This window comes from Paenibacillus sp. FSL W7-1332, assembly GCF_037969785.1.
Taxonomy (GTDB): Bacteria; Bacillota; Bacilli; order Paenibacillales; family Paenibacillaceae; genus Paenibacillus_AQ.
On sequence record NZ_CP150209.1, the window covers coordinates 2,680,474 to 3,141,846 of the forward strand.

A 461,373-nucleotide genomic window follows, 5' to 3' on the forward strand; every position below is an offset into this window, starting at 1 on the left:
TTGGGTCGGAGGCTGTGTCCGTGATGAATACATGGGACGCAGGGTCAGTGATATGGATATAACTACCTCCGCCTTGCCCGAGGTCACCTGTTCCATCTTTCCCAAGGTTATTCCTACAGGAATCAAGCATGGGACCGTGACGGTGCTGATGGAAGGCCAGTCTTTCGAAGTGACGACCTATCGCGTGGAGAGCGGTTATGAGGATCACCGTCATCCAACGGAGGTTGCTTTCGTCGAAGAAGTAACGGAGGATTTGCGACGACGTGATTTTACGATGAACGCAATGGCCCGAGGGATTGATGGCTCCTGGGTGGATCCGTTTGGCGGACGGGCGGATATTGACAGGCAGGTGATCCGCTGCGTGGGCGATGCACGCCTCCGTTTCCGCGAAGACGCCCTGCGTATGGTTCGCTGCATCCGTTTCGCTTCCGTATTCGGGTTCTCCATCGCTGTGCATACTTGGAGAGGGATTCTCTCGGAGAGAGACACCTTAAGCTGGATTGCGATGGAGCGCATTCGCAGTGAATTTGAAAAGATTCTAACAGGTCCGGCCCCCTTGCGCGGACTGGAGCTGTTTGTCCGCAGCGGCTTGTACGCCCGAATGAAGGCGCCCTTTCCATATACCGGACATGACATGAAAGCGATAGAAGCCATGAATGGGATCAAGCCGGAGCAACCTACGATCCGCTGGGCGCTGCTGCTGCTTGCCTGCGGCATTTCAGCCCAGGAAGCAGAGGAGCTGCTACGATCGTGGACGTTCTCCAATAAGCAGCGGGAAGCCATCGTTAAGCTGTTAGCGCTTCATGAGTCCTATCGGCAAAAGCAGGAAGTGGAAGCTGCCGAGAGTCACAGGCACCTATGGATTAAGCTGGTCCTCGTCCACGGAGCCGAGGCAGCTCAAGGCTGGTTGCAGCTGCAGAAGGCCTTGAACCAAACGGGAGCAGCCTCAGCTTCATTAAGCGTAATTGAACAGCTTGACGGTTGGCTCCGGGAACTCCGAATTCGGAGTTTGAAAGATTTGGCCATCACCGGAAACGAACTGCTTGAAACGCTGGACAAGCGTGGAGGCCCATGGCTCGGAGAACTTCTCGGGCAATTGCTGGAGAAAGCGGCGGCAGGTTTAATTAACAACGATAAGGAATCGTTGATTGAAGAAGCAAAGCGGGTGGTAATTCAGAATGAAGGATTATGATCAAGACAATACGCTTCTGAAAATGTTCCAGGAGCATTCCGGGCAATTTTTGTCCGGAGAAGAGATCAGTCGTAAATTGTCCATCAGCCGGACAGCCGTATGGAAGCAGATCAATAAGCTCCGTCAATGGGGATATGATTTTGAGGCCGTTCCGCGGCTTGGCTACCGCATGATCGATGAACCGGACAAACTGAGCGTGGAGCAACTGACAGCGGGGATGACCAGTCAGACCTTCGGTAAACCGCTGAAGCTCCTTGACAAAACGTCATCTACTCAGGAAGATGCCCGTCAATTGGCGGAAGAAGGGGCAACCGAAGGCACGCTTGTGATTTCGGAAGAGCAGACAGGCGGTCGCGGGAGGATGGGAAGAAAATTCCATTCTCCAAGAGGCAAAGGCATATGGATGAGCCTGGTGCTCAGACCGAAGCAGCCGCTGCATTTAACCCAGCAGCTGACCTTATTGACAGGCGTAGCGGTATGCCGTGCGATTGCGAAGTGCGCCGGTGTGCAGACCGATATTAAGTGGCCAAACGACATTCTGTTTCAGGGCAAAAAGGTTTGCGGCATTCTGCTGGAGTCTGCAACAGAAGACGAAAGGGTGCGCTACTGCATAGCCGGAATCGGAATCAGTGCCAATCTGAAGGAATCGGATTTTCCGGAGGAGCTGCGCGGCGTTGCGACTTCGATTCGCATGGCTGGCGGAGCAACCGTCAACCGGACAGGGCTGATTCAGTCCATTATGGCGGAGATGGAGGTTTTATATGAATTGTACAACGAGCAGGGCTTCGAGCCTATTGCCTCTCTCTGGGAAGCATTATCCGGCACGGTGGGCAGGGAAGTTCAAGTGCAGACGGCCCGTGACCGTTTTAGCGGGATTGCCACAGGACTTAACCGGGACGGCGCGCTGCTGGTTCGCAATCATGATGACGAGCTAATCCCCGTATATTCCGGTGAAATTCTTTTTGATACCAGGTAAATGAAACATGGTGAAATCGTGGCTCAAATTTGTTATACTATGACCAAGAGGCGGTATCGCCATGAGCGAATTGCACTCTTCAGCAAGTGGCAATGAACATTTTTTTAGAACACCTTCATAACTGTTATGCCGGTTACGTTGGATTCTGCTCTGAGCCGAAAGGACCGAGACAGAAGGGACGATCGCGAGTGACTCTTTTTTGCCTTTCGGACTTTTTAGCAAGTATGTGCTAAAAGGTTTTTTTTATTGTGTCTAACTTATTTACACAAAGGAGGCTGTGTCACAATGGCAGGCAAACAACCACTGAACATCGTAAAGATGAAGAACATGAAGAAGAAGGGTGTACCGATCACCATGCTGACCGCGTATGATTATCCTTCCGCCAAACTGGCGGAGGAAGCGGATATTGATATGATATTGGTAGGCGATTCCCTCGGTAATGTCGTGCTTGGCTATAACTCCACCATTCCGGTTACGCTTGACGACATGGTATACCATACCCGTGCAGTCGCTCGTGGGGCGGAAGAAACGTTCATCGTAGCGGATATGCCGTTTATGACCTACCACGGAGATATTGATGAAAGTCTCCGCGGGGTGCGGAGATTGATGCAGGAAGGCCATGCGCATGCCGTCAAAATGGAAGGCGGAGAAGAAATCGCCGGCACCGTGAAACGGATTGTACAGTCCGGCGTACCGGTGCTGGGCCATATCGGGCTGACGCCTCAGTCGGTGAATCAGATTGGCGGCTACCGCATACAGGGCAAGGATGCCCAAGACGCGCAGCGGCTCATGAATGATGCGAAGGCACTTGAAGCGGCTGGAGCATTCGCCATTGTATTGGAGCTGGTTACGGAAGAGGCGGCAGCAGAAATATCCAAAGCGCTGAGCATACCGACGATTGGCATCGGAGCGGGCCGCTACTGTGACGGTCAGGTGCTGGTATTCCATGATATATTGAAGTACGCGTCCCCTTATCGGGACAAACGTTTCGTGAAAACCTACGCCGATGTCGGTTCCATCATCCGTGAAGGCATCACGCAGTACGTGAAGGAAGTGAAGGACCGCTCATTCCCAGCCGAGGAGCATGTTTTTAAGGCCGAGAATCATGCAGCTTCCGAAACGGCAAGCACATTATATGGGAGTCAAAAGGAGAAGGTGGGCACGACATCATGAAAGTGATTCGCACCATTGCGGAATTAAGATCAGAACTTAAGGACCGCCGAGAATCCGGCAGTGGTCCGGTAGGACTTGTGCCTACGATGGGTTATTTGCATGAAGGGCACGCCAGCCTGATGCGCAAGGCGCGGGAAATGGCAGGTACGGTGGTCGCCAGTATCTTTGTCAATCCGATTCAATTCGGACCGGGTGAGGATTATGAGACCTACCCTCGGGATGAGGCACGCGATCTGGCGTTGGCGGAATCCGAAGGGGTGAATGTGGTTTTTATTCCCACGGTTCAGGAAATGTATCCCCAGCCGACCAAAACGAAGATTGCCGTATCGGAAATTACGTCATTATTGTGCGGGGCCTCCCGTCCCGGGCATTTTGACGGTGTTACCACGGTTGTTAATAAATTGTTTAATATCGTAAAACCTGACTATGCTTTCTTCGGAATGAAGGATGCCCAGCAGGTGGCCGTGATTGAGCAAATGGTGCAGGACTTGAACATGGACGTGACCATCGTGCCTTGTCCGATCATTCGCGAAGCTGACGGCCTCGCTTTAAGCTCGCGCAACGTGTATTTGAAGCCGGAAGAGCGGGAACAGGCACTTGTGCTGTCGGGCTCATTACGGACGGCTCAGGAGGCAATCCGGCAGGGACAAGCGACGACGGCAGGAGAGATCCGTGCGTTTCTTCGGGATTATATATCCCGGTCCCCGCTCGCAGACATTGATTATGCAGAATTGCTCACTTTCCCGGAACTTGTTCCTGTGGAAAATTCATATCGCATTGCGGATGAAGGCAGAACCGTCATTATGGCGCTGGCCGTACGATTTGGCCGTACCCGCCTCATTGACAATGCGTTACTTCAACCAAAAGTAGGGGGATCCCATGTTTAGAACAATGATGAAATCCAAAATCCACCGCGCAACGGTGACGGAAGCCAATCTGAACTATGTGGGCAGCATTACCATTGATGAGGATCTGATGGAGGCTGCAGATCTTCTGGAGAATGAAAAAGTTCAAATCGTGAACAATAACAATGGCGCCCGTTTGGAAACGTACGTGATCAAAGGCGAACGCGGCAGCGGCGTGATTTGCCTGAACGGGGCAGCTGCAAGGCTTGTACAGCCTGGCGACAACGTCATCATCATTTCTTACGCCATGATGTCCAAAGAGGAATACGACAATCACACCCCAACGGTCGTGATCGTTGACGAATTAAATAAGCCGGTAAACACGGAATACCGTGAGGTTCACGCCGCGGTTCTCTAAAGGACTCCTAAGAACCAAAATGTGTCGGGACCTTAAAGGGATGAAAAGACCGTCTTCTACAGAAAATGAGTGCAGGTCGACGCACTGATCTCATTTTTCCGCTAAGGGTGGGATGCAGCTATGTTTCAACATGTATTCGCTGAAATGAACAACATGTTAGATGAAATTGTGAAGCATTACCCTTCTGCTCAAGGTCCCCAAAAACAGGCGCTGGTACAAAACTGGAACATGCTTAAAAGCATGAGCGAGGGCATTATCGAGGAATGGCTCCATTTTGAAGAGAAGATGGCCATCTTCCGCGAGAGTGCCGCCTCGCCTCCTGTTTTTCCACCGACCGAAGCGCCTGAATTGCAGCTTGATGCATTTATTCGCGGTCAAGGTTATTACAAGTTGTTGATGTTCCAGCCGGCCATACAGCAGTTTGAGGCGGCCGCCACCGTATTTCCGGATAGCCTTCTGATCAAGCTGTATATTGCGATGTCCCATCTTTATTTGGGGCAAACCATACCGGCATCCGATGTATTGGTGTCCATCCTGCCCCTGGCAGACAACAAAAAGATGCGGGCGATGATTTACAATGCGCTTGGATGCATCGAGGTGTTGAATGGACAGCAAGGGAAGGCCGAGGAGCATTTCGCACTGGCGATTCACAGCGACCCGACGCTTCCTGACCCCATTATCAATTTGGAGGTCTGCAAGCAGAATCGAGGGGAACTCCAGTACGGCAGCCAATTGATCTCTTTGCTGTAAAAATCAAGCCAAAACAAGAAGCGATGTCAGAGCTCATCCTTGAGACTTTGGTATCGCTTTTTGCCGTATGGAGCTAACGGAGGAGAGCGGGGATTTTTTACCCGGAATGTTCAAAACCCGCAACTTCTGGTATGCTGTTAATTAGTCTGGAGGAAAGGGATTTTATCGAAATGAAATTTGCCGTATTGGATTTTGAAACCACGGGCAACCAGTCAGCAGATGAGATCATTCAGGTTGGACTGGCCATCATCGAAGAGGATCGAAGCATCTCCCGCGTATACGGCACCTATGTCAATCCCGGGATTCCGATCCCTCCTTTTATTACCGGTTTGACCGGCATTTCCGACAGTGATGTAGCGGATGCTCCGTCATTGGAAGAAATGATGATGGAACTCGTGCCCATGCTCGACGATGTTGTATTGGTTGGGCACAATGTCGCTTTTGATTTTAACTTTTTGCAAAATGCACTCGATCGCTGCGGCTATTTACCGTTCAGCGGCCGAATTCTAGATACGATGCACTTCTTAAAAATATGTTTTCCCTCGCTTCCTTCTTATCAGCTTGGGATGGTGTCCTCTCATTTCGGCCTGGAGCATGACCGTCCGCATCAGGCGGACAGCGATGCACTTGCCACAGCCTATGCGCTGCTGAAATGCCTGGAGGAGATCGATGAGCTTCCTCTGCTTACCGTGCAGCGGTTAAGCGACCTGTTTGCCGACGAGGACAGCGACTTGGCCTGGTTCTTTGACGGCATCCGTGCCGACAGGGAGCTCCAGGCAGTACAAGCCGGAGACACCCATACGTACTATCGTCAATTTGCCCTGGCCGTTGACGATTGGAACGATATAACGCCTGCCAGGGATGAGACGGAGCCTAATCCCTTGGCTGATGTAAGCTTTGAGCAATACATGAATGATGTCCGTGAACGTCTAAAGGAAACGCTGCCTCATTACGAGAGCAGGGATGCCCAGGACATGATGTTTCAGGAAGTGATGCAGGCACTCGATAACAATAAACATTTATTGATCGAAGCCGGCACGGGAACAGGCAAATCCCTCGGGTATTTGCTGCCGTCGATTTATCAAAGCGTGAAGCAGGAACAGAAGGTTATGGTGAGCACGCATACGATCAACCTTCAAGAACAGCTGCGTGACCGGGATATTCCCCTGCTCACCCAGGTTGTTCCTTTTCCTTTTAAAGCGGCTATTTTCAAGGGAAGAGGCCATTATTTGTGTTTGAGAAAATTTGAACATAAAATAAATAGAAGAGATTTTCATTCCCCGAAGGAAGATGTGATCACCGCAGCGCAAATGCTGGTTTGGTTGACCCAGACGGAGAACGGGGATGATGAGGAGCTGAACCTTGGCGGCCGTGGAGGGGATTTCTGGGAAACCATCTCCAGCGATTCGGATTCCTGCCTGGGCCGTGCCTGCCCATGGTTCCGCAAATGCTATTATCACAGGGCCAAACATGAGGCGGGCATCGCGGATGTTGTCATTACGAACCATTCGAAGCTGTTCACCGACGTGAAAGCGAATCACCAGCTGCTTCCGAGTTATGAGCGTCTCGTCATCGATGAAGCGCATCATCTGGAGGACGTTGCGGGCAAGCACCTAGGCTTGCAGATGAAATATTTTTCGGTTGTCCATACGTTGACCCGTATGTACAAAGACAGCCGAAGCGGTCAGCTTCCGGCTCTTCGCCAGCTGCTGCAAGCGTCGTCCCATGAGAAGGCTGTCGAGTGGTCTTCCATCATCGACCGGATTTATCCGGATCTGATCACCGTCAAAGAGAATTGGGACCGGCTCAGCGACCAATTGTTCGGACTGCTTCCGGAGCGCGGAGACGCGACTCCGGGGGATGCCGGTCAATTCTCGCTTCGCTTATCGCCGCTGAAGAAGCCGAAGGATTGGAATTCGCTGGCCGAGCTGGAGCATCAAATTCATCTGACGCTGGGCGATGTCGTTCGCAAGGGTGACAAGCTGATTGCCGAAATGAAGGAAGATTTGGACGACTACAGCGCGGACAGTCTGTTAACAGACCTATCGGGTCTATTTAAGGACCTGGCGGCACACCGCGAGGACCTGAGGACCTTCATGTCCCTGAACGATGAGGGCACGGTATACTGGATGGAGGCGAACGGCAACTTCCGCGGCAAATCGCTGCAGCTTTATGCGGTGCCTGTCGACGTCAGCACCCACTTAAAGGAATTGTTTTTTGACAAAAAACAAAGCGTGATCCTGACATCGGCGACCTTGTCGGTGGACAAATCGTTTCAGTTCATGATCGAGAACTTGGGTCTTCAGGAAGCGGCAGATAACGGCAACCTGAACACGGTCCTGCTGCCGTCCCCGTTTAATTACAGGGAGCAGGCTCTCCTTGTTGTGCCGCGCGATTTTCCGAGCGTGAAGGGCTCGGTCGGGGATGCACTCTTTGTGAATACACTTGTGCAATCATTAGCTGATACGGCCATCGCAACGCATGGTCGCATGCTTGTCCTGTTCACCTCGTACCGCATGCTGCGTCAGGTGCATGAGCCCTTGAAGGAGGCGCTGGGATCCAGCGATATTACGGTACTGGGACAAGGGATGGACGGAACCAGCCGTACCAAGTTAATCCGGAGATTCCAGGATAGCAGCGCTTCGGTTCTGCTGGGCACCAGCTCCTTCTGGGAAGGAGTAGATATACCCGGTGAGGCGCTCACCTGCCTTGCCATCGTCCGGCTGCCGTTCCAGCCGCCGAATCACCCTCTGGTCGAAGCCAAGAGCGAGCTTCTGCAGCAGCAGAAGAAGAACCCGTTCATGAAGCTTTCGGTTCCGCAAGCGGTCATTCGCTTCAAACAGGGATTTGGCCGACTGGTACGGACCGCGCAGGATAAGGGGATTGTCATCGTTTACGATACTCGGGTCATTGAATCCTATTACGGGAAGTATTTCTTATATTCCTTGCCTGGACCGAAGATGGAGCACATGCCGACAGAGGGGATCGTTCCCCGAATTTCGAAATGGCTGCAGGAAGAGGCAGGCATAGGGAACCAAGCTGAATAAAGTGAAACCATGAACGAGCACAAACAAATGTAGATATTAACCTATTATTAGGGGGAGCATGCATGAAATCGGAAAAAATTTCGGAAGCCGTGGTCCGCAGATTACCTGTATACTTGCGCTATTTGAATGAGCTTCAGAAAAGGGAGGTCTCCACGGTTTCCTCCCAGGAACTGGGGCAGAAACTGGACCTCAATCCTGCTCAAATTCGTAAGGACCTAGCGTATTTCGGTGATTTTGGACGGAAAGGGATCGGATATGACGTATCTTATCTGATCGAGAAAATTCGCCAGATTCTAAAGCTGGACCAGAAGATCAATGTCGCATTGATTGGGGCCGGTAATCTTGGACATGCATTATCGAATTACAATGCATTTCTGAAGGACAATATGAAGATTGTGGCGGTTTTCGATTCGTATTCTCCCAAAGTTGGTATGAAAATTAACAATTTGGTCGTACAGCCGATGGAGGAACTGGAGAAGACGGTTCATGAGTACGGCATTCGTATCGGGATTATCACCGTTCCGGATTTTGAGGCGCAGAATGTAGCGAATCAACTTATCGCGGCAGGCATCGAGGCTATCCTGAATTTTGCGCCGACCATCCTGAAAGCTCCACCCCATATCCGGATCCATACGGCAGATTTTACTACGGATTTGCAGAGTTTGGCCTATTATTTGGATAACGGCAAGGAGGATGCAGCACATGACGACAACGAAGTGGATGGTTAAAAACGGAACGTTTGCGGTACTAGAGGAAGGCAGATCCGTGTTACGTGGATATATGGTCGTGGAGAACGACCGGATCACTTACCTGGGTGAAGAAGAGCCGACTGTCCAAGAGGGAACAGAAATCATCGACGGAACCCATCTGTTTTTCCTGCCTGGATTGGTGAATACGCACGGACATGCGGCCATGTCGCTTCTTCGCGGGTATGGCGACGATCTGGCACTGCAAGTATGGCTTCAGGAAAAAATGTGGCCGATGGAAGCCAAATTCACGGCCGACGATGTATACTGGGGAACCTCGCTCTCCGTGCTGGAGATGATTAAAGGCGGAACCACGACATTTGTGGATATGTATGATCATATGGATCAGGTTGCAAAGGTAGTAGAGGACTCAGGCATGCGCGGCGTTCTGACGCGCGGTGTCATCGGATTATGTCCGCCTGAGGTGCAGCAGCAGAAGCTGGAAGAGGCGGTTGCATTCGCGAAAGACTGGCATGGTCAGGCTGACGGTAGAATTACGACGATGATCTCACCGCATGCACCCTATACGTGCCCGCCGGATTTCATCGAAAAATTCGTGCAAGCGTCACATGATTTGAATCTGCCTTTGCATACGCATATGTCCGAAACGGAAACGGAAGTAGCTCAGAACGTAAATGACTACGGACTTCGCCCTGTTGCCCATCTAGAGAAGCTTGGCATGTTCTCCCGTCCAACGCTGCTTGCGCATGCCGTCCATCTGACCGATGAAGAAATCGAAATTCTGGCCAAACATCAAGTTATGGTTTCGCATAATCCAGGCAGCAATTTGAAGCTTGCCAGCGGCATCGCTCGCGTGCCTGCACTGCTGAAAGCCGGGGTCACCGTGTCTTTGGGTACCGATGGACCTGCCAGCAATAATAATCTGGATATGTTTGAAGAGATGCGGCTCGCCGCACTGATCCATAAAGGAGTAAGCGGGGATCCAACCGCAATTCCAGCATCCGAAGCGCTTCGGATGGGTACAGAATATGGAGCCAAGTCAGCCTTCCTTACGGATATTGGTACGCTTGCGGTAGGCATGAAGGCAGATATGATCGCACTGAACACGGATCAGGCGCACTTCCTTCCGAAGACGGATTACATTTCTCATGCTATCTACTCCGCCAGTGCGAAGGATGTAGAGCATGTATGGGTTGACGGCAAGCAGGTAGTGAAGAATGGCGCGAGTCTCACTCTCGATGAGGAACGTATCCGCCGGGAAGCGCAGCGTGCCTTTGAGCGTCTTACAACCCTCTAGGGAATAATCAAGGGGAGCGAGGAAGACGGATTTGAAGAAAAAAACGAAGTGGATATTGCTGAGTGTATCCGGCGTGCTGCTGTTACTGCTTGGTTTACAGCTCTATTATTCATATGTGATGAAAGATGCTTGGAATGAAGAAAGAATGGCAATTGCTGCCGCCAAACAGCATGGCCAATTGGTTACGTCCGGGAAGACCTATAAATCGGTGTGGGGCGAGGACAATAACTATTGGGTGATAAGCGGGAAGGATCAGGACAATCAAGATCGTATGGTATGGGTGAAATTTACGGATGACAACGTACCTGTTGAAGGTGCCGACGCTGTCCAATCCGTTTTGTTGAATACGGGGTTGTCAGAAGACCAGATGCGGGAGCAGATTTATAACGAATTGCCTGGCGCAGAAATTAAGCGGCTGCTGCCTGGAATGTATGAGGGCGAGTATGCCTGGCAGCTGCAGTATGAACACAACGGTCAGCGCGGTTATCGGTTTTATCGTTTTCAAGACGGTAACACCATCGGTAATGACATTATTCTTCCAAATCAATAAATAAGAAGTAGAGAGGGGCCCTTTAATATTCGCGGGTTCCTCTCTTATTTTCTCTATAATTGTAAGCGTATTCAGAAATAATATGGAAAAACTGTTCTAAATATTTTCACAGACATGCATGAAAAAGTATATAAGATGTGATATACTCATACTTGTACAAAATGAGCATATAAACTACATGCATCCCTATATATCGTTGTTATATGTATTATTGTATTGCAACATGATAGACAAAATTTCATACAGAAATGAAGGAGGAACTTCATGAAACTACGCATTGTACCTATCGTGCTGACTGTCGTGATCTCAGCATCGGTTCTCTTTGGCGGATGGTTTCTGTATCGGCAGATGGCTTTGCAAAATCCGCTGGCCAATGTTGTGTCACAATATGACGGCGTTAAGGATTCACATATAGATATTAAACAGAATACCGTTACTTTGAATCTTGATTTGGCTCCGGATACAAATTTGCAAGGCTTAGTCCAGCATATTAAGAAGGAAGGCAAGTCTGTGATTGGCAATCGGGAATTGAAAATCCAGGTGGAGGATCATTCCTCGGAAGCACTGGATCAATGGTGGGAGAAGGCGATGCTGTCAGTCGCTGAAGCGATGGATAATAAGCAGTATACCGATATTCAATCATCGCTCGAGCAGCTTGCTGCCCAGTCTCCGAATCTGAAAGCAAAAGCAACGATTGATGACACCAACGTCTATGTCAGCTTGTCAGACGGCAAGTCTGGTAAATTTATAATCTTGCCGCGTCAGTCTGGCAACATGGAGGTGTGGAATCATGCCTAAATTAGCTAAAGAAATCATGTTAGGCTTTATTCCGGTTTTGCTGGTATTCCTTGTGTTTGTCGGCGTGAACATCGTGCCCCTGCTCATCGCTGCAGCACTTGTAGGCGGCTTGTTGTTTATCGCGAAGATGAAGGGCGGCATCGCAGTAGGCGCAGCGAATGAGCGGAAGCGGAAAAAGAGCGGACCTGCCAAGCTGACGTTCGAAGAAATCGGCGGGCAGGATAATGCGAAGCAAGAGCTGCGTGAAGCACTGGATTTTCTGATTCGTCATGAAGACATTAAGAAATTCGGGATTCGTCCATTGAAGGGCATTCTTCTCACCGGGCCTCCGGGAACAGGGAAGACGTTGATGGCTAAAGCCGCTGCCCATTACACCGATTCGATCTTTGTCGCTGCATCCGGCAGTGAATTTGTTGAGATGTATGTCGGTGTTGGTGCAGGGCGCATCCGGGATTTGTTCAAGGATGCCCGTAACCGTGCGGCAAAGGAAAACAAGCAAAACGCCATTATCTTCATCGATGAGATCGATGTCATTGGCGGTAAACGCGAAGGCGGCCAGCAGCGCGAGTACGACCAGACGCTGAATCAGCTGCTAACCGAGATGGATGGCATCTATTCGCAGGATACTCCTCGTATTCTGGTAATTGCCGCGACAAACCGGAAAGAAATGCTGGATAGCGCACTGCTGCGTCCAGGGCGTTTCGACCGTCACATTCAGGTCGATCTGCCGGATAAGAAGGGACGCACTCATATTTTGAATCTGCATGCGGGCAATAAGCCGCTGCATGAAGATGTCGACTTGGAGAAAATCGCCGAAGAAGCATACGGCTTCTCGGGCGCACAACTCGAGAGCGTCATGAATGAAGCGGCCATTTACACGATGCGCGAGAATGAACAGTTTATCCATCAGCGTCATTTGTCCATGGCGATTGACAAGGTAATGATGGGTGAGCGTTCCGACCGTGAATCGAATTTGGAAGAGAAGAAGCGCGTTGCCATACATGAATTGGGACATGCTATTATGGCAGAGCTTGTGCGTCCCGGCAGTGTGAAGCAAGTTGCACTCAGCCCGCGTGGTAAAGCGCTAGGTTATGTTCGTCATAACCCGCAGGAGGAACAATATCTATACACGAAAACCTTCCTGGAAGAGCAAATTATGATTGCGCTTGGCGGTGCGGCCGCCGAAGAGATCTTTTACGGAGGCCGAAGCACAGGCTCAAGCAATGACTTTGAGCAATCGCTGAACATCGTGGAGACGATGATGAAGTCAGGTTTGACGTCGCTGGGCATTGTTAACATGAACATGGTAACAACTGAAGAGTTAATGAAAGAGAATAATGTGATTTTGGAAGAGTTAATGAACCGCACCAAGAATCTCTTGGAACAGAAACGGCCAATATTCGACAATTCACTTGATATCCTGTTGAAGGAAGAAATTCTCTCGGGGGAACAATTTCGTTGTCAATTTCGTGAAAACGCGCTTTTACCAGCATAAATTGTTATGCTGGTTATTTTTTTTTACTTTTTTGTCGTGCTAAGATATTATTATACTTTGTGCTCTGAAAATGTATTTTTCGACAAATGGGGTACAATAAAGTATAGAGATAAGGAAAGGGTGGAGTAGAAACCATGTACTTCAAAAAAATCGGCGTCGTAGGCGGCGGGACTATGGGGCAGGGCATTGCGGAGATGCTGGCAGCCAAAGGTCTTGACGTACTGCTCGTAGAGAAAACTCCAGAGAAACTGGACTATTCATACCGAATGATCGAGACCAGTCTAGATAAACAATTGGAGAAGTGGGGAATTACCCAGGCAGAGAAGAAATTGATACTGAACCGGATTCAAAAAGTAACTCATTTTGCCGAGCTTAGCACCTGCGATATGGTGATTGAGACCATTATAGAGGACTTGGAAGCGAAGAAAGAGGTCTTTACACAGCTTGATCAAGTATGTCCGAGCCATGTGATATTAGCAAGTAATACATCCACGCTTAGTTTGACGGAGCTCGCCAGCTCTACCAAATATCCTGAGCGTGTTATTGGCATGCACTTCATTCATCCTGTTTCCAAGGTAGACCTTGTTGAAATCATCCGCGGTCTGAAAACTTCCGATCATACGTTTACGGAAACGAAGCGCTTTGTTGAAGAAGTTTCGGATAAAAAAGGCATCATGGTATATGAGTCTCCAGGTTTCGTTACAACCCGCATGATTACCCTCATGATCAATGAAGCGATGCACTTGCTGCAAGAGGGCGTGGCTTCGGCGGAGGATATCGATGACGCAATGAGAATCGGATATAACTTCCAGCATGGACCGCTTGAGATGGCCGACCGTTTCGGTTTGGATTCCATTCTCGCTGCGCTGGAGCGCATGTTCCGCGAGTACGGCGAACTGAAATACCGTCCATCGATTGTCTTGAAGAAACTGGTCCGCGCAGGGCAACTGGGCGTTAAAACCGGAGAAGGCTTTTTCAAGTACGATAAGGATGGTGACCGGGTATGAATATTCTCGTAATTAATGCAGGTAGTTCTTCACTGAAGTATCAACTGTACAACATGACGGATGAATCCGTGCTGGCAAAGGGCTTGGTCGAACGGATCGGCATGGATTCCTCGATTCTGACGCATAAGCCGACGGGAAAACAGGATGTAACCGAAGTCAGCGAAATTCTGGAGCATACCACGGCCATCCGCAAAGTGCTGGGCATGCTCACGAACGAGGAGCACGGCGTGATCGATTCCATCGACAGCATTCAGGCCGTTGGACACCGCGTCGTGCACGGCGGGGAGTCATTTAAAGAATCCGCGCTCGTTGACAGTGACGCCAAAGCGGAAATCCGCCGCTTGTTCGATTTGGCTCCGCTTCACAATCCTGCATCGATGATGGGGATTAAAGCAGCAGAAACCAATATGCCGGGCGTCCCGCAGGTCGTTGTATTTGATACGGCGTTCCATCAGACGATGCCGGAGAAATCATACCTGTACGCTATTCCGAGAGTACTTTATAATAAATATAAAGTACGTCGTTACGGTGCGCACGGCACGTCCCACGCCTATGTCAGCCAGGCAGCGGCAGAATTTCTGAACCGGCCGCTGGAGGATCTGAAGATCATAACCTGCCATATCGGTAACGGTGCTTCCCTGACAGCAGTAAAAGGCGGGAAATCCATCGATACCTCCATGGGGATGACCCCACTGGAAGGGCTCATGATGGGTACGCGCAGCGGTGATTTGGACCCTGCAATCGTACCGTTTGTCATGAATAAGGAAGAGCTGACCGTCAATGAAGTGAACTCCATGCTGAACAAGCACAGCGGCTTGCTGGCGATTTCCGGAATCAGCAGTGATATGCGTGAGATTACGGAAGGCATGGAAAAAGGCGATCCGAACTCCACATTGGCCTTTGAAATGTATGAGTATCGCCTTCGTAAATACATCGGATCTTACGCTGCCGTCATGAATGGCGTGGATGTCATTGTATTTACTGCGGGCGTCGGCGAGAATTCGGTCGTTCTTCGTCAAAGAGTGCTTGAGCAGCTTACCTATCTCGGAGTAGAATTGGATGAGGAGCTGAACAGCATTCGTTCCGGCGAGCCGCGCCGTATTTCTGCGGCAAATTCGAAGGTCGAGGTACTAGTGATCCCTACCAACGAAGAACTGGTTATTGCTCGGGATACGCATCGTATCGTACAAGCTTCCAACCGTTAAATAGTAGTGATATAAGGGAGAGATTTAAGCATGGCCACCAAAAGTGTGATTCGTAACGTCAACCAGCATGTCGGCGAGACCGTCACGATCGGCGCCTGGATCAACAACAAGCGTTCCAGCGGCAAGATTCAATTCCTGCAGCTTCGCGATGGATCCGGATATATCCAGGGTGTTGTTGTGAAGAGCGAAGTATCCGAACAAGTATGGGATGACGCGAAAAGCCTGACACAGGAAAGCTCGTTGTACGTGACGGGTGTTATACGTGAAGAGCCGCGGAGCCAATCGGGTTACGAGATGACGGTTACCGGCATTGAAATCATACATCTTACGGAAAACTATCCGATTACGCCTAAAGAGCATGGCGTCGATTACTTAATGGACCATCGTCATCTGTGGCTTCGTACCCAGAAACAACGTGCGATCATGGTAATCCGTGCTGAAATTATCCGCGCGGTTCAAGATTACTTTGATTCCAACGGATTTACGCTGGTGGATCCTCCGATTTTGACCCCAACTTCCGCGGAGGGTACAACGAATCTGTTCCACACGAAGTATTTTGATGAAGATGCTTATTTGACCCAGAGTGGGCAGTTATACATGGAAGCTGCCGCTATGGCGCTCGGTAAGGTATACTCTTTCGGTCCGACGTTCCGTGCCGAGAAGTCCAAAACTCGCCGTCACCTGATCGAGTTCTGGATGATTGAGCCTGAGATGGCCTTCACGGACCATGAGGAGAGCCTTCAGGTACAGGAGCAGTTCATTAGTCATGTGGTGCAGTCCGTGGTTAAAAACTGCCGCCAGGAGCTTGAAACGATCGGTCGCGATATTTCGAAGCTGGAGGCGATCCAGGCACCATTCCCGCGGATCACGTACGATGAGGCCATTGAATTCCTGCATACGCAAGATTTTGATATTCCTTGGGGTGAGGATTTTGGCGCGCCTCATGAAACGGCCATTGCCGAGAAGTATGACAAGCCGGTCTTTATTACCCATTACCCGGCGGGAATCAAGGCTTTCTACATGAAGCCGGATCCGAATCGTCCGGAAGTCGTTCTGTGTGCGGATATGATCGCTCCGGAAGGTTATGGCGAGATTATTGGCGGATCGCAGCGGATCGACGATCCGCAGCTGCTTGAAGAGCGCTTCAAGGAGCATGATCTGTCGATGGAAACCTATCAATGGTATATGGATTTGCGTAAATACGGCACCGTTCCTCATTCCGGCTTCGGTCTAGGTCTTGAGCGTACCGTTGCCTGGATTTGCGGTTTGGACCATGTGCGTGAAACGATTCCGTTCCCACGTACTCTGTACCGGTTGTACCCGTAAGCCGTGAGAGGTGAGTCTATGGACCACGACGGTAACGTGGACACAGGCGTGAATGGGTGGACGGCCGGCGCCGCTGCCGGCATGAGTCAAGGAATGGCGATCATTCCTTATGCCTTGCTCAAGCATTACCGGTCACTTGGTTTAAGCGACCGTGAAGCCATGCTGGTCATTCATTTGATTGGTTATCAGCAGGTGGAGTTCAAGGCGTTTCCTTCGCTGGAGGAGCTTGCGGAAGTGACGGGGGCTCCCACCGAATTCATCGCTACCAGCTTGCAGCGCTTGATGAAGGTAGGGCTGATCGGGATTGATGAGTATGTGGACGAAACCCAGGGGATTCATTACGAGCGCTACAATCTCCACGGATTGTATGAAAAGCTCGCTTCATGCCTGGCTGAAGAGCACAAGGAAAAGACCCCTGAAGGAACCAAGTTTGCGTCTCCGCTTTTGAATGCCCGCCCTGCTACCAGCAAATCAGCTGTTTCGGGGAATTCTGTTCCTGAGAAGGAAGAGCGGAATTTGTTCACCATTTTCGAAAAAGAGTTTGGCCGCCCGCTGTCGCCCATGGAGCTGGAAACGATCTCCGGCTGGGTTGATGCGGATCGCTATCCGGACGAGTTAATCCTATTGGCTCTGAAAGAAGCGGTATTTGCGGGCAAACTGCATTTCCGCTACATTGACCGGATCCTGCTTGAATGGAGCCGCAACCGGGTGCGTACCGCACAGGATGCCAAAGCCTATACGCAGAAATTTAGAAATATCGGAAGATAGATCAGAAGCACGTCCGCTACGGGCGTGCTTTTTTGTGTGCATGATCTGTTCAATTCATGCAGTTTAAGTCCTATGATTAGCAGGAGAACTTCCCGGGATCAACGAATGGATATAGGTGCAGCACGCTAGAAGGGGAGTTGGAGATGAGATACAAGGCCATTATTTTTGATCTGGATAACACGTTATTAGACTATAGTCAGAGTGAAAGGACATGCATGCAGCAAGCACTGGAGCACTACCGGCTGCATGAGGATCTGACGTGGGAGGAATTCTGGAGCACGTTCGGACCGATTAATTTTAATTATTGGGTGAACCGAATTCAGAACAATCACGATATTAGGCAGGTGCTGGAGCATTCCTTCACGGATACCTTCCTAAGGTTGAAGCGGGGGTTCAATCACTTCCGGGAGATATCGGAAACTTACTGGGGATTGTTTTGCAGTTCCAACCATATGGAGCCTAATGCCGACCTTATTTTGGAGCATCTGCATGGTGACTTTGCGCTAGGGGTCATATCCAACGGCATTGGCGAAGCACAGCGTAAACGCCTGACAACAGGAGGATTGTTTCATTATTTTGACTCCTTCATCATTTCGGATGAGGTGAAGTGCTGGAAGCCGGACCCGCAGATCTTTGAACTCGCATTGCAGGAATTGGCGGTAGGTCCAGGCGAGGTGTTATACATAGGGGATTCGCTTACGGATGATTATGAAGGAGCAACGAGAGCCGGAATTGATTTTTGTTATTATAATCGCCGGGGTACCCCTTTAAGTGATCATCATCGTCCTGCTTATATGATCAGGGATCTCCTGGAGATTAAGGATCTGGCTTAGGAATCATGCATGGAGGAGGATAATCTAATGGGATACAATCATATTTTATTTGATTTGGATGGCACCTTGACTGATCCGCGTGAAGGCATTACGAAAGCCGTAAGTTATGCACTCGGTCAGCATGGGATTATCGTAAACGATCTATCCGAGCTGGAATGTTTTATCGGTCCTCCGCTCCAGGCGACCTTTACCGAAAAATATCATTTTAGTGAAGCCGAGGCTTGGGGCGCCGTATTGAGCTACCGTGAATATTATAAGGACACCGGCCTTTATGAAAATGAGGTGTATGGTGGAATACGTGAATTATTGGGTTTGCTGTTATCCCAAGGGCGCCGCTTGTATGTCGCTACCTCCAAACCTACGGTTTTTGCCGAGACAGTCCTTGAGCATTTTCAGCTAACCGCTTATTTTTCCATGGTGTGCGGGAGCGAACTGGACGGTTCCCGGTCCGCCAAGACTGAAATCATTCAGCACGTTCTGGATACATGCCGGATTCATACATCGGAAGCCGTTATGATTGGAGACCGGAAGCATGATCTGATTGGAGCGCGAAACTGCGGGATACACAGCATTGCTGCAGGGTATGGGTATGGTTCCGAAGAGGAGCTGGCGGCATGCGAGCCCACTTATCATTTTAAAACCGTGGAGGAAATGCTTCGGTCGTTTGCAAGCTTAGCGGTTTAATATCGGCTTATCAGGATGAGACTGAGCCCTTCGATTTTTCGCCTAACATCGGTTATAATGGTCATAACCAGTCGGAATGTCATAATTTGTGAAGGGAGGGGTAAGATCATGATGGGAAGATTGCAGATGTGCTCTATGCAAAGTCTATATGATGAACAACGGCGGTTGTTTGCATGGAGCGATGAGAAAGTTACCGCCTGATTACCTCGTGTAGAGAGGCCGTTTATCTAATGGACTTTGCATCCTTAAAACCTTATTTTAATTTTAAGGAGCAGAGCTACCATGAAATATATAAACGCGGATATTATCCTTCCAGAGGAATTGTTGAAGGAAGTACAGAAATATGTACAGGGCGGGATGGTGTATATCCCGAAACCTGAAGGGTTACGCAAGAAATGGGGAGAAAACTCGGGAAGCCGGGTGTATTTGAAAAAAAGAAACCTGGAGATCCGGCAGTTGTTTGCGTCGGGCGCTACCATTGACCAGCTTTCTTCTCAATTTTGTTTATCCTGCGATTCCATCAAAAAAATTGTATATACCAAAAACAAGTAATGCAAAGTCACATTGGAACTGATTCTGATGTGGCTTTTTCTTATGTATAAAAGTCATTTTAAACCAACCGTTATATAGGAAGTACAGTTGCTGAGCAATTATAATCATTCAAGAACGTTCAAACCATGGAGCAGAGGTGAGTATATGAATGATTTTTTTCAATTTGTAACAGAAGAACAACGATGTGCGCTGCTCGATAAAGCTAAAAGGGTTGCAATATCGGCACTTCAGCAATATAACCTGAGATGGGTTGAGATTGAATATATCGGTATTTCGGACACGATTACATATCGAGTTAGGACGAGCTTAGATAAAACATACTTGTTGAGAATCCATTCGGATCGACGGTGCAGTCATGAAATAGACTTAGAGCTTCAATTCCTGGATGCCCTTATTACAGCAGGTATCAAAGTGCCGACAGGTATAACCACTCCAAGTGGGTTAAGATGGTTGAAAATCGGTACGGAGGATGGATTCACCTTCACCCATGTCACCGTGATGAAATGGGTGGAGGGTGTGCATGCCCATGAAGCACTTACAGAAGATCAAGCTTATCAGGTAGGTGTCTTGATGGCCAGAATGCATGAAACTGCACTTGACTTCAAAAGTTCTTCTGATCTTCGTAAGCCCGTATGGGGGATGAACAGTTATAAAGAAGCGCTCGCCAAGCTGGAACGATATGCGGGAACTTTTTTGTCGGAAGTCTCATGGTCACTGTATCAACTCGCAGCTGAAAAAGTTATATCCCAGCTTGATCATATGAAGGCTGATGATTGCAACTACGGTCTCATTCATGCCGATTTACATTTGGGGAATGTAGTATTTGAAGGGGAAGTTCCTCATCCGATTTATTTTGGTAGATGTGGCTACGGTTTTTTTCTTTACGATCTGGCGGCGGTTATGTTATCACTTGTTCCGTACCAAAGATTTAAAGTGCTTCAAGGATATGAAAGCATACGATCGTTGGGATCGGATTATTTTCAGTCTCTGGAGTGTTTTTTCATCATGATCATGATGGAGAATTATAGCCACCATGCCTCCAATCCAAGAGAGACAGAAAGTATAAAGGGTGAGCAAATCTATGCGCTAGCTTATATTCATGAATATTTGCACGGACGCCCGTTTCTGCTGAATGTGGTAGAGCCCATAGAAATAGACGATGCACCAATCTCTAGTTGATCCGGCCATAATAGAAGGGTATCATGATATCATAATACGTGTTACAGAATGGGAGAGAATTGCTTGCAAGTTACGAACCGCCCAGGTGAACATATCACCTGCTTGATCATCATGATTGCCACCATCGTATGGGTTCAATGGACATCATTCCTTCTATCCGCGGCGTGGGGAATCGGACTGATCCTGTTAATATATACATTGTGCAAGCTAAGAAGCGTACGCAAGATATCGACTCAAATAAATGACACGGCCATCGTGGCCCTTATCATGGTGATAGGTTATATGCTCTATCATTCTTCTGGTGAAATCATCAAACATGGATTAGCGGGGGACGATGCCTGGGCCATCATCCTATCGAGGTTAAGCCTGATATTATTTGTATTACCCTTTGCACTGGCGGCCATGTTAACGAAGAAAAAACCGTTATACCTTGCCACGGGTTCATGGGGAACAACGATTTATTTTCCATGGATATTCAAAGGCCCGGTACAAGACCCGATCTGGCGTTTCATGCTCATTTTCCTGGTTGTCGTCTGTTCCATTTTTTCATTCTTTATTGACTGGGGACAGCCGCATTTTCTCGTTCTTATCGGTTATGCACTATCATTTGCGCTGATCAATGCCGTCCTTGAGGAGCTGCTGTGGCGGGGATACATACTTAGTCATTTTGTAAGTGGATTTGGTGAGCTGAAAGGGCTCGGCATCGCCGGAGTTACCTTTGGTTTATACCACTACCACCTTGGTTTTTCATGGCCAGTTTGTCTGCTGTTTTCAATCTTTGGGATCATGATGAGTGGCGTGGCTATTCGTTCCAAAGGGTTGATTCCCGTGATGGTTATGCATTTTGTGATGAATGTTTTATTTGTTCTTAGCGGCATGATCCTGTAAATCAATCGAATTATAAGGCAAAAACTTCAGCCTGCTTGGAGATGATAAAGCGTATGAAGCGATCATGGCAAATGAATTTATTTTTTGCATGTTTGGTTGTCATTTATTTTATCCTTGGGTTCATGTTGCTGCGTTACGCATGGAACTCCTGGATTCCGTGGGATGTGCCCGAAAGCGATGTTCTTGTCCTATTTGTTATTATCGTGGTATTAATACCTGTATCCGCGGTTTGTTCGGAGTGGACCATCCGGGGATTGGCGAAATTGCTGAGAGGATCGTATTAACTTCCTAAGAAGGGCGTCGATAGACGTTCTTTTTTTGTTTTGACCGGTATGGGCAGACTATGGGACGAGCAATGTTGGTCTTGTTTTATATTATCAAAAATTTTTTTGAAAAAAGTGCAGGGGCAGCTTTCAGAGCTGACGTCTATGTATTTGGGAAGGAGGGGAGAGTTATTGATGCTGAAACGTTAATCACGCGTATCCTGCAAGGTGATCAAGAAGCCTTTCGGGAACTGGTGAACCATTACAGCCAGCACGTGTTCCATACGGCATACTCGGTCCTGCGGGATGCCAAGGAAGCGGAAGATGCGTCGCAGGAAGTGTTTATTCAAATATACAAAGCTCTCCCCCAGTACCGATCTGAAGGCTTTAAAACCTGGATTACACGCATCACGCTAAATAAAGCGATTGATATGAAGAGGAAGCTTTCCCGTAAACCGCCGGAGCAGCTGCATGGCGAACATGATGAAGTGCTGGATAAACTCCCTTCCCGGGACGAAGACGTGGTTTCTCTGCTCGTACATAAGGAGAGAAGAGAGGAACTTCGAGAGAAAATTAAACAATTGCCGGACAATCACCGCGCCATTATAACGGCTTTTTATTTGGAAGAGAAAAACTACGAACAAATTGCAGCCGAGCTGGATGTCACGGTCAAGACGGTGGAATCGAAATTATACCGGGCCAGACAATGGATTCGGAAATCTTGGAAGGAGGAGGAATGGAAATGAACGTAAAGGATAACGAGCTTAAGATGCTGACGGCACGATATGTTAGAGGAGAAGGCTCGGCAGAAGAACGGTCTTCTTATGAAGAGCTCATGTTATCGGATGACAGCGTGCTGGAGATCTACATGCAGGTACTGGCGGAGCTGGATTCCGAACTCCCTGGCCTGTCAGACCCGGAAGCTTTTACGCAGCAGGTGGTGGAACACGAACAAATTAAGCCATACACCCATAGAGCACCTCTGCGGATTCAGGAACGCCCGAAGCGATGGTACGAACGCGCGATCGTTCACTACACCATTGCCGCCTCCATTACCATGCTGTTTCTCTTCACCGGGGCTTTTGACCGACTTCTTCCCGGCGAAATGAATCATGATGTTCCATTATCCGAAACACCTTCCTACAGTGAGCAATGGGTAGAAAAAACAACGGGCTGGCTTGACCAGCTATTGTCCAGATAAGAAAAAGAAAGGAAGATGCCAAGTGCAACCGCAAAAAAGTAAAGGGTTTGCCTTTATATTAAATATCCTTCCGGGCCTCGGCCATTATTATTGGGGGAGAAAGGGACGCGCCCTGCTATATCCGTTCTTGTTCTTCGGAAGCCTGTTCGGTGGATTTGTGCTTGGGATCATGACGGCTTCCGACGCGGTTTTTGCGCTGGGAATTATCGGAGCCTTAATGATCTGGGGAATCAGCATGCTTGACCTGCTAATTGCTTTGATCCGGTATACGCCTATAACGATTATCCACGATGAATATGGACGTCCGATGGAGATTCGTCAGGAAAAGAGTGATGAGTCAGAACGCTTTTATACCATATTGCTGTCCTTCATACCCGGTTTGGGGCATTTTCAACTGGGATTGATGCAGCGAGGGTTGTCATTCCTGATCGCATTCTTCGGACTTGGAACGATTCTGCTGTTCTTGACAGGCTTGACTCACGAATCGGTATTCCTGCTGTTTCTGGGCATGCTGCCTATTATTTGGCTCTACTGCATGTTTGATGTGGTTCAGCTGGTTCACCGTAAGCAAGCTGGAGAATTTCTTATCGATCGCACGCTGTTTGATGAGCTCGAGAGCGGCAGAGAGAGCGGACGCCGGAGTAAAGTGTTTGCCACCTTGTTATCGGCGTTTCCCGGAGCGGGTCAAATGTATTTGGGATTGCAAAAACGCGGACTGCAGCTCATGGTCCTATTTCTTGGCAGCATTTATGTGTTGGATGTACTCAAGCTGTCGCTGTTCCTGTTCTTGATTCCGTTGATCTGGTTTTATGCATTCTTTGACGGTCTGCAGCAAGTAAGCCGTTACGGCAGGGAGCCGCTGCGCGATCGACCGATCATCTCGGGACTTGGGAATCAGCAGCGCTGGCTCGGACTTGGACTGCTTGTACTCGGTATCTATTTCGTATTTAGCAGTGTTGTGATGCCTTATATCGATACACATTTTCCTCATCTGCAGCTGGATTACCGCATACGTTCCTACTTGAAGACCGCGATTATCGCCGTTCTTCTTATCGGAGGAGGAATCAAGCTGATGACTGGCTCGAAAAAGGATTCGTTAAGGGGAGAGCGCTCATATTATGATACCGACAACGAATGAGATGTCCATTCATGATTTGGGAAACATTCATCGAAGTCTGAACGGCAATGGCGAGTAGGTACACTCTCTAGGGGACTATCCTTGCTCGTACCCGGTATATATTCAGCATTCTTCTCATCGGGTTTCTGACCTTCTGCACAGAACCAAAAATAGATATGAACGAGATATGGAGGGAGATATCGTGGCCAAGAATCTGTATTACCTGTTGTATATTGCTCTATTTGTTGTGACATGTTTGTTTATCTTCAATGCTTATGCATCACCGGATCAGGTACCTGCGCCTTCGATCTCTTTAACGGAGCATGAGCAGAATCGGCTATAGTTTATATAAGACGGATTGTAATATGAAGTGCGACACCTAAACAGAAATAGCCCATGGGAACAATTCGTGTAGAATGAAGTTACCACACACCATTCACACAAGGAGAATCATCCCATGGGTTACACTCATCTTAACATAACCGAACGCAGTCAGCTAGAAATCTTGCTACGCTTAGGATGGTCAAACCGAGCCATCGGAAAAGAATTAGGACGGCATCATTCTGCAATTGCTAGAGAACGGTTGCGCGGAGTAGACGCAGATGGCGTGTACTCCGCGCAACGCGCACATTCGGCTTACCACGAACGCCGAATGTTTAGCAGACCTGCAGGAAGTTTTACTACGGAGCTGGCCCAGGAATTAGAAGCGAAGCTTGCGCAAACTTGGTCTCCGGAACAGATCGCCGAAGAACGTCGTATGAGTGGGAAACCCTTTGTCTGCTTTAAGACAATCTACCGCTGGTTATATGCGAAGCGCATTGCTGCAGGTGAAGTAAAGGTACTGCGCCATAAAGGGAAGCGACGTAAGCCCACTGAGACACGTGGGCGCTTCCTCGTGGGAAAGACCATTAGTCAGCGCCCCAAAGAGATCCGTAAACGAGAATCATTCGGGCACTGGGAACTGGACACAGTAGTCTCCAGTCGTGGTAACAGTCGCGCTTGTGCCGCTACATTCATCGAGCGTAAAACAAGGCTCTACGTAGCTGTGAAGATGCCTGACCGTACGGCCCACTCCATGGAGGTGGCCTTTGGCGTTGTTGCAAGCCAGTACCCCCAAGGGACATTCCAGACGGCTACTGCGGATCGAGGGAAAGAGTTCGCCTGCTATAAGCAGCTAGAAACCTTTCATGGCGTGGATGTCTATTTCGCTGATCCCTACTCATCATGGCAACGTGGATCTAACGAGAACAGCAACGGCCTACTTCGAGAGTTTTTTCCAAAGGGTCATGATCTCGCTGAAATTACCGATGAGGAACTGGCCGATGCTATCCGCCTCATCAACCTCCGGCCCCGAAAGTGTCTAGGTTGGAAGTCTGCTCACGAATCGTTCATGGCAGAGCTGTCGCACTTGGCTTGACAATCCGTCATAAAGAAAAAACCTGTAAACGATTATGAATCGTTTTACAGGTTTTTTAATTTTCGTTCAACGAGTATGTATATCAGGATAAAAACGATCACGGTCGCAATGCCTGTCGTCATGAAATGGCCGGTAAGCCTGGCGATCAGTAGCAGGATGACTCCAAAAATCATCAGCAGCAGACTGACATAGGCGTTGGCAACTTTAAAGTTCCGTTCATTTTTGAGAGATGACGTAGTTTTATAAGCATAAAAACTCTTGGAACTTTTGGGCGGAATCAAAAAGAGGACCAAACCATACAAAACAAATACGATGCCAATGGCTAAACTTTCGAGCATCCCTACACACTCCTAACGGAAATATAACGCCGGATGCACCCCAAGAACGCTGGATAAGGGAGCATCCGGCTGTTCAAGCCCTATATCTGCAAATATGAATATATTACTTGGATCCGGCTGCATTCAGAAGCAGACGACGGTAGGCGTATTCGAATATAAACTCAAAAGCCTCCAGATGTTTCTTGGCTTCGAATGCATTTTTGCCCCAGGCATAGATGCCGTGGTTACGCAGCAATATGCCGGGTACCGCAGGATCGAGCGCATCCGGAACGAGCTCTGCAATCCGTGGAATGTCTGCGTAGTTCGGCAGGATCGGAATGCGAATCGCCGCGTCTTCTTCCCAAATGTTAAAGGCTTTGATCAGCTCGATTCCTTGGGCAGGGACATAACCTTGTTCCCCATACCAATCGCTGATCAGATTGTTGTCGATGGTGTGCACATGGAAAATGGCACCGCAGCCGGTCTTGCGATAAATTTCGCAGTGAATCAAGGTTTCCGCGCTAGGTTTTAAGCCGGTTGCTTCGCAAGGCACGCCGTTCTGATCCACAAAAAGATAATCTTCAGGCGTATGTACCGACTTGTCTTTTCCGCTGGCTGTCACCGCAAAATAAAACTGCTCCGGGTTGAACTCGCCAACACGGACAGATAGATTACCGCTGGTGCCGGGGAACCAGTTTCTAGAAGCGAACAGTTCCTTGATCCCTCTAAGATCCTGCAGGGCAGCTTGTTTCTGTTCAAGCTGGATATCTGAAAATGCCACTTACAGCACCTCCTGTTTAAACTTGTCTTTCATGTCGTTCTGGATATCGGTAAATGTCTCGAAGGGTACATGATGTACGCCTAGCTTCTTGCATTGCTCGGTGAGCGAGGAGCGGGAATAAACCAGATCCGCTTGCTTGGCACCTTCAAAATCGGTCAGGCTGTCACCGATCAGAATGCGGTAATACCGGTCGGCCGGAAAACGGTCCATCACCGTGACCTTGCACATGCCGCAGTCGTTATGGCAGGATTCCTTGCAAGGATGAGGCCAGGTAATCTCAATGTGATCCCCTTCGAAATTGGAGCCGTTGCAGAAGATATGGTCTGCCGGGATGCCAAAAGGCTTCAGCAGAGGATCGACAAAGAAATCGATGCCGCCGCTTGTAACGTAGAATTCAATCTGTTCGGATTTTAAATAATCCAGGAATGCACTGAAGCCTTCCCGAATCCCTGCATGGTTTAGAACATATTCGGTAATTTCTTCTCTCATGGAGGAAGGGAAGAGCGCGAACATGCGGCCTACGCCTTCCCGAATTGAAATGGTGCGGTCAAGCGTGTCCTGCATGATCGACTCAAAGCCTTCCGGTTTGAAGTGCTTCATAATGGCGACGATGTTATCGTTGTTTGTGATGGTTCCGTCGAAATCGCAAAAAATGATCGGCTGTTTATCTCCAGATGTCATACTTCTCCTCCCCAGATGTCCAATGCGGCTTTCAGCTCTTCGTGTTCCTCGGCAAAGTGGGCGAGTGGCACGGATTTCATCGTCGCCTCGATCGCTTGTACAAAGGCTTTGCCGCCCGCTTCGGTTCCCATCGGATGTCCGTGGATTCCGCCGCCAGCGTTAACGACCACATCGGTGCCAAAGTCCCGGATGATGCGGGGAACGAGTCCAGGATGAATTCCTGCGGATGGTACCGGCATGCTTCGTTTCACGCCAAGTTTAGCGCTGTGCAGCTCGTCGCGTATCGCGAGATTCTCTTCTCTCGGCATCGTTACCGATCCGTAAGGAGAAGGGAAGAGCACCAGATCCGCGCCGGCAATCCGCATCAGCTGGCCGAGCAGCAGCGGAGCCGTTATCCCATAGTACGGAGAAGGATAAATGGCCCCGGCAAGCGCAGGGTGAGCCGCAATAGGCACGGTGATATCCGGATCACTGCTTAACTCTTGCAAAACGTCATACCCATAGGACAGCACATTAAAGAGCAGGGCGTTAGCGCCGGCATCAATCGCACGCAGCGCTTGCTCACGCAGCCTCGACGTCCGTCCGGTCAGATTGGCTGCATACAGCAGTTTTTTGCCTGTCTGTTGTTCCACGTCGGCAGCAGCCTGGATGCACATGCTTACCCGTTTTTCGATTGGGGTGAGGTCGTTCTCGAACAGGATTTCATCATCTTTGATAAGATCCACCCCACCAAGCGCCTGACGGATAAATTGGGCTCTAAGCTCGTCCGCATTCAGTCCGATTACTGACTTGAATATGCTCATGAGCAGAGGGCGGTCATGGACGCCGAGTAGATCGCGGACTCCGTCGATGCCATATTTCGGTCCGGGAAACGCACTCAAGAAGTCGGGAGACAAATCCAGGGAAGTCAGTTTGATGCGCCCGTCCATGGAAATTTTGCCGAACACGGTCACCAGCAGGGCTGGGATATCCCGGCTGAAATTAATGTCCGGATAAGCAATGCTGACGTCCGCATACCGGCTGCCTGGCTCCCAGCCCTCGTGAACCTGAATGTCAACAACTTCGCCAAGATGCTTCTGCATCGCTTCACGCTTGGCTTGCGGCAGCTCGGTCCAGCTGCCGACCGTCATGCCAACGGCGATGGAAGTCGCCTTCTTACGAAAATCCGCCTGGTCGTCATAGATTCGGTACGTTGCGATACAGCGGCTCATGAGATCTGCTCCTTCAGCATGGCGCCCATTTCTTTGGAACGCTCAGCACAGCGGTTCACGGCGGCAATGACGGTTTCGAAGAAATCGCCTTTATCGAGCGTTTCGAGGGCCGCTTGCGTTGATCCGTTCGGGGATGTAATTTTCGCACGAAGCGATGAAGGCTGTTCCCCGGTCTGCTGCACCATCCGGGCGGCGCCCAGAATGGTTTGGAGTGTCAGCTCGCGGCTTTGTTCCGGCGTCAAGCCGCCGCGGATCCCTGCGGCAGTCATGGCTTCCATCATGTAATAGAAGTAAGCCGGACCACTGCCGGATATACCGGTCAGGATATCCATCTTCTCTTCTTCAATGACCGTTACATTACCAACAGCTTCGAACAAGGTCATGACCAGTTGGCGCTGTTCTTCGCTGATTTCCTTCGAGAACGCGATTCCTGTGGAACCAAGCCCGATGGAGGCGGATGTATTCGGCATCGTACGTGCAATGGGCTGCTGGGTTCCAAGCAGCGTCTGCGTCGTATAAATCGAAAGTCCGGCAATCACGGAGATGATCAATTGATCGCTTGAGAGCTTCGGTCCCAGTTCTTTTAACGCTTTAGCAGCATCCTTCGGTTTCATGGCAAGCACGATCACCGGCGAAGTTTTCAGAATTTCGATTTTAGCGGCATCGTCGTTATTGATCTGGACACCATAGCGCTCACTCAGTTCCTGAAGGCGCTGAACATTGCTCCGATTAAGCATCGTAATATTCTCAGGAAGCACGACAGAACGGCTGACTAATCCTCGTACGATCGCTTCGGCCATCGAGCCGGCGCCGTAGAAGGTGATTGCTTTATCTATTAAAGGTCGGTTCTGCGGGGATTGGCACATCGTTATTTCCTCCTTTATGGCTTTAGATGAATGATTTATTCGCGTATTTGACCACTACCGATAATAACATATTTGGAGGAAGTAAGCGCGGGTAATCCCATAGGACCTCTGGCATGCAGCTTCTGGGTGCTGATCCCGATTTCGGCGCCGAAGCCAAATTCAAAGCCATCGGTGAAACGGGTCGAAGCGTTATGATAAACAGCAGCTGCGTCTACTTCCTGCAAGAAGCGCTGCGCATGATCCTTATCCTCCGTAACGATACATTCCGAATGCTTTGTGCCATTAATCGAAATATGCTCAATGGCCTCATCCAGGTGATCCACGATTTTGATGTTTAAGATATAGTCGTTGTACTCGGTAGCGTAATCCTCAGACGTCGCTTTTACAGCCCAAGGAACGTAATCCAGGGTACGCTGACATCCTCGCAGCTCGACGTTACGCTCGCGGAATGCTTCAGCCAGCACGGTCAGATGTGATTTGGCATAATCAGCATGGACGAGCAGGGTTTCCATGGAATTGCAGACCGAAGGGCGCTGCACCTTGGCATTGAGACTGATGGCAACTGCCATGTCCGGCTCTGCCGATGCATCTATATAGGTATGACATATCCCGGCTCCGGTTTCGATCACGGGCACCGTGGCATTTAACACAACGTTCTGGATCAGCGAGCTCCCGCCGCGAGGGATAATGACATCCAGCAGTCCGTTGAGCTTCAGCATTTCATCCACGGAGGAACGGTTCGGGTCCTCGATAAGCTGAAGCGCATCCTTAGGCAGTGCGGTGCGTTCCATAGCTTCGTGAAGCACCTCGATGATTTTGCGGTTGGAGGAGAGGGCGGAAGAACCCCCGCGGAGTACGACCGCGTTGCCTGTCTTCAAGCACAGTCCGGCTGCATCGACCGTCACATTTGGACGTGCTTCATAAATGATGCCGATCACGCCAAGGGGAACACGTTTCTTGACGATGTTCAGTCCGTTCGGGCGATCGATCGTTTCCAAGGTGTCGCCGATTGGGTCCGGCAGCTTAACGATTTGGCGTAAGCCTTCGGCAATGCCCTCGATTCTGGTTTCATTCAGTGCCAATCGGTCCAGGAGGGAGGCGGAGGTGCCAAGCTCCTTCCCGCGACGTAGATCCTCCGCGTTTGCTTCCATAATATCAGCTGTCCGTTGGATCAGTGCGTCTGCCATGATGAGCAGAGCCTGATTTTTCTCCTCGGTGCTCAGTCTGCCAAGACCGAATGCGGCCTGTTTGGCCAGCTTGGCTTTATTGCGAACCTCACTCATAATAATTCCTCCTTAGATGGATGATTAGGAAAAGCATTATTGGTTATGGGAACCAGATTATTTTAACGTGATCCATTCATCTCGGTGAATGACCTCAAGCCGATGGATTTCCCCGATGATGCCGATTACTTGACTGCTCGGCAAACCGAGTACGGCTTGCAACTGGTCCTCATCGTAATTGACGATCCCCCTGCCGAGCCTTTCGTTGTTCATATTAACGACTTCCACCACGTCCCCGGCATGGAAGCTGCCTTCGATCCGTTTAATGCCAACGGGAAGGAGGCTGTGGCCTCCGTGAATCAGCGCCTTCTCGGCGCCCGGATCGACAACGATCCGGCCTAGCGGCGAGGACATAAAGCCGAGCCACTGCTTTTTCATCGGCAGAGAGGATAGGTGGGTAGCAAAATAGGTGCCTTTACCTGCATGCTCAAGCGCCTTAAGCAAATCGCCGGTCTCGCTGGCTTTGCCAACGAAGACGGGGACACCGCCGCGGGTGGCGATTTTGGCAGCATCGATTTTCGATCGCATGCCGCCTGTACCTACGCTGGAACCAGCGCCTCCTGCCATGCTGTAAATCTCATCGGTAATTTCATCAATTTCCTCATATTTCGTTGCATCCGGCGACTTGCGTGGATCAGCCGTGTACAAACCATCCGTATCGGTCAGGATGATTAATTGCTGGGCGCGGACCAAGTTCGCAACCAGAGCGGATAACGTATCGTTATCGCCAAATTTCAGTTCGTCAATGGAAACGGTGTCGTTCTCATTAATAATCGGAATAACGCCTTGCTTCAGAAGCTCCGTAATCGTCATGTTGGCATTATTCATGCGTTTGCGGTTCGCGAAGTCGCCTCTCGTCAATAGAATTTGCGCGGCCTTCAATTGATGGGTGGCCAGCGCATTCTGGTAAGCACGCATCAGCAGCGCTTGGCCCAGTGCGGCGGATGCTTGCTTCTCATGCAGCAGCTTCGGTCTGCTCTCGTAGCCGATCTCTCGAAACCCTGCTGCGACGGCGCCGGATGTCACGAGCAGAACCTCATGACCGGCTTTGCGGAGAGCGGCAAGCTCTCCGGCAAAGAAGGCGATGGAATCAAGATTAAGTCCGCCCTCGTCTGTCGTAAGGGAGCTGCTTCCGATTTTTACGACGATGCGCGATAGCATCGTGATCACTTCCTTGTATTTATGATGGGTAGGTATAGCTGTAACGAATCCATTTCCTGAAAACAAAAAAACTTTCGTCCTGTATGAAAAAGGACGAAAGTTTGACTTCCGCGGTACCACCTTTGTTGATGAGCGCAGCTCATCCGGCTTTAACCCTGTAACAGAAGGCACTGTCCTGGCAAGCCAGGCCGCTCGGGGGTAGGTTTCGGAAAGGGGGTCACGGCAAATTCTTTCAGCCCATGGAATTCGCTCTCTGGTCATCGTGCCATATGCTTTCGTACTGGTCCCGTCATTGCGTTTGTGAAAACTGCATTCAATTGTTATTGCAAGAATAGCACATCGTTTTTGTTTTTTCAAAAGGAAAAAGGTTAACCGAACAGGTTCAGCTTGCCGATTCGGTAGGCGGCTTCCTGCATTCGCTCTTCGCTGCTTAACAGGCCGACGCGGACATATCCTTCGCCGTGATCGCCAAAGCCGACACCAGGCGCAACCGCGACCTTGGCCTCCTCAAGCAGCAGATCGGCAAAGGATACCGAAGTAAAGCCCTTCGGTACCGGCAGCCAGCTGAAAAAGGAGCCAGCCGGTTTTTGAGCTTCCCAGCCGATTTCGGACAGGGTGCCATAGAAGGCATCCCTTCTCGATTGGTAGCGTGCCACCAACTCCTCAACGCAGTCTTGCGGCGAGGTGAGAGCCGTGGCCGCTGCTGCCTGAATGCCGCCGAACAGGCTGACATAGATGTGGTCCTGCAGCATATTGATCAGCGAGATGATGTTTTTGTTCCCCAGGGCAAAGCCAACGCGCCATCCGGCCATATTATAGGTTTTGGAGAGCGTGTAAAATTCCACGCCAACTTCTTTGGCTCCTTCTGCCTGCAAAAAGCTGACTGGACGATCTCCATCAAACCCGATCGCTCCATAAGCAAAATCGCTGGCTACAACGATCCCGTGTTCGGCGGCGAATGCTACCGTATCCTCGTAGAAGGACAGGGGAGCGACGGCGGATGTCGGATTATTCGGGTAATTTAAGAACATCAGCTTCGCTTTTTCTCTGTCTGCTGGTGTGATCGCGCCATAGTCGGGAAGAAACCGGTTCGCAGCGGTTAACGGCATGAATTTCATCTGGGCACGGGCCAGTGCAACGCCTGACCAGTAATCCGGATAACCGGGGTCCGGGACAAGACATACATCGCCCGGATTCAGAAGCACTTGCGGAAGCTGTACAAGCCCTGTTTTTCCTCCAAACAGAATCGCTACCTCCGTCTCCGGATCCAGATCCACGTTGTAGTCTTCCTTATATCGATGCGCAATGGCTTCTTTAAGAAAGGAAAAGCCGGTAAAAGGCGAATATTTGTGAAACTGCGGATTGTCGGCCGCTTCCTTCAAGCTGGATACGATATGAGGCGGTGTGGGCTGATCGGGATTTCCCTGTCCGAGATTGATCACATCATGTCCCTGCGCCACTTGGCGGTTTACCTTGGAGACCAAGGTCGCGAAAAATTGCGTGGGCAGCTGGGACATCATCTCGGCCGGCTCTATTTGGAATTCGTTTAATTTGTTGTTCATTGCAGTTTCATCACTCCGTTATCTAATTACGCTCGAATACAGCTGATATTGAAAACAATTAGGATTAATTTAACACGATTTATCAGGGGTGTATAGAGGGAAATGGTGCTTGGGTGTTGCAGCAACAGGGCGGGGGAGGCTATGATGATGACATATAGAGAACGGATGAATTCCTGAAAAAGAGCCCGATCATGGATTTCATGATTACATCGGCGCTGGTGCTGGATTCAACCGGAATAACAGGAGGCTGCAAGATGACTGGAGAAGCAAAGGCTCAATTGAATATCGCACTTATCCAAGCCGATATTGAAATAGGAAACGTAAAGGCCAATATGAGTAAAATGCTCGGCATGATGGAGCAGGCCGCAGCGGCTGATAGGAAGCCGGACGTCATCGTGCTGCCGGAAATGTGGAATACGGGGTATGCGCTGGACCGAATTCAAGAGCTTGCCGATCCCATGGGACAGGAAACCTTTCGCATGCTGAGCGAATTTGCACGAAAACATCGTATCCAAGTCGTAGGCGGGTCTGTAGCCGAACGAATCGAAGATCGGATTTATAACAGCATGTATGTATTTAACCGGAGCGGGGAGCAGATCGCCAAATATTCCAAAATTCACCTGTTCCGCCTGATGGATGAAGAGAAGTTTCTGCAAGCTGGGCAGCAGCCCGTAACCTTTGAGCTGGAACAATTAAAAGCGGGCGCGTCGATCTGTTACGATATACGGTTCCCCGAGCTGTCCCGCACCCTCGCACTCGGCGGCGCTCAAGTGCTGTTTGTGCCAGCGGAGTGGCCGCATCCGCGGCTGCATCATTGGAGAACGCTGCTCATGGCCAGAGCGATCGAGAACCAAATGTACGTCGTTGCGTGTAATCGAGTAGGAACCAGCGGAGAAACGGACTTTTTCGGTCACTCCATGATCATCGATCCATGGGGGGAGGTCATTGCCGAAGGGGATGAGCAGGAAATGATCCTGACCGGTACGCTGGATTGCGGTCTTACGGATGAAGTGAGAGGACGCATTCCGGTTTTTGAAGACCGCCGTCCGAATTTGTATTTTCAATAAAAGTGATGATGGTTAAACTCCTCTAAAAAATGAAGTTTCATCTGGGCAGAGGCGGGTATACTATGGGTAATCCGTCTGAGAGGAGGCTTTGAGAATGATGGCAGACAACAATCAATTCGACAGCCAAAACCATGAGCAGGAAGAAGAGCAGAAACAACAGTTCCGCAACTTTGTGGAAAACGTTGCCGGGGGCGGCAACGGAAAGAACGAGTCGATTCAGGATCAGTCCCGTACAGCGGATGAACAGAACCGATTGATTGACCAGCATAATTTGCGCAAATAAAACTCCGTTTAAAACGAAATGGGAGTGCTATAATTAGACGTTGAAAAGAAGCTCAGCTTGGTCTTGTTCATTGACCTTGGCTGAGCTTCTTCTCTTTATTCATGGGGCAGCGTGCACTAGTCCTGAACGCTCTCCACAACCAGCTTGTCCATGACCTGCTTAAAAGTATCGATGAACGCATCCGCCGCTTTGGACAAATAGCGGCCGTTGCGGTAAGCCACAACCAGCGTGCGGCTCGGAACCGGATCAGCGAGCGGCAAGTAGACAGGAATAAACTCGCTGCGTTTCGCACGGGCGATAAAACGAGGCACCAGCGTTATGCCCATTCCGGTTGCGACCAGAGATTGGAGCGTCTCGATGTTGCTGCTCTCGAATACAACGTTCGGTTCAAAGCCTGCCTCCCGACATATATCAAAGGTGAGCTTCCGGAAGCCCTGTCCTTTTTTGAGGACAACAAACGCTTCGTTTCGGATTTCATCGATTGTGATGGGCCGTACGGGATCGGAGGCTGCCCGCAGCGCAAGCGGATGCTGCGGAGGAACAGCCAAGTCGATCATTTCCTCACCGATGGGAATCCAGGACAGCGACGGCTCGGACAGCGGCAGCGCCAGGAGGCTAAGATCGGCCTTGCCGCTGGCCGTCAGCTTCTCCAGGTTCATGGAGGAGTCTTCCAACAGGGTGATCTCAATATCCGGATATCCCTTTTTAAAGGCAGGCAAAACCCGTGGCAGCAGGTGAGAACCTGTAATCGGCATGCTGCCGACTACGACCTTACCCTTTCGAAGCTGAGAGATATCCGACATCTCCTGCTTCAGCTGCTCGACGGCGTCCATGATCTTCTGGGCATGCTCGACAAAGCTGGCTCCGGCATGGGTAAGCTCAACGTTGCTGGTATTGCGCTGGAACAGCAGCACGCCGAGCTCTTTCTCCAGCTTGGAGAGCTGCTGGCTCAAGGAAGGCTGGGCGATATGAAGCTTCTCCGCGGCTCGGGAAAAATTTTTATCCGCCGCGATTTGCAGCGTATATTGCAGTTGTCTCAGTTCCATTTAAGCATCACTCCGTTATAGCTGAATCCTATTACTTTTATAGATATTATATCTTGGAACAATGAAGAAGGAAATGATATATTACTATCAACGTAAAGATGATGCGTTGTAGATCTTCCTTATATTTAAAGAAGATGACAAGCAAATATCTTCTCATGGACGTAAAGAACAATGGGGTGATGATGATGAGTAAGAAGACAATGTTCGAAAAAATTTGGGATAACCACGTTATTCATCAAGAGGAAGGCAAGCCGGGTATTTTGTACATTGACCTGCATTTGGTTCACGAGGTAACTTCACCGCAAGCATTTGAGGGTTTGCGTCTTAGCGGCCGTAAAGTACGCCGTCCTGAACTGACCTTCGCAACGATGGATCACAACGTTCCAACGAAAGACCGTTTTAACATTACGGATCCGATTTCGAAGCAGCAAATCGATACACTGACCAAGAACTGTCAGGATTTTGGCGTTACCCTGTATGATCTCGATACGATTGATCAAGGCGTTGTGCACGTCATGGGGCCGGAACTTGGCTTAACGCATCCGGGCAAAACGATTGTATGCGGCGACAGCCATACATCCACACACGGTGCATTCGGCGCCCTTGCGTTCGGTATCGGAACAAGCGAGGTTGAGCATGTTCTGGCAACCCAATGTTTGCAGCAGGCCAAAGCAAAGACCATGGAAGTGCGCTTTGTCGGTCGCCGCAATCCGGGCGTAACGGCCAAGGATATGATCCTTGGCGTAATTGCGAAATACGGAACGGATTTTGCAACAGGCTATGTTATTGAGTATACGGGTGAAGCGATCCGCGAATTGTCGATGGAAGAGCGCATGACCGTGTGCAACATGTCCATCGAAGGCGGAGCCAGAGCGGGCATGATCGCTCCGGATGAAACGACGTTTGAATACTTGCGCGGACGTCAATATGTTCCGCAAGGCGAAGCTTTTGATGCTGCAGTAGCCGCTTGGAAAGAGCTTGTGACAGACGAAGGCGCCGAGTTCGACGTGGTGGTTGAGTTCGATGTAGAATCTCTGATCCCTCAAGTAACTTGGGGAACGAGCCCGGGTATGGGTACTGACATTTCCTCGACGGTTCCTAACCCTGCGGATTTCAAGACCGAGAATGAGCGCAAGGCAGCGGAGAAAGCGCTGGAGTATATGGCGCTTGTGCCAGGGACGCCAATGTCCGAAATTCCGATCGATTATGTCTTTATCGGTTCTTGCACGAATGGACGCATTGAAGATTTGCGTGCGGCAGCAGCCGTAGCGAAGGGCCATAAAGTGTCCAGCAATGTGACAGCCATCGTTGTTCCCGGATCAGGCCGAGTGAAGATCCAGGCTGAACAAGAAGGGCTCGACAAAATTTTTGTTGAAGCGGGTTTCGAATGGCGTGAAGCAGGCTGCAGTATGTGTCTCGCGATGAATCCGGATGTACTGAAGCCGGGACAACGCTGCGCATCCACGTCCAATCGTAACTTCGAAGGACGCCAAGGCCGCGGCGGCAGAACGCATCTCGTGTCGCCGGCAATGGCAGCGGCAGCTGCGGTTAAAGGACGCTTTGTGGATGTACGTGACTGGAACTTTGCAGCCGAAGAAGTTGTGAGCTAAGAAGGACGGAGGAGAAGTTTATGCAAGCATTTACGAAATTACACGGTATTGTCGCACCTGTAGACCGGGTGAATGTAGATACGGACGCCATTATTCCGAAACAGTTTTTGAAACGGATTGAACGTACAGGATTTGGACAGTTTCTGTTTTACGAGTGGCGGTTTGATGAAGAGGGAGGCAATATCGACACCTTCTCGCTGAACCAGCCTCGTTACCAAGGCTCGACCATTCTGATTTCCCGTGCCAACTTTGGCTGTGGTTCTTCCCGTGAGCATGCCCCTTGGGCGATTCTCGATTACGGATTCCGCGTGGTCATCGCTCCATCGTTTGCTGACATTTTCTACAATAACTGCTTTAAGAACGGGATTCTTCCGATCAAACTGTCGGAGGAGCAGGTGGAAGAATTGTTCCAGCGCACAGAAGGTAATGAAGGATATAAGCTGAACGTCGATCTGGAGAGCAAAACGATAACGGATGATCAAGGACTCCATATTGACTTTGATCTTGACGAGCACCGCCGTCAATTCCTGCTTCAAGGGCTGGATGACATCGGTTTGACGCTGCAGCATGAAAGTGCAATCGATGCATACGAGAAGAAGCATGGGGAGCGTCTGTTCGCTTAATCTCGCAATTCCACTGCAAAAGGTTACAAGATTATTAAACTTCCATTTCCTGTGTAGGAAATGGAAGTTTTTTTTGGTATTATGGAATTAATATGCAGCGGCAGCCAAGAGGAATCATTGTTTTATGTCAGTATTTGTCCGGCAGCGTCTGTCGGGAATGTGCTGATTTACATATTTTTAGTTTTATTGCTAGATTTGCTTTTCAAATTTAATCATGGGATGATCGAGGTGGATTCATGAAGAAGTTAGGGTTTGTAATGATGTTGATAGTCTTCTTGCTGGCGTTTCCGAAAAGTGGTGAAGCCAGTTCTTCAAATGCGGCCATTTTTCTTGACGGGGAACCATTGAATTTGTCTTCGGGCGTCCAGGTAGCCAACATGAAAGGTAACGTGATGATTCCGATCCGCGTGGTATCCGAGAATCTCGGCTTCAAGGTAGGTTGGGAGAAGGCCAGCCAAACCGTTACCGTTGAGAACAGCGAGAAGACGGTCCGCATGGTGGTCGGCAGCCATCAGGCAGAATTGAACGGTGCTCAGGTTGATCTGAATTTACCACCTGTCTTGAATGGGAAGAGCACGCTTGTGCCGCTTCGGTTTGTTAGTGAACAGATGGGGCTTGATGTGAAATGGGACAACCAGACGAAGGCAGTGTTCCTCTCCAGCTCCCTACCACCGGTCTCTGAAGGAGAGGTCGATCCAGGTGCCGGAAACAATCCGGGCAGTCAAACACCTCCGCCTGTCGAAACAGGGAACCAGGCAGCCATGACGGGGCTCAGCTTTAGCGACAATCGGTTGATGATTGCTACAGAAGGTGCGGTTACGCCAAATGTCTTTAAAGTGACAGGACCCGATCGGATTGTTATCGATCTTCCCGATACCGTATTCTCTTCTGCATTCCTGGCTGGACATGCTGTGAATCCGCAAAGCGGCGGCGAGATGGAAATCACGGATTATCCCGATGTTATGAAAGTACGATATGCCATGTTCAGTGACAATCCGTCAACTGTGCGTATTGTCATCGACCTGACAGGACCTACAAATTATGGAGTAACCCAAGAAGCGGGGCTCATTATTGTTGACCTGAACGCAGAGGGAGAAATCCTCGTACCGCCCGTTCCCCCGGTGACCGGCAACGGCAAGAAGACGGTTGTTATTGATGCCGGTCACGGCGGCAGTCAGCCGGGCGCGATCAGCGCGAACGGTAATCAAGAGAAGGTTCTTAATCTTAATATTGCTTTGAAAGTGGAAGCCTTGCTGAGAAAAGAAAAGAACATTAATGTTGTGATGACGCGGAGCGACGATTCAACGCTGGGTCTTAGCGATCGCGTGAAAGTGGCGAATTCCATAAAGGCCGATATATTTGTATCGATTCACGGAAACAGCAACAATTCCAGCAGTCCGCACGGCACAGAGACTTACTTCACGAGAGATGCCAGCAAACCTTTGGCGAACGTGATGCATAAACATCTTGTCAAGGCGACTGAACTCATGGATCGGGGAGTCAAATATAGCAGTCTTCATGTGACGAGAGAAACGACGATGCCGGCTGTCCTGCTCGAGATTGGCTTTTTGAGCAACAAGGGTGACGAAGCCCAGTTGTTTGAAGACGATTTCCAGAATCGTGTTGCACAAGGTATTGTAGCGGGTATTAAAGAATATCTTCAAGTACAATAATGTGTACAAGATTTGATGAACTTAGAGGGGGACGAAAGTCATGAACAAAAAATATTGGATGACAGGATTGCTGGCGCTGCTGCTTGCATTTAGTGCCGGCTGTGGACAGAAGCCGACTGCAGCCCCTGCCGAGACAAATCCGGAGACCGCAACAGAAGAAGTACAAACGCCGCAGGATAATCCGGAAGAAACGGCGGCTGATGATCATAAGGAAGATGAAGCAATACCTGTAAACGCGGGCGAGGGAACAAGCACACCACCGCAGAGCACAACCGGTGAAAGCACTGGGACCCCTGTGGATACAAAGGATGTGAATGCAACGGAGGACCAAGCGAAGAAGGCCAATATTAAACTCTATTATACGGACCCTGAGATGATCGATCTGAAAGAGGCAAGCAAAGAGATCACGTACTCGGGTGAAGAAGATAAATATAAGAAAGCCTTTGAAGGACTTCAAACGAGCAGTGATGCCGAACTAAGTCCACTATGGTCGGATAAGATTACGCTGAAGTCACTTAAGTTTGATAAAGGAGCTTTGACGCTGGATATCACCAAACCAGCCGAAGCCAACCTCGGATCCGGAGGGGAAATGTTTGCGATTGATGCCTTGCAGAAAACCTTCTTCCAGTTCGATGAGGTGCAGTCCCTGGAATTGCTGGTAGATGGTAATCAGATCGAAAGTTTAATGGGACATGTTGAGCTGGAGCATCCAATGACTCGGAAGTAGTTATAAGGTACTATTAACGAAATTCAAATGAAGGACTAAACACCTATTTCAGTTTTTGAAATAGGTGTTTTTTTGGTAAAAAGGGAACAATTTCGCAACTTTCATCGTGACTTTGCGTCTATAGGTTGTCAGGTAATGTCGGACAGGCTGAGTGCAGAAACGCCAATCTGTGGCAAAATAATAGGATGGTAGGGGTGAAGGATGAAGAAGTTCGGTTTTTTAATGTTTCTGGTTGTCATCATGATTGCGTTTCCTAAAATGGCGGATGCGAGTTCGTACAGCGCAAAGATTTACCTGGATGGTCAACAAATCAATCTGTCATCTGGCGTGAAGGTCGAGAACAATAACGGCACCGTCATGGTTCCGATCCGTGTCATATCCGAGAATCTGGGATTTGACGTGTACTGGAACAAGGCGACCAAGACGGTAACTGTCCAAGACGGCTCGCAGACAGTAACGATGGTGATTGGAAGTCAGCAAGCTGACATCAACGGTCAGCGCGTACAAATGACCAAGGCACCTGTTCTACGCGGTGGAACAACACTGGTTCCCATCCGGTTTGTAAGTGAGCAGATGGGCCTTCAAGTAAGATGGGATAACGCGAAGAAGTCCGTCTATCTGACCTCGTCCTACGACGGGAGTAACCCTAGTGAAGAGCCTGGCGTAACTACGTCGACTGTGGACGGCATCAGTTTCAGCGAAAACAGGCTGATGGTCGCCGTTACGGGCAATGCCAAGCCGAATGTATCAAAGCTTAGCAATCCGGACCGTATCGTCATCGATATGGTGAACACGAATTTCTCGGATACGTTCAGCAGCAATGCCAGCTTTGATGACGTGATGAAGACCGGTCAGATGGACGTAACGGGATATCCGGATGTCAAATCCGTACGTTATTCCTTGTACAACAGCAACCCGATGACCGTGCGCATTGTCATTGATCTCAACTATGGCAAAAATTACACCGTTTCAGGCCTTGAGAACGGATCGGGCCTATTCATTGTGGATTTGAATACGGGCTCCAACCCTACACCTGGTACAGGCGGGAAGAAGCTTGTGGTCATAGATGCGGGTCATGGAGACCACGATCCGGGAGCAATCGGGGTAACGAAGAAGAGGGAGAAGGATTTCAACCTCGCGATGGCGCTGAAAGTTGAGAAATTGTTGGCCAAAGAACAAAATATCGAAGTCGTTTTGACTCGCAGTAACGATACTTTCCTCGAGCTGAAGGATCGCGCAAAAATTGCGAATGATCTGAAGGCTGATGTTTTCATATCGATACATGCTAATAGCGGCCCTTCCACTGCAAGCGGAACCGAAACCTATTACTACCATGAATCTGACAAAGCGCTGGCGAATGCACTCCATAAAGAGATCGTAAAGGCTATGGGCTTAAAGGATCGCGGAGTGAGATACGGCAATTTCCATGTCATTCGCGAGACCAAAATGCCTGGCGCTCTGCTGGAAGTCGGGTTCCTGAGCAACAAGACCGATGAGAGCAAGCTTTTTGATCCGGCAACGCAGGATCGAGTAGCCGAGGCCATTGTCAGAGGGATCAAAAATTATTTGAAGGTTGATTAACGATACGACAGGGATCGTGATTGCAGGAGGTGGCTACTTTTGAATAAAAAAATATGGTCGGCTGGCCTACTGGCAGCCGTAATGCTGATTGGTGCCGGTTGCGGGCAGAAACCCGGAGCAGCTCCGGACAATACGCCTGGGCAAGTAACGCCTGCACCTGATGATCAGACAGGACAGGATCATAGTGGAGCGTCGAACGGATCAGGCGGATCGTCTACGGGCAGCGGCAGCGAAGTGACAACGCCGGAAGCAAAAACAGAGAGCATCAAAGCCTATTACACGGATCCAGATTTGATGGAGCTGGTAGAAGGTACGGCCGAAATTTCGTATAAGGAAGATCAAGAAAAATACGAAGCGGCGTATCAAGCATTGCAAAAGAGCGATAAGGCCGATATGGTTCCCCTGTGGGAGAAAATCGGACTGAATTCGTTGAAATTTGAAAACGGAGCTCTGACGCTCGATGTGACGGTTCCGGACGAAGCTAACCTGGGTGCAGGCGGCGAGTCGTTTGCCATCGATGCGATCAAAAAAACCTTTTTCCAGTTTGACGAAGTGAAATCACTTCAAATTCTGGTGGATGGTCAGCAGACCGAATCGTTAATGGGTCATGTCGATATGGAAAATCCGATGACTCGGTAATGATGGTTGAAGGAGATCACGATCTGCTGTCGAATATTAGTATATGATGAAGCAGTAGTTATTGAGAGGGGAAAGAAAATGGTACTTAGACACAGCAAACATGTTCATTCCAAAAAAGTGGTCTCCGCCGTCATGGCCGGACTTATAGCATTCGGAGGCGGGGCTTCGATCGTCTCGGCAGATGAAGAAGCGTCAAATGCGACAACGGCAAATGCATCCCAAACGGCCATAAACGCATTCAGTGACGTTAATGCCGGATATTGGGGAGAAAAGTATATTTATCAGTTAGCAGCACAGGGGATCGTGACCGGGAATAACGGAAAGTTTCGTCCGAACGATCCCGTAACGCAGCAGGAAGCCGTAACGATGGCGATCCGGTTCTTAAGCATGCAGGATCAATTAAGCAACGGCGCTGCGACATTACCGACAAATATTAAAGTGAATGATTATTTTACGAAGTATGTTGAACTGGCTTTTCAGCAAAACCTGCTCGACAAGCAAAAAGAATCCGGATATACGGACGAGAAAGTCATTTGGGGCGCGCAGAAAGCATCCCGGGAATGGATAACCGAAGTCCTTGTCCGTTCCATTGGACGTACGGCGGAGGCTGATGCAGCTAAAAATAAAGCGACAGGCTTTGCGGATAACGCCAAGATATCCCCGGATCGTCTGGGATATGTCAATGTAGCCGTTGAGTTAGGTCTTGCAAAAGGCTTGAACGGCAACAAGTTCGATCCGCAAGGGGCCGTTACCCGTGCCCAGCTTGCAACGTTCCTCAGCCGTGCCCAGGCCTACATTACCACAAATTACGAGAACCAATACAAAGGTTCTATCGCTTCGATCGAGAACGGCAAGCTGGAGCTTTATGCCGATGGCAAGCTGAATTCATTCAAGCTGGATAATTCGACAGCGTATTTCACCTCGGATTCGGAGAAGAGATTGCAATTCTCGGAGATCAATCCTTACACACAAGCAGTGGTCATCGTGAATAACGGAACGGCTGCTTACGTAGAAATTACGGATTCGACCCAGCAAGTGGAGCGGCTTGACCGCACATATGCACGTTTGTCGCCGAACAACGTCATTTGGCTGGATACTGGCAGCACCTTTGAAGAGTTGAGTTACGAGCCAAGCACGGTGTTCCTGGATCAGAACGGAACCAAGATCGATCCGAAGACGCTTGCTGCCGGCAGTCTGCTTACGATTGAACGCGAAACATACAGCCCGCAGAAGAAAATCGTGTCAATCCGGGTGAAGAGCGGCTTGGTTAACAAGACGGGAGCAGGCGTCGTTCAGAACGTGGATACGGTAAACAAAAGAGTAACCCTTAAGGATAGCACCGGTTATGAGGATACGTACACGTGGGATGATGCCACCGTCATTCGATATCAGAATCAGATTTTGGCTCCGGCTGAATTGAAGAGCGGCTACACCGTGAACTTTTCGGTAGAAAACAGCGTTCTGCAGACGATGGAAGTTACGCAAAGCGTCGATCGTACCGTGCAGGCAATGCTTTATTCCATTGAAGAGAACGGGAAGACCATCACATACAAGCGAAGTGGAAGTACACAGCTCGAAACGAAGTATCTGGCAGAGAAGCCGGAAATCTTTATTAACGGCGTGGCTAAACCTGTTCTGTCCGATTTACTCGCTGATGCCGTATCCGGTGACCAGGTAACACTGACCATTAACGCTGAGGAAAAAATTTCGAAAATCGAAGTAACGGGTCGTCAAATCGAGCAGTTGGATGCCGTTACCGTCGTAAATTACGACGGGAAGACGCACTGGCTGACCGTCAAGGATGCGAACAACCAGCCTCGTGTAATCGTCTTGGATGACAAGACGAAGCTGGACTCGAGCTACGGAACCACGCTGGATAAAGTTGGACCACTGCTTGTCTCGGGACGCAAGGTAAGTGTCTCCCTGATTGGTACCCGCGTACTCTCATTAGAAGTGGTATACAAAGTAGAAGGTAAAATTAACAGCATTAATACATCCAAGCAAGTGATTTCGATTATGACCGCTAACGGTAAAGCGGAAGAAATCTCTTACTACAATAGTCCGATTGTGGAAATCTTCGGCAGATCAGGCGCATCCCTGGCAGATTTGCGGATTGGTGACGAAGTGTTAGCCCAGCTGTCGAACAATCAGGATTACTTACAGAGCTTAAAACTCAAAACTTCCGCACAATTTGAGGTTGTTTCAACGGAACCCACAAGGAACCGTATTCGAGTGAAAGCAAACGGCTCCACAAGCGATATTTATACCGATAAATCCATATTGACCGGCGAAACCGGACAAGTAATTCTGCTCGCTGATTTGCGTCCGGGAGCACTCGTTAATATAACGTTCCAAGGCTTAACGCCTGTAGCGGTAGCTGAAGTTAAATTGACGCTTGGCGAAGTGACAAGCGTTGATGCTTCCGCAAATGCATTGACCACGAAGGATTATTCAGGCAATAGCCAGACGTTAGGTGTAAGCGGCGGAGTTAAAGTCGTTAAGAATGGTTCAACGGCTTCGAATTTAAGCGCATTGACCTCAGGAGATCGCGTAGAGATTCGAAAAGACATTCAGGGCGTTACCATTATCCAGGTTCTGGAGAAGGTTGAACGTGCATTCTGGCAGGCAAGCAATACGGAAATTCAAGTAAAACGCAAATCGATTAACGATAATTTCCGGTATGTATTATCGGATAAAGTATTTGTTCATCAAGGTGACACTACTTTGTCCGTGCAATCCCTTAAGGAAAATGATAATATTGTACTGTACTTAAACAACGGTGTCGTTGTTGAGATCGTAAAACAGTAAATTATCGACCTGGGATTGCTCGAGAAACACCGTCTTGATGCGGGGATTTCCGCATCAAGATTTTTTTTTGCGGGAGGGAAATCATATGAATGCGGCAACGGTACGGCATATTTTGGACACGATGGAGAGCATGTTTCCGGATGCACATTGCGAACTGCATCACAGCAATGCGTTTGAGCTGACCATCGCCGTGCTGCTGTCCGCCCAGTGCACGGATGAAACGGTTAATAAAGTGACAAGGGATCTGTTTCAGAAATACAAAACGCCTCTGGATTATGTATCGGTACCGATCGAGGAACTTGAGCAGGATATTAGGCGGATCGGATTATACCGGAATAAGGCCAAACATATTCAGAATTTGTGCAGGATTCTGATCGAACAGTATGGCGGTGAGGTACCGGAAGCTCATGATGAGCTGGTCAAATTACCTGGGGTTGGACGTAAGACAGCCAATGTCGTCGTTTCCAATGCCTTTGGTGTGCCTGCCATCGCGGTAGACACGCATGTGGAGCGGGTTTCCAAGCGACTTGGACTGGCCGCCTGGAAAGATTCCGTGCTGGAAGTGGAGAAAAAGCTGATGAAGCGGGTACCGCGTGAAGAATGGACGCTGACCCATCATCGGATCATTTTTTTCGGACGGTATCACTGCAAGGCTCAAAATCCGCAATGCCCGGTATGCCCATTGCTGGATGTTTGCCGTGAAGGAAAGAAACGTATGAAAACCTTAGCAGTCAGGAAGAATAAGGAACAACTGTAAAACAGCAAGAAATAGACAAAAAAGAGGTTCATCTGATTCGTTGGAAACACGGTACTTTAATGAATAGCTAGCGAAATGGACATAATTGCAAGCAAGCGCAATGCTTGCCTTTGTCTCCGGATTTCTATCTTTAGCCGCATGGGTGAATGGAAATCTGGAAACAACAGTGATCAAAAGTCGGTTTTTCGCGAGGTAAAAGAGACGGTATCCTGGATCGGCATGAGCTAAATTTAAAAGAGGATGGGATTACACATGAAATGCATCTCTGTTTACACCGACAATTTTGAATTGTTCTCAGATATTTTTGAACATGTGGTGGAGAGCCAAAGCCAGCTGAGTGAGAATGAAGAGCAAGAAGTCGAAGGCGTGACGTTCAGTCATTCCGGGGATGCTCCCGAGCATTATCTGGAGCGTATGTCGCAGAAGCCTGAAGTGGTGGTCATGCGCGATAAATCACGCGGGTTAACCATTCTGCAGCACGGAAATGTCTTTGAAATTTTAATTCCGGCAGAAGAAAACACCGTTGTATCTTAAGTTCTTCAAATTTGATGTTTTAAAATATGAGATAAACCTGGTTCTTCAGGGTGATCGAGTGTGTACTTTCACCTCATTCCTCCTGTATGTGCCGGCATTAAGAAGGTTTGGACCCATGGCAGGCAAGGAAGATCACTTCCTTGACCTGCCATTTTGCATAGATAAAGGACTGTTATATCAAGACAACGGCCGAAAATGAAATGCAATGATTCCTTTACAGTGCAAGCGGTGATAAAATAAAATGATGTGAATAGAATGTGTCAGAAATTGAGAGATCAATGGACAGGAGCGAGAAATGACATTGAAGTTGATGGCTGAGCATGAAATCGGATACAGTGTTACGGAACTAACCAGAGTTCGGGACCGTTTTTTGGAGTGGAATGACGAATCTTCCTCCGCTTTGACGGAGGATTTAATACGCAAGGGTACAGGTGGTGAGCTGACGCTGGCCTTCTGCGGACATTTTTCCGCAGGGAAGTCGAGCATGATTAATGCGCTTTGCGGCAAAAAGGTACTGCCCTCGGGTCCGGTACCGACAAGTGCGAATGTGGTTACAATCCGAAGCGGTGAGCCACGTGCGTTGATTCACCGATCTGCTGCGGAGCCTGGAGAGCCTTTAACGGTAACAATCGACGAACTTGCCGAATACTGCAAGGAGGGCCGGGAGTATTCCGCGATTGAAGTGTGGGATGATGTGCCGCTGCTTGGCGAAGATGGCGTCTTGATGGATACCCCCGGGGTTGATTCAACGGATGACGGGCACCGGCTTGCCACGCATTCTGCCCTCCATATGGCTGACATCGTTTTTTACGTCATGGATTATAATCATGTGCAGTCCGAGAGTAATCTGATGTTTGCCAAGAGTTTGTCCGATTGGGGCAAACCGCTGTATCTGATCGTCAATCAGATCGACAAGCATCGTGATGACGAGTTGACGCTTTCTGCTTATCTGAATGACGTGAAGAAGGCGTTCGCCCAGTGGAAGATCACGTATAAGGGGCTGCTATGCACTTCGCTTAAAGCTCAGGATCATCCCTATAATCAATGGGGGTTACTAAAGTCCTTGATCGGTGAACTGATATCTCATAAGGAGCCGTTGCTGCGCTACAGCGTATCCTGCTCTATTCGTCATGCTGCCGATCAGCATGTGGAGGCCTATACCAGAAGCCATCAGGAAGAGAAGGAGCGGCTGCTGGAGGAAATGGGCGGCGAGGAGGCCGCAGCGGCGATGAAAGCACGGCTGCAGGAGCTGGAGGATCAAAAAAGAACCGTCCAGCTGCTGCCAGAGACCGTTCGCTCGGAGCTGCGCAAAGAAGCGGATATCCTTCTGGCAAACGCCAATCTGACGCCGGCGGATGTTCGGGATTTAAGTCTGGCCTTTCTGGAAAGCCGCAAAAGCGGGTTTAAAGTCGGGTTTCTGTTCACAGGCGGCAAGACGGAAGAGGAGCGTCGGCGCCGTCTCGAGGCTTTCTATCATCGATTGGAGGAACAGACCGCATCGCAGATCGATTGGCATCTGCGTTCGCTGTTCCGTAAAAGCGTGGAACAGCATACGGAGTGGAATACCGAATGGGAGAGCCTGATGGACGCTGAGTTTCCCGGTGTGCGGGAGGATATGATTACGCGGATCGTGAATCCGGAAGCGACGGTGTCCGGCGAATACGTACTGAACTATAACCGGGAGCTGGCCGAGGAAATCAAGGGCAGCTACCGCAGGGCCGTGTTGGTGCTGGCCGACCGGCTGAAGGCGGTATTGACGGACGCTGCGGCCGTCCGTCTGCAGGACCTGGAGCGCCAGGGTGCCGAGCTCCTGGCGCAATCTGCGGCTTCCGCCAGCTATGCAGCCCTGCAGCAGGCGGAAGCCGCCCGTGCGGCCGAGCTGGCGCAGCTGCTCCCGCCGCGCACCTCCCTCACCCCCGGCCTCCTGCCGGAGGTGAGGGAGCCGGAAGGGCAGCCCGCGCCAGCGGCTGCCCAGGGCGGTGCCCCGGCGGCGCAGCCGGGGCACGGGCGCACGGCGCCCCGCGCCGCCGGGACGCAGGCGGCGGCACCGCAGCGGCGCCAGCGGCTGGATGCCGCGGCAGCCGAGCTGCGCGCGGCGGCCGCGCTGCTGGCGCCGCATCCCGCGCTGGCATCGGCCGCGCGGGATATAACCGCCCGCGCGGATGCGCTTGCGGGCGGCTCGTTCACTTTGGCGCTGTTCGGCGCGTTCAGCGCCGGGAAGTCCTCCTTCGCCAATGCTCTGCTTGGCGAGTCGGTATTGCCGGTATCACCGCACCCGACAACGGCGGCGGTGAACCGGATTGTGGCACCGGCAGAAGGGAAAACCCATGGTACCGCAGACGTGCGCATGAAGAGCCGCGAGATGTGGTGGGACGATTTGAAGTACTCCTTCAGCGTGCTGGGTCTCCAAGAACCAACTCCGAGCAATTGGCGAAGCGCGGCAGAAGCATTGAATCCGGCCGGTATTCATCCGGCAGGATTGCCGCATTATGGGTTTCTGAAGGCTGCGGCAGCCGGCTTTGACATGATGGAGACCAAACTGGGTATGACAGAAACCGTAGAGCTGGCGGAATATCGGGGCTATGTGGCCGACGAAACCAAATCCTGTTTTGTTGACGGGATAGATCTGTATTACAGCTGTCCGATGACAGAGCAGGGGATCGTGCTGGTGGATACGCCTGGAGCCGATTCCCTTCATGCCCGGCACACCGGCGTAACGTTCAATTATATTAAAAATGCGGACGCTATCGTATACGTAACGTATTACAACCATGCTTTCTCCAAAGCGGATCGGCAATTCCTGTCCCAGCTGGGCAGGGTTAAAGACAGCTTTGCGCTGGATAAAATGTTTTTTATCGTCAATGCCGCAGATCTTGCACAATCCGAAGAGGAACTGGATGAGGTGGTGAAGCATGTTCGTACCAACCTGACGTCCAGCGGGGTAGGCAGCCCGCATATCTTCCCTGTTTCCAGTTTGGCAGCGCTGGATAGTAAGCTGTATGGGGATGAAGCGAAATTGCAGGAATCGGGGTTCCCGGTATTTGAAGATGCGCTTAGCCGTTTTGCGGTTGAAGAGCTGCCAAGGCTTTCAGAGCGCGCCGGTTATGATGAACTGGCTTCGGTGAGGGATCGAATCATAGCTTGGGCCGATATGGCAGCCCAGGATGAGACCACGCGTGAGCGTAAAATCGTGGAGCTGGAAGAGGTTCACAAACGAGCCTTATCCCGTCTTGCGGCTTTAACGGAGATTAACATGTCCCGTGATATCGCGCAGGAAAGCAGCGAGCTGCTGTTTCATGTACGGCAGCGGTTGGATTATGCCATGAACCGTTTCTTTCAGGAGTCGTTTAATCCTTCCGTGCTTCGGGAGGACGCAGGTCACCTGAAATCGGCCTTTGCGGCTTGCGGGCGTGATTTGATGCGGACGATGTCCACGGAGCTGGATCAGGAGTTATGGGCAACAACGCTTCGATTAGAGATGGCCGGCCGCAAATTAACCGAAGACGCAGCGCTTAAAGCAGCAGCGGATATCAACGGTATGGCCGAGGGCTTGTCCCTTGCCATCCGGAGGGATAAGGACTGGTCACCGCCGGAGCTGGAAGAAACGGAATTGCAAATACAAGGGGATTGGTTGGCCTTCTGGTCGACATTTAAGAACCCGAAGCATTTCTTTGAGGGCAGCGGAAGCTTCAAGCTTCGAGAAGCGGCAGAGCCGAAGGTGAAGGAAGCCGTGGCGAGTGTGGTGAGCATTCGGGAAGAGCAGCTGACGGACCACTATGTTCGGATGAGTGTACGTTCATTGCAGCATCATGTATCGGTGTTGGAGGAACAGCTGAAGGAATCCATGGCTGCCATCCTCGGTTCGCTGCAGGACGGTCAGTCTCCGTTGTTGTGGAGTAAGCTGGCGAATGAGCTGGAAGCTATGATTCAGGCGGCTCGGTAATGGCGGATCTTATGCCATAACATGTGCACACAACGAAAGGTGTAGATGTTGGAGTCTGAAGCTTCCATACGAATAACGATGTTATGCAGGTCTAAACTCCAATCGCATACTTTTCCATCAAAGGGCGTCCCAAATGCCATCCTGGCGGGGCGCCTTTTTTCCTATGCTCGTTCGGGTGGATAAGGTCAAGAGGATGGTATGACATATTTTAATCCGTTACAACGTTCGCACTGGGGTGAAAACGGCTTAGGATTTTACCCTTTTTCAAGCATGTTCAAAAAAGTCGGAAATCGTGGATGAAGCCTGATGGTTGAAGGGACTGACAATGTGATTATATCCCCTAGTATTAATGAGAATTTCCGATGATTTCATTATGAAACAAAGATAAGTTATACTATTTGCCCCCTTTAGGTCCTTTTGGCTCATTTATGGCGGTTTTCCCTCTTTGCCGCGGGTTCAGGTCGATGATAAACTTCATAAATGCTACATAACCTGAACGAAAATAATCCAAAGGAGGATAAACATGAATGTTCTCAGGCAACTGCAGGGCTTCTTTTGGGAGAAACGAAGTTATCTTTTTCTTTCCATGCTGTGTCTGGCGATTGCAACCGCTTTAGGACTTGTCTATCCGCATCTGTTAAAAGTGCTGATTGACGATGCAATCAAGCTGGAGAATTACGGTATCGTACCGCAGCTGGCACTCACTGTGCTGGGTGTGGTCATCCTTAAAGCTTTCATGCAGTTTTTGCACGGATTTTTTGGGGGAGGCTGGGGAACTACCTGGCTTATGCGCTACGAAACGCCTGCTATGAAAAATTGCAATTTCTATCGTTCCGTTACTATGACACGGCTCGGACCGGGGATTTGATGTCACGGCTGACGGGCGATTTGGAAGCGATTCGAATGTTTATCGGCTTCGGTTTTGCTCAGCTGCTCAATCTGGTATTGATGGTGACTTTCGGTTCCATTATGATGTTTACCATTAGCTGGAAATTGACGCTCGTAACTTTGGTAGCGATGCCATTTTTGGTTGTGGCGGCTCTAAAGTTCGAATCCAAGATCCATCCGGCATTCCAGGAGATGCGTCTGGCACTAAGCTCGCTGACGACCGCGGTTCAGGAGAATATCACGGGTGTTCGTACCGTAAAGTCTTTTGCTCGCGAGCCTCACGAAGTGGAGAAATTCTCCGAACGGAATGAGCGTTACAAAACCAACCAGATATTTGCCTCTTCCCTATGGGCCCGTTACTTCCCGATGATGGAGCTCTTCGCGAATATCAGTGTCGTCATTTTGCTAGCCGTCGGCGGAGCGATGGTCATCCAAGGTTCCATGACGGTAGGGGAACTGGCAGCTTTCTTTACTTTGATCTGGTACATAATCGGCCCGCTTTGGGGAATCGGGTTTCACATTAATAACTACACGCAGTCCAAGGCATCGGGTGAACGGGTATTGGAGCTGCTGAATCAGCCGATCGATGTCGAAGACCGTGAGCGTGCGGTAGATTTGGTGCCAAGCGAGGTGAAGGGTCATGTCGTATTTGATAATGTCACCTTTGCTTACGGTAACAAGATGGCGGCCGTCAAAGATATTAATCTGGATGCTCGTCCCGGCTCCGTGATCGGCCTGCTTGGGGGAACGGGGTCTGGTAAATCAACCATTATCCAGCTCTTGATGCATGCCTACAATGTGAATCAGGGCAGCATCAAACTAGACGGCATGAACATTAATGATATAAAGATCCGGAGTCTGCGCAGCCAGATTGCCACGGTCTTTCAGGAGACCTTCTTGTTCTCGTCCAGCATCCGCAACAATATTTCTTACGGCATGAAGGACGTTAGCATGGAAGAAATCATCCGTGTTGCAAAGCTGGCCAAAGCCCATGACTTTATTATGGAAATGAAGGATGGTTACGATACCATTGTCGGCGAACGGGGGATGGGACTTTCCGGCGGACAGAAGCAGCGGATTGCGATTGCACGAGCCCTTCTGAAAGATCCGAAAATCCTGATCCTGGATGATGCCACCAGTGCTGTAGATATGGAAACCGAGCATGAAATTCAGTCCGGCTTCCAGGAAGTCATGAACGGCAGAACGACATTTATTATCGCTCACCGGATTTCTTCTTTGCGTCATGCGGATGAAATTCTCGTTCTGGATGAGGGAAGAGTTGTGCAGCGCGGCAAGCATAACGATTTGATTGCAGTGCCGGGGCCTTATCAGGATGTATACAAAATACAATATGCGGACCTTATTGCGAAGCAAGCTCAAGCAGGAGGCACGCAAGGGCAGGTGCAAGCATGAACGCCAATGTAAATACTGAACCGCATCAAAAGCAAAAGATTCCGAGGCCGCGGAAGCCTTCGGAAGAAACGAATGAACGTTTTGTATACAAGGACGACGATGCGATTGAAAAGCCGTTTAACTGGGCGCAGCTGACGCGTCTGATCTCGTATATGAAACCTTACGCCAAACAGATTCTCCCGTTGATCGGCCTTATGATGGTCATCGGTACCATAACGAAGCTGGCCATTCCGTTCTTGACCAGTTTGGCAATCGACCAGGCCATAGACCCGAGGGACGGCAACCCGAGCTTAACCCTATTGTATCAGATTACAATCGCGGTTCTTGCGATGTATATCATTCAATGGGTTGCAGGAATATTTCGTATCAGATTTACGAATATCATCGGTCAGCGGGTCATTTATGACCTGCGAGCAGATCTGTTCCAGCACATTCAGCGCTTATCCTTCAATTTCTTCGACAAGCGTCCGGCTGGATCTGTGCTGGTCCGGGTTACGAATGATGTTAACTCCCTGCAGGATTTGTTTACCAACGGGGTTGTCAACCTGATCATCGACTGCGTGCAGTTAGTAGGTATTGTCGTTATTCTTTTGTTAATAAACTGGAAGCTCGGTCTTGCTGTTATTGTCACGGTACCGATCATGTTCTTCATCTCGACGAAACTCCGTGTACGCATCCGGCGTGCATGGCAGGATGTACGGATTCGGAACTCGCGGATTAACTCTCACTTGAATGAATCGATTCAGGGGATCCGCGTAACCCAAGCTTACACGCAAGAAGAAGAGAATATGAAGTTCTTTGATAACATGAACATGGACAGCAAAAAGTCCTGGGATAAAGCGTCCGCCATGAACCAAGGGTTTGGGCCTCTTATCGAAATTACCGGCGGTTTCGGTTCATTGATCTTGTTCTGGCTCGGTGCCGTGTTGATCCAGCAAGGCGAGCTCACCATCGGTCTGTTAATTGCCTTCACCCAATATGTCGGAAACTTCTGGGAGCCGATCAACCGGCTTGGCCAAATGTATAACCAATTGCTTGTCGCCATGGCTTCCTCTGAACGTATTTTTGAGTTTATTGACGAGAAGCCGAGCATTGATGATCAGCCTGGGGCGAAGAAATTGCCAACGATTAAAGGGGACATCAAGCTGGAGAATGTGGTGTTCGAATACGAAAAAGGACGTCAGGCTCTCAAAGGGATCAATCTGAATGTAAAGGCAGGCCAGTCGATTGCGCTTGTCGGTCATACCGGATCAGGCAAGAGTACTATCATTAATCTGCTCAGCCGATTCTATGATATTACCGAAGGTAAGCTAACGATTGACGGATACGATATCCAATCGGTGACGGTGGAAAGCCTCCGCAATCAGATTGGCATCGTGCTGCAGGATACCTTTATATTCTCCGGCACGATTCGCGATAATATCCGGTTTGGCCGTCTGGATGCGACCAATGAGGAGATTGAGGATGTAGCCAAGGCGGTCGGCGCCCATGAATTCATCGTTCAGATGCCGGGGGGTTACGATACCGAGGTTGAAGAACGCGGGAATATGCTGTCTATGGGTCAGCGGCAGCTGCTGTCCTTTGCCAGGGCGCTCCTTGCCGATCCGCGGATTCTGATTCTGGATGAAGCAACGGCGAGTATCGATACCGAGACGGAGTTGAAAATTCAAGAAGCTCTTAAAGTGCTGCTTCAGGGCCGAACCTCCTTCATCGTGGCGCACCGTTTATCAACGATCCGCCATGCCGATCATATCGTTGTGCTGGATCACGGTAAGATTATCGAAGAAGGAAATCACAGCCAGCTTATGCAGAAGCAGGGTACGTACCATGGGTTGATTGAAGCACAATACCGATTTTTGTAAAAACGGCTTAACAAAGGTTTAACAAAACCGACACAAATGTAAAAAAAATGTCGCTCGATACTTGCAATCTTCTTCATAAACTTACAAAATAGAAGTAGAGTTTACTCAGAATTCATAGAAGAAGGGAAGCATGAGGGTATAATGAGCATCGAAAGCGTATTATCTGCGCCTGCACTGCTGATTCGAAACTTTGAGAAGAATGATTTGGAAGCTGTCACATCCTTGATGCGCGAACTGAATTATCCGACCACGCTGAATGTCATGCGTGAACGGATGGAAGCGATGAACGACAATCCTTTGTACGGCAATCTGATTGCTGAAGTTGATGGTGTTGTTGTTGGTATGATCATGCTTCGTCAAGTCAAATCCTTCACTATGACCGAACCGGTCACTCAAATTACTTCGGTTATTGTAACCTCAAGCTACCGCGGCCAAGGAATTGGCAAAAGATTGATTCGCGGTGCAGAGACATGGGGAAGACAGCATGGTAGCCACCTCTTGTTTCTCACAAGCGGCAACCGGGAAGAACTTGCTCCCGCACATGCATTTTATGAGCATATTGGATTTGAAAAGGCTGGATATCAGTTTAGTAAAAAGCTGTAATCCAGGGGCTTTTCATGAACCCATCCCATTTTTGGGATGGTTTTTTTCTTGTAAAAAGAAAACCATACGCTATGCGTATGGTTCAGGATAGCTTAAGCGTTGTATAAAAAAATCCTCCGAAGTGTTAAGATAAATTCGGTTCGCCAACCAAATTTAAAACACGAGGAGGAGATCAGATGGCATCTGATGTGAACAGTTTAGCACATACAAAATGGAATTGTAAGTATCACATAGTGTTTGCACCAAAGTACAGAAGACAAGTGATCTATGGGAAATTGAAAGAGATATAGGAAAAATACTAAGACAATTGTGTGAAAGAAAAGGTGTAGAAATTATAGAAGCAGAGGCATGTAAAGATCATATACACATGCTGGTAAGTATACCGCCGAAAATAAGTGTGTCATCATTTATAGGGTATCTAAAAGGGAAGAGTAGCTTAATGATATTTGATCGCCATGCAAATTTAAAATATAAGTATGGGAATCGAAAATTCTGGTGTAAAGGGTTTTATGTGGACACGGTAGGAAGGAACAAGAAAGTGATTGAAGAGTATATACGAAATCAGTTACAAGAAGACGTGGTTGCAGAGCAAATGACGCTGGAAGAGTATATAGATCCATTCACAGGAGAAGAAACAGGAAGCAAACGAAAGAAGAAGAACTAGAAGACCCCTTAAGGGGTAGCCGAAAAAGTAGTGCGGTTGGCGAACGATTCAATGCCCTTTAGGGCTGGCCAGTAACAAAGGCTTTCAGCCGCAGAGCAAACCACCCGTTCACACGGGTGGTTTATTTGTTATGACCTAAAAATCGATTGAAAGACCACCGATATAAAAAGAGATTCATCGCTTGAATCAGGCATTAATCACTACATATGATCTGGGACTAATGTCGACTTGATCACCTATGTATAGGTAGGAATTCAAGGGCGCTTTTCCAACAATTGTAGGATTGCCCAAGGTATCAAATGTGTTACAATGTGTTCGTACGAGATTACAAAAATGTAACTATTGTTTGATCGTCCAGCACCTTTGAAATTCATCTTAGAACGGGCGGTCAAGCAAACTCACAACTATGAGCATAGGAGATGAGCATTTATGAACAACCATTGGATAAAGAAAATCGCAGGCGGCAGCATTGCTGCTGTACTGGCTGTCGGTATCATGCTGCCCACTACGGCATCCGCAGCACCTGCTGAGAGTAATAATTATGTAAATTGGCAGCAAAAGATCCAGAAGTTCCTGGAAAGCCAAGGTTTTGAATCCCAGTTTAAATGGGTGGTTCAGAAGCCGCAAACGGAAAAACCTCAGGCAGACAAACCTGTTGAAACTCCGCAAACCAGCAAGCCAGAAACCACTAAACCAGAAGCGACGCAACCTGAAACCAGCAAACCGGAAACAAGCAAGCCTGAGACTAGCACTCCAACTACAAAACCGTCCCAGCCTTCCGAGCCGGCGGGTACAACGGAACAATCGAATTTTGCTTCCGAGGTTGTCACATTGGTGAACAAAGAACGTGCGAATGCAGGTCTGAAGCCGCTCACGGTCCATGCTAAGCTAACAACCGTAGCGCTGGATAAAGCGAAGGATATGAGTAATAACAATTACTTCAGCCACACTTCACCGACACATGGTTCGCCATTTGATATGATGAAAGCTTACGGTATTTCTTACGGCTATGCCGGCGAGAATATTGCTAAAGGGCAACGTACGCCTCAAGAAGTAATGAACTCCTGGATGAATAGCCAAGGTCATCGTGAAAACATCCTGTCTCCGAATTTCACCATGATCGGTGTTGGATATTATAACGGATATTGGGTTCAAGAATTCATCAGTCAATAAGCACTTATCTTGTTTCATATGAAGAGGCTGCCCCGGTCACGCATCGAAAGATTGCGTCCGGGGCAGTCTTCTTTGCGTGTTTTGATTTGCAAATTTTATATAGAAGTCTTAAGGTAATGTAATGAGGAGTTTTGTAGGGGGAATGTCATGAAATCATCTGCATGGATATGGCGAATCACTGCCTCCGTGTCGGTTATTGTAACGATTGTGCTCATTATCGGTTTTATGTATGCGTTCAAAGATATTAATGATCCGCAAGGACAGCCCTTGCTGACCGGTGGCGGATCCGAGGCGTCCGATGAAGAGACAGCGCCGGAACAGCCGGGGAGCGATCCGTCACAACCGGTTTTGCCCCATGATTTAAAGGTAACTGCGATTGGAGATTCACTGGCCAAGGGAACAGGGGACAACACCGGGAGCGGTTTTGTCCGCCGAAGCGTGGATCAATTAAATGGCGATGGACGAACAGCGAGCCTGCTGGCAAATCTGGCCATAAACGGAATGACCACCGAAGCACTGCTTCCCAAGCTGGATGACAAGGGAATACAGTATGCCTTGAAGCAAGCCAATGTGATTATGCTTTCGATCGGAGGCAATGATATATTTCAAGGCAGCGGGCTGATGGACGGGGCGGCGGATTCCGATGAGTTGGAGCTCGAACCTGCCAAGCTGATGGCCGCATTGCCGCAGGCCTCTGAACGCCTGCAGGCGATTCTGGAGAAGATTCGCGCCATTAATCCGGATGCCCGAATCGTTTATATCGGTCTCTATCATCCTTTTTCCGATTTGGAGGATTTGCTCATACCCGGCAATATCGTGGTCTCTGCCTGGAATCATTCGGTCATGGAGATTGTGAACCGGGATCCCAATATGACATTGGTCCCTACGTTTGATCTGTTTCAGCACAAGCTGGGCGAGTATCTGTCCTCGGACCATTTTCATCCGAACGGGGAAGGATATCAGGCTATTGCGGATCGAATTGTAGAGGGTATGCTCTAGGCATGATGAGGATGTCATATGGGGAGTTGGAAAACGATGAATGAACAAGCTCAAGAAATCGTGTTATCTGTCCAGCATGTAAAAAAGAAAATCGGTCGAAAATGGATTATACATGATGTGTCGTTCGACGTGCGCGCAGGCGAAATTTTCGGGTTCTTGGGGCCGAACGGGGCAGGAAAGACGACCACGATCCGGATGCTGGTTGATCTGATCAAACCGACCTCCGGCAAGATCGAGGTCTGCGGTTATGATGTGAACCGCCAGCAGGAGCAGGCGCTGCGTTATATCGGTTCCATCGTGGAGAATCCTGAAATGTATTCATATATGACGGGGTGGGAAAATCTTGAGCATTTTGCGCGAATGCAGCCCGGCATTGACCAGCAGCGAATACAGGAAGTTGTGGATACGGTGAGATTGGATCGAAGAATTCATGACAAGGTGAGCACGTATTCTCTGGGAATGCGGCAGCGGCTCGGGATAGCCCAAGCCCTGCTCGGCAGACCGAGGCTGCTCATTCTTGACGAGCCGACAAACGGTCTTGATCCGAAAGGGATCAAAGAGATGCGGCAGTTCATCCATCGGTTAGCCGAGGAAGGGTTGGCTGTTTTTGTCTCGAGTCATCTGCTGAGCGAAATCCAGCTGTTATGCGATCGCGTGGCGATCATCAGCAGCGGAAGAGTGCTTGCGGTTGGCGAGGTCGAAGAATTGATTGCCGGCAACAGCGATCATGTGATCTGGGATCTGAATCCCGCCGTGCAAGGGAAACGGATATTGCAAAAGCTGGATTATTGCCACATCGTCGAACGCCCCGAGGACGTGCTCGACGATAATTTGCTCGCAGGCATGTCTCCGGACGCTGTTGTGACCCGTATGAGCACTACATACACGTCAAGAGCTGTGGAACGGCTGGTAGCTGCGGGAGTACAGGTCCGGGAGGTTCATCGGATCAATCCTACGCTGGAGCAGCTGTTCCTGCAGATGACGGAGGGTGAGAGTATTGAGTAACCTGTTGCCCCTGATCAAAAACGAGTGCATCAAAATTATCAAACGAAAGCGGTTTTATGTTGTCCTTCTCGTTCTTCTTGTTCTGGTTCCTATGTTTACTTATGCCCAGATGAAGTCAGCTGAACGGAGCCGGGAGAAGTTCAACAGTGATTGGCGGCTTGAACTTCAGCAGCGAATCACGGATAATGAGAATTCGCTTAGCAGTGACAGGGTGCCGGATGAATGGAAACGATATAGGCAAATCTTTATTCAGCAAATGCAGTATTATTTGCAGCATGATGTGAATCCTAATCAACCAAACGGGGTTACGTTTACACGGGAATTTTTGAATAATGCGATATCCCTGTTTATCCCGCTGCTCATTATGGCTATCGCCTCGGATATCGTCTCCGGTGAACGGACGACCGGTACCATCAAAATGCTGCTGACAAGGCCTGTGAAGCGATGGAAGGTGCTGCTCAGCAAACTGATCGCCTTGATCATGTTTACGTCTCTTATTGTCGTTTCCACCTTTGTCATAGCCTATCTGATCTCCGGCCTAGCCTTCGGATACAAGGGATTTGACATACCGGTATTCACGGGATTCCAAATTGTTGGGTCTGATGTGGATATGTCCGGCGTTCATGCTGTTCCACAGTGGAAGTATTTGCTGATGCAGGGTGGATTGGTGTGGTTTGTCGGCGTATGCGTCGGTATGCTGGCTTTTATGGTGTCCGTGCTGGTTCGAAGCACGGCGGCGAGCATTGTGATCATGATGGCCGCATTGATTGCCGGAAATATTCTGACGAATATGGCATCGGCCTGGAGCAGCGCGAAATATTTGTTCATGGTAAACCTCAATTTAACGAATTATTTAGCAGGCAATTTGCCGCCAATTGAGGGGATGACTTTGAATTTTTCCCTTGCCGTATTGGCCGTCTGGGCCATTTGTGCGGTTATTGTTTCATTCAGTGTCTTTACGAGAAGGGATATCTTGAATTAAAATGGACAAAGCATGAAACATTTGTTTGCATTTTTTAGGGAACAGCGTTCTTCTAAAATATTGAAATGTAGAAATAGAAATACACGAGATACGTGAAATTGAAGGAGGAGCATGAATGGTCGAACAGATCGATATGTTTGCAGAGTCATCGAAGAACGGCGGTAACAACCGTTCAGGATACGATGCTGACGACATTCAAGTGCTCGAAGGCCTCGTTGCGGTGCGCAAACGGCCAGGCATGTACATAGGGAGCACAAGCTCGTCAGGCTTGCATCATCTGGTATGGGAAATTGTGGACAACGCCGTAGACGAGCATTTGGCCAAGTACTGCTCGAGAATTGAAATTACATTGCATAAAGACGGATCCGCGACGGTATACGACAACGGACGCGGTATTCCAACCGGAATGCACAAGACAGGCATCCCCACCCCGCAGGTTGTATTTACGATTTTGCATGCCGGCGGTAAATTCGGTGGTTCCGGATATAAGAAGTCCGGCGGTCTTCATGGCGTTGGCGCATCCGTAACCAATGCGCTGTCCGAGTGGCTGGAGGTTGAAATTTACCGTGACGGTAAAATTCATCGCCAACGATTTGAATACTGGCAGGACAAAAAAGGAAAAGAGCATGTCGGGGAACCTGTAACGGGTCTTGAGGTGCTTGGCAATACGAACAAAACAGGGACGAAGATTACGTTTAAACCGGATGCGCGCGTGTTTACCGCGGGAACGCATCTGAACTACGACACGCTTGCAGAGCGCTTACAGGAAATTGCCTTCCTGAACTCCGGACTCCGGATTGTATTGAAAGACGAGCGCAGCGGCAACGGGGAAGAGTTTTTCTATGAAGGCGGCGCAAGCCAGTTCGTTCAGTTCCTGAATGAAGGCAAGGACGTGCTGCATGATGTGATCCATTTTTACGCGGAGAAGGATGATATCGAAGTTGAAATCGCCCTTCAATATAATGCGGGATATACCGAAACGTTGGCTTCTTTCGTTAACTCCATCCCGACGCGCGGGGGTGGTACGCATGAGACGGGTTTTAAGACAGCTTACACCCGTGTCATGAATGATTATGCCCGCAAGAACAATCTTTTGAAGGAAAAGGACAAGAACCTGGAAGGCAATGATCTTCGGGAAGGCATGATGACCGTGATCAGCGTCAAGATGGCTGAGGTCGAATTTGTCGGACAGACCAAGGACCAGCTGGGAAGCGCTTCTGCACGCAGTGCGGTTGACAGCATTGTCACCGAGAAGATGCAAATCTTCCTCGAGGAGAATCCGCAGATCGCACAAACGCTGCTGAAGAAGGCCATCCAGGCTTCCAAAGCGCGTGAAGCGGCCCGTAAAGCAAGGGACGAGATGCGCAGCGGCAAGAAGCGAAGCGAAAGCTCCAATCTGGGCGGCAAGCTGACGCCTGCGCAGTCCAAGGACTTTACGAGAACCGAATTGTTTATAGTCGAAGGGGACTCCGCTGGCGGTTCTGCGAAGCAGGGACGGGATTCGAAAATCCAGGCTATACTGCCTCTTAAAGGGAAACCGATGAATCCGGAGAAATCGAAGCTGGCCGACATCCTGAAGAATGATGAATACCGAGCAATTGTATCTGCCATTGGTGCAGGGATCGGTACGGAGTTTACCGCCGGGGACAGCAATTATTCGAAAATCATCATCATGACGGATGCGGATACGGATGGCGCTCATATTCAGGTGCTGCTGCTTACGTTCTTCTACAGATACATGAAACCTTTAATTGATGAAGGCCGCGTCTACCTTGCGCAGCCTCCTCTGTATAAAATCGCCAGCAAATCCGGGAAGCTGGAAACCGTTCGGTATGCCTGGACGGATGAGCAGCTGGCTAATTATTTGAAGGAATTCAAAAACTTTGAGCTGCAGCGTTACAAAGGTCTGGGCGAGATGAACCCGGAGCAATTATGGGAAACGACGATGAACCCGGAAACACGGACATTGCTGCAGGTACAAATCGATGATGCTGCCAAAGCGGAGCGTCGTGTGTCTACGCTGATGGGAGATAAAGTAGATCCCCGCAAACGGTGGATCGTAGAAAATGTAAACTTCGCAGAGTTTGAGGAATAGAAGGTGAAGGAATGAGTTTATCTGAGCAATTTTTGCCGGCTTTTCTGGAAGAGGTCGTAGGTGATCGATTTGGCCGGTATTCCAAGTATATTATTCAGGACCGAGCGATCCCGGACGTTCGTGACGGGCTGAAGCCCGTTCAGCGCCGGATCCTGTATGCCATGTACGATTCGGGTAACACACCGGATAAACCATACCGTAAATCGGCGAAAACCGTCGGGGATGTCATGGGTAATTACCATCCGCACGGGGACTCATCGATTTATGAAGGTATGGTTCGGATGGCTCAGCCATGGAAGATGGGACATGTGCTCGTGGACGGCCACGGAAACTGGGGTTCCCAGGATGATGATCCCGCCGCAGCGATGCGTTATACCGAGGCAAGGCTATCGCCGATTGCCATGGAGCTGCTTCGGGATATCGAGAAGCGGACCGTACTGTTTAAGGATAATTTTGATAACACGGCCAAGGAACCGGTTGTGCTGCCTTCACGGTACCCAAACCTGCTTGTGAACGGAGCTAGCGGGATATCCGCGGGTTTTGCCACTGAAATCCCGCCTCACAATCTGCGGGAAGTGATCGATGCTTGTATTGCCGTAATGCAGAAGCCGGAGATTGAGCTGGCGGAGATTATGACCTTTATCAAAGGTCCGGACTTCCCGACCAGCGGAATCATCATGGGCGGCGAAGGCATTTTGGACGCCTATCGGACAGGCAAAGGCCGCGTTTATCTACGGTCGAAGACGGACATTGAATCGCTTCGCGGCGGCAAGCAGCAGATTGTCATCACGGAAATTCCTTATCAGGTCGTTAAGTCACGGCTTGTTACCACGATGGAGAACATACGACTGGAGAAAAAAGTCGAGGGCATCGCCGAGGTTCGCGATGAGAGCGGACGAGAAGGACTTCGCATCGTCGTTGAGCTGAAGAAGGATGCCGACGCAAACGGGATTCTTGCTTATTTGTTCAAGAAAACCGATCTGCAAATTACGTATAACTTCAATATGGTTGCAATCGTGAATAAAACCCCTCAACAGCTGGGGCTTAAAGACATGTTATCTGCCTATATCCAGCATCAGCGTGAGGTCGTCACGCACCGGACCCAGTATGAGCTGGAGAAAGCAGAGGATCGGGCGCACGTATTGGAAGGCCTGGTTAAGGCTTTAAATATCCTGGATGAGGTCATTGCGGCGATCAAAGCGTCCAAGAATCGCCAGGATGCCCAGAACAATCTGCAATGGATGTTCGGTTTCACGGAGAGACAAGCCGATTCCATATTGACCTTGCAATTATACCGCCTTACGAACCTTGAAATTCATTCCCTGCAAAAAGAGCTGGACGAGTTAATGAAGAAAATCGAGGGCTTGCGTGCGATACTGGACAGCGATAAGAAGCTGATTGCCGTCATTCGCAAAGAGCTGCTTGAAATTCGCGAGAAATACGGCATCGACCGGCGTTCTGTCATTCAGGAAGAAGTGGAAGAGATCAAGGTTAATCTTGAAGTGCTGGTGAACGCAGAGGACGTGCTCGTAACTCTGTCTAATGAAGGCTACATCAAGCGCACCAGCATGTTATCCTTCACCCGAAGCGGCGGTGAGCTGGAAAGCTCAGGCGTTAAGGAAGGGGATTACATCACACGTCTGTTTGAAGTCAATACCCTGGAGAATCTGCTTATATTCACGAGCCGTGGGCAGTATTTCTTATTGCCGGTTCACCAGATTCCGGAATACAAATGGAAAGATGCCGGTACGGCCATCGTTAACGTGATTCAGGTACCGAAAGAGGATCACATCGTATCGGTCATTCCGGTTTCGAACTTTGAAGAAGAGGGCAAGTCGCTTGTGTTTGTCAGCCGCAAAGGTCAAGTGAAGCGCACAGAGCTCAAGGAGTATGTTACCAAGCGGGCTGGCGCTGTTGCTGCAGCCAAGGTCGCTGCGGAAGACAGCATTATCCAGGTCGTTGTGAGTGATAACAATAAAGATATTGTGCTAATCTCGAAAGAAGGGATGAGCATCCGGTTTAATGAGCAGGAAGTCAACGCGATGGGACGCGTTTCCGGCGGGGTTCGAGGAATCCAGCTCCGTGACGGGGATGAAGTCGTTGCGGCATTATGGGTGGAGAACGATGAGGGTGAGATTTTGACTATCACGGATCTTGGCTATGGCAAGCGCAGCTTGCTGTTGGATTACCAGACGCAAAGCCGCGGCGGAAAAGGCATGGCCACGTTTGAGTTTAAGGAAGGCAAGCGGGTGAAGCCTAACGGCAGCGCCATTGTCGGAGCTTTCTATTGCCGTGAACCGCTGCAGATTATGGCGTACAGCGAAGACGGGCAAGCCCATCTGATTCACACCGAAAAAGTTCCGATCGCGGAACGTAAATCGATAGGCAAACTGCTTGCCGATGTTGGCAAGCAAGGACGGATTGTCGATCTGGTAACTCTTCCGCATGCGGAGTCAGGTAAAGAAAGTTAAACAAGATTGCGTAACATCCTTTTCTTGGAGATTTCCAAGTTTGGACAAGATAAGATAGACGGACGAACAGCACCTTCGATGATATTTGTCGAGGTGCTTTTGCTATATTTTGCGTTTCCCGCAACATTTGAGCTGTTATTTATACTATTTGACATATGCCTGACTGTGTCGAAGTAGGATGAACCTTGAAAAACGCCGTCATATAAGGGTTGGCGGGTTTTGTCGCTTGATTGGAAATTATATTTTTTAACGAAAAAAGAAGGATATTGAGAGGTTGCCCGCGAAAAGTTAATCCTATAAACTATTATGGAATCATGACTAGGGTTCAAACGAAACCCATTCACAAAAAGTACAGCGCAACATCCACGGACGGTATCCGATGTTTGATCATGACAGCATTATTGAAGGGACGGGATAAATATGCATACTGCCGAATTCGCCAAGGTGTGGTCCAAGCTGGCCAAGGATTATAAGCTCCATATGGAAGCCGGATTAGCACCGACATTGACGGAATCGCAACTGATGGTGCTGGAGGTGCTTGCTGAATTAAAGCGAATGAAACCTTCCGATTTCATTCCTTACCTGGCCACAAGTCCGGCAGCCGTAACCATGCTATTGGACCGGATGGAGAAGAATGGATTGATCAAACGGGAACGGGACGCAAGTGACAGACGGATCGTCTGGGTGACGATTTCCTATAAAGGGCGTGAGGAATATACACGCGGATTACAGGTTAGGGATGAGTACCTTTCCCAAATTTTGAACCGCATATCCTCGCATAATCAGCAGCTGCTTGTCTATCTGTTAGGAAAGATTAGTACAGCTCCAAAGGAAGTTCTGGTTGAGGTATAAGTATAAGTTCTAAAGCTAAAGCTAACGTTCTAAACGTAGAATAGCCCCCTGGGCGGCTGCAGACGGCAGCTCACCCTTGAGGGCTGTTACATATTTTTATACTTATGGAACATTATCGTTATATCACGTTTCGAATCTTTACCATGACGTATTGAGATTATGACTTAAGCAACCATAAAGCCGGCACGTTGGAGGGTTCCCAACCAGGCAGGGACGTGTGGGCTTGCCGGCACTCATAGGTGTTGCCGCCATATGTGACTAAGGCTCCTAGCTGGTATGAAGTGTTTGGTGCCCAGGCCGGAGTTTCCGGTGTGGAGCCGTCCGCCGTGGTAACTTGCAGTTCATTGCTTGCAGCGGAGACGTTGCCAGCCGCATCACGAGCTTTAACGGTGAAGCTATAGGCTGTGTTGGGTGATAACCCGCCGACCGTATAGGAAAGCGTGCTGCCGGATACCGTGGTCACCAGCGCTGTGCCCCGATAAACCTCATAGCCGCTAACGCCGACATTATCCGTGGAATTGTTCCAGGCTAATGATACGCTGGTTGAAGTAGAGCCGACTGATCGTAGATTGGCGGGAGCCGTCGGAGCTTGAGTGTCCGGTACCGGATTGGATGTGGCAATCGTTAACGGATTGCTCGCCGTGGAGACATTGCCTGCTCCATCGCGTGCTTTTACCGTAAAGGTATAGGAGGTTGACGCTTGCAGACCGGTGACGGTATGGCTTAAGGTTGATCCTGATACGGTTGTTACTAGATTAGATCCTTGATAGATTTCATAACCTGTTACCCCCACATTATCCGTGGCAGCGTTCCAGGAGAGCGAGATGCTGGTGCTGGTGACGCCTGTGGATCTTAAGTTACCGGGTACGGTTGGAGCTTGCGTGTCCTGATTTCCGCTGCCGTTATTCAGGTTCACATCGATTACGTTATAGAAGGCGTTGCCTGTATCGGCGATCTCCCACACAGCCAAGATCAGATAGTAGCCGGTGCGGTCGGTAGGAACATTACAGGTGTGGGTTACGGTGTTCGGCGGACGTTTGCCACCGTCATTGAAGGAGCAGAACAATTCGAGATCTGCGCGTGCGAGGGGTTTGCTGGAATCCCAGCCTTTTTTCGTAATATAATATTTCCAATCGGATGTGGCGTGAGCTGCGGTCAGCACCCATTTAAATGTATTGGGTCCGCCCTTCATGTTCACTTTACTCCAGCGGGTAGGTGATTGTTCATTGAGCTCGTGAAAAATTCCAGCACCAGCAATCTGACCATCCGCCGGTCCACCGACGGGGAAGTTACCTTTTCCCTCGAGGGAATGCGGTTCATATATGATTCTGCCGCAGTTGGTGTTCTCTCCGAGCTTACACTTATAACCACGACTGGCTGGTGATTCAATATACCCATGAGCGGAGACGCTGCTTGCCGTGATGATCATGATGGTGAAGAACAACAGCGTGCTTCCTAAAAAAATCCACAGCGGTTTCAAATGCAAGCGGCGATTTGTTTGATATTGAACCTGATCCATAACAAATACCTCCTTGAATTTTTAATGTGAAATTCAGCGGACACTTGATGCTGATCAAACCTCCCTGAGCTGTGAGTTTTCTTCCCTGTTACACATCATAAACAACTGAGCCGACCGTGTAACCATTCATGAACAGCTTTTGATCATCCTCCTCCTTGGCACCATTGATCTATATAAACTCGCAAGCAGAGTTTATACCATGATTGTACAAAACAACTAAAAAATGTTAAACTATTTAGTTTCTATTTTTCGGCATTCTTTGATAAAAGTAAAGGGATAATATATTATCGTAAAGGGATACAATATTACAGTATTTGCCATCATGAAACAGAGGTATAAAAAAACCGAAATCCAAGGCTGGATTTCGGTTTTTCTGTATTATATGGATAGTACGTCATGTGAACGCCAGCTTCTCCATCGAGAAAAGGCTCCAGGGATAGTCGGAGGGCGGCATGGAACGAATGGAGATCTCCTCTTTGGTAACGGGATGAGGAAATCCGACCAATACGGACCATAAGGCAATCTGCTGGCCGGCTTTGTTCACCTTGCTTCCATACTTCTGATCTCCGAACAGCGGATGTCCCGCATGGCTCAGCTGTACACGGATTTGGTGCGGCCTGCCCGTGTGCAGCTCGATCAGGACGAGGCTGAAGCCTTCGGACGTTTGGAGCACGGTGTAATCTAGAATGGCCTCCTTGGCCCCGTCCGTACCTTTAGAGGTGACATGAACGGTGTTGGTTTTTACATCCTTATACAGCATATTTACGAGCCGGCCTGACGTTTTCGAAGGAATCCCATGAACGACCGCCACATATTGCTTGCGGAAGCTGCGACTGCGGACGGATTCCGATAATCGGGATGCGGCTTTGGAAGTCTTGGCAAACACCATCGCTCCGCCAACCGGACGGTCCAGACGGTGCACCAATCCCAAAAACACATTGCCCGGTTTATTGTAGCGCTCCTTAATGTCCTGTTTCAGAATGGTCAGCATGTCGGGATCGCCGGTAGCATCCTCTTGGGAGGGGATGTTTACCGGCTTGGTTACTCCTAACACATGATTATCCTCGAACAGAATCGGCACAACCGGATATGCTGCAGGTTCCCGCTTGTTCATTGAATCAGGACTCCCATCGACCCAGGATGCCGCACGGCAGGTTCATGCCGGAGCGGGTAATCGGCAATCCGATCTCTCCCGCACTGATGGTACCGCCGTATTTCGGCTTCATGGTCATGGTCAGCATGTTATTAAGAACGGTAGGGGAGATTCCGGTTGTATAGGAGTTAATCAGCATGAACAGCGGATTATCCGATACGATGCTCATGCAGCTTTCGAGGAAGGGATACAAGCTTTGCTCAAGCTTCCACGTTTCTCCACTTGGTCCGCGGCCATAAGATGGAGGGTCCATAATGATCGCATCGTATTTGTTCCCCCGCCGCTGCTCCCGTTGCACGAATTTAAACACATCATCCGTGATATAACGGATAGGACGGTCGGCAAGTCCGGACAATGCCGCGTTTTCCTTGGCCCATTGAACCATCCCCTTCGCAGCATCCACATGAACAACCTGAGCTCCGGCCGAGGCGGCCGCGACGGTTGCTCCGCCGGTATAGGCGAACAGGTTCAGCACGCTGACCGGACGTCCGGCAGAAGCGATCTTATCCATCATCCAGCGCCAGTTGGCTGCCTGCTCCGGAAACAAACCGGTATGTTTAAAATTGGTTGGTCGAATATGAAATTTCAATTGGTCGTATGAGATGGTCCATCGGTCCGGAAGCTGCTTTTTCATGTCCCATTGCCCGCCGCCCGACGAACTGCGGTGATAGTGTCCGTGCACAATGCGCCACTGTCCATCTTCGCGTTCAATCGGCCATATGATCTGCGGATCCGGACGTCTGAGTATCACGTCGCCCCAGCGTTCCAGCTTCTCTCCGCCTCCGGTATCGATGACCTCGTAATCTTGCCAATCCTGAGCTACATACATGTTGAAAACCATCCTTCAAATAGTCATTTAGATTTTATTGTACAACATATCAGAAGCTGAATGCCACCAAGGATTCCCCGGCTTGATCAAACCTATTCGGGATGATATGGACTTTGAAGCTCGACTTACCCCAAATCTTCGAATGCGGAGTGGAAACGGAATACGCCATGCAGGTGATCGAGCGCGCCCGGCTGAAGCTCGGCAACCATGAACACCTCATCGGAAACCGTAAATTGGGTGATGTCGATTCCATAGGCTCTGGCCTGCACAAATCCGTAACGGGGATAATATGCCGGATGACCGAACAGAAAAACAAGTGGATAGCCATGCGAGAGACACCGCCGTTTGCCTTCTTCAATCAAGTTCCCGCCGATCCCTTGTCGTTGATAATCCGGAAGCACGGCCAGCGGCCCTAGCGCAGCCACGTGATGCCTATGAACCCCGTCAAAAAGGCTAGACCGGCTGAACATAATATGTCCCTTGATGATCCCATCTTCTTCCGCTACGATTGATAATTCCCCTTGAAAGTCTTTATCTTCCCGCAGCCGCCGCACTAGAATCGCTTCTTCCTGTCCGGGAAAAGCCTGAGTGAGAAGGTTTTGGACCTTCTCGTAATCGTTCTTGGTTTCTGTACGTATGTTCATCGTAATCTCTCCTCCGAAAATCCTTAGCATTCTTATTGATATCCTGGTCTACCCACCGACAAGAGTTTCGTTATTCCGGTTTCGTTTCGATCTGCAGTCCTTCAACGTGCTTGCGGTTCATCAGTTTACGCTTCTTCCGGTTCTCTTTGCTCTCAAAAACAATATCAAGATCATAATCCTCCGGATAAAGATCCTTGGCTGCAATATAAGGCTTCAGCCGTTTATGGTTAATTTTCAGTCTATCCTTCTGAATCATCACACCGATATTACCTCTACCGTCGATGGTTTCATACACGGTTCCGCTTCGTTTCAAATAAGGCACATAGACACGATCGCCTAATTGATAGAGGGAAGAGGGAGAATCTTCTTCTTGATGATCTTCATCATTCATTAGCTTATCCTGTTTGTCTGTCGGCAACGTACCGTATTCTTCCGGACGTGTTTCTTCAGCCTTATCATCGGACTCTGAGCTTACCTTTTGGATAAGGGCCGTGTTAGCTCTTGCCGCTCCAGCTTCCGTGATTTCCCGCGATCTGGCAATGATCGACTCCGGTATGCCCAGCTTCGCTGCAATGACAAAGGCATAACTGTGCCCGGCTTCACCAATCCGCAGACGATAGAGCGGCTCGAGTGTGTCAGCATCAAATTCCATGCGGGCATTCTCAAAGCCGGAGGTGCGCTCGGCAAAATTTTTGATTTCGGTAAAATGGGTGGTTACCACAACCGTTGCTTGACGTTGACTCAACTCCTCCAGGATGGCGATCGACAATCCAACGCCTTCACCGGGATCCGTTCCCGAAGCCATTTCATCGAGCAGTACAAGCGTGGACCGGCCGGCTGTCTGCAAAATGTCGCGGATGTTGCGAATGTGCGCAGAGAACGTGCTGAGGGCATGCTCCAAACTCTGCCCATCTCCGATATCGACGGAAACCTCGTCAAAGATGGCGCAATGGCTGCCTTCCGCGACAGGAACCAGCAGACCGGATTGCACCATAACGGTGATGAGACCAACCGTCTTCAGAGCAGAAGTTTTGCCGCCGGTATTAGGCCCTGTAATGATCAAGGTTTTATACCGCTCCCCGATAGAGAAGTCCAGCGGTACCATCGTGGAGCCGATTAAAGGATGCACCGCGGATTTTAGATGGATGACCCCCTCCTGGTTCAGGCTTACATTGCGCCCGCCGATGGAAACGGCGTACTTGCCCCTGGCTATGATGTAATCGTAGATTCCAACAATGTCGGCATTGGTTCTCAGTTCGAATTGATATTGCTCGGCAAGTGCAGTCAAATCACTCAGCACCTTCGTTTCTTCGCGGACTTCATCGGCGTGCAGGAAATTCAATTCCATCTGAAGTCCCTGCAAGTCGGAGGGCTCGATGAATACCGTCTGCCCGCTGGCCGATTCATCCAGAATCGAGCCATTCACGGATTTACGGTGCTCCTTCTTGATGGGCAGCACGTAACGATCTCCGCGCTTGCTGATGACATGCTCTTGCATGATCCCTTTGTAACGGCTTATCAGGCTGTCGAGCTTACGCTTGATCCGTTCCTCGGCTACGATGATTTTTTTGCGGATTTTGGCCAAATCTTTGCTGGCGCTATCCACAACACGTCCCCCGTGAATGCTGCGTTCGATTTCGGACAGAAGTGGACGCAGTTCATGCATGGATGAGGCGTAGGAACTGATCAATGGAGCAATGCCCTCCTTGGCTTTCATATACTGAATGAGCTGACGGCAGCTTCTCAGATATTGGACCATATTCCCGAAATCGCGCTCAGACAGCACGTAACCGGTGCCGAGCAGATCCAGGATCATTTCAATGCCCTCCAGTGAAGGAATAGGGACGCTAGCTCCGGTCTGGAGCAGGGTTTTGGCTTCCTCCGTTTCATTCAGTTTGTTGCGGATGGCTTTCATCTGGGTGAGGGGTGCCATCTTCCGGATATGCTCGACGCCCAGATACGATACGGCAAAGCGTTCAAGTTCGGTGCGTATTTTCTCGTACTCCAATTTGTTTAATGCGAAGGGTTTCATGGGTTACATTCTCCTTTGACTATAAAATGGATGGTATACAACACAAAAAGGGCGGAAAGCGAACTACTAAGGTTCGCTTTCCGCCCATAGATCGTTATTCTGATGGCATGGCGTTATGGGACGGCTCCAAATAACCCTTTTGAATAAAAGGAGGGGGAGACCCAAAAAATCCGTGCTGAACTCAGCACGGATGACCATATCATATCTGAATAAACCCTAAAGGGGCTTCCATTGATATCCGCAGTTCTTAACTAATTCAACGGACGAAATGAAAATCCATCAAAAAATAAACATATCCCTTTACAGGAAATGCCCAAAATTTTACATTTCGATCCATATGAAATTTGGTTAGTTAAGAACGACCACCGACATCAAAATCTCTCCTTTAGATAAGAGTATGAAATAACTATATCCATAAATAGGGTCACAAGTCAAGGTCGAAAAGCGGATACGATCCCTTAAAAAACTGTGATATGATGGAATTGTTATACAGTTGCTTATCCATAGTAACTGCTGGCGTCAATCATGAGAGGACAAGACACGAGAGGAGTTATATCCATGGGGAAATTGCTGACACGAAGTGAGGTTCCAATCGAGGCTACTTGGAATCTGGATGATTTGTTTGTCTCGCAAGAAGCATTCGAAGCGGGATTAAAAGCGATTGAATCGCAAGCTGCTCAATTGACTCGATTCAGAGGCAGGCTGGGAGAGGGTGCGACCGTTCTTCTGGAGTGCTTGAACGAACAGGAAGCTCTGATGGAGAGCATTAGCAAAGTCGGGGCGTATGCTAGATTACGACAATCGGAAGACGGAACCAATCCGGCCAACCTGGCAAATTCGGCCAGAACGGGCGATGTTCTCTCACGCATCCAATCTTCCCTGACGTTTATTGAATCGGAGCTGCTGGATCTCGAGGATGGAATCATCGAACAATACATAACGAAGGAAGACGGGCTTGTTCCTTATGCCCGAAGTTTGACATTGCTGCTGGAATCGAAGCCTCACCGCTTGAGTCCTGAGACGGAAAGCGTGTTGGCATCGCTGGGAGAGGTGCTCGGTTCCCCTTACCGCATCTATTTGCGCAGCAAGCTGTCGGATATGACTTTTGACGATATTCAAGTGAATGACGGAACCAAGCCGGTCTCGTTCCGCCTGTACGAGAATTCTTACGAAATGTCAGAGGATACGCAGCTTCGGCGCGAGGCCTATGCCTCGTTCACGAAGTCACTGCAGGGATCGCGCCATACATTTGCCGAGGCATACGCCACCGAAGTGAAGAAACAGGTGGTGATGTCCCGGCTTCGCGGGTATGATTCCGTAACGGACATGCTGCTGAAGCCGCAGCAAGTGACGATGGAGATGTACAACAACATTCATGATACCATTCTGACGGAGTTAGCTCCGCATATGCGAAGACTGATGAAGCTGAAGAAGCGCGTGCTCGGGCTGGATCAAATGCTGTTCTGCGATTTGAAAGCGCCGATGGACACGGATTTCAATCCAAGCATTACTTATGAAGAAGCGTGCTCCACGATTTCCAGTGCCTTGTCGATACTGGGTCCTGAATACGGCGAGATCGTTCAATCCGCGTTCTCCAAGCGCTGGGTGGATTATGCCGATAATATTGGTAAGTCTACAGGAGCGTTCTGTTCCTCCGTATACGGAGTGCATTCTTATATCCTGATGGCATGGGCGGACAATATGCGAAATGCCTTCACCTTAGCGCATGAAGTCGGGCATGCTGGTCATTTGATGATGGCAGCGGACCATCAGCGTATCACCAATGCCCGTCCTTCCTTGTATTTTATCGAGGCGCCTTCCACGATGAACGAGCTGCTGCTGGCAGACCACCTGCTCAGTCAATCCGAGGATAAGCGGATGCGGCGCTCTGTTATTCTTCAGCTTCTGAGCACGTATTACCATAACTATGTGACTCACCTTCTGGAAGCGGAAATGCAGCGACGGGTATACCGCCATGCGATGGCCGATGAGCCGATTACCGCAGATAAGCTATCTGAGCTAAAAGGTGCTGTGTTATCCGATTTCTGGGGTGACGTGGTTGAGCTCGATGAAGGAGCAAAGCTTACCTGGATGCGACAGCCGCATTATTATATGGGTCTTTATCCATATACGTATGCCGCTGGACTAACCGCATCAACAGCTGCAGCACAATTGATTCGCGAGGAAGGTCAACCGGCTGTAGACCGCTGGCTCCAAGTCCTCAAGGCCGGAGGCAGCAGGAGTCCGCTGGAATTAATGGCTATGGCAGGGGTCGATATGTCCACTTCCGAGCCGATCTCCAAAGCGGTTGCATATGTTGGATCGCTTGTCGACGAACTGGAGTCCCTGTACGAGGAATAATACCATTTGCATATATGGGAAAAGGGTGGTCCACAGCTCATCGCTGTAGATCACCCTTTTCTTGTAGAGAATAGGGGAGAGACGCCTATGCTTGTTTGTCCGTGACATCCTCCTGCAGCGTACGGGTCGGGATCGTAAAGTAGAAGGAGGATCCGACATTTTCGCGACTCTCGACGCCGATGACCCCACCCATCAGCTCGACCAGTTTTTTACTGATTGCCAGCCCCAATCCCGTACCCCCATATTTGCGATTCAAGGATGGGTGAAGCTGCGAGAAGGAGGTAAACAGCTGAGGCTGCTGTTCAGCAGGGATGCCTATTCCCGTATCCTTTACTTGAAAAGCAAGCGTGATTTCCTGGGTCCCGGTCCTGCGCAGTCCCTCGACACTCATTGTGATGCTGCCCTCATGCGTGAATTTGATGGCATTGCTGATGAGATTAACAAGTACTTGCCGCAGCCGCAGAGCGTCGCCGATGATCACATCGGGAACAGTGGAGCCGTTAATGCTGCAGGATAATGATAACCCTTTTTCTTTGGCTTTGGCCGAGAATAAATCTACGACGACTTCAAGCAAGGAACGTAAATCGATCGGTTCCTGAATGAGTGTCATATTGCCGGTCTCGATTTTGCTGAAATCGAGAATCTCGTTCAGGATGTGCAGCAGCGAGCTGCTGCTCTCCATCAAAATATCGGTGTAATTCAGCTGATCCTCGTCAAGCTCGGTCGTTCGTAATAGCTCAATCATGCCGATGATGCCGTTCATCGGCGTGCGGAGTTCGTGACTCATCATGGTCAGAAACTCCGTTTTCGCTTGATCTGCCCGCTCGGCATTCTCCTTCGCCCGGATGATTTCTTTCTCGTCGGTAATATCGCGGAATACCATAACGGCGCCTTTGCGCTCGCCTTGGTCCCAGATTGGATTGACCTGATAATCTGCCAGAAAGCTGGTGCCGTCGCCCCGCCAAAGCACGATTTCGGCTCTGGACAGCGGTACGCCTTGTTGGACGGCTCGAACAAGCGGAGAATCATCCCCTTGATAAAAAGTGCCGTCATGGCGAATTTCTTTGATGATCTGGTCGCAAGGTCTTCCGATGGTGGTGGCCGGTTCATAATCCAGCATCGCTGCGCCTGCCGGATTGATAAATGCGACGTGTCCGTGAATGTCCAGCCCGATAATGCCTTCGGACACCGTATTCAGCAAAAGGGTGAGCTCCCGGCTCAGCTTCTTGATCTCTTCCATGGTTCGTATGCGCTCGGTGATATCTCGGGTAATGCCATAGACGCCGACGACTTCGTCATCTACGAAAATCGGGATGTTAATCGTATTGATGTCGATGGGATGTCCATCCTTATGGATAATCGTTAGATCATAGCTCTGAGGTATGCCTTCAGTTGCCTGGTTAAAATGAAACAACGTGCGAGCCATGTCCTTTTCCGCTACAATCGGTCCGAAATACATCCCGATCAGCTCGTCCAGTGTATATCCCGTCAGTTCCTGCAGATTCTGGTTGGCCGTTAAGTAGTCGCCATCCAAATTCATGGAGTATACGGCCGACGGATTATATTCAAAAAGAGAACGGTATCGCTGCTCGCTTTCTTTTAGCTTAAATTCCATCAGTTTTCGTTCGGAAATGTCGCGGGCAATCGAAATGATCTCGTTCTTATGGCCGTCCTGCGTGCTGATGTACTTGCAATTGACTTCAAACCAGATGTGCCTGCCATCCTTATGTATATAACGGAAGGTGATCGGTGTGAGCAATTTGCCGTCCAGGCAATTGTTAAAATAGTCCTGTAGCGGTAAGATATCCTCCGCGTATACATAATCGAATATACTGGTGCCAACCATCTCATCCGGACGATATCCAAGCAGTGAATAACAGGAAGGTGAACAATAAAGAAACGTTGAACAGTCAATGGTGCTACTCGATATGAAATCAAGGGAATTTTCGGTTATGAGCTTGTACTTGTTTTCATTCTCCAGCGACTGCTGTTCAATCAGCACCTGCTCGGTGATGTCCTGCGCCATGCCGACCATCTCCATAGGTCTGCCTTCATTCGTAACGGAGACTTCCCATTGAGCTCGGATGGTTCGGATTTGACCGTCCTGAAGCTGGATCCGATAGATGATTTCATCCGCTTTTCCTAGAATGGCCCTGCTCACGGTTGCCTCGAGCCGCTCACGGTCCTCCGGAACTACCAATGACAGCAGCGTGTTATGGTTTGGTTCAGTGGCACGGATCTGATATCCGTAAATTCGCCTCATTTCATCGCTGTAGGTGAGCGTATGCGTGATCAAGTCCCAACGCCAGGAACCGATCTTGGCAATCCGCTGCGCATGGGCCAGCGTATCCTCATCCGTTTTGCGCTTGGTAATGTTTCGTCCAATGGCCAGAACCTTGTTAACCTCGCCGTGAGCTCCCCGAATTAACTGAAAAGACGTTTCAAACCATAAATAATGCCCGTCCTTATGGCGAATGCGTCGAACGAAACTATCTTCCTCTGAAAACAGCTTGCCCGGTTCTTTCATTTGCTCGGAATCCACCTGGTGATAGTAATCGATCCGGCATTGGCCCGTCATTTCTTCTTGGGTGTATCCGAGTATTTCCGTCACAGATGGTGAGATGTATTCGATGATGCCATCAGCGCTGCTGATGGATATAAGATCTTGTCCGCTCTTGGAAATGAGTGCAAGGAGTTCATCATTCTTAATGGTCGGCGGCAAAGACGATTTCTCCTGTACGGTCCCGGGCTCTATACAGCATAATATCCATGGAGCCTCTCCAGGGGCGGGGTGGTTCAGCAGGGAAATCGAGACAGAGACATGGACTTGCTCTCCGTTACGGCGGATAAAATATGAGTCTCTCTTGAGCGTGGACGTTTGTTCATATGTCAATGATTGCAATATTTGTTGAATCGATAGATTAGATAGAACTTGGATTTCGGAAGGTTTGAGCTGAAGCAGGTCTGAACGTTTGGATTCGGTAAGTTCGCAGAAACGATCATTAACCTTCGCCACAGGCTCGTCAACCGCAGAGATCAGGATCGCCCCCATAGGCAATTTATCAAACATCTGTTCCCAGACCCAATGTTCCGCTGTTTGCCTCATGATTATATAGATGCCTCCCTAACTTAAGCTATACCCTTTGATCATAGAGGATAGGATCACTCTATCGCAATAGTAAATACCAGTGCTGCATTTGAACTTGGACATCAAGGCGCGTGAAAGCCAACCGATAAGAGGAGCATCCTTATGGCTGGCGAGATTAACCTTACGGTACATCCGTTTACGAATGATGTTTTAATCCTCTTTTTTATTTGTGCAGCAGGTCACGCTCGTCGACGTTTTTGTCAAAATAATGCCCGGCATAAGAGCAAGCGGGGATGATTTTCAAATCTTCTTCCCGAGCGTATCCTATTACTTTTCGCACGAGTTCGTCGGCGATTCCTTGCCCTCGCAGGCTGGGTGAGATATAGGTATGATCGATACTGATCACTCCGTTTCCTTGAGGCGAGTAGGAGATTTTGGCTACCGTTTTTCCATTGTTTTCAATAAAAAAGCTGCCGGGCTTTGTCTGTATATTTCGATTGTCCATGATGTTTAACCCTCCTTCATCTGGTTGTACTATACCCGTATCCGCTATGCATTAAACGGATTTCACATAGGCGAACACCCTTGACGGGACATTTGCATACAATGCGGGTAGAAGAGAACGAAGGAGGAGCATCATGAACAATTATTCAACGCAACCGCAAATGCTGTTTCAATGCGATCACCATCTGGTACATTCCATGAAGAAGCATAGAGAAAGCGCCCATGCTGCTATGAAAAATGTGGTGAATCGCAAGGTAAGAGTGCATACGATGGATGATGAAGCTATCGAAGGCGTCGTTATAAACGTAGACGCAAAAAATGTGTACATTCTTGTAGAACAAGGTAACAGAGGATTCTTTCCCGGATATCCGCCCTTTGCGCCATACGGACCTAATCCTAATGTAATATTGCCGCTAGCATTGTTTAATCTCTTGGCTGTCAGCTTGTTGTGGTAGCAAGCGAAGAACCTGCACTCTGGACTGCAGGTTCTTTTTTTTTGTGGAAATTTTCAAAAAAAAACTCATTTACATACATTCTGTTTGTATGTTAAATTGGATTCATCCCATTTAGAAGGAGATGTTTTCCAGATGAAACTGCAAGGATTTTATCCCGTTATCATGACAGAGAAGGTTGCCGAGAGCACAGAGTTTTACACACGGTTGTTTGGATTTGAGGTTGTTTTTGAAGCGGATTGGTATGTAAGCCTGAAGAATGGAGACCAGGGACAAGGCGCTTATGAAATGGCCCTCTTGTCCAAAAATCATCCCACGGTACCGTCTTCCTTTCAGAAACCAGTGCAGGGATTGATTCTTAATTTTGAGGTGGAGGATGTGGATGCCGAGTATCAAAGGCTGATCATCCACGAAAAGCTGCCGCTTCATCTGGATATACGGGATGAGGAATTTGGGCAGAGGCACTTTATTACCAGTGACCCGAATGGGGTGCTGATCGATATGATTAAAGTCATTCCGCCTTCACAAGCATTTATGGAGCTGTATAATGAAGATGTGTGGTCCACGGATGATGGCCAGCCCGGTAAATGAGTACATCCACCGCATTAAAGGACTACTTTGGAAGAGAACTGGCGATTCTTTTATCAGATCGAATTAAGCCGCTTGCTCCGGAGTTTCCCTCGGAGGTTTTCATTGAAGCCGTAAGCCGCAAGACAGCGACGCTTGAATTGAAAGGAAGGGTAGCCGTTATTGCGGAAGAATTGCAGCAGGCCCTGCCCTTTGGTTATCCGGATAGTTTGGAGATTTTACTCGGCATCATAGGACCAGAGAATGAAACAGAGCAAGGAATGTTCACGGAAGGGTATTTTCTCATGCCGATTGCATATTTTGTGGAACGATATGGGCTTGATCACTTTGAAATATCGATGAACGCGTTATATGAAATTACCAAACGGCACACATCGGAGTATGCGATTAGGCCCTTTCTGCTCCATTATGAAGATCTGTGTCTTGAAATTTTGAAGGACTGGCTTTCGGATGATAATTCGCATGTCCGTCGCCTGGTTAGTGAAGGTACCCGGCCTCGTCTGCCGTGGGCAAAGCGAATTCCAGTGATCAAGGGAGATCCCGCCCACAATTTGGCACTGCTAGAGCCCCTTCTGCAGGATTCCTCTGGCTATGTCCGCAAATCGGTTGCGAATCATCTTCATGATCTAAACAAAGATTACCGGGATACCGTCCTTCCCTGGCTGCTTGAACATCTGGAATCGTGTGGGATGTACGGTCCTTGGATACTTCAGCATTCGCTAAGATCCATGGCCAAGAGCGGAGATCAGGAAGTGCTGAAGCTACTAACGTCCATGAGAATAGCATCCGAATGATGCATAGGAGAGAGAAACGCGAATTATGAGAAGAACCAAAAGCGAAGCTAACGAAACTATACAGCTGCTGCTGAAGGTAGCCAGAACACATTTCACGGAAAAAGGTTATGCCAATGCGGCACTAGAGGAGATTGCCGACGAAGCTAAAGTTACCCGCGGTGCGCTGTATCATCATTTTAAGAATAAACAAGGGCTGTTTCTTGCCGTGCTAGAATTAGTGCAGTCGGAAATTGGGCAGCGTGTGGAGGCGGAAGCAGATAGCTCTGAGGATCCTTGGGAGCAGCTTCTGTATGGCTGTCGGGCTTTTATTGCGACCGTGGTAGAGCCGCAGAATAAGCGCATTATGCTCATTGACGGTCCGAGTGTCGTAGGGTGGGAGTCTTGGCGCGAGATGGACGAGCAGAATTCGATGAGTCACCTTAAGGAACAGCTAGCCTTCATGCAGAATCAGGGAATGATGAAGACCGTTCCGGTTGATGCTATGACGCATGCCTTGTCCGGCGCTTTAAACGAATGCTCGCTGTGGGTTGCTCAAATGCCGGAAACGGATAAGGGCATCGAGGAAACGATGGATGTGATTACCGGCATGTTACAGGGGTTTAGAGTATGTTGATCCCTTGATAACTAAACTACGGTGTGATTCGGATCCGGGCATGATGTTACGGCGGCCTACATATCCGTATGAGATTAAAGCACTAGAGAAGGTTTTTCCCCTAATATGGACCGGATATCCAGCAAACCTTACAATTTGCATGAATGTTGTATGCTGGAGAAGTACATCCAAAATCCATGAAATGGAAGGGGTTAAACATGAAATCAATGAAGCCGCTGCAGGAGTTTTTGGAAGAACAACAGGATAACCCGATCGAAGCCATCGGAAGCTACATTTCCGAACACATTGAAGGGAACTGGCAAACCGTACTTACCGTAAACCAGGAAAAACTGCTGAAGGCATACAACGAGGCTGGAGATGCGGCGTATGGGACGTTTTTGAACCTGTTATTCTTACCGATTCATAAACAATTAAAGGAGATGGGAATACGTCCTGAACCTAATTTCCCGGGTAACTTCGACATCTCAAGAGAATGGGGAAGTCAGGAAGGGACAGACCAACAGCGCTGGATGTGGAGCACGGTTTATTCGCCGGTGAAGGAGCCGCTCGGCACCATCGTTACCGTTGTATATCATGACCATACACAGTTTCGCGTCCCAAGGCAGCCTCGGATCATAGCCTTGCATGAGAGAGGAAAAGAGGAAGTCGTCGCGGCCCTTTCGCTTAAATCCCCGGATTTTAAGGAAGCGCTCGAGTTTACGGTTGAATATGAAGCATATCTTCGGGGTGTACAGGAGTAAGGAAGGAAAGCTCTGTCAGCGCGATTATTCTACCCGCCGGGAGATGATTCGCGCTTGCGTAGAATATCAGACGGGTCATTAACCTATAAAAAGCGCCTTGAGCAGGATGAAAATATCCTGGCACAAGGCGCTTTTAACATTTAGATTGAAGCCAGCTGATCGATCGTTAGGTCTAACCAGTCTAATTCTTCCCTCGTCAGCTGGATGGTTGAACCCTCATCACAGGATTTTAATTCTTCCGCAGACTGCGCACCGATCAGCGCACAGGTCGGGAAGGGCTGGTTCAGCACGTAAGCGAGCGCAATCTGTATGGCCGTCGCATTCTTCGAAGCGGCCAGCTGCTTGGCACGCTCTAACCGTTCCCAGTTCGCATCGCTATAAAATACCCGCACAAGATCCGCATTGTCCCGAATTTCCGGTGTGAACCGGCCGGTGAAGAATCCTCTCGCTTGGGAAGACCAGGAGAGCAGCGGAAACTGCTCAGCTTCATGCCACGCAATCGTCTCTGCATCGGCTGAGACGCAGCCTTTCCAGAACGGCTCGTTTGGTTTGGCCAGACTGAGATTCGGGCTGCTGAAGGAGAAACCGACCAGTCCATTCGCTTCGGCATAGGCATTGGCATCCCGGATGCGCTCCCACGTCCAGTTGGATACCCCAATGGCGCCAACGCTCCCATCGGCAATGTACTCATTCAGAGCTTCAATAACTTCACCTGCCGGAACCTCCGGGTCGTCACGGTGAAGAGCATACAGATCGATGAAATTCGTCTGCAGTCTCTCAAAACTCGTTGTGATGTCGCTCTTGATGTCTTTTTTATTTACGCGCGGACCATTCTGGTCATGATGGGCACCTTTGGTCAATATGACGATCTGATCCCGGTTACCTCTTTCCTGCATGTATCTGCCGATCACTTCTTCGCTTTGACCTCCACAGTAGATGTGGGCGGTATCAACGGAATTGCCGCCGATAGCCAGGTATGCATCCATATTCGCGGCTGCTTTCTCATACGAATCATGATAAAAGTAGTCCGTTCCTTTCATTAGCGCAGAGACAGGTTTGTTTAATCCCTTGATTGATATATATTTCATATTCATATCCTCCTTGGGTGTAATTACAACACAATTCGCTTCCGTTCATGGGCAGATTGCAGACAGGCGTCTATGACTTTCATATTGTGAACGGCATCCTCTGCAGAGTAGCGGAGAGGCTTGTTGTTCAAAATAGCTTCGGCCATATGGTCGCCTTGTTCACTGTATGCGTTTGCACGAGGGACCTCGATTTCTTTACGTCCGTCGCCGGTCGTTAAGAAGAAGTTCGCTCCGTCCTCGGGCAGACTATAGGCGTAAGGGACTTCAATCAGGCCATCCGTTCCCACAATTTCAAGAGGATTGCGATACGCCGCCCACATTCCGCAATCAAATGTCAGCGCTACATTTCCTCCAAATTCGATTAATCCGGATGCCATCATGTCGACATGATCATGCTCAGGGGAGAAGAAAGCTTGAACGGTAACAGCTTCCGGCTCTTTATCCAGCAGGATGCGCGCGGCGTTGATCGGATAACAGCCGATATCATAAATCGAGCCGCCGCCCCAATCCTTGCGAAAGCGGACATTCCCGTGATTGGCGGAACTGTTGAAGGTAAACGCGCTGCGTATGCCCCGAATGTCCCCGATGGCACCAGCGTTGATCATTTCCTTCAACAAGTCATACCGTGGGTGATACCGATACATAAAGGCTTCGGCCAGCACTACCCCGGCTTTAGCTGCTGCTTCCGCCATTTCAGCTGCTTCTGCTTCCGTAAGCGCAAGCGGTTTTTCGCATAGAATGTGTTTACCGGCTTCCGCCGCACGGATGCTCCATTCTTTATGTAGATGGTTTGGGAGCGGAATATAGATCGCATCTATGGAAGAATCCTCGAGCAAGGACTCGTAACTGCCGTATGCAGTCGGGATATTCAGTTCCTCTGCCGTTTGCGCTGCTTTTGCCTGATCGCGGCTGGCAATGGCAACGACTTCATTGAGACGGGATTGCTGTAAACCAGGTATGACCGAGCGTTTGGCAATACTGGCGCAGCCAAGGATTCCCCAACGAAGTTTTTGAGTCATGTACATCAGCTCCTATACAACTTATTAATATTATATTGCGATTATAAAAGACAAGAAATAAAATTGATATAATATTATTTTGTAGTACAATACAACAATATTGTCATTCGAGGAGTATTATGATGAAACGACAAAGTCATCTGCTGACCCTACCGCAAATGCCATTCTTCTGCCTGCCTGAGTCGGTTGGGATATACCGGGATGAACCGGACCATACCGTTACGCGGGCAGCCGGGTCTCTGAACAATTTCAATATTCATTATGTGGCTTCCGGTAAAGGGTATGTTGAAATCGAAAACGTAGTCCATACGCTTGGCCCAGGTGAAGCCGTGCTGTATTTTCCAATGCAGGCTCAGCGTTATTACACCAGCGAGGACGATCCGTGGGATGTGCGTTGGTTCCACTTTTATGGCAGCGGTCTGCAGAACTATTTCATCGAACGCGGATTTCATAAAAGCCAGCTGTGGAGCATTCGGCAGCCATCAGCCTATGAGGAAGCGCACGAAGCGCTGTTATATGAGGCGGAGACCCATCGGATGCTCAAGCCTGCGCAGCTGTCCACGCTAACGTATTCTTTGTTAGCCGTATTCGTGGAGCAGGCATCCGCTTTATCGGATAATAAATCAAACAACTCGGCCAACCGGATTCTTGAACTGCTGCCGATCATGCAGCAGGAAGCGGCACAACCGTTTATTTTGGAGGAGTGGGCGGACAGACTCGGCGTTACCACTTACTATTTCTGTAAATTATTCCGCAATGTCATGGAGATGACCCCAATGGATTTTGTAACGCGCTGCCGGCTTCAGATGGCAAAGCAGTGGCTGCTCGACCATAAAGAAAAAACCATCGGACAGATTGCAGTGGAAGCGGGCTATCCGAGCGTCAGTTATTTTAACAAGCGATTTATGGAGCATGAAGGCATGACGCCATCTTCCTATCGTCGCTTATATGGGGTATAGTTATGGGTATCACGTCGCCAGGTCAGTTGAGAACTCGACTTAGGTCTAGGTCTTATTCACATCTATAGTCGGTTATGGAAACGGCTTGCCTCTACTACAATGGAATTAACGAAGGATTTGACGAAATCCGGCTTCAATGAAATATGTAATTAAGTATGTGGGGGAAAGCAAATGTCCGATAACCAAAATATATATGTTCTTCTGACTGATACGGGTACGATGTTTACCAAACTGATTAAACGAATTACGGCAGCGCCCTATAATCATGCTTCGCTGGTGCTGGATGAGAACTTGAATGAAGTGTTCAGCTTCGGCCGGAAATGCGCCAACAATCCCTGGATAGGGGGATTTGTTGAGGAGGATGTATACGAAGGAACCTTCCGTCACTTTCCCGGCACGCGCTGCGCTCTGCTCCGTCTCAAGGTCACGCGGGAGCAACTTGAGGCAGCGAGACGCGTGATTCAAAGCTATAAGGATGAAGAGGATGCTTACGGCTACAATCTTATCGGCATGTTTGGCGTGCTGATGAGACTTGATATTACGAGGGAAAGATCGTACTTCTGCTCACAATTCGTAGCGGAGGCAATGAAGCAAAGCAGAATTCATCTATGGGATCGCCCTTCCTCCGCAGTAACCCCGAATGATTTCTTTCAGCATCCGGCATTCGAGGTTATATACGAAGGCATGTTATATGACTATCCATTGCTTGATCAATCCAGGTTGGCTGGATTCCAATACCCGTTACAAACAGCTTCAAGTTGAGTTGATTTTTGATCTAATTTGTTGCATATCGAACCCTAACTTCTGCCCGCGGCAGAAGTTATTTTTATAGCGGGATTCTTAAAAACGTTATTTAAATTGGGCATTTGCGCGCGCGATGATCGACTCGATTTTTTGTTCGTGACTGTAGATGCTTTTCTTTTTCGTCAGGATCTGACCGGAGAGTGTCAGCAGCCTGGACAGGGCATCGCTGGTTCGGGCCGATTCATTGCTCTTTACTGCGGCTTTGAAATTCTTCCACTCGGTTGCCATCAGTTTATTCGGCGTGGAGATTGCGCTTTTATCGCCTTTGATTTTGCTTTTGTAGGATTCAATCTCGGACAGGATGGAACGGACTTTAGCCGCTTTGGAAGCTTTCTCTTTCTTGGCCGCCGTAAGCGCCGCCTGCTTAGTTCGAATATCATCACGTCCCAAGGATACCAGGATCTTCATGCCACTGGCCTGTGACTGCAGTATCTTGGAGAGCGATTTGTCTTTGAGTTTTTTGGCTGCGGCGATTTGTTTATTGAGCGCGGAATAGGTATTAAACAGCGGCTGGTACTTGGTTTTGGCTGCTTGCAGTTGATCCTCCAGCTTGCGGATTTTATCCTTATCGATTTCGCTGATTTTTTTGCGGGTTTCTGAAGCTTTGGCTTCATTGGCATAGCGAAGGGAAGAGATTCGATCATCCAAATCCATTACCTGGTTTCGTTCGGATTTGAACTCATCAAACTGTTTGATGAGTTTGGTACGTACGGATCCGCCAGCCCGGTCCGCCGTGGCTTTCAATTGGGCTTGAACCGTATCGGTGAACTCGATCGCGGCTGCATTCGCGAAAGGCATGGGGATGAAAGAGAGTAAAAGTGCCATCACAAGTGATGAGGTGAGTAATCTTCTAAACATAAACATCGCTCCTTAAATAACTAATAATTATCATTAGCGGTATTCGCATCATGACAGAATGGCCGGACCCACGACAAAAAGCACCCGTTAGAAAGGCGCATTCAACGCCAGACTTACGGGTGCTTCCTTCGTAAGAGTTCCGATTCACTTTTTGTAAATATACAGGTAAATTTTGGATTTGTCAAACGCTTATTCCCCTGAACTGAGCGAAAATTCTCTAAGAATGGTCTTCCAAGCCTCCGAATCTCCTTCCCATGTGGGCCCTTTCGGTATTTGCTTGATGAGAACCCGATCCGAGAACGAAGGGAGATTTACAATTTGGGGACTGCTGCTGAGCATAATAAATAACAGGTTTACGTCCGCTTTGGGATAGGCTTCGCGTATTGCTTGATCAATCGTCTCGGCATCCTTGGTATTCGCGATGATCCGCACGAGCAGAGTCTTCTGTTCAGAATTCAAGCAGCGGTTAAAGCGTTCGATTCTTCGATCCAGCCGCTCGCGAAACGCGGGGTAGTCATATAACGGAGGCTCCTCCGGATTGTTCTTGAAATCATGAAAGGATAAACAGGAAGATCGTTTATCACGCACATAGTAACAGTTCACGGATTTGCCGTATATGTCGAGATTATCCCGTAGCATGAAATCGCTGAATTGACGTTTAATGACTTTACAAAATTCATGGGTCGAAGCGAAGTTGAACCAGTCCAACGGGCCAGCTGCATGACGCAGCTGGTTTCTTCTTAACTGGGCGGCAACCTGACAGTTGTGACCCAGACTGAAAATGGCATCAAACTCCACAGGGATTGTCATGCTACCAGACCTCCTTGAATCTATCATTAGATATCATATGCAGATCGATAGAGTTGGTATGGAGCAGTGACCAAGGGTGGGTGAGGAGTGCGGTTCATAGCCACCGTGCAGCATAATCGGAGGTGGGCCGGATTTGAGGGGAACGGAGTGGTGGGAAAATTACGGACCCGACCCTCAAGGACTCAAGCTATATTTTGAATGAAGCTGCCATATTAATTCCCTCCGGCTGTTGACGCCGGTTTTAACAAATATGGACTTTAGATGATCCTGAATCGTGTAGGGGGAGATAAACAGGGATTGAGCAAGCTCCTTGGTGGATAATCCTCGCAGAATTCCGCTGATCACTTCGTTCTCGCGCTCCGTTAATCCCAACGCATCCGAGATAAGCGGCAGCATATCCGTTGTATTGGCAGGCTCAAGCGTGACTGCAAGCTTGGCAAGAGAATCGGGACCATGCAGAAGGCATGCCCGTATGCTGGCAAAGGAGCCATTACTTAGCCTGACGCGAGTATGAGCGCCCGTCGAATAGGCCGTACCTCGGGAGCTCTCGGACAAAGCTCGGAAGCAGACTGCCCGCAGCGGGCGAGGGAGCGAAGCGGCATCCATACCCTCTGCATCCTGGAGCAATGACATCCACTGCCGTGCAGAAGCATTATATGAAAGAATATCGAGCGTTTCGGATAACACCAATAAACCAGGCTCAGGCATGTGATCCATTCCATCCATAGGGGATCGCGGAAGACTTCGATGACGCAGCATGGACGCCATGAATGGCGCCAGGGAAGAGAGCAGCTGCCGTTCCTCCTCGCTAAAAAAGGGCTGGCCCTCCTGACGGAATATCGTCAGATATCCCCAACACATGCCGTCCGCTACCAATGCGGCACGCATCTCATCATGAAAGCCTGCCGGCTGCAGGACGTTCAGATAACGAGGGCTTGTGTTCAGAGTCCCGTTCGTAGCTCCGCTTAGCGTAGCCACCTTCTCCATGGAGTTCGCCAGTTCATGAAAGTGATTGTAATCGCTGTGCAGATATTCATACTCGAACAGGCGATCATGGATTGCCTCAATGTCTTCATCCGTGATCGCACCCGTCGAGAGCAATGTACGTGGATCTACCGTCGTAAAGCAAGCCGATTCGAAAGGAATCCAGCAGCGCAATTGCTTCATGAGTTCGCTCCGGTAGGTTTGGGAATTAGATAAAGCCCCGCCAAGTGCCGTTATTTTATTCAATAAGCTGTTAAGCTGTGTGCCCATATTCAGTCACCTTTTTCGTCGGTCTAAGGAAAACCCCACATTTCTGGGATAGGGTTATCGTTCTCCATCCTTATAATTGAGAATGATTCTTATTATGTCATGTATGTAGAAGGAATGAAAGAGACCTTGCATATTGTGCATCATGATGGAACAAGGGAGGTTTACCCATGGAAAAAGTGAAATCAGGGCTTGCTTCGCTGAGGATTTTCAAGTCTGAGCGGGGGCTCGTTACTTATATAGATTTTTTTAGAGATGGAGAGGAAGTATCATGAAGGAACGCATTGTGGTTGTAGGCGGATATGGGCATGTAGGAAGGATTATATGCGAGGAGTTAGGGGAGAAATATCCCGGTCTTGTGTACGCTGCAGGAAGAAGTTTGGAAAGAGCCGAGCGTTTCAGTCAGGAGACAAGCGGGAAGGTGCTCCCCATGCGATTGGATATGGGGCAGCCGGTCATGGCGAGTGAGTGGGAACGGATCAAACTCGTGGTCATGTGTCTGGATCAGGCGGACGATGCCTGGGTCGGAGCTTGCATCCGGAGCGGGACCCACTATGTGGATATATCGGCAAAAGCCGAGTTTTTGAACCAAGTGTCGAAGTGGAAGGACGCAGCCGAGGAATCCGGGTCGTCAGCTATTCTGAGTGTAGGCCTGGCCCCGGGTTTAACCAATCTCATGGCAAGCTGGGCGAGCAAAGGTCTGGATGTAACAGAGTCGGTTGATATCTCGATTATGCTGGGATTAGGGGATCGGCACGGCAAGGCTGCCGTAGAGTGGACCGTGGACAATCTACTGTCCACCTTTCAGGTGATGGAGAACCATCGCGTTAAGACGGTTGCGAGTTTTTCGGATGGAAGGTCGGTTTTTTTTGGCGAAAAAATAGGACGTAAATCCGTGTATCGTTTCCCATTCTCGGATCAATCCACATTGCCCAACACCTTGGAAGTTCCCACCGTATCGACCCGGTTGGGTTTTGATTCTTCCCCTCTAACTACCATGCTTGCAGGATTCCGTGCATCCGGTCTGCATCATTTGCTTAAGGTTAAATGGATACGGAACGCTGCCGTGAAAGCTTTTATGAATATACGGATGGGATCCGATGATGTTGCTCTAAAAGTTGAAGCGCAGGGCAAGCGCCGTGGCAAAAACAGTACAGTTGAATCTTTGCTGGTCGGGCGGGATCAGTCCAGATTAACGGCTAAGGTAGCGGCGAGTGTTGCGGATGCTGTATACAGTGGGAATATCGCGTGCGGGGTGTTTCATATTGAACAAGTGTTTGAATTAGCGAGTATGAAGGGGTGGCTGGAGAAAGAGGTTCGCATGGAGGTATGGCGGGATGGGAAGAGAGGGAGTATGTAGCCGCCTTCTAAAGGCGCAAACATCATGTGAATGCTCCTCTGCTTCTATATCATTGTATTTTTCGTCTTCCTCATCCGTATGTTATATTAAGCCTTAGAATATTCAAAGGAGGATTATTGCATGCGGCAAAAAAGATGGATTTGGGTACAAAATTTGAGGGAAATCGCATCATTGACCCTATAAACTGCGTATTCCCCTAAATTTATGGGGGCACTACCAAGTGGAAGAGATTACTCAACCAAGTCAAAAATTACGGATCACAAATGTGAAAGGCGCGTTTGCCTGGCTGGGATTTTTGGTGTTTTTCAGCGTTTTGAATGAAACCGTGTTTAATGTGGCACTGCCGGATATCGCCAGGCAATTTCATGTGGAGCCATCGACGGCCAATTGGGTCAATACAGGCTTTATGCTGACGTTTGCCATAGGTTCATTTGTGTACGGAAAAATGTCGGATCTGTACGGGATCAAAAAAATGCTCATGATAGGTATCGTAACGTACGGCAGCGGCTCTATGCTGGGATTAGCGGGACATGCCTATTTACCTGCTGTGATTGCGGCAAGATTTATTCAGGGGGCGGGAGCCTCTGCCATCCCTGCGCTGGTCATGGTCATGATTGTACGTTATTTCGATGCCAATCAACGCGGAAGAGCGTTTGGTCTTATAGGATCACTGGTTGCAACGGGCGAAGGCATCGGGCCTGTCATCGGAGGCGTCGTTGCCCATTATGTGCACTGGTCCATGTTGTTTGTTTTTCCTCTTATGACACTTGCCACGATTCCTTTCTTCTTAAAAGTGCTACCGGATGAAACTGAACAGAAAGGGACCATTGATGTTACGGGGGCAGTTCTGCTCTCGGTTGGCGTAGTGCTATTTACCTTGTTTACGACCAATGAACATTGGATGTATCTGGCTGGCTGTTTAGCAGCGCTCGTATTATTCGCCTTACGTATCAAGCGGGCTTCCAATCCATTTATCGAACCGTATTTATTTGTAAGGAAGAAGTTCATCGCCGGGACGATCGCGGGCTGCGTTATTTTGGGCATGGTAGCCGGATTTCTATCCATGGTGCCTTATATGATGAGAAGCGTCCACCATCTGTCAACGGGCATGATTGGCGCGGGGGTTATGTTCCCTGGTGCCATGAGTGTCATGCTGTTTGGCATATTAGGGGGCACACTCGTTGATAAGAAAGGTCATCATCTTGTGTTCTATATAGGCACCTTGATGATTATCGGTGGTTTTTTAACTATGGCTATGCTGAAGGATCAATCACCTTGGATTGTAACGGCCATGCTGATTTTTGTATTTGGAGGCCTTTCTTTTGTGAAGACGGTGATTTCAACCGTCGTTTCCGATTCGCTGGAAGAGAAGGAAGCGGGAGCTGGGATGGGAATGCTTAATTTTACATGCTTCTTATCTGAGGGGATTGGAGTGGCAATTGTAGGAGGTTTGCTTTCCAGAGGATTGCCGGAATTCCCACTTCTTCCGATGTTACGGAATGCTGGGACAGACTTATACAGCAACTTGCTGCTTCTGTTTTCGTTGGTTATCGTAGCTGGAAGTATGATCTATACATTGACTTATGTCGGAAAAAGAAGCAGACGAATATAAAGCATAGAAGCATATTTGTGCTCCAAATCCCGATCTCTCTTGTAACAACGGAGAGAGCGGGATTTTTTTGGTAACAAGCTCTTCATACGCCATTGTGCCGCTTCTGTATTGATCATTGGGGGAGAATAGTCTGGATAGCTGTCGAAACGTCTTCGTCAAGTCCAGACTATCATGTTGCTCCGTTTAACAGCGGATTACGGTCATTTCCTGTGGCTTGCATTCGTTGACAGAACTCGGGTCTGGTGATATCCTCCAATCAAAGACGGGGTTTATCCGGGATCAAATGAATTAATCCGTATTGTCCCCTTGGCGAGGGAGTGAGCTCTCCCAAGCGACGGTTGCGGCAGCCATTTCTGAATACCGTAAGTCTGAAGCTCTTCGTTTGAAGAGTTTTTTTCTTTTATATTACAACGAAAAGAATGTGATGACAGATGTTGGTTCGATTACGAACCCAAATGAACGGTTTGCTTCAACATCATTTATCCGGGGAGTCGATGGACTACCGGCAGATTTTCGCTTTATTTTTTCCGATCTTGATTGATCAGGCATTCATCATCGGTTTGAATCTGGTCAACACCGCCATGATCAGTTCGTCGGGCGTATCGGCGGTCAGCGCCGTGAACATGGTGGATTCCCTGAATATTTTCCTGATCAATGTGTTCGTGGCGGTAGCAACCGGGGGCACCGTCGTCGTTGCACAATATAAGGGAAGCGGCAATGCCATGATGGTATCCCGGGCTTCTGCGGCTACTGTTACATCCGTGGCGATGATCGCTTTAGCGATCGCGCTGCTGATCATTGGGCTTCACCAGCCGGTGCTGAATCTGCTGTTCGGCTCAGCGTCACCCGAGGTGCTGGAGAGTGCGCGAGTATATCTGATCGGAAGCAGTACTTCCTTCATCGGAATTGCCATCGTGCAGGCGGTTTGCGGCGCGCTGCGGGGGATCGGCAAGACCCGGGCTTCACTGGCATTGTCGTTAATCATGAACCTGCTCTACGTTCTGCTCAACATCGTGTTCATCACCCTGCTGAATATGGGCGTTATGGGCATGACGCTGGCGATTAACATCGCCCGCTTTGCCGGTGCGGCCTGCGCGCTCTACTATCTGTTCAGAGTGGACGCCACGCTGCATATCCGCCTGCGAGATCTGTTTCATTTCCCGATATCCATGCTGCGCAAAATTATGTTTATCGGGCTTCCGTTTGCAGCCGAACAGATGTTTTTTAACGGAGGAAAGCTGTTAACCCAAGTGTTTATCGTCAGCTTGGGTACGTACGCCATAGCTACGAACGCGATCGGGTCTTCACTTGCGGCCGTCTTCCAAATTCCAGCCAGCGCGTTGTCCTTAACGATTGTGACCGTCGTCGGTCAATGCATTGGCCGCGGAAATATAGCGGATGCCCGAAAGTTCATCAAATCTTTTTTGTGGCTTGGCGCAATCTCGCTCGCCTTCATGGGTTTGATTTTGATGCCGCTCTACCGGCCGCTGGTCGGGCTGTTTAACCCGCCTCCGGAAATCGTGAACGATCTGTTTGTAGTGCTGTTGATTAACACCCTTGTACAGGTTCCGCTATGGTCGATAAGCTTTATTCTGCCTTCGGCGCTGCGTGCGGCAGGCGACTCGCGTTTTACCTCAATCACTTCGATGCTGACCATGTGGCTGTTCCGGGTGATTCTCGGTTATATTATGGGGATCGTTCTGGGCTGGAGCATCCTTGGCGTATGGCTGGCCATGAATTGTGAATGGGGAGTGCGGGGAGCGATTTTCCTATGGCGCTTCCGCGGCAAGAAATGGTATGCGCACAAGCTGATTTAAGCCATTATCTATTGTATATAAAGCAAGAAAAGCCCCGTGTTTCCGGGGCTTTTTTGCATGTTTTTTTACTGCAAGCAGCATGTTTCATCAGTTCCAAACAGATTTAATTAGGAACGATTAGGATGGCTTGTTAACCGCTGCGTATGTTTTCCAGCCGCCGTCGAGATTCTTAACCCGGAAGCCATGCTGGGCCAAAATACGGGCCGCCAAGTATCCGCGCAGCCCAACCTGGCAATTCACGTACAGCATTTCATTCTCCGGCAATTCCTTCAGTCGGCTGCGCAGATCGTTAAGCGGAATGTTGACGGAACCTGGGATATAACCCGCTTCCCTTTCTTTAGGCTCACGAACGTCGATCAAGGTTGCACCGTTTCCGACCAGGTCGTCGATTTCATGCCACTGCACCGTTTCAACCAAACCGTCCATGATGTTGGCGGCAACATATCCGGCATAGTTAACCGGGTCTTTGGCGGAGGAATATGGGGGCGCGTAGGAAAGCTCCAGCTCCGCCAAGTCCCATACATTGAGATTTCCTTTGATAGCTGTAGCAATGACATCGATTCGCTTATCCACGCCATCTGCTCCAATCGCTTGCGCCCCATAGATTTGACCTGTTTCCGGATGGAATAACAGCTTCAAGGAAATGGGATACGCCCCGGGGTAGTACCCGGCATGCGACGAGGGGTGAATATGGATAGCTTGATAAGGTGCACGTATCTGCTTGAGACTTTTTTCATTGATACCCGTAGCCGCAACCGTCAGATCAAAGACTTTGGTGATCGACGAACCGAGTGTGCCCTTGTAGCTATTGTTTTTCCCATAGATATGATCTGCAACAAGCCGCCCCTGCCGGTTGGCAGGACCCGCGAGCGGAATAAAGGCCTGGCTCTGGAGAACGAAATCCTTCACTTCAATGGCATCGCCGATCGCATAGATGCTCGGGTCAGCAGTCTGCAAATACTCATTCACCTGAATTCCCCCGCGATTATTGACGGGGAGATCTGCGTCTACCGCGAGCGAATTTTCGGGACGGACGCCAATCGATAGCAAAATCATATCGGTTGATATTTGGTTGCCGCTGGAGAGTTCGATTCGTTGGCCGCCGTCATGAAAAGCTTGAACTCCGTCTTCCAGAATCAAACGAACGCCCTTTTCCTGAAGATGCGAGTGCACGATAGCGGCCATCTCATAGTCGAGCGGTGCCATAACTTGGTTCGCCATTTCAATGACTGTTACGTGAACGCCGCGATCGGTAAGATTCTCCGCCATCTCAAGGCCAATGAACCCGCCACCAACAACAACGGCTTCCTTCGGGTTGTTATGGTCTATAAAATGTTTGATTCGGTCTGTGTCCGGGATATTCCGCAGCGTGAATACATTGCGGGCTTCGGACAAGCCGGGAATATCCGGCACCACGGGATTTGCGCCGGGCGACAGAATTAGATAATCATAACTCTCGGTGTAGGTTTCTCCGGTAATAAGGTTTTTAATCGTAACCATTTTTTCATCACGCAGTATGGACGTAACTTCGCTAAGATTCCGAATATCCAGCTCGTAGCGGCGGCTAAGACCGGGTACGGTCTGCACCATGAGCTTATCGCGGTCGGTTATCGTTTCTCCTATATAGTAGGGCAGACCGCAGTTGGCAAACGAAATATATTCACCGCGCTCCACTAAAACAATGGCAGAGTCCTCATCCAATCTCCGCAGTCTGGCAGCTGCCGAGGCTCCTCCCGCTACGCCGCCGACAATGAGAATTTTTTTGCCCATCGAATATTCCTCCCTGATTTGGTGTATATAGTGAATGGATTTTTATATACCCTATGGGGTATCATAACATATGGCAGCACGGAAGAGTGTGACAATTATCAGACATGTCATGATAAGCGTAAAGTTAGAATTATCCATTTGACAACATACCCTTGGGGGTATATATTGAAGACATGCAAGCCCGTATGCTTTTAATCATGCATCCTAAAAAGTGCAGAGATAGGAGGGGATCGAGATGGACTACAATGATCAAATGAAAAATCGGGTGAAACGCATCGAAGGTCAGCTTCGTGGCATTCTGAAAATGATGGAAGAGAACAAGGATTGCAAGGAAGTGATTACCCAGCTCTCCGCAACGCGGACGGCGATAGATCGGACGATCGGCGTTGTCGTCAGCTCCAACCTTGTGGAATGCGTACAGAAAGCTGAAGAGACCGGGCAGGACACGGAGAAGCTAGTGGTTGAAGCGGTCAATTTGCTAGTGAAAAGTAGATAACATGAGGGCAACGTTCCCTCAATTGAATACCAGGCAGTAGGAAGTTCAATCAGGATTGACATGACTTACGACATTGCTTGAAATACCCCCACAGGTAAATAACGAAACATATAGTCATCATTTTAAGGAGGAATTATAATGAACGCGGATAAAGTATTGGATGTGAAAGGCTTGGCATGTCCCATGCCGATCGTGAAAACAAAGAAACAGATGAATGAGATGCAACAAGGCCAAGTGCTTGAGATTCATGCAACGGATCGAGGCGCGAAGAGCGATTTGACGGCATGGGCCAAGTCGACGGGTAACGAGATGCTGGAGCAGGCAGAGGATGGGGGCGTATTGAAATTTTGGATTAGAAAGGGATAATTTTTTTTGAATGGAAATATACCTATGGGGGTATAAACGTATTCATTGAGATTTATAAATCAAATTTTACAAGGGGAGATCACGAAGTGACGGAAACAAAAAAGACAACGATTGTATTATTCAGCGGCGATTATGACAAAGCCATGGCCGCCTATATCATCGCGAACGGCGCTGCCGCTTATGACCATGAGGTGACGATATTTCATACCTTCTGGGGACTGAACGCACTGCGTAAGGACGAGGATGTCATGCTGCCCAAGAAAAAAAGTTTCATCGAGAAGATGTTTGGGAAAATGATGCCGCGCGGATCCGATAACATGGGTCTTTCCAAAATGAATTTTGCCGGGATGGGTCCAAAAATAATCAAGGATGTGATCAAGAAACACAACGCCGTTCCGCTGCCGCAATTGATCGAGATGGCGCAGGAGCAGGACATCAAGCTTGTTGCATGCACCATGACGATGGATCTGCTTGGGCTGCAGCAAGAAGAACTGTTTGACGGCATTGAGTATGCGGGGGTTGCTGCGTATTTGGGCGATGCTCAGGATGGCCATGTTAACTTGTTCATTTAAGGAAAACAGCGGCGACGGTTGCTGTTATAAAGAGAGGGAATAAAGATGGATATACTCAATGTATCGTTCATTGCACTTATCATTCTGTTTGTCGTTTGGAGAATCCTCCCGGCTCAGGGAGTCAGGCAGATTACCTCGGCACAGCTGGAGCAAGAGCTTAAAGACAGTAACACAATCAAGCAGTTCATCGATGTCCGGACGCCGGGAGAGTTCAAGGGGAATCACATACGGGGTTTCCGGAATATTCCGCTGGACCAGCTCATGTCGAGCAGCGATTCGCTCTCCAAAGACATGGAAGTGGTATTGATCTGTCAAAGCGGCATGCGAAGCAACAAAGCGAGCAAAACTTTAAAGAAATTAGGCTTTGAGACGGTGACTAACGTGAAGGGCGGCATGAATCGCTGGTCTTAACTAAAAAAAGTAAAGGGAGTTCTGATCAACATGAAAGAGATTTCTCCAAAAGAAGTTGAGCATCTGCTGAGTGACGGAGCTGACATGAATATCATCGATGTTCGAGAAGCGGAGGAAGTCGCGGAAGGTAAAATTCCGGGCGCCGTCAACATTCCTTTAGGTTTGATTGAATTCCGCAAACAGGATCTTGATCGGTCGAAAGAGTATGTCTTGGTATGCCGTTCCGGGGGGCGCAGCGGCCGTGCTGCAGAATATTTGGAAGGTCAAGGCTATCAAGTCGTCAATATGACGGGCGGTATGCTGGCATGGGAGGGCAATACAGAGTAACTGTGTCTATTTGAAAAAGAATGGGTGTGATAGGCACCCCCTTTTTTTGAACTGAAATATACCCCTGGCGGTATGTGTGTCCGAAAACAAAACAATGGAGGTTCGATGTGATATGGCAGCAATTGAATCGAATATGAGGCTGGATGCTAAGGGGCTCGCTTGCCCGATGCCCATCGTCCGCACGAAAAAAGCGATGAAGGATCTTGAAGCCGGACATGTACTGGAGGTAGAGGCAACCGATAAAGGCTCCAAGGCCGACATGCAGGCATGGGCGGAAAGCACGGGGCATCAATATCTCGGAACGATTGAAGAGGGGGATGTGCTGAAGCACTACCTTCGCAAATCATCAGGAGAAGAAACGGCAGAACGAACTTATCCGCATGTAGCCTCTAATGATCAGCTGGAGGAGAAACTTGCGTCCGGAGCGTCAATCGTCGTTCTGGATGTAAGGGAAGCGGCGGAGTTTGCTTTCGAGCATATTCGCAATGCCGTATCGATTCCTCTTGGTGATCTGGATGAACGTATGGCTGAGCTGAACAAAGAGGATGAAATCTATGTCATCTGCCGTACCGGAACGCGGAGCGACCTGGCTGCGCAAAAGCTTTCAGCTAACGGCTTTGCAGGCATTATAAACGTCGTACCTGGCATGAGCGGCTGGCGTGGAGAAACTGTGGGCTTGAACGATAACGCAGTTTAAGATGGCTGCTGAAAAAACATGCTGAGCGCTTTTAATAGGTAGCCGGAAGGAATTTAACATTTCAGATCCATTTGAAATTATGAGGAGGAAGGCGACATGACAGTAAGAGTAATGCAAGCGCAAGAAGTGGCCATGAAGGCGATTCGCAAAGAGAGCCTGTTTATATTGGACGTGCGGAACCCATCGGATTACGAGGACTGGAAGATTGAAGGCGAAGGAATTCAGCATTTGAATATTCCCTACTTTGATTTGATTGACGGCGTGGAAGAAATTTTGGATCGAATCCCGAAGGATCAAGAAGTGCTCGTCGTATGCGCCAAGGAAGGCTCGTCGGTGATGGTGGCTGAGATGCTGGCCGAGCACGGCCGGCATGTGGCGTATTTGAAAGGCGGCATGAAGGCCTGGAGTGAACACCTTGTTCCCCTGAAGATCGGCAGTTTGGCAGATGGAGGCACGCTTTATCAGTTTGTTCGCATAGGCAAAGGCTGCTTGTCTTATATGGCGGTATCGAACGGTGAAGCGGCATTGTTTGACGCAACCCGTATGACGGAGGTATATCTTGATTTCGCAAAAAGCCTGAATGCAAACATCAAGCATGTGTTTGATACCCATCTCCATGCGGACCATATTTCCGGAGGACGATTGATTGCTAAGCAGACAGGAGCCGGATACTGGCTTCCGCCAAAGGATGCCGGCGAGGTGGCGTTTAAGTACGAACCGCTCAAGAACGGAGGCGAAGTGGTGATCGGCGGCAGCACAATTCGCATTGAAGCGCTCCATTCTCCGGGCCATACCATCGGGTCCACCTCGTTTGTAATTGATGATCAATATTTGCTGACAGGCGATATTCTGTTTATCGATTCCATCGGCCGTCCGGATCTGGCGGGGCTGGCGGAGGATTGGGTTGGCGACTTGCGGGAAACGCTCTATGTCCGCTACACCCATCTATCGGATGATCTGACCGTGCTGCCGGCGCATTTCATGGTCATGGACGAACTGAACGAGGACGGAACCGTCGCGAAGAAACTGGGAGAGCTATACCGGGAAAACCATGGACTCAACATCGCCGATGAGGCAGAGTTCCGGACGTTGGTCACGCAGAATCTGCCGCCGCAGCCTAACAGCTATCAGGAGATCCGCCAAACGAACATGGGTAAAATGAATCCGGATACGGAGCAGCAGCGAGAGATGGAGATCGGGCCGAACCGCTGCGCGGTACGTTAATCTTGCAAGGGTCGCTAACAACATCGGCCATGGATATAAACGGATGAAACTAGAGAAAAAGAGATCAAGGGGAACCAGACAGGTTCCCTTTTCTAAAGAGAAATAAGGGGGCAGCACGATGGAACTAATCATATCCTTCATCATTACGATATTTTTAATCGGGTTCATTGGCTCTTATATATCAGGAATGGTTGGCATTGGAGGCTCGATCATCAAATACCCGATGCTGCTGTATATCCCGCCGTTATTCGGCCTTGCGGCTTTCACGGCGCATGAAGTATCGGGCATAAGTGCCGTACAGGTATTCTTCGCCACGATCGGCGGCGTGTGGGCATACCGTAAGGGCGGATATCTGAACAAAACGCTCATTATCTATATGGGTTCGGCCATACTGCTGGGCAGCTTCATCGGCGGTTTCGGCTCCAAGATGATGAGCGAAGGCGGCATCAATCTCATCTACGGCATATTGGCGCTGATTGCGGCCATTATGATGTTCATTCCGAACAAAGGGGTGGACGATATTCCGCTGGATCAGGTCAAGTTCAATAAATGGCTGGCCGCTTCGCTGGCTCTTGTGGTCGGTATCGGAGCTGGCATCGTCGGGGCGGCCGGGGCGTTCCTGCTCGTTCCGATCATGCTGGTTGTATTGAAAATACCGACGCGAATGACCATTGCGTCCTCGCTCGCAATCACCTTCATCTCATCCATCGGTTCTACGGTAGGGAAGCTGACGACGGGACAAGTGGATTATATCCCGGCCCTTATTATGGTTGTTGCCAGCTTGATCGCTTCTCCACTGGGAGCGGCCGCGGGCAAGAAGATGAACACGAGGATCCTGCAGATCATGCTGGCCGTTTTGATCCTGGCAACGGCTATCAAAATTTGGCTGGACATTCTATGATGGCGGACTCCAGAAATCACTATGGTTAATCCTGACCGAGCCCAGTGGAGATTACGCGCAAAGAGGCTAATTCCCCGAACCATTCGGAAGTCCCGCTAACATCGATGCGGCAGGAATGGTAAGATGGGGATGAGCTTTTGTGTGTACAGAATGGCGTTGATTTTAAAGAAAGAGGTGCTCAAACGATGAATCCATGGAATGAACGGTTTCAGGGGGACGATTACGTATTTGGAACGGACCCGAATGTATTTATATCCGACATGCACAAGAAATTAGGTTTAACGGGCGACGCACTGGCTATCGCAGAGGGAGAAGGACGGAATGCGGTGTTCCTGGCCCGGGAAGGCATGAACGTAACCGTATGGGATTACGCGGAATCCGGCCTGAACAAAGCCAATCGACTGGCGGAAGCAAGCGGTGTGCACATTCGCACGGAGCTTGTGGATCTGCACGAAGCGCAGTGGAAGCTGGATCAATGGGATGAGATTATTTGCGTGTTTGGACATTTTCCAAAGGCATTGAGAACGAGGACTTTAGAAGGCGTGAAGACAGCGGTGAAGCCGGGAGGATATTTCCTCACTGAGGTATATTCACCGTACCAGATTCCTTATCGCAGCGGGGGACCGCAGGATCAGCAGTTTTTATACGTGCCTGAGGATTTCCTCGAGCCCTTTGCAGATTGGCGCATAGTCCACTTTTTTATGGGAGAGGTCGTTCGTCATGAGGGCCAGGGGCACCAGGGCTTGTCCCATGTCATTCAGTTTGCGGGGCAGAAGCCGTTAAAAACATGAATGAAGACGAGCGAGGATTAAGTGAACAGCATGGACATATCGGACCGATCGTCTTGCTGTACATAGTCGGAGGGCGACAGGCCGGTATGTTTTTTAAACATTCGATAAAAATAGGACGTGTCATAATAACCCAAATAGTGGGCGATATGAGCGATGGTCATGTCCGAATGAAGCAGCAGGCTGCACGCTTCCAGCACGCGCAGCTGATGCATATACCGGATCGGTGAAAGACCGTATACCTCTTTGAAGAGGGCTGCAGCATAACTCGGAGAGCGATGGATTAGTTTCGCTAACCGATCGATTTCGATAGGTTCGCGGTAATGCTCCAGCAGATACGATTTGATGGTATCCGCGTAGTTTCGTTTGCTGGGTGCCAGCTCATTCTTCTCGAGCTCGCGGGCCAGCATGCCGATGAGCTCCTGCATAATGCCCTGACAGATCATGGTACGGTAGCTTTTTCCACCCCGCATTTCCTCATACAGGCGCTCACAGCGCCGGTAAACATATTGGATATGAGAGAGATTGAATTTCATGAATCGACCCGCATCCAGAAATGGAATTCCTGTGGGTTCTTGACGATCCAATGTAAAGAGAATGGTATGCTTCTGATGTGAAGTGTCCTTCCAGTTGCCTCCGCTTCGTCTCGTCGACTGAGGGATATAGAGTACGTCTTCTTGCTCGGCAATGATGTCTTCCCCGTTGATTTCGTATCTCACCTTGCCTTCTCTAACCACAACAAGGACATTGTACTCAATCGTCTCCAGCTGGGTTCGCCAATTCGGTATGTAATCATCAAAATTCACGCTCATCAATTGGATCATAGGACAACACCCCGCAGTGATTTTATACCTATAGCCTAGCACAATAATGCTTCATTTGAGTACTCATTGATTCGATTATGTGATCCTGTTATTTCAAATCGGAGTAGAATCGTACAACATAGTGACAAAATGTACATCGACTCTGCAGGGATCGTGGCCTATAATTTCAAACAAATGCAGAAAAATTGTAAACGCTGACATGTGAAGTCTTGAGAAATATCAAGTGAATTCAGATGAGGAAGGAATCGATGAGGATATGAGAGTATTGTTGCTGGATTTGGATTCGACAAGGCCGGATCATTTAGGCTGTTATGGCTATCATCGGAATACGTCGCCGAATATTGACCGAATTGCGGCGGAAGGCGTGCGTTTTGACAATTACTATACCTCGGATGCTCCATGTTTTCCTTCAAGAACCGCATTGATGACAGGTAAGTTCGGCATTCATAACGGTGTCGTCGGTCATGGAGGCACGGCTGCCGATGTGCGCCATGAAGGTATCACCCGTGACTTCCGCGACAAGCTGGGGTCGGAGAGCTTTCCAGCTATATTCCGCAGGGCCGGCATGAAGACCGCTTTGATCAGTCCGTTCGGTGAACGTCATTCGGCTTGGACCTTCTACGCGGGCTTCAATGAAATGTATAATACGGGTAAGGGCGGGTTGGAGTCGGCAGAAGAAGTATCTCCGGTCGTGCTGGATTGGCTGGATCGCAACGCCGATGAAGATAACTGGATGCTCTATGTGAACTTCTGGGATCCGCACACACCGTATCGGGCACCCCAGTCGCTGGGAAATCCTTTCGAGCAGGAGCCGCTTCCCGATTGGATTACCGAAGAAGTGCTTCAAGAGCATCAGAAGAAGGTCGGACCGCATGGGGTGAACGAAATTAACATGTATAATAGTGAAGTATCCCCCGATTATCCGCGTCATCCCGGAGAGATCAGGACGATGGAGGATCTGCGGACCATGGTGGACGGCTATGATTGCGGCATTCGCCATATGGACGAGCATATCGGTGCGATCTTCGAATTGCTGGAGAACAAGGGAGTAATGGATGATTTGGTTGTCATCATTACCGCGGATCATGGTGAGAACATGGGGGAGCTTGGCATTTATGGAGAACACGGAACAGCGGATCAGGGCACTTGCCGTATCCCGATGATCATTCGGGGGCCTGGCATCGTGAAGGGGGGAACGGATCCCGAGCTCCACTATCATCTGGATATTCTCCCTACGATGGCGGAATATTTGAACGTTGCGCCGGTACGTAGCTGGGATGGCATCAGTTATGCGGAGAGCCTGCGGACCGGTAAAGGCGGCGGCAGGGAGTATCTGGTGGTTTCTCAATGCGCCCATGTCTGTCAGCGAAGCGTGCGATTTGGAGAATGGCTCTACATTCGAACGTATCATGACGGCTATCATCTGTTCGACAAAGAAATGCTGTTCCATATCACCGAGGATGTCCACGAGCAGTACAATCGGGCAGCTGAAAGACCGGATCTGTGCAGGGAGGCTGTATACCTTCTGAATGAATGGCATGATCATATGATGTCAACGATGCCGTATGACGTGGACCCGTTGTGGACGGTCATGAAGGAGGGAGGACCTTACCATGCCAAAGGTCATCTGCCCCGGTATATCGAGCGTTTGAAGAATACAGGCCGAGGGGAAGCGGTGCCGGAATTGATGCGTCGCCATCCCCAGGAATTCGTATAAAATAAATAGTTAAAGTGAAGCAGGATAACCGCTCCGGTAGTGGTTGTCCTGTTCTCTGTATCTAGCATAGGAGGAACGAACATGGGAGAACAACATTCTTGCTGCGCCGGCGTGAGAGCGAAAGTACAGTTGGGAGAAGCCGATCCGAAGGATCATCAAGACAGTCTAAGTGAAGGCCAATATCATGACCAGTCTCATCTTGAGCTACATTCCAACATGATCACGATCCCTGGAGGGACGTTTACGATGGGCACGAATTCACATGAAGGGTTCCCGCGTGACGGCGAGGGTCCGGCTCGCTGCGTGACCATTTCCGGATTTGAAATCTCACCGTATGCGGTTACGAATGAACAGTTTCAACGGTTCGTGGAAGATACCGGTTATGTCACGGAAGCGGAGCATTTCGGATGGTCGTTTGTATTTGAACTGCTGGCTACGGAGGAGACCAAGGCAAGTGTTGCACAAGTTCCGCAGGAAGTGCCTTGGTGGCTGGTGGTCGAAGGCGCATACTGGGCTGCACCCGAGGGAGCGGATTCGAGCATCGAAGACCGAATGGACCATCCGGTTGTACATATATCCTGGAACGACGCGGTTGTTTATTGCCATTGGGCCGGTGTGCGGCTTCCCACAGAAGCGGAGTGGGAGTATGCTGCGCGCGGCGGTTTGGAGGGCAGGACCTATCCTTGGGGAGATCTGCTGAAGTTGGACGGAGAGCATCAATGCAACATATGGCAGGGTAAATTTCCAGTTAAAAATAACGCAAGTGATGGATTTATCGGTACCGCGCCGGTAGATGCCTATAAACCGAATGGTTACGGACTATATAACATGTCCGGCAACGTATGGGAATGGTGCGGCGATTGGTTTAGCCCGACTTATCATCAAATGACCTCGGCCATCAATCCGTTCTTTGGTGAGTCTACGGGTAGAAGGTCGATGCGCGGCGGTTCGTACCTGTGCCACAGATCCTATTGCAACCGTTATCGAGTCGCGGCACGCAGCGGGAATACGCCCGACAGCTCGACGGGCAATTGCGGTTTCCGTGTGGTGAGGGATAGAAAGTAGAATATGAAATATGTTGTATTATGATGATGATGCACATTCAGGATTATGCGCGAATGAGGACGCATATAAATGAATAAAACGGAAAAATATTACTTGAAAAGCGGAACATAAATGAATATAATCAAGCTGTGAAGTGGGAATAAAATGAATAAACGGGAGGATAATTGTATGGTGCAAGATCAATCAGGAATGTTTGCCGAGGAACGTCGTCAGAAAATTCTTGCTTTGCTGCATCAAGATAAACGGGTGATTGCCAAGGACTTGGCCGAGCGGTTTGAAATATCGATTGATTCGATTCGTCGGGATTTGACAATCATGGAGGAGCAAGGTTTACTCCAGAAAACGCACGGAGGCGCCATCCCCTCCATGAAAGTCAGGCAGCCGCCCTTGGCTCCGGAACAGCGGTATGGTGAAGGCTCTCCGGAAGGGTACGCCATTGCTCAATTAGCCGTTTCATACGTCCGAGAAAGAGATACCTTATTCATTGACAGCAGCTCGCTTACCTACTTACTGCTGAAGTTTCTTCCGGAACAGATGCCCTTGACAATCGTGACCAACTGCATGCGTGTAGCGGATGCCCTGCGAGAGCGCGAATGGATTGACACTTATTTAATTGGCGGACGGGTGAAGCCTTCCGGAAATATCACGGACGTGCTGGCTAACGAATTTATCCGTCAATTTAAATTTGATATCAGTTTCGTTAGCGGAGGCGGTATTTCCGATGAGGGAATATTCGTCGCTACACCAGAAGTTGCCGCTTTTGGACGCGCGGTCTCTGCCGTATCCCGCCGCAGAATTGGCTTGGCAACGCATCGGATCCTTGGACAGGATGGTTTTGCCAGAGCTGGTGCCGTCGAAGATCTGGATGTGTTAATTACCGATCAGAAGGCGGATCAGGAGGTTATGGACCGGATTCAGGAGCTTGGCGTAAAGGTCATTGTGACGAAAACGGAAGAAGTTGCACAGACATGACGATCCATTGATATAACTTTATATAAGATAAGATTTAACAGGTAAGCGAGGTAAAATCATGATTCAACAGCTTCTGCAAGCGAACTGGCCGGAGTGGGACGGTCAACTGGCTAAAGGTCCTACGGGTTGGAACAATACGACCCATTTTATTCATAATGAACAACGCCGTTCGGTCATGCGCATTTACAATACACATCGAGACAGGGCAAGAATCGAATTCGAGTTTGCGGTACTGGACTCGCTGCAGCGGGTGCCGCTGAGCTTTAAGATTCCGGCTCCTATTCCATCCATGTCTGGCGATAAGATGGTTCGGGTTCAGGACGGGAGTGAGCGTTACGCCTGCCTGTTTACCTACATTGAGGGAGTACGTCCGGAAGAAGGCAGCATTCAAGCAGCGTATTCCTTCGGGGAGAAGACGGGGGAACTGGTGAATGCCCTGGCGGTTTGTTCAATCGAAATGAAGCCGGTGTACCCGCCGTATTACGAGCTGCTTCAGTCTTATCCTGTGTGCAACAAGACGTTCATACTTGATTTTTGCATGCAGCCGCCACCGGCATTCAAGGATCAAGGAGAGGCACTCCATTTGCTAAAAGAAGCATACATCGATATATGCAGCAGCCTTGAATCGCTAAAAAATCTGCCGCAGCAGTTGGTTCATGGCGATCTGAACTTTTCGAACCTGCTGGTAGACGCAGAGCACCCGCATACGGTCACCGCTTTGCTTGATTTTGAATTTTGTACACAGGATGTAAGAGCGATGGAGCCTGCGGTCGTCATATCGGGGTTTATGGGAATGGCGGACGAGAGGGAGGCCATCAGACGGTTTTGCGAAGGATTTGCCAAACGTGTACGGCTGAGCGCCGAGGAGATTGTCGCAATACCGATTCTCATGCGCTTGCGTATGGTGGATGTGTTTCTTCATTTTTTGAGCCGCTATCGGGAAGGGACCGATGAGTCTCATGTGTTAGTGGAACAAGTGGATATGCTGGCTGCCGGATTTAAGCGGATGGAATACAGCCAGGAGTGGCTGGATGATATGTTGTTTCAGTATTTGCTGTGAAAATCTCTCATACATCGGAAAAGCCCGGCTCTAAGAGACCGGGCTTTTCCGATGTATTCTGGAACATGCTATTGGGAAAGTAAGAGTTTCCAATCACGGTTATTTTTTCAGCAGATTAATATGGTCCAGCTCTGTGCTGCTGTTAAAGATGAACTCTAATTTGCACTCTCCCCGGTTGTAAGTGAGCTTGGTTTGTTTGATTTTTCCGGTTTTGAAAGTGGTTGTGGCATCCGGTGCAAACCAATTCTGCTTCAGCATTTTCATGGTGATGCCGCCGATGTTGGTCTGCCGTTCCACGTTCGTGCCAAAATAACGCATTTCGCGGATTTTGTTCAGTTTATAGGAAAAGGCGTAGCCAGGATTCCCCATGTTTGCCCCGTATACATCGAAGGCATCGGCATGCTTGCCGGGCACGGAAGGCTCGCCAATGGCTTTGTACACGTCCTGCTTCGTGCTTTTGCCAATCGTTAAACCGCTGACGGCTCCAGGGAAATGTCCCTTTAAAGCGGGTTTATAGAAGCTGTTAAGTGTCTTGAGCGCTTGCTTTGCGGCATAATCGCCGGTATTTGCGGCCTGGGCGGCTTCTGCTTGCTGAAGCGGAAAAACAGCATGATTTACGCCGATTGCACTTACGCCGAAGACGCCTGCCATGGTCAAGGCGACGATTGCTTTTTTTGCTGGATGTTTCAAGTTCATGTTGCATCCTCTCCTTTGTAACAACTAATTACCACATGCACTGTGCATCAAACAAGTGTGTCAAACTTATCTTCCCATAATAGTGGAGGCGAAGCGGCATTGGGTTACGATTCTATGAAGATGAAATATCAGAATTGATACCCGGAGTGGATCGAGTTCTGCCCACCATGTATGTTTCATCGGGGAGAATGGGGTAATGATGCTTGAGGTGATATGAATTATTGGAAAAATCGTGTAATCTATATAGAACCGACTTTTTCAGGAGGAATTATGGAAACCGAATCATTACTCAAGGTGGAGCAGCTTGCTCTCAAAAAACACAAAATTTTCAAACAAAGCCATCTTCGTTACATCGCCCGCTCCATGCTTGCCAGCATGTTTATCGGCTTCGGTGTCATTGTTGCGTTTAAGACAGGCAACTTCTTTTATCTGGAACATTCCCCTCTGACTTACCCGATGGCCGCCATTACATTTGGCGCGGCGATCATTCTAATCGCATATGGGGGAGGGGATTTGTTTACGGGGAATACGTTCTACTACACGTATGCCGCTCTGCGCAAGAAACTAAGGTGGCTGGAGGTCGTCAAGCTGTGGGTATTCAGCTACGCGGGGAATATTTTGGGGGCGTGCACGTTTGCGCTGCTGATATTTTTGACCGGGCTTTTCATGGATTCATCCGTGAACGGTTTTCTGCTTGATGTGGTTGAGCACAAAATGACCACCCCGACGGTGCAGCTGTTTTTCAGGGCTATTCTCTGTAACTGGCTCGTGTGCCTTGCCTTTTTTATCCCGATGTCATTGAAGGGCGACGGGGCCAAAATGTTTGCCATGATGCTGTTTGTATTCTGCTTCTTCATTTCCGGATACGAGCACAGCATTGCCAATATGTGCACCTTTGCCATTGCGCTCGTACTGAACCATCCCGGCACGATTTCATTGGAAGGCGTACTGCATAACCTGATTCCGGTAACGATTGGCAATTTGATTGGCGGCGTGCTGCTGATGGGTTTTATGTATTATTTTGTGAACAAACCATTTCTGGATGCCAATGAATCCCCGGATGAATAATCTTTCGCGGTTTATGTACAACCTCTAACGCAAATGAAGCTGGTTCTTTAATAATGAGTACACCCGCGTATCGTGCGCCACGCCATTTTGATATATATACTGGCGAAGAATACCTTCTGCTTCAAAACCGAGTTTGGTCAGGAGGGCATGGGAAGCCTGGTTCTCGATAAAAACAACGGCACCGATGCGCGTCAGACCAAGCTCCTTAAAACCATATGCGATAACGGCAGAGGCGGCTTCGCTTGCATAACCTTGTCCCCAGAATGCAGGATGTAATTCATATCCGATCTCGGCCCTCTTATGCCGCGGGGACCATACGTTATACCCAATCGTGCCGATGAGACCCTGGGCATCTTTCCTTTCGATGCCCCATCGAATTCCGCGTTTCTCCCTGTAATTGTTAGCGAAGAGCTCAACGAAATGGAGAGCCTGCTCGAGGGTGGTCAGTGTGTCTTGTCCGTAATAGCGAGTCACGTCATCATTCGAGAAGCAGCTGTAGATAGCCCCGGCATCCTGATGCTGTATCTCCCGCAGTCTTAATCGTTGGGTCTCTAGTATTGGAAACATGTACATCCTCCCAAGTAGATAATAAAATATTATATAACAACGGGCTGGCCTTAAAAGGACCAGCCCATTTAAATTGCATTCATTTTAATGTTAGTCGTCCGCTTTAGGATTGCCCAGCACTTATCGTATCGGAATCCGACTTAAACTGCCTCCGTCTGCAAATAAACGCTTGATGCTGCGTTCGACCTCTTCATCCGGTATTAATGGCGGGGCCTGATGCGGCTTCGTACGGGCATCGATAATGACCGTATCACAGCCCCAATGCTTGTGCTCATAGCGGCTGTTCACACCGTGAATGTCATGGGAAGGATTGCTGCGCGTAAAGGTTGCCCACAGAAAATTATTCACGGTCGCACTCATGAATTCACTGTCATCGCACAGAATGATCATCGGACAAGACGGGAGCGAACCTCGCTCGCGAATTGCATCGCTTAGGCTAGCCATTTCCTGCTCCACTTCGGCATAATTCGCAAAAGGGACTCCCTGGATCGCAACAATGCCGGGCATGATCCATTTTGCTGGCGTGTATCCCGGGAGATCCTTTAGGGCTTCAGGCACCTCATGGCACAAATCCCTTTTTTTATCCCCGACTGCCGCGAATACGACCTTGCTGCCGGTGTTGAGTCCGGTCCCGGAATAATCGAGTGTATCGATCGTGGTATTGGTCTGAAAATGGATGTCCCGCTGCAGATCGATGCGTTCCAATATATAGGTCAAGAAGTCCTCGATGCGATGTGTGCTTAAAGGCTCTTTCTCTTCCGCCGCGATGAACAAATACTTGGCTAAGCTTAATTGACCCGTGCCCAGTATCCGATTGGCAATCGTGAGAAGCTCAGCCGGTTGTTTTACTTGTTGATAAGGGGTATATCGTTCGCTGCCGATGGCAAAGAGCAAGGGGTGTACTCCTGCAGCGTCCACTGCATGCACCTCTTTGACACCCGGGATTTCTTGCCGGATGGCACCGCCGGTCAGTTCATGAATCAGTTCGCCGAAGGACGTATCTTCCTGAGGCGGTCTTCCGACTACCGTAAATGGATAGATTGCCTGCTGTTTGGCGTAAACCTTGTGCACGCGCATGACGGGAAACGGATGGACCAGGCTGTAATAGCCCAGATGATCGCCAAAAGGTCCCTCGGGCTTGGTTTCGCCGGGATGGATCTCCCCTGTTATGACGAAATCCGCATCGTGGCTAATGCAGTAGCCGTCAACATAGCTGTACCGGAAATGGCGTCCGGACAGCAAGCCGGCAAAGGTTAGCTCGCTCATGCCTTCCGGCAGCGGCATAACCGCTGAAATCGTATGGGCAGGGGGGCCCCCGATGAAACAGCTTACTTTAAGCGGCTGCCCCAATTTATTAGCCTTCGCTTGATGAATGCCGATGCCCCGGTGGATCTGGTAATGGATGCCGACTTCCTTGTTCGTTTCATATTCGTTGCCCGTCAGCTGCACCCGGTACATGCCCAGATTCGAATTCATGACGCCGGGCTTCTCCGGATCTTCCGAATAGACTTGAGGCAGCGTGACAAAAGCACCGCCATCGTCCTTCCAGTGTTTAATTAGCGGCATATCAGAAATTTGGATTTCCTGAAACCCAGGTGGCAGCCCCCCCGTTTTTTTGATAGGTAACGCGGTTTTAGCTGCTAATCCTGTCCCGACATATTTGAACGGATTTTTGAGCGCCTTCATCGGATCGTTGCGCAGCGCAATGACGTCTTGCGTGGATGCAAAGGTTTCCCGAAAAATGAATTTACTGCGCTCGATCGTCCCGAACAGGTTGGAGACCGCGCGGAACCTCGAACCTTTTACATTTTCAAACAGCAGCGCCGGGCCGCCTGCAACATAAACCTTCATATGTATGGCTGCCATTTCCAAATGAGGATCAACCTCTTCATGTATACGAACCAAATGCCCATGTTTCTCCAGATCCATAATGCATTCTTCCAGATTATGATATTTCATTACATAGCTCCAATCCCTTGAAGATAGTGAACTTATTCTACTATCTACTATTATCGACAATCTCACAGCACAGGTCAATGACACCCGATATAGACTGGAAGAATGGGAAACGGATCTTGATAGAGTGCGGGGCAGGATTCATGCCCGTTGTTCTGCTCCCCCATAATGATCGACAGCGAAGCTGAACAATACTTTCAGCATAAACAGGGTGCCGGCCAATAACATGTAGGGCTGGATGTTGGACAGCAAGAACGTACCCCCTATGCCGATCGATAGGAGCAAGCCTCCTACAAAATGCTGCGATGATTTCCCGATCAGCGCATTCACGATCACAGCTCCAGCGATGGTATATGCCCATATTCCCACCGCATACACCATGTCGGTATCCAGCAATACGGCGACCAGGAGGATATGAACGTGAATGGCGATGAACACAATCCGCTGTTTTTTACGGGCTGCATAGAAATTACTGGTCGAGCGGGTGAAATTGGCGATACAGCCGCAGAAAATATCGAAAATAAGCAATAAAGCAAGGATACCACGCCATAAAGGCAAAGAATGCAGGATATCCGGAAAAACAAGGCTTACCGCTAGGGTCAGACATCCGCCGAACGCCAAGATGACAAGAATCGTGCCAACGGACTGCTGTTCACCGAAAACCTCATGCAGAATCGAAGGAATCCTTATTGCTTTCATTTCATACCGCCCTCATTTCTTCGTAATTAAATTTGAAGTTATGTAGTAAATAAAGTAATGTACTACAAAAAGAGTATAACTTCGAGTAGGTGAATGTCAATTGTTTTGTAGTGAAAATATTGAATCACTCTAAAACTTGGTTTATACTTCATTCGAGGTGGAGAACACATGAACGGGTATGAACGCAGAAAGCATAAAAAAATGGAACAAATCTACGCTGTCGCTTTCCAGCTTTTTTCGAGGCACGGTTACCAAAAGGTTAGCGTTAATGAAATCGCCCAACAGGCAGGCGTGTCACCTGCAACGATATATAACTATTTTGGAACCAAAGATCAGCTCTATATGGATATGATCATGGATTGGACGGACAAGCAGTTAGCGGTGTATGAGCGCATTCTGGATTCCGGGCGCACATTTGCCGAAAAGACCCAAGAAATTATGCTGCTGGAGGCTAAAAATCTGACCTTTTTATCGGAAGAGTTTCGGAATTTCCAAACCTCCGAGGAGCGCGGCATAAGTCAGACCATCCAGCAGTATAGCGAGGAGAAGGTGAAAGATTTTTTTATGAAGTTTGTCGCGCTGGGGAAACAAGAAGGTTATATTCATAAGGATCAAACCGAAGAGGTAACGATGCTGTACTTCTCGATGTTCATGCATGAGCTGGGGCGACGCTGGGATTCGGGGAACCTGGAATATGTCAACGGCAGCATGGAAACCTTGATGGAGCTTTTCTTTTATGGTTTAGCCGGACAAATACATGAAGGCAGTTGATACCGAGGGGGGAGCGGTTGAATATGTCTGATAAGGAATGTTCCCCACCCCGACATTAGCAATTTGATTTTTTGGCCGGAAAAAGATCTGATACCTGAGGAAATCGTTGATAAGGCATTGAATTATAAACCAATCGTACTATGAGCTCGTTGATGATCGTGCATTTGGTGCCTCGACTGTACGCGAGTAGGGGGTATCATATGTACGAACTTATCTTAGGTAATCAAAAAAGCAGCCGCTTCGCATATTAGCGAAGCGGCTGCTTTACGATATATGGTATTATTGCTGAACGATTGCGATAATTTCGTCTTCCAGCTCAAGTCGTACTTGCTCACTGTAAGCGCGGATATTGTATTCGGAGTACAGGTAGCGGAGAATAGCTTCGATGAGGTTAGCCTCAATCAAATATTGCGTTCTTCCGCCGACCCATACTTCAGCTGTATATCCGGTATCTTCGTCCCAGCTAAGCTCGAGCGATACATCGGTTGGTTTGACGCCTCTGCGTTCCGCCTGATGAAGGCAGACCGCATTGACGATTTCGTCCATGCTTAGAACCATGGATTAGTACCGATTGTTGTTATTGTTGTTGTCGCGAGGCTCGTTTTGTTTACGGCGATTCTTCACGGAGCGTACAACAGCCATAACGATCATAATCAAAGCCCAGATTGCGATCAGGTTAATGAGCAATCCCATGATTTCGCCCATGAAGCCCATGCCGGCGAACATGCTGCCGAAGAGCAAACCAGCCAGACCACCGATCATAAGTCCTTTCATCAAGCTGCCGCCGCTGAAAAATCCTGGTTTTTTCGTGTTAGCGGCTGCCCCTGTATTGGAACGGTTGTTCGTTTGTTGAACATTATTGGTATCATTCTTTTTCGGAGTGCTGTTGTATGACTTGGTCCCGGATTTGAAACCTCCGCCACCTCTTCTGGCATCTGCGGAATCAGGCGTCAGCGCTACAAAGAACAGTGTAATCGCTACAAGAATCGTCAATACTTTTTTCATCGTGTTCTGTCGAACCTCCCAGTAAATTTAGAGTAATAAAGAGTAATACGGACGAGTCACGATAAGGTTTCAAAATTTGTGCGACCATGTTTTGAGGCTGTTGTGTGCTGCTGCTGTCTCAGTAATTCCAGTACCCAATCACACCATTTCAGCTCGGTTTCAGCCATCATCAGCCCTTTGGTAGCGAGTACATAATTGCTGAAAGCCTTGCTTCCAATCTCGCGGGTATCCTCCGGAATTCCCTCTAAAATCTGCTCATAATAATGTTTTTTCTCCAGATACCCGATTCTGCGGTCCTCGAAAATATCGACGGCGATGCCGATCTCCGTCAGCCACAGGCAAAAGGTTCGAAGAGAAAGTTCATCCTTGGTGACTGCAGGCGCGATCGGTTGGTACATCCATTCACGCAGCTTCTGCATGCCTCTTTCTGTAATCGCATAAATTTTCTTGTCCGGTTTATCACTTTGCTGAACCCAGTGCGAGGACAACAGCTGTTTCTCCTCCATGCTGGACAGCAGGGGATAGATTTGACTGTGTTTGGCCTGCCAAAAGGGCTGTATTCGAAGCATCAAATCATATCCTGATGATTCTCTTCTTGCTAGTAAGCCTAACAAGCCGTATGACAACGTATTCATGGACATAACTCCCTTTGAAACGCATATCGTGGACGCTAAGGCGTGGATGGTCATCCGCCTATCGGTCCGGTTGTTAAAAAGTGTACACTGAAACTGTATGGTTTGACAACTGGGGGAGGGGGCTTTCTCTCTGCTTTTGGCAAAATTGTGACTAAAAAAGCACAAACGCGTACGCGTTTGTGCTTCCATTTGACTTTGATTGAATTATTCGTTCTCGTATCCTTCTACGACCAGATCAAGCGCGCCGGTGTTAGGGTCGATGACCATGCCATGAACGGGAACCTTTGGAGGAAGAAGCGGGTGGTTTTTAATCAGGCTCACCGTATTTTTTACGCCGTCCGTAATGTTATCGAAACCGCGAAGCCATTTGGATAACCGGATGCCGGAGTTTTCCAGCGTGGATAACACTTCATCGGATATGCCGCGGTCTCTCATATGCTGGATCATATCATCCGCGTTCAAGGAAGCCATGCCGCATTCGTAGTGACCCACAACGATGACTTCTTCGGCGTGCAGCTCGTACAGTGCAACCATGACGCTTCGCATAACACTTCCGAAGGGCTGTGAAATGATCGCGCCGGCATTTTTAATGATTTTGACGTCGCCATTTTTGAAATTCATCGCTTTAGGGAGCAGTTCAACCAATCGTGTATCCATACAAGTAATAATGACGAGTTTCTTCTCAGGAAAACGCCCTGTCAGGTAGGATTCGTACTCTTTATTCTCTACAAAGCTGCGATTGTGTTCCAGTATGCTGTTAAGGTGTTTTTCCATCGATTTTCTCTCCTTTGTATCTATAAATTATTAGTTGTAGTTACGCTCTGGCATCTAATACTTGAATATTGGTGCCATAGTTCTGTCCGCTGCTGTCCAGCCGGAAGGAGTAAGTGGCTGGATCTGCATCGAGCCTCATCTTCTCTTCGAAAAAAACGGCCTGCTTGCGGTTTACGATAAACGACACCGGGCTGCCTGTCTCGACAGCGATATCTTCCGTCGTCGGCTCATCTACAATACGCAGGCTTGGGACGCCGTTGACGGCACATCCGCATCCCTCCGTGTCATAGATCAGCCTGATTGCGCCCGGCTTGTCCCCGAGCTTGTCCTTCAGCTTCAGCTCGGCTTGCCGGGTGAGTTGAATATTCACGGCCTCCTGACACTCCTTTATATGTATGTTGTTATTTATTCTTTCTGGAAGTTGATTATATACCTTGTAAAAAGTATCATCAATAGAGTAAAGAAAAATCCTAATATAAAAAAAGAAGGTGTGCCGGAATGGCAGTACAACATTTACCACAATGGGAACAATTTGATCGATTGGTTCGCAAAATTATGAGTTATTACGAAGCTATTGGCCTACTTCATTGGGATTTACGGACGGGTGCTCCACGCAAGGGAACCGAAATCCGTTCAGAAACGATCGGGGTTTTATCTACAGAGGCATTTAAACTGCAAATATCGGAAGAGATGGGTCAGCTGTTATCATTTTTTTCGGAGTCGGAACAGGCGCAGCAGCTGGATGATCGCAAACGCCGCATGATTGCGGAAGTGCGGAAGGTGTACGATCAGAGCAAATCCATTCCGCCTGAACGCTTTCAGGAGTATTCCATTCTCGCCGCCCAATCGGAGACGAAGTGGGAGGAAGCGAAGAAGAACAGCGATTTTGAAGGTTTCGAACCTTACTTAACGAAGATCGTTGCGTTCAAGCAAGAGTTTATTGATTATTGGGGCGTGAAAAACACCAGATACGACACACTCCTTGATATGTATGAGCCGGATTTAACGGTGGAAAAGGTGGATGCTATCTTTGACCGTCTGAAAGCGCGCCTGGTACCGCTGGTTCATGCGATCCAGAAATCGCCCTTCAAGCCGAGAACGGACTTCTTGAAGCAGCTGTTCCCGATAGAACAGCAGGAGAAATTCAGTTTGTTCCTGCTGGAGCAGATGGGCTACGACTTTGAAGCGGGACGTTTGGACGAGAGTGTGCATCCATTTGCAACGGGCTTAAACCCTGGAGACGTGCGCATTACGACCATGTATCTTCCGGACGATGTGCTAAGTGCGGTATTCAGCTCTTTGCATGAGGGCGGGCATGCCCTTTATGAGCAAAATATCGATAAAGAGCTTGCAGGAACACCGCTCTCCGGCGGTACCTCGATGGGCATCCATGAATCTCAATCCCGATTGTGGGAAAATATGATTGGTCGCAGTCGCCCGTTCTGGCGCCGTTATTTCGCGGATCTGCAGCAGCACTTCCCAGAACAATTGAAGGACGTGGACATCGAGGATTTTTATTTGGCCGCGAACAAGGTAGAGAACTCTCTGATTCGAATTGAGGCGGATGAGCTTACTTATAACCTGCACATCATTATTCGTTATGAGATCGAGAAGAAACTCTTTAACGAAGGTTTGGCCGTGAAGGATCTGCCGGAGACCTGGAACGCGAAGTATAAAGAATACCTCGGCATTATGCCGCCAAATGACGGAATGGGCGTTCTGCAGGACGTTCACTGGTCCGGCGGGGATTTCGGATATTTCGCTTCGTATTCCCTTGGCAATATGTATGCGGCTCAGATGCTTCATACGATGCGTAAAGAACTGCCGCACCTCGACCAGCTTATCGAAGAGGGGAACCTCGCCCCGATCAAGGAATGGCTGACGGACAAGGTTTACAAGTACGGAAAGAGCGAGAAGCCGTCCGAGATCATCGTGCGCGTCACCGGAGAAGAATTGAATCCGGACTATTTGGCCGATTATCTCGAAGAGAAGTATAAAGAGATTTACAAACTTTGATCCACATTATAAACGCAGCCCAAGTGGCTGCGTTTTTTTGTGTTAAGACAGTATACAACTCTGAAGCTTCAATCCTTATCTCGCTAGAAAAGCTTCCACTAGCCGTGGTCTGTCTTCCGAGAAAATACGTTGATAGACGGTTTACGATCGATCATGCCAAATGAATAGCCCCCAGCATATCTATCAGGCGTTTAACCTTTGGGCAGGCACATGCATATGCTGAAAAGAAACAAAGGGTCAATGGGAATGGAGGGTTACGATGAAGCGTCAAAAATGGTGGGGGCTGGCGTTAACCATGCTGCTTGTTTGCGGAGTGGCGCTTGCCGGGTGCGGTGGCGGCGGATCGGCTACGAAGGTCAAGATTGGCGAAGTGACGCGCTCGATCTTCTACGCGCCGCAGTATGTCGCATTGGAAAAAGGATTTTTTAAGGAAGAGGGGCTTGATGTCGAGCTGCAGACGACCCCTGGCGGAGACAAAACGATGACGGCCCTGCTGTCAGGAGCCATCGATGTGGCACTTGTCGGCTCGGAAACTTCGATTTACGTGTATCAACAGGGCTCTGAAGATCCGGTCATTAACTTCGGACAGGTGACGCAGACAGACGGGACATTTTTGATGGCCAGGGATGAGGGCGCTTTTGACTGGAACAACCTGAAGGGTAAAGTATTCCTCGGTCAGCGTAAAGGCGGAATGCCGCAGATGGCAGGCGAGTTTACGCTCCGTAAAAAAGGGATCGATCCGCACTCGGACCTGGAACTGATTCAGAATATCGATTTTGCGAATATCGCCTCTGCTTATGCTTCCGGCACCGGTGAATTTGTTCAGCTCTTTGAACCGCAGGCCTCCATCTTTGAAAAAGAAGGCCGTGGCAAAGTGGTGGCTTCCTTTGGCGTAGAAAGCGGACGACTGCCATATACCGTATTCATGACAAAACAGAGCTTTATCGACAAAAACGATGCCACGGTGCAGAAGTTTACGAATGCCCTGTACAAGGCACAGCAATGGGTGGATGCGAGCAGCCCCGAAGATATCGCGGATGCGATCATGCCTTATTTTAAGGATAGCGACCGCGACATCGTAGTGTCTTCCGTTAAACGCTACAAGGAGCAGGGCAGCTATGCGACCGATCCGATCGTGGACGAGGCGGAATGGAACAATCTGCTGGACGTGATGGAGCAGGCCGGGGAACTGAAAGAACGTGTAGCCCCTGAAACAATCGTCAACAACAGCTTTGCCGAGAAAGCGAAACAAGCCAAATGATGAAATAGCCTAATCCATAGAACGAAGGGAGAGAGCACCAATGGTACCGGTAGTTGAATTGAACGATATCGCTCACGTATATGTCACGGATCGGGAAGCCTCTCTGGCTGTGGAAGGGATTCAATTGAAGGTGGAACCGGGGGAGTTCATCAGCCTGGTTGGGCCTAGCGGCTGCGGCAAGACAACGATTTTGTCTGTCATTGCCGGCTTGCTGCAGCCATCCAAAGGAGCCGCTTATGTGAACGGCAAACCGGTAAACGGGCCGTCGCCGGCGGTCGGGTACATGCTGCAGCAGGACTATTTATTTCCTTGGCGCACCATTATGGATAACGCCTTAATCGGCTTGGAACTGACGGAGCGGTTGAATCCGGAAAGTCGCGGTATCGTACAGAGTTTGCTCAAGGAGATGGGCCTTGGGGACAGCGGCAACCTCTATCCCGCCCAGCTGTCAGGCGGAATGAGACAGCGGGTTGCACTTGTAAGGACCTTGGCGACGGACCCGGGCCTGCTGCTGCTCGATGAACCTTTCTCCGCACTGGATTATCAGACGAAGCTGCAGCTTGAGGATCTGATCGTGGACACCTTGAAGGAGCGCGGGAAGACCGCCATCCTGGTGACCCATGATTTGTCCGAAGCCATTGCGATGAGCGATCGGGTCATTCTCCTGAACCGCAACCCGGGGAGGATTCACCGAATGTTCAATATTCCTGAGAACATACGTCAGGTACAGCCTTTTTATGCTCGTAAGGAGCCGGGGTTCAACGAATTGTTTCATGAGATCTGGGGCGAAATGCAAACGATCGGGAAGGAGTGAAGCCTATGACATCAAGGGATGAGCCTCATGCTTCTTCTTCGAAGGGCTGGCTCCAGGATATTTATGTAAAACACATGAAGCGCAAGAAAAGTTTACGCAGACGCGTGCTGACCGTCCAGCTTAGCATGCTGCTGCTATTCTTTATCTGGTGGGAAGCGGCGGGGAGATTCAAATGGATAGACGTGCTGCTCTTCAGCTATCCGACCAAAATTTTTTCCAACATATGGGGGAATATGATCAGCGGCGAGTTATGGGGGCACTTGGGGATCACGGTAGGGGAGACGGTTGTCGGATTCCTGCTCGGTACGCTGGTGGGCACGCTGCTCGCCGTATTCATCTGGTGGTCACCGTTTCTTAACAAGGTTCTGGATCCCTATATGGTTGTGTTCAACAGTATGCCGAAAGTAGCGCTGGGTCCGATATTTATCGTGATGTTTGGCGCAGGTTTTACGGCTATTGTTGTCACTACGTTATCCATCACGGTCATCGTGACCACGCTTGTTGTATACAACAGTTTTCATGAGGTGGATTCCAATCTGATCAAGGTCGTCCGGACGTTCGGCGGAACCAAGCGCCAGGTGTTTCAGCGGGTTATTTTGCCAGCTTCGTATCCGGCGATCGTATCAACGCTCAAGGTCAATGTGGGCATGGCGTGGGTCGGCGTCATCGTCGGCGAATTTCTGGTCGCCAAATCGGGTCTCGGTTACTTGATTATGTACGGGTTTCAGGTATTCAATTTCACGCTTGTGCTGTCGAGTCTGCTCATTATCGCCGTCGTGGCAACAGCCATGTATCAAATGGTGGTATATATAGAAAGGAAATTGCTGACTCATCGTTAATGGGCTTGGTCTATTGCCCCCAGGCATGGTTGTTTATGGCATAAAAATAAGCTAGGATGAAGATACCTTATATATGTGGTCATATAAATAGAAACATATATAGTCATCATCAACTCGCCTGGAGGCTCTTCATCACATGGGATTTCGTGTCATCAAAACGGCTGCGGCAAGCCTGCTTGCCATCTTAATTACAGATGCCTTGAACATACCGGGGGCTACGTCCGCCGGTCTTCTTGCTATACTTGGCGTTGACGTCACGCGAAAACGGAGTGTGCGCTCCATATCGTCCAGATTGTTCGCTTCATTGCTGGGTCTGGTGCTGGCGTGTATTCTATTTTATTTTCTCGGATTTCATTATTGGGTATTGGCTCTATACATATTGCTTGCCTTTCCCGCGATTTCGAAGGCGAACTTCAAGGAAGGCATCGTAACCAGCTCGGTCGTGGTGTTTCGGGTGTTCCAGGGGGAAGAGATCGGGATGGACATTTTGCTCACCCAAATTGAACTGTTGATCATCGGTCTCGGATCGGCGATGCTTGTGAACCTGGTTTATATGCCGAACAGCGAGGGAGCGATGATGGAGATCCGCCAGAAGGTGGACGGGCTCTTCTCCGTCATTTTCCGTCACTTCTCGCTTACGCTTCGGGATCCTGAACATATATGGGACGGGAAAGAGCTGATTGAGGCCAACCGGCAGATTGAGAAAGGAATTGAGGAAGCGAAGCGGGCATCGGAGAACCAGATGATTCATCCGGACGGCTCCTGGAACATCTATTTTTATATGCGGAAGGAACAGATGGAGAATATCCAGAGCATGATGCATCAAATATCCCAGGTGTACGAGCGGCTTCCTCACGGTGTGCTGACGGCGGAAATATTCGATCAATTAAGCAAGGATGTCGTTGCCGAAGGATATACGGGCAAGTCCGAAGGATTGCTGATTGAGCTGGAGGACAGGTTCAAGGAGATGGAACTGCCGACGACCCGCGAAGAATTCGAGGTCCGTTCCGCGATCCTGCAGCTATGCCATGAGCTGGAATACTATTTGAATATTTCAAAGAAGTATAAGGCGCCCACGGCAAAAAAACCGCAGAAGCGTGCGGATTCGGCCGTATAGCTCTGGGATTTGCAAAAAAAAATCTGATATTTTTAGCATCATATGAATTTATTTGGACCACTTCATTCAACATTCGCCCATGTCTTGCATACACATGTATGGAATGATTGTATGGAGGAGGTTCGAAGATGTCATTGAGTCATAAACACCAATGTAGAGAAATCATCACGAAGGCGATCTGCGGCAAGGGTCGTAAATTCTCTACCGTAACACATACCGTGACTCCGCCTAATAATCCGACCAGTATTTTGGGGGCTTGGATTATAAACCATCAATACGAGGCGGTTGCCGCCGGAGACGGAATTGAAGTTATTGGTACTTACGATGTTAACATCTGGTATTCCTATGACAAAAATTCACAGACCGATGTGGCGAAAGAAACGGTATCGTATGTAGAACGCGTGCCTCTTTCCTATCTGGATCCGAAGCATCGTGCATCCACGGTGGAAGTGTCGGCTGAAGCGACACAGGAGCCGAGCTGCGTTGAGGCCAGCGTATCCTCGAATGGCACGAGTGTCATTCTGCGGGTAGAGAGAGAGTACGCGGTGGAGCTGATTGCCGAGACCAAGGTCGTTGTCAAAGTATGCAGCCATCATCATGGCGATTACGAGGACAAAGAATTCGATTACGTCCTGGGAGACGAAGTCGATGATTATGAAGACCTTGATTACGAAGGTCTGGAGGATGAACTGTAAGATAACCCTCCTGTAGGAATGATTCTAATCTTAGCATATGCAGTGAGGGCAGCTTTGCGGAGGGCGGATGCCCTCTTTTTTATTTTTTTTACAGGGGGACTAGGAGATGGCTCAATTTAAAGTAAAACCAGCTGCTGTAAAAGAATATGTACCCTTGAAGGGAGCTGCTGTGCTTCTCGCGCAGGCACGTCTGTCCAGATCCGGAATACCGTCCCTTCTGGGCTTGGGCTCGGTTGAGGAAAAGCATTACACGGCCAGGTACGCGGTTCATGTTGAGCAGTTGTCCGCAGTCTCGATCCGCTCCTATCAGCTCGGCGGCGGTGAAGTCATGTTTAAGCCTGACCCCGAGAACGGGAGGTATGAGGATGGCCTGCATCGGCGATTGGAGAAAGCGGCCCTGCGGTCGCTGTATACGCTGGGCGTGGATGAAGGAGAGGTTATCATCAATGCCCGGCCCGGGCGAAGATATGTAGTCGAGGACATCCGCATGAAAGCGGGCCGGATTAAAACCGTCATGAGTGCGAAGGGGGTGCCGGCGGCAGGTTTTCACGCGCATAACGAAGACAGTGAATCCCCTTTGGCTGCGCCGCTGCTCATGGGGATGGATCCCGAGTTTGTGCTGATGAAGGATAACGGGGAGATTGTGTTTGCATCCGAATTTATGGAGCGCGGCGGATCGGTCGGCAGTGACGCCGTTCGTTTTCGGGGGGAGGTCATTTACCCCATTGCCGAGCTCAGACCGTTACCGAGAGCGAATCCGAAGGCGTTAATGATTGAAATGCAAAAAGCTCTGCGTCAAGCCCAGAGCCTGATTACCGATCGTTCGCTGACATGGAGGGCAGGAGCTCTGCCTTATGGTGATTTCCCGCTAGGCGGTCATATTCATTTCAGCGGAGTACCGCTCTCCCTGTCCCTTCTTCAGACGCTGGACAATTATCTGGCTCTGCCGCTGGCGCTGCTCGAAGACCCCAAGGGGCGTTTTCGCAGACCGCGTTATGGGTTCCTGGGGGATTTTCGGAGGCAGCCGTATGGCGGCTTTGAATACCGTACGCTTCCCAGCTTTCTCGTTTCCCCGCTTGTCGCGAAGGTGTCACTTTATGTTGCCTACCTGGCAGCTCGATACAGCGACCGTTTGCTGGCGAGGCCATTCAATACGGAGCGTTACCATCGCGCCTATTATGAAGGCGACAAGTCCGTGCTTAAAGAATGTATCGCAGGCTGGCACAGGGATTTATCAGCGCTGCCGGAATATTCGGACTTTGCCCGCGAAATCGAACTGGCGCTTGCTCACATGGAAGCGGGGCGGGCCTGGGATGAGAGCAGAGATATCAGGCCGCTGTGGAATATTCCCGTTTAAGAGGTTGTTCAAAAAGTCCGATTTTGATAAGAAAACCTCTATCGAGGCCACTTCAAGGATGAGCGACCGCGATGCATAGGTAGGTTTTCTTGCGATATAGAATTTCATCAGTTCCACTGATAACTCATAAATTCTATATCTAACACGAAGTGAATTAAGAAGCAACTCGGCATCGAATCTTGAATTCAGCCGGGCCTTCCGGTGCTCACGTACAAACTACGTACGCTCCGCTCCTCACTCCCTAGCTTCATCCAACCTTCTCGGTGCTGAAAACCGACCTTTTTGAACGCGCACGTTAAACCGTAATGCCTTGCGGTCAATTTCTGTTATAATGGAGGTCAAGCTAGAAGGTAATGGAGGTACGTCATGGCTAAATATACGCCGATGATTGAACAATATTTGAAGGTCAAAGAACAAGCGCGCGATGCGTTTCTTTTTTTCCGCTTAGGCGATTTTTACGAAATGTTTTTTGATGATGCAATCCTTGCATCGAAGGAATTGGAGATTACGCTGACCGGCCGCGAAGGCGGCGGTGCAGAGAAAATACCGATGTGCGGAGTCCCTTATCATTCCGCGGAGGGTTATATTCAACGGTTGATTGAGAAGGGGTACAAAGTCGCCATCTGCGAACAGATGGAGGATGCTTCAGTCACGAAAGGCATGGTGCGGCGGGAAATCGTTCGGGTCGTCACGCCGGGGACCATCATGGACGGCAAGGTTGTGCACGACAAGTCGAACAATTACATGGTGTGTGTCACGGAAACGGGCGGCTTGATGTCTTTATCGGCATGCGATCTGTCAACCGGGGAGCTTTATGTGACGTCAGTTCCATCTTCGGAGGAATGGCTGCGGGATGAGATTGGCCTCTATGAGCCTTCCGAGATTATTGGGGACGCGGCGCTGCTTGATATCATTTCATCTCAGGCGCTTCCAGGCAGCCGCAACATCGTCTATACGGCATGGGATCGCAGGGAGGACGCATTGGTACGCACCCAGTTCGGTGAGCCGGCTTGGGCCCGCCTGGAAGAGGAGCGAAGAGCCTGCATATCCCTGCTGATCTCGTATTTAAGCGAGACGCAGAAGCGGTCGCTGGGGCAGCTGACGCAGATTGCTTCCTATGAACCGGGACAATACATGGTTCTGGATCCGTTCACCAGACGCAACCTGGAGCTGGTTGAGACGGTTCGTGAGCGTTCGAAGAAAGGATCGCTCCTGTGGCTTCTGGATCGCACGGAAACCTCGATGGGAGCCAGACTCCTGCGGCGGAGAATCGATAAACCGCTGCTGTCCCGCAGCCGGATTGAAGAGCGGCTGGAGGCTGTTGAGCATTTGTATAACCAGTACATACTGCGTGAAGATTTGCGGATGGCGCTTAAAGAGATATACGATCTGGAGCGATTGGTCGGCCGGATTGCGTTCGGCAGCGCGAACGGACGGGATTTGAACGCGCTCAAACTGTCATTAAGACAAATTCCTTCTCTGAAAGAGCTGTGTGCTGAGTCTGCTTCCGAGACGCTGCGCCGGGTGGCTGCGGATACGGATATTTGCGACGATCTGTGCGAACTGATCGAGAATGCGATTGTTGACGAACCGCCGGTATCCGTGCGTGACGGAGGCATCATCAAGCCGGGTTATCACGAGCGGCTGGATGAGTTTCGTGAAGCGAGCACCAGCGGCAAACGCTGGATCGCCGAGCTGGAAGCCAAGGAACGCGCGGCTACGGGGATCAAGTCGCTGAAGATCGGTTACAACAAGGTGTTCGGCTATTATATCGAGGTGACGAAGTCCAATCTGTCGTCCCTGCCGGAAGGCCGGTATGAGCGCAAGCAGACGCTGGCGAACGCGGAGCGTTATGTCACGCCCGAGCTGAAGGAGAAGGAAGGATTGATCCTTGAGGCGCAGGAGAAGATGGTGGATCTGGAGTACGCTCTCTTTACCGAGCTCAGGGACAAGCTGAATACCCAAGTGAGCCGGCTCCAAAAGCTCGCGGAGCGCATTGCCGAGATTGACGTCTATCAATCCCTGGCCGCGGTCAGCGCGGAATACCGGTTCGTGAAGCCGGAGCTGAGCGAAGGGTATGATTATATCGTTGAAGGCGGTCGTCATCCTGTCGTGGAAGCCGTCATGAAGGATTCATCGTTTATCGCGAACGGGACGGATTTACGCAAGGACGGCTCCTCGATCCTGCTGATTACCGGTCCGAATATGGCTGGAAAAAGCACATACATGCGCCAGGTTGCCTTGTTATCGATTTTGGCCCAGATGGGCTGCTTTGTTCCGGCAGAGCGCGCGGTTATCCCGCTGGTGGACCGGATCTTTACCCGCATCGGAGCGGCAGACGATCTGATCGGCGGCCAGAGCACTTTTATGGTGGAAATGGCGGATATTCAGGTCATGACGGAAAAAGCAACGCCCCGCAGTCTGATTATCATCGACGAGCTGGGACGCGGTACGTCGACGAGTGAAGGCATGGCGATTGCGCAAGCCGTGATTGAGTATGTGCATGACCATATCGGCTGTAAGGCATTGGTATCCACGCATTTCCATGAGCTCGCCCATCTTCAGGAAAGCCTTGGCGGTCTCAAAAATTATTCCATGGCGGTTCAGGAAAGCGGAGACAAAGTGCATTTTCTCCGCAAGCTGATCCCTGGCGCGGCTGACAGCAGCTACGGCATTTACTGTGCGAGATTGGCAGGATTGCCCGGCAGCATCATTGACCGCGCCTATGGGCTCCTGCAGGGCCTGGAGATGGCCTCGCTGGCCGCGGTGGCATCGGAGCAAGGGATTGTGATGCAGCGCGAGCAGCCAGCTGCCGCAGCTCCTTCCGATGAGAGACGAAGCGGATCGGAAGCTGTCTATGAGCATCGTGATGATAAGATGCCGTATACCGAAAGCTTGAGCGGCGCCGACCGGAAGGGCGGCGTGGTGCAGCTCTCCATTTTTGGCGAGGAGGAAGTGCCTGAACCGAGTGTTAAGCCTGGCAAGGATCAGCATTCCATGGCGCAGGAAACTTCTCAAGATCCTGCCGTCAAGAGCCTCATTGCTGCCGTTAAAGGCGCGGACGTGATGAATATGACGCCGCTTCAGGCCATGCAATTCCTGAACGACCTGAAGCTTCAAGCGAAGGATATGTGATTTTGGCATGGGGATGAAATGAAACGGAGGTAGGAACGATGGGGAATATTCGGATTTTGGACGAGCATATTGCAAACCAGATTGCTGCCGGTGAGGTGGTGGAGCGGCCTGCCTCCGTTGTGAAGGAGCTGGTCGAGAACGCCATTGATGCCGGGAGCACCAAGATTGACGTAACGGTCGAAGAAGGCGGACTGGACAGCATTCGCGTAACGGATAACGGCGCCGGCATTGATCCGGAGGATTGCGAGACGGCTTTTTACCGCCATGCGACAAGCAAAATCGCTGAAGGCCGCGATCTGTTTCAAATCACCAGCCTTGGATTCCGGGGCGAAGCCCTGCCATCCATCGCGGCCGTATCCAAGGTGCGTCTGGTTACGTCCAATGCTCAGGATGGCCGCGGACGGGTGCTCGAAATCGAAGGCGGTCATCTGCGCGTGAACGAAGAAACGGCTGCACCCCGAGGAACGGATTTTCTCGTGAAGGAATTGTTCTTCAATACGCCGGCAAGGCTGAAATATATGAAAACGATCCAAACCGAGCTGGGGCATATATCCGACTATATGTATCGTCTGGCCCTTTCCCGGCCGGATATTGCCTTTACGCTCAGGCACAATGGAAACTCGCTGCTGCAGACGCTGGGCAACGGCGATGCCCTTCAGGTCATTGCGGCCATATACGGTACCCAATCGGCCAAAGCGATGCTGCCGTTTGAAGCGGAGAATATGGACTACACGCTAAGCGGATATATCAGCCGCCCGGATTATACCCGGGCAAACCGTAACGGCATGTCGCTGATCATCAATGGGAGGTATATTCGGAACTACGGCTTGATGCAGGCGATTTTGAGAGGTTATCATACGCTGCTGCCAATCAACCGGTTTCCGCTCGTTGTCATTCAGTTGTCCATGCACCCCTCTTTGATTGATGTGAATGTGCATCCCTCCAAGCTGGAGGTGCGGTTCAGTAAAGAGCAGGAGCTGTTCGCTTTGGTGGAGGAAGAAATTCGCAAGGTGCTGCAGCAGGAAATCCTGATTCCACGCCCGGCCAAACAAAATATTGGCAAAAGCGACAACGCCTATATCCAGGAACAGCTGCAATTTTCTCCTGCGCAAAGCCATGCCTCGCCGAACGGCAGCGGTAGTGAACGGGATATCGCGATCCCCGGAAGCGGCGAGCCTTCAATTGGCGGAAACATGCCTCTCAAGGCGCCACCTGCAGCGACATGGCCGGAGGGGCAGGTCTTCACCCGGTCTGAGCCGGATATCAAGCGCGCTTATGGGTCCGGAGCAGCAGGTACATCCGCCACCTCGCAAATGCGGGAAACGGCAGCAGCTTCTTCTTATCGCAGTGAATACCGCAATGAGACCAGGGGGAATGCCGGAATTCCTGCCGTAACGAAAGAGTGGCTGCAGTCGGCCTCAGGACCGGCTCCAGAGATCCCGCCATTTCCGGAGCTCACGCTTATCGGCCAGCATCACGGCACTTATCTCATAGCGCAGAATGATACCGGGCTGTACCTGATTGATCAGCATGCCGCGCATGAGCGGATTAACTACGAGTATTACTACGAACAGTTTGGCAACCCGGCAGACGCATCCCAGGAGCTGCTGCTGCCGATTACGCTGGAATTTACGCCCTCGGAATCGGAAAAGGTGAAGGAACGGCTGCACTGGTTTGAAAAGGTTGGCGTGTATATGGAGTTTTTTGGCGGTCATACCTTCCTGGTGCGCTCCCATCCGTTCTGGTTCCCCAAGGGCGACGAGAAGGCCATTATTGAAGAGATGGCTGAATGGGTGTTGAGCGAACGCAATATCGATATCGCCAAGCTGAGAGAAACCTCGTCGATCATGTGTTCCTGCAAGGCTTCCATCAAAGCCAATCAGAAGCTGACGGAGCAGGAGGCGATGACGTTGATACAGCGTTTGGGCGCCTGCCGGCAGCCGTACACATGTCCGCATGGACGACCGATCGTGGTTTCCTTCTCGGCTTATGATTTGGAGAAAATGTTTAAGCGCGTTATGTAACAGCAAGGAGGACCTTCATGATAATAACAACTGGAGAAGCGGAAGCGCCGGACATTGTGGAGCGCGCGATAAGTTTAGCCCGGGAAACCGGCTGCCGTTATGTCCAGCGTAGCGGTCATTCATTGCGAAAATTAGCACGCAGGTTCGGAGATGACGACGTGTTGGTCGTACTCAACGGACATGTACGTCTTAGCGGACCGGACGGCTCGGTCATGGAATTTCATCCGAGTATGGGGTTTGTCCGATTGAAACGCGTACTGAGCGGAAAACCCGATCCCATGCTGGAGGCTTCCGGAATGGAGGAAGGGGATTCCGTACTGGATTGTACGGCGGGGCTTGGAGCCGACTCCCTGGTATTTTCGGGCAAGGGCGGCCCGAACAGTCGGATCACTGCTCTGGAAAGCTCGCTTCCCTTGTATGCGCTGCTGAAAGAAGGGCTTCGGACCTATGAAAGCCATCTGGAGGCCAGTGATCAGGCGATGAGGCGAATCGAGGTCAGGCACAGCCATCACTTGGATTATTTGAAGTCGCTGCCGGACCGGAGCGTAGACATTGTTTATTTTGATCCGATGTTCCGTGAACCGATCGCCGAATCGGCTTCCATCCATCCTTTGAGACATTATGCAAACGGGGAGCCGCTGGAAATGGAAAGTGTGAGAGAAGCGGTCAGGGTCGCGCGCAAAACCGTTGTCATGAAGGAAGCGCGATCCAGCGGAGAGTTTGAACGGCTTGGCTTTACATTGCCTGAACGGGGAAAATCGAAAATAACGTACGGAGTGATTTCCATTGACAGTTGAAACCAAACCGAAACTGCTCGTTCTTATAGGACCGACAGCTGTAGGTAAAACCAAAATGAGCATTGAAATTGCGAAGGAATTCGGATGTGAGATTATCTCGGGCGATTCGATGCAGGTATACCGGGGAATGGATATCGGAACCGCCAAAATTTCAGTCGAAGAAATGGAAGGCGTCCCCCATCATCTCATTGACATTCACGAGCCCGATCACCCCTATTCGGTAGCCGAATTTCAAGAGCAAAGCCAAAGGCTCATTACGGAGATCACGCAGCGGGGAAAACTTCCGTTCATTGTTGGCGGAACCGGCCTTTATGTGGAGTCGGTGTGCTACGGCTATCAGTTTAGCGAGACCGGAGCGGATGAAGTTTTTAGGGAAGCGCAGTTCCGCTATGCCAATGAACACGGAGCCGAGGCTCTTCATCAAAAATTGGCAGAGGTTGATCCTGAAACGGCCGAACGGCTTCACCCTAATGACCTACGTCGGGTCGTTCGTGCTTTGGAAATATACCATATGACCGGCGTCCCACTTTCGGCCCAACTGGCGCCCCAAACCAAGCAATCTCCCTATGACTTATGCTTGGTCGGTTTGACAATGGACAGGCAAATGCTATATAACCGTATTGAAGAGCGAATTGATCTTATGCTGAGCCAGGGACTTGTTGATGAGGTGGCGGCGCTCATGGACAAAGGGTTCGCTCCGGGACTTGTATCCATGCAAGGGTTGGGTTATAAGGAAATCGTTTCATACCTTAGCGGAGAATTCAGCTACGAGGAGGCCGTCGTACTGCTCAAGCGCGATACACGCCGATTCGCTAAGCGGCAGCTATCTTGGTTTCGCCACATGAAGGACATCGAGTGGGTAGACGTCACCGACTCGGGAAATTTTTCTGCAAACTATCAAAAAATCCGTGCTATAATAGCAGGAAAGTTTCACTGAAATCTTGAATATATTTTCAAAACAATCTAAATGAACCATTGGGGGTACGGCTAATGAACAAGTCCATTAACATCCAAGACACGTTCTTGAACCAACTGCGCAAAGAGAACATTCCGGCCACGGTATACCTTACAAACGGCTTTCAGATCCGTGGAACGATCAAAGCTTTTGACAATTTTACCATCGTGATTGACAGCGACGGCCGTCAGCAAATGGTGTACAAGCATGCTATCTCCACGTTCATGCCGCAGCGTAATGTGTCCCTGATGCAGGATAACAGCAGCGATCAATAGATTTTAGAATGGTTTTATAAAGAGCAGAATCATACCGTCAACTGATTAATTTGAAACTTTTTGGTTTATAATTCGTTTAGCTTATAAGGAGTGCAGAGAGCAACCTGAGAAGGTTGTTCTTTTCTTTCCGAGGCATGACTTAAAGTCAGAAGGCTTGATCCCGCAAGGGAGTAAGGAGGGGGACAAATGGCTGGAAAAGATAATCAGATGTCACGGTTGAATAAAAACAAAGACAACTCGAAGACATCCAAAACCACGAAACCGAATGCGAAGAAGAAAAAGGGCAAGGGAAAGCGAATCGCGTGGGCGTTGTTTTTCACGGCCGTCATTGCGATCTTCTGTGCGCTTGCAGGTTATTTGTTCATCCTGATCAGCGGTGAAAAGCTGCTGGAGCAGAATCAGGATAAGCTGACCGCATACGGTACTTCCAAGGTATATGACCGCAACGGCGCGCTGATGGGCGAACTATCCCTCCAGAAGAGTGATCCCGTGAAGTACGAGGATATTCCTGAGAAATTGATACAAGCATTCATTGCAACAGAAGATAAACGGTTCATGGAGCACAACGGCGTGGACATGTGGTCGATCGGCCGCGCAGCGGTAAAGGATATCATGGCCCGTTCCATGGTTGAAGGCGGAAGCACGATCACGCAGCAGCTGGCGAAGAATATATTCTTGACCAGGGATAAAACCTTCTTCCGGAAGGCGACGGAAATGTCGATCGCGCTGGCGCTTGAGCGTCAGCACAGCAAACAGGAAATTATCGAGATGTATTTAAACCGGATTAACTTCGGAGGACCTTATTACGGCATCAAAGCCGCATCCGAGCGTTATTTCGGCAAGTCGGATCTGAACAAGCTGGATTTATGGGAAATGGCGACACTTGCGGCAATGCCGAAGGGACCGTCCCGATATAATCCGCTTAAGAATCCTGACCTCTCCAAAGAGCGTCGTGCGGTCGTATTGACCCTGATGGAACAGCAGGGGTATATCACGGCCGAAGAGGCAGCGGAAGCCAAAAAAGTGGACTATGCTTATACACCGCCTGAAAGACAGCAGAAATATACAGCGTTTATCGATTATGTCATGGAAGAGGCAGAAGAGAAGTGGGGCCTTACCGAGGACGACGTTAACATCGGCGGTTATCAGATTTACACCACGATGGACGTGAATGCCCAGACGGCAATGGAAGAAGAGTTCAAGAATCCGGAAAACTTTGAAGAAAGTCCGGACGACGTGCCGGTTGAAGGTTCTATGGTCATCATAAACCAGGAAACCGGCGGTATCGTCGCCATGTCCGGTGGACGGGAATATACGCGCGGCGGGTTCAGCCGGGCTACCGACAGCCGTCGTCAGCCGGGATCCGCCTTGAAGCCGATTGTATCGTATGCACCGGCGCTGGAATCCGGGAAGTTTACGAAGGACTCCAGATTAAGTAATAAAAAGCAATGTTTTGGCAGCAATTACTGTCCGAACAACCTGCACGGTTACTCGGAGACCATTGGCATGCCGGAAGCGATTCAGCGTTCCGAGAACATTCCGGCCGTATGGCTGTTGAACCAAATCGGCGTAAAAGCCGGATTCGAGTTTGCACAGAGTCTCGGCATCAAGATGACCGAAGGCGATGCGAACTTATCCCTGGCCCTCGGCGGAATGGATACAGGTACGAACACATTTGAGATGGCACAGGCTTTCAGCGCTTTTGCCAATGGCGGAGAATTTAAAGAGGCTTTTGCGATCAAACAGATTAAGGATAACAAAGGCAAGGTTGTGCATGAGAATAAAGGCAGCAAAGGGAAGCGTGTAATGAGTGCTTCGACGGCTTCGCAAATGACAGACATGATGAAGCGCGTCGTAGAGGACGGAACGGGTAGAAATGCTCGAATCAGCCGTCCGGTAGCCGGTAAGACTGGAACCACGCAGAGCGGCTATAAGGGCGTCAGCTCAAACCGCGACGTATGGTTTGTCGGATATACGCCGGAGTTAACGGCAGCTGTATGGATGGGTTATGACAACCCTGACCGGCAGCATCTGCTGAAACGAAGCAGTTCGATCTCGGCTTCCCTATGGGGCAAAGTAATGGAGAAGGCGGTTCAGGGATATGAAGCCAAGAGCTTCCCGAGTACCGAGCCGGTACAGCCGCCTGTAGAAGAAACGACATTAACTGCAGTCAGCGGTTTGACGGGCTCCTATAACGGGGAGACTCAGACTGTATCACTGAGCTGGAATCCGGTTCACGGCAACATTCAATACCGCGTGTACCGTAAGGAAACGTCGGAATCGGAATACACCCGCATTCTCGATTCCTTGGGAGGAACCGCTATCGAGGATATGAGTGCGATGGAAGGTTTGACTTACGATTATTACGTGACGGCCTTCGATCCATCAACCGGCGATGAGTCGGAACCTTCGAACATTTTACAAATCGTGGCTGTTTCCGAGGAATTGCCGCCTGAGGATCTGGAACCCGATCCGGGGGACATCCAGGAACCGCCTCCTGTTGATGAAGGTGACAACGGAGCAGGCAATGAGTTCCCTCCTGGAAATGAGAATGGCAACGGGAACGGAAACGGAAACGGCAACGGTAATGGCGAGCCAGGCAATGGGAATGGTGAAGGCCCAGGCAATGGCAACGGAAATGGTAACGGTAACGGTAACGGTAATGGAACGAATCCTCCTGACAATGGAAACGGGGCCGGGAATGGCCAAGATGGTCAATTTCCTGGCGATGGATCGGATGGCTCGGGAGATGGAATTAACAATGGCGACACAGGCACTGGAGGAACCGACACCGATTCGGGCAATATTCCTACGGTACCGGGAACCATTGTGGAGCCGTCGGATCCGGTTGACGGATCTGACGAGTCCCAGGACAGCCCATAATGAATTTGAAAGCCTCCGCATGATTGCGGAGGCTTCTTTGTTTTGAGTGTGAAACCCAAATGTGGTAAGCTGGGAATACGAATGGGGAGGAAAAGTTCCATGAAACGTAAATTCGGAGATCGGGCGAACTGGCGCCGTATCACCCGCCGGCACTTCACTTCCCGGTATGTGGAATGTGAGCAATTTACAGGGTATCTCACGTTATATACCATATATGGCCTGAAAGAACCGTTGTGGAAGACGTATGGCCGTCATACTTACCGAATCGCGGACAAAGGTTATTCATGGCTGCAGTATTATCCGAAGGACAGCCATTTCATCGTGACAGCCATGTTTGATGACAAACGAAATATTGTTCAATGGTACATCGATATTTGCAAGAAACAAGGGGTAACGGATCAGGGTGTCCCTTGGTTTGATGATCTGTATTTGGACGTTGTTGTCGTCAAAAATGGTGAAGTGTTCTTGCTGGATGAAGATGAGCTTGAGGATGCCTTAGGGCGGAATGACATTACGCGGGATGATTACAGGCTTGCCAAGGTGACCGCGCGGAATCTGCTTCGGGCCATCGACGCGCATGAATTCCCTTACTTTATGATGTCTCTGAAGCATCGCGACCAGTTATTTCATAACGGAGAGTTCAGGAGGAAGAAATAATGCGTCAGGAAATACATAAGAGTCTGCCACGAGCAGGCACTAAGAAGAGAGCATGGTATCGGAGAGGGATGATTACCCTGCTCTCTCTCGTTGTTCTTGGAGTGCTCTGGTCGGGTTATGCATATTGGAAGATCGAAAGCGCCGTCAGCAGTCCGTCGGAAAAGGCGGATGTCGGCATCATCTTGGGCGCTTCCATGTGGGGAGATCAGCCAAGTCCTGGGCTTCGCGAACGGCTTGAGCATGCACTGGTTGAATACCATGCAGGCCGTTTTGATACCTTCATCGTTTCTGGCGGCCTTGATAAGCCCGGGTATCCATTTACCGAAGCCGAAGGGATGAGAAATTTCTTGGTCGACGCGGGCGTACCCGAGGAACAAATCTTCCTGGAGAACGAAGCTACGAGCACTTACGAGAATTTGCTCTTCAGCCAAGCAATAATGGAGGAGCATGGGTGGAAAACCGCCATTATAGTAACCCATGACTATCACGGGACGAGGGCGATGGAGGTTGCGACAACCCTTGGTTATGATCGTCCTTCTATATCGCTGACGGAATCTACCGTTTTGCCGATGGCCAAACACAAGTCTAGGGAAGTGCTGGCGTATACGAAATGGACGGCCGATCGGCTGTTGATCGCCATGGGTGTCCTATGAGGACGAAACTTCTAATAAGCAGGCTGTAAATAGAATACATTGGAATAGATAGTCAGCCCTTTGGATAAAGAGGTGAGGAGCAATGAACGGGCGTGTAACGGCCGCTAACGGCCGATCTGAAGGACGGCCATCCAGGCAGATTAATGTCGTGCTCCGCAGCGCGGAACCTCCACTCATCAGCAGTGCGGTTCCGGATCGCGAACCGGCCCCTTCGCCAAACCCTGTTTCCCAGCACAGTCTATTCCAGGAAATACAGAAAGAGCTGGATCAACTGGTAGGTCTTGAACAAATCAAAGACTTGGTATTTGAAATCTATGCTTTGCTTCAAGTAGCCCAGATGCGTTCGGAAGCAGGCTTATTAAGCGGCGGTCATGTGTACCATATGATTTTTAAAGGAAATCCCGGAACAGGGAAAACAACAGTCGCCCGTATCGTGGCAAAGCTGTTTCAGAAGATGGGCGTGCTTAATAAGGGGCATCTGGTCGAAGTGGAACGGGCGGACCTCGTAGGTGAATATATCGGTCACACGGCACAAAAGACCAGAGAGCTGGTTAAAAAAGCGCTTGGAGGGATCCTGTTCATCGACGAGGCTTACAGTTTGGCGCGCGGTGGCGAGAAGGATTTTGGCAAGGAAGCGATCGATACGCTGGTCAAGGCGATGGAGGATCATAAAAACCAGTTCATTCTTATTCTGGCAGGCTACAGTGATGAGATTGATTTTTTTATGGATTCGAATCCCGGCCTGTATTCCCGTTTTCCGATCCAGATGGACTTCCCGGATTACAATCTGGATCAATTGATACAGATTTCGGAGCTGATGGCGAAGGAGAGGGATTATATCTTGATGCCACAGTCGCTGAGCAAGCTCAAGGAACACCTGCAGATGGAGAAGGATCACGGACTGCACGCCTTTAGTAATGCGCGTTATGTACGGAATGTCATCGAGAAATCGATAAGGAATCAATCGGTTCGGCTGCTGAATCAGTACGTAACCGGTAATCCCGGCAAGCTGGAGCTTATGACCCTGCGGCCGGAGGACTTTAAGTTAAACGGAAAAATACAATGATTTTAAGCTTGTCTTCGAACATAATGAAGGGGTAGCGCTGCTTTCTTTGGATCATAATGTTTATTGCGGGCAGCAGCGGTTAGTTAAATTAGGAGACGTAATGTTAGAAGGAGTTGGCTATATGACAAATATAACGCATGATACCCGGACAGAGATCGAAGATAAAGCCGTTTTGGTCAGTTTGGTGACGGATGCGGTTAAACGCTCGGGAATAAACCCGGAACACTCGCTCCAGGAGTTGGTTCAGCTTGCTGAAACCGCAGGAGTGGAGGTGCTGGATGTCATTACGCAGAATCGCGAAGTTCCGGATTCCAAGTGGTTTATCGGCAAAGGAAAGGTCGAAGAGCTGCGCATGGCCATTGATGGCTTGGGCGCAACAACGGCCATATTTGATCAGGAATTGTCCGGTGCGCAAGTTCGGAATCTGGAAGAAACGCTCGATGTAAAAATTATCGACCGGACTCAATTGATACTGGATATTTTCGCTCAGCGGGCGAAGACCCGTGAGGGGATTATCCAGGTGGAGTTAGCGCAGCTTACTTATTTGCTCCCGCGGTTATCGGGACATGGCAAGAACCTGTCCAGGCTCGGAGCAGGAATCGGGACACGTGGACCGGGGGAGAGCAAGCTCGAAACCGACCGCAGGCATATTCGGGACAGAATCAGCGACCTGAAGCGGCAGCTGGATGAAGTCACCCGGCACCGGACGCTCCATCGGGAGCGCCGGAAGAAGAGCGGGGCCGTGCAGGTTGCTCTCGTCGGTTATACCAATGCCGGGAAGTCGACATTGTTGAACCGTTTAACGGCAGCAGACGTATATATCGAGGATCAATTGTTTGCTACGCTGGATCCCACTTCGCGGGTGCTGGAGCTGCCGAGCGGCAAAGAAGTCGTCCTTACGGATACAGTAGGATTTATCCAGAACCTTCCTCATGATCTGGTAGCGGCGTTCCGTGCGACGCTGGAAGAAGCCAACGAAGCCGATCTGATCCTTCATGTGGTAGATGCTTCTTCGCCTATGCGGGACGAACAGATGGCTGTCGTTCAATCCATCCTCCAGGATCTGGGGGCAGCGGATAAACCGCAGATCGTTCTGTTTAACAAAAAGGATGCTTGTGAGCCGGGCCAGCTGGAAATGCTGCCGACGGGGGATGGACAATTAAAGATCAGCGCGTATGAGGATCAGGATTTGGAAACGGTACGCGAAGCGATTCAGGACCAGCTGTCCGGAGGGAACGTGACGTTCCGGATTCCGGCTGACCGCGGGGATCTGAATTCGGTTGTATACCGTGTCGGAGATGTGCTGGAGCAGTCTTTTGATGAGAATGATATCCTCTATGAGGTCCGGATCAATAAAGCGGATTATGAGAAAATGGGTTATTTGCTCCATGATTACGTTCAGAATGGATCTTAGTCATAGGTAGGAAATGCAATATAAGCCCCTGTACAGGGGCTTATATTGCGTGTTCAGGGCGGCTCGAAGTGGATGAGTTCTATGCAACAAAAATATATGTTAAGATGTGAGACATCATGTGTATAAGAGGAGAGAGCAGTTAGTCATGGCAAGATTTTCGCAAGATATACTCGAATTGAGCAGTGAGATTGAGTCCAAAATCGGTCAGCGTATACGGGAGATCGACGCTATTGTTGATTTTAATCAGTGGAAGGTAATCGATGCTTTCCAGAAGTTTCAGGTGAGTGATTTTCATTTTGCGGCTTCCACCGGGTATGCATACAATGATCGCGGCCGTGAAGTGCTGGATTTAGTCTATGCGGACGTATTTGGAGCCGAATCTGCCCTGGTAAGGCCGCATTTTGCTTCCGGTACCCATACGATCTCAACAGCACTGTTTGGTGTGTTAAGGCCTGGAGATGAGCTGTTGTATATTTCGGGCCGTCCCTATGACACCCTCCATAAAGTGATTGGCGAACCCGGGGACGGCACCGGGTCCCTTCGGGATTTCGGAATCGGTTATCAGGAGGTTGCGCTAACCGAACAAGGGGAGATTGATTGGGAGCGGGTAGAGAGGGCCATCACGCCTTCAACTAAGGTGATCGGTATCCAGCGTTCCCGAGGTTATGATTGGCGTTCTTCGTTCACGGTATCGCAGATTGGTGACATGGTCAGCCGGATCAGGTCTATACGCAAGGATTTGATCGTTTTCGTTGATAACTGTTACGGCGAGTTTACGGAGCGATTGGAGCCGACGGAGGTGGGCGTTGACCTGATGGCAGGTTCGCTTATCAAAAACCCTGGCGGCGGCATTGCTGAAACCGGCGGCTACATATGCGGTAAAGCAGCCTATGTCGATAAGGCGGCCTATCGGCTGACTGCTCCCGGCATCGGACGAGAAGTGGGGGCTATGCTGGGAACGACCAGAGGGATCTATCAGGGATTATTCCTGGCATCATCCACGGTTGGACAAGCGGTTAAGGGCAGCATTTATGCTGCCGCGATGTTTGAGGCGGTAGGATTCACAACCAAGCCGGGCTGGCAGGATGAGCGAACCGATTTGATTCAGGCTGTATCGTTTACCGGTGCGGATCATCTGATCGCTTTTGTTCAAGGGATTCAGCAGGCCGCGGCGGTCGATAGTCATGTGGTGCCTGAACCTTGGGATATGCCTGGGTATGAACATCCCGTAATCATGGCGGCAGGTACGTTCATTCAGGGAGGAAGCCTCGAATTATCAGCGGACGCGCCGATCCGATCACCTTATATCGGTTATATGCAAGGCGGCTTAACCTACTCCCATGTTAAATATGGTGTGCTTATGGCCCTCCAAAGCATGAAAGATCGTAAATTGTTGTGAGTTATCCTTACATGCGGTTGACGTGGTTGATCAGGAAATGTACAATAGGATCAGAATAGACCACTTGGAAGGTTGATGAGATATGGGTGATGAGATTCGGAGGAATATGGCGTTATTTCCGATAGGCATTGTTATGAAGCTTACGGATCTATCTGCCAGACAAATTCGCTATTATGAGCAGCATAACTTAATTGTCCCAGCCCGTACGTCGGGCAACCAACGCCTGTTTTCCTTCAATGATGTGGAGCGACTGCTAGAGATTAAGGCTTTGATTGAAAAAGGTGTTAATATCGCCGGCATTAAGCAAGTAATGAACCCTGTCACGAAGGAGTCAGAAGAGGCTACCGTCATTACTCCTGATACCGAGAACAGACGCCGTGAGATGTCTGAGTCCCAGTTGCGACGTTTGCTGAAGCAGGAATTGATTACCGCTAAAAGACCGGGTCAGGTTTCATTGATTCAAGGGGAATTATCCCGGTTTTTTAATAAATAAGGATTGCCATGCTGTAATTCATCATTCAATCTAGTTTTTATTTAAAAAGGAGAGGATAAAGTGAGTTATACCAGAGAGGACATTCTACGCATTGCCAAAGAAGAAAATGTTCGATTTATCCGCTTGCAATTTACAGATTTGCTTGGAACGATTAAAAACGTTGAAATTCCTGTCAGCCAGCTGCCTAAAGCGCTTGATAATAAAATGATGTTCGACGGTTCATCCATCGAAGGTTATGTACGGATCGAAGAATCCGATATGTACCTGTACCCGGACCTGGATACCTTCATGATTTTCCCTTGGGTATCCGAGGATCGCGTTGCGCGTCTGATCTGTGATGTCTACATGCCTGACGGCACACAGTTTGCAGGAGATCCGCGCGGCATTCTGAAGAGAGCGCTGAAAGAAGCCGAAGAGATGGGCTTCACTTCCATGAATGTCGGTCCGGAGCCTGAATTCTTCCTGTTCAAAACCGATGAAAAAGGCAACCCGACCATGGAGCTCAATGACCAAGGTGGATACTTTGACCTCGCGCCTACGGATCTTGGCGAGAACTGCCGCCGCGATATCGTATTGACACTGGAAGAGATGGGCTTCGAAATCGAAGCTTCTCACCATGAGGTTGCTCCCGGCCAGCACGAAATCGATTTCAAATATGCAGATGCGATTAAAGCAGCTGACCAGATTCAAACGTTTAAATTGGTAGTGAAGACGATCGCTCGTCAGCATGGACTGATTGCAACATTTATGCCAAAACCGCTATTCGGTGTGAACGGCTCCGGCATGCACTGTAACCAATCGCTCTTCAAAGGCGGAGAGAACGCGTTTGTCGACGAGAGTGATGAGCTTGGCTTGAGCGTAACGGCTCGGCACTATATGGCGGGTATTCTTAAGCATGCACGCGCGTTTGCCGCGATCACGAACCCAACGGTTAACTCGTACAAGCGTCTCGTGCCTGGTTACGAAGCACCTTGCTACGTTGCATGGTCTGCAAGTAACCGCAGTCCGATGATTCGTATTCCTGCGTCCCGTGGTCTCAGCACGCGCATCGAAGTGCGTAACCCGGATCCGGCGGCTAACCCTTATCTTGCTCTGGCCGTCATGCTGAAAGCAGGCTTGGACGGCGTTAAGCGCGAGCTGTCGCTCCCGGCTCCAATTGACCGTAACATCTACGTGATGACGGAAGAAGAGCGCATTGAGGAAGGCATCCCTAGCTTGCCTGCAAACCTGAAGGAAGCACTCAACGAGTTGATCCGCAGCGAAGTCATCTCCGATGCACTCGGTGATCATGCGTTGGCTCACTTCTATGAGCTGAAAGAAATCGAATGGGACATGTACCGCACGCAAGTTCACCAATGGGAACGCGATCAGTACATTACAATGTATTAATAGAGGAATCCCTTGCGCCGTAAGGCGTGAGGGGTTTTTGTTTTTGGGGGCAGATGGTGGTGGAATGATAGTTATTCTTGTTTCACCCCCAAAATGCCCCTATTTTAGAATGGGTAGCTCATTTAAACAGGGCTTGTAGGATTTAGTTGAAATCATATAAAGTAGTGGGGCAGGATGAATGTAGTGGATGAAACAAAGGAGATCAGTAAATGGCGACTCTAAACGACCATGAAGAGAAAGGGACCCGAGCTGATTTCACCTTTATATCTCGTATTCCTGGTGAGGATGAAGGATGCCAGGTCAATTTTAAGTTTTATCAGGATAAACGAATCATTTATGATTTGAATTTTGGGTGGACGAATTTGACGATCCGGAACTTTATCTCGGTAACTGCTGAATTTCCGCTGGAGTACTTAAATGGTTTTAAATTAGATGGTTTATTTATGTCATTTGAAAAACATTTATATCAGCTGAGCTGGAAGCCCATGGAACAAGAAGGAATCTATCAGTTGCGTTTTTACGGATCGGAACAGGATTTTCAGTTAAAGGCCGACAAGGAATCTGTCCGGAGATTTGGTTCCCAATTTAAACAGGACTGGGATGAGGCTCCGCTGGTTTGATAATAGTCATCATTTTGACTTATGGTTATGGAGAATCGTTCATAGAATGCAACTACTACAGAATCACCCTCTATAAGGGGAGATTCTTTTTTTTGTTTTTTTCGGAAGAGGGGAACCTTTGCTGACCTCCATGACTCTAATTAGATGAGGTGAATCGGTTGGAGCTGGAATACTTGAAGCAGATGACGGTGATGGACACACAGACACTGGATAAAATCATGAGCTTGTACGGAAATGATATCTGGAATTACGCTTATTTTCTGACCAAACAGCAAGCACTGGCAGACGATATTGCTCAAGATGTGTTTATTAAAGCTTATTTTGGCATACATACATTTCGCGGTCAGGCGTCGTTAAAAACGTGGCTGCTCACGATCACACGACATACCGCGTTCCGGTACAAAAAGGCTTTTTTCTTTCGGAAAGTGACCCTTAAGGACAGACTGCACATCGATGCGTCAAGTCGGTCCGCGGAACTGGAGTATCTGGACGGGCAGTACACGGATGAAATATGGGCCATGATTATGACTTTACCCAGGAAGTTTAGGGAGGTGCTCATCTTGGACCTTTACTATGAGATGTCAATCAATCAGATTGCGGAGTTCCTTAACCTAGCGGCGGGTACCGTAAAATCCAGACTGTATCGGGCAAGGAAAAAAGTGCAGAACCTGTTAAAGGAGAATGGAGATGAATGAGGATAAACCAGACTGGTATTCCCGGGTTTCAAAGGGACCTTTTCCAAATGATAAATTTACGGCTGAAATGAAAAAAAACGTCCAGATGTCCGTGATCCGTGACGAAGGTAGGCCTAAGCGCCGAAAGTATCTACAAGTTGGCTTTACAGGCGTGCTGCTGCTTCTGGTTATGATACTTGCCATACAGCTGCCTTTTGACGTTGAGGAACAACAGAGAGCTGGGGATGTACCACCACATAACGAGGAGACAATTCGGGCGCAAGGCTTTACAGATCAGGGAAGGCTCAGTGTGGTTGCTGTGGAAAAGGAAAAAATCACGACACTGGGAGCTCCTAGCTGCTTCGGTATCGAAACGGACCAATCGTTTACCGGAAACTACATCGTACGATATAGCTATAATGAAGTTACGGATGAAGTAACCACGCTGGATGATCTTACTTTTATTCAGCCAACTTCTGCAGCTGTCCATATGGTTCGATTGCCGTTTCAGGATGCGGATGTATTTATACTTGCACCGCAATATCAGGACTGTCATGCCATACAGATCTACGCATTCGCCGTGGAGCATGATACGGGCAAGGCTGTGCAGCTCAGGTTTCAAGATGAATTAACGGTGTCCTATACTTCCTATTACAGACCAGGTACTGCACCCATGGTGAAAGACAATAAGCTTGTTCTGCAGTCCACGGAGGGACCAGGTGGGGAAGGCTCGCCGGATTATAAACCTACACGGATGTATCGGCTGGATCTTAAACAAGGCATTATGGAGCATACAAACTAGCTATGATCAAGTTTCGTGATCTGTATAGAAAAAGCAAGAGGTTACCATCCAATTAAGGGAGGTAACCTCTTATTCATAGATCTATGAGATTAGTGGACATCCCGGAAGAGTCCGATTACTTTACCGAGAATCGTAACATGGTTCAGGCGCAGTGGCTCGTAGGTAGGATTCTCCGGTTGCAATCTTACATGATCCTTCTCCTTATAGAAGGTCTTTACAGTTGCTTCGTCTTCTTCTGTCATCGCTACTACAATGTCGCCATTGTCTGCAGTTTGCTGCTGGCGCACAATGACATAGTCACCGCTGTGAATGCCAGCTTCGATCATACTGTCACCGACAACCGACAACATGAAAACCTTATCGTCTCCTACATAATGCTGCGGGAGCGGGAAATAATCCTCAATGTTCTCCATGGCTGTAATAGGAACACCTGCAGTGACTTTACCAACAACAGGCACTCTGGCAATGGTGTGGGTAAACAGATTCGCGCTATCGGACTCTTCTTGGCCAAGCAGCTCGATTGCTCTTGGTTTCGTAGGGTCACGGCGAATTAGGCCTTTCTTCTCCAAACGGTCAAGATGTCCATGGACCGTTGAACTGGAAGCTAGTCCGACAGCCTCTCCGATTTCCCGGACAGAAGGCGGGTAACCCTTGCTACGAACTTCGTTGCGGATAAACTCTAAGATCGCCAGCTGGCGGCTGGATATTTTCGACATGCCGTATCAACCCCATTTAGTAACGTTTGGGAAAATTATAACATAGAACTTCCGTTCGTACAAACATAAGTTCTAAATAAAAATAGAACAAATGTTCTTTTGGGTATTGAATCAAACAAGTGTTCGTGTTAATATAAATCCATAAGAGAACACTTGTTTGGGAGATGATGATTCCATGTTGAAATACAGTACATACCGCAGCATTTATGAGAACGTTCCAGTGCAAACGATGAAGTCCCCGGAGACTTGGATCCACCAATTAAAGTCCAGAATGGCATCCATTCCTTTTATAAAGCTTTTATTCATCCTGTTGATCGTAGCTTCTTTTTGGACAGGGGCATACTCTGTTTTTGCCGGGGGGATGGACAAGCCTACTGGGGAGAAGCAGGTTATTGTTCAATATGGTGATAGTTTGTGGCGGATTGCTTCCCTTCATAAACCGGCAGATATGGATACACGAGTATATCTTGATAGCATCCGAAGAATGAACGGATTGAAAGGTCCGGATATACAGGCCGGAGAGGTGTTGTCTTTACCAGTCTGGTAATGGGATGATACTACGAGAGGCTCTTTCCTTATATATGTCTCAACTTCTCGCTTCATATTTGTAGTCTTGCCTGACGATGTGATTTCACGCAGTATAAGCGTGTTTATAATAGACGAGTATTGATTTCTTAACAATGAGGAGCCCATATATAGGCATCATATGTTCATATTTGTTCTTAATAAGAGTTTGTAAGGGCGCTGTTGCCTTGACAAGCTCTTTTTCACATGTTTAAGTTATACATGATATCGGAATTGGAGGAGAAGTCATGGACATCGATACTTTGGTTGAACGCATCAATGTACTAGCAAGAAAACAGAAGAGTGAGGGATTGACCGCGGAAGAGCTCAAAGAACGGGCTGAGCTTCGGGAAATATACCTTAACAATATTCGCAGTAACTTTAGACAACAGCTGGAATCGATCGAATGGGTTGATGAAAATGAACAAAAAGGCGGCCCGCGATTAAAGCATTAGTCGATGAACTGGCATCTGGATCTACAACAGTGGATTCAGGGACCAGATAGTAGGATAGAATTATAATACTTGGGGTGCCGATTATTCGTGGGAATCGAATACGGTAACCCCAAGTTTATATGGATTGGTAATATTTTGAAATTGAGTCCAGGGGGAACCATATGTCACGATCATGGGAAAGAAAAGTCAACAAAAATATGTCACAGCTCAACAAGCAGCGTAAGAAGCAGGGGCTGACCTCGTACCAAGGCTCTGCCGTTAATGATAAGCATGACGTGTTTAAAGGACGTAAGTATGTACTTCCGTTAGTGCTTGTTGCATTGGCTGGTTTGTATGCGCTTCTCGGAACGGCGACGTCACAGGCAGCCGGTGGAAGCAATGACGTGTTGAATTGGGTTGGTGTCAGCTTGTATATTCTGTTGGCGCTTATGATTTTCTTACGCAAGCCTTACTTGAAGATTGAGCGTGCTTCCGTATCCACGATGAAGTTCAATCGGGAACGTCGTTTGGCTGTATCCGATATCGAGAAAATCAAATTGGCTTCGGGCTCTGTTGTGATTCAAGGCAAGGGAAAAGCAGGCAACTGGGTATTCTCGCGCATGATGAATCTTTATGATACGAAAGCGATGGGCGAAAGATTGGAAGAGTTCGCAAAGACTCATCAAATTCCAGTGGAGCATAATTAACAAATAAAATAGAGATCACAGTGTATATGAGGAGTGGGAGAGACATGCCGATAGCTGCGGTTTTGTTTGATTTGGACGATACGTTGTTGTGGGATGAACGTAGTGTGGAAGAAGCGTTTGAAGTGACTTGCCAGGCCGGAGCGGACGAGACCGGCGTTGATGCCAAAGCACTGTTGGCCGCAGTACGGGAAGAAGCGAGAGCATTATATGAATCCTATGATACCTTTGCTTTTACCAAAATGATCGGAATTAACCCTTTTGAAGGCTTGTGGGCTAATTTTACGGCTGGATCACAGCCTGAATTCAGACAGCTGCAGGAGCTGGCACCCGTATACCGCAAGGAATCATGGCGGCGCGGACTTCAGCGCCTGGGCGTTGATAATGAAACCTTGGCCCAGACGTTGGCCGAACAATTCGCTGCTGAACGCAGAACAAGACCATACGTATATGAAGAAACGTTTGAAGTTCTGAAGGAACTGCAGGGGAATGTAAAGCTGCTGCTTCTTACGAACGGAAGCCCGGATCTGCAGCAGGAGAAGCTGGACGGTGTTCCAGAACTGGTTCCTTATTTTGATCATATTATCATATCTGGCGATTTTGGCAGAGGAAAGCCGGATGTTTCCATCTTCCAGCATGCACTCGACTTGTTAGGTGTCGAGGCGGATCAGGCCGTGATGGTAGGAGATAAGCTGACCACAGACATTAAAGGCGGAAATGCGGCTGGACTGCATACCGTTTGGATCAATCGGGTAAACCGACCTCATGATCCTTCCATTCAACCGAAGTTTGAGATCAAACATTTATCGGAGCTGCACACCATCGTAGCATCCCTATAAACCATGCAATAAAGAGCTTACACCTGTATACTTGGTATTCTACTGTACATAGGAACAGCCATAACTGCAGAATTCTGCGGTTATCGGCTGTTTTTTTGTTGGTTATACGATCGGACTTCAACCTTGCAGCTGGCTATGATAAACGTCACACAATTGTAAGCTGCATGAGATAGAAGTAACAGAATAATGAGATATAATGGAATAGGTAACTTAACGAGGTTTGGAAATGACCATTACGTGAATGAACCAATACATAGTCCTATTTTGTAAAAGAGGTGTAGAGCATGACCCGAAAAAAAATGGCCCTAATTGCAGCTATGGTGCTGATGGCAGTTGCGCTTGCCGCATGCAATGACAGCAAGGCAGAATCCGGTGACGATGTGATGGCCGAACCCATCATCGTCGAGCTGTCTCTGACGCCGGAGAGCATTAAGGCTGGCGAGAAGGTACTGATCGAAGCGAAGGTGACGCAAGCCGGAAGTCCGGTGGAAGATGCGAACGCTGTGGAATTTGAAGTCACGCTGGAAGGCGGCGGCGTTCAGGCGAAGGTCCCGGTTAAGCATGATCAAGGCGGGGTATACAAAATGGAGAAAACCTTCGATGAGGCAGGAACCTATCGGATTGTTTCACATGTCACGGCGAGAGGACAACATTCCATGCCGTTAAAGGAACTGAAGGTAACAGAGTAACGCATCACTAATAAATAAGGCAGCGCATGATCCGGGAAGCGGATTGTTGCGCTGCCTTATTTCATTTTCCTGTTCAATCAGCTTCCATGAGCCTTAGGGCTTATTGGAATTGAGGATCTTCTACCGGTGTGGCTACCCACCCGTTCTCCTCAATGAAAAGACGAACGGCGATGATTTGCTTGTTCTCCATCAATGTGAAGAAGTGAGGCGTGTTTTCCGGTACGGAAATGACATCGCCTGGCTCAAGCTCTACATTAAAATAACCGACATCGTCGGAGCCCTTAATAATGAAGATTCCTTTTCCGCCGACAATCGCACGGATTTCGTCTTCCGAGTGGGTGTGAACCTCTTCGAATTTTTTCAGCAGGTCCTCTATATTAGGCGTGGACTCGGATAGTGTGATGACATCCCAGATTTTGTAGCCGCGTCTTGCAGCCAAGTCACGAATTTCTTCATCAAAGATGTCCAAAATGCGCTTCTTATCGTCATCACTCAGCTTGAAATTTTCTTGAAGCGCTGCCGGGAGTTTTTCCATATTCCAGTGCTCGTAAACAACCTCTTGGTTATTCAGGAATTCCCGAACATTCTCTTCCCCAGTAATGCGTTCGTTCGTGTTGCGAATCACAATCTCTGCCATAGCTTTAACCCTCTTTCTCCCGTTGGATTAATATGTATTATAGCCCCCCTCACAGCATTTGTCATCTGCAAATGTGGATTTGTACCCATTGCAACGCAATATTTCGGCTTTTCTATTGAAAAATATTCTGATACACTAAGATTTAACGTTTTCGGGGGAGGTTTATGAGTTGAACAAGCCTAGCTTACAAGAAGTACTTAAAGAACGAATATTAATTCTTGATGGTGCCATGGGCACAATGATCCAGCAGGAGGACCTCTCAGCTGAAGATTTTGGCGGTCCGGACCTTGATGGCTGTAATGAAATGCTGGTCATTCATCGGCCGGATGTCATTCAGAAAATACATGAACAATATCTTGAAGCAGGTGCCGACCTGATTGAAACCAATACGTTTGGCGCAACCTCGGTTGTGCTTGCTGAATACGATATACCTGAACTTGCCCGGGAAATTAACCTGAAAGCGGCTCATTTGGCCCGTGCTGCGGTTGAAAAATATTCCACGCCGGACAGCCCGCGTTATGTGGTCGGAGCGATGGGGCCAACAACGAAGACGCTTTCGGTTACCGGCGGTGTGACCTTTGCCGAATTGATCGAGAGCTACGAGGAGCAAGCCGTTGCCTTGATTGAAGGCGGCGTTGATGCACTTCTGCTCGAAACATCGCAGGATACATTAAACGTGAAAGCCGGGAGCATTGGGATCCGCCAAGCGTTTGATAAAACGGGAGTCACGCTCCCAATCATGATATCCGGAACGATCGAGCCGATGGGCACGACGCTGGCCGGACAAAATATTGAAGCTTTCTACATTTCATTAGAACATCTGAATCCCGTATCCATTGGCCTAAACTGTGCGACTGGCCCGGAATTCATGCGTGACCATATTCGCTCCTTATCCGAAATGTCCAGAAGCGCGATCAGCTGTTATCCTAACGCGGGTCTCCCGGACGAGAATGGGCAGTACCATGAATCCCCTGAATCGTTGGCTCAAAAGATGGGGGCTTTTGCTGAAAAAGGCTGGCTTAACATTGCCGGCGGTTGCTGTGGGACAACACCGGACCATATTCGCGCATTAAAACAAACGATGGATGGCTTCTCCCCACGACCGCTGGATGGTGGACATTTGCCGGCATTATCCGGTATCGAGCCGGTATATATCGAGCAGGAAAACCGACCGTATATGGTAGGGGAGAGAACGAATGTTCTGGGCTCCAGAAAGTTTAAGCGTTTAATCGTAGAAGGTAAATACGAGGAAGCCTCCGAGATCGCCCGTGCACAGGTTAAGAATGGCGCTCATGTCATTGATGTGTGCGTACAGGATCCGGATCGTGAAGAATCGGAAGATATGATTAAGTTCCTGGAGCTCGTAGTTAAAAAGGTTAAAGTGCCGCTTATGATCGATACGACGGATCCGGCAGTAATTGACTTGGCGCTGCAATATTCGCAAGGGAAAGCGATTATTAACTCCATTAACCTTGAAGACGGTGAAGAGAAATTTGAGCATGTGATCCCGTTGGTGCATAAATACGGTGCCGCGGTTGTCGTTGGAACTATTGATGAGACCGGTCAGGCAATCCATCGCGATGACAAGCTCAAGGTGGCCCAGCGTTCATATGATCTGTTGGTGAATAAATATGGGGTCTCGCCAGAGGACATTATTTTCGACACACTTGTATTCCCGGTAGGTACGGGGGACGAGCAGTATATCGGATCAGCCAAGGAAACGATTGAAGGCATCCGCATAATTAAAGAAGCCATGCCAAAAGTGCATACCATTCTCGGCATCAGCAACGTTTCCTTTGGATTGCCGGAAGCGGGTCGTGAAGTCTTGAACTCCGTTTATCTGTACGAATGTACGAAGGCCGGATTGGACTACGCGATCGTGAATACGGAGAAGCTGGAGCGTTATGCCTCGATCCCTGAAGAAGAGCGTCGTCTAGCCGAGGACCTGATTTACAGAACCAATGATGAGACGCTGGCGGCTTTTGTCGCGGCATTCCGGGATAAGAAGGTAGAGAAGAAGGTTAAGGTATCCAACCTGACGCTTGAGGAGCGACTTGCATCCTATGTGGTGGAAGGTTCCAAGGAAGGCCTCATTCCGGATCTAGATGAAGCATTAACCAAATACGGCGCGCTGGAGATCATCAATGGACCTCTGATGGCCGGGATGACCGAGGTTGGACGTTTGTTCAACAACAACGAACTGATTGTCGCGGAGGTGCTGCAAAGCGCCGAAGTGATGAAAGCCTCCGTGGCGTATCTCGAATCCTTTATGGAGAAAAACGAGTCGTCGGTCAAAGGGAAAATCATGCTTGCCACCGTGAAGGGGGACGTGCATGATATCGGTAAAAACCTGGTGGAGATCATCTTATCCAACAATGGTTATCAAATCATTAATTTGGGTATAAAAGTACCACCGGAGCAAATTATCGAGGCATACCGCCGTGAGCAGCCCGATGCGATCGGCTTGTCCGGTTTGCTCGTGAAGTCAGCCCAACAGATGGTATCCACCGCCCAGGATTTGAAGAACGCGGGCATTAGCGTTCCGATCATGGTAGGCGGGGCGGCTCTTACACGGAAATTCACGAAGACCCGCATTCGTCCCGAGTATGACGGCATGGTGCTTTACGCTAAGGACGCAATGGATGGTCTTGCGTTGGCCAACCAGCTGAGTGATCCGGTTCAGCGGACGAGAATCGCGGAAGAGATCAAGGCAGAACAGGAAGCCGATGCTGCGGCTCCGCAAGTGGTTAAAGTAATGCCGAAGCTGTCAGAAGGGCTGCGCTCCAAAATTTCGACCGATGCTCCTGTATATTTACCACCGGATATGGAGCGGCATGTGCTCCGAAATTATCCGATTTCGCATATTCTGCCATATATCAACATGCAGATGCTGTTAGGACATCATTTAGGTCTGAAAGGTTCAGTGGAACAGCTGCTTAAAGCCAAGGATCCCAAGGCGGTATCGCTTAAGGAAACCGTTGATGGTATTCTGAAAGAGGCCGTTCAATCGGGGATCATACAGGCGCATGCGATGTACCGTTTCTTCCCGGCACAGTCTAGAGGAAATGAAATTCTCATATACGATCCGAATGATACAACAAAAGTATTGCATACCTTTACGTTTCCAAGACAGCAGGTTGAGCCGTACCTGTGTTTGGCGGATTTCCTGAAATCCGTAGACAGCGGGGTTATGGATTACGTTGGATTCCTTGTCGTTACAGCTGGTCACGGTGTCGGAAAATTGTCCGGAGAATGGAAGGACAAGGGTGATTATTTGCGCTCCCATGCGCTTCAATCGGTTGCGCTGGAAACAGCAGAAGGGCTGGCGGAGCGGATTCACCATATGATGCGGGATACGTGGGGATACCCCGATCCGGCAGACATGACAATGAAACAGCGCTTGGGTGCGAGATACCAAGGCATTCGCGTATCCTTCGGATATCCGGCCTGTCCGGATCTGGAGGATCAGGAACCGTTATTTAAATTGATGCAGCCAGAGGATATCGGCGTTCATCTTACCGAAGGTTTCATGATGGAACCGGAGGCATCGGTATCCGCCATGGTGTTCAGCCACCCGGAGGCTCATTATTTTAACGTGGATAAAGCTTAACATTTGAATACCGGTACAGCCGGTTTGAAATCCTCCGAATGTTTCGGGGGATTTCTCCGGTTTACAACCGAAAGGGGAGAAGAGGGATGGAACTCTATTTTCTAGGAACTAATGCGGGGGTTCCTACGCTGCAGCGTAACGTGACCTCGATTGCACTGCGTTTGCTGGAAGAACGAAGAAGTCTGTGGCTGTTTGATTGTGGAGAAGGCACGCAGCATCAAATATTGAAATCCCCGCTTAAGCTGTCCAAGCTTGAGAAGGTATTTATTACCCATATGCATGGTGATCATGTGTTCGGTTTGCCAGGCTTGCTGTCCAGCCGAGGTGCCCAAGGGGTAACTTCACCCCTGACGATATATGGTCCCCCAGGTATAAAGCCCTTCATTGAAACGACGCTGAGCATCAGCCAATCGCGCGTACCCTATACGATGGAGGTCATTGAGCATACCGGAGGCGTGTTGTTTGAGGACGATAACTTCCTCGTGGAATCGGCTAAGCTGGATCACAGGGCCGAGAGTTACGGCTACCGTATCGTGGAGAAGGATCTTCCCGGCAGTCTGGACCTGAAGCGGTTGGCGGATTATGGACTGAAGCCAGGTCCGCTTTATGGCAAGCTGAAAAGAGGGGAAAGCGTGGAACTCGGCGACGGACGATGGATTCATGCCTCAGATGTGCTCCTGACACCGAAAAAAGGGAGAGTGGTCACGATTCTCGGGGACACAAGGCCATGCCCTGGGGTAGAGACTCTGGCCAAAGGCGCCGATCTTTTGGTTCATGAAGCCACTTTCATGGAGGATCTGTCCGAACTCGCGCACGAGTACTATCATAGTACGGCTAAACAGGCGGCGGAAGCAGCGAAACGGGCTGAAGCAAGATTGTTATTCCTGACCCATTTCAGCTCCCGATATAAGGATATAGAGCATTTGCAGCCGCTGCTCAAGGAAGCGCAGGAGATTTTTGAGAATACGCGCTTGGCAGAGGATTTTGGCTTGTACCCCATCCAGCGCAAATCATGAGCTGACACAGCTGTTATTTACAGGGAAATATCGAGTGATGGAGTGAATTATTTTCCGGGAAAGCGCAGGAAATGACAAAGCGGTTTATAATCACTAACACTTGGACAGTCTTCGATCTCTTTCGACTAGTTAGCCGCCGGACTGAAGAGCAGTCACGAACCTTGCAACCGGAAGTAGCCTTCATTACAATAATACTAACCGGGGTTTCTGCGTAAGCAAACTTCTGTACAGAGTATGAACCATGGTTATACATATTTATTTTGATATATGACGTTGAATAACGATCACGGCGATGCCGAGAATGCTAATACTTTAATCAATGAATCATTTATGGCGTGAAGGAAAGAAATAAAGAAGGTGCTATCAATTCATGGAAAAACCGAAACCAAAAGGATTGTTGATTGACCTGGATGGAACGCTGTATCATGGCCGTTATCGGATTGAGGGAGCAGACCTTCTCATCGAGCGGCTGAAGGAATTGCAGATTCCGTTCCTGTATGTAACGAATAATTCATCACGAACACCGGAGGAAGTGGCGGCGCATCTGATGGAGATGGGAATACCCGCCTTGCCGGAGGAAGTATGCACCTCCTCCCTGGCTGCTGCTAAATATATCGCTGAGGAGTCGCCGGGTGCCAGAGTGGCGATGCTTGGCGAAGAGGGGCTCCGTGAAGCGCTCTTGTCTGCAGGACTGAACATCGTGGAGCAGTCCCCTGAATATGTCATTCAAGGAATCGACCGCTCGTTCCATTACGAGAAGTTAACCCGTGCCGTTCGCTGGATTCAGGAGGGAGCCGTGTCGATATTGACCAATCCGGACTTGCAGCTTCCATCGGATACCGGCTTGATGCCCGGTGCAGGTTCGCTGGGCGCTGCGATCGAAGCCGCTTCCGGAGTGAAACCGACGGTCATCGGAAAGCCGTCCTCGATATTAATGAAATTTGCTTCGGATCGCCTTGGTTTGGCTCCGGAGGACACTTATGTAATCGGAGATAATATACGTACGGATATCGCGGCTGGGGCGCATGCCGGCTGTAAGACGGTGCTCGTTATGACCGGAATCACGACCGATCTCAATATGGAGGCCCATATGGAAGCCACGGGTGTCACACCGGATTTTATCTGCCGGGATTTGAGTGAAGTGAAAGATCTGCTGTGTTCATAATGAGTGAGAGTGTACATATAAACTTTTGTGATTGACGAAAGGGAAGATGAATGATGCCGGAACTGCCGGAAATGGAAAATTACCGAAGATTGTTATCGCAGAGCATTTTGAATGTACCGATCACGAATGTCGTCGTGAACCGTGAAAAATCACTGAATGTGGCCGTTGATGAGTTTACTTCCGTGTTAAAGGGAAGCAAGGTCATTTTTGTGGAACGTAGAGGCAAGCACCTCATATTCCATTTGCATAACGGAGGCAGACTGCTGCTTCACCTCATGCTGGGCGGCATTTTGTATTTAGGGCATAAAGATGAGGAGCGTCCATCAAGGTCGACCCAGGTCGAGATCACCTTTGGCGATCAGGTGCTGTATTTTATCGGTCTGCGTCTGGGTTACTTGCATTTCCTGACAGCCAGAGAGACGGAAAATGCGCTTAAAGAGCTTGGTCCTGAACTTCTGGATCGGCGAATGACCAAAGCGCGCTTTGTCGAACGGATTGGAAAACGGCGGGGCGCTTTAAAAACTACTTTGGTCAATCAGCAGGTTGTCGCCGGGATCGGCAACTGTTATGCAGATGAGATTGCCTTTGATGCCCGCATTCACCCGCTGTCCAAAATCCAGGATTTATCGGAGCAGTCTTTAGAGCAGTTATACGAGAGTACCGTTAAAGTGATGCGCGAGGCGACGGATGGCGGCGGATATATGGAAATGCCGTTTCAGGAAGGCGATACCCTGACGGGGGCTTACAACGACGAGTGCAAGGTGTACGATCGCGAAGGAGAGCCTTGTGTTCGCTGCGGTACGCCGATCGTGAAGATGGAGCATACCTCGCGCAAAGTGTTCTTTTGTCCGAACTGTCAGCATGAAGCCTAAAGTCCGAATTGGGAGCCATGTCAGCACACGGGGCGGATTTCTCGCAGCAGCCCAGCATGCAGCTGGGATCGGTTCACTAGCCTATCAGTATTTCCCGAAAAATCCGCGCAGTCTTCACTTAAAGATGCCGGACGTCCGCAATGCCGCCGCCTGCTCCAAGTTTTGTCAGGAACAAGGACTCGTTTCGATCGCGCACACCCCATATCCGACGAATATGGCGGTTGGCTTAACCCGGGGCGAAGCGTTTTACCAGTTGACGGTAGATTCCCTGAAGAATGATCTCATGATTGCCGAGGCTTGCGGATCGCTGGGTATCGTGGTTCATTTTGGGCATCTCAAGAGCCAGGATATCCTTGAAGGGTATCAGAATATTATCCGCTGCATGAATGATGTGTTGTCTTCCTGGACGGGAAGGGCTAAGCTGCTGATCGAGAATCAGGCGGGGGATCATGGATCTATGGGGATGACGCTTGAAGAGAGCGTGAAGGTCAGACAGCTTGCTGATTATCCGGAGAAAATAGGCTTTTGCCTGGATACCTGCCATTTGTTTGCCGCCGGAGGTTGGGATATTTCGAATACGGATGAGCTCCTTGCCAGGGGCAAATCGCTGGGCTATTGGGAATCTGCCGTTGCCGTTCATTTGAACGATTCGAAATATGGGGCCGGTTCAAGAAAAGATCGCCACGCCCGCATCGGACAAGGTATGATAGGAACAGAAGCGCTGAAACGTCTGGTTCTGGCACCGGAACTTGCAGGCAAGGCATTTGTCCTGGAAAGTGAAAAAGGGGCTGACGGCACGCATAGGGAAGACATCGCCAAGGTGCTGTCCTGGTCCTGATTAAGGGAGAGAGTAATATGATTCATCTGTATTTAGACGACTGGCGCCCCAATCCGAAAGGATTTGCGCTGGCACGAAGCGGGGAAGAGTGTTTGCTGATGCTCCGTGAATGTGAAGTGGATGTTCTGTCCCTTGACTTTGAATTGGGACATGGCCAAATGAACGGCGGAGACGTGGTTGCAGCCATGATCGCCGAAAATCTGCAGGCCCGAGAAATATATTTGCATACCTCAAGCCCATCTGGCAGAAGAAAAATGTATGAGCTGCTCTATGAGCATATGCCGGAAAGCGTCCGGGTTCACAATGGACCGATGCCGGAATCCGTTCTGCGGGAAGTCGCCCAGGGTTCAAGATGATAGAGGTAACGCAGCGTGAATTGACGGAGAGGCTTGAATGGCACGAGCGCCTGACGAAACGGGATGCGAATGCGGACCCAGTCATCGTATTTTTGCATACGCCATTATGCGGCACATGTGCCGCTGCGCGTAAGATGATCAACATTGTAGAACATGTGGTGCCGGATGTACAGCTGCTCGAAGCCGATGTGAACTTTCTTCCGGACATTGTGGAACGGTATCAAATCCGCAGTGTTCCTGCATTGCTGGCTATTCAGTCGAGTCCCCTCCCCGCACCGGAGGTGCTGTACCGGATGGGTTCCGTGCAGGATATCGTGAGTTTTGTGAGGAGCGTGAAGCCATGATTTCGCTACAGCATTTGTCGCTCGTCAGAGGGAGCCGTCAGATTCTGGATGATGTTAGTATCGAGATGAAGCCGGGACAGAACTGGGCCATCTTGGGCAGGAACGGATCAGGCAAAACGACGCTGCTGGAAATGATGACAGGATATATGTTTCCTTCCAGCGGGCGTGTGGAGGTCCTTGGCCATGTTTACGGACAATGCGACGTTCGTGAGGTCCGCAAATCGATCGGCTATATTAGCCAGTCGTTATTGGAGAAATTGACGCTGAGCGACCCGGTCTGGGAGGTTGTGGCAACAGGGGCTTACGCCTTTCTGCGCTTCTATCAAGACATACCGGAAGAGGCCAGGAACCAGGCCCATGCCCTGTTGAACGAAATGAATTTCGGCCATCTGGCGGAGCAGCCTCTCGGAATATTGTCACAAGGTGAACGTAAAAAGGTAATGCTGGCACGCTCCCTCATGGCCGATCCGAAGATTCTGATTATGGATGAACCGTGTGCGGGCCTGGATTTGTATGAACGGGAGAAGATGCTGCAGGAGATTGACAAGCTGAGGCAGCGCGAAATTACGGTTGTGTATGTCACGCATCATATCGAGGAGATTGTCCCTTTATTTACTCATGTGGCGCTCATGAAAGACGGCCGCTTAACGGGTGCGGGAACAAAAGAAGACGTATTAAACCATGAACTTATCAAACAAACTTATGATATCGACGCTCAGCTGGAATGGGATGGCGGACGTCCCTGGATCAAAGTTATTTCTGGAGGTTAATCCGTTTGGATGAATTAAATGTTATGCAAGAGCTTGAGGAACAGAATCAAAGTCATCGGGATTTTCACAGCAAGTGGGTATGTACGGCAAACCATGGGTTTGCTCCTTACGCCCAAGAAGAGCTGCGCCGGATGTTTGGCAGTATAAAGAGCACGATGATGATACCGGGTGAGGTGTTTTTGGCGACAGTCGGCAGCTCCGAAGATGAGGCGAAGCGGCTGATTACGTCTTCCCCGCCTATTTTTCTGCGGCATTTGTTTCCGGTACATCTGGAGGTGACAGCCGATACCGCTGACGATGCACTGCATGCTGTCGTTGAGCATGTCATGAAGCGGGAGGAAATCGGCCGCAGCCGTGTATCCATCCAGATCCGAAAGACGGAGAACAGCTCGTGGAAGGAAAACCCCGCGGCCCTTCGGGATGAATTACAGCATCGCTTGGCTGCGCTAGAACTTGAATACACGGTACAGGCACCGGAGTGGATCATTTCACTATTCGCTGCTGACAGTGTCTGGTATGTGGGCGTGTCACGGCCGGAGGACAACCTGTCGGATTGGAACGGAGGCGCCGTCCGCTTTCAGCGGGAAGAGGGACAAATCTCAAGAGCCAAATTCAAGCTCCTTGAGGCGGAGAAGCAGTTCGGAATTCCGTTTGATTCCTTCCGCAAGGCTGTCGATATCGGAGCAGCGCCTGGCGGATGGACCTCCTTTTTATTGGAGCGCGGCCTGCAAGTTACGGCCATTGATCCGGCGAAAATGCATCCATCCCTCGATGGTCACAAAAACCTCCGCGTGATTCACAAGAATGCAGCGGACGTATCGTTTAGAGATTCTGAGTTTGACCTGTTGGTGTGTGATATGAGCTGGAGTCCTAAACTAATGGCCAGAATGGTAACCGGGCTGCTGCACAGTCTTCAGACGGGCGGCACTGCTGTCATTACGGTTAAGCTGCTGACTAAGAAACCGATGGCGCTGGTGAAAGAGATCATGTCGGTGTTTGAAGAGTCCAGAATGCAGATTCAGGGAGCAAAGCAGCTGTTCCACAATCGGGACGAGATTACGCTTTATATGATTAAGTATTAAAAAACTCTTTACAAGTCAATGTATCTTGTTCTATAATGATTCCAAAATTAACCAACGACAACGATAGGGAAAGCATCCCGCTATTCATCACGATTCAGTGATGTGGCGGAGTGCTTTCCTTTTTTTGTTGTGTTTGTAAGTCAGGGGAGAGGGCGTTGAAATGAATCAGCCTTGCAGATTAGTACATGGGGAAGTGTTGGGCGAGCGTTACGTGATTGACCGCGTGATCGGTGAAGGGGGCATGAGTTGTGTATATCTGGCCGAGGATCTGAAGCTGCCCGGGAAGAAATGGGCAGTGAAGGAGAGTTTGTCTGAACCCGGTATGCAGCGCACCGTTCAGGACGAGGCACAACTTCTGATTAAACTCAGTCACCCGCGTCTGCCGCGCATTGTCGATTTTTTTCATGCACAGGCTACCGGCTACACCTATTTAGTTATGGATTATATTCAGGGCATGACATTGGAGAAGTACTTTCGGGGATATCGAGGGAATGTGAATCCGGACTTCATCATGGAACTGACGGAGCAACTGCTGGATGTTCTGGAGTATCTCCATAATCACGAACCTCAGGTTGTATTCCGGGATTTAAAGCCATCAAACATTATGCTGACCGATCAGCTGGAGGTTCGACTCATCGATTTTGGAATCGCCAGAAGCTATAAACAAGAGAGTGGGGAGGATACCGTCAAGTTGGGCACGGTTGGATTTGCGGCGCCGGAGCAATACGGAGGTAGGCAAAGCGATGCGAGATCGGACCTGTATGGGCTTGGAGCGCTTCTGCTTTATCTCTCAACCGGCGGTAAATTCAGTGAATGGATAACGGGCGTGGAGCGACATATCCGTGGCGATTTGCCAAGAGAACTTGTACCCGTTATTCGAAAGCTGCTGCAATATGCTCCGGAGCATCGATATCAATCCGCGGCAGAAGTTCGTTCAGCGCTCAGTCGGCATCAGCCGATCACTGCGAATATATCAAGTGCTCAGTCCAACACGCTAGCCGGGACGCTTGTGACAGCCGTATTGGGGGCATCATCCGGTGTAGGAACAACCCATAGCTGTATCGCATTCGGGCATTACTTGGCTTCAAGGTACGGGAAGGTAGCGATCGTAGAAATGAGCGCAAAATCTACCGCCTTTACCCGGATTCAGGAAATAGCCGAGGGCGGGAAGCTGGGGTCTATCCGAAAGTTCGAAATCAACGGGATTCACTTTTGGCGGCAAACAGCCAGAACGGAAGTTATTTCGCTGCTCGGGGGCAGTTACGATGCGGTGGTGTTGGATTTGGGAGCATACCGGGACAGCGAACGGCTCGAGGAGTTTCTTCGGGCCGATCTCCCTATCGTTATCGGATCAGGAGCGGAGTGGCGACAGCATGATGTGGTAACGCTGGCCCGGATGCTGTCAAGACATCCTCAGCCGGCCAGGATCTACGCACTGCCACTTGCTGGGGAAGAAACGATTCAAGAGATGAGAAGAACGCTAGGAACGAATAGAGTTCATTCCTTGCCCCTGCAATTGGACCCGTTTGAATTGCCTGACAGCAGCCGGGAGGCATTTGCACAGTTATTTCTGGATTACCTGCCGCGGGCAGAAAGGAAGCGAAGATTCAGGTTTCTAAAGAATTAACTGCATATGAACTGAAGGAGATGAAGCAATGCCAATTATCAGGAGGCGCAGCCGCAAACTGATATTTGCTGGCTTAGCCGGCGCAGCCGTAACAGGTGCCGTATGTGCTGGCGCAATGTTGTATTATGTGCACGGCTATAAAGAGCAGCAGAGTATAGAGCGTACTAAATACGAGCAGCGAATCAAGGAGCTTGAAGAGACGCAGCTTCAGCAGCTCAATTCAATGAAGGTTGCATGGGTCCCGTTAAAAGATATTCCGCCTGGTCATTTCATCGATGCAAAGGATATTAAGGAAGTGCGTTTGCCTGATGACGGTTCTTCCGGCAATCTGTTCTCGGTCAAGGAAGAGATTGCCGGGAAGGGGGCCAAGATCGAGCTGCTGCAGGGCACACCGATTACCCGCTCGATGCTCTTTGAAGAAGAGCCGACACCGTCCGATCTTCGTCATCGGGAGATGAAGTCCGTATATCTGCCAAGCAATTTACGCCAAGGGGACGTGATCGATGTAAGGGTTCAGTTTCCAAGCGGACAGGATTACATCATTTTATCCAAGAAGAAGATCGACAGGCTTCAAAATCCGGCGTTTTGGACAACGTTAAGCGAACGGGAGATTTTATTGCTTTCCAGCGCTTTGGTGGATGCTTATCTGCATAATGCCACGCTCTATGCACTCACCTATGTAGAGCCGGAACTTCAAGAGAGAGCAATACCTAATTATCCTCCGAACGCTGAAGTAACGAAGCTGATTGCAAGCAACCCGAATATTGTGAAGAAAGCCGAGAAGTTTTTCGAAGTTACGCTGCGAAACACGTTGGAAGAGGATTTAAGCAAGCTTCAGCCGAATCAGCAGGCACAGGTATCCGACATGCATCACAACTCCATCTTCGCTAGTGGGGCAAGAAGTCCAGACTCCTGGAGTCCTGCGTCCAATTTAAGCTCCCAAACGAAATCTTCAACGGATACAAAACGGAATACTGCTGACATCCGTCTTGACGACGAGGCAAATACAGAGACTCCGCTCCGTGAAGAGCGGGATTCAGAAGCGGAGCAGATTCTGGGATCATCCGGACCGCCAGAAGCCGAGGCGGGCAGTGATAAGGAATCAGAGAAAGCGGAGTTGATATTCTCAAGTCCTTAGTAAAGACAAAGCTAAGCCCTAAGAACAGATGAGCAATTGAAGGAGTGTAATCAAAGTGAAGACGTGGATATTTACAGGTATCTGTGATAAGAGCGACATGCTCCTCTACATGTGCAAAATATTAGCCAATGGAGACAATAGGGTACTGCTCGTGGATGGTGCGATGGATGCGAAGTACAAACATTGCATAGGCGTGATGCACCCGAAGTTGCCGGTTATGGAGTTTGCCGGATTCGACGTGGCAACCGGATTTGAGAATTATACTTCACTCATGGACTATCTGGAAGAAGCAGACGAGAAGAAGTACGACTATATCGTCATGGACGTGGAGAAGTCGGAATTCCTGGACAAGATGCAGTGGGATACAGCAGATGCCCATGTTTGGGTTAGCGGGTTCGAGGTAACCGGACTGCGCAAGAGTACGGCTTTGCTTGATGAACTAAGAGCCGCAAGAACAGATGATCCGCTCCCTCCTTTCCATCGGGTATATGTTCAGGTCATTGAAGATTTGATGGATGAGTCCTATATAGAAGGTTATCTGGAAGACAGCCGGATTCAGTGGCTGGGTCCTCCCGTGAAAATGCCGTGGGATGAATTGTTCTTTGCCTTGAAAATAAAAAATGAACATGCAGGAAGACTGGGTATCAAGCCATTATCCAGACAGTATAAACGATCGCTTACCGAACTTCTCCGCCTGTTAACGGAAATGGAGCAGCGGCATATTCGCCGGGCACTTCGGCAAGCAGGAAGGAGACATGCATGAGTCTGATTGCTGTATGGAGTCCCTTGAAAAGCGGCAGCGGCAGTACGATGCTGGCCTCGAGTTTACCTATCGTATTGGCGTTTGAATATCAGGTCAAAGTGCTGCTCGCCCATGGTGGACATGCAGGGGAGCGAGTGGAACAAGCTTTTTCCTTTAAGCAGGAATCATTTGATTTTATGACAGCATTTCAAGATACCGGAATGGATGCCTTGGAAAGACTTTGTACAAGCGGGAGGCTGAACCCGGAGAATGTACGCAATTATACTTTGCCGCTCCTGTCTGATCGGCTAGATCTTTTATGTGGACCGAAACTAATGTCCGCCGATGATATACAGACCACAAGCAGTGCGGAGGACAGAAAACAGGCGGAACTTATGACCAGAGTTATGGAGTTCTCCAAGCGAAGTTACGACGTCACGGTGGCCGATGCAGGTAATGGAGTTCCGGGAGCGGTAGATCGCGCGATACTTCAAGCTGCCGACTTCATCGTGGTTGGTTTGAATCAAAATTTGCATGTACTGGAGAATAAGCTTGAACAGGAGGGGCTACCCCCTGAACTGAAGGACAAGGCAAGCCTGTATATCGTCGGCAAATATGACCGGGAGAGCCATTGTACACTGCAAAATATCAAGCGCCGCTTTGGCATCAAGACGAAAATACTTGGTGTTCCATATTGTTCCGGCATGACGGATGCATGGAATATGCGCTCCGTTATGCCTTATATGCAGCGAAGTCGGAGAGGCGCTGACCTGAAACGGATGAGCTCACTGTATGTTGCCGTTTGTAACTTGGCGGATGCCGCGGCTGAACATCTTGGTCTTCCTTCCGGCGGTTCGAAAGCGGGAGGCCAGCATGCTCTTGGGTAATTCCTTTAATACGATATGGATCATCATCATTATTTTGTTTGTACTGCTGTTTGTATATCTGCGTTATTTGGATACCCGAAAACCGGCCGCTGCTATTTCGCGGGGGTCCGACCCTTATTCTCTTGAAGCCATGACTGCGTTTGTTAAAGAAAGCCTCCATCAGCTGACGCACAGCCAGTTGTCTGATTTAGGGCTGCATGAAGAGGAGTATCGCCGAAGGCTGAACAAGCGAAGTGAATTGAGAAGTGCCCTCAAGGGCTGCGTATCCGGAGATGTGCTGGATAAAGCTTATGTAAAGGATTTTTTAAAGCGGCTGCTGGTCAGAGATCTGGGTTTGAACGAGTCCAACATTCATGCGGCCATTCCATTCGAAAACCTGACCGAGTTAACAGCCCAGGATCAATTCGAGATCATCTTATACCTGTATAAGCAGAGGCACGGAGAGAATGCTTTATCCGTACTTCTTGAGACGTATGATCTTGCAGGGCCTCGCGTGATTCCCGGTTATGGAGAGGGCAGCGTATATGCGGTAACCGCAGAGGATATTGCGTATATCTATGAGTCAGAGCAGCGACCGCTCTTGTTTCCGGAGAAGCTTGATATCGTCGTTCAGCGCATTTATCAGCAGTACAAAGGCTTTTCCGTCGTGGATGAAATCAGGGATCAACGGATCGACGGGATCAGTGGCGGGGTAAGTGGCATTTCTGTCAACCGTGACAGCGGACAGTATATCTTTCACGACCAGGATGAGTTTTTGGGGCTTGGCTTTTCAAATATCGAATCACCAGCAACAGGCTGCGAGAGTGTCTGGATTTTTTATCGAGGGGTGTCGCTGCATCTAGCTTTTTTATCGTTTGGTTCGATGCTGGAACTGAAAAGAGTATGTCAAAACATATACAAATACAATCATCCCGGGCAGCTTTCAGAAGCCAGCGGTTATAAAGTGAATGAGATGAAAGATGGCTCCAGGGTCGTTGTGGTTCGGCCCCCGTTTGCCGAGTCCTGGGCGTTCTTTGTCCGCAAGTTTGATCTGCCCAAGGCTTCGCTTGATCAGTTAATTACGGGAAACGGTTCGGAATTGGTAATCGGTTTGTTGAGGTATTTAATGAAAGGCAGCCGGATTACGGCAATCACCGGTGCGCAGGGTTCCGGAAAAACAACGCTGCTCATGGCGATGGTGGGTCATATTTATGCCTCCTATACCCTTCGGGTGCAAGAGATGGCCTTTGAGCTGCATTTAAGGAAAATCTATAGCCGCAGAAATATTCTCAGCTTCAGGGAAACCGAGCATATTAGTGGGCAGGCCGGTCTGGATCTGCAGAAGAAGACGGACGGTACCGTTAATATTCTTGGTGAGGTTGCCAGTGACGAGGTAGCGTCATGGATGATACAGATGTCTCAAGTGGCAAGTTTGTTTACCGTGTTTACCCATCATGCCAAGACATTCAAAGACCTTGTACAATCTTTGCGCAACTCCTTGCTCAAGAGCGGCGTTTTCAGGCAAGAGCATATTGCAGAGCAGCAGGTGGTCAGCGTGATCAACTTTGACATTCATCTAAGAAGAGACGCTTACGGTAACCGCTACATAGAACGTATTACAGAGTGCATCCCGGTTGAGAAGGGATCCCTGCCACCATTCGAGGGAACTTCAGAAAAGCGCTGGAAGAACAGTATGGAGGAATATTTTCAGTTAAGTACAGAACATATGCGGAGATTGAACGAAGTAAGTTATTTCGTATCTCGTAATGTGATTGAATACCGGGACGGTAGCTATATCGCTGCCGCCAAGTTATCCGAAAGCAGTGTTCGCGAAATGACGGAGCATATGCATCCGGAAGATGCCGAAGAATTCAGAGTGTTTCTGGCTTCGGGTTGGGGGGAACAAAGTGTCCTCTAAAGATGTATTAATTCTGATTTCAATCATATCTTTGGCACTATTTTCCATCACATTCGGTATCGTGTCGTGGATGAACAGAAGACGAGGGTATGGTGAGGTAGCTGTCGTAGAGGTTGATGCGGGCGAGGTAAGGTCATTGCGCGGGATGTACCGGCAATGGTTTCAATTGGCCTATAGGTATGGAATGAAGCTTCCTATAATCAAAGCCTATCTTAAACGGATCAGACAGCGGATCGCGATCATGCATCCCTATGACGAAATATCACTCCGGTTTGAAACCGTGAGATTAGCCTTCGCGATTACCGGTACGATCGGGTTAACCGCCATGCTCCTTATATGGAGTCATCCGGACCTGGGGTTTATTGTCATTGTTATTCTTGCAGCAGCGGTTATTAACAATATGCTTGTTGAGATGTTCATTAACCGACTGGAACGAAAAATACTTGTCCAATCGGTTGATTTGTTCTCCTCCGTCCGCCATCACTATCAGCAGCATGGAATGGTAGAGGAAGCTTTGTACGAGGGAGCGGAGACTTCAGGGCATGAAATTTCTATGCATGCTCATCGGATCTATAATGCCTTGGTATCCAACGATCCTGATGACGAGTTGGAGAGGTATTATGAGGTAGCGCCGAACCGATATCTTAAAGCGTTTGCGGGTATTTCACATCTTGTCATGGAGTTTGGTGATCATGCGAGAAAACAAGGCTCTATCTATCTGCATGGCCTAAGCGGGTTGACCAAGGAGATCCAATTGGAAATATTGCGCAGAGACAAGCTGGATTATTTAATGAAGGGCTTGAATGTGATTGCGTTGGCTCCGGTCTTTTTCACCAAACCGATTGAACGCTGGGCCAGGAGCAGTTTTCCGTCGATGGATGAGTTTTATATGAGCAAGCTCGGGTTTATGACCAAGATATCGATTTATATCATCATTCTAATCTCTTACATCTTGCTTCAGAAGCTCCAGCAAAATCGGGAAACGGATTACCGCGCAGAGGTTCAGAAGATGACCCTGGAAGAAAGAATGTACCGGATTGCTGTTATGCGTTGGCTTGTGAAGGTAATGGCTCCGACACCCGGTACGGTGAAATATGACAGGCAGGTACGCTTACTAAAGGAAAGCAACGCGAGAATCAAGTTCGAATGGCTCTATATCAGAAGGGTGACGTTCTTCTGCCTGGCTTTCTTCCTGTCGCTATCGCTGGCTATAGGTCTGCATGTGCAGGCTAAACATCATCTGCTGTATGTCCCCGTTTCTTTGAATCATTCCCTGTTCGGCCAGATGAATGAGATCGAGCGTCGGCAGGCAGAGGAAACGGTTGAGCGCGATCGGCTGCTAATGGAACAATTGCATATGTCGCCGGAAGTGACCGATGATCAGGTCAAGCAGATGATTAGTGAGACAGATCCTACTTCATTGACCAAGGAACAAGTTGAGATCATAACCGATCGAATTATGACTAAACTGCAGCGCTATGACAGCGAGTATTTGAAATGGTGGGAGCTGCTGCTATCCTTTCTGGCAGGTGTGGCTGCATATGCGGCGCCATTATGGCTGCTGCATTTTCACCGGAAAGTACGCAATATGGAAATGAGGCATGAAATTTATCAATTTCAAACGGTCATATCCATACTGCGCGGAATGGAGCGCATCTCGGTTGAGGCCATATTGGAATGGCTTAATCGGTTTGCTGTTATTTTTAAGATTCCCATTCAAAAAAGCTTGCTTCATTACGAACATGGCGCCCAGCTGGCATTGCTGGAGCTGAAGGAAGACGTCTGGTTTCCTGAATTTCAGCGGCTGGTGGACAAGCTGCTGCTTGCGGTAGATAAAGTACCGATCAAGGATGTTTTTGATGACCTCGATGGAGAAATGATATACAGTTTCGAGCGACGCAAGCAGGAGTACGAAGCGATGATCGATACGAAGGCCGCATGGGGGCGAATGATCGGTTTTACTCCGATGTATGCGTTGATCTTTATGTATCTTGTTATCCCGCTTATCGGCATGAGTTTCTCCCAGATGGAAACGTATTATGAGCAAATTCAACGATTATAACGATACGTGGATAGGCTCAACCGGAATCATGATCGACAGGATCAAAAAATAATTGAAAGAATGAGGGAGATTTCAATGAATAATGCATCATCCGCTTTAAAGGTTGCAGCAGGCATATTTCTGACCATAGCACTGATTACCATTGTTGTTATTTTGTTTATTTCGGCGCAGGAGGCAACCAAAACCGCTCAAAACAATTTTTCAGATATTCAGACAGAGTTGTCCCAGGCAGCATTTACCGTGTATGACGGAACAACCATCAGCGGTTCTCAGGTGACAAACGCACTGCGTAAATACAAGGATAAGGATCAATTTGGAGTTTTCATAGCAACAGGGAAAAATAAAGCAGGGCAATGGTACGGCAATGTGTTGGAGAAGGACGGTTCGATTCTCAATCCGGATTCAAGACAAGGGAATATCGAACTCGTCATGGATGAGAAAAGCCCAGAGTACGTCAATCCAAGCGGCAAATTTAAGGCGACCATCGTTAAGGATGATTCTAACGTAATCAGAGGCATTAAATTCGATCAATAGTTATGAATGGAAAGGTGACTTGCCTTGCGTGGACAAACGATAAGCGCACTTGAATTGGCAGCAGCAGTGGCATTATTTCTTGGCGCAGCCCTGTATGCCTTCCATATTCAGACGATGGTGGATGGCGGTATATCAGCCGTAGGCAGAATGACTCAGGAGCAGCATGCGGGTGTGATCACCGTAGAGATGACGAACGAGAACAGAAAGCTCATTTATAAGGGAAGCGAAGTCGTATTCACGCTGCGAGAGGTTCAAGCTGGCGGCTTCAATATGTATGTGGATGGCGTGCTGTTCCAATCAGGCAGTAATCCGGAGGAACTGGATCTTTCGATCATAGATATGGAAGCCCATTATGATGCGGAGTACGTTCGGAGGATCGATGGAGAAGTGGAGAGCATCCAGTTTGTAAAAGTGAGGTAACAACAATGTCAAACTCGGTTTCGAAATGGTTTGCTGCCTTTCTGGCTCTTCTTCTGCTGTACTTGGTTCCCGCAGGCGAGATGGCCAGAAGACAGGATGATCTGTCACGACTCGTTGTTTATCAATCCGTTACCAAATTCGTGGATAGTGTTCGTACGAAGGGGTATATTACTCCGATCATGTACAATGACTTCCTGCAAGAGCTGGCAGCCACCGGGAACATTTACAATGTGGAAATGGAACATCATCATAAGAAATACCACCCGGAATATGCCGATCCTTCAGATCCTGGAACATTCTTGAACCGCTATTCCGTCGTATATGATGCTTATTATCAGGAAGATGTTATGGGATATCTATTCCCGGAGTCGAATGTCGATAAACAGGATGACAGACGCCGATACCGTCTAACGGCTGGAGATCACTTTCAGGTAAGTGTCAGTACTCTGAATCGAACACCCGGATTGATCATGTTCGATGCGTTGACCGGATCAAATTCTGGTGGCAAAGCAGCAATCGCATTTCCATACGGAGGTTTGGTACTGAATGAAGATTACGAGTGACTTGTTCTGCTATAACCGCTTAATAGAGGGAAAAGCAGAGACTTAATTACTTAAGTCTAACTCTGCGGCCGAGGATTGGAATGAGGGGACCAAGTTTCCTGAAACAATCCCATTAATCTCCTGCGTGCGTAACACGGGCAGCGTGTTAGGTTCGAAGCACAGGTAAAGTCGGCAGAAGGAAGGCTAGAGCCACTCATCCTGAGAAGGTATGCCAACTGATATGCCGGATGGCTGAAAAGCTAGCTATGGTGAGAATGATCTTCAGATCTGACGAACCTCCGAATGTACGGGTCTATATTCATAACGTATGGAAACATACGTCCTGACAAAAGATCAGGGTGGACGGCGTAAAGTACGATTGTAGTCTAGGAAATACGCTATATCGAACTAAGGCGATATCCAGTCCACAGGCTCAAAGGATGCACCTAAGGCTCAGCACGAATAGCTAGGTCACAGGGAACAAGGAAAGCAAGGAACGTCGTAATAGCGGACTGCCATCCCAGACGGCTACTATAAGGCAAAACATATGCCGAAATGTACTAATCCTTGTGAGAGTAGAGGCACGACCGATGATATTCCTGTAATGGGTTTGGAGGAACAGCCTCAAGTCTTTTTAAATTAATATCAATTTTCCAAAAAGTGAATTGCACCGATCAGGTAGGAACGTGGGAAATCTCCTGAAAGAGGTGATGCCACAGTGCAAACTCTACGTTACTGGGACTACTATGACATGACGAGTACCTTTACTGACCTATATGAAAACGCTCAAAAAAGGATAGCTTTTAACAATCTCTATGACCTAATAACTATGAAACAGAATATCCTTTTGGCATACCGCACCATAAAGTCAAATAAAGGCTCGGTTACACCCGGAACAGATGGCAAAACGATTGAAAACCTAAAAACACTAACAGATGAAGAAATGGTACTCCTAATAAGGAGAAAGCTACTGAATTATCAACCAAAGAAAGTTAGACGAGTCCTTATCCCCAAGCCTAACGGGAAAAAAAGGCCACTGGGTATTCCCTGTATAACCGATAGAATCATTCAGCAATGCTTCAAACAAGTTATTGAACCCATTGCTGAAGCTTACTTCTACAAACATAGCTACGGCTTCAGACCAGTGCGGTCAGCACATAATGCCCTTGCCAGAGTGCAACATTTAATTAATATGGCGAACCTCCACTATGTTGTAGACGTAGACATACAAGGGTTTTTCGATAATGTTAATCACACATTACTCTTAAAACAGCTATGGAACATGGGAATAAGGGATAAAAGAGTACTGAGAATCATCAGCAAAATGCTAAAAGCTGAGATTGAAGGAGAAGGTACCCCATTAAAGGGCACTCCACAGGGTGGAATTTTATCACCACTATTATCCAATATCGTACTAAACGACTTGGACCAATGGGTAGCTGGGCAATGGGTAAATTTTGAAACCCAATATGCGTATGCGGGGAACTTTCACAGAATTAGAGCACTCAAGAAAACCAACCTCAAAGAAGGTTACATTGTTCGATACGCAGATGATTTCAAAATACTCTGCCGCGATTGGAAGACAGCCCATAGGTGGTACCATGCAGTCAGACTCTATCTCAAGGATCGTCTTAAACTTGACATCTCACCCGAAAAATCACAAATCGTGAACCTTAGAAAACGAAAATCTGATTTCCTAGGGTTCACTATATGGGCTGAGAAAAAAGGAAAAAAGAGAGTAGCATACACGGGCATAAACAACAAAAAGAAAGAACAGCTCAAGAAGGAAGCAAAAGATCGAATCAAAACAATACACAAATCGCCCACTGCACAAAATGCACTCTTGTTCAATAGCTTTGTACTTGGAATCCACAGGTACTTCTCACGAGCAACACATGTTAGTGTTGAGTTCGCACGACTTGCCTATGATCTGAAAGCATTCACTTACAATCGTCTAAAAGCAATCGGGAAATATCAACATCCAAATATTCCACCACCAACCTACAAAAAGTTCTACAAGAATAACTACAGAACTTTTAAAGTTGCAGGAGTATTCCTATTCCCTTTAAGAGATGTGAAAACGATGAACAACTTATGTTTTCAACAAGATCTAAACCCATTCACATCTGAAGGTAGAACACTACTTCATAAGAAATTAAATCCGGAAATAAATTCTGAGATTATTAAACTCATGAAGTCCAACATCCCGGATCGGAGCATCGAATATCTGGATAACAGGTTGAGTAGATACAGTATGAAGGCGGGGAAATGCGAAATTTCAGGCGTCTTCCTTACCGCTGAGGAAGTACATTGTCATCACCTTCAACCCCTTCACCTTGGAGGAACGGACATGTACAAAAATCTACGAATCCTACACAAAGATATCCATAAAATAATTCATGCATCAATACCGGAGACGATTGTTAAACTCATGTCTACCATTGAAATTTCTGAATCCATAATTCAGAAGATCAACCAGTACCGTAAAATGAGTAACTTGGAACCTATTGATATAAAAATCTAAAAAGATGGAGCGCCGTGTGCGATGAAAGTCGCACGCACGGTGCGGAGAAGGGGAAAAGGCGGTGATCGTATCAAATCCTTACCTATTTCTATTGATCTTGCCATCGTATTTACCGCCGTGTTTTTCCCCATGTTTATAATTCTGGGCATGCGTGCCGAGAGTTTAGAGGATGTCCGGTACGTAGAAATGAAATATTCGGCTGCTCTGCGTACAGCCGTTCAAGACGGCGGGATGATGCTGAACGATAATGAGACCCAGGACAAAGAGTCGGCATATGATTCTATAAAATTTATGCGTGCGGATAAAGAACGAGCGCTGGAGTCCTTTTCCCGGACGCTGTACATCAATATGGGGATCGCGGATGATCCGGCTGCTCAGTCTGCTCTGTGGTGGTATATTCCTGCTATCGTTGTTCTGGATTATGACGGGTTTTATATGTATGTTTCACAAACCTTCACCAACGCGTATGGGGAGGAGCTCATGGAGCATAGATGGACACCCAAAATCCCTTATGCCTGGAATGATGGCAGGGCCAACGGCATCCAGTTTACATTGGATTCCTTCGTTCAGGTATATGAATCAGGCGGAGGATCTTCCATCTGGCACTCCGGCTATCGGGAGGATCTGAGCGGCAGGACGGGTATAGCTTTGCTGGAAGACAAGGACAGGTTTGAACAAGTCAGACGGATCACGATTGTGAATAGCGTTCAAGATCATCTTGCTTATTACATACAGCGGCACAACCAAGTGGCGCTCCGAAACGGAGTAACCTATACGTTCGCGCTTCCGTTGATATCCCAGGAAGAGTGGGTGAATACGATGGATGACATCGGTATGATGGCGTTCATTCAAGGCGTCCCCATGGGCGATCAGTATTATAATAACTATGCCCTTGGAGGAGGCAGACTTGTTAAAGCTCCTGTTTATTTTGGAGGGGTGGATAGTAGGGGGTTCAAATATTATTACCGTGATGTCTGTCAATTCAACTATCGCGTGGAAGAAGTGTTCCCGAGTGCCAAAGATGCAGCGGCAGCAGGATATCAGGAGAAAAGCTGTTCTAATCCCGGTGTCCTCTAATCCCTGAAAGTTATGGTTTCTGCCGGACTCCATGATGTGATACAATAAACTCTTGACTGTGTATATTTCGCTAAATTAACATGAAATAAGTTCATTTTATACAGACAGGAGTTACTATAGCCATGAGTTTATTGACTGTAGAGAACGTATCACATAATTTCGGGGAACGTACTCTATTTAAGAATGTATCCTTTCGTTTGCTGGCAGGCGAACATGTTGGTTTGGTTGGAGCAAACGGCGTAGGCAAATCAACACTAATGAATATTTTGACCGGGCAGCTGTTAAAAGACAGCGGCAAGGTGGAATGGACACCGAAGATCCGGTACGGATACCTGGACCAGCACACCAAGCTGACACCTGGCAAAACGGTTCGCGATGTGTTAAAGGATGCCTTCCTGCCTCTACTGGAGCTGGAAAAAGAAATGATGGAGATCACCAATAAGATGAGTGATGCTTCTCCTGAAGAGTTGGAGCTGCTGCTCGAGCAAATGGGTGAAATTCAGGAGCAGCTGGATATCGGGGATTTCTACATGCTGGACGTAAAGGTTGAGGAGATGGCGAATGGTCTTGGGTTATCCGTCATTGGCCTGGATCGCGATGTCGCAACTTTAAGCGGGGGACAGCGTACCAAAGTACTGCTTGCGAAGCTTCTTCTGGAGAAGCCGAATGTACTGCTGCTGGACGAGCCTACCAATTATCTGGATGTTGAGCATATTGATTGGCTCACTCAATATTTGAAGCAGTACCCATATGCTTTCATTCTGATATCCCATGATACGGAGTTTATGAACCAGGTGGTGGATGTGATCTATCATCTGGAATTTGCGAAATTAACTCGCTATACAGCGAACTACGAGAAGTTCCTGGAAATGGCTGATATCAATAAGAACCAGCATATTGATGCTTACGAGAAACAGCAGGAGTTCATCAAGAAACAGGAAGACTTCATTCAGCGGAACAAGGCTCGTTATTCCACCTCTGGCCGGGCGAAGAGCCGGGAGAAACAGCTGGATCGTATGGAGCGGATTGACCGTCCGGAGGAAGCTGCTAAACCTGTGTTTAACTTCAAGGAAGCCCGTGCCAGCGGTAAAACGGTATTTGAGGGAATCGACTTTGAGATCGGATACGATCGGCCATTGCTCCCCAAAATGAATATCCTGATCGAGCGTGGAGAGAAAATTGCTATTGTAGGCTGTAATGGCGTAGGTAAATCAACGCTTCTGAAGACCATACTTGGCAAAATTCCAGCGCTCTCGGGGAAGACCTATCAAGGGGATTTTTTGGTGCCTGCTTATTTTGAGCAGGAAGTACGTCCAGGGAATATTACACCGATTGATGATGTGTGGAACGAATTTTCCCATTTGAACCAGCACGAGGTTCGTGCAGCGCTTGCTCGCTGCGGGCTCAAAAACGAGCATATTACCCGTCCGATGAAGGCACTTAGCGGCGGAGAGCAAGCCAAGGTCCGTCTGTGTAAGCTTCTGATGCGCGAAAGCAACTGGATTCTGTTTGACGAACCGACGAATCATCTTGACGTTGTGGCTAAGGAGGAACTAAGACGTGCTTTGAAAGAATATAAAGGCACGATTCTGCTGGTTTCCCACGAACCTGAGTTTTATGAGGATTGGGTGACCAAGATCTGGAACGTCGAAGATTGGTCCAACCAGAATTCCTGATTCAATCAGAATCCCCACTCTGCCCTCAGCAGGATATATGAAATGAAAACTTTGATTAGAATGAATGTATTAGTATTTTTATAAGGAGGATGGGCAGATTGCTGCCTGTCCTCCTTTGGTATATCCGGTAAGATGGACATTCGGTTTATGGTTTATTTGTGATATGCTAGAAACAACCTGAAATGAACGGAGGAGATGTTGATGGAAGACATGGACTTATCCATCGGGGCATTATTATATGAAGGGGATTCGCATCCATAGCCCCGTTAACCCGTGTAATTCCCTTCTGAAGGGGAGACGTATTTAAAATGAATTCGGAACATAACTCCAGTCAGGGAGAGGACGTCGTGCTTTCTCCTGAAAAGTCGGTTGTACGGCAGGGCCAGATTGTGTACCGCCCATCAGGACCTTGGACGCCGGCTATACACTCATTGTTGCGGCATCTGAGGCAAACAGGGTTTACATCGATTCCGGAAATTATAGGCTCTGGATGTAATGAGAAAGGCCAAGAGATGTTAAGTTACATCGAAGGCGAATTTGTTCATCCCGGGCCCTGGAGCGACGAAGGCATCATCGAAGTAGGACAATTATTGCGTAAACTTCATGACGCTTCGGCTACATTTAAATCGCATCCCGGGAGTGTCTGGAAGCCGTGGTTCCTGCGTGAGCTGGGTGACAGCGGACTTGTATATAGCCATGGTGATATTGCACCTTGGAATATGGTTACCCGTGATGGGATGCCAATTGCGTTAATTGACTGGGAATACGCCGGACCTGTACATCCTCTCGTCGAATTAGCCCGTGTGTGCTGGCTCTTTCCGCAGTTGCACGATGATGATGTTGCGGAAAGAGTCGGTTTGCCGGATGCTAATGCCCGTGCAAGGCAGCTCCGTTTAATGGTTGACGCCTATGGCGTCGATCCGTCCCTTCGAACGGCCCTGTTTGATATGATCGTTGAGGTGGTCGTTCGGGAAACGGCAGAGGAAGCGATTGAGCTGCAGGTCACGCCGGAATCGGAAGGCCCTCTGTGGGGATTGGCCTGGAGGGCGCGGAGTGCAGCCTGGATTATGCGTCATCGCGGTGTCCTAGAGAAGGCGCTGAATACAAGGTTGTTTTAGGCTGAAATAGTAAACAGCCCATCCTCTTCGGGGGATGGGTATTTCTAATCATAGGTTGTCATTTAAAAACTTCGTGAAGTCTTCTCTTATTCGTAGAAGATTTGCAGATATTGATCGGAGGATAATTCATGTCTCGTTTAAACGATAACAGGGAGGAAGTAAATCGTACGTTGCCTCACTTCATGGCAGCCTCGGAGTCCACGGACCGCGGTGTAACAGTTCCTATGGAACGAGAGGATCGATATTCTAGGCAAGAGCGGTTTACCCCATTTGGAAAAGAAGGTCAGCTTCGCCTCCGAAAGAGCCATGTGCTCGTTCTTGGTGCCGGGGCGCTGGGAAGCGCCGTAGCGGAAACTTTGGTTCGCGCAGGTGTCGGGCATGTAACCATCGTGGATCGGGATTACGTGGAATGGAGCAATCTGCAGCGTCAGCAGCTGTTTACCGAACAGGACGCGATCGATCGATTGCCGAAGGCCGTAGCAGCGGCTAAGCGCTTATCTGCGATTAATTCAGACGTTATCGTGGACGGTATCGTTATGGATGTACGTGCGCAGGAACTGGCAGTACTCAGTCAAGGCGTTGATTTGATGATGGACGCTACCGATAATTTCGGAACCCGGCTGATCCTGAACGACATCGGATTTAAGTATGGAATCCCGTGGATTTACGGAGGCTGCGTCGGAAGTTCAGGCATGAGTTACACATTTTTACCGGGAGAGACGCCATGCTTGAACTGTCTGCTTGGGACGATTCCCTTGGGCGGCGACACCTGCGACATTAACGGAATTCTTCCGCAAGCGGTACAGATGGTCGCTACTCATCAAACGATGGAAGCGATGAAGCTTTTATCGGGGCATCGACATGTTCTTAGAAAAAAGATGCTGTCCTTCGATTTGTGGCGTAATGAACGGGTGGAGTTTGGCGTAGACCGAGCGAAAAAATCGGATTGTCCCACATGCGGGGAGCATCCGAAATATCCTTACTTGACGGCTGAACACGCGGATAAAAGCGAAGTGTTGTGCGGCAGGGATACGGTGCAGATCAGGCCAGCCAGACCCCTGCAGCTTCAATTGGACGAAATGGCTGAGCGGTTGAACAAGCTTCATCAAGGAAAAGCAACCGTAACGCCGTATATGATCATCTATCAGGTGAATCCACATCGTTTGGTTATATTCCGGGACGGCAGAACCCTGGTGCATGGCACATCGGATATCGCCAAGGCCAGGTCGTTGTATAATCAATATGTTGGTGGTTAATCTGAAACTAACCCAACGTTACTTATCTAATCCATCAATATCAAAAGGAGGAGTCGCAATGGACTCCTCCTTTTTGTGATGTTTAAGCCGGGTTATTGCACGATTAATTGAAAACCGTTCTGAATGAAAAACAAATCGGGATGAGCGATGTTCTGCGTGGTCAGATTGTTAAATGTTGCCGACCCATTGCCCGTATAGGTGTAAATTGCCGCACCTGGATGAGGATTCGAGAATCTGGAGGATGTGACCCCGTCAAGCCCCGTACCGTCAATATGGATGTTGTTAAACACGATGTTCTGAAAACCGCCGCCATAACCAAGCTGAACGGCACTGCGCTGGGTGTTCAGGATATCGATGTTGGTAAACGTGACATTGCGGATCGCATCATTTGACGCTTCCAGATCGATGGCGCCGCGCTCCCCATCGTACAGGTCTTTACTGGTTCCACTCCCAATGATCGTGGTATCGGAGAACAGAATGCCGGTATTGTTCTGGAAATGGTAACCCGGGAACACGGTATTCATTCGAATACCGGAACCGCCTACGGTGTCAACAATCAGGTTGTGAGTAGCCTTATGACCGCTTCCCCCAAAGAATGCGATAGCTGCCGCACGCCAATTATTTTCGATGGTGTTATAAGAGAAGTTGTTGTTAACGCCCGCAGGCGCGCCATTCACGTTACTCGTCCATACGGCGAGACCATCGTCTCCGTTATTACGAATGCTGCTGTTACGTACAGTTGAATGGCTGGTTCCTTGGGCAAAATTAACACCGTCGGCAAGATTATTGCGGATCCGGCTGTTTTCAATGATCAGCCCCTCCGCGATGATGGCTGGGGTGTGCGCATAATCGCCTACCCAAAATCCACACTCAAAATGTTCAACCCACACATTGTGGATTTTGGAGTTGGTGCCGAAGTTATCCATAAATCCCTTGTAGACTGCGTTTTGATTATAACGTGAACGCAGATTTGAGTTGAGGTAGATATGGCTGAAATCAAGCTGACCCGCGATCCGAAGTGATATCCCGCCAGAAGCGGCATTCGGGTTGGTAAATTGAATGTTTGTATGCCAAATGCCTGCCCCTATGATCTTGATGTCATCAATCATATTCCCAACCGAGCCGATCTTCCACATGTTGCCCAGATGGAATGTCCCCTCAGGAATGTATAAGGTTTTGCCGGTTGAAGCGGCAGCCTGCACAGCATCTTCAAACGCCGATAGGTCATCTTGGCCGTCGTTCGGCGTTGCACCGAAATCCGTTACGGATACCGAGTTAGCCGGGCGGGCGATTGCCGCGGGGACCGGCTCGATTTCGATAAAATCAACGCCATATTCCAGGTTATCCGCATTGGATTTCTGAATACGGATTTTGTCACCCGGCTGGAGCGGCGTATCCATCTTCCAGTGTACTTCATCGAACCGGAAGAGCGGGCGTCCTCCACCTGGGGCGTCTGCAGGATGATCGCTGGAAAAATATTGCCAGCTGTAGTAAGAAGTTAATGGAACGGTTTTTTTCTTCGCACCATTTACATAAACGTCGAGCGAGCCGGTTAATCCCATGCCGTTTGATGAGTCCGGCATCGTATAGCGCATAGTGACGCCGGCTCCGCCCTCACCTGGTCGAACCGTCCACTCCAGATTGGACCCGTTGGAAGAAAGCGCGACATAACGCTGCCCGGATGCTTCCGATGCTGTGAGCGCTTGATCGAATGTCGGTGCCGTCTTCAGCTGAGCTCCGCCGCCGCGTAATGCATCATCCGTATCGTATCGGGTATATGGCATACTGGCACCGCGAGCGGAATATACCGTGAGATTCGCCTGGCTGACGTTGTTCTCCCGTTTGAGGGGTACTTCGTTTGTGTCGGGTGCCACGGTTGTTGTTACTGTATAGCTGCCATTTGCCGCTGTCCATGTGCCCGGAATATGGATAGGAGCAGAGGAACCTGCAGCGAGGGCGCCATCATAACTTCCGGTTAAGGTTTGAATCGTTGAACCGGCCGGATTTTTCAGAGCGACGGATATCGCATGGGATCCGCTTGCCGTGGCTTTGTTGCCCTGGTTCTTAAGATTAACGGTAAAGGCTACTGCGTTCCCTGCGACTGGAGTGGCGGGTGTCCATTGTACAGTTCCTACCAAATCGGAACTTTCAACGGCACCGATGACGAGCGGGGACGCATGCGAATAGCTGTTATTTTCATCATTCTGTTCCATGATTTCATTATCCTCATCAACCTTGGCACTGACGGAATAGGATCCAGCGGCCTTGGTACCGACTTGTAGAGTTACCGTGGTGGAAGCACCTGCCGCGAGCGGAGCTACCGGGGAGGAGCCTGCTTTATCCGCATTTAAGTAATAATTGAGCGTCGTAGCCCCGGCTTCCACGGCCCCAATGTTTTTAACCGTAGCACGGAGTGTAATGTCATCGTTTTCAATCGGAGAAGATGGGGTCCATGACATATCCGTAATGGTCAGGTCCGGATTCTGGGCGGCTGTGCCGTAAACTTCGAATTCCGCAATCTGCCCGGCCGGTGCGCCGGTATTGGACGTTATGTTTAATTGAAGACGTTTCACGGTTGCCGTTACGGGAATCGTCACAAAGTTGCCGGACGCGGGGTTGAACGTATAGGACTGCGTCGATACCAAATTGCTAAAATTTGTTGTGCTCTGATCATGTCCGAGCACTTGTATGGTTTGCGTGCGCGTGCTCCATGCCGGAGAAGGATTCAGCTTCAGTACGATGGAGGTGATATCGTGATTCGTTCCCAAGTCGAGCGTCAGGGTGCTTGGATTGCTTCCGCCTTCCCAGTAGGTTTGGATGTCGTTGTCGTTAGCTTGGGTTGCAGTGTACGTAAAGGTGCTTGAGGAGGCGGTAATCGGTTTGCCGCTGGCGATATTGTTTCCCGTTGGAGGCGTTGGCGGGGAGACCGATGGTCCATAAATCTCGAACTCAGACAGCTGCGCAGCCGGCCACGTCGTGTTGCTGGTTACGGTCAGGCGAACATATCTCGTGCTCGCTTCATCAAAACGGATGGTCACCGAGTTTCCTGATGTAGAGGGGTTAAATTCATAGTCGGCCGAGTCCGCCAAATTGGAGAATGTCGAACCGTTCGAGCTGCCTTGTACGGTTAGCGTTTGTGTCCGAGACTCCCAGGTGGCAGGAAGTTTAAGAACGACCCGGTTGATGCTGGTGTCAGCGCCAAGATCGATTTGAATCCACTGCGGAAACGCATGATTGGTGCTTTCCCAGTACGAACCCTGATTGCCATCGATAACGTTAGCTGGCCCGTAGGTTTGGGATTGACCGCTTGCTGTTACGGCTTTGCCATGCGAGAGGTTGGTTTCGGCTGCTGCCGAAACCGGGGTTGGCGGCACTGCGGCACTGCATACGATAGATATCAGCATAGCCATGACAAGAGGCCATACCACGAGTTTGTTGCGCATGTTATTTTCCTCCTCCAGAGTGTTCACTCGATACTTTTCGATTAAATGAGCTAATCGGCGAAAATATCCCCCTTTCCTAATCCTTTATCCCATTATAAAAATAGCGCCGCTTCGGAGATAAGATGTATTACTACGGAAAACGTGCGTGATCCGAGCATCTTTTGGAGTGAAAGCAGGATGAAACAGCCATACTTACATTATTAAGCGTTGAAAGCGGGGGGGAACCCGTGGAGAAAGTAATACTGATCGCGGCAGATCATCAAGATCGGGTCCAGAGCGTTATGGAGATATTGGAACAATCGGGCTATAAGGTTAAACATGTTATGAATTATTCGGAAGTGGTCGCCGTTTTGCAGCGTTCAGGCGCAGACCTGCTGCTTATCGACAGCAGATTGCCGGGTATGAGCGAATTCAATCTCGTGGAGCGATTGACGGGCAAAAGGGAACAGATCCCGATCATCATCATCGGAAATGACGGTTCTGATGAAGCCATTCAGGCATTGGAGGCAGGTGCCCATGACTACATCCCTAATGATAGAGATACAAGGGAGCTGTTGGCGCGTATTGCCAATTTACTGAAACTATTTCAGACTGGTCGCATGGAACAAGAAGAAGTCATCCGAATCGGAGATCTGGTGATCGATCCTCTGAGCCGGAATGTATCCCGAGCAGAGGAAGCGATCGAGCTGACTCATCGCGAATATGATCTACTGTTGTTTTTAGCTAGAAGGCAGGGGCAGGTATGCACGCGTGAGGATATATTAAAACAGGTGTGGGATTATGATTTCCATACAGGCACCAATGTGGTAGATGTTTATATTCTTCATCTGAGAGAAAAAATCGATCGAGGACGCAAACAAAAGCTGCTGCGAACGATTCGGGGAACCGGATATAAACTGCTATCGGAGGAAGAAATCAATGCTGCAAGCAAAAAAGACCGCCTTCCGTGAGAGGAAGACGGTCTTTGATATAATTCTAATTCCATAGTAACAATGGAGTAATTAAACTACTACAGTACGCGACGAGCTTTCAGGTAAGTTTTGCTCCAGTTGCCAGACAGGCTGGAGATGGTTACGCCAGGCTTGCCGTAGGTGTGCAAAATTTTGTTGTTACCCATATATACGGCAACGTGAGTCACGTTTCGGCCATTTGCACGGCTTCCGCTCGAGAAGAATACCAAATCGCCGGCTCTCAGGTTCGATTTCGATACCGCTTTACCCACTTTGGATTGAGCAGCAGATGTACGAGGCAGATTCACGCCGTATTTTTTGAAGATATGCTTCATAAAGGAAGAGCAATCAAATACTCTTGTAGTGGATGTAGATGCTCCGAATTTATAAGGTGTTCCCATATATTGTTTACCGAAGTTAACGACTCGAGTTCCTGTGCTTACCGATGCTGCTTCTACAGGAGCTGGTGGTGCAACAGTAAGAACTGCCCCTACACCCAAAGTTGCGCTCAAGCTGATTACTACGGCCTTCTTAATCCAATGCTGTCGATTCATGTTGTTATTACCTCCAAGCAGTTTTGTTTTTTGCGATGAACCGAGTATATCAGATTTGAAACCGACTATATTTTGGTTAATCGGCGCAAACCCTTGGGCCGCATGAAATGAAAGCGGATTATTAAAATATCATTAAAAGTTACAAAATATTAAGAAATGAGTGCAGTGGATGAGTTGGGAATGAGAAAAAACCCTTGATAAACAAGGGTTTTTAGCGATGGATTTGATTGTTAACATTCCCGTATCAAAGATGACAAAATAGTAACGATTAGCGGTCCTTACTCTGAATAATAAGGAGCAGACCGCCTTCGATCCGGACCGTCCCTTTGTCCTCAGCCAGCTTATTGCTGACTCCTAGTGACTGCCCCAATCGCAATGTGGCGTCGTGGAGCGGGTACTCGAATCCTTCGAGATTAATCCCGGTAACTTCCGTAGTCAGCGGCAGCAGGGAGACATATGTAAACCCTTTGTTCTCGACAATGCAGCTGGAGCCTGTCAGGGTAATAAAATTGTTCTCATCTAATATAGAACACGGAATATGATGTTGGAGTCCGCGAATCAGCATGTGGATATTAGCCAGCGTGTGATCGAGGCGTGTCCCTGTTGCTCCCAGAATCATGATGGATTCGGGGGAATGCTCCAGTGCCAGCTCGAAGGCAAGCTCGGTGTCGGTTAAATTTTTATCGATCGGATCACAGTCAATCACCTTGCCGCTATTGGAGCGTATTCGATCCATCTGTTCTGGCGGAATGGAATCGAAATCTCCAACGGACAGGTCGGGTTTCATCCCATGTTCAATCAAGTAGAGGGCTCCGCGATCAGCCCCTATAATGAAGTCCCCGTTTTGAACCTCATCCAGGAATCGTGGTGACAACTCCCCACCTGTAAAGATCAGGACGCGAGTATGTTTCATTATAATTCCTCCTTTTTCGAGAGAATTGTCATTGTATTCTAGTATAGAGCAGTTTTCATGCTTGCACAATTTTAATAGGCACGGCTACAATGTAGTATGTAAATTGACGGGGGAGCGGGGGAACTGAATTTTGGACATGCATGTGTTTGACGTATTCAGTATCATTGGCACCATTGCGTTTGCCATGTCCGGAGCTTTTGTAGCTATGGAAGAGGAATACGATATTCTGGGGGTTGTGGTATTAGGTTTAGTAACAGCCTTCGGCGGGGGTATTATAAGAAACGTACTGATCGGCGTGCCGGTTACCACCTTGTGGGGACAGGGCGATTTAATCATGCTCGCGATGATTTCAGTATTTGTAGCGTTTGTGCTGCCGCTCGGCTTGATTCAGCACTGGAAGAAAACGGAGGCGCTGTTCGATGCGATCGGACTATCTGCCTTTGCGATTCAAGGGGCTCTATATGCTACGCAAATGAATCACCCCATGAGCGCGGTGATTGTGGCTGCTGTGCTTACCGGAAGCGGCGGGGGAATGGTCCGCGATTTATTGGCAGGGCGGAAGCCACTGGTACTCCGTGATGAGATCTATGCGGTGTGGGCCATGATAGCAGGGGTCGCCATCGGCCTTGGCGTGGCCACCAAGACTTGGGAGCTGCTTACTCTGTTTGTAGTGGTGATTGTATTCCGGATGCTGTCCGTGCTTTATAAATGGAGACTGCCCAGAAGGTCGCTGCACGAAGGCCATCCTACAGCAGCCAGTGGAAAAAAAGTCAGTTCAGGTTAATTGATGGTAGGTAACGTCATGCATGAATTAGAATTTCCTCGTGAAATGACGATGAATTATAGCGTGAAGGAGAGAGGATTATGGTATCCGTCTTGTTTGTATGTTTGGGCAATATCTGCCGCTCGCCGATGGCGGAAGCGGTGCTGCGACATAAAATTGAACAGCGTGGACTGCAGGATAAGATCAGCGTGGATTCTGCCGGCACAGGAGATTGGCATATCGGAAGCGTTCCCCATGAAGGAACCCGAAAGCTGCTGGACAGCTGGCAAATCAGCTACGAGGGAATGGTCGCCCGCAAAGTGGTAAGCCAGGACCTCGTCAAGTTCGATTACGTTATCGGCATGGATGATTCGAATGTGACGAATTTGCGCAAGCTAGCGGGAGGCGACCAGGCCGCGATTCTGAAGTTTATGGATTTGCTCCCTGATGAAAAGCTGCGCGAGGTGCCGGATCCGTATTTCACTGGAAATTTTGATGAAGTGTATCGTCTTATTGATGCGGGGTGTGACATCTTACTGGACAAAATCATGAAAGAAAAGCTATAATCGATTCGAACAAGCGGTGAGTCTACCGCTTTTTTGACGAGAATAATTGAAAGCGATACCAAGAAGAACGGGCTGCTGAACATAAAAGATGAACAATGCACATTCCAGAAAAAATGCGCGGTTGTTCATCTTTTTTTGAAGTGAAGCAACAAAGAGCGCATAGCTTGCGCTTCCTGTTGCATCATAGGTATTCTTTTTTGCCAACAGCTTTAAAGCGTAACTCGTAAAAAGTCCCCAGTGGGACAGGCCATGAACTTTGCTGTAACAGGTCATTTAGATAAGCCAACGGATTTTGCCAATCAATCGATTAATCCAGGAAGTACATAAGAGCAGCAGGGAGCTCTTTTTGCCAGAATCCCCAAAGGTGACGGCCGTCTTTTTCAAGATAAGATATGGTGGCACCCCGTTCTTCCAGCAACGCCTTTGTTGAACGATTCAATTCAACGAAGTTATAGACACCTGTATCGGTTGCATAGTTGTCTTCTTGCAAGCCTACAATCATATAGATGTCGAGCCAGGACAAATCTTTCTCTTCTCTGATCATATTCTGGGACTTCTCATAGAAGGCGCCGGACAAGCTGATGATTCGGGTGAAGAGATGCGGGTAACGCAAGGCCAGATGCACGGATACGCTTCCGCCAAGGGAGTCGCCGGCGAGTACTCTTTCGGCAGGCTCTTTGCGCACAGGATATTTTTGTTCGACGAAGGGAATAATCTCTTCGGCGAAGCAGGATAGGTAAGCGTCGAACCGGTTGCCGAATGGCGCGTACTCCTCGGTGCGAACTTTGGTGTTCACTTCCACGCCTACAATGATGAACGGCTCCACGCCTTCTTCGAGAATGAGCTGGTTGGCCCAGGTCGCGATGCGACCAAAATTGAAGAATTCCTCTCCATCCTGACAGTACACGACGGGATAGCTGAGAATTTCATTGTATCCGGGAGGAAGGTAGATGCGCAGCGTTCGATTCTCCTGCAGAAACTGGCTTTCAATCACTTCTTTTACGATGGTTCGCTTCAATAAACGTTCATTCGTCATCATTCGTCACCTTTTTCGGGTTAGTTTTTGAAATGCGGTAAACAATAAGTTAAAATTACCCTGACATGTTGAAGTTGGCTGCTGTTCTATGATGTTTGTCATACTGTTATAGTATTATCCACAAACTGTTATACATACAAACGTTAAGAAATGTGAAATTTTATCCCGTATTTCTTTGACGAATGGAGTAAAACAGGTGTATAATAATTCTATAACAGCGGAACTTGATATTCAAATATTTATTGAGGTGAAAAAAATGACCAAGGTTCCTTATGAAGTATATACCGAGGAAGTCGATACTCTATCTGTACTTTCCCCGGATGGCAAAATCGTAAACAAAGATCTTCTGCCTGAATTGTCAGACGATCAACTGAAAGAAATTATGTACCGTATGGTATTTACCCGTACTTGGGACGACCGTGCCGTAAATCTCGGCCGCCAAGGACGTCTCGGTTTCTATGCTCCTGTATCCGGTCAAGAAGCAACGATGGTAGGTAGCGAATTCGCGCTTGAGAAAGACGACTTTGTCTGCCCGGGCTACCGTGATATGCCGCAAATCGTATGGCATGGACTTCCGCTTTATCAAGCATTCCTCTATTCCCGCGGACATCAGCATGGCGGACAAATTCCGGAGGGTGTTAACGTATTGATGCCTCAGATCATCATTGGCGCGCAAATCTTGCATGCTATGGGTATCGCTATGGGTTACAAACTGAAGAAGCAAAAACAAGTGGTTATTACGTATACCGGTGACGGCGGCTCTTCCGAAGGCGATTTCTACGAAGGCTTGAACTATGCAGGCGTGTACAAACTGCCGGTTATCTTCTTCGTGCAAAACAACGGCTATGCCATCACGACTCCATTCTCCAAGCAGACTGCAGCATTGTCGATCGCACATAAAGCTGTAGCAGCTGGTATCAAGGGTGTTAAGGTTGACGGCATGGACGTCCTCGCTGTGATCAAGGCCGTTCGTGATGCTGCAGAACGCGGCCGCAATGGCGAAGGCGCAACGCTTATCGAAGCTGTGACATACCGTTTCCGTCCGCATTCCCTGTCTGACGACGCTTCGAAATATCGTACGAAGGAAGAAGAGGGCGAGTGGAACGAGAAGGATCCGATCGCACGTCTTGCGAAGTACCTGGAAGCAAAAGGCCTCTGGACAGAGGAAGATACAGCTCGCGTGAAAGAAGAAGCGAAAGCGAAAGTCAACGAGCAAATTAAAAAAGCAGAACAAACGGAAAAAATGACAGTACCTGGTTTGATCGACAGCATGTTCGAGCAAACGCCGAAGCATCTGGAAGAGCAGAAAGCTGATTTCCAATAAAAATGACGGCCGATGATTGTCAAAGGTTTGATCCTGGATAATCATCTGGTTTTGTCATGGCGGCATCAGGTCGGTTTTTGAACGTTTTGACATCGATATATACACTGGAATTTTTAGTGAACTGTATTTCTTAAGGAGGAAATGAAGCAATGGCACAAATGAACATGAAAGAAGCGATTCGCGACGCCATGCGCGTTGAATTGAGCCGTGACCCTAACGTTGTCATCTTCGGTGAAGACGTAGGTAATGTCGGCGGTGTTTTCCGGGTAACGGAAGGCCTTCAAAAAGAATTCGGGGAAGAGCGCGTATTCGATACACCGCTGGCTGAGTCCGCTATTGGCGGTTTGGCGGTAGGTCTCGGTATTCAAGGCTTCCGTCCGATCGCTGAAATTCAATTCGTTGGATTTATCTTTGAAGCGCTCGACCAAATCGTCGTTCAAGCAGCGCGTATGCGTTACCGTTCCGGTGGACGTTACAACTCCCCGATCGTATTCCGCACGCCATTCGGCGGCGGGGTTAAAGCGGCTGAGCTGCACACCGATGCACTCGAAGGTTTGATCACGCAAACCCCGGGTATTAAAGTTGTAGTACCTTCCAATCCTTATGATGCAAAAGGACTCATGATCGCAGCAATTCGCGACAATGACCCTGTGTTCTTCATGGAGCACTTGAACCTGTATCATGCGTTCCGCGCTGAAGTTCCTGAAGGTGATTACACGGTTGAGCTTGGTAAAGCTAACGTGGTTCGCGAAGGAACCGACGTAACGATTATCGCATATGGTTTGATGGTTCATACCGCAACGAAAGCGGCGGACGAACTTGAGAAGAACGGAATCAAAGCGGAAATCATCGACTTGCGCACGATCTCTCCAATCGACATCGATACTGTGCTTGCTTCGGTTAAGAAAACCAACCGTGCCATCGTGGTTCAAGAAGCGCAAAAATCTGCAGGCGTAGCCGCAGAAGTTATCGCTCAAATCAACGAGAAGGCGATTCTGCACCTGGAAGCTCCAGTGCTTCGTGTGACTCCGCCGGATACCGTGTATCCATTCGCGCAAATCGAGGACACTTGGTTACCTACTCCAGCACGTATCGTGGATGCCGTCAATAAAGTAATGAATTTCTAATAGCAGCAATTTCTAGGGAGGTTTTTCAGTTGGCAAAATTTGAATATCGTTTTCCAGAGCTGGGTGAAGGTCTGCATGAAGGTGAAATCATCAAAATGCATATCAAGCCAGGCGACAAAGTAACAGACGACGACATCATCATGGAAGTACAGAACGACAAGGCGGTCGTAGAAGTTCCTTGTCCCGTGAACGGTACGGTTCAAGAAGTTTTTGCCAAGGATGGTCAAGTATGCCGTGTCGGTGAAGTGGTAGCTATCATCGATGCTGAAGGCGACATTCCTGAGCAAGAGGCTCCTGCTGAAGAGCAGTCTGCGCAAGAAGCTGACGCAGCTAAAGGCAGCGCGGATACAACTTCTTCCCCGGCTCAAGATGCACCGGCTGACGCTAAACAAGGCGGAAACGGTGGAGCAGCTGCTCCAGCAGCACCTAATCGTGAAGTTCTGGCTACTCCTAGCGTGCGTAAATTCGCGCGTGAGCAAGGCGTAGACATTGCACAAGTGCAAGGCTCCGGCAACAACGGTAAAGTGACTCGCGAAGATGTTGAAGCCTTTAAGAACGGTGGAGGCCAAGCAGCACCAGCGCAAGAAGCGGCTTCCGAAGCGAAAGCAGCTCCTGCAGCAGCATCCACAGCGGTGGACACTCGTGCAGAAGAAGAGCGCGTACCATTCAAAGGTATCCGTAAAGCGATCTCGAACGCTATGGTTAAATCGGCTTACACAGCTCCTCACGTTACGATCATGGACGAAGTGGACGTAACCGAGCTGGTAGCGTTCCGTACCCGCATGAAACCGATCGCTGAGAAGAAAGGCACGAAAGTTACGTATCTGCCATTCATCGTTAAAGCACTCGTTGCGGCTAGCCGTCAGTTCCCGGCTTTGAATGCGATGATCGACGAAGAAGCGAACGAAATCGTGTACAAAAAATACTACAACATCGGTATCGCTACGGATACAGACAACGGTCTGATCGTACCGGTTATCAAAGATGCGGATCGTAAGAGCATCTGGATGATCGCTGACAGCATCCGTGATCTGGCTGCTCGCGGCCGTGAAGGCAAACTGTCCCCTAACGAAATGAAGGGCAGCACGATTTCCATCACGAACATCGGATCCGCAGGCGGTATGTTCTTTACGCCAATCATTAACTTCCCAGAGGTTGCTATTCTCGGTACCGGCCGCATCAGCGAAAAAGCGGTTGTGAAGAACGGCGAGATTGTAGCAGCACCTGTTATGGCATTGTCCTTGAGCTTTGACCACCGTATCATCGACGGCGCAACGGCTCAAAACTTTATGAACTATATTAAACAACTGCTCGCTAACCCTGAGCTGCTTGTTATGGAGGTGTAACTAATGGTAGTTGGAGATGCTTCTTTAGATATTGATACTCTAGTCATTGGTGCTGGTCCTGGTGGTTATGTGGCGGCGATTCGTGCCGCCCAACTGGGTCAAAAGGTTCTGATCGTTGATAAATCGGAACTCGGCGGTGTTTGCTTGAACCGTGGTTGTATTCCTTCCAAGGCTTTGATCGCTGCAGCTCATCAGTTCGAGTCCGCTAAGCATGCCGATGCATTCGGTATTTCCGTGGAGAACGTAACGGTTGATTTCGCGAAAACACAGGAATTCAAAAACGGCGTTGTCAAAAAAATGACTGGCGGCGTAGCCGGTTTGCTGAAAGGCAACAAAGTGGAAGTTTTCAACGGCGAGTGCATGTTCATCAACGAAAACGAAGCGCGTGTATTCAATGATCATGAATCACCGCGTTACCGCTTTAAGAACTGCATCATTGCTACAGGTTCCCGTCCAATCGAACTGAAGCCATTCCCGTTTGGCGGACGCATCCTGTCTTCTACCGAAGCATTGAACCTGCCTGAGGTACCGAAGAGCATGATCGTAATCGGTGGCGGCTACATCGGTGCCGAGCTTGGTCAAATGTACTCCAAATTCGGTTCGAAAGTAACGATCATCGAAGGTCTGGACAGCGTTTTGGCTGGCTTTGACAAAGACATGACAAGCCTCGTTACGAAAAACATGAAGAAAACCGGTATCGAAATTATCACAGGTGCTAAAGCTGAAAGTGCCGAGCAAAACGATAAAGAAGTTACCGTGAAATACTCCGTGAATGGCGAAACCAAAGAAGTAACAGCAGATTACCTGCTGGTTACGGTTGGCCGTCGTCCGAACACGGATGGAGAGCTTGGCCTTGATCTGATCGGCCTCGATATGGATGAGCGCGGATTCGTGAAAGTCGACCATCAAGGACGCACAAGCATTCCTCATATCTTCGCGATCGGGGATATCGTATCCGGTCTGGCGCTTGCACACAAAGCTTCCTACGAAGGTAAAGTGGCTGCTGAGGCCATTTCCGGAATGCCGTCCGTCGTGGATTACAAATGTATTCCAGCCGTTGTGTTTACGGATCCAGAATGCTCCAGCGTAGGTTACACCGAAGCTCAAGCGAAGGAAAAAGGCCATAAAGTGAAAGCAGGCAAATTCCCTTACGCAGGTAACGGACGTTCCGTATCCTTGAACCATCCGGAAGGCTTCGTGAAGATCGTAGCTGAAGAAGGAACAGGACTTATTCTCGGAGCGCAAATCGTAGGTCTGGAAGCTTCCAACCTGATTGCAGAGCTCGGTCTTGCTATTGAGATGGGCGCTACGCTTGAAGATGTAGCCTTGACCATCCATGCGCATCCGACGCTTGGCGAAATCGTAATGGAAGCTGCGGAATTGGTTATGGGTCATCCGATCCACATCATCGCCCGTTAATCCAAACGACGTTCGTTTTTTCGAGTCATTATATATTCGGCCAGGAGGCAGAGAACGCGCAGGCGGTTTCTGCCTCCTGTTTTTTTATGTGGATGCCGCAAGCGATATCCGGCCTCTTTCGGCAGGGTTATTTTAAGCATCCCAATCATTCCACGAACATGGTAGACTGTTGATATGAGATTCTAGTGAGGTGACTATACATGAAACAATACTTGGAGCTGCTGCAAGACATTCTAGATCATGGCGTAGAGAAAGGGGACCGCACGGGGACGGGAACGTTATCCGTATTTGGAAGACAGCTGCGGTTTGACCTTTCTAAAGGCTTTCCTCTGATGACAACCAAGCGGATTCACTTAAAATCGGTGATACACGAGCTTCTGTGGTTCTTAAGCGGGGAGACGAATATCCGGTATCTAAAAGAGAACGGCGTGCGGATATGGGACGAATGGGCAGATGAGAACGGCGATTTGGGACCGGTCTACGGCTCGCAGTGGCGAGCGTGGGAAACGCCGGATGGACGCCATATCGACCAGATTGCCAACGTCATCGATTCGATTAAAAACAATCCCGACTCCCGGCGGCATATCGTCAGTGCCTGGAACGTGGCAGAGATCGACAACATGAAGCTGCCTCCATGCCATTTTGTATTCCAATTCTACGTGGCGGGCGGGAAGCTCTCCTGCATGCTTACCATGCGTTCCGTGGACAGCTTCCTCGGGCTGCCGTTCAACATTGCGAGTTATGCACTGCTTACCCATATGGTTGCCCAGCAGTGCGGCCTGGAGCCAGGTGAATTCATCTGGTCCGGTGGCGACGTCCATATCTATTCCAATCATATGGAACAGGTCAGAACGCAGCTTGAACGCGAGCCTTATGAGCTGCCGAAGCTGGTCATCAAGCGCAAGCCGGAGAGCATCTTTGATTATACATTCGAAGATTTTGAATTTGAGGGTTACCAGTATCATCCAACCATTAAAGCGACCGTAGCTGTGTAAATAAACAAGTGGTACCGATATTCGGCGCAATCCATTTGTACAAGGAAGGAGTGACGGTGTAATGATATCGATGATTTGGGCAATGGGCAAGGACCAGGTAATCGGGCTGAACGGCACCATGCCGTGGCGATTGCCGCGTGATATGGCCTTCTTCAAGGAGACGACCCTGCACAAAACGATTCTGATGGGGCGCAAGACCTGGGAGTCCTTTGGCAGCAATCCTCTGCCTCACCGAAAGAATATCGTGCTGACGAGAGACCGAAGTTTCACGCTGACGGACGATCAGGGCATCGTGATCCATGATGTGGATGAAGCCCTTCCCTATGCGGAGAACGCAGAGCTGATGGTGATCGGCGGATCCCAGATTTATGAATTGATGCTTCCGAAAGCGGATCGGTTGTACTGCACGTTTATTGATGAAACTTTTGAAGGGGATACGTTCTTCCCTGAAGTGAACTGGGACGAATGGAAAATTATCGAAGAAGTTCCCGGCATAACGGATGAAAAGAACCCGTATGCCTACCGGTTTGTTACGTTCGAACGAAAATAAAGAGCTTGATGACGAGCTTTGAAGGGATAGACATACTCCAATCCATCCATGTTGACAAGGTTTTGTTAGTAGGATAATACAAATGATCATGCATATAGTCCATTTAACAGGAGAAAAGCGAAATGCTACTATATTTTTAATGTTTATACAAATCGCTGCTTAAATAGCCGCTAATCATGGGGATTCATGCTCTGATAAAAAATTTTTTAGCATAAATAGAAAAAATAAATCAGACTGAAACCTGTTTCTTGGGTCATCTGAAGATCGATGTCGGATGATTTATGATATGATAAATTGTACATGGTAACCAGCATGGATAGAACGGATGGGGGTAAAGCAGTATGTCTACACCAACAGGATTTATGGAATATCAGCGCCAGCTTCCGGCAGATCGGAGCCCGGCCGAACGAGTTAAAGACTGGGAAGAGTTTCATAAACATTTAGAAGAAGAAGAGCTCCAGACCCAGGGAGCACGCTGCATGGACTGCGGTACGCCATACTGCCATACAGGAATCGATATGCTCGGCGGCACTTCGGGCTGCCCGATTCATAATCTGATTCCGGAATGGAACAATCTTGTATACCGGGGCTTGTGGAGAGAAGCCTTGGAGCGTCTCCACAAAACAAACAACTTCCCTGAGTTTACCGGACGCGTATGTCCTGCTCCTTGTGAGGGTTCCTGCACCGTCGGTTTGATTGGGGAGCCGGTCACGATAAAATCCATTGAGCAAGCGATCATCGACAAGGGCTTTGAAGAAGGCTGGGTCGTTCCCGAGCCGCCGGCGAAGCGTACGGGACGCCGCGTAGCCGTTGTCGGTTCTGGTCCGGCAGGGCTGGCTGCGGCTGCTCAACTGAACAAAGCAGGCCATTCCGTAACCGTCTATGAACGTGCCGACCGTATCGGCGGATTGTTGACCTACGGGATTCCATCCATGAAGCTGGACAAGGGTATTGTTCAGCGCCGTGTAGATCTGCTCGCAGCTGAAGGCGTCGAATTCGTTGTCAACACCGAGATCGGCAAAGACATTCCCGCCAAGCAGCTGATGGAAGACTACGATGCCGTCGTACTGTGCGGCGGTGCAACAAAACCGCGTGAATTCAATATTGAGGGAAGTGGCCTCAAGGGCATTCATTATGCGATGGACTATCTGAACGGAACCATCAAGAGCCTGCTGGATTCGGGTCTCGAGGATGGCAACTACTTGTCGGCAAAAGACAAGGACGTTATTGTCATCGGCGGCGGTGACACCGGCTCTGACTGCGTCGCAACAGCGCTTCGCCACGGCTGCAGCAGTGTTACCCAGTTCGGCACGCATAAACAGGCTCCGCTGCAGCGTGATCCGATTGCGAACCCTTGGCCGCAGTTCCCGAACGTGTACACGCTCGATTATGCACACGAGGAAGCCAAAGCGCTGTTTGGCAGCGATCCACGCGAATTCTCCATTATGACCACGAAATTTGTCGGGGATGAAGAGGGCAATCTGAAGGAGCTTCATACCGTTCAAATCGAGCGTATTGTAGACGAAACCGGCCGTAAAGTGTATCAACCGATTCCGGGCACGGAGAAAGTATTTCCTGCTCAAATGGCGTTCATTGCCATCGGTTTTGACGGACCGGAGCATACGCTGGCCGAGCAGCTTGGACTTGAAACGGATCGCCGTTCCAATGTGAAAGCGCCGTATGGCAAATATACGACCAATGTAGATAAAGTATTTGCCGCCGGGGACATGCGTCGCGGACAAAGCCTCGTGGTATGGGCGATCAACGAAGGCCGTGAGGTAGCGCGCGAGGTAGACAAATATTTGATGGGTGCGACCGTACTGGTTTAATCCTTCTCCTAAATATGCTATCATATGAATAGTAGTTAAAAGGACTTCGCGAGAGCGAAGTCCTTTTTGGAGTTAGCCACCGCGCCATGGTTACTCATCGGGGAGGAGAATGTCATTTGAAAACGTTGGTCATTGCCGAAAAGCCGGATATGGGACGGAACATCGCTGCGGTCATCGAGCCGCGGGCCAAGAATAACCGTACATATCTTGAAGGTGAGCAATACATCATAACTTGGGCTATCGGACATCTGGTTGGGCTGGCGGAGCCGGATGCATATGATCCGAAGTACAAACGCTGGAATTTACGGGACCTGCCCATCATTCCGGAGCAATTCAAAATCATCCCGAATCCGAAAACCAAGGATCAGCTGAAGGTCATTGGAGAGGTCGCCAAGCGCTGCAGCCATATCGTAAACGCATGTGATGCGGGACGAGAAGGACAATATATTTTCGCTCTTATCCAACAACAATTAAAATTGAAACAGCCTGTAAAAAGACTATGGATTTCGGATTTAACGGCGGAAAGCATCGCCCGTGGGTTTGCGGAGCTGAAGGATGGGATTGAATTCGAGAATTTAACGCAGGCTGCGCGCGCACGCAGTGAAGCCGATTGGTTGATCGGCATGAATGCTTCGCGTGCCTTTACGACCCGCCATCAGACTTTACTGTCGGTTGGGCGGGTCCAGACGCCGGTTCTGGCCCTGATCTATGACCGGCAGAAGGAAATTGAAGCCTTTGAATCGCAAACGTTCTACGACGTAAAGGCCTTGTTCAAGCAAGAGCAGCTGGAGTATACCGGAACATGGCAGGGCGAGCGGCTGACCTCGCAAGAGAAAGCAGAGACGATTGCAGCCAAGGTTAATGGGAAGAATGGGCTCATCACCAAATATGAAGTCAAAGAAACGAAAGAATATCCGTTTAAATTGTATGATTTGACCCTTCTTCAGCGTGAAGCCAATGCCAAATACGGATACTCTGCCAAAAAAACGCTGGATCTTGCGCAAGCATTGTATGAGCGTCACAAGGTCATTTCATATCCGCGTACCAACTCCAATTACGTGAATGAACAGAATATCGAAGGCATGCACAAGGCACTTCACATGTTGAAATCGACCTCCTATGCATCGATGGCGGAAGGAGCGGATCCTAGCCGGGTGCACGTTAATAATAAGGCGGTATGCAATCCGCAGCGGGTTGAAGATCACCATGCCATCTTGCCGACGTTAAAGCGTCCGGGCACGCTCAGCAAGGAAGAGCAGCATATTTACGATCTGGTCATCATCCGGTTTCTCTCGCATTTTTACCCGCCGGCCATGTACAAGCAGCATACGGTGCTTACCGAGGTCGAGGGCGAAACGTTCAAGACGGGAATTAAGGAACTGCTATCGCTTGGCTGGAAGGTGCTGATTGCCCAGGATAAAGAGCAGAAGAAAGCCAAGTCTTCCAAGAAGGGAAAAGAGGACGAGGAAGAGGAGACCCAGGAATGGAACGACCGTTCCTTTGATCTGTCCCCGGATGAGCCGGTGCACTGCAAGAAATCCGAAGTGAAAGAAAAGGCAACGCAGCCGCCTAAGAGTTATACGGAAGGAACGCTGCTGAAGGCGATGGAAAGTGCCGGAAAATCCATCGAGGATGAAGCGCTTCGGGATGCGATGAAAGACAGCGGGCTTGGAACGCCGGCTACCCGTGCAGCGACCATTGAACGCTTGAAGAAGGTCGGATACATTACGATGCAGGGCAAAAGAATCACGGTTACCCAAAAAGGGAGGACGGCGGTGGAGCTGATCCGTCATGCAGGCGTAGAATTACTTGCTTCGCCTGAGATGACGGGCCAATGGGAACGGCGCCTTCACCAAATATCCAAGGGCGAGGCTTCCGCCGACGTGTTCATGCAAAACGTGCAGAAGTTTACCATTTCGATCATCAATAAGGTATCCTCGCAGCGTCCCGCGCCTTCGTCGCTTTTCGGCGGAGATGAGGACAAGTCCAAAGGAAGAGGGAAGCGAAGCACGGGAAAAGCTGCCGCAGCCCCACGCGACAAGGAAGAACGAGCGGCTAAGCGGATTCCGAAATCCAATGCCGCTGCTTCAAACGATACGTCGTCCGTACGTTCTTCATTAGGCCGATGCCCTAGACCCGGATGTGAAGGGCATATTATTGAAGGGCGCAAAGGCTATGGCTGCGCAAATTTTAAAACCGGCTGCAGCTATGTCATCTGGAAGGAATTTGCCGGTAAACAGGTTTCGCATGCGATGCTGAAATCCTTGCTGCTGCAAGGCAAGACCCAGGTGTTATCCTTTAAAAACGAGGACGGCAGCACGTTTAAAGGCAGAATTGTCCTAGCTGCTGAAGGGAACGGAAAGCTTGCTGTTCAGGCAGAGGACTCGAGTGAAGCCGTGAAATCGTGAAACGGCACAGTTAAATAAAAAAACCGAGCCAACCAGGGTTACCACCCTTGATCGGCTCGGTTTATTTTGATTAATCTAAATGCTCTTCAATGACTTCGGGCACTTCGGTCAGCGCCGATACGGTATATAACACGTTATGAGGCTCCTGCTTCAGCTCGACCAGGTTATATTGCCATTCGCGCTGCTGTTTGATATAGATGCTGTTGATGCCGGCCGTCAGCGCCGGAACGACATCGGTGCGAAGTGAGTTGCCGATCATCCAGGTATCGGAGCGGGAGAATGTCCCCCTCGTGAGGATTTCTTCCAACGCCGCAATATTTTTATGCTGGCGAATGTAGATTCGGTCTTTGAAGTAATCGGCCAGCTTCATCTGTTCGATTTTCCGCTTCTGAATCCGGGTCTCGCCTCCTGTGTAGAGATGGAGACAATGGCCATCTTGCTGGAGCTTCTCGAGCGTCTCAACCATGCCGGGGTAGGCTTCGATTTCCTGCTCATATACACTGAGTCCTAATTCGTAGAGAAGCTCTTCTTCCTTGGGCGAGCTTTCTCTTCCATGAATGCGGCCGAAATAATGATACGTATCGATAAGGGATTGCGGGAAGTTCGCACTTGCAAATCCCAGCTTATCTATGCCGGCTACGTCGACCTCCATCTGCTTGGCACGGACTTCTTCGGTAGTCAAGCCAACATGTTGAAACCATTCGGTCATCCACTCGAAGTAATCGCCAAGAATCAGATCGAAATATTTGTTGCAATGTATTAATGTGTCATCCATGTCGAAGATAATATGCTGCGATGTTTTACTCATGGTTCACTCCTTCTTACTATGAAAGTCGAATGTATGACTCCAGGAACATCTGAAGTTCGGCAGCCCCATCCGGTCGCAGGCTGAATCTTTCGTTATTCTCGGATTTCAGATGGGAGCGCAGCAAGCCGGCTGCCCTCAAAATCATCAGATGGTGCATCAATTCCTCATAAGGCTGACCCAACTCGGAAGCCATTTCGGACACGGCCTTCGGTTCATCGGCAATATATCGCAGGAGACGCAGGCGTTCCGGGTCCGCAAGCGCCTCGGTCATGCGGAGGAGAACCACGGGCGGCTCATCTTCCTCTTCTTCCGGGACATCGATCGGATACTGCAGCAGGAGTACGTTCTCATAGAAGCAATAGGTATTGATCGGCCGGAAATGCGTGCCCGGGAACAAGACTACGTTCTCCTGGGGCACGTCGTCGAGTATAACGCCGCTAGAAGCATATTCGATTAAATTTTCGTCGTCCATTTTCGGAAGGAGCATTCGCTTCTCTTCGGCATCTTCTTCCAGGAGCTGGTACAGTTCAGGCTCCACTTCCGAGAAGTAGTGCTCATGCCACAACTTCATCAACGGTGTGTAGTTTTCTCGAATTCTAGATGTTTCATCCAGCGAGAGGGACGGCAAGTGCGGCAGCAGCAGGTCATGCAGCTCTTCCACGGCGGAAGATTCGACCCAATTCAGAAAATCCGGGATTTCAATGTGCTCTCCCCGAAGCATGATCAAGGCGTATAACACATCATAATCCGCTAGTGGCCATGAACGGGCTCGACTGAACTGGACACGAACAGGTTGAGGTAATCGCTCGTCCATCTCCGTTATCAGCTGTTTTCCGATATCCAGGTTATCGGTCCATTTCCTTGTTGCATATATCATGAAGCTGCCCAGCAGCTCGTAGACCATAGATACATCGATACTGACTTTATATTTCATTAACGGATACCCTCCCAATTGATGGCATTGTTATTATTATGGCTTGTATGGATTGGGCTTGTCCACTATAATGTTCATCTGACTGTTTAAATTCATCGTTTTTTCACATTAGAGGAGGACTATATTTCAGTGACAGAAGCTGTAACCCCCCGTCAGGGGAGAACTCATTATTTCATTTTAATTGCCGTCGTGGTTGCGGCTGGTTTAAGCCAGGGACTGTTATTGCCGGTGCTGGCTATTTTTTTAGAACGGATGGGCATTTCATCCTCCATGAACGGATTGAACGCGGCGGCCTTATATGTAGGCTCATTTGCGATGACGCTTGTTGCGGAAAGACTTCTCGGCTGGGTCGGTTTCAAAAAACTGATCATTTCGGGACTGGTCCTGGTGATGCTGTCACTGGTCGCCTTTCCGCTGATTCCGAGCGTGGCCGTCTGGTTTGTACTGCGGGTGCTTGTGGGTATTGGGGACAGCGCACTTCATTATGCGGCACAGCTATGGGTGCTGATGATGTCTACGACGAAGAACCGGGGGCGAAGCATATCCTTTTACGGCATGTCCTACGGTTTGGGATTCAGTATAGGACCGCTGGGCATTCCGCTGCTAAAGTATGGCGAAGCGGTACCGTTTATAATTCTGGCGGTGCTGTTCTTGTTCATTCTGCTGGTCGTGCTCTTTAAACTTCCGAACCTGAAGCCGGAAAAAAGCGAGAATGGGGAGCAGCAGCCGGCTGGACGATATCTCAAAAGCTACCGCCTGGCCTGGTTTGCATTGATTCCCGCGTTTCTCTACGGCTATATGGAAGCAGGAATTAACAGCAACTTCCCGGTCTACGGTTTAAGAAGCGGATTTACATTGGGCGAAATATCAGCATTGCTTCCTTTTGTCGGCATCGGCGGTCTGGTGTTGCAGCTTCCGCTCGGCATTTGGAGTGATAAATTCGGCCGCAAACGGGTGCTGGCGATTGCCGGTATTGTGGGCGGATGCTGTTTCTTGCTCATTCCCGTGGCGGGAACGAATTTCTGGGCAACCTTAATATTGCTAACGCTGGCCGGCGGACTGGTTGGTTCCTTCTTCTCGCTTGGTTTGGCTTATGCGGCGGATATCCTTCCCAGAGTGCTGCTGCCGGCTGCCAACGTCGTAGCTTCCTTCCATTTTAATGCGGGCAGCATAGCAGGTCCGAATGCCGGGGGCGCCATCATGGAAACAGGGTGGAACGGGGGGATCTTCGTTCTGCTTGGAGGATTGTATATTCTGTTTGCGTGTACGGGATTATGGTTTAAAGTCAAAACTGCATCAACACAGGGATAGAACATCTGTTCTCATGGCAATTGCTTTCGCTTTCTTCTAAACTAGAGAGTAGGAATATGCACTTGACGGGGAGAGACGATAACATGATTAAAGTGGATCGGCTGAAGAAAACGATGGGTCCTGAACGCACACCGGTGTTAAAGGATATCACTTTTCAGATGGAGCACGGGGAAATGATCGGTCTGATCGGTGCTAGCGGAAGCGGGAAAAGCTTGTTAATGAGCTGTCTATCCATGCAGCAAAAATGGGACGGCGGCAAATTAACGATTGATGGCGAAGATATGATGAATCCTGCGGGAAAACGGAGAATTCGCCGGGAATGGGCTTATCTTGAGCAGAACCCGTCCTTGAATGTTAATCGAACGGCACTTAAGAATGTATTGATCGGACAATCCAGCCAGACACCGCTGTGGCGAATGGTAACCGGGATGGTCCGATCTGATGATTATATGGGAGCTATGGATACGATTGAGCACCTTGGGTTGTTGGACAAGGCCAAACGCAAGGCCGGTGAGTTAAGCGGCGGAGAGAAGCAGCGGATAGCTATTGCCCGCGCACTTGTGCATGGTGCCAAGGTGATTTTGGCGGACGAGCCGGTCACGGGACTTGATCCAGCTTCGGCCGAGCATGTATTGAAGACACTTAAAACCTTGTGCGAGGAAGAACGTTTAACCGTATTTACCGTGATACCCTTGGAGCTGGCCGAGAAGTATTGCACCCGGATCATGGGTCTATCCGGCGGAGAGCTGGCCGTGGATGTGACCGGAAGACGTTTAACCCATGGCGAGAAGTCAAGACTGTAATTATCGATCACCAAAAACGCCAGGTGAATGAATAGAAATGAGTTGATACTTATTGAAATATAGAGTGATGCAAGCCCTTTTGGCAGGCTTGTTATTATTGATCATAAGCGGCTGTACGTTTATTCAGGAGGACCCGGTCTCCTTAATGAAGAAACCGGATTTGCCGACGGATAAAGCGACGTTGAATGGCGCCATCCAATCTGCGCTTCTGAAGAATAAGCTGGAAGGCTCCATTGTCCGGCCGCGAAGTGACGTGGATAGCAGTTCAATCCGTATTCATGACTTGGACAATGACGGAATTATGGAAGCTGTCGTCTTCTATCAGACGCCGGACGATGAAGTGAAAATCCATGGCATGATTATGCAGCAGCAAGGCGATACATGGGTGAAGAAGCTTGATTTCGACGGAGAAGGGACGGTATTGGAGTCTTTTGATTTCGTCGATTTTACGAATGACGGCAAGGTCGACATCGTAGCTGGCTTCTCCCGCGGAGACGAGAATCTTCAGAACCTGCTGGCCGTGTATTCATTCTCAGGGGATTCACTCGAAAAAATACCGGCTTTGCCATATTCGAACTTTAATATCGGAGATATGAACGGTGATAAGATCAACGATATTACGGTTGTCTATCTTCAGCAGAAGGAGCTCTCATATATCAGCACCTATCAATACGACAAATTCGAAGATGCCTTTGTCGAGCTGAACAAGCTGGATCTGGGACCCAATATCGAAAGTTATTACAATGTTGTCGCAGGGAAAGTGGCCAAGGACAAAGAAGGTATCATCTTGGACGCATCGGTTGTATCCAACTCCTCTTATTCCAAGCTCATCATTATGGAGGATAACGAGTTTATTGACGTCCTCCAGGATGAATTGCTTACCTATAAGGAACTGCCTGTTGAGAGCGAAGATGTGAATGATGACGGTATTCTAGAGTTTGGTGTTCTTACAAGACCAAGCGGCTGGGAAGATCGGCTTATCCTGGATGAGATCCCGTTCTTCACCACGTACTTCCAGTGGGACGGAGAAGTACGGGAGAGCAATGAAAAAGAAGGGCTTCAATTCGTACTCCAGCGGTACTACGATATGAATAATCGCTTCTATCTGGACTTTCCGCCCGACATGTACAATAAGATTACCATCACACCGGAATCCAACAAAAATGCTTATTTAAACTTTGTCATGACCGACACGGGAGAATCCGTTGCCGAGATTAAATTCTTTTCAAAGGCCCAGTGGGGAAAAGCCGAATCCGATTGGGAGATTTTGGTGAAGGAGAAAAACCGCGTCATTGCTTACCGAAGTCATGGCGATCTGAAACTGAGTAAAAAAGATAAAAAGCCAAGCAGTAATAATGTGGCTCCTATCGAAAGAAAGGGGAACTAGACCTTGAGTAAAGTGCTCATATTAGAAGATGAAGAATCTATCCGCAGTTTTATCGTCATTAATTTGAAACGAAACGGCTTTGAAGTCCTGGAGACTGGGGACGGCAATGAAGCCCTCCGCTTGCTGCAAACGACGCCAGATATCGATATCGCTTTGCTCGATGTCATGGTACCGGGGATTGACGGATTTGAAGTATGCCGCAGAATTCGGGAAACGAATGAGCGGATCGGCATTATTTTTCTGACGGCAAAAGTTCAGGAGCAGGATAAAGTGTATGCTCTCTCCGTCGGGGCCGATGACCACGTAAGCAAACCGTTTAGTCCAACGGAGTTAATCGCCAGACTGCAATCTCTGCTGCGGAGGGTGAATGTCCAGCGTGCGGGAACCGCCAAGGTATCGTTTCAATCAGGTCCGTTTACGCTGGATCTGATCTCCAAGCAGTTTAAGAAGAACGGGCAGCCGGTGGAGCTGACGCCAACAGAATTTTCGCTGGTGCAGTTTTTCCTGGAGAAAGAAAACACGCCGCTTAGTCGTGATGTGCTGCTCGATCATGTATGGGGCAAAGAATATATGGGTGACCCCAAAATCGTGGACGTGAACATTCGGAGATTACGCCAAAAAATCGAAGGCAATCCTTCCGAGCCGGAATACCTCCAGACGGTATGGGGACACGGCTATAAATGGAAGGGTCAGGGACAATGATCATCAAAAAAGGCATTCGGCGGCAAATCGTGCTGCACTACTTCCTGGTAGTGTTCATCGCCTTGCTGCTGATTGAGGTTATATTTCTAATCGCTTTACGATCGTATTATTACGATACGGTATACAATCATATTGTGAATCATATAAATACCGCCAACGCTTTTTATCAGCCCTTCCGATTGACGTCAACGGACAACGTCAACCAGCTGAGTGAGATGATTCGTCATTTTGAATTGTATACAACGGAGCTTCAAATTTTGAATCCGGGTGGTCAAGTTCTCTCCACATCCACCGGTTTCGAAATCGAGCAGACCATCAAGACCAGTGATGTCACCCAAGCGCTTGCAGGCAATACGGGCCATTGGATTGGTAAGCAGCAAGGTACGGGGCAGATCGTAATGGCTGTATCTCAAACCGTTTCGAACGGATTTGAGAAAACGTACATTCTTCGCTATGTGACTTCGCTTGAGTTCATTAACGACAAGCTAATGAAAATCACGCTGTTTGCCGTCAGCATCGGTGGGGCCGTGCTAGCGCTCGTGCTTGCCTTCAGCATCGGGCTGGCCAACTCCATCGTAAAGCCGCTCAACAACATTACCACGGTATCGGCGCAGATGGCCAAGGGCAGGTTTAACGTGAGAATCAAAGGCGATTATAAATACGAGCTTGGTGAGCTGTCGTCAACCCTGAACTACATGGCGCAGGAGATTGTACGAAGCAATCAGGTAAAGGATGATTTTGTTTCATCCATTTCGCATGAGCTGCGGACTCCGCTCACAAGCATTAAGGGCTGGAGTGAAACGCTCGACTCCGGTGGCTATGATCCGGAAGAAACGAAGATCGGGATGCAGATTATTTCTAAGGAAACCGATCGTTTGATCGGTCTTGTTGAAGAGTTGCTCGACTTCTCCAAGCTCCAGCAGAATGAGATGAAACTTGTGAAGGGTATCGTGAATTTACGGGAGCTTCTGCAAGAGATTATGCTCAATCTGTGGACAAAGGCCGAGAAGAGGGGCATCCAGATCAAACTGGAGTCCGACGAAAAACCGATTATCTATGGGGACGCCAATCGGTTGAAACAGGTGTTTCTGAACATTGTGGACAACGCGGTTAAATTCTCGCATGAGAACGGCGTGATCAACCTGTCCTTCGCTATGGAAGACAAGTTTGTGATCGTAACCGTGGAAGATCACGGTATTGGCATATCGGACGAACATCTCCGGCGGGTAAAGGATCGATTCTTCCAGGTTAATCCGCTTAACGGGGGAACGGGACTGGGCCTTGCGATTACGCAGCAGCTCATTGAGCTCCATGGAGGCACGATGGAGATGGAAAGCGAGCTCGGGCACGGAACGTCTGTTATTGTCAAGCTGCCGCTGCCTGAAGGGAAAATACCGATGGCCGGCGGATTAGAGAACGGTGAGGATGACGTAGCCGGACCGACCGTATAAGCTTTGCCGGGTTACCGGCAAAGCTTTTTCTTAAGATTAACTGTAAGCATAGGCTCCACTTTGTGGGGTAATGTGTATTGTATTCGGGTCTCGCAAAGTATTTGGCACAAGTTTCGAAGCATAGATAGACTCCACTTTGTGGGGCTGTTTAAAAGGGAGAGTGCAGAAGTGGGATACACAGCAGCAACGTTTTCTACGGAGCAAGGTCTGTTTGAATTAAAGGCGGCTGAAGCAGAACAGGCAGGGGAAATGCTGTCGCTTCTCAAGGAAGCGGCGGAGGTAATGGAGCAGCAAGGGCGCAAGCAGTGGAGTCCATCGCTCTTTTCCTTGGACTTGATGGAGCAGTACCTGGCGGAGCGTGAAGTGTTCATCCTATGGCATAGAGACATGGCCGTCGGCATGTTTACGTTACAGTATAGGGATCCAGCCTATTGGGGAAGTCGGGACGATCCGGCCTATGGTTATTTGCATCGGCTGACCGTACGCGCTTCCTATCGGGGACTGGAGCTGGGAACAAAGATGATTTCTTTCGCGGAATCGTATTTGTTATCCATGGGTAAACAGGGTTTCAGACTGGATTGCGTATCCCATCTGCCAACGCTGAATCAATTTTATCAGCGCCAAGGATTTCTGTTCGTGGCTAAGCAGGATATGGGTGGTCGCTTCGTGAATTTATATGAGAAGAGGTTTATGTAATAATTTTACCGTGTTACCAATCTATGTCGCATGCGCTTAAGACACAGTCAGCAGGGCACGATACATGAGAAAAAGCGATCCGTCACGGATCGCTTTTTTGTATAAAAGTCTGAAGGATTTATCTCAGAGCTAATATTCTGTTGAAGAAACTCGTTTAAGATGAAGAGACATTCGCCCGCAAGCGTCCTTTTTCGTATACATCCTGAAGCAGTCGGGACGGTTGGGTACGAATGGTTGGTTTCGGAAGCACCGTCTCGTAAGGTCCAACGACCACAACGTTGCCAGGGGCTCCTTTTACAATCGCTCCATCCTTGATGATCGCTCCCTCGCCAATAATAGCATGCTCGATATGGACACCTTTGCCGATTTTGGCATTCGGCATGACCACACTGTCCTTGACGATGGAGTATTTGCCGATCTCCGCACCGCAGAATATAACGGAGCTCTTGGCTTTTCCTTCGAAGGTGCATTGGTCATGAATCAAGCAGTCCGTGTGTTCCGCATTGCGTGTCCGCGCTGCCGAAAGTTTGGTCTTCCATGCACGGGTATACATGGGCCAATCGGATCTCTCCAGAACGAGCTCGTTTTGGCTAAGCACATCCATGTGGGCTTCCCAGAGGCTCTCTACGGTGCCCACATCGCGCCAGTAGCCCTGGAAGCGAAACGCAAGCAGCGACTCTTCTCCGGACAGCATCTTCGGGATGACATCCTTCCCGAAGTCATGGCTGGAGTTTGGATCAGCCGCATCCTCAATGAGGTGCTGCTTCAGATAATCCCAACGGAACAAATAAATGCCCATTGAGGCAAGGTTGCTTTGCGGTTCTGCCGGCTTTTCGGCAAATTGGGTGATATTGAGATTGTCATCAACGCTCATGACGCCAAACCGGCTGGCGTCTTCCCATGGCACTTCCATCACGGAGATCGTGGCAGGAGCCGCTTGTTTCATGTGAGCTTCAAGCATTTCGCGGTAATCCATCTGGTAAATATGGTCCCCGGATAGAATGAGGACGTGTTCGGGATTTTGATCATCGATGTATGGAATGTTTTTATAAATGGCGTCTGCTGTACCCAAGTATCCATCTTGGTGTGTACTGTTGGATGGAAGCAGAGCAATGCCTTCGCGTCCTGTATGTGTTAGTCCCCAGGGTTCACCTTCACCGATATGTTCGTGTAATGATTCTGCCTCATATTGTGTAAGTACTCCAACCGTATCGATTCCGGAGTTCACACAATTGCTGAGAGGAAAATCGATTATACGATAATGTCCGCCAAAAGGAACGGCGGGTTTTGCCAGCTTGGACGTAAGGGGAGCTAATCGTTTACCCTCTCCACCGGCCAGAAGCATAGCAATACAGTCTTTTCTCTTCATCACGTTTCCCTCCCAATGTATTTTCACGTTGTACATTACATAAACGACATTCCCGGGGTTTGAAACGATTATATTGAAAAAGTAAAATGAAAATTACAAAATTATTTTTCAGGGACATTTTTTATTTTCAACATGGTTAGAATGGGGTAATAGCACTAATAATATGGATTTTTAAGAAAAAGCGGGTGACGATGATTGAACCAAGCAGTTAGGGAAGGAAACATGACTCCGGAACAATTGTATTTATTTCATGAAGGAACCTGGTATCACAGTTACCAATGCATGGGAGCACACCGTGCAACTGAAGATGGAGAAGAAGGCGTGCGGTTTACGGTATGGGCTCCAAATGCAAGGCAGGTGGGTCTTGCCGGAGACTGGAACGGCTGGGACGGTTCCCAAGACACGTTATATAGGATACCCGATTCGGGAATTTGGAGTCGGTTTTTCCCTGGGATGCAGACTGGAACTTATTACAAATATCATATCACCGGACCGTATGGAGAAACGTTCTTGAAGGCCGATCCATACGCGTTTCAAGCCGAAGTTCGACCTGCAACGGCATCGGTTGTGACCGATCTCTCTGGATATCATTGGCAAGATGCTGCATGGAAAAGAAAGAACAAATCCCCTTACACCAAGCCGATGAACATATATGAAATGCATTTTGGAACCTGGCGGCAAAAGGCGGACGGCTCGTTCTATACATACCGCGAACTGGCGGGCCAACTGATTCCTTACTTGCTGGAGATGTGTTATACCCATGTGGAATTCATGCCCTTGGCTGAGCATCCGTATGACCTTTCATGGGGGTATCAGGGAACCGGATTCTTTGCGCTGACCAGCAGATACGGAAATCCCCATGATTTCATGTATCTTGTTGATCAGCTGCATCAAGCAGGTATCGGCGTGCTGCTCGACTGGGTGCCCGCACATTTTGCCAAGGATGCCCACGGGCTTCGGCTGTTTGACGGGGCGCCTCTTTATGAGTACGCAGATCCGCAAAAAGCAGAGAAACCGGGCTGGGGAACATTGTCTTTCGATTATGCCAAGCCAGAGGTGATTTCATTCCTCATCTCCAATGCCTTATTTTGGATGGATATGTATCATATTGATGGTCTTCGTGTTGACGCCGTGACAAGCATGATCCGGCTGGATTTTGAAAAGCGAGAAGGTCAGTACAGCCTTAATGCGCATGGTGGGGTGGAAAATCTTGAAGCGATATCCTTTCTGCAGGAATTGAATAAAGCCGTGTTTCGGTATTACCCGAATGCCTTGATGATGGCCGAGGAATCCAGCGCATGGGCAGGGGTTACCGCACCCGTGCACGAGGGAGGTCTCGGGTTTAATTACAAATGGAATATGGGCTGGATGAATGACACGCTGTCCTATGTGGAGCAAGAATTCGATCAGCGGCCTACCCATCATAATTTACTAACATTTCCCATTTGTTATGCCTATTCAGAGAATTTTACATTACCGCTGTCCCACGATGAAGTAGTTCATGGGAAGAAATCACTGCTTAATAAAATGCCGGGGAGTTATGAACAGAAGTTTGCGGGCCTCCGGATTTTGCTCGGATATCAGATCACCCAGCCCGGCAAGAAGCTGCTGTTTATGGGGGGCGAGTTCGGCCAGTTCATTGAATGGAAGGATCAGGAGCAGCTGGATTGGCTGCTGCTGGACTACGAAAGCCACCGGAAGCAGCTGGCTTATACGTCAGCGTTAAACCGCATGTATGTGGAGGAGAAGGCGCTGTGGGAGCAGGATCACAGGTGGGAAGGCTTTGAGTGGCTTAGCGCCGATGATCATGAGCAAAGTGTCCTATCGTACATGAGAGTGGGCGCAAAACCTGGTGATACACTGATCATCGTCATTAATTTTCAGCCCCGGGCATATGACCAATATCGGATCGGCTTACCGAGATCGGGGCAGTACGTGGAAATATTGAATTCCGATCACACCGATTATGGCGGCTCCGGACTGATCAATAACGAAGTCATGAAAGCGGAGAAAATGGTCTGGCATGGCCAAACATACAGCCTGGAGATCAAGCTGCCTCCGCTGAGTATGGTGGTATTAAAGAAAAAGCCGCGTTCCAGAAAGCCGCGGGCTCAAGAGGACGTTTCACTGAAGGTGGCAAAAGTAAAAGAAAAGACGGCACGAAAAACCAAGCGAAATCAAAGGGGGAAGCAGGATTGAAATTGTTATTTGCAGCCTCAGAGTGTGGACCGTACATCAAAACAGGCGGATTGGCGGATGTGATCGCTGCTTTGCCTAAATCCCTTCATGGCATGGGCGAGGATATTCGGGTGGTTCTGCCCAAATATCGGGGAATTCCTGAGGACTACCGGGAGCGCATGGCGCATGTAGGGGAAACCCGGGTTCGGGTAGGCTGGCGCGAGCAGTATTGCGGCATCGAGTCCCTGGTTGAGGACGGGGTCACGATCTATTTCATAGATAATGAATATTATTTTGGCCGCGACGGCATTTACGGCTACATGGACGATGGCGAACGCTTTTCGTTCTTCAACCGTGCCGTCCTTGAGCTATTGCCGGTTATCGACTTTCAGCCGGACGTGCTTCACTGCCATGATTGGCATACGGCCATGATTCCGCTTCTCCTTGAAGATGTCTACCGTCATGATCCCTACTATGCGGGAATCCGAACCGTATTTACAATCCACAATTTGTTGTATCAAGGTGTGTTTCCGTACGAGGTGCTGGTCGATCTGCTTGGAATCCACAGCCGCCATTTTACAGCGGAAGGCGTGGAATATTACGGAAACGTAAATTTCATGAAAGCGGGCATCGTCTATGCAGACCATGTAACGACGGTAAGCCCGACTTATGCCTCGGAGATTCAGACCGGTTATTACGGATACGGCCTCGATGGGCTTTTGTCAGCCCAAGGTTCGAGATTAAGCGGTATCGTGAATGGCATTGATACCAAGAGCTACAACCCGGCGACCGATCCGCACATCGCGATGAAGTACCGGAGCGGTCTGAATAAGAAAACGCAGAACAAAATTGCCTTGCAGGAAGAGTTGAATCTTCCCGTGGCACCGCATATTCCGTTGATGTCCATGGTGACGCGGCTGGTCGATTCGAAGGGACTCGATCTGGTCATTCGGATTCTGGATGAGCTGCTCTACTACGATGAGATTCAATTTGTTGTCCTGGGAACGGGGGACCCTTCTTATGAACATTGGTTCCGGGAAGCGGCGAATCGGTATCCCAATAAAATGTCGGCCCAGATTCGCTTTAATGAACCGTTATCTCGGCGCTTCTACGCTGGCAGCGACCTGTTCCTGATGCCTTCCAAATTTGAACCGTGCGGTATCAGCCAACTCATCGCCATGCGGTACGGCAGTGTGCCGATTGTCCGCGAAACAGGCGGACTGAATGATACAGTTCATGCATACAACGAATATACGTGGGAAGGGAACGGATTCTCCTTTAAGGATTACAATGCGCATGATATGATGAACACGATCCGGCGCGCGACCGCTATTTACCGCCAGCCTGAGCACTGGCGTAAAGTGAGCAAGAATGCGTTGGGCGGAGATTACAGCTGGAACGTTTCGGCCAAGGAATATCAGGAGATCTACCAGCAAATCACCAAATTTCATGCTTAAAAACGGCAACAAGACACAGGGGTGCAAAGGATAGCTGAATAACGCTGCTATCCTTGCACCCCTATGCTCGTTAAAGCCTGGTATGGATTTTACGGTGTCAGTGGTTTACATAAGATGGGTTTACGAATGTTTCAATTGTCGGCATAAAATTCGATACGAGTATGGTTCTAAATCGATATGCATCGTACCGTTTACCGGTTTTACGGGATCCTTCGTCTCGGCATCAATCCAATCGGTCGTGACAATAGGATGCGAGATGGTCCGCTTCGAGTCGCTGTTGTTCATCCAGACGATAAAATGCATGGTCTCGTCCGCACGCTCGTACACAATGCAAGGATCATGGAGATTCGCTTGCAGGAAGCGGAAGCGTCCCTGTCTCAGCGCCTTATGCTTTTTCCGAAGCGCGATCATCCCTTGATAAAACTTATAGAGCTCTTGATTTCGTTTCTTAGGATCCCATTCCATGCATTTGCGGCAGTCGGGATCTCCGTCCCCTGTCAATCCGATTTCGTCGCCATAAAAGATGCACGGCGTTCCCATGAATGTAAACAGAAATACAACCGTGAGTTTCATGCGCCGGATATCTCCACCCACACGGGTAAGCAGCCGCGGCGTATCGTGGCTGCACAGCAGATTAAAGACCACTTCGTTGGTCTGCTGCGGATATCGCATCAGGATCGAACCGATGCGGTTGGCAAACGTGAGCCCGTCCATGTTGCCATTGAAGAATTCCAGGACCTTATCGGCAAAAGGATAATTCATCACGGAATCAAACTGGTCACCCTGCAGCCAGATTAAGGAGTCCGACCACACCTCGCCCACGATATAAGCTTCAGGGTTGGCTTTCTTGACTACCTGTCTGAAATCCCGCCAAAAATGATGGTCAATTTCATTGGCAACGTCCAGACGCCAGCCGTCGAGATTGATTTCCTTGATCCAATATTCGGCTACACCCAGCAAATACGCCTTCACTTCAGGATTGGCGGTATTGAATTTCGGCATATTTCCGAAAAAGCCGAAGGTGTCATAGCTGGGAATGCCATCCTTGACCTCGCATGGAAACTGGTTCACATGAAACCATTCGGCATATCTGGATTTTTCCCCGTGCTTCAGCACGTCCTGAAAGGGAGGAAACTCCTCGCTGCAGTGATTGAATACCGCATCGAGAATCACTCGAATGCCTTTTGCGTGGCAAGAATCTACTACTTTTTTCAGCAACTCATTATCGCCAAAGTGCGGATCCACCTGTTTATAATCAACCGTGTCATATTTATGATTGGAGGGGGAGAGGAAAAGCGGAGTAAAATAAATGGCGTTTATACCCAGATCAACGAGATCATCCAGATGATCCAGCACGCCCTGCAGATCACCGCCGAAGAAATTATCCACCTCCGGCTTGCCGCCCCAGACCTCGGTTTCTTCAGGATTGGTGGCGGGGTTTCCGTTAGCAAAGCGTTCAGTCATAATTTGATAAAACACGGCTTCTTTGGCCCATTCCGGTACTTTGAATACATCGACCTCATGTATGTACGGAAATTCAAAGTAACCTGCAGGCGGATAAGGATAGTCCCATCCAATCCCGCTGTCCACCATATATACCGTCTCATCTCCGGCATGAATCCGAAAGCCGTAGGACAGTCTTTTGTATTTCGGCCTGACTCCGCATTCCCAGTAATCAAACATGTCATCCGAGGCGGCCTTTTCCATGGTGATCTCGAAGTACGTACGGTCCCAATCGTATTTGTCGCCGGTCATGGCAACAACAGAATCAATGTCGTTTTTCTTGGTTCGGATCCGAAGATGAATGGTTTTTGTATCATATGCATAAGCCCATTTATCTCTTGGAACATGATACAGTGCTTCTAACAGCATGGTTACACCTCCTATATGAGTAAAGCTATAGCTAATTAATAACCAACTGCTGGCTTGCATGAATCATGGAGTGAAAGAGACAGTCCGGGAACCGTTCATTTATCATGTGCCGGATTTCATACGCTATTATAAGATGGGAAGGGAACGGATAGATTATGCATCATTAAAAAGGAGTTTGCCCTAGATCCTCTTATCACCTAATGGGTAATGCTGAAGTCCTGTATTTACATTAATATGAAGGAAGAAATGTATGGCCCTCTACTGGCTATATGGGCAAAGTATTATCCACAAAATGGCTATCTACTGATTTTACCCCCTAATTTATTTGTTTAAATGATTAAAGGAATGAAGAGTTACATAATCCTATGTGTATGATGAATTGACCATTGTATTAAAATAATGAAACAAACGCAATTAGTAAGGCTTATATGAAGTATGATGATCATAAGAGCCGATGAATTTTCATTGCATATTCATGCATCCTGTTTTATAATGACTCAGTTGCATTTTTTCTATGATTGAATCTATACGTAACAGTTAGGGGAGAAACGAGACATATGAAACGTAAATTTACAGCGTGGATGACCCTGTTCATGGTGGTTGTGCTGTCTTTTGGCAGTATCGTCCATGCGGAGGGTGAGAAGAAAACGGTGATTCTCGGTACGAGTGCCGATTATGCACCTTATGAGTTCCATAAAACGATAGATGGCGTGGATACCATCGTCGGATTTGACATCGACATCGCGAAGGAAATCGCCAAGGATCTTGGCGCCGAGCTCATTATTAAGGACACCTCCTTTGATGCACTCTTGCCAGAGCTGACGAGCGGACGCGTGGATTTCGTCATATCGGGCATGAATCCGACGGAAGAACGCCGAAAAAGCATCGATTTTTCCGAGCCTTATTATGCAGCGGAACAATCGGTCGTCGTCCGTAAGGAAGATGCGCTAAAGTTCAACACGCTTGAAAGCCTGGAGGGAGCTCGGATCGGGGTTCAGAAAAGCTCCATTCAGGAGTCCATTGCAAAAACAATCCCGAAAGCCAATGTGATATCACTGGATAAAATCCCGGACCTGCTGCTGCAGCTGGAATCTGAACGCGTGGATGTTGTCCTCGCCGAGTATCCGATCGCAAAGACCAATATGAATGAAGCAACGATGGCGATCACGGACGCTAAACCGACGGCTGAGAACGACGCCTATGCCATCGGGGTTCGTAAAGGGAACGAAGAGCTGCTGAAGAGCATTAATGCTACACTTGAGCGCTTGAAGGAGAATGACCAGATCCAGAAATTTGTCGACGAGGCCAGTGACCTGGCTGCAGGTCGTAAGGCAGAGAATCTGAACACATTTGAATTCTTTTGGAAATATCGCGATTATTATGCCAAGGGCATCCAGTTTACGCTGCTTATTTCGGCACTTGGTGTATTCTTCGGATTCATTCTCGGTCTGATTATCGCTTTAATGCGGATGTCGGGTGTCAAAATCCTTAAGTTTTTGGCTACCGCTTATATCGAGATCATCCGCGGTACCCCGATGCTGGTGCAGTTGTTTATTATTCATTACAGTTTGGCGGCGTTCGATATTAAATTCTCACCGATACAGTCGGGTATTTTGACGCTTTCTATCAACAGTGCGGCATATCTGGCTGAAATATTCCGTGCCGGCATTCAAGGCGTGGACCGCGGTCAATTGGAGGCCGCACGTTCCCTCGGAATGACCAAGGGCAAAGCGATGCGCCACATTATATTGCCGCAGGCGTTAAAAGGCGTTTTGCCTGCCATCGGTAATGAGTTTGTTGTCATCATTAAGGAATCCTCCATCGTCTCCTTTATCGGTGTGGTGGATATTATGTATCAAGCCCAGATTTTGCGCGGCATGACCTTTGCGGCATTAAATCCGCTGCTTGTGGCTGCCCTGATCTACTTTATACTGACATTCGTTCTTTCGAAGCTTCTGGGTGTCTGGGAAAGGAAGTTGAGTGCAAGTGATAACCGTTAAGGATCTTCATAAATCATTTGGCAAGCTGGAAATATTGAAGGGTATTAACATCGAGATTGCAAAAGGAGAAGTGGTGGTTGTCATCGGACCGAGCGGCTCCGGAAAAAGCACCTTTTTACGCTGTCTCAATTTGCTTGAAGTGCCGACCAGCGGCGAAATTTCGTTCGAGGGTGAGCTGATCACCGCCAAGAATCACAATATCAATGCTACCCGCGAGAAAATGGGCATGGTGTTTCAGCAGTTTAACCTGTTTCCTCACAAGAAGGTCATCGAGAATATTACGCTTGCTCCTATTCAGGTGAAGGGGGTCTCGGCGAAGGAAGCCGAGGCTACTGCAGACGAGCTGCTGAAGTCGGTGGGGCTGCAGGATAAGAAGGAGTCTTATCCTTCCCAGCTGTCCGGTGGACAGAAGCAGAGAATCGCCATAGCGCGAGCACTCGCGATGCAGCCGCATGTCATGCTGTTTGACGAACCAACCTCCGCACTGGACCCGGAGATGGTGGGTGAGGTATTGGAGGTAATGAAGAAGCTTGCCGATGGCGGGATGACGATGGTCATCGTCACCCATGAGATGGGCTTCGCCCGGGAAGTGGGAGATCGGATCCTGTTCATGGATGGCGGTAAAATCGTAGAGGAAGGTACGCCGGACCAGCTGTTTGGCAATCCGACCCATCCTCGTACGAAAGAGTTTTTAAGTAAGGTTTTGTAACTTTTATATCTACATTGCATCAGACGAAAACAGCGCTATACCTGATTGTTTCAGGAATTATCGCTGTTTTTGTTTGCGTATTGGTAACAATTGCTTGCAGTATAGGTTACAAAATTGTGATATATTCATGTTCGTTGACATACTACATCCGATTTACCAAGTTACATATAAGGAGGCATCTTTAGATGTTACAACAAATGAAAGCATGGACTAAACATCGTGGACTCAACCATAAGATCGCTGGAAAAACAGCAAAATGGTTTACCATTACAGCCGTTGCGCTAGGCATGACTTTTGCCGGAGGCGGCTTGCAAGCCCATGCAAGCTCCGTACACGTAGCGAAGAACGGCGATACCTTCTATTATTTGTCCAAACAGTACGGCGTTAATATGGACAAGCTGATGAAAGCCAATCCGAAAATTAAAGCAACGAATATATACTCTGGTCTGAAAATCACCATTCCCGGCTCGGTATCGATGAACTCGACAGCGTCTGCTGCACCCATCGCTCCAGGCGCTTCCGGGTTTACGCCTAGCTTGAGCGTTTCCCCTGAGAAGAATGTAGTGGAAGCATGGGGCAAGACATTTAATTACAGCAAAACATTGTCCGTCAAAGCAACCGCATATTCTGCTGCTGCAAGCGAGAACGGCAAATGGGGCGCTGTTGATTACTTCGGAAATTCCCTTGAGCTTGGTACGATTGCTGTCGACCCAAAAATCATTCCGCTCGGCACCAAGGTGCTTGTTACAGGGCATGAGCATCCAGGTCTGCCGAAAAAGGCATTTGTGGCAGAAGCACGTGATATCGGCGGGGCTATTAAAGGGAATAAGATTGATATCTTCATCCCGGGTTCCCAATCGTCCGTGAAGCAATTCGGCATCCAGGATATCAAATTGTTCATTATCGAATAATTCAATCCATCATCATCGAAAAACAATTTTAATATGGTAGACGGCTAGTCTGGAATAATGCTCCAGTCAGCCGTCTTTTTATGTTATGGGGATCTATCTCGACTCTGACACGCCTAACATCTCCGGCAGTGTCACGAAGCTATATCCCTTTCTCCGCAGTTCGGTAATAATATCCGGGAGCGCTTCAATCGTTCCGGTTAGGTCCGATCCCACGCCACCTCCGGCATGCTGGAGTACGATCGAGCCTGGTCCGACAGCTGACAGAATGTTGCTCTTAACCTCTTCCTTAGGCAGACCTTTCCAATCGAGCGAGTCAACATTCCAATTCACGACTTTGTACCCGTTTTTGCGTGCCCACTGTAGCTGCTCTTCATTTATATCGCCGTAAGGTGGACGGATTAGCCGCGGATCCACACCGGTTAGTGACTTCAAGATCGTGTTGGTACGTTCGATTTGGCCTTTAAATTTGTCCAGGCTCAACTTGTTCAGCTGCGCATGATTATAGGAGTGATTGCCAATGGCGTGACCTTCATCATGGATTCGTTTTGCGAGATCGGGGTGTTTTTTGGCCCGTTCCCCCACTGCAAAGAATGTGGCTTTTACTTGATACTCTTTAAGGACGTCCAGAACTTTGCCGGTAAATCGGGGATCCGGAACATCATCAAAGGTCAAAGCGATCTGTTTGACCCGGGGTCCGCTAGAGCGAAAGGTATCCGGGTATTTTCTCAGCAATTGACTTAAAGACGGCGCATCGTCTGAAATTTGGTTCTTGCTTTGATTGGCATGCTGACTGGACTCCGACATGACGGAAGTTTCCTGGGGGTGAAGTGACAAACGATGTACATCGGATGCGTTTGCCGGAATGTCCGGCCCTATTAAAAAGAGTAACATGATCCACAACAGGCAGCTTCCTGCGCGGTATCGTTTGAACATCACGATCGGCCCCTTTAGCTTTTTAATATGGTATGCCCAGTTGATTGGGTGATTATCCTCAATATGGGAATGCGATGATTTTTAGTTTTCCCTTAGAAAGGTGTATAATAACCGGTATCAGATTTTATTACATCTTGATCATTTGGATATGGAAGGAGATAATCGCTTGGCAGACTTGTTTACACCTTACAATTTCAAGAATTTGACCCTCAAGAACCGCATTGTTATGCCACCGATGTGTCAATATTCCGTTCAAGCCGAGGACGGGATTCCGAATGATTGGCATTTTGTTCATTACGTCAGCCGTGCCGTAGGAGGTACTGGCTTAATTATTGTGGAAATGACAGGCGTCCATCCGGATGGACGGATCACGAATCAGGATACGGGGATATGGGACGACAACCAGATTCCGGCCTATCGCCGTATTGTGGAGAGCGTGCATTCTTATGGAACCAAGATTGGTATCCAGCTTGGGCATGCCGGAAGAAAAGCGCAGGATGCAGAGCCGTCGGTGGCCCCTTCTTCGATTCCGTTCAGCTCCCATTACAAAATGCCCAAGGTGCTGTCCGGGGCCGAAGTGGAAGAGCTCATTCAAGCCTTTAGGGAAGGCGCTCGTCGAGCTGTTGAAGCCGGGTTCGATACCGTTGAGATTCATGGCGCCCATGGCTATCTCATTCATCAGTTTCATTCGCCGCTCACGAATCAGCGCAGTGACGAATATGGTCAAGATCTTCCGCTATTCGGCGAGCGGGTTGTTCAAGCGGTTAAAGAAGTGCTGCCTGAAGGCATGCCGATCATTATGAGGGTATCTGCGAAAGAATACGTGGACGGAGGCTACGATGTGCAGTACTGCGCGGAAGTCTGCACACGTTACCGGGATGCCGGCGTCGATATTTTTCATATCTCCTCGGGGGGAGAAGGCCAGGTCGGCGCAAATGGCGGCCCGGAAGCGAAGCCCGGTTACCAGGTGGATCTGGCAGCAGAGTTCAAGCAGCTGTTAAAGGTGCCTGTGATTGCGGTAGGAATGCTGGATGATTACCATGCCGCGCAAGAGGTGATTTTGTCAGGCAAAGCGGATCTGGTGGCGATCGGCCGGGGGATGCTCCGGGATCCCTACTGGGCGGTTCACGCCGCCAAGGCGCTTGATGGAGGTCAGAAAGTTCCCAAGCAGTATGAACGAGGATATTAAATAAAAAATATTTTGAAACGTTTTGGATCATGGAACGTAAACATTAATCATATACCAGTATTTTAAAGTGAAAGCGAGAGGAAGAGAACGATGTCCATATTTAAAAGATTGCGCGATTTGACCATGTCCAATATTAACGCCATTATCGACAAGGCGGAAGACCCGATTAAAATGACGGATCAGTACATTCGGGATATGACGGAAGATCTTGAGGATGCCGAGAAAGCAGTAGCTTCGCAAATTGCCATCGAGAAACGCTTTAAAGCACTTTATGAAGAGCAAGCTGCACTTGTTGAAAAACGGACGCAGCAGGCTCATACGGCAGCACAAGCTCAAAACGTTGATCTTGCCCGCCGCGCGCTGGAAGAGAAGAAGGCCGCCGAGGCCAAGCGTGATGAGTACAAAGCAAGCTACGATCAGAACAAACTGGCAGCTGACAATCTGCGCGGCAAGCTGGAAGAAATGCGTAAGCAGCTTACCGCGATGAAGAACAAGCGCGAAACTTTGGTCGCCCGTTATAATGCGGCTAAAGCGCAAACCGAGATCAACAAAGCGATGAACGGGTTTGGTTCCGACACAGCATCGGCTGGATTGAAACGTATGGAAGAGAAGATGCTCGCTATGGAAGCACGTGCGGAAGCAAGCAATGAAATGTCGGCAAAAGAGAAATCCCTTGATGAAGAGTTTGAGAACCTTGGCAAGGACAAAGTCGTTGAGGATGAGCTTGCAGCCTTGATGAAGCAATACGAGAACAAGTAAAAACGGATTCAGTGGTCTAACAGGTAATATAGTTTAGGGGGCGAGGGAGAAACAGCAGGGCTGAATACAGCTGTGCTTCTCCTTCGCTTTTGTTTGATTGATCGTAGATATACATGGAGCACATCCCCTTTATGAACGTCTGTCTTCGATTGAAGCAGTTCGAGCTCAAGGAGTTTGTTTGTATGTTGAATGTGGAGGCTTAGAGATGGATTTTGATATGATCTTGCGTGTATTGCTTTGGACAGCTGTCGGTGGGCTGCTGTTGTTTGTTTTGATGTTTGTGGATTCCCTGTTCACGAAATATAACGATCTTGAAGAAGTGAAAGCGGGTAATATGGCGGTAACCACAAGACTGATACTGAAGCTGTTCGCACAAGGGTATATTTTATCCGTGTCGATCGGAACGTCATATCATCTGCTTGAGGCCATTGTGGTATCGATCATTTCATTTATCATATTGCTGGTTCTCGAATCGTTAACAGAGCTCATGCTTCGTAACTTCGGCAAGCTGAACCTTGACAAAGGGACTCGCGAAGGAAAGACGGGATACGGTTTGTTTGCAGGTTCGCTGCATGTGGTTGGGGCGTTAATTATTACCGCTTGCCTATAGAACGCATAATGGAGATAGGGGACAGGAAAGATGAGTATGTGGAAAAGAATCAGCAATTTATTTAGTAAGCCGGAGCCGCCCAAGGTAGAGAAAAGCATGCTGCAGCTGGCTCCTGGCGATATTTGCGAAGTGTCTCTGGTCACTTATGAAGTCACGGGTCGCGTGCACAATCGCGGTCGTAATGCGGTCGTCTTGACGCTGCAGGATGGCAGCACCATTGCTTACCTTCATATCGAAGAACGCGAGACGGTACAGTACGCGTTATACGCTCCGATCGATGGACGGCTGGATTCTCCCGATGAGGTACCATCCATCATCGATCTGGACGATCATGTATTTCATCTGGAAGAGGAATATGGGGGGCATGTTTCGATTACCGGTCGTACCGCGTTTACGCAAAGCGGGGAGCAGCACGTATGGCAATACCAATCGGATGATTACAAGCTGCTGCGGATTGAATGGCAGAACGGGCGGTTTATGTTGTATGAAGGCGAGAAAGTGATACCGGGGGACGTTCGAGTTATCCGGGCGACTTAGGAGTGGTGGCATGAAGGAACGCTCTTTTATATCTATAAAAATCATATTGGTGCTGAGTTTGTTCGTATCATTATTGAGTGGATGCGGAGCGCCGAATATCAAGGATACCTATCCGCTGGAATCCGTCAATCGAGACGGAAACGCAACGTCCTATGTGTACCGGGCAGCTGATAAAAGCGTTCCGGATGTCGCAGGCGAGCTCATCGCGGCGAACACGCCGGATCAATCGTCTCCTGAGGATACCGAGCGGATGTTTCTGGTATATGGGGATGAGTATTACCATTTGCAGCAGGATCCCCAGAAGCCGACCGATACGCTGATCGAAATCGACTCCAAGGAGTATGTTCAGCGCAATTATGATTCAAGTTTCCTGCAAGGGTACTTAACGGCCGTTCTGATCGGGAATTTATTCGATTCGATGGGCGGCGGGGGTTACCGGGGGTATACAAGTAAAGATGTGTATAAACCGGCACAAGGTAACTATAAGAAGCCAACAAGCCAGGATAAGAAGATCGCTCCGCCGCTGACGGTGGACCGGAGCGGGAAGATTACCCGGCGTGGCCAGGATTCTGCCGGTACGGGCGGAAGCCTGTTCAGACGAAATCCGGATACAGGCGGAGACCGCGGCACGATCAAGCGCGGCGAAAGCGGCGGAGGTTTGTTCGATTCGCCGAAGAAATCGTACAAGAAGCCGAAGACCCGAGTCGGATCTGGCAGGATCTCCCGAAGGGGACGAAGGTAAAGCCAAGAGTTCAAGCGCATGGTCAAGTGACCATGCGCTTTTTTGTCTGGTGACCCATACACACTCGGTTGTTGTGATCCTCCTACAAAACGGCGAATGGATGAGACCGGAAGCTCGGTTTGAAGATTGCGCAGAATGTAGTACAGTAAGAATGTCAGTTTTTTCTTTGAGTCAGAAAGCGAGGAATGCGTAGTGAAGGATAATCATTCGATATTGCCTAAGAAACACAATCATAAATTTGATCGGCGTGCATTGCAGGTAAGGGACGCGCAAAGGCTAGCCGTTTCTAATGCGGAGCTTGGTCAGGAGGAGCTTATTCGGCTGCAGGACAGCGATGGACGTGTGCTTGCTTCCGATGTGATCGCACCCCACCCGTTTCCGGCTTTTGCGCGTTCGGGCATGGACGGTTATGCCGTTCGATCAGCGGATTTAGCCGCATGCGATTTAGGGGAACAGGTGTGGCTAGAGGTTGTCGACCAGATCCCGTGCGGATATGTGTCTTCCATTTCAATCGAGCAAGGCAAGGCTTCCCGCATCATGACGGGCGCTCAGGTGCCTGAAGGGGCAGACGCTGTCGTTATGCTTGAAGCGACGGAGCTTCGAACAGAGGATGGCCTTACCCATGTAGGCTTCAAGCGGTCCATCGAGACGGGGAAGAATATTACTCCCCTCGGATTCGAGCTTCAGGAAGGTGATTTGATCCTCCGCAGAGGAACACTCATCGGACCTGGAGAAATTTCGGTTCTGGCCACCTTTGGCATACACCAGGTTGAAGTGTATCGTCAACCGGTGGTAGGAATATTCTCGACGGGCAGCGAACTATTGGACATCACCGAGCCGCTTGAACCTGGTAAAATTCGCAACAGCAATACTTATATGCTCGCATCGCAAATTCGGGAAGCCGGTGGTGTCCCGGTGATTATGGAGGCGATCCCGGATGATATCGAGCTCGCCCGCCAAAAGGTGGAAGAAGCGCTCCAGGTGTATGACATCGTGGTGACGACAGGCGGCGTATCTGTAGGCGACTACGATATTATGGGGGAGCTGGTGACATCCGGAGGTCTGGACATGCTGTTTAATAAAGTCACAATGCGGCCCGGAAGTGTTACAACCGCGGCTGTGAAGGAGGGCAAGCTGCTCTTTGCGTTATCGGGTAATCCGGGGGCCTGTTATGTGGGATTTCTGTTGTTTGTCCGACCTGCGATCCGAAAGATGCTTGGCATGGAGCAGTTGTTTTTAACCGAATGGACGGCAGAGTTGGGTTCGGATTATTCGAAAGTGAACAACTTTACCCGTTTCGTCCGGGGGAGCCTGGAGGTGTCAAACGGCAAGCTTGTAGCGACACCTGCTTCCCTTGATGAGTCAAGTGTCATGATCACGATTAAAGACAGTGACTGTTTAATCGTGATTCCGCCAGAGCTTCGTGGTGCCGTTAAAGGCCAAACCGTACAAGTTCTCGTTCTGCCGGGGGCCTGGACATGAAGGTTTTCCAGATATGCGGTTATAAAAACAGCGGCAAAACCACATTGATTGCCAGCTTGATCCCACAGTTGAAACGGCATGGCATTCGGTCAGCCGTCATCAAGCATGACGGGCACGGATTCGAAATGGACCATGAAGGGACGGACACGTACAAATTCCGAGAGGCGGGAGCGGAGGGGATCGCCATCGCTTCACCGGGGCGTACGGCGATGCTGATGGGAACGGAGCTGGAACTTGCGTCGTTGATCCATTTGTACAGTGATTTTGATCTGGTGCTTGTCGAAGGCTATAAGATGCAGCCTTATCCAAAGCTCGTATTGCTGCGGGGAACAGAGGACATGGGGCTGCTGGATCAAGTTAAGGAGACCCGGGGTATCGTCGTGCGTCCTGAAATGCTAAAGGAACCGTCAGCCCTGCATGAGATGCAGCAGCGGCTAGCGGTTCCCCTATTTACATGGAATGACACGGAGCGGATCACGTCGCTGCTGCTGTCATGATGAAGAAGTTAGTCCTCCGAGCGGCGTTCAATCGCCTCGGACATCGTTTTGTCCGTTAAGTGGGCATACACTTCAGTTGTCTCGGTGGACGCGTGTCCCAATTGTTCTTTGGTTTTGTAAATATCATTTTGCAGATAATAGTCGGTGGCAAACGAATGCCGCAGCTTATGAACGGTCAGGGACGGCTTGCCAAAACGCTTGGCGTATTTGATGATCATCGCCTGAATCGCCCGCTTGGTCATGCGCTGCCCTTCATTCTGGCCGTTACGCAGTGCAACGAACAGAGCTTTTTCTTTTTTTGGCACCTTGTAGCGGGCCTGCCGAAGCTGCAGATAATATTCAAGATCGTCTTTGGCTTGCGCACGGAAGTAGACCGGGGTCTTAAAGGTTTCGTCGTTATTACCTTTACGATAGACATGCAGCATTTTATTGTTCAGGTCGATGTCCGCAAGATTCAAATTGACCACTTCGGATACACGAAGGCCGGAATTTAATATGAGGCTGGCGATACAGGCATCTCTGACCTTATTTTGTTCATGCGCATAAAGCGCCTGTTTGTTCTGCTCCACATCCAGCCCATAACCTTCGTGAATGTAAGTGATGAAATCCTGAAGTTCTTCTTCTTCCAGTATTTTTCCTTTTAACTTGGCAGCCGTGTCTTTTGGTTTATGAATTCGCTTAATTTCTACTTTAGCCATGATGTTACGCTTGAGAAGCGGGTAAAACTCCTCGTCTTCCGCAATCTGGCTTAAATAATGAAACAGGGAGCGCAGCGATGAGAGCTTGCGGGAAACCGTGATTCTGGAGTTGGTCCCCTCCCGGCGTGTAGTCAGATATAACCGGTAACTGGTGATGCTGTCCATGCGCAGCGTCTCCAGCTCAAGCAGCGTTACCTCGCGGTTCGAGGCTGCTTGTGACAGCCCCTCCGAACGGAGCCAATTAAAGAACGTTTCATAATCCCTTACATATTCGAGCAGGGTGGAGGGGGAGAGATCCGGGAGCTTGTAGTCGATAAATTGCTGTACAAACCAAGGCATGTCCGGCGATTTCTCATCGAGTCTTGCACGGTCGATATCTTTTTGTATATTCATGTTCCACCTCGAATGATTGTCTTTATAGCAATGACATGTGTCATTAATTACTAGTGTAACATATGGAAAGTCGATCTTGCTTGCGTGTGTCAGATCACCATGGTCGATTCTCACGAACCCGATATGGCGCTTGTGCCACAATGAGCGGATAATACGATGAAGATAAGAAGCATTAAAATGATAGATGAGATGCTTTAGGGAGGCGGCAGCATGATTTCAGATCGATGTGAACGTATGGGAATTGAGCTGGTTCCCAAGCGGAAACAAGCCGTTATCGTAAACTTGATGCAATTGTACTTATATGATTTTACCAAGTATCTGGATATTTCGGTAAATGATCAAGGGCTGTTTTTACCCTATCCGGATCTGGATGAATTCTGGAAAAAACGAGAACGTAAATATCCTTATTTAATAACGTTTGATCAACGGCCAGCCGGGTTTGCCTTGATCGAGCGGATGGATGATGCCCTAGATGCGGACTATTACATGACGGAGTTTTTCGTTATGCAAAAATATCGGCGTACGGGATTAGGGACTTGGGCGGCAACCCGGCTGTTTGATCATTTCCAAGGACGCTGGAAGGTGACGCAAATCAGCAGTAATGTACCGGCGCAGGCTTTTTGGCGAAAAGTCATTGAAGCTTATACGGGCGGCCGATATGAGGAATATATTGATCCGGTTCGCCACAATCCTTCGCAATATTTCAATTCCTAGAATTGTTTCACGGATTTTAAGGAACGTTCCATTGTTTGCTTATAAAATTTGGTTACAGATCAATGTTTAGGAGGGATTCGTATGTATTTACCGAGCTTTCATCTGGAAGGGAAAAAAGCTTTTGTTACAGGGGCTGGACGCGGGATCGGACGCGCCATAGCCATAGGATTGGCAGAGGCCGGCTGCGAAGTCGGCTTGATGTCCCGAACCCGAAGCGATTTGGAGGAGACTGCAAATCTGATCAAGAGCTTGAACCAGGGTCAGGCATTTGTGCTGCCGGGTGATCTGACCGTAAGAGAAGAGATGGAGGGAGCGATTCGAGAATTTGTACATCAGGCAGGACGAATCGACATACTGGTGAATAATGCCGGGATGAACATTCGTACGCCTGCGCTGGAAGTGACGGATTCGGAATGGGACGTGATTGTGCAAACCAATCTGAAATCGGCTTTTGTCGCTTCTCAAGCGGCTGCCCGATTTATGAAAGATCAGGGCAATGGAAGAATCATCAACATCTCTTCCGTAGGCGGACACACGGCTCTTCGCACAGGCGTTGTTTATGGTTCAACGAAGGCGGCTCTCATCCATATGACCAAGGTGCTTGCGATGGAGTGGGCGCAGTATGGAATTCAGGTTAACTCGGTCGGACCTTGGTATTTCCGGACTCCGCTGACGGAGAAGCTGCTTAATGATGAAGCTTATATGCAGGCCATATTGGATCGGACACCGCTTAAGCGCGTGGGAAGTCTGGAAGAAGTGGTGGGACCTGTCGTTTTCCTGGCGTCGGAGGCTGCCAATTACATGACCGGGCAAACGCTGCTGGTGGATGGCGGTCTTAGCATTTATGGATTCTAGCAGGGGAGCATTCTTTCAAACAGAATAAATATAGTGAAATCGAAAATGTAACGAAAATAGGCTTTCAGGTTTATTCATGTCGGGTAATGATGAATGGGATGAACAGGGAGGAGAGTGAAGGAAGATGGAACGAAGAGCATTTGGACGTACGGACATGCAGGTTAGTGTGTTGGGATTTGGAGGGGCCGAGATCGGCCAGTCGGATCAAAAGACGGTTGACCGGCTGCTGCACAGCGCCATTGATGCAGGCCTTAACATGATTGATACCGCGGAATGTTATGGCCACAGCGAGGAATTAATCGGCAAGGCTTTGTCAGGTCGAAGAGATGATTACTACCTGTTTACGAAATGCGGCCACGCTTCCGGTTTGGATTATCCGGATTGGGATCCCGTGATGCTTGCGCAGAGCATTGACCGCAGCTTGAAGCGACTGCAGGTGGACCACGTCGATGTCATCCATCTTCACAGCTGCTCGGAAGAGATTTTGCGCCGGGGCGAAGTGATTGAAGTGTTAAGAAGAGCTAAGGAGCAGGGGAAAACGCGGTACATCGGCTACAGCGGCGATTCGACCGATGCGCTCTATGCCCTTCAAACCGGCGTGTTCGACAGCTTTGAAACTTCGCTGAACATCGCCGACCAGGAGGCGATCGATCTCACGATTCCGCTTGCCATGAAGCAGGGCATAGGGATCATTGCCAAACGTCCGGTAGCCAATGTTGCCTGGAAGAACGAAACGCTAAGCGAACAGGATTATGCTTATCCTTATTGGATCCGGCTAGGCGAGTTGAATTACGATTTTCTCGCCGATGTTCAGCAAGGCGTTGAAACGGCGTTAAGATTCACTTTAAGCACGCCGGGCGTAGCTACCGCCATCGTCGGTACGGCAAATCCGGAGCGGTGGGAGCAAAATGCTGCGTTACTGGAAAAAGGGCAGCTGCCGGAGGATATTTACGAGTCGATCCGCAACCGCTGGCGAGAGGTTGCCGGTGCGGATTGGGTGGGTAAGGTGTAAGTGATCTAAAAAAGAGCCTGTCGAGTTCTCTCGACAGGCTCTTTTTTGCGGCTTAAAAGAATACGAATGCTGGTAATAAAATTAATGATGTTATTTCAATATGTGAAAAATTCACAATAAGGAAATACCTATCTATATCATCAGTGAGCAACTACCTTATTTTACCTGGGTTTCCGCGATACCTAGCACATTTTCTAGTCTAAAAAAGGAGGCGTGAAGCGAATAAAAGATTGATATGGAAATATTTCCCCCTGTAGAAGATGAATGTCCCCCTTTGAAACCAGTAGGGCTTGGAATAAAATTCTGGTAGACAGCAAGTATTTACATAGGGTTCTGAAAAAATACTTAGGGGGATTAGAAATGAAAAGGACTTCCATGTTACTCATGAGTGTCATGTTGCTGCTCTCCATGTTCCTCGCAGCATGCGGTAACAACAGTGGCACTAACACTCCTGCTGCTGGAGGAGGAGAAACTCCGAAGACGGAAACAACTCCGCCGGCCGATGATAAGAAGGATGAAGCCGCTCCGGTTTCACTCCGCGTGTTCTCGACTTTCGGAGGAACTGACGCAGCTCGCGAAGCCTTCCAGGCAGCGTTGGATGAATTCACGAAGGAACATCCGAACGTGAAGATAGACAACGACACCATGTCAGCAAATGATGACGGTTTCAGAACGAAAGTGAACACCGACATGAACAGCGGCAACGAGCCTGACTTGTTGTTCTACTTCATCGGGGCTGACGCAGAAGGATTCGTCAATGCCGGTAAAGTTGTGCCGTTAAACGAAATTCTCGACGCGGACGCTGAGTGGAAGAACGGCTTCATTCCTGATGCGCTCGAGCTTGCCAAGCAAAAAGACGGTAACATTTACGCAGCGCCATTGACCGGTTTCTATGAAGGCTTGTTCGTTAACAAAAAAATCTTCGAAGAAAATGGTTTGGAGCTTCCAACAGACTGGGCGAAATTGACCACAGCTGTGAAAACGTTATCTGCCAAAGGCATTATTCCTTTGTCCGTACCATTTGACCAATCGCACTATCTGATCGAGCATACCATTTTGTCTGCAGCAGGTCCTGAAGGCCAAAACAAAGGTCTGCTTGAAGGCATCGATCCAAACTGGGAAAAAGCGTATGCGGCTATGAAAGAATTGTATGACCTTGGCGCATTCCCTAAAGATGCGGCAACAATCGACCTGAGCATGTCCGGCAACTATTACAGTGAAGGCCTTGCTGCCATGACTATCGAAGGATCTTGGGCCATTGGCGGTTGGAGCGATGAAACCCGTGACAACTCTACAGTACTGCCATTCCCGACAGTTCCTGACGGCGCTGGCAGCGGTAACGATATCGTCGGCGGCTTCGGTTCCGGTTTCTATCTCTCCAAAGCCACTTATGATGACGCAGCTAAAAAAGAAGCAGCAATCGCCTTGCTGAAACATCTGACTTCCCCGGCGTCCATTCAAAAAATCGCTTCGGCTAACGGTGGTACACCTGCGGCTGACGTTGAAGTGACTGGATTGCCGCAAGTAGCTCTTGACGGTTTCGCTATGGCCGCGAAAGCAGCTTCCATCAGCGCGCCGGTTGACAGTAAAGTTTCGCAAGAAACGTTTGGTAACCTTCGTGCTAGCGTCCAACCTGTAGTGGAAGGCAAGAAAACTCCTACTCAAGCGATCGAAGAAGCGAAGAAAACCGAGGATGCCAACAAAAAATAGTTTTCATCAGAAACGGTAGAAATAAAAGTGACGTACGCCGCCCCTCTGCTTTCATTTGGGCGGCGTAGTCATTTCGGCATGGACGTTGAAGAAAAATAAACATCAAGGGTGATTAATATGAAGGGTGATCGCAAGTATATTGTGATGTTTTTATTACCCGCAGCAGCCATCATGACAATCTTTCTATATTATCCGTTCTTTAAGAGTTTGTATCTCAGCTTCTATCGCACAAGCGGCTTTTTCGATAAAAAGTTTGTGGGAGGGGCTAACTATGAGAGACTCATTACGGATAAACTGCTTGGCGCTGCAACATTGCACACGCTCGAAATCATGCTCTATGTTATCGTGTTTCAGGTGGGGATCGCGCTTGTGTTGGCTGTCCTGGTAGATAACATTTCCAAGCTCAAAGGTTTTTATCGAACGGTCTTTTTCTTCCCGGTTGTCATCTCCGGTACTGCCATTTCCTTATTATTTGTGTTGTTCTACAATTACAACTTCGGTTTACTGAACAACTTGCTGGCGAACTTTAATATTGAGAAGATTTTGTGGTTGGATGCGAAGAATGCGCTAAAGGCGGTATCGATTCCAACGGTATGGCATTATGTGGGCTTTTATTTTGTTCTGTTCTTGACCGCGATGTCCAAAATACCCGCGGATTATTATGAGGCTGCAAAACTGGAAGGAATCACGGGGCTCAAGAAAACAACGATGCTTACAATTCCGCTCATCATGAGTGACATCAAGGTTGTTATCACACTTGCCATTACGGGTACGTTGAAGGTGTTCGAATTCATCTGGGTCATTACAAGCGGCCAGAATGGAACGGAAGTCCTGGGAACGTATATGTACAAAAAGGCCATGGTGGATCAGAACTTTGGTTACGGATCAGCGGTTGCGATATACATGGTGGTCTTTGGCGTACTGCTTGCGTTAATTGCCAACCGTTTGTTGAAAAGAGACGAGATTACATACTAAGCATTATAGGGGTGTACTGTTATGGAGCCAACCATCGTCGTTGAACACAAAACTCAGCGCGTTAGGAAGAGTCGGTTTAATTTAGGCACCACGTTGATGTACGTTGTTTTGACAGCGTGGTCCCTAACAACCATTTATCCGTTATTCTGGATCGTGAACAACTCGTTCAAGGTTTCTCGCGATGTGATGAATAATTCCTTTGGTATCGCATGGGAACCGGTGTTTGTGAACTATCAGAACGCATTTGACCGCATTAATATCGGAAGAAGTTATATCAATAGTTTGGTGATGTCCTTCAGTACCGTATTCTTGGTATTACTGCTCGGGGGATTAGCCGCTTATGTATTGTCCAGATTCAACTTCAGGGGCAAGCGCACCATCTATTCCATTCTGTATGCGACTTTGTTGATTCCAGCGTTTGCAACCGTAGTCCCGGTATACGAGCTGCTGATCAAAACGAGCCTGGTCAATACATATTGGGGCCTGATCTTCCCGCAAACGGCAGGCAATCTGACGTTTGCCACCTTGGTGATTGCCGGTTATATGGCAACTATACCGAAAGAGCTTGAAGAGGCGGCTTTCATGGATGGATGTAACCGATGGCAGATGTTTGTTAAGATCTTCGTGCCGATCTCGCAGCCGGTATTTGCATCGGCGAGTATATTTGTATTTATGTGGTCGTACAATGACTTGTTCTCAGCGCTGATCTTTGTAAACAAAGAGAATGTCCGGCCGATCGTTGCATTGCTGAATGAGATCAGCTCCCAATACGGAACAGACTTTGGTCTGATGGCTACGGCAGTATCGTTGACCGTTATTCCGGTGCTGATTGTATACCTGTTTATCTCAAAGTATATTCAAAAAGGTTTGACTGAAGGAGCTGTCAAGGGTTAAGAAGAGAGCGAACTCAACGAATAGGCAAGTCAAGAGGGGACCTTGTCGTCACCTGTTTGACTTGCCTATTCGTTGTTATATTCCATTTAGTCTTTTAATCTGAAGCAAGAGTTGAATCAGCAATTTAAGCAGTTGGACGATTAAATTCGACTAAGCGTGAGAAACCATCTTCTCCATGACCGGCATGGATTGCTCTTTGGGCAATGGCTTTTGCTGCGTTTAAAACGCTGCTATCGATGCCGTGATGTTCGGCCACGTGGATGATATGCTCCATACTTGTCATATTGGAGATGAGACTAGAGCCTTCACCAGGGTAAACGCCTTGATCCACATCTTGCGCGATATAGGTCATGATATCCGGCATAATGTTGATGATATTTTGCGCATAGGGGGCGATGTCTTTCGCGGCAATGTTCTCAGCACGTGCGATAGCCAGAGCGTGTACATAGCCGCTCATGGCTGTCCAGAACACATCCAGCAATGCAACATCATAGGCTGCGGCACGACCGGGATCCTCCCCAAGGAACGAAGCGGTCCCTCCCAGACTGGAAAGTGTTTCCAGGTGGCTGCGGTATACTTTCTCTTGCCCGCTGTACAGAACAACGGCTGAAGGCTGCCCAATGGTCGTTATCGGCGTCATGATCGCGCCATCAATATAGTTAATACCGTTCTCGGCTGCCCAAGCCGCCATTTCGCGTGCACGTTCAGGAGAGTCGGCTGTCAGGTTTATAAGGGTTTTCCCTTTCAATGCGCTAGTCGCATTAGAGAGAATGGAGCGGACTGCATCATAATTGAGTACACAGATGATAATAAGCTGGCTGGCAAGCACGGCATCCGGAACAGTCGGAGCAAGCACTGCACCTTGTGTAATAAGTGGGTCGGCCTTAGCAGCTGTCCGGTTCCACACCGTTGTAGCATGGCCATTCTTGATAAAAGCTCCGGCAAGCGCTTGGCCCATAGGGCCGAGCCCGAGCACGGTCACATGTTCCTTATTGGTGTTTTGCTGAGTTTCACGAACATTAGGTTCGATCCCATGACCATGATTTTGATTCAATTGTTCCATCTTTTTTTCCTCCTTGAGTGTTGGCTACGAATATAGTGTAGACCTTGACACTAATGTCAAGGTCAATCGTTATTTTTAATCTCCAAAAAGAGGTGAGTAATTCAACATATGAAAAATTCATAACAATGAAGAATAACGCTCTCTATCTCTCAATCAAACTATATACGCTTTTGAACGTACCTAATTACGACGATCATAATAAAATCAATCATAAACTAACTAAAAGAAAGTTGTTGACAATATATTAGTGCTGTGTTAATTTGTATATACAAATGAGAGGTGTCTGGTTATGAACATAGATGATTCCATACTGAGCTCATGCTTGTTTTTTACTTCAAATCGGTTTGCTCGTTCGATGACCAAGATGGCGGAGGATGCTTTTGCGAAGGCCGACTTATCTCCTACGTATTCCTACGTTTTGGTGGTGATCCATCAATATCCCGGCATTACGCAGAAAGAGCTAAGCGATAAGTTGTCCATTGCTCCATCCACAAGCACACGGTTCATCGATAAGCTGGAGGAGAAGCAGTTAGTACAGCGCAAATCTGAATGGAAAGAAACGCATATTTTCTTAACGGATGAAGGGAAGTCGTTATATGAGGAGCTGAACCAATATTTTGAACAGCTGTATGGACAGTATGTTTCCCTCTTGGGGAAGGAACATAGCGAACAGTTAACTAAACTTCTTCATGAATCCAGTGAAATATTGAAAAAGGGAAAATAAAGCCTTTTTTTCGTCCCTCATTTGCATATACAATTGATAAAGGAGAGATTCACAATGCAGATTGGTATTATCGGTGCGACAGGGAAAGCGGGAAGTCTGATTCTCAAGGAAGCACAAGCACGCGGTCATGAGGTAACGGCAATTGTACGGAATGTTTCCAAGATCTCCGATTCGAGCGTGAACATTTTGGAGAAGAACGTGCTGGATTTGACGAATGCCGATCTTCAGGGCCTCGATGTCGTCGTGAATGCCTTTGCGGCGGCGCCCGGGCAAGAAACGCAATATGTGGAGGTTGGCCGGGTATTGATAGAAGCTCTGAAAGGCACGAATACCAGACTGTTTGTGATGGGTGGGGCCGGAAGCTTGTTCGTGGATGAAGCCAAAACCTTGCGACTCTTGGAAACTCCAGATTTTCCTAAGGAATACTATCCGACGGCATTTCATGCCAGTGAGAACTTGAAAGACCTGGAACAATCTTCCGATGTGAAATGGACGTATCTAAGTCCGGCAGCGTTCTTTAATCCGCACGGTCAGCGCACGGGCAGCTATCAGGAAGGCAAGGACCATGTCATTGTCAATTCAAACGGTCAAAGCTATGTCAGCTATGCAGATTACGCGATTGCGGTATTGGATGAGCTTGAACAGCCGAAGCATATCCATGAGCGGTATACGGTAGTATCCGAGGCGGAATAAGCCCGGCAACAACCTTTATATAAATCTCGACAAGCTGATTTCATTAGAAATCAGCTTGTTTTGATGCGAAATAACTGTTTCAATAAGTGAGTAATTCAACATATGAAAAATTCACAATAATGGAATAACCTCTATTTATCTAGCCACTTCTATCTCTCTGGCACCCCGACCATCCATATAGACCCTGTCACTTAAGTATAAATGGTGGGGAAACCTGCATACAACCAATGTTGTACGCAGGTTTTTTCAGATTGTGACTAACGGGTAAGGTATCTTCGTTCATAAGAAACGAATATTGATATCGCGAAATCGGCCTGTAGACATTTTAGGCATCTTAATTTGTAAAGTGGGCTGTTTATAGGTCGCGATGCTTTGCGCAGGAAGAATGGGGACAGGCAAGACGATGGTCTGGCTTTGATCTTTTGGCAAACCGTGGATTTTGATCTGTGTTCGATTAAGTTTAATCCATAAATTTTCCGGATGGACACGTTTGGGTACATAGCATTTCACAACCAGAAAGTTATGAGTATCAAAAGTTTCGTATCGAAGCGTATAGGGGTTAGGCAGCATTTCATTTCCGACCGTTGCTTGTCTTATCGTATCCTTCACATAATCTTCAATGACGGTTGGATCCAGCTGAAAATCCTCATTGAGGTCATTAAGATCCTTGAATGGAAAGGAACTGTTGTTGAAAAAAGAGTCCTTCGATAACCATTCAGGGCGCTTGGATCTTGAGTTCACTAGATATCCCTCCTTCGTTCTGTAATTTCATTGTATGGGCGAAGGAAGGTTAGAGTGACATCTGGGCATCCAACCACATAGAATAAATCCAAGCGTATGATTTTGAATGAAGAGGTGGAATTGTGGTTTCGATTATCGGCAATATGAAGATTGTTAACGTGGGCCCCAGTTCTACGGTCTTGGTTGGAAATACAGGCGTCATTGATTTAAACAGCTCCACAAAAACGTATTCCGGCGCCAACTCGTTCAACACCGGTGACAATATTGGCACGAATATTGCAAACAACCAGGCCAACAGCTTGAACACCATTGATCCGGACCTGATTGATTCGGCTAATGCTTAATTAAGGTTGTGATCCACTGTGAATCTAACGGTACATCAATGTATTAACATACAGCAGCTTCGGGTTGAGGCGGTAACGAATTCTTCGGTGCTGCAGATTGGGACCGCTGGAGAGATCCGGGCATTGTCCAATATTTATAATACGGGTGGATTTACAGGCCCTGCCCCTGAATTTGAGCCTCAGCCTAATAACAATCCCCTGGTTCCTCTACCTGCTCCGACTGAAGGACTGTATAGACAAGAATGAGGTGAATGGCCTGCGCATAGATTGTATAGGAGCAGGGGGGCGGTTCCATGTACGATTATTATATACAGCAATTGTTCCATATTCTTCATACCCAGTCAGAGCAGCTGAGTAGAATGGAACAAATGCTGAAGGAAATGCGCAGTGAAATAGATCGATTAAGACAGGGAAGCGAGAAAACGATAGATCGGGTGGAATATAATTTTGATTTATTGAAAATTGAAAAGTTGGAAGGCACTTTAAATATTGGACTGATGCCAAAGGATGGGCAGTCCCTGGACGATATTACCGTGAATGGTCAGCCGCCGTTAGAACTGTCCCAGTCGGGATATTCGGGCGGCGAACTGTACTCGAACATCTATCAGAATGTATCACGTTATCTAGAAGATACAGTACCCGAGCAGATCGAGCGCATGATTCCCGAAGCCCATCTTGTGCTTGGTGATGAATATGCTGCCGTTATTATTGAAGATGTGCGCAAACAACTCGGTGACCGAATTACGGTGTATTTGAAGCAATATCAAACGAACAGGGAAACCATGAACCCGCAAGAGGTAGAGCAATCGATCATCAAACAAATGAAGAGTGAGATCGCTTCAGCAGTTGAGCAGCACCTTCTTAATTTGCAACGAGGGAAGTGGCATTCAAATGAAAATGACAGTCGTCAATAAAGAGCTCCAGGTTGGTTCGATCCGCATTACGGCGATCTCAAGCTCGTCTGTACTGTTGATTGGAGATACCCATGTGATTAATAGCTCCTCCATGTATGATACACCTTCCGAATCACTGCAGATCAGCCCGCTTGTTCCGTTATCCCCGGGTTCCGCACCATGAAACGTCATTCACATGTTGATCACATGTATATCATCAATATTTCAGATAGTTCAGCATGTATATGCGGTGAATCGGGACATATCGATGCCAATACACGCGCATTGGCGGTTCAGCGGCAGGTGCCGGTGTTTTTTGAAGACGAGGGAGATTATGAGGATTACTCGATATTTTCCCGATCCATACCCACATGGCCGCCGCAATCAGACGTAGAACTAAACATTATACAAGACCATAAGAAGATTCATGTGGGATGTATCGATATTATAGCGACTGCATCTGCGTCGGTTGTACAGGTGGGTCCGAACGATACCATGGATTTGGAATCCAGGGTGAAGGCAATCAGACACTTTATTACGGGTGCGCCCGAGTATTTAAAGGATTATAAGGGAGTCATTGTCAAAAAGAATTTCGTGAAGAAGGAATAATCTAAGTCGGCTCGATTGAGACAGCTGATTCAAAATAGGTGATGTCTCATGGCTAATACGATATGTACAAAACAGGAGGAGCATTATATGCGCCTCCTGTTTTTATGTTGATCTATGGATTATTCTCCTTGCTGATGAGCAGCTTCGTCTTTGATCTCTTCCCGGAAGCCGGAAATACTCTTTTCACGACGAGCATTACGAGCTTGAATCTGTTCTTTCTCGCTTGCCGGAATTTCATCTCCAAACTCCTCGAGATAATCTTCGGCTTCACGGTAGTTCTCAATCGTGTTCTGGACCGCCTGCTGCAGATGCTCTACATTGTCTTCGCGATTATCGGGTTTAGCCATGACATTTCACCTCCTTAAATTCAACTGTCTTGCTAAAATTACACACCTCAAATAGTTTTCCATCATAAAAACATCCTTATGCATATGAGACTGACACTATCAAAAAAGCTACAGTATTGTAAATTTTGCAAGTCAGTTCTTTACATTTCTGTTGGACGGAATATGTTATAATGTCGAAAAAGCAGACTTGCAGCATGACATCGAAATAAGAGGAGGAAGAATTCTTGAGATCAAGTCGTTTTATAGTCTGGCTCAGTATGCTAATGATGATGGCATTCATGTTAGCAGCCTGTACCTCAGAACCGATAAAACAACAGCAAACTTCTACAGTAGAAGGCCCTCCTGAATCGGTTGAAGATGAAGAAGAAGGTCAGACCATTACACTAGTAACGCCGGATACGGCGATGAAAGCACCCGAGGAAAAAAGCAAATATCAGATACATACACGGTTGACGGATTTCCAACTCTTGAATGAGTCAACGGGGATTGCTTGGGGGATAACGAACACGGAATTACGTCTGTATCAGACTCAGGATTATGGCGAAACGTGGGTTGATATCTCTCCATCCTCCAATGTACAGTTCGTTGATAAGCTGGAGTATGGGAAAGACATCGTGTTTACGGATAAAAAACATGGTTGGATTATACGCAACAAGCAGAGATCAGCCGAAACGATCCTGCTCAATACGACGGACGGGGGAGACACCTGGAAGCTTTCTTCGCTGCCGGAGACGGGTGTCGTCACGGCCATGTCCTTCGTTTCGTCTCAGCAGGGATGGATTATGGCGAAAGGCGATCTATCCCGGGGCTCTGAGGAGAAGTCGCTATTTCGAACCAGTAATAATGGCGGGTTATGGGAAGAGGTCATGCAGAATACGGAGTATCCTACATCCCGTGTTCCCGGCAGCGTGATTCCACGAACAGGGTCCATCATCGGCTTAACCTTCACGGATTCGCTTGTCGGATTTGCGACCATCCGTGAAATGCAATCCTCCAAACTGTATATTACCCGTGATGGAGGCCAAAAGTGGAAGTCCTCCGGACAGATATTTAAGAGCAAGCTGCTGGATCGGTGCGGTTCGATCTTTGCCGGCGCCCCCAAGTTTCTGGGCAGAGGAAGTAACGGAAGCGAGGTTTATATACCGGTTACCTGCGTGAAGGATGATCAGGCAAGCTATTTGGGTTACTTTACGGCCGACACGGGGAAATCATGGAATTTGGTGTCATTCCCCATGACGGGTGATACCGGCAAGGGCTCCATTCAGCCTGTTTTCCGCCGGCTTCATGACGGGTGGAGAATGGTGAACGGTATTGTTTATCATACGAATGATATGGGCAAGACCTGGAAGCCATTTCCGAGAAGCAAGCTCCTGAACGATAATCTCGCCAAATATCCGAACGTGGTGAAACTGCAATTTACATCGTCTGATGTCGGTTGGATGCTGATTGAAACAACGGACAAGAATCGATCGCGTCTAATGAAAAGCAGTGACGGTGGGGAAACCTGGCAGGGTCTATAAATTATGGCGAGAATACGTGTTTGAATATGCCAATAAAAAGACCAGATTAAAAAAGCTTTATCAACCGCGACTTTATCAGTTTTGATAAAGCTTTTTTTTCGGCTTATTTTGTGAAATTAATCACAAACTTTAACCTCCATGTATGCTACTATAAAGATGTAATCAGATACTCCAAATTGTTTAGAAGGGGACGATCCTCATGCATACCGATCAAATGACGATTAACTTCCTACGTCTTTGCTACCATTGTGATGATGCATGTTTATGCGACACCGAGGAGCAGTGTCTGGCTTGCTGGAATGAGCAGGAAATGACACCAGAGGAGCATGAAATGACAGGACAAGAAGAAACGATGAAATGGATGAGATTGGCTTACGATTGAATAATGATGACAAAGATGACCATGAAGAGTATGAATGGAAGCGGACGTTCTAGTCTTCGCGAAGAAGCTGATGACTGGTTAAGTGCAGACATCGGCTTTTTTGGTGCTCCCAGAAAAGGACAAGTTCTTTAAAATTTCAATCAAACTTTCCATGAGCTATGAGTTAAATTGTCCGAAATAAAGCATATACATATTTCAAGACAAGGTGGAGGGGGGAGCCGTATGGGATCGGGGTCAGTTTGGATGTTCGATTTTTTCGGCAGCGTTATGCCCGTGTTTTTCATCGTCGTCATCGGGATCATTCTGCTGTCGGCCGGTAAGGGAATCTTGCAATGGAGTCAGAATAACCGACAGCCTTTGCTATCGGTCGATTCCAAGATTGTGAGCAAACGAACGGAAGTGAAACATACGCAGCAGACGGATGATACGATGTCGAGCCGTACTCGTACCACCTATTATCTGACCTTTGAAGTGGAGAGCGGAGACCGCATGGAGTTTGTTGTAAATGGGGAGGAATTCGGCATGTGCGCGGAAGGAGACGAGGGACTGCTGCGTTTCCAGGGAACCCGGTACTACGGATTCGTTAGGCACCCTAGAGCGAAACTTAGCGTGGTCCGTGGTTATGACCATCCTAAATAAGAGACGGACTTAATTTTATATACACCTTCTCCTGTGGTATATAATGAAGGAGAAGGAGGGGCGGCATATGAAATTTCAGGATAAAACGGTCGTAATAACGGGCTCAGCCCATGGGATTGGCCGCGGATTGGCTGAGGCTTATGCTCTAAGCGGGGCTCGAGTGATATTAAGCGATGTACATGAAGAACAGGGCAGCCTGGCGGCAAATGCCTTGCAGGAACAAGGATTGAACGCGGTCTTCATCCCTTGCGATGTAAGGAAGGAAGAAGATATTAAACGCCTGATGAACCAAGCCGTCCAATATGCCGGCACCATCGATATATTGATTAATAATGCCGGGGTCTCCCGTTGGAAATCGCCATATGAGCTAACGGTTGAAGACTGGGACGATGTGATCAACACGAATGCCCGAAGCTGTTTTTTGGCAACGCGCGAAGCGGCGGTACATATGAAAAAAGCTGGGAATGGCGGGGCTATCGTCAATATGTCATCCACGCGTTCGATCATGTCCGAGCCGAATTCGGAGGCTTATGCAGCTTCCAAAGGAGCCATTGTCGCATTGAGCCATGCCATGGCCGTAAGCCTGGGGCCCGATGGAATTCGGGTGAATTGTATAAGTCCGGGGTGGATTGAAACGGGAAACTATGATGAGCTTCGTACAGCGGATCATAAGCAGCACCCAGCTGGACGGGTAGGAACCCCAGCTGATATCGCCAAAGCCTGCTTTTATTTTACAGATCCGGATAATGATTTTGTCACAGGGGCCCATCTGGTTGTGGATGGCGGCATGACCCGCAAAATGATATATGAGCCTTAGTTCATCTGAATATCTAGAGCGTCTTCCCATGGAAGGCGCTCTTCTTCGTGGATAGTCATGGGGCCGATACTCTCGTATATGATACAAATTCGTGATGCATTAACATTTTTGAAGAAAACCTGTTCATGATAAATAAAAACAGTATGATGTAATTAATGTAAGTATGAAGAAGGTCACATCTAAAGAATGGGAAGGAATGTGGGTATGGGGAAATTGAAGACAACCAGTGCAAAAAATGAACGTTCCAATCGAGTGTCCGTGTTCGTTACACTGCTCATGTCCTATCTTGTGATACTGCTGATCCCGGTCATCGTGTTCTGGGGACTGTATACGCAAATCGAGCGGATTATGATCGAAAATGCAAACAACTCCAACATGGCACTGATCGAGCAGGCGAAGCAGGTGGTGGACAGCCGATTGGATGAAATGCATCTGATTTCCCGGAACATCACTTCGCATCCGCGGCTGGATGCGCTGCTAAAGGCAAGCTCCCCTCAAAATGGTACCGAGAACTACAATTACTACACTTTCATGCAGGAAATGCAGCGATACCGTAACAGCAGCAGTTTTATTACCGATTTTTACGTATATTTACGGGAGAGCGATACGGTTCTCAGTCCCTCCTTAAAGACAACGTCTCGTGTCTTGTTTTCCGATATTTACGGATATGAAAAATTAACCTATCAACAGTATCAAGCAGATATTCTGCACGGAATCCACTTTAACCGGTATTTGCCCGTGACCGAAATTGGCAAAGGGTTGAATCAGAAACGCATGCTCACATATATGCAAACGCTTCCATTTGGTGAGAAAGCCAATCCCAAAGGCGCGCTTGTTATGCTGATTGAGGAGAGGCAGATCGCAGGATTGCTTGATGAGATTGTGAAAACAAACCACGGAACCATTTACATCAAGGATGCCAGCGGCCAAGTGATTCTGAGTGCCGGTGAACCCAAGGTTCACAGTACGGGTAAAAAGGCGGATAATCCACGAGTGATGACGGTATCGACAAGATCTGCCCGGAGCGGGTGGGAATATGTATCGGCCGTGCCGGAAAAAGCGTTTATGGAAAAGGTCTATATGGTCAAGCGAATGGCCGTCGGCGTTCTGGCCATCTGTCTTGTTGCTGGGATTGCGGCCTGTGCGTTCATGACCTACCGCGCGTACTTCCCTTTGCGTGACATTATCCGTTTCATCCGGCAATCTCATCCGGCTAAGGAGGGTAAGGTGCGTAACGAATATGATTTTATCAAATCGACGATGGCGGATTCCTTCGGTAAGCAGACGGAGATGAAGGAGCAATTGTCCAGGCAAACACCGGTGATTCGGTCCAACTTTTTGCAGCGTTTATTGAAGGGAAACGTGGACACGGCGGATATGTCCGATCATGCTCTGGATTTCATGGGGATCTCGTTCCCGCATTCGAGTTTTGCGGTTGCCTTGATCGAGCTGAGGGATGCCAGCGGGTTCATACATAATGAGCGGGAAAGCGAATGGGCCCTGATCCGTTTTGTCACCGGGAAGGTGGCGGAAGAAATTCATCCCTTTACCGCATATTCCGTGGAGCTGGAGAAGAACCTGGTTGCGATTATTCTAAACATGCCGGAACCGCTGCATGATAAGGCAGACCAGCTGTACGATTGGGCAGAGCAAGTGAAGCTGGTGATTGAACAGCGCTTTAAATCCGATATCACGATCGGGATTAGCGAAATCCGTACAGGTCTTGAATGTTTGGCGAGTGGTTACACCGAAAGCTTGAAGGCTTTGGAATATTCCATTTTTACTGCGTATAAACCGATTTTATTGTACGAGGAAATGAAACAGAAAACGGAGGTGTATTATGATTTTCCCATTGAGACGGAAATCCAGCTCATTAACGCCATGAAAAGCGGGGATACGGATAAGGCGCAAGATATCATCCAGTGTCTGTACCACAATAACTTCAACGGACAATCCATCTCACCTGAGCTCGGCAGACTCATGTTCGCTAACCTGCTCAGTACGATGTTCAAGCTGCTGAATGCTTTGAATTTGAAGTACGAGGATATATTCGGCGAGTCAGGCAAAACGCTTGAAGAAATTACGGAGGGGAGCACGGTTGAGGAGCTCTACCGGGAAGTGAAATGGATGTTCGGCAAGGTTTGTCTCTACGTAAAGGATCAAAGGGGCGATTCCTCTTCGCTGCTGCTTGAGAAAATCAAGAGATACATTGCGGATCATCACGACGATGCCATGATCAGTCTGGCTTCCATTGCCGAGCAATTTGATATTACACCGCCGTATCTGTCGGCTTTCTTCAAGAAAAACAGCGGCACCAATCTCACGGATTACCTGGCCAAGATTCGGATCGAGCGCTCCAAGGAAATGATGCGGGATGCCAAAAACACGATTTCGCACATTGCCCGTTCCGTCGGTTATACCAGTGACGTCGGTTTTATCCGGGTGTTTAAGAAATACGAAGGGATCACTCCGGGAAAATACAAGGAAACCCTGCATTCCCTATCATCGACCTTAAGAAATGATCATCTCAATTCTTAATCTCAGTTTATGGATGTTGAAACTGTACGGTATACGATGTAAGCGCTTCAGCGTTACGATTTGAACAGGGCGGGCTAGTTGGAACCACCTAAGCCTAATCTTATCGAATGATCATTCATTAGGGAAAAAAGGGAGGCGTCGTGATTTGAAGACAAACCGGAAACGTGTTGTGAGACTTGTGATCTTTATGCTGATTGTGGCTATGATTGCCGGATGCAGCGGAAAAAGCTCGGGGGCCGAGGAGCCTGCCGGGGAAAAAGGTAAGGAAGGAACAGACGTGGCTGTTGGTGGTGACCCAGAATATCCTGAACAATTGACTTATTGGGTATCGCTGAATGCAAATGCCTCTGCAACGATGCAGGATATGAACGGAATTGCCGCATATCAGGAATTGGAAAAAACGACAGGCACCAAAGTGAAGTTCCAGCATCCGCCGGCGGGCCAGGAGGCAGACGCTTTTAACATTATGGTCTCTTCAGGCAATTTGCCGGATGTGGTGGAGCATGGATGGGCCAACGTATCAGGAGGTCCGGATAAAGCCATTTCGGACGGGTCCATCATCCGCCTGAATGAGTTGATTGAAGAGCATGCACCGAATCTAACGAAAGTGTTGAACGAGCACCCGGAATATAAAAAACTGATTACGACAGACGGAGGAAACATTTACGTATTTCCATTTATCCGCGGGGACGAATATTTGCTGACCTTTAACGGCCTGATCATCCGCAAGGACTGGCTTGACCAGCTTCAGCTGCCCGTACCGGAAACGATTGATGAGTGGTATGAAGTATTGAAGGCGATCAAGACCAAGGATCCGAACGGAAACGGGCAAGCGGATGAAATCCCGCTGCTGCTGGATATGGATATGACGGGCATCAACCATGCGTTTGTCGGCGCGTGGGGAGTTACAACCGGATTTTATCAAGTGGATGGGAAGGTCCAGTATGGACCGATCCAACCGGAATTCAAATCTTATTTGGAAACGATGAGCAAATGGTATGCCGAAGGCCTGATCGATCAGGATTACGCGGCAACGGACGGCACGCTTAAAGATGCCAAAGTGACCAACAATCAAGTGGGTGCCTTCTCCGGTTACATGGGCAGCAGCCTCGGCCGCTATTCCGAGCTCATGATAAAAAGCAACCCGGATGTAGAACTGGTGGGCGCTCCGAACGTTGTCCTGAATAAGGGGGATAAACCGGTCCTTGGACAGAAGGATTCGCCGTTCAACGGATTTGGGGCGGCTGTGACGAAAGCGAACAAGTTCCCGGCGGAAACGGTGAAATGGCTCGATTACAAATATGGAGAAGAAGGGCATATGCTGTTTAATTTCGGAGTTGAGGGAGTCAGCTACGAGATGAAGGACGGATACCCGACTTATACCGATGAAGTGATGAAAAATCCAGATGGGCTGTCGATCACCCAGGCGATGTCAAAATACAACCTGGCTAGTTATTCGGGACCTTTCGTCCAGGATCGCCGATACATCGAGCAGTATTCCGCGCTGCCTCAGCAGAAAGCGGCTATTGAGACATGGATGAATGCGGAGAATGACCGTTTGATGCCGATTATTTCCCCAACGGCAGAAGAAAGCACGCGTTATGCCTCGATCATGAACGATATTAATACGTACTACGAAGAAATGGTCAACAAATTCATTATGGGCGTGGAGCCGATCAGCGGTTTTGACCAATTTGTCCAAACGGTACAGGGTATGGGCATTGAGGAAGCGCTCCAGATTCAACAAGCCGCGCTGGACCGCTTCAACAGCCGTTAAGTTGTAGGCGCATGAAGAGGGAGAGACCTCGACGGGATTCTCCCTCTAACTGTGAATGATTTTTTTGTCAGAGGAGGGCATACGGTGCAGCTTAAGGAAGAGACAAACCGCGTTACGATACAGAGCAAGCCAGAGAGGTTTAGCGCAAGAGCTGCGAAGGACTTTCGCCGAAACTCCACGATTTACCTGATGCTGCTGCCGGTTGTGGCGTTTTATGCCGTGTTTCACTACGGACCGTTATATGGCCTGCAGATTGCGTTCAAGAACTTTTCGGCAGGGCTCGGCATATGGAATAGCCCGTGGGTCGGATTTCAACACTTCAGCGAATTCTTTAACGGATTTTTCTTTGAACGAGTGGTTACCAATACCATTATACTGGGCGCGTACGATCTCATATTTGTTTTTCCCGCATCCATCGTGCTGGCGTTAATGCTGAATGAGGTACGACATCGCATATTTAAGCGGACGGTACAATCCATTACGTATATTCCCCATTTCATATCTGTCGTTGTGGTTGTCGGGATGCTGGTGGATTTCTTGTCGGTAGACGGGCTGATTAATCATATCATCACCTACTTCGGCGGCAAACCGATATCATTCATGCGGCTGCCGGAATGGTTCCGCACCATATATACCTCATCTGCGATCTGGCAGGGGGTCGGTTGGGGCTCCATTATATATCTCGCAGCTATTTCCAATATCGATCCGTCCCTTTATGAAGCGGCTAAAGTGGACGGTGCCGGCCGCTGGAAGCAGATGCTTCAAATTACGCTGCCTGGCATCCTGCCAACGGTCATCATTCTGCTCATCCTGCGGATTGGGTCCTTTATGGCGCTGCAGGATGAGAAAATCCTGATTATGTACAATCCGGTTACCTATGAGACGGCCGACGTTATCGGTACCTACGTCTACCGTAAGGGAATTCTGGAAGCAAGCTACAGCTTTAGTGCCGCCGTCGGCATGTTTAATTCCATGATTAACTTTATGCTGCTCATTGGAGCCAATTATCTCAGCAAGCGGTTTACGGATACGAAGCTGTGGTAGAAAGGGGGGCATCTATGCGAACTTCAAAATCTGTCAGTGAAGTCCTGTTTGATTCTGCGAATGTCATTCTCTTGTGCTTGTTATCGATCGTCACGTTATACCCGTTTCTCTACGTATTGTTTGCTTCCATCAGCACGCCGGCTGATTTCGTTCAGCACCGGGGAATCCTGCTGTGGCCCAAGGGCTTCTCGCTGGATTCCTATCGTATGGTATTTGAGAACCCCAATATTATCCGAAGTTACCTGAACACGATATTTTATGTGGTGGTCGGCACGACGCTGAACATTCTGATGACGGCTCTCGGAGCCTATGGCTTATCCAGGAAAAACGTGATGTGGAAGGGCACCATCATGATGCTGATCGTAATGACGATGTTTTTTGACGGCGGGCTCATTCCGAAATACCTGCTCGTGAAAAATATGGGTCTGCTTGATACGTACTGGGCATTGATTATTCCAAGCGCCATGACGACATGGAACTTGATTATTATGCGAACGGCATTTCAAGGAGTACCCGATGCGCTCGAGGAATCCGCGCGGATCGACGGAGCCAGCGATTGGACCATTCTGTTCCGGATCATCATCCCGTTATCGCTGCCGGTCATTGCCGTCATGGTGCTCTTTTACGGGGTGTGGCATTGGAATAAATGGTTTGACGCCCTCATCTATTTAAGGGACCGGGACTTGTTTCCGCTTCAGCTCATCCTGCGCGAAATTCTGATCCAGAACGATACCAGCAGCATGATGACCTCGGTAGGAGGGGGAGATAGGATGCCGGTTGGCGAAACAATTAAGTATGCAACGATTATGGTGGCTACGCTGCCGATTTTGTTTCTATATCCATTCCTGCAGAAATATTTCGTGAAAGGCGTCATGATCGGAGCCATTAAAGAATAAGGAGGCAGTTGACTCATGTGGGAGCAAGCTATTATGGATGCGGTAGAAAAAACCAAGCGGAATATCGGTCAATTTCCGATGAAGTTTCCTCATATCACGGAAGAGAAGCGTTACGAGTGGGGAGAAAGCAATGACTGGATTGAAGGATTCTACACCGGGATGATCTGGCTGTGTTATGAATACACGAAAGACCCCCTGTTTAAGGAAACGGCAATAGCACACTTGGAGGATTATAAGCAACGACTGCAGGAACAGCGGAATCTGGACCATCACGATATCGGATTTCTGTATCTTCCCTCTGCACTGGCAGCGTGGATTGTGGATGAGCATGAAGAAGGTAAACAGCTCGCTTTGAAAGCAGCGGATCATCTGATGCTGCGCTGGCGGGAAGAGGGTCAGTATATTCAGGCCTGGGGCCGGAAAGGCGACGAGAAGAACGGCGGTCGCATTATCATCGATTGCATGATGAACATTCCGCTGCTGTATTGGGCATATGATCAGACGGGTGATGAGCGATACAAGCGCGTCGCCGTAGCGCATGCGGACAAGAGTCGACGCTACTTAATGCGGGGTGATGATTCGTCGTATCATACCTTTTACTTCAATCCGGAGGATGGAACCCCCATCCGAGGAGGAACGCATCAAGGATATCATGACGGATCAACATGGACGCGCGGCCAGGCATGGGCCATCTACGGATTTGCGCTCTCATACCGCTATACCCGTGATCCGAAATATTTGGATACGGCTTTACGCGCCGCTCGTTTCTTTATTGAATACTTGCCGGAGGATCATGTTGCGTATTGGGATTTTGACGTTCCGATTGAAGAGGGTACACCTCGCGACAGCTCCGCCTCCGCCATTGCGGCGTGCGGCATGCTGGAGATAATGGAGCATCTGGACGGAGAAGATGACAATAAAGGGCTATTGACAGAAGCCGTTGAGAAGTCGATGATATCTCTCGTAAACCAATATTCTACCATCGGTGAAGCAGCAGAGGAAGGCTTGATCAAGCATGGTTCCTATTACGTCAGAGGCGGTGCGGGTCCGGATGATTATATGATCTGGGGCGATTACTATTACCTCGAAGCCTTGCTGCGGCTGACCAAAGGGATACCTGGCTATTGGTATGAGAGAGGTTAGCATATTAGAATCTGTGTAACAAAGTGGGGATGTCGCGTGTTATGCGGCACCTCCTTTTTTGTGTGAAATATGTGGGGTTCATTGTTCACAATTTACTCATTAGCATTGTCGGAATGTCTTTGTTATGATGAGGAAGATTCAAATTTGAGATAAATGGTTTGGAGGAGATATGCGTGTTGAAACATGTGAAAACTTCAGTCTTGCTGACCCTGGGTCTGCTGCTAATACTGGTATTCCCGACTGCAACGTGGGCCCATTCCAAGCTGGAAACCAGTACGCCCGCGGCGGATGCCAAGCTGACGGAAAGCGTGCAGGAAGTAAGCCTGTCATTTAATGAAAATATCGATGAAAACTTGAGCACGCTCAAGATAAAGAATGCGCAAGGCGAATCGGTTGAAGTAGCAGAGGTCAAGATCAGTCAGAACACCATGCTGGGGACGCTGTCTGCACCGCTTCCATCCGGCTCCTACACGGTGGAGTGGAAAATCGTGGGGGGCGATGGACATCCCGTGGACGGGACATACGCTTTCGAAGTAGATGCCCCGGAAGCGGAAGCCGCTCCGGAGACACCGGCAGATACCGAAGAAACGCCTGCGGATACAGGAAACACGCAGGATGAAACAACGCCTGCGCAGGATACCGCTGCGGACAACACGGATCAAACGGCTGGCCAGGATCATCAGGCAGACAACACTTCGGCTCCCGAACAATCGGCAGGCAGCGGTTCAACCGTGTGGATCGTCGTCATCGTGATTGTAGCATTTGTCGCAGGATATTTTGGAATACGAGCCTCACGGAAGAAAAAATAAATGTCTTATTATTGGTTAAGTGAGCCGCTACTATATTTAGCCTACGCCATTCTGGCAGGCATCACGGTACTGTCCCTCGTACCGAAAGCATATAAGCCGGACATTTCGGTTCCGGCCTGGCTTGGCCCGGTGGCGTCAGCGGCCATCATCGTATTTGGATTTGTGCCGCTGCTGCAGATCATGATGTTCTTCAAGGATGATATCGGGTTCTGGAAGTCTTTTAACAGCATCATGTTCAAGTTCAGCGAGGGTGAGCGTTACGCCTGGATTCTGGTTCTAGCGATCCTGTTGGCAATTCTGACCATGATCGTCCGCCGGAAGCCGGGTTCCGTATTACGCTGGCTTATGCCCGTTGCCTTGCTGGGCATTGCGGTGGCCATGTCCTCGTTTAACCACGCTGCATCCTTGTTCGAAAGTGCAGGACAGCTTGCATTCTTCGGCCATTTTACAGCGATGGCGATATGGACGGGAACGTTGCTGATAACAGGATGGTTCAGTACGGATCAGAGCCGCTGGAGTGCGTTTCTTAGATGGTTCCATCCAACTGCGATCGTCTGTGTCATCATTGTTATCGGATCGGGATTATTCTTGATGACGGCCGTGACGCCGGAGCCGATAAACAGCTGGACGTTGTCTTATGGTCAGGCTCTGCTGGTTAAGCATATTCTCATTCTGCCGCTGTTGGTATTCGCGTTTGTAAACGGTCATCTCGTCAAGCGCAAGCTGCGCCGGGATTCCGGTTATCATCCGATGGCATGGGCACGAAGTGAGGGAGTTCTGATCTGGTTGATTTATATCGTCACCGGATACATGAACCAGCAGCCTGCTCCGCATGAGGTCATTGATACATTGGCCTTGTACGGCCCTGCTGCAACTTTTGTTTGGTTCCATCCCGGGTTTACCATCGGTGAGCTGGCTTTCACGTGGAGTTGGATAGGAATCCTTAGCCTCTGTCTCGGGCTAGCGCTTCTGTGGAACGTCGTGAACGTATTCCGCAAAAACCGGGCCGCGGCAGGCGCGTTGTTATGCGGGCTAGGCGCCGTTGTGTTCATTTATTGCGGCCTGATGTTCTCGGTTACTACAGTTTAATATCGTTTGAGTTGACAAGATCCTTGCTGTTTACGCGGCAGGATCTTTTTTTTATGATAGGATGAGGAAGCTCAGGCTGGATAAAGATGGTATACTGGCGAGTAAAAGGACCACCTGCACCTACTCTGCGAATGGAGGAAGTTTTATGAAAAAAGAGAGACATATCCGCTTGGCCTCTCATTCGGACGCATCCATCCTGGTCCGGTTAAACTGGGAGTTTAATGAAGTGTTAATGCCGCTGGAGGAAGCTGAATATCACTTAAAACAATCGGGTGAAATTGTGGCCATAGCCTATTTAGGTGATGACCCTGTTGGATTTGCCTGTGCTCAGTCCTTCCAATCCTTCTGTTACCGGGAGCTTGTTGGCGAGATAACGGAAATGTACATTCAGGAGCGGGCAAGAAGGCAGGGGCTGGCAGGAATGCTGCTCGTTTTTCTGGAGGATCAATTGATTGCGCGTGGGGTGAAGGCCGTTAAGGTGCTTACGGGTCATGATAACCACCAAGCCATCGGAGTTTATGAGAAATCAGGTTATAAGCGGGAAGATGAATTGCTTCTGGAGAAAGAGCTTGGGTAATATGCTGAATGTGTGTAACCTGCTAACCAATGGATATTTCACTTATCGATAGGGGAGTGAGCCTGATGTTATGTGATAAAGACCAATACGTTGAAGAATTGCTCATTCTGAAGACAATAGCGGAAAATTTGAACCAGAGCAACGATATGAAGCAAATGCTGCAAACGACACTCGAAAAATTGCTGGATTTAACCCAGCTTGAGACAGGATGGCTTTTTCTGATCGGGGATCAACCACATTATGATCAAATAGCCGATGTCAACCTTCCGCCTGCTTTATCACGGGATAACAAAAAACCGATGCGATGCGGAGACTGCCTATGCCTGCGCTTGTATTGGGCAGGAAATTTAAATGAACCGGTTACGATTATTGAATGTGAACGACTGCATAATGCCAAAAAGGAGTGCTGGGGAGAAACTCACAATCTGACCCATCATGCTACGATTCCCCTCACGGTTCAAGGTAAACGGCTGGGGCTGCTGAATGTGGGTTCGCCAGGCAAAGAGCATTTTAGCGAGGGAGAACTTGCGTTGTTGCAATCCGTTGCCTATCAGATTGGAACGGCGGTCGAGCGGACAAAACTGTCGGAGCAAAGGGAGAAACAGGCGGTGGACAGCATAGCCCGTTTCATCGTCGATTATTATGCCAAGGCAAGCAAAGTAACCAGATATCTATGGAAAATTAACGATATGAAGAGAATGCATGTGGCGATTGTGGAGGAGCTTGCTCATGCATTTGGCTGGCCGACTGTTGCTATGATTACGTCTGACGATGACAACTTGTATCTTCGTGCGGTCCGTCAGAATGAAGTGACGCATAGCTGCAAGGAGTTGGTACGAAAGGCTGCCCATAAGACCGCACGAAAGTCAGGAATCGTACAACGGGCATATGAGGAACAAAACGTAGTGGTGCAAGAAGGCCTGGTCCGGGTGCTTCCCGGCGTTCAGCCCCATACGTATACGGCGGCGATACCATTAAAGCATCTTGAGCGTATTTTTCAGACCTATGAGACGATGGGGGTGCTCTTTATTGGCCGTGAGAGTGGGCCCTTCTCTGAGCTGGAGGTTGAAATCTTAGAGGTGCTGGCGGAGCATATATCATTGGCCATTGAAAAGATATGTTTATATTACGAGTGGCAGGATTTATTGTTGGTTGAAGAGAGGAACCGTTTGGCACGGGACCTACATGATTCCGTCAATCAAAAGCTGTTCTCTCTTTCACTGCTTGCCCAAGGCGTGCGTGAGACGACCTTACATGAGAATCCGCATACGGCGGAGGCAATACACGATATTGGACAGCTTGCCCAGGAAACGCTCACTGAAATGCGCTCGTTAATTTGGCAGCTGCGACCTTCCGGAGAGGCCAAAGGGATATTGGCTTCACTGAAGGACTATGCTGAGAAACTTGGCATACAGCTGACGTTTATCATGAAGGAAATTCCTGTTTTGACGAACCGGGTGGAAGAGTCCTTGTATCGAATTGGGCAGGAGGCATTGAACAATATCAGCAAACACGCGGGTACGAATCGAGCCTGGATCCGAATGGAACAGGACGGCTCCAGTCTATATATGAAAATATCGGATCAAGGCCGAGGATTCAATCCGGGATCGCCCGAACTCTGTCCGCATTCGCTTGGGCTTACCAGCATGAGGGAGAGGGCTTCAGAAATACAAGGAACCTTAAGTATAAGCAGCGAGGAAGGCACAGGGACGATGGTGACCGTAATGGTTCCGTTTTTATCCAAGAAAGAGGTTTGAACTTATGAAGATTAAAGTGCTAATTGTTGATGATCATCTCGTTGTATTAAGGGGGTTGCGTTATTTTCTGCAGACACAGCCCATGATCGAAATCGTAGATCAAGCTCTTAACGGGCTAGAGGCTCTGGATAAGGTAGAGAAGCTGCAGCCTGATGTGGTCCTGATGGATCTGAAGATGCCGGAGATGGACGGAGTCGAAGCCACGAAGCGAATCACAAACAAGTTTCCACATACGAAAGTTATCATCCTTACCAGTTTTGCCGATCGGGATTCGGTTTTGCCGGCGATTAAAGCGGGAGCTATTGGATATCAACTGAAGGATATCGAGCCTAAAGTGCTGGTCGAAACCATCATCGCTGCCGTAAACGGAAATCGCATGCTTCATCCTCAGGTAACGAATCAATTAATTGCCCATGTGGCGACAGATACCGAGCCTGTTAAAGGCATCGACATTCTGACTATTCGTGAGCAGCATGTACTTGAACAGATTACGCTCGGCAGGAGTAACAAAGAAATCGCTGCAGAACTACATATTACCGAGAAAACGGTAAAGACGCATATCACGCATATTCTGGGAAAAATGGAGGTGCAGGATCGCACCCAGGCGGCCTTGTACGCGATAAGGAACCATTGGTTCGACACATAACCCTCAGACTATGGTCGTAGTGTCAGGTCTTATCTTCGGGTAAGGCCTTTTTTGTATGGCTGATTTAGACCAGGGCTGGACGTAACCGGTCTGGAATTGCGTTTAAATGGAACTATAGGGAAACAGAAGTACACCGTCAATGGCTAAAAAGGAGGAATAAACAATGACCATATTAGTTACAGGTGCGACAGGAAAAGTTGGTCGACAGGTGGTAAATGAGCTGCTTAAGACTGGACATCGCGTCAAAGCGCTCAGCCGCTATCCGGCATCAGCCAAATTACCTGCTGGCGTAGAAGTGGTTGCCGGTGATCTGAGTAAGCCCGACTCGCTGATTCCAGCGTTACGGGGTGTGACCGGCCTCCATTTAATCACGACAGGAGCAGGCTACGTCCCGCTTACGACAGGGGAGGAGATTATTCGAATCGCGGAGGCTGCCGGAGTAAAGCGCGTCAGCGTATTGTGGGACGGAAAGAAAGGGACGGTGGAGGAAGCACTAGAATCGAGTAATCTGGAATGGACACAGCTGCAGCCGGTCGATTACATGTCCAATGTTATGAACTGGAGAGAATCGATACGAACAGAGGGTGTAGTACGCGATATGTTTGGTGATTCGTTAAATGCTTCGATTCATGAGCAGGATATCGGACGGGTGGCTGCAGCGGTCCTGTCGGAGGACGTTCATGTGGGCAAGATTTATCCCCTAACCGGTCCCGAGGCGCTAACGGTTCCTGACAAGGTGCAGATTCTTAGTCACTATATCGGTAAAGCTGTAAAGTTTATTCAGTTAACCGAAGAGCAGGAGCGTAAACGAATGGCCGAACTTGGAGTCGATGAGGGTGTCATCGATTACGTCATCAACTGGTACAAGAATCCACCGATCGAAGCATATACCGTCAATCAAACGGTTGAACAAATCACAGGACGTCCTGCAAGAACGTTTGCCGAGTGGGCGGAAGAGCACGCAAGTTACTTCAAATGGTAAGAAATGAATGAAGGAGGAATGATCATGAATGACGAACGGGCTTCACGTGCGGGACCGCGGGAGTGGATCGGACTGATGGTGCTCAGTTTGCCCACATTGCTATTAGCCCTTGATTTCACAATGCTGCATTTGGCTCTTCCGCATTTGGCTGCGGATCTTAAGCCGAGCAGTGTGCAGCAGCTGTGGATTCTTGACATATACGGCTTCATGATTGCCGGGTTTCTGATTACAATGGGGACGCTCGGTGATCGGATCGGAAGGAGAAAACTACTTCTAATTGGCGCCTTTGCATTTGGCGTTGCCTCAATCGTAGCTGCGTTCTCCACCAGTGCTGGCATGCTGATTGTCACCCGTGCACTGCTCGGTATATCCGGCGCTACCTTGATGCCATCTACGCTTGCACTGATCAGTAATATGTTTAAGGATTCAAAGCAAAGGGCGACAGCTATTAGCGTGTGGATGGTTTGCTTCTCAAGCGGGGCTGTGATCGGCCCGGCCGTAGGAGGAATACTGCTTGAATATTTTTGGTGGGGCTCAGTATTTCTCCTTGGCGTTCCCGTCATGCTTCTCCTGCTTGTGACGGGGCCGTGGCTCCTGCCTGAATACTGCAATTCTGAATCCAAGAAGCTGGACCCCATTAGCGTTATATTGTCGTTTGGCTCGCTTCTCCCCTTGATTTACGGTCTTAAGGACATGGCTAAGGAAGGCATCAGTTTCCTAGCAGCGCTATTATCGATCATTGGTCTCAGTATCGGCTATTGGTTTGTTAGACGGCAAAAAAGGCTGAAAGATCCGCTGCTCGACTTGGGATTGTTCGCATACCGTGGGTTTAGCTGGTCGCTAATCATGATGCTGATGGGTTCGTTGATCGTTGGGGGATTTGTCTTTCTGTTTACTCAGTATTTGCAGATGGTGGAAGGACTTTCTCCGGTGGAAGCAGGTCTGTGGATGATGCCTTATGCCGCCGGCAGCATTATTGGTATATTGGCAGCGCCGATGTTAGCACGAAGGTTTCCCTCATCACATCTCATCGCCTCTGGTTTATTGATCTCATCAGTCGGTTATCTCATGGTCATATGGACGGATACGTCATGGGGAATGTTAATCCCCATCCTCGGCAGCGTTCTTCTGCTGATGGGAGTGGGTCCTCTTCAAGTCTTAAGCATGGACCTTATTATCGGATCAGCACCGCCAGAGAAAGCAGGAGCAGCATCTTCCTTGTCGGAAACAAGCGGCGAGCTTGGGATGGCACTTGGTATCGCTGTGATGGGGAGTATAGGTACAGTCATTTATCGCAATCGGATGAATGTTCCTGACGGTATTCCGAATGAAGCGGCAGAATCGGCCAGTGATACATTGGCTGCTGCTATGAATGCAGCGGAACAGCTACCTGCAGCGCTTGCCGATGAGATCCAAATGTTAGCTCAAGCGGCATTTGCGTCCGGATTTCAAGTCGTTGGTATTCTGAGCTCCGTTCTATTGATAGGAATCGCAGTAATTTCAATGGCTTCCCTCCGTGATAAAAGCCCTATCAAGGGAAATGAATAACGTTCAAAATCATCAAAGTATATTCAAAAAGCATGATGATCGAGTATTCAGGATCATCATGCTTTCATTATTTGCCGGAGAGTCCCATCGTTTATGAATGCTGAACATCGCTCCGGTATTGACCAGGTGTGAGTCCTGTATTTCGTTTAAACACGGAGTGAAAAGAATGCATGTCCTTATAACCGACCTTCTCGGCAATCGTACTGATTTTGTCCGAGGTGGTGCGCAGCAGCTCGCGGCTCATTCGAATCCGTACGGTTTGCAAATAATGATGCCAGCTCTGGCCTGTATATCGGCGGAACAGCCGCTGCAAGTGGCGCTCGCTGAATCCGCTGATATGTGCAAGCTGCGTCAAAGTGAGGTCATGCATGTACTGCACTTCCACGTATTGAAGGACATCCTGAAAGGAATGGTGCTGCGGCACCGAAGGCATCGTATGTGGATGTTCAATGACACGGCTGAATTCAATGATCAGCTGCAGCAGCAGCGTGTGCAGATAAACGGCAGAACCGCTGCCGGGCATGGCATTTTGTTCATAGAGGGAGCTAAAGAGCCTCTCGAAGCGATCATGTCGGTCCATAATCGCATGGTACCCTAGGGAGCCATCTTCCATGCCTTTCAAAAAGGCAGCCGTATCCGAACCTGTTGTAAAAGCAATCAGTTTGGGCAGCAGCTGTACAGAGAAAATGCAATTATTCACGATGAGCGGCTTCCCGTTTGCAGAAGTGGGCCGGAATACATGAGATATTCCGAGTGGGATATAGAACATTTGACCTTTGCGTACGCGCTGTACCGAGTTCTCCAGGTGATGAAAACCTTCACCCTCCGCAATATAAGCAATCTCCAGAAAATCATGGTTATGGTATGAGCCTGTAAAATTCTCCGCGTTTCGATTCACATACATCAAGGTGTCATCCTGGAAAAAGGTATCTCCATAATAGGTTTCCATGGGTCGCTTCATCATCATTCTCCTTGTCGTTAATAGGGAAAGAATGTCCGTTATGCCTCATATTGTTGTCCGATATCCCCATAATTCCACGTTCAGGTTCACTTATAATAATAGTTGAAACAGGCACGGTTAGGGAAGCGCACATCCCGAGTTGCGGCCTATAAAACTTGATTGTGGCAATAACCTTTAATGAAGGTGAACGGAGGGATAGCCTATGTTCAGCGTTACGGATTTACGATGTGAGTATCAGCATAATCCGATTGGAATCGGCGAGAAGCATCCGCGTTTAAGTTGGAAGCTGGTCTCGGACGAAAGGGCATTCAGGCAAACGGCCTATGAGATTGAAGTTTCGAATGATGATCGTTTTGCTGTGCCCTTTTGGACTTCAGGGAAAGTAGCTTCTTCGCAATCGGTTCATGTGGAATTAAGCGAATGGAGCGTATCGTCTTGTAAGCGCTATATTTATCGAGTCCGCGTCTGGAATCAAGCCGGGGAGGTATCGGAATGGTCGGATGCAGCCTATTGGGAGACGGGTAAACTGCAGGGAGAGAAATGGATAGGGGAATGGATAACGGCACCTAGTTCTTTGCTGCCGGCCGAGTCTCCTCATCTACCGCTCCTTCGCAAGAGCTTCAGCTTGAAGTCGCCCATTGCGAAGGCGAGAATATATGCCTCGGCCTTAGGCCTTTATGAACTGGAACTGAACGGGCAGCGGGTGGGAGATTGTTATTTCACACCCGGATGGACGAGTTATGAACATGCAATACAGACGCAAAGTTATGACGTGACGGATATGCTGAATGCTGGCCTAAATGGCATCGGCGCTTGGCTCGGAAATGGATGGTACAGGGGGCAATTGGGATGGGAGGAACGGAGCGCAATCTATGGGAATCGATTAGCCCTTTTGCTGGAGCTGCATATTACGTATGCAGACGGGAGCGAAGAAGTAATTGCAACCGATTCAAGCTGGCAGTCGGCCAAAGGCCCGATCACGATGTCAGAACTCTATCATGGTGAAACCTACGATGCCCGGTTGGAGCTGGAAGGCTTCAGCTCAGGAGATTTTAACTCAAATGATTGGCAGGGTATCGAAACGATCGATCACGGGTTTGACATGCTGAAGCCTCAAATTAACGAGCCGGTAAGAGCCATCCAAAAGGTGCAGCCCGTTGAATGTCTGATTACACCCAAAGGTGAAACCGTCATCGATTTCGGACAGAACCTGGTGGGCTGGGTCCGGTTTAGCGTGTCCGGCGCGGAAGGCGCTATCGTGACGCTGCAGCATGCGGAGATACTGGATTCCGAGGGGAACTTGTATACGGAGAACCTCCGAACCGCTAAACAAACCATTCAGTATACGTTAAAAGGTGGAGGACAAGAAACCTATGAGCCACGGTTTACGTTCCAAGGCTTCCGGTATGTCCGCTTAGACGGTTTCACGGAGGAGCAGTTGAGCCGTGGGGTTTTTGAAGCAGTTGTGCTCCATTCGGACTTTGAAGAAATCGGAACGTTTCAGTGCTCAGATCCCATGGTTAATCAATTGCAGAGCAATATTCGATGGGGGCTCAAGGGGAATTTCCTGGATGTGCCCACGGATTGTCCCCAGCGTGACGAGCGGCTTGGCTGGACGGGAGATGCACAGATGTTTATTGGGACGGCGGCCTATCTAGCGAACGTGGCTCCTTTCTTCACCAAGTGGTTATCTGATCTGGCTGCAGACCAGCGTGGCGATGGGGCAGTGCCTTTCGTTGTCCCCCATGTGCTTGGCGATGAGGCCTACGCTTCGGCCGCATGGGGAGATGCAGCGGTCATATGTCCGTGGACGGTATATGTCAGTTATGGCGACCGACGGATATTGGAACGTCAGTATGAGAGCATGAAGAGCTGGGTCTCCTACATTCAGGCTCAGGGGGAGAATGAGTATTTGTGGAATACCGGCTTTCATTTTGGTGACTGGCTGGGACTTGATGCGAAATCCGGCGACTATGTGGGGGCTACAGAGCGGGATATGATAGCGTCGGCATTTTACTGTTATTCGGTAGAACTGCTTAGGAAAACAGCGATCGTATTGGGTCAAGAAAAAGATGCTGCCCTGTATACGGAGCTTAAAGATAAGGTGGTCGCTGCATTTCGCAACGAATTCGTGACCCCGTCAGGAAGGCTAGCGGCTTCGACTCAGACCGCGCATGTGCTTGCGCTCATGTTTGGGCTGCTGGATGAAGATGCGGAAAAACGAGCAGCGAAACGTCTTTATTCGCTGCTGGAGGAGAGTAGATTTCATCTAACGACAGGCTTTGTGGGAACACCCTATATTAACCATGCATTAAGTCAGCATGGCATGCATGACGCGGCCTATAAGCTGTTGCTGCAGAGGGACTATCCTTCATGGTTGTACCCGGTTACGAAAGGCGCAACCACGATATGGGAGCACTGGGACGGTATTAAGGAAGATGGCAGCTTCTGGAGCCGGGATATGAATTCATTTAATCATTATGCATATGGAGCCATTGGCGAGTGGCTGTATCGTACGGTTGCCGGCATACAAACTGTGGAGGAAGCGCCGGGTTATAAGCATACCGTGATTGCACCCGTGCCGGGCGAAGGATTGACATGGGCTGAAGGCGTGATCGATACGCTGTACGGATCCGTCCGGTCAAGTTGGAGATTGGAAAGTGGTGGAGAGTTTCAAATAGAGGTAACCATCCCGCCTAATACAACAGCGGAGATCCGACTGCCAGGTGTTTTTAATGCATCAAGCGTTACAGAAGGAGAGGCGATACCTCTAGACGAAGCGAGAGGGATTCAATCTGCACGTGATGGTGAAGCGGGTGTTGTGATTCAAGCGGGCTCAGGAGCGTATACATTCAGATATGTTTATTCCGATCATGCTGTGCAGTCATGAATAGAAACAGGAAGCATAAGTTCCTTACCGTGGTGAATTGCGGTAAGGAACTTTTTTTCTCTTCACATAGTCACATTTATGGGCGAATGCACATACAAATACAAAGTGATCTTAAGGAAGCGAGGGGAACTCTGTGGCAGTCATCAAAGCGAATTCGAATGATGTGGATCTTCTGGCAAGATTGATCCGCGCAGAGGCAGAAGGCGAAGGCGAGCAAGGCATGCTCATGGTCGGGAATGTCGGAGTGAACCGGATATTGGGCAACTGCCTGGATTTTCGAAACATCCGCAGCATGAACGATATGGTTTTTCAGAGCCCGGGTGGTTTTGAAGCAACACAGAAAGGCTATTTTTATCAACGAGCTAGGGATCGGGATCGTCGGCTAGCCCAAAGGGTCATTAATGGGGAACGCATATGGCCGGCTAGCAACGCGCTGTGGTTTTTCCGGCCGGCAGGAGATTGCCCGGCAACCTGGTACAATCAGCAGAACACAGGCCGATTCAAAGCACACTGTTTCTTCACCCCGACATATGCCGATTGCCCGTCCGTTTTTTGATTCATGTTATACAACCGCTTAGGCGGGAGTTATAAATTAAAGGAGGAAATTACTTATGTACAATCAAGGTGTGCCACCTGTGAACTTCATGAATGGAGTCCGTTATCCGGGAGTGCCGAACCGCGGGACGGCTGGTTATACGGCGAACGTTCCACCGCAGGTGCCTAGCGGAAGCCCAATGACTCCAGGAGGCACCGTTGTTCCCGCCCCGCAATTCGAACAATCCTACGTAGAGAATATTCTACGACTGAATCTGGGCAAACAGGGAACCTTCTATATGACGTATGAAAACAATTCGCAATGGAATGCCAAGGTGTTCACAGGTGTGGTCGAAGCTGCTGGACGCGATCATATCATTATCAGCGAACGGTCGACAGGCCGCCGTATCATCCTGCTGATGGTAAACCTGGATTATGTCGTGTTCGACGAGCCGCTTCATTATCAATATCCGGGTGTTATCGGCAATCCGCCTCCAACGGCTAGATAATCGATCCGATTGCATAAAGAACCTTCGTTTACTCAGGCGTAAACGAGGGTTTTTTCTTTATGTTATACTTGGACATATTCAATGTTCATGCGATTTTTTCTATCCAACGCGTGCGGATTCATCGTATTCTATTAACATTTTGAATGTTTATTCATAGAATATATCAATTCATCGAAAAACGAGTGCTAACGGCTGAGAATCAAATTAAAGCTGATAACAACGTTGATTAATGTCATAAGACAACGTTTGACTGTGTATCGTAGTACTATATAATTACTTATATAGCTTGATTAAGTCGGAATAAGACAAGGAGATGAGACCATTGGGAAGTTGATGCGTAGTCCGAACACGCTGTTATGCTTGATGGCACCACACATTTTTAATAACCGAAGGAGGTGTTCCTATTCGTCATAGCATGCTGTATGGCGGGTAGGAGATCGATTGAGTGACCCCTTACCGAGTTTGATAAGTTTAACCTTGGTATTGATTCTCGTCCTGTTAAATGGATTTTTTGTATCGGCTGAATTAGCTTTCGTTAAAGTGAAAAGCAGCCGTATTGACGCTCTGGCCGAAGAAGGACATAGACGTGCAAAATTTGCGCAGAACATATTGAAGAACCTGGACGGATATATATCCGCATGCCAGTTTGGTATTACCATCGTGTCCATTGGACTCGGATGGGTTGGCGAAAGAACGATATCCGCCATGATTACGCCTTGGTTTCATGGCATAGGCTGGAGCAATACAGCCGTTCATGCCGTGTCCTTGGTAATTGCCTTCATCCTGATTGCACTCATGCACATTGTATTTGGTGCATTGGCGCCCAAGACAGTGGCTGTACGTAAGGCGGAACAAATTGCGCTGCTATCTGCAGGCCCACTGCGGGTGTTTTACACGATGATGTTCCCGTTTATCTGGTTTGCCAATGGGCTCTCCAATAATGTTCTCCGTTTATTCCGGATGCAACCGGTGGTTGAACGGAATGTTCATACCGAGGAAGAACTGCGGGATATGATGAAAGAGAGCAGTGAGAGCGGCCTGATGGATAGCACGGATATGGTGTTGGTAGACAACATTTTTGAATTTGCCGACACGACAGCAAGGGAGATCATGATCCCCAGAACAGAAATGATCTGCTTATACAACAATCTTTCATTGGAAGAAAATCTGAAGATCGCAAGCGAGGGGATGCGAACCCGTTATCCGATTTGTGACGAAGACAAGGATCATATCATTGGCTTTATTCACATTAAAGATCTGATGCGCGGATTCGTTCGTGACCAGCTTTCCTTGATTCGCCCGATCATTGCTGTTCCTGAGTCGATCAAGATCAGCGATCTGCTGCGAAGAATGCAGCGGAGCAAGACGCAAATTGCCATTCTAATTGATGAATACGGCGGGACTTCAGGACTCGTAACCCTGGAGGACATCATGGAAGAAATCGTCGGTGAAATTCAAGATGAGTTTGACGAAGAGCGTCCGGGCATTGAAAAGGTGGGGGAGGATGAATACTCCATTGATGGATTGATGCTGATCGATGAAATTAATGACCAATTTGGTCTGAACGTGGATACAGAAGACTATGATACTATCGGTGGATGGCTGTCCTCGCGTCTTGAGGTGCTGCTCCCACACAAAGGTCAATCTGTCATGTATGAGGATTATCGCTTTGTGATTGAGGAGACCGAGAATAAACGGATTTCGCGGATTCGTCTGATCAGGCAGCAGCAGCAGCTGATTCAGGAAGAAGCAGGTGCGTGAACTGGATATTAGAAGAAGCCTCGACAAAATATGTCGAGGCTTCTTTTTATTTGCAGAAAAGTTTCAAAAAATATATCAATCCATGAAGAATTAGAAACTTTTGTTCTGTCACTGCGTGTTAAAATATGGATGTACCTATTATATTGAAAGAAAGGTGATATGATGTCAAAAGCACGCAGTCCTAAACGTATAGCTTCAGCGGTTGCAGTCAGTGTTCTATTAAGTTTATCTCTGGCAGGAGGGGCTTACGCGGATTCGGCTACAGACATTGCACCCGGTGCCTTAACGACTCCGCCTCCTGTGGAAATGAACCTAAATTCTTCTCTCAACACGTTAGCCAATAAATATTTGATGGATTATTTTTCTTCGATAGGGAAAGTAAGCAGTACTCAAGTAGGGATTAGCGCCACTACCAGTGCTTCTCAAGCTGTAGATTCTCTGGGTATCAATTATGTTCTTCAACGCTGGACGGGCTCCGCTTGGGTCGATTCGGGAGCTTCATACGATAACGGAACGAGTAGAGCCTCTCTGAGCGGAAGCAAAACTTTTAGTGTGCAGGCGGGTTATTATTACCGGGCCAAGACGATTCACTGGGTCAAAGAGAGCGGTACATATGAAGAAGGAACTTATCACACGAGCTCGATATTGGTAGCACAATAATCCGAATATGGATTTATGAAGGGAGTGCCTCGCAAGATCCTAGATCTTGCAGGGCACCCTCTTTTTTTGCATCGAAAGACGCTCCGTACAGGAATCGTTTCACCCTTCGCTGGCCCATCATCTGCTGATCTGTGTGGGCAGCCATGGAACAAAAAGGTCGAAGACCAGCCCTTAAGCCTGTCTTCAACCATTTTATTGGGAACAACCTGTTCTTTTTTTAGATTCTCTAAAAAATCATTGTATGCTGTTTGCAATTTTTATGAATTCATCTTCTGTGAAGAAGCCGCTAATGGATACAATCACTTGATCATTATCGTATAAGAAGCGAAGGTTAGTCTCGGTTAAATAGGCTTTTGCTCCGGATTCAAGAATAATCGTCTTCTTAATATCCCCATTGAGATTGATCATTTTACCAAGTGTCATCCCGATAAGATCTATATGGAAAAACTTTTCTTCCGAATTTTTATAATGAAGATGAAGCTCTTCAAAAACCGGATTTTCATCTGTTATTAATGCTGTAGCCTCATAGAATTTGTAATCTTCCGGAAGATAATTGATTTTTGGTATTTTAAAAGGTGCGCGTTTTTGCGATTCTGTCAGAGATTCATCCGTATCTGTGAAAGTAATATATTCGGTTTCCACTAATTGAGCTGGCGGCACATACCCTTCGGGTTCTATTCCCTGCTCCGGTGGGGGAGCCGTTAATGCCTTGCTCTTATCAACAGGCTCTCGCATACCGAAAATTTGGGTCACCACACCATTTCCCCAATCCTTGATCTCCTGATAAACCGGTGTTACCGCTTGAGTTACAGAGGATGGAGAGAATATCAATGCACCAAAGGCCATCGATGCTGCGATGACTCCGGCTAACTGAAAAGTGCGTCGACGCTGTTTCTTTTTGTGTACCTGTTTGATTTGCTGTTGAACCTGCTGCCAGGATTGTCGTTTAGATTCAATGTCAGTAGGGAGTGAGGAACGTGAAGCTGCACGATCAAAGGCTTCGTCAAACGCCTCATCAAACCAATCATCGTATTTTTCGTTGCTCATCCAATTCACCCCACTCTCTATACAGCATTTTCTTTACGGATTCTCTGGCGCGGAACAAGCGCTGCTTCACGATCTCTTCGCGAGTATTCAGCAGCTCCGCGATTTCTCTGTACGTCAGACTATGCTTCCACCGATACTCAATCAATAGCTTGTATTCAGGCTTCAATTGGTCGAGATAATGCTCGATGGATTCCTCCAGCATATTCGACTCCACCTGATGTTCGACGTTCGTGGAAGAAACTACCACGTCCTCTTCATTAATAAAAACACTCTCGACATCCACTTGGTTACGGTATTTTTTATTTTTTCTTAAATAATTCATGGTTGAGTTTTTGGCGACGACACGGAGCCATCCCCGCATCTTGCTTTCGGTTTCAAAATTCGGCTTACTTGTAATCACTTTTATAAAGGACTCCTGAATGATATCCTCAACAGCAGCATGATCCCGTACGACATACAGTATCTGTCCATAAACGAGGTCATAAAATTCATAATAGACTTCTTCCTGAATAGGTTCGCTCAGATCAGCGAAATCTGCTGCAAGGAGGAGCTGTAATCGGTTGGACACGCGATAATCCCCTCTCTGGTGTAACCATCCTATTTCTCTCATCATTTTACAACATATCGGGTAAAAAAGCCCTATTAATTCTAATAACAGCCGACTCTGAAGACTGTTTCCGGGAAACGGGTTAATCCTTATGAAGTCATGTGGTTGAAGCGCATTAGCTTATGAAATAATATGGCAATCTTAGATATGCGTCCATCTCTTCATCATATGCTCGGCAATCTATCGGTATTAATCAAAATAGGGTTGAAGTTGCATCGGGAATCGGGAAGGGAAGGGAAAGGAAAGGGCTAGAAGGTCCATTATGAAAAAAACAGAGCAGCCTCTAATTAAAAGACTGCTCTGTTGCAGATTTCCGATCTCATTGTGTCATGCACATAACGAAAATGTAGCGGTTTAAGCCCAATTGCCGTCGATGAATACAGGCTCCTCTTTGCCATCATGAGTGATTCCGGTAATATGAAGCTCTTTGGAGCCCATCATGAAGTCAACGTGGGTAATGCTGGTGTTCAGACCGCTTGCTTGAAGCTGTTCGGACGTCATGGTCTTGCCGCCCTCAAGGTTAAAGGCATACGCGCTGCCGATGGCCAGGTGACAGGAAGCATTTTCGTCAAACAGTGTGTTGTAATACAAAATACCGCTTTCCGAGATCGGGGAGCGATAAGGCACAAGGGCAACCTCGCCAAGATAATGTGAGCCTTCATCCATGGAGATCAGGCGGGTTAAGGTATCTTCGCCTTGTTCCGCGGAAAAATCGACGATGCGGCCATTCTCGAACGTGATCGAGAAATTGTCAATGATGTTGCCGCCGTAGCTCAAAGGCTTCGTGCTGCGTACGGTGCCGTTCACGCCGGTTTTGAGCGGAGCGGTGAACACTTCCTCCGTCGGAATGTTGGCAACGAAACGCTCGCCTTTCTCGTTGTGACTGCCCGCTTGGGCCCAGATATGTCCCTCCGGAAGCTCGATCGTAAGATCCGTCCCTGGTGAAGTGAAGCGAAGCTTATGATACTTCTTGGCATTGAGTTCATCCGATTTGTGCTGGAGGGTCGTGATATGATCTTCCCATGCACCAATGGGATCTTCGAGATCCGCGCGGACCGCGTGGAATATCGCATCCCACATTTTATCCACCTGCTGCTCGGCCGGAACGTCAGGGAACACCTTGGCAGCCCAATCAGGGGAAGCATAGGCAATGCCGGTCCAGCTCATTTTATCGGCTTGCTGATATTGCCGGTATTTCGCCATAGCGGCGCCATATGTACGCTGGTAATTGGAAATACGCTCCGGATCAACGCCTTTAAGCAGGTCAGGGTTCGAGGAGAGAATGGTCAAGAAAGCAGCCCCTTGCTCGGCAAGCTCGGTTACTTCCTCCGCATAATATGTCGGCGGCTCCAGAAAAGCTTCGTCTGGTGCCAGATCGTACCGTATCCGGTTCACAACCTCATCACTATAGTTCACCTTTACTTGCTTGGCACCCGTTTCATAAGCTTTCTTCACGATAAGACGTACCAACGGTGCAGCATCGATCATGGCGTTAACGACCAGCGTTTGTCCCGGCTGCACATTAGCACCCACCTTGACTGCAAGCTCCGCGTAGCGTTCCATTTTTTGTTCAAAGTTGGACATGACAGCCCCTCCATTTCCTTTATGCTATCAATAAGTAATTTGATGCGCTTTCTTGATTATGACACAATTTTTCCGTTTGTAAATCAACCTCAGGTCAATTAAAAGCCGGAAAAGTTCAAGAAAGCAGCTACTTCATATGAAATAGCTGCTTTATGCTGTCCCGTTTCTTAAAATGCCCAGTTTCCTTTCAGGAATACCGGTTCTTCCTTGCCGTCCGCCGTCACTCCGTAAATATCCATGTCGCCGGAGCCGATCATGAAATCAACATGGGTTACACTCGTATTGAGACCGCTTTGAATCAATTGCTCCTGATTCATATCTTTTCCGCCTTCCAAGCAGAAAGCATAAGCGCTGCCGAGTGCAAGGTGGTTGGAGGCATTCTCATCAAACAACGTATTGTAATACAGGATGTTGGACTCCGAGATCGGGGATTGATGCGGCACCAGCGCCACTTCTCCAAGATAACGGGCACCCTCATCCATGTTCAGGAGACGCTCAAGGGTTTCATAACCTTGCTCTGCCGTGAAGCTGACTACTTTACCTTCTTCAAAAGTAAGGGAGAAATTGTTCACGATGTTTCCGGCATAACTCAAAGGCTTCGTGCTGTGTACGGTTCCGTTGACGCCTGTTTTGAGCGGAGCGGTAAAAACCTCTTCTGTTGGCATGTTAGCCACAAAGGAATGTCCGCGTTCGTTGATGCTGTCGCCTTGCGCCCAAATATGCCCTTCCGGCAGCTCAATGGTAAGATCGGTTCCCGGTGCGATATAGTGGAGTTTCTTGTATTTCTTAGCGTTCAACACGGTGGATTTCGCTTCAAGCACTTCGAGGTGCTTGTTCCAGGCTTCAACCGGGTTATCCTGATCCACACGCACGGTGTGGAAGATGGCATCCCACAATTTGCCGACTTGTTCGGATTCCGGCACATCCGGGAACACCTTGGCTGCCCAAGCTGCTGAAGGCACCGCGATCAGACACCAGCTAAACTTGTCGGACTGCTGATAAGCGCGATAGGTCTTCAATGCTTCTCCGCGCGCTTTGTAGAAGTTTCCGATACGCTCGGAATCAATGCCGCTGAGCAGATCGGGATTTTCGGCAAGCACGTGCAGAATGGCTGCGCCGTTCTCCACCAATTCCGTCATTTCGCCGGCATACCATTTTGGCGCTTCGGTAAACACGTCATCCGCAGCCTTTTCGAATTGAAGTCGTGTTATTGTTTCGTCGTTCCACAGGATCTTAACCAGGCGGGCACCCGCTTCATATGCCTTTTTGGCAATCAAGCGAGCGAATTCGGCGGAATCAACAGGAGCATGAACCACTAAGGTTTGTCCTTCTTGTATGTTAACTCCAACCTTTACAGCCAACTCGGCATATTTGTCCAAGTATGTATTGAAATCGGACATTTGGTACCCTCCAATGCAATTTAATTTACCAACCCATATTATACTAGATCAAGGCGTATAATAAAAACAATAATCAGCTGCCAGGAAAAGTGATATACTGAGTTTTGTGAGTGCTTTACAACGTAATGAAGGAGCGTGAAAACGTGTCAGAAGTCCGAATCGAGCGTGCGGATATGAAGCGGGATGACAGCGATCAGTTCGTAGGATATACCGTATTTTCTATAGATGGACATGCATCAGCCTACGAGATTACTTTCCTGAGCAAGAATGGCCGGGACTGGGACTACAGCTTGAACTTCGCTGGCGAGCCAGGAATCGAGGAGCAGTTTCTTCAGATTGACGAGCGGATTGAAGCCGATAACGAATTGTTTGATGACTTGCTGGATGCTGCCATCGATGCTAGCGAGTTCGGCGAATAAGAGACGATTTTAGAAATGTATTCCAATGAAACAAACCGTACGCCTCCCATGGAAGGGGGAAGTGTACGGTTTGTTTAAGATTGTATAAGCTTTCAGGTAAGCTGAACACATTCGATAATCGCAAGAAATGTTCCGACATGGGAGACGTATAACTTAACCAATCGTAATCCGGCCTTCCGGATGGCGGTACAGTTCTTTATTATTCTTGCGACTCAGCGCATAAGCAAGGGTTAGCGGTCCTAACCGGCCAAGGAACATGAGCAGGGAAATGGTCACCTTACCAACCCCGGACAGCTCGGTTGTAAGTCCCATGGATAGCCCGGCAGTACCGAACGCGGATACGGCTTCAAACAGAATTCTTAAGAATTCGCCAGATTCCGTAATGGACAGAAACATGGAAGCTCCCACCAATAGCAGCAACGATAGAATCGTTAGTGTAATGGAACGGTAAACCAGGGCTTGGGAGATTCGATTGCGATAGAGAACAACGTCCCGTTTTCCCTGGATCATCGTAACGACGGCACCGATAAGTACGGCAAAAGTAGTCACTTTAATTCCGCCTCCCGTTGATCCGGGAGCTGCCCCGATGAACATCAGGATAATCATGAAGAACTGGGAGGATTGCTCCAGACTCGCGATATCCAAGGTGCTGACGCCACCGGAACGGGGAGTGATCGATTGGAATAGGGAAGCCATGATTTTTACCGGATACGAAAGCGGCCCTAATGTTTTGGGATTGCCATGCTCCAGAATAAAGATCATGACAGCCCCAATTACAATTAATAGTGACGTTACGGTTAATACAACCTTGGAATGAAGAGACAGTTTCTTGCATTTCGGATATTCAATAAGATCAAAAATGACGATAAAGCCGACTCCTCCAAGGAAGATCAAAAGCATGAGAATAATATTGACAAAAGGATCCGCTACATAGGTTGCAAATCCTGAGAAGGGTCCGTGAATTTGGCCAAAGAGGTCAAAGCCTGCATTGTTGAATATGGAAATACTCTGGAATATGCCGAAGTAAGCCGCATCGGAAAGCGGCATGATGGCAGAGAACCTGAGCGTAAGCAGTAATGCGCCTGCCCCTTCTATGATCAGCGTATAGACGAGCACTCTTCGGATAAGGTCGACAATCCCTTGAATTTGGTATTGTCCCATTGCTTCCTGAAGGATCATGCGCTCCCGAAGCGAGATTCTGCGGTTGAACATCAATGCAATCCAGGTGGCTGAGGTCATAAAGCCCAATCCGCCAAGCTGAACGAGCATGAGCATGACAATTTGTCCAAATATGGACCAATGGGTCCCTGTATCCACAACGGTTAAACCCGTTACACTGATAGCGGAAACTGCTGTGAAGAGAGCATCTACGATTGGGGTAGAAGTTCCGTCCGCCGTAGCAATGGGAAGTTTCAGCAGGAACGTCCCAATCAGTGTAATCGAAGCAAAGCCGATTGCCAGAAATTTGGGAGGGGTCATTTGGTTGCGAAGGTCTTTCTTTTTCATGCCAATTATCCTTTTCCGAAAGTTTAAATTTGAAATCATTCTCTAATATAACACGAAAGGTGAATCATTTAACCATCATGAATTCGAACCGAGCACCGATCCCTGTATTTATCCCACTGTTTATCGGCATCATCGCTATTTCTTTTTCCTCCATATTCGTAAAATGGTCCACCAGTCCCGTATCCATTCAAGCGATGTACAGACTGGTGATTACATTCCTGATCATGCTGCCCTTCGCGGGCAAATATGCGCCGGCTATCAAATCGTTGAAGCGTTCTGAACTGCTGCTGCTTCTTCTATCCGGTTCGATGCTGGCCCTGCACTTTTTGTTATGGATGGGCTCCTTGAAGTGGACGAGTGTAGCCAGCTCCACAATTATCCTTGCCCTTCAGCCGGTGTTTGTGATGATAGGTGCTTACTTCTGGTTTAAGGAGAAAACATCGCTGGCGGCAATCGGCGGCATGGCGATCGCTTTCCTCGGCGTATTCCTTCTCATTGGGAGCAGCGGGCTCAGTGGGAGCAAGGGGCATTTGACTGGTGATATCATGTCGCTGCTGGGGACGGCTGCGGTCGCCGTGCATATGCTGCTGGGTCAATTGCTGCTGCGGCGTCTGCCTTCATTCTTATACAGCTGGCTTGTCTTTGCAGTAGCAGCCTCCGTATTGGCGGTGTATAACGTGGGAATGAACATTCCGATGACGGGGTATTCCGGACGAGAGTGGGGGATTTTTGCTTTATTGGCTGTCGTGCCAACGGTATTCGGCCATCTGCTGTTCAATTGGCTGATGAAGTATGCCACAGCCTCCACCGTATCGATGAGCGTTCTTGGAGAGCCGGTTGGAGCGAGTTTACTGGCTTTTCTCCTGCTGAATGAGTCGATGAACTCCCTGCAGGCGGCAGGGGGGGCGCTCGTGCTGTTAGGGCTGGTATTATTCTTGAAAGTCGGGAAATCGAAAAAGCAGCCTGTAGACCTTCAACCCGAAGTGCTGGGGTGAACTTCGCTTTATTTTTGCTCTGCCGGAGTAGTTCTGAATGAAATGGCGCACACTGAACCTAAAAAGTCAAATCCTTACAAAAATGGATATCGACTCGAGAAGGGGTTTCGAGCGTGAAAGCAGTCACTTATCAAGGCAGACATCGGATCCAAGTAAAGGATATGAAGGACGCCGTTCTTCGGCACAGCGACGATGTCCTGATCCGAGTCACCACCACGGCCATCTGCGGATCGGATTTGCATTTATACAACGGTGGATTAAAACAGCTGAACGATGATTACATTATCGGCCATGAGCCGATGGGAATCGTGGTGGACGCAGGTCCTGAAGTAAGCAGGGTCAAAGTGGGAGACCGTGTGATCATTCCTTTTATTGTATCTTGCGGAAAATGCCTGTTTTGTCAGAATCACATGGAGAGCCAATGCGATTATGCGAATGAGGGCAAGAATACCGGCGGTTTTTTTGGATATAGTGACGCGTACGGCGGTTTTCAAGGTGCGCAAGCAGAGCTTTTGCGGGTTCCTTACGGGAATTCCATGCCCTTTGTTATACCTGAGGACGCCGAGATGGAAGATGAGAAGCTGCTCATGCTTTCCGATGCGCTGCCCACAGCCATCTGGAGCGTGGAGAACGGAGGGGTTAAACCAGGCGATGTCGTGGTTGTTCTGGGCTGCGGTCCCATTGGACTGCTAACGCAAAAGTTTGCCTGGCTAAAAGGCGCGAAGCGGGTGATTGCGATCGATCATGTGGATTACAGGCTCGCGCATGCGAAACGGACCAATCACGTGGAAACCTACAATTTTGAGAAGATCCCCGAAGTGGAGAGTTATATCCGAGAGATCACCAAAGGCGGCGCAGATGTTGTCATTGATTGTGTTGGTCTGGATGCCAAACGGACCCCTGCTGAAATGCTGGGCAGCATGCTGAAGCTGCAGGGAGGCTCCTTGGGTGCTTTCCGCATGGCTGTGTCTATGGTTCGCAAATACGGGACCGTCCAGCTAACCGGCGTATACGGGCTTGTTTATAGTGCCTTTCCGCTTGGAGAACTGTTCGAACGCAACATAACGTTAAAAATGGGGCTGGCACCGGTCATTCATTACATGCCGCGCCTTTATCAAATGTTGAAAGAAGGGACTGTGGACCCTTCGGATATCATCTCACACCGGCTTCCGATGGAGAAGGCTGCCTATGGCTACGATATCTTCAATGAGCGGAAGGATGGCTGTATCAAAGTCATCTTAAAGCCTTAAGCAGCTGAATAAACCGAATGAAAAAGCGTTCCTGGCGAATGAGCAGCATCCCTGGGGCGCTTTTTTTGATGGGAAAATGGTGTAGCAGCGTTGACAAGGGAGCAGGAAGAATTCATAGTTATTAAAAATAGAATTGTAGAGTGAGAGAGGAATCGAACACAGATGAGCATCAAGTCAGAAGGGCTCCCCGCTAGTATGGAGGGGAACCAGGGAAACACCTATCTTCAAGGCTTCAAAGATTGTATTCCAACCCTCCTGGGCTACCTAAGCATCGGTTTTGCGGCAGGTGTTGTCGAGCGCACCGCAGGTTTCACCCTGCTTGAAATCGCGCTCATTTCGCTGCTGCTCTATGCGGGCTCCGGGCAATTTATTGCGGCAGGGATGATATCGGCCGCTAGCCCGATCCTATCGATCATAGTTACGATATTTTTCGTGAATGCGAGGCATCTGCTGTTAAGCGCGGCGCTTGCCCCTTACTTCAAAGGTCTTTCTTCGGGAAAAAGCTTCTTCATCGGTTCCCTGTTAACCGACGAGACGTTTGGTGTAGCGGCAGCCAAGGCCACCGAGCAAAAAAAACTCGGCTATAAATGGATGGTCGGCCTGAATATTACGGCGTATCTGTTCTGGTGCGCAGCCAATGTAGCAGGCGGTTTAGTCGGGGAGTGGATTCCCGAGCCGGAGAAGTTTGGCCTTGATTTTGCATTGCCGGGGATGTTTATCGGATTGCTTGCTCTGCAATGGATCAGCCGGAAGAAGTATAAACTTGATCTCATGGTGGTTATGACTGCCGCCGTTTCAGTGGTAGCTGTCAGTACAATTATGCCGGGAAGCGCGGCGGTCATAGTCGCGATTGTGGTTGCGGCTACTGCAGGGATGGTGATCGAACGATGGAAATAAGATGGCCTATCGCTATATTGATTATCGGTTGTGCTGTCGTAACCCTTATTCCAAGGGTTCTGCCGCTTATGATTCTGAGCAAGCTCCGCATTCCCGAGACGATGATCCGGTGGTTAGATCATGTCCCGATTGCCGTCATGGGAGCACTGCTAGCTCAGGAGCTGCTGTTATCGGATAGACGTATAGACCCAGGGGGGCATTCCCTAGAATTGATTGCAGCCGTGCCCGCTTTCCTAACCGCTTTTCTCACAAAAAGCCTGTTTGCCACCGTCATTGTCGGGATCTTGACTTTGGTGGGGCTCCGCTTGTTCTTCTAATTAAATATCGCATAGTTTCAGAAGCTGTTCTCCCAGCTGACAAGCGGGAGGACAGCTCTTTTTATTTGGTCGACCGCCCTCCCAGCATGCAGGACCATGCACTGTGTGTGCAGTGAGGGGGGGCGCACGATGTACAAGAAGCTGTTCCCATCGTTCATCCTATATAAGCCGTCTGCCTGTTATTTGGTCAAATGTCAGGGGACAGGGGTCCCTTTCGGAATGCGAGTGCACTGCATATGGTGTACTAACCCATGATATGTATTGAGATCATATATCAAGTTAGGCAGAAGGAGGAGACAGGGGATGATGCCGACGGTTACGATAGTCATACCTTTCTATAACTGCCAGTATATACAGCAAGCATTGGAAAGTGCGGTACAACAAACGTACCCTGCCGTAGAAATCATTGTCGTAGATGATGGGTCAACTCAATATTCACATCTGATCGCACCCTACATGAACAGAGTCTACTATATGGGCAAGAGTAACGGCGGAACGGCCAGCGCCTTGAATCATGGCATTTTGCATGCTTCCGGTGATTATATTGCCTGGCTCAGTTCGGATGATCGTTATGTCCCCCAAAAGATTGAGCGGCAGATGTCGTATATGCTGAGCAGCGGACTCGATGTCACGTATACCGGTTTTTGCGTCATTGATGAGCACAACCGGGTGACAACGCCGTACGAAGGGATTCCCATGGCATCTCATGCAGATTTGGCCCGGCAGCTCACGTATTCCAATCCGATTAACGGCTGCACGGTCATTATGAAGAAAGACTGGCTTCACCGGGTAGGTCTATTTAATCCACAGCTTCCCTACACTCATGATTTCGATCTTTGGATCCGGCTGTTAATGAGCGGAGCTTCTTTTGGATTCATACCGGATATGCTTACGATGTATCGGGTACATTCCCAGATGGGTACGGTCCGTCATCAAGCGAGAATTCTTCCAGAATATGAGATGGTGAAAAACAATTACCGCCATGTACTTGAGCATTTGGCTCAGCTTGGCCGATAATGGGGGATACCATGAAAATACTACTGGCAACCCATTGGCTACTCCCTCATGTTGGCGGAGTATATAACTTCATGCAGGAGCTTAAGAAACGTCTTGAACAGCTGGGTCATGAAGTTGATCTGCTCGGAAACAGTCCGGATTACAGGAAAATCCATATTGTCAACCAAGGGAAGGAACTAGCCAAAGAAGTTTTGCTGCCCATGCTGGAGGCAAAGCTTGATCCGCAGACGGCTCCTGGTTTGAATCAGCATAGTGCGATACGCTTTTATGAGCTAGAGCGTTACTGCATGGAATTGGCGGCAGCCTATTTCGGGCTGGAGCAATACGATATCATTCATACACAGGATAGTTTTTCGACACGCTCTTTAAGCAGGGTAAAGCCCAAGCGTACGCCACTCGTATCGCATATCCACGGCTCTGTCGCACGTGAGATGAAGGACATATTTCGAAATAATCCTGCACAAGGCGTCAATGAAGGAAGTCCCGCTTGGCGTTATTTTCCAGCAATTGAGTATCATGCGGCCTTGTCCTCTGATTTAACGATTACGGCTAATCAATGGTCCAAGAATGTTCTTATGAGCGATTGCGGGGTACCTGATTATCGGATTACGGTGTTTCAATATGGTCTGGACGCTGAAGCGTTTCAGGCAAAATATAGAGCGGGATCGTCACATCGGCGACCACCTGGGAAAAAGGTCATTATCTGTCCGGCCAGATTGGTGTTCGTGAAGGGGATTCATGTACTGCTTGAATCCCTTGCTATTCTCAAGCGGATGCGAAACGACTGGGTGTGCTGGATTGTAGGGGATGGCGCCATGCGAGGGCAACTGGAAGAGCAGGCCATAAGGACGGGGCTGCAGCATGAGGTGTTATTCCTTGGACAGCATGACAACGTTCCGGGGCTGCTCAGCCAATCGGATATCTTTGTCCATACTTGCATTCAAGATAACCAGCCGTACTCGGTTATGGAAGCCCAAATGGCAGGACTCCCGAGCGTCGTATCGACCGCAGGGGGGTTGCCCGAAATGGTAACTCACGGTTTCACGGGATTGTTAGCCCCTGTAGGAGATCCGGGAAGCACGGCCCAGCACCTCAATTTGCTGCTCCGAGATGAGGATTATCGAAAATTTCTGGGTAATAACGCCAAGACATTCGCCTATAAGCATTGGTCCATGGATCTTATGATCGAACGTATGCTGAACATATACTACGGCGCCATCGCTCAGAAATCATCCCAGTAAAAAGGAGTGAGTAGCTTATGAATCAGCAAGCCTTTAACGTAATGAGTGATTTGTACAACAGGATTTTTGTCAATCAAAGATCCACTCCGGACGTGTTGGTCGATTATGTTATTTGGAACCGAATATTTCAGTCACTTCCGAAAGATTACAAGCTCCCGGATGAACCGGTAAACTATGTTTAAGAACCTATGTCAAATGGCAGACCAAGTTTTAATATTGGTCTGCCATTGTCGTATGGAGAAGAGAACATGTGATGATTCGAACCGAATCTCGTGTTATGAAGTTAGATCAAATACATGCCTTGGAACAGAAAACTCCAGCGAAAGCGGTTGCTGAACCAGATATCGACATTCGGCATTTTTACAGCGCAAACGTGCTCTAAGTTCCAATCCAACATTTCTATTTCCTGGACAGGTTCATGATTGACGGCGAGCACATGGAAAGGTCCGTAGCATATTTGTTTCAAAGAATCTACCAATTCCTTAATATCCTCGCGACTGGAATCGGTTCGGATAAACAGAATGCGGCCCCCGCTTCCCAACGTCTGCAGAAATCTGGCAATTCTACGATCATATTTAATCTTAACATCCGGATATCCCAGCAGATCGGGAGGGAAATTGTTATGCACATAAAAATCATGGTTAAGATAGAGGTCGTATTCTTGATCCCAGATATTATACAGCTCTTCACTAGCCTGATTAACCATGAGTAAGTTGGAATACACCAGCATGCCTTCAAACCGATTGCGAAGCATTCTTGATATTTGAGGCAGCACCGGAGTACCCATCCAATCGATAGGTCCGGCAAATCTGCGCAAACCGTGTTCTCTTAGCTCAATACCCGGCAAACAGTTGTTTCCCAAACTGAATATCGCATGGTAGGGGCCTTTGATATCTTGGAGGCTCAACATCCCTTGTCACCGATCCTTTCTTTAGATGTGCTTACATTATATTAAATGCGAATTTGAAAGAATTGGCTTGGACCAGGGATCAAGTAACTCACAAATGGATGATCGTCACTATGGATATGCCCTTACACGCGAAGAGGTAGTTACATAACCTGATATTAATGATGCTGCCATAGCCAGGAGGGAATGAAATGTCCATCTTTCGTTTAGATGCAGTGGAATATGGTCAAATTGATGCGCGGTATATCCAGTCGGTGGATCTAACGATTACCAATGCAGGAACTGAAGATTTTGATGTCCTCATACATGGATACCACCCCCATGGAGTCTATTATGTCGGACTGACTCATGTCGCAGTTGGAAATACAGTGAATGTTCCCAATATCACGAACCATAATATGGCATTCAGCCTTCTGCTTGTGACCAATATTAACTACGCGTTCACTACGCTGGTTACCTTACATGCCAAGAATGAAGGACAGCTTGTGGCCGTTTACTCACATTCTGATTTTCAAGTGATTGAATAAGGGGAGGGGTGCGACATGAAGGTGCTGTTCGTCTACTATGTGCCGAGCGGGGGGGTCGAGACATTAAACAGACAGCGATGCCGTGCACTGCGACTAGCCGGAATCGAGGCGCATTGCCTGTATTATAACTGGGGGTCCGGCATGCAGAATGCTGCGGACTTCCCCATCTACGTCACCCGCAATGACATCGAGATCAAGCACATCTTGGATTCGAATAATTTTGACGTCATCGTCGTTACGACGGATCACGCCAGTTTCCCGCGCTTTCGAATGCTGGGGTTCAAAGGGAAATTCGTGCTGGAGATTCAAGGGTATGGACCCAAGAGCGTTGCCCATGCGCAGCTTTCACAGGCAGTTCCATATGTGAATGAATATGCTGACGCGCTGCTCAATCCCAATACCCCGCATATTGCCGCTCTGTTCCAGGAGCTGTATCCGCATAAGCCGCAGTTTCATTTCAACAATTGTTTTGATAGTCAACGGTTCACGTACCATTCTTATCCGAGACCCTCAAGCCCTGTAATGGCATGGCTTGGACGGATCGAGGATAACAAGAATTGGCGAGAGTTTCTTCATGTCGGGCATGCGCTTAAGGAGCATGTTCCTGATCTCCAAATGTGGATGTTTGAGGATAGTGAGCTCAGCCAGCCGGCAGAAAGGGAGCAATTCCTATTACTCATTGATGAATTAGGCCTGTCGGATCGTTTAACCCTTCGGTCCAACGTGCCTAATGCCGAGATGCCTTATTACTATTCAATTATTGGAGACTCAGGCGGATTTCTGTGCTGCACTTCCAAGGTAGAGGGAGCACCTTATGCGGTGCTTGAGGCGATGAGCTGCCGCTGCCCGGTGCTGACAACCGATTCGGATGGGGTATCCACCTCGGTTCATCATAACTACTCAGGCAAGTTTTATGTGCTCGGAAACATTGACCATGCCGTTACCGAAGCGCTTGAACTCATGAAGGAACCTGTTCTTCGTGAACAGATTCGAGACCAGGCGATGAGACATGTCGAGCAACATTTCAATCCGCATATCTATGCGATGAATTTTGCCGGCCTGCTTCAATCGATAGGGTTGTAATTCCCGTGATCCAAAATTTCAGAGCGAAAAAAACAGCCTGATTCCTCCAGTTGAGCGAGGAATCAGGCTGTTTTCTATGTTCATTCTTCTACTGTCTCCTGGCGTTCATTGGCCGAATCAGGATGTGCGAAGCCAGTGGCGGTAGGTTTCTTCCATGCCTTCTTCCAGGCTAAATAACGGACTCCACTGCAGCAATGCCCGGGTCCTCTCATTATTCAGGCAGCTGTGCAGAATATCGCCGTTCTTCGCGGGCAAATAGTGAACATCAATGCGGTCAGGATGCAGTCTGCTGATGTGATCGACGAGTGAATTGACGGTATGGCCGGTGCCGGTGCTAACATGTAGAACGCTCTCGTCCCCGTGTTGAATGGAGGCGAGGTTTGCTTCAACCACATCCTTGACATAAATGAAGTCCCGGGTTTGCTCGCCATTGCCGAATATATGAAACGGAGCACCTTGACGCAGACGGTCACCAAATACCGCCACAACACCGCCTTCCCCCTTCGCAGTCTGACCCGGACCGTAGACATTCCCATAACGAAGAATGGTGTACTGCAGGCCGAAGAAACGGTGGTATAAGCGGATATATTGCTCGCCTGCCACCTTGGATAGGGCATAGAAGGAGATTGGATTAACCGGATCATCCTCCGTCAGCTGAGATTTCTCCAGATCTCCATATACGCCAGAAGTCGATGCAAACACAATCTTACGGACTCCAGCCTTGCGGCAAGCTTCAAGTACATTGATGGTGCCCATTACATTCGCATCCGCATCAAGTTGAGGCTCTTTGATCGACCGCTGCACATCGGCCTGTGCGGCCAAGTGGAACACAACGTCCGGCTTCAGCACGGAGATATACGCCGTTGTCTGCTGGCTGTTTACATCGGTTACATGTAAAATCGCCTCGCTGTGAAGGCGACCTGGATCTCCGGTTGTGAGGTTATCAATCACATGGACTTCATAGCCTTGATTCACGAGTCCGTTCACCAGGTGGGAGCCGATAAAGCCTGCTCCGCCGGTTACAACCATCTTCATGTCTTATACCCTCCAGCCTTTTGTTTGGGATGCTTTATCCTACGTGATACGTAAGGATCATGCATTGGACAATTGACAGGGAGGGCGAAGGAATGGGCAGATTAGATTGACGTTTACATTCCTGTTATAATGGAAGCTGCAATTTAACATTATTTTTACACAAAAGAGGGAATGGAAAATGGAACGCTACCTTGAACAAAGGTTGAGATTATGCATACTCGTTTTTTTGACGCTCTTATTGAAGCTGATCCTTCTAAGAGTGTTTCTGTTTAATGGGGTCATATGGGGGAAGGTGCTCACCGACGCGCTATCCCTGCTGGCGCTGATTAGCTTTCTGGAGCTGCTCCTGCCGGAAAGAGGCAAAAAGATGGTCTATGTGATCCTAAATGTCGTATTATCGTTCATCATGTTTGCGTCCGCTGTTTATAACGTTCATTTCGGGTCCATACCGACATATACCGCGCTTGCGGGGATCGGGCAAGTAAACCAGGTAAGAGCCAGCATTACGGCTTTGTTAGAGCCGGAGCACTTTCTCTTCTTCCTGGACCTGCTGGTCCTGTTGATCATATGGGCGGTTCGAAAAATTCGTTCCCGCACCCGAGGAGGATTGCATTTTGGTGGAGTCCGTTCCAGTTATTCTGTTTCCTATTCGCGCAGGCCTGGCATGAAGTGGCGCATATCCATGATGGTTGTGCTGGTCATTGCGGGTGTTCTGTCCGGACTTATCATCCGTAAAGAATGGGGAATCGAGAATGAAATCGTGCGAGCGGAGCAAATGGGATTCATGAATTACCAGGTTTCCTCCGTGATCCGGATATCGCAGGAGAACCGTGCGCTGGCCGAAGGGAGTCTGCAAGACACGATTCTGCGCTCCCAGCAGCTCCTGGCGACTTATCCTTACGTTAAGGAAGCAAAGGACAAGCCGGACTACTACGGCGCTGCCAAAGGCAAAAATCTGATCATCGTTCAGATGGAATCGCTGCAGAATTTTCCGGTTGGTCAGTCCTTGAATGGCCAGGAGCTGACACCGGTGATGAACCAGCTCGCAGATGGCGGCCTGTATTTCCCGCATGTCTTCCAACAGATCGGGCAAGGCAACACTTCGGATGCCGAATTTGCGGTCAATACATCGATTTATCCGACCGGAACGGTGGCGATGTCCACCGGATTCGGGAATAAAGAGCTGCCAAGTCTGCCGCGGCTCTTGAACAAGCACGGTTATGTTACGACGACATTCCACGTGAATGACGTGAAGTTCTGGGATCGAAGCAAAATGTACCCTGCGCTTGATTTTCAGCATTATTACGACAAGCCCTACTTCACGAATGATAACTTCAATGAGTTTGGACCTTCCGATGAAGAGCTGTTCCGTGTCGGCGTGGATAAGCTGCTGGAGAATCAACAGCAGAACAAGCCTACCTATGCCCATTACATCACGGTATCCAACCATTCGCCATATCATGTGAAGGATGAATTTGCGAAGATCACTCTGCCGGCTGAACTGGAAGGGACCCATCTGGGGAATTACCTGAAGTCGGTGAATTATTCGGATTATGCACTCGGTACTCTGGTTGACCGTCTGAAGCAGAACGGATTGTGGGATGATACCGTATTGGTGGTGTACGGGGATCACTTCGGCATCAATCCGGCAGAAGCCGACGCCGAGATGATCTCTTCAACGCTGGGCATTCCTTACCATGAGCGGGTCAGCCGATTTAATATCCCGCTTGTCATTCATGTACCTGGCATGAAGGAAGGAAAGGTCATCGAGCAGGTAGGGGGGCAGGTCGATATTCTGCCAACCGTCGCTAACCTTTTAGGCGTATCGCTTGACGATGAAGGCTTTAACGCATTTGGGCATGACCTGCTGAATGTGGACCGCAATGTAATCGGGATGAGATATTATTTGCCGACAGGCTCTTTCTTTAATAATGACATTCTGTTCGTTCCCGGTGACGGATTTGAGGATGGCACGGCGGTTTCACTGAAGACGCTCGAGCCCGTCACGGACATCACGCCGTACCGCGGCGATTATGACTATATTCTGCAGTTAATGAAGCTGTCCGATGAATATGTGAAAATGCTGCCCAAGCGAGCGCCATAAAGCTCAATGAATAATTAACGAGGAAGAGGATTGTTTCATCAAGCCGAAGCAGGCATGGATGAAGCAATCCTTTTTTTTTGTAAAAGCTGCCATGAAGGATTGTCACGGTTTTGTCATCTATGCTATTATTACTCTTATTGTTAACCTAATCATGATTTAAAATGGTTTACATTCAAACGGAGAGGGAGAATAGAGATATGACGACTCAAATCCATTATAATTGGGCGAAGCTGGCTGATCACGTTGTGCGAGGGCATGAAATAACGCCGATTGAGGCTTTGGCCATTCTCAACAGCGAGGATCAGGAACTGCTGACGGTTATGCAGGCTGCATATCGAATCCGCCGCGAGTATTATGGGAACAAGGTTAAGCTGAACATGATCGTTAACGCAAAATCCGGTCTGTGTCCTGAAGATTGCGGATACTGCTCCCAGTCCATCGTGTCGGAAGCCCCTATTGATAAATACGCATGGCTTACCAAAGACAAAATTCTCGAAGGCGCGCGTGAGTCGATTCGCCGGAAGGCGGGAACCTATTGCATCGTTGCTTCCGGTCGTCGTCCTTCCAATCGGGAGATAGATCATGTAGTCGCAGCGGTGAAGGAGATTACACAGACGACTCAGCTGAAGGTGTGCTGTTGTCTGGGCTTTTTGAATGAGGATCATGCGCGCAAGCTCGCTGATGCCGGCGTGCATCGATATAACCACAATCTGAATACTTCCAAAGATAACTATGAACAGATTACGACCACGCATACATACGATGACCGCTTAGATACCGTGAAGCAGGCAAGCTCTTCCGGAATGTCCCCTTGTTCCGGAGCCATTTTCGGAATGGGCGAGAGCCTGGAAGAACGGGTGGAGATTGCGTTTGCTCTGAAGTCGCTTGGAGCCGATTCGATTCCTTGCAATTTTCTGAATGCGATTGAAGGCACTCCTCTTGAAGGGCGTAAAGAATTGACCCCGATGATGTGCTTGAAGATTCTTGCCATGATGCGGTTTGTTAACCCTACGAAGGAGATTCGGATTGCAGGGGGACGTGAAGTGAATCTGCGCTCCTTGCAGCCGTTGGGATTATATGCGGCCAATTCGATCTTCATCGGCGATTATTTAACAACAGAAGGCCAGGCCCATAACGCAGACTGGGGATTGATTGAAGACCTAGGGTTTGAAATTGAGGAATGCGCTCTGTCATGATGTATTGACATTTAGGCATGAAGCACATACTATATACCCGTAGGGGTAGGGGATGGAAGTTGAAAGTTCCATGCTCACCAAGCATCAAGTCGATGCACATGACAATGATGGGGGAATGCTTTGTGCTGATTGCATCTGCCGCTCTGATTATATTTATACTCAGTTTATATTACCGAAGGTATGTACCTATATCTGGCTTGCGGTTCATGAAGTGCAGTGATCTTCGACAGGCCCAGAAGGAATGTCCGAATCTGAAAGTGCTCGATGTACGTGATGTGTCCGATTATATGGCTTGTCCGCGGAAAGAGACGATTAACATCTCTCTCGGAAGGTTGCCTTATGTGTGGGAGCAGGAGCTGAAACCCGATGACTCCGTGGTCATTGTAACGCCCAAGCGTTCGGATGGAATCCTGGCTGCGCGCAAGCTGAAGAAGGCCGGCTTTACTTCGCTTTTTTATTTACAGGAGGATTGCACAGCTTGCAATTCCATGCAGCACGTTTCACTGAATTAATGACGATCTGATCAGCAGACTTTGCTGGTCAGATTTTTTGTTTTTCGGGTAAGGGGATCAAATTTGACAATGATAATCGTTATCATTTAGAATGAAAGAATATCGTTCATATTACGGTTATTTTCGCTAAGGGAGTGTTCGTTGAATATGTTGATCGAGACGAAAACGATTATTGTTAAGGCAGGCACATCCAATCTGGTTGTAGAGCGTTTCAGCAAGCCCGGACCCATAGAAGAAATTGAAGGTTTCATTGATCTGAATGTCCTTGTCAAGAATGCAAAGCGTACCGACGAAACGGAAGAGGTTATCGTTATGATTCGCTGGGAATCCAAAGAGGCGTGGAAACGCTGGGAGACCAGTCCCGCGCATATTCAAGGACATCGTGATAACCGCGGCAAGCCGCAGCCTGAGCATGTGATCAGCTCCAGCCACGGCATGTATGAGGTTATGGCAACCAAAGGACCGAGACCTGTTCAACAGGCATAATAATTTCATTATCCAGAAAGAAGCGGCTGTTAAAGCCGCTTCTTTTTTTTGTTACATTGTACCATCGGGTAGGGCTGACAGGGGGTTAAAACGGCAGATTTTAGGGAACTGTAAAGGGATGAAAGACTTGGATCAGCTATACATTCAACCTACTGTTTGGAGGAAGTCACCTATGTATCATCTGTACAGCCATAATGATCTGGATGGTGTCGGTTGCGGCATTATCGCCAAATGCGCTTTCGGCGAAGGAATTGATGTCCGTTACAACTCCATTCACGGATTGAATCAACAAGTCGCAAGGTATCTGAACCGGACTTCCTTGCAGGATAATCCGTATGATGTGTTGTTTATTACGGATTTGTCGGTCGCTCCGGATATGGAGAAGGAACTGAACGTGTTTGTTGAAGAGGGAGGGCAGGTGCAGCTTATCGATCACCATAAAACGGCTCTTCACTTGAATGAATATAGCTGGGGGCAAGTGGACGTCACGCATCGGGACGGCCGCTTGGCATCGGCAACCTCGTTATTCTATGAATATTTAATCGAGCATGGACATCTGGGCAGAAGTGAAGCGCTGGATGAATTCGTAGAGCTGGTTCGCCTCTATGATACGTGGGAATGGGAAGAGAACCAGAAGGTTGAGGCTAAACGCCTGAACGATTTGTTCTATATGTTGTCCCTTGACGAGTTTGAGAGCAAGATGACGCAGCGTCTGCGGGAGCAAGGGGGCTTCTTCTTTGATGAGTTTGAAGAAAAAATATTGGACATGGAAGAGAATAAAATCGATCGTTACATCCGCCGCAAGCAGCGAGAGCTCATCCAGACCTTCGTGGGGGAGCATTGCGTAGGCATCGTATATGCCGAATCCTATCACTCTGAACTTGCCAGCGAACTGGGAACGACGTATCCCCACCTTGATTACATTGCTATCTTGAACATGGGGGGAAGGAAAATGAGCCTTCGCACGATTCATGATCACGTGGACGTGTCCGATGTGGCGATGCGGTACGGGGGAGGCGGTCATCCCAAAGCAGCGGGGTGCACGATCACGGAGGAAGTGTATCAGTTATTTGCTGCTGAACCGTTCGAGCTGGAACCGATCCGGTTCGATGCTTCGCGGAATCAGTTCAACATTAAGGGCGCGGAGTCCGGCGTGTTATACGAAAGCTGGGGCGAGGATCTGCTGTTTGTTTATGCCAACGCCGGTGAATGGATTGTCGAGTGGAACGGGGAACCTCTCCCATTCCGGTTCAGATCGTTCGAGGAGGCGGAGCGGCACATGAAGCGGCAGTATGGCGTCTGGCTGTCCCGGGATGACGTGTTTGTGAAGATGCTGAAGGAGCAATGGGTGCGAAACCGAACCAATGATCGTCCAGGCCTGCCGCTGGATATGGACGAGGAGAAGTTAATGGAAGATCTGTAGATTAAACAGCATCAAGAGTGGAGTAGATCAGTCCTAGAGAGACTTCATTGTGAGACAGGAGGAATATACGGTGAAAAAAATGATCGCTGGCTGGGCTCTTGCCCTGTTAACGGCAGGCATCCTCGCATGGAGTCAGACTCAAAGTCATTCCGAACCCTCCATCCCCTCGGCTGTTCACAGCAAAGAGCTGCTGAAGGATGTCCCTGTACCATGGTCCGCTACGAAGAACACCATTCGATTGAATACATCCGATCCTGTAAATGCGGCCGTATTGACCTCCAAGACGCTGTGGCAGTCCACGAATGAGCACAGTCGTCCGCAGACGGTGATTCTGGTGGATGCGGCTCAATGGTCCATAGCGGCTGTGAGCGTCGATCTGACGCAGCTTAGCGAAGGGCCGCTGCTGTTTGTGGAAGAAGAGGGGATTCCCAAGGAAACGCTGGAAGAGCTGCGGCGGTTGAAGCCAAGGGGAGCGGAGCATAACAAGGGCATTGAGATTATCACCGTCGGACCAATCTCGGATCAGGTGATGAAGGAGCTGAACGGGCTTGAATACAAGCTTGATCACATTGCTGCCGGGGAACCTGAAGGAGCTGCAGCCGCGATTGATGAATATGCTGCTAAGGTATCCGGATCTGTACCCACCTCGGTTATTGTCGGATCGATGGACCGTCCGGATTATACGCTCCCAGCGGTGAGCTGGATTGCCCATATGCCGGAAACAATGCTGTATGTTGGCGAGAAGAATGTCCCTGAAGAAACGGCACAGGCGCTTCATAAGCGGAAAGGGAAAGCGAATATCTATATCATCGGTCCGGAAAAGGTGGTATCCCGGGCAGTAGAGGACGAGCTGAGGCAATATGGTAAGGTGACGCGAATATCCGGGGATGACCCATTCGAGAATGCCGTTCATTTCGCGCAGTTTAATGATCCCGTAACAGGCTTCGGTTGGGGCGTTCAATCGCCGGGATACAGTCTCTCGTTCTCGACGCCGGATTCGCCCGTATTGTCCATTGCAGCCGCTCCATTGTCCCATATGGGTAAGCATGCCCCTTTATTGTTTACGGAGCGAGACGGGGTGCCACGCTCCATTACGAAGTATGTTGAATCGATCCGCCGTCAACTTGCTGCGTCCAATGGGGAGGCTCCGTACAATCACGCCTGGATCATTGGTGACGAACAGACACTGACCAAGAAGCTTCAGGGCGAGCTTGATGAGATTTTGGATATGGAGTCTGGACATAACTAATGGATCCTCCTATTGTCATATCGATTCGTACACGCTGCGTCGTAAAACAGAAAAAGAGGGCATCCCGCCAGATCTAACATCTTTTGGGATACCCTCTATGATATGGGATGATATATGTTCAGGCTGCGAACATTCATCGTTACGTTGCAAATTCAGAGATATTCGCAGGATTAAGCATACCAGCCCCATACGAAGATGAACAGCGTTCCGAAAATCGTGACAAGGCCAACGAACAGAGCGAAGGCAATGTTGATGTAAACGGATTTTTTGTCATCACTTTCCCCGACGTGCATGAACAGCATGAGCTGAACGGCTGCCTGCAGGATAGCGGTCACCAGCAGAACGGCCATTTTCGAAGCTGCCGGCATATCCAGCAGAACGACGAGTGCAACTGCTGAAAGGACGAGAGACGATATATAACCCGCTACATGCTTAATTGGAAACAGCTGTTTTATCATGTCACATCAGTCCTTTCAAGTATACAAAGCTGAAAATGAAGATCCACACAACGTCCAGGAAGTGCCAGTAGAGCGAGAAGATGAAGGACTTGTTGGCTGTGGAATGATCCAGTCCATGCTTTTTAAGTTGAATCAGAATGGCAGCTCCCCACAGGAGACCGAAGGTAACGTGAGCTCCATGCGTGCCAAGCAATGTGAACAAGCTGGAGGAGAAGGCGCTGGTTGAGAGCGTTACTCCTTCATGCACATAGGTGAAGAATTCGAAGATCTCGATTCCGAGGAATCCCGCACCCAGCAGCAGGGTGATGACCATGAAGATCATCATCTGCTTTTTCAGTCCCAGACGCATCGCATGAACAGCCAAACCGATGGTGAAACTGCTCGTTAAGAGCAGGAACGTTTCAAGCAGGACCGGCGTAATTTCAAAGATTTCCGCTCCGCTCGGACCGCTGGCAAAGCGGTTCACGAGAACGAAGTAGACGGTAAACAAGGTGGCAAAGAGCGCAATTTCAGCTCCGAGGAACAGCCAGAAGCCAAATATTCGATTACGGTTTTCCTCTGTTCCATATTCCAGCGGCTGAGTGGCATCTATTTTCATACCGTATCACCCCGCAGTTTCTGTTCGGTTTGAACAATCTCATCAACCGGAATGTAATATCCGTGATCACGGTCGAAGGACATGGTTGCCAAAATAATCAATACCGCGATACCCGCAACGATGGATGGAACCCACCAGCTGAATACCAGGAAGAAGCCAAGGAAGAAGAAGGCGATACCCAGTATAAACGGTTTACCAGTGTTGCTTGGCATATGAATCTTCGTGATTTTCTCATCCGAAAGCGGCTCGTTGTTTTTCTTCGAGAACCAGAAGGCGTCGCGGCCCTTGACTTTCGGTGTTACCGCAAAGTTGTATACAGGAACCGGACTTGGCGTTGACCATTCCAGTGCGCGTGCATCCCATGGATCTCCTGTTTTGTCGCGCGGCTCGTAACGTGTACTCCAGTAGATGTTGTATACCAGAATGATGAATCCGATCGCCAGTCCAATTGCGCCGACCATCGACAGCATATTCAGCGGGCCAAAGCCGGTTTCGGCCGAATAGGTGTACGTACGACGGGTCATCCCCATCAATCCCAGGAAGAACATCGGGAAGAACGTTACGTTAAATGAGATGGCAATGAACCAGAATGCGATTTTGCCCAGCTTTTCGTTCAGACGGAAGCCGAACACTTTAGGGAACCAGTAATGGAAACCGGCAATGACGGCGAATACCGCGCCTGGAATGAGCACATAGTGGAAGTGGGCAACCAGGAACATCGTATTGTGATACTGATAGTCGGCACTGGCCATCGCCAGCATAACGCCGGTTACGCCGCCGATCGTGAAGATCGGGATAAAGGCAAGCGAGTAGAGCATCGGCGTCGTAAAGCTGATTCGACCCTTGCGAAGCGTAAAGAGCCAGTTAAATATTTTGATTCCGGTCGGTACGGCGATCGCCATCGTTGTGATGGAGAAGAAACCGTTGACCATGGCCCCTTGACCCATCGTGTAGAAATGGTGGGCCCATACCAGGAAGGACAATCCGGAAATAATCGCCATGCTTAATACCATGGAGCTATAACCGTACAAGTTCTTTTTGGAGAAGGCCGAGATAATCTCACTGAAAATACCGAATGCCGGCAGAATAACGATATACACCTCAGGATGACCCCATACCCAGAACAGGTTGGCCCATAGCATATCCATACCGCCGTTCGCCATCGTGAAGAATTGGGAACCAAAGATGCGGTCGAACATCATAAGCAGGAGCGCAATCGTAAGTACAGGGAAAGCAAAGATAATGATGACACAAGTGATCAATACAGACCACGTAAACATCGGCATGCGCATCAAGGTCATGCCCGGAGCACGCATCTTCAGTATCGTTACGATAAAGTTAAGACCTGTCAGCAACGTACCAATCCCTGAGATTTGAAGCGACAGAGAGTAGTAGTTATTGCCGACCGTCGGACTGAATTCGATACTGGCCAGCGGGAAGTAAGCGGACCAGCCGGCATCCGGCGAACCTCCGATAACGAAGGAAATGTTGAACAGCATCGCGCCGGCAAAGAACAACCAGAAGCTGATTGCGTTCAGTTTAGGGAATGCTACGTCACGGGCGCCGATCTGGAGCGGAACGATGACGTTCATCAGACCGAAAATAAACGGCATGGCCATAAAGAGGATCATGATGACCCCGTGAGTCGTGAATACTTCATTATAATGCTGACCGGTCAGAAACTTCATCTCCGGTGCGGCGGTTTGCGCACGCATCATGATCGCGTCCACGCCTCCGCGGAACAGCATGATCAATGCACAGATGATGTACATGACACCAATTCTTTTGTGATCCACGGTCGTCAGCCATTCCCGCCACATGTAACCCCACTTCTTGTAATAGGTCAAACCGAAGAGGATTGCGAGCGAGACGAGCACGATACTCACCATGGCGCCGTAAATTAACGGATCACCGGTAACGAAAAATTCGTCCCATTTCATAAAGGCCTAGCTCCTTTCTGGATGTATGAAGTAGATCGGGTGAACAACGTTTCACGCACCGATTTAATGTCTTTCATGTTGATGATTTGGGCTTTCTTCAGCCGGGAAGTTCGGCAGCGGTTCGTTCGGATCCACGTTGGTTTCGCTGTCAAATTCCGTTTCTTCCGTTGTTGCAGGATCCGGGTGGACGTCTTTATGGTCCTGATGCTCCTCATTACCGTTGACATCGCCGCCATGGTGATGATCTTCGGATGGCGGCGGACTGAATTCCAGATGCGTATTGGAGAAAGTCATCCGACCGACATGCGCGGTATCCAGAAGCTTCTTGAACTCATCTTCCTTCAGTTCAGGCGCGGTGTCCTTTACATCTTTAACCCACTCATCGTACTCGGCAGAGGTCATGGCAAGAGCTTCGAACTCCATATGGGCAAAGCCTTCGCCGTTGAAGTTCGCGTTACGGCCCATCATCGAACCCGGTACGTCGGCAACCATGTTCAGCTTGGTGATCATGTCGCTCATCGCGTACTTCTGTCCGTGAAGCTGAGGAATCCAGAAGCTTGTGATCGGACCGAATGAATACAGTCTGAACTCGATTGGACGATTGGTCGGAATGTTCACGTAATTGACAGTCTCGATTCCTTCTTCCGGATAACTGAAGTGCCATTTCCAGTTCGAGGAGGAAGCGTAAATAACCAGAGGCTCTTGGTTCTCGTAGCCTTCAGGCACATTCTCGACGGCCACCGTCGTTTTGACCGTTACGACCGAGAGCACGGCAACGATCAGAATCGGAATGGCGGTCCACAGAATTTCCAGCCATTTGTTGCCCTCTTCATGAGGCGGCTCGTAACCTTCGTTGGATTTCTTGGCTCGATATTTGGTGAGCATGTAGATATAGAGCGCGTAAACTACCGCTAGAATTCCGACCATCATGAGAATGGAGAATATGATTGTATCGGATAGGGTTCTGGCAGCCGGTCCTTTCGGATCTAATACCGTGAGCGAGCTGCATCCCGATAAGAGCAAGGTAAAGCATAATAACAATGCAAATAACGGCCCTCTTTTGTTCATGATGTACCCCTTTCCTTGAAACGTTCGTTCGATTCAATGTTACTGACACATCTATAGTAGAAAGTTCCGGTCGGCTTTGCAAAACACATAAACTTGTATAATTTACATATAAATCCACATTCGTGTCAATGTATGTAATTTTATGTGTTCAATTTGTTACAAAAGGGTACGGCTGTGAGCCAAATCATTGTAGTGGCGCGGTTTTGGAGCAGTTCATACTTTGTTCAAACATTCACGAGAGTTACCAGTTTCGTCACAATTCCGGGCCTGTTTTTAGCCGCAATCGACCCCTAAGCCTGCCGAATAAATCCCTGTATTGGTAAGGGTTTAAAGGTGTATGTATATTTTTTCACAATAAATTCGAAGCGAATTTTTATTTCCAGTTTACTTATTTCACCAAAAGGCGCGACGAGGCATGTGATATGATATAACTAAAAATTGGAACGGGATTTTTTTCTGGAAATTGTGAAACTCTTGATAGGAAAGAGAGGGGAGCAAGTGCGGTCGTTCTGGATATGGTTTTTATTTCTTGTTTTGAGCTGGCTGGGTGCCTTCGCCCCTGTGCTCCAGCATGTTAATCCGGATCAGTTGCCTTGGAGGTTGGGGAGCAGCGCCATTTTTTTCATGGCCTTTTTTTTGGCGCCATTATTCCGTGCCAGACCTGCAATGCTATTTGTCACACTGCTCGTAGCGTCGGTATTTTCCGTTATCTCCTTATGGCCGACCAATACGACTGCAACGAACCCGTACATTCTGCTGGTTTATTCCATCCTGGCGGGAAAAGCCGTGTATCGGCTCCCGTTCGTTCATGCTGCCTGCATTGGTCTTGTTCTGGCTGCAGGTGCCATGGTGCCGGGTTTGTTCGGATACCCCGAGTTTCCGTGGTTCTTCCTCGTTTTATACTCGGTTATGCTCGCGATGGGGCTGGCCTTATTTCGCACCGTCTTCTCCCGTAATGAAGAGTCAAGAGTGCGATATGAAACGCTGCTCAGTGAGTATCGTAATTTGAAACGTCGCCTGATTACCGATGAGCAGCATGCCAGGCAAGAGGAGCGGGCTCAAGTGGGTCGCGATATCCATGACTCCGTCGGGCATAAATTAACGGCACTGCTCATGCAGCTTGAGATGCACCGGATGCAGGCAGACGGGGAAACCGCCGAGGTTCTGAAGGGGCTTAAAGCCCTTGCCAAGGAAAGTCTGGAGGAGACCAGGAATGCGGTGAAATCCATGAAGCAGCAGGAGACCAGCGGATTGCCCGCGATCATTGGGCTTCTCCGGCGGTTGGAATCCGAGAGCTTTATGCGCGTAACGCTAACGGCGCGGCATGGAGCCCTAACCGTACCTTTAAACAATATCCAATCCATTGCGGTATACCGTGCGGTTCAGGAAGCCATGACCAATGCGATGAAGCATGGGAGCATGCGAGAAGTGTATATCATTTTTGAAGCGCCGGGAGGCGGCATTTTCCGTTTTGAGGTAAGCAATCCGTATCACCGGAAACGCGATATACACCGGGAGGGCTATGGTTTAAAAGCGATGCGAGAGCGAATGGAAGAGGCTGGGGGCGAGCTTCAAATCTCCCAGTACGACAACCAATTTATCGTTCGCGGAACGTTATTCATGTCCAAGTTAATAGAGGAGGGAGTCCGCTGATACGTATATTATTGGCAGAGGATCAGGCCATGGTTCGTCAAGGTCTGAAGATGATGATCGAAAGCGATTCGGATATGCTGGTTGCCGGTGAAGCAGGTAACGGCAAAGAGGCTGTGGCTTTATGCGAAAGCCATACCTTTGATGTCGTCGTACTCGATATCCGAATGCCGGAGATGAACGGTTTGGAGGCTGCCCGCATCATACGTTCACGCTGGCCGAAGACAAAAGTGCTGATGCTGACGACGTTTAACGACGATCAGTATGCGGTCGAGGCGCTAAAGAGCGGGGCAAGCGGATACATGCTGAAGGAGGCGGAGCCGGAGGCTTTGATCCGCTCGATTCGAAGCTGCTTGAGCGGTGGATTGTCGCTCCAGGAGGATGTGGCGGCCAAGGTGATCCCCAAACTGCTGGGAGATAAGAAAGCACCCGTCGTTGATGCTTCGATTACCCCGCGGGAGCTGTCCATCATGCGTCTGGTAGGGGAAGGGCGCAGCAACCGCGAAATCGCAGACGAGCTGGGTTTGTCAATCGGAACGATCAAGAATCACGTCAGCCAGATTATGGACAAACTTGATCTAAGAGACCGGACACAGCTGGCGATTTATGCTATACGGCACAATGTGGTTTGATTCGCGAGAGAGGACGATATCCCGTTAAATCCGAACCTAACATGACTGAAGTCATGGTTCGGAATCAAAGCAATGACCGAGGGCAGTGATGGCACTGCCTTTTTGCATATACACTTGTAGCAGTGGAGGACGATATGAACGAAGGGCAACAAGGCACGTTAGGGTTCATATCGAGAATGGGGGGACATGATGCTGGAAACCGTAGAACTTCGAAAAGTGTTTAAGGGCAAGATTGCTGTGGAGGAAGTCAGCCTGTATCTGGACCGGGGAGAATCCGTCGGATTGATCGGTCCGAACGGCGCCGGGAAATCGACAACAATCTCCATGATATCATCCTTGCTGAAACCGACGGGCGGCGATGTGCGCCTGAACGGCAAAAGCGTGCTCAAGCATCCGCAGGACATTCGCACCGTATTAGGCGTGGTGCCTCAGGAAATTGCCTTGTATGAGGAATTGACCTCGTATGAAAACCTTAAATTTTTTGGGCGCGTATATGGATTGAACGGAAAGGAACTGGAGATCAAAATTCAGGAGCTGCTTGAGACGGTCGGTCTTCGGGATCGCCAGAAGGAGTTAATTCGAACCTATTCCGGAGGCATGAAGAGAAGGATCAATATTGCAGCTGCTCTGTTGCATGATCCGCAAATCGTCATCATGGATGAACCGACCGTGGGCATTGATCCGCAATCCCGCAATCATATTCTTGAAACGGTCCGGCGATTAAACCGGGACAAAGGGACAACGGTACTGTACACAAGCCATTACATGGAAGAGGTGGAGCAGCTGTGCAGCCGGATGTACATCATGGATCACGGGCGGATTATCGCTTCGGGTACTAAGGAGGAGCTGCAGCACATCTTGTCCGGTGAGGATACGCTGATCATCCAGCTGAATCGCCCGAATCCGGAGCTGGCCGAGGAGCTTCGCTCCTTAGAAAGTGTTAGGCAGGTTGAGGAGACGGATCATGGGCTGAAGCTCATTGTCATGAAGAACAGTTGCATTCTGTCCGGTATTGTGCAGGCTGCCGAACGCCATGAGGTGCAGATTCAGAATATTCATATCCAGTCGCCAAGTCTCGAGGATGTATTTCTTCATTTGACCGGCCGCAAGCTTCGGGATTGAGGGGAGGGACAGCCGCTTGGGCGTATTTTTCAAAAAAGACTTTCTCGTCTATTGGAGAGACCGGAAAGAGATGCTGATTGCTTTGTTTATGCCATTAGTGTTAATCCTAATTCTTGGATTTGCCTTGCCGAATTGGGTAGAGAATTCGAATGAATCCCTTGAGATGAGAGTTGCATTGGTCGTGAAGGACCGGCATGAAGAGGGAGTCCATGCCTTTCAGGAAAGTCTAAAGAGTTTGTCAATCAGTACGGAAGAGCAGAACGAATTGAGTAAGGCAGCTGCGAATTTCCAACCGGAAGCCTTATTAATGAATATGTTCGGCAGCGAAGATGTGGAGGAATTTCTTCAAGTTGCTGCTTTGGATGACCAGACTGCCCAGGTACAGCTGAAGGAAGAGAAGGTGGAGGCCGTCCTAACAGTTCCTGAGGGGTATACGCTGGCTGCGCTTAACAAGCTGCTCCTGCATGAGGGGGACGGTGCGGTGCTGACTTTGACGGCGCTAGAGAATTCAATGAAAGTGAATGTTCTGCAAAATATGCTGGATGGATTTTTGGGTGCCGTTAATTATCAAGCTGCGCTGGACAGCGGAATGGAAGAACAGGAAAGCAAGGGTGAGGGCGAGCTTGCGCTGGCGAACAGTCCTGTCGGGGGATTGGAACAAATTGAAGGTGTGGACATGATCACCTCGTTCCAATATTACGCCCTGGCGGTCAGTATATTCTTTGCGCTGTCCGTTTCCACAACGACGGCGTCCAAATCGATCACAGAAAAGCGAGAGATGGTGTTTATGCGTCTGCTTCTTGCCGGAACCCATCCATTTCGCTACTTGTCCGGTAAGGTTGGGTCGACCTTCTGCATGTCTCTGCTGCAATCTGCGGTCCTGCTGATCGTCTCGCATTTTCTGTTTCAGCTTTTTCCGGGGAAATCCCTGATCTTCTGGATCGGTTTGACCTTCATTATCTTCATGATGTGTCTAACGGTTGCGGCGTTATCTGCGCTTTATACGGCCATGCTCTTCCGAATGAAGGACACGGATGTCGCAACCGGCATTTCATTCATACTGCTTCTTGTGCTTGGCGTTATCGGAGGGAATCTGGTGCCGATCTATATTTTGCCGGATTGGCTGATGAGCATTGGCAGCGTAACCCCCAACGGCTTGGCCTTAATGTCCATGATTCAGTGGATACAGGGCAGTCCGTTTCAAGAACTATGGCTGCCGATCCTGTACCAAGGGGTGTTCTTCATCGTTATTCTAGCTGCGAGTTTATGGATTTTTCCACGAAGGGGGCGGATCTGATGGCGCCCATCTTATTATCGCAATGGATGAAAGAAAAGCGGAATCCATGGATGATCATCATGTTCATCGGTCTGAGCATATTGGCCACGCTGATGTTCGGAGGGAAGGCTGATAGCAAGATCAAGATTGACATCTTCACCGCAGACGGGGCGGTTGATGAGTCCGAAGCCAAGTGGATCGAATGGCTGAATCAAAACGATACGTTCGAATTTCGAATGGAGGATGAACAGACGGCAAGAAAGAAAGTGCGCGAGGGACGCGCAGATCTCGCCGTGAAGCTGGTCTCGGACGATTATCGCATCATAGCCGCAATGGATAACCCATATGCCCAGTTAGCTGATCAGCATCTCCGTACGGTTTATGAACGAGAGCGGCAGCTTCGGGCCGCAGCGGCGAACCTGCAAGATGAAACGAAATTTCGCGAGCACGTGCATGCTTATATGGAGAAACCACCCTTGCGTCTCCAATCCGAGTCGCAGGGTGGGGGAGAACTCGTTTCTCATGATATGGGACTTCAGCTGATGTTCGGATTTTCGTTATTCCTGGTCATGTTTACCATTGGTTTTAAGGTAAATACGATTACGAAGGATAAAGCCTCCGGCGTATGGAATCGGCTGATACTGTCTCCTGTCCGAAAAACAGAGATGTATATGGGTCACCTGCTATACAGCTCTGTGATCGGCATCTTGCAGATCATCCTGGTGCTGCTTATCTTTCGGTATGGTTTCGGCTTCGACCTAGGCGACCAATACGGCTTGCTGCTGCTAGTCACTGTGATCTACACACTGACCATCGTCGCTTTATCCATGCTCTTTGTTGGCATATTGCAGTCGCCTGAGCAATTTGGGACGTTGTTTCCGTCCATCATTCCGATCATGCCGCTCATCAGCGGGGTATATATGCCGCCAGGCACAATCACGAATCCGATTCTGCTTGGCCTCGCGGAAGTCATTCCGCTGACGCATGCTATGAAAGCATTGACGGGAATCGCTGTGTACGGTTATGGCATCGCGGATCTCTGGATCCCGATTACCAAATTGCTGCTCATCGGGGTGTTGTGCATGGGCATAGGCATTAATTTGATGGAGCGGCGTCATGTGTAGGTTACGGGTATGGATTAGTGAAATGAAGCGGGCACACTGACAAAAGGAAAGGGCCTTCCCAAAGGATCAAAGTCCTCGGGAGAGCCCTTTTTTTCATGACAACGCATGAAGGCGGATAAGCTTTGCCAGCCGGATAAGCCCGCTCTTCAGCTGATCGTACGAGGCGTATGCATAGGATAGGCGCAGATGCTGCTGGTCGTTACGGTCATATATATTTCCGGGATTAAGCAAAATACTCTCCTTCAGCGCCTGCTCAAATAAAGGCCGAATAGAGAGGGGATTCTTGATACGAAGCCAAATATAGAATCCGCCTTGAGGGATATTCCAGTGTGCGATATCGAGGAAATGTTGCTCAAGTAACGATAGGGTAAAATCTCGGCGTTTCCTAAGCGCTGACCGTATATGATCGAGATGATTCTCATATAACCCGCTGGAGAGCCATTCCGCGACGGCATGCTGGGATAGTGAGCTGGAGCCGTAATCGGTTTGCATTTTGATGTCGGACAGCCGGTCGATGACCGGCTCAGGCCCGGCGATCCACCCGATGCGCAGCCCGGGACCCAGGGTCTTGGACATGCTGCCCATATAGAGCACCAGACCTTGTTTATCCGAAGCCTTCAGCGGAGGTGGCGAGGGGGTATCGAACCATAAATCCCCATACACGTCATCTTCGATTAAGGGCAACCTTTCCTGAGTGCATATCCGAAGCAGCTCTGCCCGCCTGTCAGAAGACATCAGGGTGCCGGTTGGGTTATGAAAGGCAGGGATGGTATACAGCAGGGCAGCCCTGTGTTGGCGCTTGAGTCTCCCGATGGCTTCCGTTCGGATCCCGTTCTCATCCATAGGGATGCCGTGCAAATGCATGCCGGCGGATTGAAACACATGGATCGAGTTCAGGTAAGAGGGATTCTCCACCAACATGGAGGAGCCGTGATGCAGCAGTCCCAGCGAGATCAGCTGTAAGCCTTGCAGCCCGCCGGAAACGATGAGTATGGAAGCAGGGGAGGCTATAATTCCTTTCTTTTTCAGATGCTCACTGATGATTTCTCTTAAATATAGGCTCCCTTTCGGTTCCGAGTAGCCCAAGGTGAAACGGCTGGACATCCTGCCGTTAAACGTCTCCCGTATTTGGTCGGTCGGGAGGAGATCGGGCGAGAGCTCGCCTGTTCCGAGACGAATCATGTTCGAATCGGTTTCCGCACGATTGATTTGCTGGATCATCTGGATATTGGGCTGATAGGAGCCGGATTTTACATATTGATTCCAATCAGGCGGAGGAGTGGCAGCAAGTAAACTCCAAGTATTGTTGATAATCACCGTGCCTTGTCCCACGCGGGATTCAATTAAACCGTCTGCAGCGAGCTCCCCGAGCGCATACACAATGGTGCTGCGGTTAACTTGATATTTGGCAGCTAGCTCTCGCTGCGTGGGAATTCGGGTTCCGACCGGCCATTCCCCGTTCATGATTCTGCTCTTGATATCATCATAAATTTGCCGATGAAGCGGCACATCGGAGTACTTATTTAATTTCCATTCTTCAGCCATAAGTATAAGTAAACCTGCTTTCATGTAGGAATATGCCTCAGTATACCTCATTGGTTGGTTCAAGCGCCAACCAATTGGTTGGAGACGCAGCCGACATCCTCCTTTACAATGGTGGAAATATTCACTGGAGGTTTGGTTTTATATGATCAGTGTCTTGCTTCATGGCTTCATCCTGGCTTTAGGCCTTATTCTTCCTTTGGGCGTCCAGAACGTGTTTGTATTTAATCAGGGAGCGGTACAATCCCGCTTCGTCAAGGCACTGCCCGCCATAATTACGGCATCGCTCTGTGATACGCTGCTGATCTCATTAGCGGTTCTGGGCGTATCCGTTGTTGTTCTGGAATATGAATGGATCCGAACCGTGCTGTTTACATTGGGGATTTGTTTCCTGGTCTATATGGGAATGGTGACCTGGAAGAGCAAACCTTCGGGTCAAGTGTTGGAAGAGGCTCGTTCGTTTACGCCGAAGAGGCAAATTGTTTTTGCCATGTCCGTATCCTTGTTAAATCCGCATGCTGTCCTGGACACGATGGGGGTCATTGGCACAAGCTCTCTTCAATATTCAGGGATGGATAAAGTGATTTTTGCCGTCGTATGCATCGCAGTTTCATGGCTGTGGTTCTTGGGTCTAGGAATAGCAGGCAGGGCAGCTGGAAGGATGGATGCATCAGGGAAATTGTTGTCTACGTTGAACCGAATATCCGCGTTGATTATGTGGGGAACAGCGGCGTATCTGGGGGTTAGCCTGATTCTATCTTAGCTAGGAACACGATGCATGATTTTTTTATTATAGATGATAAATCCCTTGGCCCACGCTTCTTCCAACCTATATAATGAGCCTAATTCAAAAGGGGATAAGGAGGGGGAGTTATGGAATACAGATTATTAAAGGCGGATCGCAAAATGTTCTCGAAATATTTCGCTACCTATTATAAGAATAATTGGTTTAGACCGAGCTGGGGTGATTTAACCAAGGTTCTATCGGCTTCGGACGACGGTTACTGGGTATTCGCAGGCGAAGATAAAGCGGCTGGGGTTTATTTGTCTGACCATTCTATCGCTCTTGTATTTGGCATCCCCCCATATTCCATTACCACCAAGATGATGGATGCCGTAAAGCGCTATGCCTTAAAATCTTGGAAATTGACAGAGGATCTGCATGCATATAACGTTCTAGCTGAGCAGGAGATCGCTTTTCGTGAAACTGGTTTCGTTCGAGTTGAATCCAGGCAATGCATGATGCGGCCTACCGAGCAGCTGGAAACATCGATGGATCTCAATGATATGCATAGAATACCGTCAATAGATGATATGTCTAAGATTGTAGAGGTGTTTAGGGAAGCCTATGCTAATGGACCGGATGAGCGGGAAGCCCAGGTTTATGCTGAGGACGTAGCACGATATTTTGACGCAGTGGACCCCAAACTGTTGGGAGCATCTTCCGTAGTATATGACCGAATAACGGGAGAAATCGTCGGTGTATGTTTGATCTCTTTATGGGAGGGCTTGCCACTCGTCTATAGTATCGCCGTATTACCCCAACATCGAGGGATGGGGTTGGCAACCGCGATGCTGGATAGGGCGTTAACAGTCCTGGAGCCTGATTATCCGGTTCTGCGTCTTTTTGTAACGACGGGAAATCAGGCGGAGCAGCTGTATAGGAAGAGAGGCTTTCTCTCCGGCGGGGAATATCATCATCTTAGATACACCATCGAGTAAGATGTGATGCGTAGGTGTTTTGGAAGTGCGATAAACGGAAGCTAGTTCCTTTATCCATTCTGAGGAGGTATTCAGTTGAACATTTCGATTGGCTGTTATTCTTTTTATAATACGTTTCTGGAAGGAAAAATGGATGTGTTCGGTTATTTGGAGACGGTGAAGTACCGGTACCGAATGGATACGGTTGATTTGTGGAACGGTTTTTTTATCGATCGGAGCGACAGCGTATACAAGCTTGCTGATAAGAGCAACATCCGCAAGATTAGAGAAGCGCTGGATGAGAAAGAGATGAGGGTGGTCAACTTTGCTGTGGACGGAGCGCAACTATGGGATCCTGACCCGGATCTTCGGCAGAGGCTGTATGAGAATGCGCTGGTTCATTTGGATGCCGCTGAAATCCTGGGGGCTGAAACCGTGCGGATCGACACCGGCGGCAGTTATAAGGGATCGGAGCCGATGACTGATGAACAGTTCGAGTATACGGTTAAACGTTATCGCGAATATGCGGATCGTGCAGCGGATGGCGGTTATACCATTGGTCCGGAAAATCATATGGGCGCGTCGCTGCTTCCACATGAAATGAAACGGCTTGCAGAGGAAGTCCATCATCCGGCTTTTGGTTTTCTGCTTCATCTTGGCAGATGGAAGGCCGATGAGGCTGAAGGGGATGCGATGGTTGCCCCGTGGACGGTACATACTCATTTTGACGCGAAAACAGCGGTCCATCCCGGTGCGGAGGAGAAGGTACGGTGTCTGCTCGCAGGCGGTTACAAGGGCTATTGGGGCGTCGAATACAATGCACCGAACAATCAATATGTGGAGATGGAATGGATGATCGGGGCTGTAAAACGGATCGTGAGTAATGCCAGTCAAGTTGAGTTGGAATGATGGGATCGTACGAGATGGTGGCCTTGTAGTCATTTGCATGGCATTGGAAGTGCGTTTGATTTGTATCTGTATTGCATCGGAAGTACGATTGAATGGCATTTGTATTGCATTGGAAGTACGATTGAATGGCATTTGTATTGCATTGGAAGTACGATTGAATGGCATTTGTATTGCTTCGCATTGTATTTGTTTTGTTAACGGACTGAGCATCCGTTATTTAGTTAAAAAAGACGAAATTAACTAGTTTAGCGGACATGAGGTACGTTATTCCCCGTAAAAGTGTGATTTTCGCCCTATGCTAACTAAAATAACGGATCTGGTGTCCGTTCGATTCGCGAATTGAGCTGGTTTGATGGAAATAACGGATCTGGTGTCCGTTCGATTTGCGAATCGAGCTGGTTCGATGGAAATGAAGGCCCTGATGTCCGTTCGATTCGTGAATTGAGCTGTTTTGATGGAAATAACGGATCTGGTGTCCGCTCGATTTGCGAATCGAGCTGGTTCGATCGAATTAAAGGCTCTCAGATCCGGTTGTGTTATTCCCGATAGTCTTAAGCAGATACAGATACAGATTCTGCTCTGCAGTAACAAGGAGAAGGTAGTCGATAAGCAACACCCAACACGCAGCACTCATTACTCAAGACACTTATCCTTATAGCAGACAAACAAGAGAGCCGTTCCAAGGAACCGGCTCTCTTAATTGTTGTCAGCGGCTTGTAAGAATATTACCTAACCCATCTTCAACCGCTTAACTTAAACTGGCTGTTATATAACTCGTAATAAAAGCCGCGTTTGGCTAGCAGCTCTTCGTGTGTGCCGCGCTCTGTGATACCGCCTTGATTCATGACGAGAATCTGGTCAGCCTCACGGATCGTGCTTAGACGATGAGCGATGACGAAGCTGGTTCGGCCCTTCATCAGGGTGCGCATGGCGGTCTGAATATGCATCTCCGTCCGCGTATCGATGCTGCTGGTAGCTTCGTCCAGAATCAAAATGACCGGATCGGCAAGCACCGCGCGAGCAATCGTCAAGAGCTGCCGCTGGCCTTGGCTCAGGTTGCCTCCGCCCGACACAAGCAGCGTGTCATAGCCTTCGGGCAGCTTCATGATAAAGTCATGCGCATTGGCAAGCTTGGCGGCGGTTTCGATCTCTTCGTCCGAGGCATCAAGCCGGCCGTAGCGGATGTTCTCTCGAATCGATGCCGAGAATACATAGGCATCCTGCAGCACGATTCCCAGCTTGCTTCGCAGATGGTCCTTATCAAGCTGGCGGATGTCGACTCCATCAATGGTGATCTTGCCAGAATCGATCTCATAGAAACGGGTCAGCAGATTGATGATGGTGGTTTTGCCGGCACCTGTCGGACCGACGAGCGCAATCGTATCGCCCGGCCGAGCGGTAAGGGAAACGTCCTTCAGGATCGGGATTCCTTCCTTATAACTGAAGCAGACATGGTCAAATTGCACCTCGCCATACATGTCATCTGCTGTATTCTCGTCTGGATTGTCCTGGTACTCGGACTCGGTATCCATCACCTCAAAGACCCGTTCAGCACCCGCCACAGCAGATTGCACGAGATTGAATTGATTCGCCAGGTCGTTCAGCGGCCGTTGAAACTGCTTCGAGTAGTTCAGAAATGCAACGACAACCCCCACGGTAGTAAAATCCTTGAATGCCATATACCCGCCGACCGCCGCAATTAAGGCAAAACTGATGTTATTCAGCACGTTCATAACCGGACCGACGGTACCCGAATAAATCTGAGCTTGAATGCTGGCATCGGTCAGCTTCTTGTTCATGACATCGAACTGCGCAGCGGCATGCCGCTCCCGGCGATATACCTGAACGACCTTCTGCCCCGAGACGGTTTCCTCGATAAAGCCATTAAGCTCACCCAGCGTGCTTTGCTGCTTGGAGAAATGCTTCCTTGTCCGGCTTGCTACGATCTTCGTGAACAGCATGACAAGCGGAATGGTCACCATACTGAGCAGCGTCAGCCATACGTTCAGGTACAGCATAATGGCAAGCGATCCAACCAGGGACAGCAGGCTTGTAATGAGCTGGGTTACGCTCTGATTCAACGTCCCGGAAACGTTCTCGATATCGTTGGTCGTGCGGCTCATTAATTCGCCGTGGGTCTTGCTGTCAAAGAAACGCAGCGGAAGGACTTGAAGTCTCGCAAAAATATCCCTCCGCATGGCCTGAATAGACAGCTGCGAGACCTTAACCATGACATGCTGCTGCAGCCATGCTGTGAGTGCGGTACCCGCGTAAACCGCTAGAAGCACCGCGCACAGCCCCATGAGTCCCTCAAAATCTCCCGGAATGATATAATGATCCACCGCATTCCCCAGCAGGTAAGGAGCAATCAGGGACAGAATCGTCGTGATGAGCGTGAATGAGAAAACAGCGATCATGCCGCCTTTAAATGGTCGTATGTAACCCCAGATCCGGCGTATCGTTCCCATCGTATTTTTGGGCTTCGCCTTGGCCATCGTCATTCCGCGCATGGGGCTGCCGCCGCGCAAACTCAGATCCGGAGCTTCTGTATTGCCATGCTTGGATCCTTGATCGGGTTTAGCCATGGGAAGACACCTCCTTGCCGAATTGCGATTGATAAATATCCTGGTACAGCTCACAGGAAGCAAGCAGCTCGCTATGCGTACCTTCCGCTACCAATTCTCCATCGTCCAGCACCAGTATGTGATCGGCATCGATTACGGAAGAAATCCGCTGGGCAATCATGAGGCAGGTCCGACCGTTCATCAGCCGGGCCAGCTCTTTCTGAAGCCTGGACTCCGTTCCCATATCGATGGCACTGGTGCTGTCATCCAGAATCAGAATGGCGGGGCGAAGCAGTAATGCCCGTGCAATGGATATCCGCTGCTTCTGACCGCCGGAGAGGTTCACGCCTCTTTGTCCAAGCATCGTATCGTATCCTTCCGGCATGGACGAAATGAATTCATGCGCCTGCGCAGCCTTGGCCGCTGCAATCACTTCTTCATCGGAAGCATCCGCTTTCCCGTAGCGGATATTATCCCGAATGGTGCCTGTGAAGAGGATGGATTCTTGCAGGACGATGCCGATGCGTTCGCGTAACGCCGATAAGTCGAATTGTCGCACATCAGTTCCATCGATGAAGATCCGTCCGGAAGTTACATCATACAGGCGGGGAAGCAGGGATACCAGAGAGGTTTTTCCCGAACCGGTTGCTCCCATAATCGCGACGGTCTGCCCCGGTCGAACCTTGAAACTGACATGATGTAAAACGGGCTTCTGAATCCCCGGTTTATAGGAAAAAGTCACCTGGTCAAATTCGATTTCTCCCTGCTTGTATGCATTTACCGCCGGATGATCAGCGTTTGCAATCTCGGATTCCGTATGCATGACTTCCTGGATACGATCGGCGGAAACCTTGGCCGTAGAGATTCGAACCAGCATCATCGCCACGGAGGAAACGGAGAACAGCACCTGTGTCACATAGTTGATGAAGGCTACCAGGCTTCCCACCTCGAACGAGCCATCAATCGCGTTCTTCCCGCCGAGCCAGAGGACAACCACGATGCTGATGTTCAGTATCATGGTCAAGATGGGCATATTGAGCGCAACGATCCGTTGTGTTTTAACCGAAACTTGCGTGAAGTCGGTATTCGCTTGATGGAATCGATCCTTCTCATACCCTGCTCGCACGAATGCTTTGGATACCCGGATGCCGGCAAAATTCTCCTTCAGGACTGTATTCACTTTATCGAGTTTCTTCTGAACGGTGGCGAATAAGGGTAGGGTAGCCCGGATCAGAAAGAACATCACAACGAACAACAACGGAACGGCAATGGCCAGAATGATGGCGAGCTTCGGGCTAATGATCACTGCCATGATCATGCTTCCAATCGCGAGCAACGGAGAGCGTACGAAGATACGCAGCAGCATCTGGACCATGGTCTGAATCTGGACGATATCGCTTGTAAGCCGTGTGATCAGCGAACCTGTTGAGATATCGTCCAGATTACGGAACGAGAGGGTTTGAACCTTAAGGAACAAATCCCGGCGCAGGTCGGCACCGAAACGCTGCGAGGCAATGGAAGAATAGATCGTACAACCGAGACCTCCAAGCAGCCCGATGGCAGCCGCGCCCAGCATGATGAGACCTGTATGGAGAATGTGCGCAGTATCGTTCTGCATGACGCCTTGATCAATAATGCTGGCCATGAGAATGGGCTGGAGCAAATCCATGGCGACCTCCAGCAGCATAAGCAGCGGCGCAAGCAGGGCCGCAGCCCAGTGGGGACGTAAATAACGAAATAATTTGAGCAAGAATAATGGCACCTTCTTTATTCTTTTTAGTCTAAATACCAAGTTAAGCCATTGGCTTCAATCTTGTCAAAGGGAAACGGGATAGGCGAGAATCATCTCTCTTAAGAAAAACTTTAACTTTTTCCTACTTTTCCTTAAACTCTATTCATTAATCTGGATAGACCAAGCTAGAGGGAGTTGTTGAAGTTGAAAAAAGGTTTAATCATGCTCGTTATATTTCTGTTGGTCGGATGTGAGTCCATTCTGACGGAGACGCCTAACGTGAACGATAGGGTGGACAGTAGAGATGGACAGGAAGTGAAGACGGATTCCGGCACGCAATCGAATCAGACATCCGCTACGCAGACGATCCGTGTAACGGATGAACAAGTGACGCGTGGAAACTTGGTTCTGGTCAATAAGGATCATCCGCTTGATCCGGAAGCGGTGCCGAAGGATATCGTAACATTGTTTGAAAATCAAGATTTAATGTATGGTTATGTGGTTCTGGATAACACGATCCGGTTATCGCGCAGTGTGGCGGAGAATTTCCGTAATATGATTGAAGCCGCCGGAGAAGATGGAGTCAATCGCTTCATGATCAGCAGCGGGTATCGGGATGAAGACGAGCAAGAACAGCTTTATCGTGAAAAAGGTTCCGATTACGCCTTGCCTCCAGGCTACAGCGAGCATAATCTCGGGCTCTCGATGGATATCGGATCGACGCAACAGTCGATTGATCGATCGCCCGAAGGGAAGTGGCTGAAGGAGCATGCATGGGCGCACGGATTCATTCTGCGCTATCCTCAGGACAAGACAGAGATTACAGGCATTCAGTATGAACCGTGGCATTTTCGTTATGTTGGGCAGCCGCACAGCATGATCATGAAGGAACTGAATCTTACCTTGGAGGAATATCTGGATTACCTAAAGGATCAATCCAGCTACAGAACAACCGTAGATGGGAAGGAATACGAAATTAAGTATGTACCCGTGACATCCAAAGACATGGAGATTGAGATACCGGCAGGAAGCGAGTATGAGATATCTGGAAACAATATCGACGGAATCATAGTGACGGTACTGCTAAGCAAGGATGATGCGGAATGAAATTATCGAATAAATGGTTACTATTATTGCCGTATTCATTGTATCTCTACGTCTTACTCAAGGTGATTCTATTCAAGTTCGGTTCCGTAGATATATCGGTTCTGTGGCAGCAGCTGCATCGAGCCACCGAGATCCCGGAATATGCACAGAATCGATTGCAATTTGCCAATTTCACGCCTTTTGAATCCATTCGAATGAATATGAGGCGTCTTTCGAGTCCACATGACGTGATCAATCTCTTTGGGAATATCGCCATATTCATGCCTAATGGCATATTCGTTGGTCTTATGCTTAGGAGCCAGTTCCTCGGGTTCATTGGCTCCTTTACGACATCTCTGGGGTTGAGTCTCGCGCTGGAATGCTCCCAGCTCGTTTTTTCAATGGGAAGTTTTGATGTGGATGATTTAATCCTGAATACAGCCGGCGGTGTGCTTGGATACGGCGTGTTTCTCATGTTGAAGCTAATCTTTTCAGGAACAACGCTTCCTATTGACGAGAGACGAGAAAGAACGGGTAAGCCTTTAACTGGGAACGAACGAGTAAGGAACTGAAGTGAATTGGATAGAAGGGGATTGGATAGAAGGGGATTGAAAAGGCACAGCTACAAAGCATGACCAATACCCGGTTTAATACCGGGTATTGGTCTCCTCAACATATTCTTAACATTTGTATTCGTTTGACAAGGATATAACCTGAGAGACTTTTATTTATAGCTTGGCCGAACCGGCCTGCGGACCTGATGACACACTGCGAAGCCAGCTTCTCCGCCATTTCAGCTGCATCACGACTGTAAGGGTCAGCGAAGCGGCAGCTATGAAACTTAAAATAATGAAGCCCGCTGTGTATGAGCCTGTCGCCTGGTATAATCGGCCGAGAATAAGCGGCAGAGCATAACCTCCAAGCCCTCCGGCGGCTCCGACAATACCGGTAACCAGGCCGATCTCGCCGCCAAACCGCTGAGGGACGAGCTGAAATACCGAACCGTTTCCCGCACCCAGGCACATCATGCCAATAAACAGCAGCGTGACAACAAGCCAAAGGGGAGGCATGAAGGAGAGGCCGATGAGCATGATGGACGCCCCGGTATAGAGAAACATGAGCATCCGTGAGCCCCCGATTCGATCGGCCAGAAAGCCGCCCACAGGGCGGAAGAAGCTCCCTGCTATGACGCAGATCGTGGTAATGTCGGCGGCCTGGACCGCGGAGAGACCATACTGGGTGTTGAAGAAGATCGTCAAATAGTTAGCAAGTCCCACAAAGCCGCCGAACGTCACGCAGTACAGGGCACAGAATACCCAGGCATCACGCTGCTTAAGGACATTTGCATATTCGGACCATCTTTTGGGAGCGGGACGATTCGGACTATTGCGTGCAAACAGCGAGAAGTAAATGAAGACCAGCACGATGGGGATAATGGCGAGTCCGAATACTATCTCCCAGCTTCCGAAATGTTGGGCAAGCCGATTGGCGAAGAGGGTTGCGAGGACCGTGCCGCTGTTACCGGCACCGGCAATTCCCATCGCCAAACCTTGATGTTCCTTGGGATACCACTGTCCCGCCAGTGGCAGAGCTGCAGCGAACGAAGCTCCAGCCACCCCTAGCAGAATAGCGACAACATACAATTGATCCAGGGAATCTACCCACAACCAGCCTAATAATAAAGGGATCAGCGTAACGACCATTCCAATCTGAGCCGTTAATTTAGGACCTAGGCGATCCGCCAGGAATCCTAATACGAGTCGGAGTATGGAGCCGCCCAGAACGGGAAGCGCCACAAGATTTGCCTTTTGCACCGGGTCCATCGGATAATCCGCGGCAATGACCACCGCAAGGGGGCCAAGCATGCCCCATATCATAAAGCTGATGTCAAAATACAGAAAAGCACCGAACAGCGAGGGCTTATGCCCGCTTTGCCAAAATCCTTTCCTCTCCATCGTTATCGCTCCTTATCCAAAATGTGTACTTTCTCTATTCGTGTCGACTCCCAGCTGCAGGCATAAAAAGACCGCAATCGCCCTTTGCCAAGACGATTTGCGGCCTCATTGCCCAAAGACTAAAGACACATCATTGTGTCCCCGTCCGTAAAATAACATATGATTATGATGATTCACATTATAGAGAAGTGGTCAACTGAATGTCAATATACTTTACATAATTTCGCTTGATATTTATTTATTCAGCAATATAATGAATTTGGTGTTATGTATATTGACATTTTTTTGTGCATCAACTAATCTGAATGTATGGTTATTATTGAAAATCGGCACAAAGGTGTGCCGAATTAGAGGCAATGACGCCCTTTCCCTCATTATGGGAAAGGGCGTTTTCTATTTTCTTACATGAAGATGACATGGCGGGAGTGGAGGTGTTTCATGAGGAGAAAGAAGCTACTTGTCGTTGGCAATGGGATGGCGGGAATACGATGTGTTGAGGAAATCCTCAAGCTGGATCCGGAGCTCTTCGATATTACGATATTCGGTGCCGAACCTCGCCCTAACTACAATCGAATCCTCCTATCCAAAGTGCTTCAAGGTGAACATTCTCTCCAGGATATCATTCTGAACGATTGGTCCTGGTATGAGCTGCATGGCATTCGGCTGTTGGCAGGGGAGACCGTTTGTCATATCGATATCAAATCCCGCGCTGTCGAGACAGTCTCCGGTATACGGGAAACGTATGATGCGTTAATTCTGGCAACAGGCTCATCTCCCTACATTCCGCCTATAACCGGAGCGGATAAGGAAGGCGTCATTTCGTTTCGGACTGTGGACGACTGTACGAAAATGACCGAAATGTCCAAGATGTACACGAAGGCGGCAGTCATTGGCGGAGGCTTACTGGGATTGGAGGCTGCCCGCGGGCTTCTCCATCTCGGGATGGATACCCAAGTGGTTCATAATGCTCCTTATATCATGAACCGGCAGCTGGATCGAACGGCTTCGATGATGCTGCAGCGGGAACTTGAAGCTCAAGGGATGCAATTTAACTTGGCGAAGGACACCACGCGAATTGTTGGCCGCACGAGAGCGCAGGGTCTTCGGTTTATGGACGGGACGCGTCTAGATGCGGATGTAGTCGTTCTCGCTGTTGGGATCAAGCCCAATGTGGAGCTTGCCCAAAGAAGCGGCATTCGAACGCAGCGGGCGATTCTGGTGGATGACTTCATGAGAACGAGCGAGCCGAACATTTATGCCGTGGGAGAGTGCGCGGAACACCGAGGCGTAAGTTATGGTCTGGTCGCTCCTCTGTATGAGCAGGGGAAGGTGCTGGCCCGTGTCATCTGCGGCCGGGAGGCGGAGCCATATGGCGGGTCGATTCCCTACTCCCAGCTTAAAGTATCGGGCGTGGATGTATTCTCCGCCGGAGTGATATCAGGGGAAGGTGCTGAAACGGCCATTCAGCACTACGATGCCGTATGCGGCACATACAAAAAAGTGACCATGCGTAATGGCAGGGTTACGGGTGCTGTTCTGTTCGGAAATACGAATGAGGGGTCCTCGCTCCTGACATTGGTGCAGCAGGGTGCGGCTGTGTCAGAGCTTATACCTTCTGAAAGCAGCGGCCTCAGCGCAGCCGAATCCGCTGCAGAGGCGCTCCCGGAACATGAAACGGTTTGCGCTTGCAACGGCGTCAGCAAAGCGGCGATCATGGCGGCTATTACCGAACATCATCTGGAAAGCTCGGATGAAGTGAAGGAGCATACCAGGGCATCCGGTTCCTGCGGCGGCTGCCGGCCTATGGTGGACGCTCTTGTCAAATATATGCGAAGCGGCAAGAGGAAAGAGGGTTTGCATACGGAAGCCAGAACGCCAATCGAGGTTCCTGTATGTGAATGCACGGTGCTTGGTCCATCTTCATTGAAGCAAGCGGTGGTTCATGCCGTGTCTCAAGGCTGTCATTCCGTTCAGGATTTTATGTTACGTCAAGGTTGGAAGAAACCGGACGGTTGTGAGGTGTGCTGTCCAGCCTTACGATTTTATTTTGACATTGAAATGACGGGTGCAGTTCACCATGATGAGCGTAGCCAACCAATTAAAGCAAGTGCCGACGACGTTTTTTATAAGGGCTCAAGGTCCTATCAGGGGGTCAATGTATGGGTGGGAGACACGGAAGGATCGAAGCCAGAGGCGGCAAGCATTCGTAAAATTGGGGAATGGCTTCGAACCGGCTGGCGAGAGGTGTCCCTTCCTTCCCCGGTGAGTGCAGGGGTGTCTGATTGCACAGCGTCGTCCGTCAGCATCCTGGTTCAGGGGATCGGAATTTCCGTTTCTCCCGCGGGCTGGGAGGTTTATCTCGGCGGACATGCGGCGCATCCTGTCCGTGAAGGGCAGTTGATCGGTGTTGCGGAGAGTGAGGAAGATGTCGTCCAGCTCGCAGCTGCTAGCTTGCAGTGGTACCGTCAGAACAGCATGTATGAGGAACCGCTGTGGAGGTGGGTGGAACGTACAGGCGTGACGGCGATCCGGGAGAATGTTCTTGACGATGATCTGCAAAGAGAACTTGCAGAACAGCTGTCTCGCTATGCATGGGAGGCGCAGGTCCGTTAAAGCAGAAGAATAATAGAAAGAGGTGGTCTCGTTATGCTTCAATCGGATCGTGCTGAAGCGACAGAAGCTGCTGCCGTGATCGAGACGCAATGTCCGTTCTGCAGTGTGCAGTGCAAGATGACGGTAACCGAGGGTGGGAACGGCATTCCGGGTCAGCGCCGGGCCGAATATAAGGTGGAAGGGGTACCGAACGCCGCATCGGAGGGCAGGGTATGCGTCAAAGGCATGCATGCGCATCAGCATGCAGTCCATTCGCAGCGTCTGACAAACCCGTTCATCCGTTCAAATGGTGAACTCGTCCCATGTTCGTGGGATGAAGCATTTGCTGTGGCCAGTCAGCATTTACAGGGGATATCAGAGCAGCATGGCCCTGATGCCAATGCCGTTTACGGCGGTGGATCGTTGACCAACGAAACGGCATATTTGCTCGGGAAATTTGCCCGGGTGGCACTGGGAACCCGCCATATCGATTATAACGGCCGCTTCTGTATGTCTGCCGCTGCTTCTGCAGGGAGCAAAACCTTCGGGATTGACCGGGGGTTGACCTTCAGATTGGCTGATATTCCTCTGGCCCGCTGCATCGTGCTGGCCGGCACCAATATAGCGGAATGTCAGCCAACACTGCTGCCTTACTTCAACCGGGCTAAGGAGAATGGGGCGAGGATCATTGTCATCGACCCGCGGAAAACAGCCACCGCCGCCATGGCCGATATGCATTTGCCGATCAGACCGGGAACGGATACCGTACTGGCGGATGTGATGCTTAAGATCATTATGGATGAAGGCTTTATCGATGAGTCCTTTATTCAAGCAAGGACGAACGGTTACGACGAGTTGAGCGTTTATTTGAACAGCCTCGATCTCTCGCAGGCTGCCGATATATGCGGATTGGAGCTGGGGCAAATCCGGGAGGCCGCTTTAGCCTTTGGCGAGGCGGATACTGGCATGGTGCTGACTGCGCGAGGGGTGGAGCAGCAGACGGATGGCCATCTTGCGGTTCGCCATTTTCTAAACCTGGTCTTGGCTACGGGTAAAATCGGGAGAGAGGGCTGCGGATACGGAGCCATCACCGGTCAGGGGAATGGACAAGGGGGAAGGGAGCATGGGCAGAAGGCCGATCAGCTGCCGGGTTACAGGTCGATCGAGAATGAAAAGGATCGGGCTTACGTTGCCTCCGTGTGGGGTGTGGAAGCTGCAAGCCTCCCCGGGAAAGGCGTCTCTGCCTATGAGATGATGGAGCTGATTCATCAGGGAGTGATTAAATCGCTCTTCGTGATGGGCTCCAATCCCATCGTATCGAATCCGAACGCCGGGCTTGTGGAGGAAGGTTTGAACAAACTTGATTTTCTGATGGTTGCCGACATGTTTATGTCCGAAACGGCCCAATTGGCCGATCTCGTTCTGCCCGTAACCTCCTACATGGAAAATGAAGGGACACTGACGAACCTGGAGGGACGCGTGCTTCTGAGAGAAGCAGGGCGTCAGGCGCCTGGCGAGGCGCGTCATGACTGGAGGATTCTGTGCTCCATAGCAGACATGCTGGGGAAGGGGCAATATTTTCGCTTCAACGAGCCTGAAGAGGTCTTTAATGAGCTGAGGCTAGCGAGCAAGGGTGGAATTGCAGACTACTACGGTATAACCTATGACCGACTGCGCCGGGAGAAGGGAGTCTATTGGCCGTGCCCCTCGCCTGAAGAAGCTGGGGCGGGCCTTCTGTTTCAACAATCGTTTGCCCATCCGGACGGAAAGGCCGTGTTCTCTATAATGGAAGGGACTCCTTGGAAAGGGGTAACTGAGGAGTATTCGCTCATTCTGACCAATGGACGTGTTCTGTCCCACTATCTGACAGGGGTGCAGACCAGAAGGAGTCCTTCTTTGCTTGCGCGTGAGCTGGAAAATTTCGTGGAGATCCATCCGATTACCGCACAGCGTTACCGAATTCGGGACGGAGAGTGGGTAGAAGTTCAATCGGAGCATGGATATTTTACCGTGCGTGCCAGAATCAAAGACCAGATTCGAGAAGACACCCTGTTCGTGCCTATGCATTGGGGCGGCGTGCAGAATGTCAATCACGCGACCCGGCCGGAACTGGACCCGTTCTGTAAAATGCCCGGTTTTAAGACATCCGCTGTCCGGATTCGGCCCCTGCATCAGAAAGTTTATAGGGAGAACGATTCGTACACGGAGCGTTAATAGGTTCCGGTCAAGGAATCGACGACAGAAAAAGGAGCATCCCCCAGATCAAAGGATCTATTGGGATACTCCTTTCTTTTCATTTATACGAGCTGATCTTGGGGGCTTTCGCCCACTAAATCTAGGTTATTGACGCATTTATATCAATCCTCCTATAAAGGCACAAGAATGAAAGACGGCTCTGCATATGATGTCTACATGATGAATAGGGAAGCGAGGTGATCCTAGTATGTCATCGAAACGCGCCAGGAAGTCCAGAGCCGCTTCGAAGTCGAGACCTCCCCAGCATTGGGTAGGTCAACCAGTCGTGGTCGTTCTGAAGGATGGCAGCTACTATATCGGAGAACTGAATCAGATTCAAGGCCGGGAAGTGACGCTGTCTGGACTTCGTGCTAACCAAAAAATGCCGGCTTCGATTGCACGGAGCGGGGATAAAGCGCAGATTTCCGGATTTTTAAGCGATTTGTTTGGAGGTCCTCCAAGCGCTCCGGCAGTCGAAGGGGCTGAGGAGAGAGAAGGAGTTGCGGCTGTAGGCGGTTTAGGCTTTTTGGGACAAATCATCCCTCATATTAAACTAGGCATGAATGTAATAAAAACCATTATGCCGTTAATGGGAATGTTAAAAATATAACGTTGCTGCAGCGTATGGCAAATCACGATACGAAGAAAAAAAGAAGCTTGAAGGTTTTTTCAAGCTTCTTTTTTGTATGAGATATGATTCCGCCATAACCATCGAACCATTATATGGCCATGGCACGCTGAATAATTGATTTGGCTTCCAGCGCAATGGTGTCATCCTTTTCGTCGATGGCCTGGATGAATATTAACATAGGGATATAGACGGCGATCATTCGTGCCAGAATCTTCGTTTCTTCGTCCACTTCGCCATAGATATCATAGAAATCCGCTCTGGAGGCCGGCGGCAGGTAGCTGTAAACGATACTCAGGTCACAGGCAGGATGGCCAATATTGACGTCGCCCCAATCAATAATCCCCGAAAGCTTGCCGTCATCATCGACTAACATGTTTTTAAAATGGAGATCCCCGTGGATTAGCACATGTTGATGCCTCGCCTGATCCAAATGGATGCCCCGCAAATAGTCCTCGATCTCATGTAACTCCTCTTGCGTTATATATTGGGTAAGATTGGAGAGGAAATTCAGCATTTTGGCTTTGCGGCCGGCGATATCGGTCAGTTTACGCTGGTCAGACAATACACCCGCTTGCTGCGCTATTTCCACGGGAAAAGCATGCAGGCGCTTCAGGAAGCGGGCGAGCGTTTCCGCTGATTGCATCCGCGCTTCTTCTGAAATTCCAATCGGGAATGTACCGGGAAGATAGGTATATCCCAGAAAAGGTGCAGGATAATCTTCACTTTCTTTTCCGAAGAAGAGGGGTTTCGCATAAGGTACCGTTATGTAATGTTCAAGCTTGGGCAGGATTTTTGCTTCGGCATTTAGTAAAGATATGGCTATCTTTCTACGAGGAAAGCGAAACACATACTCATCGCCAACGCGATAAACGGTGTTGTCCCATCCGTTGCCAATTTCCTGGACCTTGAGGGTGGACAATTGGGGGAATTGACGAGTAAGCAATAACCGGACTAACGGCTCGGTCACTTCCCATTCGGCATCCCATAGATTTCGTCCCATGAGGACCTTCACCTCCATAATGAATTTCTCGTATGATGAATCGGATGTTATCAAGTTTAACGGAAGCGCTCGTACAGGGCAATTGAAAGGATAACTATAGATGAAATCCACCTGCGAATGTGTACATCTGAATCATAGTGATTCCTTTCACAATAACAATATTGTATAGTAGAAGAGAGATAAAAGTCACTTGAAGACATCTATAACACAATAATTCGACGAAATGAAGGGATAAGAGTGCCATATTTACGCTTTAAAGGATTCTCCGAAGTCTTTCTTGAAGAAATAACGCCACAGGTCGTTGATGAATTCGCGGGGATTGTTCAAATTCCGCAGGAAATTGTGAAGATCGAACTGCTTCCTTATCAGATCATTACGAATACGCCGCTATCCGTTGAAATCCTTATGTTCCAGAGATCTCAGGAGATTCATGATGCTGTTGCAGCCCGCATTCACGATATCTTGTCAGAACACGGGTACCGGAACGTACATATTTTCTTCGTGATTCTTAAGCGGAATCTTTATTATAAAGAAGGCAGGCCGTTAGAATAAAATAAGATTTGGTTAACGGCAAACAAGGATGCAGAAGATGCATCCTTGTTTTTTTTATACGAGATGCACCAAGGCCAGCTCGCTATGATAAGTTAGAGGGGAGACCCCCGAAAGATATGAGGCACAGATAGGAGGTACTATGGAACAATTGCAAGGCATTCTGAAGGAATATTACGGATTGGATCGTACCCATGTTGTACCCCAAAAGGGTGGTTGGGCAGCGCTGGCTTATAAAGTGCAGAGTGATGGACATGCCTATTTCCTGAAAGTATATGAAAAGAGCCGCGCTTCCACGCCCAAGTGGACCGCGAGAATCGACGAGTATGTGCCCATATTGCTATGGCTCGGGCAGCACAGCCAGTTGAAAGGAAAGATTCCAGTCCCCATCCTAACGAAAGACGGATTATATCAATGTGAGGATGATGAAGGAATCTATCTATTGTATGAATATATCGTTGGAGATACGATCGCTGACCTTGACCTGACGAGTGATCAAGTGAGACAGCTTGCAGAGATCATCACCGAGCTTCATCAATATGGAGAAGAGATTCCGCTCAACACGGATGCGATAAGAGAGAATTTCGAGGTTCCCTTTCTCCAGCAACTCGAGCATACCCTGGATGCCGTGATGCCTAACGATGTCAGGGAAGTGGTGCAGCCGTACAGGGCGCAATTGACCGAGCTGATGAATGAGGTCCATGAGTTGTCGGTGACTTTAGCGCATAGCAATGTACATAAGGCTCTATGTCATACAGATGTTCACCATTGGAATCTGATGTCAGATGGACATCAACTGGTACTGATTGATTGGGAGGGACTGAATGTAGCTCCGGTTGAAGCCGATATGATGTTTTTTGTTCAAACACCTTACTGGGATGAATTTATGAGAACATACAAGAGAACCCACCATCAATATGAGATCAACTCGGAAGCCCTGCGATTTTACCAGGGGAGACGCAAGCTGGAGGATGTCTGGGAATTCATCGAGCAGCTGCTCTACGATGCCCAGGATGAGGGGGAGCGAATAGCGACTCTCAGCCATTTGAAGAGCGAACTGGAAGAAATCACGCCAAGCGATTGAATGAATCAAAGATTGCAGAGCGGACGATAGGCATCCTCCGTCCGCTCTGCATATAATTTCCTTACAATTACGACGTCGGATGGCGAAGATCCGATGGCTGTGCCGGACGAAACTTATTCCTCTTCCTCGGCAATGACCCGGACGGAAGCTGTTGCATTTCTTGTCGGTCCATTATCCGACGTTAAAGTTACCGGGCTGGTTATAATGGTATCTTCCTCAACATCCGGCAGTATAAACGGGATTCGAATATTCTCGACTGCGCCAATGTCCAATTCCTCAAGTCGTACCTGAAGGTTGAAGAGCGGTGCGGTCAGTACGACGTTTCGAAGCACCACATTCCCCGTGTTTTGAAAAAAGATGAAGAAATGCACGAGTTCTCCTGGTCTTCCCACTGGACGGTCCACCGTTTCGGTCAAAATGACATTCGGCAGCAGCTCAGTTACGATATCGACAGATGCCGTCTGCAGCGGTGATTGATCGGAGAAAAGAACAACGTTGTTTTGGAAGGTCTCGCCTCCCACAGAGTTCGCAGGAACCGTAAACGGTAGCGTAAAGACTCGCGTTTCACCCGGTCCCAAGGACGGGATAACGACGTTGAAACCCAGAAGAAAATCAATAACGCGCACATCCGTCAACGTCCGGTTTGGAACGTCCGTCAACGTCACATTCGATACATTCGTGACCCGGATCGTCTTATTGACTACCGTCCCCGGACTTGCTGTGGGCGGGTCAGCCTCGACGTTAATATCAACGAGCGTGGAAGGCAGTGCTACCACGACGCGCGTTTCGCTAAATATCGGCGAGGACACCGGATTTTCCGGCCAATTCACGGTGACGCGGTTCGCAAATACGGTCCCCTGCAGTGCATTTGTCGGTATTTGGAAGGTAAACATCACGACAGTTGTCGCTCCCGGCGCAATGACTGGGATCACGTCCACGATTCCGGTCAAGGAATCGGCGACGGTTACGTTGGTTGCCGGATTGCTGCCCGTATTCGTTACTTCAACCGTATAGGTTACCGTTTCACCCGTTGCGGCTACACTGCGGTCAGGCAGCTTGGATACCGTCAGTGTCGTCGTGGCACCAGGTATGGATATAACAACAACCTCGGCTGCAGCGGTTTGCAGCGGTGTCTGGTCCGAAACGGCCGTGAAGCTGTTCGTAATCACGCTTCCGTTCGCTGCATCAGCGGGTATTGTAAAGGAACCCGTCCGCGTAATCGTCCCGCCCGCGAGAATGGTCGGTATCGTCTCGCTTAGGCCAAGCAGCGGATCGCTCAGGACGACATTGGTCTGTGGCTCGGTAAGGGTATTTGTCACCGTAAGGGTAAACACAACCGTATCGCCCGGTGCCGCAACGGCAAGATCCGCCGTCTTGGTGAGCGCAAGCCCAATTGCCGTTACCGTAACGGTTGCCAAGACTCCCTGCGATCCGGTTTGCGTGGATTGAACGGTGAGCTCGTTCATGATATTCGACCCCGGTTCAGCATCCAGCGGGACCGAAAATGGAATAATAAACTCGCGTCGTTCGCCGATGGCAAAACTTTCGATCGCCTCGGCAAAGCCGAGCGATGGATCTTCAAGGACAATATTGGTTAGAGGGACATTGCCGATATTATCGATAACAATCGAGTACTGGAAAGTCTGGCCCGGCATGATGGTTGCCACGGAAGGGATCTTTCGTACGCCGAGCTGCGGCGCTTCAACGACCAGTACGTCAAAGCTCGATGTGACGCTTGGTGCCTGATCACTGGTGGCCATCGCCGTATTGGTGTAGGTCTGTGAAGGTGTCTCCAGCGGTACGAGAAAAGGTACCGTAAGCACTTGGGTCTCACCAATGGCGAGACTTGGCACTTGGATCTCGCTAACGATCGTATCATCGGTAATGATGATATTCGTCAAGTCGGTATTTCCCGTATTGGTAACTTCAAACGAGAATTGAATGATTTCACCTGGTAATACCGATATACGGTCCGCAGATTTCACCAGGTTGAGGCGCGGCGCAGGGAGCACCTCAACCACGGTTCCTACCGTTTGCGGTGTTGGCAGATTATCGGCCGTAATCTCGGTCCGATTTGCAATCGTCAAACCAGCCGGTTGTTCGGGTGGAATGACGAACGGCCAATCAATCACGAAACTGGAGCCTATAGGGAGAGTGCCAATCAATTGATCCAGTCCTAACAGCGGATCGACGATGCGGACGTTAAACAGGTCCACATTCCCAAAATTGGTAAGTGTAATGGTAAACACGACCGTTTCACCGGGAGCGGCCGAAGATGGATTAACTGTCTTCGTTGCTTCGAGTATGGGATTTTCCGTAATGAAGATTTCAGCAATTGCAATGACCGGGTCCCGTACTTGATCCGCCCTAACGAACACTTCGTTAATGATAAAGCCCGGAGGAAACTGCTCTGGAACAAAGAAGGGGAGAGGAATGACGAACCCTTCAAACGGATTGAGAACAGGCAGTATATGAAAAAAACCTAGGAACGGATCCTCAATGAATACATTGGTAAGCGGAATGCCGCTTCCATTCTTGATCTCAATAATAAATTCGACTAGTTCTCCCGGGCGAACTTCAAATCGGGTGGCGAATTTATTTACAAATATAGTAGCTTGCTCACCGAGCTTCGTGATAAACGCATCAACTCCCCCGTTGTTGAACGGTTGAAACGAGAAGGGAGTGGTCGGGTAATCGAAGGAGGATGTTTGGCCGGTAATATAAATCTGATTATTCAAGTCCACGGCAATTCCGTTGCCGCTATCGGTCGAGCTGCCTCCCAAATAGGTTGAAAATTCGAGAAACGAGCCGGTGGGGTCGAGAATCGTGACAAAAGCATCGGTGGGGCCAAAGAGGGAAAATTGGATTGCATCGCCGGCCAATGGATAATCCGCAGACGATGTTTCTCCCGTAATGAATGCACTTCGTGCCGAGTTTAGCGCGATCGAGAGCCCCGTATTAGAGCCATTCCCCCCAATCAGCGCCGAATAGATGAGTCCGGTTCCCGTAGGATTCAACTTGGTAACGAAAGCCCGGTTAGTCCCTAAAGGTGTGACAAACGATCCGGATGTCGTTGGGAAATCGGGGGAACTCGATGATCCGGTGACATAAGCATTCCCCGCCGTATCGATCGTGACGTCAAAAACAACATCATTCAAGCTGGCTCCCAATATAGTTCCATACACGAGCGCGCTTCCCGTAGGGTTCAGCTTCACGACAAATCCGTCGACATCGCCTTGAAGGGTTGTTTGAAACGCTCCTGGCGTTGTCGGGAAGTCCGAAGCCACCGTCTGGCCGGCGACGTAAGCATTGCCCGAATCGTCCACAGCAATGCCGTTGGCATCCGTTGTATCCAGGGTACCGCCCAGGTAGGTCGAATAAATCAATCCCGTTCCGTCGACATTCAATTTCGTCACGAACGAAGTTGAAATGGATGAAGGGTTGGATGTCTGGAAAGCATCCGCGGTCACTGGAAAATCAGCAGAACTCGTGCGACCGGCCACATAGGCGCTTCCGGAAAGATCGACGGCGATGCCGAATCCTTCATCTCCTCCGGAGCCTCCCAAATAAGTGGAATATACAAGCGTACCGCCATCACGCACCGGGGGTTGTCGGATAATCGCTGGAAAAAGTGGTACCGGTAATGTACGCATTCCCAGCGAAGTCAATGGCAATGCTTCTGCCCGTATCCGAAGCACTTCCTCCGATGAAGGTAGAATAGATTAAACTTGTCCCCGAAGCATCGATCTTGCTGACAAAGAAGTCAGCCGTGCCTTGAAACGTGGTCTGGAAAGCCCCAGGTGTCACGGGGAAATTGGCCGAAGTCGTGATGCCTGTCACATAAGCCTGCTCGAAATCATCGACCACGATGTCCAGGCCTTCTTCCGTGTCCGTGCCGCCAAGATAAGTCGAATACAAGATGACCGGATCAATCACCAAGGGCAGTTCACGATCATAAGTTTCGGTCATTTCGAACCCGATCAGCCTCCTGCCTTCCTGTCCGGATTCCACGACATATCGGCAACCCAATTCCTTACGTACGCCGTCTACTTCCTGGTAGGCGATGGGTTTTTGATCCATAAGCGTGCCATAAGGCGTGAACAGGAGCAGATTGCCTTCCTCGTCGAGTTGAATTTCGTCAGAACCGTCACATACCAGCTGAATATCCTCCACCCTTGCACCCGGGTTCAGCAGCCAATCAAACTTGAGTTTACCGCCACTCCCTTGGATCACGGCGTCGATACCAGGCCATAACTCCCGGTATGCAACTCCGCGATACGTATCGACGTGCGTAATATGGCGCTTCGGATCATTGCCGCGAAAATAATGAAACTTGCCTTCTTCCTTCGACATGCCTTCCAGTCTGGAAGCCTTCCCCGGGATATCGAAACGCCACACCAGTACAACGCCGTTTGTTGTTCGCTCTGCTTCCGTGGAAACGGGCTTATACAGCGTGAGCAAGATCCGATCCGCTTCGAACGAACAGCGAAATCCCGAATCTTGTGCGAAATAAAGCGTGTTTGGGTCGAATTGACCGACATTTTGCGTGAACAAGAGCGGCAGCTCCCCGTAGGGTAGAATGCTTTTTCTTGAACTGGGTTCCAATACGCTCAACGAAACTATCTCCTCTCAAGACATTTATCATTAGGGTATGAATGTCCTGTCTGAAAGGTTCAATTTGAAGGTATTCTTTAGGGGCTGAAAAAAGGACGCACCTGATTCGGCGCGCCCTGAGGCAGGTTTTCTTGTACCAGCTGGCTTGAAATTTATGAAATGGATTGATATTGCATTACATTACATATTTGACAATCAACCAACAGAGCAGAGCCATAAACCAGGAGACAAAACCGAAAATCATCACGATTTTGTTCTCGCTCCAGCCGTATTTGAGACTGAAGTGGAAATGGATCGGTGCCATTCGGAACAGACGCAGTTTGGTCCGTTTGTAGTACCATACCTGCAGGATAACCGAGAGCTGCTCAGCCAAATAGATAACGAACAGAAGCGGAATCAGAATTTCGACCTTCTCGATGACCGCTAAGAATGATAGGGAGCCGCCAATGGCGAGAGATCCCGTATCGCCCATGAAAGCCCGGGCTGGATGAATATTGTAGAGCAGCAAGCCGAGCAGGCAGCCGACCATGACCAGCGAGAACATTTGCACTTCCGGTTTGTCGGAGATTAAAAAGAAGAAAAAATAAGTAGGTATAGCTACATTGATTAACAGTCCGTCCAATCCGTCGGTAAAGTTGATGGCATTCGCCGAACCCACAATGAATAACAGCATGATAATGACGTACACGCTTACCGGCAATTGGAGCTGGAACCCGTTGAAGAGTCGGATATCACTTGTCAGTGAAAAGGAATGGAACAGTACATACAATAACGCGCCGGTAAACAGGAACTGAAATACAAGCTTCATGCGACCGGAGATTCCGGACGGGTCCTGCCACGCAGCTTTTTTGAAGTCATCCATAAACCCGATCGAGCTGAACAAGAGGAAGGTCGAGCATAAAAAAACGGTAAGCGGCGTAGGTTGAAATTGCAGTGAAATGGCAACGCCAATCAGCAATATAAGACCTGCCATTAACGGCGTCCCGCGTTTGGCCTGATGATCGGGAGGCAATTCACTCCGGATTGGCTGCGTAAGCTTTAACGTGCGCAATCCCCAGATAAGCAGAGGGGTGAACAGTGTCACCAGCAAGAACGATAGTCCGGATACGCCCAGAATTCCATTCATCTTATACACATCTCTTTCTATCGATTTCGTGTTAGTACATTGTATTTCGATGAAATGGACAAATATTCCTTCTGATTTACGAAGTTAGCAAAAAGAGTAACGTATCCTATTCTCGACGGAGAGACGCTACTCTTTTTTAATATTCTAGAATTGATAGGGGCCGTTAATGGATAATCGTAATACCATAGCCGTCATTTCCTGTGGAGTGTAGGGATATCCCTTCAACATCCACCACAAGATGGTCTCGTGAAATGCACCCGTCATAAAGTTGATGACCACTTCGGACGGCACACTGATCTCGGCGCCTGTCTCGATGGCTGCTTCAAGCCCAACCTTTACAAAATGGTAGAGTGTGGCTTTGAAATAACGCGTGAATGGCGTGTCCGGATGGATTAAGATGAAGGCTTCGTAAAACTGCCGATTCTCCAGCACGTGGTTGAATAAAGCGACCATATTGGAGGGCAGTTCATCATAATCAACCTCTTGAAGGGATATTTTTTTCTCGATCACGATGCGGCGTTCCAAATCTTCCATTGTCTCCTTCGACATGACCTCCATTAACTCGGCTACGCTGCTAAAATGCTTGTAGAAGGTAGGCCGTGTCACTTGTGCCTCGGCACATAGATCCGTAATGGATATGGGATCGATTCGGGAAGCCATCATGTGAAGGAGAGCGTTTTTTATTTTTTGCAGGGTTCTGATTTCTCTCGGATCTAACTCCGGTTTCATGACGATAGGTCCACTCCTTCGCAGTACCACAATATGTATCTCTCTATTATACAAAATACTATCATGTATTGAATCTGGGTAGGAGATGGAGGTTATAAATCTTAAGAGCCAAAGGGTTCAGCTTATTGGAGAGCAGAAGGTGCGTTGACGGTACTAGTGATAGCATGGACGAAGATGGAAAGTAATAAGTAGATCTTAGCATTCGTGAAAAAGATAATGTGAGTTGTTCGGGACGGCGTGAAACCTCAAGACCGATACGCTACTCGTTATCATGTTACACGCGAAGTGCAGTACGAAGATTTCGCTTGCACTGCATTTTCGTGCTTGAAGTATGGTCAGATATGAGGTAGCCATTGCTACCTTGATTATGGTTTAATCTATATAATAACTACAACAATTTTAATCCCCTAAACGTAATAATATTGAATTGAATGCAGTTAGATCATAAAGGATGATCGGGAGCTTACAACGTCGATTACGGCGATTGTGAGCTCTTTTTACTTTCCAATAATTAGGTTGCTGCTATAATGAGGGTGGGAACGACGTGAGTATATGGGTGTCACGAAATGATGAAGGTTCCTTATATGTTCGTTTTAAGTATGATGAACAAATGGTGATGAAGATTCGAGAAATTTCAGGAAGGAAATGGGTCCGTGATAAAAAGGTCTGGATGATTCCTTTTTACACCCGAATCCATCCAACAGTTGTATACACTTTTGAAGTAACGGAGATTCATGTTGATAGCATGTTGATGAAAGAGAGCAGCTTGTTTAACAATGAAGTTCACATACAGGATCACATTCCAATCTATTCATGGGATGAGTCGATAAAAAGGTCTTTCGTTCATGCACTGCAGCTTCGAGGTTATAGTAAAAAAACGATAAAAGCTTAATCAAGCGCTCAGCGCGATCAAATTCTTTGCTCAGAAAGTACTATTGCATGAAGAAACAGTCTCTTATGTTCGACCTAAGAAAGAAAAGAAGTTGCCGAATGTATTATCGATGAACGAAGTGATGTTGATCTTAAAAGCACTCCATAATTTAAAACATCGTGGGATCCTATACCTTACCTATTCTTCAGGATTACGGGTAGGGGAAGTGGTCCGGTTGAAAACCCAAGATATTGATTTCGAGCGAAAAACACTTCGAGTTTATCAAGGCAAAGGTCGAAAGGATCGTCTTACGCTATTATCCGATACAGCTATGGGTATTGTTCAACCGTATTTAAAACACGAAAAGCCTGAGAAGTGGATGTTCCCAGGTCAACACCCAGAGCGCCATATGACTGAACGAGCGGTTCAAAAAGTGTTCGAACAAGCACGTACTGCCTCTGGAATCCAGAAAAAGGTTAGCATTCACGCCTTACGCCATTCATTCGCTACACATCTTTTGGAAGGTGGAATTGACATTCGCTTCATTCAAGAGTTGCTCGGTCATCAAAGTGTGCGCACCACCGAAAGGTACACACATGTGAGTGTGAAGGACATAAGAAGGATTAAAAGTCCGTTAGACCAATTGGAAGAGGAGTCGTAAACTTGGTTGTTGATGGTGGGTTCACGAAGTTCGCAAACACCTCAAGAGATGATATTATTGCGAAGTTCGTGAAAAAGACGTTAGGTGAAATCATTTCACAATGCTAAAAATTAAAGGAGTATTTTTATGTTAAATATAAAAGTCGAAACTAAAGATGTTCTAGGTATCGATTGGGATGAGGCTATAAGTGGCCCGGTTGAGAAAGAATGCCATTTTTATTATTCGCTCTTTTATAAAGCTTCTGGTGAAGCAGAAAAAAATAAAAATATTACACATAGTGAAATTTTAAAGCTTTTAGGAATGATCTGCTCATTTCATTTAGATTTAGAAAACTATGAATGTCCATTTGAGCCAGCTCTCATTCTTAGAGAGTCAAGAAGTCCAAGTATAGAAGATCTTACTGAGAATGATTATGAAGCACTTCTAATGATTGTCGAACTTGTAAAGGACTCAGAACTAAAATCACGCATAGCTGATATTCTATGGGTTGGGAAGCGTCAGCATCTTCAAGCTAAGAATGCTGTTTATTCTTATATTGAATAATTTTGGACTTTGTTTGATCCAATACATTGGACTAGTTGTATAGAGAGAATCGAAAGAGCATTACAAATTGCAATTATACTAGGCCGAAAAAACGAACCGTTTGAGGCTTCTGTTAAAGTAATTGAAGAAGCACTCAATAGGATTAATGGAGAAGACTCTTCATTTCTTTCGGCTAGATTAATGGAATTACTAATTGAGAATGGTATAGGTGATCCAGAAAAATACTCTATGTTATCAGAGAAAATTGCTATTAAAGCAGAAGAAGAGTTGGATTTTCGTAGAGCGAGAAATTATTGGGGCATATGTTCTAAATGGTACCATCTTAAAAAAGATAAAGAAAATCAGCATGCTAAGTTAAAGAACTATGCTGAAACCTACGTGAAAGAAGCAGAATCAATCCTCGCACGCGAGAATCCAAGTTATATGCTTGCATCTTCTCAAATATTAAGCGCTATTGAGGCACATAGAAGAGTAAGAGGAAAAAACGAACGTATTGAAGAACTACATAGACTTTTATTAACTTACCAAGAAGAGTCAGTAGATGAGCTACAAAGCATTTCCTCTGAAAAAATAGATATTAGCAATTATATAGAAGAGGCAGAAAGGCTAGTAGAAGGTGAAGACAAAGAGAAGGCCATTTTTCAATTGGGCTTAATAGGAGGAGTGCCTCAAAAGAATGCTCTACGTGCGCAAGTTGAAAAAAACTCAGGAAAATACTTTCTCCAAAATTTTTTTCTTCTGTGTCTATAAATGAAAGTGGCAAAATAATTAAACGTCATCCTTCAATGATATCAGGAGATCAAGAAGAGGTTGAGGCAGCAATTAAAGTAGAGATGTATAAAAATGCTCAATATTATCACCTCATCCATACTCAAGGTTTAGTGGAGCCTGCTCGAAGAAAAATAATTTTCGAACATTGTATCCGTTTGAAGGACGTTTTTGATTTAGTCGAAAATAATCCCTTTGTTCCATATGGAAGAGAAATTATATTTGCAGAAGGCCTATTAAAGGGGTTTTATGGAGAATTTTTAGTATCTGCACATTTGTTGATCCCACAACTTGAAAATTCAATTCGGCATATTCTTTACGAATCTGGAGAGATTGTTTCTAGTCTTGATTCTGAAGGAGTTCAAGATGAAAAAAATTTAAACTCACTTTTATTTGTTCCAAAGTTTGAAGAGCTCATTTCTGAAGATATAGCCTTTGACTTACAAGGACTTATAGTTGAAAGATCTGGGAGTAATCTGAGAAATAAGATAGCTCATGGATTGATGAGCTATGAGAACTTTTTCTCAAGCGAACTAACATATTTATGGTGGTTAACTTTACACTTATGCTGTAACTATAAAACACTATATCTTAAGTCCTTAAAACAATAGTTAAAAACATGAATGAAATGACATCACCTAACAATATATTCACGCTGCGGGCATATGCCCTTGGTCCGGCATTCGCCGGACACCCAGCATGCGCTGGGTCGTGAATACGGGAACGTTATCTGAAAGATCGGTAAATCATTTTAAAATATATACATCAAATTCAATTGAATTGAGGGAAGTAATTGAACTGGTTATTTAACAATAAAGAGTGGTTATTCAGTGGAGCTGGGATAGTAGTTTTAAGTGCAATATTTAAGTTCGCTTACTCGAGGATTAAAAAAGAGAAAAATAATAAAAGTAAAAATATAGAGAAATTATTTAACTTTGAAGATCAGGTATATTGGAAGAAAAGTACATTTATCGAAGGTATCACCAAAATATAAAAACTATCAATGTCCAAATTGTAAAACTAAAGTTATTAACGAATCAATGACATCAATTAAGCCAGTTGTGATTAAGGCGAATACAAAGCAATTTAAAAGAAAGGATTTTTAAATACAAATCAAAGATACCGATCTATCAGATAACATAATATTCACGCTGCGGACATTCGTCCTTGGCCCGGCATACGCCGGACACCCAGCATGCGCTGGGTCGTGAATACGGGAACGTTATACGACAGAATCTAAAGTCTAAAATTTTGAACTAGGGAGTGATTTTCATGATCAAAAAAATTAAAAATATTAATAATCTTGCAGTATTTCAAGATTTCGAATGGGATAATTCAGTATTAAATAATAATCGACAGATAATGCGATTTGAAAGAATGAATATCCTTTACGGAAGAAATTATGCTGGAAAAACCACACTATCTCGAATTGTAAGGGCCATTGAAATCGGGAGAATATCAGAAAAATATGACAGCCCTTCTTTCTCTGTAATGTTTGATGATGATAGTACTATAAATCAAGATCAAATAGCTAATGTTCAGAAGAATATCAGAGTTTTCAATGAAGATTTCGTTCGAGATAACTTGAGGTTTATAATTGATCCAGAAGACAACGTGAAGTCATTTGCTGTTCTTGGTGATGATAATAATGCCCTGGAAGAGGAAATAGCTATTTTAAGCAATGAAATTGGTTCAAATGAGGAAAACAAAGAGACTGGATTGTATAAACGGTTGAGGGATTTAAAAACAATTTATACAGAAATAAAGTCAGCTAACGATCAGTTTGCTAGTAGTTTAGATAGACAACTTTCAGAAAAGGCAACAGGACGCAATACAGGGATAAAGTACAAAACTAATAAGTTTGGAGATCAAAATTACAATATTTCCAAGTTGAGGACAGATATCAGAAAGGTTATGTCAGGATCATATAATTCATTAGATGATGATAAAAAAGCTGAACATGAGCTCATGCTAAAAGAACAAGTTAAATCTACTATTCCATTGCTTCCAACTTTATCACTTCAATGGGAACAATTTTGCGTAGAGGCAGAAGAATTGTTATCGCAAAAAATTGGTTCTTCAGATAAAATTATTGAATTGCTTCGTGAGGTAAGTTTGAATGAGTGGGTGAAACAAGGCTATGAATTACATAAAGATAAAAAAGAAATTTGTGTGTTTTGCGGAGAAAAAGTTTCAGATGAACGTTGGAGCATTCTACATAAACATTTCGATGATGAATCGAGGATTTTAGAACAAAAAATTGGTAAGTTGATAAAAAAAATCGAAACGGAAATGCAAACAGTTCAAAAACTTTTTGTAACTGATAAAAACTTATTTTATTCCAATTTTCATAAAGAGATCGAAAAACTAACCGAGTCATATTCAGAGATTTCATCCAGGTATAATGAACAACTGGAAATATTAAAAGAGCAATTATCTAGGAGAAAAGAAGCTATAACGGAAACCATACCTTTAGTACGACCTTTTGATTGCTCTCAAGAACTACGAATGATTTTGGATAGCTATGAGCATTGTTGTATTCAATCTAATGATTTTACTGGGAGTTTAGCATCGGAGCAGGCCAATGCTAGAGAAGCTCTACGCTTACAAGAAGTTTATGATTTTTGTTTAACAACAAATTATAGTGAAAGTATGGAAGCCATTAGCGAAAACACAAAAAAAATAGAAGAAGCTAAGCGGGAGTTTGACCGAACTAGAAAAGAGATACATAGACTAGAAGAATTAATAACAAATAAAAAACGTCAGCTAAACGATGAGGAAAAAGGAGCACTCTTAGTTAATAAATATCTTACTGATTTTTTTGGTCATGAGTTCCTTTCTTTGAAAGCTATTGAAGATAATAATAATGGGGAGAAGAAAGTTCGCTTTGAAATTGTTCGAAATGGAAGTCGTGCTTATCATTTAAGTGAAGGGGAGTGCAGCTTAATTTCTTTTTGTTACTTTGTAGCAAAATTAAATGATATAAATACTAGAGGTCTTAAACCAATAATTTGGATTGATGATCCTATTTCTAGCCTTGATGGGAACCATATTTTTTTCGTATACAGCTTGATTGCTGCTGAGATAGCGGGTACAGGGGCATTTGAGCAACTTTTTGTGTCAACTCATAATCTTGATTTTCTGAAGTATTTAAGAAGATTGAACAGTTTAGAGCTACAACCAAATGGAAAAACCAAAAGTTGCAGCAAGCAGTACTTTGTAATCAACAGGCAAGGTCATAATTCAACATTACTGCTTATGCCGAAATACTTAAAGGAATTTGGCACTGAGTTTAATTATTTATTCTCTTGCATACAACAGTGCTCTTGTATTGAAGTAGTAGATGATTCAAATTTCCATTTGTTTTATAATTTTGGTAACAACGCAAGAAAGTTTTTAGAGATATATCTTTACTTTAAATATCCTGATTTCTCAGAGGACAAACTGGAACGTTTCTTTGGGGAAGATAGAGTTCCTTCAATTTTAATAGATAGAATCAATAACGAGTATTCTCATTTACAAGGTTCTATTGAAAGAGCTGCGATGCCAGTTGAAGTGCCTGAAATGGTATCAACTGCTAGGTTAATTATTGACAAAGTTAAGGAAGATGCTGATCAATATACTGCTCTTATGAAGAGCATCGGAATTGATGCATAATTAGGAAAGAGGGTCATAGGACCCTCTAAATACTAGTTTGGTTCAATTCACAAAAGAGTTGTAGAGCATCTTTGAAACCTTGTATGTAGATACTTCTTTCTAGGATGGACTGGAGAGAAATTTGAGCGTCTTCGTAAAGAAAAACGGTATGTTGAAGTTGATCGGGTAAAGCTTCACGTAGCGTTCTGAAATATTGAACTGTTTCTGAAGAAAGTTGACTATATTCGGTATGATGTTCTGAAAGTTCAGTGTAGAGTAATTCCAACCGTATTCTTATCAGTGGCTCTGCTAATGAATCTAATGAACTAATCATATAGTAGCTCCCTCCTTTAACTCTATAGAGATATTATATAACTCTATAAGGTTAATTACAAGGCGATTATTTGACTTTGTAGAGTTAATACTTCACTTTTCATTGATGATTGCTGGAATGGGAGATAAGATAGAATTATGGAGGGAAAAAAATGAGCATTATCAAGTGTAACATAAGGAAACTAATGGCAGAACATCGAATAGATGATATAACTGAATTGATGGCGAAATCAGGATTAAGTCGGAATTCAATTAACAAGTTATACAGGGAAATCTATATAGAAACGACGAAATTGGAAACCTTATTCAAGCTATGCGATACATTTAACTGCAAATTATCTGATCTGATTGAATATGTACCTGGAGAAGATAAATAGTGAGGGCAGATTCAAGAAGGGATTCCGTCGTATAACATAATATTCACGCTTCAGGGCTATTGCCCTTTGGTTGTCAGATGTATATTCATGGAAGGAGATCAGACAACAACCGCCCCAACCTAAGATAAGAGCTATCTAAGGTTGGGGCGGTTCGTGAATACAAGAACGTTAGCTGAAACAACATTCGAAAATAATACAATTACTGGAGGATTAAGTGTGTTTGTGTCGAAAGAACTAACTATCACAAGACGGGGGTGTTTCTTTTGACTATTCAAATTACTCTAAACGATGATTTATTCACAACCGATGAAAGACAGAAATTAATGCTTCTATTTAGAACAACAGATGATAATGAGTTCAACATTGCAATTTCTAAAATTGCAAATGCTGCTTTAACTGAATATAAAGAAATGTTATTAGGTAAAGGCTTACCGACTAGGGCTGACGAAATAAAACAACATAGACTATTCCATCTACTAAAACATTATTTTACAGGAATTATTCCAACAGAAGCTGAAGTGTCTTCTATGTTTCAACTGACAGAATCAGAAAGCAAAGCCTTAATCAGAAATGTACGAACTAGATTTAGATACCAGTTAGAAGCAGAAATTCATCTGACTCTTCAGCAAACTATTCTTTCTGCAGAGCAACAAAACGATGGTTATCATGTTGTAATTCAATCGGATAATGTAATTGAGGAGCTCAATAGAATGATAAGTACTCTTGCTCCACATCTTGATCCAATATCTAAGGTGAGGAATAGTTCGAGAAAATATAGTATTTCTGATGATACATATGACTTTTTTAATCTACAATTTGGGAATCCAGTTCAAGTTGCCGCGGCAAGGGAATAAAGATGGAAGGGTTCTTGGATTCAAGCCTAGAAAATGCATTTGATGCAATTAGCTTGCTCCTGGTATTTGTAACAATATTATTTGGAATTCAGTACCCTCGAGTAGTTGCTGCACTAGACGAAGATATACTAAAAGATAGACCAAGAGAACTTGAGAAGCAGAAGAAGAAGCTAATTAGATTACTGATTTTTAAATGGACACCAGTTGTGTTTCTTACTTTCTTATGCACATATTCAATGATGCCATTAGCAATTAAGACCATTGTTTACTCGGATCTTAACTTGATAGATTTTGATCTCCTTAGAACGGCATTTGTTATGGCATGGGTTTTCACAATCTTTTTTTTCTTAGCATCACTGTACTTTGTTATTAAGATTATAAGAACAATAAATGAAATAAAAAGGTGTTTAGATCGTCCTTAATGGTATTTCTATTCTGTAATATCAGGCAGGCATATTGCATCAGCTAACAAAGTATTCACGCATCGAGGCTATCACCCCTTGGTTGTCAGAAGTATACTCGTGGAGGAAAGTTCAGACAACAAATGCCCCAGCCTAGATAAGAGCTATCTAAGGCTGGGGCATTTCGTGAATACGGGAACGTTAGGCGAAATATCCGCAGTAATAAATCTTTAAGGACTGATTCAATGGAAATATCAAATAATAAAATCAATGAAATTCTTAAGAAAGAGCATACTCTCAAATATCATGATAAATCTGAATTAATTGATGTAGTATGGCCAGACTTTGTGGAGGTAGAAGGTTGCATTGTAATAAAGAAAAACACTGAAAATCAATGTAGAAATTAATATTGAACATATTATTCACCAGTTTGGGGATCGAACTGGATTTGAAGCAAGTGAAAGTCATGTTCATATGATAGATATATCAAATACCTTTAAAAAACATCTTTTAGAAGGATTAAAGTTTGCAAAGAAGCTATTAGAAATGTGGTCCACTAAACTAAAAATTGATTTTCCAGAGTATGAATTTATCCTTATCTTAACTTATCATGATGATGATACAATTTTACGTTTTCATAGATTAAGAGAATCAGAAGAGACTTGGATAAACATTAATAACATAGAAGAGTTTGAAGAAGGGATCATTATTAGGAAAGTGTAATCGAAGAAGGCAGATACCTCGCCTAACATAGTATCTTACGCTGCGGGCTTCGCCCTTGGTTCGTAAGAGGTATTAAGCAAAGGGGTGTACTCAGCGAACAACCCTGCGAGGCTAAGTCCGTTTGACCCGGCGCGGTGCGCCTTAAGCCTCTCGGATTCGTAGATACACAAACGTTAGGCGAAATTACTATTTGAAAGGAATAATCTTATGAATTCAATCATTCAAGAATTGCAATCAGAAGCATACGATCCAAAAATTTCGACATCTAATTTGCTAAGAAAGGCTTATGTAGTGGCGAAAAAACTTAGAATAACTGAGTTTGAGGAATGGCTTCATGAAGAATTAAATGGATATGAGAGCTATAACAAAACTCCAAATTATAGAGACATCAAAGGAGACCTAAGAGCATGGAATCCTTTTCAAGGATGGGTCCCTGCAATTATTAACGATACAGAGTTATCGAGTCTAGCGAGTTCATCAAAAGTAATGCAGTCCATTCCTGAGTTAGAACGTTTAGTGCAAGCAGATTCTAATGGTATGGTCATGCAATTTGCTGATGGTTTGAGGAATCAATTATCTGAAATGTTCGGCGTGGAAACTAATTTTCAGCTTCATTTCGGAAAATCGCAAATCGAAAAAATTATTGAGAGCGTTAGAAATATCGTTTTAGATTGGGCATTAAAGCTTGAAGAGGATGGTATTTTAGGTGAGGGGCTAAGCTTTACCAAAGAAGAAAAAGCAAAAGCAAAAGAAAATGAGTATAACGTGAATAATTATTATGGAGATATTCAAAACTCACAGATTCAACAAAATACTACTAATTCAAATCAATATATGAACTTCGAGAATATTAAAGAGAGCGAAGTATTAAAGGTTATAAAATTAATCAAAGAAAATCTTCATGGTATAGAATTTAATGAAACAGATGGAGCTGTTGTAAGTTCTGAAATAGAAACAATTGATGCTCAGTTGAAATCTCCAAAACCAAATAAAAATATCATAGGACAGTCATTGAAGACCATTAGAAACTTGATGGAAGGTATGACTGGAAGTTTAATTGCTTCGGGAGTTCTTTATCAGATTGATCAGCTAATCAAATAGTAACATCGCCCAACATAATATTCACGCTGCGGGCATACGCCCTGGGTCAGGCATACGCCGGACACCCAGCATGCGCTGGGTCGTGAATACAGGAACGTTATGCGAAATTGCCAAGAGTATGAAACATTTATTTAGAATTGGACGGTTGTAACTTTTCAACTTCAATTTAATACCAAGGTTGGTGATTACAATGAAGAAAGTTTTGATTCTACTTTTAATGATCATAGTTTGTGGCTGTCAATCGAAGTCTGAAAATTCAATTCCAACCCACTTAAATTCAATTAGCTTAACAAAAATCTATCCAGGAGATAATCCAATGTAAACAAAGTCGAATTACTAGATGGATTAACAGGAGAGAGAAAAACAATTGTAGATGAGAGAATAATTCAGGAATGGCTCAACAAAATCAAAGAAATTGAATTAATTCCTGACGATAATCAAGAACAGAGAACAGGATATATTTTTGAAATTACCTTATTTGAAAATGAGAATAAGATTCTTGGATTCATTCCAAATGAAATAAACAACATATATTACAAAGCAAATGAAGCATTTTTAGAACCAACAAGAGCATTATTCGAAGAACAATTTGGACGAAAATTCTAAGAAGAGGCAACATCACCTAACCCATATCCACGCATCGGAGCCTGCCGGCTCCTCGGTCCGCCCTAATGGGACGGCAAAGGAGAGGAATCAGGCGGACACATCCGCATCTAACCGCATCGCGGCCGCTCCCGTTGGTCGCTTAAGTCGGTGGGACGTCGTGGATACTGAAACGTTATCCGAAACTGCTGAAAAAACACTACAAACACATAAGTTTATAAAAATGCAATGGAGTGATTAAAGATGAGCAGTGCAATATGTTATTGGTGTGGTACGGAAGCTACTTCAATGGAGCATGTCCCACCTAAATGCCTTTTTCCAGAAGAAAAGGACGTGAAAGTCGTATTAAACAAATCATTTAGAAATAATTTGATAACTGTCCCTTCTTGTAATGAACATAATACGAATAAGTCAAATTTAGATGAATATCTGATGGCCACTTTAAGCGGTAAAGTTGGTAATAATTTTGTTGCTTACGTTCACACAGCAACGAAAGTTAGCCGTAGTAGAATGCGTAATCCTAAAATAATTAAGGTTGATAAAAGTGCAATATTAAAACTGAAGAACAGAGAATTTCCGGTGCTTTGGATTACTGTTGATACAATTAAGTTAAGACATTCATTCGAGGCTATTACACGAGCTTTATATTTCCACGAAAATAATGAGGTTTTTAAGGGTAGCTGCTTTGTTGTCTCAACATTATTTGATCACGAGGATGATCCTAATGGAACAGAATTTAACAAAAGATCATCCGCTCTCTTAGAGTCAGAGCAAAGACATTGGAAAACAGAAATAAAAGGGAGCAATCCTGATATTTTTACATACCAATTCAGTGAGGTGGATGGATTTAAATGTCAAACGTTAATGATGACTTTTTATGAGGGGACTAGAGTCTTTGTAATATTAAATGGGATGACTGAGGCCGAAATAGAGGACGCTAAACTTAAATTAGCATTTCTCACTGATACTATATTTGGCGACCTGAATTAATGAATGTGGTAGAACAATCAAGAAGTCAGCAGAATCGGATAACAACATATTCAAGCATCGGGCATTCGCCCTCGGTCCGGCAGAAGAATTGGCGGGGGAGTTGGAACAGCCGGACACATCCGACTCCGTCGGACGTCGTGAATATACGAAACGTTATATGAAATCAGCACAATGAATAAAAAAACTATATAAACCATAGAACAAGACTATCCTAAAGAGTGAGGAGTGAAAGTAACATGCGAATTAATAAATCTCCTGGCGGATCAATCTTTCCTTATCATTATAAGAATGCGGAAATACATTGCTTGAAGTACGGTAGTTTCTATAGAAATTATGATGATTTATATAATCTGTTTAAAGCGGAAGAGGAGTTTATTATTGGAAATAACCGTAAATTGAGAATATGGGTTGACTTCTATAAAACGAATAAAACACTGAAGAGGTTCTTGTTAAGTTCCTAGAGAGTTTTAATCGTATTAATGGTCAGATTAAATTGTCGATTGTTGGATGTTCAATTATTGATAAATGGAGACTAAATAGATTAGGAAAGAAACTGGGAATCAATTTTGAATTCTCAATTAGATACTATAGAGATCCAGAGGACGCCAAAGCTTGGTTGGTTCACGAATGACCAAAAAAGATTAAGAATACTCTTTAGAGTAATCCAAGAAGGTGCTGACATCCGATAACAATGTATTCACGCATCGGGGAACAAGCCCCTTCGGTCTTGGCGCTAGTCGATGAAATCGACCAGATGGCAGCTACGACACATCCGCACCGACTAACTGCGAAAGCGCAGCCGCCCTACGGGCTTAAGTCGGTGGGACGTCGTGAACACGGAACCGTTAAAGGAAATACTCAAAAGAGACAATCTGATAGAAATAGAGTTACCAATTGAATTAGTGAAATAGTTAAAGTTTTAAACAACTTATTTAAAGGAGCATAAATTATATAATGAAAAAAACTAGATCGCATAACCTTGAAGAAATTTCTCAAAATCAGTTACAGAAAATAGCGATAGAAAGAAATTGGATATATAGAGAAAAAAATAAAGATTATGGCATAGACGGAGAATTTCAATTTGTGGACTCTGACAATAATGTTACGGAAAGAATAGTGTTAATACAATTAAAAGCAACGGACAATCCAGTTAGAAATGACATTGCGAAAAAGGCGATTAACGTGAAAAATTTATTGAGCTATGAGAAACAATGGTTACCAGTATTTATAATGTTTTGGATTAATCCAATGCAAAAATTTTATTATGTTTTCGTGCAAAAATATATAAGAGAAGTTTTAGAGCAGAAAATACCAGACTGGAGAAATAAAAAAAGTATTACTATATCTGAATTTGAAAGTCTAATTAACCCTGATGATTTAAATACTTTAGCCTTAGAAGGCCAACTGTATATTATAAAAAATAAAATGGGTATTGCTGATGAAGAAGCAGTTTTTTACTGGGATAAAGGTATATTATCTTCTGATAAACAAATTGTGAAAGAAATTGCAGTTGAAATTATTACTATGGCTAAAAAAAGAAAATTTAAAGAGGCTAGAGAATTAATTAGAAAAACGAGACTGAAATATAATTTAAGTACAAAAGAAAATATATCTTTATATACATATGAGGGAGTAATTCATAGTGAACTAAGTGAGTATAAAGAAGCAATAGAAGTACATAAAGAAATTTTAGAAATTATACAAGAGAAAGCAAGTGAAGAATTACTTGAAATAAAAGTTATTACATTTGGTAACATTGGTATCGCATATAGACTTACTGGAGAAATAAAAAAAGCAGAGGAATATTTTTTAAAGGTTTTAGAGAATCATGAGCATGTAGATAAATTATTCTTAGCTAATGCACAGAATAATTTAGCGGTTTTATATAAGAATACTGGTCAGTATAAGAATTCATTGAAACTCTATCTACTTGCTTTAGATACTTATAAAATACTTGATAGCAAATTCAATATAGGTATTGTTTTAGGAAACATAGGAGTATTGTATAGACGCTTAAAGAATTATGAAGCTGCTATAGAATATGCTGACATGTCTATAGAGATAAGCTTAGAAATAGGAGATAGGTATAATATTTCTAATCAGTATGGAAATAAAGCGTTAATTTTTAATGAATTAGAGTTTTACGATGAGGCTATTTCCTGGTATGAAATAACTTTAAAGCTAAAGGAAGAGATACAGGATAAAAAAGGTGTTTATTTATGCTATGGGAATATAGGGAAGGCCAAAATGAATAAAGGTCAATATTCAATAGCAGAAAAAGAAATAATGAAATCGATTTCTGGTTTTAATGAGATTGGGTACAGGCAAGGGGCTGGGGAGATGTCAGTGAATCTTGCATTGATTAAAGCAGGATTAGGAAAAAAGCAAGAAGCGATAACGTTATTGAAGCAAGTGATTAAGCTTGCTATTGATTTAAACCATGAACTTTTAAAAAGGTACGCAGAAACAGAGTTGCAAAATTTAAGCGGTTAAAAAGTAAGATAATCTAAAATTAAACATGATGAAATATCGTTGTGAGTTGAAAATATTTTAAATTGAAAGAGTACATCCTATAACATTATATCCACGCATCGGAGCCTTGTGGCTCCTCGGTCCGCCAGAAGGGGATTGACAGGGGAGTGGAATCAAGCGGACACAACCGCACCGACTAACCGCATCGCGGCCGCTCCCGTTGGTCGCTTAAGTCGGTGAGACGTCGTGGATAAGGTAACGTTAGATGAAACCGTCGCAAACCCTAAGGAGATGTGAAACAGATGAGATTTCAATACGGTGACGATATAGACAAAGCACTAGTCAAAGTTATATCACATGAATTTTCTCGATGCGATTTTGCATTTAAACTCTATATTGATTTAAAAACAAAGACATATTTAAGAAAAAAAGTAAAAGACAATAATATTGATTTAATGGTTTATAATGCATACTCATTATTCATTCAACATTTATATGAGTATTTTCAGGGATGTCTGATTCGGGATTGTTTAGACACACGTAAAATCCCACATGAAACTATTGATTTATTAGTAAACAATGAAGTCAACAAGATTCTAAATATTTGGAGAACACTAATTGATATCGGCAAAGCTCCAAGTTGGGCAAATGATAGAAATTATTATGAGGGTACGGTTCCAGATGAATTTGGACTACATTTTAGAAATGTACGAAATAACGTTGCTCATGTAGATTATAGAAGAGTCGATGGAGGCAACAGAATAACACTTACTAATTTTTTTGACAGGTATCATAAATATATAATGTTGCTCTATTATAATGGGCGAGAATGGTGGGACATTAGTGGTAGCGAGGAACTTGATTTTGGAGATATTACTTCCTTTAATAAACTTACATAAAATCCTCTTGATAATACAAGGAAGGCAACAGCATCATCTAACATAATATTCAAGCAACGGCTCCTTACGGAGCTTTGGTCTGCTGGATGGATTTCAGAGAGGCATTTCAGCAGACACATTCTACTTCGTCGAACGTCTTGAATACAGGAACGTTATCAGAAATTCTTGTGAATGAAGGAGTATACAATTGAAACCATTCAAAAAATTAAAAAGTAAAAGAGACATCCGTTTATATTTTATGTTTATCAAGGAAGAATTAAACGCATATAGAGCATACTCATTAAAAATTGAAGAATTTTTAGAAGCTTCTCTAGAAGATAAAGAGAATGAATTCGAGAAATTGACAGCAGACATGGATGATGGGGCATCGTTTAATATCTATGATAAAGAATACGGAAATGAGATAAATAGACTAGAGGATGTTTTTCCAAATCTATTAAGAGTTACTCTCTTTATTAAGTGTTTCTCTTTTCTTGAGGTTGAGCTGTTTAGTTTAGCGAATGAACTAAAAAAAGAATTAGACCTATCTCTATCAATCAATGATCTACAAGGAAGTAATATAAGAAAAGCTCAGAATTATCTGAAAAATGTTGCTAATATTGAATTCCCTGACAATGATGAATCTTGGCATGAAATAAAGAAATATAACATTCTTAGAAATTATCTCGTTCACGATGGATTAGGGTTTCCAATAACTATGGAAGAGCTAGATAGCAATGCATCAAAGATAGGGATAACTGGAAAGACTAAAGAGCTTATAAATATTATTAATCAGCATCCACTACTGTCTTTAGAAGAGAGTTTAGTCGATTATCTTGAACTGAGATTATCTAAAGAGTTTTGTAGTGAAGTTATTGATGATTTGATGAGGTTTTTCACAATAATATATAATATATTATTGAATTGTGAATGGGTTATCGAAGAAGACAAGAACTTCTGATAACAAAGTATCTACGCTGTGGTCCTTTCGACCCTTGGTCTGCAAGATGTGATTCGGTGAAGTGATTACAGCAGACAACCCTGTGAGGCTAAGTCCGTTGGACCCGGTCGCTGTGCTCCCTTAAGCCTCTCGGATTCGTAGATACATAGACGTTATCTGAAAGATCGGCAAAAAACATTATAGAGACCAGCAGATCATTAATAGGAGAGTATTTTATGAGACGCCTAGTAATCATGACGGTTGGAAAAACGCATAGTGGAAAGACCACTTTCGCTAAAGAATTAGAATCTGTATTACAACAAGCCATTGTCATTGATCAAGATAATCATGCTGAATTTATTAATAGCCATTATAAGAAACTTCTCCCTATAGATGGGCCTAACACTTTAAAGTTCTCTGTAACTAATGCGATTGTTAAGTATGCTATTGAGGAAAGCAATTTCCACATTATCTTGAGTAATTCCAATTTAAATAAATCTGGAAGAACAAATGTACTCCGATACTTTCAGGACAAAGGATTTGAAAGCATTATAATTTACTTTGATCTACCAACTGATTTACTGAAAGAACGTGTAATACAAACTCAAAGAAGTAAAACTATATTTAGAAGTGCTTCGAGCTTTTTGGAAGTATTGGAGAGACAAGAAAATTCGACAGAAATACAACCTAGTAAAGATGAAGCGAATTATCTATTTGACATTAAGGACTCCAATAATACCATGGATATTATTCAACAAATAAAAGTTATTAGTGAATTTAGATAATTGAAGAAGGCCGATCCATAGATAACAACGTATTCAGGCTTCAAACCTGGCGGTTCTCGGTCCGGTAGGAGTGAATAAGCTAGGAAGGGAATCATCTCCCTAAGATAAGAGCTATCTAAGGGAGATGGACGTCGTGAATACAAGAACGTTAGGCGAAACCGCTGAAGAGCAAATACCATATAAGGAAAGAAGGATAACCAAATGATCACAATTAGGTTTGTTACGAGTGAGGATATCCCGCACGTTCAATCAATAGCTCATGAAACATGGATTTATACTTATGAAGGAATTTACTCAAAAGATTTCATTCATAAATTTCTAAGCAGGGCTTATTCTAATGAAAATTTAAGTCGAGCTGTAGAGAGAGATCTTCAAAGTCCCAAACGGAGTTTTTTGATAGCTGAATTTAATAACGAAGTCGTAGGATATGCTCAAACAAGTCAAGTAAATGAAGAAGAATATGAATTACTAAGAATCTATGTACGACCTGAATATCATAAAAAGGGAATAGGAAAAGGCTTCATTCAGGAATATATTCAAGTTTTAAAGCCAATAAAGAAACTGTTTACTTGGGTAGCGAAAGAGAACCACAGAGGAAGAGCGTTTTATGAGAAGAGCGGATTTAAAGAATTAGAAGAAAAAATTGAAACAATAGAAGGACAGAGTAAAAAGCAAATTAAATATGTATTGGAAATCTTGAATTAATAGGGTGTAAGTAGTTCAACGCGGCATCGCCTAACAACGTAACTACGCCGCGTCGCATTCGCTCCTTGGTCTGCCGAGGAATTTTCGAAGATGCGGTCTCAGTAGACAACCTTGCACAGCCTAACCGCGTCGCGGCCAGTCGCATACGCTCCTTTAAGGCAGTGAGGGTTCGTAGATACAAAAACGTTATGCGCCATTACCTGTAAATATTAAAGATAATATTTAAGGAGATAATTTATGAAAGGTAAGATACTCTTATTATTTTTTATTACGATAATGTTTTCATCTTGTCAAAATATTAGTCAATCGACTACCTTGAACAGCGAAACTAAATCAATAATGAATTCTGAACTGCCTCCTGATGTAGTGAGTACAGGTAATGGAACAGAATCGAAAGAAATAACTGAAGGTCGATCAGATCCTTCTAACAATGAAGTGTTATCCATGAGCATTGGGAACTATGAATTGACTGGGGAATTTTATGATGAAATGATTCGAAATCCTATAGATCATGATTATGAAGTGGAATTTAATGAATTTCAAAATTCCAAAGAGATTACAACATTGGGATGGGGGGCGTTGGAAAGCAAATATACCGAGATTTGGGATAAAGAGTTGAATCATATATATAAGAAGCTTCTTTCTAAGTTGGATAGTGAACCAAGAGAAGCACTAATTGAATCGCAGAAAGAATGGTTACAGTATCACTTAAGAGAAACCAAATTTGTAAAGAAGACATTTATTAATAACGGTTACCTTGGATCACAAGGATCGGTAAGCCTAGCTACGGTTATAAGGGAGAGAATAAGGGAAAGAACAATGCAATTATTTGAATATCGATATTTGCTAGATGGTGAAGTTGAGTTTTTATACCAAAGTAAAAAATAGAGTTGGAATCTTGATCAAAGGTTTTTAGGTGATGCTTCGAAGTCAGTAACGGCGCATAACAATGTATTCAAGCTGCGGGGCTTAAACTCTCTGATCGGGGCCGAGGAACTTCGGAGAAGCAGAGTCAGCCGGACAACCCAGCGAGCCTAAGTCTGACGACCCGTTCCCTGCGGTCACTTAAGTCTCTCGAGTTCGTGAATACGGGAACGTTATGGGAAATCATATGCAAACATTGTTTTAAGCAAGTTCAACAGAAGAAGTTCAACGGAAGTATAGTTACAGTAAATGAAATGATTTAACATTAAGTAAGTGATGTAAGTCAATTCAAAATTGGATGGTGGAACTATACGAAAGTGGTCATTGGAGCTGGACAAACAACATTTGATGGTTGGGTCAGTACGCAGGAAGATGAGTTGAATTTACTATCATTAGAAAGTTGGAACAAATTATCTGAGCCTGAGAGTATTGATGCGCTCTTAGCTGAACACGTATGGGAACACTTAACGTATAAAGAAGGTATTTTGGCTGCGAAGCATTGTTATCAATTTTTAAAACCTGGTGGGTATATTCGTTGTGCAGTTCCCGATAAGAATTTCCGTAATGATTGGTATCAACAGATGGTTCAAGTCGGTGGTCCTGGACCAGAGGATCATCCCGCAGCGTCTCACAACATAGTTTATGATGCAAAAACCTTCGTATCATTATTTGAAATCGCGGGGTTTGAAGTATCGTTGTTGGAATATTGTGATGAAAACGGGGACTTTCATTTCAGCTATTGGAATGAAATGGATGGTAGAATAGGTAGATCGTTTCGATTTGATACAAGGAATTCGATTGAAGGGCTAGGAATGGTATCTATTATTATTGATGCAAAAAAACCTCTAATAATAAGAAATAAAACCTAAAAATAAAATGGGAATTTTACTTCATTCGAAGAAGGGCTATGACATCGTATAACAATATATTCACGTTATGGAGCCTTATGGCACCTCGGTCACAAGAGGCATTTCTGAGAAGTGAAGACAGCGGACAACCCTGCACTACCTAACCGCGTCGCGGCCACTCCCGCTGGTCGCTTAAGGCAGTGAGGGTTCGTCAATACGGGAATGTTATATGAAACCTCGGTATTGTAAGAAAGAAGGAACAACAAATGGTCAATTAAGATTCAATCTGACATCTGACATAAACAAGAAATTACCATTTAGCTGTGAAATACAAATATTGAATAATCCAAGAGAAATACTTGATGATTTTTTAGGGTCCCCATTTCATAATGGGTTACCAATAGAAGGATATAATGATGACTCAGAAGATAAAGAATACATATTAAAGATTTATAAATTGCATTTAAAAAAGGACTGATAAGAAAGTAAATCGAAGATGACTGAGCATCACATAACATAGTATTCACGCTACGGGCTTACACCGCTTGGTCGCCCGATGTATAATCATGGAAGATAACTCGAACGACTCACGAGCCGACCTAAGATAGGAGCTATCTAAGGCCGGCTCGCGTCGTGAATACGGAACGTTATAGGAAATCAGCACAAAACATATTTATGGAGGATTAACAATTGAAGATAGTTAGTCAAGTTCAAGAAGATGAAGTAATAGCAGAATTCTTATTTGCAGAGGTTAACTCAGATAGATTTAAGGAAGGAATATTACATGCACTTGGAGACCATGATTTGAATTTACTTATTAACCTAATTTGAATGATCAAGCCGAGAACCAAATTAGACGAGATATTCTGGGTCAGACAAGGGGGTTCGGTCGCAATACGGATTTGTTTGAGAATTTTCCTACAGAAGTTAAATGGTGTAAAGCTTTCTTTGAGAAGTCAAGATCTAAACGAAGTAATGTACATCAACTATAGTTTTTGGAATGAATTATCAAGTAATACTAGACTTCCTTTGCAGGCATCGAAAAATATCATGAGTCAAATTGAAGTCTTTGGAATTAGTAACCAAGGATTTCTAGATATCAACTTAGCTCTCAAGAACGGTAAAGTATTTCCAAGATTAATATTTGTGTCTATGAATGAGAATTCGCGAGTAGTTGTATTAGAGGGTCACGCGCGGTTAACGGCTTATTATTTAGATAACGATTATATACCTGATGAACTTGAAGTAATTATCGGGTTCTCTGATAAGTTTAGCGTATGGGACTTATATTAAGAACATTTTGTAGGTTGTTCATAGATATTAATGCAAATCTGAATTAGAAACTATTCTGGGGAAGGTGTCTTCATGGACAAGAAGTCTGTAAATAGATCAATCATTATTGGCGCTGGCGAAGTTGGCGTAACCATTTCGGAAAACATGGATAAGAATGTTGTTCATAAGACAAACAGGCTCTATTGGGATACAAAAGGCAATGACTTCTTAAAAGCAATTTCACTTCCTTATTATGGAGGGTTTATCTCAGAAGAAAAATGCCAGCTCTTCGGCGATATCTCAGGAAAAAAACTGCTGGAGATCGGCTGCGGCAACGGCCAATCCTTGCAATATCAAGGGGAACGCAACGCATCTGAATTATGGGCTGTGGATATATCGGAAAAACAAATTGAAAAGGCAACGCAGCATTTGGAGTCACTTGGTCTATCGGCAAAATTCATCTGTTCTCCCATGGAAGAAGAATGCGGCATACCGGCGGATTATTTTTGCTATGTTTATTCGATTTATGCCATCGGTTGGACAACCGATCTTGAAGGTACCTTTTGCCGTATCGTTTCGTATCTTAAAAAAGATGGTGTATTTATTTTCAGTTGGTCTCATCCTATACACAGATGCGTTACTGATGATAATGGTAGGTTTGTTTTTAGAAAGAGTTATTTCGATGAAGCTTGGTATCCGGTAGCTGTTGATGAAGGTGAGCTATTATTAGCGGACCGTAAGCTATCAACCTATGTGAACGCTCTGGCGAAAGCGGGATTTGTAATTGAGCAATTGATTGAGCAAACTGATGATGAGATTATTGAATCGCGGGACGATAAAAGCGATTTGGCCAAGAGAGCGAAGATACTTCCTGTAACCTTAGTGATTAAGGCAAGAAAACTATAATATCTGATGACAAAGCGAAGCATGTATAAAGAACTTTAGCGGTATCGAGAAAGGCATTGACATCCGATAACACTATGTTGTTCAAACAGTAGAGCTATTTTCAGAAGGGACCTGCTGATGAGAAGAAGATATTCTATTGAAAAAGCAGAGTGGTCAGAAACAAGAGAAAAAAAGTATCAGCAAGACTGTAGAGATATTGTATTTAAGTTCGATGATGAGCTTTTACAGCAATATGACGCCGCTTATTTGAATAGAAAAGAAGGACAAACTATGGTGATAAAGCCTTTAAATCAAAAAACATTTTGGTACGAAATATGGTTAAAACTCAAAGACATCTACAATACATAATGAAACATAGAATTTAAAAGACAGTTTAAAACCTAGGCAGATCTGATTGAAGACCCTTGTGAGCAACATCAGGAAGTCGAGGACTACGTCTAACATAATATTCACGCTGCGGACATTCGTCCTTGGCCCGGCATTCGCCGGGCACTCAGCATAGACTGAGTCGTGAATACAGAAACGTTAGATGAATTCGCTAGAAGATAATGAAAGTAGGTGTAATCATAGGTGTATCTAAACCAGTTTCATGCAAAGATTGGATCACTCTTTGGGGAATTACTTATTAAATTTAAAGATCAAGGGGAATATGGTTTCACCAATAAAAATCAAAGAGAATGTAAACGAATTGGCTATTCAACGAATATTACACCGGAATTGATTGAACAAGCATATGAGAAAAAGATCGATTTAATGATAACTCATCATGACGCTTGGAATTTCATCTATGGAATGAAGGACGAGTGCGTGCGCAGGCTCAAAGCTTATGATATTGCCCACTTCTTCATACATTTACCTTTGGACTATGCTGATTTTGGTACAGGACAGTCGTTATTAAATGAGATCGGTCAAATACAAATGATCCAAGGATCATACTATTTGAATGGAGAAAGTCGAATCGGTATAGGAGAATTGCTTGAGACAATTACATTCAATGAGTTAGTGACTCGATTGAAATTGCGATGCAATGAAGAGGTAAAGGCTTGGAACTTTGGAACGCAGTCAATTCAGCGAATCGGAATCCTTACGGGAGCAGGCGATGGTACGAAACATGTAAGAGAAGCTTTGGAAGCACAGTGTGATGTCTATATAACAGGGGAGAAGACGTTATATACAATTCAGTATGCTGAATTTTCAAAGATCAATTTGATTGTAGGGAGCCACACATTTACCGAGGTGTTTGGTGTTCGATCTCTTGCAAATAAAGTCAGAGAGTCGTTTCCTGAAATCGAAATTGTATACATTGAAGAAAAACATATGGAATAGATTGCGAGGGTAACTCAAGGCGACTTTGACTAACACAGCATTCACGCATCGGCTGACGCCCTCGGCCGCAGACGTGGATTCGAGGAAGTGATTGCCGTCGCAACTCCCTACGGCAGTTCGTGAGTCCGAGGAACGTTATAAGAAATATCCGCAAAAACAATAAAACCATCTTGGGGTGAAGCATGGAAGATTGTATCTACTGCAATATAACTCAAGAAATTAAGATTTTCGGATGAAACATACGCAGGCAAAGGAATCCGGTATCTTTTTAAGAGTGATATAAATAAAAGGAATGGGAAATAAATAACGACACTTTGTGAGCAGTTCAAGAAGGCAGCTGCGACACACCCGCACCACCTAACGCATCTCGGCCGGATATAAAGGTCCTAAGGGAGTGGGGCGTCGGGAACACGACATCGTTATAAGAAATCGGCGAAGAGCCCGGGACGAGAAGAACCTATATTCATGTAAGGCAAGCAGGTAGCTGGTCTGAACAATTCAATTTATTATTTCGAGATTACTTAAGAACTCATGAAGAATATGTAAGGGAGAACGAAACAATGAAAAAGTACATACTCTTCGATCATGATGGTGTTCTGGTTGATACTGAATACTGGTACTACAAAGCGGGAGAACGCGCTCTGGCTGACATTGGATTTACCTTGGATAAAGATCAATACCTCCGCGACATGACCCAGTCGCTGGGCACTTGGTCCCAAGCTAAGGCGGCAGGTATTGATGAACAGACCATAAGCAAGCAGCGTGAGGTCCGCAACGACTATTATCAGGAATATCTAAGAACAGAAGCCATAGAGATTGAAGGCGTAGTTGAAACTCTAGCCGAACTGTCAAAGTACGTCCGCATGGCCATCGTGACGACTGCAAAACGCGCGGATTTTCAACTTATTCACGAAAAGCGCCAGATTAGACAATTCATGGATTTTGTCCTTGTTCGCGAAGACTACGAGCGCACCAAGCCGCACCCGGAACCATACTTGACCGGCCTAAAGCGCTTCGGAGCTACCAAAGAAGAGACCCTGATTGTAGAGGATTCAAACAGAGGGTTGAACTCAGCCGTGGCGGCTGGTATCGACTGTGCTATTGTCCATAACGACTTCACCAAAACACATGACTTCTCACAGGCAAGCTATCGAATCAAGACTCTGATTGAACTGAAGGACATTATTCTGAATGTAACCTGAGAGAGCATTCGCCAGCATGTCCCGTACTCACTTTAAATGATATAGGTGATTGGGTTACAAGAATTCATGAACGGTTAGGAATAGATATGGACATAATACGGCAGTCTTTGAAAGTATATTCGAAGATGTCCCCCATTATTAAATCATTTAACAAAACATTCACGCTACGGGACGGCAAGCTGACCCTTAGTCCCGGAAGCATGAGCGAGGAAGCAATTGCCGGGACACATTCGCACTGGCTAAGATAGGGACTATCTAAGCCAGTGGAACGTCTTGAATGCAGGAACGTTATATGATACCGGGAATATCTAATAAGGAAATACACCGGGAATTTAGCATACATGTGCGGAAAATTAATAACATATTAATTTTCTTTACATATTTTGCACAGCAATTGTAAAGATCTATTATCAAAAAATCCTACAATTATAGTTGAAGGAGGTGGCTAATGGATAACTTTAAAGCCCTTGAAAGTGTAGTTGAATATCTGGAGAATGAAATTTCCGGCTCGAATGAAGTTGACTTTACTGTCATTTCAAAAATTGCATGTTGCCCGGTCCCTTTATTCCAACGAATTTTTGTTTATATTACCGGAATAACAATATCCGAATACTTAATGCATCGTCGACTGACATTGGCAGGTTATGACATAAAAAATAGTAAGGAAAAAATAATTGACATAGCTATGAAATACGGATTTAATTCTCATTCTTCGTTTACTAGAGCATTCAAACAGCACCATAAGTTTTCGCCCTCTAGTATTAGGAAGGGAGGGGTTAAGCTTAATGACTATCCTAGAGCCTCCTTTACAAATATCAGAATTGTAGGAGGAAAACGAATTATGGCAAATCTTAAAAGAATTGAATACATGGAACATAGTCCTCGAAAAATTGTAGGCATGATGAAAATGACTTCATTTCAAAAAGCAGGAGAAGAATGCTGGGGTTCAGCATTTAATGAAGGTTTGTTTGACAGATTCTCCGAAATTGAAAATTGGATCTGCAAAGACATTGATAATTATGTTGGGCTTGGTCACATGAGTAAATTTATCGGAAAGGATAGTTTCCAGTATATCATAGGTAAATTAGTTCAACCTGATGCACCAATTCCAGAAAATATGTATTTTCAGAATATTTCAGCAGGAACAGTGGCTAAAGTATGGATCGAAGCAGATAATCTTAACGATATTATTGATTCTGCATATTTAATTTGTTCCGAGGCGATTGAGAAAACAGGATATAGGATTGATCATGAAAACTTTTATTGGTGTGATGTTTACACATACGATAGATACTGCATCCCACTAGAGAAGGGAGAAAAAATTATTCTTGATTATTTATTGCCTGTTATTAAATAGCGAATAAACTTCGTTAAAGCACTCCTTGCATGCAATACGTGGAAGCCCTTCCAAAGATGTCATTGACTTCAGTTAACATAATATTCAAGCAGCGGCTCCTTGTGGAGCCTTGGTCTGCTGGATGGATTTCGAGCTAGCATTTCAGCAGACATATCCGATTTTGTCGAACGTATTGAATACGAGAAGGTTAGATGAAAGATCACATGAAAAACACTAATGAGGAGATTAAATGCTGAAGGAAATACAAGGTTACTTAAATGATAGGTTTCCTGAATATTGGAGCGATATCAACATTCGTTTTGAGTTAGGTGAGCCTTATCGAAACGGATCGAAACGAAGAATAAATCAAGTAAATAAAAGAGTAAATACAATTTTCGAAGAGCTTTTCAAACCCACAGATCATATTTTTCTCATAGTTAAAGACTGGGGATCCTATGAAGACCCAATGTACGGGAATACAACACCTGAATATCTTTGAAGAGGAAACTCTCTTTGATATCGATGAAGACGAAGATGTAGAGGGAAATAGCATAGAGGTTAAAATAGAATTTCATTTTAAAGTTTTGGAGGGATTGGTTTCTTCAATTCCAAATAAGAAAATTTTTGAAGGAATTTCACATTATAAGCAGGGAAGAGAACCATCCATAGGACAGAGCGTGTACATCTTAAACAAAGATAAAAATATACTATTTCATATGTATGATGACAGAGGATGTATCGCTCACGCTACTTCAAAAGAACAGTTAATGTCCCTATATAGAGAGTATAACGATTGGATAGTGGATTACTGGAGAGAGTATTTTGATGGTACTTTCAAGGATGCATGATCCTTCGTCCAACACCATATTCCAATTGCGGGGCATTCGCCCCTTGGTTGTAGGGTGTGTAATTGTAGAAGGAATTCAGACAACACACGACCCAGCCTAAGATAAGGGTTATCTAAAGCCGGGCCGGGTCGCGTCGCAGATGCCAAACGTTATGTGAAATCGCAGTGTGATATTTAATGAAAGCATCTAAAGGAGTCTTGTATGAAGACAATTATCTATATGGTTAGGCATGGAGAATCACCATATAATGAAGGAAATGAAAGAACAAGAGGGCTTACCCCAAAAGGAAAGGTCGATATTGAAAAAGTAACGAAGTTACTTATAGGTGAAGGAATAGACAAGATTATATCAAGTCCTTATACTCGAGCAATTCTTAGTGTTGAGGTTTTAATGACCCTGATTATACCTTGCCGGGTGGAGAGTCTAATGCTGACTGTCAGGAAAGAGCAATCTCAGTTCTAAAACCCATATTAAAAGAGCACAGAGGGAAGAAAATAGCAATCGGGACTCATGGTCTTGTAATGACTTTGATGATGAATCATTTTGATTCAGCTTTTGGCATGGAGTTTTTGAATCAATTAAAGAAACCAGATATTTATAAAATGCAATTCGATGACTTAGAATTAGAAGAAGTAACAAGAATGTGGAATGATTAGACTTCCTAAGGTTAATCAAGATGACTGCGACATCACATAATAGAGTATTCGCGCTGCGGGGGCAAGCCCCCTTGGTCTGCCCGAAGCAATTCGGAGAAGTATGGGTATGCAGACAACCCTGCGAGGCTAAGTGGCTAAGCCACCCAGTCGCATACGCTCCCTTAAGCCTCACGGGTTCGTAGATACAAGGAACGTTATGTGAAATTGGGGCAAATTCAAATAAATTTACTATTGATGGAGGTCCTTAAGATGAAAAATATTGTAGGTCATATCGATTGTGTGTATTTACCTGTCATTGATCGAGAAGAAAGTATTAAATGGTACCAGGAGAAACTTGGCTTTCATTGGACAGGATTTAGTTTTGACCTTGGTTTTGGTCCAGAGATAATGCTGGTAACGGTCAATAATAATGAAGATGTGAAACTAACGTACAAGACGGATTTCTGGGAAGATAAAGACTATGAAATGCATATTCTAACATACAAATCAGACAATATAGAAGAGACATATGAAACCTTGAAAGAACGAGGAGTAAATGTATCAGAGATAAAACTGTATGATGGAAACCGCAAGAATTTTAGATTTTATGATCTTAATGGAAATCGATTTGATGTATGGTCTGGCTGGCTTTGATTTATTAATTGAATAATACAGGTATTCGATAAAGACCAAAACATTACATAACAACGTATTCTCACATCATACTCACGCCCTCGGTCCGCAGAAGTATTTTCGAAGAAGCAGGGGCTGCGGACAACCCCGCACCACCTAAACGCATCGGCCAGGAAACCGGGAGAGTAAGATAAGGGCTATCTAAGTCTCCCGATTTCCTTTAAGGTGCTGGGGGTTCGTAAATGCAAGAACGTTAGCTGAAATTGCTGTCAATGTGCATAAAAGAAAGGAATAAAAAACAATGAATAGATCTGCGTTCACAATCGCAGTCAGTGGTCCATCTGGATCAGGCAAGAGTACATTAACAAAGCAATTAAGAGATAAACTTGTAGATGCAATATCATTCCACTTTGATGACTATGCTTCAACTAATAAATATCCAGATGATTTTGATGAATGGTTGGAAAAAGGTGCCGACCCTAAATTAGTTCAAAACCCAAATTTTAATAGAGACTTATATGAGTTGGTTCAAGGCAGGTCCATAAAACTACCTAACAACCAAATCGTAAAATCAGAAAAATACATTATAGTCGAAGAACCTTTCGGTAGAGGTCGGGAAGGAATGGTCGAACTAATTGATTTTGTAGTCTGTATTGATATTCCATTAGAGGTAGCACTGGCTCGTAGGATTTTAAGAGGGATACAACATTCTGAGTGTTCTCCAAGTGAAACTTTAAAAAACTTCGAAGAATATTTGTCTCAATATCTTATCGTAGTGCGAAATTTATACCAAGCTATAAATTCAAATGTCATGGCCGATTGTGATTTAATTGTATCTGGTCTTGAACCAATGGATGTAATTACGGACAAAATGATAATAGAGCTTGAAAAGCGAAGAATTATATAACTCAAAGAAGACAGCAACATCAGCCGGATAACCCTGCACCGACTAGGAGCATTTTAAAGAATGGAGTGACCTCTTTGGATATTGAGATAGCAATTTCAATAGCTCTAAAAGCTCATAAAGGCCAAGTTGATAAAGGCGGAAACCCATATATTTTACACCCATTAGCAGTTATGAATAGGGTTGAGACAATTGAAGAGAAGATAGTTGCAGTTCTTCATGACGTTGTAGAAGACACGGAAGTAACAATTGATCAACTAAGAGAAACAGGATTTTCAGAAGAGATACTTGAGGCTATGAATTTATTAACAAGAGCTAAGGAAGACAGTTATGAAGAATTCATTGATAAAACATTAAAGAACCGAATAGCTAGAAATGTAAAGATAGCTGACATTAAAGAGAATATGAATTTATCAAGAATACAAGATCCTTCAGAACAAGATTACATGCGAATAGAGAAATATAAAAGAGCATTGGAAAGACTGGAAAGACAATTTGAAATTTAATAAGAAGAGGGTATTGGCATAACACCATGTTCACGTTTCGGGCCATTAGACCCTCAGTCCGGCAGAAGTTAGATGTGGATTCGGGGAGGCGATTGGCAGCAATGATTTTTCATTGTTATCATGAATTATGAGAAAAAATCAGGTGAGAAATTTGTGCACAAGGAGAAAAAACTATGGAAAAAATAAATTACTAAGAATGGACAATGTAGGTATCGTTGTAGAATCCCTTGATGACGCAATTTCTTTCTTTGAGGAGATTGGCTTGATCCTCGAAGGGCGAACGACTGTTGAAGGGGAATGGGCTGGTCGCGTAACCGGACTAGGTTCTCAGTGTGTAGAGATTGCTATGATGGTTACCCCAGATGGCCACAGCCGACTTGAACTTTCGCGATTTCTCACCCCACCTACGATATCCGATCACCGGACGGCTCCTGTAAACTCCCTTGGATATTTACGCGTCATGTTCACAGTTCAAAACATTGATGAGATGGTATCCAGACTCACTACTAAGCATGGTGCGCAACTCGTTGGCGAAATGGTTCAATACGGGGATTCGTATCGGCTCTGCTACATTCGTGGAACCGAAGGACTTCTAATCGGTTTGGCGGAACAACTTGGTAACAAATAAGTAAGTGACGGTTTTTTAAAAAAAACTCTACTGAAATATACGTTAATAGAGAAAAAACTAAAAAAGAAAAGCTCTGTGAAAGTATCTCGAAGAAGTTGGATACGTCATATAACAGCATATTCACACATCGAGCATTCGTCCTCGGTCCGCAGAAGTAATTGGTAGGGAAGTATGGGCTGCGGACACATCCGACATTCGTCGGATGTCGTGAATACTGATTACGGAGAATATTATAATTAAGAATTACGCGATTACGGCCAACTTAGTAAAAGCTATAATTTATATATATCTAGAGAAGGGTTGGTTTAATTGTAGGGGAGAGTATCTAATTATGAGGAGATTCTACCTATTTTCATTTATTCTGGTTATTTTGTTTTTATCGGCTTGTCAATCATCAGAACAATTAAAGCCGATAAAAGAAGAAACAATTGATTTCGACATAAACACTGCAATTGAAATGGTTGAAAAGAAAGAAAAAATGATCATTGATCTAGCATTGAGAGAAAAGGTGTCAAAACTGGAGTATAAGGATTTAGAGAAGTCCTTTACCGAAGAGTTTGGAGTCCATGCTAAGGATATTCTATCTATATTATTTATCCATAATATGGATTCCGATCCCGAGTCAGATATGTATGTACAACAGGACACATTATACCCAACACTCTTTCATGAAGGAATAACTATAACAAATGCGGTCGTTTATAAGAGCTACTTCGAGAATGAGTTTTTTAATCAAACTAGATTAAGCATTGAGGAAAAATATGTTGGTGATAATGAGAAGTTAAAGGATTGGAAAAGAGAATACATATTTACTCCAAACAAAAATGGAGAATGGGAACTAAATGGATTTTCTGGAGTGATGAATTTCTTAGGCGAAGATTATAATATGAATTATTTAGAGTTAAAGAGGTGAAAAGTTAACCATCGAAGACCATCACATATCGATATGGCAAAAGAATCTTGTGGAGAATAAGCTACGATTTACCGAGGTATATTGCGCTCGAACCAAAATAAGTCATACCATGATTCCACTCTAAAGATTGATGTTTTTTTTGAATATGGAAGGGTTTTCCTAATCCATGTTGTTCAACTAACGGGGAATTTGTAAGCATCCTATAAGGCCATGTTCAAGCTGCGGTCGTTCGGCCTTGGTCTGCGGAGAATTTCGAGAAAGCGGATTCAGCAAACAACCCTACGTGGCTAAGTCTTCGTCCCGGCGCAACGCGCCTTTCGTGAACACAAGAACGTTATACGAAATAGCGGAAATCGTATAAGTACCGCATTAATATCCTCAATCGAGCAGCAAAATCCTGAAAACCTTGATTATCGTGAAAACGTTGATTATTCTCATGTTTACATTAATAATGAAATCATAGCTTACTAAGGAGGCGGTTCAATTGGTAATCATGAATATTCGGACAGAAATTAGAAGGATAACGCCTACTCGTCCATAAACTGCGTGTTTCCTTCTTCATGAGGGCAATCAAACATGCAACAATATCAAATTATAAAAATGAATGATTTTTCAAATTATCAGATTAATCAAATCAGAATGCTAGAACGGTTGTGCAAGATATACGATAAGTCAAGTTTGAGGGTGGGGATAGAGAGCCTCAAAGAGATAGATGGAGATCAGGCTTTTCTTTGCCAACACGAAGATCAGTTAATCGGTTTTTTAAGCTGGTATTCTTCAGATGGGATTGAAGCTAATATTAATAGTATGGTTCATCCGGAATTCCGTCGTTCTGGTATTTTTCGGGGATTACTGAAAAGGGCAACGTCGGAGATGCAAATGCATGGCATCCTTACTTGCCGTTTCAGAATTCCATCAAACTCTGAGTCAGGTATTGATTGTATAAGACATTTAGGGGCTAGCTTTAGTTCATCTGAATTCTCTATGACCTTCAAGGGCGTAGAAGATTCAAAATTATGTTTCACAGACGTTAATTTGCGGGTAGCTGAAGAACAGGATTTAGAGTTTTTGATAAAGTGTTTATCTCAGGCTTTTGGAGATTTAGAGTCTTGGACTAGGAAGTATTTGAGCCGTACTAAAGAGCCTTCACGTATTACTTATATTGCTACGGACAGTCTGACACCAGTAGGGATGATCAGAGTTAATTATTTTCATACGAATACTGCCATTATTCATGATTTTTGTGTGCTTCCCGCATTTCAGGGGAGAGGATATGGCCGTGAAATTCTTTCTAGGGTAGTTAAGCTTTTGCAAAGTCAAGAGTACTCCCAAATCCGCTTGAGCGTAGTTACTCAAAATAGACGTGCATTAAGTCTTTATCAGTCAATAGGATTTGATGTTTCTGCCGAATCTCTTTATTATGTGATTCCCATTCATAACATTTAGTTGATTAAAAACATGGAATGATCAGACAACAAACGACCCAGCCTATGATAAGAGCTATCCAAGGCGGGGTCATTACGTGAATACAAGAACGTTACCTGAAAGACATGAAATCTTAAAAAACATAAAAAAAGGGAAGATCATATGAAACGAATAGACGTTGCATATTCTTTGATTACAGATAAAGACAAAACAAAAATCCTTATGGTGAAGAATCACAAAAACGGTACTTGGTCATTACCAGGTGGAGGCGTTGAAGAAAACGAGACTTTAGATGCGGCTGCAATTCGCGAAGCAAAAGAAGAAACAGGATATGATATTAAAGTCCACGGTGTAGTGGCTATCAATGAAGCAATATTAACAAAACATGATGAACATGTAGTGTTTATTACTTTTAGAGCTGAAATAACAGGCGGACAACAAGAGATAACTAGACCATCCGAAATTAGTCATGTTGAATGGGTAGATATTGATAGAGCAGATGAATATATGCCTTATTATCAAGAAGGATTAAAAAATATTGCAAAAAACGAGATTGAAATCAAGTATTTTAATGAAGGGAAAGTTTAAAGGAATTGTAAGAAAATCGGGGAAGACATGTCCCTTAGATAACATCACATTCCGCATCGAGCTATTCGGCTCTCGGTCCGGTTGGCAAAGGAACTTACTTGGTTGCTTATCATAACGAGGGTTATACTATTATTAATGAATCCTATCTTAGGCTGCTTCGTTATGCCGAGCATCATAGCTTGGCTAAACAGCTATTTCTAGGAGAATCTCCTTCCGGATGAATTATTACAGATTGAAGAATACGAGCAGCATGAATCGAACAAAAAAGTGGTGGTTAAATTGGGGTAACCGTTAAAGATTTACTGCAGCTGCCTTCATTTAGAGGAGCTCAGGTGGTCACTGGAACAAGCAGACTACATCAGACCGTTTCCTCTTTATCTGTGTTAGAGGTGGCGGATGTCAATTTCTTCTCGCAAATTATTCAAACCGTTCAAGAAGAATGGTATGCCGAAGAACTGGTCATTAGCTCTTTTTATTCCATTAAGGATAGCGTGGAGCAGCAATGTAAAACGGTTCAATATTTGCATGACCTTGGTGAAGTGGGATTGATTTTGTACTATGTTGGCATTATCATGCCAGATATAGCCGATGAAGTGCTCGAGCTGGCCGAATCTCTGAATTTTATTATCATTTGCATGCCGAGAAACGATTACTCTCTTAGGTATAATGAAGTTATTTTTGAAGTCATGGAGGCTATCGTAAGCAATCAGAATGTAAATGAGCATTTCGTGAATGAATCACTGGAAAAGGTCTCGCTGCTGCCGGAACATTTGCGGAGCGTGGAAATTACCCTTAAACTGCTGTCGGACCGGATGAAAGCGAACATCGTTCTGACAAACAGCAGCCTGGATATCATCAATCGTGTCATGTGGCCGCGGAATTCCTCGCTCGATGTTGCGAATCTAATCCGGTCCATGGCGCCCTCCATTTTGAATGACAGAATAGGAGAAGGCGAGCTGGATTCGTCCTGCTTTGTTGAATACAAACGTGTGCATCAAAAAAACGGGGAGATCCTTTACCTGTTTCTCATTAAAGAGAATACGAAGCTGCCGCCGAAGACGATGGAGCAAGTCAGCGAGGTGGTGCAGGTGGCCATCAATTTGTGGGGAGACAAGCATAACGAGGTCAGCGAATACGCTTTGGTTAAAGCCATCGTGAATGATGAAAGCGAAAAAATGCGCAGATTGGCCAGTTTGCTCCATATTGACGTTTCCGCCATCCAAATGATGTGGCTCGTTTACATCCGGGATTTGTCGGAGGAAAGAAGGATAAGGGAAGACTTGAAAGCGCATCTCTCGCAATATTATAAAACCGCGGTCATTCAAACGATCGATCACTGCGTTGTTGTGTTGCTGGGGAATTGCTCCTATAAATACAATGAGTTTGAAATCGCAGTGGAATATATCGAAACCACGAGTCTCACCGCTGAAATATCAAGCATCGTTTATTCTCCGAGGATGCGGAACACCCAGGACGTACGCCGCATGTACCAGCTCGTAAACGGAGTCTCTAAAGAGGTTCACCGCATCTATCATAACCGCAAACTATACACCGCGGCTGAAGTCCGTTCCATGAAACGGGCCATAGACCTCAGCAAACAAGGGGAAGAGATGACGGAAGAATGCTTGTCCGTTTTGGAGCCTATCATGGACGACCCTGACACATTGAACACCCTGATGACTTTTCTTCTGGATGCGAAGGGGAATATGGATGACTGCAGCAAGCTGTTGTTCGTCCACAAAAATACGGTGAAATATCGCATTAAAAAAATTTGCGAGCTCATAGGATATGATGTGACCATCAATTCGGAATCGTACGATGTTTATACGGCCTGCATGGTCTACCGTCTCATCCATAACTAAAAAGTTCCGATGTTTTGTCCAATAAGACAAAAACATCGGATTTTTTTTTGTTATCTGAAAAAGACGCTAACCTGCTTCATCTTTTACAATAAGAAACAAATATTCGAACCAACAAGATTAGGGGGGATCATATGAAAGCCGTTAAAGAGCATCAATCCTGGTTCAGTCTCGGAATCGTATGGGCCGGCGCGGTCATTAGCATCCCGAGTTTGTTGGTAGGGAATGCGCTTGTCGCAGGAATGGGATTATCCACAGCACTGCTCGTCACGTTGGCAGGCTACGCAATCATTGTACTGCTCATGATTTTGCAGGGCATTCAAAGCACGGACTTAGGAAAGCCGACCGTTCAGGTCGCAGCTCAGGTATTCGGCAAAACAGGGTCTCGTACGATTCTGTCGATTATCCTCGCGATTGCGTGTCTTGGCTGGTTCGGGATCCAGGCGAATGTGTGCGGCGCAGCCTTGGCAGACCTGCTAGCCAAGACCGGAGTGAACATGCCGGTGCCATTGGCATCTCTTATATGCGGTTTCGTGATGGTGATATCGGCCGTCTATGGCGTTAAAGTGCTGCGGGTGATCAGTTATATCGCCGTTCCTTTATTGGTGGGAATCAGCATATTTGGTCTTATCGAAGCCTTGACCGGTGACTCCCTGCAGATCATTCAGCATTATAAGCCTGAGGGAGCGATGAGCTTTACGGACGGGCTGGCGGTAACGCTGGGTTCATTTGCCCTGGGTGCAGTCATCGCGGGAGATTATTCGCAATTTTCTGGAAAACGGTCCGATGTCCTGAAAGCGGCTCTAATCGGGATTGTTCCGGCAGGCTTGCTGATGATCGGTGCAGGGGCTGTCCTGACGATTGCTTACCAAGCCAGCGATATTACAGCAACCTTTTTGAGCATTACGACTCCGTTTGTTGGCGGCGTGGTGTTGATCCTGGCTACGTGGAAGACCAACCTCGTGAACGCGATTTCAGGCGGATTTGCCTTCATTAACGTGTTCAACGTATCGAAGGAAAAAGAAAAATGGGCCGTCGGCATCGCGGGAACCATTGGGACCGTATTGGCCGTCGTCGGTATACTGAACTATTTCACTCCGATCATGTCCATCCTGTCGGCTATGATTCCACCGGTTGCAGGCGTGATGATCGCATCTTACTGGATGCTTGGAAGAGGGGATAAGAGCCGCTGGCATGAGGTCGAAGGCGTGAATACACTGGGCGTCGTTTCCTGGCTGTTGGGTGCGGTGATTGCTAGTACCCCTGTTGTGTTATCCTTGTTCCCAAGTTTGCCGCAAGTACCGAATCAGCCGTTGATCGGGATTGTTATTTCTTTTGTCGTGTATTATGCAGGCTATCGTTTATCGGCTCAGAAAACCGTTATATTGGAGGAATCATGAATGAGATATTTAGATAAAGCAGCTGTTGAAAACATCGCCGTTGGCGCAGCATTTCTGGGAACCGGCGGAGGGGGAGACCCTTACATCGGTAAATTGATGGCTCTCTCGGCCATTGAGAAGTTCGGACCAGTAAAACTATGCTCAGTCGATGAGATTAAGGATGAGGACTTTTTCATTCCGGCTGCGATGATGGGGGCGCCATCCGTATTAGTGGAGAAATTCCCCAGAGGGGACGAGTTTGTTAAGGTTTTTCAAAAATTAGCAAATTACTTGGGAGAAGAACAGATCGCCGGCACGTTTCCGATGGAAGCGGGAGGCGTCAATTCCATGATTCCGATCGTTGTTGCGGCGCAGCTGGGATTGCCTCTGATCGACTGTGACGGTATGGGGCGGGCGTTCCCGGAGCTGCAAATGGTGACGTTTAACCTGGACGGCATTCCGGCGACACCGATGGCGATTACGGATGAAAAAGGGAATATCGGTATCTTTGAGACCATTGATAATAAGTGGACGGAACGGCTCGCCAGAGCGGCCACGGTTGAAATGGGCGCCAGTGCTTTAGTAAGTCTGTACCCGGCAACGGGTGCTCAAATGAAGCAAAGCGGCGTTCATCATATCGTGACCCTCTCCGAACAGATTGGAGAAATCATTACATCGAAGAATCGGGACGCAGGCGATAAGCTTCAAGAGCTGCTGAACCTTGTGTCTGGCTATGAGCTTTTCCAAGGTAAAATCGTGGATGTCATCCGGGAAACCAAGGGCGGTTTTAACCTCGGTCAAATGCATCTCGATGGAATCGAGGCACATAAAGACGGAGTGATGAAGGTTCATTTTCAAAATGAAAACCTGGTTGCCGAAAAGAACGGTCAAGTTATAGCGATGACCCCCGATTTGATCTGTCTGGTTGATTACGAAACCTTGTCGCCTGTAACTACGGAGAGCCTGAAATACGGTAAACGCGTACGGGTTATTGGACTGCCCGCTCATGATAAGTGGAGAACGGAAAAAGGAATCCAGACGGCAGGACCAAGATACTTCGGATATGATTACGATTATGTTCCTATTGAGGAAATGGTGAAAAAGGCGGTGGCTGAGAATGTATAGAATCGGGATCGATGTAGGCGGCACCAACACAGACGCCATCATTTTGGATGAGAATTATCATCTGGTTCATGCGGTGAAATCACCAACAAGTCTAGATATTAGAACGGGTATTGAAACCTCGCTCCGGAATTTGCTGCAGGAATCGAATATGGATAAAACCCAAATCACGCATGCCATGTTAGGTACAACCCAGTGCACGAATGCCATTGTTGAGCGCAAAAAGCTGGCCCAAGTCGGCGTCATTCGTCTGGGTTACCCGGCAACGGCTTCCGTTGCGCCGTACACGTCCTGGCCTGAGGATATGGTTCGGAAGCTGTCGGGTAAATATGCTCTCGTTCATGGCGGATATGAATATGACGGCCAAGTGATTGGAGAAGTCGACGAAGCCGAAATTAAAGCTCTTTTAGAGGAATGGGGGAGCAGTGTCGAGTCCATCGCCGTCATTGGTGTGTTTTCATCCATTAAAAATGATCAGGAGCTACAGGTTCGAGATCTCATCCATCAAGTGTATGGACCGGAATTCCCTGTTTCCTGTTCTTCCCTGATCGGTTCGGTCGGTTTAATCGAGAGGGAAAATGCGACCATACTGAATGCAGCATTGTGCAAGGTTATTGAAACGACTACCCAAGGATTTGTGCAGGCGTTAGAAGAAGAAGGCATTACAGACGCAGCGGTGTTTTTATGCCAGAATGACGGTACCTTAATGTCGATCGATTACGCTAAACAATTTCCGATCCTAACCATTGCATGCGGGCCAACGAACAGCATACGCGGTGCCTCTTATTTGGCGAAGATCAAAGATACGATGGTTCTCGATGTGGGAGGGACTACATCGGACATCGGGGTTTTGCAGGACGGGTTCCCAAGAGAGTCCTCGGTTGCAGTCGAGGTTGGCGATATCCGCACGAATTTCCGCATGCCGGATATCATCTCCGTTGGACTGGGCGGCGGAAGCATCGTGCGTTCGGAGAACGGTAAAATTACGGTGGGACCTGACAGCGTAGGATACAAGATTGGACAGGAAGCGCTGGTCTTTGGCGGACATACGCTGACTACAACAGACATTGCCGTACGGCTGGGTCTTGCGGACGTCGGGGATAAGAGCTTGGTAGCGCATCTGGATGAAAACTTCGCTAAAAAGGTGCAAGCTGAAATTGCAACCATCATTGAGCAGGCCATTGATAAAATGAAGACATCGTCGGGAGATGTTGAGCTTGTATTGGTAGGCGGCGGCAGTGTCGTTATACCGGATACGATTCGCGGGGTATCCCATATGATTAAGCCTGAGAACGGGGGCGTAGCCAACGCCATTGGCGCGTGTATTGCTCAAATCAGTGGACAATATGAACAAATTTATATCTATTCTACTGAGCCACGTGAGGATTCATTAAAAGATGCGCAAGAAAAAGCCGTGCAGCAGGCGGTGCTGGCTGGCGCTGATCCGGCTACGGTGGAGCTCGTGGAAGTGGAAGAAACCCCGCTGGCTTATCATCCGGGAAATGCGACGAGACTGAGAGTGAAAGTCGTAGGAAACATGAAGTAGAAGGGAGGCTTCACATAAGTTTATACAACTTGTGTGAGGCTCTTTTTTGTTACTTAACATCGTATCCACGCTGTGGGCCTTGTCCCTTGGTTCGCAAGATGAGGCAACAGAGTTCGTCGGAACCGGGGCATTCGCGTCTTAAGCCTCTCGGGTTCGTAGATACAAGAGCGTTATGAATAAAAATAAACAAACAAAACCTATAAAAGTGTTATAAATTGAGTTATACTGAGGTAAGAATAAGTAAGGAGCCGTGCTGGAACACGACTCCAAAGCACAATAACTGCATAAAGAGCAGTCGGCCACAGGAGTTAGGTCGAGAAACAGACCGTTACCTTAGCGAGGGCGGTCTATTTTTTTTATGTAGGTAAGCAAAGCCAAAATGAACATGCCGAACATGAACATTAAGGAGAGAGCATCTTTGACCTCCATGGTATCACCTCCCTTCTGGGAGATTAGCCGACCGCCCTTACGTACGAATTGAGAAAATAAAAGATTGAATAACAAAAGTATGTAACATAGGATCACAAGAGAGGCAGTAACATCACTTAACAATACATCTACGCTGCGGGGCTTTCGCCCCTTGGTTGTTGGACGATTTTTCGAGGAAGAATATTCTGACAACACACGACCCGGCTAGGATATCTATGGCCGGGTCACGTCGTACATGCGAGAACGTTAGACGACAGACTGAAGAAAAAATATATAAAGGCTGATGACAGTATGAAACTAAAGCAACGAATGTGTGAGCTTCTGGGACAGTAAAGGTTTGTGAATACAACAACGTTAGCCGAACCCCTGCAATCTTATAAAGCATAAAAAAAGAGTAAATGTACATTAAACCCATGCAAAGGAAGTTGAGAAAATTGGATAAAGGGAGAATTATATTTTTGAATGGCGTTACAAGTTCAGGTAAAACTTCAATAGTAGAAGCTATGCAATCTTACTCGAATCCATTTTTTTATGTAGTTGCCAATGATCTTTTTGAAAATACGATTGGTGATAAACATCTACAGACAGATTACTGGAAGTATTTAAGTGAAGTAATAATTATAATGTATCATACAGCAAAGTTATTTTCGGATAGTGGCAAGCATGTAATAATCGATGGGATACTTGTTGAAAGGCCTGAGTTAAAGCCACATTATGAAAAAGTCAAAGAGATTTTTAATGGGTACCCCTTGGAGATAGTCGAGGTGTACTGTCCTCTAGATCTTTGTCGTAAGCGAAATATAGAGCGTGGTGATAGAAGAGAAGAACAATCAGATGAGCAAAATAAAATAATGTTGCAAAACATTCGTTATAGCTGCTCAGTGGACACAAGTTTGAATACACCAGAAGAATGTGCAGAAATTATTATTACATCATTATTCAAAAAAAAGATAACAGTGTAAACACATCGATTCCCCTAAGATAAAAGCTAACTAAGGTGAACCGACGTCAGGAACACAAGAATGTTAGATGAAATATCAGCAGTAATAAATTTTTAAGGATGGATAGGATGGAAGTATCAAATAAAAAAATCAATGAAATTCTTATCAAAGAGCATGGTCCTAAATATCATGATAAATCAGAACTAATTGATGTAGCGTGGCCAGACTTTGTGGAGGTAGAAGGTTGCATTTTAATAAAGAAGTACACTGAAGATAATATAAAAATTAATATTGAACATATTATTCATCAGTTTGGAGATCGGACTGGATTTGAAGCAAGTGAAAGCCATGTTCATATGATAGATATATCAAAAACCTTTAAAAAACATCCTTTAGAAGGGTTGAGGTTTGCAAAGAAGCTATTAGAAATATGGTCTTTTAAACTGAAAATTGATTTTCCAGATTATGAATTTATACTTATCTTAACTTATCATGATGATGACACAATTTTACGGTTTCATAGATTAAGAGAATCAGAAGAGACTTGGATAAACATTAATGATATAGAGGATTTTGAAGAAGGGATTATGATTAGGAAAGTGTAATCGTAGGGGGCAGATACCTCACCTAACATAGTATCTACTCTCTGGCTTTGCCCTTGGTTTGCAAGGGGGATTAAGCAAAGGGGGGACTCAAGCGAACAACCTTGAGAGGCTAAGTCTGTCGGATCCAGTCGCTACGCTCCTTTTATGGGGTATAAATATATCAGTATAACAATTAGAAAAGGCAAAGCAACATTTGAAGGCGTGCGGTCTTTAGGAAAAATTGATCTGTTCTCCTACTTAAGAAGAATGTGACATACCCGTAGATTATTTTGACTCTGTTTATTCGATTTACCACATAGGCTGGACAACTGACCTTGAAGGAACCTTTTATCGGGTCGCTTCTTATTTAGAAAAAGGACGGCGGCCAACAGGAATATGGCCGGACCTTCTTCATTAGTATTGAAACTTGGTAATGGTGGAGGCTTAACTTGGTTCTATATGAACATGTACGTCATAAACGCCGTGTGTTTCTTTTAACTCATGTTCCACCTGGTCTGAAATATCATGTGCGACCCGGATATCCAGATTCGACCTGACCAGGATGACGATGTCAACAACCGTGTTGCTGCCGTAATTTCTTGCCCGGATGTCCTTGACTCCCTTAACGCCAACCACTTGCTTTACGGTTTCTTTGTAGCTTTTGACAATGTTCTCGTCGAAGCCATCGGTTAAATGATGTGAGGCATCCCGGAATATATCCCAAGCGGTTTTACATATCAGGAAGCCTACCAATACGGCGGTCAGCGGATCGAGCCATGGCAGATGAAATTGGGCGCCGATGATACCAACGACCGTGCCGATGCTGACCCAGGCATCCGAAAGATTGTCCTTGGCCGCTGCCATAACGGCTTGACTGTTTATTTTGGTAGCCAGGCGTTTGTTGTAGCGGTAGACCAAGAACATCACGATGGCGCAGCCAATACCGGTCCACGCGGATAGAAGATCAGGCGATTCATGGTTGCCTTCAAACATGGAAGAAACGGCCCCGAACAGGACTTGGATCCCGACGGCCATCATAATAAAAGAGGCGATCAAGGAGGCTACCGTTTCCGCTTTCCAGTGGCCGTATGGATGATCCCGATCCGCAGGTTTTTGCGATAAACGCAGTCCGATCAATACAGCAATGGACGCCACGATATCGGTAGCATTATTTAATCCGTCCGCCCGCAGAGCCTCGGAGTTCGCGGTGTAACCTATCAATAATTTGATTGCAGATAAACAGATATAAGCAATGATACTGATGATGGCACCTTTTTCACCCAATTTTAAATCATGATAACGTTGTTGTTCCAAATCTAGCCGACTCCTTCCACACGCCCCAAAAAATAGTACCTGACTATATTACCAAGCCGAGTTGGGGTGGGTCTAGAGCAACGTTTTTTCCTATCACTTAATAAGTGACAAGGGGCAAAAAGAGTTGCACTGGACTAAGAAAGATAGTTCGAGGCTAAGGTCTTGGCATATAAAACTGAATACTGGATGGATGATAGCATTAAGCATGACGCTTGACATCAATATCCAAGGAGGGTAACATTGATTATATACTAGTTGGTACATAACTGAGGTGAGAGTGGTTGGCGCGTCCGCGGGAATTCGATATGCAGAAAGCGTTGAACAATGCGTTGGAGTTATTTTGGGAAAAGGGTTACGAAGCGACCTCCATTACAGATTTAACGACCAGGATGGAGATTAGCCGGCCGAGCCTATACATGGCTTTTGGAGATAAACGTGCGTTATTTATGAAGGTATTGGACATTTATATGGACCAGTTTCTTCGGAAACTCGAGTCTATTCTTGCTGCTAATGGATCGGGGTACAAGGGGATTGAGGCATTATTTCGAGATATTGTTGAATCGGGCGATGACCGTGGAATAAAGCGCGGTTGCTTGTTCGTAAACACAATGACGGAGCTTGCCGCACATGATGAGCAAATCGCGTTAAAAGGCCGTGAGTATCAGGACAAGGTATCACAGTTTCTGGCAAACGCGTTGACCGAAGGAATGGAAGCGGGAGACATTGCGCAGACCATAGACGTTCATTCCACGGCACACTTTCTAATGCTGGCATTGGTTGGACTTTACGTGGTCATAAAAATAGAACCCGCCCCGGTTGTTTTGAAACACAGTTTAGAAGTTACTTTGGGTGTATTGAGGTAATTTTTTTTGATCATTATATACCAATTGGTATATAAAAGTGCGAGCGCATATTATAACTTTTGTAAGGAGATGGTTGGAATGCGATGGAAGCAGCTGACACGTCACGTGTGGGGCGGATATGTATATTGGCCATTGCCTGTCATGGTATGGATCGTTGAAGATCGGGACGGATTAACGCTGGTCGACGCAGGGATACCGTCCATGTGGAATTCGTTGTATCAAGCGTTAAACGTCCGCTTCAAGAATAAGCCCTTAGTACGGGTGCTGCTTACGCACAGTCATGGGGATCATGTGGGGATGCTGCCGAACCTGACTCGGACCTTGCAGGTTCCGATTGTAGTACACCCATTAGAAGCGGACCGGATATCTGATATCTCCTCTAATCCAACCAAATCCCTGGATTTGGACAATGCGTATGGCGGGTTAATCCCTTATCATACACCGGGACATAGTCCGGGGCATGTGGTATTCTATCATCCTGACGACCAAATTCTTCTCGCAGGCGATCTGTTCACAGCATTCTTCGGCAAACTCCGCAGACCCATTGCGAAATTTACGCCTGATATGGAAGAGTCACTTCGGAGCGGGAGGATTCTTGAACGACTGGACCCTAAGCTTACGGCTTGCGCCCATTGTGGTGTTGTTAAACATGCGTCATCGCAATATCCCAAGCTGCTTCGTAAAGGTCATGGCAGTCGGTAGTCTTTGATTGCTTTCACTGTAAACAACCACATGATAACGGCTTTACAGCCCTTATCCCCGGTATATACCTCCAGTTCGGAAGCATTGAATGCCAGAGACTATCCTTTAGAAGGAAAACGGATCGAACAAAAAAATAGCGGGCGAGATCATCTCTCGACACCGCTATGGATTGACACGTACGTTCTTTACATGATCTTGTTCAAATAAAGCATATATTCACCGCGGTTCAGCGGGTTGACTTGTCGCCGTTTATTCACAGGGACGGTGGCTTGCACCTTCACGTAGCCTCCTGGTTTAACGGAGAGCATGCCCTCACCGCTTGTCAGGGAATGGACTTCGGCTTTCAGCAAGTCGGTTGTCCGCACGGGGATGGTACCATGAACGTGGACAGCATGGTTGTGGAATGTTGGTTCCTGATAGGTCCCCTCTAGCGCTGCCAACTTGGATAACACTTTGCTTAAACTGGTTTCCGGCAAAATGAATTGGATGACATTGATAGGCTCGTGGACTTCCGTTCCGGCTTTGCCCAGCGCAGACATGAGGACGAGCGGGGTCAGACTGCGAAAATCCTTTGCCGTCGACACCGGACTTGCGTAACCGGTATGCGTCAGCGTCACGATAATATCGGTCACGGTCCATCCATACAAACCTTCCTGCAGCACCTCAATCACCGTGTCTTTAATCGCTTTCTGAAAGGCTAAGGGGAGAGAGCCCAGTTCCACTTCCAGACGATACTGAATTCCGGTTCCTCTCTCGCCAGGCTCAACCCGTAAGCCAACCGTTGCATAAAAAGGACATTCGCCAATAAATTCAACAGCCTCTCCGATAGCAATCGGCTTCTCGATACAAATGACCCGCGGAGCAGAAAATGCAGCTTCGATGCCATATTGCTGCTGGATCGTTTCCAACAGAATTTCCTGCTGGACTTTACCGAATACGTGGATGATGTTTTCTTTGGTTTTCATATCCTGGATATATTGCAGGAATGGATCCTCTTCGGTGAGATCGCTTAAGGCCGTGTGTAGTTGATGCTCCTCCGCGGGATTCTTGGCCGAAACCTGGACTTGAATCGGCGGCTTCTGAAAGTGGACCCTCTTCATCCTGTCGGAAACAGCACCGATGACGTCGCCCACCTTGAGTTCATCGGTCATGAGAATCGCAATGTCTCCGGCATCGATCTGATTCACCGGCATGGATTTGCCATGATGCAGAGCATGGAGGTGTTTTACCTTGAACATGGTGGTGTTTCCGTTCTGCGTTATCACCGTAATTTCGTCTCGCGCCTGGATACTGCCGGCGAACAGCCGGAGGTATACGTTCCGTTCTCCGTTCGGGAGTTTGATCACTTTGAACACCAGGCCGGATAACGATTCATGCTGAAGCTCCGAGGCGTCATTAACGGGGAACAACTCCCCAAGCGCATGAAGCAGCGGCTCGATGCCGATCCCTTTGGCTGCTGATCCTGCAAATAGAGGGTAAGCTTTACCTTGCTGGGTTTGCCTGCTTAATTCCTCCTGCAGCCGCTCGCGTGATATGGGAATATCCTGGGCATAGTCGTTCAGCAGATCGTCATTGGTCAGTGCCAACATTTCGACCCATCCGGCGTTATGGGGATCGGCCACGTCTACCCGAACGGTTGCGCTGCCCTCATGAGATACAGAGCTCATCTCGCAAATATGTTCATCCAGCAGATTTCGTATCATGGTATAGACATTGTGGTAATTTGCGCCCATTCGATCGATCTTGTTCATGAATAGAAGGGTGGGAATCCCTTGTTCTTTCAGCGTCTGCATGAGCACCCGCGTCTGGGCCTGTACGCCCTCAACCGCGGAAATCACCAGAATGACGCCATCTAGCACACTCAGTGAATGCTCGACCTCCGAGATGAAATCGGCATGTCCCGGCGTATCGATCAGATTGATTTTTAGATCGCCCAGCATGAAGGATACGGCAGCGGATTTTATCGTGATGCCCCGTCTTCGCTCAATCTCCAGCGAATCCGTGATGGTATTGCCTTGGTCAACGGAGCCCGCTTGATCAATAATGCCGGATCTGAACAGGATTTGCTCCGTTAGTGTGGTTTTACCGGCATCAACATGGGCCAAAACTCCAATATTCAATATGTTCTTCATATATCATAACCCTCATTCGTTTCATAGTTAGTTGTCCTTTCGGTTGGAAGTTATGGTTCAATTGCCGCATGTATATCGCCTCCGTGTAAAATAAAGTTACTTCTAGTTTATCCATTGAGAGATGATCGGAATATGTAATAAATACTTATAATCGTTCATTATCTTGCTCTAAATATGGCAACGTGCAGCGTCTTATTTGAATTTACATATTTAATACCGTGAAAAATGGTCGGCATTGGATTAGGATAAAGGCATACACCATATATGAAGGAGTCTTGCATTTGATAACACTTCATGCCATAGATAAGGACAATTGGGAGGATTGCATCCGTCTTAAACCGAGACCTGAACAGGAGAAGTGGATTGCCCCCAATCTATACTCGATAGCGGAAGCTCAATTCATGGAGGGCTTCAAAACGCGTGCGATCTACCATGATGAAGAGATGATCGGATTTGTGATGTATGGCCTGCACCCGCACGATGATAACTACTGGATCTACCGGTTTATGATCGACGGCAAGTTTCAGGGACTACATTATGCCAAACCTGCGATTCGTTTGGTTCTCGAGGAGATTCGGAACTCGCCGGATACAACAAACGATGTTATGCTCTGTTATAAATCCGAGAATGAGCATGCAAAAAGGCTATATTCCCAAATCGGGTTTAAAGAAGCCGGGATTGCTCCATGGGGAGATGTGATGGCTAAATATCGTTTTATATGATTAGCGTAGGGAGGGAACGGCAATTCGAATATTAGCGATTAGCGACATTCATGGCTGCTACGATGAGTTCAATCAGTTACTGTATGATGTGCAGTACAATCCCGCTAAGGACAAGCTGATCTTGCTCGGGGATTATGTGGATCGCGGATTCAAAAGCAGGGAAGTCATTGAACAAGTGATGAAACTGCGGGATGAAGGTGCGATTACGCTTCGCGGAAATCATGACCAGATGATGCTGGATGCCATTTTGCTTGATACGGATGAAGCGAACTCGCGCTGGATTCGCAATGGAGCTCGACATACGATTGAAAGCTACTGCGGCGCCGATTTTTTTGAGGGTGAAATGGATCGTGCCAGATATAACGAAGGAAAAGCCTATATTAAGAAGGGGTATGAGCATCATCTATCCTTTCTTGATACGCTGGCACTTTTCTATGAAACAGACACTCACATATTCGTGCATGCAGGGATCAATCCGGGTGTTGAAGACTGGAAGTTGCAGCCTCAGGATGATTTCATCTGGATACGGGAACCATTCTTCAATTATCCTACAGGCATCAACAAAACCGTGGTGTTCGGGCATACGCCAGCGGTCAACCTGCACGACTCGGAGCAGATCTGGTTCTGTGGAGAAGGGGACAAAATCGGTATTGATGGAGCGTGCGTGTACGGTAAACAGCTGAACTGTCTGGAAATCACGGAAGAGCAGGAATACCGAACCCATTCTGTTCGGTTCATGCACCATGATGTGAACGCAAAGGCAGAGCAATAGGAGGATCTATCCGTGTTAATGATGAATGAAAAGATAAAAGCACGCGAAGTAGAGCTGACCGGCTTAAACGGCGAAGATCTGGGAATCGTCTCCAGGGATGAGGCGCTTGCGCTGGCGAAAAGTCACAAAGCCGATTTGGTGTGTACCTCCCTATTCAGCAGTCCCCCGCCATGCAAACTCGTAAGCCGGGGGCAGGCGAAGCAGGAGGCTGTGAAAGAGAAGAAGGGCCAGCAAGCTTCAGCCGGTCCGATGAAAGTAAAGGAATTCCGCTTGTCCGTCCATATCGAAGAGCATGATTATGACACCAAGCTGTCGCAAATGCATAAGCTGCTGGCAGCGGGCAAAGCTGTCCAGCCCGTTATTCGCATTCAAGGCAGGGAGGGCGAAGCCGCCCGCAAACTGCTGGAGCGACTCGTGCAAGATCTGGCTGAGGTAGGCAAGAAGGAGACGGGTATACAAGTCAGCGGCAAGCAGGCTACGGTGAAGCTGCTGCCTATCTAACAGAACGGGACAAATTTTTCATTGCATCGGCGTTTCATTGTAGTCGACGTTTTACGGTTTACTTTTTATTTTTTTGATGATACTATGGATCAAATTGTAAACGCCATGAAGAGAAGAGTAGATGAACAGGAATCCCTACAGAGAGCTCCGGTAAGCTGAAAAGGAGTTGGAAGCCATTCATTGAACCAAGCCTCTGAGCGGCGCATCGGAACTTATGTGATAAGGGATGGTGCGACAGGAGCTCCTGTTACAGAGCTAGGGTATAAGCGATCGCGTGATGGCCGTACCTGATAAGGCTGGTATCGTGAGATATCGGCGAATAGGGGTGGCACCGCGAAACCAATCTCGTCCCCAAGACTTATGTCTTGGAGACGGGATTTTTTTGTTTTTCATGGAATTACGGCAGATCCAACAACGTAAGGAGGAGTCAGGTATGAGCGACGACAAAAACAAAGGAGAAGAAACGGTGGATTTCTTGACCAAGATGATCAAGGAGGATGTAGAGAACAGCGTGTATAACAGGCCGGTGTCTACGCGATTTCCGCCGGAGCCCAACGGCTATCTGCACATCGGCAGCGCCTATGCGATTTACATTAATCACTCCATCGCCAGCCGGTTTCATGGAACATTCAATCTTCGGTTCGACGATACGAATCCACTGAAGGAAGATATCAAATATGTGCATGCGATTCAGGAGGATATCGAGTGGCTTGGACTTAAGCCGAGTGTATATTTCGGGTCGGATTATGCGGATCAAATCGCTGAAGCGGCCAAGAAACTCATTGCCAAAGGGAAGGCTTATGTCTGCAATCTCTCGCCCGAACAAATGACGGAATACCGTGGAACGCTGACCGAAGCCGGCATCAACAGCCCGTTTCGGGAGCGCAGCATTGAGGAGAATATGGCGTTATTTGAGCAAATGATCGCGGGAGCATTCCATACGTCGGAAAAAGTACTCCGAGCCAAAATCGATATGTCGTCCCCCAACATGAACCTGAGAGATCCCGTCCTGTATCGTATCATTCATGCGAAGCATTATCGGACCGGAACAACGTGGTGTGTGTATCCGATGTACGATTTCGCCCATCCGATCCAGGACTGGATCGAAGGAATTACCCATTCGCTATGCTCAGCCGAATTTAAAGATCATCGACCGCTATACGAGTGGGTACTTACGGAGCTGGAAGTAACCGAGCCGCCGAAACAGCGGGAATTCGGAAGATTGAATATCTCGGGATACGTTACGAGCAAGCGATACCTGAGGGAATTGGTAGAGGGGGGCTTTGTCGACGGATGGGATGACCCTAGACTGCCAACGTTGAAAGGATTACGGCGGCGAGGCGTGACACCTGAGGGCATTCGGCGTTTTCTGGGCGAACTCGGGGTGTTTCGCGGCAACAGTCTGGTGGATTCAGGCATGCTCGATCATTTTATCCGTCAAGACTTGAAGGAACGGTGTTATAACGCAATGGCCGTCATGAAGCCGCTGAAGGTGATCATCACGAATCTTTCAGAAGATTGCACCGAGATGCTTGCCATACCGAATCATGAAAATGATGATACGTTGGGTGAGCGGGAGGTTCCTTTTTCACGGGAGTTGTACATCGAGCGAGAGGACTTTATGGAGGAGCCCGTTCCTGGATTTCACCGGTTATCTCCTGGCAAGGAAGTGCGTTTGAAAGGAGCCTACTTCATCAAATGCGAACATGTCGTGAAAGATCCAGCCACGGGGGACATCATGGAGATCCACTGCACGTATGATCCATTAACGAAGAGCGGGAGCGGATTTAATGAGCGGAAGGTGAAAGCAACGCTGCATTGGGTGTCTGCGAAGCACGGGATCCCGGCGGAACTTCACTTGTATGATAAGCTGCTGAAGGAATCGGCCCAGTTATCTGAATCGGAGAACGTATGGGAGGAGCTAATGAATCCCGCATCGTTGATTCGCATCGAAAATGCTATATTGGAGCCTTCGATGCAGGAGGCGACGATGAACCGAACGTACCAATTCATCAGACACGGATATTTCTGCGTGGATTCCAAATATACGACCGAACGGAGACTGGTGTTTAACCGTATCGTTCCTTTGAAGGATTCATGGAAGAAGCCTATGTGAAAATTAAAATACAATTCCATAACTGAAGCGTTTACAGGCGTTAAGTGTAGGCGATTCGGCCATTACCAAAAAGCCGGCTGCAAGTTAGCTGCCGGCTTTTTGGTGTTGGTAGTAAATCTTCAGCTGTTCTACCCGATATATTCAGCGTTAACGCGTCCAATGGTCCGGTCGAGATAAGGATGGAGGCAGTTTGGTATTGGCGTCTCCTTTTGCCGCGTTAACCTGGAATTGAGTAAGGAAGAGGCTGGTCGCAAGATTGGCTCCCTTCAGGTCTGCGTCCCTGAAATCGGCACCGATCAGATCGGCAGCCCGCAGATCGGCTCCTCTGAGGTCCGCGGCAATAAGATAAGCCCCTCTCAGATTGGCGTATCTTAGGTCTGCTCCTTTAAGTTTTGCTCCCATCAGGTCAGCACCGCGTCCCCCGATCTTTTGACGCACGGGCGGTCCCTTATGCTTCTTGCGCGCATCATCCCGCACAAGCTCACTGGTCCGAAGAAGCAGCTGATTCACGTCTGCCCGATGAGCTGCCACATCCAGCCTTAACAGAGATTCGGGAGGAAGCTGAGTCATTCGTCTCGTCTCTTCCAGCGACAATCTCAAGTCGGTATGAATGACTTGAGCCGGTTGCAAAGTCAGGGCTTCGTTCAAATACCATAACAGCTCGTGAAGCTGCCGCATGATCGGGAATACGTCATACATTTCTTTTGCCGTCCCAGGGGCCTGCCGCCAGTCGTGTCCGTTATAAGTAACCTGTGAAACCATTTGTCCCGCTCCGAAGCAGTCGTATACGGTGCAGCCCCTCATACCTCGCTGCCTCAAGCTGCTGTGCACACCGCAGCGGAAATCGGATTGCAGATGGTGACAAGGGGTTCCGCCGTCTTTGTCTATGGCAAAATCCGTGGAGGCTGCGAAAGGTAAAGCGACGCAGCATAATCCAAAGCAGCGTTCGCAATCCGCTTGTAATTGTAATCCACCCTGTTCATCGGGACCTTGCTCTTGTTTGTCTGGCATCATGTTAGAGGAGCTCCTTCCAGTCGGTGTTACGTCAATAATGTGACATCTATTTATATTTTAAAACAAAATGATCATAGAGTCATAGATGAAATGTTGGTTTAAACGGTTTTATACCTGGTGAAGGGATTAAAATCAGAAGCCCCGGATGCTATAATGCACCTTAAGCATTTGAACGAATAGATAAAGGGGAATAGCATGACAACAAACCAACTTGCCTTGGAGGCAATTGAATCGAATGATTACGAGCGTGCATTGTTACTGTTTCAACAGGCTGTCAGGGAGTCGAGAGATGTTCAATCTCTTCATAACTTGGCGTTTTTCTATGTTCACGAGGGAATACCGGACGATCAGGGCTGCTGGGAAGCGGCCGAGGATCTAGCGATTGAGCTTTTGAAGGAGTGCATCGAGCTTCAGCCTCGCTCTCATTTTCCTTACCAATTGCTAGGAGAAGCGTACCTGAATCTTGAACAGTGGGAAGAGGCGCTTGTGGCGTTAGAACGCGCAGTTCGTGTTCATCCAACGCCTGTAGCTATGCATAATGCAGCCGTGGCAGCCTACCGGCTGGAGAACGTAGAATTGGCCGTCTCCTACTTTGGACAATCTGTAGCTGCAGGCGAGAACGAGTATACGAAATATGAATATGCGTCCTGTTTAGTTGAAACGAAACGATATGACGAAGCGCTTGCGATGATCGAGAAATTGATGAGCGAGACAGACGACTATATCGGAGATGTCGAGATCGCGGAATTGTATCTGGAGATGGGGCAATACCATTCCGCCGTTACCTTTTACGAGAAAGGCTGGCGCGAATTCGCGAAGGATCCTCGTTGGGTGAATCGGTTTATCTATTCGCTGATTCGTACTGAACAGAATCAAAGAGCAGAAGAAATCGCAGCTGAGGCAGTACAAGAAAACAGGGCATGGATTGCCGATATTCAGCATGATCCGGAAGAAGATGAGTTTGATGAGGAAAACCAGGCAAGCATCCGCTTCGCCTTGGACGATATTGAAAATTACCAAACGATCATTTCTCGTTTCACAGAAGGAGAATATCCCGTCATGGATCATCGTCCATCCATACTGACCGCTTGTTATTGGTTCGGCTGCAAAAGGCATGGGCATCCTGAATATGTATAAGTCACTGCATCGTGGCAATCCGCTAAGCTGCCAAGGGAAATCCGGCAGCTTTTTTGTATGTTACATGCCAAGCCGACCGATAGTATATGTCTTTGGGCATCGCTTTATTTGGAATTCCCTTCATTTCAGGACATATGTCCTTTCCCGAGTTTGGGGAATTCACTTTTAATAGTATACAGACCTATAGAAAAAGGAGTATGTATCGTGAGAGGAATCTTATTTGCATTCATTGGCGGTGCCTGCATTACGCTGCAGGGGGTGGCCAATGCCCGGATTAGCCAGGATATGGGCACATGGCAGGCTGCCACCGTTACGCAGTTGACCGGATTTATTATGGCTTTGGTCATTTTGCTGTTCGTCCGGGACGGAAGCAGACAAGGATTTGGACAAGTGAAGCCGCTCTATCTAATCGGGGGAGCCTTGGGGGCACCCATTATATTCAGTGAGGTGACAGCGATTCAGAACATCGGCGTCACATTAACGATATCCGCATTGTTGATTGCCCAGTTATTCTTAACGTTCCTGATTGACAGCAACGGATGGTTCGGCGTGGTGAAGAAGAGAATGAGCTTGCCTCAATTCATCGGGATCGGGATGATGATCGCCGGTGTCGTGATAATCAAATTATGATATGGAAGCAAGTGATCCATTGAAATGTTCGGGAAAGGAGAGAGAGACGTGAAGGAAATTCATAATGCGGAGCTCATGCAGCATTTTTTGCTGAGCAACCAGATCCAGTCCGTATTTCACGATGATTTAATGCCATATCTGGTGTTATATCACTTCGATCAGGGCGACATCGTCTGCACGCAGGGCGAGCCGGCCGAGATGCTGTATATCCTGGTTCAAGGGAAGATTAAAATCTTCACGACCTCCGCAGAAGGCAAGGCGCTTGTTCTATCTTTTAAAACACCGCTTGAGGTGATCGGAGATATTGAATACATTCAAGGCAATCCGTTGATCAATACGGTACAGGCCATATCATCTGTGTATATGATCGGCGTGCATTATCGCTGGCTTCGCAAATACGGACAGGAGCATCCGCCGCTGCTGCAATTTTTGCTGCGGATCATTACGCGGAAGTTTTATATTAAATCCAATTTCTTGAGTTTTAATTTGCTGCATCCGGTTGAGGTGCGACTGGCCAGCTATCTATTATCCGTATCTGACGAAGAGTCAGGCACGTTCGCTGCCAACGATCCGGCCGCTTACAATCTGACGGATATCGCGAATCTGCTCGGCACCAGCTACCGGCATTTAAACCGGGTGATTCTGAAGTTCAGTCAAGAAGGGCTGATCGAGCGCCGCAAGGGGTTCATTCTGATTAAAGATCGGGAAGCGTTGACGAGTGTAGCGGGAGGCAACATCTACGAAGAATGACGCTTGGTGAGGATGAATCAATGAAGTGAGGAGATGGAACATGATAGCAGGATTGGTATTGGCACTAATCGCGGGTTCATTGGTTAGTTTGCAGAATATTTTCAATAACAGAGTGAATGAGAAAACAGGCTCCTGGTCTACAACGACGTTGGTGTTAGGCATGGGCTTCGTGGCTTCGTTTGGCATGAGTCTTGTTGTAGAAGGCAAAGGGACGTTCTCCCTACATAACATGGAGCCTTGGTACTGGATTAGCGGGTTGATTGGGGTCGGCGTGGTGATTTGCCTGGTGCAGGCGACAAGGCTGCTCGGTGCCACATTCGCCATTTCGATTGTCATGACCTCGCAGCTCGGTTTTGCGTTGTTGTGGGACTCCCTGGGATGGTTAGGGTTAGAGAAGGTTCCGTTTACCATGAATCAGCTGATCGGTGTTCTTGTTATTGTTGGCGGGATTCTGGTATTTAAATTAGGCGGGAAACGGGAACAACAAGAGACGGCTTAGCGTTAAGCTTATCTGATGAGGGGAGGAATCCATATGATAACGGAGATTGACAAAATCGCCTGGGTCCACATCGCGGAAGGACGCATATTGGGCGCTCGTTCCAAAGGAAAGGATACGTACTACTTGCCGGGAGGAAAGCGAGAACCTGGGGAATCCGATATCGACACGCTGGTGCGGGAAATCCAGGAGGAACTGTCCGTTCGTATCAATCCGGAGACCGCGGCGCATGCTGGCAGCTTCCGCGCTGGCGCTCACGGCAAATCGGAGGGCGTTCGAGTAACGATGTCCTGTTACACGGCGGAGTATGAAGGAGAGTTAAGCCCGGCTTCGGAAATTGATGAATTGGCTTGGCTAACGTACAAGGATCGGGAGCGGGTCTCTGAGGTCTGCCAGATGATCTTCGATCATCTGCATGAATTGAAGAAGCTGGCTGATTAAGTCCCGTTGGAGAAGCAGCCTGCATCCAGCTCCATGCATCGAAAAAAGACGCTCCCGCGGGAGCGTCTTTTCATATGTGGAACAAATGTTCGTTTTGTGGGTCATCTAAATTGAATCGGACGATATTCGGCTTTCATATTATTAGTATAGCTCAGCGCTTAATATAAGTCTATATTTTGCCAGGGAAATGTTTTATAGTTTGTAATACCCGGCCGGGGGACGTGGTATATCGCATTTTTTACTTGTGCTGTTCGGATAGAAAGAGGGAGTCTTGTGCAAATTCGATTATGGGATAACAACTTAAAGGTTCGATTATTGGGTGAAGCGCTGTTCAATATGCTGTTTTGGATGTACTTTCCCTTCATAACGGTTTATTTCGGAGCGGCTTTAGGCAATCATATCGCGGGAATCCTCATGACGGTTCCGCCGATATTCAGCATCATCGGCAGCTTGCTCGGCGGCGCATTAGCCGATCGGCTGGGACGCCGCCCTATCATGCTGCTTGGCGCTTCGCTGCAGACGGTCATGTTCGCGCTGTTCGCGCTGTCGCCTTCGCACTGGATCGATTATGCCGCATTTATCGGCATCGGATTCGGGGGGGCCATCTATAGGCCTGCCAGCTCCGCGATGGTAGCCGATCTGGTTCCGGTTGAAGAACGACGGCAGGTATTTGCAACGTTCATGACGGCGAACAACTTGGGAGCCGTGCTTGGTCCGGCGCTTGGGGCCATTTTCTTTTTTCAGTATCGGCAGGAGCTTCTGTGGTCTTGTTCCTTCGTCTTACTGATCTATTTTATCGCGATTTACTTCATCGTTCAGGAGACCCTGCCGGCGCCTGCAAAACGCACGAAGCCGACAGGCTCGATTCTTCAGGTATTCAAGGAACAGTGGAAGGGATATGGCGTCATTTTTCGAGATAAGGTGTTTTTGGTGTACATACTGGCGGGGATTTTTGCTCTTGTGGCCATCATGCAGCTGGATCTGTATTTGGCTGTATATGTGATCGATTATGTACCATCCCAGGCGCTGTTCTCCTGGAATGGGCATTCGCTTATGCTTTCGAGCACGGAGATATTAGGGTGGGTGCTGGGGCTTAACGGGCTCTTGTTCGTTCTCTTTATTCTCCCGGTCACCAAGTGGTTTCGGGATTGGAAGGAGCGTGACGTCTTCGTACTGTCTTCCCTGTTATCCGGAGTAGGCACTTTTGCACTCGGGCTGAACACAAACATCTGGTTCCTATTCTTTGTAACCATTATTTTCACTTTCGGCGAAATGGTCCGTTCCCCCGTGACGCAAAGCTTTATCAGCCGTTATGCTCCGGAGCATGCAAGAGGACAGTATATGGGAGCTGACAGCTTACAGTTTACGATCGGAAGATTTCTGGCACCGGTGACGGTCTTTCTGTCCACTTGGCTGCAGCCTATGGGTATATTCAGCATTATCTTGCTATCGGCATTAATCAGTGTGGTGCTGTATATCCTGCTATTTCGAATGTATGAAGAAAAAAAAGACGCAGCATAATAGGCCAGACCTATGATAAGAGAGTAGAGATGAGAGCAAGCCCGGTTGGAACGCAGCCGCAGGCTTGCTTTCTTTTTTATTCGACGCTGAACGTGACTGAAGTCTTTAAAGGAATAAATTTGAAATTCACATTTACAAACCGCTGGTCGGTATATATAATAAAGCTACAAATATACGGAGGGTTGGTGAAGGTCATGATTCCGTTTATAGCCATGTTGGTTTCGCTTCTTTTGTTTCGGACGCTCGGCTTTGCAGGCTGGGAGTATATGAATGACTGGGTCATCTCACTCAGATTTGCGGTTGCGGTCCTGTTTCTGCTAACGGCTTCTGCCCACTGGGGAAAACGAAGACCCGATTTAATCGCCATGATCCCGCCAGGAATACCGAAGGCTGCGCTCATGGTTACCATCACCGGTGTGCTGGAGCTTGCAGGCGCGATGCTCATCCTTATTCCGGCTACAACAGCATGGGCCTCTGCCGGTCTAGCGCTGATGCTGATCGCCATGTTTCCCGCCAATGTATACGCAGCAAATCACCATTTGTCACTTGGCGGTAAGCCGGTCACTCCAATCGTACCGAGAACGTTTCTCCAAATCGTGTTTCTGGCAGCGGTTCTTATGGCGGGCTGGCTTCCACCTCAAGGGTAATCAACTTATCATCAAGGAGGAATTAATAAGTGAAGCAGGAAGAAAGGCGAGAGCAAACCAAGCGAATACTGCTTGAAGCCACGGAAGACCTGATTAGGGAGCAAGGCTGCAGCCAAACCACCCTTAATGACATCATGAAGCGTTCCGGTTTGTCTAAAGGCGCCATATTTCATTATGTTTCAAGTAAGGATGAGCTGTTTGTGCACGTATTACGGGCTAAGCTTGCCGAGCAGAACGAGCAGTTCATGAGCGAAGTGAACAAGCAAGGGGATATCAAACAGTTTGACGGACCGATGAATACCATTACCAACAGCATGTCGAGACTGGAAAGTCGTGATGATGTCAGCAACCTGATCTTCATGTACCTGATTGGCAAAAGCGATCAGCCCGAAATCGCCGACATTGTGGCTGGCTTCTATAGGGAAGCGACAGCCACTTCGAAGCTATGGATTGTCACAGGCCAGGAAGCAGGGGTTATACCGGAATCCATCGATGCGGAACGCACCGCCGAGCTGTTCGAGCTGTTGTCGTTCGGACTGCGGATGCGGGGGCTTATCGGTGTAAATAGTCATGCATTCAGCACGAAGGATTATGCCGAATTCATCATCGATATTCTCCGGCCCGGGCACCGGAAAGAGGGGAAGGATGGCTTATGACGCTGTGGTTATTTCTGCACATCGCCGGATGCGTATTATTTCTCGGTAATATCATTACGGCGGCATTCTGGAAAATAAGAGCTGACCTGAGAGGGGATCCGGCCGAAGTCCATAATACGGTTAAGAATGTTTTGTTAGCCGATATGGTATTTACCCTGCCAGGTTTGCTGCTAATTATCATTTCAGGCGTTGTGATGGCTGTTCAAGCCGGATATGCAATGGGCGGAATGAACTGGCTGATGGCCTCATTGATTCTGTTTGGCGTTACGGGGATCCTGTGGGCAGGTTTTTTGATTCCGCTGCAAAAAGGGATGATTCGGCATAGCATGCAATCCATTAGGGATGGGGTCATTTCAGCCGGTTATAAAAGAGCTTCGACGTATTGGGCTTTAGGCGGGACAATAGCCACGCTGCTGCCGATTGTTATTTTATACTTTATGGTCAGCAAACCATTTTGAGTGAAGAGAACGATCTGATTGCCTAACGTGATCAGGTCGTTTTTTTAACTTGCGTTCATTCGACAATAGAACACAGGGGTGAGACGTGCCATTCCAACCTGCCTGCAGGTGCATATTTGACCATCCTCTGCATACAGTTAGGCGAGAAAGCTCTGAATAAGGGAGGATGCCCAAATGTCCGTTAATGATCAGCATTTGGCACAAATCGCTAAGGCCTATCTGCCAAGCGGTGCTGAACTTGTACGAATCGATAAACCTGCAGAACATCCTGCGGTTATCGCAGCCGACGTAACGGGAGATCACATACCGGAGATTGCTGGTGTGTCCCGATTCAATGAAGCACTATATTTATTTGTGCTGCAGTACCGCAACGGCGGATATGAGGTCGTAGCCAATGTCTTGGGGCAGGGATATGCGGTTCATTTATTGACCGCGGCCCCGGTGTTGAACCCTCATATGAATCAATTGATCGTGGGATGGCAGCTCGGTTCCATCTGGTCAAAATTGTCGATATACGCTTGGACACCAGAGGGCCTTCAAGATATCGCACCTGCCGATATATATTACAGTTATATCGAAATTGCCGACATGCCAGGTGCTTCGGGTCCGGATGGTCAGGCTGAAATTGCGCTTTGGATTCACGATACAGGCGAAGCTTATCGAGTCGAGCTCGTCAGGTGGAGCCAAGGGGCCTTAGTCACTGCACCGGATGTATACCCCTATTATTATCCTGTCGTTGTTAGGTACTACGAGAGACTGACGCAAGAACATCCGGATTACTCATATTATTGGTATTACCTGGCGGAGGCACAGTATCGGGCCGGAATGCCGGAAGCAGCCCTTGTGTCGGTCCGCAAAGCACTTACGTTCGCAGAACCTTACCCGGCGCGCGAAACGCTGCTTGAACTTGAGAAACGGATCAAGGAGATGCTGGCAAGCAGAGGGCAGTCTCAGCAGCATGTCGGGTTATTTCCGGCATCCGTGAAAACGACGAACGGAACGAAGTGGGGATACATTGATCGTAGCGGAAATATGGTCATTGAGCCGAAGTACGATGATGCACAGGATTTTCAGGACAATGGTCTCGCGATCGTAGGCGTGAAGGGGAAGTACGGCCTCATCGACAGGTCTGACCGTTTTGTAGTGAAGCCTATATATCAGTTCATCAGCCCGTTCTCGGAGCATCGAGCGACCGTGATCGATGAACAAGGTTTTAAGATGATTAACGAACAAGGAGTAGTTCTGACACGACGAAGTTATCCGTATATCGCAGAACTTAAAGAAGGAAGAGCGGTTTATTATGTAACCGATAATGGCAGTGGCGATGGCGCGAACAGCAGATACGGCTATTTAGATTCCGCAGGCCAAGAGGTAATCCCGGCGCAATATGAGGAAGCGAATGATTTTGTCGATGGCAAAGCTGTTGTGAAAATCCAAGACCGTCATTACGCGCTCGTTGATCTCCATGGCCGCCGATTGGCCAATTATCCATTCGCCTACGTCGGACCGCCCGGCGATGGCTTGCTTGCTTATCAGAAGGATAGCACTGGCAAATACGGCTATATCGACGAGCAGGGGAACATCGTCATTCCGCCGACCTATACTTCGGCATTTCCTTTTCATCATGACAGAGCCATCGTCAACACGGCTGAAGATTACAAGTCGAAGTATGGCGTCATTAATAAACAGGGCGAGTGGGTCATCCAACCGGAATATAACGATATTCGGGATTTGAATGAAGACCGGTTTGCGCTTGGACGTGCGATCGATTCTGCACAGCCGTATATCGGTTCGATCTATGCCATTGCGGATTGGGATGGAAAGAGGTTATCCGATTTTGTATACCGTGAAGTATCGGAATACAAGCACGGATTGGCATCCGTTTATGATGCACAGCAGACGTATTTTATTGATCGAACCGGCAGACCGGCGCCGGGGTATCCTCAAGTGAACGGCAGCGGTTCGCTCACGCTCGAACCAGGCGGGCTAATTAAGGCATTGGTCGATCAGCGGCTGTCTTACGTAGACCGGTCGGGTCACGTCATCTGGAAGCAGAACACGGTGATTCCGCTGCAACCACCTTATAAGGTAATGGAAGAAAAGTACAAACCCAATCCGGATTACTTGGTCTACTATCCACAGATCGAAGGTATGAGGGATCAGGCAGCTCAGCAAACGCTGAATACGAAGCTTAAAGAAATGTCACAGGTGAAATTCATTCCTGAGAATCAACAGCTTGATTACACGTATACAGGTGATTTTGACGTCATTTTCTACAAGCAGAAGCTCCTCGAACTAGAGTTGAACGGTTATAACTATCCCTTCGGTGCCGCACATGGCATGCCAACCAAAGTTTACGCTGTGATCAACCTGGAGAACGGCAGGATGTATGAATTGAAGGACTTGTTTAAGCCTGGCATCGATTATGTGAAGGAGCTCAGCCGTATCGTTGGCAAGCAGATACAAGAGGATCCGCAGTATTCGTACGTATTCCCGGATAGCTACAAGGGAATTGCAGCAAACCAGCCCTTCTATGTAACCGAGGACGCGTTGCATCTGGTGTTTGCACCGTATGAGATCGCTCCTTACGCAGCGGGTTTTCCGACATTCACAATTCCTTTCGCTGAGATCAAGGACATGATCAATACGGAGAGTGAATTTTGGAGGGCGTTTCATTCCTGAGCTTTCATTTCGGGAATAAAAGCCATACCTAACCTTTCCATATTTCCGAACAAGGATTAGAATAGATGAAAACTCCCCTTACATACGAAGCTGGGCTAGGAGGTTTGGTTATGGCAGATAGTGTCACAGGCAAAAAAGATTTCGTTATCACATGCGCTGAGGATTGCGGGAACGCACCGAAGAAGGAGCTGCTTAAGAAACTCCACATCGCTATGGCTGGCATGGACGCACAATTTATGAATGAGAATTTAACGGATGGAATTCAGCTGAATTACGTTGGGGAAAGAATCGTTCAAGGGAAGGATCAAGTAATTGAATCGTTATGTCAGGTGAAGTATGGCAAGACAGTCGAACTGCATATTCATCATCTGATTACACATGGCAGTACCGGCGCAGCGGAAGGGATCCTTGTATTCGATGACCGGAAGCGCCTGGCATTTTGTAACGTGTACCGGTTTAGCAGCGGTAAAGCTGCCAAAATTAAGGAGATCACTTCCTATACAATCCCATTATCTGAATGATCACGTCGTAGAAAGGACCTTAATTTGTGGTAACTTTTTTTCTTCTTATTATTTATTTGGCCTTTATTAGTTTAGGGCTTCCCGATTCCTTGCTTGGGGTCGCCTGGCCGGCCATGCAGCCGGAGATCGGCGCAGCCTTCGAATCCGCAGGGCTGCTATCCATGGTCGTAACCGGAGGCACCATTGTATCCAGCTTGGTCAGCGGAAGTTTGATTGAACGCTTTGGAACGGGTATCGTTACGTTTGTCAGCTGTTTGTTGACGGCGAGTGCGCTCCTCGGATTTTCGTTTGCGCCATCGCTGTTCTGGCTGATTTTGCTGGCGATTCCGCTTGGATTAGGTGCAGGGGCAGTCGATTCGGGGTTGAACAACTACGTGGCGAACCATTATAAGGCCCATCATATGAGCTGGCTGCACTGTTTCTGGGGCGTAGGCGCAACGTTAGGACCCATCATCATGTCTTATTCGATGGGGACCAATGATGCATGGAGAGACGGATATTATACCGTATCGATGCTGCAATTCGTGCTGGTCTTCATCCTGCTGCTCACGCTTCCGCTTTGGAGGATCGTGGCGGGCAAACATCAGCCCCAAGGCATGGAGGAACTTCATACGAGAAACGAATCAACGAGCGGTGATGAGGCTGCCGCACGCAAACAAGGAAACCCGCTTCAAATGAAAGGGGTTAAGTTTACTTTGATGGCCTTCTTGTTTTACTGCGGAGCGGAAATGACCGTCGGTTTATGGGGAGCGAGCTTTCTGGTCGGGACCAGAGGTTTACCGTTAGAAACAGCAGCAGTGTGGGTTTCCATGTATTATGGAGGCATCACGGTCGGCCGATTTATTACCGGATTCGTAACGCTGAAGTTCAACAACCTCACGCTTATCCGGGCCGGGCAGATGACAGCCATTGCAGGGGCCATCCTGTTATTGCTGCCGCTGCATCCCTATTTGTCCCTAATCGGTTTGGTTGTCATCGGACTCGGGCTTGCGCCTATATTTCCTTGTTTGCTGCATGAAACGCCGGCCCGCTTCGGCAGAGCCCACTCATCCAGAATTATGGGCTATCAGATGGCTGTAGCTTATACGGGCACCACGATACTGCCTCCGCTGTTTGGCATTGTTGCGGCTCAAATATCGATAGGCTTGTTCCCTGTCGTCATTCTATTGTTTGCCGTGATGATGCTGCTGAGCTCCGAGAAAGTTAACCGTATCCTTTATAAAAACGGGAAGAGCGCGGTTTGATTAGAACCGGACTCTTCTTTTGTCCGGAATTATACGTATACCGTATAAACCTTGCGGGCGCACTATTCTATTTTGGACAAACCTGATACATTATAGGAATACAAAAAAATAGTAGAGTAGAGGTGTTTGACGCATATGCTTCATAACCCGACAGGAAAAGAACGCCTCGGATTAGCCTTGCTCCTCAGCTTGCTTGGCATATTAGGACCGTTTAATATCGATATGTATTTGCCGAGCTTTCCCGACATTGCCGATGATTTAAGCGCGCGGGCGTCGCTCGTACAGCTTAGCTTGACATCCTGTCTGATCGGCCTTGCGGCTGGCCAAATCATTGTGGGACCGATCAGCGATGCGCAAGGAAGAAGAAGACCGCTGCTCATATCGCTTGCCTTGTTTGCCCTTTCTTCCTTATTCTGTGCATTGGCACCCGATATTACGACCCTTATCATCGCCAGATTCTTGCAGGGATTTACGGCAGCTGCCGGCCTTGTCATCTCGCGCGCCGTAGTGAGGGATGTGTTCAGCGGTCGTGAGCTTACGAAGTTTTTTGCCTTATTGTCCGTCATTAATGCGGTTGCCCCCATGGTTGCACCGATGTCCGGTGGAGCCATTTTGCTTATGCCAGGTGCAAGCTGGCATTCGATCTTTTATTTTTTAAGCTTGTTTGGTGCAGTCATCGTATTGATCGTCGCTTTTCGGTTGAAGGAAACCTTGCCGCGGGAGAGAAGAACGCCAAGCTCCCTTACCCATTCCGTGCGTACGATGGGAAGCCTGTTCAAAGACCGATCCTTTATCGGATATGCGTTGACTGTTGGCTTTATTCACGGAGGAAGCTTTGCTTACGTTTCGGGGACGCCGTTTGTGTACCAAGGAATTTACGGTGTGTCGCCGCAGGTATTTAGCGTGCTGTTCGGAATCAATGGAATCGCCATTATTTCGGGGAGCTTTATCATTGGCCGTTTTGGCGGCATCATCCATGAGCGGAATTTGCTTCGAATCGGGGTCATCATTTCCGTAAGTGCAACCTTTCTGCTCCTGATCATGACGATGCTCAAAGGGCCTCTTGTGATCATTGTCATCTTGATCTTTATGTATATGGTTACAATCGGCATGGTGGCTACCAGCACATTTACGCTGGCCATGGAGAAACAAGGCCATCGGGCAGGAAGTGCTAGTGCTGTGATTGGTTTGCTGCCCTTGATGCTTGGCTCGATTGTGTCACCGCTGGTCGGTATTGACGAATCCACAGCCGTGCCGATGGGGGCCATTTTGTTCTTCACTTCCGTGCTGGGCGCGGCATCATTCTTCAAATTGACGAAACCTCAGGGGAGTCCAGTGGAAAGCTGATATTGTGATTGGTGAGAGGGCGACAAGCCCTCTCTTTTTTTAGGACAAACAGGCATGAAGAAAAATGCAAAATATCCCTAGAATGACATTCCCATCTCCGTGACAAAATGTACTAAGGTGGTGAATGGAAATGCAGATAAAGAGAATTATAACCATAATGCTGTCGCTTGTATTGATCACGATTGTGGGCTGCCAGCATCAAAAACCAGCCGAACAGGATTTGCTGCGGGTTAAATCGGAACAAGGGGCCGCACATAAGAAAGTCATATTCCTGATGGTCGACTCACTCATGGCACAGGCGATCGATAAGGGCATTTCACAAAAACAGCTGCCCACCATACAGTATTTGATTGAACATGGACAATACCATAAGGATATGGTTAGCTCATTTCCTACGATGTCCGTTACGATTGACAGCACGATGTTAACCGGGAAAAATCCGAATGACCATGGTATACCGGGTCTCCTATGGTATTCTTCCGACGATAAAAAAATGATCAACTACGGTACCGGACCGATGGAAATCTTCAGACAAGGCATCAATCCGGTCCTGACCGATGCATTAATCCATTTGAACGGGAAACATTTAAACTCAAATTCACGAACGATCTATGAAGATTTAGCCCGTGCTGGCTTGAAATCAGGATCGATTAACGGCTTGATATATCGGGGAGCGACCGAGCATACGCTGACGATACCGGATTGGATTCAAGGTCCGACAACACTGCAGAAAAAAATAAAAGTCAAGGGGCCGGATTTTCTAACTTTGGGAGCCTTGTCTAATCCCTTAGAAGGTGCGGAGAATTTGCCTGATAATTTCACCGACCGGATGGGGCTAAACAATAAGTATGCAATAGAAGCTTTGAACTATTTAATTCAAGCGAACAAGCTGCCGGATTTTTTGTATGTTTATTTACCGGATATGGACCAGGAGCTTCACAAGAAGGGTCCGTCTTCGCTTGAAGGAGTCAAAGAGCTGGATCAGCAGCTCCAATCCGTATTGAATTCCTTCGGTTCGCGGGAAAAAGCGTTAAATGAAGCTATTTTCGTCATCGCCGGGGACAGCGGAATGACACAGCTTCTTCCAGCGAATCAGCGTTCCGTGATTGATATGCCAGCTATGTTGAGAGGCATCTCCGTTCTAAAGCCGGGTGAAGAGGTAAAAGCTGAAACCGAGGTCGCCCTTGCAGTCAATGAAACGATGGCTTATGTATATAATTTCAAACCCAATCGTTCCCTGCGAAGCTTGGCGGAAATCCTGAGCAAGGATGACCGTATCGACTTTGTTGCTTGGAAAGAAAACGAATGGATGCATGTCCTTCAAGGGTCCACTTTGAAAGAACTCCGATATAAGGCGAAAGGTAACCTGGTCGATCGCTATAAACAAACGTGGACCGTGAAGCAGGATGCCGAGGTGCTGGACCTTACATTAAATGCCGATCATCGAACCTTGGATTACGGACAATATCCCGATGTGCTGGAGAGGTTGTCCGGTTCGCTGAATTCTCATAAAGGTAAATTTTTGGTCGTGACGGCTAAACCGGGATACGAATTGGCAGACCGAAGTTCACCAACACATGAGGGGGGCGGGGGTCATGGCTCGCTCCGTCGAACCGAGTCGCTTGTCCCGCTTATCATTGTTGGAACTGACGAAAAGCCTGAGCATCTACGAATGGTTGATCTAAAAGCCTATTTACTTGATCTGCTGACAAATCACGTTAAGAAGATAAAATAATTTGCAGAGGCTATACCATCATGTTCTACGTCTTGGCCGGTGTAGTTTGCAGGATATTAGGCACCTTTTTCCGATTTTATGGAAAAGGGTGCCTTTTTTATAGCGATTTATTTGAATTTTGCCGTTATAATATGATGTAACTCTTAGCTGTACAAGATGATCTCAACCTTATAAGAATTTTAATAAAGGAGCTGTACGAACATGACGACCAACCAAATCATTCATTCCGTTATTTTTTCGCTTAAACATGAGAAAGGCTCAGCGGAGGAGCAGCGTTTCCTGGAGGATGGACGATCTGCCCTCAGCACGATTCCAACGGTTCAAGACTTTAAGATATTCAAGCAAATCAGTCCTAAAAATACATATGATTTCGGCTTCTCGATGGTGTTTGAGAACGAAGCTGATTATGATGCCTATAATGTGCACCCGCAGCATGTGGACTTCGTCGAGAATCGCTGGAAGAAGGAAGTCGAACAGTTTTTGGAGATCGATTACAGCGAAGTGTAGAAGATGAATTCACATGGATAAGCTGCTGGAGCGGGGGATCATCGTCCGCTACGCCAAAGGTTGGAGACTGCCTGAGCATATTCGGATTTCGGTAGGAACCGCGGAAGAAAATCAAGCGCTGCTTGATGCTTTAAGTGAAATCCTAGGGCATACCACGTAACCTATGGATCGCCGGTTGAACTGCACCTCTCACTGTTAGACATATCTAACAATGGGAGGTGCAGTTTTTTTGATAAATTGTGATGCAGTCTAATCCGTTATCCTGAATTTATAGGTTCTTCAGATTACCCCGATTCTCAATGATGGTTGTTACATGCAGTTTGAAATCCAGATTCGGGTAGTAAGTGGTTCTCCAATCCCGCAGCTGTTCACGATTCAGGTGATTTCTGAAATATTGGCCCAAGGCAAAGATATCGGCTTGTTCTTTTTGCGTTTTCTTGAACATTTGATCCAGACGAGAGGTCAACAGCGCCTCCAGCCTCTCCTTAATTTGTTCTTCCGTTAGATGCCCCCTGGAATCTAGAATGGTGACCTTCAGCCTGAGATGGCTGCGGAGGTAAGGCTTATCATTCTTCATCCAGCTGTGATGGGTAAGCCTGTTGCTAATGATTTGTACGGTGGTGCTGTCCATAATCTCCACCTTGCCGAATGCGCTTTTTCCATAAAAGGCATTGGCTACTAACGTTTCATCGGATCCGATTTGACCCGTCATTCTGCCATTCTTGATGATAGCCGACCCCATGCATTCGATACTTGTGGATCTTCCTGAACGTATGATCGGGACGATGACATCATGCGTATAGGAATGAATGCTGCGAAACATTTGCCATATCCGGGTATCCGCCAATTGGGGGTTCCAGCCGGCGTTTTTTTCAAAAAAATCATAAATGATATTGCCGCTGTGTTCCGATTTGGCTGCCATATCCGAAAAGAATTGATCCAGCCCTTGATCACTGATGGCAAATAGCGTTTTGGAGGAGATGTCTCTGGAACGATTAAATGCGGAGATAATGTCTTCCATGCCGTTACGGGCAAAATTTTCATCCACGATGACGATTTTCAAATGCAGCAAATCGACCTGAGACTCCATATTCATGCTAATTTGATCAATAATTTCATTGATGGTGTCACCCGTTTCCGAAACGATATTTACGGTGCTTGTCTCATTGGTTGCCGGAATATCCAGAAACACCTTGTATTGATTCTCCTCGGTTAACGAAATGCCCATAATGACCGGAAGCGAGCGATGGTTAATGTCTTTGATATCCCAGCAACCGGTTACGAAGGGAACCATCGCAACCAGCAGGAGAACGAATTTAAAGGTCATTCGGATGGTGGCAAGCTTGTTCATATTAAGTTACCTCCGTCGTACGGTTCGCTTTATGCTTGTGCCGCCAACCGATGATAAACGTGATCAGCGGAATCACCAGGAACATATACAGCCTCAGTGGAATAATCCACCTTTGCAGCGTCTTAAGGTAGTCCCAGTTGGGGATGGCGATGGATATGGCAAACAATCCGATGGTCAGCGCAATCAGGAGAACGTTTTGAGGAATGAACGGGACGGCCCGCTTCGCAAGCGTGACGAGAACCCATAACGTCACACCCAGGTACAGAAATGCAAAAGCCATCAAACTCAATAAAAAGAAGATTGTGACCCGATCAAATAAAAGCCATGTAATGTTCACGGTGTCTATCGTCATTAGCATGGGGAATTCATATAATTCGGCGGTTGCGTGACCAAAGGTCAGAAGCGGCAAATATACGGACAATAAGAACATGGGAAACAGCAAGAGACAGCCTAGCATCATTTTTTTGGTGCTGATCTGTATAGAGGGCGGCAACAGCCCCAGGAAAAAGAAGCCGCCCGCATATACGAATAAACTGACCAGAAAATCAGGTTTCGCAAGAAAATGGAACGATTGACCAGGGTCAATGATTGGCAGCAAGTAATACCAATCCACATTTTGAAAGCTAAAGCACAGAACAAAAAGGATGGGGATTGTGAACAGGATAACCAGCAGGACACTGGTTCGGGCCATGCTGCTTATTCCTTGCCAAGCCATGAGGAAAGCAATGGATATCAGTAACAACTGGATCGCCCACAGCGGCGTGCTCGATAAGAATACTAAGGTGAGCATCTCGGAATAAGCTCGGATCGTTATGATAATGGCTACGCCGAAGTAGAGCAAGGCAGGCAGCAGGAGCAGCCACGGAAGAAATTTGCCGACGCTCCCGAAAATATCCACGACATTCCGATGCGCGGCCCATTGCAGTCCTTTGATATACATGTAGAGGGCTATCGCATGCAGTGCATAGCTTATGGCAATTCCGATCCAATGCCCCATGTCCATGGCTGAAAACAAATCGGAAGGATAGAGAAAAAAGATAAGACCCATATGACAAACCACATACACGATGGCTGCTTGATAACCACTCTTATCCATTGCGATCATCCTTCTGATTTAATGTTGGAAATGACAAGTAAGGAATGCCCATGCTTTTTTGATGACCCATATAGGCACAGATGACCACGATTCCAGCAAGGAGCCCCAACATCCCATAGATAGCGGATAAAATGATCAGCAGGTATTTGAACACGCGAACAGATACAGCGTTCTGAAACCCCACTACAGTAGAAGAAGCAATCGTGGTACCCGCCAGCACGATAATCAGAAGGTTGCTGACAAGTTTAGCGGACACGGCTGCCTGGCCCAGTATAATACCGCCAACCATCGTAATCGTGGGTCCCACGCTTTTTGGAAGTCGAACACTTGCTTCAAGAATGAGCTCTAGAACGATGAGGAGCAGCAGCGTTTCGACAAAGGCGGGATAAGGTACGTCCTGCCGGCTGTTAGCAATCGACAAGGCCAGCTGAAGCCGCAGTACTTCAGGGTTAACGGACACTAAGGCCACATATAACCCAGGAATAATCGTTGCGATCAAGACGCCCACAATTCGCAAAAGACGGATAAGGTACATGAAGGTGCGAGGGTAATTATGATCGTCCTTCATGCAGAACATATCCATGACGAGACTGGGTAAAATGATTGCAAAAGGATGACGGTCAATCATAAATACCACTTTACCTTGTTGAAGGGCGTGAGCTGCATTTTGCGGTAATTCCGTCATGTTGAAGTTGGTTACAAACGACCACTTGTTTAATCCCAGCATGTTCTCAAGCTGTTGGATATGTTGAACATCCTGGTGTAATCCTGCTCTGATCTTCGCTTGAATGGATTGCAGTAACTGGGGGTTGATCCTGTCCTCTTGATAAATTAGCAATAACGACTTGGGGTGACTTGACCCTACCGTGTACGCTTCTACCTGAAGGCTGGATCCGGTGCAGTGTTTTCGGAGGATGCCGATATTCGTATGGATATCCTCCAGAAAAGAGCTGCTGGAGCCGTATACCGTACTTTCCGTTTCAGGCGCAGCGACGGATCGGGTGACATTTTTCGATATCGGAAGAACGGCACAGCATGTCCCTGACAGAGGCTCCAGCAGGATCAGGTGGCCCTTCATGATGTCAGGTATAATCGATGCCAGATTAGGTTCTACAAGCTCGCCCAAAATTTTAAGAAGCTTAGCGGGCGGCAGGGAGGTTTTGACCAGATTTGAGGTTTGAGTTTGAAGGGATGCGATACTCTGGGGCAGATCAACTAACGAATCTAAACCAATCACTTGAACTTGATACTGCTGCAATCGAATTTCTACATTGAAATAATCAGCATTCGCTTTGAAATACTCAGCAAGGCTTTCTTTGAGATCCATATATTCACTCCCACGCGCCGGTATATTAGATATCATTTCCATTACAGCCATTGATTTATGCAAAAAAGCTTAATTGATGTCACACTTGGCGTGCCTTATTTGTCTACATTATGAAATAGACGAAAAAGGAGAGATATACGATGGAGAACATGCTCATCATCAACGCACATCCGAGGGTGGAGTCAGCGACATCGGTCAGCCTGCAGGTGCTTCAGCATTTTTTGGAGGCGTACACGAAATGGAGCCCAGGAGAAGCAATAGAACAAATCGATTTATACCGTGATTCTATACCTGCCATAGATCATATGATTCTAGAGCTACGGAGCAAACAGGGAAGAGGGGAGCTGCTTAGCGAAGAGGAACAACAGCTAACGGTCCGCACGTCCGCCATTCTACAGCAATTTAAGGCGGCACGGAAATATGTCATCGTCTTGCCGATGCACAATTTCAACGTTCCTTCGAAGCTTAAGGATTATATCGATAACATCCTCATTGCACGAGAGACGTTCCAATATACGGAGAAGGGTTCGGAAGGTTTGCTAACCGATGGCCGCAGTCTGCTGGTCATTCAGGCGAGTGACGCCATTTATACAAATAATGATTGGTATACCGAGGTGGAATATTCGCATAAATACCTAAAATCCATGTTTAACTTTATGGGGGTTATGGATTATCAGATCATCCGGGCTCAAGGAAATGCATTTTTCGATAGGGATCAAATTCTAGAACAGGCTTATAAGGAAGCCGAAGAAGCTGCGAAACGTCTTGCAGGTAAGAAAATTGAGACATCCAGTAAGTAAGGGAAGATAGAGTTCTGCTCTGTATATCAATTAAACAAGGCTGCCAACCCGGCAGCCTTTCCTTCGTTCATTCATAGTGGCCCTGCTCCTTCAAATAGGTGAGCAATGACGCCATGTTTTTGCGGATCTCATCAGGGTTCAGATGACCGTAACCCAAAAGCAGCTTGTTTACATGCATGCCCTTCTGAATACTGTGATGCTCCACAGGCGTAATGCGTATTCTGTTTAACCGGCTTTTTTCTCTGAACGACTCATCAAAATGAATTCCGGGAAACTCAACGGCAAGATGCAGTCCTGCCGCATCTCCCCAGGGGTGCCAGGCCTCCCCGAAACACTCTTTAAGTGATGATAGAAGCACCTCTCTACGCTCACCATATAACCTCCGCATTTTCCTAATATGTCTGTCGAATTTTCGAGTATGTAAAAACTCAGCCAGTGCTGCTTGCTCAAACGGCGGATTCTGGACATCCGTATAAGTGCGGAGAAAACGCCAGCGTTGCTGAAGCTTTGGTGGAAGTATCGCATAACCAATTCGAAGAGCAGGAAAGAGTACTTTACTAAAAGTACCGATATAGATTACCCGCTCTGAGTCCATGGCATATAACGGCGATACCGGATCACCATAATACCGGAATTCGCTGTCATAATCATCCTCGATAATATAGCTTTGGTTCTCTCGTGCGAAACGGATTAACGCGGCACGTCGGTCAGCGGGCAGGATTCCGCCTAGAGGAAATTGATGCGAAGGCGTGATATAGACGGGTGAAGATGATTTTCCTTTCAGCTTGTCTGGCTGTATTCCATGTTCATCCACTGAAATAGGCTGGACGTTGTAGCCCTTATTAATAAATGTCTGCAGCATCTCGATGTTGCAGGGGTCTTCAACCATAATTTCCATTCCATCCTCATACAACAAGTCAGCAATGACGTGCAGTGCATGGGTAGCTCCTGCCGTTATAAAGACGTCTTCAGGATCTACGGAGAGCCCTTTGCTCCTGTAAAGCCATGAAACGATTTCCATGCGCAGTCGCGGCAAACCTTGGGGACCCGTATAACCTAGCAGATCATGAGGCATCTCGCTTAAAGTTTTCTGCGAGATCTGCTGCCACAGATACCGTGGAAATTGCCTTAATTCCGGCTGGCCCGTCCGGAAATCAACTAAAAAAGATAGGGGACTCTCTACTCGCTTCGGCGGTTCTTCGACTGGAGGCACCTCCAGAGACAAACCTTCGGCAATCCGGGTCGGTGCTCCCTGGCGGCTTACGACAAAGCCTTCGACGAGCAGCATCTCAATAGCTTCATTTACGGTGTTTCGTGAAACATGCAGCACATTGGCCAAAACACGAGTAGATGGCAGTGCTTCGCCTTCCTTGAGTTTCCCGTTAATAATCTGGTCCCGGACGGCAAGATAAATCTGGCGTTTCAGCGGAATTTCGCTGCTCCGCATCAGTTCAATTCCCCACATTAGGGCATGACCTCCAACTGGTCTGTATAAATTCTAGTTTAACTGGCACTTTATCCATACCAGTTCACACTCTATGATTGTAGCATATATCAATGTCTATTAGTCCTAGGATGGTTGGGGGATGTGATTGTTTGGAGCGTTGGAAAGGGATGTTGTATCTGTTGGGCGCATTTTCACTTGCGGGCACTTCGGTTATTACCGGTTGGTTTTTGAACGAAAGATTAGGGGTTTTCACCATTACCGCAGTCAGCTTGTTCTTTGCGCTTCTGTGTTTGCTGCCGCTGTGCCTGAGGAACCTGATGAAGACGGTCCGTCGTTTATCGATAAGAGAGTGGAGAATTCTATTCTTCCAGGCGTTATTTGGAATGTTTCTGTTTCGGATGTTTTTACTGTACGGCCTACAACATACAAGTTCTGCTGAAGCCGGAATCTTAACGGGTGCCACGCCTGCCTTTACCGTTATTCTGGCCGGCATGCTGCTGAAAGAATCGATGAACCGCACCAAGCTAGTAGGTGTTCTAAGTACGGTGGGAGGCATTATCGTGATCCAGGGGTTATTTTCATCGGATGTTTCATTTTCCCTTCATCATATATGGGGTAACGCGCTAGTCCTCTGCGCAGCAGCGAGTGAATCTTACTTTAACATCCTGTCTCGGATCAGTTCAGTCAAGCAAAACAAGACATACGATGAGAATATTCATCCTATAGTCCAAACGACATTGGTCTCTGCACTGGCCCTCATGCTCTGCCTGGTTCCTTCATGGTTTGAGAACCCCGCAGCTTCACTATCAGCGATCGGGCTAAAGGAGTGGTTGGCTCTGGTATGGTATGGACCAATTGTAACGGCGCTGGCTTTTATTTGTTGGTATGCCGGCATCAAGCGGTGTCAGGCTTCAACGGCCGCAGCTTTTTCGGGGATGATGCCATTCACCGCTTTAATGCTCTCGGTCATTATATTGAAGGAAACGGCCGGCTGGGAGCAGTGGTGCGGAGGACTCCTGGTCATTATAGGTATGATTCTGATTGGGAGAAATCAAGCACAAACCGGTAAATTGTCCATGCAGCCTGTCTCCGACCATGGAATGATATCTGGCGTTCGAAATGAACGAAAGGATAAAGTCGGAGGGAAATGTAGAAAGGATAAAATTAGGTAATAAATGATAAGAGGGATAACATTAAGGATAAGGAGAGTGATCCGAATGGAGAAATTACTAGTTAAGCTTCTGGTGCATGGTGTTATGATTACGGCAATCCTAGTCGGTCTATCGAATGCTACGTTTGCATCAGCGGTTATTGCTGCTTTGGGTATCGGGATTGTTGCTTATCTGGTGGGTGATCTTTTAATTTTGCCGAGGACGAATAACATGATGGCTACCATTGGAGATGCGGGACTGGTATTCGTCATGCTGTGGATTATCAGCGAATCGGCGAACTGGACCTTGACCTTACCGGAGATCTTGCTGATTACGGTGTTAGCCGGTATCTTTGAATATTTCTACCACATGTGGCTCCTTCGGGACCACGAGCCTGTTCAAAAACAACGGGCTTGAGTTTCGGCAAGGCCAATCTGTGATTAACAAATTTTAAACAAAGAAAAAACACGCTGACCTCATCGGAGATCAGCGTGTTTTTGTGCTTTGGGCTATTTTTCTTCAGGTCTCTTGATTTGAAGAGGAGGAGGAATGAGCCAGCCTTTTTCCTTATTCATCTGGAGGATCCGCACACCCAGCGCCGTCTTGGTGAGATGATATTTAGCGAATAAGGCTCCAACATCCTCCCGGATGGACATCCCCATGGTTTTACTGCATGATACGAGTCCGAGTGATGTATCAGCAGCGATTTTGGCTGCAATTTCAGGATCTGTGAATCTTGCACCTACTGGAATATCCTCAAGTTTGGCCGGGGGTCTTTCGGGAAGTCCCGGTGCAGGGGCGATTCCGTTATCTGTAAGCAGTTCATCACATTCTTTAATCTCAAGTTTTGCTTGATCCAGCAGATCTTTTAGCATTTTTTTGAGATCTTTATCGCCTGCGTGACTCATATAAGCCTCGTAGCAGGAAACCATGCCTTTTGCCATCATGGACGTTTCCCATACACTGAAGATTTCACCATAATGCATAGGCTCATTTTTAGGATTGCCGCTTAGAATTCCCAAGTTGTTCTCTCCTTTTGTGTTTAATACAAACAGAGTCATTATGTGCAGGAGAGTATCTTTTAATTCTTTCGAAGCAGGTACAGGCATTTTTCGAGGAAATCATTGTCTGAAGGTGCGGATGCATGGGAAATGGGACATTAGCGCAAACTGGATTCGTGACAATATTGAGGAAGCGGGAGGACGTTACATGTATTTTTACAAAGAGGATCTGATCAATCTGATCGTTCCGGATAAACCCGATCCAGCAGCTGCAAAAGTGCTGCAGGAAACGTTAGGCGGCCGATTCGGCGAAATGCGGACGTTGATGCAGTTCTTTTTCCAAAGCAATAATTTCAGAGGGAACGCAACTCAATACCGTGACTTGATCCGTGGCGTTTTCTTGGAGGAGATAAGCCATGTCGAGTTGGTTCAACATACAATAAACCAGCTGCTGACAGGCGCGGGCGCAGAAGGCGCAGGTAATGCCGGAACGGACGGTGCTCCGCTGAATGAAGCGATTAAGCATGCGAATCCGCATCACTTCATTATGGGGGCCCAAAGTTCTTTGCCTGTTGATGCCGCAGGAAACCCATGGCAGGGTAATTACGTGTACGATCACGGAAATTTGGTTAGTAATTTACTTGATAATGTCGTGCTCGAATCAACGGGAGTGCTCCAAAAAACGCGAATCTATGAGATGAGCACAAACAAAACCTTCCGTGAAACGTTGGCTTTCCTGATTGTACGGGATAACGCGCATCAAAATGCGTTTGCCAAAGCGCTGGAGACGCTGGGCGTTGAATGGGGTAAAATATTCCCCGTTCCGAATTATGACATCCATAAATATCCGGAGTGTCAAAAATACGTAGATATGGGCTTCCATAACGCACAATTCAACTTCAGGCTGGATGATACACGAATCGGCGAAATCTTTAGCGGTCAAACCCCAAGCAGAAATGGCGGGGAACTGCAAGTGGTTCAACCTCCGGAGGGGTTCCCGTTACCTGTGATGCCTGAGCTGGCCAACGAGCATGCACCTGGGTTATACGATTTAAATCAGTAATTCATCTGTTTGGATATGCAGGCTATTGAACCAAAAGAGGCAGTCATCGGACTGCTTTTTTTGTTTGTTTTTATTTATTTTTCTTTTGAATTTAGAGATAAGTATAGTAAGATAGAACACAATCCGAAAGATCGGGATATCTTTAAGATCATATAGAGTGACAAGGACGGGGAGGATGGCTTTTGAAAAAAGTGCTTTTGCTGTTGGCGGATGGATTTGAAGCTGTGGAAGCGAGTGTATTTACGGATGTACTGGGGTGGAACAACCTGGAGGGAGACGGGACAACCCAGGTCGTGACCGCGGGACTGCATGACAGATTGAAATGCACGTGGAATTTTACCGTCATTCCCGAGGTCACGCTGGACTCGGTGAAGGTGGAGGATTACGATGCTCTGGCGATTCCTGGCGGGTTCGAGGAAGCGGGCTTTTATAACGATGGATACGACTCCAGGTTCTCCAAGATCATTCGGGAATTTCATGAGCAGGGCAAGTGGATTGCCACAATCTGCGTTGCAGCTCTTACGCTTGGCAAAGCCGGCGTGCTGGAGGGACGAAAAGCCACGACGTATGATCACCCGACCAGCATCCGAAAATCGCAGCTGCGGGAATTCGGTGCCCATGTCGTGGATGAGCAGATCGTTGTGGATGGAAACCTGATCACCTCATGCAACCCGGCAACGGCTTTTGAAGTGGCATTCACTTTACTGGAAAAGCTGACATCCTTGGAAAATACAATGCATGTGAAAGAGCTTATGGGATTTACAAAGAAATCATGATTAGAGACGAAATGGATTTTAAGCAGTAAGCCTGTCGGAAGAAGACAGAGCTTATTGCTTTTTTTTTTGTGATGACGACGTACCGCGGTTTATATAAAAAATAATTATAATCATACAGCCTATATGTAAGCGTTGGTTGAGGATGATACCCTTGAGTGCAAGGAGGGATATGATTTGAGTTTATTTCCTGTCACCTACTCGCTTCTATCCAAGCAAGCGGTAGGGTTACATATCCAACATCATTATGAGATCGGTAGCGTTGTGAAAATTATTAGATCCCTCAGCGAAAATGATCTAGCCGCTGTCCCTGTTTTTGTTGCCATTCGGCAGCTTTGGCTCTTTGGATTATGTTTTCAAGATTCGGAGTTTGCAGGCTTTGCCGACTATGATGAAGGTTTTATAGATCGCAAAATGCAGTATTTCAAGAGTTTGGGTTATGTCTAGAACGGAGGAGAGCATATGAAAGTTACCGTGGAGTTAACCGATTCTTCCACCAAATTTATCATTAATAATATATATCCGCTGTATTTGCATGATTTATCAGGGATATGGGGATGGAAGCCGAATCGATATGGCGTCTATGAGGAAGATGACACAAAAACCTTGAATGACCAGAATCAAGTTTTTGATATATGGTGGGAGAAGCCAACGATTTTGTATCCTTACCTGATTCGAGTGGATGGCATCCCGGCAGGATTTGCTCTGGTAGCAACCCCGCCATACACATATGGCAGTGAATTTTACATGAATGAGTTTTTTGTTATGAAACCCTTCCGAGGCAAACATGTTGCAGAGAATGCTGCATCACAAGTCTTCGACAAGCATCCCGGCAGCTGGGAAGTCCAGACGAATGCCACCGATAGATGAGCGGGCGCAGGCATTCTGGAGAAAGACGATGGACAACTATGTTTCGGGCTCACGCGTGCAGGAATTTGTGGCTGCGAGGGACGATAATGAGAAGCTGATCTTTCAGTTTAACTCATCGCTGGCATCATTGAAGTAAAGTTTGAGGGAAAGTCCAACCGGTCGATTACGATCGGTTGTTTTTTTGGTTACCTTGTCAGGCATTCTTCAGCTTTTAAACTTTTATTTTGCCATTGATGTAGCGGAATGGAGAGTTTAGCCGTCTAAAGGGTATGGAGGTGGTCAACAGATGGCAAGGCCGGCCGGCCCTAACGACAAATCAAGATTTCCGTCTGAGCCCTCCCTGGCGCTGGAGCAATTCATGATGGAGTATGGCACTTCCATACTGCGTACAGCCTACTTCTACCTAGGTGATCGACATTTAGCGGAGGACGTTAGCCAGGAGGTTTTCCTGCGGGCTTTTCGCCATTGGACATCATTCCGGGGGGAGAGCAGTGTGAAGACGTGGCTGACGAAGATTGCAATTAATGCATGCCGGGATAAACTGGGTTTAAAAATGACACAAGAGCAACCGACGGACCCGCTGCTGCTGGAAAGCTCCGCACTCCGCAGTGTGGAGGAGGAAGCCATGGAGCGCCTAGATCAAACAACTATTCTTAAATATATTGCCGAACTGCCGGTTCATTATCATGAGGTTATTTACTTGTATTACTATCTTGACCTGGGAACTCGTGAAATCGCGGAAGCTACCGGAGCACCGGAAGGGACCGTTCGCGGAAGGCTTCACCGGGCAAGAGAGCTTCTTGGCGAATACCTGGCAAAGGAGGGACTCGCACAATGACATTCCAGGACGACCAACTTCGGGACCTTATAAAAAACGAAGCGGATGACCTCCTGTTAGGAACCCTTCACTTCGATACGGATATGCAAGAGAAGGTAAAGCAGCTTGCAGAACGAGAACGAAAGCAGCTGGAGAATCAGGAGCGAAGAACGAAAAAAAGACGGTATCCATGGTTCGCCGGAGCAGCAGTCGCTGCTGCGCTCATCGGATTACTCCTCATTTTCGCTGAGCCTAACTTCATTAAAACTCCGGGAGCGCCTCCTGTGCAGGAGCCACCTGCGCTCCTAAAAGATCCTGGTCCTGATGCCCCGATCGAGAATCCGCCGGGTATTTCGAATAACGAACTACGAATTCTCGGCAGCTATGATGAGGCAAGGCAAGCCTTTGGTGATAAGCTTCGTATTCCGTCCTATCTTCCGGAGGGCTTCTCCCTTCATCAAATTTCGGTAACAGGTCCGAAAGAAGAGGCAGCTACGGAAGCGGTAATCAGTTACACAGCAGGCGACCGTTCATTCGGTTTGTTTGTAAACAAAGATGACAAAGTGAATATGCCCCAGTATTTCGATGAAAAAGTGGACTTGAACGGTGTCGAAGGCTATTTGATCAGAGGCGAGCCGATTCAAGACAACGGAGGGATGGTTCCTAATGTTCAGCTCCATTGGTACACAGATCATATTCACTTTATGATCTCAGGTCTTGTGAGTCAAGAGGAAGCCCTTCAAATTGCCCGGTCCATGGAACCGGTTATGAATCCAGATCCATAATCGATCATACAGAAAAATCAGGAGGTAATGAGATATGAAAAAGGTAAATATGAAGCATTGGGGCAAGATACTGCTGTTGGGCAGCGCTTTGCTCGTAGTTGGGGCCGGTTCTGCCTTGGCTGCGCCGGATAGCGCGGTATCAACATCCTCGCACTTGGCTTCCGCGGCGGAAGATCATCTGACTAACAAACAAGCGGAGATTGACGAATATGTTGCCGGTGCAGGTCAAGAAGAGCTTTCCGCACAGGGTTTTACTGTGACTCACACGGGGGTGGTCGGTGATAAGGTTGAGGTTGGCATTACACCATACAATGAACAGCATGCAGAATTCCTTTATGCGAAGTTTGGACGTGATATCGTTCAGGTGGTGGAAGGAGAGCAAGCGATTCTCTATGGAGCGAATGCGGCTGAAGCCGATGTGGTTGCAGCGGAAGAAGCGGGTACGAATCCATGGATCTGGGTCGGCGCGGCGGTTGTCATTATTGCGGGTGGACTGCTTATCGCCGGAAAAAAACGATTTCGACGGAGTTAAGAAATTGCACCGTTTAACTGTTCAAAACCGTATGAACCAATAGATGCACTGACTGAACCCAGGTCCCCGATCCTATGATCGAGAATCTGGGTTTTAATATGGGAAATGTTGTTTAAGCTGCATGGATGATAGACTCACTCTTATTGTGGTTATCCTTTACGGTGCGACTGGATTAAAGTATTCTGACCCGCAGCAAGGAGCCATGTGTCTTGATCCTTGACCATCACATAGATTGCCAAGCTACCTTGCCCGTCTTCGATGAGTTCCCCCTTCGATGTAGCCGGATACTGTCGTATATGCGCGATGGCCACATCCTGGCGTAAGAATACAAGTTTCTCAACGAAATACTTTGCGTATGAATGAAGAAGCGGCCCTTTTAAAACAACTTTATGTGCGTTATTTATTTGCTCCCAGCCTGAGAGCATCTCCCCCATCACATTGACCCAGGTGGAGTCTTGGGTAAAGTGACGGTCCAAGGCATCGGCATCATGTTGATTAAATGCCGATTCCATATCGGCAATCGTTTGTCTAATGAAGCGACCTTCCTGCTCCTCTAATACCTTGTGATTTTCCTGGATGTTGGACATTGCGAATAACCTCCTTTTATTTTTACTGCATTATGGGCCGATACCTCTTCGGCCTTAACCATTGATTTCTGTGATTTCATCTTAGATGATAAGATATATAATTAAAAATATATTTTATGGCAGGAGCATATGCCTTCAGGTATATAAGCGAGAAGGGGATCATCCAGACGTTCGAAGACCTCGTTACTGATACAAGAAAAGATCGACATTACATCAAAACGATTCATACTTGAGGTATGGGTTGTCCAATGGGCGGAACGCCTGTACCGCAGAAGAAACCGAACGAGCAGATCCGGTACAGCATTTGGGCGGAGAGCGCCAAATCGGATGTGCTGAACTATGCCAAGAAAATGATTGCGAAATAAGTTATTCTTAAGAGTCCATATTCATATTGACTCAACGCCAGTCTGTTTTTATTTTATTTCTTTATAGTCTAAGCTCTTTGAAATATCGAGCATAGGATGTTGTGTTCGGAAAAGTAAAGGAGGTTAGAACAATGGGTGAAGTTGGTGGATATGGCGGAGGATATGGTTCCGTTGGAGCAGTACTGGTACTCTTCATTCTCTTGGTCATCATCGTTTCTGCATTCGGATTTGGATTTGGAGTTTAATAGGTATTAAATGAAACCCGCACCGCTTGCCCGGTGCGGGTTTCTTCTGTATTAATGAGAAACCTGTCTGACGATTGGCGAGGTCCAACCATCATGTGGGACAGGCTCTAAAAGCAGGGACAACCATTTGTCGTATAACTCCCACGGTTTACCCGAATCCAGCAGTGCCTTGCAAGTATAGATCCCTTCCTCAACGGATCTGACCTTATCCGCCAACTGTAAACGTACAGCTCCATTCAGCAGAACCTGGTACATAAAAGCGATGTCCGCTTTGCCCTGCAGAACCTGTTCTGTAACATCAGCCTGTTCGGCGGGTGTCCAGCTTATGTCCGGAACGGGCGTATCAAGTCCGTAAGTTTCCGGATCGATGATATGGAGGCTGGCTTCACCGTTCTCAACCCGGTAAGTCCGCGTGGGCCGGTGAATGAACAGTTCATCGGAGCCTTCACTTCCCTGAATGATGATCGCTTTCCGATAACCGAGTTTTAGGATCAGTCGGCTTAAACGGTCAAAGACCGTGTTATGGTATACGCCGAAAGTTAGGAAAGGGGAATGGGCGTAATCCACAAACTTTTCGGCCGTATTGAGCACGGTCCGCATACCGAGCTCCTCCCGGATCGGGCGAAGATTCTTAAGCGGGGGACACCATTCCTCAGCATGTACATATAATACGCCAGATTGATGGGCTGCACGGATGCATGATTCTTTTGCCAGTAACGATCCGGATATCCCCTTCTCCGCGAGTATATCTGATAATGTGATCCCCCACTTCGGGGGCAGTGATGCGGTTCCATGCAGAGTGACAGGCAGATCAGCAGCAGCCAGTACAAACGCGGTGGCTAACGTAGAGAAAAAAGAGGACTTTCTGCCATCATAAGGTCCTGCACAGTCTACACCCTCATGTACAAACGAACGGTCCGCATATTCACGGCAAACCTGCACAAATGCCTCCAATTCTTCCACGCTTTCCATTTTGATGCGTTCCGCAATGAAAAAGGCACCGATCTGAGCAGGGGTTGCCTGCAATCCGAGAATCGATTCTGCAGCCTGCAGCGCTTCCTCGTAAGTTAGGTCACGCGCGCCCCTCTTGCCGCGGCCGACTTCTTTTAATAAGTGGATCATGATTTTTTTGCACCTCCTGAACCGGTCTCCTGCAGCAATTGATACAACTTGACGATCGAGGTTGCGACATCCACCATTCTTTTTCTTTCATTCATCGCCTGTTTGCGCAGGACATCGTATGCTTCGGATTCCGAAATATTTTTCATCTTGCATAGAATGCCTTTGGCCATATCAATCCATTTACGCTCTTCAATGCGAGCAAGGAGCTGCGTTCTTTCGTTATGCCACTGCTCTCGTTCGTAAAAATGCTTGGAGCTAAAATGCAGCGTCCAATGCAGCTCATGCTCCTTCATGGCGGGAAATAAAAGTCCATCAATGATAACATCATCCTCACATGCTTCGAGAGATTGCGAAGCGGCATGATCGCTGCACCACCACAGAACCGGAACGCGCTTTTGTTGTTCAAGGGTATTGGACCACGATTTGATTGCGGCAACCGGGAGGTGGAGAACCGTTCCGTCTGCTTCCATGATTCCAGCCAGCGCTTGCTTCTCACTTCGGGCAAGGAGGACCTTGTATCCATAAGAACGAAGGATAAACTCCGGAAGAAGCGCCCTGGCATCTGTGTCACTTCGCTCTGAAGCAGGGACCGGATGGTGGATAACCAGCAATGAACGCATGGATTGACGCTCCTTTCATAAATGATATCCGTCAGATATAAGCTGTCAGTAAAAATAGATAATATGTTAAATTATATAACATATATCACAGGTGGATGTCGATATTTAATTAATTTTCTTCTTTTCATGTCAAATATGTTGACAGTTGGCACGAGGGTATTGTATATTTCCCTCAAGAACTTTAAATTTCGGATACAACGGTGTATCCCATTAGCGGCAAAGAAGCCTGCTTTCGTTCCGGTAAGAGTGTGCCTACTCTACTGGAGCGAATGCAGGCTATTTTGGTTTCTGTAAGGCTTCTGATGAATCAACAAGTATATTCAAAGGTGTTAGACGGAGGGGAGCGCAAACCATGACAAAAAAGAAGTTAGTAATGATCGGGAATGGTATGGCAGGGGTACGGGCAATCGAGCATTTGATTAAGCTTACGCCTGAGGCGTATGAAATCACGATATTCGGATCTGAGCCGCATCCGAATTACAACCGGATTATGCTGTCTTCCGTTCTTGCAGGCGGAGCCGACATGCAGGAAATTATAATCAACGATTGGGATTGGTACAAAGAGAATAACATCCATCTATATAGCGGCCACACCGTAACCCGGATCGATACCAAGAACCGTAAAGTGTACTCCGATCAAGGAGCTGCGGCCGAGTATGATTCATTGATCATCGCAACCGGTTCGAATCCGTTTATGCTTCCTCTACCTGGCGCAGACAAGGAGGGAGTTATCGCCTTTCGGGATATTAAGGATTGCGAGATTATGGTGGAGACTTCCAAAAAATATAAGAAAGCCGTGGTCATCGGCGGAGGATTGCTTGGTCTTGAAGCAGCAAGAGGACTGCTCCATCTCGGGATGGATGTTTCAGTGGTTCACCTTAGTCCCTATATCATGGAACGGCAATTAGATGAGACCGCAGCGAAAATGCTGCAGCTGGAATTGGAAGCCCAAGGCATGAAGTTCCTGCTTAGTAAAAATTCAGAGGCCATTGTGGGCCGAAAGCGGGTCAAGGAGCTTCGCTTCACGGATGGGACGCGCGTTGAAACGGATCTGGTTGTCATGGCTGTCGGGATCAAGCCCAACGTCATGCTGGCACAATCCGCGGGAATTGAAGTCAACCGGGGTATTATCGTGAACGACTATATGGAGACGAGCATCCCGGGGATCTACGCGGTCGGTGAATGCGCCGAGCATCGTGGGATTGCGTATGGGCTTGTCGCTCCGCTCTACGAGCAGGGAGCCGTGCTCGCCAAGCATCTGGCAGGTGTGGAGACAAGTGGTTATGGCGGGTCCGTACTATCTACTAAATTGAAGATCTCCGGTGTAGATGTATTCTCGGCAGGTCATTTTGCAGACCCGGAAGGATCCAGGTCGATGCGGTACCAGGACGAAGTTGAAGGTGTATATAAAAAAATTGTCATCCGCGATGACCAGCTCATCGGAGCTGTTATGTTCGGCGATACGGGAGACGGGCCAAAGCTGTTCTCGCTCATGAAAAGCGGCGAATCCATCAAGGGCCGGGAGAAGGAGCTTCTGTTAGGCTTTACGGGTAATGCAGGTGCAGTATCGGCGGAACAGCGGCTGGCTCAGCTAGCGGATGATGAGATCATTTGCGGTTGTAACGGCGTGTCGAAAGAAACGATAAAAGATGCCATTCTCACGAAAAATTGCAACACCGTTGCTTCCGTTAAAGCTTGTACAAAAGCATCGGGATCCTGCGGCGGCTGCAAACCTCTTGTTGAGGGACTGGTTCAGTTATACGCCGGAGATGCAGCAGGGGAACCCGTAAAAGAAGGGATATGCGGGTGTACTTCGCTAGGAAGGGATGAAATTATCGCAGAAATTACCCGTCTTGAACTTGGAACCGTCAAAGAAGTGATGAATGTGCTGGGATGGGAGAATCCGGAGGGATGTTCTAAATGCCGGCCATCGTTGAACTACTATCTGGGCATGCTGTTTCCGGAAACCTACGTCGATGAGAAGGAATCCCGCTTCACGAACGAGCGTTATCATGCCAACATTCAGAAGGACGGCACGTATTCCGTCGTTCCCAGAATATATGGCGGGGTGACGTCGCCTTCGGAGCTAAAGAAAATCGCGGAGATTGCGGAAAAATTCGATGTGCCGATGGTAAAGATTACAGGCGGACAGCGGATCGACCTGCTTGGCGTCAAGAAGGAGGATCTGCCGAAGATGTGGGAGGAACTCGATATGCCTTCCGGGTATGCTTACGGTAAAGCGCTCCGTACGGTTAAAACTTGCGTGGGGTCCACGTTTTGCCGATTCGGCACCCAGGATTCCATAGGCATGGGCGTACGCTTGGAGAAAGAGTTTGAGCGGCTGAGCACCCCAGCCAAAGTGAAACTTGCGGTTTCCGGATGTCCTAGAAATTGCGCAGAAGCGACCATCAAGGATTTTGGAGTCGTAGCGATTGATGGTGGATGGGAACTGCACGTCGGCGGCAATGGAGGCGTTCATGTTCGGGCTACGGAGTTATTGTGCATCGTGAAGACGGAAGATGAGGTGCTCGAATGGGCCGGGGCATTTATCCAATACTATCGGGAAAACGCGCAGTGGAATGAGCGTACATCGGTTTGGATCGAGCGAGTAGGCCTGGATCATGTGAAAAAAGCATTAGAGAAGATGGAGGACCGCGTCGCGCTCTTCTCGAGAATAAAGCTGGCTTTAAGCAAGCAGCAGGATCCATGGAAGGAAATTACGTCGGACAGCGGACTTCGTAAAAACTTCGTGCCTTTGCCTGATGCTGAACCAGTGACGAAATAGGGGGAATCCAATGATGACGAAACTTCATGTAGGATATGTAAACGAAATTGATCATAAGGGTTCAAGGACCATTGAGGTCGGCGGAACGGAAATCGCGCTGTTCCGTTTATCGGATGGAGATATTCTGGCTGTGGAGAACAAGTGCCCGCATAAAGGAGGAAAGCTTTCGGAGGGCATGGTGTGCGGGAAGCAGGTGCACTGTCCGCTGCATGATTGGAAGATCGATCTATGCAGCGGGCGGGTTCAAGAGCCGGATACGGGTCATGTTAACACCTACCAGGTTGAAGTTGATCCGGTAAGCGGCGCGATTTACCTGCAGGATCTTACGGCTTGACGCGAACCAGTTACCGAATTGCTGTAATTTCAGAGGCATTTCAATAGGTGAGTGATTGATTCATTAGAGGGGGTGCACGAGATGGATTATGTAAAACCGAATCAGGTAATGGATGACTTGATCGAGGCCGGAGCCGCGAAAGCCCGGCTGAAGACTTCGCAGATGCTCATCCGCGGCATGTTATCGGGCGCCATCCTGGCGTGCGCCACCACGCTAGCTTTTACCGCTTCGGACCAAACGAATATCCCGATGGTAGGCGCGCTCCTGTTTCCGGTTGGCTTTGTGATGATTGTACTGCTGGGCTTAGAGCTGGTAACTGGAAGCTTTGCACTCTTGCCATTAGCCGTCCTGCAAAAGAAGGCTTCAGGTGCCTCTATGCTTGCAAATTACGGATGGGTCATTCTCGGACATGTGATAGGCTGTCTGATTTATGGGGGGCTCTATACACTTACCGCGACCAGGATGGGGACGGATATGAGTCATCCGCTTGTTCAGATGATCATCGACACCAGTGAAGCAAAGACACTCGGTTATAAGGCACTGGGCGTGAGCGGCATGCTGCTGGTGGTGATCAAAGCTATGCTCTGCAACTGGATGGTGACGCTAGGCGTTGTCATGGCGTTTACGTCAAGTTCAACGATAGGGAAAATCGTTGCGATGTGGCTGCCCATCCTGGTCTTTTTCGGTCAAGGCTTCGAGCATGCCGTGGTAAATATGTTTGTGATACCGGCGGGCATGATGCTCGGGGCGGATGTCAGCTTGGCCGATTGGTGGCTCTGGAACCAAATTCCCGTATTAATAGGTAATTTTATTGGCGGAGCGGTATTTACCGGGGCGATGTTGTACTTATCCCATTTCGGATTCGGAAACCGCAGCGAGGTTAACCCGATTGGGAAGGTCCATCATGGACTCAGAGTTATGGAGGCGACAGCGGTTCCGGTCGATAAAAGACGATGAGGGCGGGCATGGTGTATATTGTTGGCGCAGGTCCGGGAGATCCGGAGCTGATCACGCTGAAAGCCCTTCGGCGTATTCAGGAAGCGGACGTCATTATGTACGATCGACTGGTGAACGATGAGCTGTTGAATTATGCGAAGAAGGATGCTTTGCTCGTATACTGCGGTAAGGCACCCGGCAGCCATTCCGTTCCGCAGGAGAGGATTAACGAGAACATGATAGACTATGCCCTTGCAGGTCATGATGTCGTCCGGCTCAAGGGAGGTGATCCGCTGATCTTCGGACGAGGCGGCGAAGAGGCGTGCGAATTGGCTGCACGAGGCATTCCCTTTGAGATCGTGCCCGGCATTACCTCGGCTTTGGGCGCAGCCTCCTCCACTAGGATACCTCTGACCCACCGTGGAGCCAGCACTTCGGTAGCTTTTGTCAGCGGAACGAGCTGCCATGGAAATGAGCGGGGCGTCAGGTGGGACTTGCTGACTCACAGTGTGGATACGCTAGTGGTATACATGGGCGTTAGCAGAATGAACGATATCTGCAAGGAGATGCTCGCTCATGGCAAGCCGTCGTCGACTCCCGTAGCTATCGTTGAACAAGGGACTCGGGCAGAGGAGCGAACCATAACGGGAACGCTCGGAACCATCCACAAGATCGCTCTTCTTATGAACGTGAAGAATCCGGCGCTTCTGATCATTGGCGAAGTTGTGCGAGTGAGGGATCAGCTCCTGAAACTGGCTTCGGAGGCGGAGGAACGAACAGGATAAACGAAACGAAACGCAAATACGCTGACAATAGGAGTGAACCCTTATCCACATGGGGTTCACTTTTTTTGATGTGAAACAGGTTTGCAGCACAGGGAAGGCATACACTATATGAAAGCGGAAAGTATTATACGCCGCGGGATTCGAGGGGGGGCGTTCACGGATACCGCGCATTGGAGGGAATGTTTCTCGGAGGCTGCCTGTTCACGGGGAGACAGACGGGGCGGAGCATTGCGAAGCCCTGATAATACGTTCTTGTTTCGGTTAGCGCACGGCAGATTGCAGGTTGGTTGGCAGATTCTATATGGACAGACAAATGAAATTTTCCTCTTATCGTAGGAAGGTTTATGGTATTCTGTTTGGTAGCACATGAAAGGAGAATGTCCATGTCCCATGATCAGGATATTGCTGAAACCAACACGAAGCGGCAATCCCATATTCAATCTTACATCGATTCGCCCGACTTGCAGAACAAGCTGTATAAGAAGACCCTCATCGTTGTGATCCTCTCGCAAATATTCGGTGGGGCTGGTCTGGCCGCAGGATTGACGGTCGGTGCGCTTCTGGCACAGGATATGCTCAAGACGGACAGCTTTGCAGGAATCCCTGCTGCTCTTATAACGGTCGGTTCTGCACTGGGTGCCTGGTATATTGGACGGCTTACCCAGCGATATGGAAGAGGGCCGGGTTTGGCTGCCGGATTCCTGGCGGGTGGAATTGCCGCGATCGGAGTCATATTGGCTGCCGTTTATGACAATATTTATCTGTTATTCGCTTCGTTGTTGATATACGGTGCAGGTACCGCAACGAATATGCAGGCTCGTTATGCAGGTACGGATTTGGCTAAACCTTCCCAGCGTGCAGGAGCGGTCAGCATGGCGATGGTTTCCACCACCTTCGGTGCCGTTGCGGGTCCGAATCTGGTGGAGGTTATGGGGAACGTTGCCGAATCCTTCGGGATTCCTGCCTTGGCCGGACCGTTTATTTTGGCGGCGGTGGCTTTTATTCTGGCAGGCCTGATCCTGCTATTATTCCTGCGCCCGGATCCTTATGCGATAGCCCAAGCAATTGAGGAAGTTAAAATGAAAATTTCCGGTGATTCTTCTGCCGGCACGGTGAACGGATCACAACGAAACAAACGGGGGATCATGGTTGGAGCCTGCGTGATGATATTGACTCAGGTGGTCATGGTCTCAATCATGACCATGACGCCTGTCCATATGAAACATCACGGACATGATCTAGGAGCAGTAGGTTTGGTGATTGGCATTCATATCGGAGCGATGTACCTGCCCTCGTTAATCACAGGTTTTCTTGTGGATAAAATCGGCCGCATCAGCATGTCCATCGCTTCGGGCGTCGTGCTCTTGAGCTCCGGGATTCTAGCTGCTGCGGCTCCCGCCGAATCCATGGCGCTGATCATAACGGCGCTGGCTCTGCTGGGGCTGGGCTGGAACCTTGGATTTATCAGCGGAACGGCGCTCATCATCGATGCAACCCATCCATCCGCCCGCGCCAGAACGCAGGGAACAGTGGATGTCTTGATTGCTTTGGCGGGAGCATCGGGCGGCGCTTTATCCGGTATGGTGGTTGCCAATACCAGTTACGGTACGCTTTCCATTGCTGGAGGTTTACTGTCACTGGTGATGATCCCTATTTGTCTAAGCGCGGTGAACAAGCGCAAACCATCATCATCTTCAAAAAACGCGGCAATATAATGAAAACAGCCTCCTATCATAGACGATAGGAGGCTGTTTTGAAGTGGCCTTAAGGAAGGATGTTGCCCGCCGCACGGTAAATGGCATACCATTCTTCGCGGGTGAGCGTTACATCGCCGGCTTTAATACAGTCATGCAAGCGACTGATATTCATCGTCCCGATGATCGGCTGCATGTGTGCAGGGTGACGTAGAAGCCATGCGATGGCAATCGTGGTGTTGGTTACATTGTATTTTTCCGCAATCTCATCGATCTTCTCATTAAGCTCAGGGAACTTGTCGCTTCCAAGGAATACGCCTTCAAAGAACCCGTATTGGAAAGGAGACCAAGGCTGAATCGTAATATCGTGAAGTCGGCAGAAATCGAGTACGCTGCCATCGCGGTTAACCGCGGCGTCATTCTCCATATTGACGTTGATCCCGCTTTGAATCATGGTGGTGTTCGTGATGCTAAGCTGCAGCTGGTTGGCCACGAGCGGCTGCTTCACTGCTTTTTTCAGCAGCTGGATCTGCATCGGATTCTGGTTGGATACGCCGAAATGACGCACTTTACCGGAGCTTTCGAGTTTATCGAATGCCTCAGCCACCTCTTCTGGCTCAACCAGCGCATCCGGACGGTGCAGAAGGAGTACATCGAGATACTCGGTTTTGAGTCTTTTCAGGATACCATCAACGGAATTCAAGATATGCTCTTTGGAAAAATCGAACATGCCCTGGCGAATCCCGCATTTGGATTGCAGAATGATCTTCTCGCGGACCTCTGCATTCATATGTATCGCATCGGCAAAAATTTCCTCGCACGCTCCGCCGCCGTATATGTCGGCATGGTCGAAGAAGTTAGCGCCTTCTTCCAGTGCGGATAACACGAAACGCTCGGCTTCCGCTTTTTCCAGCGAATTTATACGCATGCAACCCACGGCTACAACAGGTACTTCCAGTGAACTGCTTCCAAGCTTCATCGTTTTCATGATTACGGTCCTCCAATTCAAAAATAGGTTGATTGTGCGACCACCTCGCTGTAATTGCAGGGGCAGCTGAGAACTTGTAAGCGAAACTACATAGATGCATAGGTCCATGCTGACAGTCTCTAGTTTATTGTGACATGCAGATGGCAAGGTGTACAAGCTTAAATTTGCGAAGAGAGCTTGGGATCATTGAGCGAGGGAAGAGGTTTGTGAAAATTTGATAGAGAGGATATATATCATGTCTCTATAAAAGCTGCGGCAGCCGGGTCAGGCGTATTGAATCACTTGCCACCTGACTACCGCATAACCTTGCCGTTTTAATGCAGCGGTTTGACTTTCCGAATGACGATACGGCTGTGAGGAAGGGACGGCATATCGTGAAAGCTGAAGCTTACGTCCTGCACAGGCACTTCATAACTCATCTTGTTTGCGAGAAAGTCGAGACTTTCCTTCATGATCTCAAGCGTAATCCACTCCCCGGCACAGCGGTGTCCCGTATGATGGTCTCCGCCTCCTTGAGGGATAAAGCTAAAGGGGCTGCCGTTCCAATCGTCGAAACGATCCGGCTTGAACAGCTCCGGCTGATCCCACATACCGGGATGATGATTCGTTCCGTATAAATCGAGGATCGTGAGCACGCCTTTGTCAAATGCATATCCGTTCCAGTTGAAATCCTTCCGTGCACGCGCAGGCGCAAAGGGGAAGAAGGGATAGAATCGCCGGACTTCCTGGACAAATTTCTTGAGTTGCTTCTCGTCAGACGTCATCAATTTGTCACGCTCTTCGGGCTGCTGAATGACAGCTAAGGCAGTAAAGCACACGTAAATGGCGACCGCTACGATGGGGCGAAGAATGTTCAGAATCTCTACCGCTGCGGTTTTCTTGTCCAGGAGCTCGCCCCTAAGATCGCGATGCCAGGATATTGTATGCAGGGTGCTGCCCTGTTGCGGGTCTATTGCTCCACTGCGTACCTCAACTACGAGATCCTGTATCCATTTTTCCGCTTTAGCCCGGGCATTTCTTCCTTTCCGGTGCTTGATACCAAAGGCTGCCGTAGCCTCAATCATGTCAGCTAGCCAGCCCGTTTTCTCTTTCACTTCCGCTTCGGGAAGCGGCACAGCCGCCCATTCACAGGCCACTCGGCACAGAATTTCCTGAGCTTCTTTATAGATCTCGACTTTATCCCTGGACTCCCATCGACACACGGCAAGCTCCCAATGTTTATGGGTGATTTCCCTCATGCAGCCAAGAGCTTCTCTGGTCATCAAGGACATAAACATCGCTTTGCGATGATGATGCTCTTCGTCATCCAGCGTCTGGACACCGTCTTCACCGAACAGGGTCTTGAGCACGCGTTTCGGGGCTGCACCGCTACGAACAAACTTCTCCTGATCGTAAAATAGTCTGGCCGCTTCTTCTCCGCGCATGCAGATGGCGCGTTCCCCCAATAGACGCGTCTCGAAGAGATCAGATTGAAAGCCGATCGTTCTGTTGGTAATGAACAAATAACCTTCGCGCAGCACATTTAAGCTGTGATCGAGCCCCTCTTCCTTGGGCATCGGTTTGATATTTTCCATAGTGATTGCCTCCTGATTGTTCAAGATTAGAGATGAAAACGTGCTTTCAACACAATACTTCTTAAATACCCGTTCTCATCCGATCTGAACAAATCAAGCTTTTACCGCAATGTCAAAAGACAACACGCCAGTACCTGATCGCCAAACGACCGGATATCCTCCAGATAGTCGTAGCGGGGCGGGTTAGGCTCCGCATGATTATACATCCGGACAGCAACGATCTTGTGATCGGGGATGGCCAAGCAGGCGCAGTCGGTGATTCCTAATATTTGATATGTAGCGCTGAGGAGCGTGCTGACTATTTCCGAGATGGCTCTCGGCGTGGCCTGCATGCTTGATTACACCTCGTTTACTGGATATGTATGAATGACTCGAGCTCTCCGTTTCTATGGGAAGGCTCGAGTCACCATTCTTCAGCTTCGGTATATTAAATAGGGATGCTGGGTCTAACCTTTGCTTACGAAATTCTTAGCGTTGTCTACTTTCAGCTTTTTTACATGTTGAGTTAATAGATTCTTGTCACTTACGATCCAGGTGTGATTCTCGGAGTTCCGTCTTCGGTTCGCTATGAAATGGTAGGGACTACCAGAGTATATTTTGAAGTTACGAGTTATACAATCAGCACAAAATTTGACGCACTCGCTGCGATTTTGGTTCGGAAACGATACTTGATCGAATACGTGCCGTTTAACCAGAATGGTCGCCCCTTGAACAAGGGGGACCCATCGATTGGCCATGTTGGGGTAACGGTACAGAAGAACCTTTTGACCGGCAAGCTGCATGAAGTGAGCCCTTTTTCCTACAATATCAGCACGAGTCTTGATCATGAGATCGACGCTATCCTTCAGATAATCGCGAGCGTAATAATCATCGTCGTCAAATTTGGCAATGATGCTGTGTTTAGCGACCTTTACACCAAAATTGAGGCAGCTGCCGAGCGATAATTCAGCAGGCTTCCTATATATTCTCACGTTACGATATGGCTTGGCTGCCTGTTGAACTTCCGATAGTTTCAGGCTGCCATGATTTAATATGATGATTAACTCTTTGTGCCTGTAATTCTGTCTGGTGTAATTTTCTAGCAGATTGTGCAGGCATTCCGGTCTTTTGGTACAGGTGATGATCGAAACAGCAGGCTGTGAGGGAGATAATGACGTTCTCGTCAAGTTCGGTCGCCTCCGGATTTCCTCTGAACGAATGTTTTGTAGTCTATTACATTCGGAACTTTAGGGTGCTTGTCGGTAAGTTCTTTATCGCTGATCACCCAGGTATGGCTTGATGAATTCTTCCTTCGTACTGCTGCAAAATTATACTTATCACCGGAATAGATCCTGTAGCCCTTACGCTTGCTTCTCATGCAAAAAAGATCGTCTTCACCGACGTTTCGATTCGGAAATCGCACTTGGTTAAGGACGTTCTTTTTAAACATGAGCGTAGCACCCGGCAGTTGGGTTACGGGGCGATTTTCATCGTTAGGAAAACGTAGAATTAGAGTTTTGGAGCCTTTTAAATACATATAATGTGCGAGTTTTCCTATAATATCAGCATTCGATCTTCTTAATGACTTCAGGCAGTCCGACAAGTAATGAGGGGCGTAATAGTCGTCGTCATCGAATTTGGCAATGATGCCGTATCTCGTTTTGCTAACGGCGTAATTTAGACACGCACCTAGAGTGACATGTTCGGGCATGCGATAAATTTGTATGTTTCGATGCTTATTGGCCAGCTCTTGGTAAGGAGAGAGTGCGATTGAACTATCGTTGATAACGATAATAAGCTCTTTTTTTGGGTGAGATTGTCTGGTGAAATTATGGAACAGGTTTTTAATATAATTGGGGCGATTGGTGCAGGTAATAACGGATACGCCTTGTGCTTTAGATGAATGGTTAAAGCTTGCTGCCATTACATCACTCTCCTTATCTATGAAGATAATTCCTATATCACATTAGAATATGTAAACTATAAATAGTGGTAACGGCATTACTGCATGGTCAACTCAAAAAAATTAATAATAGGAGGGCATCGAGATGAAAGAGGGATGGGAACGCACAGTGCCGCCGATGCAACTAGACATCACACAAATTCATGACATGATTACACCCGTATTTCCCCGTGAAAAAGTAGTAGCCGCTGAACGGATCGGTACCGGACTTAGCAATACCAACTACAAAATTCGTCTGGAAGGCAGTGCAGAACCTTACGTGCTGCGTTTGTTCAGGAAAGGCCTGGAGATTGCGGAAAAAGAACTGGCTATCATTCAAAGGGTTCGTCAAACCGGTCCTTCAGTCAAACATACAGTCATTTATTGTCAGAGATTGAAGAGACGCCCGTGCTTGTTCACTCGGACTATAATGGCTTAAATATATTAATGCAGCATGGTCCAGAAGGATGTGCGGTTTCCGCAGTGCTTGATTGGGAGGAAGTTTTTTCATGGAACAGATACGTAGATATAGCCAATATGCTTCGATACGAACCCGACGGATCTGTATTTGAAAAGAACTTCGTTCGAGCATATCGTGAGGAAGGAGCGGTTCTGAATAATCATTGGAGAATCCTATCCAAGCTTGAAGATCTTGTTGCCTTGTGCGATATGTTAACTCATTCCAACTTAGCTACGCCAACTCGAATGCGTGATCTTCAGCGTTTGGTTGCAGAAACCGTTCAGGTTACGAATGGCTGAGCTTTATTTGATTCGTATATCAAAATAACAAATCGAGTTGCAATATGGACTTTGTTTATCTATAATAGATATCACAAGTCTATAATAATATTTGTCCGTGGCAATCTTCCTTGAGCATGGTGAATTTTCCAGAGGTCAGGATTTCTTATTTTATTATTATGGACATTAAAGATCCAGAAGGGTGATGGTATAGATGACGGAGCAATTGCACGATGTCCTTATTGTTGGCGGAGGTCCGGCAGGCTTGAATGCTGCGCTGGTGTTGGGAAGAGCGAGAAAAGATGTGGTGTTGATTGACGAAGGGAAGCCGCGAAATAAGGTTACCCGTGAGACTCATGGTTTTCTTACCCGAGACGGTGTCAGCCCATCGGAATTTCGCCGCATTGCAAGGGAACAGATTAGCGCGTATCCTTCTGTCCGTTTCGTAGAGGGTACGGCTGCCGCCGTTGCAGGCGTGGACGGTGATTTTCGGATCACAACGGGAGAAGGGACGATCTACCGCAGTAAAAAGCTGCTTTTTGCCGTTGGCAAGAAAGATAGCCCCTTGGATATTAACGGTTTGGCGGACGTATATGGCAAGAGTGCTTTCGTCTGTCCATATTGCGATGGATGGGAACTGCGGGATCAGCCGCTTGTTGTCATTGCCAAGGGGGCGGGGGCCGTGCACTTTGCCAAAGTCATTGCAGGTTGGAGTGATCGTTATACGATTTGTACGAACGGACCGGATGAACTGACGGATGAACAGCGCCAAGAGTTGAAGGAGCATGAAATCCCCGTATTCAGCTCCCCGATTCATCGCATTGAATCGAACGAGGGTATGGTCCGGGAAGTCGTGCTGGAGGATGGAGAGATCATTCCTTGCACGGGCATCTTTTTCGCGCCTAAACTGGTCTCCGGCTCAGTATTGCCGGCCGCCATCGGATGTGATATCAATGAAGCCGGAAGCGTGGTCATTGACGCCTTCGGTAAAACGAGCGTGCCTGGCGTCTACAGTGCCGGTGATGCAGCCACGGAAATGTATCAGGCCATAGCCGCTGCTTCGATGGGAGCCATGTCAGCGGCGGCCATCAATGGTGAGCTGCTTAACGAACGTTGGAATCGGTAAAGCATGAATATGCGAAAGGCAAGCTGGGTTATGATCCATGCTTGCTTTTTTTTATGCCCTTAGGGGATTTTTTGAGTATAAATGATTCTTACACTCCGCAGTCGTGACGTTTATGGGTATGATGGAATCATCAAGTAAAAGGAAGGGTGTTTGGGATGAGAAAAACGATGGACTACACCATGAATCAAGTTTGGAGGGATATGAACATGTAACCCTCCGACATTATGGAGGAGATAGATTTGAATTCACGAACCAAGAAATTTTTGTCCTATTATAAACCGTATCTGGGGTTATTATTTGCAGACTTGGCGTGCGCTTTTGTTGTCTCGGCTATTACGCTCATGCTTCCACTGTGTATACGGTATATCACCATCAATGTGTTGGAAGGGAATTCCCCGAATCCACTAAACCAAATCTATGCGGTGGGTGTGATCATGCTGGCCATGGTCCTCATCCACACCTTCTGCGACATGTTCATCTCCTATAAAGGACATATGATGGGGGCTTATATGGAGAGCGACATGAGACGGGAGCTGTTTGACCATCTTCAGAAGCTGTCTTTTGGTTTCTACGATGAGAACAAAACAGGGCAGCTCATGACACGCACCACCAATGACATTCTGTCGTTAACCGAGTTGTACCACCATGGACCCGAAGATATTGTCATTTCCGTTCTGAAGTTCCTGGGTGCATTCATTATCTTAATGTATATTGACGTGAAGCTTACCCTGATCGTGTTTCTCTTTCTGCCGGTCATGGCCGTATTTGCTTTTTATTTTAGTAAGAAGATGAATGTGGCGCTGCGTGTCAGCAAGGACCGAATCGGGGATATCAACGCGCAGGTGGAGGATTCTCTATCGGGTATCCGCGTGGTGAAGTCGTTTACGAATGAACATGTGGAGAGGGAAAAGTTCGCTTACGCTAATGGGCGGTTCGTTGACAGTAGAAGGGAAGGATATAAGAGTGAAACCTACTTTCACGAAGGGTTGGTTGGGTTTACACAACTCATTACCATAACGGTCATTGTGTTTGGCGGAGCCGCCATCGTGGATGCCTCGCTGGAACTGGCGGATTTGCTGACTTTTTTCTTGTGTATTGGCATTCTGATCGAACCGATCCAGAGACTCGTTAATTTCGCCAGACTGTACCAGGAGGGTGTCACGGGATTCGACCGGTTCATGGAGATTCTGGAGGTAGAGCCGGATATTGAGGATTCCGTTGATGCTGCGGTGATCACGCAGGTTCAGGGGAATATCACATTTCAGAACGTCAGCTTCAGATATAAAGATAACTACGGATATGTGCTGAAACAGGTATCGCTGGACATCAAGCCTGGCGAGTATGTGGCATTGGTAGGTCCCTCCGGCGTTGGCAAGACGACGTTGTGCTCGTTGATTCCGCGTTTCTATGAAGTAAGTGAAGGACGCATCATGCTGGATGGACGCGATATCCGGGATATCACGCAGCACTCGTTAAGAAGACATATTGGGATTGTTCAGCAGGATGTATATTTGTTTGCGGGAACCGTCTTCGATAACATCCGGTATGGCAAAATGGAGGCCAGCGAGGAGGAAATCATCGAAGCTGCGAAAAGAGCGAATGCCCATGATTTCATCATGGCACTGCCGGAAGGTTACGATACGGATATCGGGCAGCGCGGCGTCAAGCTGTCCGGAGGACAGAAGCAGCGGCTCAGCATTGCACGTGTGTTCCTGAAGAATCCGCCGATCCTTATATTTGATGAAGCGACCAGCTCCCTGGATAATGAAAGCGAGAGAGCCGTCCAGGAATCGCTGGAGCGGTTGAGCAATAATCGCACAACGCTTGTCATCGCGCATCGCCTGACTACGGTACGGAATGCGCAGCGAATCGTCGTGTTATCCGAGGATGGAATTGAGGAACAGGGCACGCATGATGAATTAATTGCCCGTCAAGGCGCGTATGCGAATTTATACAATATGCAATTAACCATATAAGAGGAAAGGCGATTTGCGAACGGTTTATGCACCGTCAGCAAATCGCCTTTTCCTATTGTTGGATCAATCTATTGATTGCGTTTGTTACGTTGTCCTGTTCCAATCGAAAATCGGAATTTAACCTTGAAGCGTTTTTCCAGGCTGCTGGTCTTCCACTTCCTTGATTGCATTATCCTCGTCTTGGACTTTCCCCTTCGAAGAACTAAACCATCCGATAACGGCAATCAGCACAAGAACAATATAGAAGGATGCCTTCCAAATCGAGCTCTCAGGGAAGTGATGGTCGATGAGGGCAACATCGGGATGCGCAAGGGTAATGACGGCAAGTTTGACCCCTACCCAACCGACAATGAGGAATGCCGCCACTTCAAGCCCAGGGCGCTGCTGCAGCAGCTTCACGAAGTAGGATGCCGCAAAACGCATGATGATCAGACCAATGAATCCTCCCAGGAAGATGACGATGAATTGACCACCATCCAGGCCGCCGATGTTCGCCAGACCGCTTGGAGGCAGCGCCACAGCCAGTGCTACGGCTGCGAGTATCGAGTCTACCGCAAACGCGATGTCTGCAACCTCGACTTTGAAGACGGTCATCCAGAAGCCGGATTGCTTCTTGGGTTTGTCCGGTAGAGGCTTGGCGTCTTCCGTCGGTTTCTTGCCCTTGATCACATGTTTCAATGTGTGATTGATCGAAATGTAGAGAAGATAGAGTGCGCCAATGGCTTGCACCTGCCATACGTCAACCAGAAACGAGATTAAGAACAGCGATCCGATGCGGAATACAAACGCTCCGAGCAATCCGTAAAATAAAGCTTTTTTACGCTGCTCCTCAGGTAAATGCTTTACCATAATGGCAAGGACCAGCGCATTATCTGCTGCGAGCAACCCTTCCAGTGCGATGAGCACCAACAGTACCCACCCATACTCCAATAAAAGCTCCATACCCATTCCTCCTAGTTGTTTAATTGAAGGCACAAAAGAAAAGGACCTCCACCGGCAGGTGAAGGCCCCTCATAATCAAAAAGAGACCTTCACCACAGAGTGTGTGGTAAAGGTCTCGCAAACAACGTATCGTTGCCAACAAAGCCGGGGAAATATCCCGGAATGACGACTTTGTTGTGTCAGCTACTCCCCTTTAATCACGTTCCTGCATAACTGATATCGTTATCAGTTAAGCCGTGATATAAAGATATATATTTTTGGGGGATTAGTCAAGCTTTTTTTTTACTTGAATTCAGCAGAATACGTCTCCATTGGAACGGGGCTATTCTTGATTGTAGAGCGTCTCCTCACATTTACATTAACGCTCGATATAACAACGCTAAGAAATACTAGGGCAGCACCCAAATATTGATTGGAATTCAGGACCTCGTGAGCAAACCAGAATCCGACCAGCGCCGCGAATACAGGCTCCAGAGAAAATACAAGTCCCGTCCGGGTAGCCGTCGTATATTGTTGGGCAATTGTCTGAAAGATGAACCCGACCGCGGTGCACACCACGCTAAGAACAAGGACGGCCATCCACGAGTGGGTCGTGCTTGGCCATACCGGAGCTTCAAAGAGCAGAGACGAGATGAACGCGTACAATCCGGTGAATCCAAGTTGCAGGATGCCAAGGCTTAGCGTATCGACCTTCTGCGCGGCAGTGCTTACCATATTGATATGAAGCGCATAACATAATGCGGCCGCGATGCAGAACAGATCACCGATCTTAAATGTAAAAGGAAGCTGGATAGTTAACAGTGAAATGCCCGTTAAGGCCAGCACAATACTGACAACCGCTTTGTTCTCTATTTTTTTCTTAAATAGAAACGTATGTAATAAAGGGACAAACACCACCGTTAGACTGACCAGAAATCCGGCATTGGATGTTGTCGTGGTCTTGAGACCGAAGGTAAGCGCGGTGAACATGATAAATAATATAAAGCCTAGGAGCATGGCATATCGAATCGTCTTTACGTTAACCTGGCGCAAGCGGGGGAGAAAAATCAAGCCTGCAAGTATAAAGGCCAATCCAAAGCGTAGGGCTATCAAATTAAACTCCCCTAGCGAATCCAGTCCCATTTTCATAAAAAGATAGGACGAGCCCCAACAAATGGTGATGAATAAAATCATAAGATCGGCCTTCAGCGGTTTCAAGTTCTATTTCCTCCTTCAAGTGATTGAACAGAATCAGTATACTCACGTACAATAGACAAGTAAAACGAATGTTTCTAATGATAAACATGAGTAAAATTCATGTATAAATGAGCAGGAGGAATTCCCTTGAGCATAAATAAATTCAAAGTTCTATTGAAGGTCGTCGAGCTCGGAAGTTTGACCCAAGCCGCTGAAGTGATGGGTTTTACGCAGTCCGGTGTCAGCCATATGATCAGCAGCCTGGAAGATGAGTTTGGTTTCTCGTTGCTGATTCGGAACCGTTCAGGAGCGAAGCTGACAACCAATGGCGAAGAGATTCTGAAGACGATACGGGAAATATTGAAATGGAACGAACATTTGGAACAGCAGGTGGCTTCCATTCATGGAATCGAGCTGGGAACCATTCACATCGGTACCTTCACCAGTGTCGGTGTTCACTGGCTGCCGGGCATTATTCAGGACTTTCAGCGGGATTATCCCCATATTGAGATTCGTTTGGTCGAAGGAGATTACCGGGAAATCGAGGATTGGATCGCTGAGGGCAAGATCGATTGCGGGTTCCTGTCACTTCCAACGTCGGATACATTCGATGCGATTCCCCTGCATCAAGACCCGATGCTTGTATTGCTGCCCATGGAACATCCGCTTAGTTCTGAGGACTCTATTACATTGTCCCAGATTGAGAATGAACCGTTTATTATGCCAAGCAAAGGTTCCGATTATGATGTGAACCGGATGCTGGAGAAAGCCCGGATCAAGCCGGATATCAAATATACACTTGGTGATGATTATGCCATTATGGCCATGGTGGAGAAGGGGCTCGGCATCAGCATTCTTCCAGAACTTGTGCTGCGAGGGCAGCAACGGAATATACGGCTGATCGAATTGAAGGAGAAGAGCTTCAGATCGCTTGGCATTGCCGTAAATTCCATGCGGGAGATATCTCCCGCTACGAAGCGATTCTTGGATTATGTTAAGAGTTACCCCAAGCTGTAGCTGCTATAAGGGCGCTAAATGAGACTCATACCCGGCATACAGACGCTATCACACGGCAGGAGCTTCGTTCATGAACTTCACTACATAAAATAATGGGTGTGGTGTCACAAAATCACTTGTTGGGATTGTTATATAGGTAAACAAAGAAGGAGGTGAGCTCACTTGCAGCCAACCATCCCCGGGGAAGCGGAAGGAAGAAGAGAAGCCATTGAAGCGGTTGTAGAACAAGTCAAATCAGGAGATAAACACGCATACCAAGCGATCATCCTCCAGTTTGAGCGGCAGATGTACACGTACTGCTACTATATTCTGAAAAATCATACGGAGACTGAAGATGCGGTACAAGAAATTTTTATTCGTGCCTATGAACATCTTCATCAGTACAAGAGACAAGTGTCTTTCTCCGCCTGGTTGTATAAAATGGCCTATCATCATTTGATCAATATCAAAAAGAAGCAGAGCCGTTTTCTTAACCTGATCGAGCATTGCAAGGAACAGCAGCCGGATATGCAGATATCTCAGCACGAGCCGGTTGTGTACGAGCTGTTAACCTACCTGACAGCAGAAGAACGACACATTTTGCTGTTGAAGGCGGTTGAACAGTATACCTTTGAGGAAATCAGCGACATCATGGGACTCAAATCGGCAACGATACGAAAGAAGTATGAACGGTTACGACGTAAACTGATGGACCGAATAAGCAAAAAAGGAGAGGTAGCACGTGGGACAATCGCCGAAACAAACGGAATTCGCTGAAATGAATGTACTTGAAGAAATGATTCGAGAATCATCCTTACAGAAGAATAGCTTGAGCTATCAAATTATGAACAGGATTGGAGAACGTGAAATGACAAGGACAAGAACATCATCCAAACGGCAACCGAATGTTTTAAAAAGAACAATACTCGTTGCATCCGCAGCTGCTGTGCTGGGAGGAAGCGTAATCGGGTCAGGATTTGTATCGCCGGTCATGGCGGCAAACCTGAAGCAAATCCCAGTGATCGGCGTGCTATTCAAAGGAACCAGCGAAGAAGCAGTTCATACCGCTATAAAGCAAGGGATTCTATCCGAACCGAACTTGAGCGTGACTCACGATGGCGTGACTTTGAAGATAGCTAACCTTCTATACGATGGAACTCGGCTGTCCTTTATACTCGAACGCGAGGGAGTGGATTTACCGAGTACAGCTTCTCCGTATATAAGCGAAGATGCTAAATTCATCGGTAATCCAGATAGCGAGTATATTAAGTCGAGGACAGTAGCTAAGAAGGATCAGGAAAAAGGCTATATTGAAACGCCGCGAATTCTGGTGGACGGACAAGAAGTAGTGATGGGCGAAGGGACATTTGGAGATTACCCGCAACAGGACAATGCCTACATCGTTGAGCTTTCCAAGGATCTGAATCTGCCTGATCAATTCGAGCTGACCATTCAGGCCAACGTAACCCAAGTGAATGAAACCTTCGAGTTCAAGGTCCCTGTGAATGTCACTAATAAATCGGTTGTCGTGAAGCCGGACCAGGCTACAAAATCGGATGGACAATTCAGTTATACCGTGAAGCAATTGGATATTTCACCGGTATCGACCCGCCTGGTTCTGGATAGTAAAGGCGAGGTGCCTGCTTCTGCAGAGCAAACAGGCGATTACAGCGCCAGCATGGTATATTACGAACTTGTGGATGATCAAGGGAATGTGCTGAATCCTCGGATGTTTGGTTACTTTAACAGCAAGCCCAAGACTGAATATCATATCGACGAATTGTACAGTCCTGTAAACGGAACTCCGAAATCCATCACGATTAAACCGTTTACTCTGACCGTAAACAACAAGGATTGGAGCGTAGTTGGTCAAGGAAAGGACAGCATCGGAGATAAAACATATCTGACGGAACTGGAAATGACCATTCCGGTTCAACCGTAACAACGAGCGTAAGTATAAGAGAGGCCCGCATAAGCTGCGGGCCTCTCTCTCATTCTTCATCATTCTGGCTTATGTTTCGGCTCGAAATGTTTTGCCTAACGGGGTGCCAAGGCCATAATAATGCCGGAAATTATATATGATCGGGCTCCATTTGGCAGGATCAATGTGATGCTCATTCCACATGATGTTTCGATGGGCGTGTACATGGATCGCCTGTGTTTCGACAATGGCAAACATGGAAGAATAGTTAGGCATCCGAATGTTTTTTACTGCGGCCTCAATTTGAATGGGGCACTCCATGATGCGAGTAGGCTTTACCGCGACAGAATCCGCTGGAGTTAAACCGCTAATCGCGTATTTATCTTTTTCATATGTAAAACCGTTCTTTGCCTTACCATCAGGAACCGGATATTTTCCTGTATGAGGGGCTAATTGTTCAACATTTTCCCATAAGGAAGGGTCTGGAAGGTTGATGACACATTCCGGATGCCTTTCCAAATTCTCCATCGCTTTACCGCCAAGTCCGATTCCTAAAACAATGTAATCTCCGAGCGCCCATGAAGAGGATATGGGACTTATATTTACGGTATCGTCTTCATTTAGCGTATTGAGTAAAATTACCGGGGTTCCATAGTACAGAATTTTCGGTTTAATGATGTCCGAGTTGATCATGCCTTTCATTTCCTTCATAAAATGTTCCTCCCATTAACTGTTTTATCCCAAATCATTGTAAAATAGAAAAGGTTCGATGCTCATCGAAATATGGATTACATCGGAGGGATCGAGATGAATGCGAATTCGAACATAGCACAAGTAGCCTCACTCGTAAGCGATGCTTCTAGAGCGGCTATTCTAACCGTCTTATTGGATGGGCGATATCATCCGGCAAGCGAGCTGGCGTACATGGCAAACATCAAACCGCAAACGGCAAGCTTCCATTTATCCAAAATGGTAGCGGCGAATCTGGTCACCGTTGAGCAGCAGGGAAGACATCGTTATTATGGGATACAGAATCAGGAGGTTGCCCAGATCATGGAGACACTTCTATCGATAACGCCTCCTGTCGAAATAAGATCATTAAACCAAGCTGCGGAGAATGAAGCCTTACGTCAGGCAAGGACTTGCTACGATCATCTTGCGGGGAAATTGGGAATCCAATTGACAAATTCACTGCTCAGCGCAGGGGTCCTATCCGAAGTGGAAGATCATTATACCGTTACAGAAAAAGGAGAGGACTTTTTCAAGGCATTTCAGGTCGATCTGGGCCGTGTTAAGCGCAAACGCCGCTCTTTCACACATCGATGCCTGGATTGGAGTGAAAGACGCCATCACCTGGCCGGGGCATTGGGACATGCCCTGCTAGAAAGGTTGCTCGAGTTACATTGGATACAACGCGTTCCAAGCACAAGAGCCATAAAAATCACGCCAGAAGGCAAGAAGGGATTGCAGGAAATATTCCATATTGACGTGGAGTAGGAACGGGGCTACGGTATAGGACTGATGGTGAAGGTAGACGATGCAGATATACTTATGGATGCAGAAAAATGAATGCAGAAAAATAAAAAGGACTGCCCTCGCCTCATCGGAAGATGAAGAAAGGCAGTCCTTGAATTAGAGATTAGCGCAATGTTTTTAAAGCTCCGCTCCATGCAAGCACTTGGTCAAGCATGCCATTCAGGTTGACGAGATGCAGATCAGCCGGTTTGAATACAGAGCCATTCTCGAAATCAGTGAATAACGAAAGCGCTGGGTGTACACGAACATCCGCTACGGACAATTCGCCCAGAATTCCACGCAGATGTTCGGCAGCACGAGCGCCGCCAACCGACCCATAACTCACGATACCAGCAGCTTTGTTGTTCCATGGCTCACGAGCAAAATCGAGTGCATTTTTCAAAGCCCCAGAAATACTGTGGTTGTATTCTTGTACGATGAATACAAAGCCGTCAAGACTGTTCAGCTTGTTGTTCCAAGCGGTAGCTTGCTCTGTAGCATCAGCTTCGCCCAAAAGCGGCAGCTTGTAATCAGCGATATCAACGATTTCGTAGTTTGCATCTCCGCGTTCATCAGCGATACGTTTAACCCATTCACCTACTTGCGGGCTTAAACGGCCTTGACGTGTGCTGCCTAGAATGATACCGATATTCAATTTGGACATTGTTGTTACCTCCTGATTATTTGAAATTTATTTTTACCGTGATGTATTTGTTATTTTGCATGAGCTAATCATAATCTCAGGGGGTTAACTTTGTCAAGTAGCTTACAAAAAGTTTGTGAAAATTATTCCAACTTTTTTTTGTCCCATTACGGTCCCAATGCGCCTGGATATGTTCCTGGCAACGGACGGTGTTTTGTACCGCATAGACAGCAGTAATGTTATACTGATCATATGTCCTGAAACAATATTTCTGAAGCGGGATAAGCGGTAATTCAGCAACAAAAGTACATATACAGATTGGAGAGGTGAAGCAAGTATGGAACTTAGACAATTAAGAACCGACGAGTTTGAGATCAGCACCAAATTATCCGAATATGCCTTTCAATATACGCTAACACCGGAGCAGCGAGAATCCAATCAAAAACATTTTAAACCTGAACGCTTCTGGGGGATATTTGATGGAGAAGAGCTGCAAGCGAAACTGACCATCATCCCGCTGCAAGTTTATGTGCATGGAAACAAATTCGAAATGGGCGGTATTGCCGGTGTGGCAACATGGCCCGAGAACCGCAGACAGGGACATGTATCCACCTTGCTCAAGCATGCATTGCAAGAGATGAAGAGCAAAGGCCAGACCCTCTCCTTCCTGCATCCGTTTTCGATCCCGTTCTATCGTAAATTTGGCTGGGAACTTTACGCGGAATACAAAAAGTACACCATTCCGGTATCTAAATTCCCGCGTAAGGTGGAAGTGCCTGGCCGCATTGTAAGAGGCGTAACCGATATTCCAACACTGGACGGCATGTATCAAGCCTATGCCAGCCGCTATAACGGGACTCTTGTGCGTGATGAAGCATGGTGGACAAGATCCGTGCTGCAAGGCGACAATCACAGCGTTGTTTATTATTCAGCGGAGGGAAAACCGACGGGCTACGCGTTATATGAACTCAAAGACAAAGATCTTGTGTGCGACGAATTTGTGTACCTGAACGAAGAAGCACGAAGCGCACTCTGGACCTTTTTTGGAAACCATGATTCCAGGATTGAGCAGGTTACAATGACAATGGTACCTGGGGATGATCAGCTGCCATTCATGCTGCCGGATCCACGCGTTACCCAGGAAGTGGTCCCTTACTTCATGGCCCGAATCGTAGATTTGAAATCCTTTGTGGAGCAGTACGCTTTTGAGGCTCATCAGGAAGCCGTAATGACCTTAGAGGTGGAAGATTCCGCTGCGCCTTGGAATGCGGGCAGATGGAGGTTGTCCGTTAATCAAGAGGGGAAAGCGGAGCTGTCGGAGCTTCCGACCGATCAAGGGGAGCAGGCTGATCTGACCACCGATATTCAGACGTTGTCTGCTCTGTTTACGGGATATAAAAGACCACAGGCGCTGCATGCCATTCACCGGCTATCCGGGAATCCAAAGGCTGTAAAACAACTGGAAACGATGATCCCCGCCGGTCAAACCTATCTCATGGATTTCTTTTGAGAAAGGGAGAAGACTAGGTGATTCGCAGACTTTTGCCTGAAGAACTGGGGCGTCTCTTGGAAACGATCAACAGAGAGCAGCATTTCTTATACTATTCCTATCTCACATTTCGGAAGAATCATACCGTTCACTATGGGCAGTTCTCTGAACATGGAGAGCTGCTGGGTGTTGCGGCTTTCCTGAAGGGTCTTCCTTTCTACGCCTTTTCGGTTTATCCCCTTCAGACATCGTTTCGTTTTCGGTCCGTGCTGACCCGAATGATACAAGATTTGAAATTACCGGATGGGGCATTAGGGAGCTTTATCGTGAGTGAGGATGAATGGGAGGTTCTAAATCCTGAGATTGATGTGAAGAAACCTCCCGTTGGCATCCTTCTCATGAAGCATCGGCATCTTGAAGATTTGCCTGTAGGGGATAACGAGGTGTTTCGTTTAGGCCCATCGTACTTTGATATGATCGAGTCAAAAATGGCTGAGTTCCATTCAATGGCTTTTGCAAGGGAAGAGCTTCATCATCCGTTTTATGGGATTGTTCAGAATCAGGAGCTCATCGTTGTCGGCGGATACCATATTTATAGCGATGATTATGTGGAGCTTGGGAATATCGGCACGGATGCTGCGTGGAGGAGACAAGGGTACGGCAAAAAGGTGTGCGCGGAATTGACCCGTAAGGGGCGTGCAATCACTCCCCATGTGTATCTGAATGTGCTGGAGGATAACCTAAGCGCGGTACGTTTATATCAGTCTCTGGGATATGTTGCGGTGTGCAAACAGTACATCGTTGAATTCGGTCTATAGTTAGAAGCAAGGGGAAAGAAGCCTGATTTATCAGGCTTCTTTCGTTTTTTCATCGGAGGGTACAGGTTCAGCCCTGAACCTCACGCTTGGAATAAACATAAAGCTTCCCGTCATCTCCGTATTCCGCGTATGCGATGTCTTCCAGGGAGTCAAAACCTTGTTCCCGAGCTTTCGCTTGGATCTCGCCCTGTTCAATGGGTTTGCCCAGCATCGATTCCTCGAGCAGCTTTCCCTTGTCAATAACCGTTACCGTAAAGGTGTCCGGCTTGGCTGCTACGCCCATATCCTGGGCTGTGGGCGGCTCGTACTCGGGTTTACGCATGACGGAAAGCGATCCGTCCGTTTCGAGTATGGCGTATTTGACTTCAGTTAACGAGAAAATGCTTTGCCGTCTCAGCATGGATAACAGCTGTTTATATTCCATATCGTATTTGTTCAACAATTTTTGGTTGAGCTTTCCGTTATCGATCAGGAGTACCGCCCGGCCTTCCGTTAAATATCCGAACTTAACAAAGTGGGTGGTTGCCTTCTCGAAGAGGTAAGACATCGTTGTCCAAAGCGCAAGCGCGAATAACAAATGATATAGGTTTACCTTATCATCATAGAGGCTTGCCCCGACGATTTCACTCAGAATTAAGGAGGACAAGAAGTCAAGCGGTGTAAGCTGGCTGATGGTTTTTCTCCCCGTAACAAATGTGATGATCCATAACCCGAAAAAGCTGACGATTAGTTTAATCCCTAAATCTATAAACATATCCATGGACAACCCTCCTTCAGCGTTCATGTCATATGGTAAGATATTAAACGTTTTGGCTTCAAGGAGAAACAAGGGAGATTTAACCTCCCATTTCGAGGGTTGACGATTACTTGAGAATTTCCGAAAAGCTCTCCTTGATCCCCTAAAACTTTACTCTTTTTAAATCAACCACTTGAAAACGACGCTACGTCATCTTGTAAGATGTATGTTGTGATGAAAAATTACGATCTATGTCATAAATACATACAGAAGGAGATGGTCGGAATGAACAAGGGAGATGTCATTATTTACGCTTGCGTCATCATTGGAGCGGGTATCGGTTTAGCGCTGGACAGCGCGTTTCCAGGAGTTCTGGTCGGTTTAGGCGTTGGATATTTGATTAAAATCTCATGGAACCATGAAGACAAGTAACCATGATAGAGATATTTACATAGGTTGTATTAGAGGGGAGTGGAAGTTATCCAAATTAACATGGAGCTATCATTCGGATTGGGTTTGACAATTAGAAAAAACTGACTTATAGTACTTTACTATCAGCAACGATCAAAGACATGATTCTTGAAACGACCTGCCCAGAGAGGGAAGTGATTGGTGAAAGCTTCCTCCGTGATTGCTTCTTGAATTACCCCTTTGTAGCTGTGTTTTTGAACCCTGATCGGTCGTTCGACTATCGAGATATGGAACTAGAAAACACCGAATCATCCCCGTTACCGGATGTCTGAATGAGGATCCGATGAGCATGCTGCGATTTAGCCGCTGTAAGTCTGGATCAAATTAGGGTGGAACCACGAGCTGAACGCACTCGTCCCTTCGGGATCGAGTGCTTTTTTGCGTTCAATCTAAATTTGATGGAGGGATAACAATGTCAATCGTAGTAACGCTGCCAGACGGAAGTAAAAAGGAGTATCCCGCACAAACGACGATGGATCAAATCGCGGAATCCATCCATTCAGGTCTGAAGAAACAAGCCGTTGCAGCCAAAGTGAATGGGAAACTCGTGGATTTGGATCATAAGCTGTGTGAGGATGCGGAAGTAAGCATCATAACGCTGGATTCAGAGGATGGACTGTATGTGTATCGGCACAGCGCGGCTCATCTGATGGCCCAGGCCGTTAAACGGATCTATGGCAGCCAGTCCGTCCACTTGGGGGTAGGACCTGTCATTGAGGATGCTTTTTATTACGATATGGATTTGGGGCATTCGATTACGTCTGAAGACTTGATTGCCATTGAGCGGGAAATGCAGAAGATCGTTCAGGAAGACCTGCCGATTATTCGCAAGGAGGTGGGGCGTCAGGAGGCCGAACGTATTTTCCAAGACGACCCGTACAAGATGGAGCTGATCCGCGAATTACCGGCGGACGAGGTCATATCGGTGTATGAGCAGGGAGAGTTCGTTGATTTGTGCAGGGGGCCGCATCTTCCTTCAACGGGCAGAATCAAGGCATTCAAATTAATGAGTGTGGCGGGCGCTTATTGGCGGGGGAACTCGGATAATAAAATGCTGCAAAGAATATATGGAACGGCGTTTCCCAAGAAGTCGCAGCTCGAGGAGCATCTGTTGCTGCTTGAAGAGGCCAAGAAACGGGATCATCGGAAGCTGGGTAAAGAGCTCGGGCTCTTTATGTTCTCGGAGGAAGCACCGGGCATGCCTTTCTTTTTGCCGAACGGGATGATCATCCGCAATGAGCTGGAGCAATTTGCAAGAGGACTTCAGTTCCATCGCGATTATGATGAAGTGCGCACGCCGCTGATGATGAACAAGCGGCTGTGGGAAATGTCCGGTCACTGGGATCACTACAAAGACAATATGTATTTCACGCAAGTGGACGAGACGGAGTATGCGCTGAAGCCGATGAATTGTCCAGGGCATATGTTAGTCTACAAAAACTCGCTGCATTCTTACCGAGAGCTGCCCATTCGCATTTCCGAATTTGGCCAGGTGCACCGCCATGAATTCTCAGGGGCACTGAACGGTATGATGCGGGTGCGCACGTTTTGTCAGGATGATGCGCATATTTTTGTAAGACCTGATCAGATCCAGGAAGAAATCAAGCAGGTTATCGATTTTATCAGCCAGGTTTATCAAGTGTTTGGCTTTGATTATACAATCGAGTTATCGACAAGACCGGAAGATTCCATGGGCTCTGAGGAATTGTGGGAGCAGGCGGAGTCCTCCCTGAAGCAGGTGCTGGATCAACTGGGGCTGCCGTACCGGATTAATGAAGGGGATGGCGCGTTTTATGGTCCGAAAATCGATTTTCATATCTTGGATTCCTTAAAGCGAAGCTGGCAATGCGGCACCATTCAACTGGATTTCCAATTCCCTGAAAAATTCGATCTTTCGTATATCGGAGAAGATAACCAGAAGCATCGGCCGGTTGTTATTCACCGGGCGGTATTTGGATCCATCGAGCGATTTATCGGGATTCTTACAGAGCATTACGGCGGGGCTTTCCCGATGTGGCTGGCTCCCGTACAGGTTATGATTATACCGGTATCCGACCATTATATCGATTACTCGTTAAAGGTGAAGAAGCGTCTGGAAACTGCCGGCATACGGGTGAACGTCGATGTAAGAAATGAAAAGCTGGGTTATAAAATCCGCGAAGCGGGTCTGCTGAAAACGCCGTACACGCTTGTTCTTGGCGAGAAGGAAATGAACTCCGATCACGTATCCGTCCGTAAACGGGGCGAGGGCGAACTTGGAGAGAGTGCCTTAGATGATGTGATCGCAAGGCTTCGGAATGAGATTGAGTCCAGGGGGATTTGAACATCCCATTGATGATATTCATCACCGTGCTTGATCCTTGGACATGGTATAATTTGGATATGTCGGAGGAGTGAAGCCCGTTAATGATGAAGGAGAGAGTACCTTGCAAACATACCAGAGCAAAGAAGCGTTCATCGCTGAAATTCAACGAACGTATAGCCTTTTTGACCAAGAATTTGATGAGGTACCAGAGGATGAAAGGAATCTTCGTATTGGCGAAGTCGATAGAACACCCCAAGAGATGATCGCCTATCAGCTGGGATGGCTAACGCTGGTGATGAGCTGGGAGAAGGATGAACTTGCGGGTAAAGAAGTTACGACGCCAACCCCTGACTTAAAATGGAATCAGTTGGGGGCGTTGTATCAGCAATTCTATCATACGTATGATGGATATTCTTTGGAAGAATTACGTTCGTTGTTAAAGCAGAGGACAAATGAATGGTGTGAATGGATCAGCGGCTTACGTGAGGAAGAGTTGTTTGATTCAGGTGTTCGCAAGTGGACGGTAACCGGTGCCAATTGGCCGATGTGGAAATGGCTGCACATCAATTCCGTCGCACCGTTCAAAAGCTTCAGAACCAAAATCCGAAAGTGGAAGAAGCATGCCGGCTAGCCCATATTACTCGGCAGACAAAACGATTCGAGGTTTTCTCGAATCGTTTTTTTCGTTGGAATCGAATGAAAAGGGACAGGTTTGTTCCTTTATCACCACCTTAGGGGCGCAAAAGTCAAAATATTGCACATCAAGGCAAAAATCGGCTCTACAAGAACCGGGTGACTCTCCTTATCATGAATCGTAATCATGATGGATTGGAAGGGAGCACGACGTTATGTGGAGCAGTGCGATTAAAGATGCTGTAGAGAAAATCCGGAAGAACATGGATACCTTCGGGACAAGATTTCCCCACGTCAGCAGGGACGGCGCTTATTTGCTGAATGACAATGACGACTGGACGAACGGTTTCTGGAGCGGACTTCTCTGGCTATGTTATGAATACACGGGCGACGAGGCCTTTCAATTGGGCGCGAAACGAACGGTAGAAGATTTTCGCCGCCGCTTTGCAGAAAAAAAGGTGCTTGATCATCACGATATCGGATTTCTGTATTCCTTGTCCTCCAAAGCGGAGTGGATCGTTGAGAAGAACGAGAGCGCCCGCCAATTGACGCTTGAGGCTGCGGACTTGCTGCTGAAACGCTGGCGTCCAGACGGAGGATATATTCAAGCGTGGGGTCCTGAAGGAGATCAACAGGAGGGCGGTCGCATCATTATCGATTGTTTGATGAATCTGCCGCTGCTGTTCTGGGCGGGACAGCAAACCGGTAAGTCCCAGTATAGAGACATCGCAATCATGCAGGCGGAGAAGACAAGGCGCTATCTGGTGCGAGGAGATGACAGTTCATACCACACCTTTTTCTTCGATCCGCATACGGGGGAGCCGATCGGCGGTGCCACACATCAGGGCTTTACGAACGGCTCGACCTGGACGCGGGGGCAAGCGTGGGGGGTGTATGGCTTCGCACTGGCTTACCAATATACAGGAGATCGCGTATACCTGGATACTTCCAAACGAATGGCGAAGTATTTCCTGAAGCACTTACCGGAGGATCATGTCGCCTTTTGGGACTTTAACGCCCCCGTTACCGCTGATACTTACCGCGACAGCTCTGCCTCCGCCATTGTGGCAGCAGGCTTGCTGGAACTGATTGGACAATTGGATGAGGAGGATCCGGAAAGAACCGACTTTGAGCAAGGCCTGGAGGCTTCCATGACGTCGCTGGTGCGAAATTACTCCACGATCGGCAAGGAGGCGGAGGGTCTGCTGCAGCATGGCTCTTATCATGTACGCGGCGGATTGTCACCGGATGATTTCATGATCTGGGGGGATTATTTTTACCTGGAAGCTTTGATTCGGATGGAGACCGGGAGCAAGGGGTACTGGTATGAACGCTGATGCCACGGAAGCTTCGGTGAATGCCGTATGGGCTCTTTTGAATCTGGAGGATCCCGGTATGCGTTCGATGCAGGACGCAGACGATCAAGGCCATCGGTACGATATGCTGTGTAAGCTGCATAAACACTTCTCCTGTCGGAACACACCCGGATGGTGGATGAGTGAGGATAAGCAGAAAATTTCGGATTATGTGAAACAATTCTGTGCAGATGAACTGGAAACCGTCATGAAGACGGCGGATGAGGTGGTGCAGCAGACGTTCCTGTTCCGCTTTCCATGGGATATGGAACGGAGCGTGATTCCCGTTACATTTGACGGTGATATTGACTGGTGCCATATTCCCGATCAAGACGTGGAATGGGCTTATATGCTGAATCGCCACCGCTATTGGGTGGCGCTGGGACAAGCGTATGTGATGACAGGCGATGAGAAGTATGCGGCGGTGTTTAGCCAGCAGCTTGAAGACTGGATCGATCGGAATCCTGTCCCTAGAGAACCAACGACGGATACGTTGACATGGCGCCCGATCGAGGCGGGTCTGCGCAGCGTGAACTGGATCAAGGCACTTCTATACGTGATCGGTAGCCCTTCCCTGACTCCGTCATTGCTCGGTAAAACGCTGATTTCGCTTCACGAGCACGGGGAGTATTTGGCTGCTTCCTTCACCAGCTGGAAGCATATCAGCAACTGGGGAGTACTGGAAACCTGCGGCTTATACCATATTGCACTGTTCTTCCCCGAGTTCAGCAAGTCAGCACGGTGGCGGGAAATGGGAGAAGAGAGACTGATGGAGACGGCGAGGCTTCAGATTATGGCGGATGGCATTCATTGGGAGCAATCGCCTACATACCATCATGAGGTGCTGGCTTGTTATCTTGACTGCATTCACCTCGCCAATCTCAACGGGTTGGAGCTCGACGGTCCATTTCGGCGTACGGTCCGCGAGATGGCCGAAGCCTCTCTATACTGGGCGAAGCCGAATCACAGACAGCCGATGCTGGGAGACAGCGACGATAGCGATATTCGTGGTATTCTGACCTATGCCGCGTGGTTATTTGGGGATTCCGTTCTGAGATATGGCGGCCATGCTCGACCGGATTATGATAATGCCTGGCTGTTCGGCATAGACGGAATCCGGGAGTACAAAGCTATGGTTCCAGCGAAGCCGCCATGTCAGAGCCGGGCTTTAACCCATTCCGGTCATTATACGATGCGAACGGGTTGGGACGAAGATGCATTGTACCTTTATTTTCACTGCGGCCCGCTTGGCGGAGGCCACGGTCACGCCGATATGCTGCACGTGGATCTTCATGCCTATGGCCGTGATCTGCTCACGGATCTTGGAAGGTATAACTATAGCGACCATACACCGCTGAGAAAAGCATTAAAGGAGAGCTCAGCCCATAACACAACGGTTGTCGACGGAATCGGGTTTACCGGAATCAAGGACACCTGGTCTTTCGACCGGATTGCCGCGCCGCTAGGCTGCAAATGGGTCAGCAGGCCGGAGTTTGACTATGTCGAGGGGGCGCATGACGGCTATCTCTATGGGAATGAACCGTTGTATCCGCGGAGAAGGATCATTTTTGTTAAGCCTTATTTTTGGCTGCTGATCGACAGCTTGGTGTGCCTTGAGCAGCATACCTTTACCCAGAATTTTCATTTTCCGCACCCACCAGGAGAAGTCGGGATCGAAGCGGAGTCATTGATATGCCGTACTAACACCCCCGGGGAGGCGAATCTATCGATTATCCCCGTACGCACAGACGGTCTGCGCGGAGAAATTGGCGAGGGTGTAATATCCCGCGAGTATAACCTGTTGGAACCGAATGCGAATGTGACTTACTCCCGGACGGGAAAAGGATTGATCAGCATCATGCAGGTGCTGTATCCTCATCGTCCAGGCGAAACGGCTTCTCCGCGAGTTCGTAAGGTCCCGATTTACCGTCATACGGGTGAGCGGGTTCATGACGGGCAAGCGGAGGCATGCGGTGTTCAGCTCCCGGGAATGGAAGAGGAGTTTATACTCGTTGTTAGTCACCGTGCGCCGTCCGGCCACTATGATTCTTTTGTGGTGGAGGGCATGCGGATCTTCGGGGAGGTTGTGCTGATGACCCTTCAAGGCGGAAAAAAGCATGCAACCGCCATCATTTAATGAATGCTTCCAGCACAAAGGACTGATAGAATAAAGAGGACAAGAGCATAAGAGAGGCGCAGAGAATATGTTCAAATTCACCTACTACAAACGCATCCAGCTGTCGTTTCTTTTGCTGATCTTTATTCCGCTGATCGCGGTTTCTATCATTTCGTTTGTTCTGATTCGGGATACGATGGTAGAGAAGCTGCAGCTCAGCAACGAGAATGTCCTGAACGTCATGACGGATGAGCTGAGCAAGACGATTGACGATGTCACGTTTGCTTCCCATTTTATCGTGAACGATACGAATGTTCGCAATATCCTGAAGTCATTCGCAGACACCAAACGGCTGGCTACTTATCAGGATTATGTACATTTCAGACAAATTCAGGACGTATTTTCCCTGATTAATTCCAAGCCGCTGAATAACAACGTACGCATGTACTTGGTCAACCGTCAGCATTTTGTCATCTCATCCGGCACGGAGGATTTGACTGCCATTAACGGAAGCCTCGACAAGCTGATGAAGCGCGTCGATCTCAGTAAACCGGAATCCCTGCAATGGCTTGGGATGGCCGGCGGCGACTCATCAGGGAAAGGCAAGAGTTATTATATTGCCAGGGTGATCTATGACAGCCGAGAGAAGAGGCAAGTGTCCGTATTGCTTAGTGCCATTTCCGATTCGTACTTCAACAAGCTGCTGGGTACGATCGACTTCGGCAAGGTGGCGCTCTTTGATGCAAACGGGGAATTCATCGCAGGCAATTCCGGGTTGATCCCGCATCATACGGAGACCAAGGGCAGTGTCCGAACGGACAGAACCATATTGAAATCGAACTGGAAGCTGGGTTACGAGGCCTCGGAGAAAGAGTGGTCGGGGCAAATCTCCCGGACTTTTTATACCGGTCTTGCCGGGGTTCTGCTGCTGTTTCTCGTGTTCTCCGGAATGTCCATCCTGATTGCTAAAAGGCTGCACAGTCCGATTCTCAAGCTGCAGCGGGTCGTACGCCAGTTCGGAATGGGAAACCTGGATGTCAGACTGGAGGTCAAGGGCAAGGATGATATCGCCGAATTGGGGCAGACGCTGAATACGATGCTCGATCAATTGCAGCGGCTGATCCATGATATCGAACAGGAGCAGGAGCAGAAGCGAGTGATGGAGCTCGAGGCCTTGTTTATGCAAATTCGCCCTCATTTTTTGATTAATACGCTGAATTCGATCAAATGCAGCCTGATCTTGACGAAGGATACGCTTCACAGTGGAATTATTGATTCCCTGATGAGTTTGCTCCGAGCCTATCTCAAGGTCAATGAGCCGGCCACCTTACGCGAGGAATGCAAGCTGCTGGGCCACTACGTTGACATTATGAAAATCCGCAATGAAATCCCGCTTCATTTAGAGGTTGATCTGGATCCGGAAACCGAGGGACTCATCTTGCCGAAACTTATTTTGCAGCCCATCGTTGAGAATGCCATCGTCCACGGGCTTGTCGATCATCAAACTCCACGCATTGAGATCCGTTCCCGAAGCAACCCGGACGGAATCAGAATCGAGATTATCAACAATGGCTTCGGGGCCGATGAAGACATGCTCCAATGTCTAAACCGTAGACTTGGTAGACCAAGCGGCGAGCAGGATGGAGCTTATGAGAGGGTCGGTCTAATGAACGTGATTCAAAGACTCCGATTGACCTTCGGACAGGAAGCGAGTTTGACACTCGCCAACCTTCCGCAGGGGGGAATGTCAGTTTCGCTGTACTTGCCCCAAAGTCATCATCATGGTTTTTTACCGGAGGGAGAGGAAGAATGATGTACAGAGTATTGCTCATAGACGATGATGTTCCTATGCTCAAGGTACTGCAACAGATGATTGACTGGGAGGCAAACAATCTGCAGATTGCCGGCAGCACGTATTCCAGCGCGAAAGCGATGCATATGTTTGAGGAAGTCAGGCCGGACATTGTCATTACGGATATCGGACTGCCACAGAAAAACGGCATGGAGCTGGCGGACCATTTTATTCGCATGAAGCCGGAGGTTCGGATTATCTTCCTGACGTGTCATGAGGATTTTCATTATGCCCAGCAGGCCGTAAAACTGCAGGCGGATGACTATTTGATCAAAGATCAGCTTACGGCAGAGCAGCTGGAACAGAGCCTCGGCAAGTCCATGCACTTGTTAAAGACGCGGGCTGGTCTGATTAATCGCGAGGCAGCGAGTTACAATAGTCAGCTCTTTCGGCAGGATTTGCTGCAAAAGGTGATCAATGGCTCTCCGTCCGAAGCCACTTTGGCTTATGCGGCTCAGATCGGCATCTCCTGGACGTATCCGTGGTTTATGCTGGGGCTGGTCAGCATTCAGCTCTCCAGCTTTGACAAGCGTTTCAGACATTCGGAATTTCCGCTGATTTTATACGCTGTATACAATATCGCGATGGAGTTGTCCGAATCGTATGAAGGGATCACGCCGTTCATGGAGCAGGGGAACATTGTGATTCTGCATAACTTTAGGGTGAACCTCGCACAGAATGCCAGCTTGCATCTCCATAATTATGTGCAGCGGCTGCGTTATCAGTGCGTCCATTTTCTCAAAATTCAACCGAACGTAATCGCGGTTACGGACAAAATGGAACTAAGCTCGATTGGCTCCATTTATCAGGAAATTCTTCATGACAAATGCGAGTTTTACGAAAATTCCGACTATACGATATCCGAAATTTCTCAAATAAGGTCGCGGTGGTTTCAAGCCGCGCCTCAGGGCTTTCTTGACAGCTACGTTTCGGAGCTGGAGCGGAAACTCATCAAGCAGGATCTCGACGGTATCCGCACGACCCTGCACAAAATCGCCGGCACCGCAAAAGAGCTGTCGATTGATCCGGCCGACTTTGCCAGGGAACTTTCCTCCATGCTGAGAGGTATCGAGCTGATGTTCTCCAGTCTCAAATTCGATGAGGATCTGTTTGCCTATCTTGCTTTAGCACGCACCTTGGAAGATATGATGGAACTGGTGGAGAGAAAGCTGACCCAGATTATCGGAACGCGGCAAGCGGGAGTGGGAAGCTCCACGAATGAGCCGAAACTGCAGGTGATCCAGCAATATATCGATCAGCATCTTGACGATAACATTACGTCGATCGACATGGCACGCTATCTGTTTTTGAATCCGAGCTATTTTTCGCGCTATTTCAAACGGATGACGGGGTTGACCTTTACGGATTACGTGCATCAATACAAAATGAAGATGGCTACCAAAATGCTCAGAATGTCCGGACAAAATCTGGAGTCCTTAGCTATGGGATTAGGTTATTCGGATCGGACGTATTTTTCAAAAGTGTTTAAAAAATACGTGGGGACCACACCCAGCGAATACAAAGCGAAGTACACCGCACGAAAATAAGCGGACCGCTACCACTTCATTTACTTATAAGCATCGAAGCATAGGCTCCACTTTGTGGGGCTTTTTGTGTTGGGGTCCCCGCAAAGTATTTGGAATAAGCATCGAAGCATAGGCTCCACTTTGTGGGGCTTTTTTGTTTTGGGGTCCCCGCAAAGTATTTGGAATAAGGATCGAAGTTTAGGCTTCACTTTGTGGGGCTTCTTTTGGTCAAAATCTTGCACATGGCTGGTCATAATCCCTCCTTCTTGCCGATACCGGATGTATTACTATAATGACAACTTACAAATTGTTGAGGTGATGCTAGATGGAGGCTGTACAACAACCAGTGCCCAAGAGCCGACGGAAGTTTTGGACTCCCAAGCGGAAAGAGGCTTTGATCGGGTGGCTGTTTCTGGCCCCGGAAATCGTCGGGATGCTGCTATTAAACGTGTTTGCTCTTGGATTTTCTTTGTATTTAAGTTTATCCGATTGGGATATGCTGTCAGGTGTCCAAGGGATCGAGTTTACCGGATTGGATAACTACATCAAGATGTTCCATGATCCGACCATTATTCAAGCGATAAAAAACAATTTGATCTATATGGTTCTTACGGTGCCGATCCCGATTGCCATCGCTCTGGTGCTTTCGGTTTTGATTCACAACAGCGTGTTCTTCAAGAGTTATTTTAAAGTCGCGTTCTTCATTCCTTATATCTCTTCGATTATCGCAGTTGCTGCGGTGTGGAGCGCATTATTCCACCCATCGCTGGGACCGATCAACCAGTTTCTGATGGATCTCGGGATCAGCAATCCGCCGAAATGGCTGGTCGATCCGAAAACGTCGCTCTTGGCGATTTCGATCATCAGTTCCTGGGCGGGCCTGGGCTACACGATCATTATTTATATGGCCGGGCTTACGAACATTTCGAATGAAATTTATGAAGCGGCGGATATTGACGGTGCCAGTGCAATTAAAAAGTTTTTTGCGATTACGGTTCCGATGCTTCGTCCGACAACCTTCTTCCTGTTAATTACGATGTTGATTGGCTCGTTTAAAGTGTTTGACATCATCGCCTTTTTAACGGAAGGCGGCCCGAACAATTCTTCTACCGTGCTTGTATTCCGCATCTATGAGGAAGGCTTTCAATATTACAATATGGGATATGCTTCGGCCATTTCCTGGCTGCTGTTCGCGATTATCGGTCTGATTACCGCGCTCACCTGGAAAATGAGAAATGAAGAATAAGGAGGGAGAGGAATGTACATGCAGCTTCTTCGAAAAAACCTGTCCAAAGTGGTAGTCACCTTTATCATGGGGGCATTGTCCATTGTGTTTCTCGTACCGCTCATCTGGATGATTTCCGCGGCTTTTAAATATGAGAAGGACGTTATGCGATTCCCGATTCAATGGATACCGGAAAAGGTGAATCTGGCGTACAATTTCAAGATGGTCTGGATGGGAAGAGTTCCCTTCTATGATTTCTATTTTAATTCTTTTAAAATAGCGATTATTACGACCCTAATCACCCTGATTATCTCATCCATGGCAGGGTATGCGCTAACAAAAATTCGATTCAAGGGACGAAATCTGGTTTTTATGGCCTTGCTCTCGTTCATGATCATTCCGGATCAGGCGACGCTCATTCCGCGGTTTCTGCTCATTCGCTGGTTTGGACTCTACAATACGCATGAGGCCATCATCTTTATGAGCATGTTCTCCATTTACTTTACGTTCCTGCTGCGTCAATTTATGAACGGGATCAGCGATGAATACTTGGAAGCGGCCAGAATTGACGGAGCGGGTCATCTGCGGACATTTGCTTCCATTATGGTTCCGCTGTGCAAGCCTGTGCTTGCTACGGTGGCCATTATTAAATTCATATGGACCTGGAACGATTACCAGAATCCGCTCATCTTCTTGCTGGACAAGGATTTATACACGATTCCGCTGGGGATGACGCTGTTCCGTGATGACTACACCAACAACTATGCCATAATGATGATGGCGTCAGTCTCGGCAATCATTCCGCTGGTCATTGTGTTTATCGCATTGCAAAAGCAGGTTATAAACGGCATTGCTTTGGGCGGGGTAAAAGGTTGATACGAAGTCTAAAGTCAAAATTCAGAAGTTCGAAAAGTCAAAAAAGTAATCCTAGAACCTCAAAATTGTGCACTTGATCCGCCATGCTGGTGCCTATAATGAACATGAAAACAACACCACAACTAATTTATCTGTGCAGGGGGAAGTAAGATGAAGAAAAAAAGCAAACACAGATTATCCGTCATTCTTAGCACGATCCTGGCGAGCACCCTGGTATTAAGCGGCTGCGGGAAATCCGGGTCGGAAACGGGTGCCAGCAGCAACGGCGGAAGCGGTCAGACGGACAAGCAGGTTACCGTCAAGTACTACAACTGGGATAACGAAGCCCAACAAGCGGGTACGGACGCCATGCTCCAGGAATTTATGGATCAGAATCCGAATATCAAGGTCGAGCATGTGGTTCTGGTTCCTGGCGACTCCGTGGAAATGTTGAAAAAGTTGGATTTCCTGATCTCATCCGGTGAAGCGATCGATGTTATTCAATTCCCAAGCTTGGGCGGAGTCCTCGAACGGGCCTCACGTGGAGCCCTTGCTCCCCTGAACGAGTTCTATGAGCAGGAAAGTCTCGTTCCGGAAGACGAATACTTTGTTAATGCCAAGCTAGAAGACAAGTATTATGGCATGCAGTACACCAAGAGTACCAACTATGTGATGCTCAACAAGGATGCCCTGGATGAAGCGGGACTTGAGGTTCCGAAATTCGGCTGGACGTGGGATGATTACCGCGACTATTCCAAAAAGCTGACCAAGGGCGAAGGGGTTGACAAGCGTTACGGTTCTTACTTCCATACATGGGAGCTATATATGAACGCTCCTGCGCAAACCATGATGAAAGATCCGTTCGTATATGAGGACGGGACAACCATTTTGGCAGATCCGACCTACAAATACTTCTTCCAGCTCCGCAAAGATATGGAGGAGACGGACAAGTCGGCCAAACCTTACAGTGACGTGCTTGCCGCGAAGCTGAATTACCGTACTGAATTTTTTAATGAAGAAGCTGCTATGATTCTTACAGGTAACTTTACGGTAGCGGATCCAGGCAATACCGAGCAATATCCGCATGATTTCAAAACAGCTTTCGCTCCTGTACCTGTGCCTCCTGCAGGATCAGAACCTAAAGAGTATGAAGGAAAATACTTCACCAGCGGCAATATGCTGGCGCTGGGTGCCAATTCCACCAACAAGGAAGCATCCTTCAAGCTTATGAGATTCATGACAACAGCCGATTCGGACAACAGACTCGAGTTCTCTGGCTATAAGAAAGCGAATAACGAAGAATTGTTGACAAAGCTGGTTGCAGGCAAAGAGGATAAGTACGATATGGAGTCGTTGAAATATACGCTGTTTAGCGATGAAATCCAGTATCTTGATGCAGCCAAAGTCATGATGACGGATACTTCGGAATTGACCAAGATCATTAATGACGGCTTTGCGAAATTCATGCTTAGCAACGAACCGATTGATGAGGTTCAACAATGGATGGTCGATGAAGCCACCAAAATCATTAACGAAAAAGGCGTTGTCAAGTAACGGGGCAATGCACGAGGTATGAGAATCCTGGTAGGAAACGGGTTTCGGGGGGCCAATGAACGGGCTTCCCCAAAGCCCTTTTTTTACGACTGGTGAGCGTTGGAGGGGAAATTATGTCCATATCAAGAAAGCTTAAGGACCAGCTTGTTGTTCCTTCGCTGGAGCAGCTAGCCTGGCAGGACATGGAGCTCGGGATGTTCTGCCATTTCGGAATCAATACGTTCTGCGACCAGGAATGGGGGGAGGGCAAAGATGCTCCGGCATTGTTTAATCCGGACTGCCTGGATGCTAAACAGTGGGTCCGGTCCGCGAAGGAAGCCGGATTCCGTTATTTCATATTGACGGCCAAGCACCACGACGGTTTTTGCCTGTGGCCGACGGCGACAACGGATTATTCCGTAGCCTCGAGTCCGTGGAAGGAGGGTCGGGGCGATGTCGTAAAAGAGTGCGCGGATGCTTGCCGGGAAGAGGGCATCGGCTTCGGTATTTATGTATCTCCCTGGGACAGGCACGAGCCGTGTTATGCCGACCCGCAACAGTATGATGACTTTTATTGCAGACAATTGGAGGAGCTCTTAACGGGCTATGGTCCGCTTGTGGAAATTTGGTTTGATGGAGCTGGGTCGGAAGGCCGCGAATATGACTGGCCCCGTATCATGGATCTTGTTAAAAGGTATCAGCCCGGCGCCATGGTGTTTAATATGGGCGCGCCCACGATCCGTTGGGTCGGCAATGAGGATGGCGTGGCTCCGTATCCTTGCTGGAACACGGCCGATTCTTCGCGGGGCAGCATGTTCAGCGAAGAATCGTTGAAGTGGCTGCCGGAGACGCCGGGCTGGGTGCCCGCGGAATGCGATGTCCCCATCCGCAAAGACCGCTGGTTCTGGCATCCGGATGAAGAACACTTGCTGTTGTCCGTGGATCAGTTAATGGAAATCTATTATCGGTCGGTCGGGCATGGTGCGACCTTGCTGCTCAACGTCGCACCAGACCAGCGCGGGCTGCTTCCCGAAGCCGATGTAAAGCGGCTTCTGGCATTTGGCAAAGAGATCAAGCGCCGGTTTGGTCATGCCCTGGCCGAAAGCTCGGGATCGGGAGAGGTCGTTGAATTATACCTTCCTCGAACATGCGTGATCGATCATGTCGTTGTTATGGAGGACATTGCTTTCGGGGAACGGGTGAGTCAATATGTGCTGGAAGCCTTCATTGATGGAGCGTGGCTCGAGCTTATACGCGGCAGCGCGATCGGCCACAAGAAAATCGATGCGTTCGCTCCAGTGTCTCCCGACAAGGTACGTTTGCGTGTACTGAAATCGGCAGCAAGTCCGAAAATCAAAAGCATGGCGGTTTATCGCTGCGGGGAATAAACGTTGGATTTTATATAGGTGTGGAGGAGAACTGTAATGGGAGTGCTCACTTGGAAGAACGGGCAGTACTTGCTGGACGGGCAGCCGTACCGGATCATATCGGGAGCGATTCACTATTTCCGTGTCGTTCCTGAATATTGGGAGGACAGGCTATTAAAATTACAAGCCTGCGGCTTTAACACCGTTGAAACGTATATCGCATGGAATGTGCATGAACCCAAAGAAGGGGAATTTCACTTTAGCGGTATGGCTGATATTGTATCGTTTATCGAAATAGCCGGGAAACTGGGCCTGCATGTCATTGTCAGACCGAGCCCGTTCATCTGTGCGGAATGGGAATTTGGAGGTTTGCCGGGCTGGCTGCTAGGTTATGGAGAAATCCGGCTACGTTGCAGTGACCCGCTCTATTTAAGCAAGGTGGATCATTATTACGACGAGTTGATCCCGAGACTGGTTCCGCTGCTGTCCACACACGGAGGGCCGATTCTGGCGGTTCAGGTCGAGAATGAATACGGCAGTTACGGCAACGACCACGCTTATCTGGAATATTTGCGTGCAGGACTGGTTCGGCGAGGTGTTGATGTGCTTCTCTTTACTTCGGATGGGCCAACCGACGAAATGCTGCTGGGCGGGACGCTTGGCAATGTGCACGCAACGGTGAATTTCGGTTCCCGGGTAGAAGAATCCTTCCGCAAATACCGGGAATATCGTACGGAAGAGCCGCTGATGGTCATGGAATTCTGGAACGGCTGGTTCGATCACTGGATGGAGGACCATCATGTGCGGGATGCGGCCGATGTCGCCGGCGTACTGGATGAAATGCTTGAGAAGGGTTCCTCGATTAATATGTATATGTTTCATGGCGGAACCAACTTTGGCTTTTACAGTGGAGCGAATCACATCCATGCATATGAGCCAACAACGACAAGTTATGATTATGATGCCCCTTTGACGGAATGGGGGGATCAGACGGAGAAATATGAGGCGGTGCGGTTGGTGCTCGACAAGCATGGTTTTAAGCCGGGGTGTGCCTTCCCGGATCCCATTCCAAAGGCAGCCTACGGAAAGGTCGCGTTGTCTGAAATGGCCGATCTGTTTGCGGATGCCAATCTAGAGCATCTCTCAGAACCGATAAAAAGTGTATGCACCCAGCCGATGGAAAAATTCGGACAGTCCTATGGCTTTATATTGTACAGCACATTTATTCAGGGACCGCGGCAAGGACAGCAGCTGCATATTCAGGAGGTTCGTGATCGCGCGCAGGTATTTCTTGACGGTCGGCCGCTTGGCATTATCGAACGATGGAAATCAGAGCCTCTCGATATTACCGTACCCGCAGGCGGAGCGAGGCTGGATATTCTTGTCGAGAACATGGGCCGGATCAATTACGGGCCGCTAATCCGCGATTCCAAGGGAATCACGGAAGGCGTGAGAATCGATAACCAGTTCCTGTACGACTGGACGACCCGAACCCTGCCGCTGGAGCCAGAAATGCTGTCTTCTCTCTCTTATACACCGGTTACGGATGAAGGGCGGGCGGAGCAAGTAGAGCTGTCCATGCTGGAGTCGGAACACGCGGGCCTGCCCCGATTTTACCGCGGCAGCTTTCAGGTGGAGGATATCGGAGACACGTTTCTTCGCTTTGATGGCTGGACCAAAGGTGTCGCCTGGATCAATGGCTTTAATCTCGGTCGATACTGGAGCGCGGGGCCGCAGAAGGCCTTGTATATTCCCGGCCCTTTATTGCGTAAAGGGGGGAACGAGCTAGTTCTTTTTGAACTGCAAGGCGGTCCCGAATCTTGCGAAGTTGAGCTGTCAGATCAACCGGACCTTGGACAGACCTCGGCAGTGGATGAATCTGTGCTCAATTTCGTACAGGATGGGGAGGACAAATAGTCCATAACGACACGGATCATACAGTTCATCGTGTACAACATGCCCGGTCAGAATATCCCTCTGGTCGGGTTTTTACTGCAAACAAGATAAATGATGGCATGGGTTCTGAAAAATAGCTTCCCTTTTTATTCATTTAGGTTTTTAATGTTTATATGGGTTCGAAACAGGTTTATTTAAGTTCGTTTTTTATTTTCATTATGTTGGGAAGCAGCTTTATCATCGGATTGGGAAAGGAGAACAAATGAACGATTATAAAGAGAGAATGAACCGGATTGTTCGGAACGTTGCGGAACAAGCATGGGGGCAGCCTCTATTACCCAGCGGATTGTGGTTCCATGGGGATGTGCGTGATAACTTCTACTATGCCTCTTATCTGTTTGCGGCTTCGCTAGACCTTGAGATTGATCCGAAGTTTAATCGGCAGGAGGGTAAACGGCTGGCAGAGGAGGTTCTGGGTCGTGTGCTGCGATTGCAGAACAAGGACGCGAAGAGTCCGATGTACGGTCATTGGCCGCTGAACCTGGGACCGAAGCCGGAAGAGGCGAGTCCACATGCGCTGCCGGTTGAATTAATGGGGAGCTTGATGGTTTTTTTCCATCGCAAGTTTGAAACTGAGATGAGCGAGAGCTTGGCGGCTGAGTTTGAGGCTGGACTGGAACATATCTACCACGGAGGATTTTTTCGCAAGCCGCTCACCGTGTGCAATCATCATGAGGCTAAATATACGGCAGCCAAGCTAATATTCGGCCATCGGTTCAATGATAAGGAACTTCTGGAGGACGGAAAACAAAGTCTTCGGGATACCCTGTGCTTGCTCCGGCGGGAAGGCATGGCAGAATATGGCTGCTTGCCGTGGTTCTGGCATTGGACACAGGCGTTCACCTGCGCGTTGGAACTAATGGAGGAACCGGAATTAAAGCGGGAGCTTCATGAACTTCTGGATGAGCTGTGGAGCCTGCGCACGTCCTATTATTTGAAAGGGGCGTGGGTAGGAGCCCACTCCAGAGGATGGCCGCATGATGCACCGAGGGATACCAATGTGCTTCACGATTATGTCCAGTTCGGTGATTTTAGCCTTCCGGAGGAGATGCCGCGCACGGAGTACGCCGGATTTCTATTCCACGAAGCTCCGGAAGCTGATCGTCGTCTAGCCCTGGATCGAAGCGAAGCGACCGAAGTGCGCAAGGCTCTCATGAAATCGGTTGACGGCGAGATGCGGCAGCTGCACTCCTACGCTTATGTGACGGAACATTTTGCGGCGGGCGGATTGTGGGAGCGGGTTCGTGAGTTCGACAACGAGCAGCTGCGCTGGATGTTCAGTCTTCCTGTCCGCACTGGCGGCAAGGCAAATCAGCTGTATTTTTTTCACCCGGGAGAGGGATATGATCCCTCAGGAAACGATCCCCGCCACCAGAGTGAGTGGATGGAGGTGCTGTACCACAAAAATGTGGTGCTTGCGCTGTATCCGCTGCCTGAACCAGCAGGTGATGGTGGCGGTGAAGTTGTCGGCGTTCTACCGGAAGGAGAATGGCTGTATGAAGCGGAAGCTTTGTACGGCAAGGTAGATGAGGTTTATTTTGCCATACATTTGAGCACCGGGACCGCTTATAACATTAGGGAGCAGTCCGGATATCATCTGGCCGTCTGCCATGGCCCTCGAATGGCTCTCACCGTAGAAGCGGTGACCGTTCGGGAAGCGGAGAACAGAGGGATCGGACAACTGGCGGCGTTCGCACGGCAAATGTCCGGGCACAGGCCGGAATTCAAGACTGACGGCGGATTTGAGGTTGCGTATACAGGATGGATGACCGAGGATCGAATGCATCTGAAGGTTATGGCTTCAGGCAGCTCCGCGAGAACGATAAACGGAGCGGAATATACGTTTGAATCATATTCTGTGTAGTTATCGAATAGAAAAGAGGAGTTAAGATGAAGAAATTGCAGCTGATTCAAAAAATAGCAGAAGAAGGCGTGGTCGCGGTCCTGCGCGGCGAAACGCCGGAGCAGGTTGTGGAGATGGCCGAACAGGCGATTGCCGGCGGCATTAAAGTGATCGAGGTGACGATGACCGTACCGTTTGCGCTCCGGGCCATTGAAACGTTGTCGCGCAAATATTCCTGGAACGCCGAAGACCCTTCATCCTATGCCATCATCGGGGTAGGTACAGTGCTAGATCCGGAAACAGCGCGTGCTGCGATATTGAGCGGCGCCGAGTTTGTTGTTGGGCCGTGCCTGAGCAGGGAAACAGTCGTTCTTTGCAACCGCTATCGGATTCCGGTCATGCCGGGCGTGATGACGATCAAGGAAATCCAGGAAGCACTGGAACTGGGGGCGGACATTGTCAAGCTGTTCCCTGGCAATCTGTACGACCCGTCGATGATCAAGGCGATCAAAGGCCCGCTGCCGCAGGCGAATATCATGCCGACCGGTGGTGTCTCGCTTGATAATCTTGGCGAATGGATCAAGGCGGGGGCTATAGCCGTCGGTATTGGATCGGATCTGACAAGCGAAGCTTTGAAGCGGCAGGATTACAGCTTGATCGCCCATAAAGCAGCCGAATACAAGAAAGCGTATCTGCAGGCTAAAGGGCTGACACAGTAACTATACTTTGGAACTGGTAGGAAAATTAAATCAGATAACGCCTGTTGTTGACTCCCTGAGTCTTCAAGAGGCGTTTTATTTTGAACGAATTCACTTCAAGGACCTGTCTCAAAAAGTATATAATATCCAACTGCGGGAACAGTAGAGGAAAAGATAAATGAAGGTAATTGAATTCCTTGTAAGGCAAAGCTGACCATGAGGGAAAAACGAGGAGTCGTTTACATGACGGAGAACACCACACGCAATCATGTTTCACAAGAAAAATTGCCGGTTTCCATCGCGCAATTTATCGAAAATATGAAGAGTCGATTCGGGCAGAGCGGAGATATCATATACAGAGAGTTAATTGTGGGGGCTATCCCTACGGTGATGGTTTACATTGAAGGGATGGGAGATCCTCATCTTTTAATAGAAGCAATTCATAAGGATTTACCGCTATTCATTGAATTCCCCTATCAAACCCCGGAAGAACGTATGAGAATGCTGAAGGAACTGACGATAACGATGGGGAAAGTGGGGGAAGCTCGAACCTATCAAGAGGTTGAAAAGAAACTGTTGTCCGGGAATACGATCGTCTTCATGGATGGAACATCCACCTCGCTCTATGTGGGTACTGAAACACTGAAGCAGCGCGCAGTTGAAGACGCGACTTCTCAATCCGTGGTAAGAGGTCCGAGGGAAGGTTTTACTGAATCCCTCCGCGAGAATACGGCCTTAGTCCGGCGGAGAATTCAGAGCCCTAAGCTGCGCATTGAAGAAAGAACTGTAGGCGAGCACACCAATACGCAATTGGCCGTGATGTACATGGACGGTTTATGTGATGTCGATGTACTCAATGAGCTGCGCAGAAGACTGAATGCAATCAAGCTGGACAGCGTCCTGGAGAGCAATTATATCGAAGAGATGATACAGGACCATCGATACAGTCCTTTTCCGACGGTATATAATTCAGAGCGGCCCGATGTTATTGCTTCTGCAGTACTGGAAGGGCGAGTTGCTATTTTTGTGGAAGGTACGCCGTTTGTATTGGTGGTTCCGGCACTGTTCGTACAACTGTTTCAATCGAGCGAGGACTATTACCAACGCTGGGATTTTGCCAGCTTGGTTCGACTACTTCGATACTTATGCTTCGGAATAGCGCTTCTTACCCCCTCATTATATATTGCGATCACTACGTTTCATCAGGAAATGCTTCCGACCAACTTGCTGACAAGTTTGATCGGTCAACGCGAAGGGGTGCCATTCCCCGCATTTATTGAGGCGTTGATTATGGAAATCACGTTTGAAATTTTGCGCGAGGCCGGGATTCGATTGCCTAAATCGATCGGCCAATCCGTTTCCATCGTTGGCACTTTGGTTATTGGACAGGCCGCCGTTGAAGCGGGTCTTGTATCGGCCGCGATGGTGATCGTTGTGTCCATGACGGCGATTGCCAATTTTGCCCTTCCGGCTTTTAATATTGGGATCTCGGTCCGGATATTGAGATTTGGGTTAATGGGAATAGCAGCGTCATTCGGATTGTATGGAATGATAATCGGAATGATTATGATTGGACTCCACCTGTGCAGTCTGCAGTCCATGGGGGTTCCTTATATGTCTTCTTTTGCACCTATACGCTGGCGGAGCCAGAAGGATGCATTGTTGCGATTGTCACGCCACAGTATGAAGAAATACTTGTCCAAATCCAAGACATGAGCCGTCTTTTTACGTCATGACTCGAATTCTTTATTTTAGACAGATGGGACTGGTTATGGATGTGGGAAAGAAAAGTACTTACAGTCCTGCTTATAGTCAATTTAGCCATAACGCCTGGATGCTGGAGCAAAAAAGAACTGAATGAGCTTGCCGTCGTCATGGCACTTGGAATCGATACCCACGAGAATGGGTACGCCGTTTCAGCTCAAGTGCTCAATTCCAGTGAGACGGGGTCCAAAAAAGGCGGATCCATGGGGAGTCTTCCGGTCGTAACCTACAAGTCAGTGGGTAAAACCATCCCCGATGCCCTTCAGCGCATGCTGAGCATGGCACCTCGGATGCCGTATCTGTCCCATGTCCGGGTGTTGGTATTTGGGGAAGATTTGGCCCGGCTAGGGGTCAGCGACGTGCTCGATTATATCTCCCGGAACCATCAGCTTCGAACGGATTTCTTCATGCTCGTTGCCAAAAACGGGAAAGCCTCTGACATCCTGGAGGTCGTTACGCCATTCGAGTATGTTCCGGCAAATTCGCTCTATTCCTCGATTCTGATATCGCAGAAAAAATGGGCAGCGACGGGTAAAGTTACATTGCAGCAGTTTGTGACGGAGTTAAAGCGAAGCGGCTCAGACCCTGTATTATCCGGAGTCCAGTTAAACGGCAGTTTAGCAGAAGCACAGTCTCTGGAGAATGTGAAGCAAATCAGTCCTTCAACGCTGCTTCAACATACGGGATTAGGCGTGTTTAAAGGGGACCGGTTAGTGGGATGGCTGGGGGAACCGCCTAGCAAGGCCGTCAATTATGTCTTGAATAGAGTCGACAACACGGCGGGATATATTTCATGTCCGGACGGAGGCATCGTCGGGTTTGGGGTGAACCGGGCAGACACATCGCTTGATGTTACGCTCAATTCGAAGGGGATCCCTGAATTTTCAGCCGAATTGGAGATCGAAGCGGATGTGAACGCCGTTCAATGTCCGATTGATATCAGTCGACCTGCCGTCATCGACGAATTAGAGAAGGATATCGAAGATAAATATAACACCAATATCTCGAAGCATATCGGGCTGGTGCAGCAGCGTTATGGATCCGATGTTTTTGGATTCGGTGAGGTCCTGCACCGAAAATATCCGGATGTTTGGAAAAAATACCGGGATCATTGGGGAGAAAGCTTTAAAACGATGAATATCCGCGTGGATGCAGATGTAGCGATCCGGCGGATCGGATCCATCATACAACTCATAAACCAAAAGGTGGATGAGCCGTGAATTGGCATTGGTTATTCATATTGTTCCTGTCCATCGTGCTCGTTACGGAAACCCGGCAACTGCTGAAGCTTCGCTCCCTCAAGGACTTGGTTGTGTTCTATGCGGTATGGGGAGTGACCTTGCTGGCCTTGATCGGGGATATGATGGAGGTACCTTATTTAAGGCCGCTGGACTGGATCGGCGTCTTAATGCAACCGCTGAACAGGTTGATCTCATAACGAAGAAGGGTATGGTTGTACGTGATTAAATACAAAGATATCGCCGCACGGCAATTTTTTATACTGGCCTTTGGCTTGACCATCGGAACCTCGATCCTGGTGACCCCCACCGGATTAGCGCATACCGCACGGGAAGATGCGTGGATGGCTTCCCTCTTCAGTATCCTCATTAATCTCCTTATGGTTGTGCTGTACTTAGCCATCGCGCGTGTCTATCCTGGCCAAACGATCTTTGAGATCCATGAGAAGGTTTTGGGGAAGCTGCTGGGAAAGATTCTCTCGCTGCTCTACCTTTTTTATTTTTTGATTCTTACGGGCACATTGCTTGGCAACTTGGGTTTTTTCCTGAGCAGCGAGATGATGCCGGAGACGCCGATCGAGGCTATCCAAATCTTATTCTTGATAGCGGCCGTCATGTGCGCCAGGATGGGCATCATTCTTTTGGCCCGTGTCAGTGAATTGATGTTTCCGTGGATTGTATTTCTGTTCTTGGTCCTTGTCCTCTCGCTGATTCCCCAGATCGATTGGAACCATATCAAGCCTATGCTTGAGGAGGGCTGGATGCCAGTTGCCAAGGCCGGATTCCATTCCTCCATGTTTCAGGAACTGATTGTGCTGATGACCTTTTTGCCCCTGGTTAAGGGGGAGAGGAAAGCGGGGAAGGCATTGATGTGGGGAGCCGCTGCAGGCGGGATCGTGCTCGGCATTACCGTCCTGCTCAGCGTGCTGGTTTTGGGCATTGAGCAGACGGAGAATAGCACGTTTCCGGCATTTGCACTTGCGAAGACGATCAACTTAGGAAACTTTTTCCAACGTGTGGAAGGCATATTGATTACACTTTGGATCCTGACTTTTTTTATCAAGATCTCTCTCTTGTATCTTTCGATTCTTCAAGGCATGAAGACCGTGTTCGGACTAAAGGAACAAAATCCGTTAATCTATCCATTGTCCGTGCTGTTTGTGATCGTGGCCTGGAATACATACATCAACACCATCTATGTTGCCGATATCATTCAGAACGTGTGGTCAAGCTATGCGCTCCTCCATTTGCTGGTGATTCCCATCGGACTCTATCTGATTGGCTTAACCAGAACAAAAATCATCAAGCTGAAGTGAATTCCATTCTGCATTAGAACAAAGCCCGATAACTCGGGCATTTTTTGTACCGGCTGCATCAAACTACAATGGTCATATTTTTCGTAAAAAAGCTTGAAAGTGACGTAGCGTCATCCTGTATAGTGAAGTTATCGAGACTTTAGGAAAGCAGGTGATGAAGTTGATTCCCATTCAAGATTTATCCAAGCAGACGGGGATTACGGTAAGAACGCTGCGCTATTATGACCAGATTGGCCTGCTGATTCCTGCCGCCAAAACACCGGGCAAGCATCGTATATACAGTGAAGAGGAATTAAAGAAGCTGCAGCAAATCCAGTTTCTGAAGAGGCTGGGCTTTAGTTTGCAAGAAATATCGGATATGATTTCCAACCCGGAATGGAACTGGTCCACCAGCCTGATAAATCAGTTGGACATTGTAATGAACGAACAAAAAAAGCTGAACCAGATGGAATCGGCGCTGCGAGCCGTGCTTCACAGCATTGCGATGGAAGGTGAGACAAGCTGGGACGTCGTTCAGAAATTGATTCACCTCTCCGGAAGAGACCCATCGTTAAAGCACTCGATAAGGCAGCAGATGTTTGAGAAGCGCGAAGTAGAGTTGTTAAGTCTACTCCCTAATATGAACAGCACGGATCCCGACTCTCTCGAGTGGATCGCTCTGTTGGGGCAGCTCAAAAGGCGGATGCAGGACGGTCCCGATTCACCGGATGTGCAGCGAATTGTCCGACGGATGGATGAGAAACGACTTGAGGTATTTGAAGATGAAGATCCCTTCATCGATAAGCTGTGGGAGATCCGTAAATCACCGGCGCAGTCCGAGCAGATGGGATTATATCCCATCGAGGATGCCCTTCTTCAGTTCATGGAACAGGCATTCGAAATTTATGCATTACGCAAGGACAAAGAACAAGTAGAAGAGGGGGAGACATCTTGACGTTGGAACTGCTGCTCTCCATTGGAGCCTTATCCCTCTTGGACATGCTGAGTCCAGCTACGCTTGGCGTAACAGTGTATTTGCTCTTGACCGAACGGGATCGGTTAATCCCCCGTTTATTCATTTATTTATTAACAGTGGGAGGCTTCTACTTCCTGGTAGGCGCTGCGCTTATGCTGGGTTTGGATGCCGTTTTGCAATCCGTAACCGGCATTTTTCAAAATCGAACGGTAAGCTGGATCATGACCGTTGTCGGCGGTGTCCTGTTTGTCGCCAGTTTCTTGATCCCCACGAAAAAAACATCCGAGCCGCGCCGTCCAAGATCCAAAAGCTTCGGAGCCATGATCGGACTTGGATTCACGACGTCCTTGCTGGAGGTAGCAACAGCCCTTCCGTACTTTGCGGCTATCGGGCTGATGACTACGGCTCAGTTAACAACGGTTCAATGGATGCCCATCCTGGCTGCATACAATATCGTGATGGTGCTGCCTCCAATCCTATTGCTTGGATTACACCTCGTATTCGGCCGCATGATGCAGCGTCCGCTCGAGAAGCTGCGCCTGAAAATCGCGCAGAGCTCCGGATCGATTCTGTCATGGGTATTGTGTATTGCCGGGCTGATTCTGGTGCTGAAAAGCAAAGATAACTTGTAACGATATCCAATTATGAATTAAGAGTCTGCTTCCAATGATTTATGAACAGCTCTATTTGCATGTATGGAGGTTGTATCAAAGAGTGGAATATTGGAATCCTCGGGTTTTACTAATAATCCGATCTCCGTACATCCTAGAATAATTCCTTCGGCACCATCTTGAATCAGCCGTTCAATAACTTCTTTATAGTGGGCTTTTGAATCCGATTGGATGTTACCGAGACATAATTCCTCGTATATCACTTTATTTACGATCTCACGATCTTGTTCATTGGGGATGAGCACTTGAATACCACTAGATTCTATTCGTTGCTTATAAAAATTCTGCTCCATGGTATATTTGGTTCCAAGCAAGCCTACTGTACGAATCCCATGTTCATGGATTTGATTTGCCGTAGCATCGGCAATGTGCAGCACAGGAATTCTTATTCTTTCTTCTATATAATCTAGTACCATGTGCATCGTGTTGGAGCATATCACAATAAAATCGGCGCCGCCCTTTTCTAATGAAAGTGCAACTTCACCTAATGTTTCACCGGCTTTTTTCCAATTCCCCTCGGATTGATAGCGTTCAATCTCTTCGAAGTTCACGCTGTACATAAGGCATTTGGCCGAGTGGAGGCCACCCAATTGGCTTCTCACCTGCTCATTTATCATTCTGTAGTATTCAATGGAGGATTCCCAGCTCATTCCCCCGATTAGTCCAATTGTCTTCATAGATAAGCTCCTTTACAGTCCGAAGTAAACTTATTATAGGGTGTTTCATACATGCAAAACAAATGTTATCTCTGTATCCGTTACAAGGTGTTCATAACCGAGGTAATGCACTGAAGAGATGATTGAATTTGTTCTCTTAAGGGAATGATATCGGGCACCTTTGAGCCTGCTATGTATTCATCGTATTCTCGTTATGATATATTAATCGCAGGGTTCAAGACTGACCGATACCTAATTGTAGCGGTTTGTTACAGATGTGCTTGTCCTTGCATTACAGCCTGAGACATTGAGGGGGTTATCCATGAGCACGCGGATTTTAGAACGGATAAGAGAAGAGACGGCAGCCCAGCATGAACGAATCGAACAGAATCCATACGCCAAAGCTGCCTTCGATCAGACCTTGAACATAGATCAATATCGGTCTTATTTAGCGAAATTTTACGGATTTATTAAACCGGCCGAAGAGCAACTGATGGCAGAGGGTGCCGTGAACCATCTTGGTTTGGATCTGGAAATCCGAACGAAATCGAACCTATTGGAAGAAGATCTTATTCATCTAGGAATGACTCCTGATGAGATTGCACAATTGCCACTGTGCAGCCGATTGCCAGAGCTGAGCAGCCAAGCACGAATATTGGGATATCTGTATGTTATTGAGGGATCCACACTTGGTGGCCAAGTCATTACGAAACAATTGATGAAGTTCTTGCCGCTGAGTCCGGAGTCGGGTCTACGTTATTTCTATGCATATGGTCAAGAGACCAAGCCAAGATGGATCGAAATCCGGGAAGCGCTGCTCAATGCCGCGGAGGATCCTGATGAGATTATAGATTCGGCTAAAGAAACTTTTCGTTTGCTGGATGCTTGGATCAGAGAATAGGCATATTAGGAAACCATAGAGACACCTTGATGAAAAACCGCGTTCTGCGGTTTTTTTGCATTGAAGCGAAACAAGCATTACACGCATACCAATCTTGCTATAGCCATAGGCTATAACTAGATATAGCTTATATGAGTTACACTATACCGATCAATACATGATATCTTTCTTGTAACAATTTGTATAGGAGGTGTTACATAGATGGCAAAAAGCAGTGTACTGGGATATCCGCGTATTGGCGCTGATCGGGAATGGAAGAAAGCCTTGGAAGCATTCTGGGCAGGCAAGCTGGAAGAATCGGAGTTTCACGGGCAGCTGCAGGAGATTCGGTTGAATCATTTACGGAAGCAGCAGGAGAGCGGGATCGATCTTATTGCGGTTAATGATTTTAGTTATTATGATCATGTTCTGGATACGGCGACGATGTTTGGCATCGTACCGAAACGCTTCTCTTATGAGGGCGGCGTTGTGCCATTGTCTGTATATTATGGCATTGCACGCGGAACGAAGGATGCTACGGCAAGTGAAATGACCAAGTGGTTTAATACCAATTATCACTATATCGTGCCTGAATTGGATGGGGCTGCACCGGTACTGACGGAAAACAGACCCCTTGCAGCCTATCGGGAGGCCAAGGAGAAACTTGGAATAGAAGGCAAGCCGGTTATTGTCGGACCGCTCACCTTCCTGAAGTTGTCCAAAGGGTATCAGTCGTCGGAAACGGATGCTTGGCTGGAAAAATTGTTACCGCTCTACGTACAAATTCTTCAGGAGCTTGCCCAAGAAGGCGTTCAATGGGTACAGATCGATGAGCCGATACTCGTTACAAAATTAAGCGATGCCGATCTTAAGCGGTTAACCCGCGTCTATGAAACGTTTGCGGCTTCGGCACCGGGATTGAACATCATGCTGCAAACCTATTTTGAGTCCGTTGAAAACTATCAGGATATTATCCAGCTTCCGGTTAGCGGCATCGGTCTTGACCTGGTGCACGGATACCAAGGCAATATGCAAGCCATTAAACAGTCAGGGTTTCCTGCGAATAAGGTGTTGGGCGCCGGCATAATCGACGGACGGGGTATTTGGAAGGCGTCTCTTCGCGAGAAGCTGTCACAATTGGAAGAGCTGACGAAATACGTAGCCCCTGAACGCCTGATCGTTCAATCTTCGTGCAGCTTGCTGCATGTTCCGGTGACGGTGAGCAGCGAAACGAAATTGCAGCCAGAATTGAAAGGAGCGCTCGCCTTTGCAGACGAGAAGCTGAGTGAACTGGTTCTTTTGACAAAAGCAATCTCCACAGGAGCAGCCCGAATCACTAAGGAACTGGAAGCATGCGATGCTGCGCTTCAGGCGCTGAAACAATCCGGAGAGCGGAATCGCCATGACATTCAGCAGGCAGTTGCTGAGATTAGTTCACAGAATCCGGTTCGCAGTCTGCCGTTTGCGGAGCGTCATGTCGCTCAACAGAACAAATGGCAGCTGCCGATTTTTCCGACCACGACAATCGGCAGCTTCCCGCAATCAGCCGAGGTGCGCAAGGCACGTCAGGCGTGGCGTAAGGGAGAGTGGAGCCATGAGCAGTATGAGCGCTTCATTCAAGAGCAAATCGATGTTTGGATCAAGCTGCAGGAAGAGATTGGCCTTGATGTGCTTGTGCATGGGGAGTTCGAAAGAACGGATATGGTTGAATTCTTCGGAGAGAAGCTTGGAGGTTTTGCCTTCACTCAGTTTGGATGGGTTCAGTCCTACGGCTCACGCTGCGTAAAACCGCCTGTGATCTTCGGGGATGTGGCATTCGAAAAACCGATGACGGTGGAGGAAACGAAATATGCACAATCGAAGACGGACCGGCCCGTGAAAGGGATGCTAACCGGCCCGATTACGATTATGAACTGGTCGTTCGTTCGCGAAGATATCTCGCGGGAACAAATTGCCTATCAACTGGCTTATGCCCTAAGACAGGAAGTAGAGGCGCTGGAGCAGGCGGGCATCGGGATGATTCAGGTGGATGAACCAGCGGTGCGCGAAGGGTTGCCGCTTAAGGAGGAAGATCAAGCGGAGTATCTCGCTTGGGCTGTTAAAGCCTTCCGCATGACCACATGCACGGTTCAGCCGACTACGCAAATTCATACGCATATGTGTTACTGCGAATTCCATGACATGATCGATTCGATCGAGGCGATGGATGCCGATGTCATCTCGATTGAAACTTCGCGCAGTCATGGCGAGCTGATTCATAGCTTCGAGGTCAATACGTACAGATTAGGGATCGGACTAGGCGTGTATGATATCCACAGTCCGCGGGTACCTCGAGTGGAAGAGATGACAAGCATGATCGAGCGTGCACTGCGGGTCCTGGATCCGAAGCTGTTCTGGATCAATCCGGACTGTGGCCTCAAAACACGCGGTAAGGAAGAAACGGTTGCATCCCTTCGTAACATGGTTCAAGCCACGGAGATCGCTCGCTCGTCCTATTCGCTGAACGTGTAACCGTCAATATGGCCAGGTGGGCCGATTAATGAATCGTAAAGTTAAGATAGAAGCAAGCTGCATTGGCAGCCTGCTTCTTTTTTTTACTAATCAATGCAGCTATTTGAAAGATTTGCTTCTAGAACAGGATCCGAGGGACGTCTATATGTCTATGAAACTCCTGTCATTAGCATAGAGTAACGTTGGACACAAGTTGTTGACATCTTGGTAAAATCGTTGTCACATCCGGCGATTATATTCTTCTTATGGAATCGTATCTAGCACGATCACCAAGAAGGAGGAACCATGATCTATCACAAGAAAAGAAAGAAACTTACCAGAGTCTTTTATATTCTATTTATTGCAATCCTGCTTATCGTCGGCTTCAAATTGGCATGGCACGTCGGTTCATCAACGGTAGAGTTGATGCCGGCATCATCTGCTAGAGTTGCAGATAACTATAAGACGCTTCCTGCCGTGCCCAATCATCAAGAAACATTTCGGATCGTCATCGATCCAGGCCACGGGGGAAAGGATCCTGGAGCTACAGGAGTCAGCGGCGCATATGAGAAGGCGTTCAATCTGTCCCTTGCCGGACGGGTTGCTGCCCTTCTTGAGGAGGATCCTATGTTTGAGCCTCTCTTGACACGAACGTATGACCAATTCATAGAATTGGAGGAGCGGGGAGCGATCGCGAATGATGGGAATGCGGATGCCTTCATCTCCATCCATGGCAACACCTATACGGATCCTATGGTATCAGGAACAGAAACCTTATACCGAAACCAGGACAGCATTCCATTGGCCCAAGCTGTTCAAACGCATTTGGCGCAGGGAATTGGACTCCGTGATCGCGGCGTAAAGGAAGAACAACTAAAAGTGCTAGGTACACCCAAGATGCCCGCAGTGCTTGTTGAAGTTGGATATCTTACCAATGCGGAGGATGAGGATTTCCTGCTGAGCGATGAAGGACAAGACCTTGCCGCGCTGGCAATAGTCGATGGACTCAGATCATATTTTTTAGAATCGCAGGAGCTCTCGCTTGAACACCAAGAAACGGATGATTTAGATGAAAAAAGATCGCCCGATACCACTCAAAGCGGAATTCGGTCCATGGAGAAGAAGGTGTATTTTAATGGTTCAGCGAAAGACGGCAAACAGGTTGCTTTAACGTTTGATGATGGCCCGGATGCCATAGTAACACCCAAGATTCTGGATATTTTAAAGGAAAACGAGATTAAAGCTACCTTTTTCTTGCTGGGAGATCGGGCTGAGGCTCATCCTGAGATTGCCCGGCGAATTGTTGAGGAAGGCCATGCCATAGGGAATCATTCCTGGTCACATCCCAACTTCAAGGAGTTATCCATGGACGAAGCGATGAAGCAGGTCATGGATACACAGGAGGAACTGAACGACATCATTGGTTATCGGCCATCCTTATTCAGGCCGCCGTATGGCGCATTGGATAAGGACATGGAGCAAGCCATCCAGAATAAGGATCTAGCCATTGTAAACTGGTCTGTAGATACGATGGATTGGTCAGGTGTGCCTGCTCAGGAGATCATGAGGATCATCCACAATCAGTTGAAGCCAGGAGGCATCATTCTTCAGCATTCCGCAAACGGTAAGAATCATCTTGCCAACACCATTGAGGCACTAACATTGTTAATACCTGATTTGAAGAATCAAGGATATTCTTTTGTCACCGTACCGGATCTGCTGCATTTGCCTGAATCACAGACATAATATGCTTGTAGGTGATCAGGTTATCATAACTGTGGGGATATGCTAAAATCGAATCATCAAATAGCTTGTGAATTAGGAATGGAGATTTCATGAAAAAAACAAAAATTCTCATTATCGAAGATGAGGAGCCGATCGCCGATCTGCTGGCCTATGGCCTCGCGATGGAGGGTTTTGAAACCCGTACCGCGGCCAGCGGTGCCGCAGGCTTTAGGGAGCTTGCGGCATTTCATCCCGATCTGCTCCTTCTGGATTGGATGCTGCCCGACCAAAGCGGGCTCGATATATGCAAAAAAGTAACAACGGACTATAACATCCCCATATTCATGATTACGGCAAAATCCGACATCACGGATAAAGTGCTTGGGCTAGAATTTGGTGCCGATGACTACATTACGAAGCCCTTCGATCTGAGGGAGGTGGTCGCCCGAATTCGCACGATCCTCCGACGGCTGGATCAGGCGAACCAAGGGGATAGGGGAGGAATGCCGGAAGCCGTGATCCGCTTTAGGGCTATCGAAATCGTAATGGAAGAGCGACTGGTCAAGAAAGACGGAAGACCGGTTGATCTTACGCCGAAGGAATTCGACCTGCTCATGACCATGTACGGTCACCGGGGGAAGATTTATACTCGCTCGGAACTGCTGGATTTAGTCTGGGGTTATGATTTCATGGGGGATACGCGGACGGTGGATACGCATATTCAGAGGCTCCGCAAAAAACTGGATGCCGGCGATTTGATCACAACCGTATTCGGCATCGGCTATAAATTCGAGAAGCAGGCGGAATAAGAGATGATCCGGACCATCAGAGCCAAGTTTATTGTTGGTTTTTTTGTGATATTCAGTCTGTCGTTCCTCGTACTCAATCAAACTGTCAAGGAGATCATTCGGACAAGCAATCAGAAGATCGTAACTTCCGATCTGGTTGGACTTAAAAACAACAGCAATGTATATGTAAGGCAAGCTTTCCTTATCAATCATTTTACGAACAATAAGCTTTATTTCGGGCAGATGGCCGAGGAAATGGTGAATGATTTGAAGCATGCTACCTCTAGCCATGTCAGCGCGTACACCGTCGACGGCAAGTTATTGTTCTCATCGGACGAGAGAAGATTCTCGGGACCCTCGGATGCGGATCTTCGCCAAGCGATCGAGGGAAAGACGGCCTATACCATCACCTATGGTCGAAACAGCGGAACCGTTCTCTATTCATATCCGGTTATCATCGATGGAGTCAAGGTGGGCATATTGAGGTTTACCAAGGATTTTACCCTGCTCTACGAACAAAGCGGCCGGATCATGGACATTATTTTCTACATTGCGCTTGCCATCTTCGGGGCAGCGTTCCTGTTCTCGTACCTGCTGTCCAGGAATATCACCATACCGCTAGTGAAGCTTACCCGCGCTTCCACTGAAGTAAAGAACGGGAACCTGGATGTTCGAATCCGATTCCGGCGAAGAGATGAAATTGGCAAACTGGCTCTGAATTTCAATGACATGATCGACCGGATCGGCAGCCAGATATCCACGATTGAGCGTGACCGGGATCGCTTGAAGGAGCTAAATGCGCAGGAGAAACGTTTTTTTGACAATGTGACCCATGAACTCAAAACGCCGCTCACCTCCATTCTGGGTTATGCCGAGATCATTCGGGAGAAAGGGGATGACGATCGGGAGTTCTTCGATAAGGGCATGAATCACATCGTTGAAGAGAGTCGACGTCTGCATGGCATGGTGCTAAGGCTGTTGGAAGTATCACAGCACAACGCTGGAGAAGAGGATGTAGAGCTTGTGGATTCGGGAAAAATTCTGCGCGATGTAGTTGACTCCATGTCGTTCCGGGCCAAGCGCTATAAAAAGAGCATCGTTTGCGAAGCAGAGGAAGGTTCCTTCGTGCTTGGCCAGCCTGATCGGCTGCGCCAGCTCTTTATCAATCTTCTGGATAATGCCATCAAATATAGTGCCGCCCAATCGGAAATTACCGTCAAGGCTGAGCGTGTGGACGGAAGCGTTCGTTATACCTTCGATAATCCCGGAGAGCCCATACCGGAACACGAGCTCGCAAACGTCTTCCAGCCGTTCTACTCGGTGAGCCAGAAGCAGAAGGAAGAAGGCAGTGTGGGACTGGGCCTCAGTATCGTTAAATCCATCGTCGATGATCACGGCGGAACCATCCGTATCGTCAGCGAGAAGTTTCATACTGTCGTCAATGTTGAAATTCCTTATGTAAAGGCGGGGGCTGTCCAATGAGATATCGATATAAACGTTTTAAATTATGCTATGCTCTTGCCTTGATTTTACTGACCGGCTGTGCAAGCGGACTGCAATCAGAGACCGTCATTATCCCCAGCGCGGAATCGGATCAAGCCGTGGACGAGGGAAGCCGGCCATTCCAAGTGAAGACGATTTATCGAATGCCAGAATCTAAGGATCCAGTTGAATGGCTCGGCTGGTCAGCATCCAAGTCGGTGGTCGGTCTTTTTTATGAAACCGAAGCAGTGGACGCGGCGAAATTGAGCTTGCAGCGTTTTTCATCCCCATACGAGCGAGTTGACCATACATTAGAGATTGAAATGAATAAGCTTTCCTATCAATTGTCCCCCAATGGAAAATATGTTTCGGGAATTGCCAAGACGGAGGAGGGCGTTTTTCTGCAATTGATAGCATATCCGGGCGGGGAGGTGGAAAGCCTCGAAGCTACGACAGATGCCAATCAGGAGCTTTGGTTTGAGGAACCGACTTGGTCCGGCAACAGCCGGTTTGTAAGCTATATGGTGATGGAATCAAACAAAAGGCAGTCCAGCATCGGGATTTTTGATACGGAATCGGAATCGGCACGTGTTTATCGGCTGAAGGGTCTTGAAACGGAAGCCCTTCCTTTCAAGGTGATCGTCTCGGATGACGGGAAAATGGCGCTCATCGTTCTGGACGAATACGGTCACGGTCGTCGAATTGCTATGGGTGCCGTCAACGGCAATGCGATTGATGTTCAGTATGAGCATGATATCGGCACAGACCAAGCCGCATGGTTGAACGATGATCAATTCGTATTCTTAGGAACGGAGGGAACCTTGTACGTATATGACCGCAGAAATCATGAGCTGTCCATTCTGCTGGAGAAGGTGGATAGCTATGAGTTCTCGAAGGATCGCAAATATGTCGCCTATTCCCAGAACGGGGAGAATACAATTTATGCAGGTAAGCTTCAAGGGAAGAATATACTGAGCGCAGAACCCATCTATCATGGGGTCATACCTTCTAAGATGTATTGGAGTCCGGACCATCGCCGGCTTCTCGTGAACGGCCGCAAAAATTATGTCAAAGAGCAGGGGCCGGTTGCGATCGGACCGACAGAACATCAGCCATTTATAATCGAATTCAAGTAAAGGTTGAGGTATCTTTGACCACCTATATATTCTTCGCTCTGCGGCAGATTGAACGATAGGCGTTCGATTTGCCGCTTTTTCTCTTTAAGGATGAGTAGGGAATCGTGCAAACCCCCGTTTTTTGTTATGATTATTACTAAACTTTGAATAGAAGAGGAACAAGACATGCAGTTAAATGAACACAACTTGATCAAGATGCAAAGCATCATCAAGGAACACCAATTTGAACATGCAGCTGACTATTTAATCGAACATACGCGCCAAGGCATACGATTATCCAAAAAGGGAGTGGAGGACTATGCCAGGCCATGCCATTCACGGATTGGCGGCGATCCGGATCTTCCCGAAGAAATTGAATGGCCACTGACTTCGGATGGAACACCGATGACCTTTTTGGCACAGCTGCAGTTGAGGGATGTGGCAGCTCATGATGCCACCGCTTCGCTTCCACTGGGCGGAATGCTGTATTTCTTCATTGGCGTTGATGAACCTGCCTATAATATTGAACATCGGGCTCTGTATCTGACAGAGGATCAGACGGCGGCTGCGGTTCGACGCCAGGCTCCTGAGGAAACCACGTTAGAAGAAGAGTTCACCGGCTACCGTATTGAAGCCAGAGCTACGCTTGAGCCTCCTAATTACGCATATGTGGATGACGCAATCGTCGAGGATGAGGAGCACGATTTTGAATCTTATGAGGACCTGTGTCATCAATTGACTGGACTGGAATCTGACGACATTGCAACGATCTTTGGCTATCCCTCTACCCAGCACGCAGATTGTGAGCATGAGGCCGCTTTAATGCTGCTAACCGGATCCGAGTACAATTACTCCATGGAGGCGGCTATGCAGCAGATCACTGATCATTGCGGCGGCAACGCGGAGCAAGCCCAGCAGGAAATTCGGGATACGTTGCTGCTGCTGGCGATCGATTCGGACGACGATGTAGGTTTTTGCTGGTGGGATGCGGGTGAACTGCAATTTTACATTCGAAAAGAGGACTTGCTGGCCGGAAATTTCGAGCGCACGTATTGTTCGCTATACTCAAGCTGAATATTGGGATCAATATGTACTTGGAGGAGGTATGAACCATGAAGGAGAAGGTCATTAAAGCATATGATAAGCTGGCCGGAGACTACGAGCGGCATGTGGATTCGCAGAGCGGACATAATGCGTATTACGAAAGGCCGGCCATGATCCATTTGTTACCGGCAAACATGGAGCAAATGGCCGTCCTCGATGCTGGTTGTGCCGCGGGGTGGTATACAGAGCAATTTCTTAAACGAAGGGCCCGGGTCACAGCGGTTGATCTGAGTCCGGCGATGGTAGAAGCCTGTAAGAGGCGAGTCGGCAATGAAGCGACGGTATTCGCATGCGACATAACCGAGGATCTGCCCTTTGAAGATGAGGCTTTTGATCTTATCGTAAGTTCATTGACGCTTCACTACATCGAGGATTGGGCGCCGACCTTTCGCGAATTTCAGCGCGTGCTGAAACCTGGCGGCAGTTTGATTTACTCCGTTCATCATCCCTTTATGGATGTTAAATATTTTGATCGCCAAGATTACTTTGCCCGTGAGTTATTGACGGAGGTTTGGAACAAACCGGAGTCCGGACCCGTCGAAGTCTCCTTTTATAGAAGACCGATTCAGGAAATCATCAACGTAACTTCCTCACGGTTTCGAATCGATCAGCTCATCGAGCCGCAGCCCAGTTTAGCGGATAAAGACAACCCGGAAGCTAAGGAATGGATGGCCAAATGGTATGATCGCCTAATGATGAACCCTCATTTTTTGATAGTGAAAGCACTAAAATCATAACTTCGTTCGAATACATACATATTCAAAAGGGGAGCCGCGTCCATCGCGGTTCTTTTTGTGCTCGAAGTACGTGACGGGAGCGGATATGATTTTCCTCCAGCCCATACAAGATTTAAAGGATATCGATGGGGGAGGATGATCGCCATCCGACGGTCTGCACATGAAAGATGGATGATACAGCCTATGTGTATCATAGCGATTGGTTGTATAATAGAAGCAATGCAATGCATTACATCACATCCAAGGGGAGAAAATTACATGCAATGGAATGAAATTACGACAATAGAAGAATGGAATGCGATTCTGGAAAAATCCTCCGAGCGCGGCCAAGTTATTTTGAAGCATAGCACGACATGCCCGGTTAGCTCCAATGCTCTTTCGGAGTTTGAATCTTACTTGAATAAGACGCCAAACGGCGATGTGGATTACACGCTGGTTAAAGTCATTGAGTCCCGGCCGGTTTCCAATAAAATTGCCGAGGATTTGAACGTAAAGCATGAATCGCCGCAAATTATCTATGTGAAGGACCAAGCGAAATATTGGACGGCCTCACACTGGGCGGTTACGTCTGCGCATATCACCGCGGTTCTGGACTGAACATAATCCTTTGTCGCGCCTGAAAGATGGTGTAATAGATGAAAGAACTGGAAGAACTAAGATCGATAGAGGCCATCGAGCGGTTTATTCAAGATCACACCTTCAGTTTTGTATATGTATCCAGACAAGATTGCAGCGTATGCCACGCGATCTTACCCAAACTTAGAGAGTTGTTGGAGCAGTTCCCTCGCATCTCATTGGGACATATCCAAGGCGAAGCCGTCGGTGAAATCGCCTCGAGATATTTGATATTTACCGCACCGGTACTCCTCTTATTCGTAGAGGGAAAAGAGCATCTGAGAGAGGATCGTTTTGTACAGTTTGGCGCGTTAGAAAAGAAATTAAAAAACTTGATGGAGCTCTTTAGCTAGTTGTCAGGGAAAAAGCAATGAACCAAAAGGCGATATTCCTACGTCACAAGACTTAAGGAATGTCGTCTTTTTGCGTTTCAAAACAAGCTGAGAAACGGAACTTTAAGGCAATAGCCGTCGTAAAAAATTCAAGCAATTGTCGAAAACCAGGACTAATTTGCATTCAAATATTACTAAAGTATTAAAAATATAAAGGGAAATGCCGATTTATTAATAGTACAAAAGATGTAATGTTTATGGAATCATAACGTGAATATGGATCTATTGAACTGGAATTTCACATAACAAGAGCTTTATGTGAAATGAACCTATGTCAGAAGAATGATGGAGGGGGAAAGCGGTTCTTCAAGATGAACATTTTTGAAAAATGTAATGTATTCATGAAAATTCCGGAAATATTCAATGTTTCCAGGAAAGTAGGTGATGCGACAGGTTCGCGAAAGAATTCCCTATTTTAAATGGAAGATACATAAGAGATATCAAAGGAGAGACACCAAGTGAGTGAGCCAAAATCGTTATCAAAAGGAATGCGTTTTAAAAATCTGAGCATTGTTACAAAAAACATGATGTGGACGAGCCTCTATATCATTATTACCGGGGCCATCGTGATTGGCGCAAGCTTTTATATCCAGGACAACGTGCTGACGAAGCAGCTGCAGTCCGATTCGGGGAAAATTATGGATACCTTGGTTAAGTCGGTATCGGTGGAAGATGCTCAAGCGGTGAAAGGCGCAACCGATCGCAATGCGGATATCCAAAAAAAACTTACCAAGACGTTTGATGATCTATCCTTAACGCATCCCAATATTGCACAGGGCTATATTTTTGGACCGGAGCTCGAGGGTGGCAACCAGACCTCGATTATTGCCATGCCGACGGCAGTGCTCGATATGTTTGCCGAAGAAGACTTGAATCTGGGCGACTTATACGAACAGCCGGATATCCACGCCGATGCCGTAAGAGAGATGCTGAAAACGAAAAAAATCGTCTACACCAAAGCCTATACAGACAATTATGGTACCTGGATCACCGTGCTGCATCCTTTCCAGGATGCCAGCGGGGAGATTTTTGCTTACATGGGGATCGACGTGGATGCAAGCTTAATCGCTTCCGGGAAACAGGAATTGATCACCAATACGGTTTTTGCGCTGCTGATTACCTTGCTGATCGTATTAGCATTGCAATACTTCACGATTAGACGGACATTCGCACCGATTCAAGCATTAATGGGGGCGCTGGACAAGCTGAGCAAAGGTGACTTCACCGTCCAATTAAAAGCTGGCGAAGATGAGCTGGGCCAGGTCAATGCCAAGTTCAATACAACCGTCAATCATATTAATGAACTTGTCACAATGATCAAAACGGTATCGGAGCAGTCTGCAGAGCAGTCTAAATTCCTCTTCTCCGCTGTGGAAGTCAATAATAACAAATCTTCAGCTATTACTAGAAATATGGAGGAAATGTCGGAACGCGTTGCTCTGCAGAGCACTTCCATTACCGAAAGCGTGGTTTCGCTTGAGGAAATCTCATCCGGCGTATCAACGATTGCCGGCAATACATCAGATCTTTCCGAGATATCCGTACAGATGAAGGAGCAATCGGAACGTGGTAACCACAATGTGGAGCAGGTTATCGAGCAGATGAATTCCATCGATCATTCGGTCAAAAACTCGGTGCATATCATCGAGAAGCTGCAGAACCGTTCACATGAGATTGGTCAGATCGTACAGGTTATTACCGAAATTGCCTCTCAGACGAATCTGTTATCACTCAATGCCGGAATCGAGGCGGCAAGAGCCGGCGAAGAGGGCCGCGGGTTTGCTGTCGTCGCCAGTGAAGTGAAGAAACTTTCGGAGGAATCCAGAAAATCGGCGGACCAAATCATTGAATTGGTTCGATACATTCAGGATGAAACGGCATCTGCGGTAGAAGCCATCAGCGAAGGTGAACACAACGTCGCTAAGGGAATTGAAGTTGTCAAAGAAACGGGAGAGCTGTTTAAAGGCATGCTGGTGGCAACCGATACGGTGACGAGTCAAATTCAAGAGGTGTCTGCAGCTACGCAGCAAATGGTTGCCGAGACCGAACAGATTACCGCAGCGATTAAACAATTGGCAGAGCTTGCAGAGAGAAACTCGTCCGTATCGGGTGAGATCCGGATCAGTGCCCAGGAACAGCAGGCTTCCTTCACCAAAATTTTTGAATCTGCAGAACAGATCAACCAGGTTTCCGCTGAGCTGGAGGCGCTTGTAAACAAATTGCGTGTGTAGTGTGTAGTACTGCGAGAACAAAAACAGTAGAGAAAAAAAGATGGAGCTGAAACCTTTGAATACAACATTGATGATCGAACAAGGCAAAGAATATTGGTTGAATGAACTGCAGCTACCTTTACCGGGATTCTAT

Annotated in this window: 436 protein-coding genes, 4 pseudogenes and 2 other annotated features (2 of these 442 cut by a window edge); of the genes and pseudogenes, 349 read left to right on the forward strand and 91 right to left on the reverse strand. The window is 47.9% G+C overall.

What is annotated here, in order from left to right:
* From MKX98_RS11895 to MKX98_RS12025, 27 genes are all read left to right on the forward strand, one after another.
* Nucleotides 1-1,192, forward strand: partial view of a CCA tRNA nucleotidyltransferase gene (locus MKX98_RS11895; protein ID WP_339223098.1) — the 3' portion only. The gene continues 107 nt to the left of window position 1, outside the view; only the last 1,192 of its 1,299 coding nucleotides appear in the window; its start codon lies off the left edge, out of view; it ends in the stop codon at nt 1,190-1,192.
* Nucleotides 1,179-2,168, forward strand: coding sequence for a biotin--[acetyl-CoA-carboxylase] ligase (locus MKX98_RS11900; RefSeq protein ID WP_194541958.1), 990 nt, complete (start codon nt 1,179-1,181; stop codon nt 2,166-2,168). The genes MKX98_RS11895 and MKX98_RS11900 overlap by 14 nt, the downstream gene beginning before the upstream one ends.
* A 285-nt stretch (nt 2,169-2,453) precedes the next feature.
* Nucleotides 2,454-3,341, forward strand: a complete 888-nt coding sequence (gene panB, locus MKX98_RS11905) for a 3-methyl-2-oxobutanoate hydroxymethyltransferase (RefSeq protein WP_339223100.1) — start codon at nt 2,454-2,456, stop codon at nt 3,339-3,341.
* A complete protein-coding gene (gene panC / locus MKX98_RS11910) occupies nt 3,338-4,228 on the forward strand; it encodes a pantoate--beta-alanine ligase (RefSeq protein ID WP_194541960.1) in 891 nt (296 codons plus the stop codon). Before panB ends, panC begins: the two co-directional genes overlap by 4 nt.
* Nucleotides 4,221-4,604: an aspartate 1-decarboxylase gene (gene panD, locus MKX98_RS11915; RefSeq protein ID WP_071218377.1), complete on the forward strand. Its 384-nt coding sequence runs from the start codon at nt 4,221-4,223 to the stop codon at nt 4,602-4,604. Before panC ends, panD begins: the two co-directional genes overlap by 8 nt.
* A 144-nt stretch (nt 4,605-4,748) precedes the next feature.
* Nucleotides 4,749-5,354, forward strand: a complete 606-nt coding sequence (locus MKX98_RS11920) for a hypothetical protein (RefSeq protein WP_233354811.1) — start codon at nt 4,749-4,751, stop codon at nt 5,352-5,354.
* 170 nt (nt 5,355-5,524) lie between these two features.
* Entirely contained in the window at nt 5,525-8,401 is a 2,877-nt protein-coding gene (gene dinG / locus MKX98_RS11925) for an ATP-dependent DNA helicase DinG (protein WP_220685827.1), read from the forward strand.
* A gap of 62 nt (nt 8,402-8,463) precedes the next feature.
* On the forward strand, nt 8,464-9,129 hold the full coding sequence (locus MKX98_RS11930) for a redox-sensing transcriptional repressor Rex (RefSeq protein WP_194541963.1): 666 nt from the start codon (nt 8,464-8,466) through the stop codon (nt 9,127-9,129).
* Nucleotides 9,104-10,405, forward strand: coding sequence for an amidohydrolase (locus MKX98_RS11935; protein ID WP_220685826.1), 1,302 nt, complete (start codon nt 9,104-9,106; stop codon nt 10,403-10,405). Before MKX98_RS11930 ends, MKX98_RS11935 begins: the two co-directional genes overlap by 26 nt.
* Nucleotides 10,406-10,436: 31 nt before the next feature.
* The gene (locus MKX98_RS11940) at nt 10,437-10,955 is read left to right on the forward strand and encodes a DUF5590 domain-containing protein (RefSeq protein ID WP_194541965.1); all 519 of its coding nucleotides are present in this window, start codon (nt 10,437-10,439) and stop codon (nt 10,953-10,955) included.
* Nucleotides 10,956-11,219: 264 nt separating this feature from the next.
* Complete coding sequence (locus tag MKX98_RS11945; protein WP_071218371.1) at nt 11,220-11,753, forward strand: hypothetical protein; 534 nt, start codon at nt 11,220-11,222, stop codon at nt 11,751-11,753.
* A complete protein-coding gene (locus MKX98_RS11950; RefSeq protein ID WP_071218370.1) occupies nt 11,746-13,248 on the forward strand; it encodes an AAA family ATPase in 1,503 nt (500 codons plus the stop codon). Before MKX98_RS11945 ends, MKX98_RS11950 begins: the two co-directional genes overlap by 8 nt.
* 134 nt (nt 13,249-13,382) lie before the next feature.
* Nucleotides 13,383-14,255 carry a 3-hydroxyacyl-CoA dehydrogenase NAD-binding domain-containing protein gene (locus tag MKX98_RS11955; RefSeq protein ID WP_071218369.1) on the forward strand — a complete coding sequence of 291 codons (873 nt, stop codon included), beginning with the start codon at nt 13,383-13,385 and terminating at the stop codon, nt 14,253-14,255.
* Nucleotides 14,252-15,460, forward strand: a complete 1,209-nt coding sequence (locus MKX98_RS11960) for an acetate kinase (protein ID WP_194541966.1) — start codon at nt 14,252-14,254, stop codon at nt 15,458-15,460. Before MKX98_RS11955 ends, MKX98_RS11960 begins: the two co-directional genes overlap by 4 nt.
* Before the next feature lie 30 nt (nt 15,461-15,490).
* Entirely contained in the window at nt 15,491-16,786 is a 1,296-nt protein-coding gene (gene asnS, locus MKX98_RS11965; RefSeq protein ID WP_194541967.1) for an asparagine--tRNA ligase, read from the forward strand.
* An 18-nt stretch (nt 16,787-16,804) separates the two neighbouring features.
* Nucleotides 16,805-17,554, forward strand: a complete 750-nt coding sequence (locus MKX98_RS11970) for a DnaD domain-containing protein (protein ID WP_071218366.1) — start codon at nt 16,805-16,807, stop codon at nt 17,552-17,554.
* A gap of 143 nt (nt 17,555-17,697) precedes the next feature.
* Nucleotides 17,698-18,387, forward strand: a complete 690-nt coding sequence (locus MKX98_RS11975; protein WP_339223108.1) for an HAD family hydrolase — start codon at nt 17,698-17,700, stop codon at nt 18,385-18,387.
* Nucleotides 18,388-18,414: 27 nt separating this feature from the next.
* The gene (locus tag MKX98_RS11980) at nt 18,415-19,071 is read left to right on the forward strand and encodes an HAD family hydrolase (RefSeq protein WP_339223110.1); all 657 of its coding nucleotides are present in this window, start codon (nt 18,415-18,417) and stop codon (nt 19,069-19,071) included.
* 282 nt (nt 19,072-19,353) lie between these two features.
* Nucleotides 19,354-19,623 (forward strand): CD3324 family protein, encoded by a 270-nt coding sequence (locus MKX98_RS11985; protein WP_071218363.1) that lies wholly within the window; start codon nt 19,354-19,356, stop codon nt 19,621-19,623.
* 144 nt (nt 19,624-19,767) lie between these two features.
* Complete coding sequence (locus MKX98_RS11990) at nt 19,768-20,802, forward strand: phosphotransferase (protein WP_339223112.1); 1,035 nt, start codon at nt 19,768-19,770, stop codon at nt 20,800-20,802.
* A 267-nt stretch (nt 20,803-21,069) separates the two neighbouring features.
* A complete protein-coding gene (locus tag MKX98_RS11995; protein WP_339223114.1) occupies nt 21,070-21,690 on the forward strand; it encodes a type II CAAX endopeptidase family protein in 621 nt (206 codons plus the stop codon).
* A 53-nt stretch (nt 21,691-21,743) separates the two neighbouring features.
* Complete coding sequence (locus tag MKX98_RS12000) at nt 21,744-21,974, forward strand: hypothetical protein (protein WP_071218361.1); 231 nt, start codon at nt 21,744-21,746, stop codon at nt 21,972-21,974.
* A 71-nt stretch (nt 21,975-22,045) separates the two neighbouring features.
* Entirely contained in the window at nt 22,046-22,699 is a 654-nt protein-coding gene (locus tag MKX98_RS12005) for an RNA polymerase sigma factor (protein ID WP_339223117.1), read from the forward strand.
* Nucleotides 22,696-23,154, forward strand: coding sequence for a hypothetical protein (locus MKX98_RS12010; RefSeq protein ID WP_194541973.1), 459 nt, complete (start codon nt 22,696-22,698; stop codon nt 23,152-23,154). Before MKX98_RS12005 ends, MKX98_RS12010 begins: the two co-directional genes overlap by 4 nt.
* A gap of 22 nt (nt 23,155-23,176) precedes the next feature.
* Nucleotides 23,177-24,292, forward strand: coding sequence for a hypothetical protein (locus MKX98_RS12015; protein ID WP_194541974.1), 1,116 nt, complete (start codon nt 23,177-23,179; stop codon nt 24,290-24,292).
* A 181-nt stretch (nt 24,293-24,473) separates the two neighbouring features.
* Nucleotides 24,474-24,614 (forward strand): hypothetical protein, encoded by a 141-nt coding sequence (locus MKX98_RS12020; RefSeq protein WP_194541975.1) that lies wholly within the window; start codon nt 24,474-24,476, stop codon nt 24,612-24,614.
* Between the two features lie 114 nt (nt 24,615-24,728).
* Nucleotides 24,729-25,688, forward strand: a complete 960-nt coding sequence (locus MKX98_RS12025) for an IS30 family transposase (RefSeq protein WP_339223120.1) — start codon at nt 24,729-24,731, stop codon at nt 25,686-25,688.
* Between the two features lie 44 nt (nt 25,689-25,732).
* Here MKX98_RS12025 and MKX98_RS12030 read toward each other — a convergent pair whose 3' ends face one another.
* The 8 genes from MKX98_RS12030 to MKX98_RS12065 all read right to left on the reverse strand — a co-directional run bounded on the left by MKX98_RS12030 (nt 25,733) and on the right by MKX98_RS12065 (nt 33,550).
* Nucleotides 25,733-26,026, reverse strand: coding sequence for an SdpI family protein (locus MKX98_RS12030; protein ID WP_071218358.1), 294 nt, complete (start codon nt 26,024-26,026; stop codon nt 25,733-25,735).
* A gap of 103 nt (nt 26,027-26,129) precedes the next feature.
* Nucleotides 26,130-26,786, reverse strand: a complete 657-nt coding sequence (locus MKX98_RS12035; RefSeq protein WP_113056887.1) for a methylthioribulose 1-phosphate dehydratase — start codon at nt 26,784-26,786, stop codon at nt 26,130-26,132.
* Nucleotides 26,787-27,467 (reverse strand): 2-hydroxy-3-keto-5-methylthiopentenyl-1-phosphate phosphatase, encoded by a 681-nt coding sequence (locus tag MKX98_RS12040; protein WP_220685818.1) that lies wholly within the window; start codon nt 27,465-27,467, stop codon nt 26,787-26,789.
* Nucleotides 27,464-28,678, reverse strand: a complete 1,215-nt coding sequence (locus MKX98_RS12045; RefSeq protein WP_194541978.1) for a 2,3-diketo-5-methylthiopentyl-1-phosphate enolase — start codon at nt 28,676-28,678, stop codon at nt 27,464-27,466. The genes MKX98_RS12040 and MKX98_RS12045 overlap by 4 nt, the downstream gene beginning before the upstream one ends.
* Nucleotides 28,675-29,544: a pyrroline-5-carboxylate reductase gene (proC, locus tag MKX98_RS12050; protein ID WP_071218354.1), complete on the reverse strand. Its 870-nt coding sequence runs from the start codon at nt 29,542-29,544 to the stop codon at nt 28,675-28,677. The genes MKX98_RS12045 and proC overlap by 4 nt, the downstream gene beginning before the upstream one ends.
* Before the next feature lie 35 nt (nt 29,545-29,579).
* A complete protein-coding gene (locus MKX98_RS12055) occupies nt 29,580-30,827 on the reverse strand; it encodes a glutamate-5-semialdehyde dehydrogenase (RefSeq protein ID WP_194541979.1) in 1,248 nt (415 codons plus the stop codon).
* 57 nt (nt 30,828-30,884) lie between these two features.
* Entirely contained in the window at nt 30,885-31,988 is a 1,104-nt protein-coding gene (proB, locus tag MKX98_RS12060) for a glutamate 5-kinase (RefSeq protein WP_220685815.1), read from the reverse strand.
* An 86-nt stretch (nt 31,989-32,074) separates the two neighbouring features.
* Nucleotides 32,075-32,290: a binding site (T-box leader), on the reverse strand.
* 66 nt (nt 32,291-32,356) lie between these two features.
* Nucleotides 32,357-33,550 carry a pyridoxal phosphate-dependent aminotransferase gene (locus tag MKX98_RS12065; protein ID WP_220685814.1) on the reverse strand — a complete coding sequence of 398 codons (1,194 nt, stop codon included), beginning with the start codon at nt 33,548-33,550 and terminating at the stop codon, nt 32,357-32,359.
* Nucleotides 33,551-33,804: 254 nt separating this feature from the next.
* Between MKX98_RS12065 and MKX98_RS12070 the strand changes: the two genes are divergently transcribed.
* Nucleotides 33,805-34,617: a carbon-nitrogen family hydrolase gene (locus MKX98_RS12070; protein WP_220687468.1), complete on the forward strand. Its 813-nt coding sequence runs from the start codon at nt 33,805-33,807 to the stop codon at nt 34,615-34,617.
* A 94-nt stretch (nt 34,618-34,711) separates the two neighbouring features.
* Nucleotides 34,712-34,900 (forward strand): hypothetical protein, encoded by a 189-nt coding sequence (locus tag MKX98_RS12075; RefSeq protein WP_233354816.1) that lies wholly within the window; start codon nt 34,712-34,714, stop codon nt 34,898-34,900.
* Nucleotides 34,901-35,016: 116 nt separating this feature from the next.
* On the opposite strand, the gene MKX98_RS12080 is transcribed toward MKX98_RS12075, so the two are convergent.
* Nucleotides 35,017-35,946, reverse strand: coding sequence for a LysR family transcriptional regulator (locus tag MKX98_RS12080; RefSeq protein ID WP_071218349.1), 930 nt, complete (start codon nt 35,944-35,946; stop codon nt 35,017-35,019).
* 185 nt (nt 35,947-36,131) lie between these two features.
* Between MKX98_RS12080 and leuC the strand changes: the two genes are divergently transcribed.
* From leuC to MKX98_RS12185, 21 genes and pseudogenes are all read left to right on the forward strand, one after another.
* Nucleotides 36,132-37,556 (forward strand): 3-isopropylmalate dehydratase large subunit, encoded by a 1,425-nt coding sequence (gene leuC, locus MKX98_RS12085; RefSeq protein ID WP_071218348.1) that lies wholly within the window; start codon nt 36,132-36,134, stop codon nt 37,554-37,556.
* Nucleotides 37,557-37,576: 20 nt separating this feature from the next.
* The gene (gene leuD / locus MKX98_RS12090) at nt 37,577-38,179 is read left to right on the forward strand and encodes a 3-isopropylmalate dehydratase small subunit (RefSeq protein WP_194541983.1); all 603 of its coding nucleotides are present in this window, start codon (nt 37,577-37,579) and stop codon (nt 38,177-38,179) included.
* 236 nt (nt 38,180-38,415) lie between these two features.
* A complete protein-coding gene (locus MKX98_RS12095) occupies nt 38,416-39,852 on the forward strand; it encodes an N-acetylmuramoyl-L-alanine amidase family protein (protein WP_220685813.1) in 1,437 nt (478 codons plus the stop codon).
* A gap of 40 nt (nt 39,853-39,892) precedes the next feature.
* Nucleotides 39,893-40,579, forward strand: coding sequence for a GerMN domain-containing protein (locus MKX98_RS12100; RefSeq protein ID WP_194541985.1), 687 nt, complete (start codon nt 39,893-39,895; stop codon nt 40,577-40,579).
* 201 nt (nt 40,580-40,780) lie between these two features.
* A complete protein-coding gene (locus MKX98_RS12105; RefSeq protein ID WP_220685811.1) occupies nt 40,781-42,160 on the forward strand; it encodes an N-acetylmuramoyl-L-alanine amidase family protein in 1,380 nt (459 codons plus the stop codon).
* Nucleotides 42,161-42,199: 39 nt separating this feature from the next.
* Nucleotides 42,200-42,799 (forward strand): GerMN domain-containing protein, encoded by a 600-nt coding sequence (locus MKX98_RS12110; protein WP_220685810.1) that lies wholly within the window; start codon nt 42,200-42,202, stop codon nt 42,797-42,799.
* A 78-nt stretch (nt 42,800-42,877) separates the two neighbouring features.
* On the forward strand, nt 42,878-45,607 hold the full coding sequence (locus MKX98_RS12115) for an S-layer homology domain-containing protein (protein ID WP_339223127.1): 2,730 nt from the start codon (nt 42,878-42,880) through the stop codon (nt 45,605-45,607).
* Nucleotides 45,608-45,692: 85 nt separating this feature from the next.
* Nucleotides 45,693-46,364: an endonuclease III gene (gene nth, locus MKX98_RS12120; RefSeq protein WP_220685808.1), complete on the forward strand. Its 672-nt coding sequence runs from the start codon at nt 45,693-45,695 to the stop codon at nt 46,362-46,364.
* A 252-nt stretch (nt 46,365-46,616) separates the two neighbouring features.
* Nucleotides 46,617-46,898, forward strand: a complete 282-nt coding sequence (locus MKX98_RS12125) for a hypothetical protein (RefSeq protein WP_006209564.1) — start codon at nt 46,617-46,619, stop codon at nt 46,896-46,898.
* A 295-nt stretch (nt 46,899-47,193) separates the two neighbouring features.
* Nucleotides 47,194-50,841 carry a dynamin family protein gene (locus tag MKX98_RS12130; RefSeq protein ID WP_339223129.1) on the forward strand — a complete coding sequence of 1,216 codons (3,648 nt, stop codon included), beginning with the start codon at nt 47,194-47,196 and terminating at the stop codon, nt 50,839-50,841.
* A 523-nt stretch (nt 50,842-51,364) separates the two neighbouring features.
* Nucleotides 51,365-53,142 (forward strand): annotated as a pseudogene (locus MKX98_RS12135) (ABC transporter ATP-binding protein).
* A complete protein-coding gene (locus MKX98_RS12140) occupies nt 53,139-55,004 on the forward strand; it encodes an ABC transporter ATP-binding protein (RefSeq protein WP_233354817.1) in 1,866 nt (621 codons plus the stop codon). The pseudogene MKX98_RS12135 and the gene MKX98_RS12140 overlap by 4 nt, the downstream one beginning before the upstream one ends.
* 141 nt (nt 55,005-55,145) lie before the next feature.
* Nucleotides 55,146-55,607 carry a GNAT family N-acetyltransferase gene (locus tag MKX98_RS12145; protein ID WP_071218337.1) on the forward strand — a complete coding sequence of 154 codons (462 nt, stop codon included), beginning with the start codon at nt 55,146-55,148 and terminating at the stop codon, nt 55,605-55,607.
* 176 nt (nt 55,608-55,783) lie between these two features.
* Nucleotides 55,784-56,271: pseudogene (gene tnpA / locus MKX98_RS12150) on the forward strand (IS200/IS605 family transposase).
* Between the two features lie 429 nt (nt 56,272-56,700).
* Entirely contained in the window at nt 56,701-57,444 is a 744-nt protein-coding gene (locus tag MKX98_RS12155) for a CAP domain-containing protein (protein ID WP_339223131.1), read from the forward strand.
* Between the two features lie 147 nt (nt 57,445-57,591).
* Nucleotides 57,592-58,443, forward strand: coding sequence for a GDSL-type esterase/lipase family protein (locus tag MKX98_RS12160; RefSeq protein WP_339223133.1), 852 nt, complete (start codon nt 57,592-57,594; stop codon nt 58,441-58,443).
* 36 nt (nt 58,444-58,479) lie between these two features.
* On the forward strand, nt 58,480-59,448 hold the full coding sequence (locus MKX98_RS12165) for an ABC transporter ATP-binding protein (protein ID WP_194545132.1): 969 nt from the start codon (nt 58,480-58,482) through the stop codon (nt 59,446-59,448).
* On the forward strand, nt 59,441-60,430 hold the full coding sequence (locus tag MKX98_RS12170) for an ABC transporter permease (protein ID WP_071218334.1): 990 nt from the start codon (nt 59,441-59,443) through the stop codon (nt 60,428-60,430). The genes MKX98_RS12165 and MKX98_RS12170 overlap by 8 nt, the downstream gene beginning before the upstream one ends.
* Before the next feature lie 115 nt (nt 60,431-60,545).
* Nucleotides 60,546-62,525 (forward strand): DNA topoisomerase IV subunit B, encoded by a 1,980-nt coding sequence (gene parE / locus MKX98_RS12175; RefSeq protein WP_194541993.1) that lies wholly within the window; start codon nt 60,546-60,548, stop codon nt 62,523-62,525.
* A gap of 11 nt (nt 62,526-62,536) precedes the next feature.
* Entirely contained in the window at nt 62,537-64,996 is a 2,460-nt protein-coding gene (gyrA, locus tag MKX98_RS12180) for a DNA gyrase subunit A (RefSeq protein ID WP_220685805.1), read from the forward strand.
* A gap of 420 nt (nt 64,997-65,416) precedes the next feature.
* The gene (locus tag MKX98_RS12185; protein WP_220685804.1) at nt 65,417-65,848 is read left to right on the forward strand and encodes a MarR family transcriptional regulator; all 432 of its coding nucleotides are present in this window, start codon (nt 65,417-65,419) and stop codon (nt 65,846-65,848) included.
* A gap of 157 nt (nt 65,849-66,005) precedes the next feature.
* Here the strand turns inward: MKX98_RS12185 and MKX98_RS12190 are convergent, their stop codons facing one another.
* From MKX98_RS12190 to MKX98_RS12210, 5 genes are all read right to left on the reverse strand, one after another.
* Entirely contained in the window at nt 66,006-67,367 is a 1,362-nt protein-coding gene (locus tag MKX98_RS12190; protein ID WP_339223135.1) for a lytic polysaccharide monooxygenase, read from the reverse strand.
* Between the two features lie 394 nt (nt 67,368-67,761).
* Nucleotides 67,762-68,481, reverse strand: coding sequence for an RNA pseudouridine synthase (locus MKX98_RS12195; RefSeq protein ID WP_339223137.1), 720 nt, complete (start codon nt 68,479-68,481; stop codon nt 67,762-67,764).
* A gap of 4 nt (nt 68,482-68,485) precedes the next feature.
* Entirely contained in the window at nt 68,486-69,349 is an 864-nt protein-coding gene (locus MKX98_RS12200; protein WP_339223139.1) for a class I SAM-dependent methyltransferase, read from the reverse strand.
* A gap of 125 nt (nt 69,350-69,474) precedes the next feature.
* A complete protein-coding gene (locus tag MKX98_RS12205) occupies nt 69,475-69,993 on the reverse strand; it encodes an N-acetyltransferase (protein WP_339223141.1) in 519 nt (172 codons plus the stop codon).
* A gap of 70 nt (nt 69,994-70,063) precedes the next feature.
* A complete protein-coding gene (locus tag MKX98_RS12210; RefSeq protein ID WP_339223143.1) occupies nt 70,064-72,025 on the reverse strand; it encodes a DNA mismatch repair protein MutS in 1,962 nt (653 codons plus the stop codon).
* Nucleotides 72,026-72,583: 558 nt separating this feature from the next.
* Here MKX98_RS12210 and pepF point away from each other — a divergent pair.
* Nucleotides 72,584-74,386, forward strand: a complete 1,803-nt coding sequence (gene pepF, locus MKX98_RS12215; protein WP_339223145.1) for an oligoendopeptidase F — start codon at nt 72,584-72,586, stop codon at nt 74,384-74,386.
* Between the two features lie 85 nt (nt 74,387-74,471).
* Here the strand turns inward: pepF and MKX98_RS12220 are convergent, their stop codons facing one another.
* Both MKX98_RS12220 and MKX98_RS12225 read right to left on the reverse strand, forming a co-directional pair.
* Nucleotides 74,472-77,492 carry a PAS domain S-box protein gene (locus tag MKX98_RS12220; RefSeq protein WP_339223147.1) on the reverse strand — a complete coding sequence of 1,007 codons (3,021 nt, stop codon included), beginning with the start codon at nt 77,490-77,492 and terminating at the stop codon, nt 74,472-74,474.
* A 205-nt stretch (nt 77,493-77,697) separates the two neighbouring features.
* Nucleotides 77,698-77,979 carry a GNAT family N-acetyltransferase gene (locus MKX98_RS12225; RefSeq protein WP_194542003.1) on the reverse strand — a complete coding sequence of 94 codons (282 nt, stop codon included), beginning with the start codon at nt 77,977-77,979 and terminating at the stop codon, nt 77,698-77,700.
* A gap of 133 nt (nt 77,980-78,112) precedes the next feature.
* Here MKX98_RS12225 and MKX98_RS12230 point away from each other — a divergent pair, with 133 nt between their 5' ends.
* The 5 genes from MKX98_RS12230 (at nt 78,113) to MKX98_RS12250 (ending at nt 81,165) form a co-directional block, all read left to right on the forward strand.
* Nucleotides 78,113-78,433 carry a hypothetical protein gene (locus tag MKX98_RS12230; protein ID WP_213645066.1) on the forward strand — a complete coding sequence of 107 codons (321 nt, stop codon included), beginning with the start codon at nt 78,113-78,115 and terminating at the stop codon, nt 78,431-78,433.
* Between the two features lie 132 nt (nt 78,434-78,565).
* Nucleotides 78,566-79,021 (forward strand): VOC family protein, encoded by a 456-nt coding sequence (locus MKX98_RS12235; protein WP_339223150.1) that lies wholly within the window; start codon nt 78,566-78,568, stop codon nt 79,019-79,021.
* On the forward strand, nt 79,018-79,812 hold the full coding sequence (locus MKX98_RS12240; protein ID WP_339223152.1) for a DNA alkylation repair protein: 795 nt from the start codon (nt 79,018-79,020) through the stop codon (nt 79,810-79,812). Before MKX98_RS12235 ends, MKX98_RS12240 begins: the two co-directional genes overlap by 4 nt.
* A 25-nt stretch (nt 79,813-79,837) precedes the next feature.
* Complete coding sequence (locus MKX98_RS12245; protein WP_339223154.1) at nt 79,838-80,425, forward strand: TetR family transcriptional regulator; 588 nt, start codon at nt 79,838-79,840, stop codon at nt 80,423-80,425.
* Nucleotides 80,426-80,622: 197 nt separating this feature from the next.
* Entirely contained in the window at nt 80,623-81,165 is a 543-nt protein-coding gene (locus MKX98_RS12250; RefSeq protein WP_339223156.1) for a DUF6022 family protein, read from the forward strand.
* Between the two features lie 140 nt (nt 81,166-81,305).
* Here the strand turns inward: MKX98_RS12250 and MKX98_RS12255 are convergent, their stop codons facing one another.
* Nucleotides 81,306-82,253, reverse strand: coding sequence for an aldo/keto reductase (locus MKX98_RS12255; RefSeq protein ID WP_220685793.1), 948 nt, complete (start codon nt 82,251-82,253; stop codon nt 81,306-81,308).
* Nucleotides 82,254-82,276: 23 nt separating this feature from the next.
* Nucleotides 82,277-83,272, reverse strand: a complete 996-nt coding sequence (locus tag MKX98_RS12260) for a Gfo/Idh/MocA family oxidoreductase (RefSeq protein WP_339223158.1) — start codon at nt 83,270-83,272, stop codon at nt 82,277-82,279.
* 122 nt (nt 83,273-83,394) lie between these two features.
* On the opposite strand from MKX98_RS12260, the gene MKX98_RS12265 reads away from it, so the two are divergent.
* Nucleotides 83,395-84,231, forward strand: coding sequence for an AraC family transcriptional regulator (locus tag MKX98_RS12265; RefSeq protein WP_339224410.1), 837 nt, complete (start codon nt 83,395-83,397; stop codon nt 84,229-84,231).
* A gap of 171 nt (nt 84,232-84,402) precedes the next feature.
* The gene (locus tag MKX98_RS12270) at nt 84,403-84,993 is read left to right on the forward strand and encodes a hypothetical protein (RefSeq protein ID WP_220685791.1); all 591 of its coding nucleotides are present in this window, start codon (nt 84,403-84,405) and stop codon (nt 84,991-84,993) included.
* 87 nt (nt 84,994-85,080) lie between these two features.
* Here the strand turns inward: MKX98_RS12270 and MKX98_RS12275 are convergent, their stop codons facing one another.
* The 3 genes from MKX98_RS12275 to MKX98_RS12285 all read right to left on the reverse strand — a co-directional run bounded on the left by MKX98_RS12275 (nt 85,081) and on the right by MKX98_RS12285 (nt 87,957).
* The gene (locus MKX98_RS12275) at nt 85,081-85,893 is read right to left on the reverse strand and encodes a hypothetical protein (RefSeq protein WP_339223160.1); all 813 of its coding nucleotides are present in this window, start codon (nt 85,891-85,893) and stop codon (nt 85,081-85,083) included.
* 189 nt (nt 85,894-86,082) lie between these two features.
* Complete coding sequence (locus tag MKX98_RS12280) at nt 86,083-86,703, reverse strand: DUF1796 family putative cysteine peptidase (RefSeq protein WP_339223161.1); 621 nt, start codon at nt 86,701-86,703, stop codon at nt 86,083-86,085.
* A gap of 174 nt (nt 86,704-86,877) precedes the next feature.
* Nucleotides 86,878-87,957, reverse strand: coding sequence for a LuxR C-terminal-related transcriptional regulator (locus MKX98_RS12285; protein ID WP_339223163.1), 1,080 nt, complete (start codon nt 87,955-87,957; stop codon nt 86,878-86,880).
* 268 nt (nt 87,958-88,225) lie between these two features.
* Here MKX98_RS12285 and MKX98_RS12290 point away from each other — a divergent pair, with 268 nt between their 5' ends.
* From MKX98_RS12290 to MKX98_RS12300, 3 genes are all read left to right on the forward strand, one after another.
* Entirely contained in the window at nt 88,226-89,314 is a 1,089-nt protein-coding gene (locus MKX98_RS12290) for a saccharopine dehydrogenase NADP-binding domain-containing protein (protein ID WP_339223165.1), read from the forward strand.
* Between the two features lie 229 nt (nt 89,315-89,543).
* Nucleotides 89,544-90,926, forward strand: coding sequence for an MFS transporter (locus MKX98_RS12295; protein WP_339224412.1), 1,383 nt, complete (start codon nt 89,544-89,546; stop codon nt 90,924-90,926).
* Nucleotides 90,927-91,357: 431 nt separating this feature from the next.
* Nucleotides 91,358-92,743 carry an MATE family efflux transporter gene (locus tag MKX98_RS12300; protein ID WP_194542015.1) on the forward strand — a complete coding sequence of 462 codons (1,386 nt, stop codon included), beginning with the start codon at nt 91,358-91,360 and terminating at the stop codon, nt 92,741-92,743.
* A gap of 117 nt (nt 92,744-92,860) precedes the next feature.
* On the opposite strand, the gene MKX98_RS12305 is transcribed toward MKX98_RS12300, so the two are convergent.
* Complete coding sequence (locus MKX98_RS12305) at nt 92,861-94,513, reverse strand: CoA-disulfide reductase (RefSeq protein WP_339223166.1); 1,653 nt, start codon at nt 94,511-94,513, stop codon at nt 92,861-92,863.
* A gap of 235 nt (nt 94,514-94,748) precedes the next feature.
* On the opposite strand from MKX98_RS12305, the gene MKX98_RS12310 reads away from it, so the two are divergent.
* The 9 genes from MKX98_RS12310 to MKX98_RS12350 all read left to right on the forward strand — a co-directional run bounded on the left by MKX98_RS12310 (nt 94,749) and on the right by MKX98_RS12350 (nt 100,298).
* The gene (locus tag MKX98_RS12310; protein WP_071218276.1) at nt 94,749-95,009 is read left to right on the forward strand and encodes a metal-sensitive transcriptional regulator; all 261 of its coding nucleotides are present in this window, start codon (nt 94,749-94,751) and stop codon (nt 95,007-95,009) included.
* A 138-nt stretch (nt 95,010-95,147) separates the two neighbouring features.
* Nucleotides 95,148-95,375 (forward strand): sulfurtransferase TusA family protein, encoded by a 228-nt coding sequence (locus MKX98_RS12315; RefSeq protein ID WP_220685785.1) that lies wholly within the window; start codon nt 95,148-95,150, stop codon nt 95,373-95,375.
* Between the two features lie 86 nt (nt 95,376-95,461).
* Nucleotides 95,462-95,947: a DsrE/DsrF/DrsH-like family protein gene (locus tag MKX98_RS12320; protein WP_339223169.1), complete on the forward strand. Its 486-nt coding sequence runs from the start codon at nt 95,462-95,464 to the stop codon at nt 95,945-95,947.
* Nucleotides 95,948-95,992: 45 nt separating this feature from the next.
* Entirely contained in the window at nt 95,993-96,358 is a 366-nt protein-coding gene (locus MKX98_RS12325; RefSeq protein ID WP_194542019.1) for a rhodanese-like domain-containing protein, read from the forward strand.
* Between the two features lie 30 nt (nt 96,359-96,388).
* Entirely contained in the window at nt 96,389-96,685 is a 297-nt protein-coding gene (locus tag MKX98_RS12330) for a rhodanese-like domain-containing protein (RefSeq protein ID WP_339223171.1), read from the forward strand.
* A gap of 112 nt (nt 96,686-96,797) precedes the next feature.
* On the forward strand, nt 96,798-97,382 hold the full coding sequence (locus MKX98_RS12335) for a sulfurtransferase TusA family protein (protein ID WP_194542020.1): 585 nt from the start codon (nt 96,798-96,800) through the stop codon (nt 97,380-97,382).
* Nucleotides 97,383-97,478: 96 nt separating this feature from the next.
* Nucleotides 97,479-98,606 (forward strand): MBL fold metallo-hydrolase, encoded by a 1,128-nt coding sequence (locus MKX98_RS12340; protein ID WP_194542021.1) that lies wholly within the window; start codon nt 97,479-97,481, stop codon nt 98,604-98,606.
* A gap of 118 nt (nt 98,607-98,724) precedes the next feature.
* Nucleotides 98,725-99,507 (forward strand): sulfite exporter TauE/SafE family protein, encoded by a 783-nt coding sequence (locus MKX98_RS12345; RefSeq protein ID WP_194542022.1) that lies wholly within the window; start codon nt 98,725-98,727, stop codon nt 99,505-99,507.
* A gap of 185 nt (nt 99,508-99,692) precedes the next feature.
* Nucleotides 99,693-100,298 (forward strand): class I SAM-dependent methyltransferase, encoded by a 606-nt coding sequence (locus MKX98_RS12350; RefSeq protein ID WP_194542023.1) that lies wholly within the window; start codon nt 99,693-99,695, stop codon nt 100,296-100,298.
* A gap of 17 nt (nt 100,299-100,315) precedes the next feature.
* Here the strand turns inward: MKX98_RS12350 and MKX98_RS12355 are convergent, their stop codons facing one another.
* The gene (locus tag MKX98_RS12355; RefSeq protein ID WP_194542024.1) at nt 100,316-101,119 is read right to left on the reverse strand and encodes an AraC family transcriptional regulator; all 804 of its coding nucleotides are present in this window, start codon (nt 101,117-101,119) and stop codon (nt 100,316-100,318) included.
* A gap of 256 nt (nt 101,120-101,375) precedes the next feature.
* Here MKX98_RS12355 and MKX98_RS12360 point away from each other — a divergent pair, with 256 nt between their 5' ends.
* The 4 genes from MKX98_RS12360 to MKX98_RS12375 all read left to right on the forward strand — a co-directional run bounded on the left by MKX98_RS12360 (nt 101,376) and on the right by MKX98_RS12375 (nt 105,933).
* Nucleotides 101,376-102,836 carry a sulfatase gene (locus MKX98_RS12360; protein WP_220685777.1) on the forward strand — a complete coding sequence of 487 codons (1,461 nt, stop codon included), beginning with the start codon at nt 101,376-101,378 and terminating at the stop codon, nt 102,834-102,836.
* Nucleotides 102,837-102,917: 81 nt separating this feature from the next.
* Complete coding sequence (locus MKX98_RS12365) at nt 102,918-103,901, forward strand: formylglycine-generating enzyme family protein (RefSeq protein ID WP_339223172.1); 984 nt, start codon at nt 102,918-102,920, stop codon at nt 103,899-103,901.
* A gap of 189 nt (nt 103,902-104,090) precedes the next feature.
* Entirely contained in the window at nt 104,091-104,873 is a 783-nt protein-coding gene (locus MKX98_RS12370; RefSeq protein WP_339224414.1) for a DeoR/GlpR family DNA-binding transcription regulator, read from the forward strand.
* Between the two features lie 58 nt (nt 104,874-104,931).
* A complete protein-coding gene (locus MKX98_RS12375; RefSeq protein ID WP_339223174.1) occupies nt 104,932-105,933 on the forward strand; it encodes a phosphotransferase in 1,002 nt (333 codons plus the stop codon).
* Between the two features lie 99 nt (nt 105,934-106,032).
* Here the strand turns inward: MKX98_RS12375 and MKX98_RS12380 are convergent, their stop codons facing one another.
* Nucleotides 106,033-106,629: a YjgB family protein gene (locus MKX98_RS12380; protein WP_339223175.1), complete on the reverse strand. Its 597-nt coding sequence runs from the start codon at nt 106,627-106,629 to the stop codon at nt 106,033-106,035.
* 270 nt (nt 106,630-106,899) lie between these two features.
* Here MKX98_RS12380 and MKX98_RS12385 point away from each other — a divergent pair, with 270 nt between their 5' ends.
* A complete protein-coding gene (locus tag MKX98_RS12385) occupies nt 106,900-107,697 on the forward strand; it encodes a formate/nitrite transporter family protein (protein ID WP_220685773.1) in 798 nt (265 codons plus the stop codon).
* Between the two features lie 24 nt (nt 107,698-107,721).
* On the opposite strand, the gene MKX98_RS12390 is transcribed toward MKX98_RS12385, so the two are convergent.
* The 3 genes from MKX98_RS12390 to MKX98_RS12400 form a co-directional block, all read right to left on the reverse strand.
* Complete coding sequence (locus MKX98_RS12390) at nt 107,722-108,264, reverse strand: GNAT family protein (RefSeq protein ID WP_220685772.1); 543 nt, start codon at nt 108,262-108,264, stop codon at nt 107,722-107,724.
* A 120-nt stretch (nt 108,265-108,384) separates the two neighbouring features.
* Nucleotides 108,385-110,223, reverse strand: a complete 1,839-nt coding sequence (locus MKX98_RS12395) for a UbiD family decarboxylase (RefSeq protein ID WP_339223178.1) — start codon at nt 110,221-110,223, stop codon at nt 108,385-108,387.
* 138 nt (nt 110,224-110,361) lie between these two features.
* Nucleotides 110,362-110,919 (reverse strand): hypothetical protein, encoded by a 558-nt coding sequence (locus MKX98_RS12400; protein ID WP_339223180.1) that lies wholly within the window; start codon nt 110,917-110,919, stop codon nt 110,362-110,364.
* Between the two features lie 168 nt (nt 110,920-111,087).
* Here MKX98_RS12400 and MKX98_RS12405 point away from each other — a divergent pair, with 168 nt between their 5' ends.
* Nucleotides 111,088-111,690 carry a TetR/AcrR family transcriptional regulator gene (locus MKX98_RS12405; protein ID WP_339223181.1) on the forward strand — a complete coding sequence of 201 codons (603 nt, stop codon included), beginning with the start codon at nt 111,088-111,090 and terminating at the stop codon, nt 111,688-111,690.
* A 279-nt stretch (nt 111,691-111,969) separates the two neighbouring features.
* On the opposite strand, the gene MKX98_RS12410 is transcribed toward MKX98_RS12405, so the two are convergent.
* The 5 genes from MKX98_RS12410 to MKX98_RS12430 form a co-directional block, all read right to left on the reverse strand.
* Nucleotides 111,970-112,248, reverse strand: coding sequence for a YxcD family protein (locus MKX98_RS12410; RefSeq protein ID WP_071218258.1), 279 nt, complete (start codon nt 112,246-112,248; stop codon nt 111,970-111,972).
* A gap of 3 nt (nt 112,249-112,251) precedes the next feature.
* Nucleotides 112,252-112,695: a hypothetical protein gene (locus tag MKX98_RS12415; RefSeq protein ID WP_220685768.1), complete on the reverse strand. Its 444-nt coding sequence runs from the start codon at nt 112,693-112,695 to the stop codon at nt 112,252-112,254.
* Between the two features lie 56 nt (nt 112,696-112,751).
* Nucleotides 112,752-113,330, reverse strand: coding sequence for a PadR family transcriptional regulator (locus MKX98_RS12420; protein WP_339223184.1), 579 nt, complete (start codon nt 113,328-113,330; stop codon nt 112,752-112,754).
* Nucleotides 113,331-113,534: 204 nt separating this feature from the next.
* Entirely contained in the window at nt 113,535-114,104 is a 570-nt protein-coding gene (locus MKX98_RS12425; RefSeq protein WP_339223185.1) for a carbonic anhydrase, read from the reverse strand.
* A gap of 40 nt (nt 114,105-114,144) precedes the next feature.
* Nucleotides 114,145-114,474 carry an iron-sulfur cluster biosynthesis family protein gene (locus MKX98_RS12430; protein WP_194542036.1) on the reverse strand — a complete coding sequence of 110 codons (330 nt, stop codon included), beginning with the start codon at nt 114,472-114,474 and terminating at the stop codon, nt 114,145-114,147.
* Between the two features lie 128 nt (nt 114,475-114,602).
* Between MKX98_RS12430 and MKX98_RS12435 the strand changes: the two genes are divergently transcribed.
* The 23 genes from MKX98_RS12435 (at nt 114,603) to MKX98_RS12545 (ending at nt 141,439) form a co-directional block, all read left to right on the forward strand.
* Nucleotides 114,603-116,120, forward strand: coding sequence for a carboxypeptidase M32 (locus tag MKX98_RS12435; RefSeq protein WP_339223187.1), 1,518 nt, complete (start codon nt 114,603-114,605; stop codon nt 116,118-116,120).
* 259 nt (nt 116,121-116,379) lie between these two features.
* Nucleotides 116,380-117,381: an ABC transporter substrate-binding protein gene (locus MKX98_RS12440; protein ID WP_339223189.1), complete on the forward strand. Its 1,002-nt coding sequence runs from the start codon at nt 116,380-116,382 to the stop codon at nt 117,379-117,381.
* 40 nt (nt 117,382-117,421) lie between these two features.
* Nucleotides 117,422-118,195 carry an ABC transporter ATP-binding protein gene (locus tag MKX98_RS12445; RefSeq protein ID WP_194542039.1) on the forward strand — a complete coding sequence of 258 codons (774 nt, stop codon included), beginning with the start codon at nt 117,422-117,424 and terminating at the stop codon, nt 118,193-118,195.
* Between the two features lie 5 nt (nt 118,196-118,200).
* Entirely contained in the window at nt 118,201-119,034 is an 834-nt protein-coding gene (locus tag MKX98_RS12450) for an ABC transporter permease (protein ID WP_339223192.1), read from the forward strand.
* A 136-nt stretch (nt 119,035-119,170) separates the two neighbouring features.
* Nucleotides 119,171-120,151 (forward strand): aromatic acid exporter family protein, encoded by a 981-nt coding sequence (locus MKX98_RS12455; RefSeq protein ID WP_194542041.1) that lies wholly within the window; start codon nt 119,171-119,173, stop codon nt 120,149-120,151.
* 128 nt (nt 120,152-120,279) lie between these two features.
* Nucleotides 120,280-120,846, forward strand: coding sequence for an outer spore coat protein CotE (locus MKX98_RS12460; RefSeq protein WP_071218248.1), 567 nt, complete (start codon nt 120,280-120,282; stop codon nt 120,844-120,846).
* A 106-nt stretch (nt 120,847-120,952) separates the two neighbouring features.
* Entirely contained in the window at nt 120,953-122,203 is a 1,251-nt protein-coding gene (locus MKX98_RS12465; RefSeq protein WP_339223195.1) for a hypothetical protein, read from the forward strand.
* A 366-nt stretch (nt 122,204-122,569) separates the two neighbouring features.
* Complete coding sequence (gene mutS / locus MKX98_RS12470; RefSeq protein WP_194542043.1) at nt 122,570-125,338, forward strand: DNA mismatch repair protein MutS; 2,769 nt, start codon at nt 122,570-122,572, stop codon at nt 125,336-125,338.
* A 38-nt stretch (nt 125,339-125,376) separates the two neighbouring features.
* Nucleotides 125,377-127,362 carry a DNA mismatch repair endonuclease MutL gene (gene mutL, locus MKX98_RS12475; protein WP_339223197.1) on the forward strand — a complete coding sequence of 662 codons (1,986 nt, stop codon included), beginning with the start codon at nt 125,377-125,379 and terminating at the stop codon, nt 127,360-127,362.
* Between the two features lie 17 nt (nt 127,363-127,379).
* A complete protein-coding gene (locus tag MKX98_RS12480) occupies nt 127,380-128,159 on the forward strand; it encodes a class I SAM-dependent methyltransferase (RefSeq protein WP_339223199.1) in 780 nt (259 codons plus the stop codon).
* Nucleotides 128,149-129,096, forward strand: a complete 948-nt coding sequence (gene miaA / locus MKX98_RS12485) for a tRNA (adenosine(37)-N6)-dimethylallyltransferase MiaA (protein ID WP_339223201.1) — start codon at nt 128,149-128,151, stop codon at nt 129,094-129,096. Before MKX98_RS12480 ends, miaA begins: the two co-directional genes overlap by 11 nt.
* Before the next feature lie 53 nt (nt 129,097-129,149).
* Entirely contained in the window at nt 129,150-129,389 is a 240-nt protein-coding gene (hfq, locus tag MKX98_RS12490; RefSeq protein WP_071218242.1) for an RNA chaperone Hfq, read from the forward strand.
* Nucleotides 129,390-129,575: 186 nt separating this feature from the next.
* Complete coding sequence (locus MKX98_RS12495) at nt 129,576-132,272, forward strand: PBP1A family penicillin-binding protein (RefSeq protein WP_339223204.1); 2,697 nt, start codon at nt 129,576-129,578, stop codon at nt 132,270-132,272.
* Between the two features lie 99 nt (nt 132,273-132,371).
* A complete protein-coding gene (locus MKX98_RS12500) occupies nt 132,372-132,929 on the forward strand; it encodes a DUF402 domain-containing protein (protein ID WP_071218240.1) in 558 nt (185 codons plus the stop codon).
* The gene (locus MKX98_RS12505; protein ID WP_194542048.1) at nt 132,929-133,582 is read left to right on the forward strand and encodes a YdcF family protein; all 654 of its coding nucleotides are present in this window, start codon (nt 132,929-132,931) and stop codon (nt 133,580-133,582) included. The genes MKX98_RS12500 and MKX98_RS12505 overlap by 1 nt, the downstream gene beginning before the upstream one ends.
* A gap of 82 nt (nt 133,583-133,664) precedes the next feature.
* A complete protein-coding gene (locus MKX98_RS12510; RefSeq protein WP_339223207.1) occupies nt 133,665-134,648 on the forward strand; it encodes an AAA family ATPase in 984 nt (327 codons plus the stop codon).
* A gap of 121 nt (nt 134,649-134,769) precedes the next feature.
* Nucleotides 134,770-136,062 carry a GTPase HflX gene (hflX, locus tag MKX98_RS12515; protein WP_339223209.1) on the forward strand — a complete coding sequence of 431 codons (1,293 nt, stop codon included), beginning with the start codon at nt 134,770-134,772 and terminating at the stop codon, nt 136,060-136,062.
* Nucleotides 136,063-136,207: 145 nt separating this feature from the next.
* Complete coding sequence (locus tag MKX98_RS12520) at nt 136,208-137,461, forward strand: methionine gamma-lyase family protein (protein WP_339223211.1); 1,254 nt, start codon at nt 136,208-136,210, stop codon at nt 137,459-137,461.
* Between the two features lie 82 nt (nt 137,462-137,543).
* Nucleotides 137,544-137,954, forward strand: a complete 411-nt coding sequence (locus MKX98_RS12525) for a MerR family transcriptional regulator (protein WP_006209652.1) — start codon at nt 137,544-137,546, stop codon at nt 137,952-137,954.
* A gap of 60 nt (nt 137,955-138,014) precedes the next feature.
* Nucleotides 138,015-139,343, forward strand: coding sequence for a type I glutamate--ammonia ligase (gene glnA / locus MKX98_RS12530; protein ID WP_194542052.1), 1,329 nt, complete (start codon nt 138,015-138,017; stop codon nt 139,341-139,343).
* Between the two features lie 209 nt (nt 139,344-139,552).
* Nucleotides 139,553-139,963 carry a hypothetical protein gene (locus tag MKX98_RS12535; protein ID WP_220685760.1) on the forward strand — a complete coding sequence of 137 codons (411 nt, stop codon included), beginning with the start codon at nt 139,553-139,555 and terminating at the stop codon, nt 139,961-139,963.
* Nucleotides 139,964-140,121: 158 nt separating this feature from the next.
* Nucleotides 140,122-140,658, forward strand: a complete 537-nt coding sequence (locus tag MKX98_RS12540; RefSeq protein ID WP_339223214.1) for a sigma-70 family RNA polymerase sigma factor — start codon at nt 140,122-140,124, stop codon at nt 140,656-140,658.
* A 67-nt stretch (nt 140,659-140,725) separates the two neighbouring features.
* Nucleotides 140,726-141,439 (forward strand): hypothetical protein, encoded by a 714-nt coding sequence (locus MKX98_RS12545; protein ID WP_339223216.1) that lies wholly within the window; start codon nt 140,726-140,728, stop codon nt 141,437-141,439.
* A gap of 89 nt (nt 141,440-141,528) precedes the next feature.
* On the opposite strand, the gene lexA is transcribed toward MKX98_RS12545, so the two are convergent.
* Nucleotides 141,529-142,155, reverse strand: coding sequence for a transcriptional repressor LexA (lexA, locus tag MKX98_RS12550; RefSeq protein ID WP_006209658.1), 627 nt, complete (start codon nt 142,153-142,155; stop codon nt 141,529-141,531).
* Between the two features lie 175 nt (nt 142,156-142,330).
* Here lexA and MKX98_RS12555 point away from each other — a divergent pair, with 175 nt between their 5' ends.
* The 5 genes from MKX98_RS12555 (at nt 142,331) to MKX98_RS12575 (ending at nt 145,385) form a co-directional block, all read left to right on the forward strand.
* Nucleotides 142,331-142,702: a LysM peptidoglycan-binding domain-containing protein gene (locus MKX98_RS12555; RefSeq protein WP_194542055.1), complete on the forward strand. Its 372-nt coding sequence runs from the start codon at nt 142,331-142,333 to the stop codon at nt 142,700-142,702.
* A gap of 265 nt (nt 142,703-142,967) precedes the next feature.
* On the forward strand, nt 142,968-143,174 hold the full coding sequence (locus MKX98_RS12560; protein ID WP_194542056.1) for a DUF896 domain-containing protein: 207 nt from the start codon (nt 142,968-142,970) through the stop codon (nt 143,172-143,174).
* Nucleotides 143,175-143,335: 161 nt separating this feature from the next.
* Entirely contained in the window at nt 143,336-143,860 is a 525-nt protein-coding gene (locus MKX98_RS12565) for a hypothetical protein (protein WP_071218230.1), read from the forward strand.
* Between the two features lie 44 nt (nt 143,861-143,904).
* Nucleotides 143,905-144,696 carry an HAD family hydrolase gene (locus MKX98_RS12570; RefSeq protein ID WP_220685757.1) on the forward strand — a complete coding sequence of 264 codons (792 nt, stop codon included), beginning with the start codon at nt 143,905-143,907 and terminating at the stop codon, nt 144,694-144,696.
* A 284-nt stretch (nt 144,697-144,980) separates the two neighbouring features.
* Nucleotides 144,981-145,385, forward strand: coding sequence for a FixH family protein (locus MKX98_RS12575; RefSeq protein WP_071218228.1), 405 nt, complete (start codon nt 144,981-144,983; stop codon nt 145,383-145,385).
* A 100-nt stretch (nt 145,386-145,485) separates the two neighbouring features.
* Here MKX98_RS12575 and MKX98_RS12580 read toward each other — a convergent pair whose 3' ends face one another.
* Nucleotides 145,486-146,022: a cupin domain-containing protein gene (locus MKX98_RS12580; protein ID WP_071218227.1), complete on the reverse strand. Its 537-nt coding sequence runs from the start codon at nt 146,020-146,022 to the stop codon at nt 145,486-145,488.
* Between the two features lie 169 nt (nt 146,023-146,191).
* Here MKX98_RS12580 and metH point away from each other — a divergent pair, with 169 nt between their 5' ends.
* The 23 genes from metH to MKX98_RS12695 all read left to right on the forward strand — a co-directional run bounded on the left by metH (nt 146,192) and on the right by MKX98_RS12695 (nt 173,575).
* Entirely contained in the window at nt 146,192-149,632 is a 3,441-nt protein-coding gene (gene metH / locus MKX98_RS12585; protein ID WP_339223220.1) for a methionine synthase, read from the forward strand.
* A gap of 86 nt (nt 149,633-149,718) precedes the next feature.
* A complete protein-coding gene (gene rnz / locus MKX98_RS12590) occupies nt 149,719-150,648 on the forward strand; it encodes a ribonuclease Z (protein WP_339223222.1) in 930 nt (309 codons plus the stop codon).
* Between the two features lie 370 nt (nt 150,649-151,018).
* Nucleotides 151,019-151,813, forward strand: a complete 795-nt coding sequence (locus tag MKX98_RS12595; protein ID WP_339223224.1) for a TIGR01457 family HAD-type hydrolase — start codon at nt 151,019-151,021, stop codon at nt 151,811-151,813.
* A 53-nt stretch (nt 151,814-151,866) separates the two neighbouring features.
* On the forward strand, nt 151,867-152,685 hold the full coding sequence (gene mutM / locus MKX98_RS12600) for a DNA-formamidopyrimidine glycosylase (protein WP_339224416.1): 819 nt from the start codon (nt 151,867-151,869) through the stop codon (nt 152,683-152,685).
* On the forward strand, nt 152,675-153,523 hold the full coding sequence (locus MKX98_RS12605) for a deoxyribonuclease IV (protein ID WP_194542060.1): 849 nt from the start codon (nt 152,675-152,677) through the stop codon (nt 153,521-153,523). Before mutM ends, MKX98_RS12605 begins: the two co-directional genes overlap by 11 nt.
* Before the next feature lie 17 nt (nt 153,524-153,540).
* Entirely contained in the window at nt 153,541-153,879 is a 339-nt protein-coding gene (locus MKX98_RS12610) for a cyclic-phosphate processing receiver domain-containing protein (protein WP_194542061.1), read from the forward strand.
* Complete coding sequence (locus MKX98_RS12615) at nt 153,876-154,223, forward strand: thioredoxin family protein (protein WP_194542062.1); 348 nt, start codon at nt 153,876-153,878, stop codon at nt 154,221-154,223. The genes MKX98_RS12610 and MKX98_RS12615 overlap by 4 nt, the downstream gene beginning before the upstream one ends.
* Nucleotides 154,220-154,993, forward strand: a complete 774-nt coding sequence (locus MKX98_RS12620; RefSeq protein WP_220685754.1) for an ATP-binding cassette domain-containing protein — start codon at nt 154,220-154,222, stop codon at nt 154,991-154,993. The genes MKX98_RS12615 and MKX98_RS12620 overlap by 4 nt, the downstream gene beginning before the upstream one ends.
* A gap of 5 nt (nt 154,994-154,998) precedes the next feature.
* Entirely contained in the window at nt 154,999-156,075 is a 1,077-nt protein-coding gene (locus MKX98_RS12625) for an SAM-dependent methyltransferase (protein ID WP_194542064.1), read from the forward strand.
* 160 nt (nt 156,076-156,235) lie between these two features.
* Nucleotides 156,236-157,702 (forward strand): serine/threonine-protein kinase, encoded by a 1,467-nt coding sequence (locus MKX98_RS12630; RefSeq protein WP_339223227.1) that lies wholly within the window; start codon nt 156,236-156,238, stop codon nt 157,700-157,702.
* 28 nt (nt 157,703-157,730) lie between these two features.
* Complete coding sequence (locus tag MKX98_RS12635; RefSeq protein ID WP_339223229.1) at nt 157,731-158,840, forward strand: SAF domain-containing protein; 1,110 nt, start codon at nt 157,731-157,733, stop codon at nt 158,838-158,840.
* 55 nt (nt 158,841-158,895) lie between these two features.
* The gene (locus MKX98_RS12640; protein ID WP_194542067.1) at nt 158,896-159,603 is read left to right on the forward strand and encodes a hypothetical protein; all 708 of its coding nucleotides are present in this window, start codon (nt 158,896-158,898) and stop codon (nt 159,601-159,603) included.
* On the forward strand, nt 159,600-160,469 hold the full coding sequence (locus tag MKX98_RS12645; RefSeq protein ID WP_339223232.1) for a hypothetical protein: 870 nt from the start codon (nt 159,600-159,602) through the stop codon (nt 160,467-160,469). Before MKX98_RS12640 ends, MKX98_RS12645 begins: the two co-directional genes overlap by 4 nt.
* On the forward strand, nt 160,456-162,366 hold the full coding sequence (locus tag MKX98_RS12650) for an ATPase, T2SS/T4P/T4SS family (RefSeq protein WP_339223234.1): 1,911 nt from the start codon (nt 160,456-160,458) through the stop codon (nt 162,364-162,366). Before MKX98_RS12645 ends, MKX98_RS12650 begins: the two co-directional genes overlap by 14 nt.
* Nucleotides 162,356-164,428, forward strand: coding sequence for a hypothetical protein (locus MKX98_RS12655; protein WP_339223235.1), 2,073 nt, complete (start codon nt 162,356-162,358; stop codon nt 164,426-164,428). Before MKX98_RS12650 ends, MKX98_RS12655 begins: the two co-directional genes overlap by 11 nt.
* A gap of 75 nt (nt 164,429-164,503) precedes the next feature.
* On the forward strand, nt 164,504-164,962 hold the full coding sequence (locus tag MKX98_RS12660) for an ABC transporter permease (protein ID WP_071218212.1): 459 nt from the start codon (nt 164,504-164,506) through the stop codon (nt 164,960-164,962).
* A 24-nt stretch (nt 164,963-164,986) separates the two neighbouring features.
* The gene (locus MKX98_RS12665) at nt 164,987-165,382 is read left to right on the forward strand and encodes a hypothetical protein (protein WP_233354819.1); all 396 of its coding nucleotides are present in this window, start codon (nt 164,987-164,989) and stop codon (nt 165,380-165,382) included.
* 5 nt (nt 165,383-165,387) lie between these two features.
* Nucleotides 165,388-165,945, forward strand: a complete 558-nt coding sequence (locus MKX98_RS12670) for a hypothetical protein (protein WP_339223238.1) — start codon at nt 165,388-165,390, stop codon at nt 165,943-165,945.
* A gap of 697 nt (nt 165,946-166,642) precedes the next feature.
* Nucleotides 166,643-168,448 carry a group II intron reverse transcriptase/maturase gene (gene ltrA, locus MKX98_RS12675; RefSeq protein WP_339221841.1) on the forward strand — a complete coding sequence of 602 codons (1,806 nt, stop codon included), beginning with the start codon at nt 166,643-166,645 and terminating at the stop codon, nt 168,446-168,448.
* A gap of 21 nt (nt 168,449-168,469) precedes the next feature.
* Entirely contained in the window at nt 168,470-169,525 is a 1,056-nt protein-coding gene (locus MKX98_RS12680; protein ID WP_339223240.1) for a hypothetical protein, read from the forward strand.
* A gap of 122 nt (nt 169,526-169,647) precedes the next feature.
* On the forward strand, nt 169,648-171,201 hold the full coding sequence (locus MKX98_RS12685; protein ID WP_071218209.1) for an ABC-F family ATP-binding cassette domain-containing protein: 1,554 nt from the start codon (nt 169,648-169,650) through the stop codon (nt 171,199-171,201).
* 308 nt (nt 171,202-171,509) lie between these two features.
* Nucleotides 171,510-172,319, forward strand: coding sequence for an aminoglycoside phosphotransferase family protein (locus MKX98_RS12690; protein ID WP_339223242.1), 810 nt, complete (start codon nt 171,510-171,512; stop codon nt 172,317-172,319).
* 182 nt (nt 172,320-172,501) lie between these two features.
* Nucleotides 172,502-173,575 carry a ThiF family adenylyltransferase gene (locus MKX98_RS12695; RefSeq protein ID WP_339224418.1) on the forward strand — a complete coding sequence of 358 codons (1,074 nt, stop codon included), beginning with the start codon at nt 172,502-172,504 and terminating at the stop codon, nt 173,573-173,575.
* Between the two features lie 92 nt (nt 173,576-173,667).
* Here MKX98_RS12695 and MKX98_RS12700 read toward each other — a convergent pair whose 3' ends face one another.
* The gene (locus tag MKX98_RS12700) at nt 173,668-177,018 is read right to left on the reverse strand and encodes a discoidin domain-containing protein (RefSeq protein WP_220685744.1); all 3,351 of its coding nucleotides are present in this window, start codon (nt 177,016-177,018) and stop codon (nt 173,668-173,670) included.
* 227 nt (nt 177,019-177,245) lie between these two features.
* On the opposite strand from MKX98_RS12700, the gene MKX98_RS12705 reads away from it, so the two are divergent.
* A complete protein-coding gene (locus MKX98_RS12705) occupies nt 177,246-177,968 on the forward strand; it encodes a response regulator transcription factor (protein WP_194542075.1) in 723 nt (240 codons plus the stop codon).
* A 59-nt stretch (nt 177,969-178,027) separates the two neighbouring features.
* Here MKX98_RS12705 and MKX98_RS12710 read toward each other — a convergent pair whose 3' ends face one another.
* Nucleotides 178,028-178,522, reverse strand: a complete 495-nt coding sequence (locus MKX98_RS12710) for a C40 family peptidase (protein WP_071218205.1) — start codon at nt 178,520-178,522, stop codon at nt 178,028-178,030.
* Nucleotides 178,523-178,790: 268 nt separating this feature from the next.
* Complete coding sequence (locus MKX98_RS12715) at nt 178,791-179,435, reverse strand: thiamine diphosphokinase (protein WP_220685743.1); 645 nt, start codon at nt 179,433-179,435, stop codon at nt 178,791-178,793.
* 136 nt (nt 179,436-179,571) lie between these two features.
* On the opposite strand from MKX98_RS12715, the gene MKX98_RS12720 reads away from it, so the two are divergent.
* Both MKX98_RS12720 and MKX98_RS12725 read left to right on the forward strand, forming a co-directional pair.
* The gene (locus MKX98_RS12720) at nt 179,572-180,219 is read left to right on the forward strand and encodes a trimeric intracellular cation channel family protein (protein WP_194545140.1); all 648 of its coding nucleotides are present in this window, start codon (nt 179,572-179,574) and stop codon (nt 180,217-180,219) included.
* An 80-nt stretch (nt 180,220-180,299) separates the two neighbouring features.
* On the forward strand, nt 180,300-180,764 hold the full coding sequence (locus MKX98_RS12725; protein ID WP_071218203.1) for a low molecular weight protein-tyrosine-phosphatase: 465 nt from the start codon (nt 180,300-180,302) through the stop codon (nt 180,762-180,764).
* 307 nt (nt 180,765-181,071) lie between these two features.
* On the opposite strand, the gene MKX98_RS12730 is transcribed toward MKX98_RS12725, so the two are convergent.
* Nucleotides 181,072-181,800, reverse strand: a complete 729-nt coding sequence (locus MKX98_RS12730) for an alpha/beta hydrolase-fold protein (RefSeq protein ID WP_071218202.1) — start codon at nt 181,798-181,800, stop codon at nt 181,072-181,074.
* Between the two features lie 256 nt (nt 181,801-182,056).
* On the opposite strand from MKX98_RS12730, the gene pdhA reads away from it, so the two are divergent.
* From pdhA to MKX98_RS12770, 8 genes are all read left to right on the forward strand, one after another.
* Entirely contained in the window at nt 182,057-183,124 is a 1,068-nt protein-coding gene (gene pdhA / locus MKX98_RS12735; protein ID WP_113056870.1) for a pyruvate dehydrogenase (acetyl-transferring) E1 component subunit alpha, read from the forward strand.
* Between the two features lie 149 nt (nt 183,125-183,273).
* The gene (locus tag MKX98_RS12740) at nt 183,274-184,251 is read left to right on the forward strand and encodes an alpha-ketoacid dehydrogenase subunit beta (RefSeq protein ID WP_071218200.1); all 978 of its coding nucleotides are present in this window, start codon (nt 183,274-183,276) and stop codon (nt 184,249-184,251) included.
* Between the two features lie 29 nt (nt 184,252-184,280).
* Complete coding sequence (locus MKX98_RS12745) at nt 184,281-185,597, forward strand: dihydrolipoamide acetyltransferase family protein (RefSeq protein ID WP_339223247.1); 1,317 nt, start codon at nt 184,281-184,283, stop codon at nt 185,595-185,597.
* A gap of 3 nt (nt 185,598-185,600) precedes the next feature.
* Nucleotides 185,601-187,016, forward strand: a complete 1,416-nt coding sequence (lpdA, locus tag MKX98_RS12750; RefSeq protein WP_009589200.1) for a dihydrolipoyl dehydrogenase — start codon at nt 185,601-185,603, stop codon at nt 187,014-187,016.
* A 200-nt stretch (nt 187,017-187,216) separates the two neighbouring features.
* Entirely contained in the window at nt 187,217-188,011 is a 795-nt protein-coding gene (gene thyA, locus MKX98_RS12755) for a thymidylate synthase (RefSeq protein WP_071218198.1), read from the forward strand.
* Nucleotides 188,012-188,072: 61 nt separating this feature from the next.
* Nucleotides 188,073-188,561, forward strand: a complete 489-nt coding sequence (locus MKX98_RS12760) for a dihydrofolate reductase (protein WP_339223249.1) — start codon at nt 188,073-188,075, stop codon at nt 188,559-188,561.
* Between the two features lie 341 nt (nt 188,562-188,902).
* Complete coding sequence (locus tag MKX98_RS12765) at nt 188,903-190,390, forward strand: glutamate synthase subunit beta (RefSeq protein ID WP_339223251.1); 1,488 nt, start codon at nt 188,903-188,905, stop codon at nt 190,388-190,390.
* Between the two features lie 116 nt (nt 190,391-190,506).
* Nucleotides 190,507-192,798 (forward strand): DNA topoisomerase 3, encoded by a 2,292-nt coding sequence (locus MKX98_RS12770; protein WP_339223253.1) that lies wholly within the window; start codon nt 190,507-190,509, stop codon nt 192,796-192,798.
* 70 nt (nt 192,799-192,868) lie between these two features.
* On the opposite strand, the gene MKX98_RS12775 is transcribed toward MKX98_RS12770, so the two are convergent.
* Both MKX98_RS12775 and MKX98_RS12780 read right to left on the reverse strand, forming a co-directional pair.
* Nucleotides 192,869-193,606, reverse strand: a complete 738-nt coding sequence (locus MKX98_RS12775; RefSeq protein WP_339223255.1) for an HAD family hydrolase — start codon at nt 193,604-193,606, stop codon at nt 192,869-192,871.
* 16 nt (nt 193,607-193,622) lie between these two features.
* Nucleotides 193,623-194,540: a helix-turn-helix domain-containing protein gene (locus MKX98_RS12780; protein WP_194542083.1), complete on the reverse strand. Its 918-nt coding sequence runs from the start codon at nt 194,538-194,540 to the stop codon at nt 193,623-193,625.
* 129 nt (nt 194,541-194,669) lie between these two features.
* On the opposite strand from MKX98_RS12780, the gene MKX98_RS12785 reads away from it, so the two are divergent.
* From MKX98_RS12785 to MKX98_RS12810, 6 genes are all read left to right on the forward strand, one after another.
* A complete protein-coding gene (locus tag MKX98_RS12785) occupies nt 194,670-195,851 on the forward strand; it encodes an MFS transporter (RefSeq protein ID WP_339223257.1) in 1,182 nt (393 codons plus the stop codon).
* An 83-nt stretch (nt 195,852-195,934) separates the two neighbouring features.
* The gene (locus MKX98_RS12790) at nt 195,935-196,654 is read left to right on the forward strand and encodes an ATP-binding cassette domain-containing protein (RefSeq protein ID WP_100536497.1); all 720 of its coding nucleotides are present in this window, start codon (nt 195,935-195,937) and stop codon (nt 196,652-196,654) included.
* 67 nt (nt 196,655-196,721) lie between these two features.
* Nucleotides 196,722-198,041, forward strand: coding sequence for a hypothetical protein (locus MKX98_RS12795; RefSeq protein ID WP_339224422.1), 1,320 nt, complete (start codon nt 196,722-196,724; stop codon nt 198,039-198,041).
* Nucleotides 198,042-198,044: 3 nt separating this feature from the next.
* A complete protein-coding gene (locus tag MKX98_RS12800) occupies nt 198,045-198,743 on the forward strand; it encodes a response regulator transcription factor (RefSeq protein WP_216531110.1) in 699 nt (232 codons plus the stop codon).
* Nucleotides 198,740-200,194, forward strand: coding sequence for a HAMP domain-containing sensor histidine kinase (locus tag MKX98_RS12805; protein WP_220685736.1), 1,455 nt, complete (start codon nt 198,740-198,742; stop codon nt 200,192-200,194). The genes MKX98_RS12800 and MKX98_RS12805 overlap by 4 nt, the downstream gene beginning before the upstream one ends.
* 168 nt (nt 200,195-200,362) lie before the next feature.
* Nucleotides 200,363-200,890, forward strand: coding sequence for a GNAT family N-acetyltransferase (locus tag MKX98_RS12810; RefSeq protein WP_339223261.1), 528 nt, complete (start codon nt 200,363-200,365; stop codon nt 200,888-200,890).
* A 154-nt stretch (nt 200,891-201,044) separates the two neighbouring features.
* Here the strand turns inward: MKX98_RS12810 and MKX98_RS12815 are convergent, their stop codons facing one another.
* On the reverse strand, nt 201,045-202,259 hold the full coding sequence (locus MKX98_RS12815) for a glucose-1-phosphate adenylyltransferase (RefSeq protein ID WP_194542087.1): 1,215 nt from the start codon (nt 202,257-202,259) through the stop codon (nt 201,045-201,047).
* A 222-nt stretch (nt 202,260-202,481) separates the two neighbouring features.
* Between MKX98_RS12815 and glgB the strand changes: the two genes are divergently transcribed.
* Both glgB and glgA read left to right on the forward strand, forming a co-directional pair.
* On the forward strand, nt 202,482-204,458 hold the full coding sequence (gene glgB / locus MKX98_RS12820; RefSeq protein WP_339223263.1) for a 1,4-alpha-glucan branching protein GlgB: 1,977 nt from the start codon (nt 202,482-202,484) through the stop codon (nt 204,456-204,458).
* The gene (gene glgA / locus MKX98_RS12825) at nt 204,455-205,894 is read left to right on the forward strand and encodes a glycogen synthase GlgA (RefSeq protein WP_339223265.1); all 1,440 of its coding nucleotides are present in this window, start codon (nt 204,455-204,457) and stop codon (nt 205,892-205,894) included. Before glgB ends, glgA begins: the two co-directional genes overlap by 4 nt.
* Before the next feature lie 120 nt (nt 205,895-206,014).
* Here the strand turns inward: glgA and MKX98_RS12830 are convergent, their stop codons facing one another.
* Nucleotides 206,015-207,766 (reverse strand): alpha-glycosidase, encoded by a 1,752-nt coding sequence (locus MKX98_RS12830; protein WP_339223267.1) that lies wholly within the window; start codon nt 207,764-207,766, stop codon nt 206,015-206,017.
* Between the two features lie 557 nt (nt 207,767-208,323).
* Between MKX98_RS12830 and MKX98_RS12835 the strand changes: the two genes are divergently transcribed.
* The 3 genes from MKX98_RS12835 to MKX98_RS12845 all read left to right on the forward strand — a co-directional run bounded on the left by MKX98_RS12835 (nt 208,324) and on the right by MKX98_RS12845 (nt 211,386).
* The gene (locus MKX98_RS12835; RefSeq protein WP_194542091.1) at nt 208,324-209,766 is read left to right on the forward strand and encodes an ABC transporter substrate-binding protein/permease; all 1,443 of its coding nucleotides are present in this window, start codon (nt 208,324-208,326) and stop codon (nt 209,764-209,766) included.
* Nucleotides 209,753-210,475 (forward strand): amino acid ABC transporter ATP-binding protein, encoded by a 723-nt coding sequence (locus MKX98_RS12840; protein WP_194542092.1) that lies wholly within the window; start codon nt 209,753-209,755, stop codon nt 210,473-210,475. The genes MKX98_RS12835 and MKX98_RS12840 overlap by 14 nt, the downstream gene beginning before the upstream one ends.
* A 185-nt stretch (nt 210,476-210,660) precedes the next feature.
* Complete coding sequence (locus MKX98_RS12845) at nt 210,661-211,386, forward strand: 3D domain-containing protein (RefSeq protein WP_220685732.1); 726 nt, start codon at nt 210,661-210,663, stop codon at nt 211,384-211,386.
* Nucleotides 211,387-211,479: 93 nt separating this feature from the next.
* Here the strand turns inward: MKX98_RS12845 and MKX98_RS12850 are convergent, their stop codons facing one another.
* Nucleotides 211,480-212,319, reverse strand: coding sequence for a polysaccharide deacetylase family protein (locus tag MKX98_RS12850; RefSeq protein ID WP_339223270.1), 840 nt, complete (start codon nt 212,317-212,319; stop codon nt 211,480-211,482).
* Nucleotides 212,320-212,485: 166 nt separating this feature from the next.
* On the opposite strand from MKX98_RS12850, the gene MKX98_RS12855 reads away from it, so the two are divergent.
* From MKX98_RS12855 to mobB, 7 genes are all read left to right on the forward strand, one after another.
* Nucleotides 212,486-213,508 (forward strand): NADH:flavin oxidoreductase/NADH oxidase, encoded by a 1,023-nt coding sequence (locus MKX98_RS12855; RefSeq protein WP_339223272.1) that lies wholly within the window; start codon nt 212,486-212,488, stop codon nt 213,506-213,508.
* Between the two features lie 90 nt (nt 213,509-213,598).
* A complete protein-coding gene (locus MKX98_RS12860) occupies nt 213,599-214,267 on the forward strand; it encodes a PspA/IM30 family protein (protein ID WP_071218178.1) in 669 nt (222 codons plus the stop codon).
* A gap of 205 nt (nt 214,268-214,472) precedes the next feature.
* Entirely contained in the window at nt 214,473-214,877 is a 405-nt protein-coding gene (locus tag MKX98_RS12865; RefSeq protein WP_071218177.1) for a DUF350 domain-containing protein, read from the forward strand.
* Between the two features lie 30 nt (nt 214,878-214,907).
* A complete protein-coding gene (locus MKX98_RS12870) occupies nt 214,908-215,414 on the forward strand; it encodes a DUF4178 domain-containing protein (RefSeq protein WP_076321199.1) in 507 nt (168 codons plus the stop codon).
* Between the two features lie 10 nt (nt 215,415-215,424).
* A complete protein-coding gene (locus tag MKX98_RS12875) occupies nt 215,425-216,156 on the forward strand; it encodes a DUF4247 domain-containing protein (RefSeq protein WP_339223277.1) in 732 nt (243 codons plus the stop codon).
* Nucleotides 216,157-216,348: 192 nt separating this feature from the next.
* Nucleotides 216,349-217,638: a gephyrin-like molybdotransferase Glp gene (glp, locus tag MKX98_RS12880; protein ID WP_194542097.1), complete on the forward strand. Its 1,290-nt coding sequence runs from the start codon at nt 216,349-216,351 to the stop codon at nt 217,636-217,638.
* Nucleotides 217,635-218,135: a molybdopterin-guanine dinucleotide biosynthesis protein B gene (mobB, locus tag MKX98_RS12885; RefSeq protein ID WP_339223279.1), complete on the forward strand. Its 501-nt coding sequence runs from the start codon at nt 217,635-217,637 to the stop codon at nt 218,133-218,135. Before glp ends, mobB begins: the two co-directional genes overlap by 4 nt.
* A gap of 8 nt (nt 218,136-218,143) precedes the next feature.
* Here the strand turns inward: mobB and xerS are convergent, their stop codons facing one another.
* Nucleotides 218,144-219,226, reverse strand: a complete 1,083-nt coding sequence (xerS, locus tag MKX98_RS12890) for a tyrosine recombinase XerS (RefSeq protein ID WP_194542099.1) — start codon at nt 219,224-219,226, stop codon at nt 218,144-218,146.
* Between the two features lie 210 nt (nt 219,227-219,436).
* Here xerS and MKX98_RS12895 point away from each other — a divergent pair, with 210 nt between their 5' ends.
* The 6 genes from MKX98_RS12895 to MKX98_RS12920 all read left to right on the forward strand — a co-directional run bounded on the left by MKX98_RS12895 (nt 219,437) and on the right by MKX98_RS12920 (nt 225,386).
* On the forward strand, nt 219,437-219,940 hold the full coding sequence (locus tag MKX98_RS12895; protein ID WP_339223281.1) for a GNAT family N-acetyltransferase: 504 nt from the start codon (nt 219,437-219,439) through the stop codon (nt 219,938-219,940).
* Nucleotides 219,941-220,021: 81 nt separating this feature from the next.
* Complete coding sequence (locus MKX98_RS12900) at nt 220,022-220,795, forward strand: glucose 1-dehydrogenase (RefSeq protein ID WP_339223283.1); 774 nt, start codon at nt 220,022-220,024, stop codon at nt 220,793-220,795.
* Nucleotides 220,796-220,919: 124 nt separating this feature from the next.
* Nucleotides 220,920-221,807: an aldo/keto reductase gene (locus MKX98_RS12905; protein ID WP_339223285.1), complete on the forward strand. Its 888-nt coding sequence runs from the start codon at nt 220,920-220,922 to the stop codon at nt 221,805-221,807.
* A 360-nt stretch (nt 221,808-222,167) separates the two neighbouring features.
* Nucleotides 222,168-223,517, forward strand: a complete 1,350-nt coding sequence (locus tag MKX98_RS12910) for an extracellular solute-binding protein (RefSeq protein ID WP_216531134.1) — start codon at nt 222,168-222,170, stop codon at nt 223,515-223,517.
* Nucleotides 223,518-223,634: 117 nt separating this feature from the next.
* A complete protein-coding gene (locus MKX98_RS12915) occupies nt 223,635-224,492 on the forward strand; it encodes a sugar ABC transporter permease (protein WP_071218167.1) in 858 nt (285 codons plus the stop codon).
* Nucleotides 224,493-224,513: 21 nt separating this feature from the next.
* Nucleotides 224,514-225,386 carry a carbohydrate ABC transporter permease gene (locus MKX98_RS12920; RefSeq protein ID WP_071218166.1) on the forward strand — a complete coding sequence of 291 codons (873 nt, stop codon included), beginning with the start codon at nt 224,514-224,516 and terminating at the stop codon, nt 225,384-225,386.
* Nucleotides 225,387-225,510: 124 nt separating this feature from the next.
* On the opposite strand, the gene MKX98_RS12925 is transcribed toward MKX98_RS12920, so the two are convergent.
* Complete coding sequence (locus tag MKX98_RS12925) at nt 225,511-226,449, reverse strand: NAD(P)-binding domain-containing protein (RefSeq protein ID WP_339223289.1); 939 nt, start codon at nt 226,447-226,449, stop codon at nt 225,511-225,513.
* A gap of 289 nt (nt 226,450-226,738) precedes the next feature.
* On the opposite strand from MKX98_RS12925, the gene MKX98_RS12930 reads away from it, so the two are divergent.
* Both MKX98_RS12930 and MKX98_RS12935 read left to right on the forward strand, forming a co-directional pair.
* Nucleotides 226,739-227,173 (forward strand): MarR family transcriptional regulator, encoded by a 435-nt coding sequence (locus MKX98_RS12930; protein ID WP_339223290.1) that lies wholly within the window; start codon nt 226,739-226,741, stop codon nt 227,171-227,173.
* Between the two features lie 54 nt (nt 227,174-227,227).
* Nucleotides 227,228-227,866, forward strand: coding sequence for an NAD(P)-dependent oxidoreductase (locus MKX98_RS12935; RefSeq protein ID WP_339223291.1), 639 nt, complete (start codon nt 227,228-227,230; stop codon nt 227,864-227,866).
* A gap of 279 nt (nt 227,867-228,145) precedes the next feature.
* On the opposite strand, the gene MKX98_RS12940 is transcribed toward MKX98_RS12935, so the two are convergent.
* Entirely contained in the window at nt 228,146-228,607 is a 462-nt protein-coding gene (locus MKX98_RS12940; protein ID WP_339223292.1) for an Hsp20/alpha crystallin family protein, read from the reverse strand.
* A 143-nt stretch (nt 228,608-228,750) separates the two neighbouring features.
* On the opposite strand from MKX98_RS12940, the gene MKX98_RS12945 reads away from it, so the two are divergent.
* The 5 genes from MKX98_RS12945 to MKX98_RS12965 are packed head-to-tail and all read left to right on the forward strand — an operon-like array spanning nt 228,751 to nt 230,453.
* On the forward strand, nt 228,751-228,951 hold the full coding sequence (locus MKX98_RS12945) for a spore germination protein (RefSeq protein ID WP_233354821.1): 201 nt from the start codon (nt 228,751-228,753) through the stop codon (nt 228,949-228,951).
* An 18-nt stretch (nt 228,952-228,969) separates the two neighbouring features.
* Complete coding sequence (locus MKX98_RS12950) at nt 228,970-229,197, forward strand: spore germination protein GerPB (RefSeq protein ID WP_074961788.1); 228 nt, start codon at nt 228,970-228,972, stop codon at nt 229,195-229,197.
* Between the two features lie 47 nt (nt 229,198-229,244).
* Nucleotides 229,245-229,865 (forward strand): spore germination protein GerPC, encoded by a 621-nt coding sequence (gerPC, locus tag MKX98_RS12955; RefSeq protein WP_339223295.1) that lies wholly within the window; start codon nt 229,245-229,247, stop codon nt 229,863-229,865.
* Nucleotides 229,843-230,028 (forward strand): spore gernimation protein GerPD, encoded by a 186-nt coding sequence (locus MKX98_RS12960; protein ID WP_071218159.1) that lies wholly within the window; start codon nt 229,843-229,845, stop codon nt 230,026-230,028. Before gerPC ends, MKX98_RS12960 begins: the two co-directional genes overlap by 23 nt.
* Nucleotides 230,025-230,453 carry a spore germination protein GerPE gene (locus MKX98_RS12965; protein ID WP_216531140.1) on the forward strand — a complete coding sequence of 143 codons (429 nt, stop codon included), beginning with the start codon at nt 230,025-230,027 and terminating at the stop codon, nt 230,451-230,453. The genes MKX98_RS12960 and MKX98_RS12965 overlap by 4 nt, the downstream gene beginning before the upstream one ends.
* A 119-nt stretch (nt 230,454-230,572) precedes the next feature.
* Here the strand turns inward: MKX98_RS12965 and tlp are convergent, their stop codons facing one another.
* Nucleotides 230,573-230,800: a small acid-soluble spore protein Tlp gene (gene tlp / locus MKX98_RS12970; protein WP_339223297.1), complete on the reverse strand. Its 228-nt coding sequence runs from the start codon at nt 230,798-230,800 to the stop codon at nt 230,573-230,575.
* 224 nt (nt 230,801-231,024) lie between these two features.
* Between tlp and MKX98_RS12975 the strand changes: the two genes are divergently transcribed.
* The 17 genes from MKX98_RS12975 to MKX98_RS13055 all read left to right on the forward strand — a co-directional run bounded on the left by MKX98_RS12975 (nt 231,025) and on the right by MKX98_RS13055 (nt 248,964).
* Nucleotides 231,025-232,320, forward strand: coding sequence for a YCF48-related protein (locus tag MKX98_RS12975; protein WP_194542112.1), 1,296 nt, complete (start codon nt 231,025-231,027; stop codon nt 232,318-232,320).
* A gap of 199 nt (nt 232,321-232,519) precedes the next feature.
* Nucleotides 232,520-232,702, forward strand: coding sequence for a hypothetical protein (locus tag MKX98_RS12980; protein WP_071224374.1), 183 nt, complete (start codon nt 232,520-232,522; stop codon nt 232,700-232,702).
* Between the two features lie 3 nt (nt 232,703-232,705).
* A complete protein-coding gene (locus MKX98_RS12985) occupies nt 232,706-232,834 on the forward strand; it encodes a hypothetical protein (RefSeq protein ID WP_267907851.1) in 129 nt (42 codons plus the stop codon).
* Nucleotides 232,835-232,924: 90 nt separating this feature from the next.
* Nucleotides 232,925-233,341, forward strand: a complete 417-nt coding sequence (locus MKX98_RS12990; protein ID WP_220685715.1) for a DUF2500 domain-containing protein — start codon at nt 232,925-232,927, stop codon at nt 233,339-233,341.
* 67 nt (nt 233,342-233,408) lie between these two features.
* Nucleotides 233,409-234,158, forward strand: a complete 750-nt coding sequence (locus MKX98_RS12995; protein WP_220685714.1) for a glucose 1-dehydrogenase — start codon at nt 233,409-233,411, stop codon at nt 234,156-234,158.
* A gap of 204 nt (nt 234,159-234,362) precedes the next feature.
* Nucleotides 234,363-236,696: an AraC family transcriptional regulator gene (locus tag MKX98_RS13000; RefSeq protein ID WP_339223304.1), complete on the forward strand. Its 2,334-nt coding sequence runs from the start codon at nt 234,363-234,365 to the stop codon at nt 236,694-236,696.
* A gap of 145 nt (nt 236,697-236,841) precedes the next feature.
* Entirely contained in the window at nt 236,842-238,473 is a 1,632-nt protein-coding gene (locus MKX98_RS13005) for an extracellular solute-binding protein (RefSeq protein ID WP_220685712.1), read from the forward strand.
* A gap of 84 nt (nt 238,474-238,557) precedes the next feature.
* Complete coding sequence (locus MKX98_RS13010) at nt 238,558-239,517, forward strand: ABC transporter permease subunit (protein ID WP_071224370.1); 960 nt, start codon at nt 238,558-238,560, stop codon at nt 239,515-239,517.
* Nucleotides 239,518-239,531: 14 nt separating this feature from the next.
* Nucleotides 239,532-240,413, forward strand: a complete 882-nt coding sequence (locus MKX98_RS13015; protein WP_194542117.1) for a carbohydrate ABC transporter permease — start codon at nt 239,532-239,534, stop codon at nt 240,411-240,413.
* A 15-nt stretch (nt 240,414-240,428) separates the two neighbouring features.
* The gene (locus tag MKX98_RS13020) at nt 240,429-241,556 is read left to right on the forward strand and encodes a glycoside hydrolase family 88 protein (RefSeq protein WP_339223307.1); all 1,128 of its coding nucleotides are present in this window, start codon (nt 240,429-240,431) and stop codon (nt 241,554-241,556) included.
* Nucleotides 241,557-241,729: 173 nt separating this feature from the next.
* The gene (locus tag MKX98_RS13025) at nt 241,730-242,365 is read left to right on the forward strand and encodes a copper resistance protein CopC (RefSeq protein WP_339223309.1); all 636 of its coding nucleotides are present in this window, start codon (nt 241,730-241,732) and stop codon (nt 242,363-242,365) included.
* Entirely contained in the window at nt 242,366-243,454 is a 1,089-nt protein-coding gene (locus MKX98_RS13030) for a CopD family protein (protein ID WP_339223311.1), read from the forward strand.
* A gap of 145 nt (nt 243,455-243,599) precedes the next feature.
* Nucleotides 243,600-244,031, forward strand: coding sequence for a GNAT family N-acetyltransferase (locus MKX98_RS13035; protein WP_339223313.1), 432 nt, complete (start codon nt 243,600-243,602; stop codon nt 244,029-244,031).
* Nucleotides 244,032-244,096: 65 nt separating this feature from the next.
* On the forward strand, nt 244,097-245,788 hold the full coding sequence (locus MKX98_RS13040; RefSeq protein ID WP_194542122.1) for a GAF domain-containing sensor histidine kinase: 1,692 nt from the start codon (nt 244,097-244,099) through the stop codon (nt 245,786-245,788).
* Between the two features lie 4 nt (nt 245,789-245,792).
* Entirely contained in the window at nt 245,793-246,434 is a 642-nt protein-coding gene (locus MKX98_RS13045) for a response regulator transcription factor (RefSeq protein WP_071224363.1), read from the forward strand.
* A 163-nt stretch (nt 246,435-246,597) separates the two neighbouring features.
* Complete coding sequence (locus MKX98_RS13050; protein ID WP_339223315.1) at nt 246,598-247,416, forward strand: NAD(P)H-binding protein; 819 nt, start codon at nt 246,598-246,600, stop codon at nt 247,414-247,416.
* Nucleotides 247,417-247,440: 24 nt separating this feature from the next.
* On the forward strand, nt 247,441-248,964 hold the full coding sequence (locus tag MKX98_RS13055) for an MFS transporter (protein ID WP_339223317.1): 1,524 nt from the start codon (nt 247,441-247,443) through the stop codon (nt 248,962-248,964).
* A gap of 91 nt (nt 248,965-249,055) precedes the next feature.
* Here MKX98_RS13055 and MKX98_RS13060 read toward each other — a convergent pair whose 3' ends face one another.
* A complete protein-coding gene (locus MKX98_RS13060) occupies nt 249,056-249,931 on the reverse strand; it encodes an AraC family transcriptional regulator (RefSeq protein WP_339223319.1) in 876 nt (291 codons plus the stop codon).
* A 196-nt stretch (nt 249,932-250,127) separates the two neighbouring features.
* Here MKX98_RS13060 and MKX98_RS13065 point away from each other — a divergent pair, with 196 nt between their 5' ends.
* The 5 genes from MKX98_RS13065 to MKX98_RS13085 all read left to right on the forward strand — a co-directional run bounded on the left by MKX98_RS13065 (nt 250,128) and on the right by MKX98_RS13085 (nt 256,279).
* The gene (locus MKX98_RS13065; RefSeq protein WP_339223321.1) at nt 250,128-252,815 is read left to right on the forward strand and encodes a glycoside hydrolase family 78 protein; all 2,688 of its coding nucleotides are present in this window, start codon (nt 250,128-250,130) and stop codon (nt 252,813-252,815) included.
* 133 nt (nt 252,816-252,948) lie between these two features.
* Nucleotides 252,949-253,371, forward strand: coding sequence for a cell wall hydrolase (locus MKX98_RS13070; protein ID WP_194542125.1), 423 nt, complete (start codon nt 252,949-252,951; stop codon nt 253,369-253,371).
* 55 nt (nt 253,372-253,426) lie between these two features.
* On the forward strand, nt 253,427-253,858 hold the full coding sequence (gene gerQ / locus MKX98_RS13075; RefSeq protein WP_071224357.1) for a spore coat protein GerQ: 432 nt from the start codon (nt 253,427-253,429) through the stop codon (nt 253,856-253,858).
* A 441-nt stretch (nt 253,859-254,299) separates the two neighbouring features.
* Nucleotides 254,300-255,619 carry a hemolysin family protein gene (locus MKX98_RS13080; RefSeq protein WP_339223323.1) on the forward strand — a complete coding sequence of 440 codons (1,320 nt, stop codon included), beginning with the start codon at nt 254,300-254,302 and terminating at the stop codon, nt 255,617-255,619.
* A gap of 159 nt (nt 255,620-255,778) precedes the next feature.
* Complete coding sequence (locus tag MKX98_RS13085) at nt 255,779-256,279, forward strand: hypothetical protein (protein ID WP_339223324.1); 501 nt, start codon at nt 255,779-255,781, stop codon at nt 256,277-256,279.
* Nucleotides 256,280-256,513: 234 nt separating this feature from the next.
* Here the strand turns inward: MKX98_RS13085 and MKX98_RS13090 are convergent, their stop codons facing one another.
* The 4 genes from MKX98_RS13090 to MKX98_RS13105 form a co-directional block, all read right to left on the reverse strand.
* Entirely contained in the window at nt 256,514-257,326 is an 813-nt protein-coding gene (locus tag MKX98_RS13090; protein ID WP_194542127.1) for a DUF4367 domain-containing protein, read from the reverse strand.
* On the reverse strand, nt 257,304-257,894 hold the full coding sequence (locus tag MKX98_RS13095; protein WP_194542128.1) for a sigma-70 family RNA polymerase sigma factor: 591 nt from the start codon (nt 257,892-257,894) through the stop codon (nt 257,304-257,306). The genes MKX98_RS13090 and MKX98_RS13095 overlap by 23 nt, the downstream gene beginning before the upstream one ends.
* Before the next feature lie 393 nt (nt 257,895-258,287).
* The gene (locus MKX98_RS13100; RefSeq protein ID WP_339223326.1) at nt 258,288-259,517 is read right to left on the reverse strand and encodes an aminopeptidase; all 1,230 of its coding nucleotides are present in this window, start codon (nt 259,515-259,517) and stop codon (nt 258,288-258,290) included.
* 167 nt (nt 259,518-259,684) lie between these two features.
* Nucleotides 259,685-260,917, reverse strand: a complete 1,233-nt coding sequence (locus MKX98_RS13105; protein ID WP_339223327.1) for an aminopeptidase — start codon at nt 260,915-260,917, stop codon at nt 259,685-259,687.
* Nucleotides 260,918-261,060: 143 nt separating this feature from the next.
* Here MKX98_RS13105 and MKX98_RS13110 point away from each other — a divergent pair, with 143 nt between their 5' ends.
* Nucleotides 261,061-261,336: a hypothetical protein gene (locus MKX98_RS13110; protein ID WP_071224350.1), complete on the forward strand. Its 276-nt coding sequence runs from the start codon at nt 261,061-261,063 to the stop codon at nt 261,334-261,336.
* A 153-nt stretch (nt 261,337-261,489) separates the two neighbouring features.
* On the opposite strand, the gene MKX98_RS13115 is transcribed toward MKX98_RS13110, so the two are convergent.
* Nucleotides 261,490-262,842, reverse strand: coding sequence for a TrkH family potassium uptake protein (locus MKX98_RS13115; RefSeq protein ID WP_194542131.1), 1,353 nt, complete (start codon nt 262,840-262,842; stop codon nt 261,490-261,492).
* A 77-nt stretch (nt 262,843-262,919) separates the two neighbouring features.
* Between MKX98_RS13115 and MKX98_RS13120 the strand changes: the two genes are divergently transcribed.
* From MKX98_RS13120 to MKX98_RS13150, 7 genes are all read left to right on the forward strand, one after another.
* The gene (locus MKX98_RS13120; RefSeq protein WP_339223330.1) at nt 262,920-263,837 is read left to right on the forward strand and encodes a DMT family transporter; all 918 of its coding nucleotides are present in this window, start codon (nt 262,920-262,922) and stop codon (nt 263,835-263,837) included.
* 113 nt (nt 263,838-263,950) lie between these two features.
* Nucleotides 263,951-265,087 carry an alcohol dehydrogenase catalytic domain-containing protein gene (locus MKX98_RS13125; RefSeq protein ID WP_339223332.1) on the forward strand — a complete coding sequence of 379 codons (1,137 nt, stop codon included), beginning with the start codon at nt 263,951-263,953 and terminating at the stop codon, nt 265,085-265,087.
* A 162-nt stretch (nt 265,088-265,249) separates the two neighbouring features.
* Nucleotides 265,250-265,984, forward strand: a complete 735-nt coding sequence (locus tag MKX98_RS13130; RefSeq protein WP_339223334.1) for an AzlC family ABC transporter permease — start codon at nt 265,250-265,252, stop codon at nt 265,982-265,984.
* Complete coding sequence (locus tag MKX98_RS13135; protein WP_339223336.1) at nt 265,975-266,301, forward strand: AzlD domain-containing protein; 327 nt, start codon at nt 265,975-265,977, stop codon at nt 266,299-266,301. Before MKX98_RS13130 ends, MKX98_RS13135 begins: the two co-directional genes overlap by 10 nt.
* 303 nt (nt 266,302-266,604) lie before the next feature.
* Nucleotides 266,605-267,318 (forward strand): glycosyltransferase, encoded by a 714-nt coding sequence (locus tag MKX98_RS13140; RefSeq protein WP_194542136.1) that lies wholly within the window; start codon nt 266,605-266,607, stop codon nt 267,316-267,318.
* An 11-nt stretch (nt 267,319-267,329) separates the two neighbouring features.
* On the forward strand, nt 267,330-268,559 hold the full coding sequence (locus MKX98_RS13145) for a glycosyltransferase family 4 protein (RefSeq protein WP_339223338.1): 1,230 nt from the start codon (nt 267,330-267,332) through the stop codon (nt 268,557-268,559).
* 17 nt (nt 268,560-268,576) lie between these two features.
* A complete protein-coding gene (locus tag MKX98_RS13150; RefSeq protein ID WP_194542138.1) occupies nt 268,577-268,741 on the forward strand; it encodes a hypothetical protein in 165 nt (54 codons plus the stop codon).
* 101 nt (nt 268,742-268,842) lie between these two features.
* Here the strand turns inward: MKX98_RS13150 and MKX98_RS13155 are convergent, their stop codons facing one another.
* On the reverse strand, nt 268,843-269,469 hold the full coding sequence (locus MKX98_RS13155) for a DUF1796 family putative cysteine peptidase (RefSeq protein WP_339223341.1): 627 nt from the start codon (nt 269,467-269,469) through the stop codon (nt 268,843-268,845).
* Between the two features lie 188 nt (nt 269,470-269,657).
* Between MKX98_RS13155 and MKX98_RS13160 the strand changes: the two genes are divergently transcribed.
* Nucleotides 269,658-269,993 carry a hypothetical protein gene (locus tag MKX98_RS13160; protein WP_071224341.1) on the forward strand — a complete coding sequence of 112 codons (336 nt, stop codon included), beginning with the start codon at nt 269,658-269,660 and terminating at the stop codon, nt 269,991-269,993.
* Between the two features lie 15 nt (nt 269,994-270,008).
* A complete protein-coding gene (locus MKX98_RS13165; RefSeq protein ID WP_339223344.1) occupies nt 270,009-271,076 on the forward strand; it encodes a glycosyltransferase family 4 protein in 1,068 nt (355 codons plus the stop codon).
* Nucleotides 271,077-271,193: 117 nt separating this feature from the next.
* Here MKX98_RS13165 and MKX98_RS13170 read toward each other — a convergent pair whose 3' ends face one another.
* A complete protein-coding gene (locus MKX98_RS13170; protein ID WP_194542141.1) occupies nt 271,194-272,111 on the reverse strand; it encodes an NAD-dependent epimerase/dehydratase family protein in 918 nt (305 codons plus the stop codon).
* A gap of 178 nt (nt 272,112-272,289) precedes the next feature.
* Between MKX98_RS13170 and MKX98_RS13175 the strand changes: the two genes are divergently transcribed.
* The 6 genes from MKX98_RS13175 to MKX98_RS13200 all read left to right on the forward strand — a co-directional run bounded on the left by MKX98_RS13175 (nt 272,290) and on the right by MKX98_RS13200 (nt 279,081).
* Complete coding sequence (locus tag MKX98_RS13175; RefSeq protein WP_339223346.1) at nt 272,290-274,215, forward strand: LTA synthase family protein; 1,926 nt, start codon at nt 272,290-272,292, stop codon at nt 274,213-274,215.
* Nucleotides 274,216-274,412: 197 nt separating this feature from the next.
* A complete protein-coding gene (bioB, locus tag MKX98_RS13180) occupies nt 274,413-275,411 on the forward strand; it encodes a biotin synthase BioB (protein ID WP_339223349.1) in 999 nt (332 codons plus the stop codon).
* A 206-nt stretch (nt 275,412-275,617) separates the two neighbouring features.
* Nucleotides 275,618-275,923 (forward strand): rhodanese-like domain-containing protein, encoded by a 306-nt coding sequence (locus tag MKX98_RS13185; RefSeq protein WP_233354824.1) that lies wholly within the window; start codon nt 275,618-275,620, stop codon nt 275,921-275,923.
* 147 nt (nt 275,924-276,070) lie between these two features.
* Complete coding sequence (locus MKX98_RS13190) at nt 276,071-276,409, forward strand: antibiotic biosynthesis monooxygenase (protein WP_071224335.1); 339 nt, start codon at nt 276,071-276,073, stop codon at nt 276,407-276,409.
* A gap of 172 nt (nt 276,410-276,581) precedes the next feature.
* Nucleotides 276,582-277,832, forward strand: coding sequence for an oligoribonuclease (locus MKX98_RS13195; protein WP_220685696.1), 1,251 nt, complete (start codon nt 276,582-276,584; stop codon nt 277,830-277,832).
* Nucleotides 277,833-277,911: 79 nt separating this feature from the next.
* Nucleotides 277,912-279,081, forward strand: coding sequence for a cell wall-binding repeat-containing protein (locus MKX98_RS13200; RefSeq protein WP_339224424.1), 1,170 nt, complete (start codon nt 277,912-277,914; stop codon nt 279,079-279,081).
* Nucleotides 279,082-279,251: 170 nt separating this feature from the next.
* Here MKX98_RS13200 and qoxD read toward each other — a convergent pair whose 3' ends face one another.
* From qoxD to qoxA, 4 genes are all read right to left on the reverse strand, one after another.
* The gene (gene qoxD / locus MKX98_RS13205) at nt 279,252-279,539 is read right to left on the reverse strand and encodes a cytochrome aa3 quinol oxidase subunit IV (protein ID WP_194542146.1); all 288 of its coding nucleotides are present in this window, start codon (nt 279,537-279,539) and stop codon (nt 279,252-279,254) included.
* 1 nt (nt 279,540) lies between these two features.
* Nucleotides 279,541-280,137: a cytochrome aa3 quinol oxidase subunit III gene (gene qoxC / locus MKX98_RS13210; protein ID WP_194542147.1), complete on the reverse strand. Its 597-nt coding sequence runs from the start codon at nt 280,135-280,137 to the stop codon at nt 279,541-279,543.
* Nucleotides 280,134-282,077: a cytochrome aa3 quinol oxidase subunit I gene (gene qoxB, locus MKX98_RS13215; RefSeq protein WP_339223353.1), complete on the reverse strand. Its 1,944-nt coding sequence runs from the start codon at nt 282,075-282,077 to the stop codon at nt 280,134-280,136. Before qoxB ends, qoxC begins: the two co-directional genes overlap by 4 nt.
* Nucleotides 282,078-282,140: 63 nt before the next feature.
* The gene (gene qoxA / locus MKX98_RS13220) at nt 282,141-283,145 is read right to left on the reverse strand and encodes a cytochrome aa3 quinol oxidase subunit II (protein ID WP_339223355.1); all 1,005 of its coding nucleotides are present in this window, start codon (nt 283,143-283,145) and stop codon (nt 282,141-282,143) included.
* Nucleotides 283,146-283,619: 474 nt separating this feature from the next.
* Between qoxA and MKX98_RS13225 the strand changes: the two genes are divergently transcribed.
* The 5 genes from MKX98_RS13225 (at nt 283,620) to MKX98_RS13245 (ending at nt 288,949) form a co-directional block, all read left to right on the forward strand.
* Nucleotides 283,620-284,798: a histidine kinase gene (locus MKX98_RS13225; protein WP_339223357.1), complete on the forward strand. Its 1,179-nt coding sequence runs from the start codon at nt 283,620-283,622 to the stop codon at nt 284,796-284,798.
* A complete protein-coding gene (locus MKX98_RS13230) occupies nt 284,795-285,427 on the forward strand; it encodes a response regulator transcription factor (protein ID WP_194545147.1) in 633 nt (210 codons plus the stop codon). The genes MKX98_RS13225 and MKX98_RS13230 overlap by 4 nt, the downstream gene beginning before the upstream one ends.
* 189 nt (nt 285,428-285,616) lie before the next feature.
* Complete coding sequence (locus MKX98_RS13235; RefSeq protein ID WP_339224427.1) at nt 285,617-286,549, forward strand: ABC transporter ATP-binding protein; 933 nt, start codon at nt 285,617-285,619, stop codon at nt 286,547-286,549.
* A gap of 16 nt (nt 286,550-286,565) precedes the next feature.
* Complete coding sequence (locus MKX98_RS13240) at nt 286,566-287,846, forward strand: ABC transporter permease (RefSeq protein WP_339223359.1); 1,281 nt, start codon at nt 286,566-286,568, stop codon at nt 287,844-287,846.
* Nucleotides 287,846-288,949, forward strand: a complete 1,104-nt coding sequence (locus MKX98_RS13245; protein WP_220685692.1) for an ABC transporter permease — start codon at nt 287,846-287,848, stop codon at nt 288,947-288,949. The genes MKX98_RS13240 and MKX98_RS13245 overlap by 1 nt, the downstream gene beginning before the upstream one ends.
* A 93-nt stretch (nt 288,950-289,042) precedes the next feature.
* On the opposite strand, the gene MKX98_RS13250 is transcribed toward MKX98_RS13245, so the two are convergent.
* Complete coding sequence (locus MKX98_RS13250; RefSeq protein ID WP_220685691.1) at nt 289,043-290,494, reverse strand: PLP-dependent aminotransferase family protein; 1,452 nt, start codon at nt 290,492-290,494, stop codon at nt 289,043-289,045.
* A 142-nt stretch (nt 290,495-290,636) separates the two neighbouring features.
* Here MKX98_RS13250 and MKX98_RS13255 point away from each other — a divergent pair, with 142 nt between their 5' ends.
* The 4 genes from MKX98_RS13255 (at nt 290,637) to MKX98_RS13270 (ending at nt 293,345) form a co-directional block, all read left to right on the forward strand.
* Nucleotides 290,637-291,254: a LysE/ArgO family amino acid transporter gene (locus tag MKX98_RS13255; RefSeq protein ID WP_194542153.1), complete on the forward strand. Its 618-nt coding sequence runs from the start codon at nt 290,637-290,639 to the stop codon at nt 291,252-291,254.
* A gap of 110 nt (nt 291,255-291,364) precedes the next feature.
* Entirely contained in the window at nt 291,365-292,213 is an 849-nt protein-coding gene (locus MKX98_RS13260; RefSeq protein ID WP_339223360.1) for a GNAT family N-acetyltransferase, read from the forward strand.
* 75 nt (nt 292,214-292,288) lie between these two features.
* Entirely contained in the window at nt 292,289-293,101 is an 813-nt protein-coding gene (locus tag MKX98_RS13265; RefSeq protein ID WP_339223362.1) for a TIM barrel protein, read from the forward strand.
* Nucleotides 293,102-293,138: 37 nt separating this feature from the next.
* Nucleotides 293,139-293,345: a hypothetical protein gene (locus MKX98_RS13270; protein WP_339223364.1), complete on the forward strand. Its 207-nt coding sequence runs from the start codon at nt 293,139-293,141 to the stop codon at nt 293,343-293,345.
* Nucleotides 293,346-293,841: 496 nt separating this feature from the next.
* Here the strand turns inward: MKX98_RS13270 and MKX98_RS13275 are convergent, their stop codons facing one another.
* Nucleotides 293,842-295,686, reverse strand: coding sequence for an ABC transporter ATP-binding protein (locus tag MKX98_RS13275; RefSeq protein WP_339223365.1), 1,845 nt, complete (start codon nt 295,684-295,686; stop codon nt 293,842-293,844).
* Complete coding sequence (locus tag MKX98_RS13280; RefSeq protein ID WP_339223367.1) at nt 295,679-297,415, reverse strand: ABC transporter ATP-binding protein; 1,737 nt, start codon at nt 297,413-297,415, stop codon at nt 295,679-295,681. The genes MKX98_RS13275 and MKX98_RS13280 overlap by 8 nt, the downstream gene beginning before the upstream one ends.
* Before the next feature lie 186 nt (nt 297,416-297,601).
* Between MKX98_RS13280 and MKX98_RS13285 the strand changes: the two genes are divergently transcribed.
* Together MKX98_RS13285 and MKX98_RS13290 are read left to right on the forward strand one after the other, a co-directional pair.
* Nucleotides 297,602-298,504, forward strand: a complete 903-nt coding sequence (locus MKX98_RS13285) for a M15 family metallopeptidase (protein WP_339223370.1) — start codon at nt 297,602-297,604, stop codon at nt 298,502-298,504.
* A complete protein-coding gene (locus MKX98_RS13290; protein WP_339223372.1) occupies nt 298,501-299,055 on the forward strand; it encodes a VanZ family protein in 555 nt (184 codons plus the stop codon). The genes MKX98_RS13285 and MKX98_RS13290 overlap by 4 nt, the downstream gene beginning before the upstream one ends.
* A 156-nt stretch (nt 299,056-299,211) precedes the next feature.
* On the opposite strand, the gene MKX98_RS13295 is transcribed toward MKX98_RS13290, so the two are convergent.
* Nucleotides 299,212-300,438, reverse strand: a complete 1,227-nt coding sequence (locus MKX98_RS13295; protein WP_339223374.1) for a nitrate/nitrite transporter — start codon at nt 300,436-300,438, stop codon at nt 299,212-299,214.
* Nucleotides 300,439-300,876: 438 nt separating this feature from the next.
* Here MKX98_RS13295 and nirB (MKX98_RS13300) point away from each other — a divergent pair, with 438 nt between their 5' ends.
* From nirB (MKX98_RS13300) to MKX98_RS13310, 3 genes are all read left to right on the forward strand, one after another.
* Nucleotides 300,877-303,051: a nitrite reductase large subunit NirB gene (gene nirB, locus MKX98_RS13300; RefSeq protein WP_339223376.1), complete on the forward strand. Its 2,175-nt coding sequence runs from the start codon at nt 300,877-300,879 to the stop codon at nt 303,049-303,051.
* 33 nt (nt 303,052-303,084) lie between these two features.
* Entirely contained in the window at nt 303,085-305,244 is a 2,160-nt protein-coding gene (locus tag MKX98_RS13305; RefSeq protein ID WP_194542163.1) for a nitrate reductase, read from the forward strand.
* A 229-nt stretch (nt 305,245-305,473) separates the two neighbouring features.
* Nucleotides 305,474-305,875 (forward strand): hypothetical protein, encoded by a 402-nt coding sequence (locus MKX98_RS13310; protein ID WP_194542164.1) that lies wholly within the window; start codon nt 305,474-305,476, stop codon nt 305,873-305,875.
* Nucleotides 305,876-305,984: 109 nt separating this feature from the next.
* Here the strand turns inward: MKX98_RS13310 and MKX98_RS13315 are convergent, their stop codons facing one another.
* On the reverse strand, nt 305,985-306,896 hold the full coding sequence (locus MKX98_RS13315; RefSeq protein WP_339223378.1) for an aminoglycoside phosphotransferase family protein: 912 nt from the start codon (nt 306,894-306,896) through the stop codon (nt 305,985-305,987).
* 237 nt (nt 306,897-307,133) lie between these two features.
* Here MKX98_RS13315 and MKX98_RS13320 point away from each other — a divergent pair, with 237 nt between their 5' ends.
* Together MKX98_RS13320 and MKX98_RS13325 are read left to right on the forward strand one after the other, a co-directional pair.
* Nucleotides 307,134-307,448, forward strand: a complete 315-nt coding sequence (locus tag MKX98_RS13320; protein WP_071224307.1) for a DUF1904 family protein — start codon at nt 307,134-307,136, stop codon at nt 307,446-307,448.
* A 139-nt stretch (nt 307,449-307,587) separates the two neighbouring features.
* The gene (locus MKX98_RS13325; protein ID WP_339223380.1) at nt 307,588-308,529 is read left to right on the forward strand and encodes an aminoglycoside phosphotransferase family protein; all 942 of its coding nucleotides are present in this window, start codon (nt 307,588-307,590) and stop codon (nt 308,527-308,529) included.
* A gap of 113 nt (nt 308,530-308,642) precedes the next feature.
* Here the strand turns inward: MKX98_RS13325 and MKX98_RS13330 are convergent, their stop codons facing one another.
* The 4 genes from MKX98_RS13330 to MKX98_RS13345 all read right to left on the reverse strand — a co-directional run bounded on the left by MKX98_RS13330 (nt 308,643) and on the right by MKX98_RS13345 (nt 314,998).
* Nucleotides 308,643-312,197 (reverse strand): SBBP repeat-containing protein, encoded by a 3,555-nt coding sequence (locus MKX98_RS13330; protein WP_339223382.1) that lies wholly within the window; start codon nt 312,195-312,197, stop codon nt 308,643-308,645.
* Nucleotides 312,124-313,143, reverse strand: coding sequence for an SBBP repeat-containing protein (locus MKX98_RS13335; protein ID WP_339223384.1), 1,020 nt, complete (start codon nt 313,141-313,143; stop codon nt 312,124-312,126). The genes MKX98_RS13330 and MKX98_RS13335 overlap by 74 nt, the downstream gene beginning before the upstream one ends.
* A gap of 175 nt (nt 313,144-313,318) precedes the next feature.
* The gene (mraY, locus tag MKX98_RS13340) at nt 313,319-314,269 is read right to left on the reverse strand and encodes a phospho-N-acetylmuramoyl-pentapeptide-transferase (protein WP_339223386.1); all 951 of its coding nucleotides are present in this window, start codon (nt 314,267-314,269) and stop codon (nt 313,319-313,321) included.
* Between the two features lie 144 nt (nt 314,270-314,413).
* The gene (locus MKX98_RS13345) at nt 314,414-314,998 is read right to left on the reverse strand and encodes a TetR/AcrR family transcriptional regulator C-terminal domain-containing protein (RefSeq protein WP_339223387.1); all 585 of its coding nucleotides are present in this window, start codon (nt 314,996-314,998) and stop codon (nt 314,414-314,416) included.
* Between the two features lie 544 nt (nt 314,999-315,542).
* Here MKX98_RS13345 and MKX98_RS13350 point away from each other — a divergent pair.
* The 6 genes from MKX98_RS13350 to MKX98_RS13375 all read left to right on the forward strand — a co-directional run bounded on the left by MKX98_RS13350 (nt 315,543) and on the right by MKX98_RS13375 (nt 321,498).
* Complete coding sequence (locus tag MKX98_RS13350; protein ID WP_339223389.1) at nt 315,543-315,890, forward strand: hypothetical protein; 348 nt, start codon at nt 315,543-315,545, stop codon at nt 315,888-315,890.
* Between the two features lie 109 nt (nt 315,891-315,999).
* Entirely contained in the window at nt 316,000-316,530 is a 531-nt protein-coding gene (locus MKX98_RS13355; protein WP_339223391.1) for a tyrosine-type recombinase/integrase, read from the forward strand.
* 126 nt (nt 316,531-316,656) lie between these two features.
* Nucleotides 316,657-317,073, forward strand: coding sequence for a hypothetical protein (locus MKX98_RS13360; protein ID WP_339223393.1), 417 nt, complete (start codon nt 316,657-316,659; stop codon nt 317,071-317,073).
* Between the two features lie 9 nt (nt 317,074-317,082).
* A complete protein-coding gene (locus MKX98_RS13365) occupies nt 317,083-317,823 on the forward strand; it encodes a hypothetical protein (protein WP_339223395.1) in 741 nt (246 codons plus the stop codon).
* The gene (locus MKX98_RS13370; protein ID WP_339223397.1) at nt 317,814-318,452 is read left to right on the forward strand and encodes a DUF4209 domain-containing protein; all 639 of its coding nucleotides are present in this window, start codon (nt 317,814-317,816) and stop codon (nt 318,450-318,452) included. Before MKX98_RS13365 ends, MKX98_RS13370 begins: the two co-directional genes overlap by 10 nt.
* 661 nt (nt 318,453-319,113) lie before the next feature.
* Entirely contained in the window at nt 319,114-321,498 is a 2,385-nt protein-coding gene (locus MKX98_RS13375) for an AAA family ATPase (protein WP_339223398.1), read from the forward strand.
* A 25-nt stretch (nt 321,499-321,523) separates the two neighbouring features.
* Here the strand turns inward: MKX98_RS13375 and MKX98_RS13380 are convergent, their stop codons facing one another.
* Nucleotides 321,524-321,811, reverse strand: coding sequence for a DUF6809 family protein (locus tag MKX98_RS13380; RefSeq protein WP_339223400.1), 288 nt, complete (start codon nt 321,809-321,811; stop codon nt 321,524-321,526).
* Between the two features lie 151 nt (nt 321,812-321,962).
* Between MKX98_RS13380 and MKX98_RS13385 the strand changes: the two genes are divergently transcribed.
* The 35 genes and pseudogenes from MKX98_RS13385 (at nt 321,963) to MKX98_RS13555 (ending at nt 353,439) form a co-directional block, all read left to right on the forward strand.
* Nucleotides 321,963-322,187, forward strand: coding sequence for a helix-turn-helix transcriptional regulator (locus MKX98_RS13385; protein WP_339223402.1), 225 nt, complete (start codon nt 321,963-321,965; stop codon nt 322,185-322,187).
* A 263-nt stretch (nt 322,188-322,450) separates the two neighbouring features.
* Complete coding sequence (locus MKX98_RS13390) at nt 322,451-323,041, forward strand: hypothetical protein (protein WP_339223404.1); 591 nt, start codon at nt 322,451-322,453, stop codon at nt 323,039-323,041.
* A 2-nt stretch (nt 323,042-323,043) separates the two neighbouring features.
* Nucleotides 323,044-323,463 (forward strand): hypothetical protein, encoded by a 420-nt coding sequence (locus MKX98_RS13395; RefSeq protein WP_339223406.1) that lies wholly within the window; start codon nt 323,044-323,046, stop codon nt 323,461-323,463.
* 453 nt (nt 323,464-323,916) lie between these two features.
* Entirely contained in the window at nt 323,917-324,165 is a 249-nt protein-coding gene (locus MKX98_RS13400; protein ID WP_339223408.1) for a hypothetical protein, read from the forward strand.
* A gap of 207 nt (nt 324,166-324,372) precedes the next feature.
* Nucleotides 324,373-325,266, forward strand: coding sequence for a hypothetical protein (locus MKX98_RS13405; RefSeq protein ID WP_339223410.1), 894 nt, complete (start codon nt 324,373-324,375; stop codon nt 325,264-325,266).
* Nucleotides 325,267-326,112: 846 nt separating this feature from the next.
* Entirely contained in the window at nt 326,113-326,859 is a 747-nt protein-coding gene (locus MKX98_RS13410; RefSeq protein WP_339223412.1) for a hypothetical protein, read from the forward strand.
* A gap of 954 nt (nt 326,860-327,813) precedes the next feature.
* A complete protein-coding gene (locus MKX98_RS13415; RefSeq protein ID WP_339223414.1) occupies nt 327,814-329,352 on the forward strand; it encodes a tetratricopeptide repeat protein in 1,539 nt (512 codons plus the stop codon).
* Nucleotides 329,353-329,633: 281 nt separating this feature from the next.
* Nucleotides 329,634-330,230: a hypothetical protein gene (locus MKX98_RS13420; protein ID WP_339223416.1), complete on the forward strand. Its 597-nt coding sequence runs from the start codon at nt 329,634-329,636 to the stop codon at nt 330,228-330,230.
* 187 nt (nt 330,231-330,417) lie between these two features.
* Nucleotides 330,418-331,170, forward strand: coding sequence for a hypothetical protein (locus MKX98_RS13425; protein WP_339223417.1), 753 nt, complete (start codon nt 330,418-330,420; stop codon nt 331,168-331,170).
* Between the two features lie 215 nt (nt 331,171-331,385).
* Entirely contained in the window at nt 331,386-331,934 is a 549-nt protein-coding gene (locus MKX98_RS13430) for an ATP-binding protein (protein ID WP_339223419.1), read from the forward strand.
* A gap of 201 nt (nt 331,935-332,135) precedes the next feature.
* Nucleotides 332,136-332,639: a GNAT family N-acetyltransferase gene (locus MKX98_RS13435; protein ID WP_339223421.1), complete on the forward strand. Its 504-nt coding sequence runs from the start codon at nt 332,136-332,138 to the stop codon at nt 332,637-332,639.
* A 237-nt stretch (nt 332,640-332,876) separates the two neighbouring features.
* On the forward strand, nt 332,877-333,527 hold the full coding sequence (locus MKX98_RS13440) for a lysozyme inhibitor LprI family protein (protein WP_339223423.1): 651 nt from the start codon (nt 332,877-332,879) through the stop codon (nt 333,525-333,527).
* Between the two features lie 353 nt (nt 333,528-333,880).
* On the forward strand, nt 333,881-334,432 hold the full coding sequence (locus tag MKX98_RS13445) for an SAM-dependent methyltransferase (protein ID WP_339223425.1): 552 nt from the start codon (nt 333,881-333,883) through the stop codon (nt 334,430-334,432).
* 208 nt (nt 334,433-334,640) lie between these two features.
* Entirely contained in the window at nt 334,641-334,889 is a 249-nt protein-coding gene (locus tag MKX98_RS13450) for a hypothetical protein (RefSeq protein ID WP_339223426.1), read from the forward strand.
* Between the two features lie 212 nt (nt 334,890-335,101).
* Entirely contained in the window at nt 335,102-335,242 is a 141-nt protein-coding gene (locus MKX98_RS13455; RefSeq protein ID WP_339223429.1) for a hypothetical protein, read from the forward strand.
* Entirely contained in the window at nt 335,243-335,704 is a 462-nt protein-coding gene (locus tag MKX98_RS13460; protein WP_339223431.1) for a hypothetical protein, read from the forward strand.
* Between the two features lie 72 nt (nt 335,705-335,776).
* Nucleotides 335,777-336,589, forward strand: a complete 813-nt coding sequence (locus tag MKX98_RS13465) for a class I SAM-dependent methyltransferase (protein WP_339223433.1) — start codon at nt 335,777-335,779, stop codon at nt 336,587-336,589.
* A gap of 117 nt (nt 336,590-336,706) precedes the next feature.
* The gene (locus MKX98_RS13470) at nt 336,707-336,937 is read left to right on the forward strand and encodes a hypothetical protein (protein ID WP_339223435.1); all 231 of its coding nucleotides are present in this window, start codon (nt 336,707-336,709) and stop codon (nt 336,935-336,937) included.
* 222 nt (nt 336,938-337,159) lie between these two features.
* Nucleotides 337,160-337,915 carry a Nif3-like dinuclear metal center hexameric protein gene (locus MKX98_RS13475; protein WP_339223436.1) on the forward strand — a complete coding sequence of 252 codons (756 nt, stop codon included), beginning with the start codon at nt 337,160-337,162 and terminating at the stop codon, nt 337,913-337,915.
* A 560-nt stretch (nt 337,916-338,475) separates the two neighbouring features.
* Entirely contained in the window at nt 338,476-339,117 is a 642-nt protein-coding gene (locus MKX98_RS13480) for an HAD-IA family hydrolase (RefSeq protein ID WP_339223438.1), read from the forward strand.
* Between the two features lie 448 nt (nt 339,118-339,565).
* Nucleotides 339,566-340,474 (forward strand): AraC family transcriptional regulator, encoded by a 909-nt coding sequence (locus tag MKX98_RS13485; protein WP_339223440.1) that lies wholly within the window; start codon nt 339,566-339,568, stop codon nt 340,472-340,474.
* A 229-nt stretch (nt 340,475-340,703) separates the two neighbouring features.
* Nucleotides 340,704-340,952 (forward strand): hypothetical protein, encoded by a 249-nt coding sequence (locus tag MKX98_RS13490; RefSeq protein WP_339223442.1) that lies wholly within the window; start codon nt 340,704-340,706, stop codon nt 340,950-340,952.
* Complete coding sequence (locus MKX98_RS13495; protein ID WP_339223443.1) at nt 340,909-341,301, forward strand: DUF3885 domain-containing protein; 393 nt, start codon at nt 340,909-340,911, stop codon at nt 341,299-341,301. Before MKX98_RS13490 ends, MKX98_RS13495 begins: the two co-directional genes overlap by 44 nt.
* Nucleotides 341,302-341,502: 201 nt before the next feature.
* Nucleotides 341,503-341,957 (forward strand): annotated as a pseudogene (locus tag MKX98_RS13500) (histidine phosphatase family protein).
* Nucleotides 341,958-342,206: 249 nt separating this feature from the next.
* The gene (locus MKX98_RS13505) at nt 342,207-342,590 is read left to right on the forward strand and encodes a VOC family protein (protein WP_220685654.1); all 384 of its coding nucleotides are present in this window, start codon (nt 342,207-342,209) and stop codon (nt 342,588-342,590) included.
* A 280-nt stretch (nt 342,591-342,870) separates the two neighbouring features.
* Nucleotides 342,871-343,476: a hypothetical protein gene (locus MKX98_RS13510; protein WP_339223445.1), complete on the forward strand. Its 606-nt coding sequence runs from the start codon at nt 342,871-342,873 to the stop codon at nt 343,474-343,476.
* A 74-nt stretch (nt 343,477-343,550) separates the two neighbouring features.
* Nucleotides 343,551-343,979: an HD domain-containing protein gene (locus MKX98_RS13515; RefSeq protein WP_339223447.1), complete on the forward strand. Its 429-nt coding sequence runs from the start codon at nt 343,551-343,553 to the stop codon at nt 343,977-343,979.
* 127 nt (nt 343,980-344,106) lie between these two features.
* Entirely contained in the window at nt 344,107-344,607 is a 501-nt protein-coding gene (locus MKX98_RS13520; RefSeq protein ID WP_339223449.1) for a VOC family protein, read from the forward strand.
* A gap of 331 nt (nt 344,608-344,938) precedes the next feature.
* Nucleotides 344,939-345,520: a hypothetical protein gene (locus MKX98_RS13525; RefSeq protein WP_339223451.1), complete on the forward strand. Its 582-nt coding sequence runs from the start codon at nt 344,939-344,941 to the stop codon at nt 345,518-345,520.
* Nucleotides 345,521-346,096: 576 nt separating this feature from the next.
* The gene (locus MKX98_RS13530; RefSeq protein ID WP_339223452.1) at nt 346,097-346,966 is read left to right on the forward strand and encodes a GNAT family N-acetyltransferase; all 870 of its coding nucleotides are present in this window, start codon (nt 346,097-346,099) and stop codon (nt 346,964-346,966) included.
* Nucleotides 346,967-347,107: 141 nt separating this feature from the next.
* Complete coding sequence (locus MKX98_RS13535) at nt 347,108-347,533, forward strand: NUDIX hydrolase (RefSeq protein WP_220685648.1); 426 nt, start codon at nt 347,108-347,110, stop codon at nt 347,531-347,533.
* Nucleotides 347,534-347,865: 332 nt separating this feature from the next.
* Nucleotides 347,866-349,395 (forward strand): PucR family transcriptional regulator, encoded by a 1,530-nt coding sequence (locus MKX98_RS13540; protein WP_339223454.1) that lies wholly within the window; start codon nt 347,866-347,868, stop codon nt 349,393-349,395.
* 131 nt (nt 349,396-349,526) lie between these two features.
* Nucleotides 349,527-350,792 (forward strand): cytosine permease, encoded by a 1,266-nt coding sequence (locus tag MKX98_RS13545; RefSeq protein WP_339223456.1) that lies wholly within the window; start codon nt 349,527-349,529, stop codon nt 350,790-350,792.
* Entirely contained in the window at nt 350,793-351,896 is a 1,104-nt protein-coding gene (locus tag MKX98_RS13550; protein WP_220685646.1) for a DUF917 domain-containing protein, read from the forward strand.
* The gene (locus MKX98_RS13555) at nt 351,889-353,439 is read left to right on the forward strand and encodes a hydantoinase/oxoprolinase family protein (protein WP_339223458.1); all 1,551 of its coding nucleotides are present in this window, start codon (nt 351,889-351,891) and stop codon (nt 353,437-353,439) included. Before MKX98_RS13550 ends, MKX98_RS13555 begins: the two co-directional genes overlap by 8 nt.
* Nucleotides 353,440-353,772: 333 nt before the next feature.
* Here MKX98_RS13555 and MKX98_RS13560 read toward each other — a convergent pair whose 3' ends face one another.
* On the reverse strand, nt 353,773-353,868 hold the full coding sequence (locus tag MKX98_RS13560; protein ID WP_339223460.1) for a putative holin-like toxin: 96 nt from the start codon (nt 353,866-353,868) through the stop codon (nt 353,773-353,775).
* A 434-nt stretch (nt 353,869-354,302) separates the two neighbouring features.
* Between MKX98_RS13560 and MKX98_RS13565 the strand changes: the two genes are divergently transcribed.
* The 3 genes and pseudogenes from MKX98_RS13565 to MKX98_RS13575 all read left to right on the forward strand — a co-directional run.
* On the forward strand, nt 354,303-354,830 hold the full coding sequence (locus MKX98_RS13565) for an AAA family ATPase (protein ID WP_339223462.1): 528 nt from the start codon (nt 354,303-354,305) through the stop codon (nt 354,828-354,830).
* A gap of 107 nt (nt 354,831-354,937) precedes the next feature.
* A complete protein-coding gene (locus tag MKX98_RS13570; RefSeq protein ID WP_339223464.1) occupies nt 354,938-355,414 on the forward strand; it encodes a hypothetical protein in 477 nt (158 codons plus the stop codon).
* A gap of 142 nt (nt 355,415-355,556) precedes the next feature.
* A pseudogene (locus MKX98_RS13575) lies at nt 355,557-355,769 on the forward strand (class I SAM-dependent methyltransferase); the annotation flags it as partial.
* A 68-nt stretch (nt 355,770-355,837) separates the two neighbouring features.
* On the opposite strand, the gene MKX98_RS13580 reads toward MKX98_RS13575, so the two are convergent.
* Nucleotides 355,838-356,707, reverse strand: coding sequence for a cation diffusion facilitator family transporter (locus MKX98_RS13580; protein ID WP_339223466.1), 870 nt, complete (start codon nt 356,705-356,707; stop codon nt 355,838-355,840).
* Nucleotides 356,708-357,012: 305 nt separating this feature from the next.
* Between MKX98_RS13580 and MKX98_RS13585 the strand changes: the two genes are divergently transcribed.
* Together MKX98_RS13585 and MKX98_RS13590 are read left to right on the forward strand one after the other, a co-directional pair.
* Complete coding sequence (locus MKX98_RS13585) at nt 357,013-357,570, forward strand: TetR/AcrR family transcriptional regulator (RefSeq protein ID WP_339223468.1); 558 nt, start codon at nt 357,013-357,015, stop codon at nt 357,568-357,570.
* A gap of 78 nt (nt 357,571-357,648) precedes the next feature.
* Nucleotides 357,649-358,272, forward strand: a complete 624-nt coding sequence (locus MKX98_RS13590; protein WP_339223470.1) for an MBL fold metallo-hydrolase — start codon at nt 357,649-357,651, stop codon at nt 358,270-358,272.
* 185 nt (nt 358,273-358,457) lie between these two features.
* Here MKX98_RS13590 and MKX98_RS13595 read toward each other — a convergent pair whose 3' ends face one another.
* Nucleotides 358,458-360,404 carry a translation factor GTPase family protein gene (locus MKX98_RS13595; RefSeq protein ID WP_339223472.1) on the reverse strand — a complete coding sequence of 649 codons (1,947 nt, stop codon included), beginning with the start codon at nt 360,402-360,404 and terminating at the stop codon, nt 358,458-358,460.
* 281 nt (nt 360,405-360,685) lie between these two features.
* Between MKX98_RS13595 and MKX98_RS13600 the strand changes: the two genes are divergently transcribed.
* The 4 genes from MKX98_RS13600 to MKX98_RS13615 all read left to right on the forward strand — a co-directional run bounded on the left by MKX98_RS13600 (nt 360,686) and on the right by MKX98_RS13615 (nt 364,515).
* Entirely contained in the window at nt 360,686-361,126 is a 441-nt protein-coding gene (locus MKX98_RS13600) for a GNAT family N-acetyltransferase (protein ID WP_339223474.1), read from the forward strand.
* Nucleotides 361,127-361,172: 46 nt separating this feature from the next.
* Nucleotides 361,173-361,898: a metallophosphoesterase family protein gene (locus MKX98_RS13605; RefSeq protein WP_339224429.1), complete on the forward strand. Its 726-nt coding sequence runs from the start codon at nt 361,173-361,175 to the stop codon at nt 361,896-361,898.
* Nucleotides 361,899-361,910: 12 nt separating this feature from the next.
* A complete protein-coding gene (gene infC, locus MKX98_RS13610; protein ID WP_339223476.1) occupies nt 361,911-362,399 on the forward strand; it encodes a translation initiation factor IF-3 in 489 nt (162 codons plus the stop codon).
* Nucleotides 362,400-362,495: 96 nt separating this feature from the next.
* Nucleotides 362,496-362,755: a binding site (T-box leader), on the forward strand.
* A 77-nt stretch (nt 362,756-362,832) separates the two neighbouring features.
* On the forward strand, nt 362,833-364,515 hold the full coding sequence (locus MKX98_RS13615) for a glutamine--tRNA ligase/YqeY domain fusion protein (RefSeq protein ID WP_339223478.1): 1,683 nt from the start codon (nt 362,833-362,835) through the stop codon (nt 364,513-364,515).
* A gap of 147 nt (nt 364,516-364,662) precedes the next feature.
* On the opposite strand, the gene MKX98_RS13620 is transcribed toward MKX98_RS13615, so the two are convergent.
* Nucleotides 364,663-365,526, reverse strand: coding sequence for a pentapeptide repeat-containing protein (locus MKX98_RS13620; RefSeq protein WP_339224431.1), 864 nt, complete (start codon nt 365,524-365,526; stop codon nt 364,663-364,665).
* Between the two features lie 198 nt (nt 365,527-365,724).
* Between MKX98_RS13620 and MKX98_RS13625 the strand changes: the two genes are divergently transcribed.
* The 16 genes from MKX98_RS13625 (at nt 365,725) to MKX98_RS13700 (ending at nt 380,461) form a co-directional block, all read left to right on the forward strand.
* Entirely contained in the window at nt 365,725-366,666 is a 942-nt protein-coding gene (locus MKX98_RS13625; RefSeq protein ID WP_339223480.1) for a tetratricopeptide repeat protein, read from the forward strand.
* A gap of 204 nt (nt 366,667-366,870) precedes the next feature.
* Nucleotides 366,871-367,296 (forward strand): DMT family transporter, encoded by a 426-nt coding sequence (locus MKX98_RS13630; protein ID WP_339223482.1) that lies wholly within the window; start codon nt 366,871-366,873, stop codon nt 367,294-367,296.
* Nucleotides 367,297-367,344: 48 nt separating this feature from the next.
* Nucleotides 367,345-368,046, forward strand: a complete 702-nt coding sequence (locus MKX98_RS13635; protein WP_194542249.1) for a cyclic nucleotide-binding domain-containing protein — start codon at nt 367,345-367,347, stop codon at nt 368,044-368,046.
* A gap of 40 nt (nt 368,047-368,086) precedes the next feature.
* Entirely contained in the window at nt 368,087-368,545 is a 459-nt protein-coding gene (locus MKX98_RS13640; RefSeq protein WP_194542250.1) for a DMT family transporter, read from the forward strand.
* Nucleotides 368,546-368,578: 33 nt separating this feature from the next.
* Nucleotides 368,579-368,983, forward strand: coding sequence for an NUDIX domain-containing protein (locus MKX98_RS13645; protein ID WP_339223485.1), 405 nt, complete (start codon nt 368,579-368,581; stop codon nt 368,981-368,983).
* Nucleotides 368,984-369,256: 273 nt separating this feature from the next.
* Nucleotides 369,257-370,504 carry an MFS transporter gene (locus tag MKX98_RS13650; protein WP_339223487.1) on the forward strand — a complete coding sequence of 416 codons (1,248 nt, stop codon included), beginning with the start codon at nt 369,257-369,259 and terminating at the stop codon, nt 370,502-370,504.
* Between the two features lie 194 nt (nt 370,505-370,698).
* Nucleotides 370,699-371,151: a hypothetical protein gene (locus MKX98_RS13655; protein ID WP_339224433.1), complete on the forward strand. Its 453-nt coding sequence runs from the start codon at nt 370,699-370,701 to the stop codon at nt 371,149-371,151.
* A 29-nt stretch (nt 371,152-371,180) separates the two neighbouring features.
* Nucleotides 371,181-371,807, forward strand: coding sequence for a TetR/AcrR family transcriptional regulator (locus MKX98_RS13660; protein WP_194542254.1), 627 nt, complete (start codon nt 371,181-371,183; stop codon nt 371,805-371,807).
* Nucleotides 371,804-372,265, forward strand: a complete 462-nt coding sequence (locus MKX98_RS13665; RefSeq protein ID WP_339223489.1) for a DUF2269 family protein — start codon at nt 371,804-371,806, stop codon at nt 372,263-372,265. The genes MKX98_RS13660 and MKX98_RS13665 overlap by 4 nt, the downstream gene beginning before the upstream one ends.
* 174 nt (nt 372,266-372,439) lie before the next feature.
* Entirely contained in the window at nt 372,440-374,947 is a 2,508-nt protein-coding gene (locus tag MKX98_RS13670; protein ID WP_339223491.1) for a WG repeat-containing protein, read from the forward strand.
* Between the two features lie 110 nt (nt 374,948-375,057).
* Complete coding sequence (locus tag MKX98_RS13675) at nt 375,058-375,468, forward strand: hypothetical protein (RefSeq protein WP_339223493.1); 411 nt, start codon at nt 375,058-375,060, stop codon at nt 375,466-375,468.
* 26 nt (nt 375,469-375,494) lie between these two features.
* Complete coding sequence (locus MKX98_RS13680; RefSeq protein ID WP_194542258.1) at nt 375,495-376,712, forward strand: MFS transporter; 1,218 nt, start codon at nt 375,495-375,497, stop codon at nt 376,710-376,712.
* Between the two features lie 135 nt (nt 376,713-376,847).
* A complete protein-coding gene (locus MKX98_RS13685) occupies nt 376,848-378,059 on the forward strand; it encodes a Bcr/CflA family efflux MFS transporter (RefSeq protein ID WP_339223496.1) in 1,212 nt (403 codons plus the stop codon).
* Nucleotides 378,060-378,189: 130 nt separating this feature from the next.
* Entirely contained in the window at nt 378,190-379,794 is a 1,605-nt protein-coding gene (locus tag MKX98_RS13690; protein WP_339223498.1) for an alkaline phosphatase family protein, read from the forward strand.
* 201 nt (nt 379,795-379,995) lie between these two features.
* The gene (locus tag MKX98_RS13695) at nt 379,996-380,301 is read left to right on the forward strand and encodes a Dabb family protein (protein ID WP_220685592.1); all 306 of its coding nucleotides are present in this window, start codon (nt 379,996-379,998) and stop codon (nt 380,299-380,301) included.
* A gap of 13 nt (nt 380,302-380,314) precedes the next feature.
* Nucleotides 380,315-380,461, forward strand: coding sequence for a hypothetical protein (locus MKX98_RS13700; RefSeq protein WP_339223500.1), 147 nt, complete (start codon nt 380,315-380,317; stop codon nt 380,459-380,461).
* Between the two features lie 108 nt (nt 380,462-380,569).
* On the opposite strand, the gene MKX98_RS13705 is transcribed toward MKX98_RS13700, so the two are convergent.
* Genes MKX98_RS13705 through MKX98_RS13715 form a run of 3 tightly spaced genes read right to left on the reverse strand, consistent with a single transcriptional unit; the run spans nt 380,570 to nt 384,075 of the window.
* Nucleotides 380,570-381,652, reverse strand: coding sequence for a Ger(x)C family spore germination protein (locus MKX98_RS13705; protein ID WP_339223501.1), 1,083 nt, complete (start codon nt 381,650-381,652; stop codon nt 380,570-380,572).
* A gap of 1 nt (nt 381,653) precedes the next feature.
* The gene (locus tag MKX98_RS13710) at nt 381,654-382,748 is read right to left on the reverse strand and encodes a GerAB/ArcD/ProY family transporter (protein WP_339223503.1); all 1,095 of its coding nucleotides are present in this window, start codon (nt 382,746-382,748) and stop codon (nt 381,654-381,656) included.
* Nucleotides 382,741-384,075, reverse strand: a complete 1,335-nt coding sequence (locus MKX98_RS13715) for a spore germination protein (RefSeq protein WP_339223505.1) — start codon at nt 384,073-384,075, stop codon at nt 382,741-382,743. The genes MKX98_RS13710 and MKX98_RS13715 overlap by 8 nt, the downstream gene beginning before the upstream one ends.
* 140 nt (nt 384,076-384,215) lie before the next feature.
* Between MKX98_RS13715 and MKX98_RS13720 the strand changes: the two genes are divergently transcribed.
* Nucleotides 384,216-384,875 (forward strand): NAD(P)H-dependent oxidoreductase, encoded by a 660-nt coding sequence (locus MKX98_RS13720; RefSeq protein ID WP_339223506.1) that lies wholly within the window; start codon nt 384,216-384,218, stop codon nt 384,873-384,875.
* Between the two features lie 67 nt (nt 384,876-384,942).
* Here MKX98_RS13720 and MKX98_RS13725 read toward each other — a convergent pair whose 3' ends face one another.
* Entirely contained in the window at nt 384,943-386,340 is a 1,398-nt protein-coding gene (locus tag MKX98_RS13725; protein ID WP_339223508.1) for a PLP-dependent aminotransferase family protein, read from the reverse strand.
* 149 nt (nt 386,341-386,489) lie between these two features.
* Here MKX98_RS13725 and MKX98_RS13730 point away from each other — a divergent pair, with 149 nt between their 5' ends.
* Together MKX98_RS13730 and MKX98_RS13735 are read left to right on the forward strand one after the other, a co-directional pair.
* The gene (locus MKX98_RS13730; protein ID WP_339223510.1) at nt 386,490-387,494 is read left to right on the forward strand and encodes a DMT family transporter; all 1,005 of its coding nucleotides are present in this window, start codon (nt 386,490-386,492) and stop codon (nt 387,492-387,494) included.
* 45 nt (nt 387,495-387,539) lie between these two features.
* Entirely contained in the window at nt 387,540-387,890 is a 351-nt protein-coding gene (locus MKX98_RS13735) for a DUF2512 family protein (protein WP_194542268.1), read from the forward strand.
* A 92-nt stretch (nt 387,891-387,982) separates the two neighbouring features.
* On the opposite strand, the gene MKX98_RS13740 is transcribed toward MKX98_RS13735, so the two are convergent.
* Entirely contained in the window at nt 387,983-388,495 is a 513-nt protein-coding gene (locus MKX98_RS13740; protein ID WP_339223513.1) for a DUF3231 family protein, read from the reverse strand.
* A 187-nt stretch (nt 388,496-388,682) separates the two neighbouring features.
* Between MKX98_RS13740 and MKX98_RS13745 the strand changes: the two genes are divergently transcribed.
* The 8 genes from MKX98_RS13745 (at nt 388,683) to MKX98_RS13780 (ending at nt 393,314) form a co-directional block, all read left to right on the forward strand.
* Entirely contained in the window at nt 388,683-389,537 is an 855-nt protein-coding gene (locus MKX98_RS13745; protein ID WP_071224205.1) for a manganese catalase family protein, read from the forward strand.
* A gap of 182 nt (nt 389,538-389,719) precedes the next feature.
* The gene (locus tag MKX98_RS13750; protein ID WP_220685586.1) at nt 389,720-390,313 is read left to right on the forward strand and encodes a DJ-1/PfpI family protein; all 594 of its coding nucleotides are present in this window, start codon (nt 389,720-389,722) and stop codon (nt 390,311-390,313) included.
* Nucleotides 390,314-390,487: 174 nt separating this feature from the next.
* Complete coding sequence (locus MKX98_RS13755) at nt 390,488-390,757, forward strand: hypothetical protein (RefSeq protein WP_339223515.1); 270 nt, start codon at nt 390,488-390,490, stop codon at nt 390,755-390,757.
* 15 nt (nt 390,758-390,772) lie between these two features.
* The gene (locus MKX98_RS13760) at nt 390,773-391,180 is read left to right on the forward strand and encodes a GNAT family N-acetyltransferase (RefSeq protein WP_339223516.1); all 408 of its coding nucleotides are present in this window, start codon (nt 390,773-390,775) and stop codon (nt 391,178-391,180) included.
* Nucleotides 391,164-391,316, forward strand: a complete 153-nt coding sequence (locus MKX98_RS13765; RefSeq protein ID WP_339223518.1) for a hypothetical protein — start codon at nt 391,164-391,166, stop codon at nt 391,314-391,316. The genes MKX98_RS13760 and MKX98_RS13765 overlap by 17 nt, the downstream gene beginning before the upstream one ends.
* 150 nt (nt 391,317-391,466) lie before the next feature.
* A complete protein-coding gene (locus MKX98_RS13770; protein ID WP_220685585.1) occupies nt 391,467-392,018 on the forward strand; it encodes a sigma-70 family RNA polymerase sigma factor in 552 nt (183 codons plus the stop codon).
* Nucleotides 392,015-392,782: a DUF4367 domain-containing protein gene (locus MKX98_RS13775; protein WP_194542271.1), complete on the forward strand. Its 768-nt coding sequence runs from the start codon at nt 392,015-392,017 to the stop codon at nt 392,780-392,782. Before MKX98_RS13770 ends, MKX98_RS13775 begins: the two co-directional genes overlap by 4 nt.
* A gap of 34 nt (nt 392,783-392,816) precedes the next feature.
* Entirely contained in the window at nt 392,817-393,314 is a 498-nt protein-coding gene (locus MKX98_RS13780) for a hypothetical protein (protein WP_339223520.1), read from the forward strand.
* 149 nt (nt 393,315-393,463) lie between these two features.
* Here MKX98_RS13780 and MKX98_RS13785 read toward each other — a convergent pair whose 3' ends face one another.
* The gene (locus tag MKX98_RS13785) at nt 393,464-393,901 is read right to left on the reverse strand and encodes an SgcJ/EcaC family oxidoreductase (protein ID WP_220685583.1); all 438 of its coding nucleotides are present in this window, start codon (nt 393,899-393,901) and stop codon (nt 393,464-393,466) included.
* A gap of 236 nt (nt 393,902-394,137) precedes the next feature.
* Between MKX98_RS13785 and MKX98_RS13790 the strand changes: the two genes are divergently transcribed.
* Together MKX98_RS13790 and MKX98_RS13795 are read left to right on the forward strand one after the other, a co-directional pair.
* On the forward strand, nt 394,138-394,266 hold the full coding sequence (locus MKX98_RS13790) for a hypothetical protein (protein WP_339223522.1): 129 nt from the start codon (nt 394,138-394,140) through the stop codon (nt 394,264-394,266).
* Between the two features lie 131 nt (nt 394,267-394,397).
* Nucleotides 394,398-394,511 carry a sporulation protein YjcZ gene (locus MKX98_RS13795; RefSeq protein ID WP_194542276.1) on the forward strand — a complete coding sequence of 38 codons (114 nt, stop codon included), beginning with the start codon at nt 394,398-394,400 and terminating at the stop codon, nt 394,509-394,511.
* Nucleotides 394,512-394,562: 51 nt separating this feature from the next.
* On the opposite strand, the gene MKX98_RS13800 is transcribed toward MKX98_RS13795, so the two are convergent.
* Both MKX98_RS13800 and MKX98_RS13805 read right to left on the reverse strand, forming a co-directional pair.
* Nucleotides 394,563-395,633 carry an anthranilate phosphoribosyltransferase gene (locus tag MKX98_RS13800; RefSeq protein WP_220685582.1) on the reverse strand — a complete coding sequence of 357 codons (1,071 nt, stop codon included), beginning with the start codon at nt 395,631-395,633 and terminating at the stop codon, nt 394,563-394,565.
* Nucleotides 395,630-396,253 carry an ANTAR domain-containing protein gene (locus tag MKX98_RS13805; RefSeq protein WP_216531281.1) on the reverse strand — a complete coding sequence of 208 codons (624 nt, stop codon included), beginning with the start codon at nt 396,251-396,253 and terminating at the stop codon, nt 395,630-395,632. The genes MKX98_RS13800 and MKX98_RS13805 overlap by 4 nt, the downstream gene beginning before the upstream one ends.
* 352 nt (nt 396,254-396,605) lie before the next feature.
* Here MKX98_RS13805 and nirB (MKX98_RS13810) point away from each other — a divergent pair, with 352 nt between their 5' ends.
* The 5 genes from nirB (MKX98_RS13810) to MKX98_RS13830 all read left to right on the forward strand — a co-directional run bounded on the left by nirB (MKX98_RS13810) (nt 396,606) and on the right by MKX98_RS13830 (nt 402,808).
* Nucleotides 396,606-399,038: a nitrite reductase large subunit NirB gene (nirB, locus tag MKX98_RS13810; RefSeq protein ID WP_339223525.1), complete on the forward strand. Its 2,433-nt coding sequence runs from the start codon at nt 396,606-396,608 to the stop codon at nt 399,036-399,038.
* A 13-nt stretch (nt 399,039-399,051) separates the two neighbouring features.
* Nucleotides 399,052-399,372, forward strand: coding sequence for a nitrite reductase small subunit NirD (nirD, locus tag MKX98_RS13815; protein WP_220685580.1), 321 nt, complete (start codon nt 399,052-399,054; stop codon nt 399,370-399,372).
* An 81-nt stretch (nt 399,373-399,453) separates the two neighbouring features.
* The gene (locus tag MKX98_RS13820; RefSeq protein WP_220685579.1) at nt 399,454-400,329 is read left to right on the forward strand and encodes a formate/nitrite transporter family protein; all 876 of its coding nucleotides are present in this window, start codon (nt 399,454-399,456) and stop codon (nt 400,327-400,329) included.
* A gap of 8 nt (nt 400,330-400,337) precedes the next feature.
* Nucleotides 400,338-401,093 carry a uroporphyrinogen-III C-methyltransferase gene (gene cobA / locus MKX98_RS13825; protein ID WP_259445324.1) on the forward strand — a complete coding sequence of 252 codons (756 nt, stop codon included), beginning with the start codon at nt 400,338-400,340 and terminating at the stop codon, nt 401,091-401,093.
* 383 nt (nt 401,094-401,476) lie between these two features.
* Entirely contained in the window at nt 401,477-402,808 is a 1,332-nt protein-coding gene (locus MKX98_RS13830; protein WP_339223528.1) for an MFS transporter, read from the forward strand.
* A 49-nt stretch (nt 402,809-402,857) separates the two neighbouring features.
* Here MKX98_RS13830 and MKX98_RS13835 read toward each other — a convergent pair whose 3' ends face one another.
* The 4 genes from MKX98_RS13835 to MKX98_RS13850 form a co-directional block, all read right to left on the reverse strand.
* Nucleotides 402,858-403,775 (reverse strand): aldo/keto reductase family oxidoreductase, encoded by a 918-nt coding sequence (locus tag MKX98_RS13835; RefSeq protein ID WP_220685576.1) that lies wholly within the window; start codon nt 403,773-403,775, stop codon nt 402,858-402,860.
* A gap of 314 nt (nt 403,776-404,089) precedes the next feature.
* Entirely contained in the window at nt 404,090-405,349 is a 1,260-nt protein-coding gene (locus MKX98_RS13840) for a cytochrome P450 (RefSeq protein ID WP_339223531.1), read from the reverse strand.
* 446 nt (nt 405,350-405,795) lie between these two features.
* Entirely contained in the window at nt 405,796-406,515 is a 720-nt protein-coding gene (locus MKX98_RS13845; protein WP_339223532.1) for a glycosyltransferase, read from the reverse strand.
* Complete coding sequence (locus tag MKX98_RS13850; RefSeq protein ID WP_339223534.1) at nt 406,512-407,252, reverse strand: glycosyltransferase; 741 nt, start codon at nt 407,250-407,252, stop codon at nt 406,512-406,514. Before MKX98_RS13850 ends, MKX98_RS13845 begins: the two co-directional genes overlap by 4 nt.
* 124 nt (nt 407,253-407,376) lie before the next feature.
* Between MKX98_RS13850 and MKX98_RS13855 the strand changes: the two genes are divergently transcribed.
* From MKX98_RS13855 to MKX98_RS13870, 4 genes are all read left to right on the forward strand, one after another.
* A complete protein-coding gene (locus MKX98_RS13855; RefSeq protein ID WP_339223536.1) occupies nt 407,377-407,709 on the forward strand; it encodes a phosphotransferase in 333 nt (110 codons plus the stop codon).
* A complete protein-coding gene (locus MKX98_RS13860; protein ID WP_339224435.1) occupies nt 407,679-408,029 on the forward strand; it encodes a phosphotransferase in 351 nt (116 codons plus the stop codon). The genes MKX98_RS13855 and MKX98_RS13860 overlap by 31 nt, the downstream gene beginning before the upstream one ends.
* 193 nt (nt 408,030-408,222) lie before the next feature.
* Nucleotides 408,223-409,134 carry an NAD(P)/FAD-dependent oxidoreductase gene (locus MKX98_RS13865; RefSeq protein WP_194542287.1) on the forward strand — a complete coding sequence of 304 codons (912 nt, stop codon included), beginning with the start codon at nt 408,223-408,225 and terminating at the stop codon, nt 409,132-409,134.
* Between the two features lie 239 nt (nt 409,135-409,373).
* Nucleotides 409,374-411,110, forward strand: a complete 1,737-nt coding sequence (locus MKX98_RS13870) for an ABC transporter ATP-binding protein (protein WP_339223538.1) — start codon at nt 409,374-409,376, stop codon at nt 411,108-411,110.
* A gap of 117 nt (nt 411,111-411,227) precedes the next feature.
* Here MKX98_RS13870 and MKX98_RS13875 read toward each other — a convergent pair whose 3' ends face one another.
* Nucleotides 411,228-412,058, reverse strand: coding sequence for a TerC family protein (locus tag MKX98_RS13875; protein ID WP_194542289.1), 831 nt, complete (start codon nt 412,056-412,058; stop codon nt 411,228-411,230).
* A 276-nt stretch (nt 412,059-412,334) separates the two neighbouring features.
* Nucleotides 412,335-413,249: a DMT family transporter gene (locus tag MKX98_RS13880; protein WP_339223540.1), complete on the reverse strand. Its 915-nt coding sequence runs from the start codon at nt 413,247-413,249 to the stop codon at nt 412,335-412,337.
* Nucleotides 413,250-413,375: 126 nt separating this feature from the next.
* Here MKX98_RS13880 and MKX98_RS13885 point away from each other — a divergent pair, with 126 nt between their 5' ends.
* The 3 genes from MKX98_RS13885 to MKX98_RS13895 all read left to right on the forward strand — a co-directional run bounded on the left by MKX98_RS13885 (nt 413,376) and on the right by MKX98_RS13895 (nt 416,166).
* On the forward strand, nt 413,376-414,245 hold the full coding sequence (locus tag MKX98_RS13885) for a LysR family transcriptional regulator (protein WP_194542291.1): 870 nt from the start codon (nt 413,376-413,378) through the stop codon (nt 414,243-414,245).
* 162 nt (nt 414,246-414,407) lie between these two features.
* Nucleotides 414,408-415,001: an RNA polymerase sigma factor gene (locus MKX98_RS13890; protein WP_194542292.1), complete on the forward strand. Its 594-nt coding sequence runs from the start codon at nt 414,408-414,410 to the stop codon at nt 414,999-415,001.
* The gene (locus tag MKX98_RS13895) at nt 414,967-416,166 is read left to right on the forward strand and encodes a DUF4179 domain-containing protein (protein ID WP_194542293.1); all 1,200 of its coding nucleotides are present in this window, start codon (nt 414,967-414,969) and stop codon (nt 416,164-416,166) included. Before MKX98_RS13890 ends, MKX98_RS13895 begins: the two co-directional genes overlap by 35 nt.
* Nucleotides 416,167-416,235: 69 nt before the next feature.
* Here the strand turns inward: MKX98_RS13895 and MKX98_RS13900 are convergent, their stop codons facing one another.
* Entirely contained in the window at nt 416,236-416,856 is a 621-nt protein-coding gene (locus MKX98_RS13900; protein WP_339223542.1) for a flavin reductase family protein, read from the reverse strand.
* Between the two features lie 96 nt (nt 416,857-416,952).
* Here MKX98_RS13900 and MKX98_RS13905 point away from each other — a divergent pair, with 96 nt between their 5' ends.
* Nucleotides 416,953-417,642 (forward strand): winged helix-turn-helix domain-containing protein, encoded by a 690-nt coding sequence (locus tag MKX98_RS13905; protein WP_194544755.1) that lies wholly within the window; start codon nt 416,953-416,955, stop codon nt 417,640-417,642.
* A gap of 142 nt (nt 417,643-417,784) precedes the next feature.
* Here the strand turns inward: MKX98_RS13905 and MKX98_RS13910 are convergent, their stop codons facing one another.
* The gene (locus MKX98_RS13910) at nt 417,785-418,324 is read right to left on the reverse strand and encodes an NADPH-dependent FMN reductase (RefSeq protein WP_194542294.1); all 540 of its coding nucleotides are present in this window, start codon (nt 418,322-418,324) and stop codon (nt 417,785-417,787) included.
* Between the two features lie 316 nt (nt 418,325-418,640).
* Between MKX98_RS13910 and MKX98_RS13915 the strand changes: the two genes are divergently transcribed.
* On the forward strand, nt 418,641-419,813 hold the full coding sequence (locus MKX98_RS13915; protein WP_339223544.1) for a GNAT family N-acetyltransferase: 1,173 nt from the start codon (nt 418,641-418,643) through the stop codon (nt 419,811-419,813).
* 17 nt (nt 419,814-419,830) lie between these two features.
* Nucleotides 419,831-420,610 carry a GNAT family N-acetyltransferase gene (locus tag MKX98_RS13920; RefSeq protein ID WP_339223546.1) on the forward strand — a complete coding sequence of 260 codons (780 nt, stop codon included), beginning with the start codon at nt 419,831-419,833 and terminating at the stop codon, nt 420,608-420,610.
* A 67-nt stretch (nt 420,611-420,677) separates the two neighbouring features.
* Here MKX98_RS13920 and MKX98_RS13925 read toward each other — a convergent pair whose 3' ends face one another.
* Nucleotides 420,678-421,370, reverse strand: coding sequence for a DUF421 domain-containing protein (locus tag MKX98_RS13925; protein ID WP_339223548.1), 693 nt, complete (start codon nt 421,368-421,370; stop codon nt 420,678-420,680).
* 261 nt (nt 421,371-421,631) lie between these two features.
* Here MKX98_RS13925 and MKX98_RS13930 point away from each other — a divergent pair, with 261 nt between their 5' ends.
* From MKX98_RS13930 to MKX98_RS14025, 20 genes are all read left to right on the forward strand, one after another.
* On the forward strand, nt 421,632-421,778 hold the full coding sequence (locus MKX98_RS13930) for a hypothetical protein (protein WP_339223550.1): 147 nt from the start codon (nt 421,632-421,634) through the stop codon (nt 421,776-421,778).
* Between the two features lie 451 nt (nt 421,779-422,229).
* Nucleotides 422,230-424,140, forward strand: coding sequence for a threonine--tRNA ligase (gene thrS / locus MKX98_RS13935; protein ID WP_339223551.1), 1,911 nt, complete (start codon nt 422,230-422,232; stop codon nt 424,138-424,140).
* Between the two features lie 103 nt (nt 424,141-424,243).
* The gene (locus MKX98_RS13940; RefSeq protein WP_339223552.1) at nt 424,244-424,753 is read left to right on the forward strand and encodes a ClbS/DfsB family four-helix bundle protein; all 510 of its coding nucleotides are present in this window, start codon (nt 424,244-424,246) and stop codon (nt 424,751-424,753) included.
* Between the two features lie 217 nt (nt 424,754-424,970).
* Nucleotides 424,971-426,092, forward strand: coding sequence for a glycoside hydrolase family 88 protein (locus tag MKX98_RS13945; protein ID WP_339223554.1), 1,122 nt, complete (start codon nt 424,971-424,973; stop codon nt 426,090-426,092).
* Nucleotides 426,082-428,247 carry an alginate lyase family protein gene (locus tag MKX98_RS13950; protein WP_339223556.1) on the forward strand — a complete coding sequence of 722 codons (2,166 nt, stop codon included), beginning with the start codon at nt 426,082-426,084 and terminating at the stop codon, nt 428,245-428,247. Before MKX98_RS13945 ends, MKX98_RS13950 begins: the two co-directional genes overlap by 11 nt.
* Before the next feature lie 67 nt (nt 428,248-428,314).
* On the forward strand, nt 428,315-430,039 hold the full coding sequence (locus MKX98_RS13955; RefSeq protein ID WP_339223557.1) for a histidine kinase: 1,725 nt from the start codon (nt 428,315-428,317) through the stop codon (nt 430,037-430,039).
* On the forward strand, nt 430,036-431,625 hold the full coding sequence (locus MKX98_RS13960; RefSeq protein ID WP_339223558.1) for a response regulator: 1,590 nt from the start codon (nt 430,036-430,038) through the stop codon (nt 431,623-431,625). Before MKX98_RS13955 ends, MKX98_RS13960 begins: the two co-directional genes overlap by 4 nt.
* A gap of 304 nt (nt 431,626-431,929) precedes the next feature.
* The gene (locus tag MKX98_RS13965) at nt 431,930-432,850 is read left to right on the forward strand and encodes a sugar ABC transporter permease (protein WP_220685558.1); all 921 of its coding nucleotides are present in this window, start codon (nt 431,930-431,932) and stop codon (nt 432,848-432,850) included.
* A gap of 12 nt (nt 432,851-432,862) precedes the next feature.
* A complete protein-coding gene (locus tag MKX98_RS13970; RefSeq protein WP_260067401.1) occupies nt 432,863-433,705 on the forward strand; it encodes a carbohydrate ABC transporter permease in 843 nt (280 codons plus the stop codon).
* 150 nt (nt 433,706-433,855) lie between these two features.
* The gene (locus MKX98_RS13975) at nt 433,856-435,238 is read left to right on the forward strand and encodes an extracellular solute-binding protein (protein WP_339223560.1); all 1,383 of its coding nucleotides are present in this window, start codon (nt 433,856-433,858) and stop codon (nt 435,236-435,238) included.
* 113 nt (nt 435,239-435,351) lie between these two features.
* Nucleotides 435,352-436,605, forward strand: coding sequence for an alpha-L-fucosidase (locus MKX98_RS13980; protein WP_339223562.1), 1,254 nt, complete (start codon nt 435,352-435,354; stop codon nt 436,603-436,605).
* A 36-nt stretch (nt 436,606-436,641) separates the two neighbouring features.
* Nucleotides 436,642-438,501: a beta-galactosidase family protein gene (locus MKX98_RS13985; RefSeq protein ID WP_339223563.1), complete on the forward strand. Its 1,860-nt coding sequence runs from the start codon at nt 436,642-436,644 to the stop codon at nt 438,499-438,501.
* Between the two features lie 241 nt (nt 438,502-438,742).
* Nucleotides 438,743-440,404, forward strand: a complete 1,662-nt coding sequence (locus MKX98_RS13990; protein ID WP_339223565.1) for a hypothetical protein — start codon at nt 438,743-438,745, stop codon at nt 440,402-440,404.
* Nucleotides 440,405-440,430: 26 nt separating this feature from the next.
* A complete protein-coding gene (locus MKX98_RS13995) occupies nt 440,431-441,102 on the forward strand; it encodes a bifunctional 2-keto-4-hydroxyglutarate aldolase/2-keto-3-deoxy-6-phosphogluconate aldolase (RefSeq protein ID WP_194542311.1) in 672 nt (223 codons plus the stop codon).
* Between the two features lie 222 nt (nt 441,103-441,324).
* The gene (locus MKX98_RS14000) at nt 441,325-442,797 is read left to right on the forward strand and encodes a spore germination protein (protein ID WP_194542312.1); all 1,473 of its coding nucleotides are present in this window, start codon (nt 441,325-441,327) and stop codon (nt 442,795-442,797) included.
* 59 nt (nt 442,798-442,856) lie between these two features.
* Nucleotides 442,857-444,065, forward strand: coding sequence for a Ger(x)C family spore germination protein (locus MKX98_RS14005; RefSeq protein ID WP_339223568.1), 1,209 nt, complete (start codon nt 442,857-442,859; stop codon nt 444,063-444,065).
* Nucleotides 444,062-444,283: a hypothetical protein gene (locus MKX98_RS14010; RefSeq protein WP_339223570.1), complete on the forward strand. Its 222-nt coding sequence runs from the start codon at nt 444,062-444,064 to the stop codon at nt 444,281-444,283. The genes MKX98_RS14005 and MKX98_RS14010 overlap by 4 nt, the downstream gene beginning before the upstream one ends.
* A 21-nt stretch (nt 444,284-444,304) precedes the next feature.
* A complete protein-coding gene (locus MKX98_RS14015; RefSeq protein ID WP_194542315.1) occupies nt 444,305-445,399 on the forward strand; it encodes an endospore germination permease in 1,095 nt (364 codons plus the stop codon).
* 154 nt (nt 445,400-445,553) lie between these two features.
* On the forward strand, nt 445,554-446,333 hold the full coding sequence (locus tag MKX98_RS14020; protein WP_339223572.1) for a MerR family transcriptional regulator: 780 nt from the start codon (nt 445,554-445,556) through the stop codon (nt 446,331-446,333).
* Entirely contained in the window at nt 446,330-446,986 is a 657-nt protein-coding gene (locus tag MKX98_RS14025) for a GAP family protein (RefSeq protein WP_339223574.1), read from the forward strand. Before MKX98_RS14020 ends, MKX98_RS14025 begins: the two co-directional genes overlap by 4 nt.
* Before the next feature lie 17 nt (nt 446,987-447,003).
* On the opposite strand, the gene MKX98_RS14030 is transcribed toward MKX98_RS14025, so the two are convergent.
* The gene (locus MKX98_RS14030) at nt 447,004-447,702 is read right to left on the reverse strand and encodes an aspartate/glutamate racemase family protein (protein WP_220685549.1); all 699 of its coding nucleotides are present in this window, start codon (nt 447,700-447,702) and stop codon (nt 447,004-447,006) included.
* A 301-nt stretch (nt 447,703-448,003) separates the two neighbouring features.
* Between MKX98_RS14030 and MKX98_RS14035 the strand changes: the two genes are divergently transcribed.
* The 12 genes from MKX98_RS14035 to MKX98_RS14090 all read left to right on the forward strand — a co-directional run.
* Nucleotides 448,004-448,582: a biliverdin-producing heme oxygenase gene (locus tag MKX98_RS14035; RefSeq protein WP_220685548.1), complete on the forward strand. Its 579-nt coding sequence runs from the start codon at nt 448,004-448,006 to the stop codon at nt 448,580-448,582.
* Nucleotides 448,583-448,783: 201 nt separating this feature from the next.
* The gene (metE, locus tag MKX98_RS14040; protein ID WP_339223576.1) at nt 448,784-451,072 is read left to right on the forward strand and encodes a 5-methyltetrahydropteroyltriglutamate--homocysteine S-methyltransferase; all 2,289 of its coding nucleotides are present in this window, start codon (nt 448,784-448,786) and stop codon (nt 451,070-451,072) included.
* A 285-nt stretch (nt 451,073-451,357) separates the two neighbouring features.
* A complete protein-coding gene (locus MKX98_RS14045) occupies nt 451,358-452,797 on the forward strand; it encodes an N-acetylmuramoyl-L-alanine amidase (protein WP_339223577.1) in 1,440 nt (479 codons plus the stop codon).
* An 89-nt stretch (nt 452,798-452,886) separates the two neighbouring features.
* Nucleotides 452,887-453,585 (forward strand): response regulator transcription factor, encoded by a 699-nt coding sequence (locus tag MKX98_RS14050; RefSeq protein WP_194542321.1) that lies wholly within the window; start codon nt 452,887-452,889, stop codon nt 453,583-453,585.
* Between the two features lie 3 nt (nt 453,586-453,588).
* The gene (locus MKX98_RS14055; protein ID WP_194542322.1) at nt 453,589-455,046 is read left to right on the forward strand and encodes a HAMP domain-containing sensor histidine kinase; all 1,458 of its coding nucleotides are present in this window, start codon (nt 453,589-453,591) and stop codon (nt 455,044-455,046) included.
* Nucleotides 455,043-456,182: a WD40 repeat domain-containing protein gene (locus MKX98_RS14060; RefSeq protein WP_339223580.1), complete on the forward strand. Its 1,140-nt coding sequence runs from the start codon at nt 455,043-455,045 to the stop codon at nt 456,180-456,182. Before MKX98_RS14055 ends, MKX98_RS14060 begins: the two co-directional genes overlap by 4 nt.
* Before the next feature lie 165 nt (nt 456,183-456,347).
* Nucleotides 456,348-457,235, forward strand: coding sequence for a YwqG family protein (locus MKX98_RS14065; RefSeq protein WP_339223582.1), 888 nt, complete (start codon nt 456,348-456,350; stop codon nt 457,233-457,235).
* A gap of 38 nt (nt 457,236-457,273) precedes the next feature.
* Nucleotides 457,274-458,002, forward strand: coding sequence for a class I SAM-dependent methyltransferase (locus tag MKX98_RS14070; protein ID WP_339223583.1), 729 nt, complete (start codon nt 457,274-457,276; stop codon nt 458,000-458,002).
* A 258-nt stretch (nt 458,003-458,260) separates the two neighbouring features.
* Nucleotides 458,261-458,599 (forward strand): bacillithiol system redox-active protein YtxJ, encoded by a 339-nt coding sequence (gene ytxJ, locus MKX98_RS14075; RefSeq protein ID WP_194542326.1) that lies wholly within the window; start codon nt 458,261-458,263, stop codon nt 458,597-458,599.
* A gap of 38 nt (nt 458,600-458,637) precedes the next feature.
* Nucleotides 458,638-458,970 carry a thioredoxin family protein gene (locus tag MKX98_RS14080; protein ID WP_194542327.1) on the forward strand — a complete coding sequence of 111 codons (333 nt, stop codon included), beginning with the start codon at nt 458,638-458,640 and terminating at the stop codon, nt 458,968-458,970.
* A gap of 497 nt (nt 458,971-459,467) precedes the next feature.
* A complete protein-coding gene (locus MKX98_RS14085; RefSeq protein WP_339223585.1) occupies nt 459,468-461,240 on the forward strand; it encodes a HAMP domain-containing methyl-accepting chemotaxis protein in 1,773 nt (590 codons plus the stop codon).
* A 55-nt stretch (nt 461,241-461,295) separates the two neighbouring features.
* A protein-coding gene (locus MKX98_RS14090; RefSeq protein WP_339223587.1) for an amino acid adenylation domain-containing protein crosses the window boundary here: on the forward strand, nt 461,296-461,373 show its 5' end (the start). It continues 3,651 nt past the right edge of the window; only the first 78 of its 3,729 coding nucleotides appear in the window; the start codon lies at nt 461,296-461,298; the stop codon falls past the right edge of the window.

Bases quoted from the DNA above. Each gene is read 5' to 3' on its own strand.
- MKX98_RS12245 (WP_339223154.1), top strand. From the start codon at position 79,838: ATGAGAAGAACCAAAAGCGAAGCTAACGAAACTATACAGCTGCTGCTG.
- MKX98_RS12260 (WP_339223158.1), bottom strand. From the start codon at position 83,272: ATGACTCAAAAACTTCGTTGGGGAATCCTTGGCTGCGCCAGTATTGCC.
- leuC (WP_071218348.1), top strand. From the start codon at position 36,132: ATGAGTAAGAAGACAATGTTCGAAAAAATTTGGGATAACCACGTTATT.
- MKX98_RS13765 (WP_339223518.1), top strand. From the start codon at position 391,164: ATGCCACCGATAGATGAGCGGGCGCAGGCATTCTGGAGAAAGACGATG.
- MKX98_RS13260 (WP_339223360.1), top strand. From the start codon at position 291,365: ATGGAATACAGATTATTAAAGGCGGATCGCAAAATGTTCTCGAAATAT.
- asnS (WP_194541967.1), top strand. From the start codon at position 15,491: ATGGCCACCAAAAGTGTGATTCGTAACGTCAACCAGCATGTCGGCGAG.
- MKX98_RS12935 (WP_339223291.1), top strand. From the start codon at position 227,228: ATGCAGATTGGTATTATCGGTGCGACAGGGAAAGCGGGAAGTCTGATT.
- MKX98_RS13525 (WP_339223451.1), top strand. From the start codon at position 344,939: ATGAGGAGATTCTACCTATTTTCATTTATTCTGGTTATTTTGTTTTTA.
- MKX98_RS11995 (WP_339223114.1), top strand. From the start codon at position 21,070: ATGGTGATAGGTTATATGCTCTATCATTCTTCTGGTGAAATCATCAAA.
- MKX98_RS12270 (WP_220685791.1), top strand. From the start codon at position 84,403: ATGTCCGATAACCAAAATATATATGTTCTTCTGACTGATACGGGTACG.
- MKX98_RS13400 (WP_339223408.1), top strand. From the start codon at position 323,917: ATGATAGATATATCAAATACCTTTAAAAAACATCTTTTAGAAGGATTA.
- MKX98_RS13865 (WP_194542287.1), top strand. From the start codon at position 408,223: ATGACGGAGCAATTGCACGATGTCCTTATTGTTGGCGGAGGTCCGGCA.
- MKX98_RS13040 (WP_194542122.1), top strand. From the start codon at position 244,097: ATGTTATGTGATAAAGACCAATACGTTGAAGAATTGCTCATTCTGAAG.
- MKX98_RS12500 (WP_071218240.1), top strand. From the start codon at position 132,372: ATGAAACGTAAATTCGGAGATCGGGCGAACTGGCGCCGTATCACCCGC.
- MKX98_RS13620 (WP_339224431.1), bottom strand. From the start codon at position 365,526: ATGCCAGACAAACAAGAGCAAGGTCCCGATGAACAGGGTGGATTACAA.
- MKX98_RS12830 (WP_339223267.1), bottom strand. From the start codon at position 207,766: ATGCTGTTAGAAGCACTGTATCATGTTCCAAGAGATAAATGGGCTTAT.
- MKX98_RS11990 (WP_339223112.1), top strand. From the start codon at position 19,768: ATGAATGATTTTTTTCAATTTGTAACAGAAGAACAACGATGTGCGCTG.
- MKX98_RS13115 (WP_194542131.1), bottom strand. From the start codon at position 262,842: ATGAAAAAGAAAGACCTTCGCAACCAAATGACCCCTCCCAAATTTCTG.
- MKX98_RS12240 (WP_339223152.1), top strand. From the start codon at position 79,018: ATGAGTACATCCACCGCATTAAAGGACTACTTTGGAAGAGAACTGGCG.
- MKX98_RS12575 (WP_071218228.1), top strand. From the start codon at position 144,981: ATGACCCGAAAAAAAATGGCCCTAATTGCAGCTATGGTGCTGATGGCA.
- MKX98_RS12990 (WP_220685715.1), top strand. From the start codon at position 232,925: ATGGGATCGGGGTCAGTTTGGATGTTCGATTTTTTCGGCAGCGTTATG.
- MKX98_RS13505 (WP_220685654.1), top strand. From the start codon at position 342,207: ATGAAAAATATTGTAGGTCATATCGATTGTGTGTATTTACCTGTCATT.
- MKX98_RS14070 (WP_339223583.1), top strand. From the start codon at position 457,274: ATGAAGGAGAAGGTCATTAAAGCATATGATAAGCTGGCCGGAGACTAC.
- MKX98_RS14060 (WP_339223580.1), top strand. From the start codon at position 455,043: ATGAGATATCGATATAAACGTTTTAAATTATGCTATGCTCTTGCCTTG.
- MKX98_RS12985 (WP_267907851.1), top strand. From the start codon at position 232,706: ATGATGACAAAGATGACCATGAAGAGTATGAATGGAAGCGGACGTTCT.
- MKX98_RS13325 (WP_339223380.1), top strand. From the start codon at position 307,588: ATGGAACAATTGCAAGGCATTCTGAAGGAATATTACGGATTGGATCGT.
- MKX98_RS13745 (WP_071224205.1), top strand. From the start codon at position 388,683: ATGTATTTTTACAAAGAGGATCTGATCAATCTGATCGTTCCGGATAAA.
- MKX98_RS12000 (WP_071218361.1), top strand. From the start codon at position 21,744: ATGAAGCGATCATGGCAAATGAATTTATTTTTTGCATGTTTGGTTGTC.
- proB (WP_220685815.1), bottom strand. From the start codon at position 31,988: ATGCTATCGCGCATCGTCGTAAAAATCGGAAGCAGCTCCCTTACGACA.
- MKX98_RS12250 (WP_339223156.1), top strand. From the start codon at position 80,623: ATGAAATCAATGAAGCCGCTGCAGGAGTTTTTGGAAGAACAACAGGAT.
- MKX98_RS12860 (WP_071218178.1), top strand. From the start codon at position 213,599: ATGTCCATATTTAAAAGATTGCGCGATTTGACCATGTCCAATATTAAC.
- MKX98_RS13345 (WP_339223387.1), bottom strand. From the start codon at position 314,998: ATGAAACCGGAGTTAGATCCGAGAGAAATCAGAACCCTGCAAAAAATA.
- MKX98_RS12165 (WP_194545132.1), top strand. From the start codon at position 58,480: ATGAATGAACAAGCTCAAGAAATCGTGTTATCTGTCCAGCATGTAAAA.
- MKX98_RS12650 (WP_339223234.1), top strand. From the start codon at position 160,456: ATGCTCTTGGGTAATTCCTTTAATACGATATGGATCATCATCATTATT.
- MKX98_RS13450 (WP_339223426.1), top strand. From the start codon at position 334,641: ATGAAACCTCGGTATTGTAAGAAAGAAGGAACAACAAATGGTCAATTA.
- MKX98_RS12330 (WP_339223171.1), top strand. From the start codon at position 96,389: ATGAAAGAGATTTCTCCAAAAGAAGTTGAGCATCTGCTGAGTGACGGA.
- MKX98_RS13985 (WP_339223563.1), top strand. From the start codon at position 436,642: ATGGGAGTGCTCACTTGGAAGAACGGGCAGTACTTGCTGGACGGGCAG.
- MKX98_RS13820 (WP_220685579.1), top strand. From the start codon at position 399,454: ATGGATTATGTAAAACCGAATCAGGTAATGGATGACTTGATCGAGGCC.
- tlp (WP_339223297.1), bottom strand. From the start codon at position 230,800: ATGGCTAAACCCGATAATCGCGAAGACAATGTAGAGCATCTGCAGCAG.
- MKX98_RS13195 (WP_220685696.1), top strand. From the start codon at position 276,582: ATGTATCATCTGTACAGCCATAATGATCTGGATGGTGTCGGTTGCGGC.
- MKX98_RS12390 (WP_220685772.1), bottom strand. From the start codon at position 108,264: ATGTTTCCAATACTAGAGACCCAACGATTAAGACTGCGGGAGATACAG.
- MKX98_RS12160 (WP_339223133.1), top strand. From the start codon at position 57,592: ATGAAATCATCTGCATGGATATGGCGAATCACTGCCTCCGTGTCGGTT.
- MKX98_RS12065 (WP_220685814.1), bottom strand. From the start codon at position 33,550: ATGAACAACAAATTAAACGAATTCCAAATAGAGCCGGCCGAGATGATG.
- MKX98_RS12045 (WP_194541978.1), bottom strand. From the start codon at position 28,678: ATGAGCCGCTGTATCGCAACGTACCGAATCTATGACGACCAGGCGGAT.
- bioB (WP_339223349.1), top strand. From the start codon at position 274,413: ATGACGACTCAAATCCATTATAATTGGGCGAAGCTGGCTGATCACGTT.
- MKX98_RS13030 (WP_339223311.1), top strand. From the start codon at position 242,366: ATGTCTTATTATTGGTTAAGTGAGCCGCTACTATATTTAGCCTACGCC.
- MKX98_RS13785 (WP_220685583.1), bottom strand. From the start codon at position 393,901: ATGTCCAACATCCAGGAAAATCACAAGGTATTAGAGGAGCAGGAAGGT.
- MKX98_RS13305 (WP_194542163.1), top strand. From the start codon at position 303,085: ATGCTTCAATCGGATCGTGCTGAAGCGACAGAAGCTGCTGCCGTGATC.
- lexA (WP_006209658.1), bottom strand. From the start codon at position 142,155: ATGTCGAAAATATCCAGCCGCCAGCTGGCGATCTTAGAGTTTATCCGC.
- MKX98_RS13725 (WP_339223508.1), bottom strand. From the start codon at position 386,340: ATGTGGGGAATTGAACTGATGCGGAGCAGCGAAATTCCGCTGAAACGC.
- MKX98_RS13975 (WP_339223560.1), top strand. From the start codon at position 433,856: ATGAAGAAAAAAAGCAAACACAGATTATCCGTCATTCTTAGCACGATC.
- MKX98_RS13170 (WP_194542141.1), bottom strand. From the start codon at position 272,111: ATGAAGATGGTTGTAACCGGCGGAGCAGGCTTTATCGGCTCCCACCTG.
- nirB (WP_339223376.1), top strand. From the start codon at position 300,877: ATGAGGAGAAAGAAGCTACTTGTCGTTGGCAATGGGATGGCGGGAATA.
- MKX98_RS12465 (WP_339223195.1), top strand. From the start codon at position 120,953: ATGGCTCAATTTAAAGTAAAACCAGCTGCTGTAAAAGAATATGTACCC.
- MKX98_RS13625 (WP_339223480.1), top strand. From the start codon at position 365,725: ATGACAACAAACCAACTTGCCTTGGAGGCAATTGAATCGAATGATTAC.
- MKX98_RS13085 (WP_339223324.1), top strand. From the start codon at position 255,779: ATGATGTCAAAAGCACGCAGTCCTAAACGTATAGCTTCAGCGGTTGCA.
- MKX98_RS12300 (WP_194542015.1), top strand. From the start codon at position 91,358: ATGTTGGTTCGATTACGAACCCAAATGAACGGTTTGCTTCAACATCAT.
- MKX98_RS12605 (WP_194542060.1), top strand. From the start codon at position 152,675: ATGAAGCCTAAAGTCCGAATTGGGAGCCATGTCAGCACACGGGGCGGA.
- MKX98_RS12350 (WP_194542023.1), top strand. From the start codon at position 99,693: ATGAATCCATGGAATGAACGGTTTCAGGGGGACGATTACGTATTTGGA.
- MKX98_RS12685 (WP_071218209.1), top strand. From the start codon at position 169,648: ATGAGTTTATTGACTGTAGAGAACGTATCACATAATTTCGGGGAACGT.
- MKX98_RS13410 (WP_339223412.1), top strand. From the start codon at position 326,113: ATGAGCAGTGCAATATGTTATTGGTGTGGTACGGAAGCTACTTCAATG.
- MKX98_RS13945 (WP_339223554.1), top strand. From the start codon at position 424,971: ATGTGGAGCAGTGCGATTAAAGATGCTGTAGAGAAAATCCGGAAGAAC.
- MKX98_RS12205 (WP_339223141.1), bottom strand. From the start codon at position 69,993: ATGAACATACGTACAGAAACCAAGAACGATTACGAGAAGGTCCAAAAC.
- panB (WP_339223100.1), top strand. From the start codon at position 2,454: ATGGCAGGCAAACAACCACTGAACATCGTAAAGATGAAGAACATGAAG.
- MKX98_RS13105 (WP_339223327.1), bottom strand. From the start codon at position 260,917: ATGTCCGATTTCAATACATACTTGGACAAATATGCCGAGTTGGCTGTA.
- MKX98_RS12870 (WP_076321199.1), top strand. From the start codon at position 214,908: ATGAGTATGTGGAAAAGAATCAGCAATTTATTTAGTAAGCCGGAGCCG.
- MKX98_RS13120 (WP_339223330.1), top strand. From the start codon at position 262,920: ATGAATTCGAACCGAGCACCGATCCCTGTATTTATCCCACTGTTTATC.
- MKX98_RS13510 (WP_339223445.1), top strand. From the start codon at position 342,871: ATGAATAGATCTGCGTTCACAATCGCAGTCAGTGGTCCATCTGGATCA.
- MKX98_RS13415 (WP_339223414.1), top strand. From the start codon at position 327,814: ATGAAAAAAACTAGATCGCATAACCTTGAAGAAATTTCTCAAAATCAG.
- MKX98_RS13735 (WP_194542268.1), top strand. From the start codon at position 387,540: ATGGAGAAATTACTAGTTAAGCTTCTGGTGCATGGTGTTATGATTACG.
- MKX98_RS12055 (WP_194541979.1), bottom strand. From the start codon at position 30,827: ATGAGTGAGGTTCGCAATAAAGCCAAGCTGGCCAAACAGGCCGCATTC.
- MKX98_RS13430 (WP_339223419.1), top strand. From the start codon at position 331,386: ATGAGACGCCTAGTAATCATGACGGTTGGAAAAACGCATAGTGGAAAG.
- MKX98_RS12195 (WP_339223137.1), bottom strand. From the start codon at position 68,481: ATGAACAAGCGGGAACCTGCAGCATATCCGGTTGTGCCGATTCTGTTC.
- MKX98_RS13555 (WP_339223458.1), top strand. From the start codon at position 351,889: ATGTATAGAATCGGGATCGATGTAGGCGGCACCAACACAGACGCCATC.
- MKX98_RS12565 (WP_071218230.1), top strand. From the start codon at position 143,336: ATGTCACGATCATGGGAAAGAAAAGTCAACAAAAATATGTCACAGCTC.
- ytxJ (WP_194542326.1), top strand. From the start codon at position 458,261: ATGCAATGGAATGAAATTACGACAATAGAAGAATGGAATGCGATTCTG.
- mobB (WP_339223279.1), top strand. From the start codon at position 217,635: ATGAAGGTTTTCCAGATATGCGGTTATAAAAACAGCGGCAAAACCACA.
- proC (WP_071218354.1), bottom strand. From the start codon at position 29,544: ATGTGCCAATCCCCGCAGAACCGACCTTTAATAGATAAAGCAATCACC.
- MKX98_RS12660 (WP_071218212.1), top strand. From the start codon at position 164,504: ATGAATAATGCATCATCCGCTTTAAAGGTTGCAGCAGGCATATTTCTG.
- MKX98_RS13160 (WP_071224341.1), top strand. From the start codon at position 269,658: ATGTCCATCTTTCGTTTAGATGCAGTGGAATATGGTCAAATTGATGCG.
- MKX98_RS12230 (WP_213645066.1), top strand. From the start codon at position 78,113: ATGAACAATTATTCAACGCAACCGCAAATGCTGTTTCAATGCGATCAC.
- MKX98_RS13710 (WP_339223503.1), bottom strand. From the start codon at position 382,748: ATGGATAAGAGTGGTTATCAAGCAGCCATCGTGTATGTGGTTTGTCAT.
- MKX98_RS13990 (WP_339223565.1), top strand. From the start codon at position 438,743: ATGAACGATTATAAAGAGAGAATGAACCGGATTGTTCGGAACGTTGCG.
- mutM (WP_339224416.1), top strand. From the start codon at position 151,867: ATGCCGGAACTGCCGGAAATGGAAAATTACCGAAGATTGTTATCGCAG.
- MKX98_RS12190 (WP_339223135.1), bottom strand. From the start codon at position 67,367: ATGGATCAGGTTCAATATCAAACAAATCGCCGCTTGCATTTGAAACCG.
- MKX98_RS12725 (WP_071218203.1), top strand. From the start codon at position 180,300: ATGGTATCCGTCTTGTTTGTATGTTTGGGCAATATCTGCCGCTCGCCG.
- MKX98_RS12140 (WP_233354817.1), top strand. From the start codon at position 53,139: ATGAACGCCAATGTAAATACTGAACCGCATCAAAAGCAAAAGATTCCG.
- MKX98_RS13615 (WP_339223478.1), top strand. From the start codon at position 362,833: ATGAGCGACGACAAAAACAAAGGAGAAGAAACGGTGGATTTCTTGACC.
- MKX98_RS12875 (WP_339223277.1), top strand. From the start codon at position 215,425: ATGAAGGAACGCTCTTTTATATCTATAAAAATCATATTGGTGCTGAGT.
- MKX98_RS13855 (WP_339223536.1), top strand. From the start codon at position 407,377: ATGAAAGAGGGATGGGAACGCACAGTGCCGCCGATGCAACTAGACATC.
- MKX98_RS11945 (WP_071218371.1), top strand. From the start codon at position 11,220: ATGAAACTACGCATTGTACCTATCGTGCTGACTGTCGTGATCTCAGCA.
- MKX98_RS12435 (WP_339223187.1), top strand. From the start codon at position 114,603: ATGGCAGTACAACATTTACCACAATGGGAACAATTTGATCGATTGGTT.
- MKX98_RS13850 (WP_339223534.1), bottom strand. From the start codon at position 407,252: ATGGCAGCAAGCTTTAACCATTCATCTAAAGCACAAGGCGTATCCGTT.
- MKX98_RS14065 (WP_339223582.1), top strand. From the start codon at position 456,348: ATGCAGTTAAATGAACACAACTTGATCAAGATGCAAAGCATCATCAAG.
- leuD (WP_194541983.1), top strand. From the start codon at position 37,577: ATGCAAGCATTTACGAAATTACACGGTATTGTCGCACCTGTAGACCGG.
- MKX98_RS12340 (WP_194542021.1), top strand. From the start codon at position 97,479: ATGACAGTAAGAGTAATGCAAGCGCAAGAAGTGGCCATGAAGGCGATT.
- MKX98_RS12155 (WP_339223131.1), top strand. From the start codon at position 56,701: ATGAACAACCATTGGATAAAGAAAATCGCAGGCGGCAGCATTGCTGCT.
- MKX98_RS13135 (WP_339223336.1), top strand. From the start codon at position 265,975: ATGGAAATAAGATGGCCTATCGCTATATTGATTATCGGTTGTGCTGTC.
- MKX98_RS13770 (WP_220685585.1), top strand. From the start codon at position 391,467: ATGGCAAGGCCGGCCGGCCCTAACGACAAATCAAGATTTCCGTCTGAG.
- MKX98_RS13090 (WP_194542127.1), bottom strand. From the start codon at position 257,326: ATGAGCAACGAAAAATACGATGATTGGTTTGATGAGGCGTTTGACGAA.
- MKX98_RS12305 (WP_339223166.1), bottom strand. From the start codon at position 94,513: ATGGGCAAAAAAATTCTCATTGTCGGCGGCGTAGCGGGAGGAGCCTCG.
- MKX98_RS13405 (WP_339223410.1), top strand. From the start codon at position 324,373: ATGAATTCAATCATTCAAGAATTGCAATCAGAAGCATACGATCCAAAA.
- MKX98_RS13485 (WP_339223440.1), top strand. From the start codon at position 339,566: ATGGATAACTTTAAAGCCCTTGAAAGTGTAGTTGAATATCTGGAGAAT.
- hfq (WP_071218242.1), top strand. From the start codon at position 129,150: ATGAACAAGTCCATTAACATCCAAGACACGTTCTTGAACCAACTGCGC.
- MKX98_RS13140 (WP_194542136.1), top strand. From the start codon at position 266,605: ATGATGCCGACGGTTACGATAGTCATACCTTTCTATAACTGCCAGTAT.
- MKX98_RS12425 (WP_339223185.1), bottom strand. From the start codon at position 114,104: ATGGAAAAACACCTTAACAGCATACTGGAACACAATCGCAGCTTTGTA.
- MKX98_RS12765 (WP_339223251.1), top strand. From the start codon at position 188,903: ATGTCTACACCAACAGGATTTATGGAATATCAGCGCCAGCTTCCGGCA.
- MKX98_RS12545 (WP_339223216.1), top strand. From the start codon at position 140,726: ATGAAAAAAAACGTCCAGATGTCCGTGATCCGTGACGAAGGTAGGCCT.
- MKX98_RS12910 (WP_216531134.1), top strand. From the start codon at position 222,168: ATGAAAAGGACTTCCATGTTACTCATGAGTGTCATGTTGCTGCTCTCC.
- MKX98_RS12070 (WP_220687468.1), top strand. From the start codon at position 33,805: ATGACTGGAGAAGCAAAGGCTCAATTGAATATCGCACTTATCCAAGCC.
- MKX98_RS12095 (WP_220685813.1), top strand. From the start codon at position 38,416: ATGAAGAAGTTAGGGTTTGTAATGATGTTGATAGTCTTCTTGCTGGCG.
- MKX98_RS13015 (WP_194542117.1), top strand. From the start codon at position 239,532: ATGCGAACTTCAAAATCTGTCAGTGAAGTCCTGTTTGATTCTGCGAAT.
- MKX98_RS13955 (WP_339223557.1), top strand. From the start codon at position 428,315: ATGTTCAAATTCACCTACTACAAACGCATCCAGCTGTCGTTTCTTTTG.
- MKX98_RS14005 (WP_339223568.1), top strand. From the start codon at position 442,857: ATGTGGGAAAGAAAAGTACTTACAGTCCTGCTTATAGTCAATTTAGCC.
- MKX98_RS12760 (WP_339223249.1), top strand. From the start codon at position 188,073: ATGATATCGATGATTTGGGCAATGGGCAAGGACCAGGTAATCGGGCTG.
- MKX98_RS12905 (WP_339223285.1), top strand. From the start codon at position 220,920: ATGGAACGAAGAGCATTTGGACGTACGGACATGCAGGTTAGTGTGTTG.
- MKX98_RS14000 (WP_194542312.1), top strand. From the start codon at position 441,325: ATGACGGAGAACACCACACGCAATCATGTTTCACAAGAAAAATTGCCG.
- parE (WP_194541993.1), top strand. From the start codon at position 60,546: ATGGTCGAACAGATCGATATGTTTGCAGAGTCATCGAAGAACGGCGGT.
- MKX98_RS12525 (WP_006209652.1), top strand. From the start codon at position 137,544: ATGGGTGATGAGATTCGGAGGAATATGGCGTTATTTCCGATAGGCATT.
- MKX98_RS11975 (WP_339223108.1), top strand. From the start codon at position 17,698: ATGAGATACAAGGCCATTATTTTTGATCTGGATAACACGTTATTAGAC.
- MKX98_RS12400 (WP_339223180.1), bottom strand. From the start codon at position 110,919: ATGAAAGCAATAAGGATTCCTTCGATTCTGCATGAGGTTTTCGGTGAA.
- MKX98_RS12115 (WP_339223127.1), top strand. From the start codon at position 42,878: ATGGTACTTAGACACAGCAAACATGTTCATTCCAAAAAAGTGGTCTCC.
- MKX98_RS12710 (WP_071218205.1), bottom strand. From the start codon at position 178,522: ATGAATCGACAGCATTGGATTAAGAAGGCCGTAGTAATCAGCTTGAGC.
- MKX98_RS13965 (WP_220685558.1), top strand. From the start codon at position 431,930: ATGGAGGCTGTACAACAACCAGTGCCCAAGAGCCGACGGAAGTTTTGG.
- MKX98_RS13055 (WP_339223317.1), top strand. From the start codon at position 247,441: ATGAATGACGAACGGGCTTCACGTGCGGGACCGCGGGAGTGGATCGGA.
- MKX98_RS13545 (WP_339223456.1), top strand. From the start codon at position 349,527: ATGAAAGCCGTTAAAGAGCATCAATCCTGGTTCAGTCTCGGAATCGTA.
- metE (WP_339223576.1), top strand. From the start codon at position 448,784: ATGGCAAAAAGCAGTGTACTGGGATATCCGCGTATTGGCGCTGATCGG.
- lpdA (WP_009589200.1), top strand. From the start codon at position 185,601: ATGGTAGTTGGAGATGCTTCTTTAGATATTGATACTCTAGTCATTGGT.
- MKX98_RS14045 (WP_339223577.1), top strand. From the start codon at position 451,358: ATGATCTATCACAAGAAAAGAAAGAAACTTACCAGAGTCTTTTATATT.
- MKX98_RS12895 (WP_339223281.1), top strand. From the start codon at position 219,437: ATGATTTCAGATCGATGTGAACGTATGGGAATTGAGCTGGTTCCCAAG.
- MKX98_RS13000 (WP_339223304.1), top strand. From the start codon at position 234,363: ATGGGGAAATTGAAGACAACCAGTGCAAAAAATGAACGTTCCAATCGA.
- MKX98_RS12395 (WP_339223178.1), bottom strand. From the start codon at position 110,223: ATGAAATATCATAATCTGGAAGAATGCATTATGGATCTGGAGAAACAT.
- MKX98_RS14080 (WP_194542327.1), top strand. From the start codon at position 458,638: ATGAAAGAACTGGAAGAACTAAGATCGATAGAGGCCATCGAGCGGTTT.
- gerQ (WP_071224357.1), top strand. From the start codon at position 253,427: ATGTACAATCAAGGTGTGCCACCTGTGAACTTCATGAATGGAGTCCGT.
- MKX98_RS12570 (WP_220685757.1), top strand. From the start codon at position 143,905: ATGCCGATAGCTGCGGTTTTGTTTGATTTGGACGATACGTTGTTGTGG.
- MKX98_RS13145 (WP_339223338.1), top strand. From the start codon at position 267,330: ATGAAAATACTACTGGCAACCCATTGGCTACTCCCTCATGTTGGCGGA.
- MKX98_RS12720 (WP_194545140.1), top strand. From the start codon at position 179,572: ATGCATGTGTTTGACGTATTCAGTATCATTGGCACCATTGCGTTTGCC.
- MKX98_RS13375 (WP_339223398.1), top strand. From the start codon at position 319,114: ATGATCAAAAAAATTAAAAATATTAATAATCTTGCAGTATTTCAAGAT.
- MKX98_RS14055 (WP_194542322.1), top strand. From the start codon at position 453,589: ATGATCCGGACCATCAGAGCCAAGTTTATTGTTGGTTTTTTTGTGATA.
- MKX98_RS12130 (WP_339223129.1), top strand. From the start codon at position 47,194: ATGACATTGAAGTTGATGGCTGAGCATGAAATCGGATACAGTGTTACG.
- MKX98_RS13970 (WP_260067401.1), top strand. From the start codon at position 432,863: ATGTACATGCAGCTTCTTCGAAAAAACCTGTCCAAAGTGGTAGTCACC.
- MKX98_RS12495 (WP_339223204.1), top strand. From the start codon at position 129,576: ATGGCTGGAAAAGATAATCAGATGTCACGGTTGAATAAAAACAAAGAC.
- MKX98_RS13585 (WP_339223468.1), top strand. From the start codon at position 357,013: ATGCAGAAAGCGTTGAACAATGCGTTGGAGTTATTTTGGGAAAAGGGT.
- MKX98_RS12510 (WP_339223207.1), top strand. From the start codon at position 133,665: ATGAACGGGCGTGTAACGGCCGCTAACGGCCGATCTGAAGGACGGCCA.
- MKX98_RS12010 (WP_194541973.1), top strand. From the start codon at position 22,696: ATGAACGTAAAGGATAACGAGCTTAAGATGCTGACGGCACGATATGTT.
- MKX98_RS13700 (WP_339223500.1), top strand. From the start codon at position 380,315: ATGGATAAGCTGCTGGAGCGGGGGATCATCGTCCGCTACGCCAAAGGT.
- MKX98_RS13715 (WP_339223505.1), bottom strand. From the start codon at position 384,075: ATGGATCTCAAAGAAAGCCTTGCTGAGTATTTCAAAGCGAATGCTGAT.
- MKX98_RS13480 (WP_339223438.1), top strand. From the start codon at position 338,476: ATGAAAAAGTACATACTCTTCGATCATGATGGTGTTCTGGTTGATACT.
- MKX98_RS12125 (WP_006209564.1), top strand. From the start codon at position 46,617: ATGAAATGCATCTCTGTTTACACCGACAATTTTGAATTGTTCTCAGAT.
- MKX98_RS12370 (WP_339224414.1), top strand. From the start codon at position 104,091: ATGTTTGCCGAGGAACGTCGTCAGAAAATTCTTGCTTTGCTGCATCAA.
- MKX98_RS12440 (WP_339223189.1), top strand. From the start codon at position 116,380: ATGAAGCGTCAAAAATGGTGGGGGCTGGCGTTAACCATGCTGCTTGTT.
- xerS (WP_194542099.1), bottom strand. From the start codon at position 219,226: ATGAATATACAAAAAGATATCGACCGTGCAAGACTCGATGAGAAATCG.
- MKX98_RS12680 (WP_339223240.1), top strand. From the start codon at position 168,470: ATGAAAGTCGCACGCACGGTGCGGAGAAGGGGAAAAGGCGGTGATCGT.
- MKX98_RS13290 (WP_339223372.1), top strand. From the start codon at position 298,501: ATGAAATTATCGAATAAATGGTTACTATTATTGCCGTATTCATTGTAT.
- MKX98_RS13980 (WP_339223562.1), top strand. From the start codon at position 435,352: ATGTCCATATCAAGAAAGCTTAAGGACCAGCTTGTTGTTCCTTCGCTG.
- MKX98_RS13530 (WP_339223452.1), top strand. From the start codon at position 346,097: ATGCAACAATATCAAATTATAAAAATGAATGATTTTTCAAATTATCAG.
- glgB (WP_339223263.1), top strand. From the start codon at position 202,482: ATGACTCCGGAACAATTGTATTTATTTCATGAAGGAACCTGGTATCAC.
- MKX98_RS12865 (WP_071218177.1), top strand. From the start codon at position 214,473: ATGGATTTTGATATGATCTTGCGTGTATTGCTTTGGACAGCTGTCGGT.
- MKX98_RS11920 (WP_233354811.1), top strand. From the start codon at position 4,749: ATGAACAACATGTTAGATGAAATTGTGAAGCATTACCCTTCTGCTCAA.
- MKX98_RS13310 (WP_194542164.1), top strand. From the start codon at position 305,474: ATGTCATCGAAACGCGCCAGGAAGTCCAGAGCCGCTTCGAAGTCGAGA.
- MKX98_RS12850 (WP_339223270.1), bottom strand. From the start codon at position 212,319: ATGTTCAAACGATACCGCGCAGGAAGCTGCCTGTTGTGGATCATGTTA.
- MKX98_RS13645 (WP_339223485.1), top strand. From the start codon at position 368,579: ATGATAACGGAGATTGACAAAATCGCCTGGGTCCACATCGCGGAAGGA.
- MKX98_RS13190 (WP_071224335.1), top strand. From the start codon at position 276,071: ATGTTGATCGAGACGAAAACGATTATTGTTAAGGCAGGCACATCCAAT.
- MKX98_RS14030 (WP_220685549.1), bottom strand. From the start codon at position 447,702: ATGAAGACAATTGGACTAATCGGGGGAATGAGCTGGGAATCCTCCATT.
- MKX98_RS12310 (WP_071218276.1), top strand. From the start codon at position 94,749: ATGGACTACAATGATCAAATGAAAAATCGGGTGAAACGCATCGAAGGT.
- MKX98_RS12220 (WP_339223147.1), bottom strand. From the start codon at position 77,492: ATGAGGCAAACAGCGGAACATTGGGTCTGGGAACAGATGTTTGATAAA.
- MKX98_RS13930 (WP_339223550.1), top strand. From the start codon at position 421,632: ATGAACAAGGGAGATGTCATTATTTACGCTTGCGTCATCATTGGAGCG.
- MKX98_RS13950 (WP_339223556.1), top strand. From the start codon at position 426,082: ATGAACGCTGATGCCACGGAAGCTTCGGTGAATGCCGTATGGGCTCTT.
- MKX98_RS13440 (WP_339223423.1), top strand. From the start codon at position 332,877: ATGAAAGGTAAGATACTCTTATTATTTTTTATTACGATAATGTTTTCA.
- MKX98_RS12315 (WP_220685785.1), top strand. From the start codon at position 95,148: ATGAACGCGGATAAAGTATTGGATGTGAAAGGCTTGGCATGTCCCATG.
- MKX98_RS13035 (WP_339223313.1), top strand. From the start codon at position 243,600: ATGAAAAAAGAGAGACATATCCGCTTGGCCTCTCATTCGGACGCATCC.
- MKX98_RS13695 (WP_220685592.1), top strand. From the start codon at position 379,996: ATGACGACCAACCAAATCATTCATTCCGTTATTTTTTCGCTTAAACAT.
- MKX98_RS13675 (WP_339223493.1), top strand. From the start codon at position 375,058: ATGGCAGATAGTGTCACAGGCAAAAAAGATTTCGTTATCACATGCGCT.
- MKX98_RS13775 (WP_194542271.1), top strand. From the start codon at position 392,015: ATGACATTCCAGGACGACCAACTTCGGGACCTTATAAAAAACGAAGCG.
- MKX98_RS13270 (WP_339223364.1), top strand. From the start codon at position 293,139: ATGGCATTGGAAGTGCGTTTGATTTGTATCTGTATTGCATCGGAAGTA.
- MKX98_RS13395 (WP_339223406.1), top strand. From the start codon at position 323,044: ATGGAAGGGTTCTTGGATTCAAGCCTAGAAAATGCATTTGATGCAATT.
- MKX98_RS13805 (WP_216531281.1), bottom strand. From the start codon at position 396,253: ATGCGTTCATTGCTGGTTATCCACCATCCGGTCCCTGCTTCAGAGCGA.
- MKX98_RS13185 (WP_233354824.1), top strand. From the start codon at position 275,618: ATGAAGTGCAGTGATCTTCGACAGGCCCAGAAGGAATGTCCGAATCTG.
- MKX98_RS13720 (WP_339223506.1), top strand. From the start codon at position 384,216: ATGGAGAACATGCTCATCATCAACGCACATCCGAGGGTGGAGTCAGCG.
- MKX98_RS12635 (WP_339223229.1), top strand. From the start codon at position 157,731: ATGCCAATTATCAGGAGGCGCAGCCGCAAACTGATATTTGCTGGCTTA.
- MKX98_RS11985 (WP_071218363.1), top strand. From the start codon at position 19,354: ATGAAATATATAAACGCGGATATTATCCTTCCAGAGGAATTGTTGAAG.
- cobA (WP_259445324.1), top strand. From the start codon at position 400,338: ATGGTGTATATTGTTGGCGCAGGTCCGGGAGATCCGGAGCTGATCACG.
- MKX98_RS12960 (WP_071218159.1), top strand. From the start codon at position 229,843: ATGAAAATGACAGTCGTCAATAAAGAGCTCCAGGTTGGTTCGATCCGC.
- nirB (WP_339223525.1), top strand. From the start codon at position 396,606: ATGACAAAAAAGAAGTTAGTAATGATCGGGAATGGTATGGCAGGGGTA.
- MKX98_RS12290 (WP_339223165.1), top strand. From the start codon at position 88,226: ATGAAGGAACGCATTGTGGTTGTAGGCGGATATGGGCATGTAGGAAGG.
- MKX98_RS13915 (WP_339223544.1), top strand. From the start codon at position 418,641: ATGGAACTTAGACAATTAAGAACCGACGAGTTTGAGATCAGCACCAAA.
- MKX98_RS13435 (WP_339223421.1), top strand. From the start codon at position 332,136: ATGATCACAATTAGGTTTGTTACGAGTGAGGATATCCCGCACGTTCAA.
- MKX98_RS12355 (WP_194542024.1), bottom strand. From the start codon at position 101,119: ATGATCCAATTGATGAGCGTGAATTTTGATGATTACATACCGAATTGG.
- MKX98_RS11900 (WP_194541958.1), top strand. From the start codon at position 1,179: ATGAAGGATTATGATCAAGACAATACGCTTCTGAAAATGTTCCAGGAG.
- MKX98_RS13465 (WP_339223433.1), top strand. From the start codon at position 335,777: ATGGACAAGAAGTCTGTAAATAGATCAATCATTATTGGCGCTGGCGAA.
- MKX98_RS12715 (WP_220685743.1), bottom strand. From the start codon at position 179,435: ATGAAACATACTCGCGTCCTGATCTTTACAGGTGGGGAGTTGTCACCA.
- MKX98_RS14050 (WP_194542321.1), top strand. From the start codon at position 452,887: ATGAAAAAAACAAAAATTCTCATTATCGAAGATGAGGAGCCGATCGCC.
- thyA (WP_071218198.1), top strand. From the start codon at position 187,217: ATGAAACAATACTTGGAGCTGCTGCAAGACATTCTAGATCATGGCGTA.
- MKX98_RS13705 (WP_339223501.1), bottom strand. From the start codon at position 381,652: ATGAACAAGCTTGCCACCATCCGAATGACCTTTAAATTCGTTCTCCTG.
- rnz (WP_339223222.1), top strand. From the start codon at position 149,719: ATGGAACTCTATTTTCTAGGAACTAATGCGGGGGTTCCTACGCTGCAG.
- MKX98_RS13665 (WP_339223489.1), top strand. From the start codon at position 371,804: ATGACGCTGTGGTTATTTCTGCACATCGCCGGATGCGTATTATTTCTC.
- gerPC (WP_339223295.1), top strand. From the start codon at position 229,245: ATGTACGATTATTATATACAGCAATTGTTCCATATTCTTCATACCCAG.
- MKX98_RS12930 (WP_339223290.1), top strand. From the start codon at position 226,739: ATGAACATAGATGATTCCATACTGAGCTCATGCTTGTTTTTTACTTCA.
- MKX98_RS13925 (WP_339223548.1), bottom strand. From the start codon at position 421,370: ATGGATATGTTTATAGATTTAGGGATTAAACTAATCGTCAGCTTTTTC.
- pdhA (WP_113056870.1), top strand. From the start codon at position 182,057: ATGACCAAGGTTCCTTATGAAGTATATACCGAGGAAGTCGATACTCTA.
- MKX98_RS13960 (WP_339223558.1), top strand. From the start codon at position 430,036: ATGATGTACAGAGTATTGCTCATAGACGATGATGTTCCTATGCTCAAG.
- MKX98_RS13050 (WP_339223315.1), top strand. From the start codon at position 246,598: ATGACCATATTAGTTACAGGTGCGACAGGAAAAGTTGGTCGACAGGTG.
- MKX98_RS13360 (WP_339223393.1), top strand. From the start codon at position 316,657: ATGTTAAATATAAAAGTCGAAACTAAAGATGTTCTAGGTATCGATTGG.
- MKX98_RS13295 (WP_339223374.1), bottom strand. From the start codon at position 300,438: ATGGAGAGGAAAGGATTTTGGCAAAGCGGGCATAAGCCCTCGCTGTTC.
- MKX98_RS12210 (WP_339223143.1), bottom strand. From the start codon at position 72,025: ATGAAACCCTTCGCATTAAACAAATTGGAGTACGAGAAAATACGCACC.
- qoxD (WP_194542146.1), bottom strand. From the start codon at position 279,539: ATGATAAAACAGCTGTTTCCAATTAAGCATGTAGCGGGTTATATATCG.
- MKX98_RS13150 (WP_194542138.1), top strand. From the start codon at position 268,577: ATGAATCAGCAAGCCTTTAACGTAATGAGTGATTTGTACAACAGGATT.
- panC (WP_194541960.1), top strand. From the start codon at position 3,338: ATGAAAGTGATTCGCACCATTGCGGAATTAAGATCAGAACTTAAGGAC.
- mraY (WP_339223386.1), bottom strand. From the start codon at position 314,269: ATGAATGGAATTCTGGGCGTATCCGGACTATCGTTCTTGCTGGTGACA.
- MKX98_RS13420 (WP_339223416.1), top strand. From the start codon at position 329,634: ATGAGATTTCAATACGGTGACGATATAGACAAAGCACTAGTCAAAGTT.
- MKX98_RS12700 (WP_220685744.1), bottom strand. From the start codon at position 177,018: ATGCGCAACAAACTCGTGGTATGGCCTCTTGTCATGGCTATGCTGATA.
- MKX98_RS12900 (WP_339223283.1), top strand. From the start codon at position 220,022: ATGTATTTACCGAGCTTTCATCTGGAAGGGAAAAAAGCTTTTGTTACA.
- MKX98_RS13165 (WP_339223344.1), top strand. From the start codon at position 270,009: ATGAAGGTGCTGTTCGTCTACTATGTGCCGAGCGGGGGGGTCGAGACA.
- MKX98_RS13905 (WP_194544755.1), top strand. From the start codon at position 416,953: ATGAATGCGAATTCGAACATAGCACAAGTAGCCTCACTCGTAAGCGAT.
- hflX (WP_339223209.1), top strand. From the start codon at position 134,770: ATGACAAATATAACGCATGATACCCGGACAGAGATCGAAGATAAAGCC.
- MKX98_RS12695 (WP_339224418.1), top strand. From the start codon at position 172,502: ATGGCAGCCTCGGAGTCCACGGACCGCGGTGTAACAGTTCCTATGGAA.
- MKX98_RS12620 (WP_220685754.1), top strand. From the start codon at position 154,220: ATGATTTCGCTACAGCATTTGTCGCTCGTCAGAGGGAGCCGTCAGATT.
- MKX98_RS12360 (WP_220685777.1), top strand. From the start codon at position 101,376: ATGAGAGTATTGTTGCTGGATTTGGATTCGACAAGGCCGGATCATTTA.
- MKX98_RS12275 (WP_339223160.1), bottom strand. From the start codon at position 85,893: ATGTTTAGAAGATTACTCACCTCATCACTTGTGATGGCACTTTTACTC.
- MKX98_RS13670 (WP_339223491.1), top strand. From the start codon at position 372,440: ATGTCCGTTAATGATCAGCATTTGGCACAAATCGCTAAGGCCTATCTG.
- qoxA (WP_339223355.1), bottom strand. From the start codon at position 283,145: ATGAACAAAAGAGGGCCGTTATTTGCATTGTTATTATGCTTTACCTTG.
- MKX98_RS13045 (WP_071224363.1), top strand. From the start codon at position 245,793: ATGAAGATTAAAGTGCTAATTGTTGATGATCATCTCGTTGTATTAAGG.
- MKX98_RS12995 (WP_220685714.1), top strand. From the start codon at position 233,409: ATGAAATTTCAGGATAAAACGGTCGTAATAACGGGCTCAGCCCATGGG.
- MKX98_RS13590 (WP_339223470.1), top strand. From the start codon at position 357,649: ATGCGATGGAAGCAGCTGACACGTCACGTGTGGGGCGGATATGTATAT.
- MKX98_RS13640 (WP_194542250.1), top strand. From the start codon at position 368,087: ATGATAGCAGGATTGGTATTGGCACTAATCGCGGGTTCATTGGTTAGT.
- MKX98_RS12690 (WP_339223242.1), top strand. From the start codon at position 171,510: ATGAATTCGGAACATAACTCCAGTCAGGGAGAGGACGTCGTGCTTTCT.
- MKX98_RS11980 (WP_339223110.1), top strand. From the start codon at position 18,415: ATGGGATACAATCATATTTTATTTGATTTGGATGGCACCTTGACTGAT.
- MKX98_RS13250 (WP_220685691.1), bottom strand. From the start codon at position 290,494: ATGGCTGAAGAATGGAAATTAAATAAGTACTCCGATGTGCCGCTTCAT.
- MKX98_RS13200 (WP_339224424.1), top strand. From the start codon at position 277,912: ATGATCGCTGGCTGGGCTCTTGCCCTGTTAACGGCAGGCATCCTCGCA.
- MKX98_RS13060 (WP_339223319.1), bottom strand. From the start codon at position 249,931: ATGATGATGAAGCGACCCATGGAAACCTATTATGGAGATACCTTTTTC.
- MKX98_RS12780 (WP_194542083.1), bottom strand. From the start codon at position 194,540: ATGAAATATAAAGTCAGTATCGATGTATCTATGGTCTACGAGCTGCTG.
- MKX98_RS13470 (WP_339223435.1), top strand. From the start codon at position 336,707: ATGAGAAGAAGATATTCTATTGAAAAAGCAGAGTGGTCAGAAACAAGA.
- MKX98_RS11955 (WP_071218369.1), top strand. From the start codon at position 13,383: ATGTACTTCAAAAAAATCGGCGTCGTAGGCGGCGGGACTATGGGGCAG.
- MKX98_RS12225 (WP_194542003.1), bottom strand. From the start codon at position 77,979: ATGGACAATCGAAATATACAGACAAAGCCCGGCAGCTTTTTTATTGAA.
- MKX98_RS12280 (WP_339223161.1), bottom strand. From the start codon at position 86,703: ATGACAATCCCTGTGGAGTTTGATGCCATTTTCAGTCTGGGTCACAAC.
- MKX98_RS13995 (WP_194542311.1), top strand. From the start codon at position 440,431: ATGAAGAAATTGCAGCTGATTCAAAAAATAGCAGAAGAAGGCGTGGTC.
- MKX98_RS13690 (WP_339223498.1), top strand. From the start codon at position 378,190: ATGCAGATAAAGAGAATTATAACCATAATGCTGTCGCTTGTATTGATC.
- MKX98_RS12450 (WP_339223192.1), top strand. From the start codon at position 118,201: ATGACATCAAGGGATGAGCCTCATGCTTCTTCTTCGAAGGGCTGGCTC.
- MKX98_RS13495 (WP_339223443.1), top strand. From the start codon at position 340,909: ATGAAGACCCAATGTACGGGAATACAACACCTGAATATCTTTGAAGAG.
- MKX98_RS12325 (WP_194542019.1), top strand. From the start codon at position 95,993: ATGGATATACTCAATGTATCGTTCATTGCACTTATCATTCTGTTTGTC.
- MKX98_RS13535 (WP_220685648.1), top strand. From the start codon at position 347,108: ATGAAACGAATAGACGTTGCATATTCTTTGATTACAGATAAAGACAAA.
- qoxC (WP_194542147.1), bottom strand. From the start codon at position 280,137: ATGAAAATAGATGCCACTCAGCCGCTGGAATATGGAACAGAGGAAAAC.
- MKX98_RS12560 (WP_194542056.1), top strand. From the start codon at position 142,968: ATGGACATCGATACTTTGGTTGAACGCATCAATGTACTAGCAAGAAAA.
- mutL (WP_339223197.1), top strand. From the start codon at position 125,377: ATGGGGAATATTCGGATTTTGGACGAGCATATTGCAAACCAGATTGCT.
- MKX98_RS12505 (WP_194542048.1), top strand. From the start codon at position 132,929: ATGCGTCAGGAAATACATAAGAGTCTGCCACGAGCAGGCACTAAGAAG.
- MKX98_RS12345 (WP_194542022.1), top strand. From the start codon at position 98,725: ATGGAACTAATCATATCCTTCATCATTACGATATTTTTAATCGGGTTC.
- MKX98_RS13570 (WP_339223464.1), top strand. From the start codon at position 354,938: ATGGAAGTATCAAATAAAAAAATCAATGAAATTCTTATCAAAGAGCAT.
- MKX98_RS13790 (WP_339223522.1), top strand. From the start codon at position 394,138: ATGGGTTGTCCAATGGGCGGAACGCCTGTACCGCAGAAGAAACCGAAC.
- MKX98_RS13175 (WP_339223346.1), top strand. From the start codon at position 272,290: ATGGAACGCTACCTTGAACAAAGGTTGAGATTATGCATACTCGTTTTT.
- MKX98_RS13795 (WP_194542276.1), top strand. From the start codon at position 394,398: ATGGGTGAAGTTGGTGGATATGGCGGAGGATATGGTTCCGTTGGAGCA.
- MKX98_RS12145 (WP_071218337.1), top strand. From the start codon at position 55,146: ATGAGCATCGAAAGCGTATTATCTGCGCCTGCACTGCTGATTCGAAAC.
- MKX98_RS12980 (WP_071224374.1), top strand. From the start codon at position 232,520: ATGCATACCGATCAAATGACGATTAACTTCCTACGTCTTTGCTACCAT.
- MKX98_RS13910 (WP_194542294.1), bottom strand. From the start codon at position 418,324: ATGTCCAAATTGAATATCGGTATCATTCTAGGCAGCACACGTCAAGGC.
- MKX98_RS11935 (WP_220685826.1), top strand. From the start codon at position 9,104: ATGACGACAACGAAGTGGATGGTTAAAAACGGAACGTTTGCGGTACTA.
- nth (WP_220685808.1), top strand. From the start codon at position 45,693: ATGAATGCGGCAACGGTACGGCATATTTTGGACACGATGGAGAGCATG.
- MKX98_RS12025 (WP_339223120.1), top strand. From the start codon at position 24,729: ATGGGTTACACTCATCTTAACATAACCGAACGCAGTCAGCTAGAAATC.
- MKX98_RS13490 (WP_339223442.1), top strand. From the start codon at position 340,704: ATGCTGAAGGAAATACAAGGTTACTTAAATGATAGGTTTCCTGAATAT.
- MKX98_RS12235 (WP_339223150.1), top strand. From the start codon at position 78,566: ATGAAACTGCAAGGATTTTATCCCGTTATCATGACAGAGAAGGTTGCC.
- MKX98_RS13380 (WP_339223400.1), bottom strand. From the start codon at position 321,811: ATGATTAGTTCATTAGATTCATTAGCAGAGCCACTGATAAGAATACGG.
- MKX98_RS12805 (WP_220685736.1), top strand. From the start codon at position 198,740: ATGATCATCAAAAAAGGCATTCGGCGGCAAATCGTGCTGCACTACTTC.
- dinG (WP_220685827.1), top strand. From the start codon at position 5,525: ATGAAATTTGCCGTATTGGATTTTGAAACCACGGGCAACCAGTCAGCA.
- MKX98_RS12670 (WP_339223238.1), top strand. From the start codon at position 165,388: ATGTCAAACTCGGTTTCGAAATGGTTTGCTGCCTTTCTGGCTCTTCTT.
- MKX98_RS12375 (WP_339223174.1), top strand. From the start codon at position 104,932: ATGATTCAACAGCTTCTGCAAGCGAACTGGCCGGAGTGGGACGGTCAA.
- qoxB (WP_339223353.1), bottom strand. From the start codon at position 282,077: ATGAAATGGGACGAATTTTTCGTTACCGGTGATCCGTTAATTTACGGC.
- MKX98_RS11930 (WP_194541963.1), top strand. From the start codon at position 8,464: ATGAAATCGGAAAAAATTTCGGAAGCCGTGGTCCGCAGATTACCTGTA.
- MKX98_RS13560 (WP_339223460.1), bottom strand. From the start codon at position 353,868: ATGGAGGTCAAAGATGCTCTCTCCTTAATGTTCATGTTCGGCATGTTC.
- MKX98_RS12610 (WP_194542061.1), top strand. From the start codon at position 153,541: ATGATTCATCTGTATTTAGACGACTGGCGCCCCAATCCGAAAGGATTT.
- MKX98_RS12040 (WP_220685818.1), bottom strand. From the start codon at position 27,467: ATGACATCTGGAGATAAACAGCCGATCATTTTTTGCGATTTCGACGGA.
- MKX98_RS12920 (WP_071218166.1), top strand. From the start codon at position 224,514: ATGGAGCCAACCATCGTCGTTGAACACAAAACTCAGCGCGTTAGGAAG.
- mutS (WP_194542043.1), top strand. From the start codon at position 122,570: ATGGCTAAATATACGCCGATGATTGAACAATATTTGAAGGTCAAAGAA.
- MKX98_RS13275 (WP_339223365.1), bottom strand. From the start codon at position 295,686: ATGGCTAAACCCGATCAAGGATCCAAGCATGGCAATACAGAAGCTCCG.
- MKX98_RS13065 (WP_339223321.1), top strand. From the start codon at position 250,128: ATGTTCAGCGTTACGGATTTACGATGTGAGTATCAGCATAATCCGATT.
- MKX98_RS12255 (WP_220685793.1), bottom strand. From the start codon at position 82,253: ATGAAATATATATCAATCAAGGGATTAAACAAACCTGTCTCTGCGCTA.
- MKX98_RS13840 (WP_339223531.1), bottom strand. From the start codon at position 405,349: ATGGAAAATATCAAACCGATGCCCAAGGAAGAGGGGCTCGATCACAGC.
- MKX98_RS12775 (WP_339223255.1), bottom strand. From the start codon at position 193,606: ATGAGTAAAACATCGCAGCATATTATCTTCGACATGGATGACACATTA.
- MKX98_RS12925 (WP_339223289.1), bottom strand. From the start codon at position 226,449: ATGGAACAATTGAATCAAAATCATGGTCATGGGATCGAACCTAATGTT.
- MKX98_RS13595 (WP_339223472.1), bottom strand. From the start codon at position 360,404: ATGAAGAACATATTGAATATTGGAGTTTTGGCCCATGTTGATGCCGGT.
- MKX98_RS13760 (WP_339223516.1), top strand. From the start codon at position 390,773: ATGAAAGTTACCGTGGAGTTAACCGATTCTTCCACCAAATTTATCATT.
- MKX98_RS12380 (WP_339223175.1), bottom strand. From the start codon at position 106,629: ATGAACTTGAAACATCCAGCAAAAAAAGCAATCGTCGCCTTGACCATG.
- MKX98_RS13685 (WP_339223496.1), top strand. From the start codon at position 376,848: ATGCTTCATAACCCGACAGGAAAAGAACGCCTCGGATTAGCCTTGCTC.
- MKX98_RS13550 (WP_220685646.1), top strand. From the start codon at position 350,793: ATGAGATATTTAGATAAAGCAGCTGTTGAAAACATCGCCGTTGGCGCA.
- MKX98_RS13900 (WP_339223542.1), bottom strand. From the start codon at position 416,856: ATGAAGGAAATGAAAGGCATGATCAACTCGGACATCATTAAACCGAAA.
- MKX98_RS12185 (WP_220685804.1), top strand. From the start codon at position 65,417: ATGCATACTGCCGAATTCGCCAAGGTGTGGTCCAAGCTGGCCAAGGAT.
- MKX98_RS12445 (WP_194542039.1), top strand. From the start codon at position 117,422: ATGGTACCGGTAGTTGAATTGAACGATATCGCTCACGTATATGTCACG.
- MKX98_RS12835 (WP_194542091.1), top strand. From the start codon at position 208,324: ATGAAACGTAAATTTACAGCGTGGATGACCCTGTTCATGGTGGTTGTG.
- MKX98_RS12420 (WP_339223184.1), bottom strand. From the start codon at position 113,330: ATGAATACGTTGTCATACGGCTTGTTAGGCTTACTAGCAAGAAGAGAA.
- panD (WP_071218377.1), top strand. From the start codon at position 4,221: ATGTTTAGAACAATGATGAAATCCAAAATCCACCGCGCAACGGTGACG.
- MKX98_RS13155 (WP_339223341.1), bottom strand. From the start codon at position 269,469: ATGTTGAGCCTCCAAGATATCAAAGGCCCCTACCATGCGATATTCAGT.
- MKX98_RS13245 (WP_220685692.1), top strand. From the start codon at position 287,846: ATGGCGCCCATCTTATTATCGCAATGGATGAAAGAAAAGCGGAATCCA.
- MKX98_RS13835 (WP_220685576.1), bottom strand. From the start codon at position 403,775: ATGAAAACGATGAAGCTTGGAAGCAGTTCACTGGAAGTACCTGTTGTA.
- MKX98_RS11960 (WP_194541966.1), top strand. From the start codon at position 14,252: ATGAATATTCTCGTAATTAATGCAGGTAGTTCTTCACTGAAGTATCAA.
- MKX98_RS14035 (WP_220685548.1), top strand. From the start codon at position 448,004: ATGAGCACGCGGATTTTAGAACGGATAAGAGAAGAGACGGCAGCCCAG.
- MKX98_RS12200 (WP_339223139.1), bottom strand. From the start codon at position 69,349: ATGTATGTAGCTCAGGATTGGCAAGATTACGAGGTCATCGATACCGGA.
- nirD (WP_220685580.1), top strand. From the start codon at position 399,052: ATGACGAAACTTCATGTAGGATATGTAAACGAAATTGATCATAAGGGT.
- MKX98_RS13100 (WP_339223326.1), bottom strand. From the start codon at position 259,517: ATGTCCAACTTTGAACAAAAAATGGAACGCTACGCGGAGCTTGCAGTC.
- MKX98_RS13130 (WP_339223334.1), top strand. From the start codon at position 265,250: ATGAGCATCAAGTCAGAAGGGCTCCCCGCTAGTATGGAGGGGAACCAG.
- thrS (WP_339223551.1), top strand. From the start codon at position 422,230: ATGTCAATCGTAGTAACGCTGCCAGACGGAAGTAAAAAGGAGTATCCC.
- MKX98_RS12460 (WP_071218248.1), top strand. From the start codon at position 120,280: ATGTCATTGAGTCATAAACACCAATGTAGAGAAATCATCACGAAGGCG.
- MKX98_RS12555 (WP_194542055.1), top strand. From the start codon at position 142,331: ATGTTGAAATACAGTACATACCGCAGCATTTATGAGAACGTTCCAGTG.
- MKX98_RS13255 (WP_194542153.1), top strand. From the start codon at position 290,637: ATGATCAGTGTCTTGCTTCATGGCTTCATCCTGGCTTTAGGCCTTATT.
- MKX98_RS13800 (WP_220685582.1), bottom strand. From the start codon at position 395,633: ATGATCCACTTATTAAAAGAAGTCGGCCGCGGCAAGAGGGGCGCGCGT.
- MKX98_RS12455 (WP_194542041.1), top strand. From the start codon at position 119,171: ATGGGATTTCGTGTCATCAAAACGGCTGCGGCAAGCCTGCTTGCCATC.
- MKX98_RS12815 (WP_194542087.1), bottom strand. From the start codon at position 202,259: ATGAAGAGAAAAGACTGTATTGCTATGCTTCTGGCCGGTGGAGAGGGT.
- MKX98_RS13235 (WP_339224427.1), top strand. From the start codon at position 285,617: ATGCTGGAAACCGTAGAACTTCGAAAAGTGTTTAAGGGCAAGATTGCT.
- MKX98_RS13460 (WP_339223431.1), top strand. From the start codon at position 335,243: ATGATCAAGCCGAGAACCAAATTAGACGAGATATTCTGGGTCAGACAA.
- MKX98_RS12845 (WP_220685732.1), top strand. From the start codon at position 210,661: ATGTTACAACAAATGAAAGCATGGACTAAACATCGTGGACTCAACCAT.
- MKX98_RS12580 (WP_071218227.1), bottom strand. From the start codon at position 146,022: ATGGCAGAGATTGTGATTCGCAACACGAACGAACGCATTACTGGGGAA.
- MKX98_RS11950 (WP_071218370.1), top strand. From the start codon at position 11,746: ATGCCTAAATTAGCTAAAGAAATCATGTTAGGCTTTATTCCGGTTTTG.
- MKX98_RS12790 (WP_100536497.1), top strand. From the start codon at position 195,935: ATGATTAAAGTGGATCGGCTGAAGAAAACGATGGGTCCTGAACGCACA.
- MKX98_RS12285 (WP_339223163.1), bottom strand. From the start codon at position 87,957: ATGGGCACACAGCTTAACAGCTTATTGAATAAAATAACGGCACTTGGC.
- MKX98_RS13355 (WP_339223391.1), top strand. From the start codon at position 316,000: ATGAACGAAGTGATGTTGATCTTAAAAGCACTCCATAATTTAAAACAT.
- MKX98_RS12080 (WP_071218349.1), bottom strand. From the start codon at position 35,946: ATGGAACTGAGACAACTGCAATATACGCTGCAAATCGCGGCGGATAAA.
- MKX98_RS12385 (WP_220685773.1), top strand. From the start codon at position 106,900: ATGGAAACCGAATCATTACTCAAGGTGGAGCAGCTTGCTCTCAAAAAA.
- MKX98_RS12265 (WP_339224410.1), top strand. From the start codon at position 83,395: ATGAAACGACAAAGTCATCTGCTGACCCTACCGCAAATGCCATTCTTC.
- MKX98_RS12965 (WP_216531140.1), top strand. From the start codon at position 230,025: ATGAAACGTCATTCACATGTTGATCACATGTATATCATCAATATTTCA.
- MKX98_RS12945 (WP_233354821.1), top strand. From the start codon at position 228,751: ATGAAGATTGTTAACGTGGGCCCCAGTTCTACGGTCTTGGTTGGAAAT.
- MKX98_RS12335 (WP_194542020.1), top strand. From the start codon at position 96,798: ATGGCAGCAATTGAATCGAATATGAGGCTGGATGCTAAGGGGCTCGCT.
- MKX98_RS12410 (WP_071218258.1), bottom strand. From the start codon at position 112,248: ATGGTTCTAAGCATGGACGAAATCGTCAATGCGGTCTGCCTTCATCAG.
- MKX98_RS13875 (WP_194542289.1), bottom strand. From the start codon at position 412,058: ATGGGTATGGAGCTTTTATTGGAGTATGGGTGGGTACTGTTGGTGCTC.
- MKX98_RS12630 (WP_339223227.1), top strand. From the start codon at position 156,236: ATGAATCAGCCTTGCAGATTAGTACATGGGGAAGTGTTGGGCGAGCGT.
- MKX98_RS12105 (WP_220685811.1), top strand. From the start codon at position 40,781: ATGAAGAAGTTCGGTTTTTTAATGTTTCTGGTTGTCATCATGATTGCG.
- MKX98_RS12645 (WP_339223232.1), top strand. From the start codon at position 159,600: ATGAGTCTGATTGCTGTATGGAGTCCCTTGAAAAGCGGCAGCGGCAGT.
- MKX98_RS12480 (WP_339223199.1), top strand. From the start codon at position 127,380: ATGATAATAACAACTGGAGAAGCGGAAGCGCCGGACATTGTGGAGCGC.
- MKX98_RS12535 (WP_220685760.1), top strand. From the start codon at position 139,553: ATGGCGACTCTAAACGACCATGAAGAGAAAGGGACCCGAGCTGATTTC.
- MKX98_RS12730 (WP_071218202.1), bottom strand. From the start codon at position 181,800: ATGACGAATGAACGTTTATTGAAGCGAACCATCGTAAAAGAAGTGATT.
- MKX98_RS12795 (WP_339224422.1), top strand. From the start codon at position 196,722: ATGCAAGCCCTTTTGGCAGGCTTGTTATTATTGATCATAAGCGGCTGT.
- MKX98_RS13315 (WP_339223378.1), bottom strand. From the start codon at position 306,896: ATGGGACGAAATCTATGGGATGCCGAATGGGAAGTGACCGAGCCGTTA.
- MKX98_RS12405 (WP_339223181.1), top strand. From the start codon at position 111,088: ATGAACGGGTATGAACGCAGAAAGCATAAAAAAATGGAACAAATCTAC.
- MKX98_RS12100 (WP_194541985.1), top strand. From the start codon at position 39,893: ATGAACAAAAAATATTGGATGACAGGATTGCTGGCGCTGCTGCTTGCA.
- MKX98_RS13020 (WP_339223307.1), top strand. From the start codon at position 240,429: ATGTGGGAGCAAGCTATTATGGATGCGGTAGAAAAAACCAAGCGGAAT.
- gyrA (WP_220685805.1), top strand. From the start codon at position 62,537: ATGAGTTTATCTGAGCAATTTTTGCCGGCTTTTCTGGAAGAGGTCGTA.
- MKX98_RS13830 (WP_339223528.1), top strand. From the start codon at position 401,477: ATGTCCCATGATCAGGATATTGCTGAAACCAACACGAAGCGGCAATCC.
- MKX98_RS13730 (WP_339223510.1), top strand. From the start codon at position 386,490: ATGTTGTATCTGTTGGGCGCATTTTCACTTGCGGGCACTTCGGTTATT.
- MKX98_RS13780 (WP_339223520.1), top strand. From the start codon at position 392,817: ATGAAAAAGGTAAATATGAAGCATTGGGGCAAGATACTGCTGTTGGGC.
- MKX98_RS12520 (WP_339223211.1), top strand. From the start codon at position 136,208: ATGGCAAGATTTTCGCAAGATATACTCGAATTGAGCAGTGAGATTGAG.
- MKX98_RS12075 (WP_233354816.1), top strand. From the start codon at position 34,712: ATGATGGCAGACAACAATCAATTCGACAGCCAAAACCATGAGCAGGAA.
- MKX98_RS12005 (WP_339223117.1), top strand. From the start codon at position 22,046: ATGTTGGTCTTGTTTTATATTATCAAAAATTTTTTTGAAAAAAGTGCA.
- MKX98_RS12595 (WP_339223224.1), top strand. From the start codon at position 151,019: ATGGAAAAACCGAAACCAAAAGGATTGTTGATTGACCTGGATGGAACG.
- MKX98_RS13385 (WP_339223402.1), top strand. From the start codon at position 321,963: ATGAGCATTATCAAGTGTAACATAAGGAAACTAATGGCAGAACATCGA.
- MKX98_RS12365 (WP_339223172.1), top strand. From the start codon at position 102,918: ATGGGAGAACAACATTCTTGCTGCGCCGGCGTGAGAGCGAAAGTACAG.
- MKX98_RS13655 (WP_339224433.1), top strand. From the start codon at position 370,699: ATGATTCCGTTTATAGCCATGTTGGTTTCGCTTCTTTTGTTTCGGACG.
- MKX98_RS14020 (WP_339223572.1), top strand. From the start codon at position 445,554: ATGAAGTTGATTCCCATTCAAGATTTATCCAAGCAGACGGGGATTACG.
- MKX98_RS12415 (WP_220685768.1), bottom strand. From the start codon at position 112,695: ATGAAAAAAGTATTGACGATTCTTGTAGCGATTACACTGTTCTTTGTA.
- MKX98_RS12740 (WP_071218200.1), top strand. From the start codon at position 183,274: ATGGCACAAATGAACATGAAAGAAGCGATTCGCGACGCCATGCGCGTT.
- pepF (WP_339223145.1), top strand. From the start codon at position 72,584: ATGGGGAAATTGCTGACACGAAGTGAGGTTCCAATCGAGGCTACTTGG.
- MKX98_RS13520 (WP_339223449.1), top strand. From the start codon at position 344,107: ATGAGAAAAAATCAGGTGAGAAATTTGTGCACAAGGAGAAAAAACTAT.
- MKX98_RS11970 (WP_071218366.1), top strand. From the start codon at position 16,805: ATGGACCACGACGGTAACGTGGACACAGGCGTGAATGGGTGGACGGCC.
- MKX98_RS12030 (WP_071218358.1), bottom strand. From the start codon at position 26,026: ATGCTCGAAAGTTTAGCCATTGGCATCGTATTTGTTTTGTATGGTTTG.
- MKX98_RS12915 (WP_071218167.1), top strand. From the start codon at position 223,635: ATGAAGGGTGATCGCAAGTATATTGTGATGTTTTTATTACCCGCAGCA.
- MKX98_RS12615 (WP_194542062.1), top strand. From the start codon at position 153,876: ATGATAGAGGTAACGCAGCGTGAATTGACGGAGAGGCTTGAATGGCAC.